Annotated in this window: 427 protein-coding genes, 6 tRNA genes, 3 rRNA genes, 4 pseudogenes, 1 CRISPR repeat array and 3 riboswitches (2 of these 444 cut by a window edge); of the genes and pseudogenes, 231 read left to right on the top strand and 209 right to left on the bottom strand. The window is 68.2% G+C overall.

Annotated features, from left to right (window positions below):
- The 7 genes from KUD94_RS11210 to KUD94_RS11240 form a co-directional block, all read left to right on the top strand.
- Nucleotides 1-125, top strand: the 3' end of a protein-coding gene (locus KUD94_RS11210) for a VWA domain-containing protein (protein WP_218237287.1). It extends 1,111 nt beyond the left edge of the window; only the last 125 of its 1,236 coding nucleotides appear in the window; its start codon lies beyond the left edge, outside the window; it ends in the stop codon at nt 123-125.
- Between the two features lie 20 nt (nt 126-145).
- On the top strand, nt 146-700 hold the full coding sequence (locus KUD94_RS11215; RefSeq protein WP_218237288.1) for a CoxG family protein: 555 nt from the start codon (nt 146-148) through the stop codon (nt 698-700).
- A gap of 18 nt (nt 701-718) precedes the next feature.
- Nucleotides 719-1,777 (top strand): XdhC family protein, encoded by a 1,059-nt coding sequence (locus KUD94_RS11220; protein ID WP_218237289.1) that lies wholly within the window; start codon nt 719-721, stop codon nt 1,775-1,777.
- Nucleotides 1,764-2,411: an NTP transferase domain-containing protein gene (locus KUD94_RS11225; protein ID WP_218237290.1), complete on the top strand. Its 648-nt coding sequence runs from the start codon at nt 1,764-1,766 to the stop codon at nt 2,409-2,411. Before KUD94_RS11220 ends, KUD94_RS11225 begins: the two co-directional genes overlap by 14 nt.
- A 167-nt stretch (nt 2,412-2,578) precedes the next feature.
- A complete protein-coding gene (locus tag KUD94_RS11230) occupies nt 2,579-3,724 on the top strand; it encodes a homoserine O-acetyltransferase (RefSeq protein ID WP_218237291.1) in 1,146 nt (381 codons plus the stop codon).
- A complete protein-coding gene (gene metW / locus KUD94_RS11235) occupies nt 3,721-4,305 on the top strand; it encodes a methionine biosynthesis protein MetW (RefSeq protein ID WP_218237292.1) in 585 nt (194 codons plus the stop codon). The genes KUD94_RS11230 and metW overlap by 4 nt, the downstream gene beginning before the upstream one ends.
- Before the next feature lie 118 nt (nt 4,306-4,423).
- Complete coding sequence (locus tag KUD94_RS11240; protein ID WP_218237293.1) at nt 4,424-4,894, top strand: carboxymuconolactone decarboxylase family protein; 471 nt, start codon at nt 4,424-4,426, stop codon at nt 4,892-4,894.
- 38 nt (nt 4,895-4,932) lie between these two features.
- Here KUD94_RS11240 and KUD94_RS11245 read toward each other — a convergent pair whose 3' ends face one another.
- From KUD94_RS11245 to KUD94_RS11255, 3 genes are all read right to left on the bottom strand, one after another.
- A complete protein-coding gene (locus KUD94_RS11245) occupies nt 4,933-6,660 on the bottom strand; it encodes an amidohydrolase (RefSeq protein ID WP_218237294.1) in 1,728 nt (575 codons plus the stop codon).
- Between the two features lie 79 nt (nt 6,661-6,739).
- Nucleotides 6,740-7,072 (bottom strand): multidrug efflux SMR transporter, encoded by a 333-nt coding sequence (locus tag KUD94_RS11250; protein WP_218237295.1) that lies wholly within the window; start codon nt 7,070-7,072, stop codon nt 6,740-6,742.
- An 86-nt stretch (nt 7,073-7,158) separates the two neighbouring features.
- On the bottom strand, nt 7,159-7,926 hold the full coding sequence (locus tag KUD94_RS11255; protein WP_218237296.1) for a class II glutamine amidotransferase: 768 nt from the start codon (nt 7,924-7,926) through the stop codon (nt 7,159-7,161).
- A gap of 370 nt (nt 7,927-8,296) precedes the next feature.
- Between KUD94_RS11255 and KUD94_RS11260 the strand changes: the two genes are divergently transcribed.
- The 12 genes from KUD94_RS11260 (at nt 8,297) to kdpE (ending at nt 23,612) form a co-directional block, all read left to right on the top strand.
- Nucleotides 8,297-9,874 (top strand): Re/Si-specific NAD(P)(+) transhydrogenase subunit alpha, encoded by a 1,578-nt coding sequence (locus KUD94_RS11260; protein ID WP_218237297.1) that lies wholly within the window; start codon nt 8,297-8,299, stop codon nt 9,872-9,874.
- Nucleotides 9,875-9,908: 34 nt separating this feature from the next.
- Nucleotides 9,909-11,324 carry a Re/Si-specific NAD(P)(+) transhydrogenase subunit beta gene (gene pntB / locus KUD94_RS11265; RefSeq protein WP_218237298.1) on the top strand — a complete coding sequence of 472 codons (1,416 nt, stop codon included), beginning with the start codon at nt 9,909-9,911 and terminating at the stop codon, nt 11,322-11,324.
- Between the two features lie 56 nt (nt 11,325-11,380).
- Nucleotides 11,381-13,063, top strand: a complete 1,683-nt coding sequence (locus tag KUD94_RS11270; protein WP_218237299.1) for a long-chain-fatty-acid--CoA ligase — start codon at nt 11,381-11,383, stop codon at nt 13,061-13,063.
- 43 nt (nt 13,064-13,106) lie between these two features.
- On the top strand, nt 13,107-13,865 hold the full coding sequence (locus KUD94_RS11275) for a 5'-methylthioadenosine/adenosylhomocysteine nucleosidase (RefSeq protein ID WP_218237300.1): 759 nt from the start codon (nt 13,107-13,109) through the stop codon (nt 13,863-13,865).
- Nucleotides 13,866-14,365: 500 nt separating this feature from the next.
- The gene (gene kdpF, locus KUD94_RS11280; protein ID WP_218237301.1) at nt 14,366-14,464 is read left to right on the top strand and encodes a K(+)-transporting ATPase subunit F; all 99 of its coding nucleotides are present in this window, start codon (nt 14,366-14,368) and stop codon (nt 14,462-14,464) included.
- Nucleotides 14,465-14,574: 110 nt separating this feature from the next.
- Nucleotides 14,575-16,269, top strand: coding sequence for a potassium-transporting ATPase subunit KdpA (gene kdpA / locus KUD94_RS11285; protein ID WP_218237302.1), 1,695 nt, complete (start codon nt 14,575-14,577; stop codon nt 16,267-16,269).
- Between the two features lie 15 nt (nt 16,270-16,284).
- Nucleotides 16,285-16,956, top strand: coding sequence for a K(+)-transporting ATPase subunit C (gene kdpC, locus KUD94_RS11290; protein WP_218237303.1), 672 nt, complete (start codon nt 16,285-16,287; stop codon nt 16,954-16,956).
- 2 nt (nt 16,957-16,958) lie between these two features.
- A complete protein-coding gene (gene kdpB / locus KUD94_RS11295; RefSeq protein ID WP_218237304.1) occupies nt 16,959-19,079 on the top strand; it encodes a potassium-transporting ATPase subunit KdpB in 2,121 nt (706 codons plus the stop codon).
- Nucleotides 19,080-19,124: 45 nt separating this feature from the next.
- Nucleotides 19,125-19,331 carry a hypothetical protein gene (locus KUD94_RS11300; protein WP_218237305.1) on the top strand — a complete coding sequence of 69 codons (207 nt, stop codon included), beginning with the start codon at nt 19,125-19,127 and terminating at the stop codon, nt 19,329-19,331.
- Nucleotides 19,328-20,152 carry a TorF family putative porin gene (locus KUD94_RS11305; RefSeq protein WP_218237306.1) on the top strand — a complete coding sequence of 275 codons (825 nt, stop codon included), beginning with the start codon at nt 19,328-19,330 and terminating at the stop codon, nt 20,150-20,152. The genes KUD94_RS11300 and KUD94_RS11305 overlap by 4 nt, the downstream gene beginning before the upstream one ends.
- Nucleotides 20,153-20,172: 20 nt before the next feature.
- A complete protein-coding gene (locus tag KUD94_RS11310; RefSeq protein ID WP_218237307.1) occupies nt 20,173-22,908 on the top strand; it encodes a DUF4118 domain-containing protein in 2,736 nt (911 codons plus the stop codon).
- Nucleotides 22,909-22,916: 8 nt separating this feature from the next.
- Nucleotides 22,917-23,612 carry a two-component system response regulator KdpE gene (kdpE, locus tag KUD94_RS11315; RefSeq protein WP_218237308.1) on the top strand — a complete coding sequence of 232 codons (696 nt, stop codon included), beginning with the start codon at nt 22,917-22,919 and terminating at the stop codon, nt 23,610-23,612.
- A 27-nt stretch (nt 23,613-23,639) separates the two neighbouring features.
- On the opposite strand, the gene corA (KUD94_RS11320) is transcribed toward kdpE, so the two are convergent.
- From corA (KUD94_RS11320) to tsaB, 4 genes are all read right to left on the bottom strand, one after another.
- Nucleotides 23,640-24,626, bottom strand: coding sequence for a magnesium/cobalt transporter CorA (gene corA, locus KUD94_RS11320; protein ID WP_218237309.1), 987 nt, complete (start codon nt 24,624-24,626; stop codon nt 23,640-23,642).
- 164 nt (nt 24,627-24,790) lie between these two features.
- On the bottom strand, nt 24,791-25,501 hold the full coding sequence (locus KUD94_RS11325) for a uracil-DNA glycosylase family protein (protein WP_255568758.1): 711 nt from the start codon (nt 25,499-25,501) through the stop codon (nt 24,791-24,793).
- Nucleotides 25,498-25,950 (bottom strand): ribosomal protein S18-alanine N-acetyltransferase, encoded by a 453-nt coding sequence (gene rimI, locus KUD94_RS11330; protein WP_218237310.1) that lies wholly within the window; start codon nt 25,948-25,950, stop codon nt 25,498-25,500. Before rimI ends, KUD94_RS11325 begins: the two co-directional genes overlap by 4 nt.
- Nucleotides 25,947-26,654: a tRNA (adenosine(37)-N6)-threonylcarbamoyltransferase complex dimerization subunit type 1 TsaB gene (gene tsaB / locus KUD94_RS11335; protein WP_218237311.1), complete on the bottom strand. Its 708-nt coding sequence runs from the start codon at nt 26,652-26,654 to the stop codon at nt 25,947-25,949. The genes rimI and tsaB overlap by 4 nt, the downstream gene beginning before the upstream one ends.
- Nucleotides 26,655-26,742: 88 nt before the next feature.
- Between tsaB and dacB the strand changes: the two genes are divergently transcribed.
- The 4 genes from dacB (at nt 26,743) to KUD94_RS11355 (ending at nt 31,558) form a co-directional block, all read left to right on the top strand.
- The gene (gene dacB, locus KUD94_RS11340) at nt 26,743-28,209 is read left to right on the top strand and encodes a D-alanyl-D-alanine carboxypeptidase/D-alanyl-D-alanine-endopeptidase (RefSeq protein WP_218237312.1); all 1,467 of its coding nucleotides are present in this window, start codon (nt 26,743-26,745) and stop codon (nt 28,207-28,209) included.
- A 144-nt stretch (nt 28,210-28,353) separates the two neighbouring features.
- A complete protein-coding gene (locus KUD94_RS11345; RefSeq protein WP_218237313.1) occupies nt 28,354-29,346 on the top strand; it encodes a GGDEF domain-containing protein in 993 nt (330 codons plus the stop codon).
- A gap of 49 nt (nt 29,347-29,395) precedes the next feature.
- Nucleotides 29,396-30,508 (top strand): SGNH/GDSL hydrolase family protein, encoded by a 1,113-nt coding sequence (locus KUD94_RS11350; RefSeq protein WP_218237314.1) that lies wholly within the window; start codon nt 29,396-29,398, stop codon nt 30,506-30,508.
- A gap of 69 nt (nt 30,509-30,577) precedes the next feature.
- Entirely contained in the window at nt 30,578-31,558 is a 981-nt protein-coding gene (locus tag KUD94_RS11355) for a DUF808 domain-containing protein (protein WP_218237315.1), read from the top strand.
- Nucleotides 31,559-31,614: 56 nt separating this feature from the next.
- Here the strand turns inward: KUD94_RS11355 and KUD94_RS11360 are convergent, their stop codons facing one another.
- Nucleotides 31,615-33,816 (bottom strand): malate synthase G, encoded by a 2,202-nt coding sequence (locus tag KUD94_RS11360; protein WP_218237316.1) that lies wholly within the window; start codon nt 33,814-33,816, stop codon nt 31,615-31,617.
- 217 nt (nt 33,817-34,033) lie between these two features.
- Here KUD94_RS11360 and KUD94_RS11365 point away from each other — a divergent pair, with 217 nt between their 5' ends.
- Both KUD94_RS11365 and KUD94_RS11370 read left to right on the top strand, forming a co-directional pair.
- Nucleotides 34,034-34,960 carry a LysR family transcriptional regulator gene (locus KUD94_RS11365; protein WP_218237317.1) on the top strand — a complete coding sequence of 309 codons (927 nt, stop codon included), beginning with the start codon at nt 34,034-34,036 and terminating at the stop codon, nt 34,958-34,960.
- 213 nt (nt 34,961-35,173) lie between these two features.
- On the top strand, nt 35,174-35,629 hold the full coding sequence (locus KUD94_RS11370; RefSeq protein ID WP_218237318.1) for a DUF2214 family protein: 456 nt from the start codon (nt 35,174-35,176) through the stop codon (nt 35,627-35,629).
- A gap of 73 nt (nt 35,630-35,702) precedes the next feature.
- On the opposite strand, the gene KUD94_RS11375 is transcribed toward KUD94_RS11370, so the two are convergent.
- Nucleotides 35,703-36,029: a PsiF family protein gene (locus KUD94_RS11375; protein WP_218237319.1), complete on the bottom strand. Its 327-nt coding sequence runs from the start codon at nt 36,027-36,029 to the stop codon at nt 35,703-35,705.
- Nucleotides 36,030-36,148: 119 nt separating this feature from the next.
- On the opposite strand from KUD94_RS11375, the gene argS reads away from it, so the two are divergent.
- The 8 genes from argS to KUD94_RS11415 all read left to right on the top strand — a co-directional run bounded on the left by argS (nt 36,149) and on the right by KUD94_RS11415 (nt 44,453).
- A complete protein-coding gene (gene argS / locus KUD94_RS11380) occupies nt 36,149-37,828 on the top strand; it encodes an arginine--tRNA ligase (protein WP_218237320.1) in 1,680 nt (559 codons plus the stop codon).
- 5 nt (nt 37,829-37,833) lie between these two features.
- Nucleotides 37,834-38,487 carry an SPOR domain-containing protein gene (locus KUD94_RS11385; protein WP_218237321.1) on the top strand — a complete coding sequence of 218 codons (654 nt, stop codon included), beginning with the start codon at nt 37,834-37,836 and terminating at the stop codon, nt 38,485-38,487.
- Between the two features lie 70 nt (nt 38,488-38,557).
- Nucleotides 38,558-39,205 (top strand): thiol:disulfide interchange protein DsbA/DsbL, encoded by a 648-nt coding sequence (locus KUD94_RS11390; RefSeq protein ID WP_218237322.1) that lies wholly within the window; start codon nt 38,558-38,560, stop codon nt 39,203-39,205.
- A 128-nt stretch (nt 39,206-39,333) separates the two neighbouring features.
- Nucleotides 39,334-39,963 (top strand): lipopolysaccharide transport periplasmic protein LptA, encoded by a 630-nt coding sequence (gene lptA, locus KUD94_RS11395; protein ID WP_218237323.1) that lies wholly within the window; start codon nt 39,334-39,336, stop codon nt 39,961-39,963.
- Between the two features lie 5 nt (nt 39,964-39,968).
- Nucleotides 39,969-40,757: an LPS export ABC transporter ATP-binding protein gene (lptB, locus tag KUD94_RS11400; RefSeq protein WP_218237324.1), complete on the top strand. Its 789-nt coding sequence runs from the start codon at nt 39,969-39,971 to the stop codon at nt 40,755-40,757.
- Between the two features lie 4 nt (nt 40,758-40,761).
- Nucleotides 40,762-42,294: an RNA polymerase factor sigma-54 gene (rpoN, locus tag KUD94_RS11405; RefSeq protein ID WP_218237325.1), complete on the top strand. Its 1,533-nt coding sequence runs from the start codon at nt 40,762-40,764 to the stop codon at nt 42,292-42,294.
- Nucleotides 42,295-42,317: 23 nt separating this feature from the next.
- A complete protein-coding gene (locus tag KUD94_RS11410; RefSeq protein WP_218237326.1) occupies nt 42,318-43,583 on the top strand; it encodes a class I SAM-dependent RNA methyltransferase in 1,266 nt (421 codons plus the stop codon).
- A 123-nt stretch (nt 43,584-43,706) separates the two neighbouring features.
- Entirely contained in the window at nt 43,707-44,453 is a 747-nt protein-coding gene (locus KUD94_RS11415; RefSeq protein WP_218237327.1) for a M15 family metallopeptidase, read from the top strand.
- Nucleotides 44,454-44,477: 24 nt separating this feature from the next.
- Here KUD94_RS11415 and KUD94_RS11420 read toward each other — a convergent pair whose 3' ends face one another.
- The gene (locus tag KUD94_RS11420) at nt 44,478-44,873 is read right to left on the bottom strand and encodes a cupin domain-containing protein (protein ID WP_218237328.1); all 396 of its coding nucleotides are present in this window, start codon (nt 44,871-44,873) and stop codon (nt 44,478-44,480) included.
- Nucleotides 44,874-44,946: 73 nt separating this feature from the next.
- Nucleotides 44,947-46,737, bottom strand: coding sequence for an alpha/beta fold hydrolase (locus KUD94_RS11425; RefSeq protein WP_218237329.1), 1,791 nt, complete (start codon nt 46,735-46,737; stop codon nt 44,947-44,949).
- Between the two features lie 44 nt (nt 46,738-46,781).
- Between KUD94_RS11425 and KUD94_RS11430 the strand changes: the two genes are divergently transcribed.
- Entirely contained in the window at nt 46,782-47,225 is a 444-nt protein-coding gene (locus KUD94_RS11430) for a putative toxin-antitoxin system toxin component, PIN family (protein WP_218237330.1), read from the top strand.
- A 108-nt stretch (nt 47,226-47,333) separates the two neighbouring features.
- Entirely contained in the window at nt 47,334-48,623 is a 1,290-nt protein-coding gene (locus tag KUD94_RS11435) for a solute carrier family 23 protein (protein ID WP_218237331.1), read from the top strand.
- A gap of 12 nt (nt 48,624-48,635) precedes the next feature.
- Here the strand turns inward: KUD94_RS11435 and KUD94_RS11440 are convergent, their stop codons facing one another.
- Both KUD94_RS11440 and KUD94_RS11445 read right to left on the bottom strand, forming a co-directional pair.
- Nucleotides 48,636-49,160, bottom strand: coding sequence for a hypothetical protein (locus KUD94_RS11440; RefSeq protein WP_218237332.1), 525 nt, complete (start codon nt 49,158-49,160; stop codon nt 48,636-48,638).
- A complete protein-coding gene (locus KUD94_RS11445; protein ID WP_218237333.1) occupies nt 49,153-49,374 on the bottom strand; it encodes a hypothetical protein in 222 nt (73 codons plus the stop codon). Before KUD94_RS11445 ends, KUD94_RS11440 begins: the two co-directional genes overlap by 8 nt.
- A gap of 142 nt (nt 49,375-49,516) precedes the next feature.
- Between KUD94_RS11445 and KUD94_RS11450 the strand changes: the two genes are divergently transcribed.
- Nucleotides 49,517-49,939 (top strand): hotdog fold thioesterase, encoded by a 423-nt coding sequence (locus tag KUD94_RS11450; RefSeq protein WP_218237334.1) that lies wholly within the window; start codon nt 49,517-49,519, stop codon nt 49,937-49,939.
- Nucleotides 49,940-49,985: 46 nt separating this feature from the next.
- Here the strand turns inward: KUD94_RS11450 and KUD94_RS11455 are convergent, their stop codons facing one another.
- A complete protein-coding gene (locus KUD94_RS11455) occupies nt 49,986-50,561 on the bottom strand; it encodes a cob(I)yrinic acid a,c-diamide adenosyltransferase (RefSeq protein ID WP_218237335.1) in 576 nt (191 codons plus the stop codon).
- A gap of 98 nt (nt 50,562-50,659) precedes the next feature.
- Here KUD94_RS11455 and KUD94_RS11460 point away from each other — a divergent pair, with 98 nt between their 5' ends.
- On the top strand, nt 50,660-52,087 hold the full coding sequence (locus tag KUD94_RS11460; protein WP_218237336.1) for an FAD-binding oxidoreductase: 1,428 nt from the start codon (nt 50,660-50,662) through the stop codon (nt 52,085-52,087).
- Nucleotides 52,088-52,109: 22 nt separating this feature from the next.
- Here KUD94_RS11460 and KUD94_RS11465 read toward each other — a convergent pair whose 3' ends face one another.
- The 11 genes from KUD94_RS11465 to mnmG form a co-directional block, all read right to left on the bottom strand.
- A complete protein-coding gene (locus tag KUD94_RS11465; protein ID WP_218237337.1) occupies nt 52,110-52,517 on the bottom strand; it encodes a hemerythrin domain-containing protein in 408 nt (135 codons plus the stop codon).
- Nucleotides 52,518-52,638: 121 nt separating this feature from the next.
- Nucleotides 52,639-53,565 carry an alpha/beta hydrolase gene (locus KUD94_RS11470; RefSeq protein ID WP_218237338.1) on the bottom strand — a complete coding sequence of 309 codons (927 nt, stop codon included), beginning with the start codon at nt 53,563-53,565 and terminating at the stop codon, nt 52,639-52,641.
- Nucleotides 53,562-54,509, bottom strand: a complete 948-nt coding sequence (locus tag KUD94_RS11475) for a penicillin-binding protein activator LpoB (RefSeq protein WP_218237339.1) — start codon at nt 54,507-54,509, stop codon at nt 53,562-53,564. Before KUD94_RS11475 ends, KUD94_RS11470 begins: the two co-directional genes overlap by 4 nt.
- 14 nt (nt 54,510-54,523) lie before the next feature.
- Nucleotides 54,524-55,138, bottom strand: coding sequence for a penicillin-binding protein activator LpoB (lpoB, locus tag KUD94_RS11480; RefSeq protein WP_218237340.1), 615 nt, complete (start codon nt 55,136-55,138; stop codon nt 54,524-54,526).
- A 31-nt stretch (nt 55,139-55,169) separates the two neighbouring features.
- Nucleotides 55,170-55,562 carry a YcfL family protein gene (locus KUD94_RS11485; protein ID WP_218237341.1) on the bottom strand — a complete coding sequence of 131 codons (393 nt, stop codon included), beginning with the start codon at nt 55,560-55,562 and terminating at the stop codon, nt 55,170-55,172.
- Nucleotides 55,563-55,587: 25 nt separating this feature from the next.
- Nucleotides 55,588-57,033 (bottom strand): COG3014 family protein, encoded by a 1,446-nt coding sequence (locus KUD94_RS11490; protein WP_255568774.1) that lies wholly within the window; start codon nt 57,031-57,033, stop codon nt 55,588-55,590.
- Nucleotides 57,034-57,205: 172 nt separating this feature from the next.
- Nucleotides 57,206-57,961, bottom strand: a complete 756-nt coding sequence (locus KUD94_RS11495) for a class I SAM-dependent methyltransferase (RefSeq protein WP_218237342.1) — start codon at nt 57,959-57,961, stop codon at nt 57,206-57,208.
- Nucleotides 57,962-58,060: 99 nt separating this feature from the next.
- Nucleotides 58,061-58,978, bottom strand: a complete 918-nt coding sequence (locus KUD94_RS11500) for a ParB/RepB/Spo0J family partition protein (RefSeq protein WP_218237343.1) — start codon at nt 58,976-58,978, stop codon at nt 58,061-58,063.
- Between the two features lie 10 nt (nt 58,979-58,988).
- On the bottom strand, nt 58,989-59,762 hold the full coding sequence (locus tag KUD94_RS11505) for a ParA family protein (protein ID WP_218237344.1): 774 nt from the start codon (nt 59,760-59,762) through the stop codon (nt 58,989-58,991).
- A 69-nt stretch (nt 59,763-59,831) separates the two neighbouring features.
- Entirely contained in the window at nt 59,832-60,491 is a 660-nt protein-coding gene (gene rsmG / locus KUD94_RS11510; RefSeq protein WP_218237345.1) for a 16S rRNA (guanine(527)-N(7))-methyltransferase RsmG, read from the bottom strand.
- Nucleotides 60,488-62,446 (bottom strand): tRNA uridine-5-carboxymethylaminomethyl(34) synthesis enzyme MnmG, encoded by a 1,959-nt coding sequence (gene mnmG / locus KUD94_RS11515; RefSeq protein ID WP_218237346.1) that lies wholly within the window; start codon nt 62,444-62,446, stop codon nt 60,488-60,490. The genes rsmG and mnmG overlap by 4 nt, the downstream gene beginning before the upstream one ends.
- 89 nt (nt 62,447-62,535) lie before the next feature.
- Between mnmG and KUD94_RS11520 the strand changes: the two genes are divergently transcribed.
- Nucleotides 62,536-63,651 (top strand): alkene reductase, encoded by a 1,116-nt coding sequence (locus KUD94_RS11520; protein WP_218237347.1) that lies wholly within the window; start codon nt 62,536-62,538, stop codon nt 63,649-63,651.
- Here KUD94_RS11520 and cueR read toward each other — a convergent pair.
- The 3 genes from cueR to KUD94_RS11535 form a co-directional block, all read right to left on the bottom strand.
- Nucleotides 63,630-64,079, bottom strand: coding sequence for a Cu(I)-responsive transcriptional regulator (gene cueR, locus KUD94_RS11525; RefSeq protein ID WP_218237348.1), 450 nt, complete (start codon nt 64,077-64,079; stop codon nt 63,630-63,632). The two genes, KUD94_RS11520 and cueR, sit on opposite strands and share 22 nt — an antisense overlap.
- Nucleotides 64,076-64,273, bottom strand: a complete 198-nt coding sequence (locus KUD94_RS11530) for a heavy-metal-associated domain-containing protein (RefSeq protein ID WP_146912483.1) — start codon at nt 64,271-64,273, stop codon at nt 64,076-64,078. The genes cueR and KUD94_RS11530 overlap by 4 nt, the downstream gene beginning before the upstream one ends.
- Before the next feature lie 108 nt (nt 64,274-64,381).
- Entirely contained in the window at nt 64,382-66,403 is a 2,022-nt protein-coding gene (locus tag KUD94_RS11535) for a cation:proton antiporter (protein WP_218237349.1), read from the bottom strand.
- Between the two features lie 138 nt (nt 66,404-66,541).
- Between KUD94_RS11535 and KUD94_RS11540 the strand changes: the two genes are divergently transcribed.
- Genes KUD94_RS11540 through KUD94_RS11550 form a run of 3 tightly spaced genes read left to right on the top strand, consistent with a single transcriptional unit; the run spans nt 66,542 to nt 70,024 of the window.
- Nucleotides 66,542-68,788, top strand: a complete 2,247-nt coding sequence (locus KUD94_RS11540; RefSeq protein ID WP_218237350.1) for a cation-translocating P-type ATPase — start codon at nt 66,542-66,544, stop codon at nt 68,786-68,788.
- Between the two features lie 8 nt (nt 68,789-68,796).
- Nucleotides 68,797-69,498, top strand: a complete 702-nt coding sequence (locus KUD94_RS11545) for an MOSC domain-containing protein (protein ID WP_218237351.1) — start codon at nt 68,797-68,799, stop codon at nt 69,496-69,498.
- 28 nt (nt 69,499-69,526) lie between these two features.
- Complete coding sequence (locus KUD94_RS11550) at nt 69,527-70,024, top strand: C40 family peptidase (protein WP_218237352.1); 498 nt, start codon at nt 69,527-69,529, stop codon at nt 70,022-70,024.
- 12 nt (nt 70,025-70,036) lie between these two features.
- Here KUD94_RS11550 and KUD94_RS11555 read toward each other — a convergent pair whose 3' ends face one another.
- Together KUD94_RS11555 and KUD94_RS11560 are read right to left on the bottom strand one after the other, a co-directional pair.
- Nucleotides 70,037-70,582, bottom strand: a complete 546-nt coding sequence (locus tag KUD94_RS11555) for an acyloxyacyl hydrolase (protein ID WP_218237353.1) — start codon at nt 70,580-70,582, stop codon at nt 70,037-70,039.
- Between the two features lie 97 nt (nt 70,583-70,679).
- Nucleotides 70,680-71,219 (bottom strand): Spy/CpxP family protein refolding chaperone, encoded by a 540-nt coding sequence (locus tag KUD94_RS11560; protein WP_218237354.1) that lies wholly within the window; start codon nt 71,217-71,219, stop codon nt 70,680-70,682.
- 198 nt (nt 71,220-71,417) lie between these two features.
- Between KUD94_RS11560 and KUD94_RS11565 the strand changes: the two genes are divergently transcribed.
- Together KUD94_RS11565 and KUD94_RS11570 are read left to right on the top strand one after the other, a co-directional pair.
- Nucleotides 71,418-72,311: a recombination-associated protein RdgC gene (locus tag KUD94_RS11565; RefSeq protein WP_218237355.1), complete on the top strand. Its 894-nt coding sequence runs from the start codon at nt 71,418-71,420 to the stop codon at nt 72,309-72,311.
- Nucleotides 72,312-72,327: 16 nt separating this feature from the next.
- Nucleotides 72,328-73,581 (top strand): nucleoside recognition domain-containing protein, encoded by a 1,254-nt coding sequence (locus KUD94_RS11570; protein ID WP_218237356.1) that lies wholly within the window; start codon nt 72,328-72,330, stop codon nt 73,579-73,581.
- Nucleotides 73,582-73,819: 238 nt separating this feature from the next.
- On the opposite strand, the gene KUD94_RS11575 is transcribed toward KUD94_RS11570, so the two are convergent.
- From KUD94_RS11575 to KUD94_RS11590, 4 genes are all read right to left on the bottom strand, one after another.
- Nucleotides 73,820-74,245, bottom strand: coding sequence for a DUF3293 domain-containing protein (locus KUD94_RS11575; RefSeq protein WP_218237357.1), 426 nt, complete (start codon nt 74,243-74,245; stop codon nt 73,820-73,822).
- A 13-nt stretch (nt 74,246-74,258) separates the two neighbouring features.
- Complete coding sequence (locus KUD94_RS11580) at nt 74,259-75,446, bottom strand: acetyl-CoA C-acyltransferase family protein (RefSeq protein WP_218237358.1); 1,188 nt, start codon at nt 75,444-75,446, stop codon at nt 74,259-74,261.
- Nucleotides 75,447-75,468: 22 nt separating this feature from the next.
- Nucleotides 75,469-76,248: an enoyl-CoA hydratase/isomerase family protein gene (locus KUD94_RS11585; RefSeq protein WP_218237359.1), complete on the bottom strand. Its 780-nt coding sequence runs from the start codon at nt 76,246-76,248 to the stop codon at nt 75,469-75,471.
- Between the two features lie 93 nt (nt 76,249-76,341).
- Nucleotides 76,342-76,512, bottom strand: a complete 171-nt coding sequence (locus KUD94_RS11590) for a hypothetical protein (RefSeq protein WP_218239322.1) — start codon at nt 76,510-76,512, stop codon at nt 76,342-76,344.
- Between KUD94_RS11590 and KUD94_RS11595 the strand changes: the two are divergent.
- Nucleotides 76,502-76,726 (top strand): annotated as a pseudogene (locus KUD94_RS11595) (TetR/AcrR family transcriptional regulator); the annotation flags it as partial. The gene KUD94_RS11590 and the pseudogene KUD94_RS11595 sit on opposite strands and share 11 nt — an antisense overlap.
- Here KUD94_RS11595 and KUD94_RS11600 read toward each other — a convergent pair.
- Nucleotides 76,725-77,177, bottom strand: coding sequence for a PACE efflux transporter (locus KUD94_RS11600; protein ID WP_218237360.1), 453 nt, complete (start codon nt 77,175-77,177; stop codon nt 76,725-76,727). The pseudogene KUD94_RS11595 and the gene KUD94_RS11600 overlap by 2 nt on opposite strands.
- 74 nt (nt 77,178-77,251) lie before the next feature.
- Between KUD94_RS11600 and KUD94_RS11605 the strand changes: the two genes are divergently transcribed.
- On the top strand, nt 77,252-77,803 hold the full coding sequence (locus KUD94_RS11605) for a shikimate kinase (protein WP_218237361.1): 552 nt from the start codon (nt 77,252-77,254) through the stop codon (nt 77,801-77,803).
- A gap of 20 nt (nt 77,804-77,823) precedes the next feature.
- Here the strand turns inward: KUD94_RS11605 and recX are convergent, their stop codons facing one another.
- Nucleotides 77,824-78,312 (bottom strand): recombination regulator RecX, encoded by a 489-nt coding sequence (gene recX / locus KUD94_RS11610; RefSeq protein ID WP_218237362.1) that lies wholly within the window; start codon nt 78,310-78,312, stop codon nt 77,824-77,826.
- Between the two features lie 122 nt (nt 78,313-78,434).
- Complete coding sequence (gene recA / locus KUD94_RS11615; protein ID WP_255568784.1) at nt 78,435-79,544, bottom strand: recombinase RecA; 1,110 nt, start codon at nt 79,542-79,544, stop codon at nt 78,435-78,437.
- Nucleotides 79,545-79,667: 123 nt separating this feature from the next.
- On the opposite strand from recA, the gene KUD94_RS11620 reads away from it, so the two are divergent.
- Both KUD94_RS11620 and KUD94_RS11625 read left to right on the top strand, forming a co-directional pair.
- Nucleotides 79,668-80,141: a MarR family winged helix-turn-helix transcriptional regulator gene (locus tag KUD94_RS11620; RefSeq protein WP_218239282.1), complete on the top strand. Its 474-nt coding sequence runs from the start codon at nt 79,668-79,670 to the stop codon at nt 80,139-80,141.
- A gap of 98 nt (nt 80,142-80,239) precedes the next feature.
- On the top strand, nt 80,240-80,914 hold the full coding sequence (locus KUD94_RS11625; RefSeq protein ID WP_218237363.1) for a response regulator transcription factor: 675 nt from the start codon (nt 80,240-80,242) through the stop codon (nt 80,912-80,914).
- Between the two features lie 5 nt (nt 80,915-80,919).
- Here the strand turns inward: KUD94_RS11625 and KUD94_RS11630 are convergent, their stop codons facing one another.
- Nucleotides 80,920-81,282: a hypothetical protein gene (locus tag KUD94_RS11630; protein ID WP_218237364.1), complete on the bottom strand. Its 363-nt coding sequence runs from the start codon at nt 81,280-81,282 to the stop codon at nt 80,920-80,922.
- A gap of 209 nt (nt 81,283-81,491) precedes the next feature.
- Between KUD94_RS11630 and KUD94_RS11635 the strand changes: the two genes are divergently transcribed.
- The gene (locus tag KUD94_RS11635; RefSeq protein WP_218237365.1) at nt 81,492-82,946 is read left to right on the top strand and encodes a sensor histidine kinase; all 1,455 of its coding nucleotides are present in this window, start codon (nt 81,492-81,494) and stop codon (nt 82,944-82,946) included.
- Between the two features lie 22 nt (nt 82,947-82,968).
- Here KUD94_RS11635 and KUD94_RS11640 read toward each other — a convergent pair whose 3' ends face one another.
- The 3 genes from KUD94_RS11640 to KUD94_RS11650 are packed head-to-tail and all read right to left on the bottom strand — an operon-like array spanning nt 82,969 to nt 85,007.
- Nucleotides 82,969-83,664: an SPOR domain-containing protein gene (locus tag KUD94_RS11640; protein ID WP_218237366.1), complete on the bottom strand. Its 696-nt coding sequence runs from the start codon at nt 83,662-83,664 to the stop codon at nt 82,969-82,971.
- Nucleotides 83,665-83,667: 3 nt separating this feature from the next.
- Nucleotides 83,668-84,486, bottom strand: coding sequence for a biotin--[acetyl-CoA-carboxylase] ligase (locus KUD94_RS11645; protein ID WP_218237367.1), 819 nt, complete (start codon nt 84,484-84,486; stop codon nt 83,668-83,670).
- The gene (locus tag KUD94_RS11650) at nt 84,483-85,007 is read right to left on the bottom strand and encodes an SET domain-containing protein (RefSeq protein WP_218237368.1); all 525 of its coding nucleotides are present in this window, start codon (nt 85,005-85,007) and stop codon (nt 84,483-84,485) included. The genes KUD94_RS11645 and KUD94_RS11650 overlap by 4 nt, the downstream gene beginning before the upstream one ends.
- A gap of 83 nt (nt 85,008-85,090) precedes the next feature.
- Between KUD94_RS11650 and KUD94_RS11655 the strand changes: the two genes are divergently transcribed.
- The 8 genes from KUD94_RS11655 to KUD94_RS11690 all read left to right on the top strand — a co-directional run bounded on the left by KUD94_RS11655 (nt 85,091) and on the right by KUD94_RS11690 (nt 93,368).
- The gene (locus KUD94_RS11655) at nt 85,091-87,994 is read left to right on the top strand and encodes a DNA topoisomerase III (RefSeq protein WP_218237369.1); all 2,904 of its coding nucleotides are present in this window, start codon (nt 85,091-85,093) and stop codon (nt 87,992-87,994) included.
- 6 nt (nt 87,995-88,000) lie between these two features.
- Entirely contained in the window at nt 88,001-88,375 is a 375-nt protein-coding gene (locus KUD94_RS11660; RefSeq protein ID WP_218237370.1) for a DUF4124 domain-containing protein, read from the top strand.
- 86 nt (nt 88,376-88,461) lie between these two features.
- A complete protein-coding gene (locus KUD94_RS11665; protein WP_218237371.1) occupies nt 88,462-88,851 on the top strand; it encodes a VOC family protein in 390 nt (129 codons plus the stop codon).
- 10 nt (nt 88,852-88,861) lie between these two features.
- Nucleotides 88,862-89,560, top strand: a complete 699-nt coding sequence (locus tag KUD94_RS11670) for a glutathione S-transferase N-terminal domain-containing protein (protein WP_218237372.1) — start codon at nt 88,862-88,864, stop codon at nt 89,558-89,560.
- Between the two features lie 21 nt (nt 89,561-89,581).
- A complete protein-coding gene (locus KUD94_RS11675) occupies nt 89,582-90,148 on the top strand; it encodes a DUF1439 domain-containing protein (protein ID WP_218239283.1) in 567 nt (188 codons plus the stop codon).
- A 65-nt stretch (nt 90,149-90,213) separates the two neighbouring features.
- Nucleotides 90,214-91,431 (top strand): MFS transporter, encoded by a 1,218-nt coding sequence (locus KUD94_RS11680; RefSeq protein ID WP_218237373.1) that lies wholly within the window; start codon nt 90,214-90,216, stop codon nt 91,429-91,431.
- 464 nt (nt 91,432-91,895) lie between these two features.
- The gene (locus KUD94_RS11685; protein WP_218237374.1) at nt 91,896-92,834 is read left to right on the top strand and encodes an endonuclease/exonuclease/phosphatase family protein; all 939 of its coding nucleotides are present in this window, start codon (nt 91,896-91,898) and stop codon (nt 92,832-92,834) included.
- A 60-nt stretch (nt 92,835-92,894) separates the two neighbouring features.
- Nucleotides 92,895-93,368, top strand: a complete 474-nt coding sequence (locus KUD94_RS11690) for a peptidylprolyl isomerase (RefSeq protein WP_218237375.1) — start codon at nt 92,895-92,897, stop codon at nt 93,366-93,368.
- Nucleotides 93,369-93,432: 64 nt separating this feature from the next.
- Here KUD94_RS11690 and KUD94_RS11695 read toward each other — a convergent pair whose 3' ends face one another.
- Nucleotides 93,433-94,302: a gamma-glutamyl-gamma-aminobutyrate hydrolase family protein gene (locus tag KUD94_RS11695; protein ID WP_218237376.1), complete on the bottom strand. Its 870-nt coding sequence runs from the start codon at nt 94,300-94,302 to the stop codon at nt 93,433-93,435.
- 185 nt (nt 94,303-94,487) lie between these two features.
- Here KUD94_RS11695 and KUD94_RS11700 point away from each other — a divergent pair, with 185 nt between their 5' ends.
- Nucleotides 94,488-94,838 (top strand): HPF/RaiA family ribosome-associated protein, encoded by a 351-nt coding sequence (locus KUD94_RS11700; protein WP_218237377.1) that lies wholly within the window; start codon nt 94,488-94,490, stop codon nt 94,836-94,838.
- 130 nt (nt 94,839-94,968) lie between these two features.
- On the opposite strand, the gene ssb is transcribed toward KUD94_RS11700, so the two are convergent.
- Both ssb and KUD94_RS11710 read right to left on the bottom strand, forming a co-directional pair.
- Entirely contained in the window at nt 94,969-95,508 is a 540-nt protein-coding gene (gene ssb / locus KUD94_RS11705; protein ID WP_218237378.1) for a single-stranded DNA-binding protein, read from the bottom strand.
- Between the two features lie 140 nt (nt 95,509-95,648).
- Nucleotides 95,649-96,830 carry an MFS transporter gene (locus tag KUD94_RS11710; protein WP_218239284.1) on the bottom strand — a complete coding sequence of 394 codons (1,182 nt, stop codon included), beginning with the start codon at nt 96,828-96,830 and terminating at the stop codon, nt 95,649-95,651.
- 383 nt (nt 96,831-97,213) lie between these two features.
- Between KUD94_RS11710 and corA (KUD94_RS11715) the strand changes: the two genes are divergently transcribed.
- Complete coding sequence (gene corA, locus KUD94_RS11715) at nt 97,214-98,275, top strand: magnesium/cobalt transporter CorA (RefSeq protein ID WP_218237379.1); 1,062 nt, start codon at nt 97,214-97,216, stop codon at nt 98,273-98,275.
- A 39-nt stretch (nt 98,276-98,314) separates the two neighbouring features.
- Complete coding sequence (gene uvrA / locus KUD94_RS11720; RefSeq protein ID WP_218237380.1) at nt 98,315-101,269, top strand: excinuclease ABC subunit UvrA; 2,955 nt, start codon at nt 98,315-98,317, stop codon at nt 101,267-101,269.
- A gap of 81 nt (nt 101,270-101,350) precedes the next feature.
- Here uvrA and KUD94_RS11725 read toward each other — a convergent pair whose 3' ends face one another.
- Nucleotides 101,351-101,866, bottom strand: coding sequence for a DEAD/DEAH box helicase family protein (locus KUD94_RS11725; RefSeq protein ID WP_218237381.1), 516 nt, complete (start codon nt 101,864-101,866; stop codon nt 101,351-101,353).
- A 53-nt stretch (nt 101,867-101,919) separates the two neighbouring features.
- On the opposite strand from KUD94_RS11725, the gene KUD94_RS11730 reads away from it, so the two are divergent.
- Together KUD94_RS11730 and KUD94_RS11735 are read left to right on the top strand one after the other, a co-directional pair.
- Nucleotides 101,920-102,201 carry a type II toxin-antitoxin system RelE/ParE family toxin gene (locus tag KUD94_RS11730; RefSeq protein ID WP_218237382.1) on the top strand — a complete coding sequence of 94 codons (282 nt, stop codon included), beginning with the start codon at nt 101,920-101,922 and terminating at the stop codon, nt 102,199-102,201.
- 12 nt (nt 102,202-102,213) lie between these two features.
- Complete coding sequence (locus KUD94_RS11735) at nt 102,214-102,528, top strand: HigA family addiction module antitoxin (protein WP_255568797.1); 315 nt, start codon at nt 102,214-102,216, stop codon at nt 102,526-102,528.
- Between the two features lie 20 nt (nt 102,529-102,548).
- On the opposite strand, the gene KUD94_RS11740 is transcribed toward KUD94_RS11735, so the two are convergent.
- From KUD94_RS11740 to KUD94_RS11785, 10 genes are all read right to left on the bottom strand, one after another.
- Nucleotides 102,549-102,887, bottom strand: a complete 339-nt coding sequence (locus tag KUD94_RS11740) for a hypothetical protein (RefSeq protein ID WP_218237383.1) — start codon at nt 102,885-102,887, stop codon at nt 102,549-102,551.
- An 84-nt stretch (nt 102,888-102,971) separates the two neighbouring features.
- Nucleotides 102,972-103,127, bottom strand: coding sequence for a hypothetical protein (locus tag KUD94_RS11745; protein WP_218237384.1), 156 nt, complete (start codon nt 103,125-103,127; stop codon nt 102,972-102,974).
- Between the two features lie 204 nt (nt 103,128-103,331).
- A complete protein-coding gene (gene ubiM / locus KUD94_RS11750; RefSeq protein WP_218237385.1) occupies nt 103,332-104,570 on the bottom strand; it encodes a 5-demethoxyubiquinol-8 5-hydroxylase UbiM in 1,239 nt (412 codons plus the stop codon).
- A gap of 240 nt (nt 104,571-104,810) precedes the next feature.
- Nucleotides 104,811-106,124: a fumarylacetoacetase gene (gene fahA / locus KUD94_RS11755; RefSeq protein ID WP_218237386.1), complete on the bottom strand. Its 1,314-nt coding sequence runs from the start codon at nt 106,122-106,124 to the stop codon at nt 104,811-104,813.
- Nucleotides 106,125-106,196: 72 nt separating this feature from the next.
- Complete coding sequence (locus KUD94_RS11760) at nt 106,197-107,006, bottom strand: cyclase family protein (RefSeq protein WP_218237387.1); 810 nt, start codon at nt 107,004-107,006, stop codon at nt 106,197-106,199.
- 1 nt (nt 107,007) lies between these two features.
- Nucleotides 107,008-108,054: an SMP-30/gluconolactonase/LRE family protein gene (locus tag KUD94_RS11765; RefSeq protein ID WP_218237388.1), complete on the bottom strand. Its 1,047-nt coding sequence runs from the start codon at nt 108,052-108,054 to the stop codon at nt 107,008-107,010.
- Between the two features lie 2 nt (nt 108,055-108,056).
- Nucleotides 108,057-109,388 (bottom strand): TRAP transporter large permease, encoded by a 1,332-nt coding sequence (locus tag KUD94_RS11770; RefSeq protein ID WP_218237389.1) that lies wholly within the window; start codon nt 109,386-109,388, stop codon nt 108,057-108,059.
- On the bottom strand, nt 109,385-109,957 hold the full coding sequence (locus tag KUD94_RS11775) for a TRAP transporter small permease subunit (protein WP_218237390.1): 573 nt from the start codon (nt 109,955-109,957) through the stop codon (nt 109,385-109,387). Before KUD94_RS11775 ends, KUD94_RS11770 begins: the two co-directional genes overlap by 4 nt.
- A 10-nt stretch (nt 109,958-109,967) precedes the next feature.
- Nucleotides 109,968-111,041, bottom strand: a complete 1,074-nt coding sequence (locus tag KUD94_RS11780; protein ID WP_218237391.1) for a C4-dicarboxylate TRAP transporter substrate-binding protein — start codon at nt 111,039-111,041, stop codon at nt 109,968-109,970.
- Nucleotides 111,038-111,715, bottom strand: a complete 678-nt coding sequence (locus tag KUD94_RS11785) for a TetR/AcrR family transcriptional regulator (protein WP_218237392.1) — start codon at nt 111,713-111,715, stop codon at nt 111,038-111,040. Before KUD94_RS11785 ends, KUD94_RS11780 begins: the two co-directional genes overlap by 4 nt.
- A gap of 126 nt (nt 111,716-111,841) precedes the next feature.
- Between KUD94_RS11785 and KUD94_RS11790 the strand changes: the two genes are divergently transcribed.
- The 3 genes and pseudogenes from KUD94_RS11790 (at nt 111,842) to KUD94_RS11800 (ending at nt 114,426) form a co-directional block, all read left to right on the top strand.
- Entirely contained in the window at nt 111,842-113,935 is a 2,094-nt protein-coding gene (locus KUD94_RS11790; RefSeq protein ID WP_218237393.1) for an acetoacetate--CoA ligase, read from the top strand.
- Between the two features lie 9 nt (nt 113,936-113,944).
- A pseudogene (locus tag KUD94_RS11795) lies at nt 113,945-114,112 on the top strand (type II toxin-antitoxin system RelE/ParE family toxin); the annotation flags it as partial.
- A gap of 11 nt (nt 114,113-114,123) precedes the next feature.
- Nucleotides 114,124-114,426, top strand: a complete 303-nt coding sequence (locus KUD94_RS11800) for a HigA family addiction module antitoxin (protein ID WP_218237394.1) — start codon at nt 114,124-114,126, stop codon at nt 114,424-114,426.
- Here the strand turns inward: KUD94_RS11800 and KUD94_RS11805 are convergent, their stop codons facing one another.
- Genes KUD94_RS11805 through KUD94_RS11815 form a run of 3 tightly spaced genes read right to left on the bottom strand, consistent with a single transcriptional unit; the run spans nt 114,427 to nt 116,602 of the window.
- Nucleotides 114,427-114,831 (bottom strand): phage holin family protein, encoded by a 405-nt coding sequence (locus KUD94_RS11805; RefSeq protein ID WP_146912423.1) that lies wholly within the window; start codon nt 114,829-114,831, stop codon nt 114,427-114,429.
- 34 nt (nt 114,832-114,865) lie between these two features.
- On the bottom strand, nt 114,866-116,017 hold the full coding sequence (locus tag KUD94_RS11810; protein WP_218237395.1) for an NnrS family protein: 1,152 nt from the start codon (nt 116,015-116,017) through the stop codon (nt 114,866-114,868).
- Nucleotides 116,018-116,038: 21 nt separating this feature from the next.
- Nucleotides 116,039-116,602, bottom strand: a complete 564-nt coding sequence (locus KUD94_RS11815; RefSeq protein ID WP_218237396.1) for a DUF3617 domain-containing protein — start codon at nt 116,600-116,602, stop codon at nt 116,039-116,041.
- A 174-nt stretch (nt 116,603-116,776) separates the two neighbouring features.
- Here KUD94_RS11815 and gorA point away from each other — a divergent pair, with 174 nt between their 5' ends.
- From gorA to KUD94_RS11835, 4 genes are all read left to right on the top strand, one after another.
- Entirely contained in the window at nt 116,777-118,162 is a 1,386-nt protein-coding gene (gene gorA / locus KUD94_RS11820) for a glutathione-disulfide reductase (RefSeq protein ID WP_218237397.1), read from the top strand.
- 28 nt (nt 118,163-118,190) lie between these two features.
- Nucleotides 118,191-118,826, top strand: a complete 636-nt coding sequence (locus KUD94_RS11825) for a VOC family protein (protein WP_218237398.1) — start codon at nt 118,191-118,193, stop codon at nt 118,824-118,826.
- Nucleotides 118,827-119,001: 175 nt separating this feature from the next.
- Nucleotides 119,002-119,754, top strand: a complete 753-nt coding sequence (locus tag KUD94_RS11830; RefSeq protein WP_255568806.1) for an SDR family NAD(P)-dependent oxidoreductase — start codon at nt 119,002-119,004, stop codon at nt 119,752-119,754.
- A 49-nt stretch (nt 119,755-119,803) separates the two neighbouring features.
- Entirely contained in the window at nt 119,804-120,940 is a 1,137-nt protein-coding gene (locus tag KUD94_RS11835) for a metallophosphoesterase (RefSeq protein WP_218237399.1), read from the top strand.
- A gap of 17 nt (nt 120,941-120,957) precedes the next feature.
- Here KUD94_RS11835 and KUD94_RS11840 read toward each other — a convergent pair whose 3' ends face one another.
- The 5 genes from KUD94_RS11840 to KUD94_RS11860 all read right to left on the bottom strand — a co-directional run bounded on the left by KUD94_RS11840 (nt 120,958) and on the right by KUD94_RS11860 (nt 125,692).
- Nucleotides 120,958-121,920: a nucleoside recognition domain-containing protein gene (locus tag KUD94_RS11840; protein ID WP_218237400.1), complete on the bottom strand. Its 963-nt coding sequence runs from the start codon at nt 121,918-121,920 to the stop codon at nt 120,958-120,960.
- 80 nt (nt 121,921-122,000) lie between these two features.
- The gene (locus KUD94_RS11845) at nt 122,001-123,296 is read right to left on the bottom strand and encodes a TRAP transporter large permease (RefSeq protein ID WP_218237401.1); all 1,296 of its coding nucleotides are present in this window, start codon (nt 123,294-123,296) and stop codon (nt 122,001-122,003) included.
- On the bottom strand, nt 123,289-123,795 hold the full coding sequence (locus tag KUD94_RS11850) for a TRAP transporter small permease (RefSeq protein ID WP_218237402.1): 507 nt from the start codon (nt 123,793-123,795) through the stop codon (nt 123,289-123,291). The genes KUD94_RS11845 and KUD94_RS11850 overlap by 8 nt, the downstream gene beginning before the upstream one ends.
- Before the next feature lie 28 nt (nt 123,796-123,823).
- Nucleotides 123,824-124,807 (bottom strand): TRAP transporter substrate-binding protein, encoded by a 984-nt coding sequence (locus KUD94_RS11855; RefSeq protein WP_218237403.1) that lies wholly within the window; start codon nt 124,805-124,807, stop codon nt 123,824-123,826.
- 213 nt (nt 124,808-125,020) lie between these two features.
- Nucleotides 125,021-125,692: a GntR family transcriptional regulator gene (locus KUD94_RS11860; RefSeq protein WP_218237404.1), complete on the bottom strand. Its 672-nt coding sequence runs from the start codon at nt 125,690-125,692 to the stop codon at nt 125,021-125,023.
- Between the two features lie 71 nt (nt 125,693-125,763).
- Between KUD94_RS11860 and KUD94_RS11865 the strand changes: the two genes are divergently transcribed.
- The 3 genes from KUD94_RS11865 to KUD94_RS11875 are packed head-to-tail and all read left to right on the top strand — an operon-like array spanning nt 125,764 to nt 130,108.
- Nucleotides 125,764-126,519, top strand: coding sequence for a LamB/YcsF family protein (locus KUD94_RS11865; RefSeq protein ID WP_218237405.1), 756 nt, complete (start codon nt 125,764-125,766; stop codon nt 126,517-126,519).
- A complete protein-coding gene (locus tag KUD94_RS11870; protein WP_255568807.1) occupies nt 126,519-128,390 on the top strand; it encodes a 5-oxoprolinase/urea amidolyase family protein in 1,872 nt (623 codons plus the stop codon). The genes KUD94_RS11865 and KUD94_RS11870 overlap by 1 nt, the downstream gene beginning before the upstream one ends.
- A complete protein-coding gene (locus KUD94_RS11875) occupies nt 128,390-130,108 on the top strand; it encodes a biotin carboxylase N-terminal domain-containing protein (protein WP_218239288.1) in 1,719 nt (572 codons plus the stop codon). The genes KUD94_RS11870 and KUD94_RS11875 overlap by 1 nt, the downstream gene beginning before the upstream one ends.
- 25 nt (nt 130,109-130,133) lie before the next feature.
- Here the strand turns inward: KUD94_RS11875 and KUD94_RS11880 are convergent, their stop codons facing one another.
- The 3 genes from KUD94_RS11880 to KUD94_RS11890 all read right to left on the bottom strand — a co-directional run bounded on the left by KUD94_RS11880 (nt 130,134) and on the right by KUD94_RS11890 (nt 133,397).
- On the bottom strand, nt 130,134-131,153 hold the full coding sequence (locus tag KUD94_RS11880) for a nucleotidyltransferase domain-containing protein (protein WP_218237406.1): 1,020 nt from the start codon (nt 131,151-131,153) through the stop codon (nt 130,134-130,136).
- 124 nt (nt 131,154-131,277) lie between these two features.
- On the bottom strand, nt 131,278-132,453 hold the full coding sequence (locus KUD94_RS11885; protein ID WP_218237407.1) for an MFS transporter: 1,176 nt from the start codon (nt 132,451-132,453) through the stop codon (nt 131,278-131,280).
- Nucleotides 132,450-133,397: a DMT family transporter gene (locus KUD94_RS11890; protein ID WP_218237408.1), complete on the bottom strand. Its 948-nt coding sequence runs from the start codon at nt 133,395-133,397 to the stop codon at nt 132,450-132,452. The genes KUD94_RS11885 and KUD94_RS11890 overlap by 4 nt, the downstream gene beginning before the upstream one ends.
- A 122-nt stretch (nt 133,398-133,519) precedes the next feature.
- On the opposite strand from KUD94_RS11890, the gene minC reads away from it, so the two are divergent.
- Genes minC through minE form a run of 3 tightly spaced genes read left to right on the top strand, consistent with a single transcriptional unit; the run spans nt 133,520 to nt 135,402 of the window.
- Nucleotides 133,520-134,275, top strand: a complete 756-nt coding sequence (gene minC, locus KUD94_RS11895) for a septum site-determining protein MinC (protein ID WP_218237409.1) — start codon at nt 133,520-133,522, stop codon at nt 134,273-134,275.
- Nucleotides 134,276-134,313: 38 nt separating this feature from the next.
- A complete protein-coding gene (gene minD, locus KUD94_RS11900) occupies nt 134,314-135,129 on the top strand; it encodes a septum site-determining protein MinD (protein WP_146912407.1) in 816 nt (271 codons plus the stop codon).
- A gap of 6 nt (nt 135,130-135,135) precedes the next feature.
- A complete protein-coding gene (minE, locus tag KUD94_RS11905; RefSeq protein WP_146912406.1) occupies nt 135,136-135,402 on the top strand; it encodes a cell division topological specificity factor MinE in 267 nt (88 codons plus the stop codon).
- Here minE and greB read toward each other — a convergent pair whose 3' ends face one another.
- The 9 genes from greB to KUD94_RS11950 all read right to left on the bottom strand — a co-directional run bounded on the left by greB (nt 135,403) and on the right by KUD94_RS11950 (nt 143,659).
- A complete protein-coding gene (greB, locus tag KUD94_RS11910; protein WP_218237410.1) occupies nt 135,403-135,972 on the bottom strand; it encodes a transcription elongation factor GreB in 570 nt (189 codons plus the stop codon).
- Nucleotides 135,969-136,514 (bottom strand): flavin reductase family protein, encoded by a 546-nt coding sequence (locus KUD94_RS11915; RefSeq protein WP_255568809.1) that lies wholly within the window; start codon nt 136,512-136,514, stop codon nt 135,969-135,971. Before KUD94_RS11915 ends, greB begins: the two co-directional genes overlap by 4 nt.
- A 128-nt stretch (nt 136,515-136,642) precedes the next feature.
- Nucleotides 136,643-137,251 (bottom strand): DUF2799 domain-containing protein, encoded by a 609-nt coding sequence (locus tag KUD94_RS11920; protein WP_218237411.1) that lies wholly within the window; start codon nt 137,249-137,251, stop codon nt 136,643-136,645.
- Entirely contained in the window at nt 137,221-137,643 is a 423-nt protein-coding gene (locus KUD94_RS11925) for a universal stress protein (protein ID WP_218237412.1), read from the bottom strand. The genes KUD94_RS11920 and KUD94_RS11925 overlap by 31 nt, the downstream gene beginning before the upstream one ends.
- Nucleotides 137,644-137,709: 66 nt before the next feature.
- Nucleotides 137,710-138,687: a hypothetical protein gene (locus KUD94_RS11930; protein ID WP_218237413.1), complete on the bottom strand. Its 978-nt coding sequence runs from the start codon at nt 138,685-138,687 to the stop codon at nt 137,710-137,712.
- A gap of 132 nt (nt 138,688-138,819) precedes the next feature.
- Entirely contained in the window at nt 138,820-140,688 is a 1,869-nt protein-coding gene (locus tag KUD94_RS11935; protein WP_218237414.1) for a phosphoenolpyruvate carboxykinase (GTP), read from the bottom strand.
- 300 nt (nt 140,689-140,988) lie between these two features.
- Nucleotides 140,989-141,132 (bottom strand): hypothetical protein, encoded by a 144-nt coding sequence (locus KUD94_RS11940; protein WP_218237415.1) that lies wholly within the window; start codon nt 141,130-141,132, stop codon nt 140,989-140,991.
- A gap of 121 nt (nt 141,133-141,253) precedes the next feature.
- On the bottom strand, nt 141,254-142,408 hold the full coding sequence (dprA, locus tag KUD94_RS11945; RefSeq protein ID WP_218237416.1) for a DNA-processing protein DprA: 1,155 nt from the start codon (nt 142,406-142,408) through the stop codon (nt 141,254-141,256).
- A gap of 24 nt (nt 142,409-142,432) precedes the next feature.
- On the bottom strand, nt 142,433-143,659 hold the full coding sequence (locus tag KUD94_RS11950) for a LysM peptidoglycan-binding domain-containing protein (RefSeq protein WP_218237417.1): 1,227 nt from the start codon (nt 143,657-143,659) through the stop codon (nt 142,433-142,435).
- Between the two features lie 165 nt (nt 143,660-143,824).
- Between KUD94_RS11950 and def the strand changes: the two genes are divergently transcribed.
- The 8 genes from def (at nt 143,825) to KUD94_RS11990 (ending at nt 149,592) form a co-directional block, all read left to right on the top strand.
- Nucleotides 143,825-144,349 carry a peptide deformylase gene (def, locus tag KUD94_RS11955; RefSeq protein WP_218237418.1) on the top strand — a complete coding sequence of 175 codons (525 nt, stop codon included), beginning with the start codon at nt 143,825-143,827 and terminating at the stop codon, nt 144,347-144,349.
- On the top strand, nt 144,346-144,861 hold the full coding sequence (locus tag KUD94_RS11960) for a hypothetical protein (protein WP_255568811.1): 516 nt from the start codon (nt 144,346-144,348) through the stop codon (nt 144,859-144,861). The genes def and KUD94_RS11960 overlap by 4 nt, the downstream gene beginning before the upstream one ends.
- Before the next feature lie 13 nt (nt 144,862-144,874).
- On the top strand, nt 144,875-145,849 hold the full coding sequence (gene fmt / locus KUD94_RS11965) for a methionyl-tRNA formyltransferase (RefSeq protein WP_218237419.1): 975 nt from the start codon (nt 144,875-144,877) through the stop codon (nt 145,847-145,849).
- A gap of 74 nt (nt 145,850-145,923) precedes the next feature.
- Nucleotides 145,924-146,613: an AzlC family ABC transporter permease gene (locus tag KUD94_RS11970; protein WP_218239292.1), complete on the top strand. Its 690-nt coding sequence runs from the start codon at nt 145,924-145,926 to the stop codon at nt 146,611-146,613.
- On the top strand, nt 146,610-146,945 hold the full coding sequence (locus tag KUD94_RS11975; protein WP_218237420.1) for an AzlD domain-containing protein: 336 nt from the start codon (nt 146,610-146,612) through the stop codon (nt 146,943-146,945). The genes KUD94_RS11970 and KUD94_RS11975 overlap by 4 nt, the downstream gene beginning before the upstream one ends.
- Before the next feature lie 48 nt (nt 146,946-146,993).
- Nucleotides 146,994-148,229: a phosphoglycerate kinase gene (locus KUD94_RS11980; RefSeq protein ID WP_218237421.1), complete on the top strand. Its 1,236-nt coding sequence runs from the start codon at nt 146,994-146,996 to the stop codon at nt 148,227-148,229.
- Nucleotides 148,230-148,351: 122 nt separating this feature from the next.
- On the top strand, nt 148,352-149,041 hold the full coding sequence (locus tag KUD94_RS11985) for a hypothetical protein (RefSeq protein WP_218237422.1): 690 nt from the start codon (nt 148,352-148,354) through the stop codon (nt 149,039-149,041).
- Nucleotides 149,038-149,592, top strand: coding sequence for a FlgO family outer membrane protein (locus tag KUD94_RS11990; protein WP_218237423.1), 555 nt, complete (start codon nt 149,038-149,040; stop codon nt 149,590-149,592). The genes KUD94_RS11985 and KUD94_RS11990 overlap by 4 nt, the downstream gene beginning before the upstream one ends.
- A 45-nt stretch (nt 149,593-149,637) precedes the next feature.
- On the opposite strand, the gene KUD94_RS11995 is transcribed toward KUD94_RS11990, so the two are convergent.
- The gene (locus tag KUD94_RS11995) at nt 149,638-150,528 is read right to left on the bottom strand and encodes a DMT family transporter (RefSeq protein ID WP_218237424.1); all 891 of its coding nucleotides are present in this window, start codon (nt 150,526-150,528) and stop codon (nt 149,638-149,640) included.
- 88 nt (nt 150,529-150,616) lie between these two features.
- On the opposite strand from KUD94_RS11995, the gene pyrF reads away from it, so the two are divergent.
- Nucleotides 150,617-151,459 (top strand): orotidine-5'-phosphate decarboxylase, encoded by an 843-nt coding sequence (gene pyrF, locus KUD94_RS12000; RefSeq protein ID WP_218237425.1) that lies wholly within the window; start codon nt 150,617-150,619, stop codon nt 151,457-151,459.
- Between the two features lie 109 nt (nt 151,460-151,568).
- Here the strand turns inward: pyrF and KUD94_RS12005 are convergent, their stop codons facing one another.
- Nucleotides 151,569-152,714 carry an FAD-binding oxidoreductase gene (locus KUD94_RS12005; RefSeq protein ID WP_218237426.1) on the bottom strand — a complete coding sequence of 382 codons (1,146 nt, stop codon included), beginning with the start codon at nt 152,712-152,714 and terminating at the stop codon, nt 151,569-151,571.
- Between the two features lie 94 nt (nt 152,715-152,808).
- On the opposite strand from KUD94_RS12005, the gene KUD94_RS12010 reads away from it, so the two are divergent.
- Entirely contained in the window at nt 152,809-153,363 is a 555-nt protein-coding gene (locus tag KUD94_RS12010) for a DUF924 family protein (protein WP_218237427.1), read from the top strand.
- On the opposite strand, the gene mnmA is transcribed toward KUD94_RS12010, so the two are convergent.
- Nucleotides 153,364-154,476: a tRNA 2-thiouridine(34) synthase MnmA gene (gene mnmA / locus KUD94_RS12015; protein WP_218237428.1), complete on the bottom strand. Its 1,113-nt coding sequence runs from the start codon at nt 154,474-154,476 to the stop codon at nt 153,364-153,366. It lies immediately after the preceding gene.
- 92 nt (nt 154,477-154,568) lie between these two features.
- Between mnmA and KUD94_RS12020 the strand changes: the two genes are divergently transcribed.
- Complete coding sequence (locus tag KUD94_RS12020) at nt 154,569-156,056, top strand: M20 family peptidase (protein WP_218237429.1); 1,488 nt, start codon at nt 154,569-154,571, stop codon at nt 156,054-156,056.
- A gap of 20 nt (nt 156,057-156,076) precedes the next feature.
- Here the strand turns inward: KUD94_RS12020 and KUD94_RS12025 are convergent, their stop codons facing one another.
- Genes KUD94_RS12025 through rpmH form a run of 5 tightly spaced genes read right to left on the bottom strand, consistent with a single transcriptional unit; the run spans nt 156,077 to nt 159,168 of the window.
- A complete protein-coding gene (locus KUD94_RS12025; protein ID WP_218237430.1) occupies nt 156,077-156,565 on the bottom strand; it encodes an NUDIX hydrolase in 489 nt (162 codons plus the stop codon).
- A gap of 21 nt (nt 156,566-156,586) precedes the next feature.
- On the bottom strand, nt 156,587-158,296 hold the full coding sequence (gene yidC / locus KUD94_RS12030; RefSeq protein WP_218237431.1) for a membrane protein insertase YidC: 1,710 nt from the start codon (nt 158,294-158,296) through the stop codon (nt 156,587-156,589).
- Nucleotides 158,293-158,595, bottom strand: a complete 303-nt coding sequence (yidD, locus tag KUD94_RS12035; protein ID WP_218237432.1) for a membrane protein insertion efficiency factor YidD — start codon at nt 158,593-158,595, stop codon at nt 158,293-158,295. The genes yidC and yidD overlap by 4 nt, the downstream gene beginning before the upstream one ends.
- Nucleotides 158,592-158,975, bottom strand: coding sequence for a ribonuclease P protein component (locus KUD94_RS12040; protein ID WP_218237433.1), 384 nt, complete (start codon nt 158,973-158,975; stop codon nt 158,592-158,594). The genes yidD and KUD94_RS12040 overlap by 4 nt, the downstream gene beginning before the upstream one ends.
- Nucleotides 158,976-159,033: 58 nt before the next feature.
- Nucleotides 159,034-159,168 (bottom strand): 50S ribosomal protein L34, encoded by a 135-nt coding sequence (rpmH, locus tag KUD94_RS12045; RefSeq protein WP_005798102.1) that lies wholly within the window; start codon nt 159,166-159,168, stop codon nt 159,034-159,036.
- 287 nt (nt 159,169-159,455) lie between these two features.
- Between rpmH and dnaA the strand changes: the two genes are divergently transcribed.
- The 6 genes from dnaA (at nt 159,456) to KUD94_RS12070 (ending at nt 167,567) form a co-directional block, all read left to right on the top strand.
- Entirely contained in the window at nt 159,456-160,898 is a 1,443-nt protein-coding gene (gene dnaA / locus KUD94_RS12050; protein ID WP_218237434.1) for a chromosomal replication initiator protein DnaA, read from the top strand.
- A gap of 36 nt (nt 160,899-160,934) precedes the next feature.
- Nucleotides 160,935-162,041 carry a DNA polymerase III subunit beta gene (dnaN, locus tag KUD94_RS12055; protein WP_218237435.1) on the top strand — a complete coding sequence of 369 codons (1,107 nt, stop codon included), beginning with the start codon at nt 160,935-160,937 and terminating at the stop codon, nt 162,039-162,041.
- Between the two features lie 87 nt (nt 162,042-162,128).
- On the top strand, nt 162,129-164,720 hold the full coding sequence (gene gyrB / locus KUD94_RS12060) for a DNA topoisomerase (ATP-hydrolyzing) subunit B (protein WP_218237436.1): 2,592 nt from the start codon (nt 162,129-162,131) through the stop codon (nt 164,718-164,720).
- A 74-nt stretch (nt 164,721-164,794) separates the two neighbouring features.
- Nucleotides 164,795-164,920 (top strand): hypothetical protein, encoded by a 126-nt coding sequence (locus KUD94_RS14795; protein ID WP_255568814.1) that lies wholly within the window; start codon nt 164,795-164,797, stop codon nt 164,918-164,920.
- 26 nt (nt 164,921-164,946) lie between these two features.
- Nucleotides 164,947-166,320, top strand: a complete 1,374-nt coding sequence (locus KUD94_RS12065) for an MFS transporter (protein WP_218237437.1) — start codon at nt 164,947-164,949, stop codon at nt 166,318-166,320.
- A gap of 65 nt (nt 166,321-166,385) precedes the next feature.
- Complete coding sequence (locus tag KUD94_RS12070; protein ID WP_218237438.1) at nt 166,386-167,567, top strand: diguanylate cyclase; 1,182 nt, start codon at nt 166,386-166,388, stop codon at nt 167,565-167,567.
- Here KUD94_RS12070 and KUD94_RS12075 read toward each other — a convergent pair.
- Nucleotides 167,564-168,574: a formylglycine-generating enzyme family protein gene (locus KUD94_RS12075; protein WP_370625868.1), complete on the bottom strand. Its 1,011-nt coding sequence runs from the start codon at nt 168,572-168,574 to the stop codon at nt 167,564-167,566. The two genes, KUD94_RS12070 and KUD94_RS12075, sit on opposite strands and share 4 nt — an antisense overlap.
- Before the next feature lie 119 nt (nt 168,575-168,693).
- Between KUD94_RS12075 and KUD94_RS12080 the strand changes: the two genes are divergently transcribed.
- The 3 genes from KUD94_RS12080 to KUD94_RS12090 all read left to right on the top strand — a co-directional run bounded on the left by KUD94_RS12080 (nt 168,694) and on the right by KUD94_RS12090 (nt 171,425).
- On the top strand, nt 168,694-169,410 hold the full coding sequence (locus KUD94_RS12080) for a response regulator transcription factor (protein ID WP_218237440.1): 717 nt from the start codon (nt 168,694-168,696) through the stop codon (nt 169,408-169,410).
- Nucleotides 169,411-169,679: 269 nt separating this feature from the next.
- Nucleotides 169,680-170,900 carry an ATP-binding protein gene (locus KUD94_RS12085; RefSeq protein ID WP_218237441.1) on the top strand — a complete coding sequence of 407 codons (1,221 nt, stop codon included), beginning with the start codon at nt 169,680-169,682 and terminating at the stop codon, nt 170,898-170,900.
- 75 nt (nt 170,901-170,975) lie between these two features.
- Entirely contained in the window at nt 170,976-171,425 is a 450-nt protein-coding gene (locus KUD94_RS12090) for a cytochrome c (protein ID WP_218237442.1), read from the top strand.
- A gap of 59 nt (nt 171,426-171,484) precedes the next feature.
- On the opposite strand, the gene KUD94_RS12095 is transcribed toward KUD94_RS12090, so the two are convergent.
- Nucleotides 171,485-172,222, bottom strand: coding sequence for a riboflavin synthase subunit alpha (locus KUD94_RS12095; RefSeq protein WP_218237443.1), 738 nt, complete (start codon nt 172,220-172,222; stop codon nt 171,485-171,487).
- A 76-nt stretch (nt 172,223-172,298) separates the two neighbouring features.
- On the opposite strand from KUD94_RS12095, the gene KUD94_RS12100 reads away from it, so the two are divergent.
- A complete protein-coding gene (locus KUD94_RS12100) occupies nt 172,299-173,168 on the top strand; it encodes an alpha/beta hydrolase (RefSeq protein ID WP_218237444.1) in 870 nt (289 codons plus the stop codon).
- A gap of 4 nt (nt 173,169-173,172) precedes the next feature.
- Here KUD94_RS12100 and KUD94_RS12105 read toward each other — a convergent pair whose 3' ends face one another.
- Both KUD94_RS12105 and KUD94_RS12110 read right to left on the bottom strand, forming a co-directional pair.
- Nucleotides 173,173-173,880, bottom strand: a complete 708-nt coding sequence (locus tag KUD94_RS12105; protein ID WP_218237445.1) for a 16S rRNA (uracil(1498)-N(3))-methyltransferase — start codon at nt 173,878-173,880, stop codon at nt 173,173-173,175.
- Between the two features lie 55 nt (nt 173,881-173,935).
- On the bottom strand, nt 173,936-175,105 hold the full coding sequence (locus tag KUD94_RS12110; RefSeq protein WP_255568817.1) for an aminoglycoside phosphotransferase family protein: 1,170 nt from the start codon (nt 175,103-175,105) through the stop codon (nt 173,936-173,938).
- Between the two features lie 90 nt (nt 175,106-175,195).
- On the opposite strand from KUD94_RS12110, the gene KUD94_RS12115 reads away from it, so the two are divergent.
- The 3 genes from KUD94_RS12115 to rsmA are packed head-to-tail and all read left to right on the top strand — an operon-like array spanning nt 175,196 to nt 179,831.
- Nucleotides 175,196-177,565 carry an LPS-assembly protein LptD gene (locus KUD94_RS12115; protein ID WP_370625869.1) on the top strand — a complete coding sequence of 790 codons (2,370 nt, stop codon included), beginning with the start codon at nt 175,196-175,198 and terminating at the stop codon, nt 177,563-177,565.
- A 29-nt stretch (nt 177,566-177,594) separates the two neighbouring features.
- The gene (locus KUD94_RS12120) at nt 177,595-179,034 is read left to right on the top strand and encodes a peptidylprolyl isomerase (protein ID WP_218237446.1); all 1,440 of its coding nucleotides are present in this window, start codon (nt 177,595-177,597) and stop codon (nt 179,032-179,034) included.
- Nucleotides 179,031-179,831: a 16S rRNA (adenine(1518)-N(6)/adenine(1519)-N(6))-dimethyltransferase RsmA gene (gene rsmA / locus KUD94_RS12125; protein ID WP_218237447.1), complete on the top strand. Its 801-nt coding sequence runs from the start codon at nt 179,031-179,033 to the stop codon at nt 179,829-179,831. The genes KUD94_RS12120 and rsmA overlap by 4 nt, the downstream gene beginning before the upstream one ends.
- Here rsmA and KUD94_RS14800 read toward each other — a convergent pair.
- The 7 genes from KUD94_RS14800 to KUD94_RS12160 form a co-directional block, all read right to left on the bottom strand.
- The gene (locus KUD94_RS14800; RefSeq protein ID WP_255568819.1) at nt 179,807-179,938 is read right to left on the bottom strand and encodes a hypothetical protein; all 132 of its coding nucleotides are present in this window, start codon (nt 179,936-179,938) and stop codon (nt 179,807-179,809) included. The genes rsmA and KUD94_RS14800 overlap by 25 nt on opposite strands.
- A 74-nt stretch (nt 179,939-180,012) precedes the next feature.
- Complete coding sequence (locus tag KUD94_RS12135) at nt 180,013-180,438, bottom strand: barstar family protein (protein ID WP_146912596.1); 426 nt, start codon at nt 180,436-180,438, stop codon at nt 180,013-180,015.
- Between the two features lie 109 nt (nt 180,439-180,547).
- Nucleotides 180,548-180,949 (bottom strand): ribonuclease domain-containing protein, encoded by a 402-nt coding sequence (locus KUD94_RS12140; protein WP_218237448.1) that lies wholly within the window; start codon nt 180,947-180,949, stop codon nt 180,548-180,550.
- 157 nt (nt 180,950-181,106) lie between these two features.
- Nucleotides 181,107-183,422: an NADP-dependent malic enzyme gene (locus tag KUD94_RS12145; RefSeq protein ID WP_218237449.1), complete on the bottom strand. Its 2,316-nt coding sequence runs from the start codon at nt 183,420-183,422 to the stop codon at nt 181,107-181,109.
- A 156-nt stretch (nt 183,423-183,578) separates the two neighbouring features.
- The gene (locus KUD94_RS12150; RefSeq protein WP_218237450.1) at nt 183,579-184,712 is read right to left on the bottom strand and encodes a sensor domain-containing diguanylate cyclase; all 1,134 of its coding nucleotides are present in this window, start codon (nt 184,710-184,712) and stop codon (nt 183,579-183,581) included.
- A 60-nt stretch (nt 184,713-184,772) separates the two neighbouring features.
- Nucleotides 184,773-185,267 (bottom strand): hypothetical protein, encoded by a 495-nt coding sequence (locus KUD94_RS12155; RefSeq protein WP_218237451.1) that lies wholly within the window; start codon nt 185,265-185,267, stop codon nt 184,773-184,775.
- 81 nt (nt 185,268-185,348) lie between these two features.
- Nucleotides 185,349-186,713, bottom strand: a complete 1,365-nt coding sequence (locus KUD94_RS12160; RefSeq protein ID WP_218237452.1) for an aspartate aminotransferase family protein — start codon at nt 186,711-186,713, stop codon at nt 185,349-185,351.
- Nucleotides 186,714-186,811: 98 nt separating this feature from the next.
- Here KUD94_RS12160 and KUD94_RS12165 point away from each other — a divergent pair, with 98 nt between their 5' ends.
- On the top strand, nt 186,812-187,057 hold the full coding sequence (locus KUD94_RS12165; protein WP_218237453.1) for an ATP-binding protein: 246 nt from the start codon (nt 186,812-186,814) through the stop codon (nt 187,055-187,057).
- A gap of 206 nt (nt 187,058-187,263) precedes the next feature.
- Nucleotides 187,264-190,452: direct repeats of the CRISPR family, unit length 37 nt; unit sequence GTTTCAATCCGCGCCCGCCATTGCTGACGGGCGATGC.
- 204 nt (nt 190,453-190,656) lie between these two features.
- Here the strand turns inward: KUD94_RS12165 and cas2 are convergent.
- Genes cas2 through KUD94_RS12210 form a run of 9 tightly spaced genes read right to left on the bottom strand, consistent with a single transcriptional unit; the run spans nt 190,657 to nt 200,294 of the window.
- Nucleotides 190,657-190,947, bottom strand: a complete 291-nt coding sequence (gene cas2, locus KUD94_RS12170) for a CRISPR-associated endonuclease Cas2 (RefSeq protein ID WP_218237454.1) — start codon at nt 190,945-190,947, stop codon at nt 190,657-190,659.
- Between the two features lie 11 nt (nt 190,948-190,958).
- Nucleotides 190,959-191,984, bottom strand: a complete 1,026-nt coding sequence (gene cas1c, locus KUD94_RS12175; protein ID WP_218237455.1) for a type I-C CRISPR-associated endonuclease Cas1c — start codon at nt 191,982-191,984, stop codon at nt 190,959-190,961.
- 8 nt (nt 191,985-191,992) lie between these two features.
- Entirely contained in the window at nt 191,993-192,622 is a 630-nt protein-coding gene (gene cas4 / locus KUD94_RS12180; protein WP_255568820.1) for a CRISPR-associated protein Cas4, read from the bottom strand.
- 35 nt (nt 192,623-192,657) lie between these two features.
- On the bottom strand, nt 192,658-193,539 hold the full coding sequence (locus KUD94_RS12185; RefSeq protein ID WP_218237457.1) for a Bro-N domain-containing protein: 882 nt from the start codon (nt 193,537-193,539) through the stop codon (nt 192,658-192,660).
- 57 nt (nt 193,540-193,596) lie between these two features.
- Entirely contained in the window at nt 193,597-194,439 is an 843-nt protein-coding gene (gene cas7c, locus KUD94_RS12190) for a type I-C CRISPR-associated protein Cas7/Csd2 (protein ID WP_218237458.1), read from the bottom strand.
- Nucleotides 194,436-196,361, bottom strand: a complete 1,926-nt coding sequence (gene cas8c / locus KUD94_RS12195; protein WP_218237459.1) for a type I-C CRISPR-associated protein Cas8c/Csd1 — start codon at nt 196,359-196,361, stop codon at nt 194,436-194,438. Before cas8c ends, cas7c begins: the two co-directional genes overlap by 4 nt.
- A complete protein-coding gene (gene cas5c / locus KUD94_RS12200) occupies nt 196,358-197,083 on the bottom strand; it encodes a type I-C CRISPR-associated protein Cas5c (RefSeq protein ID WP_218237460.1) in 726 nt (241 codons plus the stop codon). The genes cas8c and cas5c overlap by 4 nt, the downstream gene beginning before the upstream one ends.
- Nucleotides 197,076-199,577, bottom strand: coding sequence for a CRISPR-associated endonuclease Cas3'' (locus tag KUD94_RS12205; protein ID WP_218237461.1), 2,502 nt, complete (start codon nt 199,575-199,577; stop codon nt 197,076-197,078). Before KUD94_RS12205 ends, cas5c begins: the two co-directional genes overlap by 8 nt.
- A gap of 33 nt (nt 199,578-199,610) precedes the next feature.
- A complete protein-coding gene (locus tag KUD94_RS12210) occupies nt 199,611-200,294 on the bottom strand; it encodes a CRISPR-associated endonuclease Cas3'' (protein WP_218237462.1) in 684 nt (227 codons plus the stop codon).
- 117 nt (nt 200,295-200,411) lie between these two features.
- On the opposite strand from KUD94_RS12210, the gene dinG reads away from it, so the two are divergent.
- Both dinG and KUD94_RS12220 read left to right on the top strand, forming a co-directional pair.
- On the top strand, nt 200,412-202,577 hold the full coding sequence (gene dinG, locus KUD94_RS12215; protein WP_218237463.1) for an ATP-dependent DNA helicase DinG: 2,166 nt from the start codon (nt 200,412-200,414) through the stop codon (nt 202,575-202,577).
- An 11-nt stretch (nt 202,578-202,588) separates the two neighbouring features.
- Nucleotides 202,589-203,326, top strand: a complete 738-nt coding sequence (locus KUD94_RS12220) for a hypothetical protein (RefSeq protein WP_218237464.1) — start codon at nt 202,589-202,591, stop codon at nt 203,324-203,326.
- Nucleotides 203,327-203,342: 16 nt separating this feature from the next.
- Here KUD94_RS12220 and KUD94_RS12225 read toward each other — a convergent pair whose 3' ends face one another.
- Nucleotides 203,343-203,594, bottom strand: coding sequence for a GlsB/YeaQ/YmgE family stress response membrane protein (locus KUD94_RS12225; protein WP_218237465.1), 252 nt, complete (start codon nt 203,592-203,594; stop codon nt 203,343-203,345).
- Nucleotides 203,595-203,683: 89 nt separating this feature from the next.
- A riboswitch (S-adenosyl-L-homocysteine riboswitch) is annotated at nt 203,684-203,764 on the top strand.
- 56 nt (nt 203,765-203,820) lie between these two features.
- Between KUD94_RS12225 and metH the strand changes: the two genes are divergently transcribed.
- Nucleotides 203,821-206,538: a methionine synthase gene (gene metH, locus KUD94_RS12230; RefSeq protein WP_255568821.1), complete on the top strand. Its 2,718-nt coding sequence runs from the start codon at nt 203,821-203,823 to the stop codon at nt 206,536-206,538.
- A 20-nt stretch (nt 206,539-206,558) separates the two neighbouring features.
- Here the strand turns inward: metH and KUD94_RS12235 are convergent, their stop codons facing one another.
- From KUD94_RS12235 to sucC, 5 genes are all read right to left on the bottom strand, one after another.
- The gene (locus KUD94_RS12235) at nt 206,559-207,350 is read right to left on the bottom strand and encodes a 3',5'-cyclic-nucleotide phosphodiesterase (RefSeq protein WP_218237467.1); all 792 of its coding nucleotides are present in this window, start codon (nt 207,348-207,350) and stop codon (nt 206,559-206,561) included.
- Between the two features lie 126 nt (nt 207,351-207,476).
- Nucleotides 207,477-208,085 carry an FHA domain-containing protein gene (locus tag KUD94_RS12240; protein ID WP_218237468.1) on the bottom strand — a complete coding sequence of 203 codons (609 nt, stop codon included), beginning with the start codon at nt 208,083-208,085 and terminating at the stop codon, nt 207,477-207,479.
- Between the two features lie 26 nt (nt 208,086-208,111).
- Nucleotides 208,112-208,897, bottom strand: coding sequence for a Stp1/IreP family PP2C-type Ser/Thr phosphatase (locus tag KUD94_RS12245; RefSeq protein WP_218237469.1), 786 nt, complete (start codon nt 208,895-208,897; stop codon nt 208,112-208,114).
- 140 nt (nt 208,898-209,037) lie between these two features.
- Nucleotides 209,038-209,931, bottom strand: coding sequence for a succinate--CoA ligase subunit alpha (sucD, locus tag KUD94_RS12250; RefSeq protein WP_218237470.1), 894 nt, complete (start codon nt 209,929-209,931; stop codon nt 209,038-209,040).
- A gap of 14 nt (nt 209,932-209,945) precedes the next feature.
- The gene (sucC, locus tag KUD94_RS12255; protein WP_218237471.1) at nt 209,946-211,106 is read right to left on the bottom strand and encodes an ADP-forming succinate--CoA ligase subunit beta; all 1,161 of its coding nucleotides are present in this window, start codon (nt 211,104-211,106) and stop codon (nt 209,946-209,948) included.
- A gap of 206 nt (nt 211,107-211,312) precedes the next feature.
- Here sucC and argC point away from each other — a divergent pair, with 206 nt between their 5' ends.
- A complete protein-coding gene (gene argC / locus KUD94_RS12260) occupies nt 211,313-212,242 on the top strand; it encodes an N-acetyl-gamma-glutamyl-phosphate reductase (protein WP_218237472.1) in 930 nt (309 codons plus the stop codon).
- 122 nt (nt 212,243-212,364) lie between these two features.
- On the opposite strand, the pseudogene KUD94_RS14805 reads toward argC, so the two are convergent.
- From KUD94_RS14805 to KUD94_RS12270, 3 genes and pseudogenes are all read right to left on the bottom strand, one after another.
- Nucleotides 212,365-212,612 (bottom strand): annotated as a pseudogene (locus KUD94_RS14805) (IS701 family transposase); the annotation flags it as partial.
- 100 nt (nt 212,613-212,712) lie between these two features.
- A complete protein-coding gene (locus KUD94_RS12265; protein ID WP_218237473.1) occupies nt 212,713-214,074 on the bottom strand; it encodes a hypothetical protein in 1,362 nt (453 codons plus the stop codon).
- A gap of 71 nt (nt 214,075-214,145) precedes the next feature.
- Nucleotides 214,146-215,711: an FGGY-family carbohydrate kinase gene (locus tag KUD94_RS12270; protein WP_218237474.1), complete on the bottom strand. Its 1,566-nt coding sequence runs from the start codon at nt 215,709-215,711 to the stop codon at nt 214,146-214,148.
- Between the two features lie 160 nt (nt 215,712-215,871).
- On the opposite strand from KUD94_RS12270, the gene KUD94_RS12275 reads away from it, so the two are divergent.
- Nucleotides 215,872-216,174: a flagellar basal body protein gene (locus KUD94_RS12275; RefSeq protein WP_218237475.1), complete on the top strand. Its 303-nt coding sequence runs from the start codon at nt 215,872-215,874 to the stop codon at nt 216,172-216,174.
- Here KUD94_RS12275 and KUD94_RS12280 read toward each other — a convergent pair.
- Nucleotides 216,135-216,395 carry a DUF2061 domain-containing protein gene (locus KUD94_RS12280; protein ID WP_218237476.1) on the bottom strand — a complete coding sequence of 87 codons (261 nt, stop codon included), beginning with the start codon at nt 216,393-216,395 and terminating at the stop codon, nt 216,135-216,137. The genes KUD94_RS12275 and KUD94_RS12280 overlap by 40 nt on opposite strands.
- A 186-nt stretch (nt 216,396-216,581) precedes the next feature.
- Between KUD94_RS12280 and KUD94_RS12285 the strand changes: the two genes are divergently transcribed.
- The 8 genes from KUD94_RS12285 to KUD94_RS12320 all read left to right on the top strand — a co-directional run bounded on the left by KUD94_RS12285 (nt 216,582) and on the right by KUD94_RS12320 (nt 226,400).
- Nucleotides 216,582-217,643 (top strand): SPFH domain-containing protein, encoded by a 1,062-nt coding sequence (locus tag KUD94_RS12285; protein WP_218237477.1) that lies wholly within the window; start codon nt 216,582-216,584, stop codon nt 217,641-217,643.
- Between the two features lie 67 nt (nt 217,644-217,710).
- The gene (locus KUD94_RS12290) at nt 217,711-219,204 is read left to right on the top strand and encodes a DUF4178 domain-containing protein (RefSeq protein WP_218237478.1); all 1,494 of its coding nucleotides are present in this window, start codon (nt 217,711-217,713) and stop codon (nt 219,202-219,204) included.
- Between the two features lie 23 nt (nt 219,205-219,227).
- Nucleotides 219,228-219,440 (top strand): DUF350 domain-containing protein, encoded by a 213-nt coding sequence (locus tag KUD94_RS12295; RefSeq protein ID WP_218237479.1) that lies wholly within the window; start codon nt 219,228-219,230, stop codon nt 219,438-219,440.
- A gap of 65 nt (nt 219,441-219,505) precedes the next feature.
- The gene (locus KUD94_RS12300) at nt 219,506-221,077 is read left to right on the top strand and encodes a polyamine aminopropyltransferase (RefSeq protein WP_218237480.1); all 1,572 of its coding nucleotides are present in this window, start codon (nt 219,506-219,508) and stop codon (nt 221,075-221,077) included.
- Between the two features lie 76 nt (nt 221,078-221,153).
- Entirely contained in the window at nt 221,154-222,356 is a 1,203-nt protein-coding gene (locus KUD94_RS12305) for a threonine ammonia-lyase (protein ID WP_218237481.1), read from the top strand.
- Nucleotides 222,357-222,373: 17 nt separating this feature from the next.
- Complete coding sequence (locus KUD94_RS12310) at nt 222,374-224,050, top strand: FAD-dependent oxidoreductase (protein ID WP_218237482.1); 1,677 nt, start codon at nt 222,374-222,376, stop codon at nt 224,048-224,050.
- A gap of 130 nt (nt 224,051-224,180) precedes the next feature.
- Nucleotides 224,181-225,776 carry a DUF342 domain-containing protein gene (locus tag KUD94_RS12315; protein ID WP_218237483.1) on the top strand — a complete coding sequence of 532 codons (1,596 nt, stop codon included), beginning with the start codon at nt 224,181-224,183 and terminating at the stop codon, nt 225,774-225,776.
- 48 nt (nt 225,777-225,824) lie between these two features.
- A complete protein-coding gene (locus tag KUD94_RS12320; RefSeq protein ID WP_218237484.1) occupies nt 225,825-226,400 on the top strand; it encodes a C40 family peptidase in 576 nt (191 codons plus the stop codon).
- Nucleotides 226,401-226,414: 14 nt separating this feature from the next.
- On the opposite strand, the gene KUD94_RS12325 is transcribed toward KUD94_RS12320, so the two are convergent.
- The 11 genes from KUD94_RS12325 to KUD94_RS12375 all read right to left on the bottom strand — a co-directional run bounded on the left by KUD94_RS12325 (nt 226,415) and on the right by KUD94_RS12375 (nt 237,010).
- On the bottom strand, nt 226,415-227,002 hold the full coding sequence (locus tag KUD94_RS12325) for a cytochrome b (RefSeq protein WP_218237485.1): 588 nt from the start codon (nt 227,000-227,002) through the stop codon (nt 226,415-226,417).
- Nucleotides 227,003-227,116: 114 nt separating this feature from the next.
- The gene (locus KUD94_RS12330; protein WP_218237486.1) at nt 227,117-227,404 is read right to left on the bottom strand and encodes a hypothetical protein; all 288 of its coding nucleotides are present in this window, start codon (nt 227,402-227,404) and stop codon (nt 227,117-227,119) included.
- 96 nt (nt 227,405-227,500) lie between these two features.
- A complete protein-coding gene (locus tag KUD94_RS12335; RefSeq protein WP_218237487.1) occupies nt 227,501-228,457 on the bottom strand; it encodes an FAD:protein FMN transferase in 957 nt (318 codons plus the stop codon).
- Nucleotides 228,438-230,648 carry a PepSY domain-containing protein gene (locus KUD94_RS12340; RefSeq protein ID WP_218237488.1) on the bottom strand — a complete coding sequence of 737 codons (2,211 nt, stop codon included), beginning with the start codon at nt 230,646-230,648 and terminating at the stop codon, nt 228,438-228,440. The genes KUD94_RS12335 and KUD94_RS12340 overlap by 20 nt, the downstream gene beginning before the upstream one ends.
- A gap of 9 nt (nt 230,649-230,657) precedes the next feature.
- Nucleotides 230,658-231,134 (bottom strand): DUF2271 domain-containing protein, encoded by a 477-nt coding sequence (locus tag KUD94_RS12345; protein ID WP_218237489.1) that lies wholly within the window; start codon nt 231,132-231,134, stop codon nt 230,658-230,660.
- Nucleotides 231,135-231,210: 76 nt separating this feature from the next.
- Nucleotides 231,211-231,615, bottom strand: coding sequence for a PepSY domain-containing protein (locus KUD94_RS12350; protein WP_218237490.1), 405 nt, complete (start codon nt 231,613-231,615; stop codon nt 231,211-231,213).
- Between the two features lie 267 nt (nt 231,616-231,882).
- On the bottom strand, nt 231,883-233,331 hold the full coding sequence (locus KUD94_RS12355) for an efflux transporter outer membrane subunit (RefSeq protein WP_218237491.1): 1,449 nt from the start codon (nt 233,329-233,331) through the stop codon (nt 231,883-231,885).
- Nucleotides 233,331-234,041, bottom strand: a complete 711-nt coding sequence (locus KUD94_RS12360; RefSeq protein WP_218237492.1) for an ABC transporter ATP-binding protein — start codon at nt 234,039-234,041, stop codon at nt 233,331-233,333. The genes KUD94_RS12355 and KUD94_RS12360 overlap by 1 nt, the downstream gene beginning before the upstream one ends.
- Nucleotide 234,042: 1 nt before the next feature.
- Nucleotides 234,043-235,254, bottom strand: coding sequence for an ABC transporter permease (locus KUD94_RS12365; protein WP_218237493.1), 1,212 nt, complete (start codon nt 235,252-235,254; stop codon nt 234,043-234,045).
- Nucleotides 235,251-236,402, bottom strand: a complete 1,152-nt coding sequence (locus KUD94_RS12370) for an efflux RND transporter periplasmic adaptor subunit (protein WP_218237494.1) — start codon at nt 236,400-236,402, stop codon at nt 235,251-235,253. Before KUD94_RS12370 ends, KUD94_RS12365 begins: the two co-directional genes overlap by 4 nt.
- Nucleotides 236,399-237,010 (bottom strand): TetR/AcrR family transcriptional regulator, encoded by a 612-nt coding sequence (locus KUD94_RS12375; protein WP_218237495.1) that lies wholly within the window; start codon nt 237,008-237,010, stop codon nt 236,399-236,401. The genes KUD94_RS12370 and KUD94_RS12375 overlap by 4 nt, the downstream gene beginning before the upstream one ends.
- 122 nt (nt 237,011-237,132) lie before the next feature.
- Here KUD94_RS12375 and KUD94_RS12380 point away from each other — a divergent pair, with 122 nt between their 5' ends.
- Genes KUD94_RS12380 through KUD94_RS12390 form a run of 3 tightly spaced genes read left to right on the top strand, consistent with a single transcriptional unit; the run spans nt 237,133 to nt 239,521 of the window.
- Entirely contained in the window at nt 237,133-237,477 is a 345-nt protein-coding gene (locus tag KUD94_RS12380; RefSeq protein WP_218237496.1) for a PepSY domain-containing protein, read from the top strand.
- Entirely contained in the window at nt 237,477-238,151 is a 675-nt protein-coding gene (locus KUD94_RS12385) for a response regulator transcription factor (RefSeq protein ID WP_218237497.1), read from the top strand. Before KUD94_RS12380 ends, KUD94_RS12385 begins: the two co-directional genes overlap by 1 nt.
- Entirely contained in the window at nt 238,148-239,521 is a 1,374-nt protein-coding gene (locus KUD94_RS12390) for a sensor histidine kinase (RefSeq protein ID WP_218237498.1), read from the top strand. The genes KUD94_RS12385 and KUD94_RS12390 overlap by 4 nt, the downstream gene beginning before the upstream one ends.
- Before the next feature lie 203 nt (nt 239,522-239,724).
- Here KUD94_RS12390 and KUD94_RS12395 read toward each other — a convergent pair whose 3' ends face one another.
- The gene (locus KUD94_RS12395; protein ID WP_218237499.1) at nt 239,725-240,078 is read right to left on the bottom strand and encodes a hypothetical protein; all 354 of its coding nucleotides are present in this window, start codon (nt 240,076-240,078) and stop codon (nt 239,725-239,727) included.
- 185 nt (nt 240,079-240,263) lie between these two features.
- Between KUD94_RS12395 and KUD94_RS12400 the strand changes: the two genes are divergently transcribed.
- Nucleotides 240,264-241,088, top strand: a complete 825-nt coding sequence (locus KUD94_RS12400) for an SDR family oxidoreductase (protein WP_218237500.1) — start codon at nt 240,264-240,266, stop codon at nt 241,086-241,088.
- Nucleotides 241,089-241,115: 27 nt separating this feature from the next.
- Here KUD94_RS12400 and hutG read toward each other — a convergent pair whose 3' ends face one another.
- Both hutG and hutC read right to left on the bottom strand, forming a co-directional pair.
- The gene (gene hutG, locus KUD94_RS12405) at nt 241,116-242,060 is read right to left on the bottom strand and encodes a formimidoylglutamase (RefSeq protein ID WP_218237501.1); all 945 of its coding nucleotides are present in this window, start codon (nt 242,058-242,060) and stop codon (nt 241,116-241,118) included.
- A 51-nt stretch (nt 242,061-242,111) separates the two neighbouring features.
- Nucleotides 242,112-242,849 (bottom strand): histidine utilization repressor, encoded by a 738-nt coding sequence (hutC, locus tag KUD94_RS12410; protein WP_218237502.1) that lies wholly within the window; start codon nt 242,847-242,849, stop codon nt 242,112-242,114.
- A gap of 173 nt (nt 242,850-243,022) precedes the next feature.
- Between hutC and KUD94_RS12415 the strand changes: the two genes are divergently transcribed.
- The 10 genes and pseudogenes from KUD94_RS12415 (at nt 243,023) to KUD94_RS12455 (ending at nt 253,121) form a co-directional block, all read left to right on the top strand.
- Nucleotides 243,023-244,180, top strand: a complete 1,158-nt coding sequence (locus tag KUD94_RS12415) for an ABC transporter substrate-binding protein (protein WP_218237503.1) — start codon at nt 243,023-243,025, stop codon at nt 244,178-244,180.
- Between the two features lie 30 nt (nt 244,181-244,210).
- On the top strand, nt 244,211-245,074 hold the full coding sequence (locus tag KUD94_RS12420) for a branched-chain amino acid ABC transporter permease (protein ID WP_218237504.1): 864 nt from the start codon (nt 244,211-244,213) through the stop codon (nt 245,072-245,074).
- 11 nt (nt 245,075-245,085) lie between these two features.
- Nucleotides 245,086-245,943: a branched-chain amino acid ABC transporter permease gene (locus tag KUD94_RS12425; protein ID WP_255568825.1), complete on the top strand. Its 858-nt coding sequence runs from the start codon at nt 245,086-245,088 to the stop codon at nt 245,941-245,943.
- Nucleotides 245,940-246,722 carry an ABC transporter ATP-binding protein gene (locus KUD94_RS12430; protein WP_218237505.1) on the top strand — a complete coding sequence of 261 codons (783 nt, stop codon included), beginning with the start codon at nt 245,940-245,942 and terminating at the stop codon, nt 246,720-246,722. The genes KUD94_RS12425 and KUD94_RS12430 overlap by 4 nt, the downstream gene beginning before the upstream one ends.
- Entirely contained in the window at nt 246,715-247,419 is a 705-nt protein-coding gene (locus KUD94_RS12435) for an ABC transporter ATP-binding protein (RefSeq protein ID WP_218237506.1), read from the top strand. The genes KUD94_RS12430 and KUD94_RS12435 overlap by 8 nt, the downstream gene beginning before the upstream one ends.
- 37 nt (nt 247,420-247,456) lie before the next feature.
- Nucleotides 247,457-249,154: a urocanate hydratase gene (gene hutU, locus KUD94_RS12440; protein WP_218237507.1), complete on the top strand. Its 1,698-nt coding sequence runs from the start codon at nt 247,457-247,459 to the stop codon at nt 249,152-249,154.
- Between the two features lie 20 nt (nt 249,155-249,174).
- A pseudogene (locus KUD94_RS14810) lies at nt 249,175-249,609 on the top strand (HutD family protein); the annotation flags it as partial.
- Between the two features lie 135 nt (nt 249,610-249,744).
- Complete coding sequence (gene hutH / locus KUD94_RS12445; RefSeq protein ID WP_255569257.1) at nt 249,745-251,316, top strand: histidine ammonia-lyase; 1,572 nt, start codon at nt 249,745-249,747, stop codon at nt 251,314-251,316.
- A 25-nt stretch (nt 251,317-251,341) separates the two neighbouring features.
- Nucleotides 251,342-252,541 (top strand): imidazolonepropionase, encoded by a 1,200-nt coding sequence (hutI, locus tag KUD94_RS12450; RefSeq protein ID WP_218237509.1) that lies wholly within the window; start codon nt 251,342-251,344, stop codon nt 252,539-252,541.
- A 142-nt stretch (nt 252,542-252,683) separates the two neighbouring features.
- Nucleotides 252,684-253,121 carry a response regulator gene (locus tag KUD94_RS12455; protein WP_370625870.1) on the top strand — a complete coding sequence of 146 codons (438 nt, stop codon included), beginning with the start codon at nt 252,684-252,686 and terminating at the stop codon, nt 253,119-253,121.
- A 31-nt stretch (nt 253,122-253,152) separates the two neighbouring features.
- Here KUD94_RS12455 and KUD94_RS12460 read toward each other — a convergent pair whose 3' ends face one another.
- The gene (locus KUD94_RS12460; protein WP_218237510.1) at nt 253,153-253,785 is read right to left on the bottom strand and encodes a response regulator transcription factor; all 633 of its coding nucleotides are present in this window, start codon (nt 253,783-253,785) and stop codon (nt 253,153-253,155) included.
- A gap of 57 nt (nt 253,786-253,842) precedes the next feature.
- Between KUD94_RS12460 and KUD94_RS12465 the strand changes: the two genes are divergently transcribed.
- From KUD94_RS12465 to KUD94_RS12485, 5 genes are all read left to right on the top strand, one after another.
- Nucleotides 253,843-255,234: a histidine kinase gene (locus KUD94_RS12465; protein WP_218237511.1), complete on the top strand. Its 1,392-nt coding sequence runs from the start codon at nt 253,843-253,845 to the stop codon at nt 255,232-255,234.
- 201 nt (nt 255,235-255,435) lie between these two features.
- On the top strand, nt 255,436-255,753 hold the full coding sequence (locus KUD94_RS12470; RefSeq protein WP_218237512.1) for a DUF883 C-terminal domain-containing protein: 318 nt from the start codon (nt 255,436-255,438) through the stop codon (nt 255,751-255,753).
- 48 nt (nt 255,754-255,801) lie between these two features.
- Nucleotides 255,802-256,125: a BON domain-containing protein gene (locus KUD94_RS12475; RefSeq protein WP_218237513.1), complete on the top strand. Its 324-nt coding sequence runs from the start codon at nt 255,802-255,804 to the stop codon at nt 256,123-256,125.
- 56 nt (nt 256,126-256,181) lie between these two features.
- A complete protein-coding gene (locus KUD94_RS12480; RefSeq protein ID WP_218237514.1) occupies nt 256,182-256,391 on the top strand; it encodes a CsbD family protein in 210 nt (69 codons plus the stop codon).
- Nucleotides 256,392-256,475: 84 nt separating this feature from the next.
- Nucleotides 256,476-256,649 (top strand): DUF1328 domain-containing protein, encoded by a 174-nt coding sequence (locus tag KUD94_RS12485; RefSeq protein ID WP_218237515.1) that lies wholly within the window; start codon nt 256,476-256,478, stop codon nt 256,647-256,649.
- 101 nt (nt 256,650-256,750) lie between these two features.
- On the opposite strand, the gene KUD94_RS12490 is transcribed toward KUD94_RS12485, so the two are convergent.
- The 3 genes from KUD94_RS12490 to KUD94_RS12500 all read right to left on the bottom strand — a co-directional run bounded on the left by KUD94_RS12490 (nt 256,751) and on the right by KUD94_RS12500 (nt 260,781).
- Nucleotides 256,751-258,256, bottom strand: a complete 1,506-nt coding sequence (locus KUD94_RS12490) for a M20/M25/M40 family metallo-hydrolase (RefSeq protein ID WP_218237516.1) — start codon at nt 258,254-258,256, stop codon at nt 256,751-256,753.
- Between the two features lie 17 nt (nt 258,257-258,273).
- Entirely contained in the window at nt 258,274-259,503 is a 1,230-nt protein-coding gene (locus tag KUD94_RS12495) for a GGDEF domain-containing protein (RefSeq protein ID WP_218237517.1), read from the bottom strand.
- An 84-nt stretch (nt 259,504-259,587) separates the two neighbouring features.
- On the bottom strand, nt 259,588-260,781 hold the full coding sequence (locus tag KUD94_RS12500; protein WP_255568827.1) for a GGDEF domain-containing protein: 1,194 nt from the start codon (nt 260,779-260,781) through the stop codon (nt 259,588-259,590).
- 86 nt (nt 260,782-260,867) lie between these two features.
- On the opposite strand from KUD94_RS12500, the gene KUD94_RS12505 reads away from it, so the two are divergent.
- Nucleotides 260,868-261,860 (top strand): bile acid:sodium symporter family protein, encoded by a 993-nt coding sequence (locus tag KUD94_RS12505; protein WP_218237518.1) that lies wholly within the window; start codon nt 260,868-260,870, stop codon nt 261,858-261,860.
- Nucleotides 261,857-263,515: an isovaleryl-CoA dehydrogenase gene (locus KUD94_RS12510; protein ID WP_218237519.1), complete on the top strand. Its 1,659-nt coding sequence runs from the start codon at nt 261,857-261,859 to the stop codon at nt 263,513-263,515. Before KUD94_RS12505 ends, KUD94_RS12510 begins: the two co-directional genes overlap by 4 nt.
- Before the next feature lie 24 nt (nt 263,516-263,539).
- Here KUD94_RS12510 and moaC read toward each other — a convergent pair whose 3' ends face one another.
- The gene (gene moaC, locus KUD94_RS12515; protein WP_218237520.1) at nt 263,540-264,034 is read right to left on the bottom strand and encodes a cyclic pyranopterin monophosphate synthase MoaC; all 495 of its coding nucleotides are present in this window, start codon (nt 264,032-264,034) and stop codon (nt 263,540-263,542) included.
- A 69-nt stretch (nt 264,035-264,103) separates the two neighbouring features.
- On the opposite strand from moaC, the gene KUD94_RS12520 reads away from it, so the two are divergent.
- Nucleotides 264,104-265,645, top strand: coding sequence for a M48 family metalloprotease (locus KUD94_RS12520; protein WP_370625871.1), 1,542 nt, complete (start codon nt 264,104-264,106; stop codon nt 265,643-265,645).
- On the opposite strand, the gene KUD94_RS12525 is transcribed toward KUD94_RS12520, so the two are convergent.
- Both KUD94_RS12525 and KUD94_RS12530 read right to left on the bottom strand, forming a co-directional pair.
- Complete coding sequence (locus KUD94_RS12525) at nt 265,601-265,957, bottom strand: phage holin family protein (protein WP_218237521.1); 357 nt, start codon at nt 265,955-265,957, stop codon at nt 265,601-265,603. The two genes, KUD94_RS12520 and KUD94_RS12525, sit on opposite strands and share 45 nt — an antisense overlap.
- 36 nt (nt 265,958-265,993) lie before the next feature.
- Nucleotides 265,994-266,758 (bottom strand): TerC family protein, encoded by a 765-nt coding sequence (locus KUD94_RS12530; RefSeq protein WP_218237522.1) that lies wholly within the window; start codon nt 266,756-266,758, stop codon nt 265,994-265,996.
- A 340-nt stretch (nt 266,759-267,098) separates the two neighbouring features.
- Here KUD94_RS12530 and KUD94_RS12535 point away from each other — a divergent pair, with 340 nt between their 5' ends.
- Nucleotides 267,099-267,404 (top strand): DUF2007 domain-containing protein, encoded by a 306-nt coding sequence (locus tag KUD94_RS12535; RefSeq protein ID WP_218237523.1) that lies wholly within the window; start codon nt 267,099-267,101, stop codon nt 267,402-267,404.
- A gap of 9 nt (nt 267,405-267,413) precedes the next feature.
- Here KUD94_RS12535 and KUD94_RS12540 read toward each other — a convergent pair whose 3' ends face one another.
- Nucleotides 267,414-267,974: a YaeQ family protein gene (locus KUD94_RS12540; protein ID WP_218237524.1), complete on the bottom strand. Its 561-nt coding sequence runs from the start codon at nt 267,972-267,974 to the stop codon at nt 267,414-267,416.
- Between the two features lie 131 nt (nt 267,975-268,105).
- Nucleotides 268,106-269,485 carry an adenylosuccinate lyase gene (purB, locus tag KUD94_RS12545; protein ID WP_218237525.1) on the bottom strand — a complete coding sequence of 460 codons (1,380 nt, stop codon included), beginning with the start codon at nt 269,483-269,485 and terminating at the stop codon, nt 268,106-268,108.
- A gap of 126 nt (nt 269,486-269,611) precedes the next feature.
- On the opposite strand from purB, the gene KUD94_RS12550 reads away from it, so the two are divergent.
- On the top strand, nt 269,612-270,232 hold the full coding sequence (locus KUD94_RS12550) for a glutathione S-transferase N-terminal domain-containing protein (protein WP_218237526.1): 621 nt from the start codon (nt 269,612-269,614) through the stop codon (nt 270,230-270,232).
- A gap of 427 nt (nt 270,233-270,659) precedes the next feature.
- Here the strand turns inward: KUD94_RS12550 and KUD94_RS12555 are convergent, their stop codons facing one another.
- The 3 genes from KUD94_RS12555 to glnE all read right to left on the bottom strand — a co-directional run bounded on the left by KUD94_RS12555 (nt 270,660) and on the right by glnE (nt 277,806).
- Entirely contained in the window at nt 270,660-273,743 is a 3,084-nt protein-coding gene (locus KUD94_RS12555) for an efflux RND transporter permease subunit (protein WP_218237527.1), read from the bottom strand.
- Between the two features lie 3 nt (nt 273,744-273,746).
- Entirely contained in the window at nt 273,747-274,874 is a 1,128-nt protein-coding gene (locus KUD94_RS12560; RefSeq protein WP_218237528.1) for an efflux RND transporter periplasmic adaptor subunit, read from the bottom strand.
- A gap of 190 nt (nt 274,875-275,064) precedes the next feature.
- A complete protein-coding gene (gene glnE, locus KUD94_RS12565) occupies nt 275,065-277,806 on the bottom strand; it encodes a bifunctional [glutamate--ammonia ligase]-adenylyl-L-tyrosine phosphorylase/[glutamate--ammonia-ligase] adenylyltransferase (protein ID WP_218237529.1) in 2,742 nt (913 codons plus the stop codon).
- A 96-nt stretch (nt 277,807-277,902) separates the two neighbouring features.
- Between glnE and KUD94_RS12570 the strand changes: the two genes are divergently transcribed.
- Both KUD94_RS12570 and KUD94_RS12575 read left to right on the top strand, forming a co-directional pair.
- Nucleotides 277,903-281,904, top strand: coding sequence for a YhdP family protein (locus KUD94_RS12570; protein ID WP_218237530.1), 4,002 nt, complete (start codon nt 277,903-277,905; stop codon nt 281,902-281,904).
- The gene (locus KUD94_RS12575; RefSeq protein WP_218237531.1) at nt 281,901-282,716 is read left to right on the top strand and encodes a carbon-nitrogen hydrolase family protein; all 816 of its coding nucleotides are present in this window, start codon (nt 281,901-281,903) and stop codon (nt 282,714-282,716) included. The genes KUD94_RS12570 and KUD94_RS12575 overlap by 4 nt, the downstream gene beginning before the upstream one ends.
- A gap of 10 nt (nt 282,717-282,726) precedes the next feature.
- Here KUD94_RS12575 and KUD94_RS12580 read toward each other — a convergent pair whose 3' ends face one another.
- A complete protein-coding gene (locus KUD94_RS12580) occupies nt 282,727-283,374 on the bottom strand; it encodes an OmpA family protein (RefSeq protein WP_218237532.1) in 648 nt (215 codons plus the stop codon).
- A gap of 18 nt (nt 283,375-283,392) precedes the next feature.
- Complete coding sequence (locus KUD94_RS12585; RefSeq protein ID WP_218237533.1) at nt 283,393-283,545, bottom strand: hypothetical protein; 153 nt, start codon at nt 283,543-283,545, stop codon at nt 283,393-283,395.
- Between KUD94_RS12585 and KUD94_RS12590 the strand changes: the two genes are divergently transcribed.
- The 3 genes from KUD94_RS12590 to gap are packed head-to-tail and all read left to right on the top strand — an operon-like array spanning nt 283,478 to nt 287,811.
- Nucleotides 283,478-284,701, top strand: a complete 1,224-nt coding sequence (locus KUD94_RS12590) for a murein transglycosylase A (protein ID WP_218237534.1) — start codon at nt 283,478-283,480, stop codon at nt 284,699-284,701. The genes KUD94_RS12585 and KUD94_RS12590 overlap by 68 nt on opposite strands.
- Before the next feature lie 48 nt (nt 284,702-284,749).
- Nucleotides 284,750-286,783, top strand: coding sequence for a transketolase (gene tkt / locus KUD94_RS12595; protein ID WP_218237535.1), 2,034 nt, complete (start codon nt 284,750-284,752; stop codon nt 286,781-286,783).
- Nucleotides 286,784-286,809: 26 nt separating this feature from the next.
- Nucleotides 286,810-287,811 (top strand): type I glyceraldehyde-3-phosphate dehydrogenase, encoded by a 1,002-nt coding sequence (gene gap / locus KUD94_RS12600; RefSeq protein WP_218237536.1) that lies wholly within the window; start codon nt 286,810-286,812, stop codon nt 287,809-287,811.
- Nucleotides 287,812-287,882: 71 nt separating this feature from the next.
- On the opposite strand, the gene KUD94_RS12605 is transcribed toward gap, so the two are convergent.
- The 4 genes from KUD94_RS12605 to purE are packed head-to-tail and all read right to left on the bottom strand — an operon-like array spanning nt 287,883 to nt 291,576.
- On the bottom strand, nt 287,883-288,851 hold the full coding sequence (locus tag KUD94_RS12605) for an SGNH/GDSL hydrolase family protein (RefSeq protein ID WP_218237537.1): 969 nt from the start codon (nt 288,849-288,851) through the stop codon (nt 287,883-287,885).
- A 54-nt stretch (nt 288,852-288,905) separates the two neighbouring features.
- Nucleotides 288,906-289,904 (bottom strand): L-threonylcarbamoyladenylate synthase, encoded by a 999-nt coding sequence (locus KUD94_RS12610; protein ID WP_218237538.1) that lies wholly within the window; start codon nt 289,902-289,904, stop codon nt 288,906-288,908.
- A gap of 2 nt (nt 289,905-289,906) precedes the next feature.
- Nucleotides 289,907-291,082, bottom strand: coding sequence for a 5-(carboxyamino)imidazole ribonucleotide synthase (locus tag KUD94_RS12615; RefSeq protein ID WP_218237539.1), 1,176 nt, complete (start codon nt 291,080-291,082; stop codon nt 289,907-289,909).
- Complete coding sequence (purE, locus tag KUD94_RS12620) at nt 291,079-291,576, bottom strand: 5-(carboxyamino)imidazole ribonucleotide mutase (protein WP_218237540.1); 498 nt, start codon at nt 291,574-291,576, stop codon at nt 291,079-291,081. Before purE ends, KUD94_RS12615 begins: the two co-directional genes overlap by 4 nt.
- A 193-nt stretch (nt 291,577-291,769) precedes the next feature.
- On the opposite strand from purE, the gene trxA reads away from it, so the two are divergent.
- On the top strand, nt 291,770-292,678 hold the full coding sequence (gene trxA, locus KUD94_RS12625) for a thioredoxin (RefSeq protein WP_218237541.1): 909 nt from the start codon (nt 291,770-291,772) through the stop codon (nt 292,676-292,678).
- Nucleotides 292,678-293,517, top strand: a complete 840-nt coding sequence (locus KUD94_RS12630) for an META domain-containing protein (RefSeq protein WP_218237542.1) — start codon at nt 292,678-292,680, stop codon at nt 293,515-293,517. Before trxA ends, KUD94_RS12630 begins: the two co-directional genes overlap by 1 nt.
- Here the strand turns inward: KUD94_RS12630 and KUD94_RS12635 are convergent.
- Complete coding sequence (locus KUD94_RS12635) at nt 293,507-294,424, bottom strand: phosphoribosylaminoimidazolesuccinocarboxamide synthase (protein WP_218237543.1); 918 nt, start codon at nt 294,422-294,424, stop codon at nt 293,507-293,509. The genes KUD94_RS12630 and KUD94_RS12635 overlap by 11 nt on opposite strands.
- A 237-nt stretch (nt 294,425-294,661) precedes the next feature.
- On the opposite strand from KUD94_RS12635, the gene hpf reads away from it, so the two are divergent.
- The 3 genes from hpf to hprK all read left to right on the top strand — a co-directional run bounded on the left by hpf (nt 294,662) and on the right by hprK (nt 296,587).
- Nucleotides 294,662-295,012: a ribosome hibernation-promoting factor, HPF/YfiA family gene (gene hpf, locus KUD94_RS12640; RefSeq protein ID WP_218237544.1), complete on the top strand. Its 351-nt coding sequence runs from the start codon at nt 294,662-294,664 to the stop codon at nt 295,010-295,012.
- Nucleotides 295,013-295,122: 110 nt separating this feature from the next.
- Nucleotides 295,123-295,599: a PTS sugar transporter subunit IIA gene (locus KUD94_RS12645; RefSeq protein WP_146912304.1), complete on the top strand. Its 477-nt coding sequence runs from the start codon at nt 295,123-295,125 to the stop codon at nt 295,597-295,599.
- A 25-nt stretch (nt 295,600-295,624) separates the two neighbouring features.
- Nucleotides 295,625-296,587 (top strand): HPr(Ser) kinase/phosphatase, encoded by a 963-nt coding sequence (hprK, locus tag KUD94_RS12650; RefSeq protein WP_218237545.1) that lies wholly within the window; start codon nt 295,625-295,627, stop codon nt 296,585-296,587.
- 13 nt (nt 296,588-296,600) lie between these two features.
- On the opposite strand, the gene fur is transcribed toward hprK, so the two are convergent.
- Complete coding sequence (gene fur, locus KUD94_RS12655; RefSeq protein ID WP_304516286.1) at nt 296,601-297,035, bottom strand: ferric iron uptake transcriptional regulator; 435 nt, start codon at nt 297,033-297,035, stop codon at nt 296,601-296,603.
- A 65-nt stretch (nt 297,036-297,100) separates the two neighbouring features.
- On the opposite strand from fur, the gene KUD94_RS12660 reads away from it, so the two are divergent.
- The 11 genes from KUD94_RS12660 (at nt 297,101) to thiE (ending at nt 309,410) form a co-directional block, all read left to right on the top strand.
- Nucleotides 297,101-297,646: an outer membrane protein assembly factor BamE gene (locus tag KUD94_RS12660; protein ID WP_218237546.1), complete on the top strand. Its 546-nt coding sequence runs from the start codon at nt 297,101-297,103 to the stop codon at nt 297,644-297,646.
- A 61-nt stretch (nt 297,647-297,707) separates the two neighbouring features.
- The gene (gene dapB / locus KUD94_RS12665; protein ID WP_218237547.1) at nt 297,708-298,523 is read left to right on the top strand and encodes a 4-hydroxy-tetrahydrodipicolinate reductase; all 816 of its coding nucleotides are present in this window, start codon (nt 297,708-297,710) and stop codon (nt 298,521-298,523) included.
- Between the two features lie 19 nt (nt 298,524-298,542).
- Complete coding sequence (locus KUD94_RS12670; protein WP_218237548.1) at nt 298,543-299,208, top strand: MotA/TolQ/ExbB proton channel family protein; 666 nt, start codon at nt 298,543-298,545, stop codon at nt 299,206-299,208.
- 1 nt (nt 299,209) lies between these two features.
- Complete coding sequence (locus KUD94_RS12675; protein WP_218237549.1) at nt 299,210-299,644, top strand: biopolymer transporter ExbD; 435 nt, start codon at nt 299,210-299,212, stop codon at nt 299,642-299,644.
- Between the two features lie 72 nt (nt 299,645-299,716).
- On the top strand, nt 299,717-302,419 hold the full coding sequence (gene leuS, locus KUD94_RS12680; protein WP_218237550.1) for a leucine--tRNA ligase: 2,703 nt from the start codon (nt 299,717-299,719) through the stop codon (nt 302,417-302,419).
- 4 nt (nt 302,420-302,423) lie between these two features.
- Entirely contained in the window at nt 302,424-302,927 is a 504-nt protein-coding gene (gene lptE / locus KUD94_RS12685; protein WP_218237551.1) for an LPS assembly lipoprotein LptE, read from the top strand.
- Between the two features lie 13 nt (nt 302,928-302,940).
- Nucleotides 302,941-304,005 carry a DNA polymerase III subunit delta gene (gene holA, locus KUD94_RS12690; protein WP_218237552.1) on the top strand — a complete coding sequence of 355 codons (1,065 nt, stop codon included), beginning with the start codon at nt 302,941-302,943 and terminating at the stop codon, nt 304,003-304,005.
- Between the two features lie 249 nt (nt 304,006-304,254).
- Nucleotides 304,255-306,786, top strand: a complete 2,532-nt coding sequence (locus tag KUD94_RS12695) for a bifunctional diguanylate cyclase/phosphodiesterase (RefSeq protein ID WP_218237553.1) — start codon at nt 304,255-304,257, stop codon at nt 306,784-306,786.
- A 245-nt stretch (nt 306,787-307,031) separates the two neighbouring features.
- Nucleotides 307,032-307,859, top strand: a complete 828-nt coding sequence (locus KUD94_RS12700) for an NAD-dependent protein deacetylase (RefSeq protein ID WP_218237554.1) — start codon at nt 307,032-307,034, stop codon at nt 307,857-307,859.
- A 6-nt stretch (nt 307,860-307,865) separates the two neighbouring features.
- A riboswitch (TPP riboswitch) is annotated at nt 307,866-307,964 on the top strand.
- The gene (gene thiM / locus KUD94_RS12705) at nt 307,955-308,773 is read left to right on the top strand and encodes a hydroxyethylthiazole kinase (protein ID WP_218237555.1); all 819 of its coding nucleotides are present in this window, start codon (nt 307,955-307,957) and stop codon (nt 308,771-308,773) included. Its footprint overlaps the riboswitch before it by 10 nt.
- Before the next feature lie 7 nt (nt 308,774-308,780).
- Nucleotides 308,781-309,410 carry a thiamine phosphate synthase gene (thiE, locus tag KUD94_RS12710; RefSeq protein WP_218237556.1) on the top strand — a complete coding sequence of 210 codons (630 nt, stop codon included), beginning with the start codon at nt 308,781-308,783 and terminating at the stop codon, nt 309,408-309,410.
- Between the two features lie 78 nt (nt 309,411-309,488).
- Here thiE and KUD94_RS12715 read toward each other — a convergent pair whose 3' ends face one another.
- The 32 genes from KUD94_RS12715 to KUD94_RS12870 form a co-directional block, all read right to left on the bottom strand.
- The gene (locus tag KUD94_RS12715; RefSeq protein ID WP_218237557.1) at nt 309,489-310,328 is read right to left on the bottom strand and encodes a DNA adenine methylase; all 840 of its coding nucleotides are present in this window, start codon (nt 310,326-310,328) and stop codon (nt 309,489-309,491) included.
- Entirely contained in the window at nt 310,300-310,497 is a 198-nt protein-coding gene (locus tag KUD94_RS12720; protein WP_218237558.1) for a Com family DNA-binding transcriptional regulator, read from the bottom strand. The genes KUD94_RS12715 and KUD94_RS12720 overlap by 29 nt, the downstream gene beginning before the upstream one ends.
- A gap of 158 nt (nt 310,498-310,655) precedes the next feature.
- Nucleotides 310,656-310,880 (bottom strand): hypothetical protein, encoded by a 225-nt coding sequence (locus tag KUD94_RS12725; protein WP_218237559.1) that lies wholly within the window; start codon nt 310,878-310,880, stop codon nt 310,656-310,658.
- A complete protein-coding gene (locus tag KUD94_RS12730; protein ID WP_218237560.1) occupies nt 310,873-312,882 on the bottom strand; it encodes a hypothetical protein in 2,010 nt (669 codons plus the stop codon). The genes KUD94_RS12725 and KUD94_RS12730 overlap by 8 nt, the downstream gene beginning before the upstream one ends.
- A 7-nt stretch (nt 312,883-312,889) precedes the next feature.
- The gene (locus KUD94_RS12735; RefSeq protein WP_218237561.1) at nt 312,890-313,321 is read right to left on the bottom strand and encodes a hypothetical protein; all 432 of its coding nucleotides are present in this window, start codon (nt 313,319-313,321) and stop codon (nt 312,890-312,892) included.
- A 4-nt stretch (nt 313,322-313,325) separates the two neighbouring features.
- Nucleotides 313,326-313,670, bottom strand: a complete 345-nt coding sequence (locus KUD94_RS12740; protein ID WP_218237562.1) for a hypothetical protein — start codon at nt 313,668-313,670, stop codon at nt 313,326-313,328.
- Nucleotides 313,661-314,809 (bottom strand): hypothetical protein, encoded by a 1,149-nt coding sequence (locus KUD94_RS12745; protein WP_218237563.1) that lies wholly within the window; start codon nt 314,807-314,809, stop codon nt 313,661-313,663. The genes KUD94_RS12740 and KUD94_RS12745 overlap by 10 nt, the downstream gene beginning before the upstream one ends.
- Nucleotides 314,810-314,830: 21 nt before the next feature.
- Nucleotides 314,831-316,744 (bottom strand): hypothetical protein, encoded by a 1,914-nt coding sequence (locus KUD94_RS12750; RefSeq protein ID WP_218237564.1) that lies wholly within the window; start codon nt 316,742-316,744, stop codon nt 314,831-314,833.
- A gap of 11 nt (nt 316,745-316,755) precedes the next feature.
- Nucleotides 316,756-318,456: a hypothetical protein gene (locus tag KUD94_RS12755; RefSeq protein WP_218237565.1), complete on the bottom strand. Its 1,701-nt coding sequence runs from the start codon at nt 318,454-318,456 to the stop codon at nt 316,756-316,758.
- 7 nt (nt 318,457-318,463) lie between these two features.
- Nucleotides 318,464-318,880 carry a hypothetical protein gene (locus KUD94_RS12760; protein ID WP_218237566.1) on the bottom strand — a complete coding sequence of 139 codons (417 nt, stop codon included), beginning with the start codon at nt 318,878-318,880 and terminating at the stop codon, nt 318,464-318,466.
- A 1-nt stretch (nt 318,881) separates the two neighbouring features.
- Nucleotides 318,882-321,596 carry a tape measure protein gene (locus tag KUD94_RS12765; RefSeq protein ID WP_218237567.1) on the bottom strand — a complete coding sequence of 905 codons (2,715 nt, stop codon included), beginning with the start codon at nt 321,594-321,596 and terminating at the stop codon, nt 318,882-318,884.
- 167 nt (nt 321,597-321,763) lie between these two features.
- Entirely contained in the window at nt 321,764-322,780 is a 1,017-nt protein-coding gene (locus KUD94_RS12770) for a hypothetical protein (RefSeq protein ID WP_218237568.1), read from the bottom strand.
- A 24-nt stretch (nt 322,781-322,804) separates the two neighbouring features.
- A complete protein-coding gene (locus KUD94_RS12775; protein ID WP_218237569.1) occupies nt 322,805-323,278 on the bottom strand; it encodes a hypothetical protein in 474 nt (157 codons plus the stop codon).
- Between the two features lie 85 nt (nt 323,279-323,363).
- Nucleotides 323,364-323,861 carry a gp436 family protein gene (locus KUD94_RS12780; protein ID WP_218237570.1) on the bottom strand — a complete coding sequence of 166 codons (498 nt, stop codon included), beginning with the start codon at nt 323,859-323,861 and terminating at the stop codon, nt 323,364-323,366.
- Between the two features lie 19 nt (nt 323,862-323,880).
- Nucleotides 323,881-324,267, bottom strand: coding sequence for a capsid cement protein (locus tag KUD94_RS12785; RefSeq protein ID WP_218237571.1), 387 nt, complete (start codon nt 324,265-324,267; stop codon nt 323,881-323,883).
- A 22-nt stretch (nt 324,268-324,289) separates the two neighbouring features.
- Nucleotides 324,290-325,258, bottom strand: coding sequence for a hypothetical protein (locus tag KUD94_RS12790; protein ID WP_218237572.1), 969 nt, complete (start codon nt 325,256-325,258; stop codon nt 324,290-324,292).
- Nucleotides 325,259-325,292: 34 nt separating this feature from the next.
- Nucleotides 325,293-326,363, bottom strand: a complete 1,071-nt coding sequence (locus KUD94_RS12795) for a hypothetical protein (RefSeq protein ID WP_255568830.1) — start codon at nt 326,361-326,363, stop codon at nt 325,293-325,295.
- Between the two features lie 58 nt (nt 326,364-326,421).
- Nucleotides 326,422-326,874, bottom strand: a complete 453-nt coding sequence (locus KUD94_RS12800) for a Mor transcription activator family protein (RefSeq protein WP_218237574.1) — start codon at nt 326,872-326,874, stop codon at nt 326,422-326,424.
- 4 nt (nt 326,875-326,878) lie between these two features.
- Complete coding sequence (locus tag KUD94_RS12805) at nt 326,879-327,286, bottom strand: regulatory protein GemA (RefSeq protein WP_218237575.1); 408 nt, start codon at nt 327,284-327,286, stop codon at nt 326,879-326,881.
- Nucleotides 327,287-327,290: 4 nt separating this feature from the next.
- Nucleotides 327,291-327,551 (bottom strand): hypothetical protein, encoded by a 261-nt coding sequence (locus tag KUD94_RS12810; RefSeq protein ID WP_218237576.1) that lies wholly within the window; start codon nt 327,549-327,551, stop codon nt 327,291-327,293.
- Between the two features lies 1 nt (nt 327,552).
- On the bottom strand, nt 327,553-327,870 hold the full coding sequence (locus tag KUD94_RS12815; protein WP_218237577.1) for a hypothetical protein: 318 nt from the start codon (nt 327,868-327,870) through the stop codon (nt 327,553-327,555).
- Between the two features lie 425 nt (nt 327,871-328,295).
- Nucleotides 328,296-328,847: a hypothetical protein gene (locus KUD94_RS12820; protein WP_218237578.1), complete on the bottom strand. Its 552-nt coding sequence runs from the start codon at nt 328,845-328,847 to the stop codon at nt 328,296-328,298.
- Complete coding sequence (locus tag KUD94_RS12825; RefSeq protein ID WP_218237579.1) at nt 328,844-329,470, bottom strand: hypothetical protein; 627 nt, start codon at nt 329,468-329,470, stop codon at nt 328,844-328,846. Before KUD94_RS12825 ends, KUD94_RS12820 begins: the two co-directional genes overlap by 4 nt.
- On the bottom strand, nt 329,467-329,868 hold the full coding sequence (locus tag KUD94_RS12830) for a hypothetical protein (protein ID WP_218237580.1): 402 nt from the start codon (nt 329,866-329,868) through the stop codon (nt 329,467-329,469). The genes KUD94_RS12825 and KUD94_RS12830 overlap by 4 nt, the downstream gene beginning before the upstream one ends.
- On the bottom strand, nt 329,865-330,038 hold the full coding sequence (locus tag KUD94_RS12835) for a hypothetical protein (RefSeq protein WP_218237581.1): 174 nt from the start codon (nt 330,036-330,038) through the stop codon (nt 329,865-329,867). The genes KUD94_RS12830 and KUD94_RS12835 overlap by 4 nt, the downstream gene beginning before the upstream one ends.
- A 3-nt stretch (nt 330,039-330,041) precedes the next feature.
- A complete protein-coding gene (locus tag KUD94_RS12840) occupies nt 330,042-330,935 on the bottom strand; it encodes an ExeA family protein (RefSeq protein ID WP_218237582.1) in 894 nt (297 codons plus the stop codon).
- Nucleotides 330,936-331,060: 125 nt separating this feature from the next.
- On the bottom strand, nt 331,061-332,824 hold the full coding sequence (locus KUD94_RS12845; protein ID WP_218237583.1) for a DDE-type integrase/transposase/recombinase: 1,764 nt from the start codon (nt 332,822-332,824) through the stop codon (nt 331,061-331,063).
- 53 nt (nt 332,825-332,877) lie between these two features.
- Nucleotides 332,878-333,777 carry a hypothetical protein gene (locus tag KUD94_RS12850; RefSeq protein WP_218237584.1) on the bottom strand — a complete coding sequence of 300 codons (900 nt, stop codon included), beginning with the start codon at nt 333,775-333,777 and terminating at the stop codon, nt 332,878-332,880.
- Nucleotides 333,778-333,809: 32 nt separating this feature from the next.
- A complete protein-coding gene (locus KUD94_RS12855; protein ID WP_218237585.1) occupies nt 333,810-334,109 on the bottom strand; it encodes a helix-turn-helix domain-containing protein in 300 nt (99 codons plus the stop codon).
- Nucleotides 334,106-334,351, bottom strand: a complete 246-nt coding sequence (locus KUD94_RS12860; protein WP_218237586.1) for a hypothetical protein — start codon at nt 334,349-334,351, stop codon at nt 334,106-334,108. The genes KUD94_RS12855 and KUD94_RS12860 overlap by 4 nt, the downstream gene beginning before the upstream one ends.
- Nucleotides 334,348-334,629, bottom strand: a complete 282-nt coding sequence (locus KUD94_RS12865; protein WP_218237587.1) for a hypothetical protein — start codon at nt 334,627-334,629, stop codon at nt 334,348-334,350. The genes KUD94_RS12860 and KUD94_RS12865 overlap by 4 nt, the downstream gene beginning before the upstream one ends.
- Entirely contained in the window at nt 334,626-335,102 is a 477-nt protein-coding gene (locus KUD94_RS12870) for a hypothetical protein (RefSeq protein ID WP_218237588.1), read from the bottom strand. Before KUD94_RS12870 ends, KUD94_RS12865 begins: the two co-directional genes overlap by 4 nt.
- Nucleotides 335,103-335,201: 99 nt before the next feature.
- On the opposite strand from KUD94_RS12870, the gene KUD94_RS12875 reads away from it, so the two are divergent.
- Complete coding sequence (locus KUD94_RS12875) at nt 335,202-335,603, top strand: hypothetical protein (RefSeq protein ID WP_218237589.1); 402 nt, start codon at nt 335,202-335,204, stop codon at nt 335,601-335,603.
- Nucleotides 335,604-335,696: 93 nt separating this feature from the next.
- Here the strand turns inward: KUD94_RS12875 and KUD94_RS12880 are convergent, their stop codons facing one another.
- Complete coding sequence (locus KUD94_RS12880; protein ID WP_218237590.1) at nt 335,697-335,945, bottom strand: DNA-binding protein; 249 nt, start codon at nt 335,943-335,945, stop codon at nt 335,697-335,699.
- A gap of 40 nt (nt 335,946-335,985) precedes the next feature.
- Here KUD94_RS12880 and KUD94_RS12885 point away from each other — a divergent pair, with 40 nt between their 5' ends.
- From KUD94_RS12885 to KUD94_RS12970, 19 genes are all read left to right on the top strand, one after another.
- Complete coding sequence (locus KUD94_RS12885) at nt 335,986-336,900, top strand: S24 family peptidase (RefSeq protein WP_218237591.1); 915 nt, start codon at nt 335,986-335,988, stop codon at nt 336,898-336,900.
- 20 nt (nt 336,901-336,920) lie between these two features.
- Entirely contained in the window at nt 336,921-337,466 is a 546-nt protein-coding gene (locus tag KUD94_RS12890) for a hypothetical protein (protein ID WP_218237592.1), read from the top strand.
- A gap of 25 nt (nt 337,467-337,491) precedes the next feature.
- The gene (locus KUD94_RS14815) at nt 337,492-337,671 is read left to right on the top strand and encodes a DUF4124 domain-containing protein (protein WP_255568834.1); all 180 of its coding nucleotides are present in this window, start codon (nt 337,492-337,494) and stop codon (nt 337,669-337,671) included.
- On the top strand, nt 337,656-338,534 hold the full coding sequence (locus tag KUD94_RS12895) for a DUF6731 family protein (RefSeq protein ID WP_218237593.1): 879 nt from the start codon (nt 337,656-337,658) through the stop codon (nt 338,532-338,534). Before KUD94_RS14815 ends, KUD94_RS12895 begins: the two co-directional genes overlap by 16 nt.
- A gap of 4 nt (nt 338,535-338,538) precedes the next feature.
- A complete protein-coding gene (locus KUD94_RS12900; protein ID WP_218237594.1) occupies nt 338,539-338,994 on the top strand; it encodes a hypothetical protein in 456 nt (151 codons plus the stop codon).
- Nucleotides 338,995-339,011: 17 nt separating this feature from the next.
- The gene (locus KUD94_RS12905; protein WP_218237595.1) at nt 339,012-339,518 is read left to right on the top strand and encodes a DUF4124 domain-containing protein; all 507 of its coding nucleotides are present in this window, start codon (nt 339,012-339,014) and stop codon (nt 339,516-339,518) included.
- Between the two features lie 90 nt (nt 339,519-339,608).
- Nucleotides 339,609-340,442, top strand: coding sequence for a damage-inducible protein D (locus KUD94_RS12910; protein WP_218237596.1), 834 nt, complete (start codon nt 339,609-339,611; stop codon nt 340,440-340,442).
- Between the two features lie 269 nt (nt 340,443-340,711).
- Nucleotides 340,712-341,122: a putative holin gene (locus tag KUD94_RS14865; RefSeq protein ID WP_218237597.1), complete on the top strand. Its 411-nt coding sequence runs from the start codon at nt 340,712-340,714 to the stop codon at nt 341,120-341,122.
- Nucleotides 341,122-341,847: a transglycosylase SLT domain-containing protein gene (locus tag KUD94_RS12920; protein ID WP_255568835.1), complete on the top strand. Its 726-nt coding sequence runs from the start codon at nt 341,122-341,124 to the stop codon at nt 341,845-341,847. Before KUD94_RS14865 ends, KUD94_RS12920 begins: the two co-directional genes overlap by 1 nt.
- Complete coding sequence (locus tag KUD94_RS12925) at nt 341,844-342,401, top strand: hypothetical protein (protein ID WP_218237598.1); 558 nt, start codon at nt 341,844-341,846, stop codon at nt 342,399-342,401. Before KUD94_RS12920 ends, KUD94_RS12925 begins: the two co-directional genes overlap by 4 nt.
- Nucleotides 342,401-342,706 (top strand): hypothetical protein, encoded by a 306-nt coding sequence (locus tag KUD94_RS12930; RefSeq protein ID WP_218237599.1) that lies wholly within the window; start codon nt 342,401-342,403, stop codon nt 342,704-342,706. Before KUD94_RS12925 ends, KUD94_RS12930 begins: the two co-directional genes overlap by 1 nt.
- A complete protein-coding gene (locus KUD94_RS12935) occupies nt 342,687-342,989 on the top strand; it encodes an ArsR family transcriptional regulator (RefSeq protein ID WP_218237600.1) in 303 nt (100 codons plus the stop codon). Before KUD94_RS12930 ends, KUD94_RS12935 begins: the two co-directional genes overlap by 20 nt.
- An 11-nt stretch (nt 342,990-343,000) precedes the next feature.
- Nucleotides 343,001-343,543: a phage protein Gp27 family protein gene (locus KUD94_RS12940; RefSeq protein ID WP_218237601.1), complete on the top strand. Its 543-nt coding sequence runs from the start codon at nt 343,001-343,003 to the stop codon at nt 343,541-343,543.
- Nucleotides 343,540-345,039 carry a hypothetical protein gene (locus KUD94_RS12945; protein WP_218237602.1) on the top strand — a complete coding sequence of 500 codons (1,500 nt, stop codon included), beginning with the start codon at nt 343,540-343,542 and terminating at the stop codon, nt 345,037-345,039. Before KUD94_RS12940 ends, KUD94_RS12945 begins: the two co-directional genes overlap by 4 nt.
- Nucleotides 345,039-346,613 carry a DUF935 domain-containing protein gene (locus KUD94_RS12950; RefSeq protein ID WP_218237603.1) on the top strand — a complete coding sequence of 525 codons (1,575 nt, stop codon included), beginning with the start codon at nt 345,039-345,041 and terminating at the stop codon, nt 346,611-346,613. Before KUD94_RS12945 ends, KUD94_RS12950 begins: the two co-directional genes overlap by 1 nt.
- Nucleotides 346,614-346,621: 8 nt before the next feature.
- Nucleotides 346,622-347,950 (top strand): PBECR2 nuclease fold domain-containing protein, encoded by a 1,329-nt coding sequence (locus KUD94_RS12955; protein WP_218237604.1) that lies wholly within the window; start codon nt 346,622-346,624, stop codon nt 347,948-347,950.
- A 125-nt stretch (nt 347,951-348,075) separates the two neighbouring features.
- Complete coding sequence (locus KUD94_RS12960; protein ID WP_218237605.1) at nt 348,076-348,531, top strand: phage virion morphogenesis protein; 456 nt, start codon at nt 348,076-348,078, stop codon at nt 348,529-348,531.
- Between the two features lie 243 nt (nt 348,532-348,774).
- Nucleotides 348,775-349,101, top strand: coding sequence for a type II toxin-antitoxin system RelE/ParE family toxin (locus tag KUD94_RS12965; RefSeq protein ID WP_218237606.1), 327 nt, complete (start codon nt 348,775-348,777; stop codon nt 349,099-349,101).
- Nucleotides 349,082-349,369 (top strand): DNA-binding transcriptional regulator, encoded by a 288-nt coding sequence (locus KUD94_RS12970; RefSeq protein WP_218237607.1) that lies wholly within the window; start codon nt 349,082-349,084, stop codon nt 349,367-349,369. Before KUD94_RS12965 ends, KUD94_RS12970 begins: the two co-directional genes overlap by 20 nt.
- Nucleotides 349,370-349,673: 304 nt before the next feature.
- On the opposite strand, the gene KUD94_RS12975 is transcribed toward KUD94_RS12970, so the two are convergent.
- Complete coding sequence (locus KUD94_RS12975; protein WP_218237608.1) at nt 349,674-350,315, bottom strand: hypothetical protein; 642 nt, start codon at nt 350,313-350,315, stop codon at nt 349,674-349,676.
- Between the two features lie 235 nt (nt 350,316-350,550).
- On the opposite strand from KUD94_RS12975, the gene thpR reads away from it, so the two are divergent.
- The 7 genes from thpR to KUD94_RS13010 all read left to right on the top strand — a co-directional run bounded on the left by thpR (nt 350,551) and on the right by KUD94_RS13010 (nt 357,643).
- Nucleotides 350,551-351,114 (top strand): RNA 2',3'-cyclic phosphodiesterase, encoded by a 564-nt coding sequence (thpR, locus tag KUD94_RS12980; protein WP_218237609.1) that lies wholly within the window; start codon nt 350,551-350,553, stop codon nt 351,112-351,114.
- A 64-nt stretch (nt 351,115-351,178) separates the two neighbouring features.
- Nucleotides 351,179-352,009 carry an SDR family oxidoreductase gene (locus KUD94_RS12985; protein ID WP_218237610.1) on the top strand — a complete coding sequence of 277 codons (831 nt, stop codon included), beginning with the start codon at nt 351,179-351,181 and terminating at the stop codon, nt 352,007-352,009.
- Between the two features lie 90 nt (nt 352,010-352,099).
- Nucleotides 352,100-352,681 (top strand): DJ-1/PfpI family protein, encoded by a 582-nt coding sequence (locus KUD94_RS12990; protein ID WP_218237611.1) that lies wholly within the window; start codon nt 352,100-352,102, stop codon nt 352,679-352,681.
- Nucleotides 352,682-352,879: 198 nt separating this feature from the next.
- The gene (locus KUD94_RS12995; RefSeq protein ID WP_218237612.1) at nt 352,880-353,305 is read left to right on the top strand and encodes a ribbon-helix-helix domain-containing protein; all 426 of its coding nucleotides are present in this window, start codon (nt 352,880-352,882) and stop codon (nt 353,303-353,305) included.
- A gap of 42 nt (nt 353,306-353,347) precedes the next feature.
- Nucleotides 353,348-354,670 carry a glutamate-5-semialdehyde dehydrogenase gene (locus KUD94_RS13000; protein WP_218237613.1) on the top strand — a complete coding sequence of 441 codons (1,323 nt, stop codon included), beginning with the start codon at nt 353,348-353,350 and terminating at the stop codon, nt 354,668-354,670.
- A gap of 12 nt (nt 354,671-354,682) precedes the next feature.
- Entirely contained in the window at nt 354,683-356,161 is a 1,479-nt protein-coding gene (gene trkA / locus KUD94_RS13005; RefSeq protein ID WP_218237614.1) for a Trk system potassium transporter TrkA, read from the top strand.
- Nucleotides 356,162-356,176: 15 nt separating this feature from the next.
- Nucleotides 356,177-357,643 (top strand): TrkH family potassium uptake protein, encoded by a 1,467-nt coding sequence (locus KUD94_RS13010; RefSeq protein WP_218237615.1) that lies wholly within the window; start codon nt 356,177-356,179, stop codon nt 357,641-357,643.
- 28 nt (nt 357,644-357,671) lie between these two features.
- Here the strand turns inward: KUD94_RS13010 and KUD94_RS13015 are convergent, their stop codons facing one another.
- Nucleotides 357,672-358,925, bottom strand: a complete 1,254-nt coding sequence (locus tag KUD94_RS13015; protein ID WP_218237616.1) for a Yip1 family protein — start codon at nt 358,923-358,925, stop codon at nt 357,672-357,674.
- Nucleotides 358,926-359,236: 311 nt separating this feature from the next.
- On the opposite strand from KUD94_RS13015, the gene gshA reads away from it, so the two are divergent.
- The 31 genes from gshA to KUD94_RS13170 all read left to right on the top strand — a co-directional run bounded on the left by gshA (nt 359,237) and on the right by KUD94_RS13170 (nt 394,769).
- Nucleotides 359,237-360,505, top strand: a complete 1,269-nt coding sequence (gene gshA / locus KUD94_RS13020) for a glutamate--cysteine ligase (RefSeq protein WP_218237617.1) — start codon at nt 359,237-359,239, stop codon at nt 360,503-360,505.
- Nucleotides 360,506-360,580: 75 nt separating this feature from the next.
- Nucleotides 360,581-362,452, top strand: coding sequence for a potassium transporter Kup (locus KUD94_RS13025; protein WP_218237618.1), 1,872 nt, complete (start codon nt 360,581-360,583; stop codon nt 362,450-362,452).
- A 47-nt stretch (nt 362,453-362,499) separates the two neighbouring features.
- Complete coding sequence (locus KUD94_RS13030; RefSeq protein WP_218237619.1) at nt 362,500-363,696, top strand: benzoate/H(+) symporter BenE family transporter; 1,197 nt, start codon at nt 362,500-362,502, stop codon at nt 363,694-363,696.
- A 16-nt stretch (nt 363,697-363,712) separates the two neighbouring features.
- Nucleotides 363,713-364,663 carry a glutathione synthase gene (gene gshB, locus KUD94_RS13035; RefSeq protein ID WP_218237620.1) on the top strand — a complete coding sequence of 317 codons (951 nt, stop codon included), beginning with the start codon at nt 363,713-363,715 and terminating at the stop codon, nt 364,661-364,663.
- Between the two features lie 368 nt (nt 364,664-365,031).
- Nucleotides 365,032-366,564, top strand: a 16S ribosomal RNA gene (locus tag KUD94_RS13040).
- A gap of 169 nt (nt 366,565-366,733) precedes the next feature.
- Nucleotides 366,734-366,810: transfer RNA gene (locus KUD94_RS13045), tRNA-Ile, on the top strand.
- A 598-nt stretch (nt 366,811-367,408) separates the two neighbouring features.
- Nucleotides 367,409-370,293 (top strand): 23S ribosomal RNA (locus KUD94_RS13050).
- Nucleotides 370,294-370,440: 147 nt separating this feature from the next.
- A 5S ribosomal RNA gene (gene rrf, locus KUD94_RS13055) occupies nt 370,441-370,553 on the top strand.
- Together the 16S, 23S and 5S rRNA genes with 4 tRNA genes alongside form the textbook arrangement of a ribosomal RNA operon.
- A 228-nt stretch (nt 370,554-370,781) precedes the next feature.
- Nucleotides 370,782-370,867 (top strand) — tRNA-Tyr (locus KUD94_RS13060).
- 41 nt (nt 370,868-370,908) lie between these two features.
- A tRNA-Gly gene (locus KUD94_RS13065) sits at nt 370,909-370,982 on the top strand.
- A gap of 34 nt (nt 370,983-371,016) precedes the next feature.
- Nucleotides 371,017-371,091, top strand: a tRNA-Thr gene (locus KUD94_RS13070).
- A 68-nt stretch (nt 371,092-371,159) separates the two neighbouring features.
- On the top strand, nt 371,160-372,350 hold the full coding sequence (tuf, locus tag KUD94_RS13075; RefSeq protein WP_218237621.1) for an elongation factor Tu: 1,191 nt from the start codon (nt 371,160-371,162) through the stop codon (nt 372,348-372,350).
- Between the two features lie 12 nt (nt 372,351-372,362).
- Nucleotides 372,363-372,438: transfer RNA gene (locus tag KUD94_RS13080), tRNA-Trp, on the top strand.
- 80 nt (nt 372,439-372,518) lie between these two features.
- Nucleotides 372,519-372,902, top strand: coding sequence for a preprotein translocase subunit SecE (gene secE / locus KUD94_RS13085; RefSeq protein ID WP_218237622.1), 384 nt, complete (start codon nt 372,519-372,521; stop codon nt 372,900-372,902).
- Between the two features lie 8 nt (nt 372,903-372,910).
- On the top strand, nt 372,911-373,492 hold the full coding sequence (gene nusG / locus KUD94_RS13090) for a transcription termination/antitermination protein NusG (RefSeq protein ID WP_218239302.1): 582 nt from the start codon (nt 372,911-372,913) through the stop codon (nt 373,490-373,492).
- A 126-nt stretch (nt 373,493-373,618) separates the two neighbouring features.
- Nucleotides 373,619-374,050 (top strand): 50S ribosomal protein L11, encoded by a 432-nt coding sequence (rplK, locus tag KUD94_RS13095; protein WP_218237623.1) that lies wholly within the window; start codon nt 373,619-373,621, stop codon nt 374,048-374,050.
- The gene (rplA, locus tag KUD94_RS13100) at nt 374,051-374,746 is read left to right on the top strand and encodes a 50S ribosomal protein L1 (protein ID WP_218237624.1); all 696 of its coding nucleotides are present in this window, start codon (nt 374,051-374,053) and stop codon (nt 374,744-374,746) included. It abuts the gene before it with no gap.
- Nucleotides 374,747-374,979: 233 nt separating this feature from the next.
- The gene (gene rplJ, locus KUD94_RS13105) at nt 374,980-375,486 is read left to right on the top strand and encodes a 50S ribosomal protein L10 (protein WP_218237625.1); all 507 of its coding nucleotides are present in this window, start codon (nt 374,980-374,982) and stop codon (nt 375,484-375,486) included.
- A 51-nt stretch (nt 375,487-375,537) separates the two neighbouring features.
- Nucleotides 375,538-375,918: a 50S ribosomal protein L7/L12 gene (rplL, locus tag KUD94_RS13110; RefSeq protein ID WP_218237626.1), complete on the top strand. Its 381-nt coding sequence runs from the start codon at nt 375,538-375,540 to the stop codon at nt 375,916-375,918.
- A gap of 280 nt (nt 375,919-376,198) precedes the next feature.
- Nucleotides 376,199-380,323, top strand: coding sequence for a DNA-directed RNA polymerase subunit beta (gene rpoB, locus KUD94_RS13115; RefSeq protein WP_218237627.1), 4,125 nt, complete (start codon nt 376,199-376,201; stop codon nt 380,321-380,323).
- 131 nt (nt 380,324-380,454) lie between these two features.
- Nucleotides 380,455-384,684 carry a DNA-directed RNA polymerase subunit beta' gene (rpoC, locus tag KUD94_RS13120; RefSeq protein WP_218237628.1) on the top strand — a complete coding sequence of 1,410 codons (4,230 nt, stop codon included), beginning with the start codon at nt 380,455-380,457 and terminating at the stop codon, nt 384,682-384,684.
- An 80-nt stretch (nt 384,685-384,764) separates the two neighbouring features.
- Nucleotides 384,765-385,310 (top strand): LemA family protein, encoded by a 546-nt coding sequence (locus KUD94_RS13125; protein ID WP_218237629.1) that lies wholly within the window; start codon nt 384,765-384,767, stop codon nt 385,308-385,310.
- On the top strand, nt 385,310-386,656 hold the full coding sequence (rsmB, locus tag KUD94_RS13130) for a 16S rRNA (cytosine(967)-C(5))-methyltransferase RsmB (protein WP_218237630.1): 1,347 nt from the start codon (nt 385,310-385,312) through the stop codon (nt 386,654-386,656). The genes KUD94_RS13125 and rsmB overlap by 1 nt, the downstream gene beginning before the upstream one ends.
- A 31-nt stretch (nt 386,657-386,687) precedes the next feature.
- The gene (locus tag KUD94_RS13135) at nt 386,688-387,305 is read left to right on the top strand and encodes a DUF4390 domain-containing protein (RefSeq protein ID WP_370625872.1); all 618 of its coding nucleotides are present in this window, start codon (nt 386,688-386,690) and stop codon (nt 387,303-387,305) included.
- Entirely contained in the window at nt 387,302-389,599 is a 2,298-nt protein-coding gene (locus tag KUD94_RS13140; RefSeq protein ID WP_218237632.1) for an ATP-binding protein, read from the top strand. The genes KUD94_RS13135 and KUD94_RS13140 overlap by 4 nt, the downstream gene beginning before the upstream one ends.
- A gap of 40 nt (nt 389,600-389,639) precedes the next feature.
- Nucleotides 389,640-390,329: a response regulator gene (locus KUD94_RS13145; protein WP_218237633.1), complete on the top strand. Its 690-nt coding sequence runs from the start codon at nt 389,640-389,642 to the stop codon at nt 390,327-390,329.
- A gap of 52 nt (nt 390,330-390,381) precedes the next feature.
- Nucleotides 390,382-390,457: transfer RNA gene (locus KUD94_RS13150), tRNA-Phe, on the top strand.
- A gap of 251 nt (nt 390,458-390,708) precedes the next feature.
- Complete coding sequence (locus KUD94_RS13155; RefSeq protein WP_218237634.1) at nt 390,709-391,641, top strand: ubiquinol oxidase subunit II; 933 nt, start codon at nt 390,709-390,711, stop codon at nt 391,639-391,641.
- A 70-nt stretch (nt 391,642-391,711) separates the two neighbouring features.
- The gene (locus KUD94_RS13160) at nt 391,712-393,754 is read left to right on the top strand and encodes a cbb3-type cytochrome c oxidase subunit I (RefSeq protein WP_218239303.1); all 2,043 of its coding nucleotides are present in this window, start codon (nt 391,712-391,714) and stop codon (nt 393,752-393,754) included.
- Nucleotides 393,754-394,425 carry a cytochrome c oxidase subunit 3 gene (locus KUD94_RS13165; protein WP_218239304.1) on the top strand — a complete coding sequence of 224 codons (672 nt, stop codon included), beginning with the start codon at nt 393,754-393,756 and terminating at the stop codon, nt 394,423-394,425. Before KUD94_RS13160 ends, KUD94_RS13165 begins: the two co-directional genes overlap by 1 nt.
- Entirely contained in the window at nt 394,422-394,769 is a 348-nt protein-coding gene (locus tag KUD94_RS13170; protein WP_218237635.1) for a cytochrome o ubiquinol/quinol oxidase subunit IV, read from the top strand. Before KUD94_RS13165 ends, KUD94_RS13170 begins: the two co-directional genes overlap by 4 nt.
- A 51-nt stretch (nt 394,770-394,820) precedes the next feature.
- Here the strand turns inward: KUD94_RS13170 and KUD94_RS13175 are convergent, their stop codons facing one another.
- From KUD94_RS13175 to KUD94_RS13195, 5 genes are all read right to left on the bottom strand, one after another.
- Nucleotides 394,821-395,882 (bottom strand): xanthine dehydrogenase family protein subunit M, encoded by a 1,062-nt coding sequence (locus tag KUD94_RS13175; protein ID WP_218237636.1) that lies wholly within the window; start codon nt 395,880-395,882, stop codon nt 394,821-394,823.
- Nucleotides 395,883-395,893: 11 nt separating this feature from the next.
- Complete coding sequence (locus KUD94_RS13180; protein WP_218237637.1) at nt 395,894-399,091, bottom strand: molybdopterin-dependent oxidoreductase; 3,198 nt, start codon at nt 399,089-399,091, stop codon at nt 395,894-395,896.
- Between the two features lie 46 nt (nt 399,092-399,137).
- A complete protein-coding gene (locus KUD94_RS13185; RefSeq protein WP_218237638.1) occupies nt 399,138-399,944 on the bottom strand; it encodes a cytochrome b/b6 domain-containing protein in 807 nt (268 codons plus the stop codon).
- A gap of 206 nt (nt 399,945-400,150) precedes the next feature.
- Nucleotides 400,151-400,333 (bottom strand): hypothetical protein, encoded by a 183-nt coding sequence (locus KUD94_RS13190; RefSeq protein ID WP_218237639.1) that lies wholly within the window; start codon nt 400,331-400,333, stop codon nt 400,151-400,153.
- A 70-nt stretch (nt 400,334-400,403) separates the two neighbouring features.
- A complete protein-coding gene (locus tag KUD94_RS13195; RefSeq protein ID WP_218237640.1) occupies nt 400,404-401,015 on the bottom strand; it encodes a DNA-3-methyladenine glycosylase in 612 nt (203 codons plus the stop codon).
- A gap of 57 nt (nt 401,016-401,072) precedes the next feature.
- A riboswitch (yybP-ykoY riboswitch) is annotated at nt 401,073-401,244 on the top strand.
- Nucleotides 401,245-401,252: 8 nt separating this feature from the next.
- Here KUD94_RS13195 and KUD94_RS13200 point away from each other — a divergent pair.
- Nucleotides 401,253-401,831 (top strand): TMEM165/GDT1 family protein, encoded by a 579-nt coding sequence (locus tag KUD94_RS13200; RefSeq protein WP_218237641.1) that lies wholly within the window; start codon nt 401,253-401,255, stop codon nt 401,829-401,831.
- Nucleotides 401,832-401,899: 68 nt separating this feature from the next.
- Here KUD94_RS13200 and KUD94_RS13205 read toward each other — a convergent pair whose 3' ends face one another.
- The gene (locus KUD94_RS13205; protein WP_218237642.1) at nt 401,900-402,628 is read right to left on the bottom strand and encodes a cytochrome D1 domain-containing protein; all 729 of its coding nucleotides are present in this window, start codon (nt 402,626-402,628) and stop codon (nt 401,900-401,902) included.
- A gap of 84 nt (nt 402,629-402,712) precedes the next feature.
- Between KUD94_RS13205 and KUD94_RS13210 the strand changes: the two genes are divergently transcribed.
- Nucleotides 402,713-404,149: a DUF2868 domain-containing protein gene (locus tag KUD94_RS13210; RefSeq protein WP_218237643.1), complete on the top strand. Its 1,437-nt coding sequence runs from the start codon at nt 402,713-402,715 to the stop codon at nt 404,147-404,149.
- On the top strand, nt 404,146-405,555 hold the full coding sequence (locus KUD94_RS13215) for a GTPase/DUF3482 domain-containing protein (RefSeq protein ID WP_218237644.1): 1,410 nt from the start codon (nt 404,146-404,148) through the stop codon (nt 405,553-405,555). Before KUD94_RS13210 ends, KUD94_RS13215 begins: the two co-directional genes overlap by 4 nt.
- 14 nt (nt 405,556-405,569) lie before the next feature.
- On the opposite strand, the gene KUD94_RS13220 is transcribed toward KUD94_RS13215, so the two are convergent.
- Together KUD94_RS13220 and KUD94_RS13225 are read right to left on the bottom strand one after the other, a co-directional pair.
- Nucleotides 405,570-406,706, bottom strand: a complete 1,137-nt coding sequence (locus tag KUD94_RS13220; RefSeq protein WP_218237645.1) for an aminotransferase class V-fold PLP-dependent enzyme — start codon at nt 406,704-406,706, stop codon at nt 405,570-405,572.
- A 50-nt stretch (nt 406,707-406,756) separates the two neighbouring features.
- Nucleotides 406,757-407,518, bottom strand: coding sequence for a YggS family pyridoxal phosphate-dependent enzyme (locus KUD94_RS13225; RefSeq protein ID WP_218237646.1), 762 nt, complete (start codon nt 407,516-407,518; stop codon nt 406,757-406,759).
- Nucleotides 407,519-407,565: 47 nt separating this feature from the next.
- On the opposite strand from KUD94_RS13225, the gene KUD94_RS13230 reads away from it, so the two are divergent.
- The 4 genes from KUD94_RS13230 (at nt 407,566) to KUD94_RS13245 (ending at nt 411,452) form a co-directional block, all read left to right on the top strand.
- Nucleotides 407,566-408,609 carry a type IV pilus twitching motility protein PilT gene (locus KUD94_RS13230; RefSeq protein WP_218237647.1) on the top strand — a complete coding sequence of 348 codons (1,044 nt, stop codon included), beginning with the start codon at nt 407,566-407,568 and terminating at the stop codon, nt 408,607-408,609.
- 81 nt (nt 408,610-408,690) lie between these two features.
- Nucleotides 408,691-409,320 (top strand): cyclic nucleotide-binding domain-containing protein, encoded by a 630-nt coding sequence (locus KUD94_RS13235; RefSeq protein ID WP_218237648.1) that lies wholly within the window; start codon nt 408,691-408,693, stop codon nt 409,318-409,320.
- Nucleotides 409,321-409,362: 42 nt separating this feature from the next.
- The gene (locus KUD94_RS13240; protein ID WP_146912251.1) at nt 409,363-410,499 is read left to right on the top strand and encodes a PilT/PilU family type 4a pilus ATPase; all 1,137 of its coding nucleotides are present in this window, start codon (nt 409,363-409,365) and stop codon (nt 410,497-410,499) included.
- 17 nt (nt 410,500-410,516) lie between these two features.
- On the top strand, nt 410,517-411,452 hold the full coding sequence (locus KUD94_RS13245; RefSeq protein WP_218237649.1) for an NAD(P)-dependent oxidoreductase: 936 nt from the start codon (nt 410,517-410,519) through the stop codon (nt 411,450-411,452).
- A gap of 44 nt (nt 411,453-411,496) precedes the next feature.
- Here KUD94_RS13245 and KUD94_RS13250 read toward each other — a convergent pair whose 3' ends face one another.
- From KUD94_RS13250 to KUD94_RS13260, 3 genes are all read right to left on the bottom strand, one after another.
- Nucleotides 411,497-412,207 carry a BON domain-containing protein gene (locus KUD94_RS13250; protein ID WP_218237650.1) on the bottom strand — a complete coding sequence of 237 codons (711 nt, stop codon included), beginning with the start codon at nt 412,205-412,207 and terminating at the stop codon, nt 411,497-411,499.
- A 202-nt stretch (nt 412,208-412,409) separates the two neighbouring features.
- The gene (locus KUD94_RS13255; protein ID WP_218237651.1) at nt 412,410-413,576 is read right to left on the bottom strand and encodes a phospholipase A; all 1,167 of its coding nucleotides are present in this window, start codon (nt 413,574-413,576) and stop codon (nt 412,410-412,412) included.
- Nucleotides 413,573-415,618 (bottom strand): ATP-dependent helicase, encoded by a 2,046-nt coding sequence (locus KUD94_RS13260; RefSeq protein ID WP_218237652.1) that lies wholly within the window; start codon nt 415,616-415,618, stop codon nt 413,573-413,575. Before KUD94_RS13260 ends, KUD94_RS13255 begins: the two co-directional genes overlap by 4 nt.
- Nucleotides 415,619-415,672: 54 nt before the next feature.
- Between KUD94_RS13260 and KUD94_RS13265 the strand changes: the two genes are divergently transcribed.
- Nucleotides 415,673-416,623 (top strand): AEC family transporter, encoded by a 951-nt coding sequence (locus KUD94_RS13265; RefSeq protein WP_218237653.1) that lies wholly within the window; start codon nt 415,673-415,675, stop codon nt 416,621-416,623.
- A 37-nt stretch (nt 416,624-416,660) separates the two neighbouring features.
- Here KUD94_RS13265 and priA read toward each other — a convergent pair whose 3' ends face one another.
- From priA to KUD94_RS13295, 6 genes are all read right to left on the bottom strand, one after another.
- Nucleotides 416,661-418,790 carry a primosomal protein N' gene (gene priA / locus KUD94_RS13270; protein ID WP_218237654.1) on the bottom strand — a complete coding sequence of 710 codons (2,130 nt, stop codon included), beginning with the start codon at nt 418,788-418,790 and terminating at the stop codon, nt 416,661-416,663.
- Nucleotides 418,791-419,078: 288 nt separating this feature from the next.
- Complete coding sequence (gene hemE, locus KUD94_RS13275; RefSeq protein ID WP_218237655.1) at nt 419,079-420,194, bottom strand: uroporphyrinogen decarboxylase; 1,116 nt, start codon at nt 420,192-420,194, stop codon at nt 419,079-419,081.
- Between the two features lie 47 nt (nt 420,195-420,241).
- Nucleotides 420,242-421,897 carry a copper resistance protein CopC gene (locus KUD94_RS13280; protein ID WP_218237656.1) on the bottom strand — a complete coding sequence of 552 codons (1,656 nt, stop codon included), beginning with the start codon at nt 421,895-421,897 and terminating at the stop codon, nt 420,242-420,244.
- Nucleotides 421,894-422,439 (bottom strand): YcnI family protein, encoded by a 546-nt coding sequence (locus KUD94_RS13285; RefSeq protein WP_218237657.1) that lies wholly within the window; start codon nt 422,437-422,439, stop codon nt 421,894-421,896. The genes KUD94_RS13280 and KUD94_RS13285 overlap by 4 nt, the downstream gene beginning before the upstream one ends.
- 30 nt (nt 422,440-422,469) lie before the next feature.
- Entirely contained in the window at nt 422,470-424,599 is a 2,130-nt protein-coding gene (locus KUD94_RS13290; protein WP_218237658.1) for a TonB-dependent receptor domain-containing protein, read from the bottom strand.
- A gap of 244 nt (nt 424,600-424,843) precedes the next feature.
- Nucleotides 424,844-425,152, bottom strand: coding sequence for a hypothetical protein (locus KUD94_RS13295; RefSeq protein ID WP_218237659.1), 309 nt, complete (start codon nt 425,150-425,152; stop codon nt 424,844-424,846).
- Between the two features lie 214 nt (nt 425,153-425,366).
- On the opposite strand from KUD94_RS13295, the gene KUD94_RS13300 reads away from it, so the two are divergent.
- Nucleotides 425,367-426,035: a transglutaminase domain-containing protein gene (locus KUD94_RS13300; RefSeq protein WP_218237660.1), complete on the top strand. Its 669-nt coding sequence runs from the start codon at nt 425,367-425,369 to the stop codon at nt 426,033-426,035.
- Between the two features lie 100 nt (nt 426,036-426,135).
- Complete coding sequence (locus KUD94_RS13305) at nt 426,136-426,393, top strand: acyl-CoA-binding protein (RefSeq protein WP_218237661.1); 258 nt, start codon at nt 426,136-426,138, stop codon at nt 426,391-426,393.
- On the opposite strand, the gene KUD94_RS13310 is transcribed toward KUD94_RS13305, so the two are convergent.
- Entirely contained in the window at nt 426,371-427,486 is a 1,116-nt protein-coding gene (locus KUD94_RS13310; protein WP_218237662.1) for an aminopeptidase, read from the bottom strand. The two genes, KUD94_RS13305 and KUD94_RS13310, sit on opposite strands and share 23 nt — an antisense overlap.
- A 32-nt stretch (nt 427,487-427,518) precedes the next feature.
- On the opposite strand from KUD94_RS13310, the gene KUD94_RS13315 reads away from it, so the two are divergent.
- Nucleotides 427,519-428,163, top strand: coding sequence for a DNA-3-methyladenine glycosylase I (locus KUD94_RS13315; protein WP_218237663.1), 645 nt, complete (start codon nt 427,519-427,521; stop codon nt 428,161-428,163).
- A gap of 14 nt (nt 428,164-428,177) precedes the next feature.
- Here KUD94_RS13315 and KUD94_RS13320 read toward each other — a convergent pair whose 3' ends face one another.
- Nucleotides 428,178-428,348, bottom strand: a complete 171-nt coding sequence (locus KUD94_RS13320; protein ID WP_218237664.1) for a hypothetical protein — start codon at nt 428,346-428,348, stop codon at nt 428,178-428,180.
- 134 nt (nt 428,349-428,482) lie between these two features.
- Here KUD94_RS13320 and KUD94_RS13325 point away from each other — a divergent pair, with 134 nt between their 5' ends.
- The 3 genes from KUD94_RS13325 (at nt 428,483) to KUD94_RS13335 (ending at nt 432,926) form a co-directional block, all read left to right on the top strand.
- Entirely contained in the window at nt 428,483-428,812 is a 330-nt protein-coding gene (locus tag KUD94_RS13325) for a DUF1840 domain-containing protein (protein ID WP_218237665.1), read from the top strand.
- 275 nt (nt 428,813-429,087) lie between these two features.
- Nucleotides 429,088-431,520: an adenosylcobalamin-dependent ribonucleoside-diphosphate reductase gene (locus tag KUD94_RS13330; protein WP_218237666.1), complete on the top strand. Its 2,433-nt coding sequence runs from the start codon at nt 429,088-429,090 to the stop codon at nt 431,518-431,520.
- A 116-nt stretch (nt 431,521-431,636) separates the two neighbouring features.
- Entirely contained in the window at nt 431,637-432,926 is a 1,290-nt protein-coding gene (locus KUD94_RS13335) for an NnrS family protein (RefSeq protein ID WP_255568839.1), read from the top strand.
- Nucleotides 432,927-433,034: 108 nt separating this feature from the next.
- Here the strand turns inward: KUD94_RS13335 and KUD94_RS13340 are convergent, their stop codons facing one another.
- Nucleotides 433,035-433,322, bottom strand: coding sequence for a DUF3567 domain-containing protein (locus KUD94_RS13340; protein ID WP_218237667.1), 288 nt, complete (start codon nt 433,320-433,322; stop codon nt 433,035-433,037).
- 93 nt (nt 433,323-433,415) lie between these two features.
- Nucleotides 433,416-434,645 (bottom strand): DUF3108 domain-containing protein, encoded by a 1,230-nt coding sequence (locus KUD94_RS13345; RefSeq protein ID WP_218237668.1) that lies wholly within the window; start codon nt 434,643-434,645, stop codon nt 433,416-433,418.
- A gap of 55 nt (nt 434,646-434,700) precedes the next feature.
- Between KUD94_RS13345 and KUD94_RS13350 the strand changes: the two genes are divergently transcribed.
- Nucleotides 434,701-435,594, top strand: a complete 894-nt coding sequence (locus KUD94_RS13350) for a fumarylacetoacetate hydrolase (protein WP_218237669.1) — start codon at nt 434,701-434,703, stop codon at nt 435,592-435,594.
- Nucleotides 435,595-435,677: 83 nt separating this feature from the next.
- On the opposite strand, the gene KUD94_RS13355 is transcribed toward KUD94_RS13350, so the two are convergent.
- From KUD94_RS13355 to tgt, 3 genes are all read right to left on the bottom strand, one after another.
- Nucleotides 435,678-436,097, bottom strand: coding sequence for a PAS domain S-box protein (locus KUD94_RS13355; RefSeq protein ID WP_218237670.1), 420 nt, complete (start codon nt 436,095-436,097; stop codon nt 435,678-435,680).
- 39 nt (nt 436,098-436,136) lie between these two features.
- On the bottom strand, nt 436,137-437,585 hold the full coding sequence (locus tag KUD94_RS13360; protein WP_218237671.1) for a diguanylate cyclase: 1,449 nt from the start codon (nt 437,583-437,585) through the stop codon (nt 436,137-436,139).
- A gap of 110 nt (nt 437,586-437,695) precedes the next feature.
- A complete protein-coding gene (gene tgt / locus KUD94_RS13365) occupies nt 437,696-438,868 on the bottom strand; it encodes a tRNA guanosine(34) transglycosylase Tgt (protein WP_218237672.1) in 1,173 nt (390 codons plus the stop codon).
- A gap of 79 nt (nt 438,869-438,947) precedes the next feature.
- On the opposite strand from tgt, the gene KUD94_RS13370 reads away from it, so the two are divergent.
- Nucleotides 438,948-439,418, top strand: a complete 471-nt coding sequence (locus KUD94_RS13370; protein ID WP_218237673.1) for a universal stress protein — start codon at nt 438,948-438,950, stop codon at nt 439,416-439,418.
- 7 nt (nt 439,419-439,425) lie between these two features.
- On the opposite strand, the gene KUD94_RS13375 is transcribed toward KUD94_RS13370, so the two are convergent.
- The 3 genes from KUD94_RS13375 to KUD94_RS13385 all read right to left on the bottom strand — a co-directional run.
- The gene (locus tag KUD94_RS13375) at nt 439,426-441,063 is read right to left on the bottom strand and encodes a methyl-accepting chemotaxis protein (RefSeq protein WP_218237674.1); all 1,638 of its coding nucleotides are present in this window, start codon (nt 441,061-441,063) and stop codon (nt 439,426-439,428) included.
- 69 nt (nt 441,064-441,132) lie between these two features.
- Complete coding sequence (locus KUD94_RS13380) at nt 441,133-441,519, bottom strand: hypothetical protein (protein WP_218237675.1); 387 nt, start codon at nt 441,517-441,519, stop codon at nt 441,133-441,135.
- A 199-nt stretch (nt 441,520-441,718) separates the two neighbouring features.
- A protein-coding gene (locus KUD94_RS13385; RefSeq protein ID WP_218237676.1) for a phenylacetate--CoA ligase family protein crosses the window boundary here: on the bottom strand, nt 441,719-442,813 show its 3' portion. 159 nt of this gene lie beyond the right edge of the window; the window shows 1,095 of its 1,254 coding nt (coding positions 160-1,254); the start codon falls outside the window, past its right edge; its stop codon occupies nt 441,719-441,721.

Consider the following 442,813-nt stretch of genomic DNA (forward strand, 5'->3'; position numbering starts at 1 on the left):
ACGAGCCGATCGCACGCGGCGCGGCCGAGCTGCACCGCGCGGCCGACGGCATGCTCGCGGTGCACAACGTCACCAGGCTGCACGAACTGGCGGACGCGATTGCGCGCCTGCTCCAACACCACTGAATTTGCGAAGGAGACCGCTCATGGAAATGCAAGGCTCACGCCCGCTGGCCGTCACCCAGCAACAGGCCTGGGAGTCGCTCAACGATCCCAAGGTGCTCAAGGCCTGCATCCCGGGCTGCGACAGCATAGAAGCCACGGGCGACAACGCTTGGGCGATCACCATGGCGCTCAAGGTCGGCCCGGTCAGCGCCAAATTCAAAGGAAACATCGCGCTGTCGGACATCGAGCCGCCGCGCAGCTACACCCTGGGCTTCGAAGGCTCGGGCGGGCCCGCCGGCTTCGGCAAGGGCAGTGCCAAGGTCACGCTCACGCCGCTGGATGCGGGCTGCGAACTCGCCTACAGCGCCAGCGCCAGCGTGGGCGGCAAGATCGCCCAGGTCGGCCAGCGGCTGATCGACGGCGTGGCCAAGTCCATGGCCGAGAAGTTCTTCACCCGCTTTGACGAGGAGATGCAGCGGCGCTTTGGCCCGCCGCCCGAGCACGGCAGCGAGGAACCCGGGGAAGGCGGCACACTCAAGAAGCTGTGGGGCAAACTCAAGGGCGCCAGCCCGCAAGACGCCGCCACGCCCGACTGAAGGCAGGAGGCGCAAGGCATGGAAAACCTCGATCTCACGGTGCTGCGCGCGTTGGCCGGGTGGCGCGCGGCCGGCCAGGATGCGGTGCTTGCCACCGTCGTGCACACCTGGGGTTCGTCGCCGCGCCCCGTGGGCTGCATCATGGCGCTGCGCGGCGACGGCATGGTGGTCGGCTCGGTCTCCGGCGGCTGCATTGAGTACGACCTGATCGACCGCTACACCAAGCCCGGCGTGCCCGATGCCTTGCCGCGCTCGGGGCCGCCGCGACTCGTCAAGTACGGCATCACCGCCGACGAGGCGCACCGCTTTGGCCTGCCCTGCGGCGGCACGCTGCAGATCCTGGTGGAATTCAACCCCGAGGCCGAGGCCATCCGGCAGTTGCTGGCGCGGCTCGATGCCGGCCAGCTCATGCACCGGCGCGTGCGGCTGGCCGACGGCGCGGTGACGCTGGAGCCCGCCGAGCACCCGGCCGACCTCATCGTCGGCGCGCAGGAGGTGGTCAACACCTTTGGCCCCGGCTACCGCATGCTCATCATCGGCGCGGGGCAGATGAGCGAGTACCTGGCCACCATGGCGCTGTTCTGCGGTTTCGCGGTGACGGTGTGCGACCCGCGCGAGGAGTTTTCCGGCAGCTGGAGCGTGGACGGCGCGCGCCTGGTGACCACCATGCCCGACGACACCGTGGCCGAGATGCAGCCCGACGGGCGCACCTGCGTGATCGCTCTCACCCACGACCCCAAGCTCGACGACCTGGCACTGCTGCAGGCGCTCGACACCCCGGCCTTCTACATCGGCGCCATCGGCAGCCGGCGCAACAGCGCCTTGCGCCACCAGCGCATGATCGAGCACCTGGAGCAGACCGAAGAAAGCCTGAAGGATTTGCGCGGCCCCGTGGGCATCTACATCGGCAGCAAGACCCCGCCCGAGATCGCGGTCAGCGTGATGGCCGAAATCCTCGCGGTGAAGAACGGCGTGCCGCTGCCGCGCGACATGGACGTGGCCCACGTCAAGGACATGCAGGAGATCACGCCGAACGACGCGGCCAACGTCTGCTTCGTGATCCATGACGACGCCTGATTGCGCCCACCCCTGCGGCGCGGTGCTGCTTGCCGCAGGCGCCGGGCGGCGCATGGGGGGCAGGCCGAAGGCGCTGCTGCTGCGCGATGGCGAGCCGCTGCTGCTGCGCCAGGCGCGCCTGCTTGCCGCGGCGGGCTGCGCGCCCGTCGTCGTCGTGCTGGGCCACCACCGCGATGCCCTGCTGCCCGTGTTGCAGGCAGCCCGGGGCGAGCACCCCGAGCTGATGTGGACCACCAACCCCGCGCCCGAGGACGACCCCGCGTCCTCGCTGCGCTGCGGCCTGGCTGCATTGCCCGCAGCGCTCGACACCATCGTCGTCGCCCTGGGCGACCAGCCCTTGCTGCAGGAGCCGGATTTCCACGCCCTCCTGCACGCCTGGCGCGCGCGCGGCAGCGGCGCCGAGCTGCTCGTGCCGATGCACGCCGGCGCGCCCGGCCACCCGCTGGTCTTTGGCGCCCTGCTGCGCCAGGCGGTGCAGCAGGGCGACTCCGTGCGCCAGTGGCGGCGCGCCCATCCCGAACGGGTGCAGACGCTCGCCGCCGACCACGCGCGCTACACCACCGACGTCGATACGCCCGAGTCGCTGCAAAGCTTGCAGCAAGCGCATGGCGTCACCTTGACCTGGCCTGCCTGACCCTACCCCGCCCCGGTCTTGCCTCACGCCCGCGACCGCTTTGGCATAATGCCCCGCGAGAGACGCGCCGATTTGCACCGCTTGCGGGCGCTTTACAAATTCCGCTAAAGACGTGACCGACAGCGTGCAAGACCCGGCCCCGTTCTTTGGCGGCGCCGGGTTTTTTCATGTCCTTCATTGCCACGCCCCAATCAATGCACTTTTCCGATGCGCTGGCGCTCGCTTCGGGTGCGGTGCTCAAGGACTACCAGCTCGCCTACGAAACCTATGGCGAGCTCAACGCCGACAAGAGCAACGCGGTGCTGGTATGCCACGCGCTCAATGCCTCGCACCACGTGGCCGGCTACTACCCGGGCCAGCCCAGGAGCGAAGGCTGGTGGGACAACATGATCGGCCCGGGCAAGAGCGTGGACATCAAGCGCTTCTTCGTCATCGGCATCAACAACCCGGGCTCGTGTTTCGGCTCCACCGGCCCGATGGACGTGAACCCGGCCACGGGCGAGGTCTATGGCGCGCAGTTTCCGGTGCTCACGGTGGAAGACTGGGTCAATGCCCAGGCGCTGCTGCTCGAGCGCCTGGGGATCAGGCAATTGGCCGCGGTGATGGGCGGGAGCCTGGGCGGCATGCAGGCGCTGTCCTGGACGCTGCAATACCCCGATCGGGTGCGCCACGCCATCGTGATTGCCAGCGCGCCCAATCTCTCGGCCGAGAACATCGCCTTCAACGAAGTGGCGCGCCGCGCGATTGCCACCGACCCGGACTTTCACGGCGGCGACTACTACCGCCACGGCGTCGTCCCCAAGCGCGGTCTGCGCATCGCCCGCATGATCGGGCACATCACCTATCTGAGCGACGACGTGATGAACGCCAAGTTCGGCCGCGAGCTGCGTGCGGCCGTCGAGGGCGTGGCGCGCGAGGACTACCACTACAGCACGCAGGACGTGGAGTTCCAGATCGAAAGCTATCTGCGCTACCAGGGCGACAAGTTCAGCGACTACTTTGACGCCAACACCTATTTGCTGATCACCCGCGCGCTCGACTACTTTGACCCGGCGCGCAGGACCGGCGGCAGCCTGACCCAGGCGCTTTCGCTCACCCAGGCAAAATTCCTGCTGGTGAGCTTTTCCACCGACTGGCGCTTTGCGCCGGCGCGCTCGCGCGAGACCGTGCATGCGCTGCTGGAAAACCGTCGCCGCGTCAGCTACGCCGAGATCGACGCGCCCCACGGACATGATGCCTTTTTGCTCGATGACGCCCGCTACATGGGCGTAGTGCGCTCTTATTTTGATGGTATCGCAAAGGAGCTGGCATGAGCGATCACTCCACCATGCAAAGCATCGCGCGGCTGGTGCCCGAGGGCAGCCGCGTGCTCGATCTGGGCTGCGGCGACGGCGCCCTGCTGGAGCTGCTCACGCGCGAGCGCGGCTGCAGCGGCTACGGCATAGAGATCGCCGATGCCAACGTGCTCGCCTGCGTGCGCCGCGGGGTCGACGTGATCCAGCTCAACCTGGACGAAGGCCTGGCGATGTTCGCTGACAACAGCTTCGACGTGGTGCTGCAGATCGACACGCTGCAACACCTGCGCAACGCCGAGGTCATGCTGCAAGAGACCGCGCGCGTGGGCCGCAGCGCCGTCGTCGCCTTCCCCAACTTCGCGCACTGGCCCAACCGCCTGTCCATCCTGCGCGGCAGGATGCCGGTCACCCGCCGCCTGCCCTATCAGTGGTACGACACGCCCAACATCCGCGTGGGCACCTTCAAGGACTTCGAGCTGCTGGCGCGGCGCAACAAGCTGCGCATCCTGGACGCCTTTGGCCTGGAAGAAGGCCGCGAGGTGCGCACCTGGCCCAATCTGCTGGCCAGCACCGCGGTCTTTCGCTTCGAGCACGACTGAGCCAAGGCGCTACTGCTGCCATGGTTTCGCCCCGCGACGCGCCCTGTGCGGCGGCGGCGCTTCTAGACTGGCCACACCACTGAACCGAACACCCGCTTTTGCACAGGAGTGAACGCACATGCACGAACAACGTCTGGACTACACCAAGGCAGCGCCCGAAGCCTTCAAGGCCTTGCTCAACACCGAGATGCAGGTGCACAAGAGCGGGCTGGAGAGCTCGCTGATCGAGCTCGTGAAGATGCGCGCCTCGCAGATCAACGGCTGCGGCTACTGCCTGGACATGCACAGCAAGGATGCGATCGCCGACGGCGAAACCGTGCAGCGCCTGGTGCTGCTTTCCGCCTGGCGCGAGGCCCCCTACTTCTACAGCGAGCGCGAGCGCGCCGCCCTGGCCTGGACCGAGGCTATCACGCAAATTTCCACGCTGGGCGTGCCCGACGCGTTGTACGAAGAGGTGCGCCAGCACTTCGACGAAAAAGGCATCGTCGATCTGACGCTTGCGGTGATCGCGATCAACGGCTGGAACCGCATGGCCGTCGCGTTTCGCTCCAAGGTGGGCGACTACGTGAGCCAGCGCGGCAAGCAATAGGCGACAGGGGGCGACAGGGCCGTGCCGGCCCTGTGGCTTCAGCGCGCGGCGGCGCCGAGGCTGCCGTGCGTCAGGCGCCCGTTCATCATCGTCGCCACCACCGCCACCTTGTGGATGTCGTGCGGCGCGACCTCAAACAGATTGCGCTCGAGCACCACCAGGTCGGCGCGCTTGCCCACTTCGAGCGAGCCCACGAGCTTGTCCAGACCGATCTGATAGGCCGGGTCCAGCGTATAGCCCTTGAGCATTTGCGCGAGCGTCATGCGCTGGCTCTTGGGCTCGAGGATGGGCGCGTCGGGTTTGCCTATGAGCTGGCGCGTCATGCCGATCTGGATCACGTCCAGCGGCTTGTAGGTAGAAAAGTAGCCAGCCGCAGCCCAGTCGGTTCCGAGCGTCACGCGCGCGCCCGACTCGACCAGCGCGCGCGCCGGATAGAGGTTGTGCTCAAAGCGCTGCGCGCCCAGGCGCTGGCGCAGCACGCCCAGGGTGTCGGGGTCGGCCGTGGCCCAGTTCACGCCCACCTGGGCCAGCACCCCGAGCTTGCCAAAGCGCGGCACGTCGGCCGGGTCAATGCTTACCAGATGGCAGATGGTGTGGCGCCGGTCGCGCGGCGGGTTGGCCGCGATCGCCGCCTCCACCGCGTCGAGCACGGTACGCGTGCAGGCGTCGCCGTCGCAGTGCACGTGCACGTTGACGCCGGCCTTGTCCGCCTCGGCAATGAGCGCGTGGAACTGCGCGGTAGCAAAAGTGGTTGCGCCGCGCGTCTCGGGCTTGTCGGCATAGGGCTCGAGCATCGCCGCGGTCCAGCCGCCTTCGGTGCCGTCGCCCATGATCTTGAGCGCCGCCACGTGCACCAGTTCGGAGTGGATGCGCTTTTGCACCGCGCGCAGCCCGGGCAAGGGCGGCGGGTCTTGCGGGCCGCGCGTGGCGTAGGAGACGCCCAGGCGCAGCAGCAGCTCGCCGCGCTGCTCCAGCTTGAGGTAGGACGACAACAGCTCGCCCTGGTCGGCCACCGGCGGCACGCCGGCATCAAAGCCGCCGGTGAGCCCCGCGGCGGCCGCCTTGGGCATCCATTTGGCCGCATAGGCGCCAAAGGTCTCGGGCGTGAGCGGCACCAGCTTGTTCAGCGCCTCCATGTAGGTGGCGGGCTCGACGGCGTAGCCGGTCGGCTCGCCGTCCTTGTCGCGTTGCCAGAAGGCAAAACCCGGCGCGGGGTCCTTGGTGTTGCGGTCCACGCCCACCAGCTCCAGCGCGCGGCTGTTGAACCACATGCTGTGGTAGTCGATGTTGAGCATGTAGGCCGGGCGGTCCGGGAAGATGCGATCGAGCTCGCGCCGGTCCGGCCCCTCGGGGCCGAACATGTCGGTGCGCCAGCCAAAGCCGCTCACCAGCCCCGTGGGATGCTCGCGCGCATAGTCTTGCAGCGCGCGCAGCATCTGCTCACGCGTCTCGTACTGCAGATCGGCGCCGGCGGTCATGAAGCTGCTCAGCAGCGGATGGATGTGGCTGTCGATGAAGCCGGGCACGACCATCTTGCCCTGCAGATCCACCACCCGGGTGTCCGCGCCGATGTGCGCCTTGAGCGCCGCGTCGTCGTCCTTGCCGACGTAGACGATGTCCTTGCCGCGCACCGCCAGCGCCTGGGCCCAGGGCTGGTCGGAGTTGACGGTATAGACCTTGGCATTGCGCAGCACGTAGTCGGCCCCGGCCGCATGCGCAGTGATGGCAAGCGCGCAAGACGCCGCCAGGAAGAGAGAACGGATCATGGACATTCCTTTGCTTGCAGCGCCGGCGCGGCGCAAGGCAGAGCGGTTTGACGATGGAAAAAGACAGGCGCGCACAAGCTCAATGCACGCTGGTCTTGGACAAGAGGTTGAGCACCAGCACCCCGGCGACGATGAGCGCAATGCCGAGGAAGGCCCAGGCATCGAGCGCCTGGCCGTGCACCACCCAGGCGATCAGCGCGACCAGCACGATGCCCAGCCCCGCCCAGACCGCATAGGCCAGGCCCACGGGGATGGTCTTGAGCGCGAGCGAAAGAAAATAAAAGGCCAGGCCATAGCCGACGACCACCACCAGCGAGGGCAGCGGGTTGGTGAAGCTGTTGGCCGACTTGAGCGCCGATGTGCCAAGGACTTCGCCGACGATGGCAATCATGATGTACCACCAGCTTTGCATCTGAAGATTCCTCGTTTGCTTGCCGCGCAGCCGCTTGGCTGCGCGGTGGCCGATGATCGCAGACAAATCGCCTGCACGCCGCCACCTCAGTGCGCGAGGCACTGCCCGTCGGCGAAGACCCGCAGGCTGGCGGGCGCCAGGCGCGTCCAGTTTTCGTTGCGCGTGAGCGGCGCGGTGGCAATCACCGCCACGCGGTCGCTGGCGGTGGTGCAGGTGGCGAAGTCCACGCTCAACTCCTCGTCGCTGAGCTGCGCCACGGCAAAGGGGTGGCGCCGCTCGATGTAGTGCAGCTCGGTGCTGGCGTGGGCCCACAGCGCCTGGCCGTTGGAGAGCAGAAAATTGAACGTGCCCCGCGGCGCAATCCGGGCCGCCAGCTCGCGCAGCGTGAGCGTGAGCTCGGCCACGCTGGGCACGCCGGCGTGCGACTTGGCCAGCTCCTGCATCAGCCAGCAGAAGGCGTGCTCGCTGTCCGTCGTGCCCACGGGGTGAAAGCCCGCATGCAGGCGCGGACGAAAGTCCTTCAGGTCGCCGTTGTGCGCAAACACCCAGTAGCGCCCCCAGAGTTCGCGCACGAAGGGGTGGCAATTGGCCAGGTTCACCTCGCCCTGCGTGGCCTTGCGGATGTGCGCGATCACGTTGCGGCTCTTGATCGGGTAGCGGCGTATGAGCTCGGCCACGGGCGAGTCCAGCGCTCTTTGATGGTCGACGAAATGCCGCAGCCCGCGGCCCTCGAAGAAGGCCACGCCCCAGCCGTCGACGTGGTCGGCCGTCTGGCCGGCGCGCCGGGCAAAGCCGGTGAAGCTGAAGGTCAGGTCCGTGGGGGTGTTGGCGTTCATGCCGAGCAGCTGGCACATGGCGCGGATTATCAGGGCAGCCAACAGGGATATTGCCGGCAACAGCGCCCAAGCGTGGCTGGGCAGCGTCCGCCCCCGCAGGCATGCGTCCGGCCGGCGCGCTACTGGCTTGCAAAATATGCGAACGATCGTGCTTTTCGTGTAAGCTGCGAGTAAGGGCGACGCTGAGCAAGTCCCCGCGATGGCGCGCGCCCAGCATGGGGATGGGCTGCAAGGCGCAAACCGCAGCAATAGCCGAAGCTATTGCGAGGATTTGCAAGGCCGGAGAACCGCCGCAGGCTGGGATGCGCGACGCGCGAGGGACTTGTTCAGCGTTGCCTAAGACGTCACACCATTCGTGCCGCCAACCGCAGCGCACGCAGGAGCCAACATGATGCTGATAGGAGTGCCCGCCGAAACACTGGCTGGTGAAAAACGCGTGGCCACCGTGCCCGAGGTCGTGGAGAAACTCATCAAGCTGGGTTTTTCCGTGGCGGTGCAGTCGGGCGCGGGCGAGGCCGCGAGTTTCAGTGACGAAGCCTACCGCGCGGCGGGGGCGCAGGTGCTGCCCGACGCCGCCACGCTCTGGGCCCGGTCCGACATCGTCTTGAAGGTGCGCCCGCCCACCGGGGCCGAAGCCGCCCACTTGCGCGAAGGCAGCACCTTGATCGGCTTCATCTGGCCGGCGCAGAACCCGCAGCTCATGGAGCAGCTCGCCGGCAAGAAGGCCACGGTGCTCGCCATCGACTGCCTGCCGCGCACCCTGAGTCGGGCGCAGAAGATGGATGCGCTCACCTCCACCGCCGGGGTTTCCGGCTACCGCGCGGTGATCGAGGCGGCCAACGCCTTCGGGCGCTTTTTCAACGGCCAGATCACTGCTGCGGGCAAGGTGCCGCCGGCGCGCGTCTTCATCGCCGGCGCCGGCGTCGCCGGTCTTGCGGCCATAGGCACGGCGGCCAATCTGGGCGCGGTGGTGCGCGCCAACGACACGCGCGCCGAAGTGGCCGACCAGGTCAAGTCGCTCGGCGGCGAGTTCGTCAAGGTCGACTACGAGGAAGAAGGCTCGGGCGGCGGCGGCTACGCCAAGGTGATGAGCGAGGGCTTTCAGGCCGCACAGCGCCAGATGTACGCCAGCGAGGTGAAGAGCGCCGACATCGTCATCACCACCGCGCTGATTCCGGGCAAGCCCGCGCCCAAGCTCATCACCGCCGAGATGGTGCAAAGCATGAAGCCCGGCAGCGTCATCGTCGACATGGCCGGCGAGCAGGGCGGCAATTGCGAGCTCACCGTGCCGGGCGAAGCCGTGGTGCGCCATGGCGTGACCATCATCGGCTACACCGACCTGGCTTCGCGCCTGGCGCGCCAGTCCTCCACGCTGTACGCGACCAATCTGCTGCGCCTGATGGAAGAGCTGTGCAAGGCCAAGGACGGCGTCGCCGTGGTCAACATGGAGGACGATGCGATCCGCGGCCTGACCGTGATCAAGGAGGGCGAGATCACCTGGCCCGCGCCGCCGCTCAAGCTTGCGCCGCCGCCCGCCCACAAGGCTGCGACGGCGCCGGCGCCCGAGAAGAAATCCGCCCACGGCAGCGGCGCGCCGATGTCGGGCAAGGCGCTCAGCATCGTCTTCGCGGTGCTGGCGCTGCTGTTCTGGGCCATTGGCGCCTACGCACCCGCGGCCTTCCTCGGGCACTTCACGGTCTTCGTGCTGGCCTGCTTCATCGGCTACATGGTGGTCTGGAACGTCACGCCCTCGCTGCACACGCCGCTCATGAGCGTGACCAACGCCATCTCCAGCATCATCGCCATCGGTGCGCTGATCCAGATCGCACCGCCCGGCATGGGGGAGAACGGCCGGCCCGACACGCTCATCCTCTGGCTGGCGTTTGCCGCGCTGGTGCTCACCGGCATCAACATGTTCGGCGGCTTTGCCGTCACCCGGCGCATGCTGGCGATGTTCCGCAAGTAAGCCCTGCCACCCGCATCCGAGAAAGAGAACAACCATGTCCGCAAGTCTCGTGACGGTGGCCTACCTGGGCGCCGCCATCCTCTTCATCCTGAGCCTGGGAGGGCTCTCCAACCCCGAAACGTCGCGCCGCGGCAACCTGCTGGGCATGATAGGCATGACGATCGCGGTGCTGGCCACGGTGCTGGGCCCGCGCGTGCACGCTTCGGGCATCGCCTGGATCATCGCCGCGCTGGTGATCGGCGGCGGCATAGGCTTGTGGGCCGCACGCATCGTCAAGATGACGCAGATGCCCGAGCTGATCGCGCTGATGCACAGCCTGGTGGGCCTGGCCGCGTGCATCGTGGGTTTTGCGAGCTACGTCGACACCTCGATCCAGTTCGCGGGCGCGGAGAAGGTCATCCATGAGGTGGAGATTTACCTCGGCATCCTGATCGGCGCCTACACCTTCTCGGGCTCCATCATTGCTTTCGGCAAGCTCTCGGGCAAGATCGGCGGCAAGCCCGTGCTGCTGCCCGCGCGCCACTGGCTCAACCTCGTCGTGCTGCTGGTCATCGTCTGGCTGGGCAAGCTGTTCCTGGCCGCGCCCGATGCGCAGGCGGGCATGGCGCCGCTGCTCGTGATGACGGTGCTGGCGCTGCTGCTGGGCGTGCACATGATCATGGCGATTGGCGGGGCGGACATGCCGGTCGTGATCTCCATGCTCAACAGCTATTCGGGCTGGGCAGCGGCGGCCACGGGCTTCATGCTGAGCAACGACTTGCTCATCGTCACCGGCGCGCTGGTGGGCTCCTCGGGCGCGATCCTCTCCTACATCATGTGCAACGCGATGAACCGCAACTTCGTCAGCGTGATCGCCGGCGGCTTTGGCTCGGGCGGCGGCGCGGCGGCGGCCAAGAAGGGCGACACCAGCGAGCCGCAAGGCGAAGTCACGCCGATCAGCGCCGCCGAGACCGCCGAGCTGCTGCGCGAATCCAAGAGCGTGATCATCGTGCCCGGCTACGGCATGGCGGTGGCCCAGGCGCAGCACACGGTGTTCGAGATCACGCAGACGCTGCGCGACAAGGGCGTGCAGGTGCGCTTTGCCATCCACCCGGTCGCGGGGCGCATGCCCGGCCACATGAACGTGTTGCTGGCCGAGGCCAAGGTGCCCTACGACATCGTCATGGAGATGGACGAGATCAACGAAGACTTCCCCGACACCGACGTGGCCATCGTCATCGGCGCCAACGACATCGTCAACCCCAGCGCGGCCGAGGACCCATCCAGTCCGATCGCCGGCATGCCGGTGCTTGAAGTCTGGAAGGCCAGAACCAGCATCGTGATGAAGCGCTCCATGGCCTCGGGCTACGCCGGCGTGGACAACCCCCTGTTCTACAAGGACAACAACCGCATGCTGTTTGGCGACGCGAAGAAAATGCTCGATGAGGTGTTGGCTGCCCTGAAGGCATGAAGGCCGTCTGCGCCCAACCCACCCCCATGCACAACATACCCGCAGGAGACACTCCCATGACCGACCGCCCCTGGCTTGCCGCCTACCCGCAAGGCGTACCCGCAGACATCGACCCCACGCAGTACCAGTCGCTGGTGCAGCTGATGGAAGAGGCTTTCACCAAGTTCGCCACGCGCACCGCCTACACCTTCATGGGCAAGGACACCACCTTTGCCCAGACCGACGCACAAAGCCGCCAGATGGCCGCCTACCTGCAGAGCCTGGGCCTGGCGCGCGGCGCGCGCGTGGCGCTGATGATGCCCAACGTCCCGCAGTACCCGATTGCCATGGCGGCGGTGCTGCGCGCGGGCTACGTGGTAGTCAACGTCAACCCGCTCTACACCCCGCGCGAGCTCGAGCACCAGCTCAAAGACTCGGGCGCGCAGGCCATCATCATCCTGGAGAACTTTGCCCCGACGCTGCAGGCCTGCCTGAGCGCCACCGCCGTCAAGCACATCGTGCTGTGCGCCATGGGCGATCGCCTGGGGCTGGTCAAGGGCGCGCTGGTCAACTACGTGGTGCGCAATGTCAAGAAGCTGGTGCCGCATTTCGAGCTGCCCGGCGCGGTGCGCTTCAACGACGCGCTGGACAAGGGCGCAAGCCTCACGCTGGACAAGCCCCGGCTCAAGCCCGACGACATCGCGCTCTTGCAGTACACCGGCGGCACCACCGGGGTATCCAAGGGCGCGGTGCTGCTGCACAGCAACGTCATTGCCAACGTGTTGCAGTCCGAGGCCTGGAACGAGCCGGTGATGAAACAGGTGCCGGCCGGTGAGCAGCCCACCTCGGTGTGCGCGCTGCCGCTCTACCACATCTTCGCGTTCACGGTGAACATGATGCTGTCCATGCGCACCGGCGGCAAGACCATCCTGATTCCCAATCCGCGCGACCTGCCGGCGACGCTCAAGGAGTTGTCCAAGCACACCTTCCACAGCTTTCCGGCGGTCAACACCTTGTTCAACGCGCTCGCCCACCACCCGGACTTCGACACCGTCAACTGGAAGAACCTGAAGGTATCGGTGGGCGGCGGGATGGCGGTGCAGGCGGCCGTGGCCCAGCTCTGGCTGGAGAAGACCGGCTGCCCCGTGTGCGAAGGCTACGGCCTGTCGGAGACCAGCCCCTCGGCCAGTTGCAACCCGGTCACGGCCAAGGAATTTTCCGGCACCATCGGCGTGCCGATTCCCAGCACCTTCATGCGCATCCTGGACAACGACGGCAACGACATCTCGGCGAGCGGCGAGCCCGGCGAAATCGCGATCAAGGGCCCGCAGGTAATGGCCGGCTACTGGCAGCGCCCCGATGAAACCGCCAAGGTCATGACAGCCGACGGCTACTTCAAGACCGGCGACATCGGCACCATGGACGCACGCGGCTACTTCAAGATCGTCGACCGCAAGAAGGACATGGTGCTGGTGAGCGGCTTCAACGTCTACCCCAACGAGGTGGAAGGCGTGGTCGCGCGAATGCCCGGGGTGCTCGAATGCGCTGTGGTCGGCGTGCCCGACGAGAAGACCGGCGAGGCGGTCAAGCTCGTCATCGTGCGCAGCGACCCCCATCTCACCGAGGAGCAGGTGCGCGAGTACTGTCACGCCAATCTCACCGGCTACAAGCGGCCCAAGTACGTCGAGTTCAGCACCGAGGAGCTGCCCAAGTCGCCCGTGGGCAAGATCCTGCGGCGCGAGCTGCGCAAGAAGAAATGAGCGCCGGCCCGGCGCCCACCCGCCGCCAGGCGAGCGAGCGCCCATGCCCATAGCCATCGTCAGCGCCCTGACCGAAGAGCAGGGCAGCCTGCTGCAGGCGCTGCAGCAGCCGAGGCGCCTGCAGCATGCGGGGCGCGAGTTCTGGCGCGGGCGCCTGGCCGGGCGCGAGGTGGTGCTGGTGCTCTCGGGCATAGGCAAGGTGGCGGCCGCAATCACCGCCACGGTACTGCTCGAATGCCTGCACGCGCGCTGCATCGTCTTCACCGGCGTGGCCGGGGGCCTGGGTGAGGGTGTGCAAGTGGGTGACGTGGTCGTGGCCACGCACTTCCTGCAGCACGACATGGACGCCTCGCCCATCTTCCCGCGCTGGGAGGTGCCGGGTTATGGGCGTGCGCTCTTCCCTTGCGACGCTGCCTTGAGCGCTCCGTTATTGGAAGCTGCCAGCGCTTGTCTGACAAGCGATAGCGCCACATTTGACCAAGAATTTGCAGGGACGCGGGCTGCACGCGCCCACCACGGCCTGATCGTCAGCGGCGACCGCTTTGTCAGCACCTCGGCCGAATCGCAGGCGCTGCGCAGCGCGCTCGCCGGTGCCGGCCATGCGGCGCTGGCGGTGGAGATGGAAGGCGCGGCCGTGGCCCAGGTGTGCGCGGACTACGGCGCCCCGTTTGCCGCGCTGCGCACCATTTCGGACCGCGCCGACGACAGCGCGCCGGTGGACTTCAGCCGCTTCGTGCGCGAGGTGGCCAGCCGCCATACCGAGCGCATCATCAACGTATTTGCGCGTTCCCTGGCGGACTGACACGCCAGCGCGTAGTCTCTCAAGCAGCGGCAAGTCGTGTCCCGGGTTCGCCGGCATGTCGCATAGCACTACGCGCTTGCCCAAATCGGGTGAAAAGCAACCTTAGTCCCCTTCTGTACTCTTCCGAAGGCAACAGAGCAGAGCTGCGTCATTACCCGCCACGCGCTGCGGCCGAGAACGACGGCATGCTCGCACAAGTGGGTGCGGTTTGGGACAACGCTGAACGATGGTACCCGCCCAGCACTGGGAAGGGCTGCAAGGCGCAAACTACAACAGTAGCCGAGGCTATTGCGAAGATTTCCAATACCTCAGACAACCTCCGCATGTGATGCGCTGCGCGCACCGGGCCATTCCAGCGTTGCGCCTTGGCGTAGCAGCGCATGACCGGGCCCTCGTCTGGCCGCCGTTCTTGATAGCTTCTTGATTTACCAACCGGCAATCTTCACGACACTTTGATGTAGTGGGTTCTAGCATTCGTTCATCGAATTGCTGGGGTCGGCATGGGGTTTCTCACTTTCATTTATTGGCTGGCTGGGGCTGGCGCGCTGGCCTTGTTTGCCTATTTGGGCTACGCACTGCTGCAGCCCGAGCGGTTCTGACGGGGGATCACATGCAAGACCTTGTCTTTATCGGCCTCGCGGTCGGCTTCTTCACCGCTACCGCTGCCATCCTATTGGCGCTGGTGCGCCTTTGATTCTTGAAAGATCTCATGGCTCTCAATGGCATTGAATTTTTGGTGATGCTGGCCATGATGGCTGGCCTGGCCGTCGTCATGGGCCGCTGGCTGGCTCGCGCCTTCACCGGCGAGGCGCACTGGGCGGTCGAGCGCCTGAGCTACCGCGCGCTGGGCGTGGACCCGGCCGAACGCATGGGCTGGGCGCGCTACGGCCTGGCGCTGCTGCTGTCTAACGCCGCCATGATGGCGCTCGCCTACCTGCTCTTGCGCCTGCAGGGGTTGCTGCCGCTCAATGGCCTGGGCAATGCGGCGCAGGCGCCCGACCTGGCCTTCAACACGGCAGCGTCCTTCATCACCAACACCAACTGGCAGTCCTACTCGGGCGAGATCAGCCTGTCCAACGCCACGCAGATGGTGGCCATCACCTTTCTGATGTTCTGCGGCGCCACCGCAGGCGTGGCGGCGGCGGGCGGTTTCATTCGCGGCCTCTCGCGCGCCAGCAGCCAGGATGTGGGCAACTACTGGGTGGACTTCATGCGCGTGCTCTGGCGCGTGATGCTGCCGCTGTGCTTCGTGATGGCTCTGGTCTACGTGTGGCAGGGCATGCCGCAAACGCTGAGCAGCCAAGCCGTGGTCACCACGGTGGAAGGCGCACGCCAGCAAATCATCCTGGGCCCGGTGGCCAGCTTCGAGACCATCAAGCACATAGGCACCAACGGCGGCGGCTTCTTTGGCATGAACGCGGCACACCCGTTCGAAAACCCCACGCCGCTCACCAACTTGCTGCACATCCTGTCGATGCTCTTGATTCCGTCGGCGCTCACGGTGACCTTCGGCACCGTGCTGGCGCGCAAGCGGCAGGGCTGGGTGTTCTTTGGCGCCTTTCTCGTGATGTTCATCGGTTTTCTGGCGTTGGTGTACGGCGCCGAGCAGGCGGGCAACCCGCTGCTCACGCGCGCCGGCGCCGATCAGGCGATCAGCAGCACGCAGCCCGGCGGCAACATGGAGGGCAAGGAGCTGCGCTTTGGCATTGCCGACACGGCGCTGTTCGTGGCGACGACGACGGCAGCGACGACCGGCTCGGTCAACGCCATGCACGATTCGCTCACCCCCATGGGCGGCTTTGTGCCGCTGGCGCAGATGATGCTCAACTGCGTGTTTGGCGGCGACGGCGTGGGCTTCATCAACCTGATTCAGTACGCCATCCTCACAGTCTTCCTGGCCGGCATGATGATCGGGCGCACCCCCGAATTCTTGGGCAAGAAAATCGAGGCGCGCGAGATCAAGCTGGTGATGCTGTCGGTGCTGGCGCACCCCGCCTCCATCCTCGGCTTTACCGCGCTGGCCAGCCTGTGGCCCGATACAGGCGCGAGCCTCTCCAACCCCGGAGCGCATGGTTTCTCAGAGGTGCTGTACGCCTACACCTCGGGCACGGCCAACAACGGCTCGGCCTTTGCGGGCCTGAACGCCAACACGCCGTTCTTCAACACCACCATCGGCCTGGCCATGCTGGTGGGCCGCTACCTGACGTTGCTGCCCATGCTGGCCGTGGCCGGCTCGCTGGCGGCGAAGAAGGCGGTGGCCGCCGGCCCCGGCACCTTTCCCACCGCCACGCCGCTGTTCATGGGCCTGCTGGTGTTCGTGGTGCTGGTGGTCGGCGGCCTGACGTTTTTGCCGGCCCTGGCGCTGGGCCCGGTGGTCGAGCAGCTGCAGATGCTGCAACCGTAAGCAGGGAAAGAAAAAATGAATACCTTGAACGTTCCCACTGCAGCGCTGCCGGCCGCGACATCGCCGCTGCAGGGCTTGCTCGGCCCCTGCCTGCGCGGCGCCCTGTTTGTGGCGTTGATGACCGGCGTGGCCTACCCCCTGGCCACCACCGGCGTGGCGCAGCTGGTGTTGCCGCACCAGGCCAACGGCAGCCTGATCGAGCGCGGTGGCGCGGTGGTCGGCTCCGCCCTCATCGGCCAATGGTTTGAGGGCGCAGGCTACTTTCAGCCGCGCCCGAGCACCACCCAGGCGCCCGATCCGCAGGACGCCAGCAAGAGCCTGGCCGCGCCCTACAACGCCGGTGCATCGTCGGGCAGCAACCTGGGCCCCACCAACCCGGCGCTGATCGCCAGCGTGCAAGAGCGCGTGGCCGCCTACCGCCAGGCCAACGGTTTGGCGCCTGACGCCGCTGTGCCGGTGGATGCGGTCACGGCCTCGGCCTCGGGGCTGGACCCGCATGTATCGGTGGCCAATGCCGAGTTGCAAGCCGCGCGCGTGGCACGCGCCCGTGGCCTGGCTGCGGTGCAGGTGCAGCAGCTGGTGCAGCAGCACCGCGAAGGCCGCGTGCTGGGCCTGCTGGGCGAGCCACGCGTGAACGTGCTGCGCCTGAACCTGGCGCTCGATGCCCTCAAGGGCGGCAAGGAGTGAATATGAACGACAAAAAAACGCTGCCGCTGTTCGACCGTGCGCTGGCGGGCCAGGCGCTGCGCGATGCCGTGCGCAAGCTCGATCCCCGAGCGCAGTGGCGCAACCCGGTGATGTTCGTGGTCTACCTGGGCTCCATCCTCACCAGCATGTTGTTCGTGCAAGCGTTGGGCGGGCAGGGTGAGGCGCCGGCGGGTTTCATCCTGGCGATCGCGCTGTGGCTGTGGTTCACGGTGCTGTTCGCCAATTTCGCCGAGGCACTGGCCGAGGGGCGCAGCAAGGCGCAGGCCGCGTCCCTGCGCGGACTCAAGAAACAAACTTGGGCCAAGAAGCTCAAGGCTGGGCCGTACGAGGCCGCGCACGCGCGCAGCGAACTGAGCTGGACGCCCATCGAGGCCAACAACCTGCGCAAGGGCGACATCGTGCTGGCAGAGGCCGGCGACGTGATTCCGGCCGACGGCGAGGTGATCGACGGCGTGGCCTCGGTGGATGAATCGGCCATCACCGGTGAATCGGCGCCGGTGATCCGCGAGTCGGGCGGGGATTTTTCGGCCGTGACCGGCGGCACGCGCGTGCTGTCGGACTGGATCGTGGCGCGCGTGGCGGTCAACCCGGGCGAGACCTTCGTCGATCGCATGATCGCCATGGTGGAGAACGCCAGCCGCAAGAAGACGCCCAACGAAATTGCGCTGACCATCCTGCTGGTCGGGTTGACGCTGGTGTTCCTGCTGGTCATCGTCACGCTGTGGCCGTTTTCCAGCTTTGCCGTGGCGCAGGCCGGCTCGGGCAGCGTGGTCAGCCTGACGGTGCTGGTGGCGCTCTTGGTGTGCCTGATACCGACGACCATCGGCGGCCTGCTCTCGGCCATTGGCGTGGCCGGCATGAGCCGCATGATGCAGGCCAACGTGATTGCCACCTCGGGCCGTGCGGTGGAAGCGGCGGGCGACGTGGACGTGCTGCTCTTGGACAAGACCGGCACCATCACCCTGGGCAACCGCCAGGCCAGCAGCTTTATTCCGGCGCGCGGCGTGAGCGAGCAGCAACTGGCCGACGCCGCGCAGCTCGCCTCGCTGGCTGACGAGACGCCCGAGGGCCGCAGCATCGTGGTGCTGGCCAAGCAGAAGTTCAATCTGCGGGAACGCGAAGTGGAGAAGCTGGGCGCGCACTTCGTGCACTTCACGGCGCAGACGCGCATGAGCGGCGTCGATTTGGGTGATGGCCGCTGCATCCGCAAGGGCGCGGCTGAGGCCGTGCGCAAGCATCTGGAGGCGCTGGGCGGCCACTTTCCGGCCGATCTGCAACAAGCGGTGGATGACGTGTCGCGCCGCGGCTCCACGCCGCTGGTGGTGGCCGAAGCCATGGCCGCCGCCGGCGGCCCCGCACGGGTTCGGGCTCTCGGCGTTGTCGAGCTCAAGGACATCGTCAAGGGCGGCATCAAGGAGCGCTTTGCCGAGCTGCGCCGCATGGGCATCAAGACGGTGATGATCACCGGCGACAACCGCCTGACGGCAGCCGCCATCGCCGCCGAGGCCGGCGTGGACGACTTCCTGGCCGAGGCCACGCCCGAGGCCAAGCTGGCGCTGATCCGCGACTACCAGGCCAAGGGCCAGCTGGTGGCCATGACGGGCGACGGCACCAACGACGCCCCGGCCTTGGCCCAGGCCGACGTGGCCGTGGCCATGAACACCGGCACGCAGGCGGCCAAGGAGGCCGGCAACATGGTCGATCTGGACAGCAACCCGACCAAGCTGATCGAGATCGTCGAGACCGGCAAGCAGATGCTGATGACTCGCGGGTCCCTGACCACCTTCAGCGTTGCCAACGACGTGGCCAAGTACTTCGCCATTATCCCGGCGGCCTTCATCGGGACCTACCCGCAGTTGGCGGCGCTCAACGTCATGGGTCTGGCCAGCCCCTCGTCGGCCATCCTGTCCGCCGTGATCTTCAACGCGCTCATCATCGTGGTGCTGATCCCGCTGGCGCTCAAGGGCGTGGCCTACCGCGCCGTGGGCGCCGCCGCGCTGCTGCGCCGCAACCTGTTGATCTATGGCATTGGCGGGCTCATCGTGCCCTTCGTTGGCATCAAGCTGATTGACATGCTGATTGCGGCATTGCGCCTTGCATGACAATCGCAAGCAGCTATCTTATTGATAGTCAACGGGAGGCCGAGCATGGACACGCCCGGCTGGGTTGACGTGGCCAGCGCCTTGGTCGCGCTGGTGGTCAGCGTGCTGCCGCTGTTGCTGGCGCGCTGGCTGATTCTTCGGCGCCAGGACGGCGATACCGATTCACACGAACCGCCCTCGACCCTGCCCTCCGACACCGCGCCGCCGCGCGCGCGGCACGTTCATTCTTCCCGCACCCGGAGCCGCCCATGACAACCCCCCAATCTTGTCTGCTCTACGGCGCCTTGCTGCTCGGCGCCTGCACCCCCGCCCTGGCGGAGGCGCACGTGTCGGCCAACCTCAACGGGGTCAGCCAATACCGCTTTCGCGGCATTGACCAGACCTGGGGCCGCCCCGCGCTGCAAGGCGGCGTGGACTGGTCGCACCCCGATGGCTGGTACGCCGGTCTGTGGGCGTCCAACGTGAACCGGCGCAGCTACCCAGGCGGCGGCGCCGAGCTGGACTTGTACGGCGGCTACAACGGCAAGCTGAGCGAAGACTGGAGCGTCACCGTCGGCCTGTACGGTTACCTCTACCCCGGCGCCAACCTGCGCCACACGCGCTGCCCCTCGGCCGCCTTCGGCGCGCCCTGCGGCGCGTTGCCTGGCCAGCGCTACGACACGCTGGAGCTGAACGCCGGCGTGGGCTGGCGGTGGCTGAGCTACAAGCTGTCGGTGTCGGCCACCGACTATTTCGGCGCCAACCCCACCACCGGCTACAGCCATGGCTCGCGCGGCACCCTCTACCACGACCTGACGGCCACCGTGCCTCTGCAAGACTCATGGAGCCTGATCCTGCACACCGGCTACACCGATATTCGCGCCCGCGTTGACGGCCACAATCCCAGCTACGCCGACTGGCGCGTGGCCATGGCCAAGACCTTTGAAGGCGGCTGGAACGCATCCGTGGGCGTGGTGGGCGCCACCAACAAGCGCTTCTATCGCCCGCCCACGGGGGGCCTGTCGGCCACCGATGGCGCCATGCGCGCGCTCAACCGCCCGGTGCTGGTGCTGCAGGTCGGCAAGACGTTCTGACGCCGCGCATACCATAGGCCATGCCCACGTCCGCCCCCGCGCCCGACGTCGATCAGCGCCCCGACCCCGATGCGCTGCTGGCGCGGGTGCGCCAAGACGAAAAGCAGGCCGGGCACGGCCGGCTGAAGGTGTTCTTCGGCGCCTCGGCCGGCGTCGGCAAGACCTACGCCATGCTGTCGGCGGCGCGCACGGCGCTGGGGCAGGGCGTGCCGCTGGTGGTGGGTTTGGTGGAAACGCACGGCCGCGCCGAGACCGAGGCCGTGGCCGAGGGTCTGCCGCGCCTGCCCCTCAAGGCGGTGCCCTACCGCGAGCGCGTGCTGAACGAGTTCGGCCTCGACGCCGCGCTGGCCTTCGGGCTCGAACACGCCGGTGGCGCCCAGCCGCCGCTGGTGTTGCTCGATGAGCTGGCGCACAGCAACGCCCCCGGCTCGCGCCACCCCAAGCGCTGGCAGGATGTGGAGGAGCTGCTGGCCGCCGGCATCGACGTGTGGAGCACGATGAACGTGCAACACCTGGAGAGCCTGAACGACATCGTGGGTGACATCACCGGCGTGCGCGTGTGGGAAACGGTGCCTGACCACATCCTGGACGCTGCCGACGAGGTGGTGGTGGTCGATCTGCCGCCCGACGAGTTGCTGGCGCGCCTGGCTGCCGGCAAGGTCTATGTGCCGCAGCAAGCCGAGCGCGCGGCGGCCCATTTTTTTCGCAAGGGCAACCTGATCGCGCTGCGCGAACTGGTGTTGCGCCGCGCCGCCGACCGCGCCGACACCCAGATTCAGCACTGGCGGCGCGCCAACGCTGGCGGCGGCGAGCAGCCCGTGTGGGCCACGCGCGAGGCGCTGCTGGCCGCCATCGGCCCCAACGGCGGCGAAAACGTGGTGCGCCGCGCCGCGCGCCTGGCGGCGCAGTTGGACGTTCCCTGGCATGCCGTGTTCGTCGATGTGCTGGGGCAGCGCCTTGGCGAGGCGGCGCGCGAGCAGGCGCTGCGCGCGCTGCGCCTGGCGCAGGAGCTGGGCGCCACCACGGCCACGCTGGCGGCGCCCGAGCTGGCGCCGGCGCTGGTGGGCCATGCGCGCGAGCACAACCTCTCGCGCCTGGTGATGGGCCGCAGCCGCCGCCGGCCCTGGCGGCTGCCGCTGGACGAGCAGGTTGGCCGCATCGCGTCCGAGCTCGATGTACTTCAGGTGGCGCTATCCAAAGTGGATCGCCAAGGCGCGACGCAGCCTGCGCGCGGCGCCGATGTGTCCCGCAGCAACTGGGCCGGTTATGGCTTTGCCGCCGCCTGGTGCCTGGCGCTGGCGCTGCTGGCGCAGCCGCTGGCTGGCGTGCTGGAGCTGACCAACATCGTCATGCTGTTTCTGCTGGTGGTGGTGGTGGTGGCGCTGCGCCACGGGCGCGCGCCGGCGGTGCTGGCCGCGTTGCTGGGCGTGGCGCTGTTCGATTTCTTTTTTGTGCCGCCGCGGATGTCACTGGCGGTGAGCGACGTGCAGTACCTCGTCACCTTCGCGGTGATGCTGGTGGTGGCGCTGGTGATCGGCCAGCTCACGGCCGGCCTGCGCGCGCAGGCGCACGCCGCCAGTGAGCGCGAACGCCGGGTGCGCGGGCTCTACCAGATGTCGCGCGAGCTCTCGGCGGCGCTGCTGCCCGAGCAGGTGGCCGAAATCGGCGCGCGCTTTCTGCGCGGCGAGTTTGGTGCGCGCTCGGCCCTGCTGGCCCTGGGCGACGACGACAAGCTGCTGCTGCAACCAGGCGCCGACGCTGAGCTCGACCCCGCCGTGGCGCAGTGGTGCTTCGACAAGGGCGAGCCCGCCGGGCGCGGCACCAACACGCTGCCGGCCAGCGCCTGCCTGGTGTTGCCGTTGACCGCGCCCATGCGTCGGCGCGGCGTGCTGGCGGTGCAGCCGGCGCAAAGCAGTTCGCTGGCGCCTGAACAGCGCCAGGTGCTCGACACCTGCGCTTCGCTGTTGGCGATTTCGCTGGAGCGCATCCACTACGTGCAGGTGGCGCAGCAAAGCACGGTGCACATGGAGTCCGAGCGCCTTCGGAACTCGCTGCTGGCGGCCATCTCGCACGATTTGCGCACGCCGCTGGCGGCCATGGTCGGCTTGGCCGACACGCTGGCGCTGACGGGCGCGCCCTTGCAGCCGCAACAGGCCGAGGTGGTGCAGGCCATCCGCGGCTCGGCCTTGCGCATGAACGCCCAGGTCAATAACCTGCTGGATATGGCGCGGCTCGAAGTCGCCGAGGTGCAACTGAGCCGCGCCTGGCTGCCGCTGGAAGAAGTGGTGGGCAGCGCGATCGCCACCTGCTCGGGCTCGCTGGCGGGGCGCGCGGTGGCCACGCACCTGGCGGGCGAGCTGCCCCTGCTGCACCTGGATGCCGAGCTGATGGAGCGCGTGTTCGTCAACCTGCTGGAAAACGCCGTCAAGTACACGCCGCAGGGTTCGCCCCTGGACTTGCGCGCCACGCTCGATGGCGCCGAGGTGGTGATCACGCTGGACGACCACGGCCCGGGCCTGCCGCCGGGGCGCGAGGAGGCGGTGTTCAAAAAATTCGAGCGCGGCACGCGCGAGAGCGTCACCCCCGGCGTCGGTCTGGGCCTGGGCATTTGCCGCGCCATCGTCCAGGCGCATGGCGGGCGCATCGTCGGCGTCAACCGGATGGAGGGCGATCGGGTGCGCGGCGCGCGCTTTACCATTCGCCTGCCCGTGGGCCAGCCGCCGCTGGACGACGGCAGCGCCCAATCGCCGGTTTGACTCGCCCCATGACCCCACCCCGCACTCGCATCTTGATCGTCGAAGACGAGGCCGACATTCGCCGCTTCGTGCGCCTGGCGCTGCAGAGCGAGGGCCACGAGGTGTTCGAGGCCGCCAGCCTGCAACGCGGCCTGATCGAGGCCGGCACGCGCCGCCCCGACGCGCTGGTGCTGGATCTGGGCCTGCCCGATGGCGACGGCGTGGACTTGATCCGCGACCTGCGCCAGTGGTCCGAGCTGCCCATCGTCGTGCTGTCGGCGCGCGTGGCCGAGGCCGACAAGATCGCCGCGCTGGATGCCGGCGCCGACGACTACCTGGTCAAGCCCTTTGGCGCCGGCGAGCTGCTGGCTCGCGTGCGCGCGCAGCTGCGCCGCCATGCCGCGCGCAACCCCGCGGGCGAGCCCGAACTGCGTTTTGGCGACGTGCGGATCGACTTCACGCGCCGCAGCGTCACGCAAGGCGGCGAGCCGCTGCACCTGACGCCCATCGAATACCGGCTGCTGACCCACCTGGCCAGCCAGCCCGACCGCGTGATCACCCACAAACAGTTGCTGCAAGCCGTCTGGGGCCCCGGCCATGCCGAGGACACGCACTACGTGCGCGTGCACATGGCCAACCTGCGCAAAAAGGTCGAGCGCGACGCCGCACAGCCCAGGCATCTGCTGACCGAGGCGGGCATTGGCTACCGCTTCGTCGCTCAATAGCGCACGAGCACGCCTAGCCGCCCCTGCTCAGGCCAGCCAGCCGCGCTTGCGAAAGTAGAGCATGGGCACGAGAGCGCTGGCGATCATCAGCACGATGGCGTAGAGGTAGCCGTGCTCCCACTCGAGCTCGGGCATGAGCCGAAAGTTCATGCCATAGACGCTGGCGATCAGCGTCGGCGGCAGCAGCGCGACGCTGGCCACTGAAAAGATCTTGATGATCTTGTTCTGGTTGATGTTCAGGAAACCGACCGTCGCATCCATCAGGAAGTTGATCTTGTCGAACAGGAACTGGGTGTGGCTGTCGAGCGACTCGATGTCGCGCAGGATCTGGCGCGCGTCTTCGAACTGTTCGGCGTTGAGCATGCGGCTGCGCATCATGAAGCTCACGGCGCGGCGCGTGTCGAGCATGTTGCGCCGGATGCGGCCGTTCAGGTCTTCTTCCCAGGCGATGTCGGCCAGCACCTGCTGGGCGTGGCTGTCGGTCATCTGGCCCTCGAGCACCTGGGTGCTGACCTTTTTCAGCTCGTCGTAGATGCCTTCGAGCGTGTCGGCCGAATACTCCACGTCGGTGTCAAACAGGTTGAGCAGCGCCTCCTTGGCGTCGGCGATCAGCCCAGGGGCGCGGCGCGCGCGCATGCGCACCAGGCGAAACACCGGGATGTCTTCCTCGTGGATGGAAAACAGCACGCCGCAGCTCTTGAGCTCGGTGTTGTGCTGGTTCAGGATGAAGGCCACGCGCACCGAGCGCGGGTCGTCGTCGTCATCGATCAGGAAGTCGCTGCGGATGTGCAGCTCGCCGTTGTCTTCCTCGTAAAAGCGCGCGGACTCCTCGATGTCGTCGTCCATCGCGTCTTCGGGAATGGACAGGCCGTAGTACTGCGACACCCAGCGCTTTTCCTCGCGCGTGGGCGACTCCAGGTCCACCCAGACGGGCTGGAAGCGCGCAAGCTCATCGAGCGATTCGATTTCTTCCTGCACCAGCCGGCCGTTGACCAGCGAAAAAACGTTGAGCATGGCTGCTGCTCTCCCTGACGATTCGGTGTTGTAGCGATGGCTTGGGGGGCGCTTTCAGGCCCCCGCTCAGGCTATGCGGCCAGGGAGGCTGAAAGCCGCCGACTGGGGCTGGCTTCCACGACAGCTGTCTCCTTTGATGTGCAGCCGGCAATTATCGCACCCGCTCAGGGCGCGCCCGGCTGGCCGGCCAGCGCCATGGCGCGCTGCAGATCCTGCCAGGCGGCACGCTTGGCTTCGGGGCGGCGCAGCAGGTAGGCCGGCGCATAGCTGACCAGGGCCGGCGTGCCATCGGCCAGGCGGTGGGCGCGCTCGCGCAGGCTTTGCAGCGGCTCGGTGCTGCCGAGCACGCACGAGGCCGCGCTCGGCCCCAGCGCCAGCACGATGGCCGGGCGCAGCGTCTGCAGCAGCTGCGCAAGCTCGCTGCCCGCATCCGCGCCCATTTGCGCCCGGCGCACCGTGGCAACGTGGACGCCGCCGTAGTCCTTGAGCCCCATGGCGGCCAGCATCTTGTGCAGCAGCGCCCCGTCCTCGCCGCTGCCCGGGCTCTCGGGCGTGGTGCAGTCCAGCGCAATCAGCCAGTTCGGCCCCTGCGTCGCCCTGGCGGCCTGCGGGTACAGCGGCTGCGCCGGGCCGAGCTGCCAGCCGGGCGCGGCGGCGGGCGCTGGTGCCGGCGCGCTGGCTGCGGCCGGGCGCCGCATCGGCGCGTCGCCGGCCGCAGGCGCCGCATGCGGGTCAGCGGCCGCAGGCGCACGCGCGGGCGCCCCGGCCGGCGCGGCAGCGGGCGCGGGTGCCTCGCCCGAGTCTTGCGGCGGCGGCAGCCACACCCGTATGCCCATTTCGGCCAGCATCGCGCGCTGGCGGGTATCTAGCGTCATAGCGTCAGGCACATTACCACCGCATCCTCGCGCTGTCCCGCCCCGGCCGGGTAGTAGTTGCGCCGCAGCCCCACGCCGTGAAAGCCGCAGGCCGCATAGACGGCGCGCGCGCGGGCGTTGCCCACGCGCACCTCCAGCCACAGGGTTTGCGCGCCGCACCCGCGCGCCCACAGGCCCAGGGCCTGCAGCATCAGCCGGGCGCAGCCCTGGCCCCGGCAGGCGGGCGCGACGGTGATGTTGAGCAGGTGCGCCTCCTGCACGCCCATCATGGCGATGAAGTAGCCCAGCATCTGTTGCCCGGCCATCAAGGCCTGGCAGTGGTAGCCGGCGTTGATCGAGTCGAGAAAGTTGCCGCGCGTCCAGGGCTGGGCGTAGGCCTCGCCTTCGATGGCCATCAGCGCGTCCAGGTGCGCCAGCGTCAGCGGCTCGAGCCGTGCCGGCGCGCTCATGCGCTGCGCGCGGCCTGCGCGGCGGCGGCGCGCTCGGCGCTGGTCTGCGCTACCTTGTCGCGCACATACAGCGGCAAGGCCTGCTGCGCCGCCACCGCCCGCCCCTGACGCAGCAGCGCCGGCGCCAGCGCCAGCAACGCGCGTGCCGTGGGCAGCGCCGCTACGTCGGGGCTACCCGCGGCCAAGGCCTGCCCGTGGACTGGCCGGGCGTTGCCCGCGCTCGCCCAGCCCTCGGGCACGCGCACCTGCTGCGGCGCGAGCAGTTGCGCCGCCTCGGCCTCGTGCCAGCAGTTCGCCTCGGCCAGCCACACGTAGGCGCCCGCATAGACCTCGCCCATGCGTGCGTCGAGCAGCGCCAGCACGCGGCCACAGCCGTGGGCGATGCGCGCCTGCTCGGCCACCGCCATCAGCGTGGGCACGGGCAGCAGTGGCAGGCCTGCGCCGCCGCGCGCGCCGAAGGCCAGGCCCTGGGCGACGGCGCAGGCCGTGCGCAAGCCGGTGAATGAGCCCGGCCCCTGGCCAAAGGCGATGGCGTCGAGCTGCGCGAGCTTCAGGCCCGCCTGCGCGAGCAGCGCGCGAACGGCGGGAATCAGCGTGTGCGAAGCCTGGGCGCCGCCCGCGCCCTCGTGCAGCCAGACGCGCTCGCCCGCCTGCACGGCCACGGACAGGGTCTCGGTGCTGGTGTCAAACGCAAGCAGTTGCATGGTGCGCCGATTATCCGGTCAGCCCCGCGCCGGGCGCCGGCGCACGGGCTGCGCGGCGATGGGCGGGCGCTTCCTTACACTTGCGGTCATGTCCTGGCTTCCGTCTCTTTTGCGCCGACTGCGCCCGGCGCTGCTCGCAAGCTTCCTCGTGGGCGGCGCGGTTTTGGCGGCCACGCCCGCCCCGGCCGAGCCGGTGCACGCCGGCGCACAGGCCGCCTTGCCCGCGCCGGTGCTCGCGGCGCTGCAGCGCGCCAAGGTCGCGCCCGAGGCGCTGTCCGCGGTGGTGCTGCCGGTGCAGGGCGAGAGCGCGCGCCTGCTCTGGCAGGGCGAGCTGCTGCGCAACCCCGCTTCCGTGATGAAGCTGGTGACCACGTATGCCGCGCTGGAGCTGCTCGGCCCGGCCTACACCTGGCAGACGCCGGTCTATGTCGACGGCCAGGTGCAGGGCGAGACGCTCAAGGGCTCGGTCTACATCCAGGGCCGGGGCGACCCCAAGCTGGTGGTCGAGCGCGTCTGGCTGCTGCTGCGCCGTCTGCAGGCCCAGGGCATACGCAATATCGACGGCGACATCGTGCTCGACCGCAGCGCCTTCGTGCTCGAGCAGCACGACGCCGGCGAGTTCGACGGCGAACCCTGGCGCCCCTACAACGTGGCGCCCGACGCGCTGCTGGTGAACTTCAATGCGCTGACGCTGGACTTCATTCCCGACCTGGCCGCGGGCGTGGCGCGCATAGGCCACGAGCCGCCGCTGGCGGGCATGGAGATTGCGCAGACGGTGCCGCTGGCCGCGCCGGGCAGCGCCTGCGGCGACTGGCGCGCGCAACTGCAGGCCGACTTTGCGCTGCCCGGGCGCATCACGCTGGCGGGCAGCTACCCCGCGGCCTGCGGCGAGCGCCTGTGGTCGGTGGCGCCGGCGGACCCGGCGAGCTTTGGCGCCCGCGCCATCGCCGGCATGTGGCGGGCGCTCGGGGGCACGCTCAGCGGCATGGTGTTGCAGGGCAGCGTGCCAGCCGGGCTGCAGCCGGCCTTTGTCAGCACCTCGCCCGCGCTCTCCGAGATCGTGCGCGACATCAACAAGTACAGCAACAACGTGATGGCGCGCCAGTTGCTGCTGAGCCTGGCGCTGGAGCAGGGCGGCAGCGGCACGCTGCAGGCGGCGCAGACCGTGCTGGGCCAGTGGTGGAGCGGGCACGGCGGGCGGGCGCAGGATCTGGTGCTGGACAACGGCGCCGGCCTGAGCCGCGAAGGCCGCATCAGCGCCCTGGCCCTGGCGCGCCTGCTGCAGCAGGCCTGGGCCTCGCCGGTGATGCCCGAGCTGCTCGCCTCGCTGCCGATCACCGGGGTGGACGGCACGCTGCGCCGGCGCAAGGGCCTGGCGCAGGGCGCGGGTCATCTGAAGACCGGCAGTCTGCGCGACGTCGCCGCCATCGCCGGCTACACCCAGGGCAAAAGCGGGCGCCGCTACGTGCTCGTGGCCATCGTCAACCACGCCAACGCGCTCGCCGCACGCCCGGCGCTGGACGCGCTGGTGGACTGGGTCTGGGCCGAGCGCTGAGCGCCGCTGCTGCGCCGCTGTAGGCGTCCGGCAGGCATTGCTGCACAATACGGCGCCAGAACAAGACAAGACGAGCCTTGGGCCCAGCCCATGCGCCGCGCGTATGCCCGCCACGACGGCCCGCGCAAAGGAGACACGGCGTCGATGCAACCATTGCTGCAAAACCTGGCCGAGATGACCACGCATCGGGACCATCTGCGGCTGGAAGTCTCGGTTCTTTCGACCATTTTCTCGCTCGGGCGCATGCTGCAGGTGCGCTCGCTCGAACTGTTTTCGCTGGCCGGTGCGCTGCGCGTGCGCCCGCGCTGCTGGAGCGAGGACGGGCGCATCGTCTGCAGCCCGCACGAGGCGGCCGACGATCCCGGCGCCCTGGAGCTCGAACAAATGCCCGAGCTTGACCAGTGCATCCGCGAGCGCGGTGCCTCGGCCGAGCGCAGCATGAACGGGGAGCACGTGCTGTGGCTGCCCGTTTGGCTCGGCGACCATGTCGCGACCTGCCTGGAGGTGACGCGCTCGCGGAGAATCACCCAGCACCAGCGCGAGGTGATCACCGGCGTGTTTCTGGTCTACCAGAACTACCAGAGCCTGCTGGACTACAGCGAGCGCGACGCGCTCACCGGCCTGCTCAACCGCAAGACCTTCGACGAGCAGTTCGCCCGCTACAGCGAATTGCCCGGCGGCGACAAGGAAAGCGGCCAGTGGCTGGCGGTGATAGACATCGACCACTTCAAGCTGGTCAACGACCGCTTCGGGCACCTCTATGGCGACGAGGTGCTGATCCTGCTGGCCAACCGCCTGCGCGCGCAGTTTCGCAGTCAGGACCGCATCTTTCGCTTTGGCGGCGAAGAGTTCGTGGTGCTGCTGCGCTCCATCAGCCTGGAGCATGCGCGCGCCGCGCTCGAGCGCCTGCGCGCGGCGATCGAGGCGCATGAATTTCCGCAGATCGGCCACATCACGATCAGCATAGGTTTTGCAGCAGCCACGCTGGACACGCCGGTGGAGATCATCGGCCGCGCCGACCAGGCGCTCTACCACGCCAAGGAGCACGGGCGCAATCAGGTACGCTTCTACGACGACCTGGTGGCCAGCGGCGAACTGCAAAGCAAGGTGGCGCACAGCGACATCGAGCTTTTCTGAGAGCCCGGCCGGGCCGGCAAACCCCCAAATGCACACAAGGAGAACACGCATGCGACGCAAGATGCACTGGATCGTGGTGGTGGCGACCGCCGCCCTGATGGCCGCCTGTGGCGGCGGCAGTTCCGAGCCCGAGTTCGGCGCCGTCAAGGTCGCGGGCGACAGCCTGGCCGACAGCGGCACCTTCGGCCTGAAGTTCACGGTGCAGGGCAGCAAGCCGGTGGGCGCGGGCGCCACGCCGATCTGGCCCGAGCTCGTGGCCGCAGACTACGACATCGGCCTGTGCCCGCACTACCTCGCCAGTGGTGCCAATACCTTCAGCGTCAACGCCGGCTGCAGCAACTACGCGATCGGCGGCGGGCGCATCAACAACCTGAACGCGCCGAACTCGCCGGTGTCCATCACCCAGCAGCTCAAGGCGCTGGGCAGCGCGGGCTTCGGCCAGCGCGACCTGGTGCTGATCGACGGCGGCGGCAACGACGTGGCCGACCTGATCAAGGCCTATCTGGCCGCATCGAGCGACCGCGGCGCCAGCCTGGCCGCGATGCTCTCGACGGTGCTCGACGAGGCCACGGTGCAGGCCTTGCTGTCGCAGGGCCAGAGCGGCATGGCGCAGGCGGGCGGCGCCTACATGCAGGCGCTGGCCAGCCAGTTTGCCGGCACCATCCAGACCCAGGTGCTGGACAAGGGCGCCAAGCGCGTCGTCGTGCTGAACATGCCCGACGTCACGCTGACGCCGCAATTCGGCTTCGTGCTCGCCGCGGTGGCGCAGAGCCAGGGGCCGCAGGCGGCCGAGCAATTGCGCCAGCTCTTCGGCAACTGGGTGCAGGCCTTCAATGCGACGCTCGCCGCGCGCTTCAAGGACAGCAAGACGGTGGCGATCGCCGACTTTGATGCGCGGCTCAAGGCCCTGGTGGCGCAGCCGGCGAAGTACCAGTTGAGCAATACGCGCACCCCCGCCTGCCCGGTGGTCGGCCAGGACGGCTCCGGCCTGCCGAGCTACGACTTCCCGAGCTGTACCGCCGACGCGCTGTCCCGGCAGACCCCGCCGCCCGGCGCAAGCGGCGCCGACTGGTGGCAGGGCTATCTGTTTTCCGACTCCTTCCATCCGACGCCGCGCGGTCATCGCATCCTGGCCGACCTGGTGCGCGAGGCGCTACGCTAAAGCGCCACGCTCAAAGGCGCGCGGCGCGCGGCCCTTGCGCCGCGAGCGCGCGCCAGGACTAGGGCTGCCATGGCCGGCGCCAGTCTGTTCGCACTGCTCGACGACATCGCGACGCTGCTCGACGACATCGGCGCGATGGCGCAGTTGGCCGCACGCAAGAGCGCGGTCATGGCCGACGACGTGGCGGTGCTCACCAAGGCGGCGGCGCAGAAGACGACCGGCGTGCTCGGCGACGACCTGGCGCTCAGCGCCGAGCAGGTCAACGGCGTGCGCGCCGAGCGCGAGCTACCGGTGGTCTGGGCGGTGGCCAAGGGCTCGCTGCTCAACAAGGCCATCCTGGTGCCGGCGGCGCTGCTGATCAGCGCCTGGCTGCCCTGGCTGATCACGCCGCTGCTCATGGCCGGCGGCAGTTTCCTGTGCTTCGAAGGCATGGAAAAGCTGGCCGAAAAATGGCTGCATCCGGCGCCGCCGCACGCCGGCGAGGGCAAGGCGCAGCCTGCGCAGGCCGAGACGCCGGCCGACCCCGCAGCCTTCGAGCGCCGGCGCATACGCGGCGCGGTGCGCACCGACTTCATCCTGTCGAGCGAGATCATCATCATTGCGCTGGGCACCGTGGCCAGCGCGCCGCTCAGCGAGCAGCTGGCGGTGCTGGTGGCGATCGCGCTGCTGATGACCGTCGGCGTCTATGGCGCCGTGGGCGCGATCGTCAAGACCGACGACCTGGGCCTGTGGCTGCGGCGCAAGCCCTGGCGCGCGGCGCAAGCCCTGGGCGCTGCGCTGCTGGCGCTGGCGCCGCGCCTGCTGCGCCTGCTGACCTGGCTTGGCATGCTGGCCATGTTTCTTGTGGGCGGCAGCCTGGTCGTGCATGGCATCGCGCCGCTGAGCCAGGGCATAGAACAGGCCAGCGGGTCGCTGGCCGCGCTGCCGCTCGGCGGGCTGTGGCGGCTGCTGGCAACGGGCGCGCTGGACATGCTGGTCGGCGCGCTGGTGGGCGCGCTGGTGCTCGCCCTGGTGAGTGCGGCGCGCCGGCTGCGCCAGCGTTCTTCGTGACCAAATATGCAGCAAACGCAGACGGGATCTGCGCCAGCAGCTATGTTTATTGACGCTTACTTGCCTGCGCCCGCCTTGACCTTCTGGCGCGCCGCGTGCAAGAGTGGCTCGGTGTAGCCACTGGGCTGGGTCAAGCCCTTGAACACCAGGTCGCAGGCCGCCTGGAAGGCGATGGACTCGTCGTAGCGGTCGTGCATCTTCTGGTAGAGCGGGTCGCCGGCGTTTTGCTGGTCCACCTTGGCCGACATGCGGGCGAAAGTGGCGCGCACCTGGCCTTCGCTCACCACGCCGTGCAGCAGCCAGTTGGCCACGTGCTGGCTGGAGATGCGCAGCGTGGCGCGGTCTTCCATCAGGCCGACGTCGTTGATGTCGGGCACCTTGGAGCAGCCCACGCCCTGGTCCACCCAGCGCACCACGTAGCCGAGGATGCCCTGGATGTTGTTGTCCAGCTCCTGCTGCTTTTCCTCGTCGCTCCAGTTGGGGTTGGCCGTGACCGGCACGGTGAGCAGGCCGGTGAGCAGGTTGTCGCGCTCGGCCTCAAGCGAGGTCTTCTCGAGCTCGCGCTGGATGGCGGCGACATCCACCTGGTGGTAGTGCAGCGCATGCAGCGTGGCCGCCGTCGGGCTGGGCACCCAGGCGGTGTTGGCACCGGCCTTGGGGTGAGCGATCTTTTGCTCGATCATGGCCTTCATCAGGTCGGGCATGGCCCACATGCCCTTGCCGATCTGGGCCTTCCCGCGCAGGCCCATGGAGAGGCCGACGAGCACGTTGTTCTTCTCGTAGGCCTGAATCCAGGCGCTGGTCTTCATGTCGCCCTTGCGGATCATGGGGCCGGCGTGCATGGAGGTGTGCATCTCGTCGCCGGTGCGGTCCAGAAAGCCGGTGTTGATGAAGGCGATGCGGCTGGGCGCGGCGGCGATGCAGGCCTTGAGGTTGACGCTGGTGCGCCGCTCCTCGTCCATGATGCCGAGCTTGACCGTGTTCTCGGGCAGGCCGAGCACCTTTTCCACGCGCGCAAACACTTCGCTCGCGAAGGCCACTTCGGCCGGGCCGTGCATCTTGGGCTTGACGATGTAGACGCTGCCGGTGCGCGAGTTGCGGATGCCGTTGTCGCCCGCCAGGCCCTTGAGGTCGTGCAGCGCGATCGTCGTCGTGACCATGGCGTCGAGAATGCCCTCGGGGATCTCGCGGCCCTCGTCGCCCCAGAGGATGGCCGGGTTGGTCATCAAATGCCCGACGTTGCGCACGAACAGCAGCGAGCGCCCGGGCAGCACCACCTGCTTGCCGTCCGCGCCGGTGTAGCAGCGGTCCGGGTTCAGGCCGCGGGTGATGCTCTTGCCGCCCTTGTCGAAGGTCTCGGTGAGCGAGCCGCGCAGAATGCCCAGCCAGTTGCGATAGCCAAGCACCTTGTCTTCGGCGTCCACCGCGGCGATCGAGTCTTCCAGGTCGAGAATGGTCGAGAGCGCGGCCTCCACCACCACGTCGGCCACGCCGGCCGCGTCGTCCTTGCCTATGGGCGTGGCGCGGTCGATGCGGATGTCCACATGGATGCCGTTGTTCACCAGCAGCACCGCAGACGGCTGCGCCGCCTCGCCCTGGTAGCCGACGAACTGCGCCGGGTTCTTCAGCCCGGTGCTGCCGCTTGCCAAGCGCACCACCAGCTTGCCGCCTTCGACCGCATAGCCGCTCGCGTCCTTGTGCGAACCGTTTGCCAGCGGCGCGGCCTGGTCGAGAAAGTCGCGCGCATAGGCGATCACCCTGGCGCCGCGCACCGGGTTGTAGCCCTTGCCCTTGTCGGCGCCGCCGTCTTCGGCGATCACGTCGGTGCCGTAGAGCGCGTCGTACAGGCTGCCCCAGCGCGCATTGGCGGCGTTCAGCGCATAGCGGGCGTTGAGGATGGGCACCACGAGCTGCGGCCCCGCCTGGATCGCCAGCTCGGCATCGACGTGCTCGGTCGTGGCCTGCACGCCCTCGGGCGGCGCCACCAGATAGCCTATGGTCTCCAGAAACTTGCGGTAGGCCGCCATGTCGCGGATCGGACCGGGGTTGGCCTTGTGCCAGGTGTCGAGCTCGGATTGCAGGCGCTCGCGCTCGGCCAGCAGCGCGGCGTTCTTGGGCGCAAGATCGGCCACCAGCGCGTCAAAGCCGGCCCAGAAGGCCTCTTGCGTGACGCCGGTGCCGGGCAGCACCTCGGCGTTGATGAACTGATGGAGCTCGTCGGCCACCTGCAGGCCGTGGATGCGAGTGCGTGCGGTCATGTTTCACCCCCTGAAAGACGCGATACGGAATGCATTGCCTTGGCTGGCAAGGCTTGCATGCACTGTATTAGAAATATTTGTGTGAATAAATTCAGTAAATATCCTATAACTAGTGACTTTTTAGCAAAACTCTAGACAATCCAGTCCCAAAGACTGCGCACCCTGACTGAATTGATAGCTGACAGCGCAGCAAGTACGGGCGCTACAGACGTTTTTCATGGACAAGTTCAAGGCCTATGCCTCCTTCGTCTCCATCGCCACGCGCGGCAGCCTGACCGCGGCCGCGCGCGCCGAGGGCGTGGCGCCGGCCATCATGGGGCGGCGCCTGGACGCGCTGGAGGAACATCTGGGCGTCAAGCTCCTGGTGCGCACCACACGGCGCATCACGCTCACGCACGAAGGCAGCGCCTTTCTGGAAGACTGCCAGCGCCTGCTGGCCGACGTGGCCCAGGCAGAGGCCAGCGTTTCGGCCGGCGGCGTCAAGGCCACGGGCCACCTGCGCATCACCGCGCCGGCGGGCTTCGGGCGGCGCCATGTCGCGCCGCTGGTGCCGCTGTTTCGCGGCCAGCATCCGGAGGTGACGATCTCGCTCAACCTCTCGGACCGCGTGGTCGACCTGGCGGGCGAAGGCTACGACTGCGCGGTGCGCGTGGGCGACCTGCCCGATTCGTCCCTGGTCAGCGTGCGCCTGGCCGACAACCGGCGCCTGTGCGTGGCCACGCCCGAGTACCTGGCGCGCCGGGGTACGCCGCGCCACCCCTCGGAGCTGGCGCAGCACGACTGCCTGGCGCTGTCCAGCGACGCCTCGCAGACCCGCGGCTGGGCCTTTCGCCTGCCCCAGGCGGGCGGCGCCAGCGAGGTAGTGCACATCAAGCCCGGCGGGCCGCTCGATTGCTCGGACGGCCAGGTGCTGCACGACTGGTGCATGGCCGGCTGGGGCATCGCCTGGCGCTCCACCTGGGAGGTAGAGGCGGAAATCGCCGCCGGCCGGCTGGTGCCGGTGCTGCAAGAGTTTGCCGCCCCGCCCAATGGCATCTTCCTGCTGCTGCCCCAGCGCAAGCACCTGCCGCTGCGCGTGCGCCTGTGGATGGAGCTGCTGCGCGAACACTACGCCCGCCCGACCTTCTGGTCGGGCGGGGCATAGGGCGAGGCTGACCAAATCCCTCACGCGTCGCGCATCGCAGCCTGCGCCGGTTCTGCGGCCTTGCAAATCCTCGCAACAGCCTCTGCCATTGCTGCGGCTTGCGCCTTGCAGCCCATCCCCATGCCGGGCGCGCGCCATCTGGCGGGCTCGTTCAGCGTCGCCTTGGGTCTCGGGCAATACTCCGGGCTTTTCCGTGTACAAGGACATTGCCCCGTGATACTCGAAAGCGTGCTGGCCTTTGCCCACATCATGGCCTTCATCATGCTGGCCACCTTCATGACCACTGAAACCGCGCTGTGCCGCGCCGACTGGGTCAACCCCAAGGTCGTCGATCGCCTGGTGCGCATGAATGCGCTCAGCCTGCTCTCGGCCGCCATCGTGCTGGCTACCGGCTGGGCGCGCACCTTCTGGGGCATCAAGGGCTCGGCCTGGTACTGGGCGCAGCACCTGCTGCACGGCAAGATCGCGCTGCTCGTCGCCATGACGGTGCTGCTCTACCTGGCGCGCCGGCACTACCTTGCCTGGCAGGCGCGCATCGCTCAAGGCGGACAGCTGCCCGATGCGGCCGAACTCAAGCGCGCGCGCGTGCTGGTGATGTGGTCCGCGCACCTGATGATCGTGGTCGTGGTGCTGGCGGTACTGCTGGCGCGCGGCGTGGGCACGCGCTGAAACGACAGGCCAGCAAAGAGCGGCCCCGTGGCGCGCCCGCCCGGGGCCGTCTGGTCTTGCGCCGACGGGCGCTTCAGGCGGCCTTGGCCAGGCAGCCCTTCATGAAGGCCTTGCGCTCGTCGCCCTTGAGCGCCTTGGTCTTGGCCTCGGCGTTGCAGCTTTTCATCTTGTCCTGCTGGTTGGCGGCGGCCGCGGGCGCTTCCTTTTTCTTGCTCAGGCATTCCTTCATGAAGGCCTTGCGCTCATCGCCCTTGAGCGCCTTGGTCTTGGCCTCGGCATTGCAGGTGGTCATCTTCTGCTGCTGCGCCGTGGGCGCCTTCTTGGCCGGGGCGTCGGCCGCCTGGACGGCAAAAGACAGGGCGCAGCCGGCGGCAGCCAGCAGGGCAAGCCATTTTTTCATGCAAGTCTCCCAATCGATGTTTGTGCTTCCCCGCCGCCGACACGGCGCCGGGGTGGGCGCAGCATAGCGCCGCAGCAAGGGCGCGCAAGCCCCGGGCGCCCCGTAAAATCCCTAGCCCTATGCTCAGCGTCAAACAAGAATTGCTCGCGGCGCTGGCCGCCGAACTCGACAAGCTCTCGCCCGGCGCGGGCGCGCGCGCCGCCTTTGAAAGCCCCAAGCTTGCGGCGCACGGCGACTGGGCCTGCACCGCCGCGATGCAACTGGCCAAGGCGCTCAAGACCGCTCCGCGCCAGCTGGGTGAACAATTGCAAACCGCCTTGCTCGCCACCCCCGCTTTCCAGCAATGGGCCGAGGCGATCGATCTGGCCGGCCCGGGCTTTCTGAACATCCGCCTCAAGCCCGAGGCCAGGCAGCAGGTGGTGCGCGAAATCCTCGCGCAGCGCGCGCGCTTTGGCTGGCAGCCTGAGCGGGGAGAAAAAATTCTGGTCGAATTCGTCTCGGCCAACCCCACCGGGCCACTGCACGTAGGCCACGGGCGCCAGGCGGCGCTGGGCGACGCGATCTGCAATCTCTACGCCACCCAGGGCTGGCAGGTGCACCGCGAGTTTTATTACAACGACGCCGGCGTGCAGATCGACACCCTGACCCGGAGCACCCAGGCGCGCGCGCGCGGCCTCAAGCCGGGCGATGCCGGCTGGCCCGAGCCGGCCTACAACGGCGACTACGTGCAGGACATCGCCAACGCCTTTCTGGCCAAGGCCACGGTCCAGGCGGACGACCGCGCATTCACCGCCAATGGCGACATCGACGACTACGACAAGGTGCGCCAGTTCGCCGTGGCCTATCTGAGGAACGAGCAGGACAAGGACTTGCAGGCCTTCAAGCTGCGCTTCGACGAGTACTACCTCGAATCGAGCCTCTACGCCGACGGTCACGTCGAAGACACGGTGCAGCGCCTGATCGCCCAGGGCAAGACCTACGAGCAGGACGGCGCGCTCTGGCTCAGGAGCACCGACTACGGCGACGACAAGGACCGGGTCATGCGCAAGAGCGATGGCCACTACACCTACTTCGTGCCCGACGTCGCCTACCACATCCAGAAATGGCGCCGCGGCTACGGGCGCGCGGTAAACATCCAGGGCATGGACCACCACGGCACCATCGCGCGCGTGCGCGCCGGGCTGCAGGCGGTGGATCTGGGCATTCCCCGGGGCTACCCCGACTACGTGCTGCACACCATGGTGCGCGTGGTCAAGGGCGGCGAAGAGGTCAAGATCAGCAAGCGCGCGGGCTCCTACGTGACGCTGCGCGACCTGATCGAGTGGACCAGCAAGGACGCGGTGCGCTTCTTTTTGCTCAGTCGCAAGCCCGATACCGAATACACCTTCGACGTGGATCTGGCGATCGCGCAAAACAACGACAACCCGGTGTACTACGTGCAGTACGCCCACGCGCGCATCTGCTCGGTGCTGCGCGGCTGGCGCGAGGACTGGGACACCGCGGCGCTCGCGCAGGCCGATCTTGCGCCGCTCACCAGTGAAGCGGCACAGTCGCTGATGCGCGAGCTGGCCAAATACCCCGACATGCTCAGCGCCGCCGCCGCGGGCCATGCGCCGCACGACGTGAGCTTTTACCTGCGCGACCTGGCGGCCAGCTACCATAGCTATTACGACGCCGAGCGCATCCTCGTCGACGACGAGGCCCTCAGGCTCGCCCGTCTGGCATTGGTGGCTGCCACCGGCCAGGTACTGCAAAACGGCTTGGCGCTGCTGGGCGTCTCGGCACCACAAAGAATGTGAACACCATGGGCAAGGCAGGACGAAGCGGACAGCGGGGCGGGACGTTTGCAGGCCTGGTCCTGGGCGTGGTGGTAGGGCTTGGCATCGCCTTCGTGGTGGCCGCCTACGTGAGCAAGGTGCCCGTGCCCTTTCTGAGCAGCGGCTCGCGCCTGGCGGACCAGGACGCCAAGGAGGCCGAGCGCAACAAGGACTGGAACCCCAATGCGGGCCTGGTGACCAATGCCGGCAGCAAGCCGGCAGCGGCGCCAAGCCCCGCACCCGCGCCCGCCGGCCACGAAACCACCGTGCCCGCGGCCAGCGACGACCCGCTGGGCGACCTGGCGCGCGCCAGGGCCCAGGGCAGCGCGCCCGAGTCCATGGCAACCGCGGCCGCGCCCGCCAGCGCCGCGGCTGCCCCGGCCGCCCCCGCTGCTGCCACCGGCAACTACTACATCCAGGCCGGCGCCTTTCGCGCGCCCGACGAGGCCGACGCCCAGCGCGCGCAACTGGCGATGCTGGGCTGGGAAGCGCGCGTGAGCGAAGGCCAGCAAAATGGCCGCGCGGTCTATCGCGTGCGCATAGGCCCGTTTGCCCGGCGCGACGACGCCGAGCAGCTCAAGGGCAAGCTCGACGGCGCCGGCATCACCTCCATCCTGGTGCGCGTGAGCGCCAGCCGTTGAGCCCATGTTGAACCTTTGCAGGCCTTGGCGCATCAGAGCGAGCCTGCAAGCCATTTCGGAGCCCCAGCGCATGAACCGTCGCGATTTTTCCCTGGCCGCCAGCGCCGGCCTGACCCTCTCGGCCGGCCTGACCCTGCCCGCCCACGCCAAGGACGGCAAGTTCGAGGAAGGCATCGAGTACCTCGAGCTGAAAAAGCCCGCGCTCACCGAAGCGCCCAAGGGCCAGATCGAGGTGGTCGAGTTCTTCTGGTACAGCTGCCCGCACTGCAATGCCTTCGAGCCTTCGTTGTCGGCCTGGAAGAACAAGCTGGCGCAAGACGTGTTCTTTCGCCGCGCGCCGGTGGCCTTCAACTCCAGCTTCGTGCCGCAGCAAAAGCTCTACTACGCGCTCGAGGGCATGGACAAGCTCGACGAGCTGCACGCCCGGGTGTTCCGCGCGGTGCACGTGGAGCGCCTGCCGCTGAACAAGGACGAGCTGATCTTCGACTGGATCGCCAAGCAGGGCGTGGACGCGGCCAAGTTCAAGCAGATGTACACCTCCTTCACCGTCGCCAACCAGGTGCGCAAGGCGACCGAGCTGCAGGCGGCCTACAAGGTTGAGGGCGTGCCCTCCATGGGCGTGGCCGGGCGCTACTACACCGACGGCACGCTCACCGGCAGCATGGGCACGGTGCTGCAGGTAGTGGACTACCTGGTGCAGCAGCAGCGCAAGGCCTGAGCGCCGCCCGAGCCCCCGCCCAGACACAGGCGCGTGCTGCACGCGCCTTTTTCATTGCGCGGCCCGGGGGCGGGCGCGCCAGGGGCGGTCGCTACAATCATTTGCAAGAACCGTGCCTTGCCCGCGCCATGAAACACCGCACCGCCCTGCTGCCCGCCGTCCTGCTGCTGCTTGCACTGGCCGCGGGCGCGCGGGCCGAGCGCGCCGACCGCGACCAGCCCATGCACATCGAGGCCGACAGCCTGGTGCACGATGAGGCCAAACAGACCAGCGTCTTCAGCGGCAATGTCGTCATCACCAAGGGAAGCATCGTGCTGCGCGGCGCCGAGGTGCAGGTAACGCAGGACGACGCGGGCAACCAGAGCGGCGTGGTCACCGCCGCGCCGGGCAAGCGCGCCTATTTCCGCCAGCAGCGCGACACGCCCAAGGGCGCGCCGGTCGAGATCATCGAAGGCGAGGCCGAGCGCATCGACTGGAACGGACGCACCGAAGTGGTCAAGCTCACCCGCCGCGCCGAGCTGCGCCGGCTGCGCGCGGGCGCGCTGAGCGACGAGGTGAGCGGCGCCATCATCACCTACAACAACGCCACCGACGTGTTCAGCGTCGATGGCGCGCCACGGCGCGCCGGCGACAAGAGCGACACGCGCGTGCGCGCCACGCTCGCGCCCAAGGAAGCACCGGCTGCTGGTGCGCCGCAAGGCGCCCAGGAAGCGCCCGAGCTGCGCCCGAGCCGCGCGCTGGACGCGCCGCCGCAGTGAGCGCCATGGCCAGCGCAATGCCCGGTGCGCCGGCGCCTGCCGGCGCCGAGGCCGCAAGCCTGCTGCAGGTTCAGCACCTGAAGAAGAGCTACGGCGGGCGCACCGTGGTGCACGACGTCTCGCTCAACGTGCCGCGCGGCGAGGTCGTCGGCCTGCTCGGGCCCAATGGCGCGGGCAAGACCACGTCGTTTTACATGATCGTCGGCCTGGTGCGCTGCGACGGCGGCAGCATCGCGATCGACGGCCACGACGTCACGCGCATGCCCATCCACCGGCGCGCGCACCTGGGCCTGTCCTATCTGCCCCAGGAAGCCTCGATCTTTCGCAAGCTCAACGTGCAGGAGAACGTGCGCGCGGTGCTCGAGCTGCAGCGCGGCGAGGACGGCCGCCCGCTCGCGCGCGCGCTGATCGAAGAGCGCCTGAGCGCGCTGCTGCAAGACCTGCATGTGGAGCACCTGCGCGAGACGCGCGCGCTGGCGCTCTCGGGCGGCGAGCGCCGGCGCGTGGAGATCGCGCGGGCGCTGGCCACGCAGCCGCGCTTCATCCTGCTCGACGAGCCCTTTGCCGGGATCGACCCGATCGCGGTGATCGAGATCCAGCGCATCATCGGCTTCCTCAAGGAGCGCGGCATCGGCGTGCTCATCACCGACCACAACGTGCGCGAGACCCTGGGCATCTGCGACCACGCCTACATCATCAGCGAAGGCCGGGTGCTCGCGCGCGGCGCGCCCTCGGAGATCGTGGACAACGCCGAGGTGCGCCGCGTCTATCTGGGCGAGCACTTCCGGATGTAGCGCGATGAAGGTCGGCCTGTCGCTGGGCGTCTCGCAACACCTTGCGCTGACGCCGCAACTGCAGCAGTCCATTCGCCTGCTGCAACTGTCCACGCTGGAGCTGGCGCAGGAGGTGGAGGCCATGCTCATCGACAACCCCTTCCTCGAGCGCGCGGGCGAGGAGCCCCCCGCAGCCGGCGCGCCCGCGCCGGAGCGGCGCCCCGAGCGCAGCGAGATTGCTCCTATTTCAGAAGCATTTGACGCAGACCCGGAAAGCGCTGGAAGCCAAAACAGTGCCGAAACCCGGAGCGACTGGGAAGGCGACCGCGAGCTCGACCCCAGCGGCGCCGACAGCCCCTGGAGCAGCGAGGCCCCGGGCCGCGCCGCCCGGCGCGAGGACGATGAGAGCGAGGCGAGCGAGCACGAGAGCGCGCACGAAACCCTGGCCGAGCACCTGCACCGCCAGGCGCTGCTGCTGCGCCTCACCCGCGCCGAACGCGCGGCGCTGTCCTGGCTGATCGATTCGCTCAACGACGACGGCTACCTCGAAGACGCCATCGAATCGCTGGTCGAAACCCTGGTCGGCCCCGAGAACACCGAATACCTGCTGGAGATGAGCGAGCACTTTGCGCTGGCGCTCAAGCTGCTGCAAAGCCTGGAGCCCGCCGGTGTCGGCGCGCGCAGCCTGGCCGAATGCCTGCAACTGCAACTGGCGGCGCTGCGCGACGCGGGCGCCTGCCCGCGGGCGGTGCTGGATGCGGCCATGTGCATCTGCGAGCAGCCGCTTGAGTGGCTCGCGCGGCGCGACGTGCGGCGCCTGTCGCAGGCCTGCGGCGCGAGCGAGGAGGACACGCGCGCCGCCATGGCGCTGATCGCCCGGCTGGAACCGCGCCCGGGGCGGCGCTTTGCCCAGGTGCAGCACAACCTCGTCACGCCCGACGTGCTCGTGCGCCGCCGCCTGGAGGGCGGGCAGGTGCGCCTGGACGTGCAGCTCAACCCCGAAGTGGTGCCGCAGCTGCGCGTGCACGACGCCTACGCCCAGGCGCTGCGCCAGCACCGCAAGGACGAAGGCCACGCCGCGCTGCAAAGCCGCCTGCAGGAGGCGCGCTGGTTCATCAGGAACGTCGAGCAGCGCTTTGACACCATCTTGCGCACCGCGCGCGCCATCGTGGACAAGCAGCAGCCCTTCTTCCTGCATGGCGAGCTCGCCATGCGTCCGCTGGTGATGCGCGAGATTGCCGAGGAGCTGGGCCTGCACGAATCGACCATCTCGCGCGTGACCAGCGCCAAATACATGGCCACGCCCCAGGGCACCTACGAACTGAAGTACTTCTTCGGCTCGGGCCTGGGCACCGACACCGGCGGCAGCACCTCCAGCACCGCGGTGCGCGCGCTGCTGCGCCAGTTCATCGCCGCCGAAGACCCGGCGCGGCCGCTGTCCGACGGGCAACTGGCCGACATGCTCAAGGAGCAAGGCATCGCCTGCGCGCGGCGCACCGTGGCCAAATACCGCGAACAGCTCAAGATTGCGCCCGCCAGCCTGCGCCGCCAGGTCTGAGCGGGCATTGAACACGGGTCACCATGTCCACCAGCCATACGCTTTTTCTGCCCTGCGCCGCCGGCGTCGAGGGTTTTCTTGCCAGCGAGGTGCAGGCCATCACCGGCGCCGCCCGGGTGCAGGCGCAGCGCGCCGGCGTGCAGCTCAGCGCACCCTGGCCGGCGGTACTGCGCCTGAACCTGCACAGCCGCCTCGCGCAGCGCGTGCTGGTGCAGCTGGCCCACGCGCCCTACCGCAGCGAGGACGATGTCTACCAGCTGGCCGCCGGCGTGCGCTGGCAGGAGTGGTTCCAGCCGAGCCAGACTTTTCGCGTGGACGTGACGGCGCAGCGCAGCCCGCTCAAGAGCCTGAACTTTGCCGCGTTGCGCGTGAAGGACGCGGTCGCCGACCGCTTTCGCCAGCTCAGCGGCAGCCGCCCCAGCGTGGACACCCAGCGCCCGCAGGTGCGCATCCACCTGCACCTGAGCGAAACCCACGCCAGCGTCTCCATCGACACCTCGGGCGAGCCGCTGTTCAAGCGCGGCTGGCGCGAGGACAAGGGCGACGCGCCGCTGAAGGAAACGCTCGCCGCCGCCATGATCGCCGCCTGCGGCTGGACGCCCGAGTCCGGCCTGCCGCTGTACGACCCCTGCTGCGGCAGCGGCACCATCGTGATCGAGGCCGCGCAAATTGCCTGCCGCATCGCGCCGGGGCTCAGGCGCCGCTTTGCCTTCGAGCAGTTGCTCACGCACCAGAGCGCAAGCTGGAAAGCTATCAAAGAAGAAGCTGCCAGCGCAGTACGGACAAACGCTGCGCCCGTTTTTGGCAGTGACATATCGCACCGCATGGTGGACTTTGCGCGGCGCAATGCCGAGCGCGCGGGCGTCGCGGCCGCCGTGCAGCTGCGCGGCGGGGATGCGCTCGAGCGCATGCCGCCCTGCGAAGAGCCCGGCGTGATGCTGCTCAACCCGCCCTACGGCGAGCGCATCGCCGCCGCCGGCGCCGCCGGCGTGAACAGCCGCGAGCGCAGCCTGGCCCCGCGCCCGGGCCGCGAAACCGCACAGACGCCGGGCGGCGACGGCGAGGACTTCTTTCGCCAGCTCGCCAGCCACTGGAAGCGCCACTACGCCGGCTGGCAGGCCTGGCTGCTCACGCCCGACCGCGAACTGCCCGGCGCGATGCGCCTGAAAGCCACGCGCCGCGTGCCGCTGTTCAACGGGCCCATCGAATGCCGCCTGCTGCGCTTTGACATGGTGGCGGGCAGCGCGCGCGGGCAGCGTCCGACAGGTAGCGAGGACACGGCGCCGTGAAGGCGTGGAGGCGCCCAATCTCTTGGAAGTTTGCGCGGGCCGTAGGAGCGGCTTCAGCCGCGAAGGCTGTTCGCGACTCAAGCCGCTCCCGCACATTCGGATTTCATCGGATCGAGTTCACTGATGCCTCACCTCTTTCGTTCCTCCATCGCCGCTGCCCTGCTGGCCGGTCTGCTCGGCGCCTGCGCGGCGCCTTCGGTCACCTCATCGGCAGATGCCGCATCGGCCGGCAATCTCGTCGCGCTGGCCCCCTTGGCGCCCACCGTGGTGCAGGACATGCGCTACTTCGGCCCGCACAACTTCGTCGGCCGCCCCATCGCCGGCTACGAGGCGCCGCAATGCTGGCTCAGCCAAGCGGCCGCGCAGGCGCTCGCCCGGGTGCAGCAAGACTTGGCGCCGCACGGCCTGGGTCTGAAGGTGTTCGACTGCTACCGCCCGCAGCAGGCCGTCGATGATTTCGTGCGCTGGGGCGCAGATTTGGCGGACCAGCGCACCAAGGCCGAGTACTACCCGCGCGTGCCCAAGTCGGAATTGTTTGCGCGCGGCTACATCGCCGAAAAATCCGGCCACAGCCGCGCGAGCACCGCCGACTTGACCCTCATCGTGCACGACGCAGCGCGCGCCGCCCGCATGCTGCAGGGGCCGCTCGCAGCGGGGCACGAGGTCGACATGGGCTCGCCCTTTGATTTGTTCGACGAGCAATCGCACACCGAATACGCGGGCCTGAGCGCGCCGGTGCGCCACAACCGCCTGTGGCTGCGCGCGCTGATGCAGCAGCACGGCTGGCGCAACCTGCCCGAGGAGTGGTGGCACTACACGCTGGTGAACGAGCCTTGGCCAGAGCGCTACTTCAACGTGCCGGTACGCTGAGCCAGTTTGCAATGGCAGCAGCGGCTACACACTGGCCTGCCACGGCCCCTGCACGAACTGCGCCTCGTCCGCCCCCGGCCACGGCGGCAGGGTGACGGCGACGGCGCTCAGGGGTGCATCAGGCGCGGCGCGAAACTGAAAGCGCGTGCCCACGGGAATCGACAGGCACAGGCCGGGTTGCAGTTGCAGCACTTCTTCGCGCCCGGCCTGGCTGCGCCACATCTGCCCGCGCCCTTCAAGCACGTACCACAGCTCTTGCACGCTGCGGTGCACCACCGCCTTGGCCACCGCGCCCGCGGGCAGACGAAAGTGCGCCATCGATCCTTGCCCTTCGAAGGCGAGCAGGATGCGCACCTCGGAGCCGTCGGGCGCGAGCACGTCGGGTTCTTCGGGCAGGCGGCGATCGGCGAAGTCGGTCATGGCGTGGCAAGGCGGCGGGGGCTGGCATGCATGGGGTGTTCTCGGCGCCCGGAAAGGCACTGGCGCAGGCCGGTCAGCTGCGCGGGCGCGCCGACTGGATGCGGTCCTTGTAGAAGTCCAGCCAGGCATCGGCCTTTTGTGCATCGAGGTAGTTGGAAGCCGGGGCAGCGCCGGATTTCTGCGACCCCTGCACGCTCTTTTCGTCCTCGGGCAGCGGGTGGGCCTGGCATTGCAGCTCCCGCTGCATCAAGGGTTCACCCAGCAGATAGCCCGTGACCGCGCCATCGAGGCACTGGTCCTTGTAGGGGTACAGGCCGTGGGTGTATTCGCCGGGCACGTACACGCGCTGCGCCGCCGGCAGCTTGGCAAAGAACTGGTCCGCCCCAAAGGACGGGGTAGCCCCGTCGGCAGGTGTGGCGATGTCGTATTGCGACTGCACCATCAGCACGTTCGCGCCCCGCATGGCGGCGATCGGCGGTTTGCGCACGCTGGGGCCGCCCCAGCTCAGGCAGGGGTTGGACATGCGCACGCCGAAGGACAGGGGGAATTGCCGGGCCACAGCCCAGGTTTGCCTGTCCCATGCGGCGCGGTCGCCGATGCTGACGTCGTCGTTGCACGTCACCGCCCAGTAGATGTCGGTTTCACTGAAACTCTCCACCTCGGGATCGAGCCACGTCTTGGCATAGGTTTCGAACATGTCCAGCGCCAGCATGCGCACTTCAGGATGCTCAGGGGTGTAGTGATGGGCCCGCACCGCCTGTTTCAGCGTCTCGGCACTGGCGTCGGGTGCGGCCGCAGCCAATACCTCGGCCATGCCTTGCGCTGCGGCAAAGGCATGCAAAGAGGCGTCCGCAAACCTGCTGGAGTAGGCCAGTTTCGTCAACTTTTCCGTGACCACGCCCTGCAAGCGCGGGGGCCATTGCATCCACGTGGCGACCATGGCCTGGGGATCGGCGCCCAGCCTGAAGACATCGTCATGGCGCGCCGCATAGGGCAGCAAGACCTGCTTGTACACGCGATCGACCGCGATCACGGTGGCGTCGTTGGACTCTTCCATCGGGCTGCCAAAGTCCATCGAACTGTCCAGCACCATGCGTCCCACGCGCTCGGGGTAGAGGCTGGCGTACCAGGCGCCCAGCCAGGTGCCGTAGGAATAGCCGATGAAGTTGAGCTTGTCGTCGCCCAGCAGATGGCGCATCAAATCCATGTCGCGCGCCGTGGCGTCGGTGTTGATGTAGGGCGTGAGCGGGTTGCGCGCGCAGGCACGCGCCAGCAGTTCATCGTTGTAGCGGTTGTCGGCCAGGGTGGCATCGCTCAGATCGGCATAGGCCGTGCTGTGGCTGCGCGAAAATTCATTGCTGGCGCATTGCAGCCGGGTGCTGGCGCCCACGCCGCGCGGCGAAAAGCCGACCATGTCGTAGGTATCGAGCAGACGCAGTTGCCGCGCGCCCAGGGGGCTGTCCGGATTGCTTTGCGCAAACGCACCGCGCAGCACGAAGGGCATGTTCAGACCATCGCCGCCGGGGCCGCCGGGGTTGAACAGCAGCGAACCGCGACGCTGCGCCGCATCGGCGCTGCGCACGCGCAGCAGCGCCACGGAGACATCGCCCTTTTGCGGTGCGCCCCAGTCCATGGGCGCGCGCATCCAGGCGCATTGCAGGCGATCACCCAGCTCTTGCCACATGAGCGCGGCGCCGGCCGGCATGTCGGTGCCCAGAATGGTGGTATCGCAGGCCTGCCAGTCCAGCACCTGCGCGCGGTAGCTGGCCAGGGGGTCGGGCGGCGCATCGTCACCCCCGCCACAGGCGGCGACGAGGGCGCTCAGGGCGCAGGCGGCAGCAAGGCGAAGGGAAAACGGTTGCATGTCAAACCTCGTGACGAGAGAACGCCGAAGTAGCATACCGTTTCATGCTTGCTCCCAGCGCAAAACCCGCCGTCCTGGTGCTCGATACCCACATCGTGCTCGATCTCTTCGCTTTTGAAGACGCGCGCGCGGCCGCCTTGCACGCATGGCTGCGCGAACCCGGCGTGCGCTGGCTGGCGACCGCCGCCATGCGCGAAGAGCTGGCGCGGGTGCTGCACTACCCGGCGATGGCCAGCAACTTGCAGCAACGCGAGCGCACGGCGGATGCGGTGCTGGCGCGCTTCGACGCACACGCCACGCGGGTCGAGACGGCGCCTGCGGTGCGCTGGCGCTGCCGCGACGCCGACGACCAGAAGTTCATCGACCTGGCGGTACAACGGCGCGCGCTGCTGCTGTCGCGGGACAAGGAGGTGCTGCGGCTGAAGAAACGCCTCGCGGCGCTGGGCGTGTGCATTCAGGCAGATTTTGAGCAGACTTCAAAACAATAGCTGTCCGCGCTTTCCAGACAAGGTCTGGAGGCCAATTTGATACATATTTCACCATCGCCCGGCCAAACCCTCTACCATCGCGCGACCCTGACATGCAAGGAGACAACAATGGGGTTTTTCAGCTGGAGAGCAGTGCCGACCGAGGTGCTGGCGGGCGGCGGCGTGGTCGGCCCCGACGAGCGCCTGCCGTGGCGGGAAACCGGCCTGATGGGCATACAGCACGTGATTGCCATGTTCGGCTCCACGGTGCTCGCGCCCATCCTCATGGGGTTCGATCCGAATCTGGCGGTGTTCATGAGCGGCATAGGCACGCTGATCTTCTTCCTCGTCACGGGCGGCAAGGTGCCGAGCTACCTGGGCTCGTCGTTCGCCTTCATCGGCGTGGTGATCGCCGCTACGGGCTATGCCGGCAAGGGGCTGAACGCCAACATCGACGTGGCGCTGGGCGGCATCATCGCTTGCGGCGCGGTCTACGTGCTGATCGGCCTCGTCGTGCATGCAATAGGCACGGGGTGGATAGAGCGCTTCATGCCGCCGGTCGTGACCGGCACGGTGGTGGCGGTCATCGGCCTGAACCTGGCGGGCATCCCGGTCAAGAACATGGCGGCCAACAATTTCGAGAGCTGGATGCAGGCGCTCACCTTCCTGTGCGTCGCCGCCGTGGCGGTGTTCACCCGGGGCATGGTGCAGCGCCTGTTGATCGTCGTCGGCCTCTTGATCGCCACGGTGCTCTACGCGCTGCTGACCAACGGCATGGGGCTGGGCAAACCGTTTGATGTCTCCGGCATCGCGGCCGCGCCCTGGCTCGGCATGCCGCAGTTTCATGCGCCGGTGTTCAACAGCGCGGCGATGGTCTTGATCGTGCCGGTCGTGATCATCCTGGTGGCGGAAAACCTTGGGCACCTGAAGGCGGTCACGGCCATGACCGGCAAGGACCTGGACCCTTACCTGGGCCGCGCCTTCATCGGCGACGGCCTGGCCACCATGGTCAGCGCCGGCGGCGGCGGCACGGGCGTGACCACTTATGCCGAGAACATCGGCGTGATGGCAGCCACGCGCATCTATTCCACCGCGGTGTTTCTCGTCGCCGCGCTGATCGCGCTGCTACTGGGCTTCAGCCCCAAGTTCGGCGCGCTGATCCAGGCGATTCCGCTGCCGGTGATGGGCGGCGTGTCCATCGTCGTCTTCGGCCTGATCGCGATCACCGGCGCCAAGATCTGGGTAGACAACAAGGTGGATTTTTCGCAGCCGAGCAACCTCATCGTGGCCGCGATTCCGCTGGTGCTGGGCACGGGAGAGTTCACGCTCAAGTTCGGCGACTTCGCGCTCGGCGGCATAGGCACCGCAACCTTTGGCGCGATCTTGCTCAACGCACTGCTCAAGCCGCGCAAGAGCTGAGCGTCAGATCGATCACGTCCCCCGCATATCGGGCGGCTGCCGGGCATGTCGGGCGGCGGATTGCGCCTCAATGGCCTCCAGCGCACGTTCGATCACCGCGCGATCCGCCTGATCCTTGTCGCGCATCGTTTGCTTGGTCAGCAAGAGCCCTTCAAGGCTGATCGTGCGGATGCAAACGCCATCGACATCGATCAACTGGGTGTACTTTTTCAATGACTCAAAGGTCTGCCCATTGGCGTTGAGCATGATGTCCACAATGATTTCGTCACCCACGCGGATGTTTTCGCCTTCAGGGAACCAGTCGGGGTCAATGTCTTTCGCCGCCTGTTCCGGCAAAACCATCAGGGCGGCCTTCATCCGCCGCCCGGCATCGACGGTTTGCTCCACCATCAGATCAATATCCGTCGTGGCGCGCTGGTAGCCATGGGCAGCCAGCGCGTACCCACCGATCAGCAGATAGTCAACGCCATGGGCGTCAAGGGACAGGGCCAGCTTCTTGAGGTCTTGCAGCGTTGCAGGACGAGCAAATTCAGCCACCGGCGCGCTCCCTGGCCAGCTTGGCCATGCCCAGGGCCAGGCAAGCGGCCTGGTGCGCGTTGGCTTGCGCGTGCGATCGGTATCGAAACACGCCCTTGGGGAAAAATACGCGCCCGCCGGTGAACCCGGCAAGATCCTCGGCAAACGCCATGCTCAACGCCAGCGCATCGCCGCTGGGCGCGGGCCCGACCCTGGGTTCGATTCTCTTTCCCACTTGCTTCATTCCTGCCTCCATCCCGGCAAAGCCAGGATCGCTTGCGCTGCAGCGCAATCGTATTGTGGCGGCTCGCCTCGCCCTGGCAAACGCCTGCGCTACCATCCTCGCTGCTCGCTTTCCTGACACCTTGCCCGACACCATGCCGATCTGGAAAAAACCCGTCTCGCTGGAAGGCATCACCGCCTCGCACCACAACACCGCGATCTCGCACCTGGGCATTGAATTCCTGGAGATCGGCAACGACTTCCTGCGCGCGCGCGTGCCGGTGGACGAGCGCACGCGCCAGCCCTTCGGCCTGTTGCACGGCGGCGTGAGCGTGGTGCTGGCCGAAACCCTGGGCTCGTCCGGCGCCTACTACGCCAGCCCCGAGGGCCACCGCGCGGTCGGCCTGGAGATCAACGCCAACCACTTGCGCGCTGCTACCAGCGGCTGGGTCACGGGCACGGCACGCCCCGTGCACATCGGGCGCAGCACGCAGGTCTGGCAGATCGAGATGGTGAACGACGCGGGCGAGATGACTTGCATCTCGCGCATCACCATGGCGGTGCTGGCTCCCAGGTGAAATACGCCGCTAACGCTTGTCCTGTAAGCGCCGATAGCTATATTTGTTAATCAGCCCCGTCCTGCTGCGAGCGCTTGAGCTTCTCGCTCTGCCAATAGACCTCCTTGCCATCGTCCATGCGGTTGAGCACGCGGGCGAGCACGAAGAGCAGGTCCGACAGGCGGTTCAGGTATTGGCGCGGCGCGGGCCGCATCTCCTCCGACTCTTGCAGCGCGACCACCGCGCGCTCGGCCCGGCGCGCCACGGTGCGCGCCACATGCGCCTCGCAGGCTGCGCGCGTGCCTGCGGGCAGGATGAATTCCTCCAGCCGCGGCAAGCTCTTGTTGTAGCGCGCAAGCGCCTCGTCGAGCTGCGCGAGCGCCTCGTCCTTGAGCAGCGCAAAACCCGGAATCGACAGCTCGCCGCCGAGGTTGAACAGCTGGTCCTGGATGTCGGTGAGCAGGGCGCGCACGTCCTCGGGTAGGCTCTCGCACAGCAGCAGGCCGATGTGGCTGTTGAGCTCGTCCACGTCGCCCATGGCGTGCGGGCGGCCGCTGTTCTTCGATACCCGGGTGTTGTTGCCCAGTCCGGTCGTGCCGTCGTCGCCGGTGCGCGTGGCGACGGCGCTTACGCGTTTGCCCATGGCTTCACTCCTGTTGTTCGATCCTGCGATTGTGCGTCCCGCCGTGCGCCCCGCCGCGTGCGTCCCTAGAATGGTCGCTCCCGCATCCGGAGACACCCATGAACGCACCCCAGGACAGCGCCCATTTGCTGCCGCAGATCGCCCCGCGCCCCGTGCCCCAGACGCTGATCGATGCCCTGAGCGCGCGCTTTGGCGCCCAATGCTCTACCGCACTGGCGGTGCGCGAGCAGCACGGGCGCGATGAATCCCCCTTCACCACGGTGCCGCCGCCCGCGGCCGTGGTGTTTGCCGAGAGTACCCGGGACGTGGCCGACGCGGTGCGCCTGGCCAGCGAACATGCGGTGCCGGTCATCCCCTGGGGCGTGGGTTCTTCGCTTGAGGGCCACGTGCTGGCGGTGCAAGGCGGCATCAGCATCGACGTGGGCCGCATGGACCGCGTGCTCTCGGTCAATGCCGACGACCTCACCGTGACGGTGCAGCCGGGCATCACGCGCAAGGCCTTGAACGACGCGGTCAAGGACACCGGCCTGTTCTTCCCGATAGACCCGGGCGCGGACGCGAGCATAGGCGGCATGACCGCCACGCGCGCCAGCGGCACCAATGCGGTGCGCTACGGCACCATGCGCGAGAACGTGCTGGCGCTGGAAGTGGTGACCGCCAGCGGCGAAGTGATCCGCACCGGCACCCACGCGCGCAAGAGCAGCGCGGGCTACGACCTCACGCGGCTGATGGTGGGCAGCGAAGGGACGCTGGGCATCTTCACCGAGATCACAGTGCGCCTGTACCCGCTGCCCGAGGCGGTGAGCGCGGCGATCTGCTCGTTTCCGAGCGTGGAGGCGGCGGTGCGCACCGTCATCCAGACGATACAACTGGGCGTGCCGATCGCGCGCGTGGAGCTGATCGACGCCAACAGCGTGCGCGGCGTCAACCGCCACAGCAAGCTGAACCTGCGCGAAGCGCCGCTGCTGCTCATGGAATTCCACGGCTCGCCGGCCGGCGTGAAGGAGCAGGCCGAAACCGTGCAGGAGATTGCCAGCGAGTACGGCGGCGCCGACTTCGAATGGGCCGACACGCCCGAGGAGCGCACGCGGCTTTGGACCGCGCGGCACAACGCCTACTTTGCCGCGGTGCAAAGCCGCCCGGGTTGCCGCTGCATCACCACAGACACCTGCGTGCCGATCTCGCGCCTGGCCGACGCGCTGCTCGACAGCGTGGCCGAGGCCGACGCCAGCGGCATCCCCTACTTCCTGGTCGGCCATGTGGGCGACGGCAACTTCCACATGGGCTACCTGATCGACCCGGAAGATCCGCAGGAGCGCGCGCTGGCCGAGCAGCTCAATCACCAGTTGGTGCGCCGCGCGCTGCGCCTGGGCGGCACCTGCACCGGCGAGCACGGCGTGGGCGTGCACAAGATGGGTTTTCTCGCCGAGGAAGCTGGCGCGGGCGCGATCGAGATGATGCGCGCGATCAAGCGCGCGCTCGACCCGAAGAACATCCTGAACCCGGGCAAGATCTTCCTGCTCTGAAGCGCGCGGGCGCCCGCCGGGTTCACATCGCCTCGATGCGCGGATAGAACTCGCGGTTTTCCTGCTGCATGCGGTCCCACACCGGTTTGAGCGTGAGGTTGGCCGCACGCCGAAAGCCGTCGTAGTCGGCCGCGATCTTGGCGCCGATGTTCCAGTTGCGCGCAAACGCCATGAAGCGCTGGGCAATGTCGGCCATCTCGCGCTCGAAGCGCTGGCTCATCGCGACGATGTCGGGGTCACCGGACTTTTCCAGCGAGGGGTAGAGGAATTTGTCCTCGGCCGCCAGGTGCAGGCGCAAGGTGGTGGAAAACTTGACCAGCGCGGCGGCAATTTCGTCGGCTGCGGGCACGCCCAGCCGGGTCAGGTCGCGCAGGTGCTGGATACCGCTCAGGATGGCCAGGTGGTCGGCCTTGAATTTGTCGATGTTCATGGGGCAATTCCTCGTCGGCAGAGAAGGCGGGGATGGGCGCCGTGTGCAATGGCACCCGCTGCGGCGATGCTACATTTGCACACGTTTTTGCGCATGCGAACGATTCGCATCCACAAACATTTCAGGGGATTTGCCTGAACACCGCGCACCAGGGCTGCGCTGGCGCGCGCGCCCACTGCTCCAGACGGCCCCAAAGCCATTGCAAACCGTCGCGTCCGGGCGACTGCAGGTCGTGGTCGGCGCCGGGCAGCATCACCGCGCAGTAGGGTGCGGCGCGCGCTGCTGCCAGCTCGCGAAAGCGCTCGTAGGCCTCTTGCGGCACCAGCGCGTCGCGCTCGCCCCAGACCTGCACCAGCGGCCAGGGGCCGGCAAGCAAGGGCTCTTGCACCGGCCAGTGCCAGAGCGCGCGCCAGTAGCGCAGGCTGCGGCCTTCGACGACTTCGGTGTCCGGCCGGCTCCCGGCCTGGGCGCGCGCCAATGCCTCCCAGGCGTCGGCGGCGCCCAGGCGCTGCGCCTGCAGCCGCCCGGCTTCGACCGGGTCCAGGCCGCTGCCCGCTACCAGCACCAGGGCTGTGGGCTGCAGTCGCGCGGCAAGCGGCGCCAGCAGTTCCGCCCCTTCGGAGATGCCCAGCAGCACCAGCGGCGCGTCTCCGGGGCGCTGGGCCAGCCAGTGCCGGGCGGCGGCCAGCGCGTCGGCCTGCCACTGAGGGTGGGCGTCCTGCTGCACGAAGTCCGGCGGGCACTGATGCGCCGCGGTCGTGGCGTCGGCGCGCACGCCGCGCTTGTGCAGCACCAGGACGCGCGCATGCAGCAGCGCGGCAAAGTAGCGGTCGGCGATCGCGCCCATGCCGGCGCAACCCGAGCCGGGCAGCACGATGAGGCGCAGGCGCTCGCGCGCGGCGCGGGCCGGGCGCTCCAGCGCCTGCAGCAGCGCGCCGCCCTCGCCCGGCAGCGCCAGGGCCGTGAAGCCGGCACCGGCAGATACCCCAGCGCTGGCCGCCAGCAGCAGCGCGCAGGCGAGCCGGCGGCGCAGCGCCCCCAGCCTCAACGCAGGATGAGGACTTGCTCGGGCTGGGGTGCGGGCACGGGCTGGCCGGCCGGGTACACCAGGGGCGCACCCGGACGCTGCACGGCCATGCCGGGCGCCGTCAGGCCAAGCTGCGCCATGAGCTGCTGGTAGACGTCCTGGGCGAGCGAGAGCGAGGTCTCGCGCATCACCTTGGCGCGGTTGGGCGGCGCCACGTCACCGCGGATCGAGAGGATCTTGGTGTCGTTGCCCTCGCCCTGGGCCGAGAACGCGGCCTTGATCTCGTGCGTCTTGGTGTGGATCAGAGAAAAATCCGCGAGCAACTGCAGGCCGTACTGCCGCGTGGCACTGGTCGTGCCTTGCAGCGGCGAGAGCGCGTCGGTGAAGTCTATGGAACTGACCGAGCCGAAGAGCACGTAGTCGGCGCCCTGGAATTCGCCCTTGCGGATGCGCGCGATGATGTCGGTCACCGAGGGCTGGGCGCGCGGTGTGGCCATCTTGCCGCCCTGCACCTGGCCGAGCACCTGCTCGGCCTTGCTCGCCTGCGGCGCGCCGGCGTCAAAGCCCTTGCCCTGCACCAGCTTGAAGAAGCTGCCCTGCAGCAGCGCGCCCTTGATGTCGTTGGTGTAGCCGGCCAGGTCGCGCTGCTCGATGTAGCTGTAGCGCCCGGCCACGTAGGTGCCGCTGTGCTGCTCCGACGCCTGCAGCGACTCGCTGCCCGAAGACGAATGCGAGCCGCTGAAGCGGCCGTGGCTCGCGCTGTCGCGGTAGTTGCTGCGCGCGTTGACCTGGCTGCTGCCCTGGTGGGTGCCGACGATGAAGTACTCGGACACCTGCTGGGCATAGGCCAGGTTGGTCACGGCAATGCGTACCGGCGCGCCGGCGTGCTGCGCCCAGGCCGCGCCGGCGAAGCTGCCCGCGGCCCACAGCGCACAGGCCAGGCCCAGAGTGGTTCTGCGTTGCATGATGGCTTGCTCCCTCAGCGCTGGCTGGTCTTGCGGATTTCTTTCTCGTCCTGCCATTCGATCGTGCCCTCTTCCACGTCGAACATCTTGAGCGTGAACTTGTAGAACACGTCCTTGGTGCTGGCGGACTGCTTGACGATGCTGGTCAGCTCGCCTTCGAGCTGGTATTTGGCCGCGGTCATGCGCCCGAGCCTGGCGGTCGAGCCCTGCTTGTACAAGCCGCTCTGGTTCTGGCGCTGCAGCTCGTCCACGCCCTCCTGCATTTCGGCGATCGAGCGGGTAAAGCGCACCTTGCCCGACTTGACCAGCGCGGTCTGGATCGAGTTCATGATGTTGGTGGTGTCGATGTACTCGCTGGTCTTGTTCTTCACGCGCGAGATCGTCACCGTGGGGCGCCCCTGGAAGATGCCGGTCTCCAGCAGGTTGCCGGTCATCCGCTCGGCAATCATCTGCAGGTCGGTGGAGCCGAATTCGTTGGTCACAAGCTCGACCGCCTTGGCGTCGCCATAGTTGACCTGCCGATCAAAGCGCACCACGGGCGAAGACACGTAAGTGCTCTGGCAAGCGGCCAGCGCCAGCGTGGCGCCGGCCAGCGCGAGGCGCGCGCCTCGGTGATACGGGGTATTCATGGACTCTGTCCCTCCTGCGGTTGCGGCGCGCTCAGCGCGACTCGACGTTCATCTCGAGGCGCAGATCCACGGCCATGGCGTGCGGGGCCACGCTCTTGACCGTCTGCTGCGCCAGGCCAAGCACGCGAATCTGTTTCCAGACCTCGCCGTCGCCGACCTGGTTGCCCACGCTGTCGAGCCACTTGAAGCGGTAGAAGACGGTGCGGTCGGGCTGCTCCATGTTGGTCAGATCGGCCTGGACGGTGAGCACGTCGTTGCGCCGCACCAGGCGCATTTCGGTCACTGCAATGCCCTGGGCCGGCCCGCGCAGCGCCATCTTCGCGGCGACCGCGGGCGGCGTGGCGGGGTCATGCTGGGCCAGCGCCGGCAGGCCCATGGTGCTGGCGCCCACGACGACGGCGCCGAGTACGGTGCGAAATCGCATGGTGACTCCCTCCCTCGATTGAAAGCTATTTGTTCTTCGCGGCCACCGGGCGGTCTGGCGCCTGGGGCGTGGCTGCCACGGGGGCAAGCTGGCCGATCTTGGCGACCTCGCCGACCAGCACCCGGTCGCCGTAGATGCGCAAGGGTACCAGCGCGTACTGACCGCCGATGTCCACGGTGCCGGTGACTGCGCGCCCGTCGATCGCGAGCTGGTGCGCGCCCGGCGGCAGATAGCCGCGCGCGACATAGATGCGACCAGGCAGCATGCGCCACATGCGATCGTCGGCCTTCTCGGTCGCGACCGAGGCCACGGCGCCGATGAGCGCGCCCAGCAGGCCGGCGTTCTTCTGCAGCTGGTCCTGCATCACGCCCTTGGCCAGCGCCCGCGTGAAGCCGCGCAGCACCATGCCGGGCATCTGGTCCTTGAGCGCGCGGCGCGCCATCACGTTCACGTCCACCACGCGCTCGAGCGCCAGCTCGTGCTGGTCCATGGAGAGCTTGCCCAGCAAGGCGTCCTGCGAGGGCTGGATCACCGGGTAGGAGATGCTTGCCGTCACCAGCCCGCGCCCCGTGGGCACCGGCAGCGTGAAGGCCTGAGGCTTGCGCGCGGGCGCGTCGCCGGCTTCGACGATGAAGAGCACGTCGGTCATCTGCTGGCGGCGCTTCCAGGTGAAGCTGGTGCGCTCGTCCAGGCCGCGCAAGCCCTCATCGAGCACGGCGGTGCCGGGCTTGAGCTCGATCGCGTGGCGGTAGCCGGGCGCGGCCAGATCGGGCTCATTGAGCACCTCGTAGAGAAAGCCCGAGAGGTAGTGGCTCAGCGCGTTGGAGTAACCGTTCTTGAGCTCCAGCACCTCCGGGTCGTCCAGGGTCTCGACGGGGTAGCCGTTGAGCTCCATGCCGCCTTTCCTGGCGCCCTTTTCTTCGGCTTCTTTTTCGGCTTCGGCCACTTCCTTGGCGCGGAATTCGGCGATCACCGCCTCGCGCTCATGGGTGCGCTTGATGTCTACGCGCGCGCCATCAACATCGCCCAGCGCGATGCGGTTGAGCGCCAGGCGCGTGGTCAGGAAGACCTTTTCATAGTCTTCGCCCTCATAGGTCTTGAGCCGCTCGCTGATGAGCGCCGCACCCACATTGCCCATGAGCTTCTCGGGCTGGGTCTTGGCGGTGTCTTCCCATTCCTTGACGCGCTCGTCGGCCACCAGGAAGGACTCGGTGCTGGCCGCGTAGCGGTTTTGCAGCCGCAGCAGCTCGCCACGCTCGAGGTTGTAGAGCAGCGCCTTCTTGTCGCCCTCTGACGGAGCCGAGGCGTCGAGGCGGGCGATCGCCGCCGGAATGCCGCCGGAGCGGCTGGCGCTCTGCACTTCGCTGGCCAGTTCGTCGTGGCTGGCCATGTTGGCGCAGCCGGCCATGAAGGCGGCAAGACACAGCGTCGCCCAGACGCGGGCCGCCGGCAGGGGGCGTGGGGTCCTCATGATGCTCTCTCCTCTCTTGGGGCCTTGCTTGCGGCGCGCCCCGCGCCCAGCCGGCCCCTTCGCCGTTGTTTCCCGCACTCTCGTGGTGCGTGGCAAGGCGCCGAGGATACCAACTTTTACCGTTTGCGCGGCGAATATCCCCGCCCGTGCAGGCTGGCAATTTCTCTTGTCGTCAGGCCGCTTGGCTTGCCGCCAGTGCCGCAAGACAGGGCGCCTGGTAAATCCACAGAGGGCGCCCCGCGGGCGTGCGCAGACAGGCGTGCGCGGGCACGTCGGGCAGCGCGAACTCCAGGCTCACCAGCCAACTGCCGGGCGCCATCTCGGCGCTCTTGATGAGCGCACGGCTCATGCTCTCGGGGCGCTGGAACAGGTAGACCAGCTGGTAGCCGTTCCAGTCGGCGGCCCAGATGTCGGCGCGGCGCACCTGCGCCCAGGGGCAGCGCAGCGCGCACAGCCAGCGCAGCGGCCAGCTCCATTCCAGACCATGGAGGCGCGCCTGCGGGTAGGCGCGGCGCAGCGCGCGCAGGCCATCGCCCAGGCCGCAGCCGGCGTCCAGGATGTGCGCGCCGGCGGGCAGCGGCGCCGCCGCGGGCAGAGCGTCGAGCGCCCCGGGCGGCGTGGGAAACAGGGGCGCGTCGCGCCAGGCGTGCAAGGGATAGACGAGCAGCAGCATCGCCGCCGGCAGCAGCCAGACCCAGGCGGCAAACAGCGCGTGTCCGCTGAATGCGAGCGACAGCGGAAAGCCCGCAGCCACCAGCACACGGCGCCACCAGCGACGCGTGGCCACGCTCGCGATGAGCCCGGTGAGCGTGGCCAGCAACATGGCCGCAAGCGCCCCCAGCGTGCGCCACAAGAGCAGGTAGAGCAGCCAGCACAGCGCCCAGGCCAGCAGCGCGGGCAGAGGCCAGGGAAGACTGCGGCGTGCCATGGTGCAAATCCTAATGGCGCCCTGCGCCCGCGACGCTGGTTGGCGCGGCTCGCCCGAAGCCGCCCCGGCGCCGCTTGCAAGCGGGCACGCGAGACACCGCTAGCCGCGCAGTCGCTCGATCAGCCCGGTGAGCGCGTCGAGCGAGCCGAACTGGATTGCGACTTCGCCCATTTCTTCCACCCGGCTGCCACGCTTGACGCGCTTTTTCACACGCACCTCGACCTCGGCCGTCAGCAGGTCGGAGAGCTCCTCTTCCACCCGGCGGATGTCGCGCGGCTTCTCTTTCTTGGGCTTTTGCGGCACCAGGTTGAACTCGGCACCCAGCTTCTTCACCAGCCGCTCCGTCTCGCGCACCGAGAGCTTGCGCGCCACGATTTGGTTGCCCGCGGTGATCTGCGCGGCCCGCTCCAGCGCCAGCAGCGCGCGCGCGTGGCCCATGTCGATGTCGCCGGCCATCAGCATGGTCTGCACCGGCGCCGCCAGGTTGAGCAAGCGCAGCAGATTGCTGGTTGCGCTGCGCGAGCGCCCCACGGCCTGCGCCACCTGCTCGTGGGTGTAGCCGAACTCCCGGATCAGGCGCTGCAGGCCCTGGGCCTCTTCCAGCGGGTTCAAGTCTTCGCGCTGGATGTTCTCGATCAGCGCCATCGCGGCAGCGGCCTCGTCCGCCACGTCGCGCACCAGCACCGGCACCTCGGCCAGGCCCGCGAGCTGCGACGCGCGAAAGCGCCGCTCGCCCGCGATGATCTCGTAGCGGCCGGCATTCTCTCCGGCGGCAAGCCGGCGCACCAGGATGGGCTGCATCACGCCCTGGGCCTTGATGCTCTCGGCCAGCTCATAGAGCGCGCCTTCGTCCATGCGCGTGCGCGGCTGGTAGCTGCCGGGCACGAGGGCGTCGAGCGGAAGGCTGCCTGGCGCGGTTTGCCCCTCCGGACTCTGGCTGGCGTCCGGGCTGCTGACCCGGGGGCCGAGCAAGGCCTCCAGCCCCCGCCCCAGACCCTTGGGTTTCCTGCTTGCCATCATTTGCCTCTCATTGCATGCGCTGCACGCGTTGCACCATCTCTTGCGCAAAGGCCAGGAATGCCTGGCTGCCCCGCGCTCCTGCATCGAACACCACGCCCGGCAAACCATAGCTCGGCGCCTCGGCCAGGCGCACGTTGCGCGGGATCACGGTGTCGAACACCTTGTCGCCAAAATGGCTCTTGAGCTGTTCACTGACCTGTTGCTGCAGCGTGATGCGCGGATCGAACATCACGCGCAGCAGGCCGATGATCTGCAGCTCGGGGTTGAGGTTGGCATGCACTTGCCGGATGGTGTTGACCAGATCGCTCAAGCCTTCGAGCGCAAAGTATTCGCACTGCATGGGCACGATCACGCCGTGCGCGCAGCACAGGCCGTTGAGCGTGAGCAGGCTGAGCGCGGGCGGACAGTCGATGAGGATGAAATCGTATTCCTGCTGCACGGCGGCCAGCGCGTGCTTGAGCCGGCGTTCGCGCTCGGGCAGGTCGACCAGTTCCACCTCGGCGCCCGCCAGTTCGCGGTTGGCGCCCAGCACCTGGTAGCCGCAGGCTTCGGAATTCACGCGCGCCTGCGCGACCTCGGCCTCGCCGAGCAGCACGTCGTACACGGTGTTTTCGAGCGCGCGCTTGTCCACCCCCGAGCCCATGGTTGCATTGCCCTGCGGGTCCAAGTCCACCATCAGCACCCGCTGCCCTATGCGGGCGAGCCCGGCAGCCAGATTGACCGTGGTCGTGGTCTTGCCGACGCCGCCCTTCTGGTTGGCGATGCAGAAAATTCTGGCCATGCTGCTGTCTGTGGAAATCTCTGAATCAAGGGCTGCGCCGCGCCGGCGTGAAGCAAGCGAGTGTATGCGCTAAGGAGCGGTCCGCATCCACACGAGGCAGCGCTGCGCCTGCAGTTGCGGCACCTGCAGTGGTTCCACGTGAAACACGCCGACCTGTGCGGGCAGAGCGTCTATCTCGTCCTGCGGATGCTTGCCCTTCATCGCCAGCCACACCCCCGAGCCCGTCGCCAGCAGGTGACGCGACAAGGCGGCAAAGTCGGCCAGCGACGCAAAGGCGCGGCTGCAGACCACATCGAAGCGCCCTTCGAGCGCCTCCACACGGCCATGCAACGCATGCAGATTGGGCAGCTTCAGCGCACCCGCGGCCTGGCGGATGAAGGCGGCTTTCTTGGCTACCGCGTCGACGCAAGTGACCTCGAGCTCAGGCAGGCAGATGGCGAAGACCACGCCAGGCAGCCCGCCGCCGGAGCCCACATCAAGCAGTCGCAGCCCCGCGGCCGACCCCCTGCCCTGCAGCTTGGTGCGCAGCGGCGCGACGGCGGCCAGGCTGTCGAGCAGGTGATGACTGAGCATCTCGCCCGGATCGCGCACCGCCGTCAGGTTGTAGACGCGGTTCCACTGCTGCAGCAGCGCCAGGTAAGCCAGCAACTGCTCTTGCTGGCGCGGCTCAAGTTCCAGATTCAGCTCGCGCAGCCCGGCGAGCAGCGCCCCATGCAAAGGCCCGCTCATGCGCGCACGAGCGGCTCGGCCTGCTTGCGAAAATGGCCCTTCTTCAGATGGACCAGCAAGAGCGACACCGCCGCAGGGGTGACGCCCGAAATGCGCGAGGCCTGGCCCAGGGTGTGTGGCCGATGCTTTTGCAGCAGTTGGCGCACTTCGAAGGACAGGGCCGATACCTGGCTGTAATCCAGGTCGTCTGGCAGCGGCAGGTTCTCATGCTGCGCGGCGCGCTGCACTTCTTCCTTCTGCCTGTCGATGTAGCCCGAATATTTGGCGGCAATCTCGACCTGCTCGATCACCGGTTCATGCAAGCTACCCAGGGTTTCACGTGAAACATCGGGAGCGGCAAATCGCCCGCCTGCCAGGCCCATCAGCGCTTCGTGGCCCACGCCGGGCCGGCGCAGCAAGTCGAACAGGTTGTACTCGTGCTCCAGCGCCTTGCCCAGCACGCGCTCGCTCTCCTGCGCAGCGACGATGGAGGGGTTGACCCAGGTGGACTTGAGCCTCTCGGTCTCGCGCGCCACAGCGTCGCGCTTGCGGCAAAACGCGTCCCAGCGCACATCGCCCACCAGGCCCAGACGCCGGCCGGTCTCGGTCAGGCGCATGTCGGCATTGTCCTCGCGCAGCTGCAGACGAAACTCTGCCCGGCTGGTGAACATGCGGTAAGGCTCGGTCACTCCGCGGGTGATGAGATCGTCGATCAGCACGCCCAGGTAGGCTTCGTCGCGCCGCGGCAGCCAGGGCGCCTCACCCTTGCACTGCAGCGCCGCATTCAGGCCGGCAAACAGGCCTTGCGCCGCCGCTTCCTCATAGCCCGTGGTGCCATTGATCTGACCGGCGAAGAACAGGCCGGCGATCGCACGGGTTTCGAAGCTGGGCTTGAGCGCGCGCGGGTCAAAGTAGTCGTACTCGATGGCGTAGCCGGGGCGCAGGATGTGCGCCTGCTCCAAGCCTTCTATGCTGCGCACCAGCTGGTACTGGATGTCGAAGGGCAGACTGGTCGATATGCCGTTGGGGTAGAACTCGTGGGTGTTCAAGCCCTCGGGTTCAAGAAAGATCTGATGGCTCTGCTTGTCGGCAAAGCGATGGATCTTGTCCTCCACGCTGGGGCAGTAGCGCGGGCCGGTGCCCTCGATCACGCCGGTGAACATGGGGCTGCGCTCCAGCCCGCTGCGGATGATCTCGTGGGTGCGGGCGTTGGTGTTGGTGATCCAGCAAGGCATTTGCTGCGGGTGCATTTCGGCGCTGCCCAGATAGCTGAACACCGGCAGCACCCCCTCGTTCACGCCGCCGGGCATGCCGTCGCCCGGCTGCAGGCTGCAGCGCGAAAAGTCGATGCTGCGCCCGTCCAGGCGCGGGGGCGTGCCGGTCTTGAGCCGCCCTTGCGGCAGTTTCAGCTCCTTGAGGCGTTGCGCCAGGCCGATGGCCGGAGGATCGCCGGCGCGCCCGCCCTGGTAGTGGTTCAGGCCCACATGAATCTTGCCGTTGAGGAAGGTCCCGGCGGTAAGCACCACGGCGCGGGCGCGAAAACGCAGGCCCAGCTCGGTGACCGCCCCCGCCACGCGCTCGCCTTCGAGCAGCAGGTCGACCACGGCCTGCTGAAACAGCCGCAGGCCGGGCTGGTTTTCCAGCCGCGCGCGGATGGCCTGGCGGTACAGCGCCCTGTCGGCCTGGGCGCGCGTGGCGCGCACCGCAGGGCCCTTGCTGCTGTTGAGAATGCGAAACTGGATGCCCGCTTCGTCAGTGGCCAGCGCCATCGCGCCGCCGAGCGCATCGACCTCCTTGACCAGATGGCCCTTGCCTATGCCGCCAATGCTCGGGTTGCAGCTCATCTGGCCCAGGGTCTCGATGTTGTGCGTGAGCAGCAGCGTCTTGCAGCCCATGCGCGCGCTGGCCAGCGCCGCCTCGGTGCCGGCGTGACCGCCGCCCACCACAATGACATCAAATTCCTCGGGATACCACATGCCTGTGCACACCAAAACGCCAGAGGCGGTATTGTCCCACCGCTAACCCATTGCCGTGTTTCACGTGAAACACGCCAGCCCTTGATCGAATGACCACGCTTTTCGACCCTCTGCAGACGGGCAAGTTCAGCCTTGCCAACCGCGTTGCCATGGCGCCTTGCACGCGCAACCGCTCACCGGGCGGCGTGCCGGTGGCGCTGAACGCCGAGTACTATGCCCAGCGCGCCGAGATGGGCCTCTTGATCACCGAAGGCACAGCCATCACCGCCCAGGGCCAGGGCTATGCGCATGTGCCCGGCCTCTACACGCCCGAGCAGCTGGCCGGCTGGCAGAAGGTCACCCGCGCGGTGCATGAGCGCGGCGGCTGCATCGTCACCCAGCTCTGGCACGTTGGCCGCGTGTCGCACACCAGCCTGCAGCCGGACTGCGCGGCGCCCGTCGCGCCGTCGGCCATCACCGCGCAGGCGCGCACCTTCATCCTCGACGCTGGCAGCGGCCAAGGCCATTTCGCCCCGACCTCGCCGCCCCGGGCGCTCGCAAGCCATGAGCTGCCCGCCCTGGTGCAGGATTTCGCCCGCGCTGCGCGCGCTGCGGTGCAAGAGGCCGGCTTTGACGGCGTGGAGCTGCACGGGGCCAACGGCTATTTGCTCGACCAGTTTCTCAAGGACGGCGCCAACCAGCGCAGCGACGACTACGGCGGCTCCATCGCCGCGCGCATGCGCTTCATGCTCGAGGTGGTGCAGGCAGTGGCGGCCGCCGTCGGCGGTGGGCGCGTGGGCATACGGCTGTCGCCGGTGACCCCGGCCAATGACATCCACGACAGCCAGCCGCAGCCGCTATTCGAGCAGCTCGCGCGCTCGCTCGCGCCGCTCAGTCTAGCCTATATCCATGTGATCGAAGGTGCGACCGGCGGCGCGCGCGAACTGGCCGAGCGGCCCTTCGACTACGCCGCCCTCAAGGCCGCCTACCGCGATGCGGGCGGGCGCGGCGCCTGGATGGTGAACAACGGCTACACCCGCGCGATGGCCATGGAGGCCGTCGCGAGCGGGCGGGCAGACATCGTTGCCTTCGGGCGCGACGCCATCGCCAACCCCGACCTCGTGCGCCGGCTGCGCCTGGGCGCGGCGCTCAACCCCTGGGACAAGAGCAGCTTCTATGGCGGCGGGGCGCGCGGCTATACCGACTACCCGGCGCTGCCCGCCTGAGCTGCGGCGCCGGGCGCGGCCAGCTCGTCCAGAATGGGGCATTCGGGGCGCTGGTCCCCGTGGCAGCACTCGACCAGCGCCTGCAGACTGCGGCGCATGTCCTGCATCGCGGCGATGCGCCGCTGCAGCTCTTGCACATGCCGCTGGGCGATCTCCTTGACCTGGCTGCTCGCGCGGCTGCGGTCCTGCCAGAGCCCGAGCAGCGCGGCGATCTCCTGCATGGAAAAGCCCAGCTCGCGCGCGCGGCGGATGAAGCGCAGGGTATGTACGTCGGCTTCGGTGTACTGGCGATAGCCGCCGTCGGTGCGCGCCACCTGCGCCAGCAGCCCGAGCGATTCGTAGTGGCGCACCATGCGCGCCGACACACCCGAACGCGCTGCCGCCTCGCCAATGGCCACCGGCCAGTGGGCGGCGGCGCGCACGCTCACTGCGCCACCTCGTAGCCCTCCTCGCGGATGGCGGCGGCGATGGCCTCGCGCGACTTGTCGCTTTGCACATCGACGCGGCCGCTGGGCAAGTCCACCTTGACCAGAGCCTCGGTGTCCACCTGGCGCACCGCGTGCACGATGGCGCGCTCGCAGTGACCGCAGGTCATGCCTTTGACGTCAAACTGGTATTGCATGGTTGTTGATCCTCCTGAAAAACCGCGCCCCTGAGGCCGCAGAACACCATGGTCTACCCTGACATTGTGTCAAGGTCAAGCGCGCATCGGCCGACCGGTGCAGGGGCTTCAGGGGTAGACCAGTATCTTGTTGACCGCCGGAAAGTGCTTCTCCAGCTTCAGCGGCAGCTGGTCCAGATACGGCGTGTGGCCCTCGTCGCCCTCGCGCGCCGAGACCATGATGAGCAGCTCGGTGTCCGACATCTTGCGAAAGACGATGAGGAAATCGTCCCAGTCGCTGAAATCGCTGTGCTCCAGCGGCACCGCGAGCTTGCTTTTCTTGAGGTAGTCCTTGACCACCTGCGCGGTGGCGCTGGCGCAATGCAGGTGCACGGTGGCCGAATGCTCGACCGCGAGCCGCGCGATCTTGCGCCAGTACAGCTCAAAGTGCTCCGACGCCTCCGCCTGCGGCGGCAGGATGACGAAGATGCCGGTGTACTTGCTCAACGGCGTGTCCAGGTTGCAGACCCAGAGCATCTTGCGCGTCTGGTAGAGCACGCTGCCAAACTTGTTGCCGATGAAGCCGGCCAGAAAGCCGTTCTTCTGCGGCCAGTTCATCACGATCAGGTCGGCGCCGATCTCGCGCGCGGTGCGCCCTATGCCGGTGCCGGGGTTGTGGTCGATGGTGGCCACGACGTTGACTTCCACGTCGGCGCCGCTCGCCTCGGCGCGCACCTCTTCCAGCGCCTGCTTGGCGCGCGCGACGTTTTCTTCAGCCTCGTCGGTATTGGGCACCACGGTCACCACGGTGAGCGGGGTGCTCGCCTTCTTGTCGCGGATCAGCACCGCCAGGCGCACCAGGTTCTCGAACTCGGTGGTCTCGGACAGCGGAATCAGTATCTGCTCGTCGTTCTGGTTGCCGTTGCGCGCCAGTTCCTGCGCATCCTCGGGTTTGCTTTCGAGCTTGCGCGCCGCCTTCTCGGTCACCACCGAAGCGATCACGCAGGAAGCAAGAATGATCACGATGATGGCGTTGATCACGTGGTCGTCGACGATGCCCGCGCGGTAGCCGACGATCACCACCGCCAGCGTGGCCGCGGCATGCGCCGAGCTCAGACCGAAGATCAGGTCGCGCTGCGGGCTTTTCAAACGGAAGATGCGCGCCGTCAGGTCCGCCGCCAGGTATTTGCCGGCAAAGGCGGTGATGGTCAGCGCCAGAGCGATCAAGAGCACGGTGAAGCCGTCGAACACCACGCGGATGTCCACGATCATGCCCACGCTGATCAGAAAGAAGGGAATGAAGAGCGAATTGCCGATGTACTCGATGCGGTTCATCAGCGCCGACGAGTTCGGTATCTGGCGGTTGAGCGCCAGGCCCGCGGCAAACGCCCCGATGATGGGCTCCAGGCTCGCCACCTCGGACAGGAAGGCCGACAGGAAGACGATGGCCAGCACGAAAATGTAGTGCGAATGCTTCTGGTGTGCCTGCTTCTCAAAGAAGCGCTTGGCCAGCCAGGGCACGACCAGCGCCATGAAGGCGACGAAGACGATGAGCGAGATGACCAGTCGCGTCCAGAACTCGGGCGTCAGGCCATCGCCGCGCGCGCCCAGGATCACCGCCAGCACCACCAGCACCCCGGTGTCGGTCAGGATGGTGCCGCCGACGGTGATGGCCACCGCCGGGTCCTTGGTCACGCCGTACTTGCTCGCGATCGGATAGGTCACGAGCGTGTGCGTCGCGAAGATGCTCGATATCAGCAGGCTGCCCCAGACGTCCATGCCCAGCAGGTAGTGGCAGACCGGAAAGCCCACCGCAAACGGTATCGTGAAGGTAGCCACGCCAAAGACGATGCTGCGGTTGGCATTGGCCTTGAACTCGATCAGGTTCAGCTCCAGCCCCGCCAGGAACATGATGTAGAGCAGCCCTATGGTCGAGAAGACGTCGACGAACAGGCTCTTTTCCAGGATGTTGAAGCCGTGCGGGCCGATCAATATGCCCGCCAGGATCAGGCCGATGATGTCCGGCGTGCGCACCTTCTCCAGCAGGATGGGCGAGGCCAGGATGATGAACAGGATCAGCGAAAAGATCAGCACCGGGCTTTGCAGCGGCAACTGAAACTGCTCAGCGAGCTTCGCGATGATGGGTTCCATGGGGAAAAAGCGGCCTTGAAAGACCAACGGGAGACAAGCGCGCGATTGTGGCATGCAGGCTGCCATCGGGGTGCTTGACTCTGCCAAGGTGTCAAGGTTTAGCCTGACGGCCAGGCAAGCGCACTGCAAGGAGAAACCATGAATACCGCCACAGCAAGCACCACTGCCACCCTCGACCTGGGTGTGGGGGGCATGACCTGCGCCAGCTGCGTCGCCCGGGTGGAGCGCGCGGTGCGCAAGCTGCCCGGCGTGCAGGACGCGAGCGTGAATCTGGCCACCGAATCGCTGCACCTGAGCTACGACGGCGCCGAGCCCGACATGGAGCTGCGCGCGCGCCGCGCGGTGCGCAATGCCGGCTACGAGCCGCGCGGCCTGCAGGAGCAGCAAACCGAGGCGGCGCAGCAAGGCCCCTGGACCGGCTTTGCCCCGGTGGCCGCCGGCCTGCTGCTGTCTGCGCCGCTGGTGCTGCCGATGTTTGGCGACCTCTTCGGTCGCGCCTGGATGCTGCCCGCCTGGCTGCAGTTTGTGCTGGCCACCCCGGTGCAATTCATTCTGGGCGCGCGCTTCTACCGCGCCGGCTGGCATGCGGCCAGAGCGCTCAGCGGCAACATGGACCTGCTGGTGGCGCTGGGCACGAGCGCGGGCTACGGCCTGTCCCTGTGGCTGTGGTGGACTGCGCCCGCAGGGCATGCGCCGCACCTGTACTTCGAGGCCTCGGCGGTGGTCATCAGCCTGGTGCTGCTGGGCAAGTGGCTGGAGACGCGCGCCAAGCGCCAGACGACCGCGGCCATACGCGCCCTGCACGCGCTGCGCCCCGATACCGTGGCCCTGCTCACGCCGGACGGCGAGGTGCAGGTGCCGATCGCCGAAATCATGGTGGGCGACCAGCTCGTGGTACGCCCGGGCGAGCGCATTCCCACCGACGCGCTGGTGCTCGAAGGCGAGTCGCAGGTGGACGAATCCATGCTCACCGGCGAGCCGCTGCCGGTGCCGCGCGCCAAGGGCAGCAGCGTCACCGGCGGCGCGATCAACGGTGAAGGCCGCTTGGTGCTGCAGGTCAGCGCCACCGGCAGCGAAACCGTGCTGGCACGCATCATTCGCCTGGTGGAAGACGCCCAGGCGGCCAAGGCGCCGATCCAGCGCCTGGTGGACAAGGTCTCGGCGGTCTTCGTGCCGGTGGTGTTGCTGATCGGGCTGTTCACGCTGCTCGCCTGGCTGTGGGCCGGCGCGGGTCTGGAGGCTTCACTGATCCACGCGGTCGCGGTGCTGGTCATCGCCTGCCCCTGCGCGCTGGGCCTGGCCACGCCCGCAGCCATCATGGCCGGCACTGGCGTGGCGGCGCGCCACGGCATCCTGATCAAGGACGCGCTGGCGCTGGAGCTTGCCCACCGGGTGGCCACCGTTGCCTTCGACAAGACCGGCACGCTGACCGAAGGCAAACCGCGCGTGAGCGCCTTCGTGCCCGCCGAGGGCGAGGACGAGAGCGCGCTGCTGGCCGCACTCGCCAGCCTGCAAAGCGGCAGCGAACACCCGCTGGCGCGCGCGGTGGTGCAGGCGGCGCGCGAACGCGGCCTGCCGGTACTCACCCCGCAAGCGGTGCGCGCCGTGGCCGGCCGCGGCACCGAGGGGCAGGTGCAAGGTCGCAGCTACCTGATCGGCAGTCTGCGCTGGATGCAAGAGCTCGGGCTGGCGCTGGGCAGCCTGGACGCGCGTGCCCGGGCGCTGCAGGCCGAGGGCGCAACGCTGTCCGTGATGGCCGAGCGCGGCGCCGACGGCCTGCAACCGCGCGCCCTGCTCGCCTTTGGCGACCAGCCCAAGCCCGGCGCGCGCCAGGCATTGGCCACGCTGCGCGCGCGCGGGCTGCGCAGCGTGATGATTTCCGGCGACAACCGCGGCGCGGCCGAGGCAATGGCGCGCCGCCTGGGCCTGCGCCCCGAAGAGGGCGAGGTCCTGGCCGAGGTGCTGCCCGGCGACAAGGCCGCGGCCATCCGCCAGCTGCAGGCCGGCGGCGCCGTCGTGGCCATGGTGGGCGACGGCGTGAACGACGCCCCGGCGCTGGCTGCGGCCGACGTGGGCATGGCCATGGGCAATGGCACCGACGTGGCCATGCACGCGGCCGGGATCACGCTGATGCGCGGCGACCCGCAGCTCGTGGCCGCGGCGCTGGACATCTCGCACCGCACGGTGCTCAAGATCCGCCAGAACCTGTTCTGGGCCTTCATCTACAACGTGGCTGGCATTCCGCTGGCGGCGCTGGGCTATCTGAGCCCGGTGGTTGCCGGCGCGGCCATGGCGCTGAGCTCGGTCAGCGTCATGGCCAATGCGCTGCTGCTGCGCCGCTGGCGCCCGCAGGGCGAGAATCGGGCATCCAGCGCGACCCAATAAGCCTTTTCATGCAGCCTCGTGTCCTCGGCACCGTCCACACCGTCTTGCGCGGGCCCGCCCGGCCCTATCTGCGCCTGGACGGCCGCGACGGGGGCTTGAGCGCCATCGACAAACAGGCCGTCACCGGGCCGGTGCAGGTCGGGTTCGACGGGCTGGCGGGCGATGAACAAGGCGATCGGCGCGTGCACGGCGGCCCCGACAAGGCGGTGCACCAGTATGCGCTGGAGCACTACGAGGCCTGGCGCCGAGAGCTCGGGCCGCTGGCCGTGCTGCAGGCGCCGCCCGCGTTTGGCGAGAACTTCTCCAGCACCGGCGTGAGCGAAGAGGACATTTGTCTGGGCGACCGGCTGCGCGTGGGCAGCTGCGTGCTCGAGGTCTCGCAGAGCCGCCAGCCCTGCTGGAAGCTCAACACCCGCTTCGGGCGCGCCGACATGGCGCTGCGCGTGCAGCAAAGCGGGCGCACCGGCTGGTACTACCGCGTGCTCGAACCCGGCCAGGTGCAGGCGGGCGACAAGCTGAACCTGCTCGAGCGCCCGCATCCCCGGTGGCCGCTGTCGCGCGTGATCACGCTGCTCTACGTCAAGGTGCTCGACCTCGCGCAGCTGCGCGAGCTCGCTGGCCTGCCGCTGACGCCCTCCTGGCAGAAGCTGGTGCGCCATCGGCTGGAGCGCCACAGCGTGGAAGACTGGGAACGGCGCACGCTGGGCTGAAGCGCCATCTGCTGCTACCCTCGCGCCCATGCTACGCCGCAGCCTCCTGATTGCCCCCGTGGGCGGCCTGCTTGCCGCCTGCGGGGCGCCGCGCCTGGCGCCGCCCGGTGCCGAATGGGACGCGCTGAGCCCGCCCCCGCCCAGCCGCATCAGCGACGAAGAGGCGAGCGACATCGCCATCCATGCGCTCGGCCTGGTGGGCACGCCTTACCGCTACGGCGGCAACACGCCCGAGGGCGGCTTCGACTGCAGCGGCCTGATCGGCTATGTCTATGGCAAAAGTGTTACCGGCATGCGCCCGCCGCGCACCGTCGCCGGGCTCAGCGGTTTCGGCGCGCCGCTGGCGCGCAATGGCTTGCGCAGCGGCGACCTGGTGTTGTTCGGCAGCGGCCGGCCGACGCACGCGGGCATTTACGTGGGGCAGGGGCGTTTTGTGCATGCGCCGTCCAGCGGCGGCACGGTGCGCCTGGACCGTCTGGACGGCCCCTACTGGTCGCGCCAGGCCACGAGCTACCGCCGCCCCTGAAGGCGCGCCTTGCTACCAGTGCAGCGCGTAGCGCAGCTGCACCAGATTGATGCCGGGGTTGGGCCGCTTGATGCGCGCGTTGGAGATGTGCTGCACGCTGAGCATCACTTCCTGCTGGCGCTGCTCGCCAAAGCGCAGCCCCACACCCAGGTGCGAAGCAAAGTTGAAGGCGGTGCTGAAGGCCTTGCCCGGCTTGCGGTAGAGGTGGTCCATCAGCGTGATGCCTATGCCCGCCTGCACGAACCACGGGGCCTGCCCTGCGTCGGGCGTCCAGCGCAGCACCGGCGTGAGTCCGAGCAGCCACAGGCCGCTGTGGCGCACGCCGCGGTAGTTCCAGCGGCTGGCGTAGGCGTCCCAATGGCCGCTGAGCGTGCCACTTGCGAGCTGCCAGCCGCTCGTCTTCCAGGGCAGCGTGGTGCCCAGCGTCAGCAAATGGGTGCCGCCCGAAGAGGCGCTGCCCTGCAGGTAGAACGTGGCTTGCGCATCGAGCGGCTGGGCCGCGGCGCCCGCTGCAAGCAGCGCCACAAGGGCTGCAGGAAAAAAGCGAAGCAGGGGCATGGGGCGGCTGTGGGCGGGTGGAGGGCCGCTAGTCTACGGCGAATGCCGCCGGCCGGCAGGCCGCCCCCGCGCCCGCCGGCCGCGCCCCAAACCTGCCTCAGGAAGCCGAGGCGCCGCGCTGCTGCTGCCCGTGGCGGTGCGCACCGTGGCGCTCGCCATGGCCGTGGTGCCCGCCGCGCAGGCCCTGAGCATCAAACACCTTTTGCTGCTCGGCGTTGAGCTGGGCGTAGAAGGCCTTGACCGCCTCGTCGCGCTGGTCCATGCGCGCCATCTGCTGCTCCCGCAGCGCACGCATGCGGTCGATGCGCTCTGGGGTGCTCAAGCCCTTGAGCTCGCCGCGCTGCAGGCGCGCGTGCTCGGCGGGCTGCAGCGCCTGTTGAAAGCGCTCCCAGGCGGGCATTTGGGCGGCGCTCAGTTGCAGCTTTTCCTTGAGCCGTTGCGCGCGCTGCTCGCGCTTTTGCTGCCAGCGTGCGCGCCGCTCGGCATGGCGGTCGGCGGCCGCCGGGGCGGCGCCTTGCACCTGGGCCTGCGCCTGGGTTTGCGCGGGGGCCTGATCGGCCGCCTGCACGCCAGCGGCGCCCAGAGCCAGCGCCGCCGCGGCCAGCGCGGCCCAGACGGGGGTGGTGAGTTTCTTCATGGTGCATCCTTTGCATGCAGTTGGAGATGCGAGCCAGTGTGCGCGGCGCATGTAAGCCGCCGGTGTGCGCCCGCTGCAGCTGTGTAAAGTTGCGAAAACCGGCCAGCAGCCGGCAGGAACGCAAGCCGTCATTTTTCAACCAAATATGGCTCCAGCCCTTTGTTGACAAGCGCTGGCAGCTATCACAAGAGTAGTCTTTTGTTCAAAAACCTCATCCTCTATCGCATTCACCCCGGCTGGAGTCCGGACCTTGGCGCACTGCAGGACGCGCTCGCCAGCCTGCCCTTTGTGCCCTGCAGCGCCAGCCAGGAGCAATCGGCCGGCTGGGTGCCGCCGCGCGGGCAGGAGCACGGCGCGCTGGCCGAGAGCGTGGCCGCTCAGTGGCTGCTGTGCTGGCAAACCGAAAGCCGCATGCTGCCGGCCAGCGTGGTCGCCCAGCGCGTGCAAGAAAAAGTGCAGGCCATTACCCGCGACAGCGGCCGCATACCCGGGCGCAAGGAAAAGCGCGAGCTCAAGGACGAAGCGCGGCTGGACCTGCTGCCGCGCGCCTTCACCCAGCGGCGCAGCCTGCGCGTATGGCTGGACCCGCACGCGCGCCTGCTGGCGATCGACAGCAGCAACCAGACCCGCGCCGACGCGGTAACTACCGCACTGGTCAAGGCGCTGCCCGGTTTTGCCCTTGCGCTGCTCGATACGCGCACCAGCCCGCAGGCGGCGATGAGCACCTGGCTGAGCGAGCGCCAGGCGCCGGCCGGTTTCAGCATCGACAACGAGTGCGAGCTCAAGTCCGGCGCCGCCGACAAGGCCGCGGTGCGCTACGCCCGCCATCCGCTGGACATCGACGAAGTGCCCGAGCACATTCGCGCCGGCAAGCTGCCCACGCGCCTGGCCATGAGCTGGCAGGCGCGCGTGAGCTTCGTGCTGACCGAAGGCCTGCAACTGCGCCGCCTGGCGCTGCTGGAAACCCAGGCTCAGGAAAACCAGCGCAGCGATGACGACTTCGACGCCAATCTTGCGCTCTACACCGGCGAACTCAGCCAGATGCTACCCGCGCTGATCGAAGCCCTGGGCGGCGAGCAGCCCGCTGCCTGAACCGGCAGACCCGCCCATGGCGCTCAATTTCGTCTGGGTCGGGTTCTTTTTGCTGGCCTTTGCCAGCGCCTGCGTGCGCTGGTGGCTGGGCGATGTGGACATCTTCCAGCGCCTGCTCGGCGCGATGTTCGACGGCGCGCGCTCGGGCTTTGAAATCTCGCTCGGCCTGGCCGGCATCATGGCCTTGTGGCTGGGTCTGATGCGCGTGGGCGAAAAGGCCGGCATGGTCGAGCTGCTGGCACGCCTGGCCCAGCCCCTGCTGCGCCGCCTGTTCCCCGAAGTGCCCGCCGGGCACCCGGCGCAGGGCGCGATGACGCTGAACATCTCGGCCAACCTGCTCGGCCTGGACAACGCCGCCACGCCCCTGGGATTGACCGCGATGCGCGAACTGCAAACCCTCAACCGCGAGGCTGAAAGCACGGCGAGCAACGCGCAGATCATGTTCGTGGTGATGAACACCGCCGGGCTCACGCTGATTCCGACATCGGTCATCGCGATCCGCCAGAGCGTTGCGCTGCAGCAGGGCATCACCAGCGGCTTCAACGCCGCCGACATCTTCCTGCCCACGCTCATCGTCACCTTCATCGGCCTGCTCACCGGCGTGCTGGCGGTCGCCATGGCGCAGCGCCTGCCCTTGTGGCGCGCACGCCTGCTGCTGCCGGTACTGGGCGTGGCAGGCGTGCTCCTGGGCAGCGTCGCGCTGCTCGCGCGCCTGCCGGCCGAGCAGGCCGCGCGCATCGCGGGCAGCACCGGCGCCGGCGTGATCCTGGCCATCGTCGCACTCTTCCTGGTCGCCGGCGTGTGGCGGCGCATCAATGTGTATGACGCCTTCGTCGACGGCGCGCGCCAGGGCTTTGACGTGGCGGTGCAGATCGTGCCCTACCTCGTTGCCATCCTGGTTGCCATCGGCGTGTTCCGCGCGGCCGGCGGCATGGACGCCATCCTCACCGTGCTCGGCCACGCCATCGGCGCGCTGGGCTTGCCCACCGACTTTCTGCCCGCCCTGCCCGTGGGCCTGATGAAGGTGCTCTCCGGCGCCGGTGCGCGCGGCTTGATGATCGACGTGCTGCAAACCCACGGCGTCGATTCCTTCGTCGGGCGCCTGGCAAGCATCATCCAGGGCTCGACCGAAACCACCTTCTACGTGCTCGCGGTGTATTTTGGCAGCGTGGGCGTCAAGCACACGCGCCATGCGCTTGCCTGTACGCTGCTGGCGGATGCGGTGGGGTTGATCGCCGCCATTTTTGTCGGGTATGCGATGCTGCGTTGAGGCGGCGCGTGCGCGACTTTTGCATTTGTCTCTTGCAGGTATTCATTCAAGCTAGTCGTAGTAGTAAGTGGCCTGCCTTCCGTGGGACAAGTGCACAAAGCACTGCAAATTCAAGGACTTGGCGCAAGCACAAGCGGGTCTTGCAGCCGGCCGCAAGCGGTTGCAGCTTTGGGGACAAATCCGGCCAACGGCCCGGTCCTGTGGACAAGTGCCTGCTTGTCCACGTCCGATTCATGACTTATCCACAGGCCGTGAAGACCAGGCCGGGTATGGCGTCCTGGGCGCTGAACACCAGCGCGATCTGACCCCATTGCCTGGCCAGTTGCAGCGCCGCTTCTCGCGCAAGGCCGGGTACCAGCCAACTGGCTTCTGCGGGCCAGCCGTTGAGTGGGTGCTGACCCAGGCCGGGCAGCGGGGCGTAACCGAGGCGGCGCAGCTGCGTCAGCAAGGCCTGGTGGCGCTGGGCGTTGGTGGCCGGCTCCAGCAGCTGGCTGCCGGGGTTGGCTGCACTCAGGAAGGCGCTGCATTGCACCCGCCGGCGCTGGTGCAGGGCGCGCAGCGCAGCGCTGGCCTCGCCTATGCGCAGCACGAAGGGCGCGTCGCCGCCCACCCGGTATTCGGTCTCCAGATAGGCGGCGAGCAGTTCGGCGGGGATCGCGGACACGGCCGCGCCGGGTTCAGACCCGCTCGAAGATGGCGGCGATGCCCTGGCCGCCGCCTATGCACATGGTCACCAGCGCGTAGCGCCCGCCGGTGCGCTGCAGCTCGGCAATCGCCTTGGTGGTGATGATGGCGCCGGTGGCGCCCACCGGGTGGCCCAGCGAGATGCCCGAGCCGTTGGGGTTGACCTTGGCCGGGTCCATGCCGAGTTCCTGCGTGACGGCGCAGGCCTGGGCGGCGAAGGCTTCGTTCGCCTCGATCACGTCGATGTCGGCGAGCTTGATGCCGGTGCGCTGCAAGACCTTTTGCGTGGCGGGCACCGGGCCTATGCCCATGTAGCTGGGGTCTACTCCGGCGTGGGCGTAGCCGACCAGGCGCGCCAGGGGCTTCACGCCCAGGGCCTGCAGCCGGTCGCCGCCGACCAGCACCACGGCGCCCGCGCCGTCGTTGATGCCCGAGGCATTGCCTGCCGTCACCGTGCCGCCCTCCTTCTTGAACACCGGCTTCATGCCGGCGAGAGCCTCTGCCGTGGTGTCGGAGCGCACGTGCTCGTCGGTGTCAAAGACGACGGTGCCCTTGCGCGTCTTGATCTCGATGGGGACGATCTGCTCCTTGAAGTGGCCGGCAGCAATCGCGGCGGCGGCGCGGCGGTGGCTTTCGGCGGCGAGCTGGTCTTGCATCTCGCGGCTGATCTTGTAGCGCTCTGCGACGTTTTCCGCCGTCACGCCCATGTGCAGCTTTTGCCAGGGGTCGTGCAGGATGCCGATCATGTAGTCGACGAGCTTGGCGTCGCCCATGCGTGCGCCCCAGCGCGCGGCGGTGTCAAAGAAGGGCCCGCGGCTCATGGATTCAGAGCCGCCGCCGACGGCCGCATCGCAGTCACCCAACTGGATGGCCTGGGCCGCCGAGACGATGGCTTGCAGGCCCGAGCCGCACAGGCGGTTGACGTTGAACGCCGGGGTTTCGATGGGGCAGCCCGCGTCGATGGCGGCCACGCGCGAGAGGTAGGCGTCGCGCACGTCGGTAGGGATCACGTTGCCGATGACCACCTGGCCCACGGCCTTGGGGTCGATGCCGGCGCGCTGCATCGCCGCCTTGACCACGGTGGTGGCGAGCTGGGTGTTGGGCACGTCCTTGAGCGAACCGCCAAAACTGCCGACGGCGGTGCGGGCGGTGCCCACGACAAAGACTTCACGTTGGGACATGGGGAACTCCGTTCATCAAGGGTCAATGGCCGCGAAACACCGGCGGGCGCCGCTCGAAGAAGGCCTCCAGGCCTTCGCGCAGATCGTCGGTGCCGGCGCAGGCTTCAAAGGATAGTGCCTCGGCCTCCAGCTGGCTTGCCAGGTCGCGGTCAAAACTTTCGCGCATCAGGCGTTTCATGCGGCCATAGGCCAGGGTGGGGCCGCTGGCCAGGCACCGGGCCAGCGCCTGCGTGGCCGTTTGCAGTTCACCGGCGGGCAGCACGCGGTTGATCAGGCCCAGGCGCAGCGCGTCTTCGGCGCTCAGGCTCTCGCCCAGCAGCGCGATCTCCAGCGCGTGGCGCAGGCCGGTCAGGCGCGGCAGCGCCCAGGAGCCGCCCAGGTCGCAGTTGGTGCCCAGATTGATGTAGGCCAGATTGAACTTGCTGCCTTCGGCCGCGAGGACGAAGTCGCACATCAGCATCAGCGACAAGCCGCCGCCGGCCGACGCGCCATGCACCTGGGCGATGATCGGCGCGTCCATCTGGTGCATCAGGCGGATCGCCTCGTTCAGCGGGCCGAGCAGCGTGCGTGCGCCTTCGACCGGGTTGGCACGCAGCACGGCCAGGTCGCCCCCGGCGATGAAGGCGCGGCCCGCGCCCTTGAGCACGACGGCGCGCACCGTGTTGTCCGCCGCAATCTCGCGCATCGCGGCGAGGAAGGCGAGCGCCATCTCCAGGTTCAGCGCATTGAGCGCCTCGGGGCGGTTGAACTGCAGCGTGGCGATGGCGCCCTCACGCGAGACGAGCAAGGTGTCGTCGGCCATGGTAACTCCTCAAAAAATAGCTGACAGCGCTTGTCTGGCGGGCGCTGCAGGCCGATTTGGCTTGAAATCATCACATTGCGCCGACAGCCCGGTTCAACGATACATCGCCTCGATCTCCGGCGCATACGCCTGGTAGATGCTTGCGCGGCGCACCTTCATCGTGGCGGTGACCTCGCCATCGTCGTGATCGAGTTCCTTGGTGAGCAGGCAGAACTTGCGGATCTGCGCCACCTGGGCGAGCTGGGCATTGCCGCGCGCCTGCATGCAGGTCTATGCCGAGATCGTGGTGCAGCCCTTTGGCGTGCGCCTGATCCGCGTGGGCGACGAAGAGGTGCCCGAACCCAGCCGGCGCGAGCACAGGCGCATGAAGTCCGAGATCGACCTGGCCTTTCGCCGCCTGGTCGCGCTAGGCGTCGAAGAGGGCTCCATCGCTGCGTGCGACCCCAAGATCATGGCCTTCGTGATCGCCGGCGTGCTCAAACGCCCGCCTGTGCCGAAGCGGGCAGCCCGAAAAAGTGGTCGAACCCCCAGTTGAAGACGTAGGTGTAGACCAGGAAGAAGACCACCAGCGCGCCTTCCATCACCAGCGCCTGCCAGAGCGTGACCTCGAACCACCAGGCCATCAGTGGAATCAGGATCAGCGCCAGCCCGCCCTCAAAGCCGATCGCGTGCGCCACGCGCCGCGCGACCGAGCGGCCCTTGACGCTCTGGCGCGCCTCCCACCATTCGAAGGCGGCGTTGAAGGAGACGTTCCAGAGCACCGCGATGACCGAGGCGGCGACCGCCATCACGCCGGATTCGCCCGGCTGCTGCCCTATGACGATGAAGAGCAGGCCGGATGCGATGATGGCGATGATCTCGTAGATGGTGACGTAAATCACCCGGCGCCAGGGGCCTTGCAGCCCCGTGGCCTGATGGGAAGCGGACATCGGGCGAGTATAAAAAGCGTCGCGCGCCCTGCGCGGGCGCGCGAGCGACAGCAACTTTTGACGGAGCATAGGCTATGGCAACGCGCTGCACCCTGGTGGGCATGCCGGGTTCGGGCAAATCCACGGTGGGCCGCCACCTGGCGCGGCGGCTGGGCTGCGACTTCGTGGACATGGACCAGCAGCTCGAGCAGCGCCTGGGCTGCAGCATCCGCAGCTACTTCGAGGCCCAGGGCGAAGCCGCGTTTCGCGCGCACGAAGCGGCGCTGCTGGCCGAGCTGGCCGCGCAGCCCGGCGCCATCGTGCTGTCCACCGGCGGCGGCGTGGTGCTGCGCGCCGACAACCGCGCGCTCTTGCGCACGCACTGCGCGCCGGTGTTCTACCTGCGCGCCAACGCCGACGAAATCTTTCACCGCCTGCGCCACGACCGCAAGCGCCCGCTGCTGCAGGTGGACAACCCGCAGGAGCGCCTGCGCCTGCTGTTTCGCGAGCGCGACCCGCTGTACCGCGAAGTGGCGCACTACGTGATGGAAACCCGCCGCGCCAGCGTGCAGGCGCTGGTGAGCAGGGTGCAGATGCAGCTGGACATGGCCGCGCCTGGCGGGCCTGGCAAGCCGATCGCTGACTGAGTATTTCGCGCGCTGCGGCTTCAGAGCCCGTGGTCGGGCTCGCAGCCGGATGCCGCCTGCGACCCGCCCGCGAGCGCGAGCGCGCGGCGCACGGTCTCGCCAGAAAAACCCCGGGCTGCGAGAAAGCGCATCTGGCGCGCGCGTTCGCGCGCATCGGCGGGCACCGGGCCGTCGCCAAAGCGCTTGCGCCAGACCGCCAGCGCCCGCGCCAGCTCCGTGCCCGCGAGCTGCTCGGCGCTGGCGCGCAGCAGCTCCTCGCTCAAGCCCTTGCTGCGTAGCTCTTGCAGCACGCGCTGGCTGCCCAGCAGCGGCGCGCGCCGGTGCAGCAGCGACTCGGCCACGCGCGCCTCGTCGATGAAACCCTTGGCGGCCAGCGCGTCCAGCAATGCCGGCAGGTCCTCGCCCTCTTGCACATGGCGCGAGAGCTTGGCCATGAGTTCGGCGCGCGAATGCTCGCGCTGGGCAAGCAGGCGCAGCGCGCGGGCCTTGAGCGTAGGGGGAGACTTCATCTATGAAAATAGGAGCTGCTGGCGCTTGTGCAGCAAGGCTTTGAGGCAGATTTGACCAAAACTACAGACCCGCAGGAAGCACCCGCGGGCCTGTACCCGGCGCCGCGCCGCAGCACTGCGGCCTACAGCTCTGCGGCTACCGGCGCGTCCTTGGCCGGCTTGTCGGCCTTGTCGGCTTTGTCGTCCTTCCTGGGCTTGCCCAGCGTCGGCAGCAGGGCGATGCCCAGGCTGGCGCGCACCTTGTTCTCGATCTCGTGGGCGAGGTCAGGGTTCTCGCGCAGGAATTCGCGCGCGTTGTCGCGCCCCTGGCCGATCTTCTCGCCGTTGTAGGCGTACCAGGCGCCGCTTTTTTCCAGAATGCGCGCGTTCACGCCCATGTCGATGATCTCGCCCTCGCGCGAAATGCCCTCGCCGAACAGGATGTCGAACTCGGCCGTCTTGAACGGCGGGCTGACCTTGTTCTTGACCACCTTGACGCGGGTTTCATTGCCTATCGCCTGGTCGCCCTTCTTGAGCGTGCCTATGCGCCGGATGTCCAGGCGCACGCTGGCGTAGAACTTGAGCGCGTTGCCGCCCGTCGTCGTCTCGGGGCTGCCGAACATCACGCCGATCTTCATGCGGATCTGGTTGATGAAGATCACCATGCAGTTGGTCTTCTTGATGGTCGCGGTGAGCTTGCGCAGCGCCTGGCTCATCAGCCGCGCCTGCAGGCCGGGCAGCGAATCGCCCATGTCGCCCTCGATTTCGGCCTTGGGTACCAGGGCGGCGACCGAGTCGACCACGATCAGATCGACCGCGCCCGAGCGCACCAGGCTGTCCACGATCTCGAGCGCCTGCTCGCCGGTGTCGGGCTGGCTGATCAGGATGTCGTTGACGTTGACGCCGAGCTTTTGCGCATAGCTGGTATCGAGCGCGTGCTCGGCGTCGATGAAGGCGCAGGTGCCGCCCTGCTTTTGCATTTCGGCAATCACCTGCAGCGTGAGCGTGGTCTTGCCCGAGCTTTCCGGCCCGTAGATCTCGACCACTCTGCCGCGCGGCAGGCCGCCCACGCCCAGGGCAATGTCCAGGCCGAGCGAGCCGGTGGAGACGACCTGGATGTCCTCGATCGCCTCGCCCTCGCCCAGGCGCATGATGGTGCCCTTGCCAAACTGCTTTTCGATTTGCGCCAGCGCTGCGGCCAGGGCCTTGGCCTTTTCGGCTTGTGCGGGGGTGCTCTTGCTTGCTGTGTCCATGCTGAACTCCTGCTGAAGGACGGTGAATACTGGATGGTTGAACAGTAGTGTAGGGTCGATAAAAGAAATTTCCACAGATAATTGGTCAGTTTGCCTGACAATCAAGCCGTGCCCCAAACCCCCATGCCCGACGAGCGCTGGCGCCAGTCCCATCTGGGCCGGCTGCTCGGGCATGCCGCGCGGCGTTTTGACGCGCGCGTGCTGCAGCTCATGGCGCGTGACGTGCAGGTGCCGCTGGCGCTGTCCAATCTGGCGGCGCGCGACAAGGTGGGCGCGGCGCACGTGCACATCACGCGCCACTTGTCGCTGCGCGGCGACCGCCTGACCGACCTGGCCGAGCGCGCCGGCATGAGCAAGCAGGCCATGGCCACGCTGGTGGCGCAGTGCGAAGCCTGGGGACTGGTCGTGCGTGAGCCCGATCCGCACGACGCGCGCGCGCGCATCGTGCGCTTCACTCCGACCGGCCTGGCCTGGCTCGCGGCCTTTCGCGCCAGCGTGGAGCGCGCGCAAGAGGAATTTCGCGCGGAAGTGGGCGACGAGGTGGCCGCCGTGGTCTTGCTCGGCCTGGAAGCCTATGGCGCGGCGGCGGGGCGCTGAGCCGGCGAGCGCCGGGCTCGCCTAGAATTTGGGCACTCGAAGGCGCTCCAGCGCCCGCCGTGCTGCCCCCAGCATCCCGCACCAGGAGACAGTCCCGCATGCGCATCCTCATCGCCGAAGACGATCAGGTCCTCGCTGACGCCCTCTTGCGCTCGCTGCGCGCGGCCGGCGCCGTGGTCGACCACGTGGCCAACGGCAGCGAAGCCGATGCGGCCCTGATGACCAACCACGAGTTCGACCTGCTGATCCTGGACCTGGGCCTGCCGCGCATGCACGGGCTGGAAGTGCTCAAGCGCCTGCGCGCGCGCTCCTCGCCGCTGCCGGTGCTGATCCTCACCGCCGCCGACAGCGTGGAAGAGCGCGTGCGCGGCCTGGACCTGGGCGCAGACGACTACATGGCCAAGCCGTTTTCGCTGCAGGAGCTCGAGGCGCGCGTGCGTGCGCTCACCCGCCGCAGCCTGGGCACGACCTCCAACGTGCTGCGCCACGGGCCGCTCACCTACGACCAGGTCGGGCGCATGGCCAGCCTGGACGGCGAAGTGGTGGAGCTGTCGGGGCGCGAGCTCGGCGTGCTCGAGGTGTTGCTGCAGCGCGCCGGGCGTCTGGTGTCCAAGGACCAGCTCGTCGAGCACCTGTGCGAGTGGGGCGAGGAGGTCAGCAACAACGCCATCGAGGTCTATGTGCACCGCCTGCGCAAGAAGATAGAGCGCGGGCCGGTGCGCATCGCCACGGTGCGCGGCCTGGGCTACTGCCTGCAGAAGATAGAAAGCTGAGCCGGCTACTTTGCCGGCGGCAGCGGCAGCACGCGCAGCTTGGCGACGTAGGGCTCCACGCGCAGGCTGTCGGCCTTGAGCACGCTCACCTTGTGCAGCGGCGCCAGCTCCAGCGCGCCGTCGGCGTTCTTGCGCACCGCGTACTGCCACAGCGTCAGCGCGCCGCGCTCGGCCAGCGCCTGGCCGATGGCGCCGGCCTCGGCGCGCGGCGCCAGCGCGTCCTCGGGCGGCACGGCGACGATCACCTCGTCGCGCGCGGTGATCAGCTTGAACAGCGCGGGATCGCTCGCACCCGCCATGGTGCTGGCCGAGCCCAACAGCCCGGCGATGGCCAGGCCGGCCAGCCTGGTCCTGGTTTGCTCTCTCATGGTTTCCCCTCTCCTCTTGTGTAGCGGCATGCTAAAGCGCAGGCCGCTTTTTGTGCAGTGCCGTCTGCGGGAAATTTGTGAAAAATTGCAGCGCCGCCCCGGGCCGGCTGTTCGATGGAACTGCACTACCATTGCCCGCCTATGGACCCCAGGCGCCGCCCTTCGCGCATGGACCCGCCCGGGCGGCGCGGGTTGCACCGGCCCGCGCCATGAAGCGCGCCGAGCAGCGTTCGCTCTTTGGCGAGATCCTGGACTGGATGCTCACCCCGCTGCTGCTGCTGTGGCCCATCAGCCTGGCGCTGACCTGGTTCGTCGCTCAGGACCTGGCCAACAAACCCTTTGACCGCACGCTGGAATACAACGCCTACGCGCTGGCCGAGCTGCTCACCGTGCAGGACGGCCTGGTGCGCGTGAACCTGGCCAACACCGACGCCGGCGTGCTGCGCGCCGACGAATCCGACGTGGTCTACTTTCAGGTGCGCGCGCCCAGCGGCGCGGTGCTCGCCGGTGAACGCGATCTGCCCGAGCCGCCGGCCGACGCCCTGGTGGCCGCCGACGAGGTGCAACTGCGCGACGACGAGCTGCGCGGCGCCGACGTGCGCGTGGCCTACATCTGGGTGCACCTGCCCCGGGCGGGATTTCGCCCCGCGCTGGTGCAAGTGGCCGAAACGCGCTCCAAACGCAGCGTGCTGGCGACCGAAATCATCAAGGGCGTGCTGCTGCCCCAGCTCTTCGTGCTGCCGCTGGCGCTGCTGCTGGTATGGCTGGCGCTCACGCGCGGCATCAAGCCGCTGCACCAGCTCGAAGACCGTATCCGCCGGCGCAAACCCGGTGACCTCTCGCCGCTGGACAACAAGGCGGTGCCGCTGGAGGTGGCGCCGCTGGTCGATTCGGTCAACGACTTGCTCGAGCGCCTGCATGAATCGGTAGCCACGCAAAAGCGCTTCCTGGCCGACGCCGCGCACCAGCTCAAGACGCCACTTGCCGGGCTGCGCATGCAGGCCGACCTGGCCCAGAGGCGCGACACCAGCGCCGAAGAGCTCAAGAAGTCGCTGCTGCAGATAGGCCGCGCCTCGGTGCGCGCCACGCACGCGGTCAACCAGTTGCTGGCGCTGGCACGCGCCGAGGGCGGCGCCAGCACGCTGCAGCGCCAGCGCCTGAACCTGGCGCAACTGGTGATCGACGTGGTGCACGACAGCGTGCCGCGGGCGCTGGCCAAGCACATCGACCTGGGCTACGACGGCGCGCCGCCCGAGGCCCCGGGCGTGTGGATGGAGGGCAACGCCACGCTGCTGTCCGAGCTGGTGCGCAATCTCTTGGACAACGCCATCAACTACACGCCCTCGAGCGACGCCAGCCCCGGCGTGGTCACGGCGCGCGTGGTGACCGACCCCTTTGGCCAGGTGCTGCTGCTGCAGGTGGAAAACTCCGGGCCGGGCATTGCCGAAGAGGAGCGCGACCTGATCTTCCAGCCGTTTTACCGCTCGCTCGGGCACGAAGCCGACGGCTCGGGCCTGGGCCTGTCCATCGTGCGCGAGATTGCGCGCCAGCACCGCGCCAGCGTGCAACTGGACCAGCCCCATCCGGGCAGCGCCCAGCCGGGCACGCGCTTCACGGTGCGCTTTGCGCCGCTGGCCCAGCCGCGCGGATTGCCCATCGCGTGAAGGCTGGCGGCCGCCGGCCTGCTCAGGAACAGGCCTGCAGCGGGGTGTCGTCCCAACGCAGGGCCAGCGCATCGAGCTGGGCGCGCAGCCCGGCGGTCGCTGCGGGCAGCACCAGGGTGTAGCGCGGCTGGGCGGCACGCTCCTGCACCACGCGGGCGGTGCGCACGCCGCGCGCCACCAGGTCGGCCAGCCCCTGCTGCGCCGCCTCTTCGCTGGCAAAGCGCCCGAGCGACAGACCCGGCTCCAGGGCCGGCCCGGGGCGGTCGAAGGCGAGCTTGAGCGCGCGCAGCTCGGCGCGCTTTCTGGCCAGCGCTTCTTCGTCGGCAAAGCGCCCCATGTAGACCATCCAGCGCGCCGGCACCTCGCTCGGCTCCAGCGTCCAGCTGCCCGCGGGCAGGCTGGCCAGGGCGCTGCGCAGGCCTTTCGCGCGCTCCTCGTTCAGGGGGCCGGCTTGCAGGCAGGCCGCGGGCTCGGCCGCAGCCTGTGCGAGCGCGGCTGCGGCGGGCGGCGTGTCGGCCGGGGCGTGGGCCGCAGGGGGCGCTGGCCTGGGCCTGGCGGGCGGCAGCAGCTCCAGGTTCTGCGGCGCAATCTGGCGCTGCAGGCGCTCGGGTTCGGCCTCGCCGTGCGGTGCCAGGCCCCAGGGCTGCAGCTGGCCGCTGCTCCAGGCGTAATAGCCCAGATTGGCCAGCAGCAGCACGAGCACGGCCAGGCGCAGCATGGCTCAGGCTCCGGCGCCGCAGCTGCGCGCGGGGCGCACGCTTACTTCAGAGCTGGTAATGCGCTGCAGCCCGCCCGCCGTGGACAACTGCAGCGCGCCGTCGTCCTGCACGCCGCAGGCCGTGCCCTGCACGCCGTTGCTCAGCTGCACCATCCGGCCCTTGAGGTAGTCGCGCCGCGCAAAGCGCGGCTGGAAAGGGGCGAAGCCGCTCTCTGCAAAGCCCAGCAGCGTGCGCACCACCGGCAGCGCGCAGCGCAGCAGCGCGGCAGGGCCGTCCAGGCGCGCATCCACGTCCTGCAGGCAGGCCGCGGGCGTGCGCAATCCCTGCGCCGGGGGCGGCTGCAGATTGATGCCCATGCCGACGATCACGCAGCGCCGTCCGCTGCCGTCGGCCATCTCGGCGGTTTCGATCAGGATGCCGGCAAGCTTGCGCCCGTCGTCCAGCCACAGGTCGTTGGGCCATTTGAGCTGGATGCGTGCCTGCCCGCTGCCGGCCGCCGGCCATTGCGGCTGCAGGCTCTCGGCCAGCGCCACGCCCACGGCCAGCGACAGGCCCGACCAGTCGCGCGGCGCATAGGGCAGGCCGATGGAGACGGCCAGCACGTCGCCCGCCGCGCTGTACCAGCTACGCCCCTGGCGCCCGCGCCCGGCGGTTTGTTCCTCGGCGATCAGCACGGTGGGCGCAAGCGCCCCCCTGCGCGCGCGGCGCAGCAGCTCGGTGTTGCTTGAATCAATGGTGGGCGCCACTTCGATCACCAGCGCCGGCAGCAGCGGCGCAAGCTGCGCGCGCAGCAGCGCCAGCGGCCAGTCGCCCGCGCTCATGCGCGCCGGCTCCCGGAAGCGGGCTGCAGCGGGCGCCAGCCGCGCTTGGGCGCGAGCATGGTGCCGCGGCAGTGCGGGCTGCCGCAGCGGCAGGCGTATTGCGCCTTGAGCTTGCTGGTGTAGCGCTCCTCGATGATCAGGCCGTAGTCGTAATTGAGTTCTTCGCCGGCGGCAATGTCGCGCAGCGCGGTGATGAAGATGCGGCCCTCCTGCTCGTCGGCCCAGCAGTTGGGCGCGCAGCTGTGGTTGATCCAGCGCGCGGCGTTGCCGCCGACATTGGCGTCGATCACGTGGTCTTCATCGACGTGGAAGTAGAAGGTGTGGTTGGGCTCGTTCGGGTCGTGCGGGTGGCGCCGCTGCGCTTCGTCCCAGGAGATCACCTCGCCCAGGTATTCGATGATGAGCTCGCCCTCGGCGATGTCTTGCAGCGCAAACACCCCCTTGCCGTGCACGCCCGAGCGGCGCACCTGGATGCGTCGCCCGCGCGGGGCCTGGGGACCGGGGGAGGATGGCTGGGACAAAATGTCTGCTACCTTGTATGCATACACACCTGCGCGCGCGTGCGCGCAGGGCCACACATTGTAGAAGTGCTGCACAAGACACCATGAGCAAACAACTGGTCATTGCGGAAAAACCCTCGGTCGCGCAGGACATCGTGCGCGCCCTCACCGCCACTACAGGCAAGTTCGACAAGCACGAGGACCATTTCGAGAACGAACGCTACGTCGTCACCAGCGCCGTCGGCCATCTGGTGGAGATTCAGGCGCCGGAAGAATTCGACGTCAAGCGCGGCAAATGGAGCTTTGCCCATCTGCCGGTGATTCCGCCGCGCTTTGACTTGAAGCCGGTGGACAAGACCAAGTCGCGCCTGGCGGCGGTGGTGCGGCTGGCCAAGCGCAAGGACGTGGCAGAACTCATCAACGCCTGCGACGCGGGGCGCGAGGGCGAGCTTATCTTTCGCCTGATCGAGCAGTACGCCGGCGGCGCCAAGGGCACGTTGGGCAAGCCGATTCGCCGCCTGTGGCTGCAGAGCATGACGCCGCAGGCGATTCGCGACGGCTTCGAGCGCCTGCGCAGCGCGCAGCAGATGCAAGGACTGGCCGACGCTGCGAGGAGCCGCTCCGAGGCCGACTGGCTGGTGGGCATCAACGGCACGCGCGCGATGACCGCGTTCAACTCGCAGGGCGGCGGGTTCTTTCTGACCACCGTCGGGCGGGTGCAGACGCCCACGCTCTCGCTCGTCGTCGAGCGCGAGGAAAAGATCCGCGCCTTTGAAAGCCGCGGCTATTGGGAGGTGCACGCCAGCTTTGCCGCGCAGGCGGGCGAATACCTGGGCAAGTGGTTCGACCCGGCCTTCAAGAAGGGCGACGACCCCGAAGCCCGCGCCGAGCGCCTGTGGGACGAGGCCCAGGCCCGCGCCATTGCCGAGGCGGTGCGCGGCCAGGCCGCCACGGTGACCGAGGAGGCCAAGCCCACCACCCAGGCCAGCCCGCTGCTGTTTGACCTGACCAGCCTGCAGCGCGAGGCCAATGGGCGCTTCGGCTTTTCCGCCAAGACCACGCTGGCGCTGGCCCAGGCCTTGTATGAAAGGCACAAGGCGCTGACCTACCCGCGTACCGATTCGCGCCACCTGCCCGAGGACTACCTGGGCACCGCGCGCCAGACGCTGGAGGTCCTGGCTGCCAGCACCCTGGGCCACCTGGCCCCGTTTGCGCGCCAGGCGCTGGAGCAGGGCTATCTGCGCCCCAGCCGCCGGGTGTTTGACAACAGCAAGATCAGCGACCACTTCGCCATCATCCCGACCACGCAGGCGCCGCACGGCCTGTCCGAGGCCGAGCAAAAGCTCTACGACCTGGTAGTGCGCCGCTTTCTGGCGGTGTTCTTCCCGAGCGCGGAATTCCAGGTCACCACGCGCATCTCGCAAATCGCCGAGCACCACTTCAAGACCGAGGGCAAGGTGCTGGTCAAGCCCGGCTGGCTTGCGATCTACGGCAAGGAAGCCGCCGTGGATGCAGAAGGCGGCAAGGACGGCGACAAGGGCCAGCCGCTCGTTGCGGTGCAAGCGGGCGAGCGTCCGCCGGCCGTCCAGGTCGAGGCCAAGGGCCTGAAAACCAAGCCGCCGGCGCGCTACTCCGAAGCCACGCTGCTGGGCGCGATGGAGAGCGCGGGCAAGCAGATCGACGACGACGAACTGCGCGAGGCCATGCAGGAAAAAGGCCTGGGCACGCCGGCCACGCGCGCGGCCATCATCGAAGGCTTGCTCACCGAAAAATACATGCTGCGCGAAGGCCGCGAGCTGATTCCCACGGCCAAGGCCTTCCAGCTCATGACGCTGCTGCGCGGGCTGGAAGTGAACGAGCTGTGCAAGCCCGAGCTCACCGGCGAGTGGGAATACAAGCTCGCGCAGATGGAAAAAGGCCAGCTCTCGCGCGCCGCCTTCATGCAGCAGATTGCCGAGATGACCGAGCGCATGGTCAAAAAGGCCAAGGAATACGACCGCGACACCATCCCCGGCAACTACGCCACCCTGGCCGCGCCCTGCCCCAATTGCGCCGGCGTGGTGAAGGAAAACTACCGCCGCTACGCCTGCACCGGCAAGGACGGCGGGGAGGGCTGCGGTTTCTCGTTTGGCAAATCCCCGGGCGGTCGCACCTTCGAGGTCGCCGAGGCCGAAGAGCTGCTGCTGCACCGGCGCATCGGGCCGCTCACCGGCTTTCGCTCCAAGGCCGGCTGGCCCTTCACCGCCGAGATCGCCATCGTCGCCGATGCCGATGCCGCGGGCGGCTACAAGCTGGAATTCGACTTCGGCGACGACAAGAACGAAGGCGAAACCGGTGAACTGGTGCAGTTTGCCGACGCCGCGCTCGGCCCCTGCCCGGCCTGCGGCGCCGAGGTGCACGAGCACGGCAGCAACTACGTCTGCGCGCGCGCCGTGCCCACGGCCGAGCAGGCAGTACCGAGCTGCAGCTTCAAGAGCGGCAAGACCATCTTGCAGCAGCCGATAGAGCGCGAGCAGATGCAAAAGCTGCTGGCCACGGGCAAGACCGACTTGCTGGACAAATTCATCTCCAACCGCACCCGCCGCCCCTTCAAGGCGCGCCTGGCCTGGGACGCGGGGGCGGGCAAGGTCAACTTCGAGTTCGAGCCGCGCGAAGGCAAATATCCGCAGCGCAAGACGGTTGCATCAAAATCTGTAGCTGCTGGCGCAAGCAGGACAGGCGCTACAGCCAAAAAACCTGCCAAAGCTGTGGCCAAGAAGACGCCGCGCAAAACCAATTCGGCCAGCGGCAAGGCGCCCAGCGCGGCCCTGGCCGCGGTCATCGGCGCCGAGGCGGTGAACCGCCCAACCGCAGTGAAGAAGCTCTGGGAATACATCCGCGCGCAAGGCTTGCAAGACCCCAAGGACAAGCGCCAGATCGTCGCCGACGAGAAGTTGCGCGCGGTCTTCGGCAAGGAGCGCGCGGGCATGTTCGAGCTCGCGGGCATCCTGGGCCAGCATCTGGGGTAACGGCCCATGCTCAGCCGGGGCGAGCGCATCACCTGGGCGGCCCTTGCGGTGCTGGTGCTCGCGGGCGCCGCAGCCGCCTGGTACACGCGCGCGGCCTGGCTGCCGGGCGCCGGGCCCTGGCTTGAGCAGCTCTGGCGCAAAAGCACCCGGCCCGGCCCCGAGACCCTGCCGCCGGGCAAGCGCGCGGCCGGCGCCGGCGCGCGATCGGGCAGCGGCGCAGAGCCGCCCCCGCCGCCGCCGCGCAAGTGCCTCACGCCCGACGGGCGAGTGGTCTATACCAACCAGCCCTGCCCGGCGGGCACGCGCGAGCAGGCGCTCGACGGCGCGCTCAGCGTGTTGCCTTCCGGCCCGGGAGGCGCTGCGCCGCAGCCCCGTCCTTGAGGGCCGCGCCAGCGCCCGCGCCGGGCTGCCGCTACCATGGGCGCGCAAGCCAGTTCACCACCCCATCTTGTCGGAGACCCGCCGCCATGTTCAGCCACGTCATCCTGGGCAGCAACGATCTTGAGCGCGCCAAGCGCTTTTACGACGCCTTCTTCGGCGCGCTGGGCGTCGCCCCCGCGGTGTTTGACCGCTACCGCTACTTCTACCGCAGCGCCAGCGGCACCTTCGGCATCACCACGCCGATCGACGGACAACCCGCCAGCGTCGGCAACGGCGGCACCATAGGCTTTGGCACCGCCACGCCGGAGCAGGCCAAGGCCGCGCACGACGCCGGCGTGGCCGCGGGCGGCAGCAGCTGCGAAGACCCGCCAGGCTGGCGCGAGAATGGCAAGCACCGCATCTACCTGGCCTATCTGCGCGACCCCGACGGCAACAAGCTTTGCCTGCTGCACCGCCCCGCAAGGGAAGCCCACTGAGGAAAGAGACATGCGCTGGACCCACCCCATCGCCGCCAAATGGCCGGCCGAATTCCCCGAGCGCCTGCAGCTGTATTCGCTGCCCACGCCCAATGGCGTGAAGGCCTCGATCGCACTGGAAGAACTGGGCTTGCCCTACGAGCCGCACCCGGTGAGCTTCGATACCAACGACCAGCTCTCGCCCGAGTTCCTGTCGCTGAACCCGAACAACAAGATCCCGGCCATCCTCGACCCCGACGGCCCCGGCGGCCAGCCGCTGGCGCTGTGGGAGTCGGGCGCGATCCTGATCTATCTGGCGGAGAAGACCGGCAAGCTGCTCAGCCGCGATCCTGCGCAGCGCTATGAGACGCTGCAGTGGCTGATGTGGCAGATGGGGGGCCTTGGACCGATGTTTGGCCAGCTCGGCTTCTTTCACAAATTCGCCGGCAAGGAATTCGAGGACAAGCGCCCGCGCGATCGCTACGTGAACGAGTCGCGCCGCCTGCTGGGCGTGCTGGACAAGCACCTCAAGGGCCGCCAATGGCTGGTGGGCGACGCCTACGGCATTGCCGATATCGCCGTCTTTCCCTGGGTGCGCAACCTCATCTGCTTTTACGAAGCCGGCGACCTGGTCGCCTGGGGCAGCTACCCCGAAGTGGCGCGGGTGCTCGATGTCTTTCTCGCGCGGCCGGCGGTGCAGCGCGGCTTGAACATTCCGGCGCGCGGCTGAGCGCGCAAACCCGTGGCCCGGATGCGCCGCCGTCGCTGGCTCGCGGGGAGCCTGGCGTGGCTTGCGGGCGCCGCTGCCTGCACCACCGGGCGCGGCGGGCCGCGCAGCATCACCGTACCGCTCGAGCGCCTGCAGGCGGTGGTGGACGGGCATTTCCCCCGGCGCCTGAGCGCGCAGGGCTTGCTGCAGCTGAGCGTGCAGGCGCCGCGCCTGCGGCTGCTGCCCGCGCTCGACCACCTGGGCGCGCGGCTTGAGCTCGGCGCGAGCAGCCCTTTGCTGGCGCGCGCCTACACGGGCGAGGCCGACCTGGACTTTGCGCTGCGCTATGAGCCGAGCGACCGCAGCCTGCGCGCCACCGAGCTGCATCTGAACGCGCTGCAACTGGCCGGGCTGCCAGCGCCCGCTGAGCAGTTGCTGCGCCAGAGCCTGGCCGACGCGCTGCGCCAGTCGCTGCGCGAACTGGTGCTCTACCGCCTGCGCGAGCAAGACCTGCTGCTGGCCGACACCCTGGGCCTGCAGCCCGGCGCGATCAGCGTCACTCCCGAGGGCCTGCGCATCGCGCTGGTGGCCAAAGGCCAGGCCGAGTAACACCGGCAACAGCGCGAAAGCGGGTGCGCCGCTACCATCGAGAGTTCGTTTGCACGCCGCCCACCATGCCGCCCGCCGCCACTGCCACCCTCACCGCAGCCAACCCCACGCGCTACCGCGTGCTGGGCGCGATCAGCTTCTCGCACATGCTCAACGACATGATCCAGTCGTTGATCCTGGCGATCTACCCCATCCTCAAGGGAGACTTCAACCTGAGCTTTCTGCAGATCGGGCTGATCACCCTGACCTACCAGCTCACCGCCTCCATGCTGCAGCCGCTGGTCGGCCTGTACACCGACAAGCATCCCAAGCCGCATTCCCTCGCCTTTGGCATGGGCTCCACGCTGTGCGGGCTGCTGTTGCTGTCGATAGCGCCCAACTTCGCCGTGATCCTGCTGGCCGCGGCGCTGGTGGGCACGGGCTCGTCGGTGTTCCACCCCGAGTCCTCGCGCATCGCGCGCCTGGCCTCGGGCGGGCAGCACGGGCTGGCGCAGTCGATCTTCCAGGTCGGCGGCAACACCGGCTCGGCGCTCGGGCCGCTCTTGGCCGCGCTCATCGTGCTGCCCCAGGGGCAGGGCGCGATCGCCTGGTTTGCGCTGGCCGCGCTGGTCGCGATTGCCGTGCTCTGGCAGATCGGCAACTGGTACCAGCGCCAGTTCTTGAGCCGCCCGGCCGCGACCAGGAAGGTGAGCGAAGCCGCCAGCCCTGTTCCGCAGCGCCTGGTGGTGCGCGCCATCGCGGTGCTGCTGGTGCTGATCTTCTCCAAGTACTTCTACCTCACCAGCATTACCAGCTACTACACCTTCTACCTGATCCACCACTTCGGCGTGTCGGTGCAGGCCTCACAAATACACCTGTTCGTCTTTCTGTTTGCGGTGGCGGCGGGCACGCTTGCCGGCGGGCCGATCGGCGACCGCATAGGGCGCAAGCCGGTGATCTGGGTGTCCATCCTGGGCGTGGCGCCCTTCACGCTGGCGCTGCCCCACGTGAACCTGATGTGGACCGGCATCCTGATCTTCATCATCGGCCTGGTCATCGCCTCGGCGTTTTCGGCCATCCTGGTCTACGCGCAAGAGCTCATGCCGGGCAAGATCGGCGCGGTATCGGGCATGTTCTTCGGCTTTGCCTTCGGCATGGGCGGCATCGGCGCGGCGGTGCTCGGCGTGCTGGCCGACAGCCACGGCATCGAGTTCGTCTACCAGATCTGCGCCTTTTTGCCGCTGCTGGGGCTGCTGACGATTTTCCTGCCGACCATAGAGCATCCGCGGCGCAAGGCGGCCTGAGCTCCTCGGGCCTGGCGGTGCCCGTGAACCTGCTGCCTGCGGCCATGTCGTGCTCGCGGCGGCGCACGCCGCCGATCTCGGGCGAGGCGTGGTGACTCGGCCAGTGAGTGCGGGGGCGGTTTCCTGACCGGCCACGACCCGAAGACATGTTGAACATCGTCGAAGGGCGTGACAGTTTGCGGCGCTGAGTGCGGAGGTGAAAGCGCAGCGGGTGCGGTGACTTGGAGCCTGAAATTGGCCGTATGCTCGCCAGCTTACAAAAACATACGATTGTCCGAGGGCTGCATCCTGGCAAACCCTGCTGATGCACCGCAGCCGCACTGAATACTTTCTGAGGGCCCGCATTGAAACCCTGGTTTTCCGCCGCCGACACCAGCGCCAGCGCCGCCTTGGCAGCGCCATCGGACGAACAAGGACGCGCCCGCAAGCCTGGCATCGCACACGCCATCGTCCGGCGCGCTGTCGTGGTGACCTGGCTGTGCGGCCTTGGTGCCATGAGCGCTTTTGTGCCCTCTCTACCCGAAGCGGCCGTGTCGGACAGTCTGCGTTGGCTGGCGGGTCTGGTTTCGCATGGGCAATGGTTGTACGCAGGCCTGGCGCTTGCCGGCGCCTTGCTCACACTGGCCTTGCGCTCTGGTCGCCAGTCCCTGGCTCTGCTGCCGCCGCTGGCCGTGGTTGCGGCGGCGTGGCTGCATGCATTGCCCGGCGCCAGTGTGCACAGCGCGTCAGGCAAGGACGCCGCCACGCTCACTGTGGCCAGCGCCAATCTGAACTTTGAGCGCAGCGAGCACGCCGCGCTCGCCGCCTGGCTGCTCTCGGCAGACGCGCCGGATGTCATCGCACTGCAGGAGTTCACTCCTTCTGCCATGGCCATGGTGACGCGCCCCGAACTGCTGGCCGCCTACCTCTACCGTGCGCTCGAACCGAGCGACGATCAATTCGGGCTGGGCGTGCTGTCCAAGCACCCCATCGCTTCGGCCCAACGGGTAGTGCCTCTGGATACCCTGGCGACGCTGAAACTGCGCCTCGTTCTGAATGTGAACGGCCGCGAATTGGCTCTGACCGCCGTGCACCCGATGCCGCCCATCAGCTCTGCCTACGCCCGCGAGCGCGATGCAAGCCTGCGACAGGAAGCCGAGCTGCTGACCGGTCGCGGCATGCCTGGCATTCTGTTGGGCGACATGAACGACTCGCCCTGGTCCACCGGCCTGCGGGGCGCCGCCCCCTTGCTGCGCGCCAGCGGTCTTGCGCCCACCTGGCCCAATCTGGGCGGCTGGCTTTCCATCCTGCCGCTGGACCATGTCCTCGTAACGCCGGGCCTGCGGGTCGAGGATGCGGCCCTGGGTGCGGATCTGGGCAGCGACCATCGTCCGGTGCGGGTGCGGCTCGCACTACACAAATGACGGCGGGCCGGCCCTCGCCTGACACAATCGCCCCATCCCCACCTCCTGCAGCCCACCGCCATGCACATCACCAAAGACTCTGCCGTCACCCTGCAATACAAGCTCACCGACCCGCACACCGGCCAGACGCTGGACAGCGGCCACACGGCCTATCTGCACGGCGGCTACGAGGGCATTTTTGCCAAGGTCGAGCAGTCGCTTGAAGGCCAGGGCGCAGGCCACGTCAGCGCGATCGAGCTGGCCGTCGAGGAAGCCTTCGGTGCGCGCGATGAAAGTCTGATGCTGACCATCCCCAAGAGCGAATTCCCGCCCGGCGTGAAGGTCGGCGGCCAGCTGCAGCGCATGGGCGAGGACGGCCAGCCGCGCTACTACCACGTGGTCAAGATCAAGGGCCCCGAGGTGCATCTGGACGGCAACCACCCGCTGGCCGGCAGGGCGCTGCGCTTTGCCTGCAAGGTGACCGAGGTGCGAGCCGCCACCGCCGAAGAGATTGCCCACCGCCACGTGCACGGCGGGCACGGGCACCACCATTGAAATCATAGCTGCCAACGCTTGCTGGACAAGCGTTTGCGGCCGATTTGACCACCAAATCAGCAGACTAGAAACGCCTGAGCAGCGCCTGGCGCAGCAGGCGCGAGGCGCGGTCGCGGATGTGCAGGGGGCTGCTGCCGGGCCAGCGGTGGTGGCGCGCGCGCTCGCAGGCGTCCAGAAAGTCGTGCAGGATGGGCGCGTCGTCCAGCGTCACGTCGGCGCGCGTGCGAAATTCCGGATGCCACTGAGTTGCGGCGATGTAGCCCCGGCCCTGGCGCGCGGTGCGCCGTATGGCTTCGGGCACTTGGTCGGGCACGCTCCAGGCCTCGACGGCAAAACCCGGCGCCAGCGTCTTGACGCCCTGGTGGTGGATGCTGTTGACCGTGGCCTGCACGCGCCCCGGGTACAGCCGCGCCAGGCGCGTGCGCGGCGCGATGCGGATGTCGTGCACGTGGCGGTCGTACTCCAGCGGGTCGCGGTGGCGCTGGGCGCCAGCCAGCTGGCTTTCGATGTCCTGGAAGAGCGTGCCGCCAAAGGCCACGTTGATGATCTGCAGGCCGCGGCAGACGCCGAACACCGGCTTGCCCGCCTGCTCGAAGGCCTCGATCACCGCCAGGTCGTACAGATCGCGCACGCGGTCGCCCTCCCATTCGGGCTTGAGCGCGACCTCGCCGTAGTGACCGGGCCAGACGTCCGAGCCGCCGTGCAGCACCACGCCGTCGAGCCACTGCGCGTAGTGCTTGAGCGTGACGTCGCCGCGCGCCGTCTCGCCGGTGGGGCAGGGAATGACCACGACGAGCGCGCCGGCAGACATGATCCAGTGCGCAATCGACTGTTCGATGTACTGCAGCGTCTTGCCGGTGAACAGATGGCGCTGCGGGTCGGCATAGGAGAAACAGGCCGACAGGCCGATCTTGAGGCGTACCGTTTCGGACATGCCTGCCGTTGTATCACCGCCGGCATGCCTGTGCGCACTGCTGCGGCACTTGCGCGACGCTTTGCGCGCGTCTGTTGTTTTGGCGTGCACGGGGGCCGCAGCGCTGCGGCGCCGGCGCCACGCCGCGCAGGCGGTAAGCTAGCCCTGAGCGGCCCGGACCGCGGGCCGTGTGAAAGGAGTCAACCATGCAAGTGCAAGTCAATACCGACCGGCAGATCCAGGGCGGCGAATCGCTCGCACGCTGGGTGGAGCAGGAAACGCTCACCCGGCTGGCGCGCTTTCGTGAGTACCTCACGCGCATCGAAGTCTTCCTGAGCGACGAGAACGCCGGCAAGGCCGGCGCCAGCGACAAGCGTTGTCGCATGGAAGCGCGCCCCGCCGGGCGCCCGCCGGTGACGGTGACCGCCACCGCCGACAAGGTGGCCGACGCCTTCAACGCCACCGTCGACAAGCTGGTGCGCGCGCTGGAGACCGACATCGGCCGCGGCAAGAACCACAAGGGCAGCGACACGATACGCACCGCCGACGGCGAATGAGCGTGCGAGGCCGCGCCTGGCCCGGTGCCGGGCGCGGGCCACGGCAAGCGGTGCGGCGGACAAAAGTCAAAAGGCCCGCCTCCCCGCAGGGATACGGGCCTGTGCCAAGACCAAGCAGGCTGGGCGGCAATCAAAAGGGGATGTCGTCTTCCATGTCGTCAAAGCCCGAGGCGGCGGGGGGCTGGGGCGCGGCCATCGGCGCGGGCGCCGGGCGCTGCATGGGCGCGGGCCGCGCGCCAGCGCCGGCGGCCGGGCGGCGCGCCGGTGCATCAAAGCCGCTGGCATCGCCAAAGCCTTCGTCGTCGCCGTAGCCGCCCGAGCCCCCGCCCTGGCCGGGGCGGCTGCCCAGCATCTGCATCACGTCGACGCGGATTTCCGTGCTGTAGCGCTCCTGCCCGTCCTGGGCCTGCCACTTGCGCGTGCGTATGCTGCCTTCCACATAGATCTGGCTGCCCTTGCGCAGGTATTGGGCGGCGATCTCGGCCAGCTTGCCGTTGAACACCAGGCGGTGCCATTCGGTGTGCTCGCGCGCCTCGCCGGTCTGCTTGTCGCGCCACTTGTTGGTCGTGGCCAGGGTGACGTTGGTGACCTGGTCGCCGCTGGGGAAGGTGCGCGTCTCCGGGTCGCGCCCGAGGTTGCCGACGAGGATGACTTTGTTGACCGATGCCATGGGGGTGTGTCCTTGAAAGTAGCCCGGGGGATGACGCAGAGAAGCCCGGGCCAATGGATGAAGCTGGCGGCCCCTGCCAGACCGCAGGTGCGCAGCATAGCGGCTTTGCGCGGCGCCGTGAACTGCCGGGCGCGGCGGCTTCAACGGGCTGCTTCGCGCCCTATCGGCTTGAGGGGCCAGGTCCAGGCGAGCCAGGCCAGCGTGATCAGCGAGGTAGCGATGAACAGCCCCGCATGCCCGCCCCATTTGACCAGCACGCCGCCTGCCGCACCGCCCAGGAACAGGCCTATGGACTGCAGCGTGTTGTAGGTGCCCAGGGCCGCGCCGCGCAGGTTCTCGGGCGCCATGCGCGAGGCCAGGCTCGGCTGCGTGGCCTCCAGCACATTGAAGCCGCAGAAGAACACGAACAGCATGCCCCCCAGCGCCCACAGCGGGGCGGCAGCATCGCCCGCAGCCAGCAGGGCAAAGCCGAGCTGGCCGATGAGCACCAAGCCTATCGAGAGCAGCAGCGCGCCGCGCAGCCTGCCGCGGCGCTCCATGGAAAACAGCGCGCCCATGGCAATCAGCGACAGCACGATGGCCGAGAGGTAAATCTGCCAGTGCTCGGCCTTGGGCAGGCCCGCCTGCACCAGCATGGCAGGCACCGCTACCCACATCGACATCTGCACCGTGTGCAGAGCGCACACGCCCAGGTTCACGCGCATCAGGTCGCCGTGGCGCAGCACTTCGGAGTAGTGCCCGGGCGGCGCATCGGCCGCTCGCGCGGTTTCCGCCGGCACCACCCAGAGCACCACCGCGATGCCCGCCAGCGTGAGCGCAAAGGTCAGGCCAAACAGCCCCGACAGCCCTATCCAGGCGGTCAGCAGCGGCGCGGCCACCAGCGCCAGCGCAAACATCAGCCCGATGCTGATGCCCACCAGCGCCATCGCCTTGGTGCGCACCACCTCGCGCGTCTGGTCGGCCAGCAGCGCGGTCACCGCAGCCGACACCGCGCCCGCGCCCTGGATGGAGCGGCCCACGAGCAGGCCCATGAGCGTGTCCGCCAGCGCCGCCATCAGGCTGCCGGCAGCAAAGACGACCAGCCCGATGACGATCACGCGCTTGCGCCCGAAGCGGTCCGAAGCCATGCCCATGGGCAGTTGCAGGAAGGCCTGCGTCATGCCATAGCTGCCCATGGCCAGGCCGACCATGGCGATGTCTTCGCCGCCGGGGTATTTGCGCGCCTCCAGCATGAACACCGGCAGCACCAGGAACAGCCCCAGCATGCGCAGCGCAAAGATCAGCGCCAGGCTGATCGACGAGCGCCGCTCGGCGCCGGTCATGCGCCGAGCGGCGGTTTCGGTTGTCAAGGGGACGGAAGGGGAAGCAGACATGGGCGTGCAGCGCGTGGGCTGGCCTGTCGCCAGCCAAGTCGGCTATTGTCGTTGATAGCGGCCATGCCCCCTGGCGCCATGCTGGCATGCCGTTTGCATGGCACCAGCGGGTGCGGCCGGGCGGCAGCACAATGGCACGGTAGCGGCGGCGCCCGTGGAACACTGCATCAACCAATCGACCGCGCACGACGGCTTGCTGGCCGAAGGAGAGGCCGCGGCCCTGCTCGGCGGCTGTATCGCCTACCAACTTGATGGCTTTGCCTACCCCTACCATGAAGAGAAAACGACCCGCCGCCCGCCCCCCCGCACCGCGCTATCGCCACAGCCACTACATGGGCCGCCTGCGTCCCGGTGCCACGCCGGGCTCGCTCACCGATGCAGAAGCCCCGACGCACGGCGGCGCCAGCCTGAGCCTGCTGCGCTACGACGCCCACGGCGTGGTGCAGGAGCAAAGCGCGGTGCAGCCCAACGCCCAGCTGCTGCCCCAACCGGGCGAGACCGGCGTGAGCTGGCTGCACCTGCAGGGGCAGCCCACGGCGGCGCAGATGCAGGCGCTGGGCCAGGTCTTTGGCCTGCACCCGCTGGCGCTTGAAGACGTGCTGCAGGAAGAAGCCCTGCCCAAATGCGAGGTGTTCGACGGCCAGCTCTTCGTCGTGCTGCAACTGGTGCAGCGCGAGCCCGACGGCGGCTGCTCGGTCGAGCCGGTGACCTTCTTCCTTGGCCCGGGCTACGTCATCAGCATAGGCGACGGCCCGAGCGCGCTGTTCGAGCCGGTGCGCCAGCGCATACGCGGCGGCGGGCACATCTGCAGCTTCGGGGCCGACCACCTGCTGTATGCGCTGATCGACGTGGTGGTGGACAGCGCCTTCGGCCTGCTGCAGCAACTGGGCGAGCGCCTGGATGCGCTGGAGGACGAGATCCTGGAGTACCCGGGGCGCCAGGCGCGCCGCCAGATCCACTACGCGCGGCGCGAGCTGGTGCTGATGCGCCGCGCCTGGTGGCCGCAGCGCGAGGTGATCGCCACGCTCACGCGCAACGACGAGCGCCTGCTCTCGCAGGCCACGCGCGTGTACCTGCGCGACTGCCACGACCACGCGGTCATCGTCGTGGACCTGGTGGAGAGCTGCCGCGAAATGGCTTCGAGCCTGCTCGACGTGTACCTCTCGGCGGTCAACCAGCGCATGAACGACATCATGAAGGTGCTCACCATCATCGCCACCATCTTCATGCCGCTGTCCTTCATCACCGGCGTGTACGGCATGAACTTCGACACCGACAGCCCCTGGAACATGCCCGAGCTGCACTGGCGCTTTGGCTACTGGTATGCGCTGGGGCTGATGGCCACGGTGGTCTTCGTGATGCTGGCGTATTTCAAGCACCGGCGCTGGTGGTAGGCAGCTTTGCGACGGCGGGTCGATAATGACCGGTTCCCCATGAACGACCTCACCGACCCCCTGACGCCCGCCCAGTCCCAGCCGCATTCCGATTCGAGCGAAGGCCTGCCGCTGGCCGCAGCGCTGCGCCGCCAGCGCATCGGCATACGCGGCGCGCGCACGCACAACCTCAAGAACATCGACCTGGACATCCCCAGCCACCAGCTGGTCGTGGTCACCGGCTTGTCCGGCTCGGGCAAGTCCAGCCTGGCGTTTGACACGCTCTACGCCGAAGGCCAGCGGCGCTACGTGGAAAGCCTCTCGACCTACGCGCGCCAGTTTCTCGGGCGGCTGGACAAGCCCGACGTGGACTTGATCGAGGGCTTGTCGCCCGCCATCGCCATCGAGCAGAAAGCCACCAGCCACAACCCGCGCTCCACCGTCGGCACGGTGACCGAAATCCACGACTACCTGCGCCTGCTGTATGCGCGCGCCGGCACGCCCTGGTGCCCCGAGCACGGCCTGCCGCTGGCCGCCCAGACCGTCAGCCAGATGGTGGACGCGCTGCTGCAACTGCCCGAAGGCACGCGGCTGATGCTGCTGGCGCCGCTGGCGCGCCAGAAGAAGGGCGAGTTCACCGAAGTCTTCGCGCAGATGCAGCAACTGGGCTACGTGCGCTTTCGCGTGGACGGTCAGATCGTGCAGGCACAGGAGCTTGCGCCGCTCAAGAAGAACGAGAAGCACGACCTGGACGTGGTCGTGGACCGGGTCAAGATCCGCCCCGACATCGCCCAGCGCCTGGCCGAGAGCATAGAGGCCGTGCTGCGCGTGGGCGGCGACGGCGGCGCGGGCCGGGTCGTGGCCCTGGACATGGACAGCGGCGCGGAGCACGTGTTTTCCAGCAAGTACGCCTGCCCGGTCTGCAGCTATGCGCTGGCGGAGCTGGAGCCGCGGCTGTTTTCCTTCAATTCGCCCACCGGCGCCTGCCCGGCCTGCGACGGCCTGGGCCAGCAGGAGGTGTTTGACGCCGCGCGCGTGGTAGCCCACCCCGAGATCAGCCTGGCCAGCGGCGCCATTGCCGGCTGGGACCGGCGCAACGCCTTGTACTTCGGCATGCTGCAGGCGCTTGCGGCGCACTACGGCTTTGCCGTGGACACGCCGTTCGAGCAACTGCCCGAAGCGGTGCGCGAGGTGCTTCTGCACGGCTCGGGCGAGCAAGAAATCGCCTTCACCTACTTTGCCGACGGCGGCAAGCCGGTGCTCAAGCACCACCCCTTCGAGGGCGTGCTGCCCAATCTGGCGCGCCGCTGGAGCGAGACCGATGCGCCGGCGGTGCGCGAAGCGCTGGCGCGCCTGCGCAGCGTGCGCCAGTGCAGCGAATGCCACGGCGCGCGCCTGCGCCGCGAGGCGCGCCACGTCTTCGTCGGTGAAGGCGCCGCGCGCCGTGCAATCCAGGACATCGCGCGCATGACGCTGCAGGACGCCCACGCCTGGTTCCGGCAGCTGCGCCTGAGCGGCGCCAAGGCCGAGATCGCGCGCAAGATCGTGCACGAGATCAGCACCCGCCTGTCTTTCCTCAATGACGTCGGCCTGCCGTATCTCAGCCTGTCGCGCAGCGCCGACACGCTCAGCGGCGGCGAGGCCCAGCGCATTCGCCTGGCCAGCCAGATCGGCTCTGGCCTCACGGGCGTGATGTACGTGCTGGATGAACCCAGCATAGGCCTGCACCAGAGGGACAACGACCGCCTGATCGCCACGCTCAAACACCTGCGGGACCTGGGCAACAGCGTCATCGTCGTCGAGCACGACGAGGACATGATCCGCGCCGCCGACCACGTGATCGACATGGGCCCGGGCGCGGGCGCGCACGGCGGGCGCGTGATGGCCCAGGGCAGCTGGCAGCAGCTGTGCGCGGTGCCCGACTCGCTCACCGGGCAATACCTGTCGGGCGCCAGGACGATCGCCGTCCCCGCGCGGCGCACGCCCTGGCTGCCCGGCGAGGAAGCAGGCACTGTCCAGGCCATCCGCATCGTGGGCGCCAGCGGCCACAACCTCAAGGACGTGAGCGTGGACGTGCCCGTGGGCTTGTTCACCTGCGTGACCGGCGTCTCCGGCTCGGGCAAATCCACGCTGGTCAACGACACGCTGTACCGCGCGGCCGCGCGCCAGATCCACCGCGCGCTGGCCGAGCCCGCGCCGTACGCGGCCATCGAAGGGCTGGAACTGGTCGACAAGGTGATCGCCGTGGACCAATCGCCCATAGGCCGCACCCCGCGCAGCAACCCCGCCACCTACACCGGGCTGTTCACCCCGATCCGCGAGCTGATGGCCGAAACCACCACCGCGCGCGAACGCGGCTACGGCCCGGGGCGCTTTTCCTTCAACGTCGCGGGCGGGCGCTGCGAGGCCTGCCAGGGCGACGGCGTGGTGAAGGTAGAGATGCACTTCCTGCCCGACGTCTACGTGCCCTGCGACGTCTGCCACGGCGCGCGCTACAACCGCGAAACCCTGCAGGTGCAGTGGAAGGGGCTGAACATCGCGCAGATCCTGGAGCTCACGGTCGAAGACGCCTGGGCCTTCTTCAAGGACGTGCCGACCATCGCGCGCAAGCTGCAGACGCTGCTGGACGTGGGCCTGTCCTACATCCGCCTGGGGCAAAGCGCCACCACGCTCTCGGGCGGCGAGGCCCAGCGCGTGAAGCTGGCGCAGGAGCTCTCGCGCCGCGACACCGGTCGCACGCTCTACATCCTCGATGAGCCGACCACCGGCCTGCACTTTGCCGACATCGACCTGCTGCTCACCGTGCTCGCGCGCCTGCGCGACGCCGGCAACACCATCGTCGTGATCGAGCACAACCTGGACGTCATCAAGACCGCAGACTGGATCATCGACATGGGCCCCGAAGGCGGCGCGGGCGGCGGCACCCTGGTGGCCACCGGCACGCCCGAGCAGGTGGCGGCCAATCCGGCGAGTTTTACCGGGCGGTATCTTCGTCGGTATCTACAAAAACCATAGCTACCGGCGCTTGACTGGCAGGCGGGAGAGCCTGATTTGGTGCATGTTCTCAAAGCAGGCTCCCCTGCATCGAGGCATCCGTCATTGGTCGCAGCCGCGCATAGTCCAGCAGCTGCGCCAAGTGTGCGCCCTTGTCCTGCCATTCCCGCACCGTGCTTTCGCCCAGCAGCACGTAGTGCGGTTGAGCAACTGCCAGATCAACAGCGCCTGCAGTACCCAGGTCTTGCCCGTGCCCGTGGCCATCTTGAAGCAGTACTTGGGGTGCACATGCTTGTTGGCTGACACCTCGGCCAGCCGCGTGCCCGCCAGCAGCGCGTCGGACGCGGCCTTCTCGTACAAATCCTGCACGCTGGTCGCGCCCAGCACCTCGTGCGCCACGATGGCGTTCAGGATGGCCTGGCGCTGGCCGACGTGAAAGTTCATCCAGCCGCGCGCGTCCACCATGTCCTGGCCAAACCACCACAGCAGCAGCTCGGCCGTGGTGGGCGTGACCAGCTCCAGCAGACCGGCTGCGCCATGCTCCAGGCCCAGGGCCAGCTGGTTGGTGCGGGCGGTGAGGGCGGCGCAGAGGGCGAGGGGATGGTTGGCGTCCGTCATGGGTGTTCCCCCGGTGGCTTGTGTTCGTAAACAGCTTGTTTAGAATTTGCCGCATGATTCGCAGCTTTGCCGACAAGGAAACCGAAAGCCTGTTTCGCACAGGCAAGTCTCGCAAGCTGCCGCCGGACATACTGCGCCGTGCAGTGTTGCGCCTGAACCAGCTCGAACACGCCACGGATATCCATGAATTGCGGTTCCCCCCAGCCAACCGGCTGGAGGCGCTGCACGGCGACAGAAGTGGGCAATGGAGCATTCGCGTCAATGGCCAATGGCGTGTGTGCTTTCGCTTTGTTGACGGCGATGTCTTTGACGTCCACATCACGGACTATCACTGAAGGGACTCTGGTATGAAACACACGATTGAACGCACCAGCAACGGCTTGCCGCCCATTCACCCCGGTGAATACATCCGCGAAGCGCTGGAAGACCTGGGGCTGACGCAAGCGGCCTTGGCCAAATTGCTCGGCGTGTCTGCCATGCGCATCTCGCACCTGGTGCGCGAGGAGCGCCCGGTCACGGCAGAAATGGCATTGCGCCTGGGCCGGGCCTTTGGGCAAAGCCCCGAGTACTGGTTGAATTTGCAAGCTGGCTACGACCTGAAAATTGCCAGGGAGCAGTTCAAAGACAGTCTGCGCGAAATACGCGAACTGGCCACGGCCTGAGCGCGCACCCACTGCCGCCATCACCCTGCGGCCACCGTGGCCAGCACCCCGGCCTCAAAGCCAAACACATCCACCACGCGCACGCGCACCCGGCGTGGGCCGCCTTTGGCCGGCACCGTGAGCACGGCCTGCGCCAGCACGCGTAGCGCGCCGCCGTCGTTGGCGGCCAAACGCGACATCTTGCCCCGGTAGTCTTGCCAGACCGAGCGAAACACCTGCCCGTCGTAATCCGGGTCCACCGCCCGGTATTCGATCAGCGCCAGCGGCTCGGCATTGGCCACGGCCTGCAGTTTTTGGCGGTAGGCGTCGTCCAGGTTGATCGCCTCGGGCGAGAGCAGCACAGAGTTCTTCAGCCGCACCGTCAGCGTTTCCCGGTTTTCCTCCCTCTCCCCCTGGGAGAGAGCGGAGGCGAGGGCCACGCGCTCGATGGGGCGCAGCGTCAGCTACTGCAGGCTGGAAAAACGCACCTGCCCGCGCCGCTTGTCCACACTGTTGCCCTTTTTGCGCAGGCGGTCGAGCAGGTCGGACGGAATCAGCAGCACCTCCAGCCGGACGTCGTGCAGTGCGCCGCAGCGGGAGGTGATTCTGACGTTTGCCAAGGCCCATGCCGCGTCGGCGCAAGCCTTGCCGGGCAAGCAGCAGCCGGGCAAATAGGGCAGATCCGGTGTTGCTGGACACCGTGTCGCATCTGCTGCAAAAACGCCCCTGGCGCAATACCGGCAGGCGCTAGCAGCTATCGATAACAGAGCGGCTATTCTTGCGTAACCGGACTGGCATGGGGTCAGGCGCAGCGTATTGCGCGCTCAGGCCTGCGGCCGGGTGCGCGGCCAGCTCGGGCGGCGGCCGGTGAGCTGGCTCACGATGGCGGCCTTGAGCGGCGGGAAATTCTGCGAGGCGCTGAGCACCGCGCGGCGCAGCAGGCGGGCGGGGGGGCGCTCGTCGGTGTACAGGCGCACGATGGCGTTGGTGCCGGCAAACAGCGGCCAGGCGTGCAGGCGGTGGCGGCGTTCGTAGCGTGTCAGTGGCCAGCGGCTGCCGATGTCCAGGCCGCGCCGGCGCGCGAGGCTGAGCGCCTCCACGAGTGTGCGCACGCCCGACAGCCCGATGTTGAAGCCGTGCGCGGTGACCGGGTGCGTGCCCACCGCAGCGTCGCCCGCCAGCGCGCAGCGCAGGCCGGCAAAGTGCTGCGCCCAGACGGCGACCAGCGGGTAGCTGATGCGCTCGCTTACGAGCTGCATGGCGCCCAGGCGGTGCTGAAACTGCGCGGCAATGCGCGCGGCGTAGTCCTCGGGGGGCAGTGCCAGCAGCGACTGCGCGTGCGCGCCGTCTACCGTGACCACGGCGGAGATCAGGTGCTCGCCCTGCTGCGGGTCGGCGGGCAGCGGCAGGATGGCCAGCGTGCTGTGGTGGTCAAAGCATTCGTGGGTGATTTCGCCGTGGTCTTTTTCCACGCGCATGCGGCAGACGATGACGCTGCGGCCAAAGTCGTGCATCGACGCGCCGATGCCGAGCATGCGGCGCACGCCGGAAAAGCGGCTGTCGGCGGCAACCAGCAGCGGTGCCTGCACGCTGAAAGTGCGCTCGCCCTGGATGAAGTCCACGCGCGCCTGGGCTGCGTCGGTCTGCACCTGCTGCACGCGCGCCTCGGTGACCAGCTCTATGCCGGCGGTGGTCGAGGCCAGTTCCCAGGCGCTGCGGCGCAGCGCATGGTTGGGCACGATCCAGCCGAGGTTGTCCGCGCCGGTGCCGCCCGCATGCAGATGCATCGGCCGGTGGCGGCCCACGGCGGCGTTGTGCACCTGCGCTTCGCGCAGCAACCCGACTTCATGCGCCGCCAGCCGCTGCCAGCTGCCCAGTTGCATGAGCAGCGCGCGGCTCGGGTGGGTGAGCGCAATCTCGCGCCCGTCAAACGCCGGGTTGGCCAGCGCCTGGGCGGGCTGCTGCTCCAGCACGGTGCTGGAAAAGCCCGCGCGGGCGAGGGCGAGAGACAGCGTCAGGCCGACGGGGCCTGCGCCGACGATGAGGACATCACTGTGCTGCATGGCGGACTGGCTTGCGCTAAGGCAACGCTGAACAAACCCCTCGCGCGTCGCGCATCCCGGCCTGCGGCGTTTCTCCGGCCTTGCAAATCCTCGCAATAGCTTCGGCTATTGCTGCGGTTTGCGCCTTGCAGCCCATCCCCAGGCTGGGCGCGCGCCATCACGGGGGCTTGTTCAGCGTTGCCGTAAAGCCCTGATTGTGACCCCTCGGGCGCAAGCGCGCCCGAGCCGCTGCCGACTGGGCTAGCCCAACGCCGCCAGCAGCGTGCCCTGGCATTCACCAAAGCCGATGCGCGCGGCGCCCGGCGCCTCGCACCAGCCGCGCAGGATGACGGTGTCGCCGTCCTGCAGAAAGCCGCGCTGCTCCCCGCCGCCGATGTCTACGGGTTTTTGCCCGCCGTGGGCCAGCTCGATCAGGGCGCCGGCCTCGCCCGCGCCCGGGCCGGAGATGGTGCCCGTGCCTATCAGGTCGCCCGGTTGCATCTGGCAGCCGCCCGCCGCGTGGTGGGTGAGCATCTGCGCCGCCGTCCAGTACTGGTGGCGAAAGCTGGTGCCTGACAGGCGTGCCGGAGCGCGCCCGGCCTGGCGCGCGGCTTCGCTGTGCAGCAGCACTTCAAGCCGGATGTCGATCGCGCCGTGCTCGCGGTTGGCCGGCGCGTCCAGATAGGGCAGCGGCTGCACGTCGTCCGCGGCGCGCGTCCAGGGCAGGCGGTAGGGCGCGAGCGCGTCCATGGTGACGATCCAGGGCGAGACGGTGGTGGCAAAGTTCTTGGCGTGAAAGGGCCCGAGCGGCTGCATCTCCCAGACCTGGATGTCGCGCGCCGACCAGTCGTTGAGCAGGCTGATGCCAAACAGATGCTGCTCGGCCTGCGCCAGCGCAATCGGCTGGCCCGGCGCGTTGCCCGGCCCGACCCACAGACCGAGCTCGCATTCATAGTCCATCGCCGCGCAGGGCGCGAACACCGGGGTGCGCTCGCCGCGCGGCAGGTACTGGCCGTGCGGGCGGCGAAAGCGCTGGCCGCTCACGCCCAGCGTGGACACGCGCCCGTGGTAGGCCTGGGGCAGCCAGCGGAAGTTGGGCGTGACGTCGGCCTCGGGGTACATGATGCGCATGCAATTGCGCGCATGGTCCAGCGAGGTATAGAAGTCGGTGTAGTCGCCTACCTGCGCGGGCAGCGCGTATTCCACGTCTTGCAGCGCCAGCATGCAGGTGCGCAGCGTGGTCTGCTGCGGCGCGCCCTCGCGCAGCAGGGCAAACAACGCATGGCGCAGCGCGCGCCAGGCCGTGGGGCCGGCGGCCATGAAGGCGTTGAGCGTGGGCTGCGCGGCCGCTTGCAGTGCGGGCGCGACCTCGGCGCCGACCATGCCGGTGGCGGCCAGCGCCGCCAGGTCCAGCGCCTGGTCGCCTATGGCCACTGCGCCGCGAAACGCCTGGCGGCTGTCGCGCGGGCGCAGCAGCGCAAACGGCAGGTTCTGCAGCGGGAAGTCGCAGCCGGCTTCATTGGCCGCGGCAAGCCAGCTGCGGGCGGCGGGGTCGTGCGTGTGCTCCAGGGGCATGGGAAGTATCAAAATAATAGCTGGTAGCGCTTGATGAATAAGGATTTAGGCCGGGTTTGGCTTGAAAGCTGCTCACAGCGAGGCGGCCATCAGCGCATCGTCGAAGATGGCCACGGCGCGCGTCCAGCCGGCCGATGCGCCGCGAATCTTGTGCGGAAAGCAGCTGATGTAGAAGCCGTGCGCAGGCAGCGCTTCCAGGTTGTGCAGCTTTTCCAGGTGGCAGTAGCCGATGTCGCGCCCGGCCTTGTGGCCTTCCCAGATCAGGCCGGCGTCGCGGCTTTCGGCGTATTTTTCGGCGGTGTAGACGAAGGGCGCGTCCCAGCTCCAGGCGTCGGTGCCGGTCAGGCGCACGCCGCGCTCCAGCAAATACATCGTCGCCTCATAGCCCATGCCGCAGCCGGCGTTCACGTAGTCGTCGTGGCCGTAGCGCCCGCCCGCGCGGGTGTTGACGACGACGATCTCCAGCGGCGTGAGGCGGTGGCCGATGCGCTTGAGCTCGGCCTCCACGTCGGCGGCGGTGACGACGTAGCCGTCCTCCATGTGGCGAAAGTCCAGCTTCACGCCGGGCTGAAAGCACCACTCCAGCGGCACCTCGTCGATGGTCCAGGCCTTCTTCTTGTCGCCCAGCGCCTTGTCCATGGTGCTGTGAAAGTGGTAAGGCGCGTCCAGGTGGGTGCCGTTGTGCGTCGACAGTTGCACCATCTCGACGGCCCAGACCTCGCCGTCGGGCAGGTCCTCCTGCTTGAGGCCTGGGAAGAACGGCGCCATCTGCGCAAACGAGTTCTGGTGGTTGAAGTACTGGATCCGCGGCGCAAAGGCGGGCGGGTCGGAGATGACGTCGTTTTCCAGATAAATCGACAGATCGACGAATTTGCGTGCCATCTCAGGAGCTCCTTTGTTTCCAGTGGACCATGGGCAGCCCGGCCACGGGCGAGGTGAAATAGGGAATCGTCGTGCCCATGAGGCTGCCGACGTAAACGGTGCAGAGGTCGGGCCCGCCGAAGGTGATGCTGGCCATCCACGGCGCAAGCGTGCCGCGCGCGGCCAGCATGGCCTCGGCGGTGACGGTGCCGGCGGCCATGCGTTCGAGCAGGTTTTTTGACGCGGCCGGGTCGCCATCGTCGAGCAGCAGCAGCTTGTCGCCCTCGGGCGTGAGCGCGATGAGCTGATCGACCATCACCAGCGTGCACCAGAGGTTGCCAAAGGCGTCGAACGCGATGCCGTCCGGATAGCCGCCCAGGTGGCTCGGGCCGAAGACCTCGCGCTCGGTCAGTTGCACGCCTTGCGCGCCCTCGATCAGGCGCATGCGCGTGATGCGCGGGCCGGTGGTCTCGGCGATGTAGAGCCATTCTTCGCGCGCATCGAGCCGGATCTCGTTGGTGAAGTAAAAACCCTCGGCCACGACGCGCAGCACGCCGCGCTCGAGCACCGCGATGTAGCCGTCGCGCACGCGCGAGCTGGCCGCCTGCGTCCAGGGGTTCACGCGCGTGGAGACGGTGATCCAGACGCGGTCGCGGCTGTCGCGCAGCACGAAGTTGACCTTGCCTATGGGCTGGCCGTCGATCGCATCGAACAGCACGCGGGTTTCGCCGCCGCGCGTCATCACTTCCAGGCAGTCGGTGCCGAAGTTGCTGATCAGGATGTCGCCGTTGGCGGCAAACGCCAGGCCGTTGGGCAGGGTGCCGCTGGTGAACTTGTGCTCCAGCTCGGCGCTGCTGGCGGCGGTGTCGGCAAAGCGCGGGTCGGCATGCTGGCCGATGAAGCGCTGGCTGCCGTCGGCGGCGATGCGCGTGACGCCGCCGCGCGCGTCCGCCGCCCACAGCGTGCCGTCGGCTTCGGCCAGGATGCATTCGGGGCGTTGCAAGTCCTGTCCTATGGTCTTGATCTGGTTGCGTTCGACGGTAAAGCCGCGCAGGGGGTTGCTTGCCATGGTCAGCCTCCAGGGGTCTTGAGCAGCATCAGCGAAAGCTGCGGCACGAAGATCAGCAGCAGCAGCACGGCTACCATCATCAGGGTGAAGGGCGCGGTGCCGCGAAAGATGTCTCCCAGCGTGATGCGCTGGTCTTGCAGCGTGCTCTTGATGACGAAGACCGACAGGCCAAACGGCGGCGTGAGCAGGCCGATTTCGACCGCGACGACGGTGACGACGCCAAACCAGATCAGGTTCAGCCCGAGCTGCTCGGCAATCGGCAGCATCAGCGGCAGCATGATGAGCAGGATGGACGACGAATCGATGATGGTGCCCAGCAGCACGCAGAACACCACGTAGACGATGAGAAAGCCCGTCGGCCCCATGCCGAGTTGCGTCATCCACTCGACGAGGAACTGCGGCATGCCCGACATCGCCAGCATGCGCGTGTAGATGGTGGCGCAGATGATGAGAAAGCTCACCGACACGGTGACGTGCCCGGTTTCGGTCAGCACGCTCCACAGCGACTTCCAGTTGAGCTTGCGCCGCAGCGCGGCGATCGCCAGCGCCACTGCCGCGCCGGTAGCGCCGGCTTCGGTGGCGGTGAAAAAGCCCGCATACAGCCCGCCCAGCACCGAGGCGATCAGGAGCACGCTGGGCAGGAGCTTGAGCGCCAGCGTGCCCACGGGCATCAGCGCCTCTTGCGCCATCGGCTCGGGCGTGCCGCTTTCATACACCGTGCGCGGCCACAAGGTCGCCATCAGCACGATGCCGATGGAATACGCGAGCGCCAGCACCAGCCCCGGCACGATGCCGGCGGTGAACAAATCGCCCACCGACTGGTTGGCCAGAAAGCCGTAGAGAATCATCAAGAGGCTGGGCGGAATCAGCATGCCCAGCACCGACGAGCCCGCCACCACGCCGACGGCAAAGCGCGGCTGGTAGCCAAAGCGCAGCATCTCGGGCACGGCCACGCGCGTGAACACGGCGGCCGAGGCGATGGAGATGCCGGTGATCGCGGCAAACACCGCGTTGGACGCGACCGTGGCAATGCCCAGCCCACCGCGCAGGCGGCGCAGCACCTGGTTGGCGACCTCGAAGGCGTCCTTGCCGACGTCGGCGATCGCCACCAGAAAGCCGGTCAGCACGAACAGCGGCACGACGCCGAAGATGTGGCTGGCGATCGCGTCCTGGCTGGCCTGCGCCAGCAGGTTGGCGGCGATGGTCGGGTCGCCCCGGATCAGCCAGACGCCGGCAAACGACACCACCGCGAGCACGATGGCCACGTGCATGCCGGCCCAGATCAGGCCGAGCATGGCCAGCAGCGACAGGCTGGCGACGAGGATGGGGCTCATGCGCGGCCCCCGCGCAGCGCCAGCGCGCGGCGCACATCGAGCCAGGCGAGCAGCACGAAGGTGAGGAGCGTGCTCACCATGCCCACCAGCATGATGAGGCGCACCGGCCACACCGGCGCGGTGAAGTCGCCCAGGGCGCCGACGTATTCCTGGATGCGGATGGATTCGACCAGCGGCTCCCACGCGGCCCACAGGATCACCGCCATGAGCAGCGCGCCGACCGCGTGGTAGAGCGCTTGCAGCGCCGCCGCGAGCCAGGGCGTGGTGCGCTTGAGGCGATCGAGCAGCACGTCCGCGCGCGTCATGCGCCCTGCCGCCAGCGTGTCGGCCAATTGCAGAAAGACGATGCCGACGATGGACAGCGACACCAGCTCGGTCACGCCGCGCACCGGCGCGTCCAGCAGCTCGCGCCCGAGCACGTCGGTGTTGATCAGCAGCATCAGCGCCACGATCCACAGCGTGCCCAGCGCGTTGAGCAGCCGCGTCAGCCGCCCGAAGCCGCCGGGCAGCGACAGTCCGTAGGAATCCGCAGGCACCGCGGGCGCTGCGCTCACGCCGGGCGTGGTCATCGTGCCTCGCTTACTTGGCGGCCCAGTCGCGCGCGGGGTGCGCGCCGGCTTGCTTCAGCCCATCCATGAAGCCGTTGAGCACCTGGTCGCCGGGCAGCCCCTTGGCCTGCAGGTCGGCGGCGAAGGTCTTGGCGATCGGCGGCAGCGTGTCGGCCCAGCGCGCGCGCTCGGCGGCACTGAGCTCACTGATCTTGGCGCCGGCCTCCTGCATCTTCTTCATCAAGCCTTCGGCGGCGGCGGTCTGCGCGGCGGCAAAGCGCTGGCTGTATTCGGCGCCCACTTCGCGCATCACCTTCTGCACCTCGGGCGGCAGCTTGTCAAAGCGCTTCTTGTTGATGGCCAGACCCCCGGCGTACTGCGCGCCGAAGTTCACCTTGGTGATGTAGGGCGCGACCTCGTGCACCTTGGCGCCCCAGGCGCCGGTAGCGAAGGTGATCACGCCGTTGGACACGCCCGACTTGATGTCTTCGTAATAGGTGTTGAGATTGCCGGCCACGGCCACCGCGCCGGTGTCCTTGATCCAGTTGGCCGCCGGGCCGGGCGCGGTGATCTTCTTGCCCTTGAGGTCGTCGACCGACTGGATCGGGAAATTGGTCCAGATGTGGTAGGCATCCAGCGCCGCGCCGCCCAGGTAGGTCAGGTTGTTCTTGCTCCAGGCCTGGCCCATGGCCGGAATGCGCTCTTGCATGCCGTTGACCACCTGGGTGACCACGCCGATGTCGTCGGTGCCAAAGGGCGCGTAGTAGCTGACGTTCTGCGCGGGGAATCTGGCGGCCTCGAAGATGGTGCTGACAAAGCCCAGATCGGCCACGCCGTCGCCTATGCCCTTGGATTCGGCGCCGAGCTTGATCAGGGTGCCGCCCCAGGCGCGGGTCCATTCGATCTTGTGCTTGTTGCCCGCGGCCGCGAGGCGCTTGTCCACTTCGGGGATGAAGAATTCATCGACCAGCTTGACCCACAGGAACACCGGCGGATGGCCGGCGGCGGCCGTCAGGCGAATGGTCTGCTGGGCCTGCGCGGGCAGGCTCCAAGCGGCGGCGGTGGCCAGCAGCGCAGCGCTGGCGATCAGGCGTCGGGTCATCATGGGGAAGTCTCCTTGGGGGCGGGCGTTGGCAGGGCGGCTTGGATGCCGGCGGTGATGAAATCGATCAGGAGCGGCGCGGCGGCCGCGTCGTTGGGCTGGTTCTCACCCTTGGACAGGCGCTGCACGCGGTAGTCCACCAGGTGGTGCAAGAGCGCGCCCATCGCGAACTGGTAGGCCCATGCGGCGCGCGCGCGCGGCCAGGCAGGGCACAGCTGGTGCAGCGCATCGATGAAGGCGTGGGCCATGGGGTCGAACATTTCGGCCAGCACGCGGTCGGTGTCGGGCGTGCGGTACATCAGCTCGCGCGCGACCAGTAGCGCGTAGTACTCGCCCTCGCCGCTGGCGCGCAGCTGCAGCACCGGCTCGACAAAGGCCTGCACCACGTCGTGCACCGTGGGCGGGCGCGGCCCGCGCAGCGCGGCATGCAGCAGCGCCAGGCGCTGCTCTATGGTCGGGCGCCAGTGCACGAAGATGGCATGGAACATCTCGTGCTTGGCGCCCCAGTAGTAGCCGACCAGCGCCGGCGGCACATCGGCCTCGGCCGCAATCTGGCGGATCGATACCGCGTGGTAGCCGTACTGCGCAAACAGCTTTTCCGCCGCCAGCAGGATCGCGGCCTTGCGGTCCGGTCGGGCCGAGGCGTCTGCAGCGGGGCGGGCCAGCATGGTGGGCATGCCGGTGATTGGACAGTTGTCCAATTTTTTGGACAACCGTACAAACCCTGATGGACAAGGGCAAGCCCCGGTCGCAGAGTGCCAGGCGCGCGGCGCGCCCTGCCTTTTGCCTGCCATGAATTGACGATGAACATCTCTGAGCCCGCAGCCCGGTCTGCACCCTTCGTACCGCTGATCCGCCTCTACCAGGACTGGCTGCGCGAGCAGCGCGGCCTTGAATTCGTCGACTACCACGCGCTGTGGCAATGGTCGGTAACCGACTTGGAGGCCTTCTGGCAAAGCATCTGGGATTGGGCCGATCTGCAGTCCCCCACGCCGCACCGCGCCGTGCTGGCGGGCAACGTGATGCCCGGCGCCCAGTGGTTTGTCGGCGCGCAAGTGAACTATGCGCGCCAGGTGCTGCGCCACGCCGATGCCGCCCATGCCGCAGGGCAGCCGGCGCTGATTGCCGAGGACGAACGCGGCCGGGTGCGCGAGCTCTCCTGGCCCGAGCTGCGCCGCCAGGTGTCGGCGCTGGCGCTGCATTTGCAGCATGTGGGCGTGCAACCGGGCGACCGCGTCGCGGCCTATCTGCCCAACATCCCCGAGACCATCGTCGCCTTTCTCGCCTGCGCCAGCGTCGGTGCGGTCTGGAGCGTGTGCGCGCCGGACATGGGCAGCCATGCGGTGCTGGACCGCTTTCGCCAGATCGAGCCCAAGGTCTTGATCGCCGTCGACGGCGTCACCTGGGCGGGCCGTGCGCTGGAGCGCAGCGACACCGTCGCGCAGCTGCGCGCCGAGCTGCCCAGCGTGCAGCACGTGCTGGCGGTGCGCTATCTGCATGATGATAAAACCATAGCTGACAGCGCAGACTGGGCAAACGTTACAGCCCGAAATGATGCTGAAACCGCAGCCTTCGAGCCGCGCTGGCTGCCCTTTGACCATCCGCTGTGGATCGTCTACTCCAGCGGCACCACCGGCCTGCCCAAGCCCATCGTGCATTCGCATGGCGGCATCCTGGTCGTGTCCATGACCACCGGCCTGCACAGCGACGTCGGCTGCAGCTACGCGCCGAACAATTTCGGCGAGCGTTTCTGCTGGTATTCCTCCACCGGCTGGATCATGTGGAACATCCAGGTCGGCGGCCTGCTCACTGGCACCACTTGCGTGATCTTCGACGGCAGCCCTGGCGGCCCCAGGGATGCGCCCGACTGGGGCACGCTCTGGCGTTTTGCCGCGCGCCACGGCGTCACCTTCCTCGGTTCGGGCGCGGCCTTCTACGCGGGCTGCGCCAAGGCGGGTGTCGACCTGGCGCAGTGTGGTGACCTGTCGCGCATTCGCGCCATCGGCACCACCGGCTCGCCGCTTTCGCCCGAGGTGCAGCAATGGGGCACGGAGCAATTCCGGCGCATCGCCAGAACGCCCGCGCAAGAGGACATCTGGTGGTTCAACGTCTCGGGCGGCACCGATTTCGCCGGCGGCTTCATCGCCGGCACGCCCGAGCTGCCCCAGCAGCCCGGCGTGATGCAGTGCCGCATGCTCGGCGCCGCGGTCGAAGCCTGGGACGAAGCCGGCCACTCGGTCAAGGGCCAGGTGGGCGAGCTGGTGTGCACCCAGCCGATACCTTCCATGCCGCTGAGCTTCTGGAACGACCCCGGCCGCGCGCGCTATCTCGCCAGCTACTTCGAGATGTACCCGCCGGGGCACGGGCGCAAGCCCGGCGGCGGCGACCTCGGCCCCGAGGCCGGCAGCGTCTGGCGCCACGGCGACTGGCTGCGCATCGGCGACGAACACGGCGAGGGCGAGTGGTGCGTGATTTATGGCCGCTCGGACGCAACCATCAACCGCCAGGGCCTGCGCATGGGCACGAGCGAGATCTACAGCGCGGTCGAAGCCCTGCCCGAGGTGCTCGACTCCTTGGTGGTCGATCTGGAGTACCTGGGGCGCGAGAGCTGGATGCCGCTGTTCGTCGTGCTGCGCCCCGGCCACGCGCTGGACGAGGCCTTGACCGCACGCATCAACGACGCCATCCGCCGCTCACTGAGCCCGCGCTTCGTGCCCAACGAGATCTTTCAGGTCGCCGAAATCCCGCGCACGCTCTCGGGCAAGAAGCAGGAGCTGCCGATCAAGAAGCTGCTGCTGGGCCAGGCCATCGACAAGGTGGTGAACCGCGAGGCCATGGCCAACCCCGGGTCGCTTGCGTGGTTCGTGGAGTTTGCGGCGCGGCGCGCGTCCGGTTGATAACCCTACGCGGCGACATCGCTGGACTTCTTGCGCGTGCCGCCGGGCAACCGGCTGGAGGCGCTGCGCGGCGACCGCAAAGGCCAATACAGCATCCGCATCAACAGCCAGTGGCGCTTGTGCTTCCTCTGGTCGGACGGGCACGCCAGCCAGGTCGAGATCGTCGACTACCACTGAAAGGATTTGGCATGAGCACGCATCCCCAATGGCCCCATCGGGGCGAGATCCTGCAGGAAGACTTTCTCGTCCCCATGGGCATCAGCCAGTACCGCATCGCCAAGGCGATTGGCGTGCCTGCGCGTCGCATCAACGAAATCGTCAAGGGGCAGCGCGGCATCACCGCCGATACCGCGCTGCGCCTGGCGGCGTTTTTCGGCACCGACGCGCAGAGCTGGCTCAACTTGCAGAGCGAGTACGACCTGCGCCGGGCACGCCAGTCGATGCGCGCGGCGCTGGCCGCAATAGAGCGCTATTCGACGCAAAACGCCTGATCAGAGCCAGGTGCCCGAACCCTGCGGCATCTGGATTTGCAGCGCCGGGTCGCCCCCCGTCACCGTCGCGCCGATCAGCATGCTCAAGAGCGAGACGAAGAGGCTGGCGAACAGCGCGGTCCAGAAGCCCGAGAGCCGAAAGCCCTTGACCAGCGCAGACACCAGCAGAATGACCAGCGCATTGATCACCAGCAGAAACAGGCCGAAGGTGATCAGGGTGAGCGGCAGCGTCAGCACGATGAGCAGCGGGCGCACGATGGCGTTGGCAAACCCGAGCAGCAGCGCGGAGACCAGCAGCGCGCCCGCGCTGTCGAACTTCACGCCCTTGAAGATGTAGCTTGCCACCCAGAGCGCCAGCGCGGTGATCGCCCATTGGGTGAGAAAAGGCGTGAGGTTGGTGAACATGCCCGCCATGATATCGGCCCGCCGTCTGCGCGCCTCAGCTGCCCTTGGCCGCCTGCGCCCGCGCGCCGCGCAGCCACAGCAGCACGCCCGCAAGCAGCAGATAGGTCAGGCTCCAGAGCACGCTGGCGCCCACGAGCGGCGCGCGGCCCTGAGCGGCAATGCGCAGCAGCGCCGCCAGCCCCAGCAGCAGCGCGCCCAGGTAGGCCCAGCGCAGGTGCAAGGTGTTGCCGGTGACGCGAAACATGCGCGTGCGCAGCATCACCGTATAGGTCAGCGTGCCCAGCGCCCCGGCGGTGATCGCGTGCAGCGCGGTAGTGGCCGGGCGCTGCGCGAGCAGGGCGGCGCCGGTCAGCAGCCAGCCGGTGATCAGCCAGAGATAGCCCGCCAGCAGTGCCAGCAAATCGGGTTTGTCATGGCACAGCCAGAAGTGCCAGCGCACGATGCGCACCAGCGCCAGCACCACGGCGGCCAGCAGCAGGCCACCGGCCATGCGGTGCGCCCAGGGGAGGCCACTGGCCACCAGCAAGATGCTGGCGCCCAGCACGCACAGCTGAGTCAGCTCCAGCGTGGGCTGCACTACGTGCGCCAGTGGTGCGCGTTTGGTGCGCACATGGCCGGCCACGGCGGGGGCCAGAATGCGCCCGCCCATGAAGAACATCAGCATGCTCAGCAGCAGCACCGCCGCCAGCCCTGCCGTGTGCATGCCTTGAACCTTGCTGGCCAGATGAAAGGCCAGCGCCGCCAGCGCCAGGCCGGTGAGGATGAGCGCCACCGAGCGGTTGCTCCACTTGCTGGCCCTGAGGTAGGTAGGCGCGACCAGCAGCGCCAGGCCCGTGACGAACAAGCCGTTCAGGCCGAAGGCCACGCGGCTGGCCGGTGCCAGCAAGAAGGCCAGGCGCGCCAGCGCCCAGGCCAGCAGCAGCAGGGCGCTGCGCCCCAGGGTGCCGGGCTTGAGCGTGTAGCCCGCCACCACCGCCAGGGCAAAGCCGAAGAGCATCTCGTGCGCATGGCCCAGGCCGGTGTGCAGCGCCGCCGGGGCGGGCAGCAGGCCGATCTGCCCCAGCACCGACCAGGGCAGCACGAGGGCGCCGTACAGCGCCGCCAGCACAAACCAGTAGCTGCCCGGAAAGTGCCAGGCGCTCCGGGTGGCCCGGGTGGCGCGGGCTGCGGGCGGCGCTGCTGCCATGGCCTGGGCGCGTCAGCGCGCCTACTGCTGGCCCACGGGCTTGACCTTGCCGCAGTCGGCCGACAGCCACTTGCCCTGCTGGGTAAAGTCCATCTGCTCGGGCTGGCCGTCGGCGCTGGTGCGCATCTTGTACTGGCCGCGGTAGGCGGTGGGGCTGTCCAGGTTCACCGTGCCCTCGCCCGAGCTCGGGCCGCTGCCGTCCGAGCCGGTGCACTGAAAGCTCATCTGCAGCGTCCTGGGGCCGCTGCGCTTGACCTTGTGCGTGCAGTCGTCGCTGGACTTGATCTGGTCCAGATCCACGTCTTTTTGCGTCATGCAGATCTTGACCGTGTGGTTCATGGCGTTGCCGCTCGCGCCCATGCCGTTGGCGCTCATCATCTGCTCCATCTGGCGGCGCTGCTCGGGCGGCATCTTGGCCATTTCGGCCTGCATCTGGGCCATCGCGGCTTCCAGGCGGCCGCTGCTGGTCTTCATGCTGCCCTGCACCTCCCACAAACCGGGCTTGAGCTTGATGTCCTGGGCAAGGGCGAGGCTGCTGCCCAGCGCAAGCAGCAGCAGTGTCAAAAGGGCTCGCATGGCGGTCATGGCGTACTCCTGAAGGTGGTGCGGGCGTGCCGCAATTCGGCACAGCGGGGCATTCTGGCGCAAGAGTAGCGCCGGGGGCAAAACCGCACGGCCGGCAGGCGTGGCCAGTGGGCGCGTACGGTCTTGCGCTGCTGCATACACTGGGGGCATTGATGGCGGCGGGAAAGCGCGGGCATGGCGGGTTTCGACTTTGATCTTTTCGTGGTGGGCGGCGGCTCGGGCGGGGTGCGCGCCGCGCGCTTTGCCGGGCAGCGCGGCGTGCGCGTGGCGCTGGCGGAATCGGGGCGCATGGGCGGCACCTGCGTGAACGTGGGCTGCATCCCCAAGAAGCTCTACAGCTACGCGGCCGAATACGCCGAAGGTTTTGCCGATGCGCGCGGCTACGGCTGGATCCTGCCGGGCGAGCCGGTGCTGGACTGGGCGCTGCTCAAGGCCAACCGCGCCCGCTCCATAGGCCAGCTCAACGCCATCTACGACAACCTGATGACCAGCGCCGGGGTCGAGCGCATGCACGGCCATGCGCGCCTGGTGGATGCGCACACCGTGCAGGTGCAGCATGCCGACGGGCGCGTCACGCACCACAGCGCCGCGACCATCTTGCTGGCCACGGGCGGCGCGCCCTGGGTGCCCGAGCTGCCGGGGCGCGAGCTGGTGGTCACCTCCAACGAGATCTTTGACCTGCCGCGCTTTCCGCGTCGCCTGGCGGTGGTCGGCGGCGGCTACATCGCCAGCGAGTTCGCCAGCATTTTTCGCGGCATGGGCAGCGAGGTGGTGCAGCTGTACCGCGGCGAGCAGATCCTGCGCGGCTTTGACGACGAGGTGCGCAATTTCGCGGCGCAGGAGATGGGCAAGGCCGGCGTGGACATCCGCTGCCATGCCGACGTGGTGCGCGTCGAAGCCGCGGGCGAGGGCCGGCGCCTGATCCTCAAGGACGGCAGCGCGCTGGAGGCGGACGTGGCGCTCTACGCGACCGGGCGGCGCGCCGCGACGGCGGACCTGGGTCTGGAGGCGCTGGGCGTGCGCCTGGCCGCCAACGGCGCGATCGAGGTCGATGCGCGCTTTGCCACCAGCGTGCCCGGCATCTACGCGGTGGGTGACGTGGTCGGGCGCAAGGAGCTCACGCCCGTGGCCCTGGCCGAGGCGATGGCGCTGGTCGACCAGCTCTTCGGCCCGGCGCCGGGCAAGGCCGCGCGCGTGATGAACTACGACAACATCGCCACCGCCATCTTCACCCACCCGCCGATAGGCACCGTGGGGCTGAGCGAGGCGCAGGCGCGCGAGCGCTGCGCCAGGGTGCGCATCTACCGCAGCGACTTTCGGCCGCTGCAGCACAGCCTGTCGGGGCGCAGCGAGCGCACGCTGGTCAAGCTCGTCGTCGACGACGCCAGCGACCGCGTGCTGGGCGCGCACATCGTCGGCGCCGACGCGAGCGAGATCATCCAAGGCTTTGCGGTGGCGCTGCAGTGCGGCGCGACCAAGGCGCAGTTCGACGCGACCCTGGGCATACACCCGACCAGCGCGGAAGAGTTCGTCACCCTGCGCGAGCTCACGCGCACCTGAGCGCGTTTTCTGACCAAGGAGCCCGGCCGTGCCACCGACCCTGCTTGACCACCTCGTCGTCACCTGCCACTCGCTGGACGCGGGCGCGGCCTACGTCGCGCAAGTGCTGGGCGTGGCGCCGCTTGCCGGCGGCGAGCACCCGCGCATGGCCACGCACAACCGCCTGCTGCGCCTGGGCGAGAGCTGTTATCTGGAGGTGATCGCGCCCAAGCCTGAGGCGCCTGCCCCGGGGCGCGCGCGCTGGTTCGGGCTTGACGCCCTGCCGCCCGGGGCGCCGCCGGCGCTGCGCACCTGGGTGGCGCGCAGCAGCACGATCGAGCAGGCCCTGGCCGCGGCTTCGGAGCCGCTGGGCGTGGCCGAGCCCATGAGCCGGGGCGCACTGAACTGGCTGATCAGCCTTGGCGCCGACGGCACCATGGTGCTGGACGGCGCGGCGCCCGCGCTCATCCAGTGGCAGGACGCCGAGCACCCCGCGGCCCGCATGCCCGAGCTTGGCCTGGCGCTGCAGCAGCTCGAGATCATCCATCCCGAGCCCGACCGGCTGTCGCGCCTGCTGTCCTCGCTCGCGCTGCAGGCGCCGGTGCGGGTGCGCGCGGGCGATACGCCGCGGCTGGTCGCACACATCCGCACGCCGCAGGGGCTGCGTCTGCTGTCTTCGCCCTGATCGAGCCATGGCCGGGTGCGGATGCGGCTTGCGGGCCGAAGAGCAGGGTTTGGAGTGTTTTCGGGCTGTATCGCCCAGTGGACGGGCGCGAACAGCTATGTATTTGATAGTTTGCAAGCCTTTTGTGGCGTGTGTCGCGGCAAGGCGCGGCGCGCCGGGCAGGGCTTGAAACCAGATGAAGGAGTGCAGCGAGATGGCGCAGGATTTCAAGCAAGACGCGGGCACGCGGGCGCAGGCGGTCAGCGCCATCGTCGGCACGGGGCCGGGCAATGGCGCGGCGCTGGCGCGGCGCTTTGGCGCGCAGGGCGCACCGGTGGCGCTGCTCGCGCGCAGCAGCGACTTTTCGGCGGCGCTGGCGCAGGAGCTGCCTTCGGCGCGCGCCTATGCGGCGGACGCCGGCCAGCCCGAGGCGCTGCAGGCCGCGCTGGCGCAGGTGGCGGTGCAGCAGGGGCCGGTGGGCACGCTCATCTACAACGCCGGCTCGGGTGCCTGGGGCAGCGTCGAAGAGGTGACGGCGGCCGACCTGGAGCAGTGCTGGCGCGTGAACACCCTGGGCCTGTTTGCCGCTACCCAGGCGCTGCTGCCGGGCATGAAGCAGCTCGGCGGGGGCCACATCATCGTCATCGGCGCAACCGCTTCGCGCCGCGGCGGCGCGGCTGCGGCGGCCTTTGCCCAGGCCAAGGCGGCGCAGCGCACGCTGGCCGAATCCATGGCGCGCCAGCTCTGGCCGCAAGGCATCCACGTGGCGCTGATCGTCATCGACGGCATCGTCGACCTGCCGCGTTCGCGCCAGCGTTTTGCGGACAAGGGCGACGACTTCTTCGTGCAGCCCGCGGCCGTGGCGGAATCCGCCTGGTGGCTGACGCAGCAGCCGCGCTCGGCCTGGTCCTTCGAGATCGAGGCGCGCCCCTTTGGCGAGAAATGGTGAGCGTCCGCGGCGCCGCAGCGCGGACCGCGCGACTTGACGGATAGCAGCCATGGCACTGGGCGTGGTTTCGGTAATGGGCCTGGCATGGCTCTACGTGGTGCTGCGCGGCGTAGGTCTGCTGCCCCTGGGCCGGGGCGGCAAGCTGGCCGTGGCGCTGGCCCTGCTGCCGCTGGCCGAGTACTACCTGCTGGTGATGCTGGTGGGCGGCAATCTGGCCGACGTCGAGGCGCCGCGCCCGCTGCTGGTGGCGCTGGGCTGGGCCTTTGGCAGCTTTGTGCTGCTGGCGCTGCTGCTGCTCGCGCGCGACCTGCTCGCCGCCGTGCTCGGGCTGCTCTCGCGTTCGCTGGCGCAGGCGATGTGGCGCAGCGGCGCACTGACGCAGGCCCTCGTCGCATCGGCCCTGCTGCTGGGCGCCTGGGGCAGTTGGCAGGGCCTGAAGCTGCCCGAGACCAAGCGCGTGGACGTCACGATGCCGGGCTTGGGCGCGGCCTTCGACGGCTATCGCATCGCCCAGCTGTCCGACCTGCACGCCACGCGCCTGCTGCCCGCCGACTGGCAGCGCGCGGTGGTGCAACAGACCAATGCGTTGCAGGCCGACCTGATCGTGATCACCGGCGACCTGCAGGACGGCGCGCCCGCCGCGCGCTCGGCCGACGTGGCGCCGTTTGCCGAACTGCACGCGCCCGACGGCGTGCTGGCCGTGCCCGGCAACCACGAGTACTACGTGGACTACGCCGGCTGGATGGCGGCCTTCAAGGCGCTGGGTCTGAACATGCTGGAAAACCGCCATGTGGTGATTGAGCGCGCCGGTGCCCAGCTGGTGGTGGCCGGCCTGACCGACCCGCAGGCCGCGGCCTTTGGCCAGGCGCCGCCCGATCTGTCCGCCGCCCTTGCCGGCGCGCCCCGGGGCGCGCCCGTGCTGGTGCTGGCCCACCGCCCCGGCGGCGCGCCCGAGCATGCGCGCGCGGGGGTGGGCCTGCAGCTTTCAGGGCACACGCACGGCGGGCAGATTCTTGGCGTGAACCTGCTCACCCAATGGGCCAACCGGGGCTTTCTCGCCGGTCTCTACCAGGTCGGGCGCATGCCGCTCTACGTGAGCCGTGGCACCGGCCTGTGGCACGGCCTGGTGCTGCGCCTGGGCGCGCCCTCGGAGATCACCGAGGTGGTGTTGCACGCAGCCCGCTAAGGCCTGTGCAGCGGCGTTCAGCGCGCCTGCGCCAGCCGCCGGCCCCAGCGCGTGGCGGGCCGGGTAGCAAAGGCCAGCGCCACCATGATGGCCAGCACCACGACGCCGCGCAGCACCAGAATGATCCAGATATTGGCGCCCAGCGCGGCGATCAGGAGCGTGTCCTCCAGCACCGCATGGAACAGCGACAGCCAGCACAGCGCCAGCAGGAGCGTGCGCCGGTCGTAGTTCTCGCGCTCGCTCGCTTCGATGATCAGCGCCCCGCCATAGGCCAGGCCCATCAGCATGCCTATGGTGGTGAGCGGCGCGGCCGCCTCGCTCAGGCCGGTCAGGCGCAGCACCGGCGCGAGCTGGCGCGTGAGCCAGCGGGTGAAGCCCAGGCGCTCGAGCAGGTCGAGCAGCACTACCAGCGCACAGATGATGAGCCAGATCAGCAGCAGCGAGCGCACCGTGCCCAGCAGCCAGGGCCAGAGCGCCGGCGGCCCGGCGGGCGCGGCCGCGCCGCTGCCCGACAACCAGCCGAGCGCGACCGGCTCCTGCAGCCAGCCGCCCAGACGGCAGGCCCAGGCCACCGCCGCGCCATAGGCCGCGCCGACCACGAGGCGCAGGCTGCCGGTGAACAGCGCGCTGGCGCCGGCGCGGCGCACCACCGCCTGTTCGGTGGGCAGGTTGTGCGCGAACAGCATCATTGCGCCCAGCGCGCTCATCTGCGCCACGTTGAGCTGCATCTCGCCCGAGAGCGCCGCCACCACGGCAATGCCGCCGTAGATGTTGGTGATTACCGTCGTCGCCCAGACGATCCCGGCCTGCGCCGGCAGGCCCAGCCAGGCCATGGCGGGCGAGAGGGCCTCACCCGCCAGGCGCACCAGCCCAAGGCGCTCGGCCACATACACCAGCACCATCACCGGCACCATGATGCGCGCCACCGTGAGGAACATGTGCGTGGCGCGGCGGCCGAGGTTGTGGAGGTAGCGCAGCATCGGGAAGGTAGCGGTCGGCCGGTGGCAAAGCCGGCGATTGTCCGCGATGCGCCGCCCGCGCGCAGGCGCAGGCGGGGGTGCTACATCTTGCCCGGCAGCGCGGTGGCCAGGCCCGGGAAGTACCAGAGGATGACCAGCATCAGCACCATCAGGAAGAAGTAGGGCAGGCAGGCGCGCGCGATCCAGGTCACCTGCTTGCCCGTCATGCCTTGCAGCACGAAGAGGTTGAAGCCCACGGGCGGCGTGATCTGCGCCGACTCCACGGTGATCACGAGGAAGATGCCGAACCACAGCGGATCGATGCCCGCCGCCTGGATGATGGGCAGCACCACGCCCATGGTCAGCACGATGGTGGAAATGCCGTCCAGAAAGCAGCCCAGCACGATGTAGAAGATGCCCAGCGCCACGACCAGCATGGCGGGCGAAAGCTGCAGGCTGCCGACGAACTCGGCCAGCTGGCGCGGCAGCCCCATGTAGCCCATGGCCAGCGTGAGAAAGGCCGCGCCCGCCAGGATCAGCGCGATCATGCAGTACAGGCGCGTGGCGCCCATGAGCGCATCGCGAAAGTTCTGCCAGGTGAGCGACCTTTGCCAGGCCGACAGGATCAGCGCGCCCAGCACGCCGATGGCGGCCGCTTCGGTGGCCGTGGCCACGCCCGTGTACATCGAGGCGATCACCGCCACGATGAGCAGCACCACGGGGATCAGGTGGCGCGCCTCGGCGAGCTTTTGCATGAGGGTGAGCTCATCGTCCGCCTTGGGCACCTGATCCGGGTGGCGCAGCGCCCAGACGATGATCCAGCCGCTGAACAAGGCCGCCAGCAGCAGCCCCGGGAGCACGCCGGCCATGAAGAGCTTGGCGATGGACAGCTCGGCCGAGACGCCGTAGATGATCAGGATGATGGACGGCGGTATCAACAGCCCCAGCGTGGCCGGCCCGCCCAGCGTGCCTATCACCTGGCGCTCGGGGTAGCCGCGGCGCAGCAGCTCGGGCAGATTCATCTTGCCCACGGTCACGCAGGTGGCGGCCGAGGAGCCCGAGACCGCCGCGAAGATGGTGCAGCCCGCCACGTTGGCGTGCAGCAGCCGCCCGGGCAGCTTGTTCACCCAGGGCGCAAGACCCCGGAACATGTTGGCCGAGAGGTTGGTGCGGTAGAGAATTTCGCCCATCCAGACGAAGAGCGGCAGCGCGGTCAGCGTCCAGCTGCTGGTCGAGCCCCAGATGGTGATGGCCATGGCGTCGCCCGCGGCGCGCGCGGTGAACATCGCCATGCCGAACCAGGCCACGCCGGCCAGCGTCAGGCCTACCCAGACGCCCCCGGCCAGCATCGCAAAGAGCACCACGAGCAGCGTGGCGCTGGCGGCGATCTCACTCATGGTGCGCGTCCTCCTGGCTGGGCGGCAGGCGCCGGCCCAGCAGCTCCAGCACCAGCTCGTCGCAGAAGGCGATGAAGAAGACGATGGTGCCCAGCGCCATCGGAATCTGCGGTATCCACATCGGCGTCGCGTCGATGCCGACCGAGATGTCGTTGATCTCCCAGGACTGCCAGACCAGCGACACCGAATACCAGGCGAGAAAGCCCGCGAGCAGCGTGGCCAGCCCCAGCGCCAGCAGTTCCAGAGCCTTGTGCGCGCCGCCCTTGAGCGCGGACAGCAGCAGCGTCACGCGGATGTGTTCGCCGTGCTTGAGCGTGGAGGCGAGCGCGAGAAAGCCCGCGCCCGCCGTCGCGTAGCCCGCGTAGGCGTCGCTGCCGGTGGCGGAAAAGCCGAAGAAGCGGCTGGCGATGGTGAGCAACACCATCAGGAACACGCCGACCATGAAGGCGCCCGCCAGCCAGGCGCTGGCGGTGTACAAGCCGTTGAGCCAGCTGCGCATAGCGGTCTCCCAGGCGGGGCCTGGCGGCTTACTTGCTCTTGTTGAAGGCCTCGATCAGCGCCTGGCCGTCGGCGCCGGCCTTCTCCAGCCATTCCTTGATGACCACGTCGCCTACCTTGGACAAGTCGCCCATGAGCTGGGCCGAGGGCTCGATGATCTGCATGCCGCCCTTTTGCAGGGTTTCGAGCGAGCGCTCATCGACCTCGCGCGAGGACTTCCAGCCGCGCTCCTCGGCCGCGGCGGCGGCCTTGCGCACGGCATCCTGCTCGGCCTTGGACAAGGCGTTGAAGGCCTTCTTGTTCACGGTGACCGCGTTCTTCGGGATCCAGGCCTGGACCTTGTAGAAGTACTTGAGGTTCTCGTAGAGCTTGTTGTCCGCGCCGGTGGCGCTCGACGTGATCAAGGCCTCGATCACGCCGGTGGCCAGTGCCTGCGACAGCTCGGCCTCCTGGATGGTCACGGGCTGGGCGCCGACCAGCTCGCCGATGCGCGCCGTCGTGGGCGAATACACGCGCCACTTCAGGCCCTTGAGGTCGGCAGCGGAGTTGATCTGCTTGTTGCTGTAGATGCTCTGCGGCGGCCAGGCCACGGAATACAGCAGCGTCTGGCCTTGCTTGTCCAGAATGCTTTCCAGGTAGGGCTTTTGCGCCTGGTAGAGCTTGAACGCCTGGTCGTAGTCCTTGACCAGAAAGGGCAGTCCGTCGGCGCCGAAGATCTGCGCCTCGTTCTGGAAGCTCACCAGGAAGAACTCGCCCATCTGCGCATTGCCGGTCTGCACCGCGCGCTTGATTTCGGGCATCTTGAACAGCGAGGCGCCAAAGTGCGGCTGGATCTTGAGCGCGCCATTCGTGGCCTTGGCGACCTCGTCGACGAAGGCCTGGTTGTTCTTGGAGTGGAAGTTGATCGCCGGGTAGGCGGTGGCGAAATCCCACTTGGTTTCGGCCCAGGCCTGGCCGCTGATGCCCAGACCGGTAGCCAGCGCGGCGGTGGCGCAGAAATCGCGACGTTTCATAGTGTTCTCCATGGCGAGACTGGCGGTGGAACATGCGGGCAGGCCCGCGCTGCGAGGCGCTGCGCGCAGGCAGCGACAAGTGTCAAAGATAAGCGCACACAGCCCCGGGGTCTATTAGGGTTTTCAACGATACGCGCGTCGTGTTGATGATGTAAGTTTGGATTGTTCAACAATTCAGGAGCTCACCCCTTGGCCCCCGGGCTCTCGACCCGCTCAACGCACCTCGCGTGCGTACACCGCCAGCACCATGCGTTCGGACTGCACCAGGTAGGCTTCCAGTTCGCGCGCAGCGGCGCCTGTCTGGCCCTGCATGAACAACTGCAGCAGCTGGGCGTTGTGGTCCACGAAGGGCGCGTGCAGATATTCCGGGTCGTCCAGCAGGCCGAAGGCCAGGCGCAGCTCGGCGGCGATGTCGGCAAACATGGCGGAAAGCCGCTCGCTGTCGCTCAGCGCCACGATGCCCGCATGAAACGCCATGTTGGCCGAGCCCACGAGGCGCCAGTCGCCTGCGGCGCGCGCCGCCTCGGCGTCTTGCACCGCCTGCTTCAGGCGCTTGTGCGCCGGGTGCAGCGGCCAGGCCTTCTCCAGCGCCTGGCATTCGATCAGCCGGCGCACGCGGTAGATGTCGATGATGTCGGCGATCGAGGGCACGACGACCGACACGCCGCGGTTGGGCTCGTGCAGCAGCAGGCCTTCCTTGATCAGGCTGCGAAACACCTCGCGCAGGGTGTTGCGCGAGATCTGCAGCTGCTCGCTCAGCGCCGCCTCGGACAGGCGCTGGCCGGCGCGCAGCTCGCCCTCGATGAGCTGGCGGCGGATGGTCTCGGCCACATGGTCTGCCAGGTTGGCAGGCGGGTTGTGGCTGGTGAAGCGGCGGCTGGGCATGGGGCGCGTCCTGCAGTGGCACTACATTGTTGAACAATCCGGGCGCATTTTGTATCAGGAGCGAGCACACCATGGACATCAACAGCGATCTGGGCGAAAGCTATGGCGCCTGGCGCATGGGCGACGACGCGGCCATGCTGGCAATCGTCACCAGCGCCAACGTGGCCTGCGGCTTTCATGCGGGTGACCCCGCGGGCATCCTGCGCACGCTGCGCGCCGCGGCCAAGCAGGGCGTGGTGGTCGGCGCGCACGTCGCCTACCCCGATCTGGTGGGCTTTGGCCGGCGCGCCATGGACCCCACGAGCGAGGAGCTGGTGGCCGACGTCATCTACCAGATCGGCGCACTGCAAGGCCTGGCCGCCGCCGCCGGCACGCGCGTGGCCTACGTCAAGCCGCACGGCGCGCTGTACAACACCATCGCCCACGACGCGCGCCAGGCAGACGACGTGATCACCGCGCTGCTGGCCCTGGACCCCGCGCTCACCCTGCTGGCGCTGGCCGGCTCGCCGCTCATCGCCCGCGCCCGGGAGCGTGGCCTCACGGTGGTGGCCGAAGCCTTTGCCGACCGCGCCTACAACGCCGACGGCACCCTGGTCTCGCGCCGCCTGCCGGGTGCGGTGCTGCACGACGCCGGGCAGGTGGCCGAGCGCATGCTCCACTGGGCGCAGACGGGCGAGATCAGCGCCATCACCGGTGAGCGCATCCGCCTGCAGGCCGACTCCATCTGCGTGCACGGCGACAGCCCCGGCGCAGTGCAGATGGCGCAGCAGATCCGCGCGCGCCTGGACGCCGCGGGCGTGGCGCTCGCACCTTTTGCGGGCCGCTGATGCGCATCCTGCCGGCCGGCGACGCCGCGCTGCTGCTGGAGCTGCCCGACCTGGCGCAGACCCTGGCGCTGTACCGCGCGCTGCAGGCCGCCCCGCTGGACGGCGTGCGCGAGCTGGTCCCGGCCGCGCGTACCCTGTTGCTGCACTACCGGCGCGAGCGCACCACGGCGCAGGCCCTGGCCCATGCGGTGCGAACACTGGCCGCGACCGTGGAAGATCAGGCGCAGCCGGCGCCCGCACCGGGCCGGCGCGTGCAGATCGCGGTGCACTACGACGGCGCAGACCTGGCCGAACTGGCCGAGCACCTGGGCCTGACGGCGCGCGAGCTGGTGCAGCGCCACTGCGCCCAGCCCTGGCAGGCGGCGTTTGCCGGCTTTGCGCCGGGTTTTGTCTATCTGACCGGGGGTGACGCCCGCTTTGCCCGCGTGCCCCGGCGCGCGACGCCGCGCACCCGCGTGCCCGCGGGTTCGGTGGCGCTGGCCGGGGGCTTCAGCGCCGTCTACCCCAAGGCCAGCCCCGGCGGCTGGCAACTGATAGGCCGCACCGAAGCCGTGATGTGGGACACCGCGCGCGTCGAACCTGCGCTGGTGCAGCCCGGCTTTGAGGTGTGCTTCGTCGAGGCCGGGCAGGTCGGCGTGGCGCTGGGCGGCCCCTCACCCCAGCCCTCTCCCCAAAGGGGCGAGGGAGCGCCCGGCGCCAGCGCTTCGCCGCTATCGCTCCCCCTGCCCCTGCGAGGGGCCAAGGACGGGCTCCGCACCCTCGATAAATCAGGGTCAAATGCGCTCCAACCCCACACCGCACCGTCGCCAGCAGCTACAAAAACCCTAGTCGACGGCCCCGCCGGCGCGAACCTCCCTGCCCCCCTCCCTCTCCCTCTGGGAGAGGGCCGGGGTGAGGGCCAACCCACTCGTGAATCCAAGCCAAATCACGCTCCAGACCTTGCTGCACAAGCGCCAGCAGCTATCGAAATCATGAACCCTGGCCTCCAGACCCTGGTGCAAGACCAGGGCCGCCAGGGCCTGGCCGGGCTGGGCGTTTCCGCCTCTGGCGCGCTCGACCTCGCGGCCATGCACCAGGCCAATCGGCTGGTGGGCAACCCGGTGGACGCGCCCGTGCTGGAGCAGCTGCTCGGTGGCCTGCAACTGCGCGCACGCGGCGCTGTCACGCTGGCGCTGGCCGGCGCCGACATGCCGCTCACGCTGACCGCGCCCGATGGCCGCCGCTGGCCGCTGGCGAGCCATCGTGCGCTGGCGCTGGACGATGGCGACCTGCTCACGCTGGGCGCGCCGCAGGTCGGGGTGCGCGCCTATCTTGCGGTGCGTGGCGGCTGGCAGATCGCGCCGGAGCTGGGCAGCTGCGCGCGCGACACCCTGGCCGAGCTCGGTCCGCCGGCCTTGCAGGCGGGGCAGGTGCTGGCGGTGGGCGAGGCCATCGCGGCGCAGCGCCTCAACGCCTGCGCGCCCGCGCAGCCCGCACGCGCCGATCTGCCGCGCGCGGGCGACGAGGTGGTGCTCGACGTACTGCTCGGCCCGCGCACCGACTGGTTCACGCGCGAGGCCCTCGCCCTGCTGCAGTCGCAAGCCTGGCGCGTCACCCCGCAATCCAACCGCGTGGGCATGCGCCTCATGGGCGCGCAGCCGCTCACGCGCAGCCGGCACGACGAACTGCCCAGCGAAGGCACGGCCGTCGGCGCCATCCAGGTGCCGGCCAGCGGCCAGCCGGTGCTCTTTCTGGCCGACCATCCGCTGACCGGCGGCTATCCGGTCATCGCCGTCGTGGCCAGCTACCACCTGGGCCTGGCGGCGCAAGTGCCGGTGGGCTGCCAGCTGCGCTTTCGCGCCATTGCGCCGTTCGAGGAGTTGAAAAAATGATCCGCAAAGTGCTGATTGCGAACCGGGGCGAGATCTCGGTACGCATCGCCCGCGCCTGCCGCGACTACGGCGTGCGCTCGGTCGCCGTCTATGCCGACCCCGATGCCGACGCGCTGCACGTGCGCGCGGCCGACGAAGCCTGGGCGCTGGAAGGCGCACGGCCGGCCGAAACCTGCCTCGACATCGCCAAGCTGCTCGCCATCGCGCAAAAGAGCGGGGCCGACGCGGTGCACCCTGGCTACGGCTTTCTTTCCGAGCGCGCGGAATTCGCCCAGGCGGTGATCGATACCGGCCTCACCTGGATAGGCCCGCCGCCCGCGGCCATGGCGCAACTGGGCGACAAGGTTGCCGCGCGCAAGGTGGCCTTGCAGGTCGGCGCGCCGCTGGTAGCGGGCACGGCGGAACCGGTCAAGGGCGCCGACGAGGTGCTCGCCTTTGCGCGCACCCACGGCCTGCCGATCGCGATCAAGGCGGCGTTTGGCGGCGGCGGGCGCGGGCTGAAGGTGGCCTGGCGCATGGACGAGGTGGCCGAGCTTTACGCGTCTGCGGTGCGCGAGGCGACGGCCGCGTTTGGCCGCGGCGAATGCTTCGTCGAGCAGTTCCTGGACAAGCCGCGCCACATCGAGGCCCAGGTCATCGCCGACCGCCACGGCCAGGTCCTCGTCGTCGGCACGCGCGACTGCTCGCTGCAGCGGCGCAACCAGAAGCTGGTCGAGGAAGCGCCCGCGCCCTTTCTCACGGACGAGCAGAGCGCATCCGTCTGCCGCGCCGCGCGCGACATCTGCGCGGCCGTCGGCTACGAGAGCGCGGGCACCGTGGAATTCCTGCTCGGCCAGAGCGGCCAGATTTCCTTTCTGGAAGTGAACACACGCCTTCAGGTCGAGCACCCGGTGACCGAGGAAACTACCGGTATCGACCTGGTGCTGGAGCAATTGCGCGTGGCCGACGGCCTGCCGCTGTCTTGCACCGAAACGCCGACCCCGCGCGGCCACGCCATCGAATTTCGCCTCAACGCCGAAGACCCCGGGCGCGGCTATCTGCCCACGCCCGGGCGCATCACGCGCTTTGATGTGCCCAGCGGCCCCGGCGTGCGCCTGGACAGCGGCGTTGCCGCGGGTTCGCTCGTGCCCGGCAGCTTCGATTCGCTCATGGGCAAGCTCATCGTCAGCGGCAGCACGCGCGCGCAGGCGCTCGCCCGCGCGCGCCGCGCACTGGCCGAGCTGCAGATCGAGGGCGTGGCCTCGGTGCTGGCGTTTCACCGCGCCGTCGTCGACGACCCGGCCTTCACCGCCGAGCAGGGCTTTGCCGTGCACACGCGCTGGATCGAGACCGAGATGCAGGCAGAGTTCGCACCCGCCGCCCGCCCCGGCCCCGAAGCCGGCGCGCCGCTCACCCGCAGCTGGATCGAGCTCGACGGCAAACGCCTGCGCTTGGGCCTGCCCGCCGACCTGGCACTACGCCCGGCAGGCGAGGCCACTGCCGCCGCGGCGCCAGAGCGCACCGCGCAGCCGGGCGACGTGCCCGCCCCGCTGACCGGCACGCTGGTGCGCTGGCATCGAGGTGAAGGCGAGGCGGTGAGCGCGGGCGAAGTCCTCGCCACGCTCGAAGCCATGAAGATGGAAACCGCCGTGACCGCGCCCCAGGCCGGCAGGCTGCACTGCCTGGCGGAGGTTGGCGCGCTGGTGCAGGCGGGGGAGTTGATGGCGCGGGTGGCCTGAGCCTGCGCGCCGCCAAAAGCCTGCCTCAGTTCAGGCAGGACAAGTCCAGCGCAGGATGGCGCGTCGCCAGCGCGTCGCGGCCCTGCATCGCGCGTTCCTGCCAGCCCTTGCCACGGCCAACCAGGTCTTGCCAGGCATCGCGCAAGGCATCTTGGTCGTACTTGCCCAGGTAGTCGATCAGGGTGGCCGCCTGCTCCAGATCCTTGCCGGCCTTGGATCGCATGGACTGGGGCCGCTCGCCATGGACCAACAGCTTGTGTACGGCGTACCGTTCCGGCGGCGGTGCGTTCACCACGATCGGCCCCATGTTGCTCAGCAAGACCATCTGAATCGGCGACTCCATGGCAAATTCCATGAACTTCAGCGGCTGCATGTCGATGTTGAGCGCTTCAATCCGCAGGGGAGCATCGCCCGCACGATGGCGCGTGGTCACGAAGTCGATCTGCAGATCTGCCTCGTCAGATTTGACGTAGGTGGTCAGGCTCCTGAGCGGAACGAACCCCATCTCCAGTGATTCGATCGCGCCTTTGGTATCCATCGTGACATCGGTGGGCAGCGCAAGCGACACGTTGCGCCCGGGGTGTGCAAAGTCCAGGTCTTGCGTCTGCGCACCCGAGCGCCAGCGCACGCCCAGCAGGTTCTGGTATGCCATGTAGACATGCGTGCCTATCAGAATGCCGCCGGCCTTGAAAAACCCGGCATCGGCCAGCCGGGCAACAATCCTGGAGTGGCTCGGAACCAGATAGGCGCAGCCCGCTGCGATTGCCAGGCGCGCCAGCTGCCGCAGATGCTCGCCCTGAGGAGCCGCTTGCTTGTGCTGCGCGACCAGTTGCGCCAATTCGGCGGTGTCCGGACCCAGAAAGATTTGCGACTGCCCGCCGACGAGGTTGGCAAGCTGGTAATACCAATAAGTCTTGCCCTTGACCTTCTTGCGCGAGAAGCTGCCAGGAAGGCTCGCCACGCCGCGAACGGTTTCTGCCAGCGCCGCAGAGCAGACGGTGGCATAGCTGGCCGTTGCGGTAGTGGACAGATCGTCGAAATACATCGCTATACTGAGATTTTGTTTTCTCAGTATAACCAACCCGCCCCATGATCGGCATGGCCTTTCACGGCAGCCTAGCGAGCTGACCGGTGAAGCGCCGCGCCCCGGCCATCGTCGGCTGCCGCGTTCAAGCGCGGCCGGGTGCGGCCCGGCGGCGCAGCTTGAGCCAGCCCAAGGCCAGGGCCATCAAGACCAGCGCTGGCACCGAGCCATAGTTGAGCCAGTTCCAGCCTTGCGTGGTCACCAGTGCGCCCGAGGCAAACGAGGTCACCGCCATGGTGGCAAACACGCAAAAGTTGATCGCCGCCTGCGCCCGGTCTTTTTCTTCGGGGCGGTAGGCCTGCAGCGCCAGCGTCGTGGCGCCGGTGAACAGGAAGTTCCAGCCCACGCCCAGCAGCACCAGCGATGCCAGGAAGTGGTGCAGCGCCACGCCCGACAGCGCCACCGCCACGCACAGCAGGTTCAGCAGCACGCCCGCGCCCATGACCTGGAGCACGCCAAAACGGCGGATCAGGTGCCCGGTAAAGAAGCCCGGCGCATACATGCCGATCACATGCCATTGCAGCACCAGGGCGGTGGCGCCGAACTCGAAGCCCATCACCTGCATGGCCAGGGGCGTGGCGGCCATCAAGAGGTTCATCACGCCGTAGCCTATGGCCGCGCCCAGCGTGGCCACGATGAACACCGGCTGACGCATGATCTCGCCCACGGCGCGGCCTTGCGGCGCGTGACGGGTGCGCACCGGCGCGGGCGGGAAGCGGATCAGCGCCATGAGCGCCATGGCCAGCAGCGCGACCAGCGCCAGCGTGAGGTAGGCGGCGACGAAGGGCGTGGGCAGCAGGGTGCGCGTCCAGGCGGCCAGGTTGGGGCCGACTACCGCGCCCAGCAGTCCGCCGGCGAGCACCAGCGACACCGCCTTTTCCTGCCAGTCGGGCCGGGTCAGCTCGACGGCGGCAAAGCGGTAAAGCTGGCCGTTGGCGTTGTAGTAGCCCGCCACCACGGTGGCCAGCATCAGCAGCGAAAAGCTGCGCGTCTGCGCCGCGTAGGCGGCCAGCAGCGCCGAGCCCAGCGCCACCGCCAATCCGATCTGAAACGACAGCGCGCGTCCATAGCGCGCCTGCGAGCGCGCCACCAGCGGCGCGGCCAGCGCCCCGCCCACTACATAGCCCATGACCGGCAGCGTCGCCATCCAGCCCTGGGGCGCAAGCTGCAGCCCCACCAGCCCGTTGATCGCAATGAAGGTGACGTTGTTCACCAGGAACAGGCCCTGGCACAGGGCCAGCAGCAGCAGGTGCCGGTTCATGCCGCGCCCTCGGCCTGCCCGGGCGCGGCCAGCGCGCCGCGCCGGTTCACCAGCACGATGCCGGCGGCCACCAGCGTGAGCGCGCCCAAAAGCGTGGGCGTGACCGGCTCGCCCAGCCAGGTGGCACCGATCAGCAGCGTGAACACCGGCGTGAGAAAGATGAATACCGACATGCGCGTGGCCGGGTAGCGCGTGAGCATCCACATCCAGACCAGATAGCTCACGAAGGCGCCGATCAACCCTTGCACCAGCAGCGAGAACCAGGCAAAGGCGCTGAAGTCGATCTGCCAGTGCTCGCCCAGCAGCCAGGAGACGGGCGGCAGCACCAGCGTGGTCACGCCCATCTGCCACAGCAACTGCTTTTCCGGCCGCGCGTGCTGCAGCGGCGAGGCGCGCAGCATGCAGGTGGTCAGGCCCCAGAGCAGGCCGGCGACCACCGCCAGCAGATCGCCGATCCAGGCATCGGCGTGGGCCGCGTCGTCGCTGCGCCAGCCGTCGCCCAGCGCCAGCAGCACCCCAAAGAAGGCGCACACCAGGCCTGCCCATTGCAGGCGGTTCAGACCCTCGCTGCGCACGAACCAGGGCAGCACCAGCGCCACCCAGAAGGGCGAGCAGTACAGGAACAGCGTGGCGCGCGAGGCCGTGGTGTACTTGAAAGCCAGGAACAGGAAGACGAACTCGCCGGCAAACAGCAGCCCCGCCTGCACTCCGGCGCGCGACACCCCGCGCGGCTGCGCCGGCCCGGCGAGCGAGATACCGCGCAGCCGGCACCACAGCAGCAGCGCCAGCGTGCCCAGCGCAAAGCGCCAGAAGGCCTGGTAGATGGGCGCCACCTCGACCAGCGTGGCCTTGGACAGCGTCTGCTGAAAGCCCCAATACAGGCAGCAGGCGAGCAGCAGGCCGACGGCCAGGGAATCGAGATGGAGCTTGCGGGCGGCGGGCATCGCGCGATTATCCGGGCGCGCGGCGCGCGCCGGGTCGCATGCGTTACCCGGGCCCGGGCCGCCGGCAGCCGCACAGTACACTTGCCGGATTTGCTCAGCCGGCGACCGCCGCGCCGCACTTCATGGCCGTTGAACCATCGGGCCAGGCCCGTACCAGTTTCGATCTCAAGAGCGCCCGGCTGCCGGTGGTGGCGCTGGTGCTCAAGAGCACCGACGGCGCGCAGATCGAGGCGGAGTTCGAGCGCCAGCTGGCCGACGACCAGTCCTTCTTCGACGACGACCTGGTGGTGATCGACCTCGCGCAGGTGCGCGAAGACCCCGCCCCGATCGATTTTGCCGCGCTGGTGGCGCGCCTGAAGCAGCACCGCACCTGCCCGGTGGCGGTGCGTGGCGGCAGCGCCGAGCAGATGCAGGCCGCGCTGGCCTGCGGCCTGGCGGCCGCGCCCGAGGCGGTGCAGCACAACGCGCCCGCTGCCGCACCCGCACCGGCGTCGCCCGCCGAGGCGCCCGAGCCTCCCGCCGCCGATGAAGCCGCGCCCGAGCGCGCCGCCCCCACGCTGGTAATAGACAAGCCGGTACGCTCGGGCCAGCAGATCTATGCGCGCGGCGGCGATCTGGTGGTGCTGGCCATCGTCAGCTTCGGCGCGGAGGTGATTGCCGACGGCAGCATCCACGTCTATGCGCCGCTGCGCGGGCGCGCCATGGCCGGAGCACGGGGTGACGCCGGCGCGCGCATCTACACCACCTGCCTGGAGCCGCAACTGGTGTCGATTGCCGGCATGTACCGCACCACCGACAATGCGCTGCCCGAGGACGTGCGCGGCAAGCCCGCACAGGTGCGCCTGGAGGGCGAGAAACTGATTTTCGAGCCGCTGTAAGCACGGCGGCGCAGACACAACGCAAGGAAATTCCACACATGGCCAAGATCGTCGTCGTCACCTCCGGCAAGGGAGGAGTGGGCAAGACCACTACCAGCGCCGCATTCGCCGCCGGCCTGGCGCTGGCCGGACACAAGACCGCGGTGATCGACTTCGACGTGGGCCTGCGCAACCTGGACCTGATCATGGGCTGCGAGCGCCGCGTGGTCTACGACTTTGTCAACGTGATCCAGGGCGAGGCCAACCTGAACCAGGCGCTGATCAAGGACAAGCAGTGCGACAACCTCTTCATCCTCGCCGCGAGCCAGACGCGCGACAAGGAGGCGTTGACCATAGAGGGTGTGGAGAAAGTGCTCAAAGACCTGGCCGAGATGGGTTTCGAGTACATCGTCTGCGACTCGCCCGCCGGCATCGAGAGCGGCGCGCTTGCGGCCATGCACTTTGCCGACGAGGCGCTGCTTGTGACCAACCCCGAAGTCTCCAGCGTACGCGACTCCGACCGCATCCTGGGCATGCTATCGAGCAAGACCCGGCGCGCGGTCGAGGGCGCCGAGCCGATCAGGGAGCACCTGCTCATCACGCGCTACAACCCCAACCGCGTGGAGGACGGGCAGATGCTCAGCCTCACCGACATCCAGGACATCCTGCGCATCAAGCTGATCGGCGTGATCCCCGAGTCCGAGACCGTGCTGCAGGCCTCCAACCAGGGTCTGCCGGCGGTGCACATGAGCGGCTCGGACGTCTCCGAGGCATACAAGGACGTGGTTGCGCGCTTTCTCGGCGAGGAGCGGCCGCTGCGCTTTACCGATGCCGTCAAGCCGGGCCTGTTCAAGCGGCTCTTCGGCGGGAGGTAAGCGGCCATGTCCCTGCTGTCATTCTTCCTGGGCGAGAAGAAAAAGTCGGCCGCCGTGGCCAAGGAGCGGCTGCAGATCATCCTGGCGCACGAGAGGAGCGGGCGCAACGCCGGCCAGCCCGACTACCTGCCCGCGCTGCAAAACGAGCTGGTCGCGGTGATCTCCAAGTACGTGCACATCAACCCCGAAGACCTGAAGGTGCATTTCGAGCGCCAGGACGAGCTCGAAGTGCTGCAGGTGAAGATCGAGCTGCCCGAAACGGCGCGCGGCTGATCAGCGCTCGGGCGGCGCCGGGTAGCTGACCGAGAGGATTTCGAGGGTGCGCGGCCCGGCCGGGGTCTGCAGCTGCACCTCGTCGCCCTCGCGCGCCTTGAGCAGCGCGCGCGCCACGGGCGAAATCCAGCTCACCTGCTGGCGCGCGCTGTCCACCTCGTCGATGCCGAGGATGGTCACGGTGCGCTCCTCGCCCAGGTCGTCCACGTAGCTGACCGTGGCACCAAAAAACACCTGGTTGCTGCCGGCGTGTACCGAAGGGTCTACTACCTCGGCCTTCTCCAGCCGCCTGGTCAGGAAGCGGATGCGCCGGTCGATCTCGCGCAGGCGCTTCTTGCCATAGAGGTAGTCGCCGTTTTCCGAGCGGTCGCCATTGAGCGCGGCCCAGTGCACCACCTCGACCACCTTGGGGCGCTCGTCGTCGATCAGCGCGAGCAGCTCGCCGCGCAGGCGCGCGTAGCCTTCGCTGCTCAGGTAGTTCCTGGCGTCGGCCGGAATCTGCAGCGCGGGGGCGAGGTCTTCGTCCTCGTCGCCATCGCCGTCGCTTTCACGCGTGAAGGCCTTGCTCATGGCACTACCTTCACGGCCGCAGCGCGCGGCAGCGCACCCAGCGGGTGCTCGGTGTAGAACATGCCGCCGTGGTAGAGCAAGGGCGCCTCGTGCGCGCTGTGGCAGCAGTGCAGCACCTGGCCGACCAGAATGGTGTGGTCGCCCTCGGGGTAGCGGCTGCGGTTGGCGCATTCGAACACCGCAACCGCGCCGCCGAGCACCGGCACGCCGGTGTGCCCGGGCTGCCAGGGCACGTCGTCCCAGCGCTTGGGCCCGCGCGTGGCAAAGCGCACCGCGAGCTCACGCTGCTGCACGCCAAGCACGTTGATCGCGTAGTGCGCGGCGCCGGAAAACAGCGCCAGCGACGCCGCCTTGTGCGACAGGCTCCAGAGCACCAGCGGCGGCTCGAGCGAGACCGAGTTGAAGGAATTGACGGTGAGGCCGATCGGGCCGCCGTCGGGCGCGAGCGTGGTCACTATGGTCACGCCCGTGGCGAACATGCCCAGCGCATCGCGCAGCGCACGCGGGGCCGGCGGCGGCGCGGTGGGTGGGATGGCAGTCACGGAGCGGGTGAACACATGGATGGCAGGCGGAACAAGTCTTGATTATCCCGAGCTCGCCACTCGGGCGCAGCGCGCTGGCGCGGGAGACCCTGCGCGCTTGCGCGGCAAAGCGCGCGGTGGCCGGGCGTTCAGCGCCCCAGGCGCAGCTTCCATTCGGCGCGGTCCAGGTCGCTGCGCGCCTGGGCAATGCGCCAGTCGAGCTCGCGCAGTTGCTGGCGCAACTGGCGGCGCACCGCCTCGTCCTTGCTCAGGCCGAGCTGGCGCTGCAGGCGGTCTTGCTCGCCCTGCAGACGGCGCAGCGCCTGCTCGGCGTCGTAGGCTTGCCGGCCCGCGCGGTAGCGATCGAGAAAGCCGCCCTCGATCTGCGGCGGGCAGGAGTTGAGGTAGGCACGCCCGTCGCGGCCCCAGCGCGCGCCGTTCTCGGGCGTGCAAAAGCGCGTGATGCCGGCGTTCCAGCCGCCCAGGTACAGCGCCTCGTTGGGCACCACGCCGGCCTCGGCGCAGGCCTCGCGGATGTCTTGCAGGCGCGCGCGCGGATAGCCGTTGAGCGCGTCGCGCATGCCTTGCTCGCCCCAGTCGGCGCTGCGGCATTCCTCTACGCTCATTGCGGCGCAGGCGCCCAGCAGGCTGGCCGCAAGGCAGGCGGCCAGCAGGCCGATGCGGCGCGTGAGCGGCCGCGCGCGGGCGTCGTCGCTGCCCATGGCGCTCAACGCACCAGCAGCACCGGCACGCTGCATTTGGCCAGCACCTTGGTGCTGACCGAACCCATGACCAGCTTGCCCAGCGCACCGTGGCCCTGGGTGCCCATGACGATGAGGTCGAAGGGCGTGGATTCGGCCAGCGCGGCAATCGTCTCGGCCACCAGGCCCACCTTGGCAATGGTCTGCACCTGCACGCCCTTGCGCGCGAGGAACTCGCGCACCGGCTGCATCACCGCCTCGGCTTCGTCGTCGTAATAGCTTTGCACCAGCTCGCGGCTCAGGGCGCCGCGTGCGCGTGGCGGCAGCGCGGTCTGCACGGTGATGGCGCTGTACTGGTGCTCGGGGCCGAGCATCTCGTCGTGGCTGGCGAGGTAATCCAGCATCTTGCGGGTGTAGGGACTGCCGTCGACGGCAAGCAGAATCTTCATCGCAGTTCCTGTGCGCGGCTGCGCGGTTGGCTTGAGCGCCCCATCATACGGGCTCGCGCGCCAGCTTCAGGGGCGTGCGGCCGCCAGCAGCGCGGCAAATTCGGCGTGTGCTATCACGAAGTCGAGCAACTGGCCGCGCGGCGTGCCCAGCTGCAGCCGCCAGTTGCCCGGCACGCCCTCGCGGTAGCGCGCGGCGAGCGCTTGCGCCAGGTCTTGCGGCAGGTCCAGCTGCAGTTCTTCGCGATATTGGCATTGGCCCGAGAGCAGGTCGCGCACGCCGCAGGTATTGCCGCTCGAGACCTTGGTGAGCGCGACGCTTTGCTCGCCATCCAGGCCTTCGAAGCGCGCCTTGTCGTAGCCGCGCATCACCTCGTCCACATAGGTGAGCGCGATCACTACCTGGACCTGCAGCTTGCCGGGCGCCGCGCCGGCGCGCGCACGCAGGTAGACGAGGTTTTGCTCGTCGGGGTTTTCCTGGGGATGGGCGCCGCGCGTGTCCCAGACGGCGGCGCCGTCCGGCCCGCGGTGCTCACCCAGGCGCGCCGCATAGTAGCCGGCGCGGTAGCGCAGCGCCAGTGCGTCGAACAGCTCGGCGCTGGCGACGGCGCGAAACAGGTACTGCCCATCCTTCCAGCCGCTGCGCTTTTGCACCAGCGCGTAGTTGTCCACTGCGCCCTTGGCAAAGAAGGCGTGGTAGCTGATCTGCTGCGCCGGGCCGCCCGCCTCCTGCACGCTGCTGCGCTCGGTGCCGCGGCATTGCACCGGCGTGCCGTCGGGCGCGGCCAGGGTGTCGATGCTGGCCTCGCACAGCCCGTCGCTGCTCGTGGTGCACGACCAGTCGCTGCGGTGCTTGGTCGGGTTCCAGAAGGAGCCCAGGCGCGACTCGCAGCGGCCCCAGAGCTTGAGCCCGGCCATCGGCAACTCCTCGGCATCGAGAAAGAGGAAATGGATCTTGCCCTGCACCAGGGGCGCAGCGGTTTGCGCCCGCGCCGGGGCGGTGAGCGCCAGCAAGGCGGCGGCGCAGAGGAAAAAACGAAAGTTCATCGAAGCTCAAGATGGCGCCCACGGCGCCCGCGCGCCGTGCAAGCCGGCGATGGTAACGACCCGCGCCGCTGCCGCTGCCCGAGAGGCCCGGCCAGCAGGCGGGCCTTTGCGCCGGGCTTTTTCCAGCTCGCCCTAGAGGGCGCCGATGCGCTCGGCCAGCGCCGTGCGAATCTGCAGCAACTGCGCCGGCAGGCGCTGCGCCAGCCGTTCAAAGTGGGCGTCGTGCAAGGCCAGCTCTTCCTGCCAGGCGCCGGGGTCGATGTCGGTGACGCTGGCGAACTGCGCCTCGGAAAAATCGAGTCCGTGCCAGTTGATTTCGCCGTAGTGCGGCGCGATGCCAAACGGCGTCTCCTGCCCCGCAGCCTGGCCCTCGATGCGGTCGAGCATCCACTTGAGCACGCGCATGTTCTCGCCATAGCCGGGCCAGACGAACTTGCCGTCCGTGCCCTTGCGAAACCAGTTCACGCAGTAGATGCGCGGCAGGGTGGCGCCTTGGGCCTTGAGCTTTTCGCCCAGGCTCAGCCAGTGCTGGAAGTAGTCGCTCATGTGGTAGCCGGTAAACGGCAGCATGGCAAAGGGGTCGCGGCGCACCACTCCCTGCTGGCCCACGGCGGCGGCGGTAGTCTCGGAGCCCATGGTGGCGGCCATGTACACGCCCTCGGCCCAGTTGCGCGCCTCGGTCACCAGCGGTACGGTGGTCGAGCGCCGCCCGCCGAAGATCAGGGTGTCGATGCGCACGCCCGCCGGATCGTCCCAGGCCGGATCGAGCGCCGGGTTGTTGGTTGCGGCGCAGGTGAAGCGCGCATTCGGGTGTGCCGCCTTGGCGCCGGTCTCCCTGGCGATCGCCGGGGTCCAGTCCTGGCCCTTCCAGTCCAGCAGGTGTTCGGGCAGGTGGCCGGTGTCTTTTTCCATGCCCTCCCACCAGACGTCGCCGTCGTCGGTCAGCGCCACGTTGGTGAAGATCACGTCGCGCTTCAAGCTCAGCATGCAGTTCGGGTTGGTCTGCATGTTGGTGCCGGGCGCAACGCCGAAATAACCGGCCTCGGGGTTGATCGCGCGCAAGGAGCCGTCGGCCTGCGGCTTGATCCAGGCGATGTCGTCGCCGATGGTGGTGACCTTCCAGCCGTCGAAGGCCTTGGGCGGCACCAGCATCGAGAAATTGGTCTTGCCGCAGGCGCTGGGAAACGCGGCGGCCACGTGGTATTTTTTTCCTTCGGGGTTTTGCACGCCCAGGATCAGCATGTGCTCGGCGAGCCAGCCTTCGTCGCGCCCCATGGTGGACGCAATGCGCAGCGCCAGGCACTTTTTGCCCAGGAGCGCGTTGCCGCCGTAGCCCGAGCCGTAGCTCCAGATTTCGCGCGTTTCGGGGTAGTGCACGATGTATTTGGTGGGGTTGCAGGGCCAGCTCGTCGCGTCTTTCTGCCCTTCGGCCAGCGGCACGCCCACGCTGTGCACGCAGGGCACGAACGGACCCTCGGTGCCGATCACGTCGTAGACAGCGCGGCCCATGCGCGTCATCAGCTTCATGTTCACCGCCACATAGGCGCTGTCGGAAAGCTCCACGCCGATCTGCGCGATCGGGCTGCCCAGCGGCCCCATGGAGAACGGAATCACGTACATCGTGCGCCCGGTCATGCAGCCGTCAAACAGCGGCTTGAGCGTCGCGCGCATCTCGGCCGGCGCCATCCAGTGGTTCGTCGGGCCGGCGTCTTCTTCCTTCTGCGAGCAGATGAAGGTACGCCCTTCGACGCGCGCGACGTCGCTGGGGTCGGACCACGCGAGAAAGGAATTGGGGCGCTTGGCCGGGTTCAGGCGCTTGAAGGTACCGGCCTGAACCAGTTGCTCGCACAGCTGCTCGTATTCCTCCTGGCTGCCGTCGCACCAGTGGATGCGCGCCGGCTTGCACAGCGCTGCCATGTCGGCGACCCAGGCGATCAGGCGGGCGTTCTTGACGTAGGCGGGTGCCTGCACGTGCAGGCCTTGCATGGTCGGTGCGTTCATCGCGGGGCTTCCTGGAGTTGAAAAACGGTCTTTTCAAAGGAAGCCCAGCCCGCCCTGTCGGGTGCGGGGTGTGTCTGGACGCGCGCCGCCTTTGAAAAAAGGGCTCTTCACCTGCCAGCATGCAGCGCATCGGCCGGGTCGAGATCGATTCTAGGAAGTGCGCCCCGATTTGTCCCTCGCCCTACCCCCAAACCCATGAAAATGATGCATGACTTTATGCGCGCGATGCGCCGTCTGGGCATGAGTTCGGGCATGAAAAAGCCCCGCGTTGCGGGGCTGTTTGTGGCGGCGGGGAGCGCGTCAGCCGACGGTGATCGCGATCATCGCCAGGATGAAGATCAGCATCGCGCCGTACATCGGGATGATGAAGGGGATCACGGTAGTGACGCTCTCTATCGGATCGACTTCAGCGGCGGTTTCGGGGCTGGGGGTGTGCTCGGACATGGTGCGGCCTCCTGGCGATTCGGTTTCTTGTCTTCCGTAGCCCGCAAGTGTAGCGCCAAGCGCCCGCAGGCGTGCGCCTCGCCCCTGGCGCGCCGCGGGTCAGACACCGCTTGAGCGCCCCTCAGGCGCCCGCGACTTGTTGAAACAGGCCGCCGGGCAGGCGCGCGACATGGCCCGCCAGTTCCAGCTCCAGCAGACGCAACTGCAGGCTGGCCGCGTCCATGCCGGTGCGTGCCACCAGCGCGTCGATGCCTAGCGGATCAAAGCCGAGCGCGTGCAGCACCGGGTCCGCTGCCTCGGTCGCGCGCGCGCCGGCTTCGGGGGCGGGCTGGGCCAGCGGCGGCCGCAGCCCGGGCAGTGCGAGTTCTTCCAGGATGTCTTGCGCGGTTTCCACCAGTTTGGCGCCCTGGCGAATCAGCGCGTGGCAGCCGCGCGACTGCGGCGCGTGGATGGAGCCGGGAATCGCAAACACCTCGCGCCCCTGTTCGCTGGCGAGGCGTGCGGTGACGAGCGAGCCCGAGGCCAGCGCCGCCTCGACCACCAGCGTGCCGCGCGTCAGCCCGGAGAGGATGCGGTTGCGCCTGGGAAAGTTGGCCGGCAGCGGCGGCGTGCCCAGCGGGTATTCGCTCAGCAGCAGGCCGCGCTCGGCAATGCGCCGCGCCAGGGCCTGGTGCGCGCGCGGATACACCTGGTCGAGCCCGGTGCCGACCACCGCGACGGTGTCCGGGCCCATGCCCGGCGCCGCTGCCAGCGCGCCTTCGTGGGCCGCGCAATCCACGCCGCGCGCAAGGCCCGAGACGATGCACAGGCCGGCCTCGCGCAGCGCCCGGCCAAAGGCGCGGGCGTTGTGCACGCCCTGGGCGCTGGGGCTGCGGCTGCCGACGACCGCCAGACTGGCAGCGGGCACCAGGGTATCGGCATGCAGCCAGGTTTCGGCCCCTTCGGCGTAGAGCAGCACCGGCGGGTCTTCGGTGTCCAGCAGCGCCTGCGGATAGTTGCCGTCGGCCAGGGTGAGCAGCGCGCGGGCGATGCCCGGGCCGGGGGAGGTTTCAAGCCATTGCCGGGTGCGCTGGACCAGGGCGTCGAGCTCGGGGCCGTGGTGTTTCGCGAGGGCGCTGGCCTGGGCACTGCTCAGGCAGCTGCCCCAGTCCGCCGCATCGTGCGCGAAGACGGCCTCGGGCAGACCGAAGCGGCTGAGCAGCCGCCGCGCCGCCGCAGGCCCCAGGCCCTTGGCCGTGGTCAGGCGCAGCCAAGCCGCAAGTTCGCCCGGCTGCATCGCGCCGCGAAGCTGCTGCAGGACTTACTGCTGCGGGTTGACTAGGTGGTCGCCCACCTGCACCGCGTCGCTCACGCGCAGCAGCAGCACGTAGGAGACGCGCTCGAAGGTGCGAAACACCATGGCGATGCCATTGACCTCGCTGGGCAGCTTGATGGTGGGCTTGTTCTCGTCGGTCTTGTCCTGCACGCGCTCGCCGCCGCTGAGCACGGTGAGCACCTGGCCGACCTCGATGCCGTCGGCGCTGCCGCGGTTGATGGCCACCACCTGGTTCTGCCCGGCGTAGCGCACCGCGGTGCTGCCGTACAGCGAGACCACCTGCGCATCCACCGGCACCTGCGGCGCATGCGGCACGTAGTTGGCAAAGCCCTGCTTGACCGCAGGCAGCAGGCGGTCGCCCGGGCGCACCTCTTCCTTGGCGCCCGAGAGGCTGACCGTGGCGGGCACCGGCACGACCTCGACCTTGCCCTCGCCGGCCGGGCTTTCCTGCTCGGACTCGCCGCGCACCAGCGTGGCGCGCGCGACGTACTGCGCCTCGTAGCCGAGGATCTCGCCGCTGGCCGGGTCCTTCATCGGCACCAGGTTGCGGTACACGCGCCACTGGCGCGGGGTGTCGACGCCGAGTTCGACCGGGCTGCCTTCTGCGCCGCGCACGTAGGCCAGGTCGCCATTGCCGATGATGGAGTGCGAGCCGCGCGTGGCGACGATGCGCGGTGCCTGCTCGAAGGCCAGCTCCTGTACCACCTCGGGCTCGACCAGGAAGGGCTCGATCAGTTGCGGGTTGAGCGTGGGCAGCGCGCTGTCGGCCAGGCTCTCGTAGCGTGTGCGCGGCGAGATGCGGATGGTCTCCCCGGGCCCGCCGGTGTGCAGCCGGGCGTAGCCGCCGCTGCGCTCCAGGTACAGGGTCTGGCCCGGATAGATCAGGTGCGGGTTGGCGATGGTCTTGAGGTTCATGCCCCAGAGCTCTGGCCAGCGCCAGGGCTGGCGCAGGTACACGCCCGAGATGCCCCAGAGCGTGTCGCCGCGCTTGACCACGTAGCGCTCGGGCGCACCGGGCGAGAGCTCGGACTCGGGAATGCCGCGGGCGGCCGTCTGCTGGGCGGTGGCGCGGGCCTGGTCGGTGATGGGAAACTTTTGCGCCCATGCGGCACCCGAAGGCAAGGTGCAGAGCAGGGCGGTGGCCAGGAGCGAGGCGGCCGCTGCGCCGCAGGCCTGTGTGCTTGTCCGTCCTGCCTTGTCTTTGTCCAGCATGTGAAGATCCCTCTTGCCTGTTTCGTCGCGTCGCTGCGCTCGAGCGATGAGCACAAATCAAGAGAGATTCTCGATCCAAGCTCTTGATTGGGCAACGATTATTGCCCCTGAGCCAACGTCCGCGCCCGAAAGTGGCGAGAATAACGACATATTCCACACCCAGCCATGGCCATTCTTCCCATCCTCCGTTACCCCGATCCGCGCCTGCACAAGGTGGCCCAGCCGGTGCAGCAGGTCGATGAGCGCATACGCACGCTGGTGGCCGACATGATCGCCACCATGTACGAGGCCGAAGGCATAGGTCTGGCCGCCACGCAGGTGGATGTGCACGAGCGCGTGATCGTGATCGACGTGTCCGAGACGCGCGACCAGCCCATGGTGTTGATCAACCCCGAGACGCTCTGGCTCAGCGAAGACAAGCTGCTCGGCGACGAAGGCTGCCTGTCGGTGCCCGGCATCTATGAGCGCGTCGAGCGCTCGGCGGCGGTGCGGGTGCGCGCGCTCGACGCCACGGGCGAGCCGCGCGTGATCGAGGCAGAGGGCCTGCTGGCGGTGTGCATCCAGCACGAGATGGACCACCTCATGGGCCGGGTCTTCGTCGACTACCTCTCGGCGCTCAAGCGCGGGCGCATCAAGACCCGGCTGCTCAAGCAGGAAAAGGAGCTGCGCCAGCAAGCGGTGCACGCATGACGCGCGTGCGCACCACCGCCGCCGTGCTGCGCCGCCGCGCGCTGTGCCTGGCGGCGGCCGCGCTGCTTGCGGCCTGCGCCGCGCCGCGCTGGCAGCAGCCGGGCACGCCGCTGCCCGAGGTGCTGGCCGCGCTCGGCCAGCCCACGCTCACGCTGGCCTTGCCGGGCGGCGGGCAGCGACTGATCTACAGCAGCGAGCCCGCGGGCCGGCAGGTGCTGCAGGCCGAGTTCGACGCCGGCCAGCGGCTCGTCGCGCTGCATCAGGTGATGAACGAGGCGCGCTTCATGGCGCTGCGCCCCGGCGTGGACACGCGCACCACGGTGCTGCAGACCTTCGGGCCGCCCGCCCTGGTGGAGCAGGTGGTCAGCTTCAGGGGCGACATCTGGACCTACCGCCTGCTGGAGAACTTCATCGCGCGCCAGGCCCACGTGCACATCGACCCGGCCGGCGTGGTGCAGCGCGTGATGTTCACCGACGAAGAGCCGGACGAGCGCTTCCTGCGGCTGCGCTGAGGACCGCCCTGCCATGCGCCTGGCCTTTGCCGGTACCCCCGAATTTGCCCAGCAGGCCTTGCAGGCGCTGCTGGACGCGGGCCTGCAGGTGGCGCTGGTGCTGACCCAGCCCGACCGCCCTGCGGGGCGCGGCATGCAGTTGCAGGCCTCGCCCGTCAAGCAGTGCGCGCTGCGCCACGGCCTGGCGCTGGCGCAGCCGCGCAGCCTGCGCCTCGATGGTCGCTACCCCGAGGACGCGGCCCAGGCGCGCGCGGCGCTGCTGCAGGCCGACGTCGACGCCATGGTGGTCGCCGCCTATGGCCTGATCCTGCCGCAATGGGTGCTCGATGCGCCGCGCCTGGGCTGCCTGAACATCCACGCCAGCCTGCTGCCGCGCTGGCGCGGCGCGGCGCCGATACACCGCGCGATCGAGGCGGGTGACGCCGAAACCGGCGTGACCATCATGCAGATGGACGCGGGCCTGGACACCGGCCCCATGCTGCTGCGCGAAGCGCTGCCGATCGCGCCGCGCGACACCACGGGCAGCCTGCACGACAAGCTGGCGCGCCTGGGCGGCGAGCTGATCGTGCGCAGCTTCAAGGAACTGGCCGAAGGCGGCCTGCAGCCCACGCCCCAGCCCGAGGAAGGCGTGAGCTACGCGCACAAGGTCAGCAAGGCGGAAAGCCTGATTGACTGGTCGCGCCCGGCCGCGGCGATAGAGCGGCAGGTGCGCGCCTTCAACCCCTTCCCGGTGGCGCAGACCGAGCATGCGGGCGCTGCGCTCAAGGTCTGGGACTGCGAAATTGATAGCTATTCGCGTAATACGGACGGGCGTTACGGCCGGATTTTGCTTGTAAACGAAGCTGGTGTGCGCGTGGCCTGCGGCGAGGGCACGGCGCTCCGGCTCACCGCCTTGCAGCGCGCGGGCGGCAAGCGCCTGGCGGCGGCCGAATTCCTGCGTGGGCACGCCCTGGACGTGGGCGACGTGCTCGGCGGGCGGGGCGCGTGAGCGGGCGCGCTGCGGCCTGGTCCGCGCTGCTCGCGCTGCTGCGCAGCCCGCACTACCGCCTGGGCGTGCTGGACATGGCGGGCCTGGCGCTGGGCATCTCCGCCTGGGGTCTGGTCACCGGCGTGGCCATGGTCAAGACCGGCATGGGCGTGACCATGGCCGTCATCATGACGCTGACCGTGTACGCCGGCAGCGCCCAACTGGCGGTGTTGCCGCTCATGGCCTCGGGCGCGCCGCTGTGGGTCATCTGGCTCACCGCGGCCTGCGTGAACCTGCGCTTCGTGATCTTCAGCAGCCTGTGGCGCGACTATTTCGGCGGGCTGCCGCGCTGGCACCGCATCGCCCTGGGCTATGTGAGCGGCGACGTGATCTTCGTCGGCTTTCTCAAGCGCTTTCCCAAGCCCGAGCCCCGGCCCGAGCAGGTGCCGTATTTCTGGGGCGCGGCGACGACGCTCTGGCTGGCCTGGCAGCTGTCCTCGCTTGCCGGCATCGTGCTGGCCAATGCGATCCCGCTGCACTGGGGCCTGGGCTTTGCCGGCGTGCTGGCGCTGCTGGGCATTCTGCTGGCGATGCTGGTGGACCGCCCGAGCTGGCTCGCCACGCTCACCGGCTGCAGCGCGGCGGTGGCGGCCTATGCGCTGCCGCTCAAGCTCAACATTCTGCTGGCGGTGGCCGTGGCGGTGGCCGTAGGCCTGGCGGCCGAGGCGCTGGAGCGCAGCCTGCGGCGCAACCGCCAGCGCGCGGGGGCGCAGACGCCGCCATGAACCAGCCGTGGTGGCTCGTGCTGATCACCATCGCCGGGCTCACGCTGGTGACGGTGATCACCCGCGCGCTCTTCCTCATCCCCGAGCGCGAACTGCCGCTGCCCGACTGGCTGCGCCGCGGGCTCAAGTACGCGCCGCTGGCGGCCATCGCCGCGGTCGTCGCGCCCGAGGTGTTGATGCAAGACGGGCAGCTGATCCGCACCCTGGCGGACGCGCGCCTGCCGGCGGTGCTCGTGGCCAGCGCCTGGTACTTTTGGCGGCGCAGCATTCTCGGCACCATCGTGGTCGGCATGGCCGTCTACCTGCCGCTGCACATCGTGCTGGGCTGGTAGCGCCGGGGCTTTCCTACAATCGCCGCGCCCCATCACCATCGGTATCGCATGCACATCCTTCGTTTCTCCGACCTCTGCGCCCAGGGCCAGGCCCGCGGGCGGCGCGTATTCATCCGCGCCGATCTGAACGTGCCGCTGGACGGCGAGCGCATCACCGAAGACACGCGCATCCGCGCCTCGCTCCCCTGCATCCGCATGGCGCTGGAAGCGGGCGCCGCGGTCATGGTGACGAGCCACCTCGGGCGCCCCACCGAGGGCGAGCTCAGGCGCGCCGACTCGCTGGCCCCGGTGGCGCGGCGCCTGGGCGAACTGCTGGGGCGCGAGGTGCCGCTGCGCGCCGACTGGGTCGATGGCGTGCAGATCGCGCCCGGCGAGCTGGTGCTGCTGGAAAACTGCCGCGTCAACCCCGGCGAGAAGAAGAACGACCCGCTGCTGGCGCGCAAGATGGCCGCGCTGTGCGACATCTACGTGAACGACGCCTTCGGCACCGCGCACCGCGCCGAGGGCACGACCTATGGCATCGCCGAGTACGCGCCCGTGGCCTGCGCCGGCCCGCTGCTGGCCGCCGAGATCGACGCGCTCACGCGCGCGCTGGCCAGCCCCAGGCGCCCGCTGGTGGCCATCGTTGCCGGCTCCAAGGTGTCGACCAAGCTGACCATACTCAAGAGCCTGGCGCACAAGGTCGATCAACTCATCGTCGGCGGCGGCATTGCCAACACCTTCCTGCTGGCGGCCGGCCTGCCGATTGGCAAGAGTCTGGCCGAGCCCGACCTGGTGGGCGAAGCGCGCGCGGTGATCGACGCCATGGCCGCGCGCGGCGCCAAGGTGCCGATCCCGAGCGACGTGGTCGTGGCCAAGACCTTTGCCGCCGACGCCGCGGCCAGCGTCAAACCCGTCGCCGAGGTCGCCGAGGACGATCTGATCCTGGACATCGGCCCCGACACCGCCGCGCGCCTCGCGGCCCAGCTGGAAGCGGCCGGCACTATCGTCTGGAACGGCCCGGTAGGGGTGTTCGAGTTCGACGCCTTTGCCCACGGCACCGAAACCATCGCCCGGGCGATCGCGCGCTCTAACGCCTTCAGCATCGCCGGCGGCGGCGACACGCTGGCGGCGATCGCCAAGTACGGCATCGCCTCGCAGGTGGGTTACATCTCCACGGGGGGCGGCGCTTTTCTGGAAGTACTCGAAGGCAGGCAGCTGCCGGCGTTCGAAATCCTCCAGCGCCGCGCCGACTTGCCGGCGCAAGTTGCGGTCGCGTGCAAACAAAACAACACAATCGCCTGAGCGCGTAGGGCAAATTCCCCGCGCGTGTTTGCCTTTCCCGGGTTTGGTGCTAAAAATGCCGTTCGAGCCCGTGGGAGGCGTGTGATTGCACCGCGTGGCATCATCAATTGGAGGAGAGGATCATGTCCTTGACCAGGGCTCTCACATGGGCTGCCGCTGCCGCTTCCGTCGTGGCACTCACGGCCTGCGAAACCGCACCGATACCGGTGGCGAAGAACTTCGAATACACCAGCCAGTACAAGGTACGCTCGGCCGGCCATTGGGACCTTGTGGCGCGCGACGTGGCCGCGCAGACCCGCGCCATGCTGGGCTCGGTCGGCGTGGCGGACACCAGCGCGCTGCACGTGGTGGCACCGGCCAACCCCAGCCCTTTTGACCTGGGCTTTCGCGACTTCCTGATCACCGAGCTGGTGCACGACGGCGCCCATGTGCGCGTCGACCCGGCGGCGGCGCTCGCCGTCAGCTACAGCACCCAGGTGGTGCGCCACAACAGCGACCGCCCGCACTTCATCCCCGGCGCCTTCACCATGCTGGCCGGCGGCCTGGCCGCGGCCTACGGCCTGCGCCTGCAGCACATCGACACCAAGATCGTCGCCGGCCTGGGCCTGGCGGTGGGCCTGGACTACGCCAACAGCATCAATTCGGGCGGCCCGACGAATACCGAGCTGATCCTCACGACGACCGTGACGCGCGACGGTCAGTATCTGGCGCGCAAGACCGACGTCTACTACCTCGAGAACGTGGACCTGCCGCTGTTCGCAAAACAGCCGCAGTACTACCGTGCAGTCAACATGAAGGTGGTCTCGCAATGAAACGCGCACTTGCACTGAGCCTCGTCGCCGCCCTGTTCGCTGCGGGCTGCGCCCAGCAGTCCACCCAGATCCGCGCCGAGCCCACCTACAAGCAGGCGGCCGAGGCGCCCATGCTGCAAAGCAGCCGCGACGCGGTCAACCGCCTGCTTGCCGGCCTGGACATTGGCGCCACCGGCCCGGGCCCGGTGCTCGTGGCCACGGTGGTCAACGTCAATGACCTCAACCGCGCCGCACCGCTGGGGCGCACGCTGTCCGAGCAGTACGCCAACGCCATGGCGATGAGCGGCTTCGACGTCAAGGAAATCAAGCTGCGCGGCGCCGTGTTCGTCAAGCAGGACGCGGGCGAGCTGCTGCTCTCGCGCGAAATCAAGGACATCGCGCGCCAGCACAACGCCTCCATGGTGCTCGTGGGCACTTATTCGGCCGCGGCCAATTTCACCTACGTGAGCCTGAAGCTCGTGCGCATGGAAGACAGCCGCATCATCCGCGGCTACGACTACGCGCTGCCGGTGGACCGCGACGTCAAGCAGCTGCTCACGCAGGCGCGCTGAGCGCCTTGCGCACCAGCGCCTGCAGGCCGCCTTCGGGCGGCTTTTTCATGGCCTCGGCGCGGCGCGCGCGGGGCGCAGCACCGAGGCGATCGCCAGCACGATGAGCGCCATCGCGCTCCAGTCCTGCCAGTGCAGCGCCTCGCCCAACCACCAGCTGCCGGCAAACACGCCGATCACCGGAATCATCATCACGCTGAGCGTGGAGGCGACAGGCGGTAGCGTGCGCGCCAGGTAAAACCAGGCCACCTGCGCGAAGGCCAGCGCCAGCACCGCGTTGTAGACGATGCCAAAGACCGTCACCGCGCCGGGCCAGTGCCAGCTGCCGGATTCCAGCAGCCAGGCCAGCACGGCGAGCACCGCCACGGTGAGCAGCGTCATCCACAGCGTGAGCGTGATCAGCGGTAGCGCCAGCGCGCTGCGGCGCAGCAGCTGCGTGCCCAGCGCCCAGCAGGCGGCGGCGGCCAGCATCAGCGCCACGCCGCTGGCGCTGCCGCCCAGGTTGCCCATCTCGTTGGCCAGCAGCAGCAACACGCCGGCGGCAGCCGCGCTCACGCCAGCCCAGGCGCGCAGCCCGAGCCGGTCGCGAAACAGCAGCTGGCCCAGCACCGCGGAGAAGATCGGCATGGTGTAGCCCAGGATGGCTGCGCGGCCGCTGGCCAGGCGCGGGATCGACAGAATCATCAGCACATTCCACAGCACCATGTTCCAAAGCGCGAGCCAGCCAAGCTGACGCCAGTGCACGCGCGCTATCGTCAGCGGCAGGCGCTGCTGGCGCAGCACCAGCAGGTAGAGCGGCACGCTCAGCGCCAGCGACAGCGCGCGAAACGTGAGCGGCGGGAAGTCGGCCACGCTGATCTTGAGCACGGGCCAGTTCAGGCCCCAGACCAGGGTGAGCAGCAACAGCACCACGAGCTGGCGGCGGGTGAAGGCAGGCATGGGGCGCGATTGTGCCCGCCGCCCGCGCGCGCGGGCAGTCACCGGCGCGCCTGCCCCCGGGGGGCGCGCTTCTCTACAATCGCCGCCCATGGATTTCCTCGAGCTGCTGGGCGCTGCCACGCGCCGCAACGATTCCATGCTGTGCGTCGGCCTGGACCCCGACCCCGCGCGTTTTCCCGCGCAGCTGCGCGGCGAGGGCAGCCGCATCTACGATTTTTGCGCCGCCATCGTCGACGCCACGGCCGACCTGGTCTGCGCCTTCAAGCCGCAGATCGCCTACTTTGCGGCCCAGCGCGCCGAAGACCAGCTCGAGCGGCTGATGCAGCACATGCGCGTGAACGCGCCGCAGGTGCCCATCATCCTGGACGCCAAGCGCGGCGACATCGGCTCCACGGCCGAGCAGTACGCGCGCGAGGCCTTCGAGCGCTACGGCGCGGACGCGGTCACGCTCTCGCCCTTCATGGGCCTGGATTCGGTCGAGCCCTATCTGCGCTACCCGGGCAAGGGGGCTTTTCTGCTGTGTCGCACCTCCAACGCGGGCGGCGCCGACCTGCAGGCGCAGCGCCTGGCCGACGTGCCCGGCCAGCCGCTGCTCTACGAACACTTGGCGGGCCTGGTGCAAGGCCCGTGGAACACTAATGGCCAGCTCGGCCTTGTGGTCGGCGCAACCTGGCCGGCGGAGATCGCGCGGGTGCGCGCGCTGGCGCCCACAGCGCCGCTGCTCATTCCCGGCGTGGGCGCGCAGGGCGGGGACGCGCCCGCCACGGTGCGCGCCGGCTGGCGCCCGGACGGCCCCATCGTCGTCAATTCCTCGCGCGCCATCCTTTACGCCTCGGGCGAGGCGGACTTTGCCGAGGCCGCGCGCGCCGTCGCCCAAGCCACGCGCGCGCAGCTCAACGCAGCACGGCCGGCGCAGGCCAGCCCGCGCTAGCAGCGGCTTGCGCTGCGCGCGTGCGAGGGCGCGCAGGCGTCGCCCGGGCCGTGAGGCCCTCGTGCGCTGAATCTCTTTTCATCGGTCGGATGCCCGCCTGGCCCCGCGCTCAGGCGGCGCGCAGTCTGCGCGGCGAGAGGGTTGCGGCCAGCGCGTCGTCTATGCCCTGGGCGCGCAGGTGCGCGTCGAGCGGCTCGCCCAGCAACAGATTGCGCGCCAGCAGCGCATAGCCGGCGGCGCTCTGGATGCCGTAACCGCCCAGCGCTGCCAGCCAGAAAAAGCCTTCGAGCGCATCGTCCGCTCCGATGACGAACTCGCCATCGGCCACGAAGGAGCGCAGCCCCGCCCAGACCTGCGTGGGCCGGCGTATGGTGAGCGTGCTCACCGCCTCGATGTGGGCGATGCCGGTGGCCACGTCCAGCTCTTCGGGCAGCACGTCGTGGGGTTCGGTGTCGTCGGCATTGGCGGGCGAGCCTAGCAGTTGGCCGGCGTCGGGCTTGAAGTACCAGTCCTCGGCCACGCCGATGGCCGCGGGCCAGTCCTTCACCGCCACGCCCGCCGGCGGCGTAAAGGTGAAGGCGCTGCGCCGGCGCGGCACCAGGCCGACGGGGCGTGCGCCGGCCATCGCGGCCAGCGCGTCCGCCCAGGCGCCGGCCGCGTTGACCACGCAGCGCGCCTGCACCGCTTCACCGTTTGCCAGCGCAATGCGCCACGCGCCCGCCGTGCGCGTGAGGCCGAGCACTTCGGCATCGGTGCGCAGCTGCGCGCCCAGCCGACGCAGGCCGCGCAGATAGCCTTCGTGCAAGGCGTGCACGTCGATGTCCATCGCGCCGGGATCGAGCAGGCCGCCGATCACCGCCTCGGGGCGCAGGCAGGGCAGCAGGGCGCTGAGCGCCTCGGGCGTGAGCTCGGCCAGATCGGGCGCATGCGGGCGCAGCTCGGCATGCAGCGCAGCCAGCGCCTGCTCCTGACCCTGGGTGGCGACGTAGGCCACGCCGCGCGGCGTGAGGATGGAGGCGTCGGCAAAACCCGCCGGCGGTGCCTGGTAGAAGAAGCGGCTGGCGCGCGTCAGCGCGCGTATCGCCGGCGTGCCATAGGTTTCGATGAACAGCGCGGCCGAGCGCCCGGTGCTGTGGTAGCCGGGCTGGCTCTCGCGTTCGAGCAGCAGCACCGAGGCGCCACTGCCTGCCAATTGCCAGCCCAGCGCCGCCCCGGCCATGCCGGCACCGACGATGGCGTAATCCCAGGTTTGCATATAAACTCCTTGTTTGATAGCTGCTCGCGCTTGCACAGCAAGCGTTTGAGCCCGATTTGGCTTGTATTGTGCGGCAAGGGCGATACTTGCAGCCATGAACGATACGACGAGCAGCCCGGCCCAGGTACTGGCATTCTGGTTCGACGAAACCAGCCCCAAGCTATGGTTTGCCAAGGATGCGGACTTTGACGCCGCCATCGCCCGGCGCTTTGCCGGCATCCACGCCGCGGCCACGCGCGCCGAGCTTTGGCGCTGGCGCGGCGATGCCGACGGCCGCCTGGCGGAGATCATCGTGCTCGACCAGTTCTCGCGCAACCTGCACCGGGGCAGCCCCGCCGCCTTTGCCCACGACGCACTGGCCTTGGTGCTTGCGCAGGAGCTGGTGGCCCGCAAGCTGGACCAGGAGCTGGCGCCGGTGCGCCGCGGCTTTGCCTACCTGCCCTTCATGCACAGCGAGTCCGCGCTGGTGCAGCAGCAGTCGCTGCGCCTGTACCAGGCCCTCGCGGAGCCGGTGAACCTGGACTTCGCGCGCCGCCATGCCGAGATCATTGCGCGCTTTGGCCGCTACCCGCACCGCAATGCGGCGCTGGGGCGGGCGAGCACGCCGGAAGAAGTCGAATTCCTCAAGCAGCCGGGCAGCAGCTTCTGATCAATTGCCGGCGGCGGCGATCACCCCGCCGCCCAGGCACAGCTCGCCGTCGTAGAGCACGGCCGATTGTCCCGGGGTGACGGCCCATTGCGCTTCGTCGAAGCTCAGGGCGAAGGCATTTTGCTCCTGGTTTAAGAGCGTGCAGCGCGCGTCCTGCTGGCGGTAGCGCGTCTTTGCGCTGTAGGCGCCGGCTGCGGGCGCAAGGCCCGCGACCCAGCTTGCGTCCTCGGCCTGCAGCGTGCGCGACAGCAGCCAGGGGTGCTCATGCCCCTGCACCACGACGAGGGCGTTGCGCGCAGCGTCCTTGCGCGCGACGAACCAGGGCGCGTGCTCGCCGCCGCCGCGCGGCGCGCCCTTGTCCTTCACGCCGCCTATGCCCAGACCCTGGCGCTGACCCAGGGTGTAGAAGGACAAGCCCAGATGCTGGCCCAGCGTGCGTCCCCGCTCGTCGACGATGGGGCCAGGTTCGCGCGCGATGTAGCGGTTCAGAAAGTCGCGAAACGGGCGCTCGCCGATGAAGCAGATGCCGGTCGAATCCTTTTTCTTCGCGTTGGGCAGCTTGAGCTCGGCGGCAATGCGGCGCACCTCGGTTTTCTTCAGCTCGCCCACGGGAAACAGCGTGCGCGCCAGTTGCGCCTGGTTCAGGCGGTGCAGAAAGTAGCTCTGGTCCTTGGTTGCATCCACGCCCTTGAGCAGCTCGTGCAGGCCGGTGGCCGGGTTGTGGCGCACGCGCGCGTAGTGGCCGGTGGCGATTTTCTTGGCGCCCAGGCGCATCGCGTGATCCAGAAACGCCTTGAACTTGATCTCGGCGTTGCACAGCACGTCCGGATTCGGCGTGCGCCCGGCCTGGTATTCGCGCAGGAACTCGGCAAACACGCGGTCCTTGTATGCGGCGGCGAAGTTCACATGCTCGATCTCGATGCCGAGCACGTCGGCGACGCTCGCGGCGTCGAGGAAATCCTGGCGGCTCGAGCAGTATTCATCGTCGTCGTCATCCTCCCAGTTCTTCATGAAGATGCCGACGACCTCGTGGCCTTGTTGCTGGAGCAGGTGGGCGGTGACGGCGGAATCCACGCCGCCGGACAGGCCCACGACGATGCGCTGTCTTTGCATGGCGCCAATTATCGATGGCCGGTCGCGCGTGTGTCAGGGCGCGGCGCGCGCCTGCTTTTAGGATGGCGGCCTGCAAGCCCAAGAGGGAGACCATGATCAAACGCATCTTTCAGTTCATCGTGCTGGCGCTGCTGGTGCTGGTGGCCGCCGTGGCGATCAACACCTGGCGCAAGGGTTCGCGCCAGTTGCAGGTAGCGCCGCTCGCGCCCATCGCCGTGGACGAAGCCGGCGCGGCCGAGCGCCTGGCCCAGGCGGTGCGGCTGCAGACCGTCTCGTCGGCCACGGATGCGGCGCTCAACCAGGGCGAGTTCCTCGCGCTGCACGCGCTGCTGGAGAAGCAGTTTCCGCGCGTGCACGCCACGCTGCAGCGCGAGCTGGTCAACGGGCTGTCGCTGCTCTACACTTGGCCGGGCAAGGACCCCAAGGCCAAGGCCATCCTGCTGATGGCGCACCAGGACGTGGTGCCGATCGCGCCCGGCACCGAGGGCGACTGGCAGGAGCCGCCGTTTGCCGGGCGGGTCAAGGACGGCTACATCTGGGGCCGTGGCTCCTGGGACGACAAGGGCAACCTGCTGGCGCAGATGGAAGCCGTCGAAGCCTTGATCGCCAGCGGCTGGCAGCCGCCGCGCACCATCTACCTGGCCTACGGCGCCGATGAAGAGGTGAGCGGCCTGCGCGGCGCGCGCGAGATCGCCGCGCTGCTGAAGTCGCGCGGGGTGCAGCTCGATTTCGTGCTCGACGAAGGCCTGCTGGTGCTCGACGGCGTGATGCCCGGCCTGAAAAGCCCGGCGGCGCTGATCGGCGTGGCGGAGAAGGGCTATATGTCGGTAGGCCTTGAAGCCAGCGCCACGCCCGGCCATTCCTCGATGCCGCCCAAGGCGGGCACGAGTGCCATCGCGATGATGGCGGCGGCGCTGAACGCGCTGGAAAACCAGCAGATGCCCGCGGCCATCCGCGGCGTGGCCGGCGAAATGTTCGACGCGCTGGCACCCGAGATGGGCGGCTTTTCGCGCGTGGCGCTGTCCAACCTCTGGCTCTTCGGGCCGCTGGTGCAAAAACAGCTCGAAGCGGCCGGCAGCACCAACGCCATGCTGCGCACCACGACGGCGCTGACCATCGTGCAGGCCGGCAACAAGGACAACGTGCTGCCCGGGCGCGCGCAGGCCACGGTGAACTTTCGCATCCTGCCGGGCGACACCCGCGAGGGCGTGATGCAGCACGTGCAGCAGGTGCTCGCCAAGGTGGCGCCGGCCGAGCGGCTCAAGGCCAGCACGCTGCCCGGTGCCAAGGAGGCATCCAAGGTGGCGCCCACGGCGTCGGCCCAGTACCGCGTGCTGAACCAGACCATCCGTGAGGTCTTTCCCGACGTGCTGGTAGCCCCCGGCTTGATGGTGGCGGCAACCGATTCGGTGCACTACGAGCCGATCAGCGACCACATCTTCAAGTTCTCGCCGGTGCGCGCCGACAGCGAAGACCTAAAGCGCTTTCACGGCACCAACGAGCGCCTGTCGGTGCAGGGCTATGCCGACGCCATCCGCTTCTACCAGCGCCTGGTCACCCAGCTCGCGGATGGCTTGTAGGGCGCCGCGGCGGTGCAGGCTCAGCCCAGCACGCTCGGGTGGGTGTGCACCAGCGAGAGCGCAAAGCGCTGGCCGGCCAGGTAGTCTTCCAGGCTTTGCAGCACCAGCGGGCTGCGGTGGCGCTCGCGGCAGGCGCGGATCTCGGCCGGGCTGAGCCAGAGCGCACGCACGATGCCGCTGTCCAGCTCGCGCCAGGGGTGGTGTGCGCCGGCGCGGCCGCAAAAGGCCAGGCGCAGATAGGTGACGTCTTCGCCGGTGCGCGTTCGGGTGAAGCGGTTCAGGTAGATGCCGACCAGGGCCTCGGGCCGGAAGTCGTAGGCGGCTTCTTCCAGCACCTCGCGGATGCAGCCCTGCTCGGGCGTCTCGCCCGGCTCCAGATGGCCCGCGGGGTTGTTCAGCTTCAGGCCGTCGCTGGTGTGCTCCTCGATCAGCAGGAAGCGTCCGTCCCGCTCGATCACCGCCGCGACGGTGACGTGGGGTTTCCAGCGCTCATGCGCGCCCGAGGTCATGGCAGGACGGCGCTCCCGGCCTCAGCGGAACTTGGGCAGGTGCAGGCGCGGCGGCACGCCCATGCGGGTGTTGATCACCCACTGCTGCGCGATCGACAGCAGGTTGTTGGTCAGCCAGTACAGCACCAGGCCGGCCGGGAACATGAAGAACATGAAGCTGAAGGCCAGCGGCATGATCCACATCATCCTGGCCTGCATCGGGTCGGGCGGCGCGGGGTTGAGCGCAGTCTGCAGCAGTGTCGAGAGCGTCATCAGGATGGGCAGGATGAAGTAGGGGTCCTTGGTGGAAAGGTCCGTCACCCAGCCAATCCAGGGCGCGTGGCGCATCTCCACGCTGGACAGCAGCACCCAGTACAGCGCGATGAACACCGGAATCTGGATCGCGATCGGCAGGCAGCCGCCCAGCGGGTTGACCTTCTCCTCGCGGTAGATCTTCATCATCTCCTGCTGCATCTGCTGGGGCTTGTCCTTCAGGCGCGTGCGCATCTCCTGGATGCGCGGGTTCAGCGCCTTCATCTTGGCCATGCTGGAATAGGCCTTGGCGTTGAGCCAGTAGAAGGCGAGCTTGAGCAGCAGCACCAGACCGACGATGGACCAGCCCCAGTTGCCGACCACGCTGTGGATCTTGTCCAGCAGCCAGTACAGCGGCTTGGCCAGAATGGTGAGGTAGCCGTAGTCCTTGATCAGCTCCAGGCCGGGCGCCAGGTTCTCCAGCGTCTTCTCGACCTGGGGGCCGGCGAACAGGCGCGCATCGATGGACTTGGTCTGGCCCGGGGCGAGCTCACCCACGGGCGTGATCTCCTGCACGCGGTAGCAGCAGTCGGGCGCGGCCGAGCCGATGTCGGCGGCGTTCACGTGCAGTTGGCGCGGCGTGCCCTCGGGCAGCAACCAGGCGGTGGCGAAATAGTGCTGCACCATGGCGATGTAGCCATCGGTGGACTCGGCCGGGATGTCCACCTTCTTTTCCTTGATCTCCTTGAAGGTGATCTTCTGGAACTTCTTGGCGCTGGTATAGACCGCGGGGCCGGTGAAGGTGGAATAAAAGGGCACCGCGCCGTCGGGCTGGTTGCCGTCGCGCACCAGCTGCAGGTACAGCTGCGGCGTGACCGGGGCGCTGCCGGTGTTCACCACTTCGTGGCGCACGCCGATGGCGTAGTCGCCGCGGCGCAACGTATAGGTCTTGACCAGCTTCACGCCGCCGAGGTCGGGCGACTCGAAGCGCAGCGTCAGCGCGTTGTCGCCCTCGCCCAGTTCGCGCGGGCCCGGGGCCACGTGCATGAAGGTCTTGTGGTTGGGGAAGGCCCCGCCGATCAGGCCGGTCTGCGCCACGTAGACGTGCTTGCTGTCGTCTTCCAGCAGCACGAAGGGCTGGGGGTCGTCCTGGCTGCCCTGGTGGTGCAACAGCTCGGCGCCCACCAGGGAGCCGCCCTGGTTGTCGAAGGTCAGGCGAAACACGTCGGTGGTCAGGGTCACGCGCTCGTGGGCCACGGCCGGTGCCTCGGAGGCGGGTGCGGCGGCGGGCGTTGCCGCACCCTCGGGGGTCGCGGCGGGCACGGGCGCCGCAGCGGGGGGCGTCGGGGCCGCGGCCGGGCTGGCGCTGGCAGCGCTTTGCGTGACCGGATCGGGGAAGAAGGTGGCGGGCTTGCCGTTGTGGATCTGCCAGCGGTCCCAGAGCAGGACCATGGAAAAGCCAAAGATCACCCACAGGATGGTGCGGCGAATGTCGTTCATGAGGGTTCGCGTGTGCTGGTAGAGGAGGCGTGGGCGCGGTGGCGTTCGCTCAGGCGGGAAAACAGCCGCTGACTGCGCGGCAGCACCTCGGGCACCGGGTCGTGCCCGCCCGCGCACCAGGGGTGGCAGCGCGCCAGACGCCTGAGCGTGAGGTAGCTGCCGGCGGCCGCGCCGTGGCGGCGCAGCGCGCCCAGTGCGTAGTTGGAGCAGGTCGGCTCGAAGCGGCAGTTGTTGCCCAGCCAGGGGCTGAGCAGCAACTGGTAGCCGCGCACCAGCTTGATCAGCAGGCCTTGCATCATGGCTGCAGCGGCGCGCGCGGCGCGCGTTCCAGCAACTGCGCCAGTTCGCGGCGCACCGCCTGCTTGAGCGCGGGCGATGCGGCGCTGGGGAACTTGCGCCGATCGAAGGCCGTGCGCAGGCGCACCACGTAGGCGGCGCAGGCCAGCTGCGGCGCCGCCTGGGCGCCCATGGCGTAGATCTGGCGGCGCACCAGGTTGCGCGTCACCGCGCGGCGCGCCCAGCGCTTGGGCACGAGCGCGCCCAGGTGGCAGCCGGCGCCGGCAAACAGCGGGTGGCCGGCCTCCAGCCCCAGTGCGTGCAGCGCGAAGTGCGCGGTGCGCGCCACCACCGCTGCGGCCAGCACAGCCTGGAACTGGGGACGGGTTTTCAGCCGATGCATGCTGGCAGCGGCGTTGCGACAGTGCGGCCGCAGGCGCGTCGGCGTGCAGCCACCCGGCTCAGACGGCCAGGCGCTTGCGGCCCTTGGCGCGGCGTGCGTTGATCACGGCGCGGCCACCGCGCGTCTTCATGCGCACGAGAAAACCGTGGGTGCGCGCGCGGCGCGTCTTGGAAGGCTGGTAGGTACGTTTCATGTTGGATCCTCGAGGAGTTCGGCGCCGCCCTCTCGCCGGGCAGCGCCTTGCGCGAACGCGCCCTGCGCCGCGGTGCACGCGGGCCGGGCGCCGCCATGGCGGCTTTCCCTGCAAACGAAGGGAAACGGGCGATTATCGCAGCACTTCGGGGGGCGCGGCAACTTCCGGTGGCGCGGCGGCCGCCCGCGGCCCCGGCGCAGCGCCTGCTTCAGCTTGTGGATAACTTTGCGCAAGGCTAAAATGGACGGTCTTGCCTTTGGCCCCCTACAACTAGAAGAAACGCCCCGATGTACGAGGGAAATCCCCTGACTCCCAGCGCCAAGCGCCCTGCCTCGGCGGCTGCCTCCCCTGCGGGCGAGCGGCTGTGGCAGGCCTGTCTGGCGCAGCTCGCGCAGCAATTGCCAGAGCAGCAGTTCAACACCTGGATCAAGCCGCTCAAGGCCGAGGTGGCGGAGGATTTTTCCCGCGTGACGCTGCTCGTGGCCAACCGCTTCAAGCTCGACTGGGTGCGCGCCCAGCACGGGGGGCAGATCGCCAGTGCGCTGCAGGCGGTGTATGGCGAGCCGATCGCGCTGGAGCTCGCGCTCGCGCCGCGCCGCGCCGCCCAGCGCGTAAACGCCGCCGAGCGCCGCGCCGATGCGCCCCAAGGCACCGCCGCCGCCGAGGCCGCCCCGGCAACGCGCGCGGGCGCTGCCCCCGAAACCCCGCCGCGCTCGCGCCTGAACCCCCAGCTCACCTTCGCCACGCTGGTTGAAGGCAGCGCCAACCGCATGGCGCGCTCGGCCGCGATGCATGTGGCCGCGCAGCCAGGGCAGATGTACAACCCCTTGTTCATCTACGGCGGCGTGGGCCTGGGCAAGACGCACTTGATGCATGCGGTGGGCAACCAGCTGCTGGCCGACCGCCCGGGCGCCAGGGTCAGCTACATCCATGCCGAGCAATTCGTCTCCGACGTGGTGCGCGCGGTGCGGCACAACGCCTTCGACGAATTCAAGAACGCCTACCACTCGCTGGACCTGCTCTTGATCGACGACGTGCAGTTCTTCGCCAACAAGGAGCGCACGCAGGAGGAGTTCTTCAACGCCTTCGAGGCGCTGCTGGCCAAGAAGAGCCACATCGTCATGACCTCGGACACCTACCCCAAGGGTCTGGCCAACATCCACGAGCGCCTGGTTTCGCGCTTCGACGCCGGCCTGTCGGTGGCGATAGAGCCGCCAGAGCTGGAGATGCGCGTGGCGATCCTGATCAACAAGGCCCAGGCCGAGGGCGTGGTGATGCCCGAAGAGGTGGCCTTCTTCGTCGCCAAGAACGTGCGCTCCAACGTGCGCGAGCTTGAAGGGGCGCTGCGCAAGGTGCTCGCCTACGCGCGCTTCAACGGCAAGGAGATCTCGATTGCCGTGGCCCGCGAGGCGCTGCGCGACCTGCTCTCCATCCAGAACCGCCAGATCAGCGTGGAGAACATCCAGAAGACCGTGGCCGACTACTACAAGATCAAGGTCGCGGACATGTACAGCAAGAAGCGCCCGGCGAGCATCGCCCGCCCGCGCCAGATCGCGATGTACCTGGCCAAGGAGCTCACGCAAAAGAGCCTGCCCGAGATCGGCGAGCTGTTCGGCGGACGCGACCACACCACCGTGTTGCATGCGGTGCGCAAGATCGGCGCCGAGCGCCTGCAACTGACCGAACTCAACCAGCAACTGCACGTGCTCGAGCAGACGCTCAAGGCTTGAGCGCGCTTTCACCACCCCACTCACCAAGGTTCACCGATGATTGTCCTGAAGAGCACCCAAGACAAATTCCTGGCAGTACTGCAAGCGGTCTCCGGCATCGTGGAGCGGCGCCACACCGTGCCCATCCTGGCCAATGTGCTCATCAGGAAGACGGGCAGTGCGCTGCAGTTCACCACCAGCGACCAGGAAATCCAGATCCGCACCACGGTCGAGCTCGGCGGTGACGCGGGCGACTTTGCCACCACCGTGGGCGCAAGAAAGCTCATCGACATCCTCAAGACCCTGCCGGCCGATCAGACGGTGAGCCTGGATTCCGGCCCCTCCCGGCTGGTGCTCAAGGGCGGCAAGAGCCGCTTCACGCTGCACACCCTGCCGGCCGAGGACTTTCCGCTGGTGCAGGAAGCGGCCGCCTTCGGCCCGGCCTTCAGCGTGCCGCAGAAGGTGCTCAAGCAGCTGCTCGCCCAGGTGTCGTTTGCCATGGCGGTGCAAGACATCCGCTACTACCTGAACGGCATCCTGTTCGTCGCCGAGGGCAAGACGCTCTCGCTGGTGGCCACCGACGGGCACCGGCTGGCCTTTTCCAGCAGCGAGCTGGAGATCGAGGTGCCGCGCCAGGAGGTCATCCTGCCGCGCAAGACGGTGCTCGAGCTGCAGCGCCTGCTCTCGGACGGCGAGGGTGCGATCCAGTTGCAGTTTGCCGGCAACCAGGCGCGCTTCACCTTCGACGGCATGGAGTTCGTCACCAAGCTGGTCGAAGGCAAGTTCCCCGACTACAACCGCGTGATTCCGCGCAACTACCACAGCAGCATCACGCTGGGGCGTGCGCCGCTGCTGGCGAGCCTGCAGCGCTCGGCCATCATGACCAGCGAAAAGTTCAAGGGCGTGCGCCTGAACATCGAGCCCGGCAGCTTGCGCGTGTCCAGCAACAACGCCGAGCAGGAAGAGGCGATGGACGAGCTCGACATCGACTACGACGGCGAGCCGATCGAGATCGGCTTCAACGTCACCTACCTGATCGATGCGCTTGCCAACATGGGCCAGGAGATGGTGCGCATCGACCTGCAGGACGGCAACAGTTCCGTGGTCTTTCAGATCCCCGGCAACGAGCAATTCAAATACGTCGTGATGCCCATGCGGATTTGATAGCTTGAGGCGCTTGCTGCACAAGCGCTGGAGCCCGATTTCTCATGAATACTGGAGGAGCGTGCGCGCCCTCCTGAAGCTGTTTTGATGACCCAAGAAAACCCCGAGAACCACCACGCCGCGCCCCAGGGCCCCGGCAACGCCAGCGGCTACGGTGAGTCCGCGATCCAGATCCTCGAAGGGCTGGAGGCGGTCAGGAAGCGCCCCGGCATGTACATCGGCGACACCTCCGACGGCACCGGGCTGCACCACCTGGTGTTCGAAGTGGTGGACAACTCCATCGACGAGGCGCTGGCCGGTTACTGCGACGACATTGCCGTCACCATCCATGCCGACGGCTCCTTGAGCGTGAGCGACAACGGCCGCGGCATTCCCATCGGCGTGAAGATGGACGACAAGCACGAGCCCAAGCGCTCAGCCGCCGAGATCGCGCTGACCGAGTTGCACGCGGGCGGCAAGTTCAACCAGAACAGCTACAAGGTCTCGGGCGGGCTGCACGGCGTGGGGGTGTCGTGCGTCAACGCGCTCAGCAAATGGCTGCGCCTGACGGTGCGCCGCGAGGGCGAGGTGCACCAGATCGAATTTGCGCGCGGCGTGGTGCAAAACCGCCAGATCGAGCTGGTCGACGGCTTCGAGACCTCGCCGATGCGCATCGTCGGTAGCACCGAGGACCGCGGCACCAGCGTGCGCTTTCTGCCCGACGTGGAAATCTTCGGCGACAACCACGATTTTCATTACGACACCCTGGCCAAGCGCCTGCGCGAGCTGTCCTTCCTGAACAACGGCGTGCGCATCCGCCTGATCGACGAGCGCACCGGCAAGGAGGACGACTTTTCCGGCGCCGGCGGCGTGCTCGGCTTCGTCAAGTTCATCAGCACCGGCAAGCGCGTGCTGCATCCCACGCCGTTTTGCGCCAGCGGCACGCGCCCGGCTGAAACCTATGGCGGCATCCCCGGCACCGAGATCGGCGTCGAAGTGGCCATGCAGTGGAACGACGGCTACAACGAGCAAGTCTTGTGCTTCACCAACAACATCCCGCAGCGTGATGGCGGCACCCACTTGACCGGCCTGCGCGCCGCGATGACGCGCGTCATCGGCAAGTACATCGCCGACAACGAACTGGCCAAGAAGGCCAAGGTGGACGTAACCGGTGACGACATGCGCGAAGGCCTGTGCTGCGTGCTCTCGGTCAAGGTGCCCGAGCCCAAGTTCAGCAGCCAGACCAAGGACAAGCTGGTCTCCAGCGAAGTGCGTGCGCCGGTGGAAGACATCGTCGGCAAGCTGCTGGCTGAATACCTGGAAGAAAAACCGCAGGACGCCAAGATCCTCTGCGGCAAGATCGTCGAAGCCGCGCGCGCGCGCGAGGCCGCCCGCAAGGCGCGCGAGATGACGCGCAGGAAGGGCGTGCTCGACGGCATGGGCCTGCCCGGCAAGCTGGCCGACTGCCAGGAAAAAGACCCGGCGCTGTGCGAGATCTACATCGTCGAGGGCGACTCCGCCGGCGGCAGCGCCAAGCAGGGGCGCGACCGCAAGTTCCAGGCCATCCTGCCACTGCGCGGCAAGATCCTGAACGTGGAGAAGGCGCGCTACGAAAAGCTCTTGTCCAGCCAGGAAATCATCACCTTGATCACGGCGCTGGGCACCGGCATAGGCCGCAGCGCCAGCGACGAGGACAACGGCAACGGCAAGAGCGGCGCCGACGACTTCGACATCGCCAAGCTGCGTTACCACCGCGTCATATTGATGACCGACGCCGACGTGGACGGCGCGCACATCCGCACGCTGCTGCTCACTTTCTTCTACCGCCAGATGCCCGAGCTGGTCGAGCGCGGCCACATCTACATCGCCCAGCCGCCGCTGTACAAGGTGAAGAACGGCAAGGAAGAGCTCTACCTCAAGGACGGCCCGGCGCTGGACCAGTTCCTGCTGCGCGTGGCCCTGGTGGGCGCAAGCGTCGATACCGGCGGCAGCCAGCCGCGCGTGCTCGAAGGCACGGAATTGGCAGACCTCGCGCGCCAGCACCAGCGCATGGAGGCCATCATCGAGCGTCTTTCGGCCTACATGGACGCCGAGGCATTGCGCGCCGTGGCCGACGGCGTGGTGCTCGACCTCTCCAGCATGGACGCGGCCCAGGCCAGCGCCGAGCGCCTGCAGGCCAAGCTGCGCGAACTCGACACCGCCGGCACCGAAGCCGAGGTGAGCGCCGAAACCGACCCGCGCCACGGCGGCCTGCTGCTGCGCATCAGCCGCCACCACCACGGCAACGTCAAGAGCAGCGTACTGCCGCAGGACTTCGTCACCGGCAGCGACTACGAGGCCTTGTCCGAGGGCGCCAAGAGCTTTGACGGCCTGCTCTCGGAAGGCGCGCGCGTGATGCGCGGCGAGGGCGAGCGCAAGAAAGAAGAAAAAGTCACGGATTTCAGGCAGGCCATGCGCTGGCTGCTATCAGAAGCCGAGCGCACCACCAGCCGCCAGCGCTACAAGGGCCTGGGCGAGATGAATCCCGAGCAGCTCTGGGAAACCACCATGGATCCCGCCACCCGCCGCATGTTGCGCGTGCAGGTGACCGACGCGGTCGAGGCCGACCAGGTCTTCACCATGCTCATGGGCGACGATGTGGAACCGAGGCGGGAATTCATCGAAACCCACGCCTTGCAGGCGGGCAATATCGACGTGTGAACGTGTTTGCAGAAGGACCCGCAAGCTGAGGAATCGGGACCCATGAGGTGAGAAACTGATGAGCCGGAGACAGCGTGACCACCAGCGCCAAAATCCGCGAACGGTGCTGTCCGATGCAGCGCTTGGCCGCTTTTCCGGTTGATCGTCCCTTGTTGCAATTCGGTCCTTTCAAGGCGGCGCTGAATGCGTCGCTGGTTTGACCGCCCCGCACGCGCCGGTTCACGCCATGCCCAGTCCCGCTCCTGCCCCAAGCCCCATGCCCGCACCCGGCGGGCGACGCTCCTGGCTTGCCGCCTGGCGGGTCTATCTGGAGCCCGCCAGCCTGCGCATGCTCACGCTGGGATTTGCCGCCGGGCTGCCGCTCCTGCTGGTGCTGGGCACGCTGTCGTTTCGCCTGCGCGAGGCGGGCATCGACCGCACCACGATTGGTTATCTCTCCTGGGTAGGCCTTGCCTATGCTTTCAAGTGGGCCTGGTCGCCGCTGGTGGACCGGCTGGCGCTGCCCGGGCTCACGCGCCTGCTCGGGCGCCGGCGCAGCTGGCTGCTGCTGGCGCAGGGCCTGGTGATGGCCGGTCTCGTGGGCATGGCGCTGGTCGATCCGCGCGATGCCCTCGGCCCCATGGTGTGGTTTGCGCTGCTGGTAGCGTTCGGCTCGGCCACGCAAGACATCGCGCTGGACGCGTTTCGCATCGAATCGGCCGACGCCGACCGCCAGGCGGCGCTGGCCGCAACCTACCAGACCGGCTACCGCCTCGCGATGATCTGGGCCGGCGCCGGGGTGTTGTGGATCGCGGCGCGCGCCGAGGTCGCGGGCGCGGGCGGCTACCAGCTCGGCGCCTGGCGCGCCGCCTACCTGGTCATGGCCGCGTCCATGCTGGTGGGCACGCTCACCGTGCTGCTCTCGCCCGAGCCCGCGCCGCGCCCGCTCGCGCCGGCGAAGAACCTGGGCGAATGGCTCCGCGGCGCGGTGCTCGCGCCCTTTGCCGACTTCATCCAGCGCTACCGCTGGCAGGCGGCGCTGATCCTCTCGCTCATCGCCATCTACCGCATCAGCGACGTGGTGATGGGCATCATGGCCAACCCCTTCTACGTGGACATGGGCTACACCAAGGACGAGGTGGCGGCCGTCACCAAGGTCTTCGGCGTGGTCATGACGCTGGCCGGCGCCTTCGTGGGCGGCGTGCTCTCGATGCGCCTGGGCGTGATGCGCGTGCTGATGCTGGGCGCGGTGCTCTCGGCCGGCAGCAATCTGTTGTTCGCCTGGCTGGCCACGCGCGGGCACGACCTCACCGGCCTGATCGGCGTGATCTCGGCCGACAACCTCGCGGGCGGCATCGCCTCGGCGGCCTTCATCGCCTATCTGTCGAGTCTGACCAACGTGCAGTACTCGGCCACGCAGTACGCGCTGTTCTCCTCGATGATGCTGCTGCTGCCCAAGTGGCTGGCGGGCTTTTCGGGCCAGTTTGTCGATGCCCACGGCTATGGCCCGTTTTTCATCGGCACGGCACTGCTGGGGCTGCCGGTGCTGGTGCTGGTGGCGCTGGCGGCACGCGCGCAAAGGTCCGCTAGCCGATCCCCCTTACCGCAGTCTGACTACTAGGCAAATCTGCGACAAAGTCCTACAGTAGCCCGCCGCACACGCGGCCAAAGGGGGACACGGGACAAATGCAGGCTTGGCCTACGGGGCGCGCCAGCCTGGGCGCTGGCATGCGGCGCGCGCTGCTGGGCAGCGACGCGCGGCTGCGCCGACCGCTGGCGCTGACGCTGCTGACCTGCGCGGTGATGGCCGCGAGCATCGTGTCCATGGAGTGGGTGGCCGCCGCCGGCCTGGCGCAGGCCCGACCCGTGCGTTGGTGGGCCTTGATGAACGGCTTGTGGGCGCTGGGCTGCTTTGCGCTGATCCGCAGCGGTCGCACGCGCCGCTGGCGCGACCCGGCCTTCACCGCGGTGCAGATCGGCGCCGCCTTCACGAGCAACGCCGTCGCCTACGTGATTGCGGGCCAGGCGCGCGGCATCGTGCTGCCGCTGCTGGCTCTGGTGATGGTGTTTGGCGTGTTCAACCTGAGCGAGCGCCAGATCAAGGCGCTGCTCGCCTATAGCCTGACGCTGTACGCGCTGGCCGGCGCGGTGATTCAGTGGGGCACGCAGGACGCGCCGGCTCCGGCGCTGGCCACGGTGTACATGCTGGCCGTCGTCGTGGTGCTGACCAGCAGCACGGTGCTGGCGCTGCGCATCCGCGCCATGCGCCAGTTGCTCAAGCGCCAGAAGCAGGAGCTGGCCAGCGCCGTGCGCCACATCCACGCGCTGGCCACGCGCGACGAGCTCACGGGCCTGCCCAATCGGCGCTACATGCAGGAGGCGCTGCGCGTGGCCTGCCTGAGCGCCCAGCGCAGCGGGCGCCCCCTGCTGCTTGCGCAGCTGGATCTGGACCATTTCAAGCAGGTCAACGACACCTACGGGCACGCGGTCGGCGACCAGGTGCTCAAGACTTTTGCCGCCGCAGCCCGGCAGAGCCTGCGCGCCAGCGACGTGCTGGCGCGCTGGGGCGGGGAAGAGTTCGTGCTGATGCTGGTCGACACCACGCCCGAGCAAGGGCTGGCGTTGCTCGAGCGCCTGCGTGCGGCGGTGGCGCAGGCGCCCTTGTCCCTGCAGGACGGCACCCGCCTCGCGGTGACGGCTTCGATCGGCGTCGCGCTGCTGGGCAGCGACGAGGTGTGCGACGCCTTGCTCAAGCGCAGCGACGATGCGCTCTACCGCGCCAAGGGCCTCGGGCGCGACCGCATTGCCTGCGCGCAGCCGGCGCCTGCGGCCTGCGCGGCGGCAGACGCCGCAGCCTGCGCCTGTTAGGGCTGCGAAGCGGCGCTTTCGCGCACCAGCCGAAAGCCGACCAGCACGTAACGCGTCTGCGGCGTGTTCCAGTTGCGAAACGCGACGCGCGCATACAACGGCCAGGTGTGCCAGGAGCCGCCGCGGCGCACGCGCACCTGGCCTTCGCTCGGGCCCTGCGGGTCGTCCACGGGCGAGCGCGCGTAGTAGTCCTCGCCATACCAGTCGGCGCACCACTCCCAGGCGTTGCCGATCATGTCGTACAGGCCCCAGGCGTTGGGCGCAAAACTGGCCACGGGGGCGGTGAAGACAAAGCCGTCTTCGCCCGGCGCGGCCTCGTCCTGCCACTGCGGCCACAGCCGCGCGGTTTCGCGCGCAAAGGTGTTGGCGCTGGCCAGCAGCACGGCCGGATCGTCGCCCGGCGGGTAGCGCGTGCGCGTGCCGGCGCGCGCGGCGTATTCCCATTCGGCCTCGGTGGGCAGGCGGTAGACCACGCCCTCTTGGTCGCTGAGCCAGCGCGCCATGGCCAGCGCGTCGTTGTGGCTCACGTTGACCACGGGGTGTGCATCGGTCTGCGCAAAACCCGGGTTCTGCCAGGAATAGCGCGCGTCGCGCCCCTCAAAGGCGTCGTGGCGCACGCTGCGCGCAGGGTCGTAGGCAGGGTTGTAGCCGTAGCCGCCCGTGCCATCGCGCACCGATTCGGGCACGTAGCCAGAGCGCTGCACAAAGCGGCGAAACTGCCCGACGGTGACCTCGGTCTGGCCCATCCAGAAGCCGCGCGTGATGCGCACGCGGTGCACCGGCGCTTCGTCGGCCAGGCCGCGCAGGCGCCGCATCTGGGCATGCGGATAGACGTGGGCCAGCTGCTCGGGCTCTTCGTCGCTGCCCATGAGAAATTCCCCTGCGGGAATGGCGACGAAGCGCAGCCCGAGGCCGTCGACCAGGCCCGCGCCCGGCGGCTGCGGCGCAGCGCAGCCGACCAAGGCCGCCGCCAGCAGCACCAGGCCCGGCCGCACGGCATAGTGCAAGAATCGGCCTGCAGCGCTTGTCCAACAAGCGCCTCCAGCTATCAATCCAGAAGTCATCTTTTACTCAGGCTTTACACTGGCTTCAACACCGCGAGAAGGCAGGCACGCAGGATAAGGCCATGAGCGCACAGCTGTTGATGATCGAAGACGACCACCGCCTCGCGCAGATGGTGGTGCAGTACCTGCAGCAATCGGCGCTGCAGGTCGAGCACGTGGACAACGCCGCCGCCGGCCTGGCACGGCTGGAGACCCCGGGCGCGCAGACCCTGCCCGACCTGGTGATTCTGGACCTGATGCTGCCCGACATGGACGGGCTGGAAGTCTGCCGGCGCCTGCGCGCGCTGCCCGGCAACGCCGGCAAGGTGCCGATACTGATGCTGACGGCCAAGGGCGACCCCATGGACCGCGTGATCGGCCTGGAGGTGGGCGCGGACGACTACCTGCCCAAGCCCTTCGAGCCGCGCGAGCTGCTGGCGCGTATCCGCGCCATCCTGCGCCGGCGCGAAAGCGGCGCGCAGCAGGCGGCCAACGTCATGCGTTTCGGCAGCCTGGAGATCGACCGCGACGCACGCACGGTGAGCGTGGGCGGCGCGCCGGCCGAGCTCACCTCCTACCAGTTCGACCTGCTGGTGACGCTGGCCGAGCGGGCCGGGCGCGTGCTCACGCGCGACCAGATCATGGAAGCCGTGCGCGGGCGCGAGCTGGAGGCCTTTGATCGCTCCATCGACGTGCACATGGGCCGCATCCGCGCTGCGATCGAAGCCGACGTGAAGAACCCCAAGCGCATCCTCACCGTGCGCGGCGTGGGCTACGTGTTTGCCAAGCACCAGGACTGAGAGCTTGAGAGGCAATTCCCCATGCCCGCCCTGCACGCCAAAACACCGCCACTCTTCGTTGCAAATACTCGCCATGGCCCCAGCCATGACTGCGTTTTGCGTCTCGATGGGCGGCGTTTTGACGCGCCTTTCGGGCACGGACAATTTCCTCTCAAGCTCTGAGCATGGCTGAAGCTCTCAAGTCGCACGTGCGGCCAACACCGAGCCGCTGGCGCCACGTTGGCCCCGGGCGCGCAGACGGCCCTGCCTGAGCCCGGAGCACCTGCGCCATGCTCGGCCCCTTTTCCCGCCGTCTCTACCTGCGCATCTGGCTGGCCACCGTGGGCGGCGTGCTGGTGTTTGCGCTGGTCGTGGGCTGGGCCTGGCGCGTCGCGGCCGAGCACAGCGCGCAGACCTTCAACGCGCCGGCCCCGCGCGAGCTGAAGCTGAGCGACGCCCAGGGGCAGACCCTGGTGCAAGGCATGGCCACGCGCGAACCCGGGCCCTGGGAGGCGGGCGTGAGCTACCAGATCGAAGCCGCCGACGGCGCGCTCTACACCTTGCAGATCGCCCCGCGCGTGCGCCCTGCAGGTGCGCGCGGCAGCCATCGCAACGGCCCCTTCTGGCTGGCCCCGCCCTACGGCTTTCTCTGGATACTCGCGCTCGTAGGCCTGGCGGTCACGCTCGGGGTGTTTCCCATCATCCGCAGGCTGCTGCAGCGCCTGGAGCGTCTGCAGCGCAGCGTGCAACGCTTTGGCGAGGGCGACCTGTCGGTGCGCGTACCCGAGCAGGGGCACGACGAGCTGGCGCAGCTGTCGCGCCAGTTCAACGCGGCCGCCGCACGCATACAGACGCTGGTGCAGTCGCACAAGTCGCTGCTGGCCAACGCCTCGCACGAGCTGCGCTCGCCGCTGGCGCGCATCCGCATGGGCATGGGCTTGCTGGAAAACGGCCAGCCCTCGCCCGAGGCACTTGCCGAGATGCAACGCAACATCGCCGAGCTCGACCAGCTGATCGACGAGATCCTGCTGGCCAGCCGTCTGGACGCCGGCGCGGACAACGTGGGCACCGTGGAGATGGTAGACCTCGTGGGTCTGGCGGCCGAGGAATGCGCGCGCGTGGACGCCGAGCTGCAACTGGCCGAAGGCGCGGCCATTCCCGAGCTGCCCGGCATCGTGCGGCTGCTGCGCCGCGCGGTGCGCAATCTGCTGGAAAACGCGCGCCGTTACAGCGAAGGGCCGGTGCAGCTCAGCCTGAGCCACGAACCCGGCGCGCTGCTGGTGCGCGTGAGCGACCACGGCCCGGGTGTGCCGCCGGCGCAGCGCGAGCGCATCTTCGAGCCCTTCTACCGCCTGCCCGGCGCCAGCGAGCGCAGCGGCGGCGTGGGTCTGGGTCTGGCGCTGGTGCGCTCCATCGCCCAGCGCCATGGCGGCAGCGTGCGCTGCGAAGCCCGCCCCGATGGCGCGCGCGGCGCGAGCTTCGTGCTGCGCCTGCCGCTTTCCAGACCTTGAAGCCCCTGCCCGCAACGCGGGTACCGCCAGCGCGCGCACCGGCAAGTCCTACCATGGCCGGCTACAGGAGGCCCCATGAAATTGCTACGCTGGCTGGCCGTGCTGGCACTGCTGGGCGCACTGGCCTTGGCGCTGGTGCTGGGCCTGGCGCCCAAGCCCACGGATACCGAGCCGCTGCAGCTGCGCGGCGCCATGCAGCAGATGCAGGCGGACACCGAAGCCGTGGCGGCGGGCATCGAGCGGCAGGACTGGCCGGCCGTCGCCCGCCATGCCGAGCGCCTCGCGCACCACGCAGAGCCGCCGCCCAGCGAGAAGCTGCGCATACTGAGCTGGCTGTTCACCGACGCGCCGCGCTTTCGCAACCACGACCTGCAGGTCAAAGCCGCCGCCCGCCAGCTGCAGGCTGCGGCGCAAGAGCGCGACAGCGCGGCCGCCGCCAGCAGCTACGCCCGGATGCAGCAAGGCTGCGACGGCTGCCACAACGGCTTTCGCATGAAATTTCTCGCGCATTTCTACGGCCAGTGAAGGCCGGCGTTGCAGGTTTGCTCATCTCCTCCTGGAGGGAGCTTGGCTGAGAGGCTTTTTCAGCGCCGCCCTGGGCCCCCGCCCAAGGCCTGTGCCGAAGACAGCGGCGCAAGCCCCGCGAAATCCTGCAGCGATCGTCCTTGCGCGGCCAGCAAGGCCTCGACGGCCGCGGTGAGCGGCGCCAGGCGCTCGTCCAGTGCCTCGTGCACGGTATCGACCATTACGGCGCTGGCGCGCTCGACCTCGATGTTCAGCGCATCGCCCTCGCGCTTGTGCTCGAACACCGTGGCGCGGCGCGTTTCGGGAATCAGCCAGACCTCGAACCAGCCCGCCCCGCGGTCGCATTCGGCCACGGTGAGGCTGGCGCCATTGACCGCGATATAGCCCTTGGCAAACACGTAACGCATGTGGCTCGCGGGCATGGCGATGCGCCAGACCAGGTTGTTTTCCAGCGCGCGCACCTGGGCCAGGCGCGCGCTGCAGTCGACGTGGCCCGAGAGCGGATGCCCACCGATCTCCGCACCCTCGCGCGCGGCGCGCTCCACGTTCACCGTCTGGCCCACGCCGTAGCCGCCCAGCGTGGTGACCGCCAGGCTTTGCTGCATCACGTCAAAGCGCGCGCGCGTGGGTGATTCGATGCGCGTCACGGTGAGGCAGACGCCGTCCACCGCCACGCTCGCGCCCAGCGTCAGGTCCTCGCAAAAACCGTCGGGAAAATCGATGCTCAGGCTGCGCAGACCGCTGAGGTCTTCAATCGTGGCAATGCGCGCCACCGCCTGGACTATGCCTGTGAACATGGCACCATGCTGCAAAAACCCAAGGCCTGCGATTGTGCCAGCGCCCCCGCCCGCACCGCCCTCCGGAGACCCCGCCATGCACGAACACGAACTCACGCGCCCCGACGGCGAACGCCTGCATGTGGCCGACTGGCCGGCGCCCGAGGGCCGGCGGCGCGCCAGCGTGCTGCTGGTGCACGGCCTGGGCGAACACAGCGGACGCTACGCCGCGCTGGCGCGCCAGCTGCAGGACTGGGGCTTCGCGGTGCGCGGCTACGACCACTACGGCCACGGGCGCTCCAGCGGCGCGCGCGGCGCGCTGCCCGAGCCCTGCCGCCTGCTGGACGACCTGGCCGCCGTGGTGGACGCCACGCGCGCCGCCATGCCGGCCGGCGAGCCGCTCATCGTGCTCGGGCACAGCATGGGCGCGCTGGTGGCCGCGAGCTTCGTGGCGCGTGCACTGCGCCCGCTCGATGCCTGCGTGCTTTCCGCGCCCGCGCTGGCGGTGTCGGCCAGTCCGCTGCTGCGCCTGCTCGCGCCGCTGCTGGTGCGGCTGGTGCCAGACCTGCGCATGGGCAACGGCCTGAAGCCCGCCGATCTGTCGCACGACCCGGCGGTGGTGGCGGCCTATGTGAACGACCCGCTGTGCCACGACCGCATCAGCGTGCGCCTGGGCCACTTCATCATCAGTACCGGCGCGGGCGTGCTCGCGACCGCGCGCCGCTGGCCGCTGCCCACGCTGCTGATGTGGGGCAGCGGCGATCGCATGATCGACCCCGAAGGCTGCCGCCAACTCGCGCAGCAGGCGCCCGCGGCGATGCTGCAGGCGCGCGAGTTCGAGGGCCTGTACCACGAAATCTTCAACGAACTGGACCGCGGCCCGGTATATGCCGAGCTGCAGCGCTGGCTGGACGAGTTCTTGAAGAAAAGAGGCTCCAGCGCAATCCCGGCAAGCGCGGGCAGCTAGCGTTTCAATAGTCCATCAACTGCGCCGCAGCCGCGAGAGCGGCGGTCTCACTGCGCAGCACACGCGCGCCGAGGTGGGCCGGGGCAAAACCCAGCGCAAGCGCTGCGCCCTCCTCCTGCGGCGTGAGGCCGCCTTCGGGCCCGAGCAGCAGCGACACCGCCGGCGCCTGGCCGGCCAGCTCGCGCAGCGGGCGGCTACCCGGCTGCAGCGAGAGCAGCACCCGCAGCCCCGCCGGCCCGCCCTGCAGCGCGGCCTCCAGCGGCAGCGGCGAGCCCAAGCGCGGCAGGCGGTTGCGCCCGCATTGCTCGCAGGCGGCTGCGGCAATCGCCTGCCAGCGCGCCAGGCGCTTGGCCGCGCGCTCGCCCTCCAGGCGCAGCACGCTGCGCTGGGTGATCACGGGCTGGATGCCGGCAACGCCGAGTTCGGTGGCCTTTTCCACCAGCCAGTCCATGCGCTCATTGGCCGGCATGCCGACGATGAGGTGCAGCGCGCGCGCCGCCTCGCGCTCGATGTCGGCGTGCGCGCCCACCTCCACCCACACCTCGCTGCGGCCCATGCGCGTGACCTGTGCGGCCCATTCGCCGCCACGGCCGTCAAACAGGGTCAGCGCATCGCCCGGCTGCAGGCGCAGCACCTGCAGGTGGCGCGCGGCCTCGCCGCCGAGGCGCAGCTCGCCCGGCGCGAGGGCTTCAGCGCAAAAGACCCGGGGCATATCCAAATGGATAGCTGCTAGCGCTTGTCCTGCAAGGGTTTGCGGCCGATTTCATTCAAATCCTGCCAAACGCATAGCCTTGCAGCGCCTGCGTGCCTTCGATCTGGTCGATGAGCCGCAGAAGCGGCGCAAACTCGCGGTAGCGCGCGCAGGTGGCGCGGATGTAGCCGATGAAGCGCGGCGCATCGGCCAGGTATCTGGGCTTGCCGTCGCGCAGCGTGATGCGCGCGAAGATGCCGGCTACCTTCAAGTGGCGCTGCAGCGCCATCCAATCCACCGCGCGGTAGAACTCGCCAAAGTCCGCGCCCCAGCCGCTGCTGCTCGCCGCGCCCAGCAGGCCGGCCTTTCTTGCCTTCTCCCAGTAGCGCACCGTGAGGTCGATGACGAAGTCTTCCTCCCAGCTGATGAAGGCGTCGCGCATCAGGCTGGCGATGTCGTAGGTGATGGGGCCAAATACCGCATCCTGAAAGTCCAGCACGCCCAGGCGCTCGCCGGCTTCGCCGCCGAGTCGCCCCAGGGCCGCAGCCGCCCCCTCGGGGGACAGCGAGCCATGCGCAGCCCCCTCGGGCATGACGATGAGGTTGCGCATCATGTAGTCGCGGTGCACGTAGACGCGCGGCACGGCAAGGTTGTGCGCGACGATGGCATCGAACGCCCCGGCCAGCACCGCCTGCTGCCTGTCGTCCAGCACCACGGCGCGATGGCGCGCCACGTACCATTCGGGGAAGAGCTGCAGCTCGCGGCGCAGCAGCGCCTCGTCGTAGGGCGGCAGCACGCCCTCGCGGCTGGCCTTTTGCCAGTCGAGCAGGATGTCTATCGCCTGCAGATACCAGGCATGCGCTTCTTGAGGGCGGCGTTCATCGAGCCGGCTGATCGCGGTCTCGGCGCCCAGGTCGCTCAGCAGCATGAAGCCGTGCGCCTCGTCCCAGGCAAGGATGTGCGGCACGCGCAGGCCGGCCTGCTGCATCAAGGCCTGCACTGCGGCAAAGGCGTGGCAGTCTTCCTTGTCGGGCGGCGCGTCCATGATGATGCGCGAGCTGCCGTGCGCGTCGTCAATGCGCAGGTAACGCCGAAAGCTCGCATCGCTGCTGGCCAGGCGCAGGCTGGGCGCCTGAAGGTTGTGGGCGGCGACGAGCGGCGCCAGCCAGGCGTCGAAGGCCTGCTTGCGCGCGGGCTCGTCCCATTCGGGCGCTGGGGAGGCGGCAGGTGCTGGCATGGCGCTCATGGATAATGGCCGATTGTATGGGTCAGGCACGGCGCCCCGGGGGCGCGCAGCAGCCTCTCTGGCCCGCTTCCGCGCTGGATTCTTGCCCTCGTGCCGTCGCACCCGCCCGCCTCCCTTCGCCGTTTCTGCCACCTGGCCGCCTGCGCGCTGCTGCTGGGCGGCCAGGGCGCGCTCGCGCAGAGCGGCGCGCTCAAGAGCACGCCGATGCTGCAGGAAAAGGCCCCGGGACCGGCCGACACCCTGCCCACCTTCGTGCGCGGGCAGCACGTCGAAGGCCAGACCGACGTGCGCGTAGGCATCGAGGGCGATGCCGAACTGCGCCGCGGCGACACCGTGATCCACGCCGACCGCATGGACTACGACGTGCCCGAAGACCGCGCGCGCGCCAGCGGCCATGTGCGCATCAACCGCGGCGGCAACCGCTACGACGGCACGCTGCTGGACCTGAAGGTCAACGCCTTCAGCGGCTTTTTCACCGACATCGACTACGCACTGCTGGAAAACGGCGGCCACGGCAGCGCCGCGCGCATGGACTTCATCGACCGCGAGCGCTCGGTCGCGCACGAAGGCAGCTACACCACCTGCCAGAAGGACGACGAGGAAAGCTGGCAGCCGGACTGGGTGCTGCGCGCGCGCACTCTGCGCATCGACAAGGTCGAGGACACCGGCACGGCCGAGAACGCGGTGCTCGAATTCAAGGGCGTGCCGATACTGGCCACGCCCTGGATCAGTTTTCCGCTGTCGCGCAAGCGCAAGAGCGGGCTGCTGCCGCCCACGCTGGCGCTGGACAGCACCAGCGGCTTTGTCTACGCCCAGCCCTGGTACTGGAACATCGCGCCCAACCGCGACGCCACCTTCACGCCCACGCTGATGACGCGCCGCGGCCTGGGGCTGGAGACGCAGTTGCGCTACCTCGAGCCACGCTACGGCGGCGAACTCGGGCTGAACTTCATGCCCGACGACAAGCTGCGCCAGCGCAGCCGCTGGCTTGCCAGCGTCAAGCACAGCGCGCAGATCGGCTCGCCCTGGGGCGACCTGGGCCTGTCGCTGAACGCCCGGCGCGCGAGCGACAACGACTACTGGCGCGACTTTCCGCGCCGCGGCTCGAGCAGCTACAACCCGCTGGACGTGACGGCCGAGCGCCTGCTGCCCGCAGACGCCAACCTGAACTGGTCGGGCGGCGCGCACACGCTGAGCCTGCGCACGCTCAAGTGGCAGACGCTGCAGGACGTGAGCGCGCCCATCACCCCGCCCTACGACCTGCTGCCCCAGTTGCACTGGAGCTATGCGCCCAGCGCGCTGCGCTCGGGCCTGGACCTGCGTCTGGACGCCGACCACACCTACTTCCACGGCGACCGCAGCTTCTACCACCAGCCCAACGCGCGGCGCAGCTACTTCGTCGCCCAGCTCAGCCGCCCCTGGCTCACGCCCGCGAGCTTCATCACCCCGCGCCTGCAGCTGCACGCCACGCGCTACGGCTTTGACGCGCCGCTGGCAGGCGGCCAGCGCAGCGTCACGCGTGTTCTGCCCACTTTCAGCCTGGACAGCGGCCTGGTCTTCGAGCGCGATGCGCAGTGGTTCGGCCGCAGCTTCCTGCAAACGCTGGAGCCGCGCGCCTTCTACACCTACACGCCCTACCGCGACCAGAGCATGCTGCCGGTGTACGACAGCGCCCAGACCGACTTCAACTTCGCCTCCATCTATACCGAGAACTCGTTTGGCGGCAACGACCGCATCGCCGACAACAACCTGCTGACCCTGGGCGTGACCACCCGGCTGCTCGACCCCGGCAGCGGCGCCGAGGCGGTGCGCCTGGGCCTGGCCCAGCGCCTGCGTTTTTCCGACCAGAAGGTGACCATGCCCGGCATGCCGCCGGTGAGCGAGCACCTGTCGGACGTGCTGCTGGGCGCGGGCATCCACTGGACGCCGCAGTGGGGGCTGGACGCCATCTTCCAGTACAACCCCAAGGAGCGCCGCTCGATGCGCGCCACCATCGCGGCGCGCTACACCCCGGCCAAGTACCACACGCTCAGCCTTGCCTACCGCAAGCAGGAAGTGACCGGGCCCTACACCGTCGCCTCGCGCCAGGTGGACCTGGGCTGGCAATGGCCGATCGGCGAGCTGGTGTCGCTGGCGCGTGAAGACAGCGCCCGGCGCTCGGGCGGGCGTTGGTACGGCGTGGGCCGCATCAACTACAGCCTGCCCGACCGGCGCGTGGTCGACGCCATCGTCGGCGCCGAATATCAGAGCTGCTGCTGGACCGGGCGCCTGGTGCTGGAGCGCCTGCAGACGGGCCTGGCCAGCTCCAACACCCGCATCCTGCTGCAGCTGGAGCTCAAGGGGCTGTCGCGCCTGTCCTTCGGCAACAATCCGCTCGCCAGCCTGCAGCAAAACGTGCCGGGCTACCAGACGCTGGAGAGCGACACCCCCGTCCCCAGCCGTTTCACCCGCTACGATTGAGCGCTTGACACGGCCTCTTACGACCCGCCATGACACCACGTGTACGCTTTCTCGCCTTGGGCTGCCTGATCACGCTGGCGCTTGCGGCCTTGCCGCCGGCATGGGCGCAGAGCCGCAAGGCGCCGCGCAAGCCGGCCGCGCCCCCGGCGTCTGCGCCCGCCCCCGCGGCCCCGCCGGCAGCTGCGGCCGCAGGCGGCGCAGCGGCTGCGGCAGCGGCGCCCGCCAGCGCCGCCGCCACGCCGCAGCCGGCCGACTACATCGTCGCGGTAGTCAATTCCGAGCCCATCACCAACAACGAAGTGCGCGCGCGCACCGCGCGCGTGCTCGAGCAGTTGCAGGCCCAGGGCCTCGCGAGCGCGCCGCCGCGCGAGCAGCTCATGCACGACGTGCTTGAACGCCTGATCAGCGAACGCATCCAGGTGCAACTGGCGCGCGAGGCCGGCATCAAGGCGGACAGCTGGGCCGTGGACCAGGCCGAGCGCTCGGTGGCGCAGCAAAACGGCGTCAGCATCGAAGGCCTGCACCGCCAGCTCGCGCAGGACGGCATCAGCGTCGCGCAGTTCCGCCAGGAGCTGCAAAACCAGTTGCTGATGCTGCGCATCCGCGAGCGCGACGTGGAGTCGCGCGTGAAGGTGAGCGACGCCGACATCGACCAGTTCATGCAGCAGCAGGGCACGGCAGCGGCCAGCGCCCAGGCGCTGAACCTGGGCCACATCCTGATTGAAGTGCCGGAAAACGCCAGCCCCGCCGAGGTGCAGCAGCGGCGCGAGCGCGCTCAGGAAGTCGTCACCAAGCTGCAGGCCGGCGGCGATTTTGCCGCGCTGGCGCGCGAGTATTCGGACGCTCCCGAGGGGCGCGGCGGCGGCGAAATCGGCCTGCGCCCCGCAGACCGCTACCCCGAGCTCTTCCTGGAGGCCACGGCCAAGACCGCGGTCGGCGGCTTCGTCGGACCGGTGCGCTCGGCCGCGGGCTTTCACATCCTCAAGGTGCTCGAGCGCTCGCGCAGCGGCATGCCCACGGTGGCAGTGCAGACGCACGCGCGCCACATCCTGCTCAACACCGGCCCCAAGCTGAGCGAGACGCAGGCGGCCGAGCAGCTGGCCGAGCTGCGCCAGCGCATCGAGCGCGGCCAGGCGAGCTTTGAATCGTTGGCGCGCGAGTATTCGCAGGACGCAAGCGCATCCGAAGGCGGCGACCTCGGCTGGTCCTTCCCCGGGCGCTTCGTGCCCGAGTTCCAGCAGGCGCTCGACCAGCTGCAGCCCGGCGAAGTCAGCCAGCCGGTGGTCACGCGCTTTGGCGTGCACCTGATCGAGCTGGTGGAGCGCCGCCAGGTGCAGCTGACCCAGCGCCAGCAGCGCGAGATGGTGCGCGAGGCGGTGCGCGAGAAGAAGCTGGGCGAAGCCTACGCCAACTGGTTGCGCGAAGAGCGCGCCCGCGCCTACGTGGAGCTGCGCGAGCCGCCGCGGTGAAACACCTGCCGCGCAAGCGCTTCGGCCAGCACTTCCTGGCCGACCTTTCGGTCATCGACGCCATCGTGCGCGCGATTGCGCCGCAGACCGGCCAGGCCATGGTGGAAATCGGCCCGGGCCTGGCGGCCCTGACCGAGCCGCTGCTCGAGCGTCTGAGCAAGCTCACCGTGATCGAGCTCGACCGCGATCTGGCCGCGCGCCTGCGCCGCAACGCGGCCCTCAAGGTGATCGAGGCCGACGTGCTGAAGGTGGACTTTGCATCCCTGGCGGCGCCGGGGCGCAAGCTACGGGTGGTCGGCAACCTGCCCTACAACATCTCCACGCCGATCCTGTTTCACCTGCTGGAGTTTGCCGAGCTGATCGAAGACCAGCATTTCATGCTGCAAAAAGAGGTGGTCGAGCGCATGGTCGCGCCCTGCGACAGCCACGACTATGGGCGTCTGGCGGTGATGCTGCAGTGGCGCTACGAAATGGAAAACCTGCTGCAGGTGCCGCCCGCCAGCTTCGAGCCGCCCCCGAAGGTGGACAGCGCGGTGGTGCGCATGCGCACGCTGGCGCAGCCCGCACCGGTGGACGCGCGGCTGCTGTCGGCGCTGGTGCAGGCGGCCTTCAGCCAGCGGCGCAAGCTGCTGCGCCATCCACTGCAGCCCTGGCTTGCGGCGCGCGGCTATGAAGGCGGGTTCGACCTGCAGCGGCGCGCGCAAGAGGTGCCGGTGCACGAATACGTGGCGCTGGCGCAGGCGCTGCAGGCCGGCGCCGCAGCGCAAGCGGCTCAGGCCGCGTCCACCAGCCAGTAGCTGCTGTTGAAGGGGCTGCTCATGCGCAGCGCCATGGGCGAGACGTCGACGAGCTTGTCGGTAGGCATCTTCTCGCCGGTTTGCGCGTAGGTGCACAGCTCTTGCACGGCCAGGGAGGCGAGCGCACCAGGCTGCTCGGCCTCGTCAGCCCGTTCCGCAGGGCCAAAGGTGGCGGAACGGGCTACAGAAAAGAATAGAAGCAGCGAAACGCGATGCGCCTCTCGCCCCAGTATTCGGCGGCGTCGCGGAAGATGTCGAGCAGCTGCTCGCGCGCTTCCTTGTCGAACTTGACGGTCGCCGGGATCTGCTCGAGCACCACCACGAAGCCCGGCTGTGGCCCCGCCTTGTGCAGCGGATCGGTCATGCAGTCGTAGAGCGCATCCAGGTTCTTGCCGAAGTGCGCCGGCAGCAGGAACTGCTCGCCCAGCAGGTCCAGCACGTCTTGTTTGGTCTGTGCATGGGCCAGGTTGGCATAGAGAAAGTGGTGGCCCAGGCGCGCCGCCGTCTCCTGCAGATCGTGCACGCGAAACGCACGGATCGACTGCACGATGTTCGGCCGCACATTGCGCAGCAAGTTCTCATCGTCCTGACGAAGTGGCATGTCCATCTCCGCTGCTCTTTCTTTCAAAAGTCCTGAAAAGGGTTCGGCCTCGGTCACGATGGGCCTCAAGGCATGAATCGCTGGCATGGGGTGTTCCCGCAACATGGGCGCAGTCCTACTGCGCGATCAATCGAAAACTGGCGTAGTGGTCGCCGCTGTAGTAGCAGGCATCGGGCGTGCGCGCCGCGCCGCCGCAGACGATGCGCCGCGCGCCCCGGCCGCGCACGCCGGGCGTGCGCACCGTGTATTCGCGGTAGTAGCCACGCTGGCGCAGGGGCAGCTGCCGCTCGTAATTGCCAAACACGGAACCATCCTTGTCGTGGGGGAAAGGGCCACCCTGGTGGATGCGCGCATAGGTGCTGCGCGCTGCTGACGGCAGCTCGGCCAGCGCCACGCTCGCCGCTGCGGGGGCCGCAGGCGCGGGCTGGCGGGCGCTGGCGGGGCCCGTCAGGCACACGCCGGCCAACAGCGCGGCCGCGACCCACTGGCGCCAACCGGTGGTGAATGCATACGACATCGACGACCGCCCTCGACCGACCCGGGCGCCACCAGGTGGCTAGGGTTTACCCGAAATCAAAACGTGCTAGTGTGACAAGTTCCTGCTCAAAAATCAAGCGATTGCACGATTTTTAGGCAATACGCCTCGGGTTTTCCCGAGGCAGAGCGCGGCCGCTTCAGTGTGCGGCGTTGGCATCGGTGACGGTCAAGGCCACCATGTTGACGATGCGCCGCACCGTGGCGCTGGGGGTGAGCACATGCACCGGCGCCGCCGCGCCCAGCAGCATGGGGCCGATCGCGATGCCGCCGCCGGCCGCGGTCTTGAGCAGGTTGTAGGCGATGTTGGCCGCGTCGATGTTGGGCATCACCAGCAGGTTGCAACTGCCCGTCATGCTGGTGTTGGGCATCAGCACCTGGCGCGCCTGCTCGTCCAGCGCCACGTCGCCGTGCATTTCGCCCTCGACCTCGAGCCAGGGCGCCTGGGCCTGCAGCAGCTCCAGCGTGCGGCGCATCTTGATCGCGCTGGGCTGCTGGCTGGAGCCGAAGTTGGAGTGCGACAGCAGCGCCGCCTTGGGCGTGATGCCAAAGCGCAAGATCTCCTCGGCCGCCATGACGGTGATCTCTGCGAGCTGCTCGGCGCTGGGGTCGTAGTTGACGTGGGTGTCGACGATGAACACCTCGCGCTCGGGCAGCAGCAGCGCGTTCATGCAGGCGTAGGTATTGACGCCGGCGCGCTTGCCTATCACCTGGTCGATGTATTGCAGGTGGTGCGCGGTATTGCCCCAGGTGCCGCAGATCAGCCCATCAACCTCGCCGGTGTGCAGCAGCATGGAGCCGATCAACGTCAGGCGCCGGCGCATCTCGATGCGCGCGATCGGCACCGTCACGCCCTTTCTCTCGGTCATGCGGTGGTAGGTCTGCCAAAAGCCGCGGTAGCGGTCGTCGTGCTCGACGTTGACCACGTCGTAGTCGCGCCCTTCCTGCAGGCGCAGGCCGAATTTCTCGATGCGCTGGGCGATGATGGCCGGGCGCCCGATCAGCGTGGGCCGGGCGATGCGCTCGTCAAAGACGATTTGCGCGGCGCGCAGCACGCGCTCTTCCTCGCCTTCGGAGAAGGCCACGCGCTTGAGCTCGGCCTGGCGCGCGGCCATGAACACCGGCTTCATCATCGTGCCCGAGGCATAGACGAAGGTCTGCAGATGGTCGCAATAGGCCTGCATGTCGGCAATCGGGCGGCTGGCCACGCCGCTGTCCATCGCCGCCTGCGCGACCGCAGGCGCGATCTTCATCATCAGACGCGGATCGAAAGGCTTGGGAATCAGGTATTCGGGCCCGAAGGAGAGCTGCTCGTCGGCATAGGCGGCGGCCACTACCTCGCTTTGCTCGGCGCGCGCGAGCTCGGCAATCGCGCGCACCGCAGCGATCTCCATCTCGGTCGTGATCGTGGTCGCCCCGCTGTCCAGTGCACCGCGAAACACGTAGGGGAAGCACAAGACGTTGTTGACCTGGTTGGGATAGTCGCTGCGGCCGGTGGCGATGATGGCGTCGCCGCGCACCGCCTTGACTTCTTCGGGCGTGATTTCGGGGTTGGGGTTGGCCAGCGCGAAGATCAGCGGATTGGCCGCCATCTTGCGCACCATCTCCTGCTTGAGCACGCCGCCGGCCGACAGCCCCAGGAAGATGTCGGCGCCGTCGATGACCTCGCCCAGGTGGCGCGCCTCGGTCGGCTGCGCGAACTGCGCCTTGGCCTCGTCCATGAGTTCGGTGCGGCCTTCGTAGACCAGGCCGGCGATGTCGCTGACCCAGATGTTTTCGCGCGGCAGACCCAGCTTGACCAGCAGGCCCAGGCAGGCGAGCGCTGCCGCCCCCGCACCCGAGGCCACGAGCTTGACCGCGCCAATGTCCTTGCCTGCCACCTGCAGCGCGTTGAGCACTGCGGCCCCGACGACGATGGCGGTGCCATGCTGGTCATCGTGAAACACCGGAATGTGCATGCGCTCGCGCAGCTTGCGCTCGACGTAAAAGCAGTCGGGCGCCTTGATGTCTTCGAGGTTGATGCCGCCAAAAGTGGGCTCCAGCGCCGCGATGATCTCGACCAGCTTGTCCGGGTCCTTCTCGTTGATCTCGATGTCGAAGACATCGATGCCCGAGAACTTCTTGAACAACACCCCCTTGCCTTCCATCACCGGCTTGCCCGCCAGCGGCCCGATGTCGCCCAGACCCAGCACCGCCGTGCCATTGGTGACCACGCCTACGAGATTGCCGCGCGCGGTGTACCTGAAGGCAGCTGCCGGGTCCTTGACGATCTCCTCGCAGGGCGCGGCCACGCCGGGTGAATAGGCCAGGGCCAGATCGTGGCGGCTGACCATCTGCTTGGTCGGGTGGATGGAGATCTTGCCGGGCTTGGGGTGCTCGTGGTATTCGAGCGCTGCGCGGCGCAGCGTTTCGCGCTTGTCGGCTGCGGAGACATCTGAAGTGGACAAATCTGGCATGGCGGTTCTCTCGTCGTGACTCAGCACGGCAGGCTGCGTGCAAGCCGATGATGGCACAGGCCGCAGCGTGCGATTTTGCACCCTGGCGCCAGGGCAAGGCGGCAAACCGACACCGGCCGGGATGCGCGCCGCGAGAAGGGCTTTTTCAGCGCCGCATCAAACGCAAGGCCGGGCAGCCTGCAAGCGGTTGCGCCCCGCTTCCTTGGCCGCGTACAGCGCGCGGTCGGCGGCCTGAAGCAGCGACGGCGCGTCGCCGCCGTCCTCGGGAAAGGTCGCCAGGCCGCAGGAGATCGTCGCACGCAGCGAACTGCCGTCGTGCACCACCGCGAGATCGGCGAACGCCAGGCGCAGCGCCTGCGTGCGCTGCCAGGCGGGCTCGAGCGCGGCATTCTCCAGCACCAGCAGGAACTCCTCCCCGCCCATGCGGCACACCGTGTCGCCCTGGCGCACGTGCCCTTGCAGCAGCCGCGCGAGTGCCTGGAGCATCGTATCGCCCGCCGCATGGCCGTGCGTGTCGTTGACGCGCTTGAAATGGTCGATGTCGATCATCACCAGCGTCAGGGGCAGCTTCAGGCGGGCGCAGCGCGCAAGCGCGCCGGGCAGCGCCTCGGAGAGGTGGCGGCGGTTGTGCAGGCCGGTGAGCGGGTCGCAAAGTGCTTCCGCTCGCAACTGCGTTTGCAGCAGGCGGATTTCGTCCACCTGGTTGCGCGCTACCTGCCGACTGTCCTTCAGCCGCCTGGCGCGCACGTAGGCGTCGTAGGCATACATGAGCGAAAACAGGACGAATGAGCCCATGCACAACGCAGTCACCAGTACGCCCGTCTGCACATGCCACACCAGCGGGCCGAACAAGGGCACACCCAGCGCCGCACCCGCCAACTGCGCCGGCACCGCGCGCACCACGCCCGACAAACCGTGGTACGCCACGAGACTCATCACGCCGGCCAGAGAGATCACATAGCAAATCCACAGCGGAAAGCCCAGCGCCGCGAACCACAGGCCATAAAGCACGTTGTCCAGCACCATCCAGCGCAATTCCACATCGCGCTGGCCAGCAGGGCTCTTCGGGCGGGTGGTGCGCAGATAAACGAGCTGCGGGTAAACAAAAAAATGCAATGCCAGAAACAGCCAGGACGAGGCGGCGGCATCCAAGTCATGCAATTGCGCGCCGATCATCGCCGCGATCAACGGGAAAAACCAGGTGCGATGACGCCGGTTTTGGCGCACGAGCCAATGCACGCAGGGGCGCGGGCCGCGTCCGTGCTCTGGCGTGAAGATCCGATCGTTCATTCCATGAATCCGATTTTCAATCCAAATCGCTGGAATACGGCTCAGGATAAGCGCTGAAAGCTATTTGTTCAATAGTGACGACCTTATCGAATCGCCATTTCGAGGCACTCGCCAAGCGGCCTGCAACTGGTTGCGCCCCGCTTCCTTGATTGCGTACAGCGCGCGGTCGGCGGCCTGAAGCGGCGATGGCACATCGCCGCCGCGTGGATGAATATCGGCCACAGCGCAAAGCCCGCTGCCGCACCCCACGGGGTGAAGAGGAAAGCGTCCAGCCGCACGACCCCGCTCTCGCGCTGGCGCTGGCGCCGCACCGCCGTTTTTTCCGGGATCAAAGGTATGGAAGCAAACGCCCTGGGGCAACGCCAGCAAGAGCGCCAGTGCTTCGCCCCGCATGTCGGCACCCGCTTGCACCTTTGGCTGGTGCAGGCCGAACGCGAGGGCCAGCAGCCCGAAGGACACCATGCGATTGCGCCGGTTCAGGCGCGCCATCCAATGCGCGTGCGACGAAACCGCAAACGTCGGCGCGCGGGCCGTGAACCCGGTTTCAGCGTTCAAGGGCTTGTGGCTACATCGCGTTCACCTGCGCGCATGAGAAGCTGCGGCCGTATGGCATGGCGCGTGCCGCCTGCTGCCTGCCTACGCGGTCTGCGCGAGCGCATCTCCCAAACTACTCACAAGGCGCTCGAGCTCGGCTTCGGTGCTGATGAAGGGCGGCGCAAGCTGGATGCTGTCGCCGCCGTAACGCACATAAAAGCCCTTGCGCCAGCAGGCCATGGCGATCTCCCAGGGGCGCCGGCCCGGCTCGCCCGGCAGCTGCTCGATGGTAAAGCCCGCAGCCAGGCCGTAGTTGCGGATGTCTTGCACATGCCGGGCGCCCTTGAGCCCATGCACCAGGTTTTCAAACACCGGTGCGAGCGCGCGCACCCGCGCCGGCGCATCCTCGGCTTCGAGCAGCTGCAGCGTGGCGTTGCCCGCAGCGCAGGCCACGGGGTGGGCCGAATAGGTGTAGCCGTGCGGGAACTCCAGCAGGTAGTCGGGGCCGGCGGTGCGCAGGAAGGTGTCGTAGATTTCCTTGCTTGCCACGCACCCGCCCAGCGGCTGCGCGCCATTGGTCACCTGCTTGGCAAAGTTCAGGATGTCCGGTGTCACGCCAAAGACCTCCGAGCCGGTCCAGCCGCCGGCGCGGCCAAAGCCGGTGATCACCTCATCGAAGATCAGCAAGATGTCGTGTTGCGTGCAGATCTCGCGCAGACGCTGCAGGTAGCCCGCGGGCGGGATCACCACGCCGGCCGAGCCGGAGAAGGGCTCGACGATGACCGCAGCGATGGTGCTCGCGTCGTGCAGTGCAATCACGTCCAGCAGCCGCTCTGCCAGCGCCTTGCCATCGAGCGGCGGCATGCCGCGGTGAAAGGAGCCCAGCGGCGGCTGGGTGTGCGGCAGATGGTCGGCTTCTATGCCCTGGCCGAAGGCCTTGCGGTTGCCCGCCATGCCGCCGACCGAAACGCCGCCAAAATTCACGCCGTGGTAGCCCTTCTCGCGCCCGATCAGGCGCGTCTTGCCCGCCTGGCCGCGCGCACGCCAGTAGCCGCGAGCCATCTTGAGCGCGGTGTCGGCCGCTTCCGAACCCGAGCTGGTGAAGAACACATACTCCAGACCCGCAGGCATGTGCGCCTTGATGCGATTGGCCAGCTCGAACGAGGCCGGATGGCCAAACTGGAAGGCCGGCGCATAGTCCAGCGTCCCCACGGCCTGGCCGACCGCCTGGGCAATCTCCTTGCGGCAATGGCCCAGCCCCGTGGTCCACAGGCCGGACAGGCCGTCGAAAACCTTGCGGCCATCGGCGTCGATGTAATACGCCCCTTCGGCCCCCACGATCATGCGCGGGTGCGCCTTGAAGTCGCGGTTGGCCGAAAACGGCATCCAGTGCGCGTCCAGCCAGGCGGCATCCGTGCGCGTGCCCGCGGCAGCAGCGCGGGGCTCATCAACGACAGCAAAATTCATCACGACCTCCTGCAAATATCCGGACAACGGACGCCATTGTGGCCCTGAACAAGACAGCGCTGGCGGCGCAGCCTTCACCAGCATGCCATGCTGAGGGCATGCAGCGCCGCTCCATCGCCATTCCGGCCATCGACACCACACGCTGCACCGGCTGCGGCTGGTGCGTCGCGGTGTGCCCGCCGCACGTGCTCTCGCTGCACGAACTGGACGAGGCCGCGGGCTCCATCAAACGATCGGTACTCGACGACGCGCACGCCTGCACCGGCTGCGCCCTGTGCGCGGTGCGCTGCCCGTTTGATGCGATAGCGATGGTGCGACGCGAGGGCGGCCGTGGGCTAGATTGAGCTGCCGCAAGGCGGGTACCTGCAGTGCGCCTGGTTGGGCTGTGCTCAGGCAGCCACGTCACCAGCGCTATCGGCGTTTTGAACCAGACCGACGGGCAGCCGATCGATGGAGCATGGCATGCGCGGGGACAAGCCTTGCGCCTCCCGATATGACCCGCAACCTGCCGAGACACGGCTGACGCTATCGCGGCGGGTGACGGCAACGGGTAGCGCACCGCGCCCGACCAAGTCTGGCTGCGCCGATGGATGGCTATGCCGGCAAAGTACGTTCGATCGAGCTGGTCGCGGTTTCAATCCGCGCCCGCCGTTGCTGACGGGCGATGCCGGAGTGCTGGGGCGGCGTTGGTATGAGTGGCCGGTTTCAATCCGCGCCCGCCATTGCTGACGGGCGATGCCCTGCCTACGGCATCGACCCGGAAAAGTGGTTTGTCGTTTCAATCCGCGCCCGCCATTGCTGACGGGCGATGCCCGGCGTGCCGCGGCCCGTGCCGTCCTCGCTGGCGTCGTTTCAATCCGCGCCCGCCATTGCTGACGGGCGATGCCGTCTTGATCGTCGCCATCTCGCCCGGCTCCATCCGGTTTCAATCCGCGCCCGCCATTGCTGACGGGCGATGCCGCCTGCGCTGCCGATGTTGCCGTGGTCGGAGTGGTTTCAATCCGCGCCCGCCATTGCTGACGGGCGATGCCGCCTGGCCGCAGCTCAGCCCCCGCAAAAAGTAGGTTTCAATCCGCGCCCGCCATTGCTGACGGGCGATGCCTGAAATGCGCGCGCAGTGACCCCACACCGTAGTGGTTTCAATCCGCGCCCGCCATTGCTGACGGGCGATGCACGCGCGACACCTGCGGCAACGCTGATAAGTGCCGTTTCAATCCGCGCCCGCCATTGCTGACGGGCGATGCGGCAGCGCAAAGGCGTCCATGGCGCCAGGGCGGTGTTTCAATCCGCGCCCGCCATTGCTGACGGGCGATGCGTGGGATGCGTCTCTACGGAATAGGGGGCCTGAATGTTTCAATCCGCGCCCGCCATTGCTGACGGGCGATGCCCCATCGGTAAGCTCCAGCCTGAGCGAGCAGACAGGTTTCAATCCGCGCCCGCCATTGCTGACGGGCGATGCCCAGGAACGACTCTCGACGGACGCATCGTCACCGTGTTTCAATCCGCGCCCGCCATTGCTGACGGGCGATGCTGGCCACGCCCGCCATGACGGCGGCGGCAACTTCGGTTTCAATCCGCGCCCGCCATTGCTGACGGGCGATACCAAAAAGGTCTTGCGCTACACGTTAAAGCGTGTAGTTTCAATCCGCGCCCGCCATTGCTGACGGGCGATGCCTGGCGCTCGGTAAGCTGGGTGCCTTCGATGGCGTTGTTTCAATCCGCGCCCGCCATTGCTGACGGGCGATGCGGGGCGTAGTGCGGGATTTTTGCGGGTTTGCGGTGTTTCAATCCGCGCCCGCCATTGCTGACGGGCGATGCAGGCCATAGCTGACGTCATTGATTGACCACTTATGTTTCAATCCGCGCCCGCCATTGCTGACGGGCGATGCGTGGGATGCGTCTCTACGGAATAGGGGGCCTGAATGTTTCAATCCGCGCCCGCCATTGCTGACGGGCGATGCGCGAGGTGCGCCGCGAAGTCTTTCGATGGCTCTGGTTTCAATCCGCGCCCGCCATTGCTGACGGGCGATGCCATTCGTCGGCGCTCATGCGCGTGCAGGTGAGCCGTTTCAATCCGCGCCCGCCATTGCTGACGGGCGATGCTGGCGTCGATCAGGAGGGCGGAGGCGTCGGCAATGTTTCAATCCGCGCCCGCCATTGCTGACGGGCGATGCGCGAGCTGCCCGCGACAGCTTTACCGATCTCATCGGTTTCAATCCGCGCCCGCCATTGCTGACGGGCGATGCGCGGCCATCGTGTACTTCGACGTGACATTGACCGGTTTCAATCCGCGCCCGCCATTGCTGACGGGCGATGCGTGCTGGCGCTGCGCACCGGCATGCGCTCCGGGGTTTCAATCCGCGCCCGCCATTGCTGACGGGCGATGCAGCAGCTCGGGTGCGCCGCTCATCTTGACGACGGTTTCAATCCGCGCCCGCCATTGCTGACGGGCGATGCCGCCTGCGCTGCCGATGTTGCCGTGGTCGGAGTGGTTTCAATCCGCGCCCGCCATTGCTGACGGGCGATGCCGCCTGGCCGCAGCTCAGCCCCCGCAAAAAGTAGGTTTCAATCCGCGCCCGCCATTGCTGACGGGCGATGCCTGAAATGCGCGCGCAGTGACCCCACACCGTAGTGGTTTCAATCCGCGCCCGCCATTGCTGACGGGCGATGCACGCGCGACACCTGCGGCAACGCTGATAAGTGCCGTTTCAATCCGCGCCCGCCATTGCTGACGGGCGATGCGGCAGCGCAAAGGCGTCCATGGCGCCAGGGCGGTGTTTCAATCCGCGCCCGCCATTGCTGACGGGCGATGCCTGCGAAACCAAGCAGCGCGAGCTGGAGAAAAAGTTTCAATCCGCGCCCGCCATTGCTGACGGGCGATGCCCGGTGAGCTGATCGACGCTGAGTTTGCCGGCCTTGTTTCAATCCGCGCCCGCCATTGCTGACGGGCGATGCATCGCCTACCCGCTGCAAAACCCCGGCGCAAAGATGTTTCAATCCGCGCCCGCCATTGCTGACGGGCGATGCATCCTAGGCAAGCCCAGCAATGTCGATGTCAAATGGTTTCAATCCGCGCCCGCCATTGCTGACGGGCGATGCCCGCGCGGCGCCCTGCAGCGACGCATCGAGGCGCTGGTTTCAATCCGCGCCCGCCATTGCTGACGGGCGATGCGCCTCGGAAACAAGAGCGTCTCCAAGCGATCGAGTTTCAATCCGCGCCCGCCATTGCTGACGGGCGATGCATTGCGCGCAGGCGCTGCGCCATTTCGCTGGTTAGTTTCAATCCGCGCCCGCCATTGCTGACGGGCGATGCCGTTGCGCACCGCGATAGGCTGCGCGTCTTGGTAGTTTCAATCCGCGCCCGCCATTGCTGACGGGCGATGCTTGGTACACCTGCTGCGAGTGTGGTGCCAACATTGTTTCAATCCGCGCCCGCCATTGCTGACGGGCGATGCATGGTGTAGCGCTGGCCCAAGGCCCAGTAGTCGATGTTTCAATCCGCGCCCGCCATTGCTGACGGGCGATGCTTGTTCGGGGTTGACGTAGTCCCACTTGGGCGTCGTTTCAATCCGCGCCCGCCATTGCTGACGGGCGATGCGCCCGACGGCACCAGGCTGACGCTGGGGAAGTAGTTTCAATCCGCGCCCGCCATTGCTGACGGGCGATGCCTGCGCTTTGCTGCAGGGTGGCGGCCACTTGCGTGTTTCAATCCGCGCCCGCCATTGCTGACGGGCGATGCGCTTCACGGCCAAGGCGGTGTCGGGCCGGCACTTTTCCCTGCTCGCGCGCGAAGTCCCGCTTGGCTATTCGAGAAGCCGATCAAATCCGCGCGCACAAGAAGAAAAATCATGGAACGACAACCGCTTATGAAGCGCGCGAACCTGTTCATGGCAACGCCATCACTTGAGGTTCGCGGCAGTCACGATAGCACGGCGTGGCGGCCTTACAGCACCAGCGGTGCATCAAAATCCACGGCCTTGAAGCTGCCGTGCTCCAGCACTTCAAAGCCTCGGGTTTGCGGCATCCGGTACAAGCGCAGGCAGTCCTGCTCAGGGTTGATTTCGGCCAACAGTCGGCGCTCCAGCGCCTCGAACTGCGCCACGTCCACCTGGCATTCAAAGACCGATTTTTGCACCCGCTGCCCCGTGCTCTCGCACACCTTGGCGATGCGGCGCAGGCGGCGCCGGCCGGCGCTGGTTTCGGTATTCACGTCGTAGCAAACCAGTACCAGCATGGCCCCTCTCTTTACCTGGGTACAAAGGGCAAATAGGGCATGGCGTCGTCGCGCAGCGCACGCGCCAGCAGGCGCGCCTGCACCAGCGGCACCAAACCCAGGGGCAGACTTTGCGCCAGCAACGGGTGGGTGATTTCGTCCTTCTTGCGCTCCTGGTAAGCCGTCACCACGGATTTGCGTGCGTCGCCTTGCAGGGACACGCTGCCTTCGCGCAGGTCAAAATCATCCGCCTGCACCTGCCCACGGTTGATGAGGGTGAGGGCCAGGCGATCGGCCCAGGGGCGAAACTCTTCCATCACATCCAGCGCCAGTGCGGCACGTCCCGGGCGCAGGGCATGCAAGAAGCCGACTTGCGGATCAAGCCCGGCGGCTTCCAGTGCGCTGCGGCAGTCGTTCATCCACATGGCGTACAAAAAGGACAGCAGGGCATTGAAGCGGTCACGCGGCGGGCGGCGCGTGCGGCCGTCCATGGCGAAATGCTCGCGCTGATCCGGGCGCACCAGCAGCGGCAGGCCGCTGAAGTACTGGCGCGCGGCTTCGCCTTCCACACCGCGTACGGTGTCCAGCGTCGTCGCCTCGGGCAAGACACGCAGGCTGGCGGCCAGGTCGTCGGCGCGGCGGATCAGCACGGCGGCTTCGTCTGCGCTCTTGGCCTCGCGGGCGCCGCGCTGCAAGACCTGGCGCGTGTTCTTGATCTTGCCGGCGACAAAGCTGCGCGCCATGTCCAAGACATAGGCCGCGTCCGCGCCGCGCGCAAACTGCGCCTGGCGCAAGAGCACGTTGCCGCTGACTGCACCTTCGAGCCTGGCCTTGAAGCGGCCATTGGCATCGAGCAGCACCAAGGCGATGCCCTCGTCGGCCAGGCGGTGCATGAGCGGCGCGGACAGGCCGACGTGGCCAAAGCAGACCACGGCCGTGAGGTGATGCAGCGGCACGCGCAATCGGGTTTCGCGCTCGACCTCGATGCGCAGGGTGTCGTTGTCCAGGCGCAGCCAAGCGTCGGGCAGGGTGACGTAGAGGGTGTTGAGCAGTTGCACGGTTTGCCTCAAGCCTCCGGGTCGAACAGGCTGCGCCGTGCGGCGGCCAGGAGGAGGGGCGTAGCCTGGGGTTGGCAGCGCTCTTGCAAGGAGCAGCCTTTGCAGCGCTGTGCGGCCTGATCGCCCACCAGGGGCGACGGCAAAACGCCGCTGGCCAGCATCTGGCGCACGGCTTGGGCGGTGTCCGCGACGTCTTTGCGCAAGTCGGCGGTAATGGGCACGACGCGGCGCCGGCGCGAGCTGGCGTAGTACAGCGCACCCTCGGGCACGGCCCGGGAGGTCATGGTCTCCAGGCACAGCGCCTGCGCGGCCAGTTGCAGATCGTCGCAGGCGGCGATGGCCGGCGCCTTGTGGCGGCTGCCGTGCTTGTATTCCACCGGGTAAGGCGTGCCGTCGGGCAAGAACTCGATCACGTCCGACTTGCCGATCAGCCCCAGCGTGTCGTGCCACAGCGGCAGGGCGCGTTCTACGCGCACGCCCTTGGTGCTTTGCACGCTGGGTTGATCCACCCGCGCGTGCTCGGCCTGACCGCGCAGGGTGTGCAGGTTGTCGTCGAAGGCCTGCTCCAGATGGATCAGGCCGCATTGGCGCGGGCAATACTTCCAATGCTGCAGCGCCGAGAGCGAAATCGGATCCAAATCGGCATTATCCGGCGTAGGCATTGCGCGAACAGCTATGGTTTTTTACGCGACGGGTGGGCAAGTTCGGCCGTGGGCGGCTGGAGCTGAGGGGCAGTGCCCTCTGCCTGCGATGGCAGGTAGTTGCCCCCGGTCACCACCGATTGGCCGGTCTGCGCTTCGAGCTGCTGGCGTGCCTGGCGGGCGATGCGCCCACCTGCGTGCGCCGCTCCCTTGTTCTCTTGCAGGCCGGTGGCATCCTGGGCAGCGGCGATCTGGCGCGTGGACAGCTCGGCAAGGGCGGTAAAGATCAGCTCGGCTTCGCTCATATGGTCGCGCAGGTTCTGGCTTTTCAGACCCTTCTTGGCCTTGTGCTGCGCCACCGACAGGCCCGCCCATTCCTGGTGGATGAGATTGGTGAGCAGGGCAAACTCCTGTCCCGGCGCAATGCCATGCTCGGCCCAGTAGTCGGTGAGCTTGTTGCGCGTTTCCTGCCCGGTCATGCGCTGCTGAATCCATTTGTCGCTGCGCCCGAGCTGCTGCCAGGTCTGGCGGGCGCGATCCAGCGCCTGCGCCGGGTCGGCAATCTCCTGCATGCGCTCGTAGCCCACCTTGGCCAGCCAGAGTTTGATGGGTTCGGCCTTGGGGCTGGGGATGGATTGCACCAGGCGCAGAAGGGTTTGCGCGCTGGCGCAGTCGGTCTCGCGCTGCTTGCCGTCCGTCGAGGGTAATTTGAACTGTACGATTTCAGCGTACGGTTGCTCTGAACCCGCCTCCTGCGCCAGCTTGCGCTTGAGGTCAGACCAATAGCGGCGGGCGTTATTGGAGTCGGTCAGCACCTGAACAACATCGACGACGGAAAACCACCAGGTGTCCGTGGCTTCGTCATACAGGCGGCGAATGGCCTGGCCGTCGAATTGGGTCGGCAGGATTTTCATCAAATGCTCCTTGACAAAGCCTGCATGGTCGTCGCAGCAGGCTTTGCAGCGTTCTCGTCAAAAGCCACTGATGATTTCTGGATCGAGTCCATCCAAAGGATCCAAACGGATGCTGCCATCGGCATTCACCGTCAAGGAACCATGCACCTTGGCCGACGAATACTGCCCGGACTTGCAGTTGTGCCGCCACCAGACGACGGTCAGCACTTCCATGCTGCCGTCCGGCCGGGCAGACGAAGCGTCGTTCTCAAACATCTTGGGCAAGATGGCTTTGAGCACCTGGGCATCGGCATCGCTGAAGCCCGTGCGCTCGGCCAGCTGCGGGTTGATGCTGCCAAAGGTGCAATAAATGCCGCTGTCCACGCGGTGCTTCATGCCCATGGTGTCTGAACCGCGTTTCGTGCCGTCACCCTCGCCGCTGACGCTCTTGGTGATCTGCGTGCTGGTAATGGAAACCGGCTCTACGCTAAAGGCCGACTGGATGGTAACCGGGCCACGGATGGGGATAGATACCCCACCCGCGTCACCACCCGCAGCAAAGGCAAACACCTGGCCAAACGCCCGCACATCAAACCACTTGGCGCAGGCGAGTTTGGCGGTTGCATCCTTGTTGGCATTTTTCTTGAAGGCATCCTTGCCCAAACCGTTGGCAGCGGATTCCGCGCGGTTGCGCAGGCTGGTTTCGCCATCGACCTTGCGGTCGTCCGACTGCACGAAGATGGCCTTGCCCGATTCCAGCAGGCGATCGCGCAGCTTGCGCTTGAGGCACACATCGGTGATCTCGCCATAACCGCCATAGTCGGTGCGCGGGCGGTTGCCGTTCAAGGGGTCGCCATTGGGGTTGGCGCGTTTGACGCGCAGCACCACGGCAAAGTCGATTTTGTTTTGCAAAGCGCTCATGCGGGTTCTCCAGTCATAGCGGTTGGGGTGGTTTCAGATGCGTCATCGCTCGATTCGCCACGTGAGCGCAAGGCCTGACGTTGGCAGTGGTAGCCCAGCAGAAATTCACCACTCAATGGCGTGTCGGTCAAAAAATCCTGCGGGTCAAACAGCGCCACGATGTCATCGAGCAAACTCTCTTTTTTGTGCAACACCCCAGGGCGCATGGCGCGCAGCCTGGCGATGTAGGGGCGCAAGGACAGTTCGATGGTGCGCCACGTCGAAGCGGGCCGATCTGCAAAACGCTGCATAAGGCGCGCCGCTGAGGTGTCCCTGGCCTTTTCACCTGCAGCGTAGAGCGCGTAGCTCTCAATATCTTCAGCAACCGCCAGCAGCCGACCAAACAAATAGTCGCGGCTGGTGCGCTCTTGCTCCAATGCCATCAGATACCCCCTCTCGTTGAAAAAACCTTTGAACAGCGCGCAGGCAATGCCCAGGCAGCGCTCCCATTCCCACACTTCCATGCCCACCCGGTTGGCCACGCGGCGCACTGCCGATCGAAGCAGATCCAAGGGCAGCGGAACCCCATCGACGATGCAAGGCAGCAGCCGCTCCACGGTGGATGCGCGCAATTTGTCGTCCAGGCGGCTGCCAAAGGCCGCCTCCGCAATATCACGCGGCGCTGGGGCACCAATGAATTGGCGCTCCTTGCCGTAGTTCTGCGGCCATGCAAACTGCCCATGCCACGCCTGCAGGCGTGCCAGAAATTCGGAGCCCTTGAGCTCCCGGTAGAAGGTAATGGCCATGCGCCCCGGGGTTGCGGAATCGAGCCCCAGCACCACCACTTCATCCCTGGGCGCAAGCTGTGCGGCGTAACCCGCAATGGCTTTTCGTAGTTGCAAACCAAAGGCCTGGCCCGCATCCGCGTGGCTGATGCCCAGCGCCCAGTCCAGGGATGCACCGCCAAACGCTTCGTACGTGGCCAGCAGGGGATCTGGAATCGGCTTGCCCGTAGGCTCCCAGGCCACAAACACCTGATCGCCATTGCGGTAGCCCTGCCGTTCAATCAGCCAGCGCAAGGCGTTGTGCGCCTTTTGCGTGGCGACGAAACCTATGCTCAATGCTTCTTCATCGCTGATGAAGCGCCCCCGGTAGGTGTAGCCCGAGCTGTCGTTGGCCGAAATCAATTTGGCCTTGTCACCGCCGTGGCGCAGCTTTGCCGGGTGCTGCACGGCTAAAGTAGCTTGCTGACCCGTCGCCATGCACAAACCTACGTTCTTCTGCCTGTGCTGGTAGTACGCGATCCAGGAGGCAAGCAGCGCTTCGTCCGTCCATGGCGCTGAGTTGGGGTCGTCGCCCACCTCCACGCGCCAGCGCACAAACGCATCGTCGGGCGATTGCTGCGGCGCCAAAACTTTGAAGATGGCGGGTGCGCTGGCCTTGTCAGCACTCCATACCTTGAGCAGCTTGCCGTCGTCACCCACGGGGAGGATGCCCGCTTGAATCAAGTCGGCCACCACATTGCCGCCCTGCACATAGGCCCGCACGGCCAGCAGCTTGGGATGTGGATCGGCAGCGGCCCAATCCGACAGAGATTTCACGTAGTCGCGGTACGGCTCGGCCGGGTCGTTGGCGAAACCAACCGTCACCTCCCCACCCCACGACGTGAAGTCCTGGGCGAGGTATTGCAGCTTGTCATGCAACGGGTGGTTAATGGGTTTTTTGCCGCTGCGCCCTCCCGATGCCTCGGTGCAGGGAATCAAGGTCAGGCCCTGGGCTTTTTCCAGCACGGAAGCACGCCTGAAATGGCCAGCGCCATCGAGCACGATTTCAATCTGTGCGTTCTGGGTGCTGTGGCAAATAGGCATCAAAGGTGTTGAGCCCTGCGGCTCCTTGCCCTTGCACGCGTCGTAGGTGGCAAGTAGCTTGGGCAACCAACTCATGCAGACACCCCCATTTCGCAGGCGTCCGCATCTACGGGCCGGATGCCTTGATTCAGCCCGAAAGGTTTGACGTTCATGGAGCGCACGAACCTGCGCTCGGTGCAATCCCGCGGGGGCGGGAAACGAATGACGCCGTTGACCATGGTCGGCCGCCAGAAGCGGGCGTGCAGTTCCGTGCCGCCTGTTTCATCGGGGTAGTCAAAACCATGGAACATCAAGCCAAAGGCCAGCTCCCCAGCATCGTCTAGCTCTCCGGCACCCGAGCCAAACTCGCAGGCCTGCACATAGCCCTGGCAGTCGCGTGTGCCCAAAAAGATGTCCTGGCGCCCGCCGCGCTCGACCATGCGCTGGGCAATGGCGTTGTGCTTGGCTTCGATACGGTCGTCAGTCAACTCGGGGCGATGCTCGTTCCACTCGAAGTGGGCGCGCACCTGGTATCGCACGTCGGCCAGGAAGGTGTAAATGGCCAGGCTGTTACCGCCACCCAGTTCCAACGGCTTGACTCCCTTGGTCTGGGTGCGGATGCGCTTCATGACCCGCACTTCGTCGATCACCCAGATCAGCGTCGGCTTCCAGTAAATGGACTTGGCGATGCCCTTCAAAGCTTCGTAGGTCGGGACGTGGTACGAGCACTTTTCGCCACCCACTTTGCTCAAGGGGTCGGTGAACAGGGCGTAGCGCCCAGACACTTCGAACTCGATGCTGCGTCGCGGCTTAGGCATACAAAACCTCCATGGGGGAAACGGGCTCAGTGGCCAGACCAAACAAGTCGCTGTAGTAGCGCTCATTCAAACAAAGGATGCGCGTATCCGGCTTGACCTCGTGCAAGGCTTGCGCTGCCATAAGTTTTTTGAGTACATGGGGAAACACGTTCACGCTGTACTGCTGCGCCCGCCGCAGCAGTTCGATTTCCAGCTCTACGTCGTAGGCGGCGCACAGGTCGGCAATCAATTGCTTGCCATCCGCCCCAAAGGGGACGATGACCGCCTGCGTGGCCGAGTCGATGGCGCGGAAGGCCTTGGCCGCCGTCATGAAAGCCTGGCGGAAAAAAAGCGGGGGTGCGGATGCGTGCTGGCGTTTGTATTCGTTCACGCTACCTGCGTTGAGCGACAGCAGGTTGAGCAGGGTGTCGTTTTGCGCGACATCGCCAGCCACCACCGCATAGCTCATGTCTGCGGCGCGGTCGAAGAAGTAATAGCGGTAGTAAGCGTGCATTGCCGCGGGGCTGAGTAAGTCATCACTGAATCTCTCTGGGTTTTGCTGGAACTCATCGAGCACCCGCAAGGCGGCGTTACGCCCCTGCAGAATGTCGGGCAGCTTGTCGAGGTTTTCCGCCTGCGGATTGACGACATGGACGCGACCGATGGTGCGCAGCCCATTGCGGTTGCACCGGCCCGCCGCCTGGGCAATCGAGTCGAGCCCGGCCATGAAGCGGATGACGCTGCCAAAGTCCACATCCACGCCGGCCTCGATCAACTGCGTGCTCACGCACAGCGTCGGCTGGCCGGCCCTCAAGCGCGCAAGCAGTTCGGCCAGGCGCGCCTTGCGGTGGGCCGGGCACATGTCGGTGCTCAGGTGAAAGGCAGTGTCTGGATCCACCGCAGCAGCGCACAGCTCAAAAATACGCCGTGCCGATGCCTTGGTATTGACGATGACCAGACAGCTCCCGCTGGCTTGCGTCTCTGCCATGGCGAGATCGGCCACCTCCTGACCGCTCCAGCCCCCGGCTCTGCGTTGGTCATTCACCGCTACCCGTTTGAGCGCCTTGAATAGGTGGCCGACGTCAGGTATCAACTCAGGTGCCGTCGCCAAACGGATAGCGCCCAAGGCGGGATTGACACTGTCGAGCAGCGGCTGCGTAGCGGTACACAGAAGTGCCGTGGTGTTGCACTGCGTCGCCAAGAAATTGATGGCGTTGTTGAACAGGTGGACGCATTGCACGGGCAGGGTTTGCACCTCATCGAACACCAGCACTGCCCGGACCAGCTGATGCATACGGCGCGCGCCCCGCGTGCCCGCGCCGAACAAGGCTTCCAGCAACTGCACCATGGTGGTGTAAACAACCGGGGCATCCCAGTTCTCGCACAACACCTTCTCGCGCCAGGTTTGCTGCTCGGGCGTGAGGCTGCCGTGGTGCTCCAGCACGATCCGGCCCTGATCCTGTGGCGCGTCCGCAGGCTCCAGTACCTCGCGCACCACCCTGGCGTTCTGGTCGATGATGGACGTGAAGGGAATGACGTAGATGATTCGATCCAGACCACGTTCCCTGGCGTGATGCAAAGCAAAACGCAGGCTGGCCAGGGTTTTTCCACCGCCCGTGGGCACGGTCAGGGTGTAGATGCCATGGGGCCGTGCCGCAGCCTGGTGGCAGTGCCAGGAAATATCCTGGCGTAGGTGGTCGATGGGGCGGGTGGGCGGCAACTGTGCCAAGTGGCGCTCCAGGCGCTCCACCAGCACAGTCCAATCGGTATAGCGCCCGCCAGGGCGAAAGCTGCGCTGGCGCCGTTTTTCAAAATCGGCCGTGTCGATACGGTCGGCATCGATCAGGCAACTGAATAGAAACCGCACCAGCAGACCCCATTGCTGCTGCACCGTCACAGGGCTGCCTTGCGCCTGATTGCTGCGCCCAATCTGTGTGAGCAATGCCTGGAATTTGGCCGCGACGCGGCCATCTGCCAGCAAGCCACGGCAGCGTTGCAACAGCTCGGGATCGGCCAGGCGCTGCACTTCATCCAGATGGGTGCGCTGCTGCGCCTTCTCCATGCGGCGGGCAAAGAGGTTTGTCCCAAAGGCATCGGCCCGGGCGCTGATGCAGTCGATCAGGCCGGAGTGGTGTGAAGCTATGCACAAGGCAAGCGCCTGAGCCGTTTCAAGAGCGCCTGTTTTGCCGAGAACCTGCCATGCAAACTGTGCCCCGGCGGTGGAGTGATCTACCTTGCCTTTCAGGTTCTTGGCATCCACCCAGTCCTCGTCCTCGTCTTGGTTCAGCGCGCCAATCGCAGACTTCAGATAGGCCTGGAAAGCCCGGCTGTACTTGCCCAGATCGTGCAACAAGCCCAGCAGTTCGCCCATTTCCTGCAAGCCCAGTTTGCCTGCGAGCTGCGCTGCGATTTCTCCGACCCCGAGCAAGTGGTCTTCCAGGGACTGCCAAGTGTTGTCCGACGGTCGATGATGGGCGACAAAAGAAGCGGCGGTTCCTGCCGGCTGGGAAAACATAGATTAGGTTCCAGCTATCGTAATGACGAATGGTTATTGCATCCCAATGGCCACGCATTGCTTTCTGGCGCAACTTTGGTGCGACATCGGTGCAGGTTTCGGCATGCAGGACGTTGCCCGGCGCGCCCTGCCGGCGTCGAAATGCGCTTCGGTATCCAGAAAATCGGCATCCACCAGACAGGAGAACAACATCCGCAGCCACAGCGCAAAGCCGTCTTGGCCACCCGGGATGGCCCTCAAGTCCGGCACGAAATCGCCCGCATCCAGGATGGCTCGCGGCGGCTGGGCATCCAGCGCCTCTTGCAATTCCTGCGCACTGTCTGCCTGGCTCAGGCGCACTTCCAGATCGCCCTCCCAATTCGCCAAGCCAGCATGGTGTCCAGCAATCAGATAAGCCAGCACGCGCGCCATCAGCTTGCCCCGGTCGCCATGCGCTTGCCCAAGGCATTGGATCGCCCACAAGGCCCCGGCGGCGGAATGCGTCTTCTCGCGTCCCGCCACCTTGTGTTCGATATGAGCATCCTCGACCTGGCGCACATGGCGCTGAAAACCGGGGCGATACTTTCCCAGGTCGTGCCACTTTCCAGCCAACCTCGCCCACGACGAGAGACTCTGCTCCCGGCCCAGAGCAGCGGCGAAACGTTGTGCACGCTCTGCAACGGACTGCAGATGCTCTGCCAGCGGGTGCCCACCAGAATGTGCCCAGTATTCAGTCACGCGTGCGCCTTGCATAAAGATGACTACGAGTCCCCACTTCGGCAAATGAGCTCATGCGGCTACACCGCACCCGTTACGATAGCTGGATAAACCCACAGCTTGCATCGCGTTTACCCCATGTCCCCGCCCGACCACGCCCTCGCCGCGCTGGCGCAGTTCGACGCCGTCGTCGCTGCCACGCCGGGCATGCGCGTGCGCGACGGGCAGCGGCGCATGGCCGAGGAGGTAGCGCGCACCTTTGCCCGGGCGCAGCTCGCGCGCGAAGGGTCGGCTGCCGAAGAGGAACCCGCGCGCGCCATCGCGGTGATCGAGGCGGGCACGGGCGTGGGCAAGTCGCTTGCGTACGCGGCGCCGGCGATCCAGATGGCGCTGGCGCGCGGCACGCGGGTCTTGATTGCCACGGCCACGGTGGCGCTGCAGGAGCAGCTGGTGCACAAGGACCTGCCGGCCCTGGCCGCGGCGATGGCCGAGCCTTTCAGCTTCGCGCTGGCCAAGGGGCGGGCGCGCTACGTCTGCAAGCTCAAGCTCGAACGTCTGGCGGGCGACTGCGCCGACGATGAGGACGGTCTGTTCACCGATGAAGAGGCACCGGGTCAACCTCCCGCCGACGCCGCGGCCGGCAAGGCCTTCTACCAGCGCCTGGCAGACGACCTGGCCACGGGGCTGTGGGACGGCGACCGCGACCAGCTCACGCTGCCGCCCGAGCCCGCGCTGTGGTCGCCGGTGGCAGCCGTGGCCCATACCTGCAGCGGACGCCATTGCCCGCTGTTCTCGACTTGCACCTACTACGAGCGGCGCAAGGAGCTGGTGGGCGCGCAGGTCATCGTCGCCAACCACGACCTCTTGCTGTCGTCGATCGGGGCGCGGCTGCTGCCCGATCTGGACGATTGCCTGCTGGTGATCGACGAGGCGCACCACCTGCCCAAGACGGCGCTGTCGCAGTTCGCCTGCGAGATGGACTTGTCGCGCCTGGGCTGGCTGGGCCAGCTCGCCAGCCGGGCGCTGCGTGTGGGCGCGCAGGTGCAGCTGGCCGATGGGGTCGATCTGGCCGCTGCCGGCAGCCGCTTGCGCGTGGCGCTGCAGGATGCCGAGCGCCTCGTCATCGATCTCTACGGGGCGCCGCTGCGCGCACCGTCGCATTCCGGCGCCCGGCCCGCCAGCTGGCGCAGCCGGGTGCCTCAGGGGCAACTACCCGAGCCGCTGATGCTGGCGCTGGCGCAGGTGCTGCAGCATGCGGGCGATTTCCTTGAAGGGCTGCGTGCCATTGCCCGCGCGCTGCGCGAGCGCCTGCGCGACGAACCCGCCGACGCGCGGCGCCTGTCGCAGCTCTATGCCCAGGTGGGGCAGCTCGCGCCGCGCCTGGAGGCGGTGCACGCCACCAGCGCCCTGCTGTTGCAAGAGCCCCCCGAAGGCGCTGCGCCGGCCGCCAAGTGGTTCACGCTGGCAAGCTCGGACGCCGGGGTGCTCGTGCGCGCCCACGCCAGTCCGCTGCTGCCCGGCGCAAGCCTGGCTGCGCAGTTGTGGCGGCGGGTGCGTGCGGCGGTGCTGACATCGGCCACGCTCACCAGTTGCGGCAGCTTCGACTTCTTCCTGCGCGAGGCAGGCCTGCATGGCGATGCGGCGCTGACGACGCTGCAGGTGGCCAGCCCCTTCGACTATGCGCGTCAGGGCACGCTGCTGGCGGCAAGCACGCTGGCGGCGCCGCGCGAGGTGGCGGCGTTCACGCGCCAGATGATCCAGGCCTTGCTCGACGACCTGGCTCAGGTGGCAAGCGGCGCGCTGGTGCTGTTCACCTCGCGCGAGCAGATGCGCGCCGCGGTGGAGCAGTTGCCCGCGGAGCTGCGCGCGTGCGTGCTGGTGCAGGGGCACCAGCCGCGCCTGAAGCTGCTCGCGCGCCATCGCGAGCAGGTGGCGCAGGGGCGGGCGTCGATCATCTTCGGGCTGCAATCCTTTGCCGAGGGCGTGGATCTGCCCGGTGCGCTGTGTGAAGCGCTCTTCATCACCAAGTTGCCGTTTGCGCCGCCCGATGAGCCCGTCGACGAGGCGCGCGCCGAATGGCTGCGCGCCAGCGGCGGCGACCCTTTCATGGAACTCGTCGTGCCCGCGACCGCCTTGCGCCTGGCGCAATGGGTGGGGCGGGCGATACGCAGCGAGGAAGACCGCGCTCGCGTGGTCTGTTACGACAAGCGCCTGCTGCATACCGGCTACGGGCGGCGGCTGCTGCGCGGCCTGCCCGCCTTCACGCTGCAGGAACGCCTGCCACAGACCGAAGGCAGCGGCTGACAATCAGGCCCATGCGTGCACGCTCTGCCGGACCGCTCGCCCCCTTGCTGATGGCCGCGCTGCTGGCGGGGTGCGCCAGCGATGCCCCGACCGACCGCGGGCAGGTGCGCGCAGCCCCGGCGCACCAGAGCGAGCTCGCGCAGTCCGAACTCAACCGCGCCGCCACGCTGGCCATGCGCGACAACCTGCACAGCCTGATGCTGCTGGCCGACAAGCTCTACCGGCGCAACCCCGGGCAATGGCGCGCCGGCGGCCACGCCAGCCGCGAGCTGGCCTTGCAGCGCCTGCAGCAGGCGCTGGATCTGCGCGAGCCCTGGCCCGCGCTGCTGGGCCGGCGCGACATTGCGGCGATGGCGCTGGCGATGGCGCCCGAGTTCACCGGGGATCGCGTCGCCGCCTTCATTCTGGCGAGCGCCGACATGCTCATCACCGCCCACGGCGGCAAGACGAGCTTTTATCTCCTGGACCACCTGGATGCGCAGCGCATCTACAACGCGGCGCGCAACATCGAGACCGCCGCCTGGATCCTCGCGCAGCGGCGCGATGCCCGGGGCCATGCGCTGCTGCTGGCCGACGAGATCGCGGCCGACGGCACGCGCAACCTGAGCTTCGAGCGTGAATTCGGCAAGATCATCGGCCGCCTGGACCTGCTGGCCGAGCTCAGCGACGAGCGCATGCGCCGCGCCGCAATCAACTGGGTGCAGGGCGTGCTCGGCGCCGGGTTGCTACAGTTTTTGCCGGTCAAATGAAGACCGATATTGCGCCTCAGGCCTTTTTGCGCATAAGTCCGTAGAGCACCAGCAGCACGATCGCGCCCACCACCGAGGCGACCCAGCCGGCGGACTCTCCCACCTCATACCAGCCCACCGCCTGGCCGGCATAGGTAGCAACGAAGGAGCCTGCCACGCCCAGCACGATGGTCATGATCCAGCCCATCTTGTCGTCGCCGGGCTTGATGGCGCGTGCGATGAGACCGACGACGAGGCCGATGAGGGCGGTGCCGAGAATACTGAGCATGGCGTCAAAGATGCAGTGAAGAGCCGCCTATCTTAGGGCGCCAGGCGCCGCGCAGCGCCGCCACGGGCCTGCCGGTAAAATTGACCCCGGTTTTCAAGGAGCGCTGCAGCGGACCGGCCCGGTTCGTCAGGCTTGAAGACGACTTCGGATTCCAACGGCGCTCACCTGTTTTCCCAGCGCACGCAGCGTGCAGGTGAGTGAGATGTCCGCCCTTGTTCTCCCCCCCATGAAGCTCTCCGGCCTGGAGCCGGTCACGATCGACGAGGACTCGCTCTTCGTCAACGTCGGCGAACGCACCAACGTCACCGGCTCCAAGGCCTTCGCCCGGATGATCATCGCCGAGCAGTATGAAGAGGCGCTGTCGGTGGCGCGCCAGCAGGTGGAAAACGGCGCCCAGGTCATCGACGTGAACATGGACGAAGCCATGCTCGACGGCAAGGCGGCAATGGTGCGCTTCCTGCGCATGCTCGGCTGCGAGCCCGACATCGCCAAGGTGCCGGTGATGGTGGACTCCTCCAAATGGGAAATCATCGAGGCTGGCTTGCAGTGCCTGCAGGGCAAGGGCATCGTCAATTCCATCTCGATGAAGGAGGGGGTAGAGGAATTCAAGCAGCATGCCCGCCTGGTCAAGCGCTATGGCGCGGCTGCCGTGGTGATGGCGTTTGATGAACAAGGCCAGGCCGACACGCTGGAGCGGCGCATCGAAATCTGCACGCGCGCCTACCGCATCCTGGTCGATGAAGTCGGCTTCCCGCCCGAGGACATCATCTTCGACCCCAATGTCTTTCCGATCGCCACCGGCATCGAGGAGCACGCGAGAAACGGCATCGACTTCATCGAGGCCACGCGCTGGATCAAGCAGAACCTGCCCGGCGCCAAGGTCTCGGGCGGCATCTCCAACGTGAGTTTTTCCTTCCGCGGCAACGAACCGGTGCGCGAGGCGATCCACACCGTCTTTCTCTACCACGCGATCAAGGCGGGTCTGGACATGGGCATCGTCAATGCCGGAATGATCGGCGTTTACGACGACCTGGAGCCCGAGCTGCGCGAGCGCGTGGAAGACGTGGTCTTGAACCGCCGCCCGGACGCGGCCGAGCGCCTGCTGGAGATCGCCGAAAGCGCCAAGGGCGCGGCGCGCGACGATGGCAAGAAGCTCGAATGGCGCGGCACCCCCGAGGCCCCGGCACCGGTCGGCGAGCGCCTCACGCATGCGCTGGTGCATGGCATTACCGACTTCATCGTGGCAGATACCGAAGAGGCCTACCAGCAGATCTGCGTGCAAGGCGGCGCGCGGCCGCTCGCGGTGATCGAGGGGCCGCTGATGGACGGCATGAACGTCGTCGGCGACCTGTTCGGCGCCGGCAAGATGTTTTTGCCGCAGGTGGTCAAGAGCGCACGCGTGATGAAGCAGGCCGTGGCCCACCTCGTACCCTACATCGAGGCAGAGAAAGAAGCGCAGAAGGCCGCGGGCATAGACATCTCCAGCAAGGGCAAGGTGGTGGTGTGCACCGTCAAGGGCGACGTGCACGACATCGGCAAGAACATCGTCACCGTGGTCTTGCAATGCAACAACTTCGAGGTGGTCAACCTCGGGGTGATGGTGCCTTCGCACGAGCTGCTGGCCAAGGCCAAGGAGCTGCAGGCGGACATGGTCGGCGTCTCCGGCCTGATCACGCCCAGCCTCGAAGAGATGCAGCACGTCGCAGCCGAGATGAACAAGGACGACTACTTCACCAGCCGGCAGATTCCGCTCTTGATTGGCGGCGCCACCTGCTCGCGCGTGCACACCGCGGTGAAGATTGCGCCCAAGTACGACGGCCCGGTGATCTACGTGCCCGACGCCTCGCGCAGCGTGGGCGTGGCGCAAAGCCTGCTGGGCGAGGGACGCGCCGACTACCTGGCCGAGATCCAGACCGACTATGCCCACGTGCGCGAGCTGCATGCCAAGAAGAAGCGCGTGCCGCTGTGGCCGCTGGAGCGCTCGCGCGCCAATGCCACGCCGGTCGATTTCACGCATTTCAAGCCCACGCCGCCGCGCGTGCTCGGACGGCGCAGCTTCGTGAATTTCGACCTGGCCGAAATCATCAAATACCTCGACTGGGGGCCGTTCTTCCAGACCTGGGACCTGGCCGGCGGCTACCCGCGCATCCTGCAGGACGAAGTGGTGGGCGAGGAAGCGCGCAAGGTCTTTGCCGACGGCCAGGCCATGCTCAAGAAGATCGTCGAAGGCCGCTGGGTGCAGGCCAATGGCGTGATCGGGCTGTACCCGGCCAACCGCGTCGGCGACGACATCGAGTTCTACACCGACGAATCGCGCACCGAGGTCTTGATGACCTGGTACGGACTGCGCCAGCAGACCGAAAAGACCCCGGTGAACGGCGTGATGCGCCCCAGCCGGTGCCTGGCGGACTTCATCGCGCCCAAAGAGTCGGGCATCAGGGACTACGCCGGCATGTTTGCGGTGACGGCCGGCATAGGCGCGGAGAAGAAGGAGCAGGAATTCCTCGCGCAGCTCGACGACTATTCCAACATCACCTTCAAGGCGCTGTGCGACCGCCTGGCCGAATCATTCGCCGAGTGTCTGCATGCGCGCGTGCGCCGCGACCTCTGGGGTTACGCCAAGGATGAAGCGCTGGACCGCGACGAGATGATTGCCGAAAAATACCAGGGCATACGCCCGGCGCCTGGCTACCCGGCCTGCCCGGACCACACGGTCAAGACCACGCTGTTTGCCACGCTGGATGCCCCCGAGGTTGGCATCGAGGTAACCGACAGCTTCGCGATGATTCCGCCTTCCAGCGTTAGTGGCTTCTACCTCGCGCACCCGGAATCGACCTATTTCAGCGTCGGCCAGATCGGCGAGGACCAGGTGCAGGACATGGCCGCGCGCCGCGGCATGGAACTGGACGAACTGCGCCAGCGCCTGGCGCAAAACCTGGGCTGAAGCGCGCGCAGCGCGCCAGCTCAGAGCTGCAACGCGTCTACCGTCTGCAAGTCGATGATCTGCAGCGCTTGGTTGGCCTGCAGCGCGCGCACCTCGGCCAGGATGCTGGCGCCCTCGCTCGGCTTGAAGTGCGACAGATAGATGGGAAAGCGCCCCTTGGGCTGCAGCTGGGCGAGCTCCTGCGCCAGGCTGGACGGCGAGAGATGCGCACTCTTGCGCGCCAGCGCCTGCTCGCGGTCGCTGAATGCGGTTTCGATCACCAGCGCGCCTATGCCCGGCGGCTCGGCCTGCAGGGCGTTGACGCGCTGCCAGAAGGCCGGCTCCTGCCCTTCGGTGTCGCCACTGAAAACCCACCACGCGCCCTGGCCGCGTGCCGCATAGCCCACGGCCGGCACGCTGTGGCGCGCGGCCAGCACCTCCAGGGTGACTCCCGCAACCACCAGCACGTCGCCCACGCCGACGGGGTGCAACTGCACCATCGGCGACCGGGCGCTGGGGATACGGGTGAAGTCGGGCCAGATGATGTCGTTGAACACATGCCGGCGCAAGGCGTCCAGGGTCTGCGCCAGGGCGAACACCTGCAGCGGCGCCGCGCGGCGGCTGCCCACGGTATCGAGCAGCAGCGGCAGCGCGGCGATGTGGTCCAGGTGCGAATGGCTCAGAAAGACGTGGCTCACGGCGCGCATCTGCGCCACGCTGAGCTCACCCACTCCTGTGCCGGCGTCGACCAGCACATGCTCGCCCAGCAGGAAGGCGGTCGTGCGGCAACCGCGGGCGATGGAGCCACTGCAACCCAGCACGCTGACCTTCATGGTTCGCTACCCGCACCTCGTGCTCATGCCATACAGACTGCAAATGGCGTGCCGCTGCCCGCCATCGCCCGGTGCGCCGCTCGGGCGCAGGGCGGCATTATGCGTGGGGAATGCCCGCAAGACAGCTCAACGCAGGGTGAATTCCATCTCCACGTCGGCCAGGCGGATGCGGTCGCCATGGACCAGCGCGCGCGGTTCGGTCACGCTCTGCCCGTTGACCGAAGGAGGCGTGTTGCCGTCCACCTGCGCCAGCACATAACCGTGCGGGCGGTGCGTGATGGAGGCGACCGACTCGCCCGGCTTGCCCAGCGTCGTCACGACCTTGGTGAGCTGCACCTCGCGCCCCGCGCCCGGGCCGGTGAGCACGCGCACCAGGGCGCTCTGGGCAGCAGGCGCCGGCGCTGCGGGTGCTGCCATGGCCGGCTGCGGCGTGCTGGCAAAGCGCTGGCGCGCGTCGGCAAAGCGCACCTCGTAGTTGCCGATGATGACCTGGTCGCCGTCGCGCAGCAGTTGGCGCTCCACCGGCTGGCCGTTGACGAAGGTTCCGTTGGTGCTTTGCAGGTCTTCGACCTCTACTGCATGCCCCTGCATGTGCAGCACCGCGTGTTCGCCGCTGACGGTGAGGTTGTCGATGACGATGTCGTTGTTGGGGCGTCGCCCGAGCGTCGTGCGGGGCTTGACGAGCTCGATCTCATTGACCACCGCTGCGTCAAGCAGAAAAACCAGACTGGGCATGCAATGTTTCCTCTCTCTTGTGCAAATTATCCGGGATCGCCGGGCGCCGCCGCACCCGGCTCGCTGGCCCGCACCAGCAGCACGCTGATGTTGTCGCGTCCGCCCAGGGCGTTGCCCTGCTGTATCAGCCGCTCGGCAAGCCGGGGCAGCGCCAGCGGGTCGCGCAGCAAGATGGCCAGCTCGGCGTCGTCGATGCTGTCGGTCAGGCCGTCGGAGCAGAACAGGAACAGGTCGCCGCCGTGCACCGGGAATTCGTTGATCTCCAGGCGCACCTTCGGATCGACGCCGATGGCGCGCGTGAGCAGGCTGCGCATGCCCGAGCGCTGCGCCTGCTGCGGCGTCATCACGCCCTTGTCCACCTGTTCCTGCAGCCAGGTGTGGTCGCGCGTGAGGCGCGACAGGCGGCGCCCGCGCAGCAGATAGGCGCGCGAGTCGCCTATGTGGCCGATGATCACCCGCTCGTCACCGAACAGGCCGGCGACCAGCGTCGTGCCCATGCCGGCGTAGTGGGCATGCGCCTTGGCCGCCTGGTAGATGGCGGCATTGGCGCGCTCCACGCCCGTGGCCAGCATCTCGCGCACCAGCTCGCTGTCGGCGGCGCCGCCGGCAGCCACCAGACGGTTGCGCAGCTCCCGGTTCAGGATCTGCACCGCCATCACGCTGGCCACTTCGCCGGCGTTGTAGCCGCCCATGCCGTCGGCCACGATGACCATGCGCGCGTCGCGGCTCACGGCCACCGAGTCCTCGTTGTTGCTGCGCACCCGGCCCGTGTCGGTGCGCGCGCAGAACTCGTAGGTCAGGGGCAAGGGCATCGGTCAAGCCGGTCTGGGTGAACGCAGGTTTGTAACACCGCCAGGCGCACAATCTGCAAAAGATTGCAAATCATGCCGCCCCATGCGAAAAAAGCCAGCTGAATGCACAGCTGGCCTTGTCTCCGGCGGGCCCCGGGCGCTCAGATGAGCGTTTTGAGCAGGCGCCCCATCTCCGAGGGGTTGCGCGTGATCTTGAAGCCGCATTCCTCCATCACCGCGAGCTTGGCCTCGGCCGTGTCGGCGCCGCCCGAGATCAGCGCGCCGGCGTGACCCATGCGCTTGCCGGCCGGAGCGGTGACGCCGGCGATGAAGCCGACGATGGGCTTCTTCATGTTGGCCTTGCACCAGCGCGCGGCGTCGGCCTCGTCCGGGCCGCCGATCTCGCCGATCATGATCACGGCGTCGGTATCGGGGTCGTCGTTGAAGGCGCGCATCACGTCGATGTGCTTGAGGCCATTGATCGGATCGCCCCCAATGCCCACGGCGGTGGACTGGCCTATGCCGAGCTCGGTCAGTTGCGCCACGGCTTCATAGGTCAGCGTGCCCGAGCGCGACACCACGCCGATACGGCCCTTCTTGTGGATGTGGCCGGGCATGATGCCGATCTTGATCTCGTCGGGCGTGATCAGGCCCGGGCAGTTGGGGCCGAGCAGCAGCGTCTTCTTGCCGCCCTGGGCTTCCCTGGCCTTCATCTGGTTGCGCACCTGCAGCATGTCGCGCACCGGAATGCCTTCGGTGATGCAGATGACCAGGTCCAGATCCGCCTCGACGGCTTCCCAGATGGCGGCAGCGGCGCCCGCGGGCGGCACGTAGATCACGCTGACCGTGGCGCCGGTTTCCTTGGCGGCTTCTTTCACCGTGCCGTAGATCGGAATGTCGAAGATCTTCTCGCCCGCCTTCTTGGGATTGACGCCGGCCACGAAGCAGTTCTTGCCGTTGGCGTATTCCTGGCACTTGGCGGTATGAAACTGGCCCGTCTTGCCGGTGATGCCCTGGGTGATGACCTTGGTGTCTTTGTTGATGTAAATCGACATGTGATTCTCCGGGCTTAGCGAACGGCTTCGACGATCTTGGTGGCCGCCTCGGCCATGGTGTCGGCGCTGATGATGGGCAGGCCCGACTCGGCCAGCAGCTTCTTGCCCAGCTCTTCGTTCGTGCCCTTCATGCGCACGACCAGCGGCACCGACAGATTCACCGCCTTGCAGGCGGTGATCACGCCGGTGGCAATCGTGTCGCACTTCATGATGCCGCCGAAGATGTTGACCAGAATGCCCTTGACCTTGGGGTTCTTGAGCATGATCTTGAAGGCTTCGGTCACCTTCTCTGGCGTGGCGCCGCCGCCCACGTCCAGGAAGTTGGCCGGCTCGGCGCCAAAGAGCTTGATGGTGTCCATGGTCGCCATGGCCAGGCCAGCGCCGTTGACCAGGCAGCCGATGTTGCCGTCCAGGCTGATGTAGGCCAGATCGAACTTGCTGGCCTGCACCTCGGCCGGGTCTTCCTCGTCGAGGTCGCGCAGCGCGACGATTTCGGGGTGGCGAAACAGCGCGTTGGAATCAAAGTTGAACTTGGCGTCCAGCGCGATGATGTTGCCCTTGCTGTCGCGGTTGAGCGGGTTGATCTCCACCAGCGAGGCGTCGGTTTCCATGTAGCACTTGTAGAGCTTCTGGCAGACGTCCACGAACTGCGCGGTCGACTCCTGCGGCATGTCCACGCCGCGCGCCAGCTCCTGGCCCTGCGCCTCGGTCAGACCGACGAGCGGGTCGACGAAGACCTTGATGATCTTCTCGGGCGTCTTGTGCGCCACTTCCTCGATGTCCATGCCGCCTTCGCTCGACGCGATGAAGGCCACCTTCTGCGTCTCGCGGTCGGTCACGACGGAAAGGTAGTACTCTTTCCGGATGTCTGCGCCGTCCTCGATGTAGAGGCGGCGCACCTTCTGGCCCTCGGGTCCGGTCTGGTGCGTGACGAGTTGCATGCCCAGGATCTGGCCCGCCAGGGTCTTCACGTCCTCGATGCTTTTGGCCACCTTCACGCCGCCGCCCTTGCCGCGACCGCCGGCATGGATCTGGGCCTTGACGACCCAGACCGGGCCGCCGAGCTTCTGGGCGGCTTCGACGGCCTCTTGCACCGTGAAGGCCGGAATGCCCCGTGGAACGGGCACGCCGAAACTGCGCAAGATTTCCTTGCCTTGGTATTCGTGAATCTTCATGAGGGCTCTCTCAATGGAAGGATGGTGTCTTACCCGTGCTGCCGATGAGCGCTTGCCAGGAGCGCGGGATCGGGTCAGGGGTCGTGGCACGGCTGCAGGGGCAGGGGAGCGACGACCTCGGCAGTCGGCAAATGTATCATGTTGCGACGCAACACAGGCAAGGCCGCTGGCACGCGCCCTGCCCCAGCGCCCCAAGGAGCACACCCATGGCCAAGGTATTCATTGATGGCGAAGCCGGCACCACCGGCCTGCAGATTCGCGAGCGCCTGCAGCAGCTCGCCGACGTCGAGCTGGTCAGCATAGACCCCCTGCTGCGCAAGGACGCGCAGGCCAAGCGGGCCGTGATCGCCGAGGTGGACCTGGTCATCCTGTGCTTGCACGACGACGCCGCGCGCGAGACCGTGGCCATGGTGGACGCGATCGCCGCCGAAGGCGGGCGGCGCATCAAGATCATCGACGCCTCCACCGCCCACCGCACCGCCGAGGGCTGGGTGTTCGGCTTCCCGGAACTTGCCCCGGGGCAGCTCGAAGCTATCCGCAGCGCCGAGCGCGTGGCCAACCCCGGCTGCTACGCCACCGGCGCCATCGCGCTCTTGCGCCCGCTGGTGGACGCAGGGCTGATCCCTCAGGATTACCCGCTGGTGCTGCCTTCGGTCAGCGGCTATTCGGGCGGCGGGCGCAGCATGATCGAAGCCTATGAAAAAGGTGAGGCCGCGCCCTACGAGCTCTATGCGCTGGGCTTGTCGCACAAGCACCTGCCGGAGATCATGAAGTACAGCGGCGTGAAGCGCCGCCCGCTGTTCGTGCCGGCGGTGGGCAATTTCCGCCAGGGCATGCTGGTAGAGCTGCCGCTGCATCTGGACTTGCTCAGCGGCGCGCCCAGGGCCTGCGACCTGCACGAGGTGCTGGCCGCCCACTACGCCCGCACCAACACGCCCGAGCACTTCGTCCAGGTGCTGCCCGCCACCGAGAGCGGCAAGCTCGATGCGCTGGCCCTCAACGACACCAACCACCTGGAGCTGCGCGTCTACGGCAACGACGACTACCGCCAGGCGGTGCTGGTGGCGCGCCTGGACAACCTGGGCAAGGGCGCGAGCGGCGCGGCAGTGCAGAACCTCAAGCTGATGTTGCCTTAGTCCTGCTGTGTCACAAGAGCAGTCTCTTGTTTGCCCGACCGCTGCAGGGACACTGGCCGAGGCGATCGAGTAGCGCGTAGCTGGGCTGCTGGCGCAGCGTCCCGATCGAGTGGGCCACATGCGGCTGCGCGCGCGGGCCTTCCCCAGGAGGTGCAATTCTCGGGAAGGGCAGGCATTTGGCATCGGGCGAAATCGCTTTACCGCCGACGGATTTGTCGGCCATGGGCCGCTGAGCCATCAGGAATGCGCAGGCCACGATGCTCAGGCCCGCATGATGGTGAAGTCTCCGCCAGCCGCGCCCTTCGTGGTGCCCAATTCCGAAACCCTGCTTCAGGTGCTGGCAGCCACGCTCGATGCGCCAGCGCTGCCTGCGGCGTGAACTGAGGCAAGCCGTTCATCCGGGCGGCATCCATGGGCGTTTCTCGCTGGAAGAGAGGGTGCCAGGCGTGCTGGCACCTGGAGCCGGCTCTTCAGGGCTTACCTGCCTGCGCCAGGATGGCGCGCACCAGGTTGCGGCTGTGCGCGCCGAAGTGGCGCATCAGCGCGGCGATGCTCGACTGCAGCGCGGCCTGGGCCTCGGGGCTCTGGCGGGCCATCTCGGCCATCAGGTCGATGCGTCCGCCCTCGATGCCGAAATCAAAGCGCGGGTCGTCCACGTAGCGCGCGGGGGCCGAGGTGAGCATTTGCGCGGTCACCGCCTCGCCCTGGGCTGCGGCTTCGCCCGCAACCAGGTCGCGCACGCTGGTGTCGCCCCAGGGGCCGTAGTCCGCATCGCGGCTGCTGTCGTGCAGCACCTGGCGCAGCGCCTGGCCGGCGGGGTTGTCCCGGCCGGTCTGGATCATCTGGCTCTCCAGCCGCTCGAGCACGAAGTGGCGGTTGGAGAGCAGCACGATCATGTCGTTCTTGCCCCCGGGCATGCCCGCCAGCGCCAGCAGCTGGATGCCGATCAGGCGCGCGCTGGAAAAGCCCGGCGCCAGGCGGGCGTGGTAGGGCTGGGTGAGGTCTTGCACATAGTGCGCGGCCAGACCGGCAAAGCGCCAGCCCCAGTAGGCGTGGCCGCTGCGAAAGGCCAGTTGGGCCAGGCCCTGGTACTGGTGCACGCGCAGCAGCGGGTAGGTGCGCTTGAGAAAGCCCGCCGCGGCATAGATCAGCTTCGATTCGTGGTAGTAGCCCATGTGAAACGGCGCCTGCGTGGCGAAGTCCAGCGCCGGGTTGCCAAAGGGCAGCTTGCCAAAGCCGTAGCGCGGGCCCCAGTCGGAGGGGCTGTCCTCGAACAGATTCACGTCCATGCCGTAGTCGGGCTCGTCGCTGGCCGAGGCCAGCACCGCCAGCGGCGCTACCGCCTCGCCGGGGGCCAGGCGCACGAAGCGGTGCTTTTCCCCGTCCTTCTCGCGCAGCGCCAGGGCGCTGACTTCGTCGTGGGGCATGCGCTCGGCCGCAAGGGGCGGGGCCAGGGGGTCGGGCTGCACATACAGCGCCAGGCGGCTCTCGGGCGAGACGCGCAGCGCCATCAGAAAGGCACGGCGCAGCGCCTGCGGCCCCTGGCCCGCCACGGCAGGGTCAAAGCGCAGCGCCTCGGGCAGCGGCGGGTAGTGGGCGATGTGCGCGCGCGCCCAGGCGTCTTGCGCGGCCAGCAGTTCGGCCAGGGGCTGGGCCTGCGCCGCGAGAAAGTCCTCCAGCGGCTCGGCCTTCACGGGCGCGGCCTGGGCGACCTCGGGCAGCACCTCGAAGGCGCGGTAGGCGGCCAGCGCGTGGTTGCTCCAGGCCCAGGCGGGGGCGGCGCTGGCCGCAAGCATGGCGGCGGCGATCAGCAAACGTTGCAGGATGGGCATGGGCGATGGCCTTTCAGGCGCGGGCAAACGGGCTCGGTAGCATGGCGGGTGCGGCGGCAAGCGGGCGGCGGTCAATGGTCGCTGGAGGGGTAGCCGGTGATCGCGCGCAGCGCCCGGTACAGCGGCTGCAGGCGATCGTACATGCGCAGGTAAACCTGGCGGTAGAGCTGCTCGTAGGTCTGCACATGCTCGGGCTGGGGCTGGAACACGCGGGCGGTGCGCACCATGGCGCGCACCGCGCTGGCGTAGTCCGGGTGCAGGCCCAGGCCGACGCTGGCGATGATGGCCGCGCCCAGGCCGCTGGTCTCGAACAGCTCGGGGCGCTCGGCCGGCAGGTTGAAGACGTTGGCGGTGATCTGCAGCGCCGCGTCGCTTTGCGAGCCGCCGCCCGAGACGCGCAGGCGCGTGATGCGCGCGCCGCCGCGCCGCTCTATGCGCTCCTTGGCCTCGCGCAGCGCATAGGCCAGGCCTTCGAGGATGGCGCGGTACAGGTGCGCGCGGGTGTGCACGTCGCCAAAGCCGATGATGGCGCCCTTGGCTTCGGGGCCGGGGTGCTTGATGCCGGGGTTCCAGTAGGGCTGCAGCGTCAGGCCCAGCGCACCGGGCGGCACCTGCTCGATCAGCGCGTCGAACAGGCTCTCAGGCAGCACGCCCAGGCGGGCGGCTTCGCGGGTTTCGTCCTGGCCGAACTGCTCCTTGAACCAGTTGACCATCCAGAAGCCGCGCGTGATCTGCACCTCGGTGTTGTAGTGCCCGGGCACGGCCGCCGGATAGGGCGGCACGAAGCGCGTGGCCTCCAGGTAGCGCCGGGTGGTGGTGTTGAAGGTGGCGGCGGTGCCGTAAGAGAGGCAGCCGATCTCGGGCGTGAGGCAGCCCGCGCCCAGCACCTCGCAGGCCTTGTCGGCCGCGCCCGCTATCATCGCCAGGCCGGCGGGCAGGCCGCTGTCGAGCGCCGCCTGCGGGCTCACCCGGCCGATCACGGTGCCGGGCGCGACCAGCTCGGGCAGCATGGAGCGCGCTATCGGCAGCGCATGCCACTTCCAGTCCCAGGCCGCGGCCCAGCGCCCGCGCTTGTAGTCAAACGGCACATAGCCGACCTGCGAGGCGCTGGAATCGACCATCTGCCCGCTCAGACGCCAGTGCAGCCAGCCGGGCAGCAGCAGGTAGTGGGCGGTGCGCGCCCAGACTTCGCTCTGGTGCTGGGCGATCCAGTTGGCCTCGGCCTCGTGCTGAAAGTGGCGCACCGTCTCGCGCATGCCGACGCTGCGCAATGCCAGCTCCCACCACCAGGGCAGGCGCACGGCATGGGCGGCGCGGCGCTGGTCCAGCCAGATCATCGAGGGGCGCAGCGGCCGGCACTGCGCATCCAGGCTCACCGGCGTGGCGCGTTGCGTAGTCAGGACGACGCCGGCGATCGCGCCCCGGGGCACGCTGGTGCGCTGCAGCAGCTCGCGGGTGGCGGCGCACAGGCTCTGCCAGAAGGCCTCGGGTTCGTTTTCCATCCAGCCGGGCTGGGGCGATCGGTAGCTGGTGACCGGCACCTGCGCCTTGTCCAGCAGCCGCCCCTGCAGATCGAAGAGCAGCGCGCGCACGCTCTGGGTGCCGCTGTCGATGGCAAGCAGGCAAGGCGGGGACATGGCTGCGGTGGGTACTATGGTTGTTGTAGCTGCTCGCGCGCAGTGGACAAGCGCCAGAGCCGGATTCGATTATGAATGCGGAGCGCCCGGCGGTGCCCTCGCGTAAACCCTCGCGGGCGCGCGCGCTCAAGTCTGGCGCAGCCTTGCCGTAGAAGTCGGCATGGCTGCTCTCGTCTCCATCGCATCGTCCGGCCTGCAGGCCGCGCAGCTGCGCCTGCAGGTGAGCGCGCACAACATCGCCAACATGAACACCCCGGGCTTCCTGCCCCAGCGGGTGCAGGCCCAGGCGCAGGCGCCGCGCGCGGGCGTGAGCGCCTGGGTGCAGCAGGGCGAGCAGCCCGGCGTGGTGCTGGAAGAAGAAGTCGTGCAGCAACTGGCCGCGCGCAGCGCCTGGCGCGCCAACCTCTACGTGCTGCGCGTGGCTCAGGAGACCACGGGCACGCTGCTCAACGTACGGGTCTGAGCGCTGCGGCGCGCGGCCGCGCGCTCCCAGGCTTTTTCATGAAAGAAGAAGGCCACGGCCTGCACCGTGGGCTCCAGCAGGCTGAGCGTGAGCGAGGCCCAGAGGTTGCCGGTGACGGCGTAGGCTACCAGCGCGGCCACGCAGACGTGGATGACGTAATAACTGCTGGTCTTGGCCAGTGTGTGGCCGTGGTGGCGGGCGATGCGGCGGATGCGGGACATGGCGGATTCCTTGTGAGAATACTTGAATGATAATGATTCTCATTGGAAATATCCATGCATTCTTGCTATCGCGCTGATGGGCAATCTCTGCGCCGGAGCCGTTGACGCGGCTGTGCCTGCCCAGTAGGCGGATGCAAGACCCCCCGCTATGATGGCCGCCTTCCCGTTTTCCCCCGGAGCAGCGCCATGGCCCTGATGGATTTCCTCAAGAAACAGTTCATCGACGTCCTGCAGTGGACCGAGGACGGCGACGGCACGCTCGCCTGGCGCTACCCGATGCGCGACATGGAAATCCAGACCGGCGCGCAGCTCGTGGTGCGCGAGTCGCAGATGGCGATGTTCGTCAACGAAGGCCAGGTGGCCGACGTGTTCGGCGCCGGCACGCACAAGCTCGTCACGCAGAACCTGCCGCTGCTGACCAACCTGAAGAACTGGGACAAGCTCTTCGAGTCGCCCTTCAAGAGCGACGTCTACTTCTTCAGCACGCGCCAGCAGCTCGACCAGAAGTGGGGCACGCCCCAGCCCATCACCATCCGCGACGCCGAGTTCGGCGCGGTGCGCCTGCGCGCCTTTGGCAACTACGCCTGGCGCATTAGCGACCCGCGCCTGTTCTATACCGAGGTGTCGGGCACGCGCGAGAAATACGGCACCGAGGAGGTCGAGGGCCAGCTGCGCGGCCTGGTGCTGCAGAACATCAGCAACGCCATTGCCGCTTCGGGCGTGCCCTTTCTCGACCTGGCGGCCAACCAGAGCATGTTTGCCCAGGCGCTGGCCACGCAGCTCGCGCCGGAATTTGCCCGTCTGGGCATCAAGATCGAAGGCTTTACGGTGCAGAACCTGTCGCTGCCCGACGAGCTGCAGAAGGTGCTGGACCAGAAGATAGGCATGGGCATGGTCGGCAGCGACATGGGCAAGTTCATGCAATACCAGACCGCGCAGGCCATCCCCGAAATGGCCAAGGGCGTGGGCAGCGGCGGCGACGGCGGGGGCCTGGCGGGCGCAGGCCTGGGCATGGGCGCGGGCGTGGCCATGGGCCAGATCCTGGCGCAGAACATGCAATCCGCGCTGCAGCCCCAGGCACCGGCCGCGGCGGCCGGCGCGGGGGCAGCGGGCGCGGGCGCCGCCGGCGTGAAGGCCGAGGACGTGATGGCCATGCTGGAAAAGCTCGGCGAGCTCAAGAGCAAGGGCATCCTCACCGACGAGGAATTCGCCGCCAAAAAGGCCGAGCTGCTCAAGAAGCTCGTCTGAGCTTCATTTTCGATAGCTGATTGCGCCCGCCAGACGGGCGCCAGAGCCCGAACAGGCTGGTAAACGCATGGCCACTTCGCAGCAACGCCACTACAGCGCGCCCTGCCCCGGCTGCGGCGCGCCGGTGGAGTTCCTGAGCGCGCAGTCCAGCTACGCCGTCTGCGGCTATTGCCACAGCACCGTGGTGCGCCGCGGCGATGTGCTCGCGCGCGTGGGCAAGATGGCCGAGCTGTTTGAAGACCACAGCCCGCTGCAGCTCATGGCCAGCGGCAAGTGGGAAGGCATCCCGTTCACGCTGATCGGGCGCATGCAGTTTCGCGGCGCGCAAGGCGGCTGGACCGAATGGAACGCCTGGCTGGACGACGGCCGGCGTGCGACCCTGGGCGAAGACAACGGCGCCTACGTCTTCACCCAGCCGCTGCAGCCGCCGCCCGCGGACCTGCCCGCGCCCGAGCAGCTCGGCCTGGGCGCGAGCCTCACGCTGGCGGGCCGGCGCTGGAGCGTGGCCGCTTATATGCAGGCCCACTTGGCCGCCGCCGAGGGCGAGCTGCCCAAACTCCCGCCGCCGGGCCAGGAATTTCTGGTCGTCGAGCTGCGCAGCGACGACGGCCAGGTGCTCTCCATCGACTACGGCGGCAAGACGCCGCAGCTGGAAATCGGCCGCTCGGTGCAGCTTGCAGACCTGCAGCTCAAGGGCCTGAAAGACAACTCGTCGAAGCAGGAGCAGGGCCGCCACTTCAACTGCCCGCACTGCGGCGCGCCGGTGCAGGTGCAGCTGCAAAGCACCAAGAGCATCACCTGCGGCTCTTGCCACAGCCTGATCGACCTGAGCGGCGGCATCGGCGCCGAGCTGCTCAGCGCCACGCAGCAGGCGGGCGCGCCGCCGCTGATCGCGCTGGGCAGCGTCGGCCAGTTCGAGGGCGTGCCCTGGCAGGTCGTCGGCTACCAGCGCCGCCTGGGTCAGGAGCCGGACGACGACGAGCAGTTCGCCTGGGACGAATACCTGCTGTACAACCAGCAAAAAGGCTTCACCTTCCTGGTGGACGCCTCGGACGGCTGGAGCCTGGTGCGCCCCGCCACCGGCGCGCCCAAGCTCGGCGCGCTGGGCGCGGCCGCGTCCTACCTGGGAATGAGCTATGTGCGCAGCAGCGGCTACCGCGCCACTACCGACTACGTGGCCGGCGAGTTCTACTGGCCGGTTGAGCGCGGCCAGCAAACCGACAACGTGGACTACGCCGCCACCCAGGGCAAGGGCATCTTGTCGCGCGAGCAAAGCGACAAGGAAATCACCTGGTCCTACGGCAACCGCCTGGCCAGCAGCACCGTGGCCCAGGCCTTCGGGCGCGAAGCCGAAGCCGACAAGTTCAAGCGCGACGAGGTCGGCCCCTTCGTGGCCAGCGGCGGCTCGGGCTGCGGCCTCACCGTGCTGGTCTTCATCGTGCTCATCATGCTGGTCATCACGCTCAGCACCTGCACCGGGGGTTCATCCTCGTCGGGCAGCTACAACCGCAGCTCGGGCGGCTCCTTCGGGGGCTATTCCAGCGGCGGCAGCCACAAGTAAACCTGCAACGGAGGTCTCTCACCATGGAATGGCTCAAACCCGCCGCGTTTCTCGGCTCCATCCTCTACGCCGTCATCGGCGTGGTCATCTTCTGGCTGTGCTTCGTCATCATCGACAAGATCACCCCGCACGACCTCTGGGGCGAGATCGTCGAGAAGCAGAACCGCGCCCTGGGCATGGTCGTCGCGGCCATGTGCCTGGGCATCAGCATCATCGTGGCTGCGGCGATACATTGATATCCTATTGATAGCTGATCGCGCTTGCCAGACAAGCGTTTGGACGGGTTTTTGCTGATATTTCCATGGCGCAAGCCCCCGCCGCTGCCGCGCCGCCGCGGCCGATTGCCGTGGCGCTGCTGGCCAGCGTCTTCGTGATCGCGGCCTGCGGGCTGTTGTACGAGCTTGCGGCCGGGGCGCTGGCGTCCTATCTGCTGGGCGACTCGGTCCTGCAGTTTTCCACCATCATCGGCACCTACCTGTTCGCGATGGGCGTGGGGTCGTGGCTGTCGCGCTATCTGGAGCGCCAGCTGCCCGCGCACTTTCTGCGCATCGAGCTGCTGGTCGCGCTCATCGGCGGCATGCTGCCCGGGGTGTTGTTCGTGGCCAATGCCTGGCTGCCCGAGGCGTTTCGGCTGCTGCTGTACGGCATCGTCTTCGTGGTCGGCGCGCTGGTGGGGCTGGAGATCCCGCTGGTCATTCGCATCCTGCAGCGCGACGTGGCGCTCAAGACCCTGGTCAGCCAGGTGCTCACCTTCGACTACCTCGGGGCGCTGGCGGTGTCGCTGGCGTTCCCGCTGCTGCTCGTGCCCTACCTCGGGTTGATCCGCTCGGGGCTGCTGTTCGGTCTGATGAACGCGGCCGTCGCGGTCTGGGCGTTGTGGCTGTTTCGCCATGAGCTGCCGCGCTTTGCCGAGCACGTCGCCGCCTGCGCGATGGTGGTCGTGCTGCTGGCCGCAGGCATGTGGGGCGCGGGCGCGGTCACCACGCTGGCCGAAGACCACTTCTACCAGAGCCCGATCGCGTTTGCCGCGACCTCGCCCTACCAGCGCATCGTGGTCACGCACGGGCGGCGCGGCCACCGGCTGTATCTCAACGGCAACCTGCAGTTTGCCGAGAGCGACGAATACCGCTACCACGAGGCGCTGGTGCACCCGGCCATGGCCGCGCACGGCGCGCCCCGGCGCGTGGCGGTGCTGGGCGGGGGCGACGGCATGGCGGTGCGCGAGGTGCTCAAGTACCCCTCGGTGCAGTCGGTCACGCTGGTCGAGCTGGACCCGGCGATGACGCAGCTGTTTCGCGACACGCCCCAGCTCGCCCGGCTGAACCAGCACAGCCTGTCGGACCCGCGCGTGCAAGTGGTCAATGAAGATGCCTTCCAGTGGCTGCAGCAGGGCGCGCCCGGCGTCGCCGGGCCGTCCCGGGACGCGGAAGATTCTTTCGACGTGATCGTCGTGGACTTTCCCGACCCGACCAACTTTGCCATCGGCAAGCTCTACACCAACAGCTTCTACGCGCTGCTGGCCGAGCGCCTGGCGGCAAGCGGCTATGCGGTGATCCAGACCACCTCGCCGCTGATCGCGCGGCGCAGTTTCTGGACCGTGGTGCAGACCGTGGAGGCGGCGGGCCTGGCGACCACGCCCTACCACGTGCACGTGCCCAGTTTTGGCGAATGGGGCTTCGTCATCGCCAGCCGCCGGCCCTGGCGCATGCCGCTCGCCCTGCCTGCCGGGCTGCGCTTCCTGGACCTGGGCGCGCTGCCGGCGATGCTCGAATTTCCGCTGGACATGGCGCGTACGCCCGCCGAGGTCAACCGCCTGTCCAACCAGGTGCTGGTGCACACTTACGAGCAGGAATGGGGGCGCGTGGCGCATTGACGCGCCGGCGCCGGGCCGCACCGAGGGCCCGAGGCAGCGCCCAGGCCGTTTCGCTTCCACAAGGGGATACATCGCAATGCTTCAATTTGCCGACATCCAGCAGGCCGCCGAGCGCGTGGCCGGTCAGGTGCTCAACACGCCGTGCGTCGAGTCGCGCACGCTCTCCGAAATCACCGGTGCGCAGGTTTTCCTGAAGATGGAAAACCTGCAGTTCACCGGCTCCTTCAAGGAGCGCGGCGCTTGCAACAAGCTGGTGCAGCTGTCCGACGACGAGCGCACGCGCGGCGTGATCGCGATGAGCGCGGGCAACCACGCCCAGGGCGTGGCCTACCACGCGCAGCAGCTGGGTGTTCCCGCGACCATCGTGATGCCGGGCTTCACGCCCGGCGTGAAGGTGGCGCGCACCCAGGGCTTTGGCGCGCGCGTGATCCTGCACGGCAATTCCCTGGAAGAGGCGGCGGTGCACGCGCGCGAACTCGCCGCGAGCGAACAGCTCACGCTGATCCACCCGTATGACGATCTGGCCATCATGGCCGGGCAGGGGACGCTGGCGATGGAAGTGCTCGCCGCGCAGCCGGATCTGGAGGTGCTTGTCGTGCCGGTAGGCGGCGGCGGGTTGATTTCGGGCATTGCGACGGCGGCCAAGGCGCTCAAGCCGTCGATCGAGGTGGTCGGCGTGCAGGTGCAGCGCTTTCCGGCCATGGTCAACGCCATCCAGGGCACGCACCACGAGCAGGGCAGCAGCACCATCGCCGAGGGCATCGCCGTGGGCGCTCCCGGCCTGCACTGCGTGGAGGTGATCCGCGAGCGCGTGGACGAGCTGCTGCTGGTCGACGAAGGCGACATCGAGCAGGCCATCGTGCTGCTGCTGGAAATCGAGAAAACCCTGGCCGAGGGCGCGGGCGCGGCCTCGCTCGCGGCGCTGGTGCGCCACCGCGAGCGCTTTGCCGGCAAGCAGGTCGGCATGGTGCTCTCGGGCGGCAACATGGACCCGCAGCTGCTCGCGCAGATCATCGGCCGCGCCATGGTGCGCTCGGGCCGCCTGGCGCGCGTGGTGGTGAGCGCGCGCGACGTGCCCGGGAGTCTGGCGCGCATCACCGCGCTGGTGGCCGAAGCCGGGGCCAACGTCGACGAGGTACACCACCAGCGCGCCTTCACGCTGCTGGCGGCGCAGAACGTCGAGATCGAGATGGTGCTGCAAACGCGCAGCCGCGAGCACGCCGCACAGGTCATCGAACGCCTGCGCGCCGCGGGGCTGGAGGTGCGCCAGGTGCAATGAGCGCCGCAGCGCCCCCCATGCAGCGCCGCCACTTCCTGAGCCTGCCCGCGGCCGCTGCGCTGGGCGCCTGCGCACCGGCCGCGCCGGAACTGCCCGGCGGCTACACCGGCGTGGACCTGGCGCGCGGCCACCAGCTGCGCGGCGCGATCGGCAAGGGCCAGAGTCCGGCGCCTTCTCGCACCTTGCGCACCCGCGTGCTGATCGCCGGGGGCGGCATCGCCGGCCTGGCCGCGGCGCGTGCCCTGCGCCTGGCGGGCGTGCAGGACTTTGCCTTGCTGGAGCTGGAGGACGAGGCCGGGGGCAACAGCCGCGGCACCGAGGTTGCAGGCATCGCCTGCCCGCGCGGCGCGCACTATCTGCCGCTGCCCGGCGACGACGCGCGCGAGGTGCAAGACCTGCTGGAGGAGCTGGGCCTGCGCCGTCGCATGGCCGGGCGCTGGCAGTACGACGAGCGCCATTTGTGCCACAGCCCGCAGGAGCGGCTGTTCTGGCGCGGCGCCTGGCACGAGGGCCTGCTGCCGGTGGAAGGCGTAGCGCCCGAGACGCTGCAGCAGTACCACCGCTTTGCCCAGCGCGTGCGCGAGCTCTCGGGCGCGGCCCGTTTTGCCATGCCTACGCTCAAGCTTTGGCAGTCGAATCAGGGCCTGGCGCCCGCCCATCAAGCGCTGGACGCTCTGGTTTTTGCAGATTGGCTGGAGCGCGAAGGCCTGGACGACGCGCAGCTGCGCTGGTACCTCGACTACTGCTGCCGCGACGACTACGGCGCGGGCAGCGCGGCGGTGTCGGCCTGGGCCGGCATCCACTACTTTGCCAGCCGCCACGGCTTCCAGGCGCCGGGCGAGGCGCTGGACGAAGAGCGCGACGCGGTGCTCACCTGGCCCGAGGGCAACGCCTGGCTGGCCCGGCGCCTGGCCGCGCCGCTGCAGCAGGGCGGTCAGTTGCACACCGGCACCAGCGTGCTGCGCATAGAAGAGCAGCGCCACGGCGTGGCGGTCGATGCGCTGGTGCACGCCAGCGGCGAGCTGCTGCGCTGGCAGGCAGAGCGCTGCGTGGTGGCGTTGCCCGTATTCATCGCGGCGCGCGTGCTGCAGAGCCCGCCCGCCTTCGTGCGCGAAGCCGCCGCACGCCTGGCCTGGGCGCCCTGGCTGGTGGCCAACATCCACATCGACCGCCCGCTGCAAGACCGCCCGGGCGCCGCGCCCGCCTGGGACAACGTGATCTACGGCGAGCAGATGCGCGGCGGCCTGGGCTATGTCGACGCGGGCCACCAGCGCCTGGACCTGGGCGCGCAGACCGCGGGGCCGACGGTGCTGAGCTACTACCAGGCGCTGGGCGACTGGCCCGATGGCCGCGCGCAACTGCTCGCCCAGCCCTGGACGCACTGGCGCGACGCCATCCTGGCCGCGCTCGCCCAGCCGCACCCGGACATCGCGCGGCGCGCCACGCGCATGGAGATCACGCGCTACGGCCACGCCATGGCCATGCCGCGCCCGGGTCTGCAGCAGTTTTTAAGTCAAATCGGGCTCCAGCCCTTGCCCCACAAGCGCCACCAGCTATTGAACGGAGAGCGTGTTCCGCTGGCCCCCACGCCCGCCACGGCGCGCCTTGCCTTTGCGCATGCCGACTGGTCGGGCTATTCGGTGTTCGAGGAAGCCTTCACCCGCGGCACGTCCGCCGGCCTGCTCAGCGTCTGAGGCCACGCTGCTGCACGCCCGCCGGACATCCCCGGGCATCGATGCTGTAAGCTCAGCCGCTCGCCCGGGCGGCGCTTGCCCTCGCTGGTGCAAGCACCGGGCGCAGGAGAGGGCTTTGGACACTCGGGGCATGCAGCTCAGCCTGTCGGCCCACGGCGACGTGGTGCTGCGCATGGAGCCCTGCGCCGAGCGCGCGCCGCCCACGCGCGCCGGGCTGATCGCCTGGCTGGACGAGCACGGCTGGGGCGCGCACCGCATCAATGAGGAAGCGCTCGAGCGCGTGCTGCGCGAGGGCGCAGACGCCAGCGCGCGCATGGTGCTGATCCTGGCGCACGCGGTGGACGCCGAAGTGCAGGTACAGGTGGCGCGCGACGCCATGCAGGCCACGCTCGCCATCGTGCCCGCACAAGGCGGCGCGCCGGCCACCGAGGCCATGGTGCAGGCGGCGCTGGCCGCAGCCGGCGTGGTCGCGGGCATCGACGCCGAGGCCATCGCGCAGGCACTGAAGGGTCCGGGCGCGCCGCCGCAGGTGGTCGCGCAGGGTGTGGCGCCGGTGGACGGGCGCGACGCGCAATTCCTCGAACTCATCGCCGCCGTGCCCGACCGCACCCCGCGCGTGGGCGCCGACGGGCGCATCGACTACCGCGAGCACGACGGCAACATCGTGCTGGTCGAGTCCGGCGCGCTCTTGATGCGCCGCGAGCCGGCCACGGAAGGCACGCCCGGCTTCACCGTGCTGGGCCAGACCCTGGCCGCGCGGCCCGGGCGCGACGAGCCGTTTGCGCCGCAGCTCAGCGGCGCCGCCATGAGCGAACAAGACCCCAACCTGCTGGTGGCTGCCATCACCGGCCAGCCGGTGCTGGTGCGCGCCGGCATGACCGTGGAGCCCGTGCTGCGCGTGGCCGAGGTGGACGTGGCCCAGGGCAACATCCGCTACGACGGCACGGTACAGGTCGAGGGCGACGTGGCCCAGGGCATGCAGATCCACGCCAGCGGCGACATCCTGGTCGGCGGCACGGTGGACGGCGCGCTGCTGAACACGCAGGGCAGCATCATCGTGCAGGGCGGCGTCATCGCCCGCGCCCGCCTGCATGCCGAGGGCGCGGTGCAGGCGCGCTTTGCCGAGGTGTCCTATCTGCGCGCCGGCACCGAGCTGACAGTGCGCCAGAACGCCCTGGGCTGCGAACTGCACGCGCTCGGGCGCATCACCATCGGCGCCGAGGTGCCGCGGCGCGGGCGCCTGGTGGGCGGCGGCGCCAGCGCCATGATGGCGATTGCGGCGCCGCTCATCGGCTCGGTCGATGGCGGCCTCACGCGCCTGGTGCTGGGAGTCAACCCGGTGCTGCAGGCACGGCTGCAGCAGGCGCGCGAGGACGAGGCCGCGCAGCGCGAACGCGGCGCGAGCCTGGAAAAGCTCATCGCGCAGTTGCGCGCGCACGGCGACCCCAAGGGGGTGCTGGAGCGCGCCCAGGCCTCGCTCGCCGACGCGCAGGCAAGCGCTGCGCGCCTGCAGGCCGAATGCGCGCAGTTGCAGCAGCAGCTTGATCTGGCGCGCGAGGCGCGCCTGGAGATCGGTGTGGCGCTGGAGGGCGCGGTGGACCTGAGCCTTGCGCACCAGCGCCTGGCGCTGCACCGCGGCCTGCCCGCAGGCAGCGTGCGGCTGGACTCCAAGGGCACGCTGGTGCACGTGGACGCCAAGGGCTTTTCCGAGCCCCTGCAGCCCTGAGGGAATTACCCTGCCGGGCGCCGAGGAATTCGGTTACCCTTGCGCCCCATGCGATTTTGGCTTGCCCCCCTGCTGCTGGTCTGCGCGAGCAGCGCCTTCGCCGCCCCCGACACCCCGCCCGAAGCGCCGCCCGAGCCGCAGGCCGTCTCGTGGACGCAAGACCTGCGCGGCCATCTGTCCCAGTTCGGCCACGGCGTGGCCGACCAGGCGCAGGACGCGGCCGAGCGCACCGGCGACCTGGTGGCTACCGCCATGGGTTTTCTCGGCGCACCCTACCGGCGCGGCGGCAACAGCGCCGAAACCGGCTTTGATTGCAGCGGCTTCGTGCGCAGCATCTATGAACAGGCGCGCGGCCTGGTGCTGCCGCGCAAGGCGGTAGACCAGGCGGCCAGCACGGAAAAGATCGCGCGCCAGGACTTGCGCCCGGGCGACCTGGTGTTCTTCAACACCATGCGCCGCGCCTTCAGCCACGTGGGAATCTACGTGGGCGACGGCAAGTTCATCCATTCCCCGCGCAGCGGCGCGCGCGTGCGCGTCGAGAGCATGCACCAGAGCTACTGGCAAAAGCGCTTCAACGGCGCGCGCCGCGTAGCCGAGGGGCCGACCGACTACTCCCTGCGATAAACACCGCGCGGCCCTCAGTTGCGCTCACCGCCGCGCATGGCCTTCGGGCTCATGCGCGCAAGCGTGGCATCGCTCAGCAGCCAGTGGTGTATCAGCGCCGCCGCCGCATGCCCGCCGATGAGCCAGTAGCCAGCGGTCGCGATGGTTTCGTGGATCTCCTTGATGTCGGGCGCGAGCAGCTTGTCGGGCGCGATCAGCGCGGGCAGCTGCAGACCAAAGAAGGGTACAGGCGTGCCCTTGGCGCTCAGATACAGCCAGCCCAGCAGCGGCGTGCAGAGCAGGAACAGGTACAGCAGCCAGTGCATCGCAAGCGCCGCCCTGCGCTGCCACTGCGGGCCGGACAACTGCGGAGGCACGCCCAGCAGCAGGCGCAGCGGCAGGCGCACCAGCACCACGACCAGCACGGCGAGGCCCATCATTTCGTGCCAGTACTTGGCCAGCGCGCGCAGCCCACTGCCCTTGGGCAGGGCGTCGTGCCATTCGATCAGCGCGTACGCCGCAAGCAGCAGCGCCAGCGTGAGCCAGTGCAGGGCGATGAGCGCGAGCGGGTAATGCGTGCGCGGCGGATGCGAGGTGCGCAGGGGGTGCTCCGATGGGGTCATGTTCGTGCGGCTTGAGTGCTGCGCATCGTGCGCAGCGGGTGCTGAATGCTTTCGCGTTATTCGTTCGTCGGCCATTCACGGGGTGCGTGCCGTGCAGCGCGCACCCCAGGGGGCTCAGGCGCAGGCAATCCAGCGCAGCCCCTGGCCCCGGCTGTAGTAGTAGTCGCCCTCGGGGCTGATGACCACCGAGTGCAGCGACACCGGGTCGTGAAAGTACTGCCAGCCGTGGCCGATCTCCCCGGATGCGGCTTCGTGCGCCACGGCTTGCCAGGGGCCTGTGACGACGTGTGCGTGCGGCCCGTCGTGGCGCTGGTGTTTGGCGCGGTGGTGGTCGCCTGCCAGGGTGTTGCCGGCGAGCACGGCGGCGGCCAGGGCGGCGGCGATGCAGGTGCTGGTGTGCATGGTGATCTCCTCGTCTGTCTGCGGTCTGGATCGACCGTGATTGCACTGTGCGCCGCAGGCGGTGAATGGATGCTGAAGCACCGGTTCATCCCGCGTTCAGCTTGCAAACCGCCCCATCCCCAGCGAAACCAGTTTGCCCGCGCGGCGCAGCAGCCACAGCGCCTGCAAGCCTTGGCTTTGCGCCAGTGCCAGACCAGGGCCTGGGCCAGCCACCAGCAAGGCCGTGGCCCAGGCGTCGGCGGCCATGCACTGCGCGGCAAGCACGGTGACGCAGGCCACGTCGTTCGCCACTGGCGCGCCGCGGCGCGTGTCCATGGTGTGCGCCACGCGCGCGGGGCCGAGTTGCAGAAAGTGGCGGTAGTTGCCCGAGGTGGCGACGGCCATGTCTTGCAGCTCCAGTACGCCGTGCACCGAGCGCTGGTGCGCATCGGGCGCTTCCACGGCGACGGCCCAGGGTTCACCGCCGGCCTGCGGGCCCAGCGCCCGCAGTTCGCCGTCGAGCGCGATGAGTGCGTGTGCCACGCCGTGCGCCTGCAGCAGCGCGTGCATGCGATCGACCGCGTAGCCCTTGGCGATGCCGCACAGATCAAACTGCGCCGGGGCGTTCTTGCGTGCGCGCTGTCCGAGCGCATCGAGCTCCAGCGCCTCATGCGCCGCAACATGCCCGGGCGCGCGCGCTGCGGCGATGGCGGCGGCGTCCGGCATGCTGCGCGGCGCGCCAAAGCCCCAGGCGTTCACCAGAGCGGCGGCGGCAATGTCGAATGCGCCCTGGCTCGCGCGGCCCACCCGCAGTGCGCAAGCGAGCACCTGCATGATTTCGCACGGCAGCTGCACCCAATCGCCGACAGGTGCGCGGTTCAGGCGCATGAGGTCGCTACCCGTCTTCCAGGGCGACATCTGCTGGTCCACTGCATCGACGACGGCGGCCAGTGCCTGCTGCAAAGCGGCGCGATCCAGACCGATCGGCGCGTCGCATTGCACCGCCCAGCGCGTACCCATGGTCGCGCCGTGCAGCCGCAGGCGCACCGTGGACTCAGAAGGTGTCTTCGGCATAGCGTCCCTGAGCTTTGAGTTGCTGCACGCTCAGGCCCATGCCCGCCAGGATGGCGTCCAGCGTCTGTGCCACCGCGCGCGCCATGGCCTGGCTGCCGCAGACGCGCACGATGGCGCCGCCCTGGTGTATGAGGCTCTGCAGACGCGTGGCGTCGCGCTGCAGCGCGTCCTGCACATGGCCGCCGCCCGACTCGGCGCGCGAGAAGGCGGTGTGCAGGCTGGCCAGGCGCTGCTCTTGCAGCCAGGTTTGCAGCTCGGCGCCGAAGTAGTAGTCGAGCGCCGGGTCGCGTGTGCCGTAGTACAGGTGCATGGGCGCGCGCTGCGTGTTGCCGCGGATGAAACCGGCCAGCGGCGCCACGCCGGTGCCCGCACCGATCAGCATGACCGGCCTGCGCGTGGCTTGCAGCGTGAACCCCGGGTTGGGCCGGATGAAGGCGGCGATGCGCTCGCCCGGTTGCAGCGCGTGCAGATAGCCCGAGCACAGGCCGCCCGCGTGTCGGCGCACGCAGATTTCGATGAAACCGTCGTGCGCGCTGCTGGCCAGCGAATACAGGCGCGGTACGGCGCCATCGGGCGGCAGCACGCCGAGCAGATCGCCCGCAGCAAAAGCCCCCAGTGCGCGCCCGCCCAGGCGCTGCGCCCAACTCGCCTTGGGCCAGGCAAAACGCAGGATGGCGGCGGGTTCGCCCACGGCGCCGGGGTAGTCCTGACGCGACACCAGCGTGAGCGCCGTGGTGCGCGGAATGCTCGGCCGGTATTGCAGCGCCAGTGGCTCGCCCAGCGCCTTGCCCAGGCGCTCGCCCCATAGCGCAAATTCCTGCGCCGATTGCTGGTGGATGCGCGCCAAAGGCAGCAGGCTGGGCCAGCCGCGTGCGCGCAGCGCGCTCTCCAGGGCGCCGGCGAAGGCGCAGAAACCCTGAAACTGGCGGTCGCCAAAACCCAGCACCGTGACCGTGGCCGAAGTGACGGGCGCTTGTGCGATGCGCTGCAGGGCGCGGGCCGCGTGCGCCGGGGCCTGACCATCGCCGTAGGTGGCGGCCAGCACGAAGACCTGCCGGGTGCGTGCGCCGGTGGCAAAGTGCTCCAGCGTGCTGGCGTGCACCGGGTGCCCGGCCTGCGTCAGTGCCGCGTGCAGCGCCTGTGCGAACCCCCAGGTGGAGCCGTTTTCGCTGGCGACGAAGATCAGGGTATCGGCCTCGGGCAGCGGGCGGTTGCCAGCCAGTCGCGGCTGCAGGCGGCGCGCCTGCCACCAGAGCATCAGCCCCGTGCCCCAGAACAGGGCAATGCTCAGGCCGCTGGCGCCCAGCACCAGCGCCCACGGCCAGGCGCCTTCGCCGGTGTGCAGCAGCAGGGCCCAGTCGTTGATGCGCTGCGCCGTGCTGGCCGGCTGCCAGGCGAGGGTCTGGCCGTCGTGGCGGTCTATCCAGCCCTGACCTTGTGCGGTGCTGATATGCCAAGTGTCGCCAGGGTCGTCCGCCGAGGGGAAGTTGAGCTTGCGCAAATCGCGCACGGCAGTCTGCTGCAACAGCGCCAGCTCGGCCGGTGCCAGGTCGCCGGTGCTGGCGCTGCGGGAGGCGACTTCGGGCTCGGTGTCGCCATCGAGCTGCACCAGGCCGAAGCTGGCCGCGCTCAGGTTGAGCGCGGCGAGCGAAGAGACGAGCAGCACCGCCAGCAATGCCCGCCCGGCGGCGCAGTGCAGGCGCTGCATCGGGCTGCCGCGCACCCGGTTGCCCAGCTTGCGCCAGCCGCCCTGGCGCCGCTGCAGCAGCACGAGGCCGGTGATGCACAGCAAGGCCATGGCCAGCGCCGCGCCTGCCGCCACCAGCCGGCCGATATCCCCGAGCAACAGCTTGCGGTGCAGGTTGCGCAACCAGCGCAGCGTGGCCGACGGCTCCCACGCGCCCAGCACCTGGCCGCTTTGAGGGTCGATGCGGCTGGCGCGTGGCTCGCCATGGTCAAAGGCATAGACCACGGTGTCGCCCGAGGGCAGGCGGCGGATTTCCTCGGCGCCCGGCACTACGGCTGCCACCCGATCGGCCAGTTGCGCCACGCTCAGGCTGCGCGCTGCAGCCGGGCTCTGCCAGGCCGATTGCACGGGCTCCAGGGCCAGCACCGCCCCCGTGATGCCCAGCACCACGGCCACGGCGCCCGCCACCAGGCCGATCCAGCGGTGCAGTTGTCGCCACACCATGGTTCGACCTTATTTGAGCTGGTAGCTGAGCGACTGCACGTACTGCTTGCCCGTCTGGGCTTTGCCCGAGCCTGCTGCCGTGAGCGGCAGACGCACTTCGCTCGGGCTCTCGCGCATGTCTTCGACGGCGGCATCAATGCGGATTTCATAGCCCGCGTCGATCAGCGCATCGGCCAGATCGGCCGTCACCTTGAGCGTGCGGCCCGCGCCCACGCTGGCACCGGTGACGCCCGCGAGGCGCTTGGCATCGCCTGCGGACAGCCGGTTCCAGTCGGTCAGATGCTTGTAGTACTTGGTCTTGCCGCCCGCGACCCACAGGGTGCCGGCGTAGGCTCCCTTGGCGTCGCTCAGATACAGGGCGAGGTAGGCGCCGCCGCCGCCATAGTTTTTGAGCTGCGTGGTGATGGTGATTTCGCGGCTCTGGGCCAAGATCGGGACGGCCAGGGCGCAGGCGATGGCGAGGGCGGTGAGCAGGGGTTTTTTCATAGTTTTGCTTTCGTAAAGATAGCTTGCAACGCTTTCTGGTAGAGCGTTCAGTCCACTTTTGATTGAGCTTTTGAGTTCACTCCACCTGGGCGCGCGGACGGCTGCCGGAGGTGAACGGCGAGCTGCTGGAGGGCTGGATCGCGACGGCTTCGGGATCGGGCGCGAGCTGGGTGTCGCGGCCTTGTCGGCGTTCGCGCTGCTTGCGCTTGATCTTCACGATCTCCAGCGTTTGTGGGTCAATCTTGGCTTTGAAGCGCTGGCCCTGCGCGTCGATGCCGCGCAGCTCGTAGCAGCCGTCGTCGACCTTCAGGCGCTGCACTTGCCAGCCCTGCTCGCTGGCCATCTGGCGCACCGCATTGCGCGATTGCCATTGGCTGGCGGGCACCTTGCAGTCGTCGCCCGCCAGGGCAGGCAAGGCGCCCACGGCCAGCGCAAGGGTTGCGAGCGCTGCGGCTACGATGGTTTTGCTGCGTCGATTCATTGCACACTCCTTGAACAGGTTGAAGGCCAGTGTGCGTGGCCGGCGGTGAACCGATGCTGAAGCGGGCGTTCATTGCCAGTTCATCTGCCACCCAGGCAAGTTTCAGGCAAGGCTGAACAAGTTCTTCGCGCGCATCGCATCCCTGGCTTGGGGTGGTCTGCGTCCTTGCACATTCTCGCCATGGCTGCGGCCATGCCTGCGCTTTGCGTCGCGCAGCCCACCCAACCCAGCGCGCGCCGCATCGCGGGGACTTGTTTTGCGTCGGCTTTACCCGGGCGTGCGAGCGCTTGCCGCTCCAATGGCCTGGTACAGCGCCACGCTGTCGCTCAGGCGCTGGGCCTGCGCGGCCACCCGTTGCAGGGCGCTTTGCTGAGCCTGCTGCTGTGCTATCAGCAACTGCACTTCACTCACTGCGCCCAGGCGCAGGCGCTCTTCGGCCAGCTGCACGCTCTGGCGCGCGCTGGCGTCGGCGCTCATCAGCGCCTGCTCGGTTTGTGCGTCGTGCTCGATGGCGCGCAGCACGTCGGCCACCTCACGCAGTGCCTGCAGCACCACGCTCTGGTAGTTGGCGCTGGCGGCATCCAGCGCCGCCATCGCTGCTTGCTCTTCGGAGGGCTGCGCGGCGTTGAACAAGGGCGCGCCCAGCTGCGCGCCCAGCGCCCAGACCGCCGAGGCACCGCCAAACAAGGCCCCGGCGGCAAGCGCCTGGCTGCCCAGGCTGGCGCTGAGCGTGAGCTGCGGGTAGCGCCGGGCCACGGCGGCGCCGTGTTCGGCATGTGCGGCGTGCAGCAGCGCCTCGCTGGCCTGAATGTCGGGGCGCTGGCGCACCAGTGCGGAGGGCACGAGCAGCGGCAGCTCGGCGGGCAGCGTGAAATCGGCCAGCACGAAGGCGGGCACTTGCGCCGTGCCCGGCGCCTGCCCGCAGAGCAGCGCCAGCAGGTGCTCGGTTTGCTGCAACTGGCGGCGCAGCGGCGGCAGGCTGGCGCGGGTTTGCTCGGCTTGGGTGGCGAGCGCCAGCGCCTCGTCGGGCAGGGCCTGGCCCAGGCGTTGGCGCTCATGCGCCAGGTGCAACTGCCGCAATTGGCCAGAGAGCAGCGCATCGCTGACTTCGATCTGCGCCGCAAGGCGTGCGCGGGTGATGGCGGCCTGCGCAATCTGCCCGGCAAGCATCAGGCGTGCGGCATCAAGCTCATGGCGGCGCCAGGCGGTTCGGTCGGCGAGTTGCTGCAGGGTATGGCCCTGCACACCGGAAAGATCGAACTGATAGCGCACGCCTACGCTGGCGCTGTACAGGCGAAATTCACGCCCCGTGCCCTCTTGGCCCTGGGCGGCGCCTGTGGCGCGTTGCTGCTGCATGCCAAGGCCGGCGTCGACCTGCGGCATCCGCATGCTGTCCGCCTGGGCCTGTTGGCGCGCCTGCGCCTGAGTGAGCAGCGCCTGCGCGGCAGCCAGCGTCGGGCTGGCCTTGAAAGCCTGCTCGATCAGGGCGTCGAGTCCGGGCGATTGCAGCGCCCGCCACCATGCTGGCTCAGGCGCCTGCACGACGATGATTCGCTGCGCGCCGCTGGCTGCGGGGGCTGTCGCTTCATTGGCAGTGGGCGTGTAGCTTTGCATCGTGGGCGCAGCGGGCCGGGTAAACGGGGCGGTGGTACTGGCGCAGCCCGCGAGCGCGGCAGCAGCCAGCACCGCCGTCAGGGAGCTTGGAAACCGGGGCATCAGCAGCTCCTTCCTTCACCCGCCTCTTCGTGCGTGACGCCGTCGCGGATGTGGTAAATGCGTTTGAAGGTGGGGATGATTTTTTCGTCGTGCGTGACCACGACCACGGCAGTCTGGTAGCGCTGCGCCATCGCGTTCAGGATGCGCACCACGGCCATGGCCCGCTCGGAATCGAGCGGCGCCGTGGGCTCGTCGGCCAGGATCACCGGCGGGCGGTTGATCAGGCCGCGTGCAATCGCCACGCGCTGCTGCTCGCCGCCAGAGAGCAGCGCCGGCATGGCGCTTGCGCGGTGCTGCACGTCCAGCGCGGTGAGCAGCTCCATGGCCCGCTCGCGCGCCTGGGCATTGGGCACGCCCGCGAGCATGGGCAGCAGCGCCACGTTGTCCAGCACGTCCAGAAACGGAATCAGGTAGGGCGCCTGAAACACGAAGCCGATCTTGTCGCGGCGCAGCGCGCGCAACTCGCGTACCTTCCAGCCGTTGTCGAAAATGGTCTCGTTGCCCAGCGCCATGCGTCCTGTCGTCGGGTCCGTCACCGCGCCCAGGCATTTGAGCAGCGTGCTCTTGCCCGAGCCCGAGGGGCCGATCAGCCCCACCACTTCGCCGGGTGCCACGTGCATGTTCACGTCCTTGAGCGCAAGCACGGCCGAGTCGCCCGAGCCGTAGCGCTTGGACAGGCCGGCTATGTATATGCCTTTGTCCTGGCTCATGTCAGCCTCCGATGGCTTCTGCGGGGTCTACGCGCAGCGCCATACGGATGGCCACCACGCTGGCGAGCGCACAAATGGCCATCACGGCGAAGAAGCCGATCACCGAATCCTGTGCAATCAAGAGTACGTACTTGGGAAAGATGGGCGCCGACCAGCTGGCGCTGATCTTGCCCACGGCAAAACCGATCATGCCCAGCGCCAGCGCCTGCTGCAGGATCATGGCGGCGATGGTGCGGTTCTTGGTGCCTATGAGCTTGAGCACCGCGATCTCGCGGATCTTGTCCATGGTGAGCGTGTAGATGATGAAAGCGACGATGGCGGCGCTCACGATGGCGAGGATGGCGAGAAACATGCCGATCTGCTTGGCCGAGGTGGCAATCAGCTTGCTCACCAGGATGTCCTGCATCCGCGCGCGGGTGTGCACGCTGAGCTGCGTGCTGCGCTCGATCGCGCTGGCCGTGGCCTCGGGGTTGGCGCCGGCTGCCAGGCGTACCAGGATGGCGTTGACCGAGGTGCTGGCTGATTGGCTGGCGTTGATCGCCTCCAGCAGGCCGGGCACGCCCGGGCGATTGAACGCCGGGTTGGCTGCGCTGCGCCGGCGTGCGGCGCGGATGGCGTCGTTGTCCTTCAGGAACTGCGCCTGCTGCGCGTCTTTCAGCGGGATGAAAACCATGGGGTCGCCGCTGGAAGACACCATGCGCCGGGTCAGTCCCACCACCTCGTAGCGGTGGCGACGAATGGCGAGCACGTCGCCCAGGCGAAAACCGCTCGCGATGTCGGCCACCGCTTCGTAGTGCCCGCGCGTGATTTGCCGCCCGGCCACCAGATACGGCGGCCAGCCGGGCGTGCCTGCGGCCTCATCGGCGGCAATGCCCACCACCATGGCGCGCGTGTCGTCTGCATCGCCTTCCTTGCGCACCTGCATGGTGAAGTAGGTGACGTTGGCGGCGCGCGCCACGCCGGGCAGTGCTCTCACCTGGCGCCAGGCGTCGTCGGCGAGGCTGGACGATTCCGCGTAGGGCCCCAGCGTGCCCTGCTGCACCACCCAGAGGTCGGCGCCGCTGTTGTCCAGGAGCGCCTGGCCGTCGTCGACCATGCCGCGATAGACACCTGCCATCACCAGCGTGACGCCGATCAAGAGACCCAGGCCGAAACCGGTGAAGATGAACTTGCCCCAGCTGTGCAGGATGTCGCGCCCGGCGAGCGAAATCACGGTTGCACCCCGGCGATGCGCGCCACCTGCTGGACGCGGCGCTTGTCGGTCAGCGCGCGTTCGCTGTGCACGATGACGGTGTCCTCGGCTTGCAAGCCCGTCACGATCTGCACGCGTCCCTGCAGATCGCTGCGGCCGGTTTTCACGGGTACGAAGCGCGCCCGGCCATCGGCCACTTGCCACACTCCGGTTTCACCGCCCCGGTGGTGCAGCGCGGCGTTGGGCAGCACCGGCGTGGCCGCCAGCGCAGGCAGTTGCAGCGTGACCTCGGCAAGTTCGCCCAGCGGCGGCAGCGGCGTGGGCAGTTGCTCGAACACCACCTTGGCCAGCAGCTCCTCGGTCACCGCATCGGCCTTGGGCTCCACGCGCAGCACGCGACCGGTGAGTGGTTCACTGCGGCGTGAGCGCAGGCGTATCTGCGCGGGCAGTCCGGGCGCAAGCCCTGCGGCGCTGATCTGATCGAGCCGCAGATTGATCCAGAGGCTGGCCGGGGCGATCACCTCCAGCACCGCTTGACCGGCCACCACGGTGCTGCCGGGTTCTGCCTCGCGCGCGCTCACGATGCCGTCCTTGTTTGCCACGAGGCGCAGCTGGCCGCGCTGGGCGCGCAGCGCGGCGATGTCTGCCGTGGTGCGGACAAGGTCTTCACGCGCCGCAGCCAGGGCGGCATCGGCCACGGCCAACTCCTGGCGTTTCGTGAGCAGCAGCTCTTCGCTGGTGGAATGCGCGGCCAGCAACTGGGCGTAGCGCTCGGCTTGCGCACTGGCAAAACCCTGGCGCGCAGTGGCCTCGCGCAGCGCGGCTTGGCTGCGCTTGCGCAGCGCCTGCAGGGCTTGCAGACGCTCGTCCAAGTCCACCGGCTCCATTTCACCAAGCAATTGCCCGGCGCGCACCACATCACCCACGTCCACATCGAGATGCTTGACGCGCGCGGCCACGGTGGGCCCCAGACGCATGGTGTGGCGCGCCTCCACGGTGCCTATGCCAAAGAGCGCCGGGGCAAGCTGAGCGCTCTCTACCCGCGCTTGCGTGACCTGTACCGGCGCCATGGGTCCCGAACGCAGCGCCACCCAGGCCAGCAAGGCGGCCAGGGGCAGCAGCACGGCAAACAGCGCCAGCGTGCGGCGCTTGGGCAGGGCGAAGTTCATTGCGCGGCTCCGGTCATGGCGTGGCGGTAGAGCAGGAACACGCCGGGCGCCTGGGTGCGCATCTGGCGCACGTCGCCCGCCAGCATGGACTGCATCACCAGCCCCTGCACCGTGCCGACAAAGAGCAACGCTGCCGCCTGGTTGTCAACGTGTGCGCCGATCTCGCCCTGCTGCTTGCCCTTGGCGATCAGTCGTTGCAGGCGCTCGCCATAGTGCAGGATCAGGGTCTGCGCCACGCGTTTGGGCGCGCTGGCCTCGGCGCGCTGCAGCTCGCCAAACAGCATGCGCGGCACGCCGGGGTGCTCGACGATGAAGCGCACATGCGTCATGAACACGGCCTCCAGCGCAGCAAGCGGCGAGGGCGCGGCGGCAATCGCCTTGTCCACGCGTGCCAGCAGCCGCTCGGCCACCCAGCCCATGACGGCTTCGAGAATCGCTTCCTTGGTGGGGAAGTGCTTGAATAGCGCACCCTGGGTCACGCCCATGTGCCTGGCGATCGCGGTGGTGGAGATCTCGCTCGGATTGTGCTGGCCCGCCAGTTCGATCACCGCCTCGACGGCGGCGGCGCGCCGTTCGTCGGCGGAAAGGTATTGACCGGAACTGCTCATCGCATTGCTGAAAGAAAGTAAGTTATTACTATCTTATGTGGCGCCGAGCCAAGCTGTCAAGCGACGCACGCACTATCGTCGTTCATGCCCGGTTCATGGATGGCGCGCTATACATTGCAGCCATGAACACCATGCGCTTCTTCCTTCTTCGCCGCCTTGCCTTGGCTGGCCTGCTGCTGGCTGCGCTCGGCGGCTCGGGGGTTTTGCTCGCAGGCGATGACGACCACGAACGCGCGCGCCAGGCGCTGACCAGCGGCCAGGTGTTGCCGCTCGCCGAAGTGCTTGCCAGAATGCAGCAGGAGGGCTTCTCCGGCCAGGTGCTCAAGGTTGAGTTCGAGCGAGAGCATGGTCGTTTCATCTACGAAATCCGCCTGCTGCAAGCCGAGGGCCGCGTGGCCAAGCTGGTGGTGGATGCGGTCGATGGCCGGGTGCTCAAGGTCAAACGCAAGGACAGGGACAGGCACTGATGCGCCTCCTGGTGGTGGAAGACGAGCCCGTGCTGCGCGAGCAACTCGCGCAGGCGCTGCGCGATGCCGGTCACACGGTCGAGGAGACCGGCGATGGCCGCGAGGCGCATTACCTGGGCGACGCCGAAAGTTTCGACGCCGTGGTACTCGACCTGGGCTTGCCGCAGATGGACGGCCTCTCGGTGCTGCGCCGCTGGCGCAGCGCGGGGCGAAGGATGCCGGTGCTCATCCTCACCGCGCGCGGCAGTTGGCAGGAGAAGGTGGAGGGCATGGATGCCGGTGCCGACGATTACCTGGCCAAGCCCTTTCACATGCAGGAGCTGCAGGCGCGACTGCGTGCCCTCCTGCGCCGCCAGACCGGGCACGCGAGCAGCCAGTGGCAGTGCGGCGAGATCGCACTCGATACCCGCAGCGCCCGCGCGGCGGTGGCTGGCCAGCCGCTGGCACTGACCAGCCACGAGTTCAAGCTGCTCGCGCTTTTGATGCAGAAGAAGGGGCAGGTGCTCTCGCGCACCGAACTCTCCGAGCACCTGTACCCGCTCGATGAGGACCGCGACTCCAACACCATCGAAGTCTTTATCGCGCGCCTGCGCAAGAAGCTGCCCGAAGGCTGCATAGAAACCTTGCGCGGGCTGGGCTATCGCCTGGTGGAGCCTGCGGCCAGCGGCGCATGAAAGGTTCACTGCGCTGGCGCCTGCTGGTGGGCACGCTCGCTTGGGTGGCCATTACCCTTGCAGTGGCGGGCTGGGGATTGGCAGCCTTGTTTCGCGAGCATGTGATGGCGCAGTGGCAGGCGCAGCTGGTGCAGCAGCTCGACCAGTTGAGCGGCGCGCTCGATTGGGTGGATGGCCAGCCCAGGCTGGGCGCGATGGCGGGCGATGCCAGACTCTCTACCCCGCTCTCGGGCTGGTACTGGCAGATCGACCGTTTGGGCACGCAGCCGCAAGCCGCCATCGCGCGTTCGCGTTCGCTCTGGGATCAGACCTTGGCGCTGCCTGCCGCATTGGGCAAGACCACGGGCGACAAGGTTTTGCATTTGAGCGACGCCCAGGGCCATGCGCTGCTGGCGGTGGCGCGCACGCTCGAGCTGCCCGACGCAGGTGCGCCGCCCTTGCTTGTGACGGTGGCCGGTGATGAAGCGCTGGTGGCGCAGCCGATTGCGCGCTTCACCCATTTGCTGTGGATCACGCTCGCCATCCTTGCCGCTGGCCTGTTGCTGGCCGTTGCCCTGCAGCTGCAGCTGGCGCTGCGGCCACTGGCGCTGCTGCGCCGGCGTCTGGCTGCGGTGCGCGCGGGCGCAAGCGGACAGCTCCCCGGGCAGTTTCCACAAGAGCTGCAGCCGCTGGTGGCCGAGTTCAACCACGTGCTGGCTGAAAACGCCGAGATGGTGCAGCGGGCCCGCGCGCAGGCAGGCAACCTCGCGCACGCGGTGAATACGCCGCTGGCGATCATCGCCAACGCCGCCGAGCAGGACGACAGCGCGCTGGCTCTCCTGGTGCGCGAGCAGGTGCAAAGCGCCCGCCGGCAGGTGGATTGGCATCTGGCGCGCGCGCGCGCGGCGGCAGCGGTGCGCGCCACGGGCCTGGCCACACCGGTGCTCGAGCCGCTGCAGGCGCTGGTGCGCACCATGCAGCGCCTGTATGCGGACCGCGGGCTGCGCTTCGAACTGGCCGATGGCGTGCCGCCGGCGCAATTTCGGGGCGAAGCGCAGGACTTGTACGAAATGCTCGGAAACCTGCTGGACAACGCCGGCAAGTGGGCGCGCTCGTGCGTGCGGGTGGCGGTGCGCTCCGAGGGTGACCAGCTTGTCTTCACCATCGACGACGACGGTCCCGGCATCCCCGAGGCCGAACGCCAGCGCATGTTCGAACGCGGCGTGCAACTGGGCGACGTGCGCAGCGACACGCAGGGCGCGCGCGGGGGCGCCGGTCTGGGGCTGGACATCGTGCGCTCGCTGGCGCAAACCTATGGGGGCGAGGTGCACGCCGGCATTGCGCCGCTGGGCGGCTTGCGCATGTGCCTGAGCCTGCCCGCCAGTACTTGAACGGATCAGGCGGCAGGCAATTGGTCAGCCCACGCCCGGCGGCCGGGCGCTGGCCCGGGTGCTGGCAGGCATCGGTCCGGGTTTTCGGCTTCGTCGCTGTCCGGCATGGACGGCTTGCTCGGGACGCAGCGGCGCGGCCTTGCGGCGCAAGAACGTCAGCGAGCCGGATTTGCCGCAAGCTTCAAGAGGCGCGGTTCACTGCGTCACTGCGCCAGGCCGGTGTGCTCCTGGCGCCAACTGCTCGAACGTGCAAGCGGCCCCCATGCAATCCAGTGCGGCCCGGCGCCGCGGCTGTAGTAGTAGTCGCCCAGCGGGCTGATGGCCACGGCGCGCGGCGTGCCCGGCCCGTTGAAGAACTGCCAGCCATAGCCGAGCTCGCCCGCCTGCGCGCCGTTGCCCACGGTGCGCCAGCGAAAAGTCGGCGCCTGGCTGCCCTGCTGCTGGGCGAGCGACTCCGTCGCATGCGCGCTGCTGCTCCGTGCGTGCTCGTCGGTTGGCGCGGCACAGCCCGCCAGTGCGAGCAGCAATACGCCGGCCATCAAAGGGTTGGTGTGCATGGGCAATCTCCTTGAGGTTTTGCAAACGCGAGAGTGCAGGGCGGGCAGCAATCGGCGTGCCCGGCTCGGCCCTTCGCGCGGCATTGCCCCGCCTGCCCGCTGCGGCGCGCTCGGCGCGGCCGGCTCTGGCAGCGCGGCGGCGCAGGCGGCATGATCGGCACATCGGCAATCAAGGGAGCATGGGCATGGATTTGGCTATCGCCGGCCGCTGGGCACTGGTCTGCGGCGCCAGCAAGGGTTTGGGGCTGGGCTGCGCGCAGGCGCTGGCGGCCGAGGGCGTGAACCTCGTGGTCAACGCGCGCACCGAGGCGCCGCTGATGCAAGCCGCTTCACAATTGAGAGCTGCCGGCGCAGATTGGGCAAGCGCTACAGGCCAAAAAAGCCCTGAAGTCATCGCCGTCGCTGGCGACATCACCACGCCCGAGGGGCGGGACGCGGTGTGGTCCGCCCCCAGTGGGCCGGGCAAGGATTTCGACATCGTGCTGACCAACGCGGGCGGCCCGCCCACGGGCGATTGGCGCGGCTTTTCGGCGCAGGACTGGCAGCGCGCGCTCGACGCCAACATGCTCACGCCGATAGAGATCATCCGGGCGGTGGTGGACGCCATGGCGGCGCGCGGCTATGGGCGGATTCTCAACATCACCTCCAGCGCGGTGAAGGCACCGATCGACATCCTGGCGCTGTCCAACGGCGCGAGGAGCGGCTTGACCGGCTTCATCGCCGGGCTGGCGCGTTCGGGCATCGCGGCGCACGGCGTGACGGTGAACAACCTGCTGCCTGGCAAGTTCGACACCGACCGGCTCAAGGCCACGCTGGTGGCCGCGGCCGAGAAGACCGGCAAGCCGCTGGAGGAAGTGCGCCGCAGCCAGACGGCGCAGATCCCGGCGCGCCGCTTTGGCACGCCAGGCGAATTCGGCGCGCTCTGCGCCTTCCTGTGCAGCCCGCAGGCGGGCTACATCAACGGGCAGAACCTGCTGCTCGACGGCGGGCTGTATCCGGGGACGTTCTGAGCGCGCGGCGCAGGTCTGCGGCCGCGCTCAAGCGGTCAGGGGTTGCAGCAACTGCCAGGCCAGGCGAGCGACGGCGCGCGCGGTGTGGCCGTCGATGTCGTATTGCGGGTTGAACTCGGCAATGTCGGCCAGGCGCAGCTTGCCGCTGGCCTTCACGCGCTGCAGGCAGGCTTCGACGACGCTCAGCGGCACGCCGTAGGGCGCGGGGGCCGAGACACCCGGCGCCACGCTGGCCGGCAGCGCGTCGGTGTCTATGGTCAGGTAGACGTGCTCGGCCTCGGCCAGCAGGCGGTCGATGTCGGCCAGGCGCGCATCCAGTTGGCGCTCCTGCATTTCGGTGTCCTCGCGCCAGTACACATCGAGCTCGTTGGCGCGCTGGTACAGCGCCGGGGTGTTGCCCAGCAGTGAAACGCCCAGGCAGGCGTAGCGCACCGGCAGACTGCGCTCGCGCGCATCCTGCAGGATCTGGTCGAAGGGCGTGCCCGAGTTGCCGGGACGGCTGGTGCGCAGGTCGAAGTGCGCGTCCAGGTTCAGCACCAGCAGCCGCCCGCCGGGCCCTTCGCTGGCGTACAGATGATCGCGCAGGCCCTGGTAGTCGGCCCAGGCGATCTCATGCCCGCCGCCGAGCACCACCAGGCGCGCACGACAGCCGAGGATTTGCGCCACGCGCTGCGCCTGCGCGCTCTGCGCGGCTTCCAGAGTGTCGCCCTCACAGAGCACGTCGCCCGCGTCCCAGAGTGCGTGCAGCGCGTGCGCGGGCAGGTTGGCCAGCGCCCGGCGCGCCACCTGCGGCGCCTCGCGCGCGCCCACGCGGCCCTGGTTGCGCGCCACGCCGGCGTCGCTTGCAAAGCCGGCCAGCACCGCATCGCCCACGCCGTAGTCATCGTCGTGGCGCACGATCTGGTGCAGGCGGCGGGTGTCGCCGGATTCGGCCGAGTCGTCACGGCCTTGCCAGGGGTTTTGCGCTGTCATGGTCTTCCTTTCGCCCCGATGGTAGCGCCGGGCCGTGCCGCGCCGGGCCGCTCAGATGCGGCCGGTAAAGCGGTAGCGCTTGGCCGGGTGCCACATGGCCGCGACCGACGCCACCTGGCCCATGGAATAGGTGGTGCGGCGCAGCACCAGGCAGAACTCGCGCGCCTGCATGCGCAGCAGCTGGCGAACCGCCTCGGTGGGGGTGTCGGCCTCGATTTCGAAATCCACGCCCTGCAGCGGCGCCACCTTCATCAGATAGGCGTTGGGCGTGCCGCGGGTGAAGTCCTGGGCCAGGTAGTCGGGCGCGACCTGGGGGTTGACCCAGCGGTCTTCCACCTGCAACGGCAAGCCGTTCTCGAAGTGCACGATGACTGAGTGGAAGACGCTGGCGCGCGCGGCCAGCCCGAGCTTGCGCGCCAGGGCGTCGCTTGCGCGGGCGCGTTCGAGCAACTGCAGCTCGCTCGCATGGCGGTGGCCGCGCGCGGCGATCTCGTCGGCGATGTTGCGCAGCTCGACCAGCGTGGCGAGAAACTTCTGCTGCGCCACATAGGTGCCCGAACCCTGCACGCGCTCGAGCACCTGTTCGCTGCTGAGCTCGCGCAGCGCGCGGTTTACCGTCATGCGCGAGACGCCGAACTCGCGCGCCAGCGCCTCCTCGCCCGGGATCGCGTCGCCCTCGCGCCAATGGCCTTCGTGGATCTGGCGCAGCACGTGCTCCTTGATGCGCTGAAAGGCCGGTGCGCGCTTGTCGCGCGCTGCCAGGTCGGCGGAGGAAGTCCGGAGATTCATCAGGGTAAACCCGTAATTTGTCGCGGCCGCTGTTGACACTGCACAGCGCACCATCTAAATTCATTTTCCGCGAGATGTATATACAACATGCGGCTGAACATCGAATTGTTGTATAGGCATTAAACAACGAGTCGGCGCCCCGCGTCCAGAGGTCCATCCCCAAGGAGAAGCTCATGAAACCCCATTTCCCCTTTGCCCCCAAGCTGCTTGCCGCAGCGCTGGCCTTGGCCCTGCCCGCGGGCGCGGCCTGGGCCGACATCAAGATCGGCTTCAACGTGCCATCCACCGGCTTTGCCGCGGCCGACGGCAAGTCGGCGCTGGAAGGCGCCAAGCTCGCGGTGGCCGAAGCCAATGCCGCCGGCGGCGTGGCCGGCGAGAAGCTCGAGCTCGTGGTCTACGACGACCAGGCTTCGGCCAAGGAAGCCGTGCCGGCCGTCACCAAGATGATCGAGAAGGACAAGGTGGTGGTGGGCGTTTCGGGCTCGTATTCGGGCTCGACGCGCGCGGCCGCTTCCATCTTCCAGAAGGCGCAGGTGCCCTACGTCGTGGCCTACTCCATCCATCCGGACGTCACCTTGGCGGGCGACTACATGTTCCGCGTCTCGGCCATGGGTGAGGTGCAAGGTCGTGGCGGCGCCAAGCTGGTGCAGGAGCTGGGCAAGAAGAACGTCGCCCTGATCACCGTGAAGAACGACTTCGGCCAGTCGCTGGCCGCGGGCTTCAAGGACGGCGCCAAGAAGCTCGGCCTGAACGTAATCAACGAGTACGAATACGGCATGGCCGACCGCCAGTTCGGCCCGCTGGTGAGCAAGGTCAAGGCGGACAACCCCGAGGTCATCTACGCCTCGGGCTACTACTTCAACGCCGGGCCGCTGGTGAGCCAGTTGCGCGCCGCCGGCATCACCGTGCCCATCATCGGCCAGGAGGGCTACGACTCGGAGAAGTTCATCGAGATCGCCGGCCCCGCCTCGGAAGGCACGCTGGTGACCACTTCGCTCGATCGTGATTCCGACTCGCCCGTCACCAAGGCCTACCTCGCTGACTACAAGAAGGCCTACGGCGCGGGCTCCGACATGGTCGCGGCGTCCAGCTACACCGCCACGCAGGTGGCGATCGAGGGCCTGAAGAAGACCGGCGGCAAGGGCGGCGCGGCGCTGCGCGACGCGATCGCCGCAGGCAGCTACGACACGCCGATCGGCAAGCTCTCGTTCAACGACTTGCACGAGGTGCAGAAAGACCTGCAGGTGCAGATCGTCAAGGACAAGGCCTTTCACCGTCACAGCGTGATCCACGACCCGGTGCTGCTGGCCCCGCCGACCAAGGCCAAGTAAGCAGCGCGACGCGAAAGGCGCCGGCAGACCATGCTGTACGTCGAACTCGTCGTCCAGGGGCTGGTGCAGGGCAGCATCTACGCGATGATTGCCCTGGGCCTGACCCTGGTGTATGGGCTGCTGCGCATCCTGCACGTCGCGCACGCCTCGCTGTTCACGCTGGGCGCCTACGCCGGCGTGTTGATCACCAACGCCAGCGGCAGCCTGCCGCTGGCCTTCGTCGGCGCGGCGCTGATCGCCGGCCTGGCGGGCGTGCTGATGTACCGCCTGGCCTACCAGCCGCTGCTGAGCCAGCCGCCCTTCGTCGCGCTGATAGCCTCGATCGGTCTGTACATCGCCTCGGAGGAGGCGTTTCGCATCGTGTTTGGCGCCCAGGGGCTGTCGTTTGCCACGCCGCAGATGCAAGGGCAGGTGGCGCTGGGCGGCGGGCTGCAACTGAGCCGGGTCGAAGTCTGGATGGTGGTGGGCACGGTGCTGATCATCGGCGTGCTCGCCTGGCTGCAGTCGCGCACGCGCATCGGCGTCGCCTGCCAGGCGACGGTGACCGATCCGCAGATGGCCGAGTCCTTTGGCATCTCGCTGCGCCAGGTGCGCGACATCAATTTTTTCGTCGGCTCGGCGCTGGCGGGTTTTGCCGGTGTCTGGGTGGCGCTGCTGAACAACCTGGTCGAGCCGACCATGGGCAGCGTGCCCTCGTACAAGGCGCTGGCCATCATCGTGCTGGGCGGCCTCGGGTCGGTGCCGGGCACGCTCGCAGCGTCGCTGGTGCTCGGCGTGGTCGAGTCCTTCGGCACGATCTACATTGGCCAGTTCCTGGACCGCAACGCGATCGCCTTCGCCTTCCTGATCGTGGTGCTGATGGTGCGCCCGCAAGGCCTGTTCGCGCGGCGCTGAGGTGATCGGACATGGACTACGAAATCACCTTGCTCACCACCATGGCGATCAGCGTCATCTTTGCGCTGTCGCTGAACCTGATCACCGGCTTTTGCGGCCAGATCAGCCTGGGTCACGCGGCATTTCAGGGCGTGGGGGCCTACGCCGCCGCCATGCTCGGCAAGGCCGGCTGGCCCTTTCTGGCCACGCTGCCGGTGGCCATGCTGCTCGCCTGCGTGCTCGGCCTCATCGTCGGCCTGGCGTCGCTGCGCGTGCGCGACGATTTTCTTGCCATCACCACCATGGGCGTGGTGTTTCTCTTCGTCGGTTTCGTGCGCCAGCAGGATTGGCTGGGCGGCGAGATGGGGGTTTCCTCGATTCCCGACCACGGCATGGGCAAGTTCGGCTTCATGGCCTTTGGCATCGTGCTCGCGGCCTTGGTCGCGGGCCTGTCGATCTACATCCGCCGCACCTGGATGGGGCGGGTGTTTGGCGGCATTGCCGAAGACGAAGACACGATGCGCGTGCTCGGCATCGACGTGCCGCGCTACAAGCTCGCGGCCTTTGCCATAGGCACGGCGCTGGCGGGTCTGTCGGGCGCGCTGCTGGCCTATCACCTGCAATTCATCGGCGCCGAGAACTTCGGTTTCATCGAATCCATCACCGTGCTCTCAATGGTAGTGTTCGGCGGCATCGGCTCGGTCGCCTGGGTGGTGATTGCCGCGGCGGTGCTCTCGGCGCTGCCCGCCTGGTTCCAGGTGATCGGCGACTACAAGCTGCTGGTCTATGGCGGCTTGCTGTTTCTGATGATGCGCTTTTCGCCCGGCGGCATCGCCGGCCTGGTGCGGCGCATGTTTGCCGCAAGCAAGCTGCGGGAGGGCAAGGCATGAGCGCCCAAGCCCTGCTCGCCATCGAATCGGTCACGGTGCGCTTTGGCGGGCTGCTGGCGGTCGATGGCGTGTCCTTCACCGTCGCCGAGGGCGAGCTGCTCGGTCTGATCGGCCCCAACGGCGCGGGCAAGACCACCATGCTGCGCGCCATCACCGGCGTGGTGCGCCCTGCCAGCGGACAGGTGCTGCTCGATGGCAAGCGCCTGAACGAGCTGGCGATCAACGAGCGCATCCGCATGGGGCTGGCGCTGTCGCAGCAACTGGTGCGGCCGCTGCGCAGCATCTCGCTGCAGGACAACGTGGCCATGGCCGCGGCCAGCAGCAAGACGCGCCGCCCGCTGGGCGCGCTGCTGCAGGTGTCCGACGCCCATGAACTCGCCCAGGCGCGCAAGGAGCTCGAGCGCGTTGGCATTGCGCACTTGGCCGAGCAAAGCCCGGCGACGCAGCCGCTGGGCGTGCTCAAGCGCCTGGAGCTGGCGCGTGCGCTGGCGCTCAATCCGCGTCTGCTGCTGCTCGACGAACCGCTCGCCGGCCTCAACTCGAAGGAGGCGCGGGGCCTGGCCGACACGATTGCCGAGATCAATGCCCAGGGCGTGACCATCGTGCTGATCGAGCACAACCTCGGCGAGGTGCTGCGCATCTGCCGGCGCCTGGTGGTGCTGGACAACGGCCGCAAGATCGCCGAGGGCGAACCGCAGGCCGTCATGGCGCAGCCCGTGGTGCGCAGCGCCTATCTCGGCAGCGAAACCCGGGCCGAGGAGGAGGCAGACCATGCTTGAACTGCGCGACTTCTCCTGCGGCTATGGCGCGTTTCAGGCAGTGCACGCGCTGAACCTGAAGCTGCGCCCCGGCGCGATCACCGGGCTGCTCGGGCCCAATGGCGCGGGCAAGTCGTCCACGCTGATGTGCATTGCCGGGCATGTGCAGCAGCAGGGAGGCGCCATGTTGTTCGAGGGGCGCGACATCAGCGCCCTGCCCGCCACGGAGCGCGTGCGCCTGGGCCTGGCCATCTCGCCCGAGGGGCGGCGCCTGTTCAAGGACTTGACGGTGCAGGACAACCTGCGCGTGGGCGGCCTGGTGCAGCCCGCGAAGGTCTTTGCGCACGACCGCGACCGCGTGCTCGCGCTGTTTCCGCGCCTGGCCGAGCGGCTCGATTCACTCGCGGGCAACCTCTCGGGCGGCGAGCAGCAGATGCTGGCCATAGGCCGCGCCCTGATGACGCGCCCGCGCCTCTTGATGATCGACGAGCTCTCGCTCGGCCTCATGCCCAAGGTCATCGACCTGTGTTATCGGGCGCTCGATACCCTGCGCGCCGAGGGCCTGACCGTGCTGCTGGTGGAGCAGAACACCGAGCGCGTGCTCAAGGTGGCCGACGACATCTGCGTGCTCGAATCCGGCCGCTCGGTCTGGCAGGGCAGCGCTGCCGACGCCCGCAAGGACCCCTCTCTCACCGAAGCCTATCTGGGCCTGCACTGATGCGCCCGGCCCGCTTCCCACTGTCCTGGAGCTTCTCATGACCACAGCCAACGACCCCCGCCACGATCCGTCCCGCCACATCCGCGCGCCGCGCGGCAGCCAGCTTGCCTGCAAGAACTGGCTGATCGAGGCGCCCTACCGCATGATCCAGAACAACCTGGACGCCGAGGTGGCTGAGCGCCCGCAAGACCTGGTGGTCTATGGCGGCATAGGCCGCGCGGCGCGCGACTGGGCCTGTTATGACCAGATTCTTGAATCGCTGCGCCAGCTCGAAGCCGACGAAACCCTGCTGGTGCAGTCGGGCAAACCCGTGGGCGTGTTCAAGACGCACGAGAACGCGCCGCGCGTGCTGATCGCCAACTCCAACCTGGTGCCCAAGTGGGCCGACTGGGAGCACTTCAACGAGCTCGACCGCAAGGGTTTGTTCATGTTCGGCCAGATGACGGCGGGCAGCTGGATCTACATCGGCAGCCAGGGCATCGTGCAGGGCACCTACGAAACCTTCGTCGAGGCCGGTCGCCAGCACTACGGCGGCGATCTCGCTGGTCGCTGGGTGCTCACCGCCGGCCTGGGTGGCATGGGCGGCGCGCAGCCGCTGGCGGCGACGCTGGCCGGGGCGTGTTCACTCAACATCGAATGCCAGCAGGCGAGCATCGACTTTCGTCTGCGCACGCGCTATGTGGACAAGCAAGCCAGGGACATCGACGAGGCGCTGGCGCTGATCCAGCAGCACACCGCAAAGAAAGAAGCGGTCTCGATCGCGCTGCTGGGCAATGCCGCCGACATCCTGCCCGAGCTGGTCCAGCGCGCCAGGGCCGGCGCGATCAAGCCCGACCTGGTGACCGACCAGACCAGCGCGCACGACCTGATCAACGGCTACCTGCCCCGGGGCTGGACGGTGCAGCAATGGCGCGCCGCCGCCGCCGACCCCGCGCGCCACGCTGAACTCAAGCAGGCCGCGGGCCAGAGCTGCGCGCTGCACGTGCAGGCCATGCTCGACTTTCAGGCCATGGGTGTGCCGACCTTCGACTACGGCAACAACATCCGCCAGGTGGCGCTGGATGCGGGGGTGAAGAAGGCCTTCGACTTTCCCGGCTTCGTGCCCGCCTACATCCGCCCCATGTTCTGCGAGGGCAAGGGCCCGTTTCGCTGGGCAGCGCTCTCGGGCGACCCCGAGGACATCTACAAGACCGACGCCAAGATCAAGGAGCTGTTCCCCGAGAACAAGCACACGCACCGCTGGCTGGACATGGCGCGCGAACGCATCGCCTTCCAGGGCCTGCCCTCACGCATCTGCTGGCTCGGCCTGGGCGAGCGCCATGTGGCGGGGCTGGCGTTCAACGAGATGGTGAAAAGCGGCGAGCTCAAGGCCCCGATCGTCATCGGGCGCGACCATCTCGATACCGGCAGCGTCGCCAGCCCCAACCGCGAAACCGAGTCCATGAAGGACGGCACCGACGCGGTGAGCGACTGGCCGCTGCTGAACGCGCTGCTGAACACCGCGGGCGGCGCTACCTGGGTCAGCCTGCACCACGGCGGCGGCGTGGGCATGGGCTATTCGCAGCATGCGGGCATGGTGATCGTGGCCGACGGGACGGACGCCGCCGCCGAGCGCCTGGCGCGTGTGCTGGTCAACGACTGCGGTTCGGGCGTGATGCGCCATGCGGACGCGGGCTATGAGAAGGCGCTGGAGACCGCCAGGCGCTTCGGTCTGAAATTGCCGATGATGGCCTGAGCGCACCCGGGAACAGCGCCATGCATCGCTTCGACCTCACTACCCTAGAGAGCACGCCCTGGAAGAATGGCGCGGGCAGCACGCGCGAGATCGTGCGCTGGCCCGCTGGCAGCACGCTCGACGACTTCGAGTGGCGCGTGAGCGTGGCCACGCTGCAGGGCGCCGCGCCGTTTTCTTCCATGCCCGGGGTCGACCGCCAGACCATGCTGCTCGACGGCGAGGGCGCCCGGCTGCAGGCCGACGACGCCAGTCTGCTGTTCGATCTGCACCAGCCCGGCCAGGTGTTCGCCTTCGCGGGTGAGGCGGCGATCACCGCTCAGCCCCATGGCGGCGCCTCGCGCGATGTCAACCTGATGCTGCGCCGCGGCCATTGGCAGGGCCAGTTGCAGCGCGTCGCCGGCCCTCGGCAGCCGGGCAGCACGCCAGCCGGCCTGTGCATGGTGCTGGCGGGGCGCTGGCGCCGCGGCGCGGAGGTCTTCACCGCCGGCCAGGGCCTGTGGTGGTCGGCACCGGCGCCGGGCGAGGCGCTGGTGCCCGAGGCAGCGGGCGGCGAGGGCGAACCGGCGCTTGCCTGGGTCGCGCTCTCGCCGGTGGCGCCGGCGAGCCTCGGCCAGCAGCACAACGGCGCGCAGCTCACGGTGCAGCCCGGGGGCCTGACGCTTGCGCAACTGCGCGCTCTCTGGCAGCAGCCGCTGCCCGTGGCGCTGGCCGCGTCGGCCCAGGCGGCGATTGCGGCCAGCGCCGCTGCGGTGCAGACCATCGTCGCGCGCGGCGAGCCCGCCTACGGCATCAACACCGGCTTTGGCAAGCTGGCCAAGACGCAGATCGCACACGCGCAACTGGCGCAGTTGCAGCACAACCTCATCCTCTCGCACTCGGTAGGCACGGGCGAGCCGCTGCCCGATGCGCTGGTGCGCCTGGTCATGCTGATGAAGGCGGCGAGCCTGGCGCGCGGCCACTCGGGCGTGCGCCCCGTGGTGATAGATACCTTGCTGGCCATGCTCAACGCCGGGGTGTTGCCGCTGGTTCCGTCCAAGGGGTCGGTGGGCGCCTCGGGAGACCTCGCGCCGCTGGCGCACATGACGCTGGCGCTCATCGGCCAGGGACAGGTGCGCTGGGCCGGGCGCAGCATGGCGGCGATCGATGCACTGAGCGCTGCCGGCATTGCACCGCTCACCCTCGCAGCCAAGGAGGGACTGGCGCTGATCAACGGCACCCAGGTCTCCACTGCGCTCGCGCTGCACGGTCTGTTCCTGGCCGAGCGCCTGCTCGATGCCGGCACGGTGATCGGCGCGCTGTGCGTCGATGCGGCCAAGGGCAGCGACGCGCCGTTTGATCCGCGCGTGCATGCGCTGCGCGGCCAGCCGGGGCAGATCGCGCTCGCCCAGGTCACGCGCGCGCTGCTGGCGGGCAGCGCGATCCGCCAGTCGCATCTGGTGGGCGACGAGCGCGTGCAAGACCCCTACAGCCTGCGCTGCCAGCCCCAGGTGCTCGGCGCCTGCCGCGACCTGATCGCCCAGGCCGCGCGCACCCTGCTGATCGAGGCGAACGCGGTCACCGACAACCCGCTGGTGTTTGCCGACACCGGCGAGGTGCTCTCGGGCGGCAATTTCCACGCCGAGCCGGTGGCCTTCGCCGCCGATACGCTGGCGCTGGCGATCAGCGAGATTGGCGCGATCTCCGAGCGGCGCATCGCCTTGCTGATCGACAGCACGCTCTCGGGCCTGCCGCCCTTTCTGGTGCACAACGCCGGGCTGAACAGCGGCTTCATGATCGCCCATGTGACGGCGGCGGCGCTCGCCTCGGAGAACAAGTCGCTCGCCCATCCGGCCAGCGTGGACAGCCTGCCTACCAGCGCCAACCAGGAAGACCACGTGAGCATGGCCACGTTCGCCGCGCGGCGCCTGGCCGAGATGGCCGACAACACCGCCAGCATCCTCGGCATCGAATGGCTGGCCGCCTGCCAGGGCGTGGACATGCACCAGCCGCTCAAGAGCTCGCAGGCGCTGCAGCGCGCCCACGCCACGCTGCGCGCGCGCGTGCCTTTCTATGCCGAAGACCGGCTGTTTGCTCCTGATATCGAAGCGGCGCACGCCCTGGTGCTGGACGGCAGTGCGGCCGATGGCAACCGGGCGCTGCTTGCGCGCCTGTGGGCCGACTGAAGCGCAAGCGCGGGAACCCCTGGCGATGCAAAAACTCTGGCGCAATGCACGACTGGCGACGTTGGCCGCTGAAGACTGGGGCCTGGTGGAGAAGGGCGCGGTCGTCACCGAGGGTGAACGGATCGAGTGGCTCGGCCCGCTCTCGGCCTTGCCTCGCGAGCTGCGGCCGGCGCAGGAGATCGATCTTGCCGGCGCGCTGCTCACGCCCGGACTGGTCGACTGCCACACGCATCTGGTCTACGGGGGTGACCGCGCGGGCGAAGCCGAGATGCGCCTGAACGGCGCCAGCTACGAGGAGATCGCGCGCGCCGGTGGCGGCATACGCTCTACCGTGGCGGCCACGCGCGCCGCATCGGAAGAGGCGCTGGCGCACAGCGCGCGCCAGCGCGCGCAGGCGCTGATGGCCGGCGGCGTGACCACGCTGGAGATCAAGTCCGGCTACGGCCTGTCGCTGCAAGACGAGGCCAAGTGCCTGCGCGTGGCGCGGCGCCTCGGGCGCGAGCTTGCGCTCGAGGTGCGCACCAGCTTCCTCGGCGCGCATGCGCTGGCGCCGGAGTTCGAGGGCCGCGCCGACGACTACATCGACGCGGTGTGCGCCTGGTTGCCCGCTCTGCATGCCCAGAACCTGGTCGATGCGGTCGATGCCTTCTGCGAAACCATAGGCTTCAGCAGCGCCCAGGTGGCCCGGGTGTTCGAGACTGCACGCTCCCTGGGCCTGCCGGTCAAGCTGCACGCCGAGCAGCTCAGCGACCAGGGCGGCGCGCAGCTTGCGGCGTCCTTCGGCGCGCTCTCCGCCGACCACCTCGAGCACCTGAGCAGCGAAGGCATCGCGGCGATGCAGGCCGCGGGCACCGTCGCGGTGCTGCTGCCAGCCGCCTACTACATGCTGCGCGAAACACGCCAGCCGCCGATTGCCGAATTGCGCGCCGCAGGCGTGCCGATGGCGGTGGCCAGCGACCACAACCCGGGCACCGCGCCCGGTCTGTCGCTGCTGCTGGCCGCGCACATGGCGTGCGCTTTTTTCCGGCTCACGCCGCGCGAGGCCGTGGGCGGCATCACCCACCAGGCGGCGCGCGCGCTGGGCCTGGCAGATCGCGGCATGCTGCGACCGGGCCTGCGTGCCGACTTTGCGCTGTGGGAGCTCAACCACCCGAACGAACTCGTCTACTGGTTCGGGCACAACCCCTGCCGCCTGGTAGTGCAAGGCGGGCGCGAGCGCGGCTGAAGCGGCGCGCTGGGCTGGCGCGCGGGCAGCCCGGCGAATGCGGGCTTGTCCTACATGCCAAGACGGCGCAAACAAGGCACACTCGGACTGCGGGCTGCACGCAGCTGGCCCGGTCCCGCGCTGCCGCGCGGGTGTGCACGCCATGATGATCTCAGCCGAAGTTTCTCCCATCGCCGCCCCGGAACCCAGGGCCGGCGCCGAGCGCCGCCTGCGCACCTACCTGGTCGAAGACAATCCGACGATTCGCGAGAGTCTGCAGGCCGCGCTGGACGAACTCGTGGGCATTACGCTGGTCGGCTTTGCCAGCGACGAGCGCAGCGCCAGCGACGCACTGCTGCACCCGCAGACCGACTGGGATCTGGCCATCGTGGACATCGCCCTGCACGAGGGCACGGGCTTTGGCGTGCTGCAAGCCTGCAAGGAGCGCGACAGCGGACGCAAGATGGTGGTGCTGAGCAACTACGCTACGCCTGCGGTACGCGAACGCTGCCTGGCGCTGGGCGCGGACGCGGTGTTCGACAAGTCCACCGACATCGATGCGCTGATCGACTACTGCCGCGGCCTGCCTCAGGAGCGCTGAACGAATCGCTGCGGCCCGCGCGCGCCGCCGGTCACTGGATCAGGTGGTTCTTGAGCGCGTAATAAGTCAGGTCGCTGTTGGAGTGCAGCTGCATTTTCTCGAGCACGCGCGCGCGGTAGGTGCTGATGGTCTTGACCGAGAGCGACAGGGTCTCGGCGATCTCGCCCACGGTGGCGCCACGCGCCAGGTGCAGAAAGACCTGCAGCTCACGTTCCGAGAGCTGTTCATGCACCGGTCCCTCACCCGGGTTGCTCAGTTGCTGCGCCAGCAGCGCCGCCACGTTGGCCGATATGTAGCGGTTGCCCGCCGCGATGGTGCGCACCGCGGTGACGATCTCCTGCGGATCGCATTCCTTGTTCAGGTAGCCGTTGACGCCCATGCGGATCAGATTGATCGCGTAGTGCTCTTCGGAGTAGGAGGAAAGCACCAGAATGCCCAGGTCCGGCGCCTTGGCGCGCACCATGGTGAGCGCGTCCATGCCGCTGGCGCCGGGCATGGACAGGTCCAGCAGCATCACGTCCATTTCGGTGTTGCGCACCAGGTCTATGGCTTCGCGCGCGCTTGCCGCTTCGCCGACCACGCGCAGGTCAACCTGCTCCGAGAGAAACTGCCGCAGACCCGTGCGCACGATGGCGTGATCGTCCACAATGCCTATCGTGATCATTGCAAGCCTGCCCTCCCGGCGTGTGGCGGCGCCCCCGCGGGCCGCTCGCTCGATTCTATGCAGCCAGGCCATGACGTGCTGAATGCGCCTGCCCCCGCAGCCGCGCCGCGGCGCCTGCGCGGCACCCGCTCGCTGCGCGTGGCGCTGGTGATCGCGGTCACCTGTGCGGTAGCGCTGCTGGCGCTGATCAACCAGTCCTACCAGAAGTTCATTGACTTGAACGGCGAGCGCATCGACGTTCAGGCGGTGCGTGAGTCGGTCGACGCAATCAACAACCAGCTCGACATTGCCGAGTCGGCGCTGCGCGCGATCCTGCTGACCGACGAGCCGGTCTACCACCAGCGCTTTGACCGCACCGAAGGGCATGTGCAGGAGTTGCTCGCGCAGCTCAGCACCAGCGCCGCGCGCACCCCCTTGGATGCGGGGCCACTGATGGCGTTTGGCGCCGACGCGCGCCGGCGCATGACCGAGCTGTCGCGCGTGGTGCAGCTCGCGCGCGGCGGCAAGCCCGAGGCGGCGCTGTTCGCCGGCACCTCCGACGCCGCGGCGGATCTGCGCGCCAGCGGCGAGCGCATCATGGCCGACGCCGACGCCCTCATCGCCGACAAGAACCGCGACTTTGCGAGCTTCGTCAACTACTTCCGGCTCGCCTTCCTGGCTGCGGTCATGGCGCTGCTCAGCGGCTTCGTGCTGTACATCCAGCAGCGCTTTCGCCTACGCGAGGCCGACCTGCACGAGCGCCAGCTGCTGCTCGCGCAGCGCAGCGAGCTGGAGAGCGAGGTGCGCCGGCGCACGCAGGCGCTGGCCATGCTCGCGACTTATCTGCAGGAAGCGGTAGAGAACGAGCGCGCCCGCCTGGCGCGCGAGCTGCACGATGAACTCGGGGCCTTGATGACCGCCGCCAAGCTGGACGTGGCGCGCCTGCGCTCGCGCCTGGCGGGCGAGCCCGAACAGGTGCGCGAGCGCCTGGAGCACCTCAGGGACAGCCTGAACCAGGCCATAGCACTGAAGCGGCGCATCATGGAGGGCCTTTACCCTTCGGCGCTGCGCAACCTCGGGCTGGTGCCGGCGCTGGAGATACTGCTGCGCGAGTTTGGCGAGGCCTCGGGGTTGCAGATGCAGGTGCGGCTGCAGGCGGTCGAGCTCGATCCGGGTGCGGAGCTGACCGTCTACCGCATGGTGCAGGAAGCGCTCACCAACGTCGGCAAGTACGCCCGCGCCAGCCGGGTCAGCGTCGACATGCATGCCGACGCGGGCCGGGTGCGCGTGAGCGTGTGCGACGACGGCGTGGGCTTTGACCCCGAAGCGCTCACGCACGGCACCCACGGGTTGGCCGGCATGCGCCACCGCCTGCTCTCCTGCGGCGGCGAACTGCAGCTCAAGACGCACCCAGGCGCTGGCTGCGAGCTCATCGCACTGATTCCCTCGAGCGCCGCCGCTCCCGCCTGAAGGCCGCGCGAGCGGCCGCCCGCCGCCGCGTCAGACAGCGCCTACACGGGCGGCGCACCGCGTCCGACGCGGCAAAGCGCGCGCCGCCTATGCCGCTGGCCGCAGCCTTCTCCTATTCTGAAATCCATGCACAAAACGCAGTGCGCCAAGCCCTCCGGCATGCGCGCTGCACCATCCCTCACAACACGCAACGGAGTAAGCATGAACAAGTTGGAAGCCGCGCACAAAACCAGCGACGCGACGCAGCAGACACAAACCGCCAGCATGAGCGCCGCCGACGTGGTGGCGCCCCTGCGCGAGGATTTGCAGCCCGGAATTGACGGGCTGGAACAGAGCGGTCGCCGGCTCGCCAGCCACGGCAAGGCCTTGGCCCGCGACGCCTACGAACAGACCACCGAAGCCTTGCAGGAGGCCCATGAGCGCGCCAGCCACTGGGTGGGCGCCCGTCCCTGGCAGTCCATGGCGGTTGCCGCAGCCACCGGAGCCACGCTGGCGTTTCTGCTGGGACGCAGGCACTGAGTCAGGCCATTACCGAATCCACAGTTTGTTCAACGCAGGAGATGTCAAATGAAAGCAATACGTACCGTTCTTCTCGCGGCCATGACCAGCATGGCCCTGGTGGCCACCGGCTGCTCGGTGATCCGCGGCCAGGAAACCGCCAGCGACTACATGGATGACGCCTCGATCACGGCCGCCGTGAAGGCCAAGATGATCGAGGACAAGACCGTCGATGCCGGCGCATTCAACGTGCAAACCCTCAATGGCGAAGTGGCCTTGAACGGCTTTGCCAAGAGCGCCACCGAGCGCGCCCGCGCTGGCCAGATCGCCAGTGCCCAGAAGGGCGTGCGCGCAGTGCACAACAACCTCGTGATACGTCCGGCAAACAAGTAAGCCGGGCCATCGAGGCCATCCGATTCAACCAAGCAACAAACCATCAGGAGGTTCAAATGAACGAAGACACCATCAAGGGCAATTGGAAGCAATTCAAGGGCAAGGTCAAGGAGCAGTGGGGCAAGCTCACCGACGACGACCTCGACGTGATCGCAGGCCGGCGCGACCAGTTGCTGGGCAAGCTGCAGGAACGCCATGGCATGGCCCGCGACGCCGCTGAACAGCAGGTGAGCGACTGGGAAACCCGCAACCACTACGTCTGGTAAGCAGCCCCGCGCCGCTTGCCCCTCGGGGCGGCCGGCGCACCAGCACGGCCCTGAGCCGTGCACCCCATATTCACGGAGGTCACCATGCTCAAATGGGCCATCATTTTCGGAATCGTCTCGGTCATTGCCGGGGTGCTGGGCTTCAGCGGCCTGAGTGCCGGCACGGCATCGATCGCCAAGACGCTCTTCTATCTGTTTGTCGTCATCACGATCATTCTGATCGTGCTGGGATTTCTCGGCGTAGGCATGGTTGCCTAGCGCTGGCCGGGCCACAGGTGCCCGGTATCCGTCTCTCTCTTGCGCGCGTCGCCCGCCCCGGCCGCCGCGCGCTTTTTTGTGCGCGGTGCAACTCGCGCGGGCTATTGCGGCCCCGGCGCTTCTTGCTGCTGCGGCTGCAGTGTCTGCGGAGAACCCGGCGCCTGCGCGGCCATGCGCGTGAGCACCTGCGCCACCACGGCCGTCAAGCGCTTGGCGTAGGGCAGGTGCAGAAATTCGTTGGGTCCGTGGGCATTGCTGCGCGGGCCAAGCACGCCACAAACCATCATCTGCGCCTGCGGAAAGCCGCGGCTCAGGATGTTCATCAGCGGAATCGTGCCCCCCTGGCCGATGTAGCCGCAAGGCGCGCCAAAGTGTGCCTGGCTGGCTTCGTCCAGGGCGCTCGCAAGCCAGGGTGCCACGGCCGGGGCGTTCCAGCCATTGGCGGCGCCGTCGACGTGGAAGCTCACGCGCGCCTGGTAGGGCGCGTTGTCTTCCAGGATGCGCTGCATCTCGGCCACGCAGGCACCGGCGTCCACCGTGGGCGGGGTGCGCAGGCTGAGCTTGAATGCCGTGTAGGGGCGCAGCACATTGCCCGCGTCCTTGAGCGCTGGCAGGCCTTCGGCGCCGGTGACCGACAGCGTCGGCTCCCAGGTGCGGCGCAGCAGCGCCTGCACCGGGTCGCTCGTGGTCGCGAGCGCCTGGAGACTGGCGCCCGCGCAGTCGTAATGCGCCCAAGGGAAATTGGAAATCACCGTATCACCCAGGATGGCGGCCGCTGCCTGTGCCTGTGCCAGGCGCTCTGCCGGCACCGGTACATGAAAGCTCTCGGGCAGCAGGCGCCCGGTGCGCGAGTCTTCCAGCCGATCGAGCACCTGGCGCATGATGCGAAACGACGAGGGCACGAGGCCCGAGGAATCGCCCGAATGCACGCCTTCGGTGAGGATTTCCACCTTGAGCGTGCCGCTGGCCATGCCGCGCAGGCTGGTGGTGAGCCACAGTTGCTCGTAGTTGCCCGCGCCCGAGTCCAGGCAGACCACCAGCGCCACTTCGCCCAGGCGCGTGCGCAGCGCGTCCACGTAGGGCAGCAGGTCGTAGGAGCCGCTTTCCTCGCAGGTCTCGAACAGACCGACGATGCGCGGATGCGCCACGCCCTGGCGCTGCAGCTCCTTGATGGCAGCGACGCTGGCGTAGATGGCGTAGCCGTCGTCCGCGCCGCCGCGGCCGTAGAGCTTTTCGTCCTGAATCACTGGCGTCCACGGCCCCAGGTGGCTGCGCCAACCCTCGAACTCGGGCTGCTTGTCCAGGTGGCCGTACATCAGCGCGGTCTGGCCGCTGGCGGTGTGCGCTGCGGGCACCTCGAAGAAGATCAGCGGCGTGCGCCCGGGCAGGCGCACCACCTCCAGCGCCAGGCCCGCCACCTGCTGCTGCTCCACCCAGGTACAGGCGCGGCGCACCACGGTGTCGATATGGCCCTGGGCCTGCCAGTCGGCGGCGAAGGCCGGCGATTTGGCCGGGATCTCGATGTAGTCGCTGATCTGCTGCGTCAGGTCTTCGTCCCAGGTCTGGGCCAGACGCTCACCGGCCAGGGTGCTGTCAAAAGGGGTCATGGGGGTGTTTTCCTGAATCAAGTGGGTTCTGCGCCAGCAGGCCGGCGTGCGGGCGCGGCCTGCGCGCCGCGCAGCAAGTGCATGCGCGGCAGCGAAGCGCTTTCCACCCGGTTGCGCCCGGCGCGTTTGGCGGCGTACAGCGCCTTGTCTGCGGTTTCTACCAGATGCCCGGGCTCGTCGCCCGGTTCCAGCACCTCGGCGCAGCGGCCTATGCTCACCGTGAGCGCAATGTCTTGGCCCAGGTGGCTGCAAGGCGTGCGCTCAATGCGTTGGCGCAGCTTTTCGGCCACCAGCTGGGCGCCCGTGGCCGAGGTGGCGGGCAGCAGCACGAGAAACTCTTCGCCACCCCAGCGGCCTACCAGGTCTTGCTGGCGCAGCGGCTGCTGCAGCAAATGCGCCACGTGGCGCAGCGCCGCATCGCCGCCCGCATGGCCGAAGCGGTCGTTCACCGCCTTGAAGTGGTCCACGTCCACCAGCAGCAGCGCGTAGGGCTGGCGCTCGCGCACCGCGCGGGCGATGTCGCGCGCCAGAGTGCGCTGCAACTGGCGCCGGTTGGGGATCTCGGTCAAGGGGTCGTTGCTGGCCAGGTGCAGGTTGACCGCGTCGGCCCTGTCCTTGGTCAACAGGATGAAACCGAGCGAGGCCAGCACCAGTACCGCGTGCGAGCAGACCAGCGCCAGCGCGTCGAAGTCGCCGCCCTGCAAAAAGCCCGGGCCCGGCGGTACATGGCCGATGAACCACAGGCCGCGTGCGACCAGCAGCAGCGCCTGCACACTGAGCGCGCCGCTGAGCAGCCAGGCACCGCGCGACTGCGCCGGCCGCTGCGGGCGCCACAGCGCATGCACCACCAGCGCGATCTGCAGCGACCAGACGGTACATGTCACGAGGATGCGCGCGCGGTAGTCCTGCGCAAACCACGCCGCCAGCAGCAGCACGACCAGCACCGGCAAGGCCATGGGCGTGCGCGGCAGCGGCCGCGCGTGAAAGGCATGCACCGCGCCCAGCAGCAGCGCCAGGGCCAGACTCAGGCTGGCGTTGGCCAGCACCAGCCCCAGGCCGTCAGGCAGCAGCGCGTGCGTCAGCAAGAGCACATAGGCCAGCGCATGAGCGAGGAGCGCCAGCGCCCACAGCCCCAGGCCCTCGCGGCGCGCGGGGCGCACCACGGCGATGGCCAGGGCCATGGCCGCCGTGGCCACGATAATCATCACGAGCATCGAGGGCGTGTCGAAGCGATACGGGAGGTTCATGCGGGCCTGGAGGCGCTGCCTGCGCTGGCATCGCGCTCAAGTGTATCGGCAGCGCGCCGGCGCCGTACGGGCTGCGCGGCGCGCTCAGCCCTGCGTCGGCACGGGCGCGCTCGGGCGCAGCAGCGGCGCCTGCTCGACGCTGTTGCGCCCGCGCTCCTTGGCGCGGTACAGCGCCTTGTCGGCCGCATCCACCAGCCATTTGGCGCGGTCGCCCGGCTGCAGCGTCGCGGCGCACACGCCGATGCTGATCTGCGCCGGGATCAACCTGCCCTCGTAGCGGCAGGGCGTGTCTTGCACCAGCGCGCGCAGCGCCTGCGCCAGTCGGGTGGCGCCCTCGGCATCGGTGGCCGGCAACAGCAGCAGGAATTCTTCGCCGCCCCAGCGGCCGGCCATGTCCTGGCTGCGCAGGCGGGTGCGCAGCAACTGGGCCACGTGGCGCAGGACGGCGTCGCCCGCCAGATGGCCGCGGCTGTCGTTGATGGCCTTGAAATGGTCGATGTCGACCATCAGCACCGCATAGGCTTCGCGCTGGCGCATCGCATGCTGGGCGTCGCGCTGCAGGGTCTTCTGCAACAGGCGCCGGTTGGCAATGCCGGTGAGCAAGTCGTTGTTGGCCAGTTCGTGGTTGATGGCTTCGGCGCGGTCGCGCGTCATCAGGATGAAGCCCAGCGAGGCCAGCAAGACCACGACGAAGGCCGACAAAAAGGTGATGCTTTGCGCGCCCCCGTTGCTGGTCAAGCCCTGCGCCGGCGCCGGGTGCGTGAGATACCAGAGCCCGCGCAGCAGCAGGATTGCTGCCTCGGTGGACAGCGCCAGCGTGATCAGCATGGCGCCGCGCGGCTGCCCCGGGCGCTGGGGGCGCCACAACGCCCAGACGATGAGCGCAATCTGGATGCTCAGGATGAAACTGCTGGTGAGCAGGCGCAGGCGCAGGTCGTGCACGAACAAGGCGTTGAGCGCTGCGGTGAGCAGCACCGGCGCAAGCAGCCAGCTGCGGACCTGGGCGCGGCCATGAAACGCGGTTACCGCAGCCAGCAGCAGGGCGAAGGTGCCGCCCAGCACGGTATTGGCCAGCACCACGCTGAACCAGTCCGACACCTGGCCGCGCAGCATGAAAAGCATATAAGTGGCGGCGTGCAGCAGCAGCGCCCAGGCCCAGAAGCCCGTGCCCTCGCGCCGGGCGGTGCGCACGAAGGCCATGGCCAGCGCCATGCTCAGGGTGCCGGCAATCACCATCACCATCATGGTCGGGGTGTCGAGGGTCGGCAGCAGGGCCATGGCGCTTGGTCTGTCGTCGGGGGAGCGGGCAAAAGTGTAGCCCGGCGCCGGTTCCGCGCGCTGGCGCTTCGGTGCAAGATAGGCGCATGCAAAGACCGGCCTGGCTGCCCGATCCCTTCATCCTGACGCTCGTCGCGTTGATCGTCCTGGCCAGCTTCTGGCCGGTGCGCGGCGCGGCAGCGCAGGGCGCGGCACTGCTGACGAATGCGGCGATCGCGCTGCTGTTCTTTCTGCACGGCGCCAAGCTGTCCCTGGCCGCGGTGCTGCAAGGCATGGCGCAGTGGCGCCTGCAGGGCTTCGTGCTGGCCGTGGGTTTCGTTGCCTTCCCGCTGCTGGGCTGGGCTGCGCAGCCGCTGCTTGTACCTCTGCTTGGGGCAGACCTTGCGCGCGGCGTGCTGTATCTGTGCGTGCTGCCGTCCACGGTGCAGTCGGCCATCGCGCTCACTTCGATGGCGCGCGGCAACGTGTCGGCCGCCGTCTGCGCCGCCGCCGTCTCCAGCCTGGTCGGGGTGTTTGCCACGCCTGCGCTGGTGTTGCTGCTCATGGGCTCGGCGGTGCAGGGTTTGGACTTTGGCCAGGCGCTCGCGCGCGTGGCGCTGCAGTTGCTGCTGCCCTTTGTCCTCGGCCAGTGGGCGCGGCGCTGGCTGGGCCGCTGGGTGCAAGAGCACCGCGCCCTGCTGCGCCATGTGGACCAGTCTTCCATCTACCTGGTGATTTACACCGCCTTCAGCAAGGCGGTGGTCGACGGCCTGTGGCACCAGTTGCCCGCGCAGCGCCTGGCGTTGTTGCTGCTTTGTTGTCTGGCGTTGCTGGCGCTGGTGCTCTGGGGCTGCCATCTGGCCACGTTGCGGCTGGGCTTCGCGCCGGCCGAGCGCATCACCGCGCTGTTTGCTGCGTCGCAGAAAAGTCTGGCGACCGGTGTGCCTATTGCCCAGGTGTTGTTCGCCGGTGGCACCATGGGGGCCTTGCTGCTGCCGCTGATGGTTTACCACCAGGTGCAACTGATGGCCTGCGCAGCGCTGGCGCGGCGTTTTCAGGCGCGCCCCATGGCAGCAACCGAACCCGGAGGAACCCCATGAGCTGGCATACCCACGACGTCTTCAACCAGGTCAGCGAACTGCGCGACTACGACCTGCTGGCCACCGACCCCGCGCTGAGCGAGGCCATCCGGCGCGACGGCGCCGAATGGGCGATGCCGCAGCTGTCCCGCTACGCGCAGTTGCTGGGCCAGTCCGACACCTACGAGCTGGCCGCCATGGCCAACCGCCACACGCCCGAACTGCACGCCTTCGACACGCGCGGGCGGCGCATCGACCAGATCGAGTTCCACCCGAGCTGGCACCAGCTCATGGCGATGTACCGGGGCGAGGGTCTGATTTCGCTCACATTCAAGGAGCGCAAGGCGGGCCGCTGGACGGCCTGGGCGGCCGGTTTCTATCTGCATGGGCAGATCGAGCAGGGCACGCTCTGCCCGGCGACGATGACCCAGGCCTGCATCCCGCTGATCAAGCGCGAGGAGGCGCTGTGGGCGCAGCTGGGCGCCAAGCTCTACAGCGACGCCTACGACCCGCGCGACCTGCCCATTGCGCAAAAGGACAGCATCTGGGTAGGCATGGGCATGACCGAGAAGCAGGGCGGCTCGGACGTGCGCGCCAACACCACCGTGGCCACGCCCGTGGGCGCGGGCGGACGCGGGCAGGAGTATTTGCTGCGCGGGCACAAGTGGTTCTTCTCGGCGCCGATGTGCGACGCGCACCTGGTCGTCGCGCGCGTCGGCGAGGGCGGGCCGTTTGCCTGCTTTTACGTGCCGCGCTGGCGCCCTGATGGAAGCAAGAACGCCATCCACATCCAGCGTTTGAAGGACAAGGTGGGCAACCGCAGCAACTCCAGCAGCGAGGTCGAGTTCCACGACGCCTGGGGCATCCTGATGGGCGAGGAAGGCAAGGGCATACGCACCATCATCGAGATGGCGAGCTTCACGCGCCTGAACTGCGTCGTCGGCAGCGCGGCGATCTTGCGCCAGGCGCTGGTGCAGGCCATCGACTACGCGCGTGAGCGCCACGCCTTTGGCAAGGCGCTGGCCGATCAACCACTGATGCGCGCGGTGCTCGCCGACATGGCGCTGGAGAGCGAGGCGGCGCTGGTGCTGCTGATGCGCCTGGCACGGGCGTATGAGCGCGACGACACGCCTGCCGAGCGCGCCTGGAAACGCATGATGACGCCCGCCGCCAAGTTCTGGGTCTGCAAGCGCGGCGTGGAGCTCACGGGCGAAACCATGGAGGTGCTGGGCGGCAACGGCTACATCATGGACGGCATCGTCGGGCGCCTGTTTCTTGAGGCGCCGGTCAATTCCATCTGGGAAGGCTCGGGCAACGTCATGTGCCTGGACGTGCTGCGCGCCCTCGCGCGCGAGCCTGAAGCGGCCAAGGCGCTGCTGGCGGAACTGGCCCCGGTGGCCCTGGCGGAACCTGCGCTCAAGGCCTTGATGCAGTCGGTGACCGCGCTGCTGGCCCGCCCGCCCGAAGAACTCGAGGCGCTGGGCCGCGTGTTCGTGCAGCAGATGGTCTTGCTGGCACAGGCTTGCTTGCTGCGCCAGCACGCCCCGGCCTTCATCGCCGATGCCTTCATCGCCACGCGGCTGGGGCCGGCCGGCCTGGGCGCTCGCGTGGCCGGGGCTGTGGATTTGAGCGGGTTTGACGTGGCGGCGATTCTGCAGCGGGCGCTGCCGCAATAGCCGGCTGTGCGCCGAACGGCGTGCTCAGACAGCAGGGGGGCGGCGCAGAAAACTCCCCGACTTGCCCCCGTGCTTCTCCAGCAGGCACACGCCCTCGATCACCATGCCCCGGTCCATGGCCTTGCACATGTCGTAGATGGTCAGCAGCGCCACCTGCACCGCGGTGAGCGCTTCCATCTCCACGCCGGTAGGGCCCACGGTTTCGGTGCGGGCGCTGCATTGCACGGCGCTCTCGCCCTCCAGCAGCTCGAAGTCCAGCGCCACGCGGGTGAGGGCGATCGGGTGGCACAGCGGGATCAGTTCGCTGGTCTTCTTGCTGGCCATGATGCCGGCGATGCGCGCCACTGCAAGCACGTCGCCCTTCTTCGCGCTGCCGGCGCTGATCTGCTGCAGCGTGGCCGGCTGCATGCGGATGCGGCCGGTGGCCAGCGCGATGCGGTGCGTGGCGCGTTTGGCGCCGACGTCGACCATGTGGGCCTGGCCCTGGGCGTCGAAGTGGGTGAGCGGCGAGTCGGTCATGGCGGCGAAACCTTCAGGGGGAGCGGGCATCATACGGTTTTGCCCTGGGGACAGGTTCCTGAGTCTGGTGTGCAATATTCCAAGCAAAATCGTGCTCTAACGCTTGTGTGGCAAGCGCTGGCAGCTATCGTTATTGTTGTGGCCGCGGCGCTGCCCGCAGAGGCGCTTGCGCAGGCGCTGCCATCGCTTGGCGAGGGCGACGAGATGTCGCTGGCCAGCGAGCGCGCGCTGGGCGAGCGCATCGCCGCCGAGATCTACCGCGACCCCTCCTACGTGCAAGACCCGGTGCTGCAAGACTATGTGCAGGGGCAACTGGCGCGGCTGATCCAGGCGGCGCTCGCGCGCGGCGAGATGACCGCCGAGATGCACGAGCGCTTTGCCTGGAAGGTGATGCTGGTGCGCGATCGCACGGTCAACGCCTTTGCGCTGCCCGGGGGATTCTTCGGCGTGCACTTGGGGCTGCTGGCGGTGGTGGACGCGCCTGAGCAGCTCGCCTCGGTGCTGGCGCACGAGCTCTCGCACGTCACCCAACGCCACATCCCGCGCCTGATCGCGCAGGAAAAGCGCCAGACGCCTCTGATGATAGGCGCGATGATTCTGGGCGCGATCGCCGCCACGCGCAGCCCCGACGCGGGCCAGGCGCTGATGGTGGGCGGGCAGGCGCTGGCGGTGCAAAACCAGCTCAATTTCTCGCGCGACATGGAGCGCGAGGCCGACCGCGTGGGCCTGGCGCTGATGCAGCCCGCGGGCTTTGCGCCGCAGGGCTTCGTGGCCATGTTCGACAAGCTGCAGGCGGCCAACCGGCTCAACGACAACGGCAGTTGGCCCTGGCTGCGCAGCCACCCGCTGACCAGCCAGCGCATTGCCGACATGCATGCGCGCCTGCCGCGCGATCTGGCGCCGCCCGCGCCCGCGCCGCTCACGCACCTGATGGCGCAGGCGCGCGCCCGCGTGCTGATGCGCCCTGGCGTGGCGCAGTGGCGCCAATGGCTGGAAGACGGGCAGGATGCCGAGCTGGCCGCGCGCGCGCTGCCCCGGCGCGTCACGGTGCGCACCCAGGCGGTGCTGGCCGCCATGCAACTGGGCGAATGGAAAAACGCCCGGGCCGCGCTGCTGCTGCTGCAGGCCGACCTGCAGGGCGAGGCGCCGGCGCTGCAACAGGCGCGCTGGCTGGGCGCCGAGCTGGAGCTGGCTGCGGGCGACGCGCCCGCCGCGCTCAAGGCGCTGGGCGCGGCCAGTACAGAGCCCACGCGCGCCGAGCTGCTGCTGCGCACGCGGGTGCTGCTGGCCAACGGCCAGGGCGCTGCCATGGCCGACGCGCTGCAGACTTGGGTCAGCCTGCACCCGGCCGATGGCGGCGCATGGCAGGCGCTGTCCCAGATCTGGCGCCAGGACGCTCAAATGCTGCGCGCGGTGCGCGCCGAGGCCGAGGTGCAGGCGGCGCACTACGACTATGCCGGCGCGGTCGACCGCCTGCGCGCCGGCCAGGACCTGGCGCGCAAGAGCGCGGGCGCGCAGGATTACATCGAGGCGTCGATCATCGACACCCGCCTGGCGGCGGTCAAATCACTGCTTGAGGAACAGACGCGCGAGCGCCGACTCGATGACTAGGCCGAGCAGCGAATACAGGAGCGAACCGATCAGCGCCGCGGCAAAGCCGTGCACCTGAAAGGCCGCGCCCAGCAGGCCCGAGGCGGCCCAGAACATCAGCGCGTTGATCACGAACAGGAACAGCCCGAGCGTGACGACGGTCACCGGCAGCGTCAGGATGACCAGCACCGGGCGCAGCACCGCGTTCAGCAACCCGATGACGAAGGCCGCGCCCAGGGCGGCGGCAAAGCTGTGCACTTCAACGCCGCTGTAGAGGTAGGCCACGCACAGCAGCGCCACAGCGTGCAAGGCCCATTTGACAAGTATGCGCATGGCTTCAGGATAGCATCGCCTGGCGTGGCGCGCGGCTCAGCCGGCGGCCGGCTGCGCCGCCTGGCGCCGCGCCAGCAGCCACTTTCCGAGGGCCAGCACCAGCAGCGCGCCGGCCAGATGCGCGCCGTAGTAGATGGCGGGCGGCATGTCGGCCAGGCCATCGGCGCCGAGCGTGCCGAACTTGGGCGCCCACAGCCACTGCTCGGGATGGGTGAAGACCGGGTCGCTCACCAGCATGCCGCCGGCAATCCAGCCCAGCAGCATGCCGCCGAGCACGATGACCACCGGAAAGCGCTCCATCAGGCGCATCACCAGCGCCGAGCCGCCGACGATGATGGGCACCGAAATCAACAGGCCGAGGATGACCAGCACCAGCTCGTGCGACTGGCCGGCGTTCTTGGCTGCGGCGGCGATCGCGATCACGTTGTCCAGGCTCATCACCACGTCGGCCACGACGATGGTCTTGATCGCGGCCAGCAGCTTGTCGCTGCCCTGAATGCCTTCGTGTGCGTCTTCCTGCGGCGCAATCAGCTTCACGCCTATCCAGACCAGGAGCAGCGCGCCCGCGAGCTTGAGAAAGGGCAGCGTGAGCAGCGACATGGCAAAGACGATGAGCACCACGCGCAGCGCGATCGCCGCCGCCGTGCCCCAGACGATGCCCTTGGTGCGCTGCGCCGGCGGCAGCTTGCGGCAGGCGAGCGCGATCACCACCGCGTTGTCGCCGCCCAGCAGGATGTCGATGACGACGATCTGCCCCAGCGCTATCCAGAAGGGCGCATGCAGAAAAAATTCAAGATCCATGGTTGCTCTGTCCAAAAAAACCCGGCGCCCCGCTTGCGGCGGTGCCTTCCGGTGGGGTTGCGGGTTTTCCGGCAGGGCCTGGGGGCAAATCACGTGCCTTGCGCACACGGACACCTTGGGCCGGGCACGGATCGCCCCGGGGCCCAAGGGTCTTGCTCGGCGCCGCACTTGCTGCGCCTGACGGGCCGGAAGCGCGCAACGCGCTTCGTGATGACGGCCCTGCCATCCGCCCGCGCCGGCACAGGCCGCGGCGGGCGGGGAGCTACTCCCCCTTGAAGGGTGCGCATTAGACCACAGCGCGGCCTATGATGCCCGCATCACCGTCTCCATTGCTCACCGCATGCAGCGCCTGACCCAAGCCCCGAACATCGCGATCGCCACCGTCTGGCGCGATCTGCTGTGCGAGGCGGGTTTTGCCGCGACGGTGCAGCGCCAGTACCTGAGTTCGGCCGCCGGGCAGTTGCCGCCCAGCGAATGCCTGCCCGAGATCTGGCTGGAACACGCCGAGCACCTGCCCCAGGCGCGCGCGCTGCTGGCCGAGCTGCGCCGCCTGCCCCAGCGGCGCTGGTGCTGCCCCTCCTGCGGCGAGATGGTGGAGGGCGGCTTTGAGCAGTGCTGGAACTGCGGCGCGCTGATGCCGCGCTGAAGGCCGCGCCTACTGCCAGCGCAGCGGCTCCAGCATCACGCTGGCCCGGGCGTTGCCCAGGGTGAGCACGCCCTCCTGCACGGTCGCCTGCAGGCTCATGTTGCGTTCGGCCAGGCTGGCCAGCTCGCGCGCTGGCGCATCGGGCAGGCGCCAGACCTGCAGCTTGGCCAGGCGCGCGAGCTTCGGCCCCATCGCGCGCCACCAGATGTCGGCGGCGCCCTGGTAGGCGTAGACCAGCACCGCGTCGGCCTGGCTGCAGGCCTTGAGCAGCGGTTTTTCCTCGGGCTGGCCCACCTCCAGCCACAGCCGGGTGCGGCCGGTGAAGTCGCGCAGCAGCACGTCGGGCTCGTCCGGGTTGGACAGGCCGGCGCCAAAGCCCAGCTGCCCGTCGCCGCCGCACAGCTCCTGCAACTGGTGCGCCTGCAGCGCCAGCGCGGCCAGGCGCACCATCATGCGTTCGTCGGTTTCGCTCGGGTGGCGCGCCAGGGTCAGCGCATGGTCGGCGTAGTAGCCGTGGTCGATGTCGGCCACGGCCAGTTGTGCCTTGAAGATGGTGGATTTGAGTGCCATGGGACAAGCTGCTGCGCGCTGGTTTCACGCCCTCGCCGGCGGGGGTGGGGCACGGCGCGCCGCCGCACCCGGAGCCGGTAGACGGGCCGGCCCCGATCCCGGCCTTCCCCCGGCGGTGGAAGAAGCGGGCATCAGGCCCGGCGCGCCAGCTCGGCCGCCTTGCCGATGTAGCTGGCGGGCGTCAGGGCCAGCAGCCTGTCCTTGTCGGCGCGCGGGATGTCCAGGCCGGCGATCAGCGCATGCAGCGCCTGGGCGTCGACGCTCTTGCCGCGCGTGACGGCCTTGAGCTTTTCGTAGGCGCCAGGCACGCCGTAGCGGCGCATCACGGTCTGGATGGGTTCGGCCAGCACCTCCCAGGCGTGCTCCAGGTCTTGCGTCAGGCGCTCTTCGTTGAGCTCCAGCTTGGCCAGGCCGGTGGCCAGCGAGCCATAGGCCAGCACCGCATGGCCCAGCGCCACGCCGATGTTGCGCAGCACGGTGGAGTCGGTCAAGTCGCGCTGCCAACGGCTGATGGGGAGTTTTTCCGCCAGATGGCGCAAGAGCGCGTTGGCCAGGCCCAGATTGCCTTCGGCGTTCTCGAAGTCGATCGGGTTGACCTTGTGCGGCATGGTGGACGAGCCGATTTCGCCCTCCTTGAGCTTTTGCTTGAAGTAGCCCAGGCTCACATAGCCCCAGACGTCGCGCGAAAAGTCGATCAGGATGATGTTGGCGCGGGCGATGGCGTCAAACAGCTCGGCCATCCAGTCGTGTGGCTCGATCTGTATGGACCAGGGCTGAAAGGCCAGGCCCAGACCTTCAGGCTCGGGCGACTCGACCACGCGGCGGGCAAAGGCCTCCCAGTCGAAGTCCGGCCAGGCCGCAAGATGGGCGTTGTAGTTGCCGACTGCGCCGTTCATCTTGCCCAGGGGCCGCACGCCGGCGATGCGCTCGCCGGCCGTCTGCAGGCGCACCAGCACGTTGGCGATCTCCTTGCCCACGGTGGTCGGGCTGGCGGTCTGGCCATGGGTGCGGCTGAGCATGGGCACATCGGCGTACTCGTGCGCCATGGCGCGCAGCGTGGCCATGATGGCTTGCAGCGCGGGCAGCAGCACCTGGTCGCGCGCGCTCTTGAGCTGCAGCGCATGGCTGGTGTTGTTGATGTCCTCGCTGGTGCAGGCAAAGTGCACGAACTCCGCCGCCTGCTCCAGCGCCGGGCGGCCCTGGAACTGCGCCTTGATCCAGTATTCGACCGCCTTGACGTCGTGGTTGGTGGTTTTCTCCAACTGCTTGATCGCGGCGCAGTCTTCTTCATCAAACCCGGTCACAAGGCCCTGCAGATACGCGCGATCAGCTTCCGAAAGAGGAGCAAATTCGGCAAAACCGGCGTCCGACAAGGCGATGAACCAGGCGACTTCCACCTGCACCCGCCGGTGCATGTAGCCGTATTCGCTCAGCAGCGGGCGCAAGGGGGCGAGCTTGGCGGCGTAGCGCCCGTCCAGAGGTGACAGCGCGGTCAGGGCAGAGGTTTTCATGGGCGGCGATTGTAGGAGCGGGCCCCGAGGCGAGCTTGCCCGCGGCGCCCCCGGGGCATGGGCAGTCTCTCTAGAATGTCTGCATCCATCACAGCAGCGCTCTGCCCGGCCGGGCGGCGGCCTTCCATGAAGCTCATCGGAACCCTGACCAGCCCCTACGTGCGCAAGGTGCGTGTGGTGCTGGCCGAGAAGAAGCTCGATTGCCAGTTCGAACTGGACAATGTCTGGTCCGAGGACACCCGCATTGCCGATTCCAACCCGCTGGGCAAGGTGCCCTGCCTGCTGCTGGACGGGGGTGATGCGATGTTCGACTCGCGCGTGATCGTGGAGTACCTGGACACGCTCTCGCCCGTGGGCCGGCTGATACCCGCGTCGGGGCGCGAACGCGCCGAGGTCAAGACATGGGAGGCGCTGGCCGACGGCGTGCTCGATGCCGGCGTGCTCGCCTGGCTGGAGGCGAACTGGCCGGGACGCGCGCCGGGCGAGCGCAGCAGCGCCTGGCGCGAGCGCCAGCTCGCCAAGGTGCGCGCCAGCCTGCAGGCGCTGGAGCAGGGCCTCGGCGAGAAGCCGTTTTGCGTCGGCATCCACCTGAGCCTGGCCGACATCGCCGTGGGCTGCGCGCTGGGCTGGCTTGCGTTTCGCCTGCCCGAGATCGATTGGCGCGGCGCCCACCCCCATCTGGCGCGGCTGCACGACAAGCTGGCCGAGCGCGCAAGTTTTGCCGAAACCCTGCCGCGCCTGGCCTGAGGCGCGCGCAAGCCGCGCCACAAACCACAAGGCGCGCCTTCAACAGGTGAAGGCGCGCCTTGTGTGCGCATAAAAAAGCCGCGAAGCGCCCTGAAACGAAGGAAGAGAGGGAGGGAGGAGAGGCCGCCTCAGGATTTCAACCGGGTTGCCGGAAGGCTTCGCAACTGTAAAACGTCAGATTCGTCCGTGTGATGCTACTGCAGAACCTGCTCTGCCGCTGTCCTGTTCTGGGAGCGGGGCAAAAAGCCAAAGTTCCACGCGCACGTGGGGAATATTTGTTTCGCACAGGTTTCAGAAGTCACGAGGGCGACAGTTTCGCCCGCGGTCCGCGGACTCCGGCCGGGGCCGCGCGGCCTTGCTGCAGCCGGCCTTGCGCGCGCCTTTGCGCCCAGCCTGCGGCCGGCGCGCCAGGCGTAGTAAGCACACCTCAGCGCGGAGCGGCGGCGCCGGGGTCGGCTTTGGCGCGGTGCAGGCCGCGCGCGATCCAGCGCTCGAAGTCGTCCACGTAGGTGAACACCGCAGGCACCACCAGAAGACTGAGCACGGTCGACGTCAGCAGGCCGCCGATCACCGCCATCGCCATGGGCGAGCGAAAGCTCATGTCCGCATCGCCCAGGCCCAGCGCCACCGGGGCCATGCCAGCGCCCATGGCCAGCGTGGTCATGATGATGGGGCGGGCGCGCTTGTGGCAGGCATCCAGCAGTGCCGCGAGCCGCTCCATGCCCTGCTCGCGCTGGGCGGTGATGGCGTACTCCACCAGCAGGATGGAATTCTTGGTGGCAATGCCCATGAGCATCACCAGCCCGATCAGCGAGGGCATGGAAAAGCTCTGGTGCGCGAGCAGCAGCGCGACGAAGGCCCCGCCCAGCGACAGCGGCAAGGCCACCAGGATGGTGAAGGGCTGCAGCAAATCCTTGAACAGCGTGACCAGCACGATGTAGATGCAGACCACGCCGGTGAGCATGGCAATGCCGAAGCTGCCGAACAGCTCGGTCATCATCTCCGCATCGCCCACGTCCACCAGCCGCACGCTGGCGGGCATGTTCTGGATGGCGGGCAGCTCGCGCACCGCCTGCGTGACCTCGCCCAGGCCGCGGCTGCCCAGCTCGATCTCGAAGCGCACGTTGCGCGCGCGGTCGTAGCGGCGAATCACCGCCGGCCCGCCCGAGAGGCTGAGCGTGGCCACCTCGCCCAGGCGCACCGGGCCCTTTTGCCCCGGCACCTGGAGGCGCTCGAGCACCGAGAGGTCTTCGCGCGCCGCGTCATCGAGGCGCACCACGATGGGCACCTGGCGCTGGGCCACGTTGAGCTTGGCCAGATTCTGCTCGTAGTCTCCGACGGTGGCCACGCGCAGGGTTTCGGCGATTGCGGCGCTGGTCACGCCCAGATCGGCCGCGCGGGCAAAGTCGGGCTGCACGTAGATCTCGGGGCGCACCAGGCTCGCGGTGGAGGTGACGCCGCCAATGCCGGCGATGGTGCGTATGCCGCGCTCCACCTCGCGCGCGCTGCGGTCCAGCGCGGCCGGGTCGTCGCTGGAGAGCGTCATCATGTATTTGTCGTTGGAGCCGCCCAGGCCCACGCGCACGCGCGCGCCGGGCAGGTCGGCCATGGCGGCGCGCAGGCGCTCTTCCATTACCTGCTTGGTCGGGCGTTCGCCGCGCGGCGTCATGCGCAGCGTGAGCGTGGCCTTGCGCGGGTCGGCCGCACCGGCGCCGGTGGCGGGGTCGGCGCCAGCGCTGCCCCCGCCTATGGTGCTGTAGATGGTTTCGATGTGCCCGACCTGCATGGCTCGGCGCGTGGCTTCGATGACCAGGGCCTCGGTCTCGGGCAGCAGCGTGCCCGGGGGCAGCTCCAGATTCACCTGGGTCTGGGCGTTGTTGTCCGCCGGCATGAAGCCCGAGGGCAGCAGCGGAATCAGCGCGAGCGAGCCAATGAAGAACAGCAGCGCCAGCACCAGCGTGGTGAAGCGGTGGTGCAGGCACCAGCCCACCGCATGCATGTAGGCGGTGAGCCAGCGCGGCTCGCGGTGCGCCTGCTTGACCGGCTTGAGCAGGTAAGCGCACATCATGGGCGTGAGCATGCGCGCGACGACGAGCGAGGCGAACACCGCCAGCGCCGCCGTCCAGCCGAACTGCTTGAAAAAGCGCCCGGGAATGCCGCTCATGAAGGCCGTAGGCAGGAACACTGCGATCAGCGTGAAGGTAGTGGCGACCACTGCCAGACCGATCTCGTCGGCCGCCTCCATCGCCGCCTGGTAGGGGCTCTTGCCCATGCCCTGGTGGCGCACGATGTTCTCCACCTCGACGATGGCGTCGTCCACCAGGATGCCGACCACCAGCGACAGCGCCAGCAGCGTCAGGATGTTGATGGAAAAGCCCAGGTAGTGCATGCCCACGAAGGCCGGAATCATGGACAACGGCAGCGCCACCGCCGAGATCAGCGTGGCACGAAACGAACGCAAAAAGAGCCACACCACCACCACCGCCAGAGCAGCACCTTCGTAGAGCAGGCGCATGGAGCTGTCGTACTCCTCCTGCGCGATGTCCACGAAGTCCACCGTCTTGGTCAGTTGCAGGTGCGGGTAGTCGGCCTCGAGCTGGCGCAGCACCTGTTGCACGCCCGCGCCCACCTCCACTTCGCTTGCGCCCTTGCTGCGCGAGACCTCAAAGCCGATCACCTTGCTCTCGCCCAGCAGCGCGGCGGCGCGGGGCTCGGCGTGGGTGTCCTGTACGCTGGCAAGCTGGTCCAGGCGCACCGTGCGCCCGCCCGCCAGCGGGATCTGCAGCGCGGCGATTTCCTCGGCGGTGCGCACCGTGGCCAGGGTGCGCACGGGCTGCTCGTTGCTGCCCAGGTCGGTGCGCCCGCCGGCGCTTTCCAACTGCACCATGCGCAGCTGGCGCGAGACATCGGCGGCCGTCGCGCCCAGCGCCTGCAGCTTGAGCGGATCGAGCAGCACCCGCACCTCGCGCGTGACGCCGCCCACGCGCGCTACCGCACCCACGCCGGGCACCGCCAGCAGGCGCCGCTGCAGCGTGTCGTCGACGAACCAGGACAGGGTCTCGTCGTCCCAGCGGCTCGAAGCGATCGCGTAGGCGAGGATGGGCTGGCTGTTCAAGTCGAACTTGGCGATGACCGGGTCGCGCACGTCGGCCGGCAGGTCGGCGCGCACCCGGGCGACGGCGGTGCGCACGTCGTCCACCGCCTCCTGGCCGGGCTTTTCCAGCACGTATTCGGCGGCGATGCTGACCATGCCGTCGGTCAGCGTGCTGGTGATGTGCTTGAGCCCTTGCGTCGTCGCAATCGCGTTTTCCAGCCGCTGCGCGACGTTGCTCTCCAGCTGCTCGGGCGCTGCGCCGGGCAGGGCGGCAGTGACGATGACCACCGGCAGGTCCATGTCCGGGAAGTTCTGCACCTTCATCGAACTGAAGGACAGCAGCCCTGCCAGCGTCAGCAGCACGAAGGCCATCGCCGCTGGCACGGGGTTGCGTATGGCCCAGGCGGAAACGTTCATGGCTTACTTTGTTTTTGTAGCTGCTTGCGCTTTGTTGGCGGGCGTTTGGGCCGGATTTTGTTCAGATTCCTGCACCACCCGCACCAGGTCGCCGTCGTTCAGGAAGGTGCCGCCGCGCTGTACGATGCGCGCGCCCTCTTGCAGCCCTTCGGTGATTTCCACGCGCTCGCCGCTGCGCTGGCCGGTGTGCACGCGCTTGAGGATCACGTGGTCGCTGCCCTGCAGCTCGAAGACGCTCGGAAAGCCGTCGCGCACCACCACGGAGGCGAGCGGCACCGTCAGCGTCTGCCGCTCGCCGAGCACGAAGCGGCCGCTTGCGTACATGCCGGCGCGCAGGCGCGGGTCGGGCGGCAAGTCCACATAGACCAAGGCGTTGCGCGTGGCCACGTCTACCGTCGGGCCCAGCATGCGCACCTTGCCCTGCACCTGGCCGCCGCCCGGGGTGCTGACCAGGGCGCGCACGCCAGGCGTGAGCAGCGCCAGGTCGGCGGCGCCGACCTCGGCGCGCCACTCCAGACGCCCCTGGCGCACCATGCGAAAGAGCTCGGTGCCCGCGCCCACCACCGCGCCCACCGTGGCGCCGCGCGCCGAGATCACGCCGGCGTCGGGCGCGCGCACCTCGGTGTGCGCCAGGCGCAGCTGCTGCGTGCCCAGCTGCGCCTTGGCCGAGGCCACGCTGGCCAGCGCGCTCTGCTCGGCGGTGGCGTATTGCTGTATCTGCTGCTGGCTCATCGCGCCGCTGCCGGCCAGCGCGCGGGCGCGCTCGGCATTGGCGCGGGCTTCGGCCACCGCCGCTTCGGCCTGCTGCACGGCCGCGCGCGCCTGCGCCACGTCGCCCTGCACCAGGTCGGTGGCAAAGCGCGCCAGCACTTGGCCCTTGCGCACCACATCGCCCACGTTGACCAGCACCTCGGCAATGCGCAGGCCGCCGATCTCGGCGCCTATGCTCGCCTCCTGCCAGGCGGCAATGTTGCCGTTGGCAGAAAAGTGCGCGGTCAGCTCGGTGCGCTCGGCGGTGGTGGTGGTCACCGTCAGCGCCGGCTGGGCTTTCGGCGGGGCGTCTTGCGCCAGGCTCGCGCGACAGCCAAGCGCGGCGAGCAGGGCGATCGCTGGGAACAGGGAGGGCGGCATGGGCGGCAAAAAATGCAAAACCGCTAGTGTCGCATGCAAGCCGCATGCGGGTTGCCGCGCAGCCCGGCAGGCTGTCGCCCCGTCCGCCTCCGCGTTCTGCACCGCGCTCGCCGGGGCAAGCACGCCGCGCGGCGTGATGCCGGCAAGCGCGGTGACCGGGCCTTGCGCGCCGGGCAGGTTCGGGCGGATGCTAGAGGGGCTGATGCTGCACCGCAGCAAAGGTCGCGTCCCAGAGCGCCAGCACGGTGTGGCGCTCCATCGCCAGCAGGTCGGGCGCGACGCGCGTGGCTTCCTCGTTGAGCCGTGCGCGGTGCTGCATCTGGCGCAACTGGCGGTAGGCATTGGCCGCTGCATGGCCGACGCCCGCGGGCAGCAGCCCGGCCTGCTCGGCGCGTTCGAGCAGGCCGATGTTGCCCTTGTTCTCGCGCAGTTCGGGGTGCTCGCGCGAGTGGGCGAGCACCAGGTATTGCACGGCAAACTCCACGTCCACCATGCCGCCGCGGCTGTGCTTGACGTCAAACAGCGCGGGGTGTCCGCGGTGGGCGCCGTGCAGGCGCTCGCGCATGGCGATGATCTCGCTGGCCAGCTGCACCAGGTCGCGCGGTGCGGTGATCACCGCCTCGCGGATGGCGTCAAAGCGCTCGCGCAGCACGGGCGAGCCGAGCACGCAGCGCGCGCGCGTCATCGCCTGATGCTCCCAGGTCCAGGCGGTGTTGCTGCCGCGCTGCTGCTGGTAGGCGGCATAGGCGTCAAACGAGGTGACGAGCAGGCCGGAATTGCCGTTGGGGCGCAGCTGGGTGTCGATCTCGAACAGGTCGCCCTCGCCGGTTTTCACCGTCAACCAGGACAGCAGCTTGCGCACGAAGGCGGGGTAGATCTCCGCCGCCTTGTCGTCCGTGTCGTCGTAGGCAAACACCAGGTCCAGGTCGCTGCCATAGCCCAGTTCCTTGCCGCCGAGCTTGCCGTAGCCAATGATGGACAACTGCGGGCGCTCGCGGTGGCGGCCCTTGAACAGCTCCCAGCACCACTGGGTGGTCACGGCCAGCACGCTGTCGGCCAGCAGCGACAAGTCGTCGGCCACCTCTTCCACCGTCAGCCGTCGGTCCACGTCGCGCGCCAGGGTGCGAAACACCTCGGCGTGGTGCGCGCGGCGCAGCAGATTGAGCAGGGTTTCCTCGTCGTCTTCGCCGGTGGAGCGCAGCGAGGCGCGCCGCTCCTGCAGCTCGCGCGTGAAGGCGCTGGCGTCAAAACGCTCGACGAACAAGGCCTCGCTGGCCAGTTCGTCGATCACGCCCGGGTGCTGCTGCAGGTAGCGCGCCGGCCAGCGCGCCGCGCCCAGCAGCGTGAGCAGGCGGCGCAGCACCAGCGGGCGCTCGACCAGCAGCGCCAGATAGCTTTCGCGGCGCAGCAGCTGCTCCAGCCAGTCCAGCAGGCGCAGCGCCCCCTCTTCGGTGGCGCCGCCCTCGGTCAGCCATTGCCCCGCCTGGCGCAGGATGCGCATCAGCCGCTCGGTGGACTTGTCGCTGAGCTGGCGCACGCGCGGCTGCTGGTGCCAGTCCTGCATGCGCCGCCCCACGGTGGCCGGCTGGGCTTCGATCACCGCGTTCCAGTCGGCCGGCGGCTCCTCGCGCTGGCGGCAGCCCGGGCCTGAGCAGGTTTTCTTCTCGGGCCCGCCCAGGAGCGCGTCGAACTCGTGCGCCACGCGCTCGCGGTGGGCGTCGAGCTCGCGCAGGAATTCGCAACTGCCCATGCCCATGGTGTGCGCGATCCAGCCCAGGTCGTGGTCTTGCGTGGGCAGCACATGGGTCTGCTGGTCGTCCAGGTACTGGATGCGGTGCTCGACCTGGCGCAGGAAGACGTAGGCCTGGGCCAGCGCCTCGCTGCTTTCCTGCGGCATCAGGCCGGCGCGCGCCAGGCGCTGCAACGCCTCCAGCGTCGGGCGGCAGCGCAGCTCGGGGAATTGCCCGCCGCGCACCACCTGCACCAGTTGCACGGTGAATTCGATTTCGCGTATGCCGCCGCGCGAGAGCTTGACGTCGTTGGCGCGCTCGGGGTGGCCGGCGCAGCGGCGCTGCGCTTCCTGGCGGATCTGGCGGTGCAGCACGCGCAGCGCATCGAACACCGCATAGTCCAGGTAACGCCGGAACACGAAGGGCAGCACCACCTGGCGCAGCGCCTGCACGTTGGGCGAAGCGATGCAGGCCGTGGGCGCGACCACGCGGCTCTTGAGCCAGGCAAAACGCTCCCATTCACGCCCCTGCAGCCGCAGATAGTCCTGCAGCGCCGCAAGCGACATCGCCAGCGGCCCGGAGTTGCCGTGCGGGCGCAGCGCCAGATCGACGCGAAAGACGAAGCCGTCCTGCGTCTGCTCGCCAATCAGCGCGCTGATGCGCCGCACCGCCTGCACAAAGTATTCGTGGTTGGAGATGCGCCCGCGCCCGTCGGCCAGGCCGGCGGTTTCGCCGTCGCTTTCATAGATGCAGATCAGGTCGATGTCGCTGGAGACGTTGAGCTCGCGCGCGCCGAGCTTGCCCATGCCCACGACCCAGAGCTGGGCCACTTCGCCCGCGGCGTCCAGCGGTGCGCCATGTTGCGCGTCGAGCTGCTCGCGTACCTGCAGGCAGGCGCGGTCCAGCGCCAGCTCGGCCAGCGTGGTGAGGGCGGTGCAGATGTCTTCCAGCGGCGCCTGGCGTTCGCAGTCGAGCACCATCAGGCGCTCGACCACCAGCTGGCGCAGCACGCGCAGCGCCCCCGCGAGGTCTTGCCCCCGTGCCTGCAGCGCGTCGCAGCAGGCGGCCATGGCGGCGCGGTCGGGCAGACCGGGCGCCAACAGGGTCCAGACCTCGGCATAGCGCCGGTGCAGGCGCTGGTACAGGCGCGAATGGGCGGCAAGACCAGCGGTGTGGACCGTGGTCTGTGGCGAGGTGCTCATGTTCAGGCGCCCCCGTGACAGCGCGCAAGCGCCCCTTCGGATTCACTGGTGCGGGTCATAATTCCTGACACTGCAATCCGATGTCGTGACCGAGGCGTGCCCACACATTCTCCCCGTTGGCTGAGATATCTGGCGAGCACGGCGCGATGGGCCCTGGGAATTTTGCTGGCGTTCTGGCTGCTGCTCGCGCTGGCATGGGCGACGTTGCATTGGTGGATTGTGCCGCGTATCGATGATTGGCGTCCGCTGCTGCAGCAACAGGCCCAGAAGGCGCTGGGTTTGCCGGTTCGGGTGGACAGGCTGCTTGCGCACAGCGAAGGCGTGCTGCCCACGCTGGAGCTGCAAGGCGTGCAACTGCTGGACGCCCAGGGCCGTCAGGCGCTGCAGCTGCCGCGCGTGCTCATTGCGCTGTCGCCGCGCTCGCTGCTGCGCCTGGGCCTGAGCCAGCTCTATGTGCAGGCGCCCGCGCTGCAACTGCGCCGCGATGCCCAGGGCCAGGTGTTCGTCGCAGGCCTGCCGCTCACGCAAGACTCGGGCGAGGGTTCGGTGCTGGACTGGCTGCTGTCGCAAAGCGAGGTGGTGGTGCGCGGAGGCCGGCTCGAATGGCTCGACGAGCAACGCGCATTGCCCGTGGTCGAGCTCAGCGACGTCGACCTGGTACTGCGCGGCGGTGCCTGGCGGCATGCGCTGCGTCTGGACGCAACGCCGCCGGCGCACTGGGGCGCGCGGTTTTCGCTGCGCGCGCGCCTGCAAGAGCCCTTGTGGGACCCGCTGGGCAAGGCCTGGAGCCGCTGGAGCGGCCAGTGGTATGCCGAGCTGCCCGAGGTCGACCTGGTGCGCCTCGCGCCCTACCTTGATCTGCAGGGCGTGCAGGTGCAGGACGGACGCGGCGCGCTGCGCGCCTGGGCCGACGTGCAGCAGGGGCGTGTGGCCCGCGTCGTCACCGACCTGGCGCTGCGCCGCGCGCAGGTGCAATGGGCCCGCGCCCTGCAGCCGCTGGCGCTGCAAGAGCTGGCGCTGCGCGCCGTGGCCGAGCCGCTGGAAGACGGCCTGCAGCTGGGCGCCGAAAACCTGCGCGTGCGCACCAGCGACGGCCTTGCCTGGCAGAGCAAGGCGCTGTCCTGGCGCGTGCAAGGCCAGGGTGCGCAGCGCCAGCAGCGCCTGCACGCCGAGCTGCTGGACCTGGCGCTGCTGGCGCGCATCGCCGAGCGACTGCCGCTTGAGGCAGCGCTGCGCGAGGCGCTTGCGCAATACGGCCCCGAAGGCCGCATCCACGACTTGCAGGCGCAATGGCAGGGGCAGGACGATGCGGTGTCGGCCTACGCCGTGCGCGGCCGCGCCTCGGACCTGGCGCTGGGCCAGGGCGGAGCGGGCGGCTGCGCGCCCAAGGTCTTCGGGCTGCGCGGCGCCAGCGGCAGCTTCGAGCTGAGCCAGACCGGCGGCAGCGCCGAGCTCGACATTCGCGACGGCCAGTTGCTGCTGCCCGGCGTGTTCGAAGACCCCTGCGTGCCGCTGCAGAGTCTGCAGGCTTCGGTGCGCTGGCAGATCGAGGGCGAGCACATCCGCGTGGACAGCGAGAACCTGCGCTTTGCCAACGCCGACGCCGAGGGCCGCGCGCGCCTGCACTGGCGCACCGGCGAGGGTGCGCAGCCGCGCCTGCCCGGCATGCTCGACCTGTCGGGCACGCTGGTGCGCGCCGACGGCACGCGCGTACACCGCTACCTGCCGCTGGCGGTGGACGCCGAGGCGCGCCACTATGTGCGCGACGCCATCACCGCAGGCGCCAGCAAGGAGGTGAACTTCCGGGTGCGCGGCGATCTTGCCGACCTGCCCTTTGCCAACGGCGAAGCAGGGGAATTCCACATTGCCGCGCGCATCCGGGACGCCACGCTGGTGTACGTGCCACGCGCCCTGCAGACGCCGGGCGACAAGCCCTGGCCCGCGCTCAGCGGCCTGTCGGGCATGCTGGTGTTCGACCGCGCCAGCATGCGCGTCGACGGCGCGGCCGGCCAGGTGCAGGGCCGCCCGCGTCTGAAGGTGTTGCAGGTCGATGCGCGCATCCCCGATCTGCAGAGCCCGCAGTTGCAGGTGCAAGGCGAGGTGCAGGGGCCGCTGGCCGAGATGCTCGCCTTTGTGCGCGGCTCGCAAGTGGCCGACTTGACCGAGGGCGCGCTCGACCAGATGCAGGCGCGCGGCGAAGCCGCCTTGCAGCTCAAGCTGCGCCTGCCGATTGCCGCCTTGCAGCGCAGCCGGGTCGAAGGCCGGATCGCGCTGGCGGGCAATGAGCTGCGCCCCGCACCGGGCGCGCCGCTGCTCACGCAGCTGCACGGCGCGGTGGCCTTTTCCGAGCGCGGCTTCACGCTTGAACAGGTGCGCGCCCAGGCGCTGGGCGGCGAGCTGCAACTGACCGGCGGCCTGCAGCCAGCGCCCGGCGGCGGCGAGCCGCAACTGCAATTGCAGGCGCGCGGCCGAGCGAGCAGCGCCGGCCTGCACGCCGCGGCCGAGCCCGGCGGCCTGCTGGCACGGCTGGCCGCGCGCCTGCAGGGCAGCGCCGACTACCAGCTGGCGCTGGGCATGCACCACGGCCTGCCCGAAGTGCGGCTCACTTCGGATCTTGCCGGCATGGCCCTTGATTTGCCGGCGCCGCTGGGCAAAACCGCAGAGCAGCCGCTGGCGCTGCGCTATGAAAACCGCATCAGCACGGCGAGCGCCGCCGGCGGCGAGTTGCGTGAGCAGCTGCAGCTTGAGCTTGGCGAGCGGCTTTCGCTCAGCTATCTGCAAAAGCCCGCTGCCGCCGATCGGGCGCCGCAGGTGCTCGCCGGCCAGGTGGTGCTCGGCGGCGGCAAGGCGGTAGCGGGCGAGAGCGGCGTGCACGCGCTGGTGCGGCTGGATGCGCTCGACCTGGACGCCTGGGAGGCGCTGGAGGCGAGCGCCGCGGGCGGCAGCAGGCCGGCGCGCTCGCCCTGGCAGCCCGACACGCTCGAACTGCAAGTGGGCACGCTCACCGTGCGCCAGCGCCAGCTGCACGAACTCAGCGCCCATGCCCGCGCGCGCGGCGAGAGCTGGAATGCCGAACTCACGGCGCGCGAGCTGCAAGGCCAGCTCGCCTACCAGGCGCCCGACGCCGCCCAGCCCCAGGGCCTGGTGCGCGCACGCCTGGCGCGTCTGTCCTGGCCCAAGGCCGAGCAGGCGCACATGGACAGGCTGCTCGACGCCGACGCGGGCGAGCTGCCGGCGCTCGACGTGCAGGTGCAGGACTTCGAGCTGCACGGACACCATCTGGGCCAGCTCGATCTGCAGGCGGTCAACCGCAACACCGGCGATGGCCAGCGTGAATGGCGGCTGTCGCGCCTCAATCTGGAGATGCCCGAGGCGAGCTTCAGCTCCAGCGGCAACTGGGCGCTGCTGGGCCACGCCGGGCCCGACGCGCGCCGGCGCACGGTGCTCAAGTTCGAGCTCAAGCTGCGCGATTCGGGCGAGCTGCTCGCGCGCCTGGGCATGCCTGGCGTCCTGCGCCGTGGCGCGGGCGAACTGCAAGGGAGCATAGGCTGGCTCGGCCCGCCGGTGGCGCCCGACTATGCGAGCATGACCGGCGAGATGAAGCTGGACATGCAGTCCGGCCAGTTCCTCAAGGCCGATCCCGGCCTGTCCAAGCTGCTCGGCGTGCTCAGCCTGCAGGCGCTGCCGCGGCGCTTTTCGCTGGATTTTCGCGACGTCTTCAGCGCCGGTTTTTCCTTCGATTTCGTGCGCGCCGACCTGCAGATCGAACAAGGCGTGGCGCGCACCAACAACCTGCAGATGAAGGGGGTGAACGCCGCCGTGCTGATGGAAGGCACGGCAGACATCGCGCACGAGACCCAGAATCTGCATGTGGTGGTCGTGCCCGAGCTCAACACCCTCACCGCCTCGCTCGTGGCCACGGCCATCAACCCGGTGCTGGGCCTGGGCAGCTTTCTTGCGCAGTTCGTGCTGGGTGACCGGCTGGTGAAGGCCGCCACGCGCGAATTCCAGATCGAAGGCACCTGGAGCGAGCCGCAAGTGCGTGCGCTACGCTCGGGCGCGGATGGCACCGCAACGCACAAGGAGGAGCAGCCGTGAAGGTCGCAGCCCTGCAGATGGTTTCGGGCGTTGCACCCGAGGACAACTTCGCCCAGGCGCGCGCCTTGATCGCGCAGGCGGCGCGCGCGGGTGCCGAGCTGCTGGTGCTGCCCGAGTACTTCGCCGCCATGGGCATGCGCGACACCGACAAACTGGCGCTGGCCGAAACGCCGGGCGACGGGCCTATCCAGCGCTGGCTTGCGCAGAGCGCGCGCGAGCACGGCGTCTGGCTGGTGGGCGGCACGCTGGCGCTGCGCGGCAGCGAACCGGGGCGGGTGCGCAACAGCTCACTGGTGTTCGATCCGCAGGGGCGGCAGGTGGCGCGCTACGACAAGGTCCATCTGTTCGTGCTCGACCGCGCGGCCGAGCAGTTCGACGAGGCGCGCACCATTGCGCCGGGCAGCGCGCCGGTGCGGTTCGCGCTCACCGCGCGCGACGGCAGCCGCTGGCGCGTGGGCTTGTCCGTCTGCTACGACTTGCGCTTTCCCGAGCTCTACCGGGCGCATGCCGCCGGCGGCTGCGAGCTGCTGCTCGTGCCCAGCGCTTTCACCTGGACCACGGGACGCGCCCATTGGGAGCTGCTGCTGCGCGCGCGGGCGATTGAAAATCAGGCTTACGTCCTTGCCGCGGCCCAGGGCGGCCAGCACCAAAACGGCCGGCGCACCTGGGGCCATAGCATGGTGGTCGACCCCTGGGGCGAGGTGCTCGCGCAGCACGCCGAAGGGCCGGCCGTGGTCGTGGCCGAGCTGGACGCGGCGCGCCTGGCGCAAGTGCGCGGCCAGTTGCCCGCGCTGCGCCATCGGGTGCTGTAGTCCGCCGCGCTCAACCGCGCTGGCGCTCGCCCACGTAGATCTCCACGCGGCGGTTGCGCGCACGGCCTTCGGCGCTGTCGTTGCTCGCAATCGGTTCGTAGGAGCCGCGCCCCGCCACCTGGATGCGCGCCGGATCGACACCGCGGTCGGCCAGGAAATTGCGCGCGCTGATCGCACGCTGCAGCGACAGCGGGTCGTTGATCGCGTCCGAGCCGGTGGAGTCGGTGTGGCCGATGATGCGCACTTCCGTCGCCGGGTTGGCGCGCAGGCTCTGCGCGAAGCGCTCGAGCACCGGGCGGAAGTTGGGCTCGATGTCGGCGCGGCCGCTGGCAAAGGAGATGTCGCTCGGGATGTCGAGCTTGAGCTGGTTGTCCGCGGTCTGCGTCACCGCCACGCCGGTGCCGCGGGTGGCGCTCTGCATGTCGCGCTTTTGCTGCTCCATGTGCTGCGACCAGACATAGCCGCCGAGCGCGCCCAGGCCCGCGCCCACCACGGCGCCCGTGCCCACGGAGCCGCCGGCGACGGCGCCCAGGGCGGCGCCGCCCAGCGCGCCTATGCCGGCCCCGGTGGCGGTGTGGCGTTGGGTATCGCTCATGTTGGCACAGCCGGCGAGCATGGCTGCGGCGGCGAGCGCGGTGATGATTCGGGTATGACGCATGGTGTGCTTCCTTTCCTGCTACTTTTCGTCTTCAGGCGGCGACGGGGCGTTCGGGCCAGGGTCGTCGTCGCGGCGCAGTTCACCGCGCTTGCGCCCGGAAAACATGGTCCACCAGATCAGCAGCAAAAACAGTGCCAGTGCCAGCATGGCTTCAAGGAAAATCAGCAACATGTTGCCCAGCCCAGTGCGTCAAGTCATCGTCGCCTTCATTGTAGGAGTGCTGGCCGGATGTGCGAGCCGCGCGCCCGCGCCGGCGCCCGCTGGCGTGCCGCCCGAGGCGGGCGCGCCGGTGCAGCTCGGCCCGCTGGGCGGGCCGCTCGCGGTGCCCGGCACCCTGAGCCAGTACCGCAGCCGCTGGGTGCCCGCCAGTTGGGAGGAGCTGCCCGGCTGGCAGGAAGACCCACTGCACGAAGCCTGGGATGCCTGGCTGCGCAATTGCGAGCGCCCGGCGCCGGCGTTTGCGCCGCTGTGCCCCGAAGCCCGGCGCCTGTCGATCGCCAGTGAAGAAGAGCAGCGCGCCTGGATGCAAGAGCGCCTGCGCCCCTACCGCATCGAGGCGGCGGACGGCAACGCCAACGGCCTGCTCACCAGCTATTTCGAGCCCGAGCTGCAGGCCGCGCGCGTGCGCGGCAATGGCTATGAGGTGCCGCTGTACGCGCCGCCGCCCGGCCTGCCGGCCAGGCAGCCCTGGTATACGCGCGAGCAGATCGAAACCCTGCCCGAGGTGCAGGCCCGGCTGGCCCCCCGCGTGATTGCCTGGCTGCGCGATCCGATAGAGGCGCTGGTGCTGCACATCCAGGGCACGGGGCGCCTGCGCCTGCAGGAGGCCGACGGCAGCACGCGGCTGGTGCGCGTGGCCTTTGCCGGCACCAACAACCAGCCCTACCAGAGCGTGGGCAAATGGCTGCTGGAGCGCGGCCTGGTGCGCGACGCCACCTGGCCGGGCATCAGCGCCTGGGCGCAGGCCAACCCGGCGCGCGTGCAGGAGATGCTCTGGGCCAATCCGCGCTACGTCTTCTTTCGCGAGGAGCCGCTCGACGCGCTCACCGCCGAGGCCGGTCCGCGTGGCGCCCAGGGCGTGCCGCTCACGCCCGGGCGCTCGATTGCGGTCGACAGAAACAGCATCCCTTACGGCACGCCGGTCTGGCTGGCCAGCGACGGGCCGAGTGCCCACCTGGCGCGCCTGGTGATGGCGCAGGACACCGGCAGCGCCATCGTCGGCGCGGTGCGGGCCGATTATTTCGCCGGCTCGGGCGAGGCGGCGGGCGAGCTCGCCGGGCGGCTCAAGCAAAACCTTCGCCTGTGGGCGCTTTGGCCGCGCCAGTAAAATGCCGGGTTTACCGCAATTGCGCGCAGTCTTGCGCTTCTTTTCCCCATGGCCAATGCCCAGCTGATGGCGAACGCGATACGCGCGCTCGCGATGGATGCCGTTCAACTTGCCAATTCGGGCCACCCGGGCGCGCCCATGGGCATGGCGGACATGGCGGTGGCATTGTGGGGCCGGCACCTGCGCCACAACCCGGCCGACCCGCACTGGGCCAACCGCGACCGCTTCGTGCTCTCCAACGGGCACGGCTCCATGCTGCTGTATGCGCTCTTGCACCTGACGGGCTACGCGCTGCCGATCGAGGAGATCAAGAACTTTCGCCAGCTGCACAGCAAGACCGCCGGCCACCCCGAAGTGGGCGTGACGCCGGGCGTGGAAACCACCACCGGGCCGCTGGGCCAGGGCCTGGCCAATGCGGTCGGCATGGCGCTGGCGGAAAAACTGCTGGCCGCCGAATTCAACCGCGAAGGCCATGCCATCGTGGACCACCACACCTATGTCTTCCTGGGCGATGGCTGCCTCATGGAAGGCATCAGCCACGAAGCCTGCGCGCTTGCCGGCGCCTGGAAGCTGAGCAAGCTGATCGCGCTGTACGACGACAACGGCATCAGCATCGACGGCCGGGTCAGCCCTTGGTATGTGGACGACGTGGCCCAGCGCTTCAACGCCTACCAGTGGAACGTGATCGGCCCGGTCGACGGGCACAACAGCGACATCGTGGCCGCGGCCATCGCCCAGGCGCGCGAGGAAACCGACCGCCCCACGCTCATCATCTGCAAGACGCACATCGGCAAGGGCAGCCCCAACCGCGCCAACACCGCCAAGGCCCACGGCGAGCCGCTGGGCAGCGAGGAGATCGCCCTCACGCGCGCGGCGCTGGGTTGGAAGCACGCGCCGTTTGAAATTCCCCGGCGCGTCTATGCCGACTGGGACGCCCGGCGCGCCGGCGCCAAGGCCCAGAGCGCCTGGGACAAGCGCTTTGCCGCCTATGCCAAGGCCTGGCCGGAACTGGCGGCCGAGTTCAGCCGGCGCATGGCGGGCGAGCTGCCCAAGAGCTTTGCCCAGACCGCGGTCGATGCGGTGGTCCAGGCGCACGCCGAGGCGCAGAGCGTGGCCAGCCGCAAGGCCAGCCAGATCACGCTCGAGGCCTTCACCGCGAAGATCCCCGAGCTGCTGGGCGGCAGCGCCGACCTGACCGGCTCCAACCTCACGCACACCGCCAGCACGCCGCAACTGCGCTTTGACAAGTCGGGCGCCGTCGCGCGCGACGCCGAGGGCCGCACGGGGCGGCACATCAACTACGGTGTGCGCGAGTTCGGCATGGCCGCGATCATGAACGGCATCGCGCTGCACGGCGGCTTCATCCCCTACGGCGGCACCTTCCTGACGTTTTCCGACTACAGCCGCAATGCGCTGCGCATGGCGGCGCTGATGAAGCAGCGCGTGGTGCACGTCTTCACGCACGACTCCATCGGTCTGGGCGAAGATGGCCCGACCCATCAGGCGGTGGAGCACGCGGCCAGCCTGCGCCTGATTCCGGGCCTGGACGTCTGGCGCCCGGCCGACACGGCCGAGACGGCGGTCGCCTGGAGCGTGGCGCTGAGCAACGCGAGCCGCCCGACGGCGCTGCTGCTCAGCCGCCAGAACCTGCCCTATCTGCCCAAGAAGGCGGTCGGCGACATCTCGCGCGGCGCCTACATTCTGGCCGAGCCGCAGGATGCGGGCCTGAAGAAGGCGGCGCAGGCGGTGATCATCGCTACCGGCTCCGAGGTGTCCCTGGCGCTGGCGGCACAGAAGTTGCTGGCAGAAAAAAGAATAGCTGTTCGCGTCGTATCCATGCCGAGCAACACCACTTTTGACCGTGAAAGTCTCAAATACAAGAAGCTGGTGCTGCCCGAGGGCCTGCCGCGCATCGCGGTGGAGATGGGCGTGAGCGAAGGCTGGTGGAAGTACGGCTGCGCGGCGGTGGTCGGCATAGACCGCTTTGGCGAGTCGGCGCCGGCCAAGGTGCTGCTGCCGTACTTCGGCTTTACCGCCGAGAACGTCGCGGCCACGGTGCAGGCGGCGCTCAGGCGCAAATAGTTTTCAATGGCTCCAGGAGAAGTGCAATGACGATCAAGATTGGCATCAATGGTTTTGGGCGCATCGGCCGCAACGTGCTGCGCGCGGCGGTGCAGAACTTTCCGGACATCGAGGTCGTGGGCATCAACGACCTGCTCGAGCCCGACTATCTTGCCTACATGCTCAAGCACGACAGCGTGCACGGGCGCTTTGACGGCGACGTCTCCGTCGAAGGCAATACCTTGAGCGTCAACGGCAAGAAGATCCGCCTGAGCGCCGAGAAGGACCCGGCCAAGCTCAACTGGGGCGAGGTCGGCGCCGAGATCGTGATCGAATCGACCGGCCTCTTTCTGACCGCGGAACTGGCGCAAAAGCACATCGACGCCGGCGCCAGGAAGGTCTTGATGTCCGCGCCCTCCAAGGACGACACGCCGATGTTCGTCTTCGGCGTGAACGACAAGACCTACGCCGGCCAGGCGATCGCCTCCAACGCCTCGTGCACTACCAATTGCCTTGCGCCCGTGGCCAAGGTGCTCAACGAAAAGTGGGGCATCAAGCGCGGCCTGATGACCACGGTGCACGCGGCAACGGCCACGCAAAAGACCGTGGACGGCCCGAGCAACAAGGACTGGCGCGGCGGGCGCGGCATTCTGGAAAACATCATCCCCAGCAGCACCGGCGCGGCCAAGGCGGTGGGCAAGGTGATTCCCGAACTCAACAAGAAACTCACCGGCATGAGCTTTCGCGTGCCCACTTCCAACGTCTCGGTGGTCGACCTCACCGTGGAGCTGGACAAGAGCGCGAGCTACGACGAGATCAAGGCCGAGATGAAGGCGCAGTCGCAGGGCGCGCTCAAGGGCGTGCTCGGCTACACCGAGGACAAGGTGGTGGCCACGGACTTCCGCGGCGACGCGCGCACCTCGATCTTTGACGCCGACGCCGGCATCGCGCTGGACGACAACTTCGTCAAGCTCGTGGCCTGGTACGACAACGAATGGGGCTATTCCAACAAGTGCCTGGAGATGGTGCGCGTGATGCACGCCCGCTGAAGCGCCTGCGCCAGCCATGAAAAAACGCACCCTCGGGTGCGTTTTTTCATGCTCGCGCGGCGCGCGCCCGTCTACCAGGTTTCGCGCAGCACGTCGTTGTAGGCGTGCTCGCCCAGCTGACGCTGCGAGGCCGGCGAGACATAGACCTGGTCGGCGAATTCGTAGGCGTTCACGTCGGCGCCCGGCACCAAGGTGGCGCTGGTGCACAGCGCCGAATTGACCTGGTTGGGTCCCGTGCCTATGCCGGCGCCCGGGTCCACCGATGCGCACACCGGGTCTTTGCTGTTGGCAAAGCCGATGTAGTTCCAGGGACGGTGGTAGGTGTCGTTGATCGGGTTCACGTAGCCGGCCATCTCGATGTAGCGCACGCGCTCGCCCAGCGGCTCGATCTTCAGCAGCAACTGCTTGTTGAATTCGTCGCTCGCGCTGGTGAGCAGCGCTTCCTGGCCCAGGGCGCTGGCCCAGGGCGTGCGCCCGAGGCGGTACACGCCCGCCACCACCACATGCATGCCGGCGTCGTACAGGCGCTGCACCTGTGCGGCCAAGTCGGCGCCGGCCTGGCCTGCCTGCGCCAGGTATTGCGCCTGGCTCTGGCTGCCGGCGAGCACCGCGCGCATGCCCACGATCAGGTCGGCCGTGCCGGCGCTGAGCATCACCATGTCGCCCGGCTGCACGCTTTGCGTGGCAAAGAACTGGTCCACCTGCTCGACCACGGTGGCGGTGGCCGGGTTGCCAGCGGCGTCGGGCTTGGCGCTGACGCGCGCATTGCCCTGGGCAAAGCTCAGGCCGCCGGCGGCGCTCGGCGCGAGCGGGCGGTTGTAGCGCTGCGCCACCTGCAGCGTCCAGTTGTTCACGCTGCCGTCGTTGACCGTGTAGCGCCCCTGGCCGGCTGCATTCCCGAGGTAGGCCATGCTGTCGCCGAAGGCGATCAGGCGCTGGGGTTGAAAGGCTTTCTCCACGCTGGAGCCGCAGGCGGCAAGCCAGGCGGTCGATGCGCAGGCCAGGACGAGCACGGTGCGACGCAACCAGAATGCTGGCATGGGGTGATTCTCCGAAGGTTTGGAAGTCGAGTGTAAGGGATGGCCCGTGCGCCTTCAGGGCGCGGCGGCGGCGCGCTGCAGGCGGTCGCGCACGCCGTCCCAGGCGGCAGCGGGCGGCGGCGTCTCGACCCAGATCAGCCGCGCGCCGGCTTCATCGAAGGCGCGCAACTGGGCGAACAGCGCATGGGCGGCGGCGCCGGCTTCGTCGGGCATGGGCTGCAGCAGTACCCGCGAAGAGGCTGCACGCAGCGGCGTGCGCGCCCAGACCGCGATGCGCGCGTCCTCGCCGCCCAGCAGATCGAGTGCGGTCTGCAGCTGGCGCGCATCCATCAGCCGCAGCGGCGCCTGGGGTGCGTAATGCATCAAAAGCGTGCCAGACGCCCGTGGTTGCTGCGTCGGCAGCTCCTCTTTTGAAAGTATGCTTTGGCCACAGGCCCGGGCCAGCGCGGCCAGGTCGAGCACGCCGGGGCGCAGCAGCACCGGTACGCCGCGCGTGCAGTCGATGATGGTCGATTCGATGCCTACTTCGCAGGCGCCGCCGTCGAGCACCAGCAGCGCATCGCCAAACTCCTGGCGCACGTGCTCGGCAGTGGTCGGGCTCACGCGCCCGAAGCGGTTGGCGCTGGGCGCGGCCAGGCCGCGAATGGGCGGCTGGTGCGCGGCGCAGGCGGCCAGCAGCTGCTGCGCCAGCGGGTGCGCGGGGCAGCGCAGGCCCACGCTGTCCTGGCCGCCGGCAGCGGCTTCGGCCACGCCCGCGCGGCGCGGCAGGATGAGGGTCAAGGGCCCGGGCCAGAACGCGGCCATGAGCTTTTCGGCAAAGTCGGGCACGCTGGCGGCGTAGTGGCCGGCGGCGGCGCGATCGGCTACATGCACGATCAAGGGATGGTTGCTCGGCCGGCCCTTGGTGCTGAAGATGCGCGCCACTGCGGCGCCGTCGTCGGCGTTGGCCGCCAGGCCATAGACGGTTTCGGTAGGCAGGCCCAGCAGCTCGCCACGCGCCAGCGCCTGCACCGCGCGGGCGATGGAGGCGGGCAGCGTGCCGTCCAGCAGCATGTTCAGAACGGGGCCATGCCCAGCAGTTCGGCAGCGCGCAGGGCGCTGGCGCGCACCGTGTCGATGTGCGCGCCGGTCACCGTCAGGTGGCCCATCTTGCGCCCGGCGCGCGCCTCGGCCTTGCCGTACAGGTGCAGGTGGCAGCCGGGCAGCGCCAGCACCTGTGCCCACGGCGGCGTGCGCGGGGTGTGGCCATCTTGCAGCCAAAGATCGCCCAGCAGGTTGAGCATGATGGCCGGGCTGTGCTGGCGCGGCGCGGCCAGCGGCAGGCCGGTCATCGCGCGCACCTGCAGCGCGAACTGCGAGCTGTCGCAGCCGTCGATGCTCCAGTGCCCGCTGTTGTGCGGGCGCGGCGCGATCTCGTTGACCACCAGCGAGCCGTCCTGCAGCACGAAGAACTCCACGCAGAGCACGCCCACGTAGTCCAGGCCTTCAGCTATGGATTTGGAAGCTGCCAGCGCTTGTGCAGCAAGCGTTTCAGGCATATTTTGTGCATGAACTTCGGTCACGGCGAGAATGCCGCCGCGATGCAGGTTGCGCTGCACCGGCAGGTGCACCGAGCGGCCATCCCGGCCGCGCGCCAGCACTACCGAGCACTCGAAGTCCAGCGCCAGGCGCTTTTCCAGCACGCACGGGGTCTTGTGCAATTGCTCCCAGGCAGCGGCGAGCTCTTGCGCCGTGCCGACCTGGATCTGCCCCTTGCCGTCGTAGCCCAGGGTCGAGGTTTTGAGGATGCCCGGCAGCAGCCGCGCATCCACGGCGGCCAGTTGCTGCGCGGTTTCGATGACGGCATGCGGCGCCACCGGCACGCCGCAGTGCACGAAGTGCGCCTTCTCGCGCGCGCGGTGCTGGGCGACGGCCACGCTCGCGGCGGCAGGGGCCACGGGCAGGCGGCCGGCAAGCTGCTCGAGCGCGGCGGCCGGCACGTTTTCGAACTCGGTGGTCACCGCAGCGCACAGCCGTGCGAGCTCGGCCAGGCCTTGCGCGTCTTCATAGCCGCTGCGAATGTGATGGTGGCTCACGCGCCCGGCGGGGCTGTGCGCGTCCGGGTCGAGCACGGCGGTGAAATAACCCATGCTCTGCGCCGCTTGCACGAACATGCGCCCGAGCTGCCCGCCGCCGAGCACGCCCAGCGTCGCGCCGGGCAGGATGGGCTGGCGCTGCGTGGCTGCGTTCATGCTTGCGCGCGGGGCAGCGCCATGGCGCGCGCCGCCTCGGTTTGCCGGGCGCGAAAGGCCTGCAGTTGCGCGCGCAGCGCCGGCGCCTCGTTGGCCAGCAGCGCTACCGCGAACAGCGCGGCATTGGCCGCACCGGCCGGGCCGATCGCAAAGCTTGCCACCGGCACACCCTTGGGCATCTGCACGATGGAGTAGAGCGAATCGACGCCCTGCAGATGGCGGCTTGCCACCGGCACGCCCAGCACCGGCACGCAGGTCTTGGCCGCGAGCATGCCCGGCAGATGGGCCGCGCCGCCGGCGCCGGCGATGATCGCCTTCAGGCCGCGGCCCTCGGCGGCTTCGGCATAGGCGAACATGTCGTCGGGCATGCGGTGGGCCGAGACCACGCGCGTCTCGTGGGCAACGCCGAACTGCTCGAGGATGGCGGCGGCATGCTGCATGGTCTCCCAGTCGCTGGAAGAGCCCATGACCACGCCTATCTGGGTGGGGTTCATGTTCGAGGAGAGCGGCGCGCAGCAGGGGCCGCAGGGCGAAAACAGCGGATTTTAGGACGCAGGCGCCGCGCCTGCCCCGCGCGCCCGCGCGCCGGCATGGGGCCGGGCGCCGAGCCTGCCCGCCGGATACGGGACAATTCAGCCAGTTTGCGCGGCATGAGGTTTGCCGCCACCGATTTGCAGGAGCGTAATCATGATGGACGTCACCGTGGCAAGCTTTGAGGCCGAGGTCATCGCTGCATCCCGGCAGGTGCCCGTGCTGGTGGATTTCTGGGCGCCGTGGTGCGGCCCGTGCAAAACCCTGGGCCCCATCCTGGAGAAACTGGAGACCGAATACGCCGGGCGCTTCAAGCTCGTGAAGATCGATTCCGACCAGGAGCAGCAGCTTGCCGCCATGTTTGGCGTGCGCAGCATTCCCACTGTGGTGCTGATGATGGACGGGCAGCCGGTCGACGGCTTCATGGGCGCACTGCCCGAAACCCAGGTGCGCGCCTTCCTCGACAAGCACCTGCCCGGCGCCGAGGAGCAGCAGGCCATGGATGAACACGAGCAGGCGCAGCAGGCGCTCGATGGCGGCGACCCGGCCAGCGCGCTGGAGCAGTTGCAGCAGGCGCTCCAGGCCGACCCGAACAACGACGATGCGCGCTTTGATCTGGTGCGCCTGTTGCTGCAGCTCGGCCAGGTCGACGCGGCGCGCACGGCGTTTGCGCCGGTGGCCGCCAAGGCCGAGGGCGTGCAGCGCCTGGCGGCCTTGAAGTTCTGGCTCGACGCCCTGGATGCGGTGGCCGAACACGCAGACGGGCAGGGCGCCATCCTCGAATTCGACAAGCAGATTGCGGCGAACAAGCGCGACTTTGCGGCCCGCTTTGGCCGGGCCCGCTTCCTTGTCGCTGCACAGCGCTTTACCGAGGCCATGGACGAGCTGCTGGAAATCCTGATGCGCGACAAGGGCTGGGAGGACGGCGCGGCGCGCAAAGCCTATGTGGCCGTGCTCGACCTGATCGAGCCGCCACGCGTGAAGGTGGCCGATGGGCAGATTCCGCCCCAGGACCCGGTCGTGGCCAGCTACCGCAGGCGGCTGTCCAGCGTCGTGCTGAGCTGATGGCGCGGCGCGGCGCGGGCGCGCCGGCGCTGCTCGCGGCGCTGCTGCTTGCTGCCTGCGCCAGCGCGCCGCCGCCCGACGCACAGCTCAGCGGCCTGGCGCTGACACGCGCGCCCATGCTGCTGCCGCCCGACACGGTGTTCGAAGCGGCCCTGCTCGTCTGGCCCGAAGACGGCGCGCCGCCCGTAGCGCTGGCGCGCCAGCGCAGCGACGATGCCGGCTCGCCTCCTTACGCCCTGCGCCTGCCCTACCACCAGAGCGAGATCCGCGCCGGCGCTCGCTACACCGTGCAGGCCGGGGTGCTGCAAGGCGGGCGGCTGCTGCTCTACACCCGGCCCGAAGCGGTGGTGCTGCTCGACCCCGGCCTGCGCCATGTGGACCTGCGCCTCAGCCCAGTGAGCCTGCTGCCCGCCAACGCCCAGGCCGAGGTCGCGCTGACGCAGACCTGGTGGGAGCTGAGCGAGATCGTCGATGCGCCCGACAGCGACGCGCCGGCAGCGCCGGACCCTGCAGACCCGGCCATGGCGGCGCACCTGCTGCTCGACGGTGCGAGCGAGCGCCTGAGCGGCGCGGGCGGCTGCAACCGCCTGACGGGCAGTTACCGGCTGCAGGGCGCGGCGCTGCGCTTTGCCCAGTTGAACTCCACGCTGCGCCTGTGCCTGACCACCGGCCTGCGCGAGGCCTTGTTCTTCGAGCGCCTGCCGCTCGTGGCTTCGTATCGGCAGCGCGGGCGCACGCTGGAGCTGCGCGCGGCCGATGGCCGGCCGCTGCTGCGCTTCACGGCGCGCCAGGAGGGCATCGCGCCGCTGGCGCCGCAGACGCCGCCGCTCAGCCAGTGAGCCGCTGCCAGGCTTCGCGGTACTTGGCGGCGGTTTTCGCAATCACCTCGGGCGGCAGTTGCGGCGCCGGCGCCGTCTTGTTCCAGGGCTGACCGTCTACCCTCACCTGCTCCAGCCAGTCGCGCACGAACTGCTTGTCAAAGCTCGGCGGGTTCCTGCCACTGGCCAGCGCCGCCTCGTGCTCTTGCAGCGGCCAGTAGCGCGAGCTGTCGGGCGTGAGCACCTCGTCCATCAGCACCAGCTCGCCGCCCGGGTTCAGGCCGAACTCGAACTTGGTGTCGGCAATGATCAAGCCCTTGGTCAGGGCGAAGGCCGCCGCCTCCTCATACAGGCGGATGCTGGTGTCGCGGATCTTCGCCGCGAGCTGCGGGCCCACCATCTGCACCGTCTGCTCGAAACTGATGTTCTCGTCGTGGCCCGAGGCCGCCTTGGCCGCAGGCGTGTAGATCGGCCGCGGCAGGCGCGAAGCGTTGCGCAGGCCCTCGGGCAGCGGCACGCCGCAGACCTTGCGCCCTGCCTGGTATTCCTTCCAGCCGCTGCCGGCGAGATAGCCGCGCACCACCGCCTCGATGGCAATCGGGCGCAGGCGCTGCACCAGCATCGCGCGCCCCTGCACCTGGGGCAGTTCGTCGGGCGCGACCACGCTCTCGGGCGCTTCGCCCGTGAGGTGGTTGGGCACGATGTGGGCCAGGCGCTCGAACCAGAACAGCGCCATCTGCGTGAGCAGCTGTCCCTTGCCCGGAATCGGCTCGCCCATGATGACGTCGAAGGCCGAGAGCCGGTCGCTCGCCACCATCAGCAGGCGGTCTTCGCCTACCGCGTAGTTGTCGCGCACCTTGCCGCGCGCGAGCAGCGCCAGGGAATGCAGGGACGAGGTATGCAGGGCAGGGGCAGCGGCGGCGGTCATGGGCGGCGAAGAAAAAGCCGCCGGCGTGCGCGGATGCAGGGCGGCGGCGTTACGGGCAATCCCGCCATTGTGCAGCGTTTTTTGCCCTCGCAGGGCCATGCCCACGTGCACTGCTCGGGCGTGCTTGCCCTGTGCGCCCGCCGGTGCATAGTGGCAGTTCCACGCAGAACGGATTCGTCGGCCGCTGCGGTTTGCACTGCAGTGGCGTTTTTCAGCTGTGCATCACAGGAGAGTTCCATGAATTTGACGATCAGTGGCCATCATCTCGAAGTGACGCCCGCCTTGCGCGGCTACGTTACCTCCAAGCTGGACCGGCTCACTCGCCATTTCGATCAGGTGGTCGACATCAAGGTCTTGCTCACCGTGGAAAAACAGAAGGAAAAGGAAAAACGCCAGCGCGCCGAATGCAATGTGCGCGTCAAGGGCACCGACTTGTTCGCCCAGGCGAGCCACTTCGACCTGTACGCGGCCATCGATGCGCTCATGGACAAGCTCGACCGCCAGGTGGTGCGCCACAAGACACGCACCCAGGACCACCAGGCCGAGCTGCGCCGCAGCACGCTGCAGGCCGCGGGCGCCATGGGCTGAGCGGCCCTCACGCGCACCCGAACCACCCGGCAACGGGTGGTTTTTTTTGTGTCCGGATGTCTCGCGTCTCAGGGTTTACTCTGATTGTGCATAATTGCCACCCATTCGCCATGAACCGACTCGCTTCCATATTGCCGCCCGCGCAAGTGCTCGTGGGTGTTGACGTGACCAGCAAAAAGCGCGCCTTTGAAGAGGCGGGCCTGCTGTTCGAGAGCCAGCACGGGCTCTCGCGCGCGCTCATCACCGACAGCCTGTTTGCACGCGAGCGCCTGGGCTCCACCGGCCTGGGGCACGGCGTGGCGATACCGCATGGGCGCATCAAGGGCCTCAAGGCTCCGATGGCCGCGGTGTTCCAGTTGCGCCAGCCCATAGGGTTCGATGCGCCCGACGAGTTGCCGGTCACGCTCTTGATCTTCCTGCTGGTGCCCGAAGCGGCGACGCAAAAGCACCTGGAAATCCTCTCCGAGATCGCCGAGCTGCTGGGCGACACGCCCACGCGCGAACGCATCAAGGCCTGCCAGGACGCGGCCGAGCTGCACGGCCTGATTGCCGGCTGGCAGAGCACCCAGGCGGCGCACAGCGCCTGAGTGCGCACGCAGGCGGCGGCGCCAGATGCAAGCCAACGTCGTCAGCGCCGACGCCCTGTTCCAGGAGTTCTCCAGCCTGCTGCGCTGGCAGTGGCTGGCGGGCCAGGGCGCTGCCGAGCGCCGCTTCGAAGACGTGGCGGTGCGCGCCGCCAGCTCCAGCGCCGACCTGGTCGGGCACCTGAACTACATCCACCCCTACCGCGCGCAGATCATTGGCCAGCGCGAGGTCGCCTACCTCACCAACGGCAGCGCGGCCGATTGTCAGCGGCGCCTGGCGCGCATCCTCACGCTGGAGCCGCCGGTGCTGGTGCTGGCCGACGGCCAGGCGCCGCCCGGCGAGCTGCTGCGCATGTGCGACCGCGCGCAACTGCCGCTGTTTGCCACCGCGGAGTCCTCGGCCTTCGTCATCGACGTGCTGCGCGGCTACCTGTCCAAGCACTTTGCCGAGCGCACCTCGATGCACGGCGTGTTCATGGACATTCTGGGCCTGGGCGTGCTGATCACCGGCGAGTCGGGCCTGGGCAAGAGCGAGCTGGGGCTGGAGCTGATCACGCGCGGCAACGGCCTGGTGGCCGACGACATCGTCGATCTGTCGCGCATCAACCAGAGCACCATCGAGGGGCGCTGCCCGGAACTGCTGCAAAACCTCGTGGAGGTGCGCGGCATAGGGCTTCTGGACATCCGCGCGATCTTTGGCGAGAACGCGGTGCGCCGGCGCATGCGGCTGCGCCTGATCGTGCATCTTGTGCGCAAGGAGACGCTGGAGCGCGACTACGAGCGCCTGCCCGGCGAGCCGCTCACCCAGGACGTGCTCGGCGTGCCGATACGCAAGGTGATCGTCGAAGTCGTGGCGGGGCGCAACATCGCGGTGCTGGTAGAGGCCGCGGTGCGCAACACCATCTTGCAGTTTCGCGGCATCGACACCTACCAGGAGTTCGTTGCGCGCCACCGCCAGGCGATGCTCGACGGGGATGCGGATCAGGGCTAGCGCGGAACGCGGTTCAATGGCCGGCCGCGCACTTGGCGCACAAGCCGTAGAGCGACATGGCGTGGTCGTGCACCTGCCAGCCGCGCTGCTTGGCAATGAGCTGCTGGCGCGCCTCGATCTCGTGGTCGAAGAATTCTTCGACCTTGCCGCAGCCGGTGCAGATGAAGTGGTCGTGGTGCTGGCCCTCGTCGAGCTCATAGACCGCCTTGCCGCCGTCGAAATTGCTGCGCATCAGGATGCCGGCCTGCTCGAACTGGGTGAGCACGCGGTACACCGTGGCCAGGCCTATGTCCGAGCGTTCTTCCAGCAGCACGCGAAAGACGTCCTCGGCCGTCAGGTGCCGCTGCTTGCTCTGCTGGAAAATCTCCAGAATCTTCAGCCGCGGCAGCGTCGCCTTCAGGCCGGTGCTCTTGAGCTCTTCGATATTGCTGGTCATGGTGCGGGACATGTGTCGCTGGCAGACAAAAGCCTGTCGCTACAATGAAACCGATCATAGTCCGGATACCGAAAACCATGTCAGTCTCCTTCCGTTCGGGCGCCCGCCTGGGCGCTCTTGCCCTGCTTGCCGCGGGCTCGCTGGCGGGCTGTGCCGGTTCGGCAGACCGCCTGGCCAGCATGGTCACGCCCTACCGCGCCGACGTGGTGCAGGGCAATTTCGTCTCGCGCGAACAGGTGCAGGCGCTGCAGCCCGGCATGAGCCGCCAGCAGGTGCGCGAGATCCTGGGCACGCCGCTGATGACCAGCCTGTTTCACGCCGACCGCTGGGAATACGTCTTCACCATCCGCCGCCAGGGCGTGGAAGACCAGGCGCGCCATCTGGCGGTGTTCTTCAAGGACGACCGCTTCGATCACGCCGAGGGCGACGAGATGCCCACCGAGGAGGAATTCGTCGCCTCGCTCGGCTCCAGCGTCAAGCCGTCCAAAGTGCCCCAGCTGCAGGCGAGCGAGGAGCAGCTCGCACGCTTCCCCAAGAGCGAGGCGCCGGCCGACAAGGCAGCAGCGGCGCCCAAGCCGCCGGCCGGCGGCAATTACCCGCCGCTGGAGCCGGCGGGCCAGTGAACCCGGGGCGGGGCGCGGGCGCGCCCGCCAGCCCAGCACACCCCAGATGAGCGAGGACGGCATGACATCCACCAACGCACGGCGCATCGCCGTGGCCGGAGCCAGCGGCCGCATGGGCCACATGTTGATCGAGGCGGTGCTTGCCGGCACCGACGGCGTGCTCAGCGGCGCACTCGACGTCGCGGCCAGCCCGGCCGTCGGCGCGGACGCCACCGCCTTCCTCGGGCGCAGCAGTGGCGTGCCGGTCACCGCCGACCTGCGCGCAGGCCTTGCGGGCTGCGACGTACTGATCGACTTCACGCGGCCCGAAGGCACGCTCGCGCACGCCCGGGTCTGCGCCGAGCTGGGCGTGCAGATGGTCATAGGCACTACGGGTTTTGACGACGCCGGCAAGGCGGCGATTGCGCAAGCGGCCGAAAAGGTCGCGATCGTGCTGGCGCCCAACATGAGCGTTGGCGTGAACGTCACGATGAAGCTGCTCGAACTCGCCGCCAGGGCGCTGGGCGAGGGCTACGACATCGAGATCATCGAGGCGCACCACAAGCACAAGGTGGACGCGCCCTCGGGCACCGCGCTCAAGATGGGCGAGGTCATCGCCCAGGCCCAAGGCACGCAACTGGCCGAGCGCGCGGTCTATGAGCGCTACGGTCACACCGGCGAACGCCCGGCCGGCGCGATAGGCTTTGCCACGGTGCGCGGCGGCGACATCGTGGGCGACCACACCGTGCTGTTTGCCGGCACCGGCGAGCGCGTGGAGATCACCCACCGCTCGGGCAGCCGCGCCGGCTACGCCCAAGGCAGCCTGCGCGCGGTGCGCTGGCTGGCGGACAAGCCGCGCGGCCTGTTCGACATGTTCGACGTGCTCGGCCTGCGCTGAGCGGCGGGCGGCAAAGCGCATGAACGCATTGCATTGGCTGCGCGAGGCCGACGCCGTCATCCAGGCCTGCGCCGTGGTCTTGCTCGCCATGTCGGTCGCGAGCTGGGTAGTCATCCTCTACAAGCTGCGCCTGATGGCGCAGGCGCGCAGCGACGTGGCGCGCGCGGCCGAGCAGCTCTGGGCCGCGCCCGCGCTGGAGCCGGCGCTGCAGCGCATCCGCGCGCTCGACCGCCACGCCCTGGTCTGGCCGCTGGTGGCCGCGGCTGCCGGGCTGCACGACGCAGGGGGCTCCGGCGCGCTGGCACAGCAGGCGCCGTTGGCGCAGCGCGCCACGCGCGCACTGCGCGGCGCCTTGCATGCGGCGCTGGCCCGGCTGCGCTGGGGCCAGGTGCTGCTGGCTACCGTGGGCGCCACCGCGCCCTTCGTCGGGCTGCTGGGCACGGTGTGGGGCATTCAGCATGCACTCACGCAGCTGGCCGGCGGCGGCCAGATCAGCATCGAGCGCCTGGCCGGCCCTGTGGGCGAGGCGCTCATCATGACCGCGGCCGGCCTGGCGGCAGCGATTCCGGCGGTGCTGGCCTACAACGGCTTTGGCCGCTCGGCGGGCGAGGTGGAGGCCGAGCTCGAAGGCCTGGCGCACGACTTGCATGCGCTGGTGCTCGACGCCCCCGCGCCGGGGCGCTGACATGGCCTTCGGACGCTTCGCCGAACCGGCCGCGCCGCGTGCGATGAGTGAGATCAACGTCACGCCGCTGGTGGACGTGATGCTGGTGCTGGTGGTGATCTTCATCCTGGCGGCGCCGCTGCTCGCCAGCAGCATCCGGCTGGAGCTGCCGCAGACCGAACAAAGCCACCCGGGTGAAGACGCCGGCGCCACGCTGGTGTTGTCGCTGGACGCCGCGGGCACGGTCTTCATGGACGAGCAGCCGATAGCGCCCGACGCGCTGGCCGCGCGCCTGCGCCGCGCCGCGCAGCAAGCACCGCAGCGCGAGGTGCAGCTGCGCGCCGACACCGCCGTGCCCTACGGCCGGGTGGTGCAGCTGATCGAGGCGCTGCAGCTTGCGGGCCTGCAGCGCATCGCCTTTGCCACGCAGCCCGCGCCGGGCGCCGGCGAGCGCTGAGCGCCCGGGGCGAACGCCTAGAATTGACCGCCGCCACGCCGCCCGCGTGGCCGTTTGTTTTTTCAGCGACCCATGCAAGACAAATACGATCCCGCCGCCGTGGAGCGCGCCGCGCACGCCCACTGGACCGCCACCGACGCCTACCGGGTGAGCGAAGACCAGAGCAAGCCCAAGTTCTACGCCTGCTCCATGCTGCCCTACCCCAGCGGCAAGCTGCACATGGGCCACGTGCGCAACTACACCATCAACGACATGCTCACGCGCAGCCTGCGCATGCGCGGCTACAACGTGCTCATGCCCATGGGCTGGGACGCCTTCGGCCTGCCGGCGGAGAACGCCGCGCTCAAGAACAAGGTGCCGCCCGCGCAATGGACCTGGGACAACATCGCCACCATGAAGGGCCAGATGCAGGCCATGGGCCTGGCGATCGACTGGAGCCGCGAGGTCGCCACCTGCTCGCCCGAGTACTACAAGTGGAACCAGTGGCTGTTTCTGAAGATGCTGGAAAAAGGCATCGCCTACCGCAAGACCCAGGTGGTGAACTGGGACCCGGTGGACCAGACGGTGCTCGCCAACGAGCAGGTGATCGACGGCAGAGGCTGGCGCACCGGCGCGCTGGTGGAAAAACGCGAAATCCCCGGCTACTACCTGAAGATCACCGACTACGCGCAAGAGCTCCTGGACCACGTGCAGCTCGGCGGCGACAAGGCCACACTCACCGGCTGGCCCGACAAGGTGCGGCTGATGCAGGAGAACTGGATAGGCAAATCCAGCGGCGTGCGTTTTGCCTTCACCCACGACATCAAGGACGCGGACGGCAAGCTCATACAAGACGGCAGGATGTACGTCTTCACCACCCGCGCCGACACCATCATGGGCGTGACCTTTTGCGCCGTCGCGCCCGAGCACCCGCTGGCCGCGCACGCGGCACGAACGAGCCCGAAGCTCGCCGAATTCATCGCCCACTGCAAGGAAGGCGGCACCACGGAGGCCGAGCTGGCGCTGAAAGAAAAAGAGGGCATGCCCACGGGCCTCACGGTCACGCACCCTCTGACTGGCGCGCCGGTCGAGGTGTGGGTGGGCAACTACGTCTTGATGAGCTACGGCGACGGCGCGGTGATGGGCGTGCCGGCGCACGACGAGCGCGACTTTGCCTTTGCCAGGAAGTACAAGCTGCCGATCCGGCAGGTGGTGGCGGTCGAAGGCGAAAGCTTCTCGCTGGACGCCTGGCAGGAGTGGTATGGCGAGAAGGCGCGCGCGTACTGCGTCAACTCCGGCGTGCTCGACGACCTGCCGCATGCGCAGGCGGTGGACAAGGTCGCCGCGCTGCTGGCCGAAAAAGGCCTGGGCGAGAAGAAGACCACCTGGCGGCTGCGCGACTGGGGCATCTCGCGCCAGCGTTACTGGGGCACGCCGATTCCCATCATCCATTGCAAGGACTGCGGCGTGGTGCCGGTGCCCGAAAAGGATTTGCCGGTGGTGCTGCCCGAGGGTCTGGTGCCCGATGGCAGCGGCAACCCCTTGAACAAGTGCGAAGCCTTCCTGAACGTGCCCTGCCCGTGCTGCGGCAAACCCGCGCGGCGCGAGACCGACACCATGGACACCTTCGTCGACAGCTCCTGGTACTTCATGCGCTATTGCGACCCGAAGAACGACCAGGCGATGGTGGCGAATGGGGCGAAATACTGGATGCCGATGGATCAGTACATCGGCGGCATCGAGCACGCCATCCTGCACCTGCTGTACGCGCGCTTCTGGACCAAGGTGATGCGCGACCTCGGGTTGGTCCAGGTCGACGAGCCCTTCACCCGCCTGCTCACCCAGGGCATGGTCTTGAACCACATCTACAGCCGGCGCAACGCCAAGGGCGGCAAGGACTACTTCTGGCCCAAGGACGTGGAGCACGTGCTCGACGAGGCCGGCAAGATCGTCGGCGCCCGGCTGAGGACCCCGGCCGAAAGCGGCGACGGCCTCTTGAGCGTGGGCACGCCCATCGACTACGAGGGCGTGGGCACCATGTCCAAGTCCAAGAACAATGGCGTCGACCCGCAGGAGCTGATCGACAGCTACGGCGCCGATACCGCGCGGCTGTACACCATGTTCACCTCGCCGCCCGAACTCACGCTGGAGTGGAACGATGCGGCGGTAGAGGGAAGCAGCCGCTTCCTGCGCCGGGTCTGGGGGTTTGGCAGCAAGCTTGTTGCTATGGATATGAAAGCTGCTGTCGCAAGCGTGGCGGGCGCTACGGCGCTAAAAGACGTGAAATTTGGCAAGCCTGCCAAGGCGCTGCGCCTGGAGATCCACAGCGTGCTCAAGCAGGTGGACTACGACTACCAGCGCATGCAATACAACACCGTGGTTTCGGGCGCGATGAAGATGCTCAATGCGCTCGAAGGCTTCAAGGCGCTGGAGGACGCGGGCGCTCAGGTCGCGCTGATCGAAGGCTATGGCATCTTGCTGCGCGTGCTCTATCCGGCCACGCCGCACCTCACCCACGTGCTCTGGCAGGAGCTGGGCTATGCCGGCGCGCTGGGCGAGCTGCTGGACGCGCCCTGGCCTCAGGTGGATGAAGACGCGCTCAAGCAGGACGAGATCGAACTCGTGCTGCAGATCAACGGCAAGCTGCGCGGCGCCATCCAGGTCGATGCAGGGGCCGACAAGGCGGCGATCGAGCAGGTGGCGCTGGCCAGCGCCGAGGCGCAGAAGTTCATGCAGGGCGCGGCGCCGAAAAAGCTCATCGTCGTGCCCGGGCGCCTGGTGAACATCGTCGTCTGAAGCCATGCCCCGGCGCCGCACCCTGCTCGCCCTGCTTGCCGCCGCGCCACTGGCGGGCTGCGGCTTTCACCTGCGCGGCGCGCCCGAATTCGCCTTTTCCTCGCTCTATCTTGCGCCCGGCGGCACCTCGCTCAACCAGCCGCTGATCCGCACGCTGCAGGGCGCGGGTGGGCGCCTGCTGCTCTACACCGACCCCGGGCAGCAGGCCCAGGCCGAAGTGGTGCTGGAACTCTTTGGCGAGCAGCGCAGCCGTACCGTGGTCGGCATGACCACGGCCGGCCAGGTGCGCGAGCTGCAACTGGGCTTGTCTGTGCACTTTCGCCTCAGGGACCAGCGCGGCGGCGTGTGGATAGGCGACACGCGCCTGGCGCGCACCGAGGACGTGAGCTACAGCGAATCCGTCTCGCTCGCCAAGGAATCGGAAGAGGCGCTGCTCTACCGCAACATGCAGACCGACCTGGTGCAGCAAATCGTGCGCCGCCTGGCGGCGGCGAAGGCGCCGCGCTAGCCGGGGGCGCGCCATGCAGCTTGCCCTGAACCAGCTCGACGCCCACTTGCAAAAGGGCCTCAAACCCCTGTACCTGTTGCATGGCGACGAGCCGCTGCTGCAGCAAGAGGCGCAGGACGCGATTCGCGCCAGCGCGCGCGCGCGGGGCTATACCGAGCGCAGCAGCTTCACCGTGAGCGGCGCGCACTTCGACTGGGGCGCGGTGCTCGCCGCAGGTGGCAGCTTGAGCCTGTTTGCCGAGCGACAGATCATCGAGCTGCGCATTCCCGGCGGCAAGCCGGGCAAGGACGGTTCGGCCGCGCTGCAACAGATCGCCGCCGCCGCGCAGGGCAACGACAGCACGCTCACCCTGATCAGCCTGCCGCGCATGGACAGGGCCACGCGCGCCAGTGCCTGGTTTGCCGCGCTGGAAGGCGCGGGCGTCGGCATCGCGATCGAGCCCATCGCGCGCGAGCAGCTGCCGCGCTGGATCGCCGAACGCCTGGCCGCGCAGGGCCAGCGCGTGGCGGCGGGCGCCGAGGGCCAGCACACGCTGCAGTTCTTTGCCGGCCGCGTCGAGGGCAATCTGTTGGCGGCGCACCAGGAAATCCAGAAGCTCGCGCTGCTCTATCCGCCAGGCGAACTCTCGGCAGAGCAGGTCGAGTCCGCCGTGCTCAATGTCGCGCGCTACGACGTGTTCCAGCTCTCCGAAGCGGTGCTCAGCGGGCAGGTGGCGCGGGTGCAGCGCATGCTCGACGGCCTGCGCGCCGAGGGCGAGGCCGAGGTGCTGGTGCACTGGGCGCTGGCCGAAGAGATCCGCCAGCTCGCGCGGGTGCGCGCCGCCGTCGATGCCGGCCGTCCCTTGGGCGCCGCGCTGCGCGAAGCGCGCGTCTGGGGCAAGAAGGAGCGCCTGTACGAGCGCCTGCTGCCGCGCCTGGGCAGCCGACGTCTGGCGCAGCTATTGATGTCTGCGCACCGCGTGGACGGCATCGTCAAGGGCCTCACGGCACCCGACTGGCCTGTCGACCCCTGGCTTGCGCTCGCGCGGCTTGCGCAGCAGCTCGCCCGCGTGGCGCAGGGCGAAGCCGCCAGGGGTTAGGGCGACGCTGAACAAGTCCCTCGCGCGTCGCGCATCCCAGCCTGCGGCGGTTCTCCGGCCTTGCAAATCCTCGCAATAGCTTCGGCTATTGCTGCGGTTTGCGCCTTGCAGCCCATCCCCATGCTGGGCGCGCGCGATCGCGGGGACTTGTTCAGCGTCGCCTTGGCGCGCCGCCCGGCATGGGCGATTGCCTCTGGTCGGTGTTTGCGCTCTGGCAAACGCCGGCGGCCGTTGGTATCCTGAGCCGCCATGAGCGATGCCCTCTTGCCGCCGCCCGCCGACGACGGCCCCGACGCGCCAGCGCGCGGCGGCCGCAGACAGGCGCTGCTTGCGCTGCTGCAGCAGGCCGGGCGCATGGCGGGCCTGGGCGTGTGGGAGATCACCGCCGGCCAGGGCGTCACGCTCTGGACCGACACCTGCAACACCCTGCTGGGTCTGGCGCCGGGCAGCCCGGTCGATGCCAGGCTGATCGACACCCATGTCGCGCCGGCCTGGCGCGCCGAGCTGCGCGCACACCTGCTGAGCGGGCTGCGTGCCGGCCTGTCGTGGTCAGCGCCGCTGCAGGTCTTGCGCGCCGACGGGCGCCTGCTGTGGGTGCTGGTGGCCGCCGAGCCGGTGTTCGAGGGCGGGCGCGTGCGCTGCCTGCGCGGCATCTTGCAGGACATCGACGAGGCGCGCCGGCGTGAAGAGCAGCTGCGCGAGTCCGAGCGGCATCTGTCGCACATCTTTCGCATGGTGCCGCTGCCCATGGGCATCTCGCGGCGCAGCGACAACAAATACCTGCTGGTCAACCCCGCCTGGGAGGCGATGACCGGCATCCACCAGCAGGAAACCAGCGGCCTGAGCGCGATCGAGATGGGTTTGTACGACCCCCAAGACCGCGCGCGCATGATCGCCGCCATCGACGCCCAGGGGCAGCTGGACAACCACGAGATCAAGCTCTACATCCGCGGCGGCCAGCAGCGCACCGTGGTGCAGTCGATCCGCGAGCTCGACTACCACGGCGAGCCCTGCTGGCTGTTTTCCGCGCACGACGTGACCGAGCGCATCCGCAACGAAAAGCGCATTCGCGAGCGCGAGGAGTTGTTGTCGCTGACCGTCTCGGCCGCGGCGCTCGGCCTGTGGGACTGGGATCTGGCCAGCGGCCAGATCACCGGCGACGAACGCTGGCACGCCATGCACGGCCTCACGCCCGGCCTCGGGCCCTGGCCCTGGCCGGGCGCGAGCAGCGGCATGACCGAGGCCGAGCGCCAGGGCATGGAACAGGCGCTGCGCGCGCACCGCGAGCAGCCCTCGCAGCCGTTTGACCAGACCTGGCGCGTGCTCGGTCGCGGCGGCGCGGTGCGCTGGATACGCAACCTGGGCAAGATCGTCAACCAGGACGGCCAGGGCGCAGGCCAGCGCATGCTGGGCGTGAGTCTGGACGTGACCCAGCAGCTCGAGCAGCAGGAGCAACTGCGCCATCTGGCGCACTACGACGTGCTCACCCAGCTGCCCAACCGGCTCAAGCTGGCCCAGCATCTGCAAGACGAGATGGCGCTGGCGCGGCGCAGCGGCTCGCTGCTGGGCGTGGTGTATCTGGACCTGGACCGCTTCAAGCCGGTCAACGACACCCTGGGCCACGACGTGGGCGACCAGTTGCTGGTGGGCGTGGCGCGGCGCCTGGGCGCGGCGCTGCGCAGCGGGGACCACACCGCGCGCCTGGGCGGGGACGAATTCATCATCCTGCTGCCCGGCCTGAACAGCCGCGGCGACTGCGAGCGCAAGCTGCGCCAGTTGATGCAGCGGCTGTGCCGGCCCTACATGCTGGGCGCGCACCAGGTGCGCGTCACCGCCAGCATGGGCTATACCCTGTACCCGCAGGACACGCCGGATGCCGACGCCGACACCCTGCTGCGCCACGCCGACCAGGCGATGTACCAGGCCAAGCAGGCCGGGCGCAACCGCTTTTGCAGCTTCGACGCGCTGCACGCGCGCGACCAGCAGGAGCAGCAGGCGCGGCTGCAGCACCTGGAGCAGGCGCTCCAGCGGCGCGAGTTCGAGCTCTACCTGCAGCCCAAGGTGCACGTGGGCACGGCGCGCATCGTCGGCGCCGAATGCCTGATCCGCTGGAACCATCCGCAAGACGGCGTGCTGGCGCCGGCCGCCTTCCTGCCCGCGCTCGCCGGCAGCGCGCTGGAAATCGACTTCGACCGCTGGGTCTTCGACGAGGCCTTGCGCAGCCTTGGTCGCCTGCAGGCCGCGGGCTGGACGCTGGCGCTGAGCGTGAACATCTCCGCCCAGTACCTGCAGCACCAGGGCTTTGCCCAGTGGGTGCTGCAGTGCCTGGAGCGCTATCCGCAGGTGGATGCTTCGCTGATCGAGCTGGAGATCATCGAAAGCGCCGCGCTCTACAACATCGAGCACGTCTCGGCCGAGCTCACGCGCCTGCGCGCCAAGGGCATGCGCGTGGCGCTGGACGACTTCGGCACCGGTTACTCCTCACTCACCTATTTGCGCCGCCTGCCCATGGATGCGCTCAAGATCGACCAGAGCTTCATCCGCGACATGCTCAGCGACCCCGACGACATGACCATCGTGCAAAGCATCGTCGGCCTGGCCCAGGCCTTTCACTGCGAGGTGATTGGCGAAGGGGTGGAAACCGCCGAGCAGGCGCGCGCGCTGCAGCGCCTGGGCTGCACGCTGCAGCAGGGCTACCACTGGGCGCGCCCGATGCCGCTTGCCGCCTTCATCGAATGGGCGCGCCAGTACGCGCCGGCGCAATGCCAGGGTGCGCGCTGAACGCTGCCGGGCAGCACCCGCCTGCGATGACCGACGAGCTGCACGCCCTGGCCGCGCTGCTGCGCCGACACCCGCGCCTAGGGCGACGCTGGACAAGCCCCCGTGATGGCGCGCGCCCAGCGTGGGGATGGGCTGCAAGGCGCAAACCGCAGCAATAGCCGAAGCTATTGCGAGGATTTGCAACGCCGCAGACCGCCCCAGACTGGGATGCGCGACGCGCGAGGGGCTTGTTCAGCGTCGCCCTAATGGTGCTGACTGGCGCCGGCTGCAGCACCGAAAGCGGCATTCCCGACTACCGCGATCTCGATGGCCAGTGGAAACGCCCCGCGCCCATGACCTGGCAGGCGTTCACGCGTGAGCCGGCGGCGCGCCAGCGCTACTGGGCGCGCTCCATGATCGGCTGGCCGCGCATTGCCGCGAGCCGGCCCGGCCCCGCGCATCGGGCGCTGTCGCAACTGGAGGCCGCCGGCCGCGTGGCGCTGCTGGTCACGCAGAACGTGGACGGCCTGCACCAGGCGGCGGGCAGCCAGCGGGTGCTCGATCTGCATGGCCGGCTGGACGCGGTGCGCTGCCTGGCTTGCCGCCACACCCTGGCACGTGGCGACTTCCAGGCCCGGCTGCAGGCGGCCAATGGCGCCTGGTTGCAGGCCCGCCTGCCCGAAGAGGTGCAGAGCGCGCCCGACGGCGACGCCTACCTCGACGGGCTGGATTTTTCCGGCTTCGTCGTGCCCGCCTGCCCTGCCTGCGGCAGCGGCGTGCTCAAGCCCGACGTGGTCTTTTTTGGCGAAAGCGTGCCGCGCGAGCGCGTGCAAACCGCCATGGCCGCGCTGCAGCAGGCCGATGCGCTGCTGGTTGCGGGCTCGTCCCTCATGGTGTTTTCCGGCTACCGCTTCGCGCGCGCCGCTGCCCAGTGGGGCAAACCCATCGTCGCGGTGAACCTGGGGCGCACGCGCGCCGATGAGCTGTTGACGCTCAAGCTGCGCCAGCCGGTCGGCCAGACATTGGCGCAACTGGCGACGCTGCTGCAGGCCGGAATGCGCGATGCGCGAGGGGCTTTCTCGGCCATGCCCTAAGATCGTCCATTCGACGCGGGGTGCACGGAGCCCTTCCGTGCTGAGAGCACACCCGTTGAACCTGATCCAGATCATCCTGGCGTAGGAACGTCCTCATGACTTCATCCCTGAATCTCCATCCCCTGCAGCCGCGGCAGTTTGCCGATGCCTTGCACGCGCTGCGCGAGCGCGCGCCGCTGGTGCAGTGCCTGACCAACATCGTCGTCGCCAACTTCAGCGCCAACGTGCTGCTGGCCGCGGGCTGCGCCCCGGCCATGGTGGACAACGCGCGCGAGGCCGAGGGCTTTGCCGCGATCAGCGCCGGCGTGCTCGTCAACCTCGGTACGCCCTACGAGGAAACCGCCCAGGCCATGCGCGCGGCGGTGCGCGGCGCGCACGGTGCGCGCGTGCCTTGGGTGCTTGATCCGGTGGCCGCCGGCGCGCTGCCCTGGCGCACCGAGATCGCGCTGGAGCTGCTGGAGCAGCACCGCCCGACCATCGTGCGCGGCAATGGCTCGGAAATCCTGGCGCTCGCCGGCGGCCAGGGCGGCAAGGGCGTGGAATCGACCGCCGGGGCCGACCAGGCGGTGGACGCCGCCGTGATGCTCGCGCGCAGGCACGCCTGCGTCGTGGCGGTGAGCGGTGCGATCGACCAGATCACCGATGGTGAGCGGCTGGTGCGTATTGCCAACGGCCACCCGCAGCTCACGCGCGTGACCGGCGCGGGCTGCGCGCTGGGCGCGCTGATGGCAGCGTTTGCGGGCGTGACGGACGACGCGCTGCTGGCGGCGGCAGCCGCCACGGCGCTGCTCACCGTGGCGGCGGACGCGGCGGCGCAGGTCAGCCGCGGCCCGGGCAGTTTTGCCGTGGCCTTGATCGACGAGCTGCACGCGCTCACGCCCGAGGCGCTGGCCGCGCGCCTGAAGCTGGCCTGAAGCGCGCATGACCGCCCCGGCACGCGCGCCGCTCGACCTGCGGCTGTATCTGATTACCGACACGCGCTTGTGCGGCGCCCACGGCGTCGAGCGCACCGTGGCCGAGGCCGTCGCGGCGGGCGCCACGCTGGTGCAACTGCGCGAACCGCAGGGCAGCGACGCCGATTTCGTCGCGCTCGGGCGCGCGCTGGTGCAGGTGCTGGCGGGCAGCGGCGTACCGCTGATCGTGAATGACCGCGTGCACCTGGTGGCCGAGATCGGCGCCGATGGCGCGCACATCGGCCAGGGCGACATGCACCCTGTGCAGGCGCGCCGCCTGATCGGCCCCGCGCGCTCGCTCGGCCTGTCCGTGCAGACCCCGGGGCACTTGCAGGCCGCGCTGGCCCTGCCCGAGGGCACGCTGGACTACCTGGGCGTCGGCCCGGTCTGGGCGCAGCAGACCAAGCCCGACGCCGCGCCCGCCGGCGGCCCCGAAGTTCTGGCCCGCATCGCCCGCGCCAGCCCCTGGCCCTGCGTGGCGATTGGCGGCATCGACATCGGCCGCGTGGCGCAGGTGCGCGGCTGCGGCGTGGCGGGGGTGGCGGTGGTGTCGGCCATCTGCGGCCAGCCGGATGTTGAAGCGCGCCGCGATAAATGAGCGCTTGGAAGCGCGATAAATGGATCGTAGTTCCTTTTCTGTGTCGGCAACGAAATTGCAGACACGGAAAGCATGATCTTATTTGAGCGCCGCGGCTGTGCGGGGTGACAGCCAAAGCACCTCCGTTCGTGGCCGGGCGCTGCCTGCGGCGCGGGCTGGGTGCTCGATGCGTTGCCAATCTGGCAGCAGGCGCTCGTACAGGGCCGAGGGGTAGCCTGAGAGCACCACCAGACCCTTGCACGCACGCAGACGCTCGAGCAGCTCGACATGGCGCGCCTCGGTCAGTTCACAGCGGTAGCTGGTGTCGCTGCGCGTGCCGGGCACGTAGGGTGGATCGACGTAGAACAGCGTCTCGGCCGTGTCCTGGGCGCGGATCACCTCCAGCGCATCGCGCCGCTCGATGACCACGCCCTCCAACCGCCGACGCACGAAGGGCAGGATGCGCGGGTAGGTTGGCCATTCGTGCGACTTGGCATGGCCGGTGCGGTGGCGGGCGTCGGCAAAGGTGTGCTTGCGCAGGTCGAACAGCGAGCCATGGTGAAACGCCAGATAGGCCCGTGTGATGGCTCGCTGTGCGCGTACCACGGGGTCGCGGCTGGGCGTGAACGCTTGCTCGAAGGCCACGCGGGCATACGGCACGTGGCGCAGGCGGCGCATCAGCGCCTGGCACTGGGCCGGGTCCTGGATCACTGTGAAGATGCCGACGATCTCCTCGTCCAGGTCGTTGTAGACCTCCACCGGGCTGCGGGGCTTGCGCAACAGCACGCTGGCGGCGCCGCCGAAGGGCTCGACGTAAATGCGGTGGGGCGGCAGGTGCGCGATCACCCAGGGTGCCAGGCGCCATTTGCCGCCCAGGTAGCGCAGCACGGCACGGCGGGTTTTCTCGCCATCACGCAGGGGAATGGGGTAGGTCTTCATCGGACGTCCTTCGTGGATTGGACGCTCGATGGCGCTCGGGTGTGGGGCGCGTGGCCCTCAAGTGGTTGATCGTGCCGCAACGCGGGCACTTGATCGACAGGCGCAGGTATTGTCCCTCTGCCAGTTTGCGGTGACATGCGCCGCAGCGGATCGAATCATCGTTTTCCATGAGTGCAAGCCTCTTTCACCAGCGACAATTGCTGATAGGCTGGCCCCGCTCTCGCGAGAGTGGCGGGCCCTGGCCGGACTTGCAGGCATGTTCTGCAGGAAAGGGGCTGTCGGCGGTGCTCTAACACCTCGGCAGTCGCCCGTCTTTTTTTCGTGCGGCTACACCTCCGCGCTATCCAGTGGCAGATCCGGTGCGGGCCCTTCGATCAGGCCATCGCGCACGAAGACGTGGGCGCCCAGGGTGGTGCTGCCGCGCGCGTGCAGCAGGCCGCCGCCGGGTAGCTGCACAGTGGCCACGCCGTCCTGGTAGGCGGTGACCTCACCCACCTGCAGGGGGCCGGGCGCGAAGACGGCGCGCCACTTGGCAAACAGGTTGTCAGGCATGGGCTTGCACCTTGATCGTCTGGGTCAACGTGGGGCCGCTCATGGCCACGCTCACGGCGCGAGTGATGCCCACGCGGGCGACGGCACTGTCATCGGTGTAGCGCAGCAATGTGCCGGGCTTGATGATGCCGGTCTCGGGCAGCACCATGGTCTGCAGCGTGTGCTCGACCTGGCGGCCAGTCTCCGACAGCTCGGCCAGCGCCCGCTGGCGGGCGGCGTCGGCATGCACCAGCAGCGGGTGCACGGCCATGGGGGCGAGGCTGTCGCCCGCCGTGCCGGCGCGCTTGCGGTAGTACAGGCTGGTGCCGGGCTCGCCGTGCATATATAGAGCGTCGTAGTCGGGCTGGGTGATCCACTCCGTTTCCTCGACCGTGGCGATGCCGGGGGGCAGCTCGATGTCGGGCGTGGCGTCGGGCAGGCTCCAGATGGGGGCAGGCCAGGCGGGCAGGATGCGCAGCACCTCGTCGGTGTCGTGCGGCTGCACGTAGGCACCGACGGCCGCCGCAATGTCGGTGACGGCGCTGATCCAGGTGCCCTGGTGCGCCCAGGTGGCGGCGGGGATCAGCCAGTCATCGATCTGCCAGTCCAGGCTCCAGCCGATGGGCACGCCGTTGATGGTGAGGGCCTCCTCCATGAGCTGCTGAGCAGTGCGGTCCAGCAGGTGGCCGAAGCTGCGCGTGGCGGCGTAGGGGGCATCGAGCAGCGCCGCGCGGCCGCGCCCGCGCACGGTGAGATGGGCGGCGGGGAAGCGCACCGAGCGCGCGATGGATTCGACCACCATGCGAAAGGGCTGGCCGTTGACCGTGAGCAGCAGGGCCACGGGCGTGCCGTCTGGCGCGGGTTGCAACAGCGGCAACGCGCTTGCGTGAAAGGACACGGTAAAGCCCCATGTCCACGAACCACGATCAAGCTGCATCGATAGACCCTGGTCGAGCGCGGGCAGGAGCTGGTCTGTATCGACGCGGCGCACCTCGATGCTGTTGATCACGATGTAGCTCCGGCGGCGGGCGACGACGATGGGGGCGTCGGGCTGCGGGCCGGGGCCGCCGCCCGATTTGGTGCAGATGAAAAACAGCGTGCCATGCCGCTCCGTGCCCGCCGGCTGGCGAAACACCAGCAGGCCCAGGCGCGCCGGGTCGTAGCAGACGAGTTTGCCGGGTGGCTGTGGCGGCGGCGGGCGCGGCGTGCCGCCGGGGCGCGCCAGCCAGGCCTCTTGCCAATGGGGGCGCCAGGCGGTGGGCACGCGCAGCGCGGGCGCGTTGCGCAGTGCCCACCATGGCAGCAGAGGCGTGGCGCGCTGCCAGTGAACGCGCGCTGGCGCAGTGAGTGCCAGCATTTGCTGAAACCCGATGCGCGGCGCAATGGATTGCACGAGGCCTCTCTGCCAGTGCGGACGAGCACCGGCGCGCAGGGATCGGGCCTCTTCAAACGCGGCGCGCAGGTCTGCGGTAATGCCCCGCCCCAGCTGCCATGCGGCGCGTGTGCCAGCCTGCAGGCCAAGGCTTGCCTGCCAGTGCATGCGGGCGCTGCCAGCCAGCGCTGCGGCGCGCTGCCAGTGCACGGCGCGGGCCACAGAGAGCGCACCAGCGTCTTGCCAATGGCTGCGCAGCAGCGGTGTGCAGGGCGCGGCCTCTTGCCATGCGGGCGCGACCCGGGCAAGCAGGCTGCGGCTGACGTTGGCATCCCACGCCAGGCTGATGGTGGCGGGCATTTCGTCGTCGAAAGTGGCATCAATGCCCAGCGCCGTGATAACGGCCAGCGTGATGCTGGCAGCCGCATCTGAGTCAAGGTCAGCATCGATGCCGAATTCGGCATCCGGAACGTCAGCAGCGCCTGGGTCAACGGTGTAGCCAAAAACCAGCTTGGCATTGCCGCTCGCCGGATTGCGAAACAGCAGGCCGTTTTGCAGCGTGGGCTGCGCTCCGCCCCACTCGCCCAGGTGCAGTTCGCCCGCATCGGCGCTGTCCGTGGTGCGTGCGAAAGTGAGTTTGCCGTCAGCCACATGCGCCCTACCCGATCAAGGCCGTGGTGATGCGCACGATGCCACCCGCGTAGAGCTGGGTGCCTGTGGTGCCGCTGAGCACGAAGGCGCCCACGCCCAGCGGGTTGGCCGCGGTGGAGCCGGCGCTGGTGGTGTTGCCATCCGCATCCGTCACATGGCCTGATGCAATGGCGCTGCCGCCAGCGTCGCACCACTCGCCCCAGCCCGCCCCGCCATCGGCCAGCACCAGGTCGTCATCCACGGCCTGCGCCAGCTCTATGCGCCCGTCCGCCAGGCGCACCGCGCCGCAGGGCTTGGCCAGCGCTCGCGTGGCCAGCAGCGTGCCGCCCTCGGCCGTGTAGAGCTTGATGCTGGCCACGCCCGCGCCGGTATCGGCCAGGGTGATGCTGGCCGCGTTGCGCGCCGCGCGGTGGGCCTGGGTCATGCTCAGGGTGGCCATCGCTTTATGCCTTGGTGGCCGTCACAGGCCCGCTGGCCACGCATTCGTAGGTGCCGGCAAGGTCTATGGCGACGGGGATGTAGGCCTCGCCCACTTCCAACCCGCTGGCGTGGTAGTAGCCGTCGGCGTCGCTGTAGCCCTGCCATGCGAAAAAGCCATCGGCCAGCCGGTGCAGGCGCACGCGCGCGCCGGCCATTGGTGCCTCGGGGGCATCGGCGCCGGCCTTGACCATCACGCGGTTGTTGCTGGCGATGGTGCCGCGCGTGTCAGCGGCAAAGCGCCCGTCGCCGGGTTGCGCCAGCGCGCCCACAAGCTCTACCACTACGCTGCTGTGATGTGTCATCGCCATGGTCCCGTGATGTCAAAGAAGATGGCGCCGGTTTTATATGTCACGCCAAGAAACAAGTGCATCAGGCGGCGCCCGCCTTCGCCGGGCACGGTATCGCGCGGTGTGAAGACGGCTGAGGATTGCATGCCGGTATGCGCCACATACAAGGCGCCGGGCATAGTGGCGCGCAGCGACATGTCGGCGATCGAATTGGTGACGTATATCGGAGTTACTCGCAGCTTGCCATTGATGGCGTCGGGATAGTCACCAAACACGTAATTTGAGCCAACTTCGCCGGAGACATAGCTGCCGAACAAAGACGCAGCGCGCACCTGCACCGCGCTGCCAGTGCCTGCAGCCACGCGCTCGGCGTAAAAGCCATTGCCGTCGTAAACGTAGCCTACCGCGCCGTAGCCATTGATCGCCGAGCTGGTGTCGCCCGTCATCAATGTGTTCCATGCGTCGCCGGAGGTTTTGAGCGTCAGCGGCTCGCCAAAGCACCACGGCTGCGATATCTCGTAGCCAGCGCCAAAATATTGCGCATAGGAGCATGGCGCAAAGAAGAACAGGCGCGCATCGCCAAAGCAGTCGTAGCGCTGCGGTTCCGCGGTGCTGGCGTCTGAGGTTGCCTTGTGCCAGTACAGGCCGTTGCCGAAGTTGCCGGTGCCGGTTTCGATGGCGGTCATGGCGTTGTAGCCGTACACGCGCATGTAGTTGGCGGCGGTGTCGTTCACGCGCAGGTAACGGCGGTTGCCCGCCACGTCCTGGCTGCGGTACACGCGCTTGTTGGTGGCGGTGTACACCTTCTCCCAGCCCAGCGGGGCGTATTTGACGGTGATGGTGCCGCTGGCTGCGCCGTCGGGCGCGGTGGTCTCGAACTGGATGTTGGCGCCGCCCTGCGTGAGCCGGTGCTCGCCATTGAGCGCGCCGGGCGTGGCGCCGGCGACGAGCACCACGCAGTGCTCTTCAAACTCGTTGCCGACGCCCATGGCGATGGTGCAGACGCCGCCCGAGACGCTGGCGCTGGTGGCAGTCGCCAGGCCCCAGCCGTCGACAAGGAAGGCATCGAGCAGGCCGACGCCGGTGCCCGCGGCGCGTTTGAGCGTGGGCGCGCCGCGCATGGATTCGTGGATGCGTTTGACGCTGGTATCAAGGGTCATGGTGGGTCATCTCCCGGTGCTTCAGGGTGCGCTTGGCGGGCGGTCTACGTCGCCACCGGCCAGCAGGTCAAAGGAGTAGTCCGTGCCCGCAGCCACGCTGGGCTGCACGGTGCGGATGACGGCCATGGAGGACATGGCCGCCTCCAGGCGCACAAACACGGTGTTGCCCGCCACCCAGCCATTGCCCCAGCCGGCGGCGGCCAGCTCGAACAAGGGGGTGCTCAGGCTGAACGGATTGCCGGGGGAAAAATCCACGTTCTTGCTGCCCTGCCCGAGCCCGCCGGAGAATTCGCCGATCAGGTCGAACGTGGTGGCGTCGGCCTTGAATTTGAGCGCGTAGCGCTCGGTAAGCGCGCCGGCGTTGGTCACCGCTATGGGGTAGGCGGCGTCGTTATAGCTGGCCACCGCCGGGTTGCCGTCGACGTTGTCCGCCCAGGTGACGCCATCCCAGCTTTGCTGGTCGAAGACGCTGGCCACGCGGGCGAACTTGGTGCCAAAAAGCAGCACGCTACTGACCACGCTGCCCTCCGGGAAATCGTGGCTGAGGGGGAAGTTGAAGGCCACCGTGCCATCGATCTGCACATCTGTGCACAGGCGCATGTCCTGGATGCGGTGCTCCACCGTCACGGGCTGCGCCCAGCCGCTCACGTCGGTGACGTGCACCCGGCCTGCGTCAAGGTCTGCCTCGGTGGCGGTGAAGCCTTCGTTGATCAGCTCGCCATTGGCGTCGATCAGCCAGACGTGCGACAGGCGCGTGCGCCCGCAGTCGATCACGTCGGAATTGGCGTAGGTGGTGGGCGCAATCTGCGCGTTGTGCCCGATGCAGACCATGCGGCCTTTGGCGAAGATGGGCACGCGGCCATCCTGCGGCAGGCGGGTGGGGTTCAGGCCCAGAATTTCCGGATCGACCGGCAGGTAGAGGTTGCTGACCGCGTTGTAGCGCAGGCTGGCGGGGTCGATAGGCCAAGGGCGCCAGATCTTGAGCGGCTCCACCGCACCCACATCGGCCGGGTCGTACCACCACTCCTGCTTGTCTTCCACGCTCAGGCTGCTGTCGAGCACGAAATCACCAAACTGCAACTGCGCCAGGCCGTTCTGGAACTCGAATTTGCCCGTGGCGTGGGGCCCGCTCAGGGTGCCATCGAGCGCGCAGGTCACCTCGATCTGGTTGCCCGCAACGTCCAGGCAGGTGATGGTGATCTGCCCGGGCTGGATGGGGCTCGCGTCTGTCATGAAAAACGCGCTTGCCGTGCGCCACTCGCCCTTGCTGGTCCACAGGCTGAGCAGCGTGATGCTGCCCGGGTTGGGGCCGACGACGTAGTCGCTCATCAAGGCATGGCCCGATGCGTAATCCACACGGCCGCTGATGATGCCGGGGCTGGCGTCGCTGCGGCCCCGGTAGAGCACGCCGTCGGCATCCTCATACGTGGTGCCCATCCAGACAAAGCGCACGCTGCCCGGCACGATGCGATCGACGGTGTAGGGACACAGGTCGATGCTGACAAGCGCCGGCGTGTAGCTCATGCTCTTGGCGGTGGGCGTGCCCGCGCCGGTGCGGTAGGTGGCCACGATGCTCGAACCCGCAAAAACTTCCTCGCCGACCGTGGTGCTGCCGTAGCTGCCGCCCTTGGCGCTGTTGCCGCCGCTGGAGCCGCTGCCGTCAGCGACGGCGGTGGAAAATTCGCGCGCGTCTTCGTGGTCGGCCTTGTATGTGCTGGCGCTGCGGTCGAATGTGACCACCTTCAGATTGACGGACTTGCTGGCGTAGGACACCGTGCCCCAGCCGCCGGGGAAAGCGCCTGCACCATCGTCCATGACGGTGCGGGCGGTGACGATGCGATGGTCGTTTGTGGTACCGCTCTCCTGCGTCATGGAGACGCTGCCGCCGCTGGATTTGGTGACGGCGAAGGGACGCTCGACGTATTTGATGGCCATGTGTGCGCTCCTCAATAAGCCGATCGCGGCCAGTTGACCGAGCCCATGCCGCTGGTGGCAGCGGGCTCGTAATACTCGGGCACGCTCTTGATCGTGTAGGTGACGCCCGCGCTCTTGCTTGCGGCCGTGGTGCTGTCGCTGGCGCCGCTGGTGGTGCTCACCAGGCTTGCTACGGCCCACTGCACCGCCAGCGTGCCGGCGGCGGGCTGCTGCGAGAGCGCGAAGCTGATGAAGCCGCCGCCATCGGGCGCGCTGGGCGTGATGATGTCGGTGACCACCGCGTCGAGCTCGTAATCAATATCGAACTGCGCGCCCGCATCGGGCATGTAGGTCGGGCGCACGATCACGCTGCGGCTCGGATAGTCGATCACGCCGGCGCCATCGCCCACGAGGTTGCCGCTGCCGTCGTCGGTGATCGTGTAGACGGTGCCCCCGCTGGTGTAGGCCAGCGATAGGCTGGAGCGCACCACCTGCTCATCTCCGCTGCCGTCCTCGGCCGCGCCCTCGAGCATGAAAGAAAACTCTGGCGGGCGCACCTGCGCGCCCTGGCTGCTGCGGTTGGTGTAGGCCACGCGCTCGCCCCATTGCAGCACCAGCGCGCTGCCCGCGTCGGGCAGGCTGGGCAGCGTGACGGCCGCCGAGCCGGTGAGGTAGTTGACCACGCCCGCCGCCCGACCAGTGAAGGTGCCGCTGCCGTCGTCCTGTGCCGTCTGGCGATTGCCCAGGCCCACCCAGGTGAGGGTGAGCGTGCCCGGCTCGGGCAGGGGCGAGAGCGTGAACACATAGCTCAGCCCCCGGTTTTCCTGCCCGATGAGGATGCGCCTGGCGTGAGGCGTGGCGGCTACCTCCACCAGGCGCGGGCTGGTGGCCAGCGTGACAGTGCGCCGCGAGGCGGGGGTTTGATCGAGCGCGGGCACTTGCGTGGCGCTGGATGGCACCAGCTGCCCATAGACGCTGGTGACCTTGGCCTTGTACGCGCCCAGGGCGGCGATGGCGCTGGTGGCTGCGGCGCCGTAGTAGTTGGCGGCGTCGGCGACGGTGGTGTCGCGCACCACGGCCGCGGCCGGGTTGGTGCGCGCGGCAAAGTAGCGGTTGGGGTCGGTGCCGGTGAGGCCCCGCGTGAGGCCGCTGGCCAGCTCGCAGGAGACCACCTGCACCGGGTAGTCGCCCTTGTCGTCGCTGAAGGTGCGCACCTCGCTCTCGACCTTGATCACGCGCACCCATTCGGTGGCCTCTTGCGGCGTGCCTTCGCCGCTCACGATGGCCAGCGTGCGCCCCACGGTGGGCTTGAGCGCCACGCCCGGGCGGCCCATGAGCTGCAAGCTGGCCTGGCCCTGCACGTGGTTGCCCATCAAGAGGCCGTTCCAGGGCACACCGCGAATCAGGTAGTTGGCGATCGCCTCGCTGATCTGGCTGCGCCGCGCAAAGGGCGCGCAAGACGCCAGCGTGACGGACACGTTGGGGTCGGCGGGCAGCTTGGCGACCATGGCGTAGGCGCCCAGCAGCCGGTCGGTGTTGTCGGTATCCACATGCAAAAACGCCTGGCGGATGCTGACGTTGCCGATTGTGCGGCTGACGGTGTCGACGTCGTCAAACAAAGTATTGCTCTGGCCCCAGGCGATGGTGGCGCCCGATGGGCCGCCGCCGCCTTCTGGCACGTCAGCCATTACTTTGCTGGCGCGGATCTTGATGTCGTTGGAGAGGATGGTCATGGCGGGTTTAAATCTCGATGAACCTGAGAGTCGGCAGATGCACGGTGTCGGCGTCGATCTCCGCGTCCGCGATCTGCCACAGGGGCGTGGCATCGAGCGCGGGCGGCTGCGTGTGGTCCCACATCACGGTGTGGTCTTGCCCGCGGATGTGCAGGGTGAACTGCGCGCCGGGGATGGCCGCCCAGGCGGCCAGTTGCAGGATCTGCGCGCGCGGCGTCCAGGCGGCGCTTTCGCGCCCGTCCAGGGTGATGGGGCGCCCCGCCTGGCGGGCGCGCACGTGCACCATCAGGTCGCCCAGCGTGCCGTAGTCCAGCTGCATCTGCGGCGCCTGCCAAGTGTGCTCATCCACCCACAGCAGGCGCTCGGACAGGGTGAGCGTGCTGGGGGCGCTGCCGCCGGCGGTGTAGCTCAGTGTGATGGCCATCTCAGGCGGCCCTCGATTTGTCTTGCGCCAGGCGGCGCAGCAGCGCCTCGGCCTGGCGCTGGCTGTCGGCGTCGGCAAATTTCAGCTGCGAGCGGGTGCCATCGATGGTGACGTTGCTCACGTAGGTGTTGCCGCCGCCACCGCTGGCGCCTTGTGACTGCTCCAGGAAGGCGATGCGGTTAGCCGCTTCGGCCTTGCCGTCGCCGTACTTGTAGTAGTCCACCATCTTGCCCAGCGCACCGCTGAGCGTGCTGCCGCGGCCGCCCCATTTCATCTGCCCGGCGGACGCGAGATACGGTACTTTGCCCGTCGAGTCCACGAATTGCCGAGCAAGGTCCTCGGCGAGCAGCTCGTTGAGCCCCGCTTGCTTGAGGTAGTCGATGATCAGGGCGCGAGACCAGACGCCTTGGGTCTGCACGTTGCCCGATGCGTCGCTCGTCATGCCGTCTTTGTTGCGAAAACCCATGCCCACGCGCTCGACGTTTCTGGCGACTTCGTTCTGTGCTACCGCATATTTGGATAGGGACTCCGTAGCCCAGTCGATGCTGTCGCGCACGTCACGCCAGCCCTTGGACATTCTTCCGGTGGCGGCCTCGCTCTTGGCGGCAGCTGCGCCGGCTTCGTTGCCGTAGTGCGTGAGGTTGGTGATGGCCTGATAGATCAGTTCGGTGCTCTCGCGCATGGCCGAGGCTTCCTTGATCTTGGCCTGTGCCACCTTGATGCTGGCCTGCAGCTCGGCCTCTTTGACCTTGTTGACCTCGCCCGAGATGCGCATGGCCTCCAGCTGCGCCTGTGCCACCGCAATGGTGCCCTTGGCTTCTTCGCGCATGGCGGCGGCCTTGGCTTCGGTGATCTTGATCTCGATCTGCAATTGCAGGATGCGCGCCTGGCGCGCGCCCCGCTCATCACCCATCAAGCGGGCCATCTCCACCGCCTGGCCCGCCAGCCTGCTCTGCGTCTGCAGCAAGCTGATGGCGGCGTCGGCATTGCCCTTCTTGGCGATGGCGCTGGCACGTTCGGCATCGACCTGGGCACGTGCGGCCTGCACCTCTTCGCTCTTGGCGCGGGCATTGGCCTGGGCTGCCACGGCTTGGGCTGTGGTCTTGTCGGCCTCGATCTGCTTGACCTCGATCAGCTCCTGCAGGGCCTTGAGCTCTTCGCGCTGCTGGTCGGTGGCCTTGCCGCTGGCCTGCAGTGCGGCGCCGCGCTGCTTGAGCTCCTCGCGCAGCGCGGCGACTTCTTCGGTGCGTTTTTGCGCCAGGGCGGCGGTGGCGTCGGCCTGGTCCTGTGCGGCCTTGGCCACGGCTTTGCGCAGGGCCTCTTCGTCGCCCAGTTGCTTGGCTTGGGCAATGGCCGCTTCACCGCGGGCCTTCGCGGCCTGCAATTGCTTTTCCGCCAGGGCAATGCCCTGGGCCATGAATTCGTTGACAATCTGGTAGCCCGCCGCGGCATTGGCTGCAGCATTGCCTGCGGCAGTGGTGGCGCTGGCCGCCTTGTCCTGGCTGGCGGCATAGCCGTCGCCCAGGCCTGCGGCCTTGGCGAAGGCGGCGCCGGTGTCCGTCACGCGCTGCATGTTGTCGCGCAGCGCATCGGTGAGGGCGTTCACCGTCGTCTTCATCTCGGACTGCTTTTGCGCCCAGGTGAGCGAGCGGTCCGCCAGCGTGGCGATGATGGAGCCCGTGGCCAGTGCCACCTGGCCAAAGCTGTACAGCCCGCTGGTGAGCGCCACCAGGGGCGTTACCACCAGGCCGAGCGCGCCAGCGAGGATCTTCACCGCCCCGGTGAGTGCGGTAATGGCCCCGGAGTCGCCCGCCGCCACCATGGCGTGCTGCAGCGCGCCCTTCAGACGCTCCCAGGTGGCGGCCAGGCTGGTGTTTTCCTGCGCCATGGGCGCGAGCTGCGCGGTCAGCGCCGGGAAGACCTGATCGGCCGTGATTTGCCCCGTCTGCAAAAGCTTTTGCAGCTGCAGCTCGGTGATGCCCATGCCGTCGGCGGCCAGCTTGAGCGCGCCCGGCAGTGCATCGCCCAGCTGCTTTTGCATCTGCGCCAGCGAGACGGTGCCGGTGCTGGCCATCTTGCCCAGCGCGTCCACCGCGCGGGCGATCCGCTGCTGGCTCATGCCCAGCGGCTCGCCCGAGCGCACCAGGGCGCCGAAGAGCTCGTTTTGCTGGCGCAGCGGGATGTTGGCCGCGGTGGCCTTGCCGGAAAATTCCAGCCACATGTCGCCCACGCTCTTGAGCGACAGGCCGGCGTCGGCGGCCACGGTGCGCAACTGGCCGATCTGCTGCTCGGCCACCTGGCCGTCCTTGTAGATGCCAGTCAGGCCGGTGCGCAGGGTGTCGATGTCGGCATTGGCACGGACGAAGGCCGCGCCCAGCTCACGGGCCTTGCTGATCAGGCCTTCGAACAGCCCGATCAGGCCTTGCCCGAGCGCACTGCCGATGGTGAAGTCCTTGAGCGTGGACGAGGTTTCGCGCCAGCGGTCGCGCAAGGCCTCGGTGGCGCGGGCAAAGCCGCTGGTGGCGCTACCCGCCTGCTCCAGCCCAGCGGCGCTTTGGCCCATGCTGCCCAGCTTGCCCGCGGCCTCTTGCGCGTTTTGGCCGGCCTGCTGGGTCTTGCCCGAGAGCTCATCGACGGCGCCAGCCGTGGCCTGCACCCCGGCGCGCGCCTGCTCGGCGTCGGCGCGGATGCGTAGTTCAAGCTCTCTGTCTGCCATGGCCGCCATGGTGGCCGGCAGCGGGCAGCAAGGCTAAATGACGGGGGTCAGGAGTTGGGGTGTGGCGAGGGCCGCCGGATGCGGGGGGATGCCCCCACCCCTGCCCTCCCCCAGAGGGGGAGGGTGTGAAGAGGGCAGCTCCCCCAGAGGGGGAGGGTGTCAAGCAGTCAGACGGCGGGTGCGGCGGCTACGGTCTGGCGGTAGTACTGCGACAGGCCCATGCCCACGCGATTGGCGTCCTTGAGTACGCTGCCGCTCACGTCCAGCGCGCCGAAGTTGTCCTGGATGAAGCTCAGCTGCTTGGCAATCGACTGGCTGCAGCGAAACACCTCCAGCACGCAGGGGCTGCCGCCGTCGGCCTCGTTCAGGCCGCCGAAGACGAGCTCGAGTTCCACCGCCTTGGTGGTCAGCGCTTCGATGCGTACCTGGTCGGCATAGCTGTAGGTGATCTGCAGTGTGGCGTCGTCGGCAATGTCCTGCGCGTCGGGCACGATGTAGATGCCCTCGGGGCGCACCACGTAGTTGCCTTCGGCAGGCACCACGGCCGGGGCAGGCCAGGTGTAGGTGATCCACAGCGTGGCGTCGTTGATGCTGTCCGCCGGGCTTTGCTCGATTTCGATGCCGGTGGCCGTGACGCTGTAGTTGCCCGTGGCAACCAAAGGCGTGGCGCCGACCAGAGAGGACCCGATCTTGACCGAGACGGCGCTGGGGTTGCCATGCGCCAAGGCGATGGTGCTGCCTGCGTTCACGTGTTCATGCTTTTCGTCTTCCTCGGTGGTGGGCGTGCCGTCGTACTGGGTGACCACCACGTTGGCAGGCACCTTGTGCGCCAGCATCAACAGGCTGCCCAGGTGCACGTGTTCGAAGATTTCGGGCTCCACCACCACGCCTGCATCCACCGCGGTAGTGCTGCCGTAGGTGGCGCGCATGAGGTTGGTGATGTTCAGGTCGGCCAGCTTCATGCTGAGGTTGACCTCTTGCACGCGGCGCACCTCGGCGTGCACGCCGCCGCCCATCTTGGTCATGTCCATTTGGGTCTTGACGTCTTCGCTGTGCTCCAGCGTGAGCTCCAGCACGTTGCCGATTTCGGCCAGCGCCTGGGCGCTGCCGTAGGGGCGGGCATAGACCTGGCCCACCTGCATGCTGGGGCGGTAGATCTTCTTGATGATGTCGGTGGCGGGCATGGGGATGGCTCCTTGGGGTGCAGATCAGCTCTGCGGTTTGCGAAACACGGTCTCGGCCTGCCAGGCCGAGGGCAGGTAGAAGAAGCCCGCGCGGTATTCACCGCCGGGGGCGCGCATGGCCGCCAGTGGCCGGGTGGTGCCGGGCAGCTTTTCGCCCAGCAGCGCGGCCATGGCGCGCGCCAGCAGCGGCCCGGCGTCGCGGCGCGCGGCACGCCCGCTTTTTTGCGTGGCCACGTTGCGCACGGCGGCAATGACGTAGAAGCGGTGCGCCAGGCGCAGCAGGCGCGGGTCGGCCTCGCTCTGCGGCGTGAAACCGTCGCTGATGACGTGCAGCGCCGGGGTGTACTGCGCAGCCTCTTTCACGCTCGCCAGATCGGCCGCGGTGAGTACCTGCACCGCCGGGGTGAGGCCCGCCACCGCCGCCTTGAGCAGGTCAACGATGGCGGCTTCCAGGCGGGAGAAGTCGTTGACTTCTTCAAGGGTGAGGAGCGTGCTCATGGGCGTGCCTCGTGCGGGCGCTGGCCCTCACCCCCGCCCTCTCCCAGCGGGAGAGGGAGAAGAAATGCAGTACACGGCGCGGTGCTCATCGGTAGCCTCCGCTCACGTCGTCGGCCACGCTGCGCGGATAGAACTGAAAGAGCGACTCGCCCTCGCCGAGCTTGCCGGTCTGCAGGCGCTCGCCGGGCTCGCCTCCCCAGGGGCAGGTGAGCGTGGCGTCGCCTGCGGCGATCAGGTCCAGCTCGGCGCGGGCCTGCTTGTAGCGCTGGGCCACGGCGTTGTCGGGCGCCACGTCGTCATACAGGTAGTAGCGCGCGATGTCGCACACGATGCGCGTGAGCTGGGGCGGCGCCACCAGCTGCACGGCCTGCGGGTTGCCGGGCTCGGGCGCGGGCTTGGCGCAGCCGGCCAGCGGCAGCACGTACACCCGCGAGAGCAGGCCATCGGCCAGCGCATGCGCATCATCGAGCGCACGCTGCGCGCGCCCTTGCTGCACGCTGGCCTGTTCGAGCGGGTCGGTGAGCTGGATGAGCTCCGGCTCGCCAAAGCGGTCGATCAGGTCTTGCACGCTGGCGTAGTTCATGGCGGCGTTCAGGCAGCGCTCAGCTGGCGTTGACGTGCGGCAGAATTTGCACTTCCACCAGGTCGCCGGCGGCGCTGGTGGTGCCCAGCGCCCGGGCGCAGTGGTGCGTGGCGTCGCCCACCACGGCCTTGCCGTTGGCGTCGGGCTTGAGGTAGTCGCCAAGGGCAATGTTGTTGGCAGCGGCCTCCACCAGGTAGCTGTAGGCGGTGACCACGCTCAGCGCTTCGCCGCTCTTGGCCGCCTCCTCGCTGATGCCTTGCACGAAGTTGACGGCGGCCGCCGTGGTGGCAACGGCCTGCTTGCCTTCGTAGGTGACGAAGCGGTGGGCGGCAATGTCCGCCTGCGCCACCACGGTGGTGGCGTGCGTTTTGTCAAACTGGCGGCCGGGGTTGTTTTGCGATGCCATGTCGGGGGTGCTCCTGGATAAATCAGTTCGGGTTTTTGAACAGGAAACCAGCGCCGGCGCGCACCAGCGTGGGCGTGCGCTCAAACGTGGCGCCGTAGATCCAGCTCTTGGTCTCGCGCTGGTAATAGGGCGTCTCCACCATGGGGTGCCCGTCCATCCAGCTGGTGAAGCCGTAGGCCGGCTCGCCCAGCGCCAGGCCCGTGCCCTCGGGGCCGATGGGCGGCACATAGGCCAAGATGGCGTTGTTGCCCCACACGTCGGCGGTGGCGCCGGCTTCATTGGTCCAGATGGCTTCACCCACGACGATGTTGTTCACCTTGAGGATGGCCTTGAGCTGCTCCATGGTGGCCGGGCCCTTGACGCCGCCCGCGCCCGTCAGGTAGCTCTGCACCTCCTTGTTGAGCTGCAGCGCGCCGAAGGCCACGGCCGAGACCAGCAGGGTGTTGGGCCTGCGCCCGGTGCCCGAGCGGATGGTGTTGGCCGCGGCGGCAATGTCGCTCACCGGCGTACCGCTGGCATGGCTCCACTTGTATTTGCCGGTGGTGTTGTCGTAGGTGCGCGTGTTGCTGGCGTAGGGCGTGGCATCCGTGGCAATGGCCGCGGCTTCGAGCTCGTAGTCCAGGTTCAGGATCTGCAGCGCGGTGTTGACCGCGATCTGGCTGATGGCGACGTTGGCGCCCACGTTCAGGCGCCGGGCTTCGTCGGCCTCCTGGATCAGCTCGCGCGGGATGGGCACGTCGATGGCGTGCTGCGCGACCGTATAGGTCTGGCCCTGCCAGCTGATCTTGACCTGCTTGGTGGCCGCGCCCGGGGCGCGGCGGGTGTTGTAGGCGCGGGTGGCCGCGTCGCCAAGACTTGCCAGCTGAAAGCCGCGCAGCGCCGCGGGCAGGCGCGGAAACAGCGCCTGCGCCGCCATGGGCGATTGCACGGCGCCGGCCAGCATCAGGTTGCCCAGAATGGGGTTGGCCATGCGCACTTGATTGGGGGTCATGGGTGGGTGCTCCTCTATATATGAAGGGTGTGGCTCAGGCGCCCAGGTTGAGCACGTGGCCCATGGCCTCGGCGTAGCTCACGCTGGGGTGCTCGCGCTGGTACTGGCGCGCCGCCTGGTCGATCTCGGCGTCGCCCTTGCCGCGCGCATCAAACGCGCCGGCGCCGCTGGCGCCTGCCTGCTCGCCAAAGTTCACGGCCGCGGTGCGGCTGCTCATCTGGCCCTGCAGCCAGGCGCACATTTGCATGGCGGTGACCTGGGTGGTGGTGTCGCCTTCGGCAAACGAGACGGGCTGCGCGGTGGTGGCCACGGCCTCCAGCGTGGCAATGGCCAGCGCCTTGTCTTTGGGCAGCAGACGCCCGGCTTTGATCTCGGCTTCGGCAAAGCTGGCAAAGCCTGCGCGCCGCTGGGTGGCGGCTTGCTCGGCGTAGCTCTGCACCTGCGCGGCAGCGGCATCCGCCGCGTCTTGCGCGGCCTTGGCCTTGGCCTCGGCGGCGGCATTGGCCTCAGCCAGTGCCTTGTTGTCGGCGCGCAGCTTCTCCAGCTCGGCCTTCTCTTGCTCACTCATGGGGGACTCCTCGGGTGGTTGCACGGGTGCGGGCTCGCCCGCGGGTTGGGAAAAGTTCAGCGCCTCGTCCAGGGCGCCGTATTCGGCAAAGCCGATGTCCTTGAGGCCCGCCACCGCCGGCGGCTGCGCGCCCAAAAACGCGACGTGGCGCAGGTACCACTTGCCAGGCGTGGGGTTGTGCGGTGCGTCGGGCGGGTAGAGGCTGGCGCTCCTCTTCTTGAAGCGCCCGGCCTTGACCATCTCGGCAAACTGCACGTCCACCTGCGCGGGGTCTATGGCCAGGTTGCCGCGCTCATTGACGTACACGCGCGCCACCCAGCCGTAGGCGGGCAGGTTGTCGCGCGGGTGGCCTACGGTGAGCGGTGCCTCGCGCAGCTCGCGGTTGTAGCTGTCGGCAATCTCTTGCAGTTGCGCGCGGGTGAAAGTGTGGCTGCGCCCGGCGTCGTCGCGGTGCGTGCCGGCGCGAAAGATTTCGATGCCGCCGGGCAGCAGCTCGGACGCGCCGGCGCTCTTGTTGGGGGGCTCAGGTGATGCCATGGCGGGCATCGTCGTGCCCGCGGGCCGCCAGTATCAAATGACGGCGGTCAGTGATTCACTACAACGGCAGCTCGCGCTGGCGCCGGGCGCGTTCGGCGCGCAGCCAGCGCGCCTCGATGCGGCGCACGTGCCGGTCGGTGATGCCCACCAGGCGCGCCACGGCCACGTAGTCTTGCCGATGCTGCGCCAGCAGCGCAATCACGCGCGCGGCCATGGCGCTTCTCTGAATGTCCGCGCCCTGGTTGATGTACAGCTGCCCGCCGCCCAGGTCGGCAGCGATGCCCAGCACCAGCTCGCAGGCCAGTTGCGCGCCCGCATCATCCTCCAGGCCCTGGGCGCCGAACACCAGGCTGATGTAGAGCGAGCGCGCCAGCTCGCGCCAGGAGTCGGGCCAGGCCTGGGTGCGGTTTTCCAGCGGCGCCAGCTGCGCGCTGGAGAGCTCGGCCAGCTCGGGGCGCTCGGCCAGCAGCGCGCCGGGGTCTTTGAGGGTGTCGTCTTGCACCGTCGTCATGGCGTCAGCCCTCCTGCCCGCGCTGCTGCCAGCGTTTGAGCGCTTCGATCAGGCGGCTGAGCTGGGGCCAGTCGCAAAAGCGCAGATCCTCCATGCCGTTTTGGCGCTTGATCCAGGCGCGCAAGGCGGGCGCGGAGGTGTCGGCAATGATGCCGTCGCGCCCGAGCTGCTTCCACAGCGCCCAGACCTTGCGCTCCATGGGTGTGGCGTCCCAGACGGCGCGGTCGGGCGTGGTGGCCTGGGCGGGTTCGGCCAGTTTTTGCAGGTGGCGGCGCACCCGTGCCTGTTCGCTGGCGCTCAGGGCCTTGGCGCTGCTGTACCCCGTCAGGTGCAGCAGCAACGCACGGTAGTCGTCGTCGCTCATGGCGAGCTTGTGCTTGAGCACGTGGATGGCGGCAAGGTGGCGGGCCATGGCTTTACCTCCAGGCAGTGGGGCCGCCAATGAGGGCGGCTATGTAGTCGCTGGCGCGGCAGATGCGCACCGGCGGGCGGCGGGCGCTGCGCGTGCGACTCAGGCTGTCCGGGCCGGGAGCGCACACGCGGCACAGGTCGGAGATCTCGCCGCGACGCAGACCACGGCGCACACGGGTGAAGAAGCCCGTATCCATCGGCAGCCATTCGCGGCATTGGCGGCAACGCTGGTAGAGGCCGAATTCGGTGTGGTCCAGTTCCGCCATGTCAGACCTGCAGGCAAGTGAGCACGAAGCGCATGCTGGGCAGCTCCAGCGTTTGCGCCAGCAGCGTGCTGGCGTTCACACGAGCAACGGCAAGGGTTTGCCCGTCGCGCCCGGCAAGCGTGGGCGCACTCCACACGCCGCCTGCGTGATGGATGCACCCGCCGGCTTGCACGCGGCGCAGGAACCAGCCGCTTTGCTGGGGGCTCAAGCGGCCACGGTAGGCGTCCCAGGCGGCGAGCAAACTGCGCTCGTCCAACGGCCAATAGCCGTCGCGGATGCGCCGCGCAGTTCGGTAGGAGACACCCAGCACGTGCGCCACCGCGCGCAACGGGGTTGCAGTGGCGAACGCACGCAAATCTGCCGGAGCCGTTTTACGGCCCTCTGGCGCGTTCAATGACGCCAAGGGTGCCGTGGCATGTGCAGCCCCGGCTGCGGCGCTTGCAGGTATCGGCAAATTGATCCCTGCGCCATTGGCGGGCGTTGCGCCCTCACCCCCACCGTCTCCCAGGGGGCGAGGGGGCAAAACCGGCGCATGGCGCACGCTGATCGTGCCGCGGCGGATTTGCTCGGTTCTGAGCGCCTGCGCGCGGCTTTTCTCGGCGTTGGTGATGTGAAAGCTGCCCGCACGCGGGGCGAGGTTGACGCGGCGCGCCCGGGCGGGGCGCTGGCCCCCGCCCTTGCCTTCCCGCAGCGGGGGAAGGGGTGAAGCCGGGTGCGCCAGCTCGAAGGCGTTGGGCGGGCGGCTCACGCGGCGGCCTCCAGCGCGTCGCCCTTGGTCAAGTCCTTGAGCACGGCGGCCACGGCTTTTTCCACCTCGCCGTCCACGCTCTTGATCAGCACCTCGTCGCAGTCGGCCGATACCGTGACGCCCAGGCGCTTCAAGGTGCGCGCGTCGAGCTGCTCCAGCGCCTTGGCTACCGGGCGCTCGGTGGTGGCCACCAGCAGCGCGCGGTGCTCGGCGCTGAGCTCGCCTTCGGCAATCAGTTTGTCGATGCGGGCAATGAGCTGCGCATCTTGCGCCCAGCTCATCTTGCCCTTGGATTTTTGCAGGCCGTATTTCAGGCCCGCCACCACCTGGGTGCGCGGGCGCTCGAACAGGGGGCGGTTGCCCTCGATGAGTTCCTTCAGGCGGTTGTGCTCGGCGGCCACGCGCCGCGCCGCCTGGCGCACGGCGGGCATGGATTGCTGCCTGAGGGTTTCCACGTCGCCATGCAGCGCACGCAAGACATCGGCGAGCTGCTCGCGGCAGGTGGCGAGCTTTTGCGCGTGGTTCATCAGCTCCAGTTGGGTAGTCATTGGCTCTCTCCTTGGTTGGCAGCGGGATCGGTGGGGGTGGCGGATGCACCGCGCTGGCGCGCGATGGCGGCTTTCATGGCGCGCACGGTGGGGCTGGTGCCGGCGGGCGTGGTGGGCGCTGGTGAAGGCAGGGGCACCAGGCCGGGCACAACGTCCAGCACGGTCACGGCGGCGCCCTTGACATGGGCGGCGCGGGCACTCTTGCGGGTGGCTTCGCGCTCAGCCTCGGCTGCGGCCTCATGCTTGTCGGCCATGCGCGCCAGAATGGCGTGCAGGTAGCCGTGGCCCTTCATGGGCAGCTCCAGGGCGCCGGCGTCGCGCGCGGCCAGCATCTGGTCTATGGCGTCGGCCCAGGCATTCAAGGGTGCGCTCCAGTCGCGCCCCTTGTGGGTGATGGCGCGCCGCTCCAGGTCGGGCAGCAGCTCCAGCAGCAGCTTGATCTTCTTGCGCGCGGTCAGGCGCTGGCGCGCGGGCTGAAACAGTTGCACGTACTGCAAGACCCTTGCACCCAGGGGAATGCTGACGGCGGCCAGGCGCGAGAGTGCGCGCTGGTCGGCCTCGTGGGCGAAGAGCGTCATCAGGTCGAGCTCGGCGCCGCAGGTGGGGCAGGCAAGGTCGCTCATGCGCGCGGCTCCTGAGGCAGGCGCGCCACGGGCGTGGCCAGCAGCCAGCGCGGGCCCAGCTGGCGCACCGCCCGGCGCCAGGCGCGCATGTTGTGCAGCTGGGTGGCGCGCGGCACCTCGGGCACGGCCCAGAGCTGGCGGGCGTGGGGGAGCGTGGGGGTGTGCTGGCCCCCACCCCGGCCCTCCCCCAGCGGGGGAGGGAGTAAAGCGGGGCCATCCTCCAGCGGGGGAGGGAGTGAAGCGGGGCCCTGGGCATGGGCGCGGGCCAGCCGCGTGAAGTCGCGCGCCTGCTCCATCAGGGGCAGCAGGGCACGCGCCATCTGGCAGGTGCAGCCGGGGCCGGGGCGCTGAATGCACAGGCCCGCTTCATCGCAGGTACGCAGTTGCTGGGTGTTCATGCAGGCCTCCGCAGGCAGATGGCGGCCACGGCGCGGGCGCCGGGCCAGTCGGCCAGGGTTTGCAGCACGGCCTCGCAGCCGTCGGCAAACAGGCCGGGAAAGCGCAGGCGTTGGCCGCTGGCCAGCGTCACGCGGATGAGATAGGGGCGCATGGTGGTGGCGGCGTTCATGGTTCAGCACCCCGCCACGCATTGCGCATCCACCTTGGGCCAGCCTGCGGCAGCGGCTGCGTTCATCGCCCGGCTGACAAGGTTGTGCACGGCCAGCGGGTAGCAGGTGCTGATGCCGCTCTTGCTGCCGCGCGGGGTGTAGATCAGGCGGGCGCGGATGGCGTCGAAGGCGTCGGGCGCAAAGACTTGATCGAGCTTGAGGTCGAAGCGCTTGAACTTGTGCTCCAGGTAGGTTTCGAGCTCGGCGTCCAGCGGCTGCAGCTCCACCAGCTCGATGCGCTGCATCACCTCGCGCACTTCCGGGTTCTGGCTGTGCAGCAGGTGGCGCAGCTCGGGCTGGGCCACCAGGGCCACGCCCAGCAGGCGCTGAAAGCCGTCGCGCAGCTCGATGAAGCGCTTGAGGTGCTTGACGGTGGCCGTGGGCATGCAGTGCGCCTCGTCGATCACCAAGAGGTGTCTGCGCCCGGCGCGCCGGCTGGCCTTGAGCAGCTGCGCGAGCTGGTCGAACCGGGCCTGCGGGCTGCTCTTGATCTTCAGACCCGGGTCCAGCGCGTAGGCGATGGCCTCGGCAATGTGCGTGGCGCGCAGCGTCTTGCCCTTGGCGTCGCTCGCTTCCATGCCCAGCACGTAGGGCTTGATGATGAGCACGTCGCGGCCTTCGTCGATCAGGCGCTGTTCGAGCTCGTCCATCAGCGTGGTCTTGCCCGCGCCGCTCTCGCCCACCAAGCCGATGAAGCCGTGGTGCCGTGCGGCGTCCAGCAGCGCGGCGCGGGCGTAGCGGGTGGCGGCGCTCTGAAACACGTCGTCGCGGCTTTCCACGTCATTGACGAAGGGGCTTCGCGGCAGGCCGAAGGCCTTGCGCGCTTCCAAGGTGATGGGAGTGAATTGCAGTAACATGGGCTCATCCTCAGTGGTTGGGTTTTGGGATTCGGCTTCTTGGGGACCGGCCTCGGGCGTTGGCGCGCTCGGGGCCTTTTCTTTGCGGGGTAGCCGCTGGGCGGCGGGCATGGCTGGGTCTCCTTTCAGGATGCGACCACGCGCAGCGTGGCCTTGGTGAGCAGGCGCGCCTTGAGCGCGTCGAGCTGGTCTTCGGGCACGCCCTCGGGGTGCCAGGCGCGCACGCTGGCGTGGCGCTCTGGCGTGGGCGGCACGCCGCCCGCGGTGAGCCAGGCGGCGGCCTCAAAGTGGGTGAGCACGCGCGCGGCGCGCACGGGGGCGCTGGCGCCGGGCTGCACGGCGGTGCCGCGCAGCGGCAGCCAGGTGCGCTCGGGCGCAAGGTCGATGCGCTTGCCCGGGTCGATGCGCCCGCCAAAGGGCACCGCGCGCGCCTTGTGTGCGGCTTCGGCGGCTTCGTCGCTGCTCGCCTGGTAGGCGTGGCGCAGCAGCTCCTTGCGGTGCGTCTCAAGCTGCGTGTCGGCTGGCCGCGCCCAGTCTTCGCCGATGGTGTTGGCGTCCAGGCGAAAGCCGCCGGCGTCGCGCGCCACCAGCGGGGCGTCGATCAGGCTTTCGTGGCCGTCGGCGTCTTTGGTGACGATGGTGCAAGCGTCTTGCTGGTACACGCCCCAGGTCACTTGCAGGCTCTCGCCCACCATCACGCCAGGGACTTGGCGCACGTCGTATTCCTGCCCGGCGAAGCTTACGGTGAGGGTGACGCTGACCTTGCGGGCCTCGGGCGTGTGGGTGAGCAGGCGCTGGCAAACCTCGGGCGCGGGGGCGGTGCGCAGCTGCTCAGCGGTGATGGTGCGCCAGCAGTCGCTGCGGCTTGTGCGGTGGCGCGTGTGCTCGCGCTCGGCGTTGAACCAGGCGGCCCAGCGCTCGGCTTGTTGGTTGAGCTCGTCGAGGTCTGCCACGGGCCGAAAGCGCAAGCCGCTTTCAAAGCTGCGCTCGATGAGGTTGCGCGCCTGCTCGACCTGGCCGGTGGCGCGCGCGTTGCCCGGCGCGTGGGCGATGAGCTGCACGCCCAGGCGGCGCGCCAGGTTGCCAAACAGGCCGCTGGTGTTGGCGCTGCCCATGTCCATCATGAGGATGCGCGGCACGCCGTGGCAGGGGTCACCCGGGCGCGGCTGGATGAAGTGGATGAAGCTGTCGGCCAGGTTCTTGCCGCTCTCCGCGCCCATGACGTAGTGCACGGCGATGGAGCCGCTGTAGTGGTCGGTGCGCTCGTAGCTCCAGACGCGGTCGGCCTCGATGCGCTTCAGGTTGGCGGGCTTGTTCTTGTAGAAGCGCTCGCGCTCCATGACCTGCAGGCCGGCCTCGCGGTGGTTGGCTGCGTGCAGGTAGTACAACACGCACAGGCTGGCGTCGATCTGCCAGACGTGGTTGGGGTGCAGGCTTTTGAGCTCTACCGCCGGCGCCGGGCGGTTGATCTGGTCGGGGTGCAGGCCGTGGGCGCGCAAGCTGCGCGCCACGGCGCTGGCGGACAGGGGCAGCAGCTCGCCGGTGGCGGGGTCGAGCCGCTGGGCGCGCAGCTCGCCATTGGCGCGCAGGATTTCCAGCGCCTCGCCGATGGACATCAGGCGCTTGCCGGTTTTGCGGTGGCTCAGCTGCAAGAAGGCGCTGAGGGTGAGCGCTTCTTCACGGGTGAGCGCGCTGCGGCCGGCGTCGGCACGCTGCTTGCGCTGCGGGGCCACGCGCACCTCGGCCAGCCAGCGGTGCAGCGTGGGCAGGCTGCACGCGAGCTGGGCGCAGGCGCTGGCGTAGACGGCGCCCTTGCCGCCGGGCGGCGCGGCGGCGGCGCGCTGGCTGACTTCAACCAGCGCGGGCACGAGGGCGGGGTTCAGGGCCATGTCGGGCGGCGTGGGGCGCTGCGGCGTTGGGACGGCGGGCGGCAAGCCGGGGTTTACTGCCCGCCCCATTGCGCCACCTCGGCCATGAGCTGCTGATCGGCAGCGTTGCTCACGTCCGGCAGGTTGAACTCCTCGCGCAGCGTGGCCAGTTCGGCCGCCAGCTGGCCCACCAGGCCGGCCATGAAGACTTCGTGGGCGCGCAGCTTGCCGCTCTTGATGCCGTCGTCGCGCAGGGTTTGCAGCGCGGCGCGCAAGTTGCCGCGCACGCAGCCCAGCGCGTCCGCGAGGATGGCGGCGGCTTCTCTTTGCATTTGCGCCAGCAGCTCGTCGCCTTCGAGCAGCGCGATGCGGCCTTTCTCGCGCTCGAGCTGGTCGATGCGTTTGTTCTTGCCCTCCAGCAGGCGCTGGTCGGCCTCGCGCTCGGCGCGCACCTCGCGCACGGCGGCGCGCAGCTCTTTGACGGACATGCGGGCGACGTCGTCCAGGGCGAGTTCGCCGGTCTGACCGAGCTCGGCCAGCTCCAGGGTCTGGTCATCGTCAAGGGGCAGCAGCTCGACCAGTTTGGACATGCCGATGGCATCCAAATGCCGCGACGTCGCGGTATTTGCGAACCTGCGGGTGACGGCCATGTAGCGCTGAGCCGCGTCCACGCCGAGCCCCAGCCGCTCCAGGGCAGGCAGGAATTTGCCGTGCGCGCAAGCCTCTTTCAGCAGCAGCAAGTAGCCGCCGAGCTCGAAGATGCCCGCGCCGATGCGCCGGATGGCGTCGCGCGCGCTGTTCTCGAGCACATCAGGGTCGGTACTGCCCTGGTAGTTGAGCTGGCGTGCCAGGGCGCTGACGGCCTGATCGGCGGCGACGAGGGCGCGCTGCTCGCTGTCGATGGCGGCCGCGGCTGCGGGCAGGATGACGGGTTGTCTGGCGGGGGCGGCGGGTTTGAGGGAGGTTTTGGACATGGCGGGGTTGCTTTGGTGGTGGTGGATCGGATTCATTCGCCGGTGAGGGCGCGGCGGCGGTCTTCGTGGCGGCGCATCAGCGCGTCGAAGTCGGCGGTGACGCGAAACGCCAGGCGGGTGAAGGCGGGCTGGGGAAAGAAGCGGCCGGTCTCTTCATCCTTCCTCGCCCAGCCCTTGGCAGTGAGCTGCGCCATGGCGCGGGTGATGTTGGGCGCGCTGGTCTGCGCGGCAGCGGCCAGCTCGGCGTTGCTGGCGCCGCGCGCTGCAAAGCCGCACAGGGCTTCGAGCACGTCTAGCGTCCTTAGCGTCAGGTTGCGTTCGTCGCGGCTCATGACGCGCCTCCAGCGGTGAGCGCCACGGCGATCCCGAGGGCCTCGCGCTCGCAGCGCAGCTCGGCCAGGATGGCCAGATCGACGATGTGCGTCTCGCACTTGCGCGCGAGTGCCAGGCAACGGCGGCGCGGGAACTCGGCCAGGGACTGCGCGCTGCGCGTGGTGTCTGCGGCGCGCTCCAGCCATCGGCCACGGCGCTGCGCCGTCTCTTGCGCGGCCAGGAAAAGGGCGGTGTCGTTCATGCCGCCGCTTTCAGCTGCTGGCGTGCCAGCTCCATGCCGACGTGCCAGCCGGCGCGCCAGGCATCGTCCTGGCAACTGCCGCTGGGCCAGGTGCTGGACTGTGCCTGCAGGCCGTGGCGGCTCAGGATGCCGGCTTTGGCGCCCTGCTTCCATTCAGGGCTGCGCGAGCAGGGCTCGATCTCGGACTCGTAGAGCTGGCGGGCGGCGCGCGCGTGCTTGCGCTGGGCCTCGGTCAAAGCGGCCAGGGTCGCCGCGGCGGGGTGGGTGTGGGGCGTCATTCTTCAAACTCCAGGTGGGGCTGGTCAAAGGCGGCCACGTTGGCGTGGTGGTAGGCCACTTGCTCCAGGTGCTGGCGCAGGGCGGCCAGCGTGGCCTCGGGGTCGGCGTCGGCGGGCGTCGTATAGAACCGGGTGAGCAGCTGCAGCGCCTGGGCCCAGCTGGCGTTGACGGCCAGCAGGTCGACGCCTTCGACCTTGCGCCCCAGCGGCAGGGGAATGGCCATGCGTCCGGCGGTGGCGGCCAGAAAGTCGCTGGCGTAGTGCGCGCCGCAGGTGTGCTCGTAGGCGGGCAGCAGCACCAGCGGCATGCGGCCGGTGGCCAGCCATTTGTAGAGGGCGTCGTGGCTGGCGCCCATGCGGTCGGCGATACGCTCCACGCTGAGGTTGCGCCGGGCCTGGGCGTATTCCTTGCACAGGCGCAGCGCGTGCACCAGGCTGGTGGGGCGCAGGTGTTTCCAGCGGGCGGCGGTCATTGGAAGCCCCCCACGCGCGGGGCGTCCGAAAGTTTTCTGCCTTGGAAACGGCTTTGCAGGCACAGTGCGGCCATGTCAACCGGATGAATGGAGAGGTGCATGGCCATCAACCCCGAAACCACCGAATGGGTGCGCGCGCTGCTGCAGCAAGAGATTGACCGAGCCGTGACGCCACTGCGCCGAGAGCTTGACGAGCTCGACGACTGGGCCAATGGCGTGTTTGCGGCGCTGCAGGATGTGCTGATCCCGCTGCTGAAGGCGCAGCCGGAGCTGGCGCGAACGCTGCAGCCGCTGTGGCAGCTGGCTGCCCAGCGCCATGAGCGGCTGGAGCAGGAGACCAGCCAGGCAGAGGGTTTTCATGAGACGGCCGCGCTGCTGGAAGCGCGCAAGATGCTGTACCGACAGCTGGCGCTGCTGGGGCTGTGGCCGGGCGTGGATGCGCAGGAGGCGGCCCGTCAGACGCTAGCGCGTGCAGGATGGCAAGCGCCTCCTGATGTGTGAGCAGGGTTTTCCCGTTGCGGCGGGTGGACGCGATCACCATTGCTATGGCGAGCGCCGGGCGTGTAGGATGCTGCCGGAACATGGCACTCCCCTTCACGCGACGTGGCTCAGGCGCAAAGCGCCGGCCTCGGCCTTGAAGACCTGGCCGCGCTTGAGGCCGAGCTCTACGGCGATGTTGTGCGCGTCGCCGCGCAGACACTTGAGGCGCGGGTTGTGGTCGTCGTCGTTGACGATGGCGATCACCATGTTGGGGCTGTAGCCGCGATCGCGCGCCCAGGCCGAGTACGGCACGCCGCGAGCGGCGAACTCGGCACGGATCTGCTGGCGGGTTTTAAGGGGCATGGCTGTGGTCCGGTTGTGGTGCAGCAGTTGGCGCTGTTGCATGAATGGTTGGGTTTTGGTGAAGTGGATTATGGTGGAACAATTCCACCATCGTCAAGGGGTAGGCGTGAAAAATTCACCTTTGGTGGAAATCAAACTCCGGCTTGGGGTGACACAGGAGCGCCTGGCTGAGGCAATGGGCGTGAACCTGGACCGTGTCAAGAGCCTTATGGGAGGAAAGGCCCAGCACCTGCGCCCCCCCGAGATCGCAGGATTGGTGAATGAATTTCACCTTAATCCGGACTACTTTTTGAATCCTGAGGAACCAATGTTCGGTAGCGGCTCAAGACCCGATGAGCCCGATGCCGCACACGCCCAGGCGGCTCGGGTTTCTGACTTGGTGGATTTACTGCCTTTTGATGCAGGCAGCCGCTCGCGCATCAAGGCGGCAATGCGGGGCGATTCGGCAGAAGATCTGAAGACTCTCGCGCAAGCCCTTGCCGGCAGGCACCCCAGCGCCGCCGAGGCCAGGCCAGGCTATTCGATCAATACATGGTCTGAGTTCGTGCAGGTTCCGCGCTATGACATTCGCGCAAGTGCCGGCGCAGGTGCACTGGTGGACCAGGAGAACGTGCTTGATTACATGGCGTTTCGGGTTGACTGGCTGCACAACGTCCTGGGGCTCAACGCCAAACGACTGGCGCTGATCGACGTCGATGGTGACAGCATGGCGCCCACGCTGACGCATGGCGACATGATTCTTGTGGACACAGCTGAAGGCAACGGCGTGCGCGACGGCATCCACGTGATCAACCTGTGTGGGCGCCTGCTCGTCAAGCGATTGCGCCCTCGGTTGGACAGATCGATTGAGGTGATCAGCGACAACGTGCACTACGGCTCCGAGCTGGTGCCCGCAACACAGCTGGAGCAATTGAAGGTCGTGGGCCGCGTGGTCTGGCAAGGCAGGCGGGTGTGATACTTGGATAGCGAGGTGGCGTGACAGGTGCGAAGGGAGGCCTGCTGCCAGGCGTCAAGGGCGCTTTCGGCAGTGTGGAATACGAGCTCGACCGCGAGGCCACACGCTTGCGGCGCGCTGGTGACATGGACGGCGCGATTGCCGTGCTGCGCAGACGCAAGGCCATCTTCGATTGGCAATGGCAAGACGACAAGCTGGCGAAGTACTTGCAGCGTGCAGGCTGTTTCGAGGAGGCTATGGCCGAGATTCAATGGTTGCTCGATCACAGCCAAGCCCGAGCGCGCCGGGCATTGGGGCACCAGCCCGTCAGTCTGCAGCAGTCGCAGCACGCCGCGTATTGCGCACGCCTGCACGCCAGCGCCGCGCTGATTTGCAAACGCGAGGGGCGCGCCGATTTGCAGGCGCAGCACCGCCGCCTGGCCGAACGTTATGGCGCCATCTGGCAGCGCCTGGAGCCGATCGCGCGCGCAGATGCGAAAGAGGCCTGCCTACGCCGACAAGAAGAAATCGCCGAGATGCGAAGGCGGCTTCGCGCAGACCGGAGTCGCTCGGATCGAGCTGCCTGAACAACGAACCGCGACAGGAGGTGTGATGCGATTTGCCGTTTTGCTTTTTCTGGGCTGCGCGGCCCTTGCCAGCGCCAACGCCTGGGCCATCAACAAGTGCACGGGACCGGACGGCAAGGTAGTGTTTCAGGACTTGCCGTGCGCTGGGCAAGGCGAGCAGATGTTAATCAAAATTGCAAAGGAGGCAACGTGGCACGCACGGTAACCATCAACTTGTTCGACGTGACCCGAGGCACCAAAACGCAGGCGCTGGCGCAGACGCTGCAGGAATACGCGGCGCTGTCGATCGAGCAGCGCCTGCGCGACGATGTGCGCCTTGACCAAGTGCAGCAGATAAAGGCGGATGCAGTGCTGAAACACGAGGCGTTTCATCTGGACTTCGCCAAGGCGCGTCCCACTGGTCCGGGCCGCATGCCACCATCGCGCCCCGTGGCTGACGTGGGGCTGGAGCATGACGAACTTTTTGGAGAGGAAACGGCGGCGCTGTATTTGCCGCACAAGAACTGGTTGCTGACGCTACACAACCAGTATGGCGTCGGCCCGGCGCGCATGGCGAGCTACTTCAATGCGCTCGATCCGGGTAGCGCCGAACGGCATTTTGACTACGAAATACGTCCGCGGATTGATCAGCATGCGCTGCAGCGAATGAAATCCATGAACGGGTTTTCGCATGTGGACGTGATCGCCAGCGTGGGGGCGTTTGAGGATCTTACGGATGACGTGAGCGAATCGGTTTGGCAAGCTGCGGAATCAGTGCGGGCCATGCGTGTGCAGTTGCGTCTGTCAGCAAACCCGGCGCATCAGCGTGGGCGCAAGTTGAATATGAGGGCGGTGCGCGAGTTCATTCAAGGACTTCTCAGCCGTGACGATGGGGTCGACAAGATCGAGCTCAAGAGCGCCGACGAGCAACTCGATCAGAACGACCGGTTGATCGATTTGATTGAACAAAAAATACGTCTGCGTTACCCTGCCACGCAACTCGATGTGCTCAACCTCCGCTACACACATGATTCCAAGATCGCCCTCTTGCGCCGCGCCTGCAGCCACTGGCTGCAGAGGCTGGAGTAGCGCCGTGCCCACGCCGCTGCAGCTTGAACGACATGCGCCGTGGCTGCTGGGACTGGCGTGTGCGTTGGCATGGTGGCGGCTGGGTGGTGAAATCCCGGCGGCGATTGCCAAGGAGCTTTTGGCGGCGCTGCTTTCGGCGGCTGCGATCTGCGCTGGCTTCTTGACCACGGCGCTGACGGTGGTGCTGCCCATGGGCGGCACGGTCATTGGTCGTCAGCTCAAGCGCCGTGGAAAGTTGCACCTGCTGCACGGCTATGTGCGCGCTGCCATCTATGGCGCGCTGGCTCTGGTTGCCTTGTGCGTGCTGGGTTTTTTTCAGGTGCCATCGGGCGGCACGGGAGCGCTTTGGGCGTCGAGTTTGATCATGGGCGTGGCGATGTATTGCGCCGCCGCGATGGTGCGCGTAGTGGAAATTTTGATCAAGGTGATGCTGGCGATGTCGGAGGAGGAAAGGCCGTGATGCTGCGTGTGATTCTGATGTTTGCCTTCATGCTGCTAGCCTCTCCCACTTGGGCCATCAGCAAGTGCACCGGGCCGGATGGCAAGGTGGTGTTTCAAGACCGCCCCTGCGACGGGCAAGGCGAGGAGATCGTGGTGCGCCCGGCCAGCGGACCTGAACGGGCCGCTGTACCTCCTGCGGCAACATCAGAGCCTGCGGCCGCGGCCGCGGCGCCAGCGCCGGCGCCCGTCCCGGTAGCCGCGCCGACGGCACCGCCGCCACCTGCGGCCCCCGCGGTCTCACGCGTCGACCAGTTCGCCCAGCGCTGTCTGGACTGGTACAAGCCGCTGCTGCGTGACCCGGCACACGCCTATTTCACCGAACCGAAGTTTGCTGATCGCCGCGTGCTGCGCATGCTGCTGCACGCCACCAATGGCTTTGGCGGCGTGGTCGTGCGCCAGGCCGCCTGTGATTTTGACAACGGCAAGCTCGACGAGAACTGGACCAAGATTCAGGCTAAACGGCTGGAGTGGGTGGTGGATTGAGCGGGCGGCGGGCGTTCAAGTTGTCACGCCATGGGACAATGAGCCATTAAGTGTCCCCGTTTCTTTCAGGACGCAATGGGAGCCAAGCTAATGTCATTCGACCTTGATCATTTCGAGAGCGTGGCACGTCAAAACGGTGTGCGCTACTGGTATGCGCACGAATTCATGCGCGAGCTTGGCTATGAGTCGTGGCAGGCGTTTCATGGAGTGATCCTGAAAGCGCAGGCCAGTTGCGCGCGCTTGGAGATGGATACATTCTCGGAGTTCATTCCCGACACCTACGTGGCCGACGATGGTGCTGAGGTGCGCACGGTCAAGCTCACGCGTTTTGGCTGCCTGCTGGTGGCGTTGCATGCCGACGATCGCAAGCAGGAGGTAGCAGCGGCGAAGGCGGCGCTGGCTTCGATTGCCGATCAACTGATCGCGGCGCAGTTGTCGCAAAATGATCTGGGGCGAATTGAAACGCGAGACGATCTGAAGGCAGCGGAGCTGGCGCTGAGTTCCGCAGCCAAGCGAGCGGGGGTGCAAAACCATGAGCACGCGTTTTTCAAAGACGCGGGAATTCGCGGAATGTACAACCGCAGTTTGCAAGAACTCAAGCGTTTGCGCGGCTTGGGCGAGCGTGATGTGCCGTACGACTTCATGGGACTGACGGAGTTGGCGGGTAATTTGTTTCGCGTGACGCAGACGGCCGAACGCCTGAAGCAAACTCCCAATGTGGGACTGCGCAATGCACAGCGTACGGCGCACGCCGTAGGCACGGAAGTACGCTCGATGATGGTGCAAAACAGCGGGGTGCCACCGGAAGCGTTGCCGGTGGAAACCAACATAGGCGATGTCAAGCGACAGTTGCGCAGCACGGCCAAACAGATGAAGAAACTGGACGCCCCAAAAAAGACTCGATACGCGCGCAAGAAGTCTTGATCACTGAGTACATCGCTTGGCATAGTCAATACTGACCCCCGTCATTTAGCCTCTCACGCCCCCGCGCGGCACCATGCCGCGCATGCACTCTCAACCGCCCACCACCCCCACCGATGCCGCGCACCGCTGCGGCAGCTGTCGGCATTTCTCTGGCGAGCACGCGCGCCTGGCCCACCTGGGTTTTGGCTATTGCGCCTTCATGCCCGCGTGGCGTGAGGTCAGCCCGGGCGCGCCTTGCGCCTTCAATCCCCCACGCTGGAGCCCGTCACATGCAAAAGCTGTTTGATCTGGCACGCCGCGCTGTGCGCGTTCGCATGGCGGACTGGATACTTGCTGCCTTGGTGTTGCTTGTGCTGGTGCTGGCCATGGCGCCGCAGCAGTTGCCGGTGACGCTGTACAAGCTGTGCCTGGTGGCGCTGGCGGCGCTGAGCGGCTGGTGGATAGACCGCAGCCTGTTCCCTTACGCACGGCCGGAGCGGTTTCTGGAGCCGCTGCGCGAGCAATCGGACAAGCCCTTGGGTGACACCGCCTTCGGCGACCTGGCCGGTGCGCTGTATTTTTCTGAAGGCACGGCGCAAGGCCTGAGTGCCCAGGATGCGGCGCTGCTGGGCCGCGCGGCGATGCTGCGCCGGGCGCTGATCGTTGCAGCGGCAATGCTGGCGGTGGGGCTGGGGGCGTGATGATGGGCTGGCCGCAATGGACGCTGCTGTTTCTGCTGCTGGTGAGCTTGTTGTTGGCGGCCAACCAACATGGCAAGCCCCAGGGGAAAACCAGTTTTCCTGCCCGATTGGTGGCCTTTTTAATTCAGATATCGCTGCTGTGGGCGGGGGGATTTTTCCAGCCCGCGCACGCCCAGGTGCCGCCCGAGGCGAGCCGCTACCGCCTGCAACTGCTGCGGGCTGCGCACGGGCAATGGGGGCTGGATGCGCCTGTGGCGGCGCTGGCCGCGCAGGTGCATCAGGAGAGCGCCTGGCGGCCCGACGCGGTGAGCCGCGCAGGTGCACGTGGCCTGGCGCAGTTCATGCCCGCCACAAGCACCTGGTGGTGCCAACGCACGGGCACCGCACCCGCCGATTGCCTTCCGCACAACCCGGCCTGGGCGCTGCGCGCGATGGTGGGCTACGACAAGTTCTTGCATGACCGGGTACCGGCGCGCTTTGGCGCGTTTGACCGGCTGTGGCTGGCGCTGCGCGGCTACAACGGGGGCGAGGCGCATTGGCGCGCCGAAGGTGCGACCACGGGGTTGCAAGAGCCCACGCGCACGCAGATTGATGCGGCCTGCGGGCAGGCGCGGCGCGCGGCGCTGCACTGCCGCGAAAACCTGCAGTACCCGGCGCGCATCTTGCAGCAGTTGCAACCACGTTACGCCACGTGGGGCCCGATGGTGACGGAGGCGGCGCGATGAGCACGCTGATGAACATTGCCATCGGCCTGGTGATTGCGGTGATGCTGGCACTGGGCTTTGACGCCACGCGCGAGCACTGGCGCGAGCAGGGCCGCGAGGAGGTGCGCGCCGAATGCCTGCGCGCCGATCAGGCGCGCGATGCGCTGGCAACCCGCGATGCGCTGGCGCGCGCGCAGGAGCAGCGCGCCAAGGAACAACGGATGTCTGAGGAGGCCGAGAAAAATGCTCTTGAAGCCACGAAACGCGAGGCGGTTTTGCGCGATCGCCTGGCTGCCATTGTGCGCAGCCATGACGGCTTGCAGCGCGAGCTTGCCCGCCGCGACGCCGCGAGCAGCGATCGACGTGCCGCTGGCACGTGCGCCGCTGCCGACGCCGAAGCTGATGAAGCAGCCACGGCCCGAGGCCTTCTTGGAGCGTGCGCAGGCCGATATCGAAGCATGGCAGCAGGCGCTGCAAGCCTTGCCGAGCAGGTAATGGGTCTGCAGGCGCACGTGCTGGTGGTGCAGCCGCAGGCGGCGGCGCTTGTGACACCCGAAATCGAGGAGGCCCGCTGATGCCGACCTGGGAGGGCTGGATTGCCGACGCAGTGCTGGCGCTGGCGCTGGTGGCGATGGCCGTTTATCTGTGGCGCCTGACGAGCACGCTGGACGCGGTGAGCCGACGCCAGGCGCTGCAGCAGCAACGCATGGAGCAATTGCCCAGCACGGAGCTGCTGACCGACGTGCGGGTGCACCTGGCGCGGCTGGAGTCGCTGATCGAGGGCACGGCGCGCGAGGTGAATTCTTCGAGCACGCGCCTGCGCCGTGTCGAGGACTATTTGATGGAGGCAAAGCGCCGCAATGAAGACACCCACTTTTGACGAACACGTGGCCGCTGAGCGGCGCCTGGCCATTTTGCAGGTGCTCGAGGGCAGCACCGGCTACCAGGCCAACGAATTCACGCTGGCTGCGGTGCTGGAAGACCTGGCGCACACGGTGAGTCAGGCACGCCTGCGCGCGGACTTGGCACGCCTTGAAGACTTGGGCTTGCTGCAGGTGGACAGCGTGGGCGGCGTGGCCATTGCCCGCCTGCGCCAGGACGGGCTGGATGCAGCCCAAGGCAAGAGCACGGTGCCGGGCGTCAAGCGCCCGCGCCCGCAATAAGGGGCGCGCGCATGGCCCGCCGCTCCACCGTCGCCACGCTGCCACGCGCACTGCTCGAACGCTGCAACGCGCTGATCCGCGACGGCCACACGATCGAGGAGATTCTGGTGGCGCTGCAGGGCCTGGGCGCGCAGGTGTCGCGCTCGGCCGTGGGCCGCTATGTGAAGAGCGCGCGCGAGGTCATGGAAAAGCACCGCCAGGCGCAGGATGTGGCGCGGGTGTGGGTGGACAAGCTGGAGGCCGAGCCCGCGGGCGACGTGGCCCGCCTGCTGCCCGAGATGCTGCGCGTGGTGGCCTTCCAGAGCCTGACGACGATGGGCGAGGCCGACAAGCCCGCCAAGCCGATGGACGTGATGCTGCTGGCCAAGGCGCTCAAGGACATCGCGGGCACGACGAAGGCGAACCTGGATATCGAAAAACAGCTTCGCGCGATGCGCGCCGAGCTCAAGACGGTAGCCGTGGAGGTGGAAGGCGCGGTGCGCCAGGCGGGCCTGTCGGAGGAGACGGTGGGGCAGATCAAGGCGCGCATTCTGGGCGTTGGGGAGCGCACGTGAGCGCGCCGCGGCTGCCCGACGTGCTGCTGCCCTACCAGCAGCGCTGGATCGCCGACCCCTCGCCCTTCAAGGTGGCGGAGAAGGGCCGACGCACCGGCCTGACCTGGGCAGAAGCGGCAGACGACGTGCTGATTGCCGCCGCCGACAAGGCGGCAGGCGGGCAGAACGTGTACTACATCGGCCAGGATAAGGACATGACCGAGGAGTACATCGACGCCTGCGCGATGTGGGCGCGTGAATTCAACCAGGTGGCCGGCCAGGTGGAGCAAGGCCTGTGGGACGACGTGGATGAGGAAGGCGGCAGCAAGAACATCCTGACCTACACCATCCGCTTTCCCAAGGCGCGCCACCGCATCACGGCGCTGGCCAGCCGGCCCAAGAAGCTGCGCGGGCGTCAGGGCGTGCTGGTGGGTGACGAGGCGGCGTTCCAGGAAGACCTGGACGGGCTGATCAAGGCGGCCATGGCCTTCCTCATCTGGGGCGGCAAGGTGCGGCTGATTTCGACGCACTTTGGCGTGGACAACGCCTTCAATACCTTGTGCCAAGACATCCGCGCAGGAAAGCAGCCCGGCAGCATTCACCGCATTACGTTTGCCGACGCGGTGGCGCAGGGGCTATACAAGCGCGTGTGCCTGCGCATGGGCAAGCCATGGACGCAGGCCGAAGAGGATGCCTGGGCGGCGGACATCTACGCGTTCTACCGCGACAACGCGGATGAGGAGCTGGACTGCATTCCGTCGGCCAGCAGCGGCGCCTACTTCAGCCGCGCGCTGGTGGAGTCGCGCATGTCGGCGGATTTGCCGGTGCTGCGCCTGAAGCTGCCCGATGGCTTTGAGCTGCGCCCCGAGGCAGAGCGCATGGCCACCGTGGGTGACTGGCTGCGCGAGCATGTGCGCCCACTGCTGCAGGCGCTGCCCGAGACGGGGCGCAGCTACTACGGCATGGACTTTGGGCGCTCGGGCGACCTGTCGGTGATCGTGCCCCTGATCGAGGACCAGCATCTGCACAAGCGCGCGCCCTTCATCGTCGAGATGCGCAACGTGCCCTTCAAGCAGCAAGAGCAGGTGCTGTACTACGTGGCCGATGGCCTGCCGAACTTCGCCGCGGGCGCCAACGACGTGCGCGGCAACGGGCAGTACCTGGGCGAGGTGGCAGCGCAGAAGTACGGCGCCGCGCGCATTCACCGGGTGATGCTGTCGCAGCAGTGGTACATCGACCAGATGCCGCGCTACAAGGCCGCCTACGAGGACGGAAACATCACGGTGCCGATGGACGACGGCGTGCTGACCGACCACCGCGCGGTGCAGATGATCAAGGGCGTGCCCAAGGTGCCGGACGGGGCCAAGGCCAAGGATGCGGACGGCGGCCAGCGCCACGGCGACAGCGCCATCGCCGGTGCGCTGGCGTGGTTTGCTACGCAGAACGCGGCCGCGCCCATCGAGTTCATGAGCGGCGGGCCGCGCACCGATGCCGCTGATTTGCAAGGGTTCATGTAATGGCCACCAAGCCCCCAGCCCCGTCATCGGCACAAGCTGCCCGCATCGAGCGCCCGCCGCTCGACAGCGAAACCGCCACGCGCCAGAAAGACCCCTGGGCCCATGGCTTCATGGGCGTAGTGCCCACCAATGACCCGCTGCTGCTGGAGCGCGGCGACCCCGGCTCGCTGGCGTTTGAGCTCTATCGCGACCTGCGCCGCGACGGCAAGGTGTTTTCCGGCTTGCAAAAACGCAAGCTGGCGGTGGTGGGCCAGGCCTGGAGCGTGTCGCCCCTGGTGGATACCCCCGAGGGCGCGCGCGATGCCAAGCTGGTCACCGACATCCTGGGTAGTTTCGCGTTTGATCGCCTGTGCTCCAGCCTGCTCAATGCGCTGCTGGTGGGCTGGCAGCCCGCCGAGATCGTCTGGACGCTGCGCGAGCTGCCTATGGCGGGTGGCGGCACGCGCCAGATGGTGGTGCCCGACCGAGTGCCTGCGCGCGCGCACCGGCGCTTTGTCTACCGCGACGGCAAGGAGGGCGAGCCGCCCGAGCTGCGCCTGCTCACCCGTGACGCGCTGCAGGAAGGCGTGCCGGTGCATGCGCGCAAATTCATCGTGCACGTGGTGGACGCCGAGGACGGCAACCCCTACGGCACGGGCCTGGGCCTGCAGCTGTACTGGCCGGTGTTCTTCAAGCGCAAGGGGGTGCTGGCCTGGGCCAAGCTGTGCGACCGCTTCGGCACGCCCACGCCGTGGGGCAAATACCCGCGCGAGGCCAGCGCACGCGAGAAGGGCACGCTGTTTGAGGCGCTGCGCGCGCTGTCCAACGACGGCTTCATGATGACGCCCGAGGGCACCATGATCGAGCTGCTGGAGTCGCGCCTGTCCAGCAGCGGGCAGACGCCCAACCAGTCGATGGTCGAATACATGGACGACTGGATTGCCGAGGTGCTGCTGGGCCAGCCGCCGCGCAATGGCGGCGGTGGCGCGCTGGCGGCGGCGGCAAGCGAGCGCGAGCAGGTGCGCATCGAGCTCAGCCAGGCCGACAGCGACCTGCTGAGCGAGACGCTCAACCGCACCCTGCTGCAATGGATCTGCGAGCTGAACGGTTTGCAGCCGTGCACCGTCTCGCGCACCATCAAGAAGGAAGAAGACAAGAAGGCACAAAGCGAGACCGACGTGAATGTGGCCAGCATGGGCTTCAAACCCACGCTGGATGCGGTGCGCGAGCGCTATGGCGAAGGGTGGAAAGAAGCCGATGCGCCTGCAAATCCCCCGGAGTCAGCCCCCGGGAAACCTGTTGTTGACAACGCAAACCCAGCCTTTGCCGAAGGCGATGCAAACGCCGGACCGGACGCGATGCAGCAGCTCATCGACGCCGAGCTGGCCCAATGGGAGCCGCTGCTCGAACCCATGGTGGCGCCGGTGCAGGCGCTGCTGGATGCCGCCGCGCGCGAAGGCTTGAGCGCCCAGCAGGTGCTCGACCGCCTGCCGCAGGCGCTGGCGCGCATGGATGCCGACCCGCTGGCCCAGGCGCTCACGCGCACGGCCTTCGCCGCCCGTCTGGGTACGGCCAGCGGCCTGCCGCTGGATTGACGCCGCGCATGTCCGCCGCTACCGACTTCGCCATGCTGCAGCGCCTGCCGCCGGCGGGCGCCATTGCCTACCTGCAGGGCCGCAAGGACCTCACCGTCACGCACAGCTGGCAAGACCTGTGGCACGAGGAGCACGCTCGGCAGTTCACCATCAGCCGCCTCACCCGGCTGGATTTGCTGCAGGCCATTCGGGAATCGCTGGAAAAGTCCGTCAACGGTGAGCTCACCCGCGCCGACTGGATGCGCGACACCCGCAAGCTGCTGCAGAACGCCGGCTGGTGGGGCACCAAGGAGGTAATCGACCCGGCCACCGGCAAGACCGTCAGCACCACCTTCGACAACCAGCGGCTCAGCCTGATCTTTGACACCAACACCCGCCAGGCGGCGGCCGCCGGCCAGTGGGAACGTGTGCAGGCCACCCGGAAAACCCACCCGTTCCTGCGCTACATCACCAAGGACGACGAGCGCGTGCGCCCCGCGCACCGCGCCTGGCACAACCTGACGCTGCCCGTCGATGATGCGTTCTGGCTAATGCACTGGCCGCCCAACGGCTGGCGCTGCCGCTGCCGGGTGGTGTCCATGAACCGGCGCGACTACGCAGCGGGCCGGGCGCCCGACGGTTCGCCGCTGAACACCACCGCGCCCCCGTTCGAGACCATCGCCCACATCAACCGGCGCACCGGCGAGATCACGCAGACGCCCGTCGGTGTGGACCCGGGCTTTGGCTACAACGCCGGCGTGGCGCGCCAGCAGGCGCTGGAAGCCGTCGAGCAGGCCAAGCTCAAGGCCGCTGCGGCCGATCTGGCCGCCGCTGCGCGCAAAGAGGGGCTGCAGCCGCCCCAGGTCGCACGAGAAAAGCCCGACCAGCCGACCTGGAAGACGCTGGACCTGCCCGACCTGCGCGAGCTGCAGCCGCGTGCGCAGGCGCCGGAGCTGCTCGCCGCCGCCGAATCGATTGAAGACGCCGTGTCGCTGCTGCGCGGCACCCTGGGCGTCCCGGTAGGTGCTGCCCGCAGCGTGCACACCCCGGTCGGTGATGTGACCATCATGGACGAGCTCTTGCGTCACGTCGTGGATAAACGGCAGAACGCGCGCGAGCGCTATGCGAACTTCGTGCTACCCACGCTCATGCGACCAGACGAGGTGTGGCGCACCGCCTATGACAACGGCACCACACGCAAACGTTTCATCAAGCTGTTTTCAGGGTCGAAATACGACATCATCGTCATCGTCGAGGAAATGCCCGACGGCGATGTGCTCTGGAACATCATCAACCGCGAGCGCGGAAAGATGAACACGATGCGGATCGGTGAACTGGCCTACCAAGCAAAGGAATGAGGTACACGCAGGGGATCGAGCTCCCTCGACTGTCTGGATATCGGGGTCACCTTTCAGGCGGCTATGGGCCCAGCGCCAGCCGCTTTCGCGCCCTGCGTGCAACCCCATTGTAAAAAAGAGCGCCCATGCTGACCATCGACGTAAAAGACAGCGGCTTTCGCCAGTACCTGGCCGACCTGCAGGCCCGGCTGGGCGACCTCACCGGCGCCATGCAGGCCATCGGCCAGGAAATGGAGAACCGCATCAAGGCCCGCTTCGAGACCGAGACCGACCCTGACGGCGAAAAATGGGAAAAATGGTCAGACTATTACGCCGAACATTACCCGAAAGACGGCAACCATCGCATCCTCGACCGTTACAGCCCAGGTGCCGCCAGCTTGCTCGGAAGCCTCAACTGGGATGCCGATACCACCAGCGTCCTCGTCGGCTTCGGCCAGCACTACGCCACCTTCCATGAGTTCGGCACTTGGAAGATGCCCCGCCGCGGCCTGCTCTTTCAAGACCCCGAATCCGGCCGCCTCGCTCCCGCCGACGAACAGGCCGTCATCGACATCTTGCAGGACTGGTTGCTGCCCGACTGAAGGCACAATCCCGCCATCCACCGCGTTTGCCGTATTTGCAAGAGCGTTGCACAACCCAGCCCACTATGTGCCACGACCGACCATCAAATCCCGGATTTATCGCGCCGCCCGCCATCCATTTATCTCACCTTCGGTCAGGATGTGGCGGCGGCGACGCGGGGTTTGCGTGCGGCTTGGGGAGAGCTTGGCGTACCAGCCCGTGCCAGGGGTGATTGAATATACGTCAGTGACGTATGATCACGGATGTACACCATCATCGAAACACCGCTCTTCAGCGCTGATGCGAAAGACATCTGGTCTGAAGAGGAACGCGGCGATTTCTGTGCTTGGCTGGCCGCCAACCCGCAAGCCGGAGACGTGATTCCCGGCTCGGGTGGTTGCCGCAAGGTGCGGTGGGCGCGTCCTGGTGCAGGCAAGCGGCCCGGGGTGAGGGTGATCTACTTCAACCGGCTGGAAAACGGCGTGATTCATCTGTTGGTGATTTACGCCAAGGCGGTGCGCGGCAATATTCCGGCGCATTTGCTCAAGGCCATCAGACACGAGATCGAGCATGACGACGAGCAAGCATGACACCCTCACGGGCGAGGCATTGGGGCTGAAGCTGTTGCAATCGGTCAAGCAGATGCGTGCCGGGCAAGGCACGGTAGTGCACTCGCCGGTCACCCAGGTACGTGCGGCGTCGGGTCTTTCGCAAGCGCGGTTCGCCCAGCTCATGGGCGTTTCCGTGCGTACCTTGCAAGAGTGGGAGCAGGGCCGACGCCAGCCCAGCGGCGCCGCGCAAACCTTGTTGATGGTGGCGCAGCGCCGCCCTGAAGTACTGCGCGAGCTCGCCATGTGAGCTGCCTGTGCCCGCAGCCCGAGGGCCGGGCGGGTCATGGAGCGCCTGCGGCAGGGCTGCGCTCGTGGTTCAGCCGCAGCAGCCGACGCAGGATTTCCTCGCCGGGCATCCCGGCTGTTGCAAGCGCTATTTTTTGTATAGCGACACGCGCTTTGTGCACAAGCGTAAAACGCTAATTTGGCTTGAAAATTCGATCTCGGTAGCGGCCTGCCTGGTACCCGATCGGCGAAGGGCTCCCCGGTTGCGCCGGCGCCCCTGCGCTGCCCCGTTCCCCGCCGACGGCGCGCCGCAGTGCAGGCCGCGCTCATGCGCCGCTGCGCCTGCGCAGCCAGGCCATGCCCAGCAGTGCCAGCAGCGCCGAGCTGGCGAGCAGCGCCGCATCCGAGAGCGCCGGGATGGCGCTGGGGGCGCCGACTACCACGATGACGATGCGGTCGCGATCGGCGCCAGCGCCGAAGGGCCAGATGTAGGTGCCCGGGGTCATGCCCAGCCCGGCGATGGTCTTTCCCGGGGCGCGCATGGTGCTGTAAAGAGGCGTGCCGCTCACATAGCCCGGGGGCAAGTAAAGGTTTCCGTAGATGCCGTCAAAGCGTGTGCCATCGCCGGTGCGCGCGGTGAGCACGCTTGCCCCACCCGGACCAATGGCGGTGACGCTCACCGGGATGCCCTTGTATTTTTCGGTCCCGGGTCCGCCAAAGCTGATCGCCGCTGCCAAGGGAGCGATGTAGGGCGTGGTAGATCCGCCGCTGCCATCCGAGGTGAGCGCCGCGGTATTGACGCTGCCCGTCCCCGTGACCACGACGTCGGGTCCGTCCTGGCTGATCACGATACGGTATTCCGCCAGCGCCGGTGCGGTCGCGAGCAGCAGAGCCGCGCCCCAGGCGCCCGCGTGACGGCGCAGGATGCAGCGGGGCAGGAAGGCGAAGCACGAGAAGAAGCGTTGCATGTTTGTCCATCACAGTGGTGTGGCGGGAACGGGCCGGCCCGGCAGGCGCAGCGGTGGCCGAAGTGGGGCCCGCATCCACTTCCATCGTTCATGCCGCTGCAGCAGCGCCCCCAAGGCCGCGGGGCGCGCAAGCGGCGTGCAAGCCGGCCTGGGCGCCGCCAAGTCACCTTGGAGACAGCGGCGTATTGTGCAAGATGCGCTGCAATCGTGCCGGGGCGCACGCTATGCTGCTTGCATGCCAGAGTCCGAGCCCGCGCACGAATCCGAAAATGCCGCGGCCCCGCGGCGCCTGTTCACTGCGCTCTACCCCGACGGCGCTGCGCGCGCCGCCCTCGTGGCGCTGCGCGCACGCTGGCCGGGGCTGCCGCGGCGCCTGCGCCCGCCCCCCGAGCACTTGCATCTGACGCTGCAATTCTTTGGCGCCGTCGATGCGCGGCGCGAAGCCGCCTGGCGCGCGCAGCTTGCGCGCTTGCGCTTTGCGCCGTTCGATCTGGAACTGACGCGCGCCGAACTCTGGCATGCGCCCCAGGGCCCGCTCGTGGTGTTGCGCGCGGCGCCTTCGACCGCGCTGCTCGGGCTGCATGCGGCGACGGATGCGCTGGCGCGCGCGGCAGGACTCACCCCCGAAGCGCGCGCCTGGAAGCCGCACCTGACGCTGCTGCGCGATGCCAGCGGGCTCACGCCGGCGCGCCTGGCGCAGCCGATACGCTGGCGGGTGCAGGCGCTGGCGCTCGTCTGGTCCGAGTTGGCAGCGCGCCCGCCGCGCTACCACACGCTGGCGCAGTTCGCGGCGGCGTAGCATCCGGATACACAGCCTGCGCCGCGCGGCCTTGGCGTGTGCGCTTTCTGACCAGGGGCCGGGTATGCCATCTACCGTTTTCATCACCGGTTGCTCCTCCGGCATCGGCGCGGCCGCCGTGCGCCACTTTGCCGCCCAGGGCTGGAACGTGGCGGCAACGCTGCGCGAGCCGGGAAAAGCGAAGTTCGGCGCGCCGGCGAGGTGCATCGAAACCTTCGCGCTGGACGTGACGCTGCCCGCCTCGGTCAATGCGGCGGTGGCGCAGGCGCAGCGGCGCTTCGGGCGCATCGACGTGCTGATCAACAACGCCGGCTACGGCCTGTTCGGGCCGTTCGAGACCGCTACGCCCGAGCTCGTGCGGCGCCAGTTCGCGACCAATGTGGAGGGCGTATTCGCCGTCACCCGCGCGGTGCTGCCGGGCATGCGCGTGCAGGCCAGCGGGGTGATCATCAACATCGCCTCGCTCTCGGGGCTGGTGGCGATGCCGCTGTATTCGCTGTATGCGGCCTCCAAGTACGCGGTGGTCGGGTTTTCAGAATCGCTCAGCCATGAGCTTGCGCCGCTGGGCATCCGCGTGAAGGTGTTTGCACCGGGCGCGGTGGATACCGATTTTTCCGGGCGCTCGCTGGCGCGCACCTGGGACGGCGACGGCGGGCCGTACGCGCCCGCCATCGCCAGCGTGCAGGCGGTGTTTGCCGCCAACCGCGCGGGGGGCGGCGCGGCGTCGACCCCCGAGGCGCTGGCCCGCGCCCTGTACGCCGCCGCGACCGACGGCAGCGCCCAGGTGCGCTATGTGGTGGGCGCGGACGCCGAGGAGGTGCTGCGCGCGCGCCAGCAGCTGGGGGACGAGGCCTTGCTGGCCGGCCTGCGCCAGCGCTTTGGCCTGGCCGCCTGAGCGCCTGCGCCATGTAGTAAGGGAGTAACACCCGCCGCGTTCGCAGCGCACCAACAATGGGCTTTTGCTGAAAACCCAAGGAGACGTGTGATGGCGGCGAAGAAGATACTGATGGTCTGCGGCGACTACGGCGAGGACTACGAAACCATGGTGCCCTTCCAGGCGCTGCTGGCCGTGGGTCACCAGGTGGATGCGGTGTGCCCGGACAAGAAGGCCGGCCAGCAGATCAAGACCGCGATCCACGACTTCGAGGGCGCGCAGACCTACAGCGAAAAGCCGGGCCACAACTTCACGCTGAACGCCAGCTTCGACCAGGTGCGCGCGCAGGACTACGACGCGCTGGTGGTGCCCGGCGGGCGCGGGCCGGAATATCTGCGCACCTACCCGGCGGTGGTCGCTGCCGTGCGTCACTTTTTCGACGCCGGCAAACCGGTGGCCTCGATCTGCCACGGCGCGCAGCTGCTGGCCGGGGCGGGGGTGCTCAAGGGGCGCACCTGTTCGGCCTATCCGGCTTGCCGTGCCGAGGTCGAGCTGGCCGGCGGCACCTATGCCGACATCGCCGTCGATCAGGCGGTGACCGACGGCAACCTCGTCTCGGCCCCGGCCTGGCCCGCGCATCCGGCGTGGATCGGCCAGTTCCTGAAGCTGCTGGGCACGCGCATCGAGCTTTGAGGCGGCGGGGCAGCCCTCACCCCAGCCCTTTCCCAGAGGGAGAGGGAGCCAAACCGGCGCCGTATTTCATCCTCGCCCCTTGGGGAAAGGCAGTGAGACGGGACCGGGCTGGCTCCTCGCCCCTTTGGGGAGAGGCTGGGAGAGGGGCTCGCGGCGCGTGCACAATGCGGCGCAAGCCCGTGACCCGGAGACATCGCGATGTGCCAGATTTTCATCAGCGCAGACCCGCAGCTCTACGACAGCCGCGCGCGCTCGGTGCGCCTGCATGGGGTGGCAACCAGCTTGCGGCTGGAAAATTTCTTCTGGCAGGTGCTCGAAGAGATAGCCGGGCGCGACGGCCTGTCGGTGCCGCAGTTGTGCACCCGGCTCTACGACGAGCTGGTGCAGGAGCGCGGCGCGGTGGACAACTTCACCTCCTTCCTGCGCGTGTGCTGCGGGCGCTACCTGGCACTGCAACTGGCGGGCGGCATTCCGGCGGACACGCGGGTCGCGATCCGCAGCCTGAACCCGCAGGCGGTGCTGGCGCGCGAGCGCCCTCGGCACGCGGCGCTGCAGCCGCGCATGCAGAGCGGATTGCGCCGGCGCGCCGGGCTGCCTGAGCACGGCCAGAGCGTGGCGCTTTGAGCGCGCGCGTTCGCGGCGGCGCTCTTGCGCCAAAATCTGCCCATGAATGCCCTGAACATCGCCGAGTACACCGAGACGCTGGGTTTACAGGCAAAAACGGCCGCAGCCCTTATGGCGTCTGCGCCAGCAGCTATCAAAAACAAGGCCTTGCGGGCGCTGGCGCGGCTGCTGCGCGCCGGTGGTGATCTGCTCGAGCGGGCCAATGCGCAAGATCTGGCCGCCGCCGAGGCGGCGGGCCTGGCCGCGCCCCTGCTGGACCGCCTGCGCCTCACGCCCAAGGTGATAGAGACCTGCGCGCTGGGCTGCGAACAGCTTGCCGCCATGCCCGACATCGTTGGCGAGATCATCGGCATGACGCAGCAGGAAAGCGGCATCCGCGTGGGCCAGATGCGCGTGCCCATCGGCGTGTTCTGCATGATCTACGAGAGCCGGCCCAACGTGACCATCGAGGCCGCGAGCCTGTCGATCAAGAGCGGCAACGCGGCCATCCTGCGCGGCGGCTCGGAGGCCATCCACTCCAATCGCGCGCTGGCCGAGCTGGTGGTGCGCGCCCTGCAGGAAGCGGGCCTGCCCGGGCACGGCGTGCAACTGGTGCAGACCACCGACCGCACCGCCGTCGGCCGGCTGATTGCCATGCCGCAATATGTGGATGTGGTGATACCGCGTGGCGGCAAGGGCTTGATAGAGCGCATCAGTGCCGAGGCGCGCGTGCCCGTGATCAAGCACCTGGACGGCAATTGCCACAGCTACGTGGACGAGCCCTGCGACCTGGACCTGGCCGTGAAGGTGGTGGACAACGCCAAGACGCAGAAATTCAGCCCCTGCAACGCCACCGAGAGCCTGCTGGTTGCGCGCGGGGTGGCGCAGGACTTTCTGCCGCGCATCGGCGCCGTGTTCGCGGCCAAGGGCGTGCAGATGCGCTGCGATGCGGATGCCTTGCAGATCTTGAAGGAAAAACTGCCGCAGACGCTTGCAGGACAAGCGCTGGAAGCTATCAATATTGAAGAACTGCTGCGGCCGGCGCAAGAGTCGGACTGGTCCGAGGAATACCTTGCGCCCATCATCAGCGTGAAGATCGTCGCGGGGTTGGACGAGGCGATCGCTTGGATCAACCGCTACGGCAGCCACCACACCGACGCCATCCTGACTACCGACCAGCGCCACGCCCAGCGCTTCGTGCGCGAGGTCGATTCGGCCAGCTGCATGGTCAACGCCAGCACGCGCTTTGCCGATGGTTTCGAGTACGGCCTGGGCGCGGAAATCGGCATCAGCACCGACAAATTCCATGCGCGCGGGCCGGTCGGCATCGCGGGCCTGACCTCGCTCAAGTGGGTGGTGCTGGGCGAGGGCGAGGTGCGCAGCTAGCGCCGGCTGGGCATGAAGATTCTCATCGTCGGGGCCGGCCGCGTGGGCGCGGGCGTGGCCGAAAGCCTGGTGTCGGAGAAGAACGACATCACCGTGGTGGACCGCGACGCCGACGGCCTGCGCGAACTGCAACAGCGCCTGGACTTGCGCGGCGTGGTCGGCAGTGGCACCGACCCGCTGGTGCTGGCCGAAGCGGGCGCGCGCGACACCGACCTGCTCATCGCCTGCGCGGCGCAAGACGAGGTCAACCTGGTGTGCTGCAAGCTCGCCTGGATGCTGTTCAACATCCCCACGCGCATCGCCCGGGTGCGTGCCCGCGCCTATGAGGACGGCAGCGCGCTGCTGTCCAAGGAGGGCTTTGCGGTGGACCACATCCTCTGCCCCGAAGATCTGCTCACGCGCTACATCGGCCTGCTGGTGCAATACCCCGAGGCGCTGCAGGTGCGCGAATTTGCCGGCGGGCGCGCCTGCCTGGTGTCGGCGCGCGCGCGCATGGGCGCGCCGGCGGTGGGCGTGCAGATCAAGACGCTGCGCGAGCAGATGCCCGAGGTGGCCATGCGCATCGTCGCCATCTACCGGCGCTTTACCGAGGGGCCGGACCGCTTCGTGCCCTGCGACGGCGACACCTTCATCGAACCGGGCGACGAGGTTTTCGTGCTTGCCGGGCGCCAGCGCATCGCGCAGGTGCTGGCCGCGCTGCACCGGCGCCAGGACCAGCCGGCCCAGCCGGTGCGCCGCATCATGGTGGCCGGCGCCTCCAGCGTGGGCGAGCGCCTGGCGCAGGAGCTCGCCAGCCAGCAGGGGCGCTTTCACATCAAGATCATCGAAGAGAACGCCGAGCGTTGCCAGCAACTGGCGGCGCGCGTGCCCGAGGGCGTGCTGGTGCTGCACGGCGAAGCCTCGGACGAGTCGCTGCTGGAAGAGGAGGGCGTGCAGGAGACCGACCTCTTCCTCTCGCTGTCCGACGACGAGGAGGACAACATCATGGCCAGCCTGCTGGCCAAGCGCATGGGCGCGCGCCGCGTGCTGGCGCTGATCAACCGCCACACCTACGCCGACCTGATGCACGGCACGCAGATCGACATCGCGCTCTCGCCCACGCAGACCATCCTGGGCGAGCTGCTCACCTATGTGCGCCGCGGCGACGTGCAGGCGGTGCACAGCCTGCGCCGCGGCGTGGCCGAGGCGCTGGAGGTGGTGGTGCGCGGTGACCGCAAGACCTCGCGCGTGGTCGGGCGGCGGGTGCAGGACTTGTCGCTGCCGCCCGAGGTGCACATCGGCCTGATCGTGCGCGGCCTGCCCGACCCCGAAGCGCCGCCGCCCGCCGAGGACGAGGCCCCGCGCACCCTGCCCCCGAGCGAGCCCGAAATCATCATTCCGCGCAGCCACACCGTGCTCGAGAGCAACGACCATGTGGTCTTCTTCCTGCCGCGCAAACGCCTGGTGCGGCAGGTGGAAGAGCTGTTTCGCGTGCGCGCCACTTTCTTCTGAGACCGCCGCCCGCGCATGAAAGACCTGGCCATCGTCGCGCGCGTGCTGGGCATGCTGCTGTGCATGTTCTCGGCGGCGCTGGCGCTGCCGCTGGTGGTGTCGCTGGCGCAGCAGGACGGCCTGTGGCGGCTGTACGCCGCATCGGGTCTCATGATCGCGGCCTGCGGCGGCGCGCTGTGGTGGCGGCTGCGTCGCCAAAGCCGCGACCTGCTGCCGCGCCACGGCATCATCCTGGTGACGCTGTCCTGGGTGGTGCTGCCGCTGGCGGCCAGCCTGCCGCTGTGGCTGGCGCTGGCCTGGGCGGGGCACGTGCTGTCGTTCACGCACGTGTACTTCGAGGCGGTCTCTGCGCTCACTACCACCGGCGCGACGGTGATCGAGGGGCAGGACGCCTTGCCGCTGTCGCTCAACATCTGGCGCACCTTCTTGCAGTGGATAGGCGGCATGGGCATCCTCATCATGGCCATGGCGGTGCTGCCCATGCTGCGCGTGGGCGGCAGCCAACTGTTTCGCGCCGAAGCCGCGGGCCCGATCAAGGACACCAAGCTCACCCCGCGCATCACCGAAACCGCCAATGGCATGTGGGGTGTGTACCTGGCGATCTCGGCGGTCTGTGCGCTCGCCTTCTGGCTTGCCGGCATGCAGCCCATGGACGCGCTGATGCACATGTTCACCACCATGAGCCTGGGTGGCCTGTCACCGCACGACGCAAGCTTTGCCTGGTTCGATTCGCCGCTGCTCGAAGCGGTTGCGCTGGTCTTCATGGTGCTGGCCAGCTGCAACTTCACGCTGTACTTCGTGGCCCTGCGCCGGGGCAAGTGGTTTGCGCTGTGGCGCGACCCCGAGGCGCGCGCCACCGTCATCGCGCTGCTCGGCGGCGGGCTGCTGGTGTCCCTCATCCTCTGGGCCAAGGGGGTGTATGCGCCGCTGGACGCGCTGCGCTACGGCATGTTCCACACCGTCTCGGTGGCCACCACCACCGGTTTTGCCAGCGTGGACTATCCGCACTGGCCGGTGTTCGTGCCGGTGTTTCTGCTGCTCTTGTCGGGCGTGGCCACGAGCGCGGGCTCCACCGGCGGGGGCATCAAGATGGTGCGCATGCTGATCCTCATCAAGCAGGCGCGCCGCGAGCTCACCCGCCTGGTCCACCCGCGCGCCATGCAGCCGGTGCTGCTGGGGCGCAACGTGGTGGACAACCGCATGATCTTCTCGGTGCTGGCTTTCATCCTGGTGTATGGCGCCACGGTGTTCGTGCTGGTCATGGCGCTGCTGCTCACCGACCTCGATCCGCTGACCGCGTTTTCCGTCGTGCTCTCCAGCGTGAACTGCACCGGCACCGGCCCGGGCACGCTGGGCATGGACGTGGGCTATGGCCAGCTCAGCAATTTCCAGATGTGGATCTGCACCCTGGGCATGCTGCTCGGGCGGCTGGAGATCCTGAGCTTCGTCACGCTGCTCTCGCCAGCCTTCTGGCGCGGGTGAAGAGGCCTGCGGCGCAGGCCGTGCCGGCTCAGGCGGGCGTGCGCGCGATGGCCGCCAGTTGCTTGCCCATGGGCAGCAGGTGGCGCTTGAGCTCCTCGATGCCGACGGCGCCGCTGGCCTCGAGCAAGATGCCGTTGGGCAGCAGCATGGCCAGCTCGGCGCTGCTGCCGTCCTTGGCATAGCGCTCCTGGATGGCGGTCTTGCCCTGGCGATAGACGCGCTCGACGCTGTCGGTCTTTTCGCTGTCCACCTCCGAGCTCGACCAGGCGGCCAGGCCCATGCGCAAGGCCGGCGAGGCGCCCACGTCCCTGACCGTGATCTCCACTGTCTGCCCGTCGGCGTCGTAGCTGGCGCTGGCGGTGCTCATCTTCATGCCCAGGGCGCTGTCCGAACGCGCTTCGACGGCGGTGCGCGCCAGCTTGCCCAGGCTCTCGGGCAGGGCCGCGCGCAGCTGCTGCGGCTCCAGCGCCTGGCTCGCGCCGCCCAGGCCGAGCGCGGCGCCAATGGCCTCGCCGGCGGCCTTGGCGGCCGCGTCGGCGTCGCCCTTGCTCTGGGCCGCTTCCATCTTGCGGCTGGCCGCTTCGATGGCGCGGGTGTCGATCGTGATGTCGGTACCGGGTACCTTCAGCGTGACCGATTCGCCGCTGCCCGCGCCCGCAAGGCCGCCGCCCACCCCTCGGCTGGCCGGCGTGAACACGCTCATGACCAGGCCGGCGACGATGGCGACGATCACCCCGCAGACGACCACCGCGCCGGTATAGCCCAGCGCCTTTTCTTGCGGCGCTTTCATCAGTACCGGTATGCCGGTATAGACCAGATAGATGGAGTACAGCGCGGCCAGCAGCCCCAGCATCGACAGCAGCGGCAAGAGATTGAACACGCCGCCGAGCATTCCCGCGGTCGACGCGTAGGCCACCAGCTTGAAGGCGCTGCCCATGTCCTGGCGCGCCTGAAAGCGCGGCGCGAGCTGGTTGACGATCAGCGTCAGCACATAGGCCAAGGCGAGCGAGAGCACATAGCCGACCACCATGTTCACCAGCCCCGCCGCAACCGGCGTGCGCACAGTGACGCCGAAGACGCTGGCGCCGATCAGGCTGTAGCCGATGAACCCGGCCACGGCCGGAATGGCCGCGAGGTAGACGAGGTAGTTCTTGTAGATGGCAGCCGGGCTGCCGTCCTCGGCCTCGATCTGCGGCCAGGTCTCACGCGGGCGCAGCAGGATGTCGCCGACCCGCTTGAGTAGTGCGGCGCGGGCGCCGGCATCAGAGACGATGGTGTTCATGGATTCCCCTCCGGTCAGACTTCATGGATTGCGGGCATGGCGTGCCGCTTGCCCGCGCGCTGGGCACAAGCTCCGCGCCCGGCCTGGCACCAGGCAAAACGTGCCTTGCCGGGGTTTCGGTTTTCCGCTGCCAGCGCCTGCCCTGGCGCGCGCAGCCCTGCCAAGGTTACCCGATGACGCCTCTGCAACTCGAATGCCCGTCCATGCGCCACAATCTTGCGTTTGCCTGGTCCCCGCGCAACTTCGCGCGGCCGCCGGAAAACGCTTTCTACAATGGCGGACACCCCTTCCCGCCACAAGAACACACTCGCATGGTTCCCCACCTCATCACCGCACTGACCGGGCCGATCAATGAACTCGAGCAGCGCATGCTCGATGCCATGCCTGCCATCGAGCGCTGGTTCCGTCTCGAATGGATGGAGCACACGCCGCCGTTCTACACCTCGGTGGACTTGCGCAATGCCGGCTTCAAGCTCGCGCCGGTGGATACCAGCCTGTTTCCCCACGGCTGGCACCATCTCACGGCCGAGATGATGCCGCTGGCGGTGCAGGCGGCGATGGCGGCCATAGAGAAGATCTGCCCCGAGGCGCGCAACCTCTTGATCGTGCCGGAAAACCGCCTGCAAAGCCCCTCGGACGTGGCCGACCTGGCCCAGTTGCAGCGCATCTTCAACCTGGCCGGGCTGAACGTGCGCGTGGGCTCCATCGATCCCGAGCTCAAGAAGGCCACCACCTTCCAGCTCGCCGATGGCCAGAGCGTGGCGGTGGAGCCGGCGCTGCGCGTGCGCAAGCGCGTAGGCCTGCGCCATTTCGACCCCTGCACCATCTTGCTCAACAACGAGCTGCCCGCCGGCCCCCCGGGCATCCTCGAAGATTTGTACGAGCAATACCTGCTGCCGCCGCTGCAGGCCGGCTGGACGGTGCGCCGGCGCAGCCGCCACACGCGCTGCTATGAAGAAGTGGGCAAGCGCTTTGGCAAGATGCTCGGCATAGACCACTGGCTGATTCACCCGATCAGCCACAGCGCCGAGGCCGGCAAGACCAAGGCCAAGCGCATGGAGGCGCTGCGCGCCGCGGTGGACCAGACCTTCTCCAAGGTGCGCCGCAAATACAAGGAATACGGCATAGGCGAGAAGCCCTTCGTCGTGATCAAGGCCGACGACGCGGGCGACGAGGCCGGCGTGGCCGTGCTGCGCGACGCCAAGGACCTGCCCGCGCTGGAAGAAAGCGGCCAGCTGCCGCGCAGCGGCCATTGGCTGGTGCAGGAAGGCGTGCTCACGCAGGAGCGCGTGCATGAAGCCGTGGCCGAGCCCGTGGTCTACACCATGGACCGCTACGTGGTCGGCGGCGTCTACCGCATGCACTTGGGCGAAAGTGTAGGGCCTGCCGGGCGGGCTCGCGGCGCGTCCTACGTGCCGCTGGCCTTCGAGCACAGCACCCAGCTGCCCCAGCCGGGCGAGCGCCCCGGCGCCAGCGCGCCGAACCGCTTCTACATGTACGGCGTGGTCGCGCGCCTGGCGATGCTCGCCGCAAGCTACGAGCTCGAAGCCACCGACCCGGAGATGCTGGAGCTGGCCTGAGCCCGTCGCCCAGGCGCCACGGCGGCGCCGGCGCGCGGCGCACAATGGCGGCCCCACCCGTTTGCCTCTTGCGGCATGTCTGAATCGCGCTCTTCCCTGCCCACGCTGATGGTGGGCGCTATCGGCGTGGTGTTCGGCGATATCGGCACCAGCGTGCTCTACACCGTCAAGGAGGTGTTCGGCGGCGGCCACGTGCAGTTCACGCCGGACAACGTCTATGGCGTGCTCTCGCTGATCTTCTGGACGCTGACCATCGTCGTCTCGATCAAGTACGTGACGCTGGTGCTGCGCGCCGACAACAACGGCGAGGGCGGGCTCGTTGCCATGCTCACGCTGGCGTCCAGCGCGGTCGCGGGCCGGCCGCGGCTGCGCGCGGGCATGCTGCTCGTGGGCATCTTCGGCACCTGTCTGTTCTATGGCGACGGCGTCATCACCCCGGCCATCACCACGCTGGGCGCGATGGAGGGGCTGCAAGTGGTATCGCCCTTGCTGGGCGACTATGTCATCGAGCTCACGCTGCTGGTGCTGCTGGCCTTGTTCGTGGTGCAAAAGAAGGGCACGGCCGGCATAGGGCGTTACTTCGGCCCGGTGATGCTGCTGTGGTTTGCCGTGATTGCGTTGCTGGGCCTGCGCCAGATCCTGCAGCATCCGCAGGTGCTCTGGGCGCTGCTGCCCAACCACGCGGCGCGCTTTGCGCTGGACAGCCCCGGCGTCACTTTCATCATCCTCGGCGCGGTGGTGCTGTGCGTGACCGGCTGCGAGGCCTTGTATGCCGACATGGGCCATTTCGGTCGCCGCCCGATCCGCCTGGCCTGGTTCTTCATCGCCATGCCGGCGCTGGTGCTCAACTACTTCGGCCAGGGCGCGCTGCTGCTGGCGCGCGGGCGCGAGGTGGTGGACAACCCCTTCTTCCATCTGGCGCCGCCCTGGGCCACGCTGGCGCTGGTGGTGCTGGCCACGGCCGCGGCGGTGATCGCCTCGCAGGCGCTGATCTCGGGCGCCTTCAGCGTTACCAAACAGGTGATCCAGCTCGGCTTTTTGCCTCACCTGAAGGTAGTGCATACCAGTGTGCGCGACTTGGGGCAGATCTACGTGCCGCTGGTCAACTGGGGGCTGTTTGCGCTCATCGTGCTGGCGGTGGCGATGTTTCGCTCTTCGGGCAATCTGGCGGCGGCCTACGGCATCGCGGTGACTACCGACATGTTGATCACCACGGTGCTGACTTTCTTCGTGGTGCGCTATGCGTGGAAGATGTCGCTGCTGCTGTCGCTGGCGGCCACGGGCGTCTTTCTGGTGGTTGACCTGCTGTTCTGGAGCTCCAACCTGCTCAAGCTGCTGCACGGCGGCTGGTTCCCGCTGGCGATTGCTGCGGGCGTCTTCGTGCTGATGCTCACCTGGCGCGACGGGCGCGAGCTGCTGCACCGCGCGTTGCAGCAGACGGCGCTGACGCTGGAAGACTTTCTCGAATCGCTGTTCCTCGCGCCGCCCTCGCGCGTGGAAGGCACGGCCGTCTTCATGAGCGCCGACCCGCGCATCGTGCCCAATGCGCTGCTGCACAACCTCAAGCACAACAAGGTGCTGCATGAGCAGAACCTGTTCGTGAGCGTGCATCAGCATGAAGTGCCCTGGATAGGCATGGACAAGCGCGTGCAGGTCGAGGCGCTGGGCCACGACTGCTGGCGCGTGGTGCTGCACTACGGCTTCAAGAACGACCCCGACCTGCCCAAGGCGCTGGGGCTGCTGGCTGGGCGCGGCATCAAGCTCGAGCCCATGAGCACCAGCTATTTCCTCTCGCGCCACATCGTCGCGCCGGGCCTGGCCACGGGGCTTGCGCCCTGGCGCGAGAAGCTGTTTGCCTACATGCACCACAGCGCGACGGCCGCAGCCGAGTACCTGAACCTGCCGGGCAATGCGGTGGTCGAGCTCGGCTCCAAGGTGGAAATCTGAGCACTGCGCCCGCGCCCTCGCCCGAGAACCCTCTTCAAAGACACCGCATGCGCTGGATCAAGGACCTGAGTTTTTCCGCCCTGGTGGCGGGTTTCGTTGCGGTCCTGGTGGGCTTTACCAGTTCGGTGGCGCTGGTGTTCCAGGCGGCGCAGTCCTTTGGCGCCACGCCCGAGCAGATCACCTCCTGGATGTGGGCGCTGGGCCTGGGCATGGGGCTGTGCACGCTGCTGCCGTCGCTGTGGCTGCGCCAGCCGGTGATGATCGCCTGGTCCACTCCCGGCGCCGCGGTGCTGGCGGCCGCTGGCGCCGCCGCGGGCTTCAGCATGGCCGAAGCCGTCGGGGCTTTCCTCGTGAGCGCGCTGCTGATCACGCTGGCCGGCCTCACCGGCTGGTTCGAACGGGTGATGAACCGCATTCCGGACGAGATCGCGTCCGCGCTGCTCGCCGGCGTGCTCGCGCGCTTTGGCATGCAGGCTTTCTCCGCGCTGCAGACGGCACTGGGCCTGGTGCTGGCGATGCTGGCGGCCTATCTGCTGACGCGGCGCCTGCTGCCGCGCTACGCGGTCATCGTCACGCTGGCGGTGGGAGTGGCCTGGGCGGCAGCCGCCGGGCAGATGCGCTGGTCCGAGGTGTCCTTTGAACTGGCCATGCCGGTCTTCACCGCCCCCAGCTTTACCTGGCAGGCCACCATGAGCCTGGCGCTGCCGCTGTTCATCGTCACCATGGCCTCGCAGAACCTGCCTGGCGTGGCAGTGATGCGCGCCACCGGCTATCCGGACATGCCGGTGTCCAGGCTCATCACGCTCACCGGCGTGGCGACCGCGCTGCTCGCGCCCTTTGGCGGCTATGCGCTCAATTTCAGCGCCATTACCGCCGCCATCTGCATGGGCCCGGAGGCGCACCCCGATCGCGACCGACGCTATATCGCCTCGGCCGCCTGCGGGCTGCTCTACATCATCGTCGGCATCTTCGGCGCGGTCGTCACCGGGCTGCTGCTGGCTTTTCCGCAGGAACTCGTCGTGGCCATCGCCGGGCTGGCATTGCTCGGTGCCATTGGCGCCGGCCTGGCCTCTTCGCTGCGTGAGGAGCGCCATCGCGAGGCCGCACTCATCACCTTCCTCGTCACGCTCAGCGGGGTGACGATTGCCGGCGTCGGCTCGGCGTTCTGGGGTGTGGTCGCGGGCAGCGCCGCTCTCTTTGTGCAACAGTACGGCAGATCGCGCGCCGCGTCGGTGCGCTCCTGATGTTTGAACCGCCGCCATGCACCTGCTGTTTGTCGCCGACCCGCTGGAACACTTCAAGATCTACAAGGACACCACCTTCGCCATGATGCGCGAGGCGCAGCGGCGCGGGCACCGCATCGCCGCCTGCGAGCCGCGCGACCTGCATTGGCGCACCGGCGGGAGGGTCGAAACCAGGGTGCGCGAGATCCACCTCACCGGCCAGCCCGAGGCATGGTTCAGCGAAACCGCCACGCCCGTCGTCGCCCTCACGGACTTTGATGCCGTGCTGATGCGCAAGGACCCGCCCTTCGACGCCGAATACATCTACGCCACCCACTTGCTGGAGCAGGCCGAGCGCGAAGGCGCGCGCGTCTTCAACCGCCCGGCGGCCCTGCGCAACCATCCGGAGAAGCTCGCCATCATGGAATGGCCAGAGTTCACGGGCCCGACCCTCGTCACGCGCTCGGCCGAAGAGATCCGCCGCTTCCACGAGGAGCAGCGCGACATCATCCTCAAGCCGCTGGATGGCATGGGCGGCATGGGCATCTTTCGCGTCGGACCCGATGGCTTGAACCTGGGCTCGATCATCGAAACCCTGAACAAGGACGGGGCGCAAACCGTCATGGTGCAGCGCTACCTGCCCGAGATCGTCGAGGGCGACAAGCGCGTGCTGATCATCGGCGGCCAGCCCGTTCCCTACTGCCTGGCGCGCGTGCCCCAGGGTGACGACATCCGCGGCAACCTCGCGGCCGGCGCCCGGGGAGAGGCGCGCCCGCTCACCGATACCGACCGGCACACCGCGACAACGATCGGGCGGGTGCTTGCTCCGCGGGGCTTGCTGCTCATAGGCCTGGACATCATCGGCACCCATGTGACCGAGATCAACGTCACCAGCCCGACCTGCTTTCAGGAGATCACCGAGCAGACCGGCTGCGACGTCGCCGCCTTGTTCCAGGACGCCCTGGAGGCGGCGCTGGCTGCTCCTTGAATAATTTTCCTCCCACATCTTGCGCGCTGCTCAAAACTTGGTATAGAATTCAGGGCTTCGCTGATCGCAGCGCTCTTTCTTGAACCGGGTTCTCTCTTGGGGGCTTTGGGGTGTGATGGGAAGAGACAGGGTTCGTTAACAACACACAGCCGATAAGCGTGGGCGTTTGGCTCGGTGCAGCTGCAAAGCGGCTCGCCCGCCTGGCCTGAGAGGGGCTTTGACTGCCGTAGTTGGTGCTGGCGCGCAAGCGCTGCGCTGCTGGGGCAGGCGAGGGCCATCTTGGAGCTCTGGCGCACCAAACGCTCATGAGAAAAGGAAGTGAGGATTCACTTCAATTTCCGTTTTTGAGTGAGCACAAGCAAAAGATCGAACTGTAGAGTTTGATCCTGGCTCAGATTGAACGCTGGCGGCATGCCTTACACATGCAAGTCGAACGGTAACAGGCTCTTCGGAGCGCTGACGAGTGGCGAACGGGTGAGTAAAGCATCGGAACGTGCCCGGTAGTGCGGGATAGCTCGGCGAAAGCCGGATTAATACCGCATGAGATCCGTGGATGAAAGCAGGGGACCCCTAGTGGGCCTTGCGCTACTGGAGCGGCCGATGTCGGATTAGGTAGTTGGTGGGGTAAAGGCCTACCAAGCCTGCGATCTGTAGCTGGTCTGAGAGGATGATCAGCCACATCGGGACTGAGACACGGCCCGAACTCCTGCGGGAGGCAGCAGTGGGGAATTTTGGACAATGGGGGCAACCCTGATCCAGCCATGCCGCGTGCAGGATGAAGGCCTTCGGGTTGTAAACTGCTTTTGTACGGAACGAAAAGTTCTTCTCTAATACAGAGGGACGATGACGGTACCGTAAGAATAAGCACCGGCTAACTACGTGCCAGCAGCCGCGGTAATACGTAGGGTGCGAGCGTTAATCGGAATTACTGGGCGTAAAGCGTGCGCAGGCGGCCATGCAAGACAGTGGTGAAATCCCCGGGCTCAACCTGGGAACTGCCATTGTGACTGCATGGCTGGAGTACGGCAGAGGGGGGTGGAATTCCGCGTGTAGCAGTGAAATGCGTAGATATGCGGAGGAACACCGATGGCGAAGGCAGCCCCCTGGGCCTGTACTGACGCTCATGCACGAAAGCGTGGGGAGCAAACAGGATTAGATACCCTGGTAGTCCACGCCCTAAACGATGTCAACTGGTTGTTGGGGATTCATTTCTTCAGTAACGAAGCTAACGCGTGAAGTTGACCGCCTGGGGAGTACGGCCGCAAGGTTAAAACTCAAAGGAATTGACGGGACCCGCACAAGCGGTGGATGATGTGGTTTAATTCGATGCAACGCGAAAAACCTTACCCACCTTTGACATGGCAGGAACCCTTTAGAGATAGAGGGGTGCTCGCAAGAGAGCCTGCACACAGGTGCTGCATGGCTGTCGTCAGCTCGTGTCGTGAGATGTTGGGTTAAGTCCCGCAACGAGCGCAACCCTTGCCATCAGTTGCTACGAAAGGGCACTCTGATGGGACTGCCGGTGACAAACCGGAGGAAGGTGGGGATGACGTCAAGTCCTCATGGCCCTTATAGGTGGGGCTACACACGTCATACAATGGCCGGTACAAAGGGCAGCGAAGCCGCGAGGTGAAGCCAATCCCATAAAGCCGGTCGTAGTCCGGATTGCACTCTGCAACTCGAGTGCATGAAGTCGGAATCGCTAGTAATCGTGGATCAGCATGTCACGGTGAATACGTTCCCGGGTCTTGTACACACCGCCCGTCACACCATGGGAGCGGGTCTCACCAGAAGCAGGTAGCCTAACCAATTGGAGGGCGCTTGCCACGGTGGGGTTCGTGACTGGGGTGAAGTCGTAACAAGGTAGCCGTATCGGAAGGTGCGGCTGGATCACCTCCTTTCTGGATACAACACAGAAAAAAAGCGCACAGAGCGCAAGCACAGGCAGCAGCCGCTGCTGCACAAGCGCTGGCCAGGCGCCCACACTTATCGGTTGTTGGACAGCACAAGGGGTGTGTGTCACCAGCGGTCCGGGCCCGGCAAAGGGTTCGAATGCAGTTTGACCGATTGGGGTCTGTAGCTCAGCTGGTTAGAGCACCGTCTTGATAAGGCGGGGGTCGTTGGTTCGAGTCCAACCAGACCCACCAATCCCTGGGCAAAAGATCGTGACAGCAATGGCGATCAAGATTGCGCTTGCCAGGCAAGGCGCGAGCAAGGGCCGTGTAGCAGCGCTACACAAGCGACCGAGCAACGCAGCATGGCGGGCGCAAAGGGGATTAGCTCAGCTGGGAGAGCACCTGCTTTGCAAGCAGGGGTCGTCGGTTCGATCCCGTCATCCTCCACCAGTGTGCCCAAACCAGTGCACCCCAAGCCAGATGCAGTGGCAATCTCAAAGCAAGCCAGAAGCGCCTGCTTTGACATTGGCATGAGCCAAGAAACTGGAAGCGCAAAACGCTTCCCGGCTGTTCCTTAAAAATTCACAGAGTCGAATCAGCGCTGCTGATGGCAAGGGCGTCCGCAAGGATGCGCAGTGTCATCAGTGGCAAAGAATTTGATTGCGTCAAAACGAACATGAGATTCGAGAGAAACTCTGTTTGAGTAATGACGAATGGTTCTCAAAGCACTGCTGTAAAAGGCAGAGCCAAGAAAGAAATTCGCGTTACGGCATGAAAACGCGCGAGGTGAAAGACCTCGCAAGTGAACTTGAAAACAAGGCTTGGAGGCTGCAAGGCTTCAAAGTTATAGGGTCAAGTGAACAAGAGCATGTGGTGGATGCCTTGGCGATGATAGGCGAAGAAAGACGTGGTAGCCTGCGAAAAGCTTCGGGGAGCTGGCAAACAAGCATTGATCCGGAGGTCTCTGAATGGGGAAACCCACCCGATGAGGGTATCGGTGCCTGAATACATAGGGCACGCGAGGCAAACCAGGGGAACTGAACCATCTCAGTACCCTGAGGAAAAGACATCAACCGAGATTGCGAAAGTAGTGGCGAGCGAAATCGCAGCAGCCTTCTAGAGATAGTCAAGCGGTTAGCAAAGCGGCATGGAAAGGCCGGCCATAGTGGGTGATAGCCCCGTATGCGAAAACCGTTTGGTGGTACTAGGCTAGAGACAAGTAGGGCGGGGCACGAGAAACCCTGTCTGAACATGGGGGGACCATCCTCCAAGGCTAAATACTCATCATCGACCGATAGTGAACCAGTACCGTGAGGGAAAGGCGAAAAGAACCCCGGGAGGGGAGTGAAATAGATCCTGAAACCGCATGCTTACAAAAAGTCGGAGCCTCGCAAGGGGTGACGGCGTACCTTTTGTATAATGGGTCAGCGACTTACATTCAGTGGCAAGCTTAACCGAATAGGGAAGGCGCAGGGAAACCGAGTCCGAACAGGGCGTCTTTAGTCGCTGGGTGTAGACCCGAAACCAGGTGATCTATCCATGGCCAGGATGAAGGTGTTGTAACAGGCACTGGAGGTCCGAACCGACTGGTGTTGCAAAACCAGCGGATGAGCTGTGGATAGGGGTGAAAGGCTAAACAAACCTGGAAATAGCTGGTTCTCTCCGAAAACTATTTAGGTAGTGCCTCGCGTATTACCTTCGGGGGTAGAGCACTGTTTAGGCTAGGGGGTCATGGCGACTTACCAACCCTAGGCAAACTCCGAATACCGAAGAGTAGAGCGCGGGAGACAGTGCACCGGGTGCTAACGTCCGGACACAAGAGGGAAACAACCCAGACCGCCAGCTAAGGTCCCTAAAATTGGCTAAGTGGGAAACGAAGTGGGAAGGCTAAAACAGTCAGGATGTTGGCTTAGAAGCAGCCATCATTTAAAGAAAGCGTAATAGCTCACTGATCGAGTCGTCCTGCGCGGAAGATGTAACGGGGCTCAAGCCAGTTACCGAAGCTGCGGATGCACAACTTGTTTGTGCGTGGTAGGAGAGCGTTGTGTAAGCCTGTGAAGGTGTCTGGTAACGGATGCTGGAGGTATCACAAGTGCGAATGCTGACATGAGTAGCGTTAAAGCGGGTGAAAAGCCCGCTCGCCGTAAGCGCAAGGTTTCCTACGCAACGTTCATCGGCGTAGGGTGAGTCGGCCCCTAAGGTGAGGCAGAGATGCGTAGCTGATGGGAAACGGGTCAATATTCCCGTACCGCTCAATGGTGCGATGTGGGGACGAAGAAGGTTAGCTCAGCCAACTGTTGGACATGTTGGTTCAAGCCTGTAGTCGTGCCCGGTAGGCAAATCCGCCGGGCTGAGATGAGGGGTGACAACGAGGGCACTTGTGCCTGAAGTGAGTGATACCCTGCTTCCAGGAAAAGCCACTAAGCTTCAGCCATTGACGACCGTACCGCAAACCGACACTGGTGCGCGAGATGAGTATTCCAAGGCGCTTGAGAGAACTGCGGAGAAGGAACTCGGCAAATTGATACCGTAACTTCGGGAGAAGGTATGCCGCAAGTAGGTGAAGCCTGTACAGGTGGAGCCCAAAGCGGTTGCAATAAATCGGTGGCTGCGACTGTTTAATAAAAACACAGCACTCTGCAAAGACGAAAGTCGACGTATAGGGTGTGACGCCTGCCCGGTGCTGGAAGATTAAGTGATGGGGTGCAAGCTCTTGATCGAAGTCCCAGTAAACGGCGGCCGTAACTATAACGGTCCTAAGGTAGCGAAATTCCTTGTCGGGTAAGTTCCGACCTGCACGAATGGCGTAACGATGGCCACACTGTCTCCTCCGCAGACTCAGCGAAGTTGAAATGTTTGTGATGATGCAATCTCCCCGCGGAAAGACGGAAAGACCCCATGAACCTTTACTGTAGCTTTGTATTGGACTTTGAACGGATCTGTGTAGGATAGGTGGGAGGCTTTGAAGGGTGCTCGCTAGAGTGCCTGGAGCCAACGTTGAAATACCACCCTGGTGCGTTTGAGGTTCTAACCTTGGGCCCTGATCGGGCTTGGGGACAGTGCATGGTAGGCAGTTTGACTGGGGCGGTCTCCTCCCAAAGCGTAACGGAGGAGTTCGAAGGTACGCTAGTTACGGTCGGACATCGTGACGATAGTGCAATGGCACAAGCGTGCTTGACTGCGAGACTGACACGTCGAGCAGGTGCGAAAGCAGGACATAGTGATCCGGTGGTTCTGTATGGAAGGGCCATCGCTCAACGGATAAAAGGTACTCTGGGGATAACAGGCTGATACCGCCCAAGAGTTCATATCGACGGCGGTGTTTGGCACCTCGATGTCGGCTCATCTCATCCTGGGGCTGTAGTCGGTCCCAAGGGTATGGCTGTTCGCCATTTAAAGAGGTACGTGAGCTGGGTTTAAAACGTCGTGAGACAGTTTTGTCCCTATCTTCCGTGGGCGCTGCAGATTTGAGGAGACCTGCTCCTAGTACGAGAGGACCGGAGTGGACGCACCGCTGGTGTACCTGTTGTCACGCCCGTGGCATCGCAGGGTAGCTATGTGCGGAAGAGATAAGCGCTGAAAGCATCTAAGCGCGAAACTCCCTCCAAGATGAGATCTGCCGGGGGCTAGACCCCCCTGAAGGGTCGTTGTAGACCACAACGTTGATAGGCTGGGTGTGCAAGAGCAGCAATGCCCGCAGCTAACCAGTACTAATTGCCCGTGAGGCTTGACCCTATAACCTTGAGGCCCAAAAAACACCAAAAAAGCCCAAGGTCCATGCCAAAGACTCAATCAAATTCCAAAAACGATTCGACTGCTGTGAATGAGCTGCACAAAAAAAGGCACCACAACGCCCCCACCAACGTGCAGCTACCCTTTACGCCTGATGACAATAGCAAGCCGGAACCACCCCTGCCCATCCCGAACAGGACCGTGAAACAGCTTCGCGCCAATGATAGTGCGGACTCCCGTGTGAAAGTAGGTCATCGTCAGGCACCCATACCAACAACAAACCCCCTGCCTCAAGCACTACACAGGTGCAAAGGACAGGGGGTTTGGTGTTTGCAGGGGTGAGCATCGGGACGCCCCTGCCAGCGGCGCAGCTGCTCGGGCGGGACAGGCCGAGGTCACAGGGCCGGCGCGAACCGCTCGGGCGCCAGCGCAAATTTTCCTGCCTCGGCGCGCGGCGCGGCCAAAAAATCGGCTACAATGCCCGATTGCGCGGAGGAGTGCCCGAGTGGTTAAAGGGGGCAGACTGTAAATCTGTTGGCTTGCGCCTACATTGGTTCGAATCCAATCTCCTCCACCAGCTGAAGACGTCGGAATCGCGCTTGCGGGCGGGTGTCGCCTGCGGGAGTAGTTCAATGGTAGAACCTTAGCCTTCCAAGCTAATGACGCGGGTTCGATTCCCGTCTCCCGCTCCAGCTTCGGGGTGCCGTGCTTGCGGCGGCGCCTCAGGCCCTTGTGGCTCAGTGGTAGAGCACTCCCTTGGTAAGGGAGAGGTCGTGGGTCCGATTCCCACCAAGGGCACCAAGTATCGAAGACGGCCGGCACAGCCGGCGCCATGAACTGATTGGTGTAGTTTTTTCGGAGTCGAAAAGATGGCAAAAGGAAAATTCGAGCGTACCAAGCCGCACGTGAACGTGGGCACCATTGGTCACGTGGACCACGGCAAGACGACGCTCACTGCAGCGATCGCCACCGTGCTGGGCAAGAAGTTCGGCGGTGACGTCAAGAGCTACGACCAGATCGACAACGCCCCGGAAGAAAAGGCCCGCGGCATCACCATCAACACCTCGCACGTGGAGTACGAGACGGCAAACCGCCACTACGCCCACGTGGACTGCCCCGGCCACGCCGACTATGTCAAGAACATGATCACCGGCGCCGCCCAGATGGACGGCGCCATCCTCGTGTGCTCGGCCGCCGACGGCCCCATGCCCCAGACGCGTGAGCACATCCTGCTGGCCCGCCAGGTCGGCGTGCCCTACATCATCGTGTTCCTCAACAAGTGCGACATGGTCGATGACGCCGAGCTGCTCGAACTCGTCGAGATGGAAGTGCGCGAGCTGCTGTCCAAATACGAATTCCCCGGCGACGACACCCCCATCATCAAGGGCTCGGCCAAGCTGGCGCTCGAAGGCGACACGGGCGAGCTCGGCGAGCAGGCCATCATGCAACTGGCCGAAGCGCTGGACAGCTACATCCCCACGCCCGAGCGCGCCATCGACGGCGCCTTCCTCATGCCCGTGGAAGACGTGTTTTCCATCTCGGGTCGCGGCACCGTGATCACCGGACGCGTGGAGCGTGGCATCGTCAAGGTCGGCGAGGAAGTGGAGATCGTCGGGATCCGCGACACGCAAAAGACCACCGTCACCGGCGTGGAAATGTTCAGAAAGCTCCTGGACCAGGGTCAGGCGGGCGACAACGTCGGCATCTTGCTGCGCGGCACCAAGCGCGAAGACGTCGAGCGCGGCCAGGTCGTGGCCAAGCCCGGCTCGATCACGCCGCACACGCACTTCACCTGCGAGGTCTACGTGCTGTCCAAGGACGAGGGCGGGCGCCACACGCCGTTCTTCAACAACTACCGCCCGCAGTTCTACTTTCGCACCACCGACGTGACCGGCGCCATCGAGCTGCCGGCCGACAAGGAGATGGTGATGCCCGGCGACAACGTGTCCATGACCGTCAAGCTCATCCACCCCATCGCCATGGAAGAAGGCCTGCGCTTTGCCATCCGCGAGGGTGGACGCACCGTGGGTGCGGGCGTGGTGGCGAAGATCATCGAATAGCAGGAGTACTGCAGGGGTATAGCTCAATTGGCAGAGCGTCGGTCTCCAAAACCGAAGGTTGTAGGTTCGATTCCTACTGCCCCTGCCACCACCGGGTGGCGCCTCTGAAGAGCCCGTCAGCCTTGACGGGCTTCGGCGTCTGTGTGGTGCATTGAATCAGGATAACGAATGGCGACTTCCCAGGTACAAACGGTGTCCAGCGCGGCGGACAAGGCCAAGCTCGCCTTGGCCGGCGTGCTGGTCGTGGCCGCATTGGCGGGGTTTTATTTCCTTGGCAAGCAAGGTCCGCTGGTGCAGTGGGGTTCGCTGGCGGGCGGTCTTGCGGCGGCCTGCGTGGTTTTCTTCCTCTCCGAGACCGGGCGCCAGCTGATCGCCTTCTCGCGCGATGCCTGGCGTGAAGTCAGCAAGGTGGTGTGGCCCACGCGCAAGGAAACCATGCAGATGACCGCCTATGTGTTTGCCCTGGTGGTGCTGATGGCTGCTTTTCTCTGGTTGACCGACAAGACGCTGGAATGGGTGCTCTACGACCTCATCCTGGGGTGGAGGAAGTGATGGCTGAGATGAACGAAAACACCCCCGAGCCCACCGCAGCCGAGGCGGCGCCCGCCTCGCATTTGCGTTGGTACATCGTCCATGCCTATTCCGGCATGGAAAAGGCGGTGGAACGCAACATTCTCGAGCGCATCAAACGCGCCGGCATGCAGGAGAAATTCGGCCGCATCCTGGTGCCGACCGAGGAAGTGGTGGAGCTGCGCAACGGCCAGCGCCGCACGACGGAACGCCGCCTGTATCCGGGCTACGTGTTCGTGCAGATGGAGATGGACGACGACACCTGGCATTTGATCAAGCACACCAACAAGGTGACCGGCTTCGTCGGCGGTGCCAAGAATCGGCCGGCGCCGATCTCGGATGAAGAGGTCAGCAAGATCGAGAACCAGGTGCAGGAAGGCGCGGACAAGCCGCGCCACAAGATCGAGTTCGTCACCGGTGAAGTGGTGCGCGTCAAGGACGGGCCGTTCACCGACTTCAACGGCACGGTCGAGGACGTGAATTACGAAAAGAGCCGCCTGCGCGTGGCGGTGATGATTTTTGGCCGCTCCACTCCGGTGGAGCTGGAATTCGGTCAGGTGGAAAAGTCCTGAACGCGAACGGCATGCGGGATGCGCGGCTTTACGGCTCGGCCGCACATCCGTCGAAGATAGAAGAGTCGATCACCCCCGGGGAGCTTGACGTCAGATCGTCGGGCGCTTGACCCGCAAGGAGTATTCATGGCGAAGAAAATCGTCGGCTTCATCAAGCTGCAAGTGCCAGCTGGCAAGGCCAACCCATCACCCCCCATCGGTCCTGCGCTGGGTCAGCGCGGACTGAACATCATGGAGTTCTGCAAGGCGTTCAACGCGCAGACCCAGGGCGTGGAGCCCGGTCTGCCCTTGCCGGTGGTGATCACCGCGTTTGCCGACAAGAGCTTCACCTTCATCATCAAGACGCCGCCCGCGACCGTGCTGATCAAGAAGGCGATCAAGCTGGACAAGGGTTCGGCCAATGCCAAGGCGAGCAAGGTGGGCAAGATCACGCGCGATCAGCTCGAAGAGATTGCCAAGACCAAGCTCAAGGACATGAATGCCGCCGACGTGGACGCCGCCGTGCGCACGCTCGCCGGTTCGGCCCGCTCGATGGGCGTTGCGGTGGAGGGCGTGTAAATGGCCAAGCTCACGAAGAAGCAGAAGGCCCTGCAGGGCAAGGTGGACAGCGGCAAGCTTTATCCGCTGGCGGATGCGCTCGCCATCGTCAAGGAAGCGGCGACGGCCAAGTTCGATGAATCCATCGACGTGGCGGTGCAGCTCGGCGTCGATGCCAAGAAGTCCGACCAGGTGGTGCGCGGCGCCGTGGTGCTGCCCAACGGCACCGGCAAGGTCAAGCGCGTGGCGGTGTTCGCCCAAGGCGCCAAGGCCGAAGAGGCAAGCGCTGCCGGCGCCGACGTGGTGGGCATGGACGACCTGGCGGCACGCGTCAAGGCCGGCGACATGCCGTTTGACGTGGTGATTGCCGCGCCCGACGCGATGCGCGTGGTCGGCCAGCTCGGCCAGATCCTGGGCCCGCGCGGCCTGATGCCCAACCCCAAGGTGGGTACCGTGACGCCGGACGTCGCCACTGCGGTGAAGAACGCCAAGGCGGGTCAGGTGCAGTTTCGCGTGGACAAGGCCGGCATCGTGCATTCGACCATCGGCCGCCGTTCGTTCGAGACCGACAAGCTGCAGGGCAACCTGGTGGCGCTGGTGGATGCGCTCACCAAGGCAAAGCCCGCTACCAGCAAGGGTGTGTACCTGCGCAAGGTGGCGGTGTCCAGCACCATGGGCCTGGGCGTGCGCGTGGACACGCAGACCCTGAACGGCTGAGCGGGTGCAAGGAATTGGGGTGCCTTCGCGGGCGCCCCGGAGGTGGGCGGCGCGCCAGCGCGCTGGCCATCCAAGACCGTTGGTGTGCTCACCGGGAGCACTTAAACCCTGAAGGGCCAACGCAGATGGCGATCCCGCTGAGAACGGAATGAAGGTTCCCCAACAGTTGGTCGCTGCAAACCAAGCGCGCATTGAGGGGTTCGCCCCGAGGTGCGCATACGAAGGAGTAGACCTTGAGTCTGAATCGCAGTGAGAAAGAAGCGGTCATCAGTGAAGTGACCGAACTCGCCGCCAAAGCTCAAACGCTCGTGATCGCCGAGTACCGTGGCATCACGGTGGCCGACATGACCAAGTTGCGTGCCAGTGCGCGCGGCCAGGGTGTGAGTCTGAGTGTTCTGAAGAACACTCTGGCGCGCCGGGCCGTCAATGGCAGCAACTTCGAAGTGCTGGCCGACCAGATGACCGGCCCGCTGATCTATGGCTTCTCCGAAGACGCCGTGGCCGCCGCAAAGGTGGTGGCCGATTTCGCGAAGACCAACGACAAGCTGGTGATTCGCGGCGGTGCCTTCGCGGGCAAGACCCTGGACGTGAACGGCGTGAAGGAGCTGGCCAGCATTCCCTCCAAGGACGTGCTGCTGGCCCAGCTGTGTGGCTTGCTCATGTCGCCGATTTCCCGCACCGCGGTGGTGCTGGGCGCGCTGGCGACGAAGAAGGGCGAAGGTGCGCCGGCAGCCGCCTGAGGCGGTGTGCGCACGCGTTATCCAACAAACCAACATTCCTAGGAAATCAAAATGGCATTCGACAAAGACGCATTCCTGACCGCGCTGGACGGCATGACCGTGCTGGAACTCAACGACCTGGTCAAGGCGATTGAAGAGAAGTTTGGCGTGAGCGCCGCCGCCATGGCCGCGCCGGCCGCTGGTGGCGCCGCCGGTGGCGCTGCCGCCGCAGCCGAAGAGAAGACTGAGTTCGACCTGGTGCTGGCCGAAGTGGGCGCCAACAAGGTCTCGGTCATCAAGGCGGTGCGCGAGATCACCGGCCTGGGCCTGAAGGAGGCCAAGGACCTGGTGGACGGCGCGCCCAAGACCGTCAAGGAAGCGATGCCCAAGGCCGACGCCGAGGCCGCTGCCAAGAAGCTTACCGAGGCGGGCGCCAAGGCCGAGCTCAAGTAAGACCTGCCGCAAGCGCCGGGCTGGAGGTCTTGCAAAGAGGCCTCCAGCCCTTGGCGCTTGTGGGTGCCAGCGCTGCGAAGCGCACCAGAAAGCGGCCCATGGGCTGTTTTCTAGTGTCTTTCGCTCTTGTCCGACAACGAAAGACGCCTTGGTTCGGGCGATGTGCAATGCATCGCCGTCCGCCATGGTTGGTAGTGGCCAACCGCCAAGCCCGCGGAGCCTGCACGTCCGCGGGAGCAGTCGTCGAAGACCACTTTTCATGTCTTTGCCCGGAGTATTCATGGCCCCAACATCCACGTACAGCTATACCGAACGCAAACGCATCCGCAAGAATTTCGGCACGCGCGACAGCGTGCTCGAAGTGCCCTACCTGCTGCAGATGCAAAAGGACGCTTACACCGCGTTCCTGCAGGCCGAAGTCCCTCCGAAGAAACGCACTGCCGAAGGTCTGCAGGCCGCTTTCCTGTCGGCTTTCCCCATCGTCTCGCACAACGGCTTCGTGGAGATGAAGTTCGTCGAGTACAACCTGGCCAAGCCCACGTTCGACGTGCGCGAATGCCAGACGCGCGGCCTCACGTTCGCCTCGGCCGTGCGCGCGCGCGTGCAGCTCATCATCTACGACCGCGACGCCTCGACCAAGGACTCCAAGGTGGTCAAGGAGGTCAAGGAGCAAGAGGTCTACATGGGCGAAGTGCCGCGCATGACGGACAAGGGCTCCTTCGTGATCAACGGCACCGAGCGCGTGATCGTCAGCCAGCTGCACCGCTCGCCCGGCGTGTTCTTCGAGCACGACAAGGGCAAGACGCACAGCTCTGGCAAGCTGCTGTTCTCGGCGCGCATCATTCCCTATCGCGGCTCCTGGCTGGACTTCGAGTTCGACCCCAAGGACATCCTGTACTTCCGCGTGGACCGTCGGCGCAAGATGCCGGTGACCATCTTGCTCAAGGCGATCGGCCTGAACAACGAGCAGATCCTGGCGCACTTCTTCGTCAACGACAACTTCCGCCTGATGGATTCGGGCGCGCAGATGGAATTCGTCGCCGATCGCCTCAAGGGCGAGGTGGCGCGCTTTGACATCACCGACAAGTCGGGCAAGGTGGTCGTTGCCAAGGACAAGCGCATCACCGCGCGCCATACGCGCGAGCTCGAGCAGTCCAAGACGAGCTGGATCAGCGTGCCCGAGGACTTTCTCATCGGCCGCGTGCTCGCGCACAACATTGTCGACGGCGACACCGGCGAGATCATCGCCAAGGCCAACGACGAGCTGACCGAGGCGCTGCTCAAGACGCTGCGCACGGCGGGCGTGAAGGAGCTGCCCTGCATCCACACCAATGAGCTCGATCAGGGGCCTTACATCTCGCAGACCCTGCGCATGGACGAGACCAGCGACGAGTTCGCCGCGCGCGTGGCCATCTACCGCATGATGCGCCCCGGCGAGCCGCCGACCGAGGACGCGGTGCAGGCCTTGTTCCAGCGCCTGTTCTACAACCACGACACCTACGACTTGTCGCGCGTGGGGCGCATGAAGTTCAACGCCAAGGTAGGCCGCGAGGAATCGACCGGCCCCATGGTGCTGTCCAACGAGGACATCCTGGCCGTGGTCAAGATCCTGGTCGATCTGCGCAACGGCAAGGGCGAGGTCGACGACATCGACCATCTGGGCAATCGCCGCGTGCGCTGCGTGGGCGAGCTCGCCGAGAACCAGTACCGCACGGGCTTGGCGCGCATCGAGAAGGCCGTGAAGGAGCGCCTGGGTCAGGCCGAGCAAGACCCCTTGATGCCGCACGACCTGATCAACTCCAAGCCGATTTCCGCCGCGCTCAAGGAGTTCTTCGGTGCCTCGCAGCTCAGCCAGTTCATGGACCAGACCAACCCGCTGGCCGAGATCACGCACAAGCGCCGCGTTTCGGCCCTCGGCCCGGGGGGCCTGACGCGCGAGCGCGCCGGTTTTGAAGTGCGCGACGTGCACGTCACGCACTACGGCCGCGTGTGCCCGATCGAAACGCCTGAAGGCCCGAACATCGGCCTGATCAATTCGCTCGCCTTGTACGCGCGCCTGAACGAGTACGGCTTCATCGAGACGCCCTACCGCCGCGTGGTCGATGGCAAGGTGACCGACGAGATCGACTACCTCTCGGCCATTGAAGAGGGCAAGTACATCATTGCCCAGGCCAATGCGGCGCTGGACGACAAGGGGCGCCTCACCGGCGAACTGGTGAGCGCGCGCGAGCAGGGCGAATCCACGCTGGTCTCGGCCGACCGCGTGCAGTACATGGACGTCTCGCCCGCGCAGATCGTCTCGGTGGCGGCCTCTCTCGTGCCCTTCCTGGAGCACAACGACGCCAACCGCGCGCTGATGGGCGCCAACATGTCGCGCCAGGCGGTGCCGGTACTGCGCCCCGAAAAGCCCCTGGTGGGCACGGGCATAGAGCGCGTGGCCGCGATCGACTCGGGTACCGTGGTGACGGCCGAGCGCGGCGGCGTGGTCGATTACGTGGATGCAACCCGCATCGTGATCCGCGTGCACGACGACGAGGCCGTGGCCGGCGAAGTGGGTGTGGACATCTACAACCTGATCAAGTACCAGCGCTCCAACCAGAACACCAACATCCACCAGCGCCCCATCGTCAAGAAGGGCGACGTACTGGCCAAGGGCGACGTGATTGCCGACGGTGCTTCGACCGACCTGGGCGAGATCGCGATCGGGCAGAACATGCTGATCGCCTTCATGCCCTGGAACGGCTACAACTTCGAGGATTCCATCCTGATCAGCGAGCGCGTGGTGGCCGACGACCGCTATACCAGCGTGCACATCGAAGAGCTCGTGGTGATGGCGCGCGACACCAAGCTCGGTGCCGAGGAAATCACGCGCGACATTCCCAACCTCTCGGAGCAGCAGCTCAATCGTCTGGACGACTCGGGCATCATCTACGTGGGCGCCGAGGTGCAGCCGGGCGACACGCTGGTCGGCAAGGTCACGCCCAAGGGCGAGACCACGCTGACGCCGGAAGAAAAGCTGCTGCGCGCAATCTTTGGCGAGAAGGCCTCCGACGTGAAGGACACCTCGCTGCGCGTGGAGCAGGGCAGCCAGGGCACGGTGATCGACGTGCAGGTGTTCACCCGCGAAGGCATACAGCGCGACAAGCGTGCGCAGCAGATCATCGACGACGAGCTCAAGCGCTATCGCCTGGACCTGAACGACCGCCTGCGCATCGTCGAGGCCGACGCGTTCGACCGCATCGAGAAGCTGCTTACCGGCAAGGTCGCCAACGGCGGACCGAACAAGCTGCCCAAGGGCAGCAAGCTGGACAAGGCTTACCTTGCGAGCGTCGATCGCCACCACTGGTTCGACATCCGCCTGGCGGACGACACCGTGGCTGCGCAGCTCGAATCCATGAAGAACGCGATGGAGCACACGCGCCACGAGTTCGACCTGGCGTTTGAAGAAAAGCGCAAGAAGCTCACCCAGGGCGACGAGCTGCCTGCGGGCGTGCTCAAGATGGTCAAGGTCTACCTGGCCGTCAAGCGCCGCCTGCAACCCGGCGACAAGATGGCCGGGCGCCATGGCAACAAGGGTGTGGTGTCCAAGATCGTCCCCGTCGAAGACATGCCCTACATGGAAGACGGCACGCCGGCCGACATCGTCCTGAACCCGCTGGGCGTGCCCTCGCGCATGAACATCGGCCAGGTGCTGGAAGTGCACCTGGGCTGGGCCGCCAAGGGGCTGGGCCAGCGCATTGCCGACATGCTCGACCAGCAGGCCAAGGTGGCCGAGCTGCGCAAGTTCATGGAGAAGATCTACACCACCCGCGGGCGCAAGGACGGCCTGGCGCTGCTGGGCGACGAGGATCTGCTGGCCATGGCGCAGGAGCTGCGCTCGGGCGTGCCGTTTGCCTCTCCGGTCTTCGACGGCGCGACCGAAGAAGAGATCAAGGAGATGCTGCAACTGGCCTACCCGGACGAGATCGCCAAGGCCAAGGGCCTGACCGCGCCGCGCACCCAGGCCTGGCTCTACGACGGGCGCACCGGCGAGCGTTTCGAGCGCCCGACCACCGTGGGCTACATGCACTACCTGAAGCTGCACCATCTGGTCGACGACAAGATGCACGCGCGCTCTACCGGCCCGTACTCGCTGGTCACGCAGCAGCCTCTGGGCGGCAAGGCGCAGTTTGGCGGCCAGCGCTTCGGCGAGATGGAAGTCTGGGCGCTGGAAGCCTACGGCGCGGCCTATGTGCTGCAGGAGATGCTCACGGTGAAGTCCGACGACGTGCAGGGCCGCACCAAGGTCTACGAGAACATCGTCAAGGGCGAGCACTCGATCGAGGCAGGCATGCCCGAATCCTTCAACGTGCTGATCAAGGAGATCCGCTCGCTGGGTCTGGATATCGAGTTGGACCGCTCCTGAGACCGAGTGGATTTAGGTAAAAAGTGAGCTGCTCGCGATGGTGCAACAAGGGTTTGAGAGTGTTTTATCTCTCAAATCATTGCCCGGCGCGCGCAGACAGCTAGTATTTTGGATGCAAGGGAAAGAGTCACATGAAATCGCTACTCGACCTGTTCAAGCAATTCACGCCCGATGAGCACTTTGATGCCATCAAGATCGGCCTGGCGTCGCCCGAGAAGATTCACTCCTGGTCCTTCGGTGAAGTCAAGAAGCCCGAGACCATCAACTACCGCACCTTCAAGCCCGAGCGCGACGGCCTGTTCTGCGCCAAGATCTTCGGCCCGATCAAGGACTACGAGTGCCTGTGCGGCAAGTACAAGCGCCTGAAGCACCGCGGCGTGATCTGCGAAAAGTGCGGCGTGGAAGTCACCCAGGCCAAGGTGCGCCGCGAGCGCATGGGCCACATCGACCTGGCCGCGCCCTGCGCGCACATCTGGTTCCTGAAATCGTTGCCCTCGCGTCTGGGCCTGGTGCTGGACATGACGCTGCGCGACATCGAGCGCGTGCTCTACTTTGAAGCCTACGTAGTCACCGACCCGGGCATGACGCCGCTCAAGAAGGGCAGCATCATGAGCGAGGACGACTACGACGCCAAGGTGCAGGAATACGGCGACGAGTTCGTCGCCAAGATGGGTGCCGAAGGCATCAAGGACTTGCTGCAAGGCATAGAGCTGGAGCCCGAGATCGAGCGCCTGCGCGGCGACCTCACCGGCTCGGAAGCCAAGGTCAAGAAGAACACCAAGCGCCTGAAGGTGCTCGAAGCCTTCAAGAAGTCCGGCATCAAGCCCGAGTGGATGATTCTGGAAGTGCTGCCGGTGCTGCCCCCGGACCTGCGTCCGCTGGTGCCGCTCGATGGCGGGCGCTTTGCCACGTCCGACCTGAACGACTTGTACCGCCGCGTCATCAACCGCAACAGCCGTCTGCGCCGCCTGCTCGAATTGAAGGCGCCGGAAATCATCGCGCGCAACGAAAAGCGCATGCTGCAAGAGGCCGTGGACAGCCTGCTGGACAACGGCCGCCGCGGCAAGGCGATGACGGGCGCGAACAAGCGCGCGCTCAAGTCGCTGGCGGACATGATCAAGGGCAAGGGCGGGCGCTTCCGCCAGAACCTGCTGGGCAAGCGCGTGGACTACTCCGGCCGCTCGGTGATCACCGTGGGCCCGCAGCTCAAGCTCCATCAGTGCGGCTTGCCCAAGCTGATGGCGCTGGAACTGTTCAAGCCCTTCATCTTCTCGCGCCTGGAGGCCATGGGCATCGCCACGACCATCAAGGCCGCCAAGAAGGAAGTGGAAGCCGGCACGCCCGTGGTGTGGGACATCCTGGAGGAAGTCATCCGCGAGCACCCGGTGATGCTCAACCGCGCGCCCACGCTGCACCGCTTAGGGATCCAGGCCTTCGAGCCCATCCTGATCGAAGGCAAGGCCATCCAGCTTCACCCGCTGGTCTGCGCCGCCTTCAACGCCGACTTCGACGGCGACCAGATGGCCGTGCACGTGCCGCTGTCGGTGGAAGCGCAGCTCGAAGCGCGCACGCTGATGCTGGCGTCCAACAACGTGCTCTTCCCCGCCTCGGGCGAACCCTCCATCGTGCCCTCGCAGGACGTGGTGCTGGGTCTGTACCACGCCACGCGCGAGCGCATCAACGGCAAGGGCGAAGGCATGGGTTTCATGGACGTGGCCGAGGTGCAGCGCGCGCTGGACGCCGGCGTGGTCGAGCTCACCAGCAAGATCCGCGTGCGCCTGACCGAATGGAACAAGAACAAGGACAGCGGCGAGTTCGAGGCTTCGACCTCGGTGGTGGAAACCACGGTGGGCCGCGCGTTGCTGTCCGAGATCCTGCCTCGCGGCCTGGCGTTTTCCAACCTGAACAAGGCGCTGAAGAAAAAGGAAATCTCCAAGCTCATCAATGCGTCGTTTCGCAAGTGCGGCCTGAAGGAAACCGTGGTGTTTGCCGACAAGCTGCTGCAAAACGGCTTCCGCCTGGCCACGCACGCGGGCATCTCCATCTCGGTCGACGACATGCTGGTGCCGCCGCAAAAGGCCGACATCCTGGCGCGCGCCGAGGCCGAGGTGAAAGAGATCGAGCAGCAGTACGTCTCCGGCCTGGTCACGGCGGGCGAGCGCTACAACAAGGTGGTCGATATCTGGGGCAAGGCCGGTGACGACGTCTCCAAGGTCATGATGGACCAGCTCAAGGTCGAGAAGACCGTGGACCGCCACGGCAAGGAGGTCGAGCAGGAGTCCTTCAACTCCATCTACATGATGGCCGACTCGGGCGCGCGTGGTTCGGCGGCGCAGATCCGCCAGCTCGCGGGCATGCGCGGCCTGATGGCCAAGCCCGACGGCTCGATCATCGAGACGCCGATCACGGCCAACTTCCGTGAAGGCCTGAACGTGCTGCAGTACTTCATCTCCACGCACGGCGCGCGCAAGGGCCTGGCGGACACGGCGCTCAAGACCGCCAACTCCGGCTACCTCACGCGCCGCCTGGTGGACGTGACGCAAGACCTGGTGGTCACCGAGGACGACTGCGAAACGCACAACGGCGCGCTGATGCGCGCGGTGGTCGACGGCGGCGAGGTCATCGAATCCCTGCGCGAGCGCATCCTCGGTCGCGTGGCGGCCGACGACGTGCTGCACCCCGAAACCCGTGCGGTGCTGGCCACGGCCGGCACGCTGCTGTCGGAAGACGTGATCGACGAGCTCGAGCACGCCGGCGTGGACGAGGTCAAAGTGCGCACGCCGCTGACCTGCGACACCCGCTACGGCCTGTGCGCCAAGTGCTACGGGCGCGATCTGGGCCGCGGCGGACTGATCAACCTGGGCGAGGCCGTGGGCGTGATCGCCGCGCAGTCCATCGGCGAGCCTGGCACGCAGCTGACCATGCGCACCTTCCACATCGGCGGCGCGGCATCGCGCGCGGCCGTGGCCTCGGGCGTGGAAGCCAAGAGCAACGGCAACGTGGGCTTCAACACCACGATGCGCTACGTCACCAACTCCAAGGGCGAGCTGGTGGTGATCTCGCGCTCGGGCGAAATCGTCATCCACGACGAGCACGGCCGCGAGCGTGAACGCCATCGCGTGCCCTACGGCGCAACGCTGCACGTGCAGGCCGACCAGCAAATCAAGGCCGGCACGCACCTGGCGCACTGGGATCCGCTCACCCGCCCCATCATCACCGAGTACGCCGGGCGCGTGAAATTCGAGAACATCGAAGAAGGCCTGACGGTGGCCAAGCAGGTGGACGACGTGACGGGCCTCTCGACGCTGGTCGTGATCGACCCCAAGCGCCGCGGCTCGGCCAAGGTGGTGCGCCCGCTGGTCAAGCTGATCGATGCCAGCGGCAACGAGGTGAAGATCCCCGGCACCGACCACGCGGTGGCCATCGGCTTTCAGGTCGGCGCGCTGATCCAGGTGCGTGACGGCCAGGACGTCGGCCCCGGCGAGGTGCTGGCGCGCATCCCGGTCGAAGGCCAGAAGACGCGCGACATCACCGGTGGTCTGCCGCGCGTGGCCGAGCTGTTCGAAGCGCGCAGCCCCAAGGACAAGGGCATGCTCGCCGAGATGACCGGCACCATCTCCTTCGGCAAGGAAACCAAGGGCAAGGTGCGCCTGCAGATCACCGACCCGGACGGCCACGTCTGGGACGAACTCGTGCCCAAGGAGAAGAACATCCTGGTGCACGAAGGCCAGGTGGTGAACAAGGGCGAGCACATCGTCGACGGCCCGGCCGACCCGCAGGACATCCTGCGCCTGCTGGGCATCGAGGAGCTCGCGCGCTACATCGTCGATGAGGTGCAAGACGTCTACCGCCTGCAGGGCGTGAAGATCAACGACAAGCACATCGAGGTGATCGTGCGCCAGATGCTGCGCCGCGTCGTGATCGACAACCCCGGCGAGTCCGGCTACATCCAGGGCGAGCAGGTCGAGCGCTCCGAGGTGCTCAACACCAACGAGGCGCTGCAAAAGGACGGCAAGATCCCCGCGACATACACCAACCTGCTGCTGGGCATTACCAAGGCCTCGCTGTCCACGGACTCCTTCATCTCCGCCGCGTCCTTCCAGGAGACGACCCGCGTGCTCACCGAAGCGGCCATCATGGGCAAGCGCGACGAGCTGCGCGGCCTGAAGGAAAACGTCATCGTCGGCCGCCTGATTCCCGCCGGCACCGGCCTGGCCTACCACAAGGCACGCAAGGCCAAGGAACAGATGGACGAAGCCGAGCGCCGCGCCATCGAAGAGGCCGAGGCGGCCGAGCTGGCCGCTGCCGGCGAGGACGAAGCCGCCACCGCCCATGACGAGGGCGGCGACGCTGCCCGGTAAACGCGGGCCACGGCCGTGAAGACAGGCCCGCTGCAGCGCATGCTCGGCGGGCCTTTTTTTGCGCCGCATCGCTTCAAGCCATGAGCTGGATGCACGCCTTCCTTCTTGCGCTGGCCATCGCGCTGTTCTGGATGGTGGGCGCCTACAACCGCCTGGTACGCCAGCGCGCGGCGGTGCTGCAGGCCTTCGGCGCGCTCGATGCCTACTACCTGCGCTGGATCACGCTGATTGGCGAATGCCTGGCGGCGCTGCGCGGCCCGCAGGAAGACGGCGCGCTGGCCAACGCCTGCGCTGCGGTGGACGCGGCCACTGGCCAGCTCGGGGCCTCGCTTGCGGTGGCGCGCGCGCGCCCGCTCGACGGCGCGGCCATTGCCGCGCTGAGCGCGGGCACCCAGGCGCTGGCCGCTGCCTGGCAAGGCCTGCACCAGCACGCCGAGGGCGCGCCGCAGCCCGAACGCACCGCCCTGGCCTTGTGGGGCCGCCAGTACGAGGCGCTGCGCCAGCAAAGCCTGCCCACGCGCGAAGCCTTCAACGCTGCGGTGCAGGCCTACAACGGCGCCATCGGCCAGTTCCCGGCCAATCTGCTGGCCTGGCTGTTCGGCTTTCGCCGCAGCCAGGGCCTGTGATGCCCGAGCGCCGCGCGCCGCCGCTGTGGCAGCTCTTGACCGCCACCGCTGCCGCGCTGCGTGCGGTGATCGCGGGCGCTTCGGCCACCAGCGCCCTGGCGGCCACGCCGGCCGCGCTGCGCCCTGCGGTGCAGGCGCTGCTCTTTTATGCGCTGCGCCAGCTCGGGCGCGCGCGGGCGCTGGCGCGCCTGCTGGCGGCGCGCCCGCCGGCGGCCGACGCGCAGGCGCTGCTGCTCACCGCGCTCGCCCTGGCCTGGGATGAAGAGGCCGCGCCCTACACCTCTTTCACCCTGGTCAGCCAGGCGGTGGAAGCGGCCAAGCGCCAGCAGGCCACGCGCGCCCAGGCCGGCTTCATCAACGCCTGCCTGCGCCGCTTCCTGCGCGAGCGCGGCGCCCTTGTTGCCGCGAGCGAGCGCGACGAGGTCGCGCGCAGCAACCACCCCGCCTGGTGGCTGCGGCGGCTGCGCGCCGACCATCCCGCGCACTGGCAGCGCATCGTGCAGGCAAACAACACGCAGGCCTCCATGGTTCTGCGCATTTCAGAGTCAAAAACCACTCTCACCCAATACCAGCAAGCGCTGACAGCTATTGAAATAGGTGCATACGAGCTGGGCGGGATGGCGCTTGCGCTGCAGCAGGCCGCGCCGGTGCAGGAGCTGCCGGGCTTTGCCGCCGGCTGGTTCGCGGTGCAGGATGCGGCCGCGCAGCGCGCCGCGCCGCTGCTGCTGCAAGGCCTCGATCAAGCGGCGCCGCTGCGCCTGCTCGACGCCTGCGCCGCGCCCGGTGGCAAGACCGCCCATATCGCGGACTGGGCACTGGCGCGGCGCGCCCCATGGAGCGTAACCGCGCTGGAAGTGGACGCACGGCGCGCCGCGCGCATCCACGACAACCTGCAGCGCCTGGGCCTGCAGGCGCAGGTGCTGGTGGCCGACGCCGCCCAGCCTGCGCAGTGGTGGCAGGCCGCGGGCGGCGAGCCGTTTGACGCCATCTTGCTCGATGCGCCCTGCACCGCTTCGGGCATCGTGCGCCGCCATCCCGACGTGCGCTGGCTGCGCCGCGAGAGCGACATCGCGCAACTGGCGGCGCAGCAGACGCGCCTGCTCGATGCGCTCTGGCCCTGCCTGCGCGCCGGCGGGCGGCTGCTGTATTGCACCTGCTCGGTGTTTCGCGCCGAAGGCGACGCGCAGGTGGCGGCGTTTCTTGCGCGCCACGGCGATGCGCGTCTGCTGCCCTCGCCCGGGCATTTGCTGCCCACGCCGGCGCACGCCGGTGGCACGCTCGGGGACAATGCCGAGAGTGAGCACGATGGTTTTTTCTATGCCCTGCTGCACAAGACGGCGCTCTGAAGCGCCCCGCCCATGGCTGCGTGCGCGCGCAGTGCTGGCGGCGCTGCTGCTGTGCCTGGGCAGCTTTGCCGCCGCGCAGACCGCCGCCGCGCCCGGCGCGCTGCAGCTGCAGGTGCAGCGCGACGCGCAGGGGGTGTATCTGTCGGCCCTGCTGCCGCTGCAGTTGCAGCCGGCGGTGGAAGACGCCCTGCTCAAGGGCATTGCCATGCACTTCGTCGCCGAGGCGCGCATCCTCAGCCCGCGCTGGTACTGGAGCGACAAGCTGCTGGTCCAGACGCAGCGCTATCTGCGCCTGAGCTATCAGCCGCTCACGCGCCGCTGGCGCCTGGTGCAGTCGCCCGAGCCGATCTCGCCGAGCGGCCTGGGCATCGTGCTGGGCCAGAACTACGACAGCCTGACCGAGGCGCTGGCCAGCATGCAGCGCATCTCGCGCTGGCAGGTGGCCGAGGCCGGCGCGCTGCAGGACGACGAGGCCTATACGCTGCGCTTTCACTACCGGCTGGACACCTCGCAGCTGCCGCGGCCGCTGCAATGGGGCACGGTGGGCGGCGCCAACTGGAGCCTGCATCTGCAGAGCAGCGCGGTGGTGCCGGCGCTGGGTGCCGCACCCGCACCGGAGGCGCCGCTCGTGCCGGCGGCGGGCTCATGAGCGCGCTGGAACCGCGCCCGGCCGGCTCGGCGCGGCGCGCCGCAACCCGGGCGCGCGGCGTGCGCTGGGCGCTGGGCCTGGGCGCGGGCTTCATGTCGGCCATCGCCATCGTGCTGCTCTTCCTGCTGACGCTGGCAACCAACAACCGCGCGCTCTACGAACGCAACTTCAACTGGCTGGTGGCGGTCAACGTGCTGGTCGCGCTGGTGCTGTTGGTGGTGCTGCTTTGGGGCGGCGCACGGCTGCTGGCGCGCCTGCGCAAGGGGCGCTTTGGCAGCCGGCTGCTGCTCAAGCTGGCCGCCATTTTCGCGCTGGTGGGCGTGGCGCCGGGCCTGCTGATCTACGTGGTGTCCTACCAGTTCGTCTCGCGCTCGATCGAGACCTGGTTTGACGTCGAGGTCGAAGGGGCGCTCAATTCGGGTGTGAACCTGGCGCGCGTGACGCTGGAGACGATCGCTGGCGACATGGCCGCCAACACCCGCAGCGCCAGCAGCCAACTGGCCAAGGTGCCCGACGCCGGCGCCGGCCTGGTGCTCGAGCGCATGCTCGACCAGCTGGGCGCCTCCGACCTGGTGCTCTGGAGCGCCGGCGGGCAGCCGCTGGCCAGCGCCGGGCAGTCGCTGCTCACGCTCAGCCCGGTGCGCCCCAGCGCGCAGATGCAGCAGCAGGCGCGCCAGCAGCGGGCAAGCTGGCAGATCGAGGGCCTGGAAGACGTCACCCGCGCCGACCCCGCGGTGCATGCGCGCGTGCGTGTGCTGGTGCCGGTGGTCAACCCGCGCGTGGGCTTGCTGGAAGAGCCGCGCTACCTGGAAGCGGTGATGGAGCTGCCGAGCGCGCTGGTCACCAACGCGCTGGCGGTGCAACAGGCCAACCGCGAATACCAGGAACGGGCGCTGGCGCGCGTCGGCCTGCGGCGCATGTACATCGGCACGCTGACCCTGAGCCTGTTCATGGCGGTGTTCGGCGCGGTACTGCTCGCGGTGATCCTGGGCAATCAACTGGCACGCCCGCTGCTGGTGCTGGCCGACGGCGTGCGCGAGGTGGCCGCGGGCAACCTCGCGCCCAAGGCCGCGCTGGAAAGCCACGACGAGCTCAGCCAGCTCACGCGCGCCTTTGCGCTGATGACCCAGCAGCTCGCGGAAGCGCGCCAGCAGGCCACGCACAGCATGCAGGCGCTGGACAGCGCGCGCGCCTACCTGCAGACGATTCTGGACAACCTGACCGCGGGCGTCATCGTGCTCGACCCCGAGGGGCGCATGCGCACCAGCAACCCCGGCGCCACGCGCATCCTGCGCGTGCCGCTCGCGGCCTGGCAGGGCGAGCCGCTGTCGGAGGTGCCCGAGCTTGCCGACTTTGCCTTGGCGGTGCGCCAGCAGTTCGACATCTTTCTGGGCAACACCGAGCGCCACGGCCTGGACCACTGGCAGCACGCCTTCGAGCTGCACGGCAGCGCCAACGCGCCCGCCGGCATGCCGGGTCAGGGCCTGAGCCTGGTGGCGCGCGGCGCGGTGCTGCCCGACAACGGCCGGCTGCTGGTGTTTGACGACATCTCGGAGATCGTCTCTGCCCAGCGCACCCAGGCTTGGGGCGAGGTCGCGCGGCGCCTGGCGCACGAGATCAAGAACCCGCTCACGCCCATCCAGCTCTCGGCCGAGCGCCTGGCGCTCAAGCTCGACGGCAAGCTCGCGCAGCCCGAGCAGGCCATCCTGAACAAATCGGTCAAGACCATCGTCGAGCAGGTCGATGCCATGAAGCGCCTGGTCAATGAATTCCGCGACTACGCGCGCCTGCCTGCGGCCAATCTGCATCTGCTGGACCTGAACGCGCTGGTGAGCGACGTCTTGCATCTGTACGGCGAAGAGACGGCCGCCGTGCCCGTGGTCGCCGAGCTGGATCCGCGCTGCCCGCCGATCGCCGGCGACGCCCAGCAGCTGCGCCAGGTGGTGCACAACCTGCTGCAAAACGCCCAGGACGCCACCTTGCAGGCGCGCGGCGCAGACGCCGCACAGCGCCCGCCGGTGCGCCTGCAGACCGTCTGGAACGAGGCCGGCCAGCGCGTGCGCCTGACGGTGAGCGATGGCGGCGCGGGCTTTCCCGAGCACATCCTGCGCCGCGCCTTCGAACCCTATGTCACCACCAAGCCGCACGGCACCGGCCTGGGCCTGGCGGTGGTCAAGAAAATCGCCCAGGAACACGGCGCGCGCGTGGACATTGCCAACCGCATCCATGAAGGCGTGATAGAGGGCGCGCAAGTCTCGTTATCATTCGAGGCGAGGCCACAGGCGGCCACCTGACAAGACCGCCAAGGCGAATCGAGAGGGTGCAAACAAAGACATGGCAAATATTCTGGTGGTCGACGACGAACTGGGGATACGCGACCTGCTGTCCGAAATCCTCAACGACGAAGGCCATAGCGTGGACCTGGCCGAAAACGCCGGCCAGGCGCGCAGCGCCCGCGAGTCGGCAAATTACGACCTGATCCTGCTCGACATCTGGATGCCCGACACCGACGGCGTCACGCTGCTCAAGGAATGGGCCACCAGCGGGCAGTTGACCATGCCGGTCATCATGATGAGCGGCCACGCGACCATAGAGACTGCGGTGGAGGCCACGCGCATCGGCGCCTTCTCCTTCCTGGAAAAACCCATCACGCTGCAAAAGCTGCTCAAGGCCGTGGAGCAAGGCCTGACCCCGGCCGCGCCCGCCGGCGCCAAGGGCAAGTCCAGCGGGCGCGGCGGCGCGCACGCCGGCGCTGGCGCCGCCGCTCCTGCGGCCGCGGGCGGCGCTCCGGCCAGCTCCGCTCCCCCCGAGCCCGGTCCGCTGCCGCACCAGGGCTTTGATCTGGACCGCCCCCTGCGCGAAGCGCGCGATGGCTTCGAGAAGGCTTATTTCGAATTCCACCTCGCGCGCGAAGGCGGCTCCATGACGCGCGTGGCCGAAAAGACCGGTCTGGAACGCACCCACCTGTACCGCAAGCTGCGCCAGCTCGGCGTGGACCTGGGCCGCGGCAAGCGCAACAACTGAAGCCCTCCGGCCGAAGGGGCGGCCGTTTTTTCCCCCTATAATCACGCGCTCTGGCCCGGTAGCTCAGTCGGTAGAGCAGAGGACTGAAAATCCTTGTGTCGGTGGTTCGATTCCGCCCCAGGCCACCAAGTTATATAAGGAAACCCCGCTACGTAAACACTAGCGGGGTTTTTCTTTGCGCGCCCTTCCTTGCGCGCCCTGGCGCGGCGCAGCGGCACCCTGAACGCCAGGCGCGCATAATCTGGCGCAGAGGCGCAGAAGGGGGAGCACCTCGGCGACCGAGGCAAGCGCGCGCGAAGAGCGGAGCCTGCGGACGTGCTACACGAGAACCTCAGGCGTGCAACCGATACCGCGATTCCACCGCAGCAGGCTTCGACACATGGTCGTCGCGGCGGGCGCGCTGGGGCTCGCAGACCCGGCCGCGGCGTTCGAGCACCTGAGCTTTCTCGACCCGCAAGGGCCGATCGCTGCGGCCCAGCGCGATCATTTCTGGCTGGTGCTCGCCATCCTCTTCGTATTCGTCGCGGCGCCGGTGTTCGTGGGCACGCTGTGGCTGCTCGTGCGTTACCGCTACGGCGCCAAGGGCAGCAAGGGCGCCATGTATACGCCGCACTGGAAGTTCTACAAGCCGCTCGAATTTTTCAATTGGGGCGGCCCGGTGGTCATCGTGCTGTTCATTTCGGTGCTGGTCTGGCACAACGCGCAGCGCTACGACCCGTATCGGGCCATCGCGAGTACCGCCGCCGCCGTGCCGGTGCAGGTGGTGGGTTACGACTGGAAGTGGTTGTTCATCTACCCAGACGAAGGTATCGCGACGGTGGGCACGCTGGTCCTGCCCGTGGCTCGGCCTGTGGCCATGGAGCTGACTTCGGCCACCGTGATGCAGTCCTTCTTCATTCCCGCGCTGGGCAGCCAGATCTACGCGATGGGCGGCATGGTCACCAGGCTGCATCTGCAAGCGGACCGGCCTGGGCGCTTGCTCGGAGAGAACACCATGTTCAACGGCGAGGGCTTTCAGCAGCAGCGCTTTCCCGTGGCGGTGGTGTCCGAGGACGACTTCAGGGACTGGGCGGCGCGGGTGCGCAGCGAGGGTCGGCCGCTGGACGCTGCCGCGCTGCAAGCCTTGTCGGCGCGCGACACCGCCGCGCGACTGCGCGCCGCGCTGCCGCAGGCGAGCGCCGCCGATGGCAGCGTATACCTCACGCAGGTGCCGCCGGACTTCTTTTCCGGCCTGGTGGCGGCCACGATGAAGGGGCAGGCCGTGGCTCCGACGGCGCTGGCGGGCACCGCCCCGGTTTCGGAGGCACGCTGAGGTGGCGATCTCGGCGCTCTGGGACCAGCCGCTGGGGCTGCTGACGCTCAAGTCCTTGCCCTTCGTGGCGATGCTCGAGGGCGGTGCACAGGCCGATCTCGCGAGCCGGCTGGTCGGCGCTGCGGCTGCGGCCGTGGTGGTTCTGGGCGCGCTTGCGGTAGCCGCTCTGCTCACGCGCCATCACGCGTGGCGGGCGCTCTGGCGCGACTGGCTCACGAGTGTGGACCACAAGAAGATCGGCATCATGTACGTGGTGCTGGCGCTGGTGATGCTGACGCGCGGCATCCTCGAGGCGGCGGTCATGCGCGCCCAGCAGGCCGTGGGCCTGAGCGGCGGCTTTCTCTCGCCCGAGCACTTCGCCCAGCTGTTCAGCACGCACGGCACGATCATGATCTTCTTCATGGCCATGCCGTTTCTCACCGGTCTCATCAATTACGTCGTGCCCTTGCAGATAGGCGCGCGCGACGTCGCGTTTCCCCTGCTCAACCTGATCAGCCTGTGGCTGACGGCCTCGGGCGCCATGCTGGTCATGGTTTCGCTCGTGGTGGGGGAGTTTTCCACCGGCGGCTGGTTCGGCTACCCGCCCTACACCGAGGGCTTGTTCACGCCCGGCGTGGGCGTTGATTACTGGATCTGGTCGCTGACGCTGGCCTCGCTCGGCTCCACGCTCAGCGCCATCAACATCGTGGTGACGATCTACAAGAAGCGCGCTCCGGGCATGAAGCTGTATTGCATGCCGCTGTTCAGCTGGACCGCGCTATGCACCGCCATCATCATCGTCTTCGCCATGCCGCCGCTCACTGCGGCGACGCTGCAGCTCGCGCTGGACCGCTACCTGGGCTTTCACTTCTTCACCAATGCCCTGGGCGGCAACCAGATGAATTTTGCCAACCTGTTCTGGCTCTTCGGCCACCCCGAGGTCTACGTCCTGATCCTGCCGGCGTTTGGCGTGTACTCCGAGGTGTTCCCGACCTTTTCCGGCAAGACCCTGTTCGGCTACAAGTCCATGGTCTGGGCCACGATGTCGATTGCCTTTCTCTCGTTTCTGGTCTGGGTGCACCACTTCTTCACGATGGGGCAGGCCGGACACATCAATGCCGCATTTGGCATCGCATCCATGCTGATCGGCATTCCCACCGGGGTGAAGATTTACGACTGGATGACGACCATGTTTCGCGGGCGCATACGCTTGACGGTGCCCATGATCTACGCCATCGCCTTCATCTATCTGTTCGTGATCGGCGGCATCAGCGGCATGATGCTTGCCAACCCCATCATCGACTACCAGGTGCACAACACGGTGTTCCTGGTCGCTCATTTTCACAACATGGCGGTGCCGGGCGTGCTCTTTGGCATGCTGGCGGGCTATACCTACTGGTTTCCCAAGGCGTTTGGCTTTCGCCTGCACGAAGGGTGGGGCAGGCTTGCGGCGTACTGCTGGATCCTGGGTTGGATGGGCGCCTTCTTTCCGCTCTATGTCCTCGGGTTGATGGGGCTGCCGCGGCGCAGCGTGTCTTACCACGATGCGCGCTATGTGCCGCTGGAGCTCGTCGCCCTGGTGGGTGCACTGCTCGTGGCCGCTGCACTGCTTGCACTGGCAGTGCAGCTGTGGGTATCAGTCCGCCAACGCGAGGCCAACCGCGTCTTCGTGGGCGACCCCTGGGATGGCCGCAGCCTTGAATGGGCGACCTCGGCGCCGCCGCCCGAATACAACTTCCCGCTCATTCCGGTGGTCAAGGGCCGCGACGCCTTCACTGCGGCCAAGGAGTTTGGCGTCGGCTATCGGGAGCCCCCCGGCTATGTGGACATCGCCATGCCCGCGAACAGCTCCCTGGGCGCGGTCTTTGGTGTCAGCGGCTTTCTTGTCGCGTTCGCGCTCACCTGGCACATCTGGTGGCTCGCGCTGCTGGCCTTGCTGGTAGCGCTGGCAGCGCTCATCGCCTGCGGTCTGCAGCGTCCCGCCGACAGGGTCATTGCCGCCGATGAGGTTGCGCGCACGCACAAGGCCTGGCTGGCTGCGGTGCGCGCCGCTCGGCCGGTCGCACGCAGCGCGGAATGCAGCAGTGCCAACCAGGGCCTGGCGGCGCTCGAAACCAGAGGCTTGGCGGCGTGATGCGTGCGTTCTGGTCTTGCCTGCAGCGCAAGCTGCTTGCGCGGCGCAACTTCGACTTCTTCGAGTACCCCGGGATCGAGTGGCGTGTGGACGCGGCAGAGACGGACACGCAGGATGAAAGCGTCCTGCTGGGCTTCTGGGTGTTCATGATGAGCGACGCCATCTTGTTCGCGATGGCCTTCGCCACCTACGCCACCATGGTGCCCATGGGGTACGCCGGCGGGCCGCAGCCGCGCGAGCTGTTTCAGCTCGGGCCCATCTTTGCCGAGACGCTGCTGCTGCTGGCCAGCAGCTTCACCATGGGACTTGCGTCGATCGCGCTCAAGTACTGCCAGCCCGTGCGGCGCCTGGTTGGCTGGCTCGTGCTCACCCTGGTGCTCGGCGCGGCCTTTCTGGCGCTCGAATGGCGGGACTTCAGCGCCATGTTCGCGGCCGGCGCGCTGCCCACGCGCAGCGGCTACCTGTCGAGTTTTTTCGGCCTGGTGCCATTGCATGGACTGCATGTGCTTGCCGGCTGCATCTGGCTCGCATGCATGCTGGTGCAGATTTCCATGTACGGCGTCGATCGACGATGCGCGCTGGCGCTCATGCGGCTTGCGCTGTTCTGGCACTTCCTTGGCATCGTCTGGATCTTCATCTATTCGGTGGTCTACCTCGGAGGACTGGCATGAACAGGCCGCCATTGCCCCAGAGCGGCGAGCCGAAACCAGGCGCCCGGCGCGAGCTGATGTCCTGCGTTCGGGCCGTGGCTCTGGCGCTGCTGCTCACCGTGGTGCCGTTCGCACTGGTGCATTGGCAGGTCGCAGGGCGAAGTGCCTTGCTCGCGCTCATCGGCGTCTGCGCTCTGGTGCAGGCCGCGGTGCACTTTCGCCTGTTTCTGCACCTGGGGCGCAAGCCCAGGCGTGAAGACCTGCAGCTGGTCTTGTTCTCCGTCGCGCTGCTCGTCATCATGGTCGCGGGCACGATTTGGGTCATGGGCAATCTTGCGGCGCGCATGATGCCGATGGCCCAATGAGCGCTTGCAGGTGGGCTGCCCCCCGCAAGAGCGCGCCCGCGCGCGGCCTGCTCAGCTGAACAGAAAGCGCGGCAGCTGGCCGCCCATGCGGGCGGCGGACTTCGGCGGCTCCGGCTCACTGGAGGTGATGGTGCTCAGCACGTCGTGCACCAGTGCCTGGGTCATGCCGATCTTGTACGCGTTGTATTGCAGGGTTTCGGCGCCGCGCGTCGCCGCCTCAGCTGCGGCCTGCAGCGTCTGCGCGCTGGGCTCGGCGCCTTCGAGCACCCGCTCGGCCGCGTAGCTGCGCCACGGAACGGCCGCAACCGCGCCAATCACCACGCGCACCTGGTGCATGGTGCGGCCGTCCCAATCCATGGATACCGCGATGCTGCCGCGCGCGAAGTCCCAGGAGTTGCGAATCGTGTCCTTGATGAAGGCCGAACGCCGGTTGCCCCCGCGCAGCGGAATCTCTATGCCGGTGAGGATGGCGCCGTTTTGCACCCGGTGCATGATGGTGATGTCTTCCGACGGCGCGACAAACAAACGGGCTGCGGGGATGGTGTAGGCGCGCTTGAAGTCGCGCACGTGGATGATCGCATCCAGTGCCACAACGACCGGCGCGAGGTCGGACGGGCTCACGGTGTAGCAGCGGTCGCCATCGAAGAGGGCGTGCTCGCGGTTGACGCCGTGGTGCGCATAACAGACGTTGCCGCCGTGGCGGTAACAGTAGAAGGGCCCGCGAAAGTAGGGGCAGCGGTTGTCCTGCAGCAGATTGCCGCCGGCCGTCCCCATGTTGCGTATCTGGGGCGTGGCCACGCGCGCCGCGGCCTGCTTGAGCGCATGCAGCTCGGGGCCGAAGTCGCCGTTTTGCAGCTCGGAGAGCTTGGCAAGCGCGCCCACGACAAGGCGCTCGCCGCTGCGGCGCACGCCCTTGAGCGCGTCGATGCGCTTGAGGTCGATGACGTGCGCGGTGTTGTTCCATTGGCGCTTTTTCATGTCCATGAGGTCGCAGCCTCCGGCCAGGTAGGAGCAATTGCCCTGGTACTGCTGCGCCAGCTGCAGCGCTTCGTCCAGCGTCCCGGGTGAATGCAGCTGGAAGGGTGCGGCTTCGTTGATTGCGATATGGGGCATGGCGCGCTTCCTCAGGCCGCAACCAGGCGGCCCGCGTTCCTGAACAGCTCGTACAGGCGTTCGCGGTGGATGGGGATTTCATCCACCCGCACGCCGCTGGCGTTGTAGATGGCGTTGGCGACGGCGGGCGCGCTGCCGAACATGGTGTTCTCGCCAAAACCCTTGACGCCGTAGGCGCCCGACTCGTCCAGCGCCGATTGCACGAAGATCGGATCGATCGCGGGGTAGTCGAGCGAAGTCAGAGGCATCAGCCCAAGGTATTCGGGGTTCACCGGTATGCCGGTGTTCGGATCGAGGATCAGCCCCTCGGTCATGCCGTAGCCCAGGCTCATGATGCCGCCGCCATAGGCCTGGCCTTCGGCGCCGGTGAGGTAGAGCACGCGGCCAATGTCGCTGGCGATGACCAGCCTGAGCACCCGCACGCGGGCGGTGGCCATGTCCACTTCGACATCGGCGAAGGTGGCTCCCCAGGCGGCCGCTCTGGGGTCAAAAATATAGCGCCCCACGCCGACCACACCGCCTTTGGCGACCAGTTCGCGCGCGCGTTGCTCGGTGCGCGGATTGAGCTTCATGGGCGGGTGCTCGTCCACCTTGCCCGTTCCCACGTCGAGATTGGGATGCACGTCCTGCTCCGGATCAAAGTAGGGCGTGAAGTCGGTGCGCGGGGCGCTGCGACGCGCAATGGCGCGAAAGTCCTCGTCGATGCCGCCCGGCCCGGTGACGTGGCCCTCGTGGACTTGCAGCACCTCGGGCTGCACCTGGTGCTCGCTTGCCACCTGCAGCTTGAGCTGGCGGATCAGGTCCTGCGCGGCGTTGTAGCCCGCCTTGCCGTCGCAGTAGCAGCTGCGCGAGGCGTCCGTCACGAACACCCAGGCATCACGGTGGCTGTCGCCCCAGCTCACGTCGAGTTGCTCGCGCGGGATATCCAGCGCCTGGGCAACAATGGCGGCAATTCCGGTATGCGCCGATTGCCCCATGTTGCCCGTGCCTATGGGCAGGTGCACATGACCGTTGGGGTCCAGCCAGATCAAGCCGTCGCTGGGCTGGCGGCCCGAGTGCTGGATGCTGCCGTACATGCCCAGGCCGCGGCGCATGCGGCCGGTTTTCCCGTCCGGCGCACTGCGCTTGTCCCATCCTATGGATGCGGCGCCGCGACGCAGGCAGGATTCGGCGTCGAACTTGCCCGCCTTGCTGACCACGCCCTGCTGCATCCACTTCTGCCCCGGGCGCTTGATGTTGTTCAACAGAAAGTCCACCGGATCCATGCCGCTTGCCTGCGCCGCCTTGTCCAGGTGCACGCCCAGGACAAACGCGCCCTGCGGTCCGCCAAAGCCGCGGAATTCGCCCGCAACCGGCGTGGTGGTGAACACTGCCGAGCCCTTGTAGTGCGCGGCGGGGACGGAGACGGCGTCAAACATGAGTTCGAAGGCCGACTGCAACTCCGGCGCGCCGGCGGACGCGTAACCGCCAGCGGCCATGATGGCGCTGCATTCCAGCGCGGTGAGCTTGCCGTCCTTCACGCCGGTCTTGAGGTCGAAGACCGCGCCGTCGCCCGTGTCCTCGGCATAGGTCAGCTCGTTGTTGGTGTATTCGATGCGCACCGGACGACCGCCGCCCACCTTGCGGGCAAGCGTGGCCGCAATCGCCTGGTACAGCGGCTTGCCCAGGGTGTCGGTGCACTTGCCGCCAAAGCCGCCGCCGATGTTCTCGCAGACGATGCGCAGCTTCTCCGGCGGGATCTTCAGCGCGCGCGAGATCTGCTCCTGCGCATTGAACACGCTCTGCTGGGAATCCCACAAAGTAAGGTGTTCGCCCTTCCAGAGGGCGGTGCAGCAGTGCGGCTCTATCGGCATGTGGCATTGCTGCCCCACGACGTAGTGGCCGGTGATGGTGTGCTCGGCCGCAGCGAACCCCTGTGCGAGATCACCGTCGGTGTAGCCGTCGGATTCAAACGTCGGCTGGTCGGCCTTCTGCGGTCCGCCCAGGCCCGACACCGGCCCGCCCGGGTGCAGCGCGTCGTTGCCCGAGCGCAGATTCTCTTCGGGGTCCAGGTACAGCGGCAGCAGCTTCCAGCGGACACGGATGCGCCGCAGCGCCTCCTCGGCGGTGTATTCGTCTTCCGCGGCGACGGCGGCGACCGCGTCGCCCGGATAGCGCGCGTGCTGGTTCAGGAAGTGGCGGTCGTTGTCGATCTGCGGCACGTCCTTCCAGGTGATCATGCCGCGGTAACCGGCGAGCTGGCGCGCCTGACTGTCATCGACCGACAGCGCCAGCGCATGCGGCGTAGGGCTGCGCAGCACCTTGGCATAGAGCGGCTTCTGGAAGGGGTCGCTGGGATGAAAACCGAAATCGCCCGCGTACATCGCCCGCCCCGTCGCCTTGGCATAGGCGTCCAGCGCCGGACCGCGTTGGCCCAGATGCCTGAACTGTGCCGCGTCGGGCGCGCCGTGCAGGCTGCCCGGCGCCGATTCGATCGACTCGTGCATGGGTAGTGCAAGCCCCGCCTTCAGCGGAATGAATTCGGGCGCTTCGCTGGCCAGCCCCTTGCTGGCGGCGGACAAGATGGCCTGCACCTCGTGCGGGTAGTTCCCGCAGCGGCACAGCACGCCGGAGATGGCAAACCGTACCTCATCGGGCGTGGGCGCCGGATTCTTGTTCAGCAGCGCCGTGCCCGCCATGATCATGGCCGATGAGCACATGCCGCACTGGCTGCCCATGTGGTCCACAAAGCCCTGCTGTACCGGGCTGAGCTGTCCGTTCTTCTCCAGCCCCTCGATGGTGGTGATCTCGTGGCCGGCCGCGTCATGGGCCAGCATCAGGCAGGAATAGACCGGCTCGCCGTCGAGCAGCACGGTGCACGCGCCGCATTGACCCAGGTTGCAGCCCTTCTTGGTGCCCGTGAGCCCAAGGTCTTCGCGCAGCGCGAGCAGCAGACTGCGCTGGCCCGCAAGGTTCAGATGCACGCTCTGGCCATTGAGATTGAGCTCAAGCGCGCTCTGGGCCCCGGGCGCGCCGACACTCAGCAGTTGCTGTTGTTCGAGGCGCTGGCGCTCTGCGTTCAGCGCGGCCATCTTGCCCGCGCCCACAAGGCCGGCGATGCCCAGCGCGCCGCCGGCCGCACCCTGGAAGAAGTGGCGCCGTGAAGGGCTTGCAAGCCGTTCTTGCGAATCGGACTCGTCCGTGTCGTGGTGTAGCTGATCAACCATCATGAATATCCCAATGCCTTGCCGCAATCGCAGGCCTGCCCGGCCTGGTTCAGGGCTTCCACTTCCTCCAGTCGTGTTCGCGCACAAACGCCTGGCGCGGCATCGTCCCGGTGACCATGGAGCGCAGCTTGGCGCGCCGCGCGCCCAGCAGCCGCATGTAGACATGGCCGCAGATGGCCGCGAGAAGGAGGAAGGCAAAGCTGTCGTGAAACAGCCGCTGCAGGCGCATGGTGTCGCCCGAGAAGGTGGTGAAGAGCTCCGAGCTGAGGAACATGACGATGCCGGTCACGATCATCACCGCCGCCGTGAGGATCAGGAACAGGTGGTAGAGCTTCTGGAACACGTTGAACTTGCCGTGCTTGGGCAGGGCGGCGTCGGCCCCGAGGTAAAAGCGCACGCGCTGGCGGAAGTCTTCGCCGTCGCCGCGGTGAAACAGCATGTGGTGCAAGCCGGTGTCAAAGATCGCGAACAGGATGTGCAGCGCCACGAACACGATGAACAGCCAGCCGAGCACCACGTGCACGGTCAGCCAGGAGACGCCGAGCGTGTCGCGGATGGCGAACAGCGCGCCAGGGAAGAAAAACGTGGCCCCCGAGAGCAGGAGCAAGACGATGATGAGAAAAATGCCCCAGTGGTAGGCGCGCCCGCCCAGCTTGAAGCGCACGAAGGAGTTTGCCTCGGCGGGCGGCAGCGCCCCCTGGGCGGCGTAGTGCGGCCGGCGCAGCGCGCGGCGCAGCAGGTGATAGCCGATGAATGCCAATACCAGAAACAGGAGCGCCACTCCCACCTGCCACGCCAATTGCTGGGAAAGGGGCGCATTGCCGTAGTAGTCGCGCGCCTGCTTGAAAAACCACATCGCGCCGTCCTCCTTGTGAACGAAATCGCATTGCTTGCCAAACCATGTGGGTGCGGGCAATTGCCGTGCCCCATGGGGCAGTTTTGCGGCGCGAAGAAATATTGCGCGTGAATGGGAGCTGTGGAATCCGCGGCAGGCAACAGACAGAATCTTGAATGCGCTTGCACCCCGCGCCGCAGGTCAATGACCATAGGCCGGTGAATTTTTCAATACCGCCGTTGCGAAAAATACATCAGCGCAATGGTCAAGTTATTTTCGCGCCATTTGCGATTCACGCGCGAAGGTACAAAAAATGCCACGTTTGACTCGGCGATATTCGGGCGCGTGTTTGTCGCGCTTTTGGCGGTGCCGAATGATTTTCTGGTGAGGCTGTTTGCACGCAGGCGCATTCATGTCAGCGCCAGCGCGTGGAAATGGCTATTCCCGCTGAAGAATGGCCCGCCATCACCGCGCGCCGCCTCATTCCGTATCCAGACTGCGCCACAAATACCACGAGGCGACCGAGCGGTAAGGCTTCCAGGCCTGTGCCGCCTGCGCCAGTTCGGCGTCCGGTCCGAACAACTGGCGCACCGCGCGCAGCAGGCCGGCGTCGCCCAGGGCGAGCACGTCGGGGCGGCGCAGGCAGAAGATCAGGAACATCTGCGCGGTCCACTGGCCTATGCCCGGCAGTGCCACCAGGGTGGCGATGGCCTCGGCGTCCGGCGCCCGGCGCAGCGCCTGCAGATCGAGGCTTGAGTCGGCCACCCGCCGGGCGAGCTCGGTGAGGTAGCGCAGCTTGGGCGCGGACAGGCCGGCCGCGCGCAGCTCTTGCGGCGAGGCGGCAAGAAACTGCTCGGCGCTGAACGCGGGCAGCAGCGCGTGCACTCGCCGCCGGATGGTCGCCGCCGCCTGCGCCGACAACTGCTGGCCGATGATCGCGCCCGCCAGGGATTCGAAGGGCGCGAGCTCGCGCTCGGCCAGCGTGCATGCGCCGAAGCGCCCGATCAGCGCGTCCATCACCGGGCAGGCGCGGCGCAACTGCGCCTGAGCGGCGGCCAGGCTTTGTCGGGTGAGACGGGCAGGGGTGGGCATGATGGTTTTGTGGGGGTGCAGCGACCGAACCGGGCCGGCGAGGGCCGAGGTTACACTCGCGCGGTCATTGGGGAGTAGCCGCGCTGCCCTTGGGGAAAGTGGTTGACGTCAACATCCTTGGCCCGCAGGTCATGGCGTCAGCGGTGCGTCACCTGGCAAGACCTTTGACTGCCGCGCATCCACCCTGGCCGGAGGTGCGCGGCGGTCAATCGTCCTTGATCCGGCCCGGGAATGTGCATGGAAGCTTTCCTCGTCTCCACCGGGGTGGTGGCGCTGGCTGAAATCGGCGACAAGACCCAGTTGCTCGCCTTCATTCTGGCCGCGCGTTTCAAGAAGCCTCTGCCCATCATTGCGGGCATCCTCGCGGCCACGCTGATCAACCACGGTCTGGCCGGCGCGCTGGGCGCCTGGATCACCGCCACGGTGGACCCCGGCGTGTTGCGCTGGGTGCTGGGCCTGTCCTTTCTTGCGATGGCACTCTGGACCCTGGTGCCCGACAAGATGGACGATGAAGAGGCCGCGGTCGCGCAGCGCCTCGGGGTGTTCGGCGCCACGCTCGTCACCTTCTTCCTGGCCGAAATGGGCGACAAGACGCAGATTGCCACCGTGGCCATGGCCGCGCACTACGGGCTGCCGCTGCTGGTGGTGCTGGGCACGACGCTGGGCATGCTGATCGCCGATGTGCCCGCGGTATTCCTGGGCGACAAGCTGGCCGGCAAGATCCCGATGAAGCTGGTGCACGGCCTTGCGGCGGCGGTGTTTGCCGCACTGGGCGTGGCAACGCTGCTGGGCGTGGGCGCGGGCTGGGGGCTTTGAAGCGGGCTTGCAGCGCAGCGCAGCCCCGGGCGAAGCCGCACTGTCCTGGCATGGCTGGCAAGGCCCTGTCAGTCGGCCGGCGCCGCTCGTTCGCTCACCTTGCGGCGCACGTCCAGGTGGATCACGTCCCAGACGGCTGCGTCCTGCGCGGGGCGCACCAGCACGCGGCAGCAGTCGCCCGCCAGGCGCAGCGCGGTCGCGGGGCTGCTCAGCGGGGTGCGGCGCGGGTGCAGCAGGCCGGGCTGGGCCAGGCCTTCGCCCATGCGGTAGTCGTGCACCAGGCCGTCGAAGACTGGCTCGGCCCGGGGGTCGTAGGACAGCTCCCAGAGCTCCGCAAGCTCGGTGAAGGCGACGATGAAGCTGCGCCGCGCCGGCATGTCCAGCAACTGCAGCACGCCCGAGGGCTGACGGCCGTCGAGCCGCTGCACCGGCAGGCGCTTGATGGCTTGCAGCTCGGTGTCGTAGACCTGCAACTCGGCGCGCCGACTGCTGGCGGCCAGCAGCCAGCGTCCGTCCGAGGACAGGGCAAGCTGCTCCCAAGCCCCGCCCTCGCTCTGCTGCGCCAGCAGCTGCAGCGTGCAGCCGTCCAGCGCCAGGATGTGGCCAGACTGGCTCAACGCATAGTGGCGCCTGCCGTCCGCACTGCTTTGCCCGCTTGCCGCGAGCCAGGGCTGCGGCGCATCGGCGCTGGCCTGCGCCGGCGTGCGGCAGGCGGGCGCGGCCCAGGTGGCCAGCGGCAGGCATGGCAGGGCGCACAGCGCAAGCTGGCGCGCCAGGCGCGAGAGGCAAGGGAACATGCGAAGAACGGCTGCAAGCATGCGAGCGTGCTTTGTACCAGAGCGGCGGCGCCGGGCGCGCTCTGCCGATAATCGGCGCCAACCATGGACAGCCGCCCCCCGCACCCCGCTGGCGACGTACCATCGCGGTCTGCACTGCAGACGGCGGTGATCGTGCGGGCGATCGAGCGCATCGAGCGCGCCGGCGCGCTCGACGACGGCGCCGAACTGCGCCAGGCCTGGGCCGGCGGCGGCACGCACGCCGAGCAGGTGGCGCAGCGCGCCTGGCTGCTGGGCGAGCGCCTGGGCCTGCCGCAGGAGCTCGCGCGCTGGCGCGCCTGGGGCCGGCCCGTGGTGCTGCTGCTGGCGGTGCTGCTGGCGCTGGCCGGCCTGGCCGCGGCGCGCAGCGTGCTCACGCCCGAGCGCAGCATCAACGCGGTGGCGGCCTTCGTCACGCTGCTCGGGCTGCATCTGGTGACGCTGCTGCTCTGGCTGCTGGGGCTGGCCTGGTCGGCGCGCGGGGCGGCGCCCTCGGGGCCGGGTCTGTCGCTCGGTCACTGGGCGGTGGCGGCCAGTGCGCGCCTGGCGTCGCGGCGCGCTGGGCATGCGCAGCAGCTCTGGCAGGCGCTGGCCGGCGTACTGGGGCGCGAGCGGCTCTGGCCCTGGCTTGGCGGCATGCTCGGCCACGGCATCTGGACGCTGTCGCTCGCCCTCACCTGGCTGGTGCTGGTCTTTGCCTTCGCCTTTCAGTCCTACCAGCTGACCTGGGAGACCACGATACTCAGCCCGGGCTTCTTCGAAGCCTTCGTGCGTAGCACCGGCGCCCTGCCCGCACTGCTGGGCTGGCCGGTGCCCGGCAGCGAGGCGGTGCTTGCCGCCGGCCGCGGCACGCCCGCGAGCGCGGCCGGCCAGCACGCCTGGGCGATGTGGCTGCTGGCCTGCGTGCTGTTTTATGGCATCTTGCCGCGGCTGGTGCTGGCGCTGTGGAGCTGGCGGCGCTGGCGCCGCGCCACGGCCCGGCTGCAGCCCGTGGACATGGCCGACCCCGGCGTGCAGGCGCTGGTGCGCCGGCTGCAGGCGCTTGAGCCGCCGCCTCAGGTGCTGGATCCTGAGCGCGGCGCCGCCGCCCCGGAGCCGCTGCACGAGGCCAGCGGCGCAGCGCCGGGCACGGGCGCGCCGCTGGTAGTGGGCTTTGAGTTGCGCCCCGAGCAGCCCTGGCCGCTGCCCGAGCTGGCGCGGCTGGGCAACGAGCGCCTCGACGGCAGCAGCGAGCAGCGTGAGCGCTTCTTCGCCCGGCTGAGGGCCGAGCGCCCGGGCGCCCTGCTCTGGGTCGTGCACGCCAGCGCGAGCCCGGACCGGGGCAGCGGCCGGCTGCTGCGCGAGGCCGGCCAGCAAGCAGGGCGCATGGCCTTGTGGCCGCTGGGCGAGGCCGGCCGCGAGCGTTGGCAGGCCTGGCTGCAATCTGAAGGTTTTTCGGCTGTAACGCTCGTGGATCAAGCGCAAAGAGCTATCGATTGGATAGCGCAAGGGGAGTGCGCATGAATGCACCCCTGGTGCTTGCCGTGGTGGGCCACACCAATGCGGGCAAGACCTCTTTGCTGCGCACGCTCACGCGGCGGGTGGATTTCGGCGAGGTGTCGGACCGCCCCGGCACCACGCGCCACAGCGAGGCGATTGCGCTCAAGGCCGACGGCCGGCTGCTGGCGCGCTTCATCGACACGCCGGGTCTGGAGGATTCGGTCGCGCTGCTTGAATTCCTGCAGCGCCAGCCGGGCCAGACGCGGCTTGCGCGCGTGCGCGCCTTCCTCGCCGGCCCCGAGGCGCAGGCCCGTTTCGAGCAGGAGGCCAAGGTGCTGCGTGCGCTGCTCGACGGCGCCGACTGCGCCCTGCTGGTGATCGATGCGCGCGAGCCGGTGCTGCCCAAGTACCGCGCCGAGATCGAGATCCTGAGCTGGTGCGCGCGGCCGGTGATGCCGCTGCTCAACTTCGTCGGTGAAGCCGGCGCCAGCGCCCGGCACTGGCATGCGGCGCTGCAGGAATGCGGCCTGCATGCGCGTGCCGAGTTTGACGTGGTGGCGCCGCTCGACGGCAGCGAACAACAGCTCTACACCGACCTGGCCACGCTGCTGCCGGCGCAACGCGCCCAGTTGCACGCGCTGGCCGCAGCGCTTGCCCGCGGCGCGCGCGAGCGCGAGCAGGCGGCGCTGCGCAGCATTGCCGAGGCGCTGGTCGAGGTCGCGGCGATGCGCCGCAGCGTGTCCGCCGCCGACTATGCCGATGCCGCCGAGCGCGCCGCCGTGGTGCAGCGCTTTCAGGGCGAGGTGCGCGGCCATGCGCGGCGCGCGGCCGCCGCCCTGCTCGCGCTGCACGCCTTTCGTCCGGGCGATGCGGAGCTGGCCGAACTGCCCGACCTCTCGGGCCGCTGGGAGGACGATTTGTTCAACCCGCTGCTGCTGCGTGAGGCCGGCAGGCAGCTCGGCTTTGGCGCGGCCATAGGGGCGAGCGTGGGCCTGGTGGCCGACCTGGCGCTGGCCGGGCTCTCGCTGGGCGTGGCCACCACGCTGGGTGCAACCGTGGGCAGCATCGTCTCGGGTGGCGGGAAGCCCTTGTTTGAAAAGCTGAAGAACCGCTTGCAGGGCGTGCACGAAATGAGCGTGGAAGACCCGGTGCTGCTGCTGCTGGCCCGCCGCCTGCTGCAACTGGCCCGGGCGCTGGCGCAGCGTGGCCACGGGGCGGTGCAGGCGCTGCAGCTGGCCGACGAAGCCGATGCCGAGCCGCTCTCTGGCTCTGGCGCGCGCGAGCTGCTGCGGCTGCTGGCGCCGGCCCGCGCCCATGCACGCTGGGAAGAGGGGCAGGGCGCGGGCGATGGCGAGGAGCGCGAGCGCACCGTGCGCGCCGTCGCCGATTGGCTGCAGCGCCAGCAGGGGCGGGCAGTGCCGCGGCCCTGAGCCACGGCCCCGCTTCAGGCCGGCACGCCCATCGCGTCCAGCGCGCGCGACAGGCGCGCCACCGTGGCGTCCACGTCGGCCCACTTGTCCAGGCCGAACAGCCCCAGGCGGAAGGTGTGAAAGTCTGCGCCCTCGTCGCATTGCAGCGGCACGCCTGCGGCGCTTTGCACGCCCGCCTGCTGGAATTTCTTGCCGCTCTGGATGTCCGGGTCGCTGGTGTGGCTCACGACCACGCCCGGCGCCTGCCAGCCCTCGGCCGCCACGCTGGGAAAGCCGCGGCGCACCAGCAGCGCGCGCACCTTGGCGCCGAGTTCGATCTGCTGCGCGCGCAGCAGCTCAAAGCCGCGCCCACGCGCCTCCTGCATGCTGTCGCGCAGCTGCACCAGCGGGTCGGTCGGCATCGTGGTGTGGTAGGCGTGGCGGCCTTGTTCGTAGCCCTCGGCGATTTGCATCCACTTCTTGAGATCGCAGGAAAAGCTCGAGCTCCTGGTGTGCTCGATGGCGCTGCGCGCGCGCTCCGAGAGCATCACCATGGCGCAGCAGGGCGAGCTGCTCCAGCCCTTTTGCGGCGCGGTGATCAACAGGTCTACGCCGGTCTTGCGCATGTCCACCCAGACCGCGCCCGAGGCCACGCAGTCGAGCACGAAGAGCGCGCCCACCTCATGCGCGGCGTCGGCCAGTGCGCGGATGTAGTCCTCGCTCAGCATGATGCCGCTGGCGGTTTCCACGTGCGGCGCGAACACCACCTTGGGTTTTTCCGTGCGTATGGCCTGCACCACTTCGTCGATCGGGCAGGGGGCCCAGGGCGCCTGCGCACCCTCGCCCTGGCGGCGCGCCTTGCACACCACGGCGCCGCCGCCCAGACCGCCCTCTTCGAAGATCTGCGTCCAGCGGTAGCTGAACCAGCCGTTGCGCACGATCAGCACCTTCTCGTGGTTGGCAAACTGGCGCGCCACCGCTTCCATGCCGAAGGTGCCGCTGCCCGGCAGGATGACCGCGGTGTGCGCGCCATACACCTCCTTGAGCGTGGCCAGGATGTCCTGCATCACGCGCACGAAGCGCTGCGACATGTGGTTGAGCGAGCGGTCGGTATAGACCACGGAAAATTCCAGCAATCCATCCGGATCGACGTGGGGCAACAGTCCTGGCATCTCTATGTCTCCTGCGGGTGTGATCGGTTGGGGGGGCGCCGCCGCGGTGTTCAGCCGGGCGCATCGGCATGGGGGAGCTGGGCCGGTGCGGACTGCCCGGCCTGCGGATAGTGGCGTGCGCCGAAGATGCCGCTGCCGACGCGCACCAGCGTGCTGCCGGCGGCAATAGCCGCTTCCAGGTCGGCCGTCATGCCCAGCGACAAGGTGTCAAAACCGGCATGCCCGGCCGGCAGGCGCGCGGCGATGGCGTCGAAGATGGCGCGCGCGCGCTCGTGCACCTGGCGCTGCGCCGCAAAGTCGGGCAGGGCGTCGGGAATGCTCATCACGCCGCGCAACTGCAAGCGTGGCAGCCTGGCCACGGCGAGCGCGAACTCCACCGCCTCGTCCGGCGCTACGCCCGCCTTGGTAGCGCCGCCGTCCACGTTCACCTGGATGCACACGCACAGCGGCGGCAATCCGGCGGGGCGCTGCTCGCTCAGCCGCTGGGCAATTTTCACGCGGTCCAGCGTCTGCGCCCAGTCGAAGTGGCGCGCGACCAGTGCGCTCTTGTTGCTCTGTATCGGCCCTATGCAATGCCATTGCAGCGCGGGCAGCGGCCGGCGCGCGAGCTCGCCCATCTTGTCCAGCGCTTCCTGGATGTAGTTTTCGCCGAACGCATGCTGGCCGGCCTGCACCGCCTGGGCCAGAGCGTGGGCGCCAAAGGTCTTGGAGACTGCCAGCAGACGCACGCCTGCAGGGTCGCGTGCGCAGGCCGCACAGGCCCGCGCTATGCGCTCGCGGATGGCTTGTAGGTTGTCGCTGATCATCGTCATAATGACTGCCAGAGCGTACCCCAAACCGGTTCCAAGAGGGAGCACACGTGGACATCACCCAGCTACTAGCCTTCAGCGTGAAGAACAACGCCTCGGACCTGCACCTGTCCGCAGGTCTGCCGCCGATGATCCGCGTGCATGGCGACGTGCGCCGCATCAATGTCGATGCGCTCGATCACAAGACGGTACACGCCATGGTGTACGACATCATGAGCGACGCGCAGCGCAAGATCTACGAAGAATTCCTCGAGGTGGACTTCTCCTTCGAGATCGACGGCCTGGCGCGTTTTCGCGTCAATGCCTTCAACCAGAACCGCGGCGCGGCGGCGGTGTTCCGCACCATTCCGAGCAAAATTCTCACGCTCGAGCAGCTCAACGCTCCCAAGATTTTTGCCGACCTGGCGCTCAAGCCGCGCGGCCTGGTGCTGGTGACCGGCCCCACGGGTTCGGGCAAGTCCACGACGCTGGCGGCCATGGTCAACCACCTGAACGAAACCGAGTACGGCCACATCCTGACCATCGAGGACCCGATCGAGTTCGTGCACGAATCGCGCAAGTGCCTGGTGAACCAGCGCGAAGTCGGGCCGATGACGCTGTCCTTTTCGGCCGCGCTGCGCTCGGCGCTGCGCGAGGACCCGGACGCCATCCTGGTCGGTGAGATGCGCGACCTCGAAACCATACGCCTGGCGATGACGGCCGCCGAAACCGGGCACCTGGTGTTCGGCACGCTGCACACGTCTTCGGCGGCCAAGACCATAGACCGGGTCATCGACGTCTTTCCGGCCGAGGAAAAGGACATGGTGCGCGCCATGCTGTCCGAGTCGCTGCAGGCGGTGATCTCGCAGACGCTGTGCAAGCTCAAAGACGGCTCGGGCCGTGTGGCCGCGCACGAAATCATGCTGGGCACCAGCGCGATCCGCAACCTGATCCGCGAGGCCAAGGTCGCACAGATGTATTCGACCATCCAGACCGGCAACAGCCAGGGCATGCAGACGCTGGACCAGAACCTCACCGAGCTGGTGCGACGCAACGTGATCAGCCCGGCCGAGGCGCGCAGCAAGGCCAAGATACCGGAGAATTTCCCCGGTTGAGAGTCCCCGCGCGGTCGCGCACGCGGCCGCCACCGTTTCAGCCCCGCCAAGGGGAGTCATCACGCAATGGGAGAGACAGCCATGAAAGGCATCCTCGGCCTGCTCAAGGCGAAGTACGGCAAGACCCCGGAAGACGCGCCGGAGTCGGCGTTTTTCACTACTGCCTTCGTCGGCCAGGGGGTCGATGACGCGCTGCTCATCCCCTGGGAGGCGCGCGCTACCGAGATCGGCGCCAAGCGCCTGCCCAAGAGCCGCGGCGGCAAGCTGCTGGAGGCGCTGTGGTCCAGGGACAAATATATGTCGCACCTCGACCAGGACGCGGTCGAGCGCATGGAGCGCTTCTTCCAGTTCGCCTCGGTGCCGCCCAACCGCGACGTGATACGCCAGGGCGAATACGGCAACTTCATGGTGGTGCTGCTCAACGGCACCATCGCGGTCGACCGGCTGCAGCCCTGGGGCGAGCAGTTGCGCCTGGCCGAGACGCGCCCGGGCGACATCCTGGGCGAGATGTCGCTGCTCGACAGCGGCATACGCTTTTCTTCCTGCACCACGCTCACCGACTGCGAGCTGGCGGCGCTCAATGCCGAATCCATGGACGAGATGATGACCAAGGACCCGCAACTGGCCGCGAGCCTCGTGGCGCTGCTCGCGCGCAAGCTCTCGCAGCGCCTGCGCGTGGTGAGTGCGCGCCTGAGCGACCATCAGAACTGATGCTCCGGCACGCACCGGGCACATTCAAGGAAGGGACAGACCATGGAACGCGACCAGGCAAGCAAATTCATCAACGACCTGCTCAAGCTGATGGTCAGCCGCGGTGGCAGCGACTTGTTCATCACCGCGGACTTCCCGCCGGCCATCAAGGTGGACGGCAAGATGACCAAGGTCTCGCCCCAGCCGCTCACGGCCATGCACACGCTCACCCTGGCGCGCTCCATCATGAGCGACAAGCAGGTGGCCGACTTCGAGCGCACCAAGGAATGCAACTTCGCCATCTCGCCCGTGGGCATAGGGCGTTTTCGCGTCAATGCCTTCATCCAGCAGGGCAATGTCGGCATGGTGCTGCGCACCATCCCGCTGAGTCTGCCGTCCATCGACAGCCTGGGCCTGCCCCAGGTGCTCAAGGAAGTGGCCATGACCAAGCGCGGCCTGTGCATCATGGTGGGTGCTACCGGCTCGGGCAAGTCCACGTCGCTCGCGGCCATGGTGGACTGGCGCAATGAAAATTCCTACGGCCACATCGTGACCGTGGAAGACCCGATCGAGTTCGTGCACGCGCACAAGAACTGCGTGGTGACGCAGCGCGAGGTAGGCCTGGATACCGACAGCTGGGAGGCGGCGCTGAAAAACACCCTGCGCCAGGCGCCCGACGTGATCCTGATGGGCGAGATCCGCGACCGCGAAACCATGGAGCATGCAGTGGTGTTTTCCGAGACCGGTCACCTGTGCCTGGCCACGCTGCACGCCAACAGCGCCAACCAGGCGCTGGACCGCATCATCAATTTCTTCCCCGAGGAGCGGCGCGCCCAGTTGCTCATGGACTTGTCGCTGAACCTGCGCGCGCTGGTCTCGCAGCGCCTGGTGCCCAAGCAGGACGGCAAGGGGCGCATCGCGGCGGTGGAGATCATGCTCAATTCGCCCCTGATCGCCGACTTCATCTTCAAGGGCGAGGTGGCCGAGATCAAGGACGTGATGAAGAAGAGCCGCAACCTCGGCATGCAGACCTTCGACCAGGCGTTGTTCGACCTGTTCGAAGCCAACCTCATCAGCTACGAGGATGCACTGCGCAACGCCGATTCGCTCAACGACCTGCGCCTGCAGATCAAGCTCTCGAGCCAGCGTGCCAAGTCGGGCGACCTGGCAGCAGGCACGGAACAATTTGCCATCGTTTGAAAAAGGAAACCGCGCCAATGACGGGCAGCATGGAGCCGCGCACGTATGCGCAAGTGCCAGCGCGCAAGCTGGCCTTTCTGGGTCTGGGCGTGATGGGCTACCCCATGGCGGGGCATTTGCTCAAGGCGGGCCATGCGCTCACGGTCTACAACCGCACCGCTTCCAAAGCGATAGCTTGGTGCGCAGAGTACACGGGCGCTGGAGCCGTAAAACATGCCAAAACACCGCGTGAGGCCGCCGAGGGCGCCGAACTGGTGTTGTGCTGCGTGGGCAACGACGACGACCTACGCTCGGTGGTGCTCGGGGCCGATGGCGCCTTTGCCGGCATGCAGGCGGGCGCCATCTTCGTCGACCACACCACCGCCTCGGCCGCAGTGGCGCGCGAGCTGCACGCAAGCGCCCGCGAGCGGGGCTTGCAGTTCGTCGACGCTCCCGTCTCGGGTGGCCAGGCCGGCGCGCAAAAAGGCGTGCTCACGGTGATGTGCGGCGGCGACCAGGCGGCGTTCGACGCGATGCAGCCGATTGCCATGGCCTATGCGCGCGCCTGCACCCGCATCGGCGAGAGCGGCGCGGGGCAGCTGGCCAAGATGGTCAACCAGACCTGCATCGCCGGCATGGTGCAAGGCCTGTCCGAGGCGATTGCCTTCGGCCTGCGCGCGGGCCTGGACATGCCGCTGGTGCTCGAGGTGATTGGCAAGGGCGCGGCCCAGAGCTGGCAGATGGACAACCGCGGCAAGACCATGGTGCAGGGCGAATTCGACTTCGGCTTTGCCGTGGACTGGATGCGCAAAGACCTGGCTCTGGTGCTCGACGAGGCGCGGCGCAACGGCGCGCTGCTGCCCGTGACCGCGCTGGTCGATCAGTTCTACGCCCAGGTGCAGCAGCGCGGCGGCCGGCGCTGGGATACCTCCAGCCTGATCACGCTCCTGCAAGCCGGGCCCAAGGCCGGCTGAGCGTCGCGCGCCGCAGTGGCGCTTGCGGCGGGGCGCGCCGGCTTTCAGTTTTCCGTGCGGAGGTTCGTCGCCGGAATCGGCGTGACCGTCACGCCGCCGCTCTCGGCCGGGCTGGTGACCGGCGCGGGCGCGGCAGCCGGGCTTGCGGCGGGCGCCGGCGCCGAGCCGGGGACGATCTCGAACACGCGCACCACCTTGCGCACGCCGTCGATGCTGCGCGCGGCTTCGGTGAGCTGGGCGGACTGGTACTGCGTCACATGACCCATGAGGAAGACCTCGCCGCGCTCGGTCACGACCTTGAAAGCGTTGGTGGCCACGAGGTCGTTCAGGTCGACAAGCTTGGCGCGCACCTTGCCGGTGATGTAGGTGTCGTTGGAGCGCTCGGAGAGCGTGGAGTTGGGCATGATGCCCAGCGCATTGACTACCGACTTGACGTTCGGCACCTCGCGCACGATGTTCTGCACGCGCAGCTTGTCCGCTTCGGTCGGCACCTCGCCGGTGATCAGCACCTGGCGGCTGTAGCTGGTGATGTTCACATGCACCCTGTCGCCCAGCGCGTCCCGGATGCGGCTGGAGGCGCGCAACTCTATGCCTTCGTCTTCCAGTTGGGTGCCGGTGGTGCGCGGGTCGGTGGCCACCATGGCGCCGACGGCAGCCCCGGTGCCTACCATCAGCGGCACGCAGGCGCTCAGTGCGCTGGCAAGACCTGCGGCGACAAGCACGATGCGAAGCAGGGAAGAAAAACGTGGCGTCATGGCGAAAACGGCTAGGTAGTGGGCGGCGCCGGCCGGCGGGGGTCGAAAAGGGGCAATCATAGCCACGCGCTGCCCCGCCGGTGTAGCAAACCGTTCCCGTGGCCCGGCCTCCGAGAGCATGGTCGCCTTGGCGCGCTGCAGGGCCGCGCTGTGGTCGCGTTGTGGCGGTGCGCCGCTGCTCTGCGCCGGCCCGCGCGGCCGCTCAGAAGTCCAGCAGGCTCAGGCCCAGGCTGAAGACGGTGCGTCGGCGGTTGTAGTCCAGCAGGCTGTCGCCATAGCCCGAGAACAGCGCGGCATGCAGCCGCAGATTGGGGCTGTCGCCGATGCGGTGCATCCATTCCAGGCGCAGCGAGCCGCGGGCCTGGGCCCGCAGGCTGTGGCGCGCGGTGAGCGACAAGGTGTCGCTCGCGCCCAGGTTCCAGCCCAGATTGAGTTCGGCGCGGCCCACGTAGTCGCTGATGTGCGGGTTGTCGTCGTTGGCGCTGGATTCGTGCAGGCGCTGCCAGATGCGACCGGTGAGCCACCAGTCCTGGCCGCGCTCCAGCCCGGCCATCAGATAGACGCGGTTCCAGCTGCGCGACAGCGGCAGGCTCTGGCCGTTGGACTGGTGCACCAGGCCGATGCCGCCGAAGCGCCAGCGCCAGCCCCAGGGCAGCTCGGCGCTGACGGGGTGGATGTAGATCAGCTCGGGCTCGTGGTCGGTATTGCGAAACGGCCGCGAGATGCTGGGCGAGAACAGCTGCCAGTAAGACTGCTGGGTGTAGCCGAACCAGAGCGAATCGAGCGCGCGCTCGCGCCCCTGGGTGAGCAGGCCCTGAGCCAGCTTGGTGCGCACCGACAGCTGCACGCGCATCTCGGTGCGCCGGTAGGGCACGGCGCTGCCGGCGTTGTTCAGCGGGTTGTCCGAGCCCGGCTGCTGGTTCACAGTGTTGGCGGTGACGACCGAGACGCTCAGCGGCCGGTAGCCGCGAAAGCCCAACGTGCCGCAGTCGCTGCCGCGCTCGAGCTCCCAGAAGCGCGACAGCGTGGTGTAGCGGCTGCTGCGGCAGCCTTCGCTTTCGGGCGCAGGCAGGTCGGGCAGATCGGGCGGCTCAGGGCGGTGCTGCGCTGCGCCGGCGGCGGCAAGCGCCGGCTCGGGCGCAGGAGGGATCGCGGGCGGCGTGGCGGCTGGCGCATCGGCGCCGGCTTGGCGCGCGGCCCAGCGGTCGTAGCAGGCGAGGCGCTGCGCGGCTTGCGCGAGCGCGGCGCAGGCCTGCCAGTCGCTAGATGGGGCGCCCGCCGCCGGCGCGGCGGCGCCAGCGCAGAGCAGCACCAGCGCAAGAGTGCAGCGGCGCAGCATGGCGTGCAGACCGTGGGCGCGGGGCTTCATGGCACTGGCGCGCCCGCCGCCTTGCGCGCGAATTCGGCGCGCAGCTGGCGCAGCTTCTCGCGCGGGTCTTCGCGCTGCGTGGCCGCGTCCAGCTGCATCTCGGCGATGAAGCGGCTGGGTTGGCAGGCCAGCATCTCGCGGCCCTTCTTGCGCCTGCGCGTCCAGCTCACTACCAGCGTGCGCCGTGCGCGCGTGATGCCCACGTACATCAGGCGGCGCTCTTCTTCCAGCCGGCTCTGCTGCTGCACCTCGCTGCCGTCGTCTTCCAGCCGGAAGGGCAGCATGCCCTCGGTGACGCCGGCCAGCACCACATGCGGCCACTCCAGCCCCTTGGCGGCATGCAGCGTGGACAGGGTCACCATGTCCTGATCCTGTTCGCGCTCGGAGATGGTGGACAGCAGCGCGATGTTGCGCGCCACGTCCAGCAGGCTGCGCGCCTCGGCCGTGCCGGTGGTGCCGGCAGCGTCGGCAATCTGCCCGCCGGCGCGCTGCGCCATCCAGTCGCAGAACTCGAGCACGTTGCTCCAGCGCGCGGCGGCTGCCTTGTCGCTGTCTTCGGCGTCGTGCAGGTAGCGCTCGTAGCCGATCTCGCCGAGCCAGTCGGCAAGAAAGCCGCGCGCCGCCTCGGCGCCCAGGGTGTGGCGCGCACGGTATTCCTGGTCGTTGACCGCGCGGCCGAACTCCGCCAGGCCGTCGCGCGCCTTTTGCGGCAGGGCGGCGGCCAGCGCCGGGCTGAACAAGCTCTCGAACAGGCTCACCTTGCGCAGGCTGGCGAACTCGCCCAGGCGCGCCAGCGTGGTGTGGCCCAGTCCGCGCCGCGGCGTGGTGATGGCGCGCAGGAAGGCGGGGTCGTCGTCGTTGTTGCTCCACAGCCGAAACCAGGCGCACAGGTCGCGGATTTCGGCGCGATCAAAGAAGCTGGTGCCGCCCGAGACCTTGTAGGGAATGTTGGCGCGGCGCAGCGCCTTCTCCAGCGGCTTGGCCTGGTGGTTGGCGCGGTAGAGCACCGCAAAGTCCTTCCACGCCGGCGGCGGGTTGCTGGCCGCGCGCAGGCTCTGGATGCGTGCGACGACGCGCTCGGCCTCGTGCTCTTCGTGGTCGCATTCCTGCACGCGCACCGGCTCGCCCTCGCCCAGCTCGGAAAACAGGGTCTTGGGATAGAGCTTGGGGTTGGGCGCGATCACATGGTTGGCCGCGCGCAGGATGGCCGAGGTGGAGCGGTAGTTCTGTTCGAGCTTGACCACTTGCAGCCGCGGGAAGTCCTGCGGCAGGCGTCTGAGGTTGTCCAGCGTCGCGCCGCGCCAGCCGTAGATGCTCTGGTCGTCGTCGCCCACTGCAGTAAAGCGCGCCTGCTCGCCGACCAGCAGCTTGAGCAGTTCGTACTGCGTGGCGTTGGTGTCCTGGTATTCATCGACCAGCACATGACCGAGCTGGTGCTGCCATTTTTCGCGCACTTCGGGGTGTTCGCGCAACAGGCGCAGGGGCAGGCCGATCAGGTCGTCGAAATCCACGCTCTGGTAGGCCGCCAGGCGCTCTTCGTAGCGCTGCATCAGCAGCGCGATCTGCCGCGCCTGCTCGTCCTCGGCCTGCGCCAGCGCCTGGCGCGCATCCAGCCCGGCATTCTTGAGCGCACTGATGCTCCATTGCCACTGGCGCGCCGTGGCCAGGTCGGTGGCCGCACCCGCGCAGTCCTTGAGCACCGAGCTGACGTCGCCCGTGTCCAGGATGCTGAACTGGGGTTTGAGGCCCAGCGCCTGCCCATCTTCGCGCAGCATGCGCACGCCCAGCGCGTGGAAGGTGCAGATCAGCACCTCGCGCGCACGCTTGCCCGCCAGGCCCGCGCTGCGCTCGCGCATCTCGGCCGCGGCCTTGTTGGTGAAGGTGATGGCGGCGATGCGCCCGGGCGCGAGGCCCGCGTCGATCAGGTGCGCGATCTTGTGCGTGATGACGCGCGTCTTGCCCGAGCCCGCGCCGGCCAGCACCAGGCAGGGGCGCTCGGTGACATGCACCGCCTGGAGCTGGGCGAGATTGAGTGCGGACATGCGAAGCGAAAAACTGCCAATCATACGAGTGCCAACCGGCGACAATCGCGCACCGTGCTTGACGTTCTTGCCGTCACCTTCCCGTTCTTCGCGCTCGTGCTCTGCGGCTGGCTCGCGGCGCGCCTGCGCGTGGTGCCGCTGGCGGCCATAGGCGGGCTCAACACCTTCGTGCTGTATTTTGCGCTGCCCTGCCTGCTCTACCGCTTTGGCGCGAGCACGCCGCTGGCGCAGCTGCTGGACCCGGCGGCGGCAGCCGTGTACTTCGGCGCCGCGCTGCTGCTGGTCGCTGCCACGGTCGCCCTGACGCGGCGGCGCTGGGGCTGGAGCGATGCGGCCTTTGCCGCGCTGGCGACCGCTTTCCCCAATTCGGGCTTCATGGGCGTGCCGCTGCTGCTGGCGCTGGTCGGGCCGCAGAGCGCCGGGCCGGTGATCCTCACCATCGCGATCGACATGTGCCTGACCTCCTCGCTGTGCGTGGCCTTGTCGCGCCTGGGCGTGGGCGGCGTGCAAGGCATGGCGGCGGCGCTGCGCCAGGCGCTGCGCGGGGTGCTGGCCAACCCATTGCCGATCTCCATCGTGCTGGGCGCCATGGCTTCCGCCTGGGGCTGGCAGTTGTGGGCGCCGCTGGAGCGCAGCGTGGCGATGCTGGCCGACGCGGCGTCGCCGGTGGCGCTGTTCACCATCGGCGCGGTGCTGGCGCGCTCGCAGCTGGACCGCCACGAGGCGGTGGCGCCGCGCGAATACCTGCCGCTGGCGCTGGTCAAGCTGCTGGTGCATCCGGCGCTGGTCTGGACCGGCGGATGGCTGGCGATACGCCTGGGCCTGGCGCTGGAGCCCGCCAGCCTGGTCGTGCTGGTGCTGGTGGCGGCGCTGCCCAGCGCGAGCAATGTGGCCATGCTGGTGGAGCGCTTTGGCGCGCACACCGGGCGGGTGGCGCACATCATCTTGGCGAGCACCACGCTGGCCTTCCTGAGCTTTTCGGCGCTCGTGGCCTGGCTGGTCTGAGCGCTCGCGGCGCGGCGCAGGCGGGCCGGACGCAGCTTCAGATCGCCTGCGGGTCCACGTCCAGCAGCCAGCGCACCAGACCCTTGTGGCGCGCGCGCTCGGCGTGCAGCAGCGGCTGCCAGGCGCTCATCAACTGCTGCAGTGCGCGGCGGCTGGCGCTTTCCAGCAGCATCTGCGCGCGCTCCACGTTGGCCACGCGCTGCACTGCGAGAGGCACCGGCGGGTACAGGAAGGTCTGCGCAAGCCCCGGCAGTTGCGCGGCGCGAGCGGCCAGCGCCGCGGCCTGCAAAAAGGCCTGGGCCGTTTCCTGGGTGCGCGCATCGGCGCGCAGCAGCGCCTGGTGCGAAAAAGGCGGCATGGCGGCGGCTTCGCGTTCGGCCAGTTGGCGCGCGGCAAAGGCCGGGTAGTCGTGCGCGCCCAGCGCGGCAAACAGCGGATGCTCGGGGTGCCAGGTCTGCACCCACAGTTCCGGGGCGCTGCCGTGCGCGGCCATGTAGAGGGCATCGCGCCCGGCCCGCCCGCCGGCCTGCATGAGCAGGGAAAACAGGCGCTCGGGCGCGCGAAAGTCGCTGGAAAAGAGCGCGTTGTCGGGCTGCACTGCGGCCACGAGGGTGATGCGCCGAAAGTCGTGCCCCTTGGCCACCATCTGCGTCCCCACGAGCACGTCCACGTCGCCCGCATGCACCTGGGCCAGCTGCGTTTGCAGCGCCCCTTTGGCGCGCGTGGTGTCGGCATCGATGCGCGCCACGCGCGCGGCGCGCCGCTCGGGCGTGATGACGTTGCGCAGCAACTGCGCGAGCAGCTCTTCCAGCTGCTCGGTGCCGCGCCCCAGGGGCAGGATGTCCGGGTTGCCGCAGCCCGGGCAGGCGCGCGGCACGCGGCTGGCCAGTCCGCAGTGGTGGCAGCGCAGACTGCGGTCGAGCTTGTGGAAGACGCGCGTGGCCGAGCATTGCGGGCAGTCGCTCTTCCAGCCGCAGGCATGGCAGTGCAGCACCGGCGCAAAGCCGCGGCGGTTGAGCAGCACCAGGCATTGCTCGCCGCGCTCCACCCGCCCGGTGATGGCGGCCAGCAGCGGCGGTGCGAACACCGCCGCCCGCGGCTGCTGCGCCATGTCCACCAGGCGCAGGCGCGGCAGGCGCGCAGCGCCGATGCGGCTGGGCATGCACAGGCGCTGGTAGCGGCCCACGGCCGGGTCGCTGGCGTGCCAGCTCTCGAGCGAGGGCGTGGCGCTGCCCAGCACGACCTTGGCCCCGGCATCGCGCGCGCGCCACACCGCCAGGTCGCGCGCCGAGTAGCGCGCGCCTTCCTGCTGCTTGTAGCTGGCGTCGTGCTCCTCGTCCACCACGATCAAGGCCAGGCGCGGCAGGCTGGCGAAGATGGCCATGCGCGTGCCGAGCACGATGCGCGCGCTGCCGGTGTGCGCGGCCAGCCAGCTCCTGAGGCGCTGCGGGTGCGTCATGCCGCTGTGCAGACTGACGATGGCGTCTGCGCCGTACAGGGGCGCAAAGCGCGCAAGAAAACGCGCTTGCAACTGCGGCGTGAGGTTGATCTCCGGCACCAGCACCAGCACCTGGCCTTGGGCGTCGGCAGCCAGCGCGGCGGCCACCGCCTGCAGATAGACCTCGGTCTTGCCGCTGCCGGTGCTGCCGAACAGCAGGAAGGGGCCGGTTTTGGTATCAATTTCGGCTGTAACGCTTTCCTGCTCTGCGCTGAGTGCTATTAAATCAGCGCCCGCTTGATCCGCGTTAGCCGGCGCGGACGCGGGGGCATTCGCCGTCTGGGCATTCGGCTTGCGCCGCAGGCGCCGCCCCAGTTGCTCGGCGCTGAGTCCGCGCAGCGAGGGCGGCAAGGCCATCAGCGCGATCTCGCCCAGACTGCGCTGGTAGTAGCCCGCGGCAAAGGCGACCAGGCGGCGCCAGGCGTCGTCCAGCGGCGCCAGCCCCTGCAGCACGGCGGCAATGGCGCGCAGCCGGGCGGGCTCGGCCTGCGGCGCGCCATCGCCGGGCGTGTCCCAGACCACGCCGAGCACTTCGCGCGCGCCCAGCGGCACGCGCACCAGCGTGCCGGCGGGCAGCGGCTTTGTATGGGTGTAGCTCAGCGTGGCCGCGACGCCGCTGTGGGCGGGCGTCTGCACCACCACCTGCAGCGGGACGAGAGAAGTGGACAAAGCGCTTTGTAGCTATTGAGTTACGGCTTCAAAAAGATCTGCAAGTGCTTGAATTGCGTAGCCTTTTCAGGCTATCCACGACCGCTGTGGATAACTTTGTGGGTATCTTGCGGCCAATCGTCGCGAAGGCGCATGTTTGCTGGGCCTGCCCGCTTTGCATGGAAAACAGGCAGTTTGAAAAAGCCTTTCAAATCAACTACTTGGCGTGTGAGGCAGCAACGCGGCCGTCTGGCCCGGCAGCGCGGATTGCTACGCTTTTTTTGTGCATAAGTCCTTCCCCCGCGCCTGTCAAGATTCGGGTAAACCCAGGGGTTTGCGCAGCGTTTTGCCGTATTCGTGCACCGTGTTGACCAGCGTGCTCACATGCTCGGGCGGGGTGTGCTGGCTGATGCCGTGGCCCAGGTTGAAGATCTGGCTCGGACCGGTGCCCGTGGCGTGCACCGGGCCGAAGCTGTCCAGCACCGCGCGCACCTGGCGGGCGATCGCCTCGGGCGGGGCGAACAACACGTTGGGGTCGATGTTGCCCTGCAGCGCCTTGACCTCGCCGACCAGCGCGCGCGCGTGGGCCAGGTTCACCGTCCAGTCCACGCCCAGCACCTCGCAGTCCAGCGCGCGCATGTCCTGCAGCCACTGGCCGCCGCCCTTGGTGAAGACGATGCGCGGCACCGGCGAGCCGTCCGGGCCCTGGCGCTGCAGCAGGTCCAGCACTTGCCGGGTATAGGCCAGGCTGAAGGTCTGAAAGGCGCCATCGGCCAGCACCCCGCCCCAGCTGTCGAAAATCATCACCGCCTGGGCGCCGGCGTCGATCTGGGCATTCAGGTAGGCGGCGACCGCCTCGGCGTTGACCTGCAGGATGCGCTGCATCAGGTCGGGGCGCGCGTACATCATGGTCTTGACCAGGCGGTAATCCTGCGAGCCGCGCCCCTCCACCATGTAGCAGGCCAGGGTCCAGGGGCTGCCGGAAAAGCCGATCAGCGGCACGCGCCCGGCCAGCGCCCGGCGAATGCTGGTTACCGCGTCGAACACATAGCGCAGCTTGTCCAGGTCGGGCACGGCCAGGCGCGCGACGTCGGCTTCATCGCGTATTGCATGGGCAAAGCGCGGGCCCTCGCCCTCGGCAAAGCTCAGGCCCAGACCCATGGCGTCGGGCACCGTGAGGATGTCGGAAAAAAGGATGGCCGCGTCCAGCGCGTAGCGCTCCAGCGGCTGCAGCGTGACTTCGGTGGCGTAGTCCACGTGGGTGGCCAGCCCCATGAAGCTGCCCGCCCTGGCGCGCGTGGCGCGGTATTCGGGCAGGTAGCGGCCGGCCTGGCGCATCAGCCACACGGGGGTAGTGTCGGTGGCCTGGCGCCAGCAGGCGCGCAGGAAGCGGTCGTTCTTCAGAGGAGCAAAGGTGCTGGTCATGCGGCGATTGTCGCAGGGCAGGCCCGCCCGCCGTGGCGGGCGGGCGCTCAGCGCTGGATACGAACGCTGCCCTGCAGACTGAGCTGGGTGAATTCGTCGATCAGGATGTCCACGCGCACGTCCCAGAGCCCGGCCACCGGGACCAGCACCGCCGGCGCACGCCAGCGCCCGTCAGGCAGGGGTTGGGCGTCAGCCCGCAGCGAGGCTATGTCCGCCGCAGGATTGGAGAGCGTGAATTTCACCGCCTGCGCGGCGGGCGCGTCCGAGGTGCCATCGCCGATGGCCGCCGTGATCGAGACCGGCCCGACGCGCGCGGGGCTGAGCCGCAGCTCGGCCATGGCACGCGCCCCATGCAGCCGCAGCACTTGGGGCTTGTCCGCAGCCTGCGTGGTCTGCGCCAGCGCGCGCGGCGGCGGCGTGAAGCGCCACAGCGCCACCACCGCGAGCACGGCCAGCACCAGCACCGCCTCTGCCGCGATGGAGCGGCGCAGGCGCCGCGCCGCGCCCGTTTGCCCCTGCAGCACAGCGCCCGTCAGCTGCCAGCGGTGCCTGGCGGCCAGCAGCAGCAGCGCGGCCACCAGCGCGAGCTTGAGCGCCAGCACCCGGCCGTAGTCGGTCGTGAGCAGGGCGCCGGGGCGTCCGAGCTGCACCGACGCCAGCAGCACCCCCGCGCCCACCAGCACCACCAGCGGATAGACGATCCAGCGCGAAAAACGGGCCACTGTGCGCAGGGCGGCGGTGTCGCCCCGGCGCAGCGCCTGCGCCAGCGGCGGCAGCGCGCCCAGCCACAGCGTGGCCGCCACGCCATGCAGCCAGACCGCGGGGCGTGTGGCCCACTGCGGCGGCGCGGTGCTGGCATGGCCGCTGGCCGCCAGCGCCAGCCCGGTGCAGGCCAGCGCCAGCAGGCTCACGGCGCGAACCGCGCCCCGCCCAGGCAGGTGGCGGGCGAGCCAGGCGAGCAGCAGTGCGGCTGTCGCCAGCGCCAAGGTCAGACCGTAGGGGCTGGCGGCGCCGGTTCGCCAGGCGTGCGCGCTCAGGCCCCGGACCGCGCCCAGGCCGAGCATGTCGGCGCCTTGCAGGCCGGGGGCCAGACAGGCGCCGGCCAAGCCGATGAAGAGCGCCACGCCGACGGCAGGCGGTGGGCGGCCGGGGTTCTGCGCACCATCGGCCACCCAGACGCGAAAGAACACGCCGCCGACGCCGAAGAACAGCCCCAGATACACCGCGACGCGCGCCAGCCAGATGGTCGCAGCCAGCGTTCTGGGCATGTGTGCGGCGGTTGCGCCTGCCGACGGCGCAACCCCGGGCGAGCCGATCGAAAACGCCAGCACGCCGCTGACCGGGTGCCCGTCGGCGGACGCCACATGCCAGGCCAGCGCGTGGCTGCCCCGGCCGAGCTCGGGCAACTGCACCGTAAGCGTGGCACCCTCGGCATGCACGGCAGGGGGCACGCTGGCGTGGCCGCCGGCGTCGACAAGCTCGATGCGAGTGGGCGTGACGTCTTCATTGAAGAGCAGCGTGGCGCTCGAGGGCGCCTCTGCCAGCACGCTGGCGTTGGCCGGTTCGGCATGCACCAGGGAGGCGTGCGCCAGTGCCCGCCCGCCCGCCAGCAGCAGCGCGAGAGCGAGGGCCAGGGCCAGCAGTTGCCGCACCGGACTGGGCCGCCAGCCGACGCTGCCGCCCGGGGCCGCAGCCACGCTCATTGCCCTTCTCCGCCCGTCACCTTCAGCGCGGGCGCGGGCATTTCGGGCCGTGCGGTCTGGCCGTCGGCGGGGATTTCTATCCACCGCTGCACGCCCTGCTCGCAGGTCTGCACCACCGGGAAGTGCAGCACCATGCCCGGCGGCAGGGATGAGGCGATCTGGCTGCTGAAGACGAACTCGTCGTAGTAGGCATCGGGCAGCGGCCCACCCGACCAGGTGAGTGTGCGCACCCCCTCGCTCAGCTGCGCGCCGTGGTAGCGGTAGGCCTGCGCGTATTTGCCGCGTTGAATCTCGATCTGCCAGCCCGGCTTGGGCTGGGGCTTGACCGCGATGACGCCGGCGGGGATCTGCACGCTCACACGCACGGTGGCCGAGCCCTTGCAGCCGTGGGGCACGCGCAGCACCGCCTTGTAGCCGCCGCCGGCCTGCGCCTGGGGGGTCTGCAGCGTTACATGCGCTTGCGCGGTGCTGGCGAACAGCAGTGCGCCGGCCAGGAAAAACGGGGCGGCGAGGGCTGCGGTGCGGACGGTGGGAAGGCTCATGGCTGGCTCCTTGCGTGGGTGAGCGGGTGTTCAGAATTCATAACGCATGCCGGCGTGCAGGCTGCGCCCCGTGCCGGGATAAAAGGTCTTGACCGGCGCGGCGCGGGCGTCGAGCACCGGCGCGAAGTCGGCCACGTAGCGCCGGTTGGTGAGGTTGCGCAAGTCCACATAGAACGACAGGCCGTCGCGCAGTGTCGCGCCCAGCTTCAGTCCCAGCAATGCGTAGCCGGGCGTCTTCAGCGTGTTGGCATAGTCCACCCAGGCGCCGCCGGGTACCCAGTCCAGCGTGGGCGTGACGTAGAAACCGTCGGCGCGCCTGTAGCCGAGCGTGGTGCGCAACAGGTGGCGCGGCAGGCCGGGGATGGCGCCGTTGCCGTGCTGCGCGTCACCCTGGAAGCGAAAGTCGCTCCAGTTCCAGATCTGCTGCAGCACCAGCCTGTCGCCGCCGTGGTCCGCAAGCAGGTTGCGCGCCAGCTCCAGCGTGGCGCCCAGCTCCACCCCCTGGTGCAGCGTGCGCCCGGCGTTGAAGGTGGCGGCGGGCACCGCGGGGTCCACGCTGTACTGCAACAGCTCGCCGCGCACCTGCGAGCGGTAGTAGCTCAGGTCCCAGCGCAGCGGCCCGTGGCTGCCGCGCGTGCCGACCTCGGCCGTCCAGGCGCGCTGCGCGGCCAGCGGCACGAAGCGGCTGGTGGCACCAAAGGTCTGCGTCAGGTCGGTGAAGTCGGGCACGTCCTGGCTGCGCGTGAGATTGGCGAACACCTGCAACTGCGGGCGCGGCTGCCACAGCAGGCCGACCCTGGGGTCCAGCCCGCTGTAGATGGCGGCGTCGCTGCTCGGCGCACCGGCGCCCGGCAGGCCGCGATCGTCGTAGCGCCGTTCGTGGCGCAGCGCCTTCAGGCCCGCCACCAGCGCCAGCTGCGGCGTGAGGAAAGTGCGGTTCTCCAGATAGGCTTCCTGGTTCAGCGCCCGCTGGCGCGAGTCCAGCGTGGGCGCGCCTGCGGCGCCGCCGGCGTTGACAAAGCGCAGCGCCTCGTAGTCGCCGGCGTAAAGGCGTGCGCCCAGGGTCACCTCGTTGCGCATGCCGCCCGCCTGCCAGGCGCGGGTATAGCGCGGCGCGATGCCCCAGGTGTTGCCCTTGGTGGTCAGCACTTGGAAGATAGGGTGGAACATGTCGGTGTGGATCAGCCAGCTGTCCACGTCCAGGCGCCCGCCGCCCCAGGGCAGGCTGGTGCGGTTGGCCAGGCGTTGCACGCGCATGTCGCGCGCCTGGTCCTGCGCCACAACGCCGGCGCCGGCCTGGCGCGGGTCGGCCAGAGCGTCCGCCAGGCTCAGCGTGCCGGGCAGCCGCTGGCGCGTGTCGTACGCGCCCAGATAGAAGCGCGTCTCCGCCGCCGCGCCCAGCCGGTAGCCGAGGTTGGCGTTGAATTGCCGGTAGTCGCCGCGTTCGTGCGCGCGCCAGCCGTCGGCGTGGGTGACGGTGGCGTTGAGCAGGAAGTCCAGATCGCCGCGCACGCGCGAGACCTGGCCGCTCACCTGCCCGCTGCCGAAGCTGCCGCCCGAGAATTGCACGATGTTGGGCGCGAGCGCCGTGCGGGCCGTCGGGGTGATGAAGTTGACCGCGCCGCCGAGGGTGGACGAGCCCAGCCCCAGCGCGTTTCCGCCCTTGTAGATCTCGGTGACGCGCAGACCCATGGGATCGATCTCGTAGAAGTCGCCGCTGCCATCGGCCAGGTTGGTCGGGATGCCGTCCTGCAGCAGCTCGATGCCGCGCACGTGGTAGGCGCGCGCAATGCCCGAGCCGCGGATCGACAGGCGCAGCTCCTGCCCGTAGCGGCTCTGGGTGAACACGCCGGGCGCATCCTGCAGCACGTCGCGCAAGTTGGCTTGGTAGCGGTCCGCCAACGTGGCGTTGTCGATGAAGCCGACCGAGCCAGCGGTCTGTTCGATGCGCTGGCGCAGCGCATCGGTGCCTGGCGCGGCAGGCGATCCCGGCTCGGCGCCGGTGACCGTCATCACGGGCAGCGTGGGGGCCGCGTCGGGCGCGGGTGTTTGCGCACCGGCGCAGACGGCGAAGCCGCACAGCGTCGCCGCAAGTGCGGCGACGCCCGGCGCTCGCCGACGGACGGGTGCGGGCCAGGGGGGTATGAGATACAGGCACATGAAACTCTCCTCGACCGGGCTGAGCGCGGGCACGGTGGTGCGTCCGCCCGGGGCATGAAAACGCGTCGGATGCCACCCGGGCCGCGTTGCGGGCAGAGCCGGGCGGCCGGGGGGCGCATGGCGAAGTGGTCGCTTCGCGGTGCGCGGATTTCGCTTTCGGCCGCGGAAGGCTGCGGGCTTGCATTGACGTGCTGGCGCACGGTCTTCGGCTTGCGCGCAGCCGCCGGGCCGAATGCAATCCGGCTCAGGTCGAGGTGGGGGGCGGCCCGCGCGGGCCGGCAAGGAGCAGGAAGCGGGTTTCGGGCAAGCACGCCGGATCGGCCTGCGCCCGCCGCAGGGGCTGGGCAGTCTGCGCGCCGGGCAGCCCCAGCGCGGTCGATGGCGGGGGCAGGCCGTGGTGCGCGCTGCAGCCGGGCAGGCAACACAGCGCATGCGGGCAGGTGGACGGGGCAGGTGCAGGGGACTGCGGCGCGCCGTGGTTTTGTGAGCAGACGTCGTCGGCCCAGGGTGGCAGCCCGGACTGCGCCAGCGCCGGCAGTGGTGCGAAGGTCACTGCCACCGCGTACAACAGCCACAGGCAGGCGCAAAGGGCGGCGAACCATCGCCGCCTGCCTGCGCTGAAATACCCCGTGGCCGTCAATCTGTCTCCCATCGCCTGCTGATGCCGGGGCAAGCGCGCTGGTGTGCCGCCGCCCCTTGGGCCTCCATTGTGCGGGAAAACGCTGCCACCGCCTGCCGTCACCGCCACGCTTGCGCACGGTGTGCGCATGCAGCACGACGCCCCCAGCCACGAGCACCTGCGGCCCACTGCCGTGATCGAAAGCGACCATCCGGCCGTTGCGGCCTTCGCACGCGAGCATGCGTGCGGCAACGGCGCGCGCGAGTGCGCCGTGGCGCTGTACCTGGCGATGCGCGACGACTTTCGCTACGACCCCTACCGCATCGACCTCAGCCTGCAGGGCATGCGCGCCAGCACGGTGCTGGCCGGGGGCTATGGCTGTTGCGTGCCCAAGGCGGTGCTGCTGGCGGCAGCGGCGCGTGCCGCGGGTATTGCTGCTCGCCTGGGTTTTGCCGACGTGCGCAACCACCGGAGCACCGAGCGCATGCGCCGCATCATGCGGACTGACGTCTTCTACTGGCACGGCTACACCGAGCTGTGGTTGGACGGCGCCTGGCTCAAGGCCACGCCGGTATCCAAGCTTGGGCTGTGCGAACGCTTCGGCCTGCTGCCGCTGGAGTTCGACGGCGTGCACGATTCCCTCTACCACGCGTTCGACCGCAGCGGCCAGCGCCACATGCAATACGTGCACCAGGGCAGCTTCGACGACCTGCCGCTGGCGGAGTTGCTGACCGACTTTCGCCGGCATTGCCCGGGTTGGGAAGCGCTGGCCCAGCCCGATTTTCAGGCTGAGGGGCAGCGCGAAGCCGGATCATGAAGCAGCGCCCACCGGTTTATTGCACCGGCGCCAGCGCCACGGCTGCGGGCTGCGGGCCGTAAGATGCGGCATCTGTTTCACAGCCCTTTCTGGAGCGCGCATGTCCGATCTCAACGCCCTTTTCGAGGCCGCCGTGGCCAATTCCAAGATGCTCAGCGAGCGCCCCGACAACGCCACGCTGCTGAAGATCTACGCCCTCTACAAACAGGCTACCGTGGGCGACAACGCCGAGAAGAAACCCAGCCTGACCGACCTGGTGGCGCGCGCCAAATGGGACGCCTGGTCCAAGCTCAAGGGCACCGCGGCCGATGCGGCCAAGCAGCAGTACATCGACCTCATTGCGTCGCTGCGCGACTGAGCGGCATCAGCGCCTGCAGGCGCGCGTGGCGCTCGCTCTGCGTCAGCGCAGCCAGTTCGGCGACGGCGGCGTGAAAGCGCGGCCAGTCGCGCCCCTGCTCTTCGAACAGCGCGATGAAGGCGGGCACGAGGTCGTCGTAGGCGCCTTGCGCGGCGAAGCTCGCGTTGTTGGCCTCGCGCACCCAGCGGTCCAGCGCGGCCAGCTGGGCGTCGCTGCTGCCCTGGGCCTGCCACTGCGCACGCAGGCGCGCGTAGTCGGCGGCAAAGTCGGTGAAAACTTCTTTTTTCATAGCTTGCAGCGCTTGACTTGCCTGCGCTGAAGCCGTTTTTTGCTTGTAAATTTCTGCCAGGCGCTCGCGCGTCGTTCGGGTGAGTTCGCGCCATTGGGAGCGGCGCTGCTCGGCCACTTCCCAGGCCGCGCGTGCGGCGGCGTCGGCATGCTCGGCAAGCCACAACTGCGTGCCCAGCCGCCCGACCGCGGTGGCATAGGATTCGTTGAACGCGGTATCGCCTGCGGCATAGACCTGCTGGTGCGCGAGCTCGTGCAGCATCAGGCGCACGAAATCGCCCTCGGGCCAGTTCGCCCAAGTGGACAGCAGCGGGTCGCCGCCCAGCCAGTTGCTGTAGCCCAGCGTGGAATAGGCCGGCACGCCGTAGACGCTGGTCTCCAGCCCGCTCGCGGCCAGGCGTGCGGCCTCGGCGCGCGCATCGGCTTCGTCGAAATAGCCGCGGTAGCCCACGCAGCCGACGATAGCAAAGCACCAGGTGTGCAGGCTCAGCGAATAAGGCGGCGCCGCGACCACGTTCCACACCGCTGCGCTGCGCTTGAGCTGTGCGTAGCGCGTGTAGCTGGCGTTGTCAGGCAGCGCCAGCGCGCTGCTGGCAAAGCGGCGCACCCGCAGCGCAAGCGCCAGGCGCTCGCGCAGCGGCGGCGGCGTCTGCGCTTCGGCCACCCAGTCGCTGAGCGGGCGCGCCGCGTGCAGCAAGGCCCAGTGCCCGCGCAGCGACTGCCAGTAGTAGCCGGCGCTGGCGCAGCCGGCAAGCATCGCGCAGGCCAGCACGGCAAGCGCCAGGCGCTGCAGCCGCCGGCTCATGGCGCTACCCGCCTGTCGCGCACAATCGCGCCATGGAGCAAACGCAAGACGACACCGGGCTGGCGCAAGGGCCCGATGGGCTGCAGCGCTGCGCCTGGTGCGCGGCCACGCCGGCCTATCGGCACTACCACGACGAGGAATGGGGCTACCCCGTGGCCGACGAGCGGCGGCTGTTTGAAAAGCTCTGCCTCGAAGGCTTTCAGGCGGGGCTGAGCTGGCTCACCATCTTGAACAAGCGCGCGGCGTTTCGCGCGGCCATGGCCAATTTCGAAGCGCCGGTGCTCGCGCGTTTCGGCGCGGCCGAGGTGCGCCAGCTGCTGGCCAACGCGGCCATCGTGCGCCACCGCGGCAAGATCGAATCGGCGATCCACAACGCGCGCCAATTGCTGGTGCTGCAGCGCGAATTCGGCAGTTTCGCGCACTATGTCTGGTCCTATGCGGCGCTGGCCGAAGAAGGCCGGCCGGCGCAGCCCAGCGCCGCAGCCCTGCGCGCCACGACAAGCTCGCCCGCCTCGCACGCGCTCTCGTGCGATCTGAAAAAGCGCGGCTTCAGCTTCGTCGGTCCGACCACGATGTACGCCTTCATGCAGGCCATGGGGCTGGTCAACGACCACCTGCCGGGCTGCGCGGTGCATGCCCGGGTGGCCGCAGCGCGCGCGGCCTTCGTGCGGCCCTGAGCGGGCGCGCCTCTTCAGCCGCCCGCGTGGGTGCGCTTGCCCGGGTTTTTCTTGTAGTGGGTGTGGATGCCGCGCTCCAGGCTGCGGCGCTGTCCGCCGCCATTGCGCACCAGCGGCATGCCGGGCATGGGGGTGGGAGGCGGCGTGCGCTTGCGGTCGGCTTCGGTGACGATTTTCTTGCCCATGGTGAGGTGCTCTCGCGGTAATTGGAAAAAGAACCCTCTATTATGGCAAGGCCGGGCCCGGCCCCCGGCGCGGCGGCCCGATTTGGCGACTGCGGGCGCAGCGGCTAAGCTGGGGCTTTTTCCCGGTCACTGCCATGTTGTACAAATTCAAGTCGCGCGCCACCTCCGACCTCATCATGCTCGAGCCCGTGGGCCGGCGGGTGCTGGAGATCATCGGCAAATCGCCCGACGCGCCCCAGGGCATCATCACCGCCGAGCAGATTCCCGCGGCCATCGCGGCGCTGCAAAAGGCCGTGCAGGACGAAGAAAGCGGCAAGACAGCCCCTGACGCCGCCGAAGCCGGCGCCGACCCGACGCAGGAAGCGCAGGAGCCCAGCGAGCGCGTCTGGCTGCGCCAGCGCGTCGCGCCTTTCATCGAGATGCTGCAGACCAGCGCCGCCCAGGGCCGCGAAGTCGTCTGGTAGGGGGCGCCTTCGCCGGTCCGCAGGCAAGGGGGCGCACGCCGGCGTGTGGCCTTCGCCCGTGAAGGGTTTGGCAACAGTTGCCAGCCCCGTCCGGTGTCAAAATCACCCCTTGCCGCGCGCTGCCGCGCGGCCCAATCAGTTTCTGTCTTGCCGGGTGTGCAGGACGCCTGTCCGGGTGCGCCGCGCCCGCCTGCGGGGTGTCGCACCCGGCGGCTGGCGCAGGTCCTGACGGCAGTTTGACGCACCCGGTCTGCCTTTTGTGGAGCCCCCTCGCCATGCAACGTGAACCCACCGATCTCGCCCCCAGCCTGGACGTGCAGCCCATCAGCCTGGACGTCTTGCAGGAAAAATATTTCAAGAATGGCGAGCAGACGGTGCACGAGCTTTATGCGCGCGTGGCGCGGGCGCTGGCCTCGGTGGAGGCGCCCGAGCAGCGCGCCCACTGGGAGGCGCGCTTTCGCGAGAACCTGCAGGCTGGCGCGATCGGCGCGGGTCGCATCATGAGCGCCGCCGGCACCGAGATCCAGGCGACGCTGATCAACTGCTTCGTCCAGCCGGTGGGCGACTGCATCCAGGGCGTGGACGACGAGGGTTTCCCGGGCATCTACGAGGCGCTGCGCGAAGCCGCCGAGACCATGCGCCGGGGCGGCGGCGTGGGCTACGATTTTTCGCGCATCCGCCCGCGCGGCGCCGAGGTCAAGGGCACGCACTCCATGGCTTCGGGGCCGTGCAGCTACATCAACGTCTTCGACCAGTCTTGCTCCACCGTGGAGAGCGCGGGCGCACGCCGGGGCGCGCAGATGGGCGTGCTGCGCATCGACCATCCGGACGTGCTCGACTTCATCACCGCCAAGCGCACGCCCGGGCGCTGGAACAACTTCAACGTTTCGGTCGGCGTGCCCGACGCCTTCATGCAGGCGGTGGAGCAGGACGGCGACTGGGACCTCGTGCACAAGGCCAGGCCCGGCGCCGAGGTGCTGCGCCAGGGCGGGCGCCAGCGCGCCGACGGCTTGTGGGTCTACAAGACGGTGCGCGCGCGCGCGCTCTGGGACACCATCATGCAGTCGGCCTACGACTTCGCCGAGCCGGGCATCCTGTTTCTGGACCACATCAACACCGACAACAACCTGGGCTATACCGAGCGCATCAACGCTACGAATCCTTGCGGCGAGCAGCCGCTGCCGTCCTACGGCTGCTGCGACCTCGGGCCCATCATCCTCACGCGCTTCGTGCGCCATCCATTCGGCTTTTCGGGCGAGGCGGCGTTCGATTTCGCGCGTTTTGCCGAGGTCGTGGCCACGCAGGTGCGGGCGCTGGACAACGTGCTGGACGTGACCTACTGGCCGCTGGAGCAGCAGCGGGCCGAGGCCGCGGCCAAGCGGCGCATTGGCGTGGGCTTTACCGGCATGGGCAACACGCTGGCGATGCTCGGGCTGCGCTACGACCGCCAGGAGGGGCGCGACATGGCGGTGCGCATCGCCCAATGCCTGCGCGACAGCGCCTACCGCGCCTCCATAGCGCTGGCGCGCGAAAAGGGCGCCTTCCCCAAGTTCGACGCCGACGGCTACCTGCGCGCCGGCAGCTTTGCCAGCCGCCTGCCCGAGGACATCCAGGCGCAGATCCGCGAGCACGGCATCCGCAACAGCCACTTGTTGTCGATCGCGCCCACGGGCACGGTGAGCCTGGCCTTTGCCGACAACGCATCCAACGGCATAGAGCCGCCGTTTTCCTGGACTTATACGCGCAAGAAGCGCGAGGGCGACGGCAGCATGAGCGAATACGTCGTCGAAGACTACGCCTGGCGCCTGTACCGCACGCTGGGCGGCGACGTGCAACAGCTGCCCGACTACTTCGTCAACGCACTGCAGATGTCGGCTTCGGACCACGTGGCCATGATGGAAGCGGTGCAGCCCTACATCGACACCGCGATCTCCAAGACGGTCAACATCCCGGCCGACTACCCCTACGACGATTTCAAGGACTTGTACCTGCAGGCCTGGCATTCGCGCCTCAAGGGCCTGGCGACCTACCGGCCCAACAGCATCCTCGGCGCGGTGCTGGAAGTGCCGGTGCAGGAAAAGGCGCCGGCGCCGGCCGCCGCCCCCGAGCCGCAGGCGCCGGTCGATCCGATGCGCACCGTGATCGAGAGCCGCCCCAAGGGCGGCCTGCCCGCGGTGGCCGAGAAGGTGGAGTACTGGACCCAGGAAGGGCACAAGACGCTCTACCTCATCGTCTCCTTCCTGCCGGTCAAGGACGGCCATGGCGGGCTGGTGGATCGCGCCATCGAGTTCTTCATGCCCGTGGGCCAGAGCAACGAGTCGCAGCAGTGGATCACCTCCAGCATGCGCCTTTTGTCGCTGGCCGCGCGCGGCGGTTTCCTGGAGCGGGCGCTGTCGGACATGCGCAAGGTCGCCTGGGACCGCGGCCCGGTGCGCCTGGGCCACTATGCCAAGGCCGATGGCACGCTGGTGCCGCTGTGGCACGACTCGGAGGTTGCGGCCCTGGCCTATGCCATCCAGAGCATCCTCGCGCGCCGCGCCGATGCGCCCCAACAGCAGGAGTTGCCGCTGGAAGAGCCCGAAGCCCCGCGCGGCCTGCCGCCCGCCATGGCCGGCAAGAAGTGCTGGGAATGCGGCGCGCACGCGGTGATACGCAAGGACGGCTGCGACTACTGCACCCAGTGCGGCGCGCTGGGCAGCTGCGGCTGAGCGGCGCCCCTGATCGGCGTGGGGGCGCTCGCGCTGCGCTATGGTCGGGCATTGCTCTTGCCACGGGTTTGACATGAATACCTGCTATCGGGCGGCGCCGCCGCGGGAGGCTTGCCATGGGTGACGCCATTCACCAGACCGGCTCCGGCCTCGATCTGGATCCGCACTGGCGCCTGCGCTACACCTTGCTGGCGCCGCACCGGCTCGGGTTTTCGCTGGCGGTGGTGGTGCTGCTCGCGGCCAGTCTGTGGTGGGCACTGGTGCAGCTCGAGCGCAGCAGCGGCGTGCTCGGCCTGCCCGGCGCGATGCCCGAATTCCTCACGCATGCGGCGTCCATGGGCTTTGGTTTCATGCCGCTGTTCTTCGCTGGTTTCCTGTTCACCGCCGGGCCCAAGTGGCTCGACGTCGCGCCGCTGTCGGTCGCGCAGATCCAGTGGCCGCTGTATCTGCAATGCGCGGGCTGGCTGGTCTGGCTGCTGGGCGGGCTGTGGAGCCGCCCGCTTGCGCTGGCCGGCCTGGCGCTCGCTTGGGTGGGGCTGGTGTGGATGTCGCTGCTCTACGCCGGCCTGGTGCGTGCCAGCCGCGCGCCCAACCAGTTGCACGGCAAGATGGTGCGCGCGGCCTTCGTCGTCGGCTGCATCAGCGTGGCGGCCCTGGGCTTGAGCATGCTGGCCGGCCGCGACGACCTCGCGCGCGCCTGGGCGCTGACGGGAATCTGGGGCTTCATCGGCGTGGTTTTCATGACGGTGGCGCACCGCATGATTCCCTTTTTCACCCACGGCAAGATTCCTGGCGTCGAGGCCTGGCGCCCGACTTGGGTGATGGCGCTGCTGGCCGTGGCGGTGGGCGCGCAGGCGGTGTTCGTCTGGCTGGGCATGCTGCCCTGGCCCGAGGGCCTGGCTGGCGCCGGCCTGTGGCTGCGCGGCGCCTTTGAGTGGGCCATAGGCCTGGTGCTGATCTGGCTAGCGGTGCGCTGGGGCCTGGTGCCGGCGCTGCAGGTTCCGCTGCTGGGCATGCTGCACATCGGCTTTCTCTGGCTCGGTCTGTCCAATCTGATCGCGGGCACGGCCGACTGGTGGAGCGCCAGCGCCGGCGCCCCGATGTGGCCGCTTGCAGCGCTGCATGCCTTCACCATGGGGTGTCTGGGCTCGCTGATCCTGGCCATGGTCTCGCGCGTGGCGGCCGGGCACAGCGGGCGCCCGCTGGTGGCCGGCAGCCTGGTCTGGGGCCTGTTCCTGCTGCTGCAGCTCACGGTGGTGGTGCGCGTGGTCGCGGCGCTGCCGATGGCCGCAAGCGCCGCGCTGCTGGCCATCGCTGCCGTGTTCTGGCTTGCGATCATGGCCATCTGGGGGCTCAGGCTGCTGGGCTGGTGGGGCCGCGTGCGCATCGACGGCAACCCGGGATGATGCTACCTGAAAGATAGCTCTCAGCGCAGAGCTGGCGCGCGCCAGAGCCCTGAAACACTCAAAAATTCCAAGCCTTGCGCCAGTAACGGGCTGGCGCGCCCCGTCTGCTCAGTGCAGCAGCACGGGGTTTTGCGCCAGACCGGCGTAGGCGTCCAGCGTGCTTTCTACCTCGTCTTGCGTCGGTGTGCTGCGCTGCCAGGCCATGATCTGCTGCTGAAACAGCTCGGCCCAGGCGCCGTCGAGATAGACCTCCTTGCCCGAGCGCTTGTCCACGATCTCGAAGCCGTGGCGCAGCAGCTGGCGTTCGGGCACTGCCGGCGCCTCGCCCACGGCGGCGTCGGGCAGCGGCAGCATGTGCACTACCACAAAGGATTCCGAGTCGTAGAGCATGTGCATGGCAGTTCCTCCTGTCGCTGCAGCTCAAATGGCGGCGCTTTGCGGCGCTTCAATACCGCGACAGTATTCCACGGATGGGCGCGGGCGGCCTGCTCACGGGGATTCGTGGCCCAGAAGCTGCAGATCGACATGGTCGCCGCCGCCTTGCGCCAGGCGTATGCGCACCGGCAGATAGTGCAGCGCACTGCCCAGCCACAGCTCGTCGACCTGGTCGTCGCCGGGCTGGGGCAGGCGCTGCAGCTTGAGCGCCGGCGTCTCGCCTGCGGGCAGCGACAGCAGCTCGGGGCCAATCACGCGAAACACCCAGCGGTCCACGCGCCGCGGGCCCACGGTCTCAAAGGCCAGCTCGCTTCCCGGCGGGTAGTCGGCGGGCGCGGCGGCGATCATCGCGCCGAGTTGCAGGAACACGCTCATCCTGTCCTGCGCTTTCGCGGTGATCGGCGCCTCGGGGCTCGCGCCATCGCTGAAGTGCGCCACGCCGGCGGCAAAGTCCAGCTCCACGCTGCGCTCCTTGCGCGCTTCATCGACGAAGCGCTGCGGCTGCAGGCCGCGCGCGCCTACCAAGCCTTCGCTTTGCTGCGCGCGCGAGCCCAGGAACAGGGCGCTGATCTGCTGGCGCAGGCGGTAGTGCTGGCCGTCGGTGCGCCAGAGCAATTCACCGCGGGCGCGGTAGTCAAAGCCCTTGACGTGGCCAGAGACATCAAAGCGAAGCCGCGTCGATGGCGCGAAGCTGAGCGCGGGCGTGGCGTCGGCAGCCGGCGCCGGTTCGGGCGCGGCCGAGGCAGAGGCGGCAGCCTCGGCCGCGGACGCGGAATCGGGTGCCGGGTGCGCGTCGGCCGGGCGCGCAGGTTCGTCTGCTTGCGCCGGTGGCTCGCTGGCGGCGTCGGCCTGCGCTGGCCTTGAGGGCTCGGCACTGGCCAGCGTGCTGCCGCGCGCCGCAGCCAGTTCGGCAAGCCAGGTCTCGTAGGCTGCGTCGTCGGCGGCCTCGTCCGGCACGCTGGTGTCGGCGGCGGGCGCTGGCGTTGGGGCGGCGGCCCGGGGCGTGCTCGAGACGCGCTTGCGCGCCGGCGCGGCGCGCGCGGGGGGCGCAGGCTTGGCGCGCGGTGGCTCGCGCACGGGCTGCGCCGCCGGGGCGCTCCTGGGCGGTGCCGGCGGGGGGGCGAGCACGCGCGTGTGCAGCGCACGCTCGGGCGCTCGCGCGCGCCCCGCGCCCGGCAGCGACAGCAAGGCCAGCGCCAGCAGGTGCAGCGCCAGCACCAGCGCGCCCAGCAGCCAGATGCCGCGGCGTGCTCGGGGGGGCGCTAGGATGCGGGATTCGTTCATGGATGCACGTGGATGGCGCCCGGTGCCGACCGGGGCCGTCGCAAAGAGGAAGACGATGAAACTGGCAACGCTGCGCGATGGCTCACGCGACGGGCAATTGGTCGTGGTCTCGCGCGACCTCGCTCAGGCCCATTATGCGAGTGGCATGGCCGATGGCCTGCAGCAGGTGCTGGACGACTGGAATTTCCTCGCGCCGCAACTCCAGGAGCTCTACGCCCAGTTGAACGCCGGCCGCGCGCGCCATGCCTTCGCCTTCGATCCGGCGCATTGCCTCGCGCCCCTGCCCCGTGCCTACGCTTGGGTGCGCTGCGACCCCTACGCCGGGGCCGCGCCGACGGCCGCCGCTTGGAGCCAAGAAGCGGGCGCGCCGCTGCTGGCGCCGCGCGCGCACTGGGCGATGCGCGGCCTGCAGGAGCTCGATTTCGTTGCCGGCTGGGCCGCGCTCACTGGCGAGCTGGCGCGCGCTTGCACGGCCGAACAGGCGGGCGAGGGCGTGCGCTTGCTGACGCTGGCGCTGGGCCTGCTGGCCCCGGGCGGGCAAAACCTGCTCGCGAGCGCCTTCGCGCCGGTGGTGCTGACGCCCGACGAGCTGGCGCAGAGCTGGCGTGCCGGGCGGCTTGCGCTGGGCCTGCAGGTGCAGCTCAATGGGCGCAGCTTCGGGCTGTGCGACATGGCCGCGCAGATGCCCCAGGGCCTAGGCGACTGGCTGGCCGCGCTGGTGCAAGAGCGCCCGCTTGCCTGCGGCGCCCTGGCAGGCGCGCTGCCGGTGCGGGACGCGGATGCCGGCAAGGGCTATTGCAGCATCGCCGACAAGCGTGCGGTCGAAGCGGGCGGCGAGGGGCAGGCGCGCACCGCGTGGCTGCGCGCAGGCGACGTGCTGCGCGTGCAGGCACGCGAGCCGGGCACGGAGGCCGGCCCCTTCGGCGCCATTGAATTGCAGATCACTTGAACGCTGGCCCCAGCCTGCGCCGTCGGCGCGAGAGGGCCTTGGGCTTGCCTGTGCTGGCGCGAGGCCGGTTCAGGCAGCGTACTTCAGCCCGCCTGCTGCTGGCGCGCGGCCAGCTGCGCCAGGTAGCGCTCGGTGGCGTCGCGCGCGATGGCGGCCGAGCCCAGCGCCTGGCCCTCTTCGTCGCAGACGATGGCAAAGCTCATGTCCACGTAAAGCTTGCGCCCCTGCTTGTGCACGCCGCGCGTGGTGCGCACCTCGCGGCTGGTGGTGTGGCCGGCGGCGATGGCGTGGCGAAAGCCGCGCCAGTGCGCCTCGCGCAGGTGCGCGGGGATGATCAGGTCCACGCTCTGCCCCAGGGCTTCTTCTGCGCTGAAGCCAAAGAGCGCGGCGGCCATCGCGTTCCACACGCGTATCCTGCCTTCGGTGTCGATGAAGATGAGGGCGTCGCCCAGGTCCAGGGCAATGCGCTCCCACGGGGGCGTGCTGACATCGGTACTGTGCATGCGGCCATTGTCGCGCAGGGCGCCATGGCCCTGCCTGCTTCAGGCCGCGCTGGCCGCCGCGGCAGGCAGCGGAGGGTGACAGTGCACCTGGTCGCGCCCGCGTTTCTTGGCGCGGTACAGCGCCGCATCGGCCTCGGACAGCAGGCGCTCGAGCGTGTCGTCCGGGCGCACCGGCCAGGCGGCGCGCAGGCCCATGCTCACCGTCACGTACAGCGGCATGCCGTCGCGCTGGCCGAAGGGGTGTTCGCGCATCTGGTTGCGTATGCGCTCGGCCACGGCCAGGGCCTGCTCGGCGTTGGCTTCGGGCAGCACCAACACAAATTCCTCTCCGCCGATGCGTCCGAACAAGTCCTGCGCGCGCAGATTGCGCAGCGCCAGCGCGGTGAAGTGGCGCAGCACCAGGTCGCCCTGGGCGTGTCCGTAGCTGTCGTTGATGCGCTTGAAATGGTCCAGGTCGGCCATCAGGATCGCTACCGCGCCGCCTTCGCGCGCCATGCGCTGCACCAGGCGCCGGCCGCGCTCCATCAGCGTGCGCCGCGACAGCGCGTTGGTGAGCTCGTCGTAGTTGAGCGCAAAGCGCAGCTTGCGCAGCGCCCGGGCGCGCAGCTCATGCGCTACCGAGACGGTGAGCGGCGCCAGCGAAATCAGCCCCACGCCCACCTGAAACGAGGTGGCGCCGTGGATGAGCGTCTGGGAAAAACCCACGACGCCGCCCGCCAGCAGCAATGCGGTGGCGCTGGTGCAGGCCAGCAGCGTGAGCAGCGCGGTGCCCCAGACGCCGTAACCCATCGCGCACCACACCAGCGCCGGCACCAGGTAGCCGACGGCGCCCGGCCCCTGCAGCAAATGCACCAGGCCGATGGACACCAGCAAGGCCGCCAGCGGCGCGCGCTGCGCCGCCAGCGCCCTTTGGAGCAGCAGCTTCCAGCGCCATTGCCAGAACCAGCCCTGCGGCGCGCGCAGGAGCACCGGCAGGATCAGCAGCATGTCAAACAGCTCGCCGGCAAACCAGCGCTGCAGCGTCGGCCAGAGCTCGGCGTTGAACAGCCGCGTGCTTGCCAGTGCGCCGGGCAGGGCGCTGGCGAGCGCAGCCACCGCGCTGCCGGCCAGCAGATGCAGCACCGAATGCTGGCGCTTGAACTCCAGCGTGGATGCGCTTTGCCGGCGAAAGTAGAGCCAGCCTGCGGCCACGCCCAGCAGGTTGGCCAGATTCATGCCGAGCGCGACCGTGAAATCCGAGCCGGTGGCGAGGTCCGCCGCGAAGTAGGCGCCAAAGGCCAGCAGCCAGCTCAGCGGCTGCAGTGCGAGCGCGCGGTTGCGCAGCAGCAGGCCCAGCAGCAAGGCATTGGCCGGCCAGATTACCGCGATGTAGCCTGCGGGCCGGCTCACTATGCCCAGCACGCACGCGACGAACACCGCCGCCGCCAGCACCAGCTGATCTCGCGTGGTCGCGGAGATCGTCAGGGAAAGAAAGCGCTGGGGAGGCATCGCAAACCGTCAGAAAAGCGATTTTGCGACATTTTGCAAACAGAAGCCCGCCCGCGCCCTGCTCGCCGCCTCAGGGCCAGGCCGAGGCCAGGACCGAGGGTTTGCGCCGGTCAGACGCCGCGCGCGCGCTCGGTCTGAAACCGGGTGCGAAAGGCGGCAAAGCTGCCGGCCTGCAGCGCGTCCCTGATCTCCTGCATCAGGTTCAGGTAGTAGTGCAGGTTGTGGATGCTCGTGAGCATGGGGCCGAGCATCTCGCCGCAGCGGTCGAGGTGGTGCAGATAAGCCCGCGAAAAGCCGCCCCGGCCGCCGTCGTTCCAGCTCACGCCGGTGCCGCCGGCGCAGGCGTGGCAGGTGCAGCTCGGGTCTATCGGCTGGTGGTCCTCGCGGTGGCGGGCGTTGCGGATCTTCAGGTCGCCAAAGCGGGTGAACAGCGTGCCGTTGCGCGCATTGCGCGTGGGCATGACGCAGTCGAACATGTCCACGCCGCTGGCCACGCCCTGCACCAGGTCGTCGGGCGTGCCCACGCCCATGAGGTAGCGTGGCTTGTGCGCGGGCAGGCGGTGCGGGGTGTGCGCCAGGATGCGCAGCATGTCCTCCTTGGGCTCGCCCACGCTCACGCCGCCGATGGCATAGCCGGGAAAGTCCATCGCGCTGAGCGCGCCGAGCGACTCCTCGCGCAGATGCTCGTACATGCCGCCCTGCACGATGCCAAAGAGCGCATTGGGGTTGGCCAGGCGCGCAAACTCCTCTTGCGAGCGCCGTGCCCAGCGCAGGCTCATCTGCATGCTCTTGCGCGCATCGTCCTCACTGGTGGGCACGCCCGCGGTCTCGTAGGGCGTGCATTCGTCGAGCTGCATCACGATGTCCGAGTTCAGCGCCGTCTGGATCTGCATGCTGACTTCGGGCGAGAGAAACAGTTTGTCGCCGTTGACCGGCGAGGCAAAGTGCACGCCGTCTTCGGTGATTCTGCGCATCGCCCCCAGGCTCCAGACCTGGAAGCCGCCCGAATCGGTCAGTATGGGTTTGTGCCACTGCTCGAAGGCGTGCAGGCCCCCAAAGCTCTTGAGCACATCGAGCCCCGGGCGCATCCACAGGTGAAAGGTGTTGCCCAGGATGATCTGCGCGCCCATCTCGGCAAGGCTTCGGGGCATCACGCCCTTGACCGTGCCGTAGGTGCCCACGGGCATGAAGATCGGGGTTTCGACCACGCCGTGGTTCAGGCTCAGGCGGGCGCGCCGGGCGTGGCTGTGCGCGTCGGTGGCAAGCAGTTCAAAGTGCAGCATAGGGGCGCGATTGTCCCAGAGCGGGCGCGCCGCCGCGCTGGCCTACACTGGGCAGCAACGAGATCAACAGGAGGCAGTCATGCTGAGGATTCTGGTAGCGGTTGATGGCTCCGAGCGGGCGCTGGACGCCGTGCGCTTTGCACTCAGACTGGTGCAGGACGGCGCGCTGCAGGCCACGCTGGTGCTGGGCCATGTGCAGGAGGAGGCCTCGCTGCTGGAGCTGGCGACGCACGACGCCGACGCGATCGCGCAGGCCAGCGTCCAGGCGGGGCAGGACTTGATGGCCTCGGCCGTGGCCCTGGTGACTGCGGCCGGTGTGCCGCTGCAGACCGAGATCGCACTGGGCTCGCCCGCAGCAGCGCTCGCCGACATGGCCGAGACCAGCGGCTGCGCACTGATCATCGTCGGGGCGCGGGGCCTGGGCGGTTTGCGCGGCACGCTGCTCGGTTCGGTGTCGCAGGCGCTGGTGCGCGACGCCACCGTGCCGGTGACGGTGGTCAAGCACGCCGAGCCCGAAGAAGCGCCGGACTCGCAGAGCGCGCCGCTGTAGAAAGGCTTCAGGCCGGTGCGGCCAGCCGTGCCGTGGCAAGCGGCGCGGGCAGCGCCTCGCTAGCGGCCGCCTCGCCAGCGCCCGCCTGCGGCTGCAGCTTGAACTGGCGCACCGCCAGCGTGAGCTGGCCGGCCTGTTCGCGCAGCGACTGCGACGCGGCCGCAGACTCTTCCACCAGCGCGGCGTTTTGCTGCGTCATCTGGTCGAGTTCGCGCACCGACTCGTGCACCTGGCCTATGCTGTCGCGCTGCTCGTTGGCCGAGGCGGTGATCTCGGCGATCGTGCCCGAGACGCGGCGCACGCTGTCCACCAGCTCGGTCATGGTCTCGCCCGCTTGGGCCACGAGGCGCGCGCCGTCTTCCACCTTGGCGCTGGAGCTGCCGATCAAGTCCTTGATCTCGCGCGCCGCCTCGGCGCTGCGCTGCGCCAGGCTGCGCACCTCGCTGGCCACGACCGCAAAGCCGCGGCCCTGCTCGCCCGCGCGCGCCGCCTCCACCGCAGCGTTGAGCGCAAGAATATTGGTCTGAAAGGCAATGCCGTCGATCACCCCGGTGATGTCACCGATCTTGTGCGAGCTCTGCGAGATCTCGTTCATGGTGTTCACCACCCGCGCCACCACCTCGCCGCCGCGCTCGGCCACCTGGGCGGCCGAGGCCGCGGAGCTGCTCGCATGCTGCGAGGATGCTGCGCTGTTTTGCAGCGCCGTGGCCAGCGTGTCCATGAGCGAAGCCGCTTCCTGCAGGCGCGCCGCGGTCTGTTCGGTGCGCTGGCTCAAGTCCTGGTTGCCCATGGCGATCTCGCCGCTGGCGGTATCTATGCTGCCCGTGGCCTCCTGCACCCGGCGCACCAGGGCGCGCAGCTCGCCTTGCATGCGGCCCATGGCCTGCACCAGCTGGCCGACCTCGTCGTCGTGCAGCACGCTCACGTCGCGCGTGAGGTCGCCCGCGGCGATGCGCTGGGCGAGCTCGCGCGCACGGGCGAGCGAGACGGTGATCGAGCGCACGCTCGCCAGCGTGAGCGGCACCAGCACCAGCAGCGCCAGCAGCAGCAGCGCGGCGATGAGGGCGGACATCAGCGAGCTGCGCGCGTCGATGTCCTGGCGCGCCTCGTCCATGCGGGCGCGCGCCTGCTGCGCCAGTTCCGACAACAGCTGGTCGCTGGTGTCGGTGTGTTGCTTGAATTCGCCCGCGTAGGCGGCGGCCGCGGCGCCGTCGATCTGCGCGTCCTGCACGCGCTGGAACACCGGGTCTATGCCTTCGGCGTAGGCCTTGAGTTCGCCGAGCGTGCGATCAATCAGCGTGGTGAATTCGGCGTCGCCCGCCTGCCGGGCGCGCACCTTGGCGAGTTCGGCCTGCACTGCCTCCAGGGTCTTGTGCCAGTGCTCGCGAAAGCTCCCGGCTTCGAGCACGTTGCTCGCGTTGATGACGATGTCCTTTTCAGCGCGGCGCAGGTCACCGAGCGCGGTGCGCAGGTCTGCCACCTGGGTGAGGGTCTGCACCTGGTTGGCAAACAGCCCTTGCAGGGTGGCGCGCGTGCGGTCCAGCGCCACATAACCCAGCGCGCCGACCAGCACCAGCAGCGCCAGCGAAAACACCGTGCCGAAGTACAGCCGGGTGCGTATCGAAAAACGGCCGAGCAGTCCCATGTCTCTTCTTTTCAGGCAGGCGCGGCCGAGGCCGCAGAGGCCGTAAGAATAACGTAAGAGAGGGCCGCTTCAGGCGGCGCTGCGGTTGGGCGCGGGTTTGCGCTGCAGCTTGCCGTGCGGCAAGGTGGGCAGGCGCTTGAGCAGCCGGCGGCAATAGCCGCGTATGCCCAGGCACTTGTTGAGCTCATCGACCGGCAGCGGACCCGAGACGACGACGATGTCGTTGGCCTGCAGCAGCGCGCCGGCCGCGCGCAGGCGCCGGCGCTGGTGCGCGGCCCAGGACTGGATGCGCACCGGGTTGCCATGGCGGTGCACCTCGCCGGTGTGGGCGTCGAAGGCGATCGCCACGGTCTCCGTCTTGAGCTTGAAACGGCGCTCGCCGGTGACCTTGCTCGGCGCCTCGCGCATGTCGTAGAGGTAGTAGCTGCCCGCCTTGAGCTCGTATTGCAGGTCCATGGTCGTGAGTCTCCTTGCCTTGATTGTCCAAACGATGGCGCCGTCTGAAGGCGGGTAAAGCAAGGGCAAACACGGGCTTATCCGTGCAAGCGCCGGTAACCGTCGGCAGGGCACCGTCCGCGATTGTCGGAGAGGGTGCGCGCGCGGGATGTTTCAACGTGTAGCCCGTGCCGGCATCGCCGGGCGCGGGCGGGGCAGGCTAGCGGTAGTCGCGCGCGTCCTCGATCACCTTGCCGTCGTTGGCCAGGCTCCCGGGGGTGAGCATCTGCACCTCGCCGCGCAGCTTGGTGACTTCACGCAGGCAGGCGGCAAGCTGCTCGGCCAGGCCGGCGGCGGTTTCGCGCGTTTCCACCTGCAGCGTCATCGCGTCGTTGCCGGTCTGGCCGCTCACCACCAGGCGCGCCTTGAGCACCTGCGGAAAGCGCTTGGCGACTTCGGCCACCTGCTCGGGGTGCACGAACATGCCGCGCACCTTGGTGGTCTGGTCGGCGCGCCCCATCCAGCCCTTGATGCGGGTGTTGGTGCGCCCCGTGGGGCAAGGCCCGCTCAGTACGGCGGAGAGGTCGCCGGTGGCAAAGCGGATCAGCGGGTGTACCGGGTTGAGCGTGGTGACGACGAGCTCGCCGACCTCGCCCTCGGGCACGGGGTCGCCGGTGCCGGGGCGCACGATCTCGACGATCACGCCCTCGTCGAGCACCAGGCCTTCGCGTGCGCTGGTTTCATAGGCGATCAGGCCCAGGTCCGCCGTGCCATAGCACTGCAGGCCGTGCACGCCGCGTTCTGCAAGCCACGCATGCAGCGAGGGCGGAAAGGCCTCGGCCGAGACCAGCGCCTTGGTCAGGCTGGGCAGCTTGACGCCGAGCTCGGCGGCCTTTTCCAGAATGATCTTGAGAAAGCTCGGCGTGCCGATGTAGCCTGCGGGCCTGAGGTCGGCCATGGCCTGCACCTGCTGCTCGGTCTGGCCGGTGCCGCCGGGAAAGACGCTGCAGCCGAGCGCGTGCGCGGCGGTTTCCATCATCGAGCCGGCGGGCACGAAGTGGTAGGAAAAGCAGTTGTGGATCAGTTCGCCCGCGCGAAAGCCGGCCGCGTGCAGGGCGCGCGCCATGCGCCAGTAGTCGCGCTGGCGGCCTTCGGGCTCGTAGATCGGGCCGGGGCTGGCGAAGACGTGGGGCAACTGTGCGCCCCAACCCACGGTGGCAAAGCCGCCGAAGGCGTCGCCGCCGTCGGCACGCGCCGCCTGCTGGCGCGCATGCAGCTCGCTCTTGCGCGTGACGGGAAGTTGCGCCAGCGCCGC

The organism is Comamonas sp. NLF-1-9 (assembly GCF_019195435.1).
GTDB lineage: Bacteria > Pseudomonadota > Gammaproteobacteria > Burkholderiales > Burkholderiaceae_C > Comamonas_C.

Bases quoted from the DNA above. Each gene is read 5' to 3' on its own strand.
- KUD94_RS11215 (WP_218237288.1), top strand. From the start codon at position 146: ATGGAAATGCAAGGCTCACGCCCGCTGGCCGTCACCCAGCAACAGGCC.
- KUD94_RS11220 (WP_218237289.1), top strand. From the start codon at position 719: ATGGAAAACCTCGATCTCACGGTGCTGCGCGCGTTGGCCGGGTGGCGC.
- KUD94_RS11225 (WP_218237290.1), top strand. From the start codon at position 1,764: ATGACGACGCCTGATTGCGCCCACCCCTGCGGCGCGGTGCTGCTTGCC.
- KUD94_RS11230 (WP_218237291.1), top strand. From the start codon at position 2,579: ATGTCCTTCATTGCCACGCCCCAATCAATGCACTTTTCCGATGCGCTG.
- metW (WP_218237292.1), top strand. From the start codon at position 3,721: ATGAGCGATCACTCCACCATGCAAAGCATCGCGCGGCTGGTGCCCGAG.
- KUD94_RS11240 (WP_218237293.1), top strand. From the start codon at position 4,424: ATGCACGAACAACGTCTGGACTACACCAAGGCAGCGCCCGAAGCCTTC.
- KUD94_RS11245 (WP_218237294.1), bottom strand. From the start codon at position 6,660: ATGATCCGTTCTCTCTTCCTGGCGGCGTCTTGCGCGCTTGCCATCACT.
- KUD94_RS11250 (WP_218237295.1), bottom strand. From the start codon at position 7,072: ATGCAAAGCTGGTGGTACATCATGATTGCCATCGTCGGCGAAGTCCTT.
- KUD94_RS11255 (WP_218237296.1), bottom strand. From the start codon at position 7,926: ATGTGCCAGCTGCTCGGCATGAACGCCAACACCCCCACGGACCTGACC.
- KUD94_RS11260 (WP_218237297.1), top strand. From the start codon at position 8,297: ATGATGCTGATAGGAGTGCCCGCCGAAACACTGGCTGGTGAAAAACGC.
- pntB (WP_218237298.1), top strand. From the start codon at position 9,909: ATGTCCGCAAGTCTCGTGACGGTGGCCTACCTGGGCGCCGCCATCCTC.
- KUD94_RS11270 (WP_218237299.1), top strand. From the start codon at position 11,381: ATGACCGACCGCCCCTGGCTTGCCGCCTACCCGCAAGGCGTACCCGCA.
- KUD94_RS11275 (WP_218237300.1), top strand. From the start codon at position 13,107: ATGCCCATAGCCATCGTCAGCGCCCTGACCGAAGAGCAGGGCAGCCTG.
- kdpF (WP_218237301.1), top strand. From the start codon at position 14,366: ATGGGGTTTCTCACTTTCATTTATTGGCTGGCTGGGGCTGGCGCGCTG.
- kdpA (WP_218237302.1), top strand. From the start codon at position 14,575: ATGGCTCTCAATGGCATTGAATTTTTGGTGATGCTGGCCATGATGGCT.
- kdpC (WP_218237303.1), top strand. From the start codon at position 16,285: ATGAATACCTTGAACGTTCCCACTGCAGCGCTGCCGGCCGCGACATCG.
- kdpB (WP_218237304.1), top strand. From the start codon at position 16,959: ATGAACGACAAAAAAACGCTGCCGCTGTTCGACCGTGCGCTGGCGGGC.
- KUD94_RS11300 (WP_218237305.1), top strand. From the start codon at position 19,125: ATGGACACGCCCGGCTGGGTTGACGTGGCCAGCGCCTTGGTCGCGCTG.
- KUD94_RS11305 (WP_218237306.1), top strand. From the start codon at position 19,328: ATGACAACCCCCCAATCTTGTCTGCTCTACGGCGCCTTGCTGCTCGGC.
- KUD94_RS11310 (WP_218237307.1), top strand. From the start codon at position 20,173: ATGCCCACGTCCGCCCCCGCGCCCGACGTCGATCAGCGCCCCGACCCC.
- kdpE (WP_218237308.1), top strand. From the start codon at position 22,917: ATGACCCCACCCCGCACTCGCATCTTGATCGTCGAAGACGAGGCCGAC.
- corA (WP_218237309.1), bottom strand. From the start codon at position 24,626: ATGCTCAACGTTTTTTCGCTGGTCAACGGCCGGCTGGTGCAGGAAGAA.
- KUD94_RS11325 (WP_255568758.1), bottom strand. From the start codon at position 25,501: ATGACGCTAGATACCCGCCAGCGCGCGATGCTGGCCGAAATGGGCATA.
- rimI (WP_218237310.1), bottom strand. From the start codon at position 25,950: ATGAGCGCGCCGGCACGGCTCGAGCCGCTGACGCTGGCGCACCTGGAC.
- tsaB (WP_218237311.1), bottom strand. From the start codon at position 26,654: ATGCAACTGCTTGCGTTTGACACCAGCACCGAGACCCTGTCCGTGGCC.
- dacB (WP_218237312.1), top strand. From the start codon at position 26,743: ATGTCCTGGCTTCCGTCTCTTTTGCGCCGACTGCGCCCGGCGCTGCTC.
- KUD94_RS11345 (WP_218237313.1), top strand. From the start codon at position 28,354: ATGCAACCATTGCTGCAAAACCTGGCCGAGATGACCACGCATCGGGAC.
- KUD94_RS11350 (WP_218237314.1), top strand. From the start codon at position 29,396: ATGCGACGCAAGATGCACTGGATCGTGGTGGTGGCGACCGCCGCCCTG.
- KUD94_RS11355 (WP_218237315.1), top strand. From the start codon at position 30,578: ATGGCCGGCGCCAGTCTGTTCGCACTGCTCGACGACATCGCGACGCTG.
- KUD94_RS11360 (WP_218237316.1), bottom strand. From the start codon at position 33,816: ATGACCGCACGCACTCGCATCCACGGCCTGCAGGTGGCCGACGAGCTC.
- KUD94_RS11365 (WP_218237317.1), top strand. From the start codon at position 34,034: ATGGACAAGTTCAAGGCCTATGCCTCCTTCGTCTCCATCGCCACGCGC.
- KUD94_RS11375 (WP_218237319.1), bottom strand. From the start codon at position 36,029: ATGAAAAAATGGCTTGCCCTGCTGGCTGCCGCCGGCTGCGCCCTGTCT.
- argS (WP_218237320.1), top strand. From the start codon at position 36,149: ATGCTCAGCGTCAAACAAGAATTGCTCGCGGCGCTGGCCGCCGAACTC.
- KUD94_RS11385 (WP_218237321.1), top strand. From the start codon at position 37,834: ATGGGCAAGGCAGGACGAAGCGGACAGCGGGGCGGGACGTTTGCAGGC.
- KUD94_RS11390 (WP_218237322.1), top strand. From the start codon at position 38,558: ATGAACCGTCGCGATTTTTCCCTGGCCGCCAGCGCCGGCCTGACCCTC.
- lptA (WP_218237323.1), top strand. From the start codon at position 39,334: ATGAAACACCGCACCGCCCTGCTGCCCGCCGTCCTGCTGCTGCTTGCA.
- lptB (WP_218237324.1), top strand. From the start codon at position 39,969: ATGGCCAGCGCAATGCCCGGTGCGCCGGCGCCTGCCGGCGCCGAGGCC.
- rpoN (WP_218237325.1), top strand. From the start codon at position 40,762: ATGAAGGTCGGCCTGTCGCTGGGCGTCTCGCAACACCTTGCGCTGACG.
- KUD94_RS11410 (WP_218237326.1), top strand. From the start codon at position 42,318: ATGTCCACCAGCCATACGCTTTTTCTGCCCTGCGCCGCCGGCGTCGAG.
- KUD94_RS11415 (WP_218237327.1), top strand. From the start codon at position 43,707: ATGCCTCACCTCTTTCGTTCCTCCATCGCCGCTGCCCTGCTGGCCGGT.
- KUD94_RS11420 (WP_218237328.1), bottom strand. From the start codon at position 44,873: ATGACCGACTTCGCCGATCGCCGCCTGCCCGAAGAACCCGACGTGCTC.
- KUD94_RS11425 (WP_218237329.1), bottom strand. From the start codon at position 46,737: ATGCAACCGTTTTCCCTTCGCCTTGCTGCCGCCTGCGCCCTGAGCGCC.
- KUD94_RS11430 (WP_218237330.1), top strand. From the start codon at position 46,782: ATGCTTGCTCCCAGCGCAAAACCCGCCGTCCTGGTGCTCGATACCCAC.
- KUD94_RS11435 (WP_218237331.1), top strand. From the start codon at position 47,334: ATGGGGTTTTTCAGCTGGAGAGCAGTGCCGACCGAGGTGCTGGCGGGC.
- KUD94_RS11450 (WP_218237334.1), top strand. From the start codon at position 49,517: ATGCCGATCTGGAAAAAACCCGTCTCGCTGGAAGGCATCACCGCCTCG.
- KUD94_RS11455 (WP_218237335.1), bottom strand. From the start codon at position 50,561: ATGGGCAAACGCGTAAGCGCCGTCGCCACGCGCACCGGCGACGACGGC.
- KUD94_RS11460 (WP_218237336.1), top strand. From the start codon at position 50,660: ATGAACGCACCCCAGGACAGCGCCCATTTGCTGCCGCAGATCGCCCCG.
- KUD94_RS11465 (WP_218237337.1), bottom strand. From the start codon at position 52,517: ATGAACATCGACAAATTCAAGGCCGACCACCTGGCCATCCTGAGCGGT.
- KUD94_RS11475 (WP_218237339.1), bottom strand. From the start codon at position 54,509: ATGCAACGCAGAACCACTCTGGGCCTGGCCTGTGCGCTGTGGGCCGCG.
- lpoB (WP_218237340.1), bottom strand. From the start codon at position 55,138: ATGAATACCCCGTATCACCGAGGCGCGCGCCTCGCGCTGGCCGGCGCC.
- KUD94_RS11485 (WP_218237341.1), bottom strand. From the start codon at position 55,562: ATGCGATTTCGCACCGTACTCGGCGCCGTCGTCGTGGGCGCCAGCACC.
- KUD94_RS11490 (WP_255568774.1), bottom strand. From the start codon at position 57,033: ATGAGGACCCCACGCCCCCTGCCGGCGGCCCGCGTCTGGGCGACGCTG.
- KUD94_RS11495 (WP_218237342.1), bottom strand. From the start codon at position 57,961: ATGGCACGCCGCAGTCTTCCCTGGCCTCTGCCCGCGCTGCTGGCCTGG.
- KUD94_RS11500 (WP_218237343.1), bottom strand. From the start codon at position 58,978: ATGGCAAGCAGGAAACCCAAGGGTCTGGGGCGGGGGCTGGAGGCCTTG.
- KUD94_RS11505 (WP_218237344.1), bottom strand. From the start codon at position 59,762: ATGGCCAGAATTTTCTGCATCGCCAACCAGAAGGGCGGCGTCGGCAAG.
- rsmG (WP_218237345.1), bottom strand. From the start codon at position 60,491: ATGAGCGGGCCTTTGCATGGGGCGCTGCTCGCCGGGCTGCGCGAGCTG.
- mnmG (WP_218237346.1), bottom strand. From the start codon at position 62,446: ATGTGGTATCCCGAGGAATTTGATGTCATTGTGGTGGGCGGCGGTCAC.
- KUD94_RS11520 (WP_218237347.1), top strand. From the start codon at position 62,536: ATGACCACGCTTTTCGACCCTCTGCAGACGGGCAAGTTCAGCCTTGCC.
- KUD94_RS11530 (WP_146912483.1), bottom strand. From the start codon at position 64,273: ATGCAATACCAGTTTGACGTCAAAGGCATGACCTGCGGTCACTGCGAG.
- KUD94_RS11535 (WP_218237349.1), bottom strand. From the start codon at position 66,403: ATGGAACCCATCATCGCGAAGCTCGCTGAGCAGTTTCAGTTGCCGCTG.
- KUD94_RS11540 (WP_218237350.1), top strand. From the start codon at position 66,542: ATGAATACCGCCACAGCAAGCACCACTGCCACCCTCGACCTGGGTGTG.
- KUD94_RS11545 (WP_218237351.1), top strand. From the start codon at position 68,797: ATGCAGCCTCGTGTCCTCGGCACCGTCCACACCGTCTTGCGCGGGCCC.
- KUD94_RS11550 (WP_218237352.1), top strand. From the start codon at position 69,527: ATGCTACGCCGCAGCCTCCTGATTGCCCCCGTGGGCGGCCTGCTTGCC.
- KUD94_RS11555 (WP_218237353.1), bottom strand. From the start codon at position 70,582: ATGCCCCTGCTTCGCTTTTTTCCTGCAGCCCTTGTGGCGCTGCTTGCA.
- KUD94_RS11560 (WP_218237354.1), bottom strand. From the start codon at position 71,219: ATGAAGAAACTCACCACCCCCGTCTGGGCCGCGCTGGCCGCGGCGGCG.
- KUD94_RS11570 (WP_218237356.1), top strand. From the start codon at position 72,328: ATGGCGCTCAATTTCGTCTGGGTCGGGTTCTTTTTGCTGGCCTTTGCC.
- KUD94_RS11580 (WP_218237358.1), bottom strand. From the start codon at position 75,446: ATGTCCCAACGTGAAGTCTTTGTCGTGGGCACCGCCCGCACCGCCGTC.
- KUD94_RS11585 (WP_218237359.1), bottom strand. From the start codon at position 76,248: ATGGCCGACGACACCTTGCTCGTCTCGCGTGAGGGCGCCATCGCCACG.
- KUD94_RS11590 (WP_218239322.1), bottom strand. From the start codon at position 76,512: ATGCAGGCGCGCGGCAATGCCCAGCTCGCCCAGGTGGCGCAGATCCGC.
- KUD94_RS11600 (WP_218237360.1), bottom strand. From the start codon at position 77,177: ATGTCCGCTTCCCATCAGGCCACGGGGCTGCAAGGCCCCTGGCGCCGG.
- KUD94_RS11605 (WP_218237361.1), top strand. From the start codon at position 77,252: ATGGCAACGCGCTGCACCCTGGTGGGCATGCCGGGTTCGGGCAAATCC.
- recX (WP_218237362.1), bottom strand. From the start codon at position 78,312: ATGAAGTCTCCCCCTACGCTCAAGGCCCGCGCGCTGCGCCTGCTTGCC.
- recA (WP_255568784.1), bottom strand. From the start codon at position 79,544: ATGGACACAGCAAGCAAGAGCACCCCCGCACAAGCCGAAAAGGCCAAG.
- KUD94_RS11620 (WP_218239282.1), top strand. From the start codon at position 79,668: ATGCCCGACGAGCGCTGGCGCCAGTCCCATCTGGGCCGGCTGCTCGGG.
- KUD94_RS11625 (WP_218237363.1), top strand. From the start codon at position 80,240: ATGCGCATCCTCATCGCCGAAGACGATCAGGTCCTCGCTGACGCCCTC.
- KUD94_RS11630 (WP_218237364.1), bottom strand. From the start codon at position 81,282: ATGAGAGAGCAAACCAGGACCAGGCTGGCCGGCCTGGCCATCGCCGGG.
- KUD94_RS11635 (WP_218237365.1), top strand. From the start codon at position 81,492: ATGAAGCGCGCCGAGCAGCGTTCGCTCTTTGGCGAGATCCTGGACTGG.
- KUD94_RS11640 (WP_218237366.1), bottom strand. From the start codon at position 83,664: ATGCTGCGCCTGGCCGTGCTCGTGCTGCTGCTGGCCAATCTGGGCTAT.
- KUD94_RS11645 (WP_218237367.1), bottom strand. From the start codon at position 84,486: ATGAGCGCGGGCGACTGGCCGCTGGCGCTGCTGCGCGCGCAGCTTGCG.
- KUD94_RS11655 (WP_218237369.1), top strand. From the start codon at position 85,091: ATGAGCAAACAACTGGTCATTGCGGAAAAACCCTCGGTCGCGCAGGAC.
- KUD94_RS11660 (WP_218237370.1), top strand. From the start codon at position 88,001: ATGCTCAGCCGGGGCGAGCGCATCACCTGGGCGGCCCTTGCGGTGCTG.
- KUD94_RS11665 (WP_218237371.1), top strand. From the start codon at position 88,462: ATGTTCAGCCACGTCATCCTGGGCAGCAACGATCTTGAGCGCGCCAAG.
- KUD94_RS11670 (WP_218237372.1), top strand. From the start codon at position 88,862: ATGCGCTGGACCCACCCCATCGCCGCCAAATGGCCGGCCGAATTCCCC.
- KUD94_RS11675 (WP_218239283.1), top strand. From the start codon at position 89,582: ATGCGCCGCCGTCGCTGGCTCGCGGGGAGCCTGGCGTGGCTTGCGGGC.
- KUD94_RS11680 (WP_218237373.1), top strand. From the start codon at position 90,214: ATGCCGCCCGCCGCCACTGCCACCCTCACCGCAGCCAACCCCACGCGC.
- KUD94_RS11690 (WP_218237375.1), top strand. From the start codon at position 92,895: ATGCACATCACCAAAGACTCTGCCGTCACCCTGCAATACAAGCTCACC.
- KUD94_RS11695 (WP_218237376.1), bottom strand. From the start codon at position 94,302: ATGTCCGAAACGGTACGCCTCAAGATCGGCCTGTCGGCCTGTTTCTCC.
- KUD94_RS11700 (WP_218237377.1), top strand. From the start codon at position 94,488: ATGCAAGTGCAAGTCAATACCGACCGGCAGATCCAGGGCGGCGAATCG.
- ssb (WP_218237378.1), bottom strand. From the start codon at position 95,508: ATGGCATCGGTCAACAAAGTCATCCTCGTCGGCAACCTCGGGCGCGAC.
- KUD94_RS11710 (WP_218239284.1), bottom strand. From the start codon at position 96,830: ATGACCGGCGCCGAGCGGCGCTCGTCGATCAGCCTGGCGCTGATCTTT.
- corA (WP_218237379.1), top strand. From the start codon at position 97,214: ATGGGCCGCCTGCGTCCCGGTGCCACGCCGGGCTCGCTCACCGATGCA.
- uvrA (WP_218237380.1), top strand. From the start codon at position 98,315: ATGAACGACCTCACCGACCCCCTGACGCCCGCCCAGTCCCAGCCGCAT.
- KUD94_RS11725 (WP_218237381.1), bottom strand. From the start codon at position 101,866: ATGACGGACGCCAACCATCCCCTCGCCCTCTGCGCCGCCCTCACCGCC.
- KUD94_RS11730 (WP_218237382.1), top strand. From the start codon at position 101,920: ATGATTCGCAGCTTTGCCGACAAGGAAACCGAAAGCCTGTTTCGCACA.
- KUD94_RS11735 (WP_255568797.1), top strand. From the start codon at position 102,214: ATGAAACACACGATTGAACGCACCAGCAACGGCTTGCCGCCCATTCAC.
- ubiM (WP_218237385.1), bottom strand. From the start codon at position 104,570: ATGCAGCACAGTGATGTCCTCATCGTCGGCGCAGGCCCCGTCGGCCTG.
- fahA (WP_218237386.1), bottom strand. From the start codon at position 106,124: ATGCCCCTGGAGCACACGCACGACCCCGCCGCCCGCAGCTGGCTTGCC.
- KUD94_RS11760 (WP_218237387.1), bottom strand. From the start codon at position 107,006: ATGGCACGCAAATTCGTCGATCTGTCGATTTATCTGGAAAACGACGTC.
- KUD94_RS11765 (WP_218237388.1), bottom strand. From the start codon at position 108,054: ATGGCAAGCAACCCCCTGCGCGGCTTTACCGTCGAACGCAACCAGATC.
- KUD94_RS11770 (WP_218237389.1), bottom strand. From the start codon at position 109,388: ATGAGCCCCATCCTCGTCGCCAGCCTGTCGCTGCTGGCCATGCTCGGC.
- KUD94_RS11775 (WP_218237390.1), bottom strand. From the start codon at position 109,957: ATGACCACGCCCGGCGTGAGCGCAGCGCCCGCGGTGCCTGCGGATTCC.
- KUD94_RS11780 (WP_218237391.1), bottom strand. From the start codon at position 111,041: ATGATGACCCGACGCCTGATCGCCAGCGCTGCGCTGCTGGCCACCGCC.
- KUD94_RS11785 (WP_218237392.1), bottom strand. From the start codon at position 111,715: ATGCCCACCATGCTGGCCCGCCCCGCTGCAGACGCCTCGGCCCGACCG.
- KUD94_RS11790 (WP_218237393.1), top strand. From the start codon at position 111,842: ATGAACATCTCTGAGCCCGCAGCCCGGTCTGCACCCTTCGTACCGCTG.
- KUD94_RS11800 (WP_218237394.1), top strand. From the start codon at position 114,124: ATGAGCACGCATCCCCAATGGCCCCATCGGGGCGAGATCCTGCAGGAA.
- KUD94_RS11805 (WP_146912423.1), bottom strand. From the start codon at position 114,831: ATGTTCACCAACCTCACGCCTTTTCTCACCCAATGGGCGATCACCGCG.
- KUD94_RS11810 (WP_218237395.1), bottom strand. From the start codon at position 116,017: ATGGCAGCAGCGCCGCCCGCAGCCCGCGCCACCCGGGCCACCCGGAGC.
- KUD94_RS11815 (WP_218237396.1), bottom strand. From the start codon at position 116,602: ATGACCGCCATGCGAGCCCTTTTGACACTGCTGCTGCTTGCGCTGGGC.
- gorA (WP_218237397.1), top strand. From the start codon at position 116,777: ATGGCGGGTTTCGACTTTGATCTTTTCGTGGTGGGCGGCGGCTCGGGC.
- KUD94_RS11830 (WP_255568806.1), top strand. From the start codon at position 119,002: ATGAAGGAGTGCAGCGAGATGGCGCAGGATTTCAAGCAAGACGCGGGC.
- KUD94_RS11835 (WP_218237399.1), top strand. From the start codon at position 119,804: ATGGCACTGGGCGTGGTTTCGGTAATGGGCCTGGCATGGCTCTACGTG.
- KUD94_RS11840 (WP_218237400.1), bottom strand. From the start codon at position 121,920: ATGCTGCGCTACCTCCACAACCTCGGCCGCCGCGCCACGCACATGTTC.
- KUD94_RS11845 (WP_218237401.1), bottom strand. From the start codon at position 123,296: ATGAGTGAGATCGCCGCCAGCGCCACGCTGCTCGTGGTGCTCTTTGCG.
- KUD94_RS11850 (WP_218237402.1), bottom strand. From the start codon at position 123,795: ATGCGCAGCTGGCTCAACGGCTTGTACACCGCCAGCGCCTGGCTGGCG.
- KUD94_RS11855 (WP_218237403.1), bottom strand. From the start codon at position 124,807: ATGAAACGTCGCGATTTCTGCGCCACCGCCGCGCTGGCTACCGGTCTG.
- KUD94_RS11860 (WP_218237404.1), bottom strand. From the start codon at position 125,692: ATGCCCAGCCGCCGCTTCACCAGCCACAACCCGCCTGCCAACCTGGCA.
- KUD94_RS11865 (WP_218237405.1), top strand. From the start codon at position 125,764: ATGGACATCAACAGCGATCTGGGCGAAAGCTATGGCGCCTGGCGCATG.
- KUD94_RS11870 (WP_255568807.1), top strand. From the start codon at position 126,519: ATGCGCATCCTGCCGGCCGGCGACGCCGCGCTGCTGCTGGAGCTGCCC.
- KUD94_RS11880 (WP_218237406.1), bottom strand. From the start codon at position 131,153: ATGTATTTCGACGATCTGTCCACTACCGCAACGGCCAGCTATGCCACC.
- KUD94_RS11885 (WP_218237407.1), bottom strand. From the start codon at position 132,453: ATGAACCGGCACCTGCTGCTGCTGGCCCTGTGCCAGGGCCTGTTCCTG.
- KUD94_RS11890 (WP_218237408.1), bottom strand. From the start codon at position 133,397: ATGCCCGCCGCCCGCAAGCTCCATCTCGATTCCCTGGCCGTCGGCCTG.
- minC (WP_218237409.1), top strand. From the start codon at position 133,520: ATGGCCGTTGAACCATCGGGCCAGGCCCGTACCAGTTTCGATCTCAAG.
- minD (WP_146912407.1), top strand. From the start codon at position 134,314: ATGGCCAAGATCGTCGTCGTCACCTCCGGCAAGGGAGGAGTGGGCAAG.
- minE (WP_146912406.1), top strand. From the start codon at position 135,136: ATGTCCCTGCTGTCATTCTTCCTGGGCGAGAAGAAAAAGTCGGCCGCC.
- greB (WP_218237410.1), bottom strand. From the start codon at position 135,972: ATGAGCAAGGCCTTCACGCGTGAAAGCGACGGCGATGGCGACGAGGAC.
- KUD94_RS11920 (WP_218237411.1), bottom strand. From the start codon at position 137,251: ATGCAGCGTGCCGGTGCTGCTGGTGCGTTGAGCGCCATGGGCAGCGAC.
- KUD94_RS11925 (WP_218237412.1), bottom strand. From the start codon at position 137,643: ATGAAGATTCTGCTTGCCGTCGACGGCAGTCCCTACACCCGCAAGATG.
- KUD94_RS11930 (WP_218237413.1), bottom strand. From the start codon at position 138,687: ATGAACTTTCGTTTTTTCCTCTGCGCCGCCGCCTTGCTGGCGCTCACC.
- KUD94_RS11935 (WP_218237414.1), bottom strand. From the start codon at position 140,688: ATGAACGCACCGACCATGCAAGGCCTGCACGTGCAGGCACCCGCCTAC.
- KUD94_RS11940 (WP_218237415.1), bottom strand. From the start codon at position 141,132: ATGTCCGAGCACACCCCCAGCCCCGAAACCGCCGCTGAAGTCGATCCG.
- dprA (WP_218237416.1), bottom strand. From the start codon at position 142,408: ATGCAGCCGGGCGAACTTGCGGCTTGGCTGCGCCTGACCACGGCCAAG.
- KUD94_RS11950 (WP_218237417.1), bottom strand. From the start codon at position 143,659: ATGCTGGACAAAGACAAGGCAGGACGGACAAGCACACAGGCCTGCGGC.
- def (WP_218237418.1), top strand. From the start codon at position 143,825: ATGGCCATTCTTCCCATCCTCCGTTACCCCGATCCGCGCCTGCACAAG.
- KUD94_RS11960 (WP_255568811.1), top strand. From the start codon at position 144,346: ATGACGCGCGTGCGCACCACCGCCGCCGTGCTGCGCCGCCGCGCGCTG.
- fmt (WP_218237419.1), top strand. From the start codon at position 144,875: ATGCGCCTGGCCTTTGCCGGTACCCCCGAATTTGCCCAGCAGGCCTTG.
- KUD94_RS11970 (WP_218239292.1), top strand. From the start codon at position 145,924: ATGGCGGGCCTGGCGCTGGGCATCTCCGCCTGGGGTCTGGTCACCGGC.
- KUD94_RS11975 (WP_218237420.1), top strand. From the start codon at position 146,610: ATGAACCAGCCGTGGTGGCTCGTGCTGATCACCATCGCCGGGCTCACG.
- KUD94_RS11980 (WP_218237421.1), top strand. From the start codon at position 146,994: ATGCACATCCTTCGTTTCTCCGACCTCTGCGCCCAGGGCCAGGCCCGC.
- KUD94_RS11985 (WP_218237422.1), top strand. From the start codon at position 148,352: ATGTCCTTGACCAGGGCTCTCACATGGGCTGCCGCTGCCGCTTCCGTC.
- KUD94_RS11990 (WP_218237423.1), top strand. From the start codon at position 149,038: ATGAAACGCGCACTTGCACTGAGCCTCGTCGCCGCCCTGTTCGCTGCG.
- KUD94_RS11995 (WP_218237424.1), bottom strand. From the start codon at position 150,528: ATGCCTGCCTTCACCCGCCGCCAGCTCGTGGTGCTGTTGCTGCTCACC.
- pyrF (WP_218237425.1), top strand. From the start codon at position 150,617: ATGGATTTCCTCGAGCTGCTGGGCGCTGCCACGCGCCGCAACGATTCC.
- KUD94_RS12005 (WP_218237426.1), bottom strand. From the start codon at position 152,714: ATGCAAACCTGGGATTACGCCATCGTCGGTGCCGGCATGGCCGGGGCG.
- KUD94_RS12010 (WP_218237427.1), top strand. From the start codon at position 152,809: ATGAACGATACGACGAGCAGCCCGGCCCAGGTACTGGCATTCTGGTTC.
- mnmA (WP_218237428.1), bottom strand. From the start codon at position 154,476: ATGCAAAGACAGCGCATCGTCGTGGGCCTGTCCGGCGGCGTGGATTCC.
- KUD94_RS12020 (WP_218237429.1), top strand. From the start codon at position 154,569: ATGATCAAACGCATCTTTCAGTTCATCGTGCTGGCGCTGCTGGTGCTG.
- KUD94_RS12025 (WP_218237430.1), bottom strand. From the start codon at position 156,565: ATGACCTCGGGCGCGCATGAGCGCTGGAAACCCCACGTCACCGTCGCG.
- yidC (WP_218237431.1), bottom strand. From the start codon at position 158,296: ATGAACGACATTCGCCGCACCATCCTGTGGGTGATCTTTGGCTTTTCC.
- yidD (WP_218237432.1), bottom strand. From the start codon at position 158,595: ATGATGCAAGGCCTGCTGATCAAGCTGGTGCGCGGCTACCAGTTGCTG.
- KUD94_RS12040 (WP_218237433.1), bottom strand. From the start codon at position 158,975: ATGCATCGGCTGAAAACCCGTCCCCAGTTCCAGGCTGTGCTGGCCGCA.
- rpmH (WP_005798102.1), bottom strand. From the start codon at position 159,168: ATGAAACGTACCTACCAGCCTTCCAAGACGCGCCGCGCGCGCACCCAC.
- dnaA (WP_218237434.1), top strand. From the start codon at position 159,456: ATGTACGAGGGAAATCCCCTGACTCCCAGCGCCAAGCGCCCTGCCTCG.
- dnaN (WP_218237435.1), top strand. From the start codon at position 160,935: ATGATTGTCCTGAAGAGCACCCAAGACAAATTCCTGGCAGTACTGCAA.
- gyrB (WP_218237436.1), top strand. From the start codon at position 162,129: ATGACCCAAGAAAACCCCGAGAACCACCACGCCGCGCCCCAGGGCCCC.
- KUD94_RS12065 (WP_218237437.1), top strand. From the start codon at position 164,947: ATGCCCAGTCCCGCTCCTGCCCCAAGCCCCATGCCCGCACCCGGCGGG.
- KUD94_RS12070 (WP_218237438.1), top strand. From the start codon at position 166,386: ATGCAGGCTTGGCCTACGGGGCGCGCCAGCCTGGGCGCTGGCATGCGG.
- KUD94_RS12080 (WP_218237440.1), top strand. From the start codon at position 168,694: ATGAGCGCACAGCTGTTGATGATCGAAGACGACCACCGCCTCGCGCAG.
- KUD94_RS12085 (WP_218237441.1), top strand. From the start codon at position 169,680: ATGCTCGGCCCCTTTTCCCGCCGTCTCTACCTGCGCATCTGGCTGGCC.
- KUD94_RS12090 (WP_218237442.1), top strand. From the start codon at position 170,976: ATGAAATTGCTACGCTGGCTGGCCGTGCTGGCACTGCTGGGCGCACTG.
- KUD94_RS12095 (WP_218237443.1), bottom strand. From the start codon at position 172,222: ATGTTCACAGGCATAGTCCAGGCGGTGGCGCGCATTGCCACGATTGAA.
- KUD94_RS12100 (WP_218237444.1), top strand. From the start codon at position 172,299: ATGCACGAACACGAACTCACGCGCCCCGACGGCGAACGCCTGCATGTG.
- KUD94_RS12105 (WP_218237445.1), bottom strand. From the start codon at position 173,880: ATGCCCCGGGTCTTTTGCGCTGAAGCCCTCGCGCCGGGCGAGCTGCGC.
- KUD94_RS12110 (WP_255568817.1), bottom strand. From the start codon at position 175,105: ATGAGCGCCATGCCAGCACCTGCCGCCTCCCCAGCGCCCGAATGGGAC.
- KUD94_RS12120 (WP_218237446.1), top strand. From the start codon at position 177,595: ATGACACCACGTGTACGCTTTCTCGCCTTGGGCTGCCTGATCACGCTG.
- KUD94_RS12135 (WP_146912596.1), bottom strand. From the start codon at position 180,438: ATGGACATGCCACTTCGTCAGGACGATGAGAACTTGCTGCGCAATGTG.
- KUD94_RS12140 (WP_218237448.1), bottom strand. From the start codon at position 180,949: ATGTCGTATGCATTCACCACCGGTTGGCGCCAGTGGGTCGCGGCCGCG.
- KUD94_RS12145 (WP_218237449.1), bottom strand. From the start codon at position 183,422: ATGCCAGATTTGTCCACTTCAGATGTCTCCGCAGCCGACAAGCGCGAA.
- KUD94_RS12150 (WP_218237450.1), bottom strand. From the start codon at position 184,712: ATGAACGATCGGATCTTCACGCCAGAGCACGGACGCGGCCCGCGCCCC.
- KUD94_RS12160 (WP_218237452.1), bottom strand. From the start codon at position 186,713: ATGAATTTTGCTGTCGTTGATGAGCCCCGCGCTGCTGCCGCGGGCACG.
- KUD94_RS12165 (WP_218237453.1), top strand. From the start codon at position 186,812: ATGCAGCGCCGCTCCATCGCCATTCCGGCCATCGACACCACACGCTGC.
- cas2 (WP_218237454.1), bottom strand. From the start codon at position 190,947: ATGCTGGTACTGGTTTGCTACGACGTGAATACCGAAACCAGCGCCGGC.
- KUD94_RS12185 (WP_218237457.1), bottom strand. From the start codon at position 193,539: ATGAAAATCCTGCCGACCCAATTCGACGGCCAGGCCATTCGCCGCCTG.
- cas7c (WP_218237458.1), bottom strand. From the start codon at position 194,439: ATGAGCGCTTTGCAAAACAAAATCGACTTTGCCGTGGTGCTGCGCGTC.
- cas8c (WP_218237459.1), bottom strand. From the start codon at position 196,361: ATGAGTTGGTTGCCCAAGCTACTTGCCACCTACGACGCGTGCAAGGGC.
- cas5c (WP_218237460.1), bottom strand. From the start codon at position 197,083: ATGCCTAAGCCGCGACGCAGCATCGAGTTCGAAGTGTCTGGGCGCTAC.
- KUD94_RS12205 (WP_218237461.1), bottom strand. From the start codon at position 199,577: ATGTTTTCCCAGCCGGCAGGAACCGCCGCTTCTTTTGTCGCCCATCAT.
- dinG (WP_218237463.1), top strand. From the start codon at position 200,412: ATGTCCCCGCCCGACCACGCCCTCGCCGCGCTGGCGCAGTTCGACGCC.
- KUD94_RS12220 (WP_218237464.1), top strand. From the start codon at position 202,589: ATGCGTGCACGCTCTGCCGGACCGCTCGCCCCCTTGCTGATGGCCGCG.
- KUD94_RS12225 (WP_218237465.1), bottom strand. From the start codon at position 203,594: ATGCTCAGTATTCTCGGCACCGCCCTCATCGGCCTCGTCGTCGGTCTC.
- metH (WP_255568821.1), top strand. From the start codon at position 203,821: ATGAAGCTCTCCGGCCTGGAGCCGGTCACGATCGACGAGGACTCGCTC.
- KUD94_RS12235 (WP_218237467.1), bottom strand. From the start codon at position 207,350: ATGAAGGTCAGCGTGCTGGGTTGCAGTGGCTCCATCGCCCGCGGTTGC.
- KUD94_RS12240 (WP_218237468.1), bottom strand. From the start codon at position 208,085: ATGCCCAGTCTGGTTTTTCTGCTTGACGCAGCGGTGGTCAATGAGATC.
- KUD94_RS12245 (WP_218237469.1), bottom strand. From the start codon at position 208,897: ATGCCCTTGCCCCTGACCTACGAGTTCTGCGCGCGCACCGACACGGGC.
- sucD (WP_218237470.1), bottom strand. From the start codon at position 209,931: ATGTCGATTTACATCAACAAAGACACCAAGGTCATCACCCAGGGCATC.
- sucC (WP_218237471.1), bottom strand. From the start codon at position 211,106: ATGAAGATTCACGAATACCAAGGCAAGGAAATCTTGCGCAGTTTCGGC.
- argC (WP_218237472.1), top strand. From the start codon at position 211,313: ATGGCCAAGGTATTCATTGATGGCGAAGCCGGCACCACCGGCCTGCAG.
- KUD94_RS12265 (WP_218237473.1), bottom strand. From the start codon at position 214,074: ATGCCCATCCTGCAACGTTTGCTGATCGCCGCCGCCATGCTTGCGGCC.
- KUD94_RS12270 (WP_218237474.1), bottom strand. From the start codon at position 215,711: ATGTCCCCGCCTTGCCTGCTTGCCATCGACAGCGGCACCCAGAGCGTG.
- KUD94_RS12275 (WP_218237475.1), top strand. From the start codon at position 215,872: ATGGCTGCTCTCGTCTCCATCGCATCGTCCGGCCTGCAGGCCGCGCAG.
- KUD94_RS12280 (WP_218237476.1), bottom strand. From the start codon at position 216,395: ATGTCCCGCATCCGCCGCATCGCCCGCCACCACGGCCACACACTGGCC.
- KUD94_RS12285 (WP_218237477.1), top strand. From the start codon at position 216,582: ATGGCCCTGATGGATTTCCTCAAGAAACAGTTCATCGACGTCCTGCAG.
- KUD94_RS12290 (WP_218237478.1), top strand. From the start codon at position 217,711: ATGGCCACTTCGCAGCAACGCCACTACAGCGCGCCCTGCCCCGGCTGC.
- KUD94_RS12295 (WP_218237479.1), top strand. From the start codon at position 219,228: ATGGAATGGCTCAAACCCGCCGCGTTTCTCGGCTCCATCCTCTACGCC.
- KUD94_RS12300 (WP_218237480.1), top strand. From the start codon at position 219,506: ATGGCGCAAGCCCCCGCCGCTGCCGCGCCGCCGCGGCCGATTGCCGTG.
- KUD94_RS12305 (WP_218237481.1), top strand. From the start codon at position 221,154: ATGCTTCAATTTGCCGACATCCAGCAGGCCGCCGAGCGCGTGGCCGGT.
- KUD94_RS12310 (WP_218237482.1), top strand. From the start codon at position 222,374: ATGCAGCGCCGCCACTTCCTGAGCCTGCCCGCGGCCGCTGCGCTGGGC.
- KUD94_RS12315 (WP_218237483.1), top strand. From the start codon at position 224,181: ATGCAGCTCAGCCTGTCGGCCCACGGCGACGTGGTGCTGCGCATGGAG.
- KUD94_RS12320 (WP_218237484.1), top strand. From the start codon at position 225,825: ATGCGATTTTGGCTTGCCCCCCTGCTGCTGGTCTGCGCGAGCAGCGCC.
- KUD94_RS12325 (WP_218237485.1), bottom strand. From the start codon at position 227,002: ATGACCCCATCGGAGCACCCCCTGCGCACCTCGCATCCGCCGCGCACG.
- KUD94_RS12330 (WP_218237486.1), bottom strand. From the start codon at position 227,404: ATGCACACCAGCACCTGCATCGCCGCCGCCCTGGCCGCCGCCGTGCTC.
- KUD94_RS12335 (WP_218237487.1), bottom strand. From the start codon at position 228,457: ATGCCGAAGACACCTTCTGAGTCCACGGTGCGCCTGCGGCTGCACGGC.
- KUD94_RS12340 (WP_218237488.1), bottom strand. From the start codon at position 230,648: ATGGTGTGGCGACAACTGCACCGCTGGATCGGCCTGGTGGCGGGCGCC.
- KUD94_RS12345 (WP_218237489.1), bottom strand. From the start codon at position 231,134: ATGAAAAAACCCCTGCTCACCGCCCTCGCCATCGCCTGCGCCCTGGCC.
- KUD94_RS12350 (WP_218237490.1), bottom strand. From the start codon at position 231,615: ATGAATCGACGCAGCAAAACCATCGTAGCCGCAGCGCTCGCAACCCTT.
- KUD94_RS12355 (WP_218237491.1), bottom strand. From the start codon at position 233,331: ATGCCCCGGTTTCCAAGCTCCCTGACGGCGGTGCTGGCTGCTGCCGCG.
- KUD94_RS12360 (WP_218237492.1), bottom strand. From the start codon at position 234,041: ATGAGCCAGGACAAAGGCATATACATAGCCGGCCTGTCCAAGCGCTAC.
- KUD94_RS12370 (WP_218237494.1), bottom strand. From the start codon at position 236,402: ATGAACTTCGCCCTGCCCAAGCGCCGCACGCTGGCGCTGTTTGCCGTG.
- KUD94_RS12375 (WP_218237495.1), bottom strand. From the start codon at position 237,010: ATGAGCAGTTCCGGTCAATACCTTTCCGCCGACGAACGGCGCGCCGCC.
- KUD94_RS12380 (WP_218237496.1), top strand. From the start codon at position 237,133: ATGAACACCATGCGCTTCTTCCTTCTTCGCCGCCTTGCCTTGGCTGGC.
- KUD94_RS12385 (WP_218237497.1), top strand. From the start codon at position 237,477: ATGCGCCTCCTGGTGGTGGAAGACGAGCCCGTGCTGCGCGAGCAACTC.
- KUD94_RS12390 (WP_218237498.1), top strand. From the start codon at position 238,148: ATGAAAGGTTCACTGCGCTGGCGCCTGCTGGTGGGCACGCTCGCTTGG.
- KUD94_RS12395 (WP_218237499.1), bottom strand. From the start codon at position 240,078: ATGCACACCAACCCTTTGATGGCCGGCGTATTGCTGCTCGCACTGGCG.
- KUD94_RS12400 (WP_218237500.1), top strand. From the start codon at position 240,264: ATGGATTTGGCTATCGCCGGCCGCTGGGCACTGGTCTGCGGCGCCAGC.
- hutG (WP_218237501.1), bottom strand. From the start codon at position 242,060: ATGACAGCGCAAAACCCCTGGCAAGGCCGTGACGACTCGGCCGAATCC.
- hutC (WP_218237502.1), bottom strand. From the start codon at position 242,849: ATGAATCTCCGGACTTCCTCCGCCGACCTGGCAGCGCGCGACAAGCGC.
- KUD94_RS12415 (WP_218237503.1), top strand. From the start codon at position 243,023: ATGAAACCCCATTTCCCCTTTGCCCCCAAGCTGCTTGCCGCAGCGCTG.
- KUD94_RS12420 (WP_218237504.1), top strand. From the start codon at position 244,211: ATGCTGTACGTCGAACTCGTCGTCCAGGGGCTGGTGCAGGGCAGCATC.
- KUD94_RS12425 (WP_255568825.1), top strand. From the start codon at position 245,086: ATGGACTACGAAATCACCTTGCTCACCACCATGGCGATCAGCGTCATC.
- KUD94_RS12430 (WP_218237505.1), top strand. From the start codon at position 245,940: ATGAGCGCCCAAGCCCTGCTCGCCATCGAATCGGTCACGGTGCGCTTT.
- KUD94_RS12435 (WP_218237506.1), top strand. From the start codon at position 246,715: ATGCTTGAACTGCGCGACTTCTCCTGCGGCTATGGCGCGTTTCAGGCA.
- hutU (WP_218237507.1), top strand. From the start codon at position 247,457: ATGACCACAGCCAACGACCCCCGCCACGATCCGTCCCGCCACATCCGC.
- hutI (WP_218237509.1), top strand. From the start codon at position 251,342: ATGCAAAAACTCTGGCGCAATGCACGACTGGCGACGTTGGCCGCTGAA.
- KUD94_RS12455 (WP_370625870.1), top strand. From the start codon at position 252,684: ATGATGATCTCAGCCGAAGTTTCTCCCATCGCCGCCCCGGAACCCAGG.
- KUD94_RS12460 (WP_218237510.1), bottom strand. From the start codon at position 253,785: ATGATCACGATAGGCATTGTGGACGATCACGCCATCGTGCGCACGGGT.
- KUD94_RS12465 (WP_218237511.1), top strand. From the start codon at position 253,843: ATGCAGCCAGGCCATGACGTGCTGAATGCGCCTGCCCCCGCAGCCGCG.
- KUD94_RS12470 (WP_218237512.1), top strand. From the start codon at position 255,436: ATGAACAAGTTGGAAGCCGCGCACAAAACCAGCGACGCGACGCAGCAG.
- KUD94_RS12475 (WP_218237513.1), top strand. From the start codon at position 255,802: ATGAAAGCAATACGTACCGTTCTTCTCGCGGCCATGACCAGCATGGCC.
- KUD94_RS12480 (WP_218237514.1), top strand. From the start codon at position 256,182: ATGAACGAAGACACCATCAAGGGCAATTGGAAGCAATTCAAGGGCAAG.
- KUD94_RS12485 (WP_218237515.1), top strand. From the start codon at position 256,476: ATGCTCAAATGGGCCATCATTTTCGGAATCGTCTCGGTCATTGCCGGG.
- KUD94_RS12490 (WP_218237516.1), bottom strand. From the start codon at position 258,256: ATGACCCCTTTTGACAGCACCCTGGCCGGTGAGCGTCTGGCCCAGACC.
- KUD94_RS12495 (WP_218237517.1), bottom strand. From the start codon at position 259,503: ATGAACCTCCCGTATCGCTTCGACACGCCCTCGATGCTCGTGATGATT.
- KUD94_RS12500 (WP_255568827.1), bottom strand. From the start codon at position 260,781: ATGGCCCTGCTGCCGACCCTCGACACCCCGACCATGATGGTGATGGTG.
- KUD94_RS12505 (WP_218237518.1), top strand. From the start codon at position 260,868: ATGCAAAGACCGGCCTGGCTGCCCGATCCCTTCATCCTGACGCTCGTC.
- KUD94_RS12510 (WP_218237519.1), top strand. From the start codon at position 261,857: ATGAGCTGGCATACCCACGACGTCTTCAACCAGGTCAGCGAACTGCGC.
- moaC (WP_218237520.1), bottom strand. From the start codon at position 264,034: ATGACCGACTCGCCGCTCACCCACTTCGACGCCCAGGGCCAGGCCCAC.
- KUD94_RS12525 (WP_218237521.1), bottom strand. From the start codon at position 265,957: ATGCGCATACTTGTCAAATGGGCCTTGCACGCTGTGGCGCTGCTGTGC.
- KUD94_RS12530 (WP_218237522.1), bottom strand. From the start codon at position 266,758: ATGGATCTTGAATTTTTTCTGCATGCGCCCTTCTGGATAGCGCTGGGG.
- KUD94_RS12535 (WP_218237523.1), top strand. From the start codon at position 267,099: ATGCAGCGCCTGACCCAAGCCCCGAACATCGCGATCGCCACCGTCTGG.
- KUD94_RS12540 (WP_218237524.1), bottom strand. From the start codon at position 267,974: ATGGCACTCAAATCCACCATCTTCAAGGCACAACTGGCCGTGGCCGAC.
- purB (WP_218237525.1), bottom strand. From the start codon at position 269,485: ATGAAAACCTCTGCCCTGACCGCGCTGTCACCTCTGGACGGGCGCTAC.
- KUD94_RS12550 (WP_218237526.1), top strand. From the start codon at position 269,612: ATGAAGCTCATCGGAACCCTGACCAGCCCCTACGTGCGCAAGGTGCGT.
- KUD94_RS12555 (WP_218237527.1), bottom strand. From the start codon at position 273,743: ATGAACGTTTCCGCCTGGGCCATACGCAACCCCGTGCCAGCGGCGATG.
- KUD94_RS12560 (WP_218237528.1), bottom strand. From the start codon at position 274,874: ATGCCGCCCTCCCTGTTCCCAGCGATCGCCCTGCTCGCCGCGCTTGGC.
- glnE (WP_218237529.1), bottom strand. From the start codon at position 277,806: ATGAGCACCTCGCCACAGACCACGGTCCACACCGCTGGTCTTGCCGCC.
- KUD94_RS12580 (WP_218237532.1), bottom strand. From the start codon at position 283,374: ATGCGTCATACCCGAATCATCACCGCGCTCGCCGCCGCAGCCATGCTC.
- KUD94_RS12590 (WP_218237534.1), top strand. From the start codon at position 283,478: ATGGTCCACCAGATCAGCAGCAAAAACAGTGCCAGTGCCAGCATGGCT.
- KUD94_RS12585 (WP_218237533.1), bottom strand. From the start codon at position 283,545: ATGTTGCTGATTTTCCTTGAAGCCATGCTGGCACTGGCACTGTTTTTG.
- tkt (WP_218237535.1), top strand. From the start codon at position 284,750: ATGGCCAATGCCCAGCTGATGGCGAACGCGATACGCGCGCTCGCGATG.
- gap (WP_218237536.1), top strand. From the start codon at position 286,810: ATGACGATCAAGATTGGCATCAATGGTTTTGGGCGCATCGGCCGCAAC.
- KUD94_RS12605 (WP_218237537.1), bottom strand. From the start codon at position 288,851: ATGCCAGCATTCTGGTTGCGTCGCACCGTGCTCGTCCTGGCCTGCGCA.
- KUD94_RS12610 (WP_218237538.1), bottom strand. From the start codon at position 289,904: ATGCTGCTGGACGGCACGCTGCCCGCCTCCATCGCCCGCGCGGTGCAG.
- KUD94_RS12615 (WP_218237539.1), bottom strand. From the start codon at position 291,082: ATGAACGCAGCCACGCAGCGCCAGCCCATCCTGCCCGGCGCGACGCTG.
- purE (WP_218237540.1), bottom strand. From the start codon at position 291,576: ATGAACCCCACCCAGATAGGCGTGGTCATGGGCTCTTCCAGCGACTGG.
- trxA (WP_218237541.1), top strand. From the start codon at position 291,770: ATGATGGACGTCACCGTGGCAAGCTTTGAGGCCGAGGTCATCGCTGCA.
- KUD94_RS12630 (WP_218237542.1), top strand. From the start codon at position 292,678: ATGGCGCGGCGCGGCGCGGGCGCGCCGGCGCTGCTCGCGGCGCTGCTG.
- KUD94_RS12635 (WP_218237543.1), bottom strand. From the start codon at position 294,424: ATGACCGCCGCCGCTGCCCCTGCCCTGCATACCTCGTCCCTGCATTCC.
- hpf (WP_218237544.1), top strand. From the start codon at position 294,662: ATGAATTTGACGATCAGTGGCCATCATCTCGAAGTGACGCCCGCCTTG.
- KUD94_RS12645 (WP_146912304.1), top strand. From the start codon at position 295,123: ATGAACCGACTCGCTTCCATATTGCCGCCCGCGCAAGTGCTCGTGGGT.
- hprK (WP_218237545.1), top strand. From the start codon at position 295,625: ATGCAAGCCAACGTCGTCAGCGCCGACGCCCTGTTCCAGGAGTTCTCC.
- fur (WP_304516286.1), bottom strand. From the start codon at position 297,035: ATGTCCCGCACCATGACCAGCAATATCGAAGAGCTCAAGAGCACCGGC.
- KUD94_RS12660 (WP_218237546.1), top strand. From the start codon at position 297,101: ATGTCAGTCTCCTTCCGTTCGGGCGCCCGCCTGGGCGCTCTTGCCCTG.
- dapB (WP_218237547.1), top strand. From the start codon at position 297,708: ATGACATCCACCAACGCACGGCGCATCGCCGTGGCCGGAGCCAGCGGC.
- KUD94_RS12670 (WP_218237548.1), top strand. From the start codon at position 298,543: ATGAACGCATTGCATTGGCTGCGCGAGGCCGACGCCGTCATCCAGGCC.
- KUD94_RS12675 (WP_218237549.1), top strand. From the start codon at position 299,210: ATGGCCTTCGGACGCTTCGCCGAACCGGCCGCGCCGCGTGCGATGAGT.
- leuS (WP_218237550.1), top strand. From the start codon at position 299,717: ATGCAAGACAAATACGATCCCGCCGCCGTGGAGCGCGCCGCGCACGCC.
- lptE (WP_218237551.1), top strand. From the start codon at position 302,424: ATGCCCCGGCGCCGCACCCTGCTCGCCCTGCTTGCCGCCGCGCCACTG.
- holA (WP_218237552.1), top strand. From the start codon at position 302,941: ATGCAGCTTGCCCTGAACCAGCTCGACGCCCACTTGCAAAAGGGCCTC.
- KUD94_RS12695 (WP_218237553.1), top strand. From the start codon at position 304,255: ATGAGCGATGCCCTCTTGCCGCCGCCCGCCGACGACGGCCCCGACGCG.
- KUD94_RS12700 (WP_218237554.1), top strand. From the start codon at position 307,032: ATGGTGCTGACTGGCGCCGGCTGCAGCACCGAAAGCGGCATTCCCGAC.
- thiM (WP_218237555.1), top strand. From the start codon at position 307,955: ATGACTTCATCCCTGAATCTCCATCCCCTGCAGCCGCGGCAGTTTGCC.
- thiE (WP_218237556.1), top strand. From the start codon at position 308,781: ATGACCGCCCCGGCACGCGCGCCGCTCGACCTGCGGCTGTATCTGATT.
- KUD94_RS12715 (WP_218237557.1), bottom strand. From the start codon at position 310,328: ATGAAGACCTACCCCATTCCCCTGCGTGATGGCGAGAAAACCCGCCGT.
- KUD94_RS12720 (WP_218237558.1), bottom strand. From the start codon at position 310,497: ATGGAAAACGATGATTCGATCCGCTGCGGCGCATGTCACCGCAAACTG.
- KUD94_RS12725 (WP_218237559.1), bottom strand. From the start codon at position 310,880: ATGCCTGACAACCTGTTTGCCAAGTGGCGCGCCGTCTTCGCGCCCGGC.
- KUD94_RS12735 (WP_218237561.1), bottom strand. From the start codon at position 313,321: ATGGCCACCCTGAGCATGACCCAGGCCCACCGCGCGGCGCGCAACGCG.
- KUD94_RS12740 (WP_218237562.1), bottom strand. From the start codon at position 313,670: ATGGCGATGACACATCACAGCAGCGTAGTGGTAGAGCTTGTGGGCGCG.
- KUD94_RS12745 (WP_218237563.1), bottom strand. From the start codon at position 314,809: ATGACCCTTGATACCAGCGTCAAACGCATCCACGAATCCATGCGCGGC.
- KUD94_RS12750 (WP_218237564.1), bottom strand. From the start codon at position 316,744: ATGGCCATCAAATACGTCGAGCGTCCCTTCGCCGTCACCAAATCCAGC.
- KUD94_RS12755 (WP_218237565.1), bottom strand. From the start codon at position 318,456: ATGACCATCCTCTCCAACGACATCAAGATCCGCGCCAGCAAAGTAATG.
- KUD94_RS12760 (WP_218237566.1), bottom strand. From the start codon at position 318,880: ATGGCCATCACACTGAGCTACACCGCCGGCGGCAGCGCCCCCAGCACG.
- KUD94_RS12765 (WP_218237567.1), bottom strand. From the start codon at position 321,596: ATGGCAGACAGAGAGCTTGAACTACGCATCCGCGCCGACGCCGAGCAG.
- KUD94_RS12770 (WP_218237568.1), bottom strand. From the start codon at position 322,780: ATGCCCGCCACCGACATCATCAAGAAGATCTACCGCCCCAGCATGCAG.
- KUD94_RS12775 (WP_218237569.1), bottom strand. From the start codon at position 323,278: ATGAGCACGCTCCTCACCCTTGAAGAAGTCAACGACTTCTCCCGCCTG.
- KUD94_RS12780 (WP_218237570.1), bottom strand. From the start codon at position 323,861: ATGAACTACGCCAGCGTGCAAGACCTGATCGACCGCTTTGGCGAGCCG.
- KUD94_RS12785 (WP_218237571.1), bottom strand. From the start codon at position 324,267: ATGGCATCGCAAAACAACCCCGGCCGCCAGTTTGACAAAACGCACGCC.
- KUD94_RS12790 (WP_218237572.1), bottom strand. From the start codon at position 325,258: ATGACCCCCAATCAAGTGCGCATGGCCAACCCCATTCTGGGCAACCTG.
- KUD94_RS12795 (WP_255568830.1), bottom strand. From the start codon at position 326,363: ATGGCATCACCTGAGCCCCCCAACAAGAGCGCCGGCGCGTCCGAGCTG.
- KUD94_RS12800 (WP_218237574.1), bottom strand. From the start codon at position 326,874: ATGACGACGGTGCAAGACGACACCCTCAAAGACCCCGGCGCGCTGCTG.
- KUD94_RS12805 (WP_218237575.1), bottom strand. From the start codon at position 327,286: ATGGCCCGCCACCTTGCCGCCATCCACGTGCTCAAGCACAAGCTCGCC.
- KUD94_RS12810 (WP_218237576.1), bottom strand. From the start codon at position 327,551: ATGGCGGAACTGGACCACACCGAATTCGGCCTCTACCAGCGTTGCCGC.
- KUD94_RS12820 (WP_218237578.1), bottom strand. From the start codon at position 328,847: ATGACTACCCAACTGGAGCTGATGAACCACGCGCAAAAGCTCGCCACC.
- KUD94_RS12825 (WP_218237579.1), bottom strand. From the start codon at position 329,470: ATGAGCGACCTTGCCTGCCCCACCTGCGGCGCCGAGCTCGACCTGATG.
- KUD94_RS12830 (WP_218237580.1), bottom strand. From the start codon at position 329,868: ATGAACACCCAGCAACTGCGTACCTGCGATGAAGCGGGCCTGTGCATT.
- KUD94_RS12835 (WP_218237581.1), bottom strand. From the start codon at position 330,038: ATGAACGCCGCCACCACCATGCGCCCCTATCTCATCCGCGTGACGCTG.
- KUD94_RS12840 (WP_218237582.1), bottom strand. From the start codon at position 330,935: ATGTTACTGCAATTCACTCCCATCACCTTGGAAGCGCGCAAGGCCTTC.
- KUD94_RS12845 (WP_218237583.1), bottom strand. From the start codon at position 332,824: ATGGCCCTGAACCCCGCCCTCGTGCCCGCGCTGGTTGAAGTCAGCCAG.
- KUD94_RS12850 (WP_218237584.1), bottom strand. From the start codon at position 333,777: ATGTCCAAAACCTCCCTCAAACCCGCCGCCCCCGCCAGACAACCCGTC.
- KUD94_RS12855 (WP_218237585.1), bottom strand. From the start codon at position 334,109: ATGAGCCGCGACGAACGCAACCTGACGCTAAGGACGCTAGACGTGCTC.
- KUD94_RS12860 (WP_218237586.1), bottom strand. From the start codon at position 334,351: ATGAACGACACCGCCCTTTTCCTGGCCGCGCAAGAGACGGCGCAGCGC.
- KUD94_RS12865 (WP_218237587.1), bottom strand. From the start codon at position 334,629: ATGACGCCCCACACCCACCCCGCCGCGGCGACCCTGGCCGCTTTGACC.
- KUD94_RS12870 (WP_218237588.1), bottom strand. From the start codon at position 335,102: ATGACCGCCGCCCGCTGGAAACACCTGCGCCCCACCAGCCTGGTGCAC.
- KUD94_RS12875 (WP_218237589.1), top strand. From the start codon at position 335,202: ATGGCCATCAACCCCGAAACCACCGAATGGGTGCGCGCGCTGCTGCAG.
- KUD94_RS12880 (WP_218237590.1), bottom strand. From the start codon at position 335,945: ATGCCCCTTAAAACCCGCCAGCAGATCCGTGCCGAGTTCGCCGCTCGC.
- KUD94_RS12885 (WP_218237591.1), top strand. From the start codon at position 335,986: ATGAATGGTTGGGTTTTGGTGAAGTGGATTATGGTGGAACAATTCCAC.
- KUD94_RS14815 (WP_255568834.1), top strand. From the start codon at position 337,492: ATGCGATTTGCCGTTTTGCTTTTTCTGGGCTGCGCGGCCCTTGCCAGC.
- KUD94_RS12905 (WP_218237595.1), top strand. From the start codon at position 339,012: ATGTTTGCCTTCATGCTGCTAGCCTCTCCCACTTGGGCCATCAGCAAG.
- KUD94_RS12910 (WP_218237596.1), top strand. From the start codon at position 339,609: ATGTCATTCGACCTTGATCATTTCGAGAGCGTGGCACGTCAAAACGGT.
- KUD94_RS14865 (WP_218237597.1), top strand. From the start codon at position 340,712: ATGCAAAAGCTGTTTGATCTGGCACGCCGCGCTGTGCGCGTTCGCATG.
- KUD94_RS12920 (WP_255568835.1), top strand. From the start codon at position 341,122: ATGATGGGCTGGCCGCAATGGACGCTGCTGTTTCTGCTGCTGGTGAGC.
- KUD94_RS12925 (WP_218237598.1), top strand. From the start codon at position 341,844: ATGAGCACGCTGATGAACATTGCCATCGGCCTGGTGATTGCGGTGATG.
- KUD94_RS12930 (WP_218237599.1), top strand. From the start codon at position 342,401: ATGCCGACCTGGGAGGGCTGGATTGCCGACGCAGTGCTGGCGCTGGCG.
- KUD94_RS12935 (WP_218237600.1), top strand. From the start codon at position 342,687: ATGAAGACACCCACTTTTGACGAACACGTGGCCGCTGAGCGGCGCCTG.
- KUD94_RS12940 (WP_218237601.1), top strand. From the start codon at position 343,001: ATGGCCCGCCGCTCCACCGTCGCCACGCTGCCACGCGCACTGCTCGAA.
- KUD94_RS12950 (WP_218237603.1), top strand. From the start codon at position 345,039: ATGGCCACCAAGCCCCCAGCCCCGTCATCGGCACAAGCTGCCCGCATC.
- KUD94_RS12955 (WP_218237604.1), top strand. From the start codon at position 346,622: ATGTCCGCCGCTACCGACTTCGCCATGCTGCAGCGCCTGCCGCCGGCG.
- KUD94_RS12960 (WP_218237605.1), top strand. From the start codon at position 348,076: ATGCTGACCATCGACGTAAAAGACAGCGGCTTTCGCCAGTACCTGGCC.
- KUD94_RS12965 (WP_218237606.1), top strand. From the start codon at position 348,775: ATGTACACCATCATCGAAACACCGCTCTTCAGCGCTGATGCGAAAGAC.
- KUD94_RS12970 (WP_218237607.1), top strand. From the start codon at position 349,082: ATGACGACGAGCAAGCATGACACCCTCACGGGCGAGGCATTGGGGCTG.
- KUD94_RS12975 (WP_218237608.1), bottom strand. From the start codon at position 350,315: ATGCAACGCTTCTTCTCGTGCTTCGCCTTCCTGCCCCGCTGCATCCTG.
- thpR (WP_218237609.1), top strand. From the start codon at position 350,551: ATGCCAGAGTCCGAGCCCGCGCACGAATCCGAAAATGCCGCGGCCCCG.
- KUD94_RS12985 (WP_218237610.1), top strand. From the start codon at position 351,179: ATGCCATCTACCGTTTTCATCACCGGTTGCTCCTCCGGCATCGGCGCG.
- KUD94_RS12990 (WP_218237611.1), top strand. From the start codon at position 352,100: ATGGCGGCGAAGAAGATACTGATGGTCTGCGGCGACTACGGCGAGGAC.
- KUD94_RS12995 (WP_218237612.1), top strand. From the start codon at position 352,880: ATGTGCCAGATTTTCATCAGCGCAGACCCGCAGCTCTACGACAGCCGC.
- KUD94_RS13000 (WP_218237613.1), top strand. From the start codon at position 353,348: ATGAATGCCCTGAACATCGCCGAGTACACCGAGACGCTGGGTTTACAG.
- trkA (WP_218237614.1), top strand. From the start codon at position 354,683: ATGAAGATTCTCATCGTCGGGGCCGGCCGCGTGGGCGCGGGCGTGGCC.
- KUD94_RS13010 (WP_218237615.1), top strand. From the start codon at position 356,177: ATGAAAGACCTGGCCATCGTCGCGCGCGTGCTGGGCATGCTGCTGTGC.
- KUD94_RS13015 (WP_218237616.1), bottom strand. From the start codon at position 358,925: ATGAACACCATCGTCTCTGATGCCGGCGCCCGCGCCGCACTACTCAAG.
- gshA (WP_218237617.1), top strand. From the start codon at position 359,237: ATGGTTCCCCACCTCATCACCGCACTGACCGGGCCGATCAATGAACTC.
- KUD94_RS13025 (WP_218237618.1), top strand. From the start codon at position 360,581: ATGTCTGAATCGCGCTCTTCCCTGCCCACGCTGATGGTGGGCGCTATC.
- KUD94_RS13030 (WP_218237619.1), top strand. From the start codon at position 362,500: ATGCGCTGGATCAAGGACCTGAGTTTTTCCGCCCTGGTGGCGGGTTTC.
- gshB (WP_218237620.1), top strand. From the start codon at position 363,713: ATGCACCTGCTGTTTGTCGCCGACCCGCTGGAACACTTCAAGATCTAC.
- tuf (WP_218237621.1), top strand. From the start codon at position 371,160: ATGGCAAAAGGAAAATTCGAGCGTACCAAGCCGCACGTGAACGTGGGC.
- secE (WP_218237622.1), top strand. From the start codon at position 372,519: ATGGCGACTTCCCAGGTACAAACGGTGTCCAGCGCGGCGGACAAGGCC.
- nusG (WP_218239302.1), top strand. From the start codon at position 372,911: ATGAACGAAAACACCCCCGAGCCCACCGCAGCCGAGGCGGCGCCCGCC.
- rplK (WP_218237623.1), top strand. From the start codon at position 373,619: ATGGCGAAGAAAATCGTCGGCTTCATCAAGCTGCAAGTGCCAGCTGGC.
- rplA (WP_218237624.1), top strand. From the start codon at position 374,051: ATGGCCAAGCTCACGAAGAAGCAGAAGGCCCTGCAGGGCAAGGTGGAC.
- rplL (WP_218237626.1), top strand. From the start codon at position 375,538: ATGGCATTCGACAAAGACGCATTCCTGACCGCGCTGGACGGCATGACC.
- rpoB (WP_218237627.1), top strand. From the start codon at position 376,199: ATGGCCCCAACATCCACGTACAGCTATACCGAACGCAAACGCATCCGC.
- rpoC (WP_218237628.1), top strand. From the start codon at position 380,455: ATGAAATCGCTACTCGACCTGTTCAAGCAATTCACGCCCGATGAGCAC.
- KUD94_RS13125 (WP_218237629.1), top strand. From the start codon at position 384,765: ATGAGCTGGATGCACGCCTTCCTTCTTGCGCTGGCCATCGCGCTGTTC.
- rsmB (WP_218237630.1), top strand. From the start codon at position 385,310: ATGCCCGAGCGCCGCGCGCCGCCGCTGTGGCAGCTCTTGACCGCCACC.
- KUD94_RS13140 (WP_218237632.1), top strand. From the start codon at position 387,302: ATGAGCGCGCTGGAACCGCGCCCGGCCGGCTCGGCGCGGCGCGCCGCA.
- KUD94_RS13145 (WP_218237633.1), top strand. From the start codon at position 389,640: ATGGCAAATATTCTGGTGGTCGACGACGAACTGGGGATACGCGACCTG.
- KUD94_RS13155 (WP_218237634.1), top strand. From the start codon at position 390,709: ATGGTCGTCGCGGCGGGCGCGCTGGGGCTCGCAGACCCGGCCGCGGCG.
- KUD94_RS13160 (WP_218239303.1), top strand. From the start codon at position 391,712: ATGCTCGAGGGCGGTGCACAGGCCGATCTCGCGAGCCGGCTGGTCGGC.
- KUD94_RS13165 (WP_218239304.1), top strand. From the start codon at position 393,754: ATGCGTGCGTTCTGGTCTTGCCTGCAGCGCAAGCTGCTTGCGCGGCGC.
- KUD94_RS13170 (WP_218237635.1), top strand. From the start codon at position 394,422: ATGAACAGGCCGCCATTGCCCCAGAGCGGCGAGCCGAAACCAGGCGCC.
- KUD94_RS13175 (WP_218237636.1), bottom strand. From the start codon at position 395,882: ATGCCCCATATCGCAATCAACGAAGCCGCACCCTTCCAGCTGCATTCA.
- KUD94_RS13180 (WP_218237637.1), bottom strand. From the start codon at position 399,091: ATGATGGTTGATCAGCTACACCACGACACGGACGAGTCCGATTCGCAA.
- KUD94_RS13185 (WP_218237638.1), bottom strand. From the start codon at position 399,944: ATGTGGTTTTTCAAGCAGGCGCGCGACTACTACGGCAATGCGCCCCTT.
- KUD94_RS13190 (WP_218237639.1), bottom strand. From the start codon at position 400,333: ATGCGCCTGCGTGCAAACAGCCTCACCAGAAAATCATTCGGCACCGCC.
- KUD94_RS13195 (WP_218237640.1), bottom strand. From the start codon at position 401,015: ATGCCCACCCCTGCCCGTCTCACCCGACAAAGCCTGGCCGCCGCTCAG.
- KUD94_RS13200 (WP_218237641.1), top strand. From the start codon at position 401,253: ATGGAAGCTTTCCTCGTCTCCACCGGGGTGGTGGCGCTGGCTGAAATC.
- KUD94_RS13205 (WP_218237642.1), bottom strand. From the start codon at position 402,628: ATGTTCCCTTGCCTCTCGCGCCTGGCGCGCCAGCTTGCGCTGTGCGCC.
- KUD94_RS13210 (WP_218237643.1), top strand. From the start codon at position 402,713: ATGGACAGCCGCCCCCCGCACCCCGCTGGCGACGTACCATCGCGGTCT.
- KUD94_RS13215 (WP_218237644.1), top strand. From the start codon at position 404,146: ATGAATGCACCCCTGGTGCTTGCCGTGGTGGGCCACACCAATGCGGGC.
- KUD94_RS13220 (WP_218237645.1), bottom strand. From the start codon at position 406,706: ATGCCAGGACTGTTGCCCCACGTCGATCCGGATGGATTGCTGGAATTT.
- KUD94_RS13225 (WP_218237646.1), bottom strand. From the start codon at position 407,518: ATGACGATGATCAGCGACAACCTACAAGCCATCCGCGAGCGCATAGCG.
- KUD94_RS13235 (WP_218237648.1), top strand. From the start codon at position 408,691: ATGAAAGGCATCCTCGGCCTGCTCAAGGCGAAGTACGGCAAGACCCCG.
- KUD94_RS13240 (WP_146912251.1), top strand. From the start codon at position 409,363: ATGGAACGCGACCAGGCAAGCAAATTCATCAACGACCTGCTCAAGCTG.
- KUD94_RS13245 (WP_218237649.1), top strand. From the start codon at position 410,517: ATGACGGGCAGCATGGAGCCGCGCACGTATGCGCAAGTGCCAGCGCGC.
- KUD94_RS13250 (WP_218237650.1), bottom strand. From the start codon at position 412,207: ATGACGCCACGTTTTTCTTCCCTGCTTCGCATCGTGCTTGTCGCCGCA.
- KUD94_RS13255 (WP_218237651.1), bottom strand. From the start codon at position 413,576: ATGAAGCCCCGCGCCCACGGTCTGCACGCCATGCTGCGCCGCTGCACT.
- KUD94_RS13260 (WP_218237652.1), bottom strand. From the start codon at position 415,618: ATGTCCGCACTCAATCTCGCCCAGCTCCAGGCGGTGCATGTCACCGAG.
- hemE (WP_218237655.1), bottom strand. From the start codon at position 420,194: ATGACCAGCACCTTTGCTCCTCTGAAGAACGACCGCTTCCTGCGCGCC.
- KUD94_RS13280 (WP_218237656.1), bottom strand. From the start codon at position 421,897: ATGAGCGTGGCTGCGGCCCCGGGCGGCAGCGTCGGCTGGCGGCCCAGT.
- KUD94_RS13285 (WP_218237657.1), bottom strand. From the start codon at position 422,439: ATGAGCCTTCCCACCGTCCGCACCGCAGCCCTCGCCGCCCCGTTTTTC.
- KUD94_RS13290 (WP_218237658.1), bottom strand. From the start codon at position 424,599: ATGTGCCTGTATCTCATACCCCCCTGGCCCGCACCCGTCCGTCGGCGA.
- KUD94_RS13300 (WP_218237660.1), top strand. From the start codon at position 425,367: ATGCAGCACGACGCCCCCAGCCACGAGCACCTGCGGCCCACTGCCGTG.
- KUD94_RS13305 (WP_218237661.1), top strand. From the start codon at position 426,136: ATGTCCGATCTCAACGCCCTTTTCGAGGCCGCCGTGGCCAATTCCAAG.
- KUD94_RS13310 (WP_218237662.1), bottom strand. From the start codon at position 427,486: ATGAGCCGGCGGCTGCAGCGCCTGGCGCTTGCCGTGCTGGCCTGCGCG.
- KUD94_RS13315 (WP_218237663.1), top strand. From the start codon at position 427,519: ATGGAGCAAACGCAAGACGACACCGGGCTGGCGCAAGGGCCCGATGGG.
- KUD94_RS13320 (WP_218237664.1), bottom strand. From the start codon at position 428,348: ATGGGCAAGAAAATCGTCACCGAAGCCGACCGCAAGCGCACGCCGCCT.
- KUD94_RS13325 (WP_218237665.1), top strand. From the start codon at position 428,483: ATGTTGTACAAATTCAAGTCGCGCGCCACCTCCGACCTCATCATGCTC.
- KUD94_RS13330 (WP_218237666.1), top strand. From the start codon at position 429,088: ATGCAACGTGAACCCACCGATCTCGCCCCCAGCCTGGACGTGCAGCCC.
- KUD94_RS13335 (WP_255568839.1), top strand. From the start codon at position 431,637: ATGGGTGACGCCATTCACCAGACCGGCTCCGGCCTCGATCTGGATCCG.
- KUD94_RS13340 (WP_218237667.1), bottom strand. From the start codon at position 433,322: ATGCACATGCTCTACGACTCGGAATCCTTTGTGGTAGTGCACATGCTG.
- KUD94_RS13345 (WP_218237668.1), bottom strand. From the start codon at position 434,645: ATGAACGAATCCCGCATCCTAGCGCCCCCCCGAGCACGCCGCGGCATC.
- KUD94_RS13350 (WP_218237669.1), top strand. From the start codon at position 434,701: ATGAAACTGGCAACGCTGCGCGATGGCTCACGCGACGGGCAATTGGTC.
- KUD94_RS13355 (WP_218237670.1), bottom strand. From the start codon at position 436,097: ATGCACAGTACCGATGTCAGCACGCCCCCGTGGGAGCGCATTGCCCTG.
- KUD94_RS13360 (WP_218237671.1), bottom strand. From the start codon at position 437,585: ATGCCTCCCCAGCGCTTTCTTTCCCTGACGATCTCCGCGACCACGCGA.
- tgt (WP_218237672.1), bottom strand. From the start codon at position 438,868: ATGCTGCACTTTGAACTGCTTGCCACCGACGCGCACAGCCACGCCCGG.
- KUD94_RS13370 (WP_218237673.1), top strand. From the start codon at position 438,948: ATGCTGAGGATTCTGGTAGCGGTTGATGGCTCCGAGCGGGCGCTGGAC.
- KUD94_RS13375 (WP_218237674.1), bottom strand. From the start codon at position 441,063: ATGGGACTGCTCGGCCGTTTTTCGATACGCACCCGGCTGTACTTCGGC.
- KUD94_RS13380 (WP_218237675.1), bottom strand. From the start codon at position 441,519: ATGGACCTGCAATACGAGCTCAAGGCGGGCAGCTACTACCTCTACGAC.